At 69.7% G+C, this 451,647-nt stretch carries 444 protein-coding genes, 6 tRNA genes, 3 rRNA genes and 7 pseudogenes (2 of these 460 only partly in view); 295 read left to right on the top strand and 165 right to left on the bottom strand.

The genetic code is table 11. The features are described 5' to 3' along the window. A protein-coding gene (locus IE160_RS08585) for an alpha-amylase family protein (protein ID WP_224744614.1) crosses the window boundary here: on the bottom strand, positions 1–827 show its 5' portion. It extends 1,084 nt beyond the left edge of the window; the window shows 827 of its 1,911 coding nt (coding positions 1–827); it begins with the start codon at positions 825–827; its stop codon lies beyond the left edge, outside the window. 122 nt (positions 828–949) lie between these two features. Here IE160_RS08585 and IE160_RS08580 point away from each other — a divergent pair, with 122 nt between their 5' ends. Together IE160_RS08580 and IE160_RS08575 are read left to right on the top strand one after the other, a co-directional pair. Further along, on the top strand, positions 950–2,371 hold the full coding sequence (locus IE160_RS08580) for an NAD(P)/FAD-dependent oxidoreductase (RefSeq protein ID WP_191150811.1): 1,422 nt from the start codon (positions 950–952) through the stop codon (positions 2,369–2,371). Then, positions 2,368–2,715: a cupin domain-containing protein gene (locus IE160_RS08575; RefSeq protein ID WP_191150810.1), complete on the top strand. Its 348-nt coding sequence runs from the start codon at positions 2,368–2,370 to the stop codon at positions 2,713–2,715. Before IE160_RS08580 ends, IE160_RS08575 begins: the two co-directional genes overlap by 4 nt. A gap of 16 nt (positions 2,716–2,731) precedes the next feature. On the opposite strand, the gene IE160_RS08570 is transcribed toward IE160_RS08575, so the two are convergent. Next, positions 2,732–3,508 carry an SDR family oxidoreductase gene (locus tag IE160_RS08570; protein ID WP_191150809.1) on the bottom strand — a complete coding sequence of 259 codons (777 nt, stop codon included), beginning with the start codon at positions 3,506–3,508 and terminating at the stop codon, positions 2,732–2,734. A gap of 90 nt (positions 3,509–3,598) precedes the next feature. Between IE160_RS08570 and IE160_RS08565 the strand changes: the two genes are divergently transcribed. From IE160_RS08565 to IE160_RS08555, 3 genes are all read left to right on the top strand, one after another. Then, on the top strand, positions 3,599–4,084 hold the full coding sequence (locus IE160_RS08565; RefSeq protein WP_191150808.1) for a ribose-5-phosphate isomerase: 486 nt from the start codon (positions 3,599–3,601) through the stop codon (positions 4,082–4,084). Positions 4,085–4,091: 7 nt separating this feature from the next. After that, the gene (locus IE160_RS08560; RefSeq protein ID WP_191150807.1) at positions 4,092–5,093 is read left to right on the top strand and encodes an Fpg/Nei family DNA glycosylase; all 1,002 of its coding nucleotides are present in this window, start codon (positions 4,092–4,094) and stop codon (positions 5,091–5,093) included. A gap of 108 nt (positions 5,094–5,201) precedes the next feature. Beyond that, complete coding sequence (locus IE160_RS08555) at positions 5,202–6,698, top strand: amidohydrolase (RefSeq protein WP_191150806.1); 1,497 nt, start codon at positions 5,202–5,204, stop codon at positions 6,696–6,698. A gap of 42 nt (positions 6,699–6,740) precedes the next feature. On the opposite strand, the gene IE160_RS08550 is transcribed toward IE160_RS08555, so the two are convergent. Then, complete coding sequence (locus IE160_RS08550) at positions 6,741–7,226, bottom strand: Dps family protein (protein WP_179872212.1); 486 nt, start codon at positions 7,224–7,226, stop codon at positions 6,741–6,743. A 120-nt stretch (positions 7,227–7,346) separates the two neighbouring features. Beyond that, a complete protein-coding gene (locus IE160_RS08545; RefSeq protein ID WP_191150805.1) occupies positions 7,347–10,922 on the bottom strand; it encodes an SCO7613 C-terminal domain-containing membrane protein in 3,576 nt (1,191 codons plus the stop codon). A gap of 161 nt (positions 10,923–11,083) precedes the next feature. Between IE160_RS08545 and IE160_RS08540 the strand changes: the two genes are divergently transcribed. The 3 genes from IE160_RS08540 to IE160_RS08530 all read left to right on the top strand — a co-directional run bounded on the left by IE160_RS08540 (position 11,084) and on the right by IE160_RS08530 (position 13,967). After that, complete coding sequence (locus IE160_RS08540; protein ID WP_191150804.1) at positions 11,084–11,584, top strand: RNA polymerase sigma factor; 501 nt, start codon at positions 11,084–11,086, stop codon at positions 11,582–11,584. Positions 11,585–11,648: 64 nt separating this feature from the next. Beyond that, positions 11,649–13,157: a hypothetical protein gene (locus tag IE160_RS08535; RefSeq protein ID WP_191150803.1), complete on the top strand. Its 1,509-nt coding sequence runs from the start codon at positions 11,649–11,651 to the stop codon at positions 13,155–13,157. A 117-nt stretch (positions 13,158–13,274) separates the two neighbouring features. After that, positions 13,275–13,967, top strand: a complete 693-nt coding sequence (locus tag IE160_RS08530; protein ID WP_179872208.1) for a hypothetical protein — start codon at positions 13,275–13,277, stop codon at positions 13,965–13,967. Positions 13,968–13,989: 22 nt separating this feature from the next. Here the strand turns inward: IE160_RS08530 and IE160_RS08525 are convergent. From IE160_RS08525 to IE160_RS08510, 4 genes are all read right to left on the bottom strand, one after another. Beyond that, a tRNA-Gly gene (locus IE160_RS08525) sits at positions 13,990–14,060 on the bottom strand. A gap of 674 nt (positions 14,061–14,734) precedes the next feature. Continuing rightward, the gene (locus IE160_RS08520; protein WP_191150802.1) at positions 14,735–15,565 is read right to left on the bottom strand and encodes a DUF3037 domain-containing protein; all 831 of its coding nucleotides are present in this window, start codon (positions 15,563–15,565) and stop codon (positions 14,735–14,737) included. A gap of 8 nt (positions 15,566–15,573) precedes the next feature. Next, on the bottom strand, positions 15,574–16,275 hold the full coding sequence (locus IE160_RS08515) for a hypothetical protein (protein ID WP_191150801.1): 702 nt from the start codon (positions 16,273–16,275) through the stop codon (positions 15,574–15,576). Between the two features lie 22 nt (positions 16,276–16,297). Beyond that, positions 16,298–17,709, bottom strand: a protein-coding gene (locus IE160_RS08510) for an IS3 family transposase (RefSeq protein ID WP_191151980.1) whose coding sequence is annotated in 2 segments (ribosomal slippage) — positions 16,298–17,373 and positions 17,373–17,709 — 1,413 coding nt in all. Because the reading frame shifts where the segments join, the coding sequence is not laid out codon by codon here. Positions 17,710–20,135: 2,426 nt separating this feature from the next. Between IE160_RS08510 and IE160_RS08505 the strand changes: the two genes are divergently transcribed. Further along, positions 20,136–21,547, top strand: a protein-coding gene (locus tag IE160_RS08505; protein ID WP_191151980.1) for an IS3 family transposase whose coding sequence is annotated in 2 segments (ribosomal slippage) — positions 20,136–20,472 and positions 20,472–21,547 — 1,413 coding nt in all. Because the reading frame shifts where the segments join, the coding sequence is not laid out codon by codon here. 380 nt (positions 21,548–21,927) lie between these two features. Next, positions 21,928–22,176, top strand: a complete 249-nt coding sequence (locus IE160_RS08500; RefSeq protein ID WP_191150800.1) for a hypothetical protein — start codon at positions 21,928–21,930, stop codon at positions 22,174–22,176. A 688-nt stretch (positions 22,177–22,864) separates the two neighbouring features. Here the strand turns inward: IE160_RS08500 and IE160_RS08495 are convergent. The 4 genes from IE160_RS08495 to IE160_RS08480 all read right to left on the bottom strand — a co-directional run bounded on the left by IE160_RS08495 (position 22,865) and on the right by IE160_RS08480 (position 27,092). Further along, a protein-coding gene (locus IE160_RS08495; protein WP_191150673.1) for an IS3 family transposase occupies positions 22,865–24,066 on the bottom strand; the annotation gives its coding sequence in 2 pieces (ribosomal slippage) (positions 22,865–23,770 and positions 23,773–24,066; 1,200 coding nt in all). Positions 24,067–24,116: 50 nt separating this feature from the next. Continuing rightward, positions 24,117–24,773 (bottom strand): AP2/ERF family transcription factor, encoded by a 657-nt coding sequence (locus IE160_RS08490; protein WP_191150799.1) that lies wholly within the window; start codon positions 24,771–24,773, stop codon positions 24,117–24,119. Between the two features lie 128 nt (positions 24,774–24,901). Beyond that, a tRNA-Gly gene (locus tag IE160_RS08485) sits at positions 24,902–24,975 on the bottom strand. A 65-nt stretch (positions 24,976–25,040) separates the two neighbouring features. Further along, entirely contained in the window at positions 25,041–27,092 is a 2,052-nt protein-coding gene (locus IE160_RS08480; protein ID WP_179872207.1) for an acyltransferase family protein, read from the bottom strand. 248 nt (positions 27,093–27,340) lie between these two features. On the opposite strand from IE160_RS08480, the gene IE160_RS08475 reads away from it, so the two are divergent. The 5 genes from IE160_RS08475 to IE160_RS08460 all read left to right on the top strand — a co-directional run bounded on the left by IE160_RS08475 (position 27,341) and on the right by IE160_RS08460 (position 30,235). After that, positions 27,341–27,417: transfer RNA gene (locus tag IE160_RS08475), tRNA-Pro, on the top strand. Positions 27,418–27,463: 46 nt separating this feature from the next. Then, positions 27,464–28,792 (top strand): trigger factor, encoded by a 1,329-nt coding sequence (tig, locus tag IE160_RS08470; RefSeq protein WP_191150798.1) that lies wholly within the window; start codon positions 27,464–27,466, stop codon positions 28,790–28,792. 5 nt (positions 28,793–28,797) lie between these two features. Further along, entirely contained in the window at positions 28,798–28,932 is a 135-nt protein-coding gene (locus tag IE160_RS12655) for a hypothetical protein (protein ID WP_255508221.1), read from the top strand. A gap of 33 nt (positions 28,933–28,965) precedes the next feature. Then, positions 28,966–29,556: an ATP-dependent Clp protease proteolytic subunit gene (locus IE160_RS08465; RefSeq protein WP_179872205.1), complete on the top strand. Its 591-nt coding sequence runs from the start codon at positions 28,966–28,968 to the stop codon at positions 29,554–29,556. Positions 29,557–29,575: 19 nt separating this feature from the next. Further along, positions 29,576–30,235 carry an ATP-dependent Clp protease proteolytic subunit gene (locus IE160_RS08460; protein ID WP_179872204.1) on the top strand — a complete coding sequence of 220 codons (660 nt, stop codon included), beginning with the start codon at positions 29,576–29,578 and terminating at the stop codon, positions 30,233–30,235. Positions 30,236–30,309: 74 nt separating this feature from the next. Here the strand turns inward: IE160_RS08460 and IE160_RS08455 are convergent, their stop codons facing one another. The 3 genes from IE160_RS08455 to IE160_RS08445 all read right to left on the bottom strand — a co-directional run bounded on the left by IE160_RS08455 (position 30,310) and on the right by IE160_RS08445 (position 32,363). Beyond that, complete coding sequence (locus tag IE160_RS08455) at positions 30,310–30,903, bottom strand: copper resistance CopC family protein (protein WP_191150797.1); 594 nt, start codon at positions 30,901–30,903, stop codon at positions 30,310–30,312. 3 nt (positions 30,904–30,906) lie between these two features. Next, complete coding sequence (locus IE160_RS08450; RefSeq protein ID WP_179872202.1) at positions 30,907–31,617, bottom strand: YcnI family copper-binding membrane protein; 711 nt, start codon at positions 31,615–31,617, stop codon at positions 30,907–30,909. 119 nt (positions 31,618–31,736) lie between these two features. After that, positions 31,737–32,363: a hypothetical protein gene (locus IE160_RS08445; RefSeq protein WP_191150796.1), complete on the bottom strand. Its 627-nt coding sequence runs from the start codon at positions 32,361–32,363 to the stop codon at positions 31,737–31,739. A 195-nt stretch (positions 32,364–32,558) separates the two neighbouring features. Here IE160_RS08445 and clpX point away from each other — a divergent pair, with 195 nt between their 5' ends. The 3 genes from clpX (at position 32,559) to IE160_RS08430 (ending at position 35,885) form a co-directional block, all read left to right on the top strand. After that, positions 32,559–33,839 (top strand): ATP-dependent Clp protease ATP-binding subunit ClpX, encoded by a 1,281-nt coding sequence (clpX, locus tag IE160_RS08440; protein WP_191150795.1) that lies wholly within the window; start codon positions 32,559–32,561, stop codon positions 33,837–33,839. Positions 33,840–33,868: 29 nt separating this feature from the next. Further along, positions 33,869–34,390, top strand: a complete 522-nt coding sequence (locus IE160_RS08435; RefSeq protein ID WP_191150794.1) for a pyridoxamine 5'-phosphate oxidase family protein — start codon at positions 33,869–33,871, stop codon at positions 34,388–34,390. A 193-nt stretch (positions 34,391–34,583) separates the two neighbouring features. Next, positions 34,584–35,885, top strand: coding sequence for an HNH endonuclease signature motif containing protein (locus IE160_RS08430; protein ID WP_179872198.1), 1,302 nt, complete (start codon positions 34,584–34,586; stop codon positions 35,883–35,885). 20 nt (positions 35,886–35,905) lie between these two features. On the opposite strand, the gene IE160_RS08425 is transcribed toward IE160_RS08430, so the two are convergent. Continuing rightward, positions 35,906–36,391: a hypothetical protein gene (locus IE160_RS08425; RefSeq protein ID WP_191150793.1), complete on the bottom strand. Its 486-nt coding sequence runs from the start codon at positions 36,389–36,391 to the stop codon at positions 35,906–35,908. 116 nt (positions 36,392–36,507) lie between these two features. On the opposite strand from IE160_RS08425, the gene IE160_RS08420 reads away from it, so the two are divergent. The 9 genes from IE160_RS08420 to IE160_RS08380 all read left to right on the top strand — a co-directional run bounded on the left by IE160_RS08420 (position 36,508) and on the right by IE160_RS08380 (position 47,796). Further along, positions 36,508–37,728 (top strand): ROK family transcriptional regulator, encoded by a 1,221-nt coding sequence (locus IE160_RS08420; protein ID WP_179872196.1) that lies wholly within the window; start codon positions 36,508–36,510, stop codon positions 37,726–37,728. After that, positions 37,725–38,693 (top strand): carbohydrate ABC transporter permease, encoded by a 969-nt coding sequence (locus IE160_RS08415; protein WP_224744419.1) that lies wholly within the window; start codon positions 37,725–37,727, stop codon positions 38,691–38,693. Before IE160_RS08420 ends, IE160_RS08415 begins: the two co-directional genes overlap by 4 nt. Then, on the top strand, positions 38,686–39,573 hold the full coding sequence (locus IE160_RS08410; RefSeq protein WP_179872195.1) for a carbohydrate ABC transporter permease: 888 nt from the start codon (positions 38,686–38,688) through the stop codon (positions 39,571–39,573). Before IE160_RS08415 ends, IE160_RS08410 begins: the two co-directional genes overlap by 8 nt. A 63-nt stretch (positions 39,574–39,636) precedes the next feature. After that, positions 39,637–40,881, top strand: coding sequence for an ABC transporter substrate-binding protein (locus tag IE160_RS08405; protein WP_179872194.1), 1,245 nt, complete (start codon positions 39,637–39,639; stop codon positions 40,879–40,881). Between the two features lie 93 nt (positions 40,882–40,974). Next, a complete protein-coding gene (locus tag IE160_RS08400) occupies positions 40,975–42,144 on the top strand; it encodes a glycoside hydrolase family 15 protein (protein WP_191150792.1) in 1,170 nt (389 codons plus the stop codon). Further along, positions 42,141–44,375: a glycoside hydrolase family 31 protein gene (locus IE160_RS08395; protein WP_191150791.1), complete on the top strand. Its 2,235-nt coding sequence runs from the start codon at positions 42,141–42,143 to the stop codon at positions 44,373–44,375. Before IE160_RS08400 ends, IE160_RS08395 begins: the two co-directional genes overlap by 4 nt. A gap of 26 nt (positions 44,376–44,401) precedes the next feature. Continuing rightward, entirely contained in the window at positions 44,402–45,619 is a 1,218-nt protein-coding gene (locus IE160_RS08390; RefSeq protein WP_191150790.1) for a benzoate/H(+) symporter BenE family transporter, read from the top strand. 51 nt (positions 45,620–45,670) lie between these two features. Then, positions 45,671–46,468 carry a hypothetical protein gene (locus IE160_RS08385; protein ID WP_191150789.1) on the top strand — a complete coding sequence of 266 codons (798 nt, stop codon included), beginning with the start codon at positions 45,671–45,673 and terminating at the stop codon, positions 46,466–46,468. Further along, the gene (locus IE160_RS08380) at positions 46,465–47,796 is read left to right on the top strand and encodes a GNAT family N-acetyltransferase (RefSeq protein ID WP_191150788.1); all 1,332 of its coding nucleotides are present in this window, start codon (positions 46,465–46,467) and stop codon (positions 47,794–47,796) included. The genes IE160_RS08385 and IE160_RS08380 overlap by 4 nt, the downstream gene beginning before the upstream one ends. 28 nt (positions 47,797–47,824) lie before the next feature. Here IE160_RS08380 and IE160_RS08375 read toward each other — a convergent pair whose 3' ends face one another. Further along, positions 47,825–49,855, bottom strand: a complete 2,031-nt coding sequence (locus tag IE160_RS08375; protein ID WP_191150787.1) for a M3 family metallopeptidase — start codon at positions 49,853–49,855, stop codon at positions 47,825–47,827. A 138-nt stretch (positions 49,856–49,993) separates the two neighbouring features. Here IE160_RS08375 and IE160_RS08370 point away from each other — a divergent pair, with 138 nt between their 5' ends. Both IE160_RS08370 and IE160_RS08365 read left to right on the top strand, forming a co-directional pair. After that, positions 49,994–50,626: an ArsR/SmtB family transcription factor gene (locus IE160_RS08370; RefSeq protein ID WP_191150786.1), complete on the top strand. Its 633-nt coding sequence runs from the start codon at positions 49,994–49,996 to the stop codon at positions 50,624–50,626. After that, complete coding sequence (locus tag IE160_RS08365; protein ID WP_179872186.1) at positions 50,623–50,841, top strand: hypothetical protein; 219 nt, start codon at positions 50,623–50,625, stop codon at positions 50,839–50,841. Before IE160_RS08370 ends, IE160_RS08365 begins: the two co-directional genes overlap by 4 nt. A 37-nt stretch (positions 50,842–50,878) precedes the next feature. On the opposite strand, the gene IE160_RS08360 is transcribed toward IE160_RS08365, so the two are convergent. The 4 genes from IE160_RS08360 to valS all read right to left on the bottom strand — a co-directional run bounded on the left by IE160_RS08360 (position 50,879) and on the right by valS (position 55,638). Further along, complete coding sequence (locus IE160_RS08360) at positions 50,879–51,115, bottom strand: hypothetical protein (RefSeq protein WP_191150785.1); 237 nt, start codon at positions 51,113–51,115, stop codon at positions 50,879–50,881. 86 nt (positions 51,116–51,201) lie between these two features. After that, positions 51,202–51,660: a GNAT family N-acetyltransferase gene (locus IE160_RS08355; RefSeq protein WP_191150784.1), complete on the bottom strand. Its 459-nt coding sequence runs from the start codon at positions 51,658–51,660 to the stop codon at positions 51,202–51,204. Positions 51,661–51,669: 9 nt separating this feature from the next. Next, positions 51,670–52,986, bottom strand: a complete 1,317-nt coding sequence (locus IE160_RS08350) for an APC family permease (RefSeq protein WP_191150783.1) — start codon at positions 52,984–52,986, stop codon at positions 51,670–51,672. 36 nt (positions 52,987–53,022) lie between these two features. After that, entirely contained in the window at positions 53,023–55,638 is a 2,616-nt protein-coding gene (gene valS, locus IE160_RS08345) for a valine--tRNA ligase (RefSeq protein WP_191150782.1), read from the bottom strand. A gap of 108 nt (positions 55,639–55,746) precedes the next feature. Between valS and IE160_RS08340 the strand changes: the two genes are divergently transcribed. Continuing rightward, on the top strand, positions 55,747–56,505 hold the full coding sequence (locus IE160_RS08340; protein ID WP_191150781.1) for a flavodoxin family protein: 759 nt from the start codon (positions 55,747–55,749) through the stop codon (positions 56,503–56,505). A gap of 8 nt (positions 56,506–56,513) precedes the next feature. On the opposite strand, the gene IE160_RS08335 is transcribed toward IE160_RS08340, so the two are convergent. Next, a complete protein-coding gene (locus tag IE160_RS08335; RefSeq protein WP_191150780.1) occupies positions 56,514–57,305 on the bottom strand; it encodes a Crp/Fnr family transcriptional regulator in 792 nt (263 codons plus the stop codon). Beyond that, entirely contained in the window at positions 57,295–57,756 is a 462-nt protein-coding gene (locus IE160_RS08330; RefSeq protein ID WP_224744418.1) for a hypothetical protein, read from the bottom strand. The genes IE160_RS08335 and IE160_RS08330 overlap by 11 nt, the downstream gene beginning before the upstream one ends. A 136-nt stretch (positions 57,757–57,892) precedes the next feature. Here IE160_RS08330 and IE160_RS08325 point away from each other — a divergent pair, with 136 nt between their 5' ends. Continuing rightward, positions 57,893–58,219: a thioredoxin family protein gene (locus IE160_RS08325; RefSeq protein WP_191150779.1), complete on the top strand. Its 327-nt coding sequence runs from the start codon at positions 57,893–57,895 to the stop codon at positions 58,217–58,219. Next, on the top strand, positions 58,206–58,574 hold the full coding sequence (locus tag IE160_RS08320; RefSeq protein ID WP_224744417.1) for an alpha/beta hydrolase: 369 nt from the start codon (positions 58,206–58,208) through the stop codon (positions 58,572–58,574). The genes IE160_RS08325 and IE160_RS08320 overlap by 14 nt, the downstream gene beginning before the upstream one ends. On the opposite strand, the gene IE160_RS08315 is transcribed toward IE160_RS08320, so the two are convergent. Beyond that, positions 58,552–59,796, bottom strand: a complete 1,245-nt coding sequence (locus IE160_RS08315; protein ID WP_191150778.1) for an integrase catalytic domain-containing protein — start codon at positions 59,794–59,796, stop codon at positions 58,552–58,554. The two genes, IE160_RS08320 and IE160_RS08315, sit on opposite strands and share 23 nt — an antisense overlap. An 89-nt stretch (positions 59,797–59,885) precedes the next feature. On the opposite strand from IE160_RS08315, the gene IE160_RS08310 reads away from it, so the two are divergent. The 3 genes from IE160_RS08310 (at position 59,886) to IE160_RS08300 (ending at position 63,061) form a co-directional block, all read left to right on the top strand. Next, a complete protein-coding gene (locus IE160_RS08310; protein ID WP_191150777.1) occupies positions 59,886–60,848 on the top strand; it encodes a bifunctional alpha/beta hydrolase/OsmC family protein in 963 nt (320 codons plus the stop codon). A gap of 96 nt (positions 60,849–60,944) precedes the next feature. After that, a complete protein-coding gene (locus IE160_RS08305) occupies positions 60,945–61,388 on the top strand; it encodes a thioredoxin family protein (RefSeq protein ID WP_191150776.1) in 444 nt (147 codons plus the stop codon). 8 nt (positions 61,389–61,396) lie between these two features. Beyond that, entirely contained in the window at positions 61,397–63,061 is a 1,665-nt protein-coding gene (locus IE160_RS08300; RefSeq protein ID WP_191150775.1) for a DUF3179 domain-containing (seleno)protein, read from the top strand. 18 nt (positions 63,062–63,079) lie between these two features. Here the strand turns inward: IE160_RS08300 and IE160_RS08295 are convergent, their stop codons facing one another. The 3 genes from IE160_RS08295 to IE160_RS08285 form a co-directional block, all read right to left on the bottom strand. Further along, positions 63,080–64,429, bottom strand: a complete 1,350-nt coding sequence (locus IE160_RS08295) for an MFS transporter (RefSeq protein ID WP_191150774.1) — start codon at positions 64,427–64,429, stop codon at positions 63,080–63,082. Positions 64,430–64,494: 65 nt separating this feature from the next. Further along, a complete protein-coding gene (locus tag IE160_RS08290; protein ID WP_191150773.1) occupies positions 64,495–65,280 on the bottom strand; it encodes an AfsR/SARP family transcriptional regulator in 786 nt (261 codons plus the stop codon). A gap of 30 nt (positions 65,281–65,310) precedes the next feature. Next, the gene (locus tag IE160_RS08285) at positions 65,311–66,162 is read right to left on the bottom strand and encodes a hypothetical protein (protein WP_191150772.1); all 852 of its coding nucleotides are present in this window, start codon (positions 66,160–66,162) and stop codon (positions 65,311–65,313) included. Positions 66,163–66,578: 416 nt separating this feature from the next. Here IE160_RS08285 and ileS point away from each other — a divergent pair, with 416 nt between their 5' ends. The 4 genes from ileS (at position 66,579) to ndk (ending at position 72,025) form a co-directional block, all read left to right on the top strand. Further along, on the top strand, positions 66,579–69,797 hold the full coding sequence (gene ileS / locus IE160_RS08280) for an isoleucine--tRNA ligase (protein WP_191150771.1): 3,219 nt from the start codon (positions 66,579–66,581) through the stop codon (positions 69,795–69,797). Beyond that, the gene (locus tag IE160_RS08275) at positions 69,794–71,152 is read left to right on the top strand and encodes a bifunctional folylpolyglutamate synthase/dihydrofolate synthase (RefSeq protein ID WP_191150770.1); all 1,359 of its coding nucleotides are present in this window, start codon (positions 69,794–69,796) and stop codon (positions 71,150–71,152) included. Before ileS ends, IE160_RS08275 begins: the two co-directional genes overlap by 4 nt. Beyond that, on the top strand, positions 71,149–71,526 hold the full coding sequence (locus IE160_RS08270; RefSeq protein WP_191150769.1) for a DUF4233 domain-containing protein: 378 nt from the start codon (positions 71,149–71,151) through the stop codon (positions 71,524–71,526). Before IE160_RS08275 ends, IE160_RS08270 begins: the two co-directional genes overlap by 4 nt. Before the next feature lie 76 nt (positions 71,527–71,602). After that, positions 71,603–72,025 (top strand): nucleoside-diphosphate kinase, encoded by a 423-nt coding sequence (gene ndk, locus IE160_RS08265; protein WP_152582666.1) that lies wholly within the window; start codon positions 71,603–71,605, stop codon positions 72,023–72,025. Between the two features lie 36 nt (positions 72,026–72,061). Here the strand turns inward: ndk and IE160_RS08260 are convergent, their stop codons facing one another. Continuing rightward, positions 72,062–72,688, bottom strand: coding sequence for a vitamin K epoxide reductase family protein (locus tag IE160_RS08260; RefSeq protein ID WP_224744416.1), 627 nt, complete (start codon positions 72,686–72,688; stop codon positions 72,062–72,064). 357 nt (positions 72,689–73,045) lie between these two features. Between IE160_RS08260 and IE160_RS08255 the strand changes: the two genes are divergently transcribed. The 6 genes from IE160_RS08255 (at position 73,046) to IE160_RS08230 (ending at position 82,732) form a co-directional block, all read left to right on the top strand. After that, positions 73,046–75,649 (top strand): Rne/Rng family ribonuclease, encoded by a 2,604-nt coding sequence (locus tag IE160_RS08255; protein ID WP_191150768.1) that lies wholly within the window; start codon positions 73,046–73,048, stop codon positions 75,647–75,649. 105 nt (positions 75,650–75,754) lie between these two features. Next, positions 75,755–77,311 carry an IS1182 family transposase gene (locus tag IE160_RS08250; RefSeq protein ID WP_179871905.1) on the top strand — a complete coding sequence of 519 codons (1,557 nt, stop codon included), beginning with the start codon at positions 75,755–75,757 and terminating at the stop codon, positions 77,309–77,311. Between the two features lie 259 nt (positions 77,312–77,570). Further along, the gene (locus IE160_RS08245; protein WP_179871905.1) at positions 77,571–79,127 is read left to right on the top strand and encodes an IS1182 family transposase; all 1,557 of its coding nucleotides are present in this window, start codon (positions 77,571–77,573) and stop codon (positions 79,125–79,127) included. 195 nt (positions 79,128–79,322) lie between these two features. Continuing rightward, positions 79,323–80,426, top strand: coding sequence for a permease (locus IE160_RS08240; protein ID WP_224744415.1), 1,104 nt, complete (start codon positions 79,323–79,325; stop codon positions 80,424–80,426). 1 nt (position 80,427) lies between these two features. Next, a complete protein-coding gene (locus IE160_RS08235) occupies positions 80,428–81,168 on the top strand; it encodes a TIGR03943 family putative permease subunit (protein ID WP_224744414.1) in 741 nt (246 codons plus the stop codon). Beyond that, the gene (locus IE160_RS08230; RefSeq protein ID WP_191150766.1) at positions 81,149–82,732 is read left to right on the top strand and encodes a WD40 repeat domain-containing protein; all 1,584 of its coding nucleotides are present in this window, start codon (positions 81,149–81,151) and stop codon (positions 82,730–82,732) included. Before IE160_RS08235 ends, IE160_RS08230 begins: the two co-directional genes overlap by 20 nt. A 10-nt stretch (positions 82,733–82,742) precedes the next feature. Here the strand turns inward: IE160_RS08230 and IE160_RS08225 are convergent, their stop codons facing one another. Continuing rightward, on the bottom strand, positions 82,743–83,015 hold the full coding sequence (locus tag IE160_RS08225) for a DUF4031 domain-containing protein (RefSeq protein ID WP_191150765.1): 273 nt from the start codon (positions 83,013–83,015) through the stop codon (positions 82,743–82,745). A 13-nt stretch (positions 83,016–83,028) separates the two neighbouring features. Next, complete coding sequence (locus IE160_RS08220; protein ID WP_191150764.1) at positions 83,029–84,597, bottom strand: HNH endonuclease signature motif containing protein; 1,569 nt, start codon at positions 84,595–84,597, stop codon at positions 83,029–83,031. A gap of 338 nt (positions 84,598–84,935) precedes the next feature. On the opposite strand from IE160_RS08220, the gene rplU reads away from it, so the two are divergent. From rplU to rsfS, 9 genes are all read left to right on the top strand, one after another. Next, positions 84,936–85,244, top strand: coding sequence for a 50S ribosomal protein L21 (rplU, locus tag IE160_RS08215; RefSeq protein WP_179872167.1), 309 nt, complete (start codon positions 84,936–84,938; stop codon positions 85,242–85,244). 18 nt (positions 85,245–85,262) lie between these two features. Beyond that, complete coding sequence (rpmA, locus tag IE160_RS08210; protein WP_152582660.1) at positions 85,263–85,517, top strand: 50S ribosomal protein L27; 255 nt, start codon at positions 85,263–85,265, stop codon at positions 85,515–85,517. Between the two features lie 167 nt (positions 85,518–85,684). Next, a complete protein-coding gene (gene obgE / locus IE160_RS08205) occupies positions 85,685–87,256 on the top strand; it encodes a GTPase ObgE (protein WP_191150763.1) in 1,572 nt (523 codons plus the stop codon). After that, positions 87,253–88,041, top strand: a complete 789-nt coding sequence (proB, locus tag IE160_RS08200) for a glutamate 5-kinase (RefSeq protein WP_179872165.1) — start codon at positions 87,253–87,255, stop codon at positions 88,039–88,041. The genes obgE and proB overlap by 4 nt, the downstream gene beginning before the upstream one ends. Positions 88,042–88,072: 31 nt before the next feature. Then, the gene (locus IE160_RS08195; protein ID WP_191150762.1) at positions 88,073–89,359 is read left to right on the top strand and encodes a glutamate-5-semialdehyde dehydrogenase; all 1,287 of its coding nucleotides are present in this window, start codon (positions 88,073–88,075) and stop codon (positions 89,357–89,359) included. A gap of 67 nt (positions 89,360–89,426) precedes the next feature. Beyond that, entirely contained in the window at positions 89,427–89,615 is a 189-nt protein-coding gene (locus tag IE160_RS08190; RefSeq protein ID WP_224744413.1) for a hypothetical protein, read from the top strand. Between the two features lie 99 nt (positions 89,616–89,714). Next, positions 89,715–90,275, top strand: coding sequence for a nicotinate-nucleotide adenylyltransferase (gene nadD / locus IE160_RS08185; protein ID WP_502708749.1), 561 nt, complete (start codon positions 89,715–89,717; stop codon positions 90,273–90,275). A 3-nt stretch (positions 90,276–90,278) separates the two neighbouring features. Beyond that, complete coding sequence (locus IE160_RS08180) at positions 90,279–91,430, top strand: hypothetical protein (RefSeq protein ID WP_191150761.1); 1,152 nt, start codon at positions 90,279–90,281, stop codon at positions 91,428–91,430. Between the two features lie 35 nt (positions 91,431–91,465). Next, entirely contained in the window at positions 91,466–91,846 is a 381-nt protein-coding gene (rsfS, locus tag IE160_RS08175; protein WP_191150760.1) for a ribosome silencing factor, read from the top strand. Positions 91,847–91,867: 21 nt separating this feature from the next. Here rsfS and IE160_RS08170 read toward each other — a convergent pair whose 3' ends face one another. After that, the gene (locus IE160_RS08170) at positions 91,868–92,428 is read right to left on the bottom strand and encodes an antibiotic biosynthesis monooxygenase (RefSeq protein ID WP_191150759.1); all 561 of its coding nucleotides are present in this window, start codon (positions 92,426–92,428) and stop codon (positions 91,868–91,870) included. 115 nt (positions 92,429–92,543) lie between these two features. Between IE160_RS08170 and IE160_RS08165 the strand changes: the two genes are divergently transcribed. The 4 genes from IE160_RS08165 to IE160_RS08150 all read left to right on the top strand — a co-directional run bounded on the left by IE160_RS08165 (position 92,544) and on the right by IE160_RS08150 (position 97,219). Then, positions 92,544–92,619: transfer RNA gene (locus IE160_RS08165), tRNA-Ala, on the top strand. Positions 92,620–92,692: 73 nt separating this feature from the next. Continuing rightward, complete coding sequence (locus tag IE160_RS08160; protein ID WP_191150758.1) at positions 92,693–95,350, top strand: cation-translocating P-type ATPase; 2,658 nt, start codon at positions 92,693–92,695, stop codon at positions 95,348–95,350. 4 nt (positions 95,351–95,354) lie between these two features. Beyond that, positions 95,355–96,044: a pyridoxamine 5'-phosphate oxidase gene (gene pdxH, locus IE160_RS08155; RefSeq protein WP_191150757.1), complete on the top strand. Its 690-nt coding sequence runs from the start codon at positions 95,355–95,357 to the stop codon at positions 96,042–96,044. 113 nt (positions 96,045–96,157) lie between these two features. After that, the gene (locus IE160_RS08150; RefSeq protein ID WP_191150756.1) at positions 96,158–97,219 is read left to right on the top strand and encodes an LLM class flavin-dependent oxidoreductase; all 1,062 of its coding nucleotides are present in this window, start codon (positions 96,158–96,160) and stop codon (positions 97,217–97,219) included. A gap of 33 nt (positions 97,220–97,252) precedes the next feature. Here the strand turns inward: IE160_RS08150 and IE160_RS08145 are convergent, their stop codons facing one another. After that, complete coding sequence (locus IE160_RS08145) at positions 97,253–97,618, bottom strand: rhodanese-like domain-containing protein (protein ID WP_191150755.1); 366 nt, start codon at positions 97,616–97,618, stop codon at positions 97,253–97,255. A 111-nt stretch (positions 97,619–97,729) separates the two neighbouring features. Here IE160_RS08145 and IE160_RS08140 point away from each other — a divergent pair, with 111 nt between their 5' ends. After that, positions 97,730–99,106: an MFS transporter gene (locus IE160_RS08140; protein ID WP_191150754.1), complete on the top strand. Its 1,377-nt coding sequence runs from the start codon at positions 97,730–97,732 to the stop codon at positions 99,104–99,106. Here the strand turns inward: IE160_RS08140 and IE160_RS08135 are convergent. Beyond that, positions 99,089–99,919, bottom strand: coding sequence for a UbiA family prenyltransferase (locus IE160_RS08135; protein WP_191150753.1), 831 nt, complete (start codon positions 99,917–99,919; stop codon positions 99,089–99,091). The two genes, IE160_RS08140 and IE160_RS08135, sit on opposite strands and share 18 nt — an antisense overlap. Before the next feature lie 41 nt (positions 99,920–99,960). Between IE160_RS08135 and IE160_RS08130 the strand changes: the two genes are divergently transcribed. Next, positions 99,961–101,193 (top strand): glycoside hydrolase family 3 N-terminal domain-containing protein, encoded by a 1,233-nt coding sequence (locus tag IE160_RS08130; RefSeq protein ID WP_191150752.1) that lies wholly within the window; start codon positions 99,961–99,963, stop codon positions 101,191–101,193. Positions 101,194–101,256: 63 nt separating this feature from the next. Here the strand turns inward: IE160_RS08130 and IE160_RS08125 are convergent, their stop codons facing one another. Continuing rightward, complete coding sequence (locus IE160_RS08125; protein WP_191150751.1) at positions 101,257–101,484, bottom strand: hypothetical protein; 228 nt, start codon at positions 101,482–101,484, stop codon at positions 101,257–101,259. 251 nt (positions 101,485–101,735) lie between these two features. On the opposite strand from IE160_RS08125, the gene IE160_RS08120 reads away from it, so the two are divergent. Together IE160_RS08120 and IE160_RS08115 are read left to right on the top strand one after the other, a co-directional pair. Next, positions 101,736–102,968, top strand: a complete 1,233-nt coding sequence (locus IE160_RS08120; protein ID WP_191150750.1) for a phosphotransferase family protein — start codon at positions 101,736–101,738, stop codon at positions 102,966–102,968. 78 nt (positions 102,969–103,046) lie between these two features. Beyond that, positions 103,047–103,436 (top strand): hypothetical protein, encoded by a 390-nt coding sequence (locus IE160_RS08115; RefSeq protein ID WP_179872141.1) that lies wholly within the window; start codon positions 103,047–103,049, stop codon positions 103,434–103,436. Between the two features lie 14 nt (positions 103,437–103,450). Here the strand turns inward: IE160_RS08115 and IE160_RS08110 are convergent, their stop codons facing one another. The 4 genes from IE160_RS08110 to IE160_RS08095 form a co-directional block, all read right to left on the bottom strand. Beyond that, a complete protein-coding gene (locus IE160_RS08110) occupies positions 103,451–104,122 on the bottom strand; it encodes a response regulator transcription factor (RefSeq protein ID WP_179872140.1) in 672 nt (223 codons plus the stop codon). Beyond that, positions 104,119–105,624, bottom strand: coding sequence for a sensor histidine kinase (locus IE160_RS08105; protein ID WP_179872139.1), 1,506 nt, complete (start codon positions 105,622–105,624; stop codon positions 104,119–104,121). Before IE160_RS08105 ends, IE160_RS08110 begins: the two co-directional genes overlap by 4 nt. Positions 105,625–105,682: 58 nt before the next feature. Beyond that, positions 105,683–106,138, bottom strand: coding sequence for a hypothetical protein (locus IE160_RS08100; RefSeq protein ID WP_191150749.1), 456 nt, complete (start codon positions 106,136–106,138; stop codon positions 105,683–105,685). Between the two features lie 79 nt (positions 106,139–106,217). Next, positions 106,218–107,261 (bottom strand): App1 family protein phosphatidate phosphatase, encoded by a 1,044-nt coding sequence (locus IE160_RS08095; RefSeq protein ID WP_179872137.1) that lies wholly within the window; start codon positions 107,259–107,261, stop codon positions 106,218–106,220. A gap of 113 nt (positions 107,262–107,374) precedes the next feature. Between IE160_RS08095 and IE160_RS08090 the strand changes: the two genes are divergently transcribed. The 5 genes from IE160_RS08090 to IE160_RS08070 all read left to right on the top strand — a co-directional run bounded on the left by IE160_RS08090 (position 107,375) and on the right by IE160_RS08070 (position 111,349). Beyond that, positions 107,375–108,016: a TetR/AcrR family transcriptional regulator gene (locus tag IE160_RS08090; protein WP_191150748.1), complete on the top strand. Its 642-nt coding sequence runs from the start codon at positions 107,375–107,377 to the stop codon at positions 108,014–108,016. 170 nt (positions 108,017–108,186) lie between these two features. Further along, complete coding sequence (locus IE160_RS08085; protein WP_179872135.1) at positions 108,187–109,011, top strand: ABC transporter ATP-binding protein; 825 nt, start codon at positions 108,187–108,189, stop codon at positions 109,009–109,011. Beyond that, positions 109,008–109,679, top strand: a complete 672-nt coding sequence (locus IE160_RS08080) for an ABC transporter permease (protein ID WP_179872134.1) — start codon at positions 109,008–109,010, stop codon at positions 109,677–109,679. Before IE160_RS08085 ends, IE160_RS08080 begins: the two co-directional genes overlap by 4 nt. After that, complete coding sequence (locus IE160_RS08075; RefSeq protein WP_349815713.1) at positions 109,625–110,413, top strand: ABC transporter permease; 789 nt, start codon at positions 109,625–109,627, stop codon at positions 110,411–110,413. The genes IE160_RS08080 and IE160_RS08075 overlap by 55 nt, the downstream gene beginning before the upstream one ends. A 15-nt stretch (positions 110,414–110,428) precedes the next feature. After that, positions 110,429–111,349 (top strand): ABC transporter substrate-binding protein, encoded by a 921-nt coding sequence (locus tag IE160_RS08070; protein ID WP_179872132.1) that lies wholly within the window; start codon positions 110,429–110,431, stop codon positions 111,347–111,349. Positions 111,350–111,576: 227 nt separating this feature from the next. Here IE160_RS08070 and IE160_RS08065 read toward each other — a convergent pair whose 3' ends face one another. Further along, positions 111,577–112,248, bottom strand: a complete 672-nt coding sequence (locus tag IE160_RS08065) for a DedA family protein (protein WP_179872131.1) — start codon at positions 112,246–112,248, stop codon at positions 111,577–111,579. A gap of 139 nt (positions 112,249–112,387) precedes the next feature. On the opposite strand from IE160_RS08065, the gene IE160_RS08060 reads away from it, so the two are divergent. The 4 genes from IE160_RS08060 to cydC are packed head-to-tail and all read left to right on the top strand — an operon-like array spanning position 112,388 to position 118,193. Further along, on the top strand, positions 112,388–113,803 hold the full coding sequence (locus tag IE160_RS08060) for a cytochrome ubiquinol oxidase subunit I (RefSeq protein WP_191150747.1): 1,416 nt from the start codon (positions 112,388–112,390) through the stop codon (positions 113,801–113,803). A 33-nt stretch (positions 113,804–113,836) separates the two neighbouring features. Further along, complete coding sequence (gene cydB, locus IE160_RS08055; RefSeq protein WP_191150746.1) at positions 113,837–114,853, top strand: cytochrome d ubiquinol oxidase subunit II; 1,017 nt, start codon at positions 113,837–113,839, stop codon at positions 114,851–114,853. Further along, positions 114,790–116,508, top strand: a complete 1,719-nt coding sequence (cydD, locus tag IE160_RS08050; protein WP_191150745.1) for a thiol reductant ABC exporter subunit CydD — start codon at positions 114,790–114,792, stop codon at positions 116,506–116,508. Before cydB ends, cydD begins: the two co-directional genes overlap by 64 nt. Further along, on the top strand, positions 116,505–118,193 hold the full coding sequence (gene cydC, locus IE160_RS08045) for a thiol reductant ABC exporter subunit CydC (RefSeq protein WP_191150744.1): 1,689 nt from the start codon (positions 116,505–116,507) through the stop codon (positions 118,191–118,193). Before cydD ends, cydC begins: the two co-directional genes overlap by 4 nt. Positions 118,194–118,229: 36 nt before the next feature. On the opposite strand, the gene IE160_RS08040 is transcribed toward cydC, so the two are convergent. After that, positions 118,230–118,697 carry a nucleoside deaminase gene (locus IE160_RS08040; protein WP_179872126.1) on the bottom strand — a complete coding sequence of 156 codons (468 nt, stop codon included), beginning with the start codon at positions 118,695–118,697 and terminating at the stop codon, positions 118,230–118,232. Between the two features lie 200 nt (positions 118,698–118,897). On the opposite strand from IE160_RS08040, the gene IE160_RS08035 reads away from it, so the two are divergent. Continuing rightward, a complete protein-coding gene (locus tag IE160_RS08035; protein ID WP_179873938.1) occupies positions 118,898–120,328 on the top strand; it encodes an aspartate ammonia-lyase in 1,431 nt (476 codons plus the stop codon). Between the two features lie 15 nt (positions 120,329–120,343). Here IE160_RS08035 and IE160_RS08030 read toward each other — a convergent pair whose 3' ends face one another. Together IE160_RS08030 and IE160_RS08025 are read right to left on the bottom strand one after the other, a co-directional pair. Further along, positions 120,344–120,508, bottom strand: coding sequence for a hypothetical protein (locus tag IE160_RS08030; protein ID WP_179872125.1), 165 nt, complete (start codon positions 120,506–120,508; stop codon positions 120,344–120,346). A gap of 92 nt (positions 120,509–120,600) precedes the next feature. Then, positions 120,601–122,073 carry an AlkA N-terminal domain-containing protein gene (locus tag IE160_RS08025; protein WP_191150743.1) on the bottom strand — a complete coding sequence of 491 codons (1,473 nt, stop codon included), beginning with the start codon at positions 122,071–122,073 and terminating at the stop codon, positions 120,601–120,603. Positions 122,074–122,169: 96 nt separating this feature from the next. On the opposite strand from IE160_RS08025, the gene IE160_RS08020 reads away from it, so the two are divergent. Further along, the gene (locus IE160_RS08020) at positions 122,170–123,420 is read left to right on the top strand and encodes a PrsW family intramembrane metalloprotease (protein ID WP_179872123.1); all 1,251 of its coding nucleotides are present in this window, start codon (positions 122,170–122,172) and stop codon (positions 123,418–123,420) included. Here the strand turns inward: IE160_RS08020 and IE160_RS08015 are convergent, their stop codons facing one another. After that, positions 123,421–124,479 carry a hypothetical protein gene (locus IE160_RS08015; protein ID WP_191150742.1) on the bottom strand — a complete coding sequence of 353 codons (1,059 nt, stop codon included), beginning with the start codon at positions 124,477–124,479 and terminating at the stop codon, positions 123,421–123,423. It lies immediately after the preceding gene. A 219-nt stretch (positions 124,480–124,698) separates the two neighbouring features. On the opposite strand from IE160_RS08015, the gene IE160_RS08010 reads away from it, so the two are divergent. From IE160_RS08010 to IE160_RS07990, 5 genes are all read left to right on the top strand, one after another. Continuing rightward, positions 124,699–125,385 carry a zinc ribbon domain-containing protein gene (locus IE160_RS08010; protein ID WP_191150741.1) on the top strand — a complete coding sequence of 229 codons (687 nt, stop codon included), beginning with the start codon at positions 124,699–124,701 and terminating at the stop codon, positions 125,383–125,385. A gap of 153 nt (positions 125,386–125,538) precedes the next feature. Further along, complete coding sequence (locus IE160_RS08005) at positions 125,539–126,393, top strand: DUF4397 domain-containing protein (protein ID WP_191150740.1); 855 nt, start codon at positions 125,539–125,541, stop codon at positions 126,391–126,393. 15 nt (positions 126,394–126,408) lie between these two features. Continuing rightward, positions 126,409–127,044 (top strand): class F sortase, encoded by a 636-nt coding sequence (locus IE160_RS08000; protein WP_191150739.1) that lies wholly within the window; start codon positions 126,409–126,411, stop codon positions 127,042–127,044. After that, entirely contained in the window at positions 127,041–127,679 is a 639-nt protein-coding gene (locus tag IE160_RS07995) for an RNA polymerase sigma factor (protein ID WP_224744412.1), read from the top strand. Before IE160_RS08000 ends, IE160_RS07995 begins: the two co-directional genes overlap by 4 nt. After that, entirely contained in the window at positions 127,666–128,397 is a 732-nt protein-coding gene (locus IE160_RS07990) for an anti-sigma factor (protein ID WP_191150738.1), read from the top strand. Before IE160_RS07995 ends, IE160_RS07990 begins: the two co-directional genes overlap by 14 nt. Before the next feature lie 6 nt (positions 128,398–128,403). Here the strand turns inward: IE160_RS07990 and IE160_RS07985 are convergent, their stop codons facing one another. Continuing rightward, a complete protein-coding gene (locus tag IE160_RS07985; RefSeq protein WP_179873936.1) occupies positions 128,404–128,820 on the bottom strand; it encodes a pyridoxamine 5'-phosphate oxidase family protein in 417 nt (138 codons plus the stop codon). A 120-nt stretch (positions 128,821–128,940) separates the two neighbouring features. On the opposite strand from IE160_RS07985, the gene IE160_RS12790 reads away from it, so the two are divergent. Then, the gene (locus IE160_RS12790) at positions 128,941–129,717 is read left to right on the top strand and encodes a quinone oxidoreductase family protein (protein ID WP_191150737.1); all 777 of its coding nucleotides are present in this window, start codon (positions 128,941–128,943) and stop codon (positions 129,715–129,717) included. Here the strand turns inward: IE160_RS12790 and IE160_RS07975 are convergent. From IE160_RS07975 to IE160_RS07965, 3 genes are read right to left on the bottom strand one after another with little or no spacing between them, the layout of a single operon-like run. Further along, positions 129,656–130,840: a MarP family serine protease gene (locus IE160_RS07975; protein ID WP_191150736.1), complete on the bottom strand. Its 1,185-nt coding sequence runs from the start codon at positions 130,838–130,840 to the stop codon at positions 129,656–129,658. The two genes, IE160_RS12790 and IE160_RS07975, sit on opposite strands and share 62 nt — an antisense overlap. A 47-nt stretch (positions 130,841–130,887) precedes the next feature. Then, positions 130,888–131,313 (bottom strand): OsmC family protein, encoded by a 426-nt coding sequence (locus IE160_RS07970; RefSeq protein WP_191150735.1) that lies wholly within the window; start codon positions 131,311–131,313, stop codon positions 130,888–130,890. 11 nt (positions 131,314–131,324) lie between these two features. Next, the gene (locus IE160_RS07965) at positions 131,325–131,717 is read right to left on the bottom strand and encodes an HsmA family protein (protein ID WP_191150734.1); all 393 of its coding nucleotides are present in this window, start codon (positions 131,715–131,717) and stop codon (positions 131,325–131,327) included. A gap of 168 nt (positions 131,718–131,885) precedes the next feature. On the opposite strand from IE160_RS07965, the gene rpsO reads away from it, so the two are divergent. From rpsO to IE160_RS07930, 7 genes are all read left to right on the top strand, one after another. Beyond that, positions 131,886–132,155 carry a 30S ribosomal protein S15 gene (rpsO, locus tag IE160_RS07960; RefSeq protein WP_191150733.1) on the top strand — a complete coding sequence of 90 codons (270 nt, stop codon included), beginning with the start codon at positions 131,886–131,888 and terminating at the stop codon, positions 132,153–132,155. Positions 132,156–132,264: 109 nt separating this feature from the next. Next, positions 132,265–132,471, top strand: a complete 207-nt coding sequence (locus tag IE160_RS07955) for a hypothetical protein (protein ID WP_179872112.1) — start codon at positions 132,265–132,267, stop codon at positions 132,469–132,471. A gap of 143 nt (positions 132,472–132,614) precedes the next feature. Then, the gene (locus IE160_RS07950; RefSeq protein ID WP_191150732.1) at positions 132,615–133,253 is read left to right on the top strand and encodes a hypothetical protein; all 639 of its coding nucleotides are present in this window, start codon (positions 132,615–132,617) and stop codon (positions 133,251–133,253) included. After that, the gene (locus IE160_RS07945) at positions 133,250–133,909 is read left to right on the top strand and encodes a hypothetical protein (protein ID WP_179872110.1); all 660 of its coding nucleotides are present in this window, start codon (positions 133,250–133,252) and stop codon (positions 133,907–133,909) included. The genes IE160_RS07950 and IE160_RS07945 overlap by 4 nt, the downstream gene beginning before the upstream one ends. Continuing rightward, entirely contained in the window at positions 133,906–134,388 is a 483-nt protein-coding gene (locus IE160_RS07940) for a hypothetical protein (protein ID WP_179872109.1), read from the top strand. Before IE160_RS07945 ends, IE160_RS07940 begins: the two co-directional genes overlap by 4 nt. A 69-nt stretch (positions 134,389–134,457) precedes the next feature. Next, entirely contained in the window at positions 134,458–135,264 is an 807-nt protein-coding gene (locus IE160_RS07935) for a tyrosine-protein phosphatase (RefSeq protein ID WP_179872108.1), read from the top strand. Between the two features lie 281 nt (positions 135,265–135,545). Further along, the gene (locus IE160_RS07930) at positions 135,546–137,813 is read left to right on the top strand and encodes a polyribonucleotide nucleotidyltransferase (RefSeq protein ID WP_191150731.1); all 2,268 of its coding nucleotides are present in this window, start codon (positions 135,546–135,548) and stop codon (positions 137,811–137,813) included. Positions 137,814–137,900: 87 nt separating this feature from the next. On the opposite strand, the gene IE160_RS07925 is transcribed toward IE160_RS07930, so the two are convergent. Genes IE160_RS07925 through IE160_RS07915 form a run of 3 tightly spaced genes read right to left on the bottom strand, consistent with a single transcriptional unit; the run spans position 137,901 to position 140,313 of the window. Continuing rightward, the gene (locus IE160_RS07925; protein WP_179872106.1) at positions 137,901–138,695 is read right to left on the bottom strand and encodes a DUF2705 family protein; all 795 of its coding nucleotides are present in this window, start codon (positions 138,693–138,695) and stop codon (positions 137,901–137,903) included. After that, positions 138,692–139,642, bottom strand: a complete 951-nt coding sequence (locus IE160_RS07920) for an ABC transporter ATP-binding protein (protein WP_179872105.1) — start codon at positions 139,640–139,642, stop codon at positions 138,692–138,694. The genes IE160_RS07925 and IE160_RS07920 overlap by 4 nt, the downstream gene beginning before the upstream one ends. Beyond that, on the bottom strand, positions 139,639–140,313 hold the full coding sequence (locus IE160_RS07915) for a TetR/AcrR family transcriptional regulator (RefSeq protein ID WP_179872104.1): 675 nt from the start codon (positions 140,311–140,313) through the stop codon (positions 139,639–139,641). The genes IE160_RS07920 and IE160_RS07915 overlap by 4 nt, the downstream gene beginning before the upstream one ends. 270 nt (positions 140,314–140,583) lie before the next feature. Here IE160_RS07915 and IE160_RS07910 point away from each other — a divergent pair, with 270 nt between their 5' ends. Together IE160_RS07910 and IE160_RS07905 are read left to right on the top strand one after the other, a co-directional pair. Further along, on the top strand, positions 140,584–141,330 hold the full coding sequence (locus IE160_RS07910; protein WP_191150730.1) for a bacteriorhodopsin: 747 nt from the start codon (positions 140,584–140,586) through the stop codon (positions 141,328–141,330). A gap of 209 nt (positions 141,331–141,539) precedes the next feature. Further along, a complete protein-coding gene (locus tag IE160_RS07905; protein ID WP_179872102.1) occupies positions 141,540–142,520 on the top strand; it encodes an aldo/keto reductase in 981 nt (326 codons plus the stop codon). 33 nt (positions 142,521–142,553) lie between these two features. On the opposite strand, the gene IE160_RS07900 is transcribed toward IE160_RS07905, so the two are convergent. Further along, entirely contained in the window at positions 142,554–143,156 is a 603-nt protein-coding gene (locus tag IE160_RS07900) for a TetR/AcrR family transcriptional regulator (protein ID WP_179872101.1), read from the bottom strand. A 173-nt stretch (positions 143,157–143,329) separates the two neighbouring features. Here IE160_RS07900 and IE160_RS07895 point away from each other — a divergent pair, with 173 nt between their 5' ends. Continuing rightward, positions 143,330–143,932, top strand: a complete 603-nt coding sequence (locus IE160_RS07895) for a histidine phosphatase family protein (RefSeq protein WP_179872100.1) — start codon at positions 143,330–143,332, stop codon at positions 143,930–143,932. Here the strand turns inward: IE160_RS07895 and IE160_RS07890 are convergent. Next, complete coding sequence (locus IE160_RS07890; protein ID WP_191150729.1) at positions 143,929–144,822, bottom strand: oxygenase MpaB family protein; 894 nt, start codon at positions 144,820–144,822, stop codon at positions 143,929–143,931. The two genes, IE160_RS07895 and IE160_RS07890, sit on opposite strands and share 4 nt — an antisense overlap. 102 nt (positions 144,823–144,924) lie before the next feature. Between IE160_RS07890 and IE160_RS07885 the strand changes: the two genes are divergently transcribed. The 3 genes from IE160_RS07885 to IE160_RS07875 are packed head-to-tail and all read left to right on the top strand — an operon-like array spanning position 144,925 to position 147,207. Further along, a complete protein-coding gene (locus IE160_RS07885; RefSeq protein WP_179872099.1) occupies positions 144,925–146,574 on the top strand; it encodes an FAD-dependent oxidoreductase in 1,650 nt (549 codons plus the stop codon). Positions 146,575–146,623: 49 nt separating this feature from the next. Then, the gene (locus IE160_RS07880; RefSeq protein WP_179872098.1) at positions 146,624–146,941 is read left to right on the top strand and encodes a rhodanese-like domain-containing protein; all 318 of its coding nucleotides are present in this window, start codon (positions 146,624–146,626) and stop codon (positions 146,939–146,941) included. Beyond that, the gene (locus IE160_RS07875; RefSeq protein WP_179872097.1) at positions 146,938–147,207 is read left to right on the top strand and encodes a metal-sensitive transcriptional regulator; all 270 of its coding nucleotides are present in this window, start codon (positions 146,938–146,940) and stop codon (positions 147,205–147,207) included. Before IE160_RS07880 ends, IE160_RS07875 begins: the two co-directional genes overlap by 4 nt. 30 nt (positions 147,208–147,237) lie before the next feature. On the opposite strand, the gene IE160_RS07870 is transcribed toward IE160_RS07875, so the two are convergent. Continuing rightward, entirely contained in the window at positions 147,238–147,732 is a 495-nt protein-coding gene (locus tag IE160_RS07870; RefSeq protein WP_179872096.1) for a GNAT family N-acetyltransferase, read from the bottom strand. A gap of 23 nt (positions 147,733–147,755) precedes the next feature. On the opposite strand from IE160_RS07870, the gene dapB reads away from it, so the two are divergent. Beyond that, entirely contained in the window at positions 147,756–148,547 is a 792-nt protein-coding gene (dapB, locus tag IE160_RS07865; protein WP_191150728.1) for a 4-hydroxy-tetrahydrodipicolinate reductase, read from the top strand. Beyond that, positions 148,544–149,038, top strand: a complete 495-nt coding sequence (locus IE160_RS07860; RefSeq protein WP_179872094.1) for a hypothetical protein — start codon at positions 148,544–148,546, stop codon at positions 149,036–149,038. The genes dapB and IE160_RS07860 overlap by 4 nt, the downstream gene beginning before the upstream one ends. Here the strand turns inward: IE160_RS07860 and IE160_RS07855 are convergent. The 4 genes from IE160_RS07855 to IE160_RS07840 are packed head-to-tail and all read right to left on the bottom strand — an operon-like array spanning position 148,998 to position 151,326. Beyond that, positions 148,998–149,912 carry a TIGR01777 family oxidoreductase gene (locus tag IE160_RS07855; protein WP_179872093.1) on the bottom strand — a complete coding sequence of 305 codons (915 nt, stop codon included), beginning with the start codon at positions 149,910–149,912 and terminating at the stop codon, positions 148,998–149,000. The two genes, IE160_RS07860 and IE160_RS07855, sit on opposite strands and share 41 nt — an antisense overlap. 17 nt (positions 149,913–149,929) lie before the next feature. Next, positions 149,930–150,355, bottom strand: a complete 426-nt coding sequence (locus tag IE160_RS07850) for an OsmC family peroxiredoxin (RefSeq protein WP_179872092.1) — start codon at positions 150,353–150,355, stop codon at positions 149,930–149,932. Between the two features lie 39 nt (positions 150,356–150,394). Then, a complete protein-coding gene (locus IE160_RS07845) occupies positions 150,395–150,907 on the bottom strand; it encodes a DUF4395 domain-containing protein (RefSeq protein WP_191150727.1) in 513 nt (170 codons plus the stop codon). Next, on the bottom strand, positions 150,904–151,326 hold the full coding sequence (locus tag IE160_RS07840) for a thioredoxin family protein (RefSeq protein WP_191150726.1): 423 nt from the start codon (positions 151,324–151,326) through the stop codon (positions 150,904–150,906). Before IE160_RS07840 ends, IE160_RS07845 begins: the two co-directional genes overlap by 4 nt. An 84-nt stretch (positions 151,327–151,410) precedes the next feature. Between IE160_RS07840 and thyX the strand changes: the two genes are divergently transcribed. The 16 genes from thyX (at position 151,411) to IE160_RS07760 (ending at position 166,804) form a co-directional block, all read left to right on the top strand. Continuing rightward, on the top strand, positions 151,411–152,148 hold the full coding sequence (gene thyX, locus IE160_RS07835) for an FAD-dependent thymidylate synthase (RefSeq protein WP_191150725.1): 738 nt from the start codon (positions 151,411–151,413) through the stop codon (positions 152,146–152,148). Positions 152,149–152,322: 174 nt separating this feature from the next. Then, positions 152,323–152,592 (top strand): hypothetical protein, encoded by a 270-nt coding sequence (locus IE160_RS07830; RefSeq protein WP_191150724.1) that lies wholly within the window; start codon positions 152,323–152,325, stop codon positions 152,590–152,592. 259 nt (positions 152,593–152,851) lie between these two features. Next, positions 152,852–153,721: a DUF559 domain-containing protein gene (locus IE160_RS07825; protein ID WP_191150723.1), complete on the top strand. Its 870-nt coding sequence runs from the start codon at positions 152,852–152,854 to the stop codon at positions 153,719–153,721. A 170-nt stretch (positions 153,722–153,891) separates the two neighbouring features. Then, positions 153,892–154,869 (top strand): 4-hydroxy-tetrahydrodipicolinate synthase, encoded by a 978-nt coding sequence (dapA, locus tag IE160_RS07820; RefSeq protein WP_191150722.1) that lies wholly within the window; start codon positions 153,892–153,894, stop codon positions 154,867–154,869. 97 nt (positions 154,870–154,966) lie between these two features. Next, positions 154,967–156,643 (top strand): ribonuclease J, encoded by a 1,677-nt coding sequence (locus IE160_RS07815; protein ID WP_191150721.1) that lies wholly within the window; start codon positions 154,967–154,969, stop codon positions 156,641–156,643. Positions 156,644–156,920: 277 nt separating this feature from the next. Further along, positions 156,921–157,685, top strand: a complete 765-nt coding sequence (locus tag IE160_RS07810) for a hypothetical protein (protein WP_191150720.1) — start codon at positions 156,921–156,923, stop codon at positions 157,683–157,685. A gap of 124 nt (positions 157,686–157,809) precedes the next feature. Beyond that, positions 157,810–158,535, top strand: a complete 726-nt coding sequence (locus tag IE160_RS07805; protein WP_191150719.1) for a hypothetical protein — start codon at positions 157,810–157,812, stop codon at positions 158,533–158,535. A gap of 74 nt (positions 158,536–158,609) precedes the next feature. Further along, positions 158,610–161,393 carry an FtsK/SpoIIIE family DNA translocase gene (locus IE160_RS07800; RefSeq protein WP_191150718.1) on the top strand — a complete coding sequence of 928 codons (2,784 nt, stop codon included), beginning with the start codon at positions 158,610–158,612 and terminating at the stop codon, positions 161,391–161,393. A gap of 78 nt (positions 161,394–161,471) precedes the next feature. Next, complete coding sequence (gene pgsA / locus IE160_RS07795; RefSeq protein WP_224744612.1) at positions 161,472–162,071, top strand: CDP-diacylglycerol--glycerol-3-phosphate 3-phosphatidyltransferase; 600 nt, start codon at positions 161,472–161,474, stop codon at positions 162,069–162,071. A 10-nt stretch (positions 162,072–162,081) separates the two neighbouring features. Further along, positions 162,082–162,582, top strand: a complete 501-nt coding sequence (locus IE160_RS07790) for a CinA family protein (RefSeq protein WP_191150716.1) — start codon at positions 162,082–162,084, stop codon at positions 162,580–162,582. Positions 162,583–162,716: 134 nt separating this feature from the next. After that, the gene (locus tag IE160_RS07785) at positions 162,717–163,025 is read left to right on the top strand and encodes a helix-turn-helix domain-containing protein (protein WP_191150715.1); all 309 of its coding nucleotides are present in this window, start codon (positions 162,717–162,719) and stop codon (positions 163,023–163,025) included. Positions 163,026–163,131: 106 nt separating this feature from the next. Next, positions 163,132–163,293 (top strand): DUF3046 domain-containing protein, encoded by a 162-nt coding sequence (locus tag IE160_RS07780; RefSeq protein ID WP_502708734.1) that lies wholly within the window; start codon positions 163,132–163,134, stop codon positions 163,291–163,293. Positions 163,294–163,575: 282 nt separating this feature from the next. Further along, entirely contained in the window at positions 163,576–164,700 is a 1,125-nt protein-coding gene (recA, locus tag IE160_RS07775) for a recombinase RecA (RefSeq protein ID WP_191150714.1), read from the top strand. After that, on the top strand, positions 164,700–165,347 hold the full coding sequence (locus tag IE160_RS07770) for a regulatory protein RecX (protein WP_191150713.1): 648 nt from the start codon (positions 164,700–164,702) through the stop codon (positions 165,345–165,347). The genes recA and IE160_RS07770 overlap by 1 nt, the downstream gene beginning before the upstream one ends. A 165-nt stretch (positions 165,348–165,512) precedes the next feature. Further along, positions 165,513–166,265, top strand: coding sequence for a hypothetical protein (locus IE160_RS07765; RefSeq protein WP_191150712.1), 753 nt, complete (start codon positions 165,513–165,515; stop codon positions 166,263–166,265). A gap of 2 nt (positions 166,266–166,267) precedes the next feature. After that, on the top strand, positions 166,268–166,804 hold the full coding sequence (locus IE160_RS07760) for a hypothetical protein (RefSeq protein ID WP_191150711.1): 537 nt from the start codon (positions 166,268–166,270) through the stop codon (positions 166,802–166,804). Here IE160_RS07760 and IE160_RS07755 read toward each other — a convergent pair. Further along, positions 166,775–167,768, bottom strand: a pseudogene (locus tag IE160_RS07755) (IS481 family transposase). The gene IE160_RS07760 and the pseudogene IE160_RS07755 overlap by 30 nt on opposite strands. Positions 167,769–167,923: 155 nt before the next feature. On the opposite strand from IE160_RS07755, the gene IE160_RS07750 reads away from it, so the two are divergent. The 4 genes from IE160_RS07750 to dapF all read left to right on the top strand — a co-directional run bounded on the left by IE160_RS07750 (position 167,924) and on the right by dapF (position 171,609). Continuing rightward, on the top strand, positions 167,924–168,199 hold the full coding sequence (locus IE160_RS07750) for a hypothetical protein (protein ID WP_191150710.1): 276 nt from the start codon (positions 167,924–167,926) through the stop codon (positions 168,197–168,199). A 64-nt stretch (positions 168,200–168,263) separates the two neighbouring features. Next, positions 168,264–169,760, top strand: coding sequence for a tRNA (N6-isopentenyl adenosine(37)-C2)-methylthiotransferase MiaB (gene miaB, locus IE160_RS07745; RefSeq protein WP_191150709.1), 1,497 nt, complete (start codon positions 168,264–168,266; stop codon positions 169,758–169,760). Further along, positions 169,757–170,734, top strand: a complete 978-nt coding sequence (miaA, locus tag IE160_RS07740; protein WP_224744411.1) for a tRNA (adenosine(37)-N6)-dimethylallyltransferase MiaA — start codon at positions 169,757–169,759, stop codon at positions 170,732–170,734. The genes miaB and miaA overlap by 4 nt, the downstream gene beginning before the upstream one ends. Next, positions 170,731–171,609 carry a diaminopimelate epimerase gene (gene dapF, locus IE160_RS07735; RefSeq protein ID WP_179872074.1) on the top strand — a complete coding sequence of 293 codons (879 nt, stop codon included), beginning with the start codon at positions 170,731–170,733 and terminating at the stop codon, positions 171,607–171,609. The genes miaA and dapF overlap by 4 nt, the downstream gene beginning before the upstream one ends. 28 nt (positions 171,610–171,637) lie before the next feature. Here dapF and IE160_RS07730 read toward each other — a convergent pair whose 3' ends face one another. Further along, positions 171,638–172,261, bottom strand: a complete 624-nt coding sequence (locus IE160_RS07730) for a class I SAM-dependent methyltransferase (RefSeq protein WP_179872073.1) — start codon at positions 172,259–172,261, stop codon at positions 171,638–171,640. Positions 172,262–172,304: 43 nt separating this feature from the next. Between IE160_RS07730 and hflX the strand changes: the two genes are divergently transcribed. Beyond that, a complete protein-coding gene (gene hflX / locus IE160_RS07725) occupies positions 172,305–173,885 on the top strand; it encodes a GTPase HflX (RefSeq protein ID WP_191150708.1) in 1,581 nt (526 codons plus the stop codon). Here the strand turns inward: hflX and lexA are convergent. Further along, positions 173,882–174,592, bottom strand: a complete 711-nt coding sequence (lexA, locus tag IE160_RS07720) for a transcriptional repressor LexA (protein ID WP_152582754.1) — start codon at positions 174,590–174,592, stop codon at positions 173,882–173,884. The two genes, hflX and lexA, sit on opposite strands and share 4 nt — an antisense overlap. Positions 174,593–174,929: 337 nt before the next feature. Here lexA and IE160_RS07715 point away from each other — a divergent pair, with 337 nt between their 5' ends. The 6 genes from IE160_RS07715 to IE160_RS07690 all read left to right on the top strand — a co-directional run bounded on the left by IE160_RS07715 (position 174,930) and on the right by IE160_RS07690 (position 179,335). Continuing rightward, a complete protein-coding gene (locus IE160_RS07715) occupies positions 174,930–175,295 on the top strand; it encodes a LysM peptidoglycan-binding domain-containing protein (protein ID WP_179872071.1) in 366 nt (121 codons plus the stop codon). A 49-nt stretch (positions 175,296–175,344) separates the two neighbouring features. Beyond that, complete coding sequence (locus IE160_RS07710) at positions 175,345–176,421, top strand: histidinol-phosphate transaminase (protein ID WP_191150707.1); 1,077 nt, start codon at positions 175,345–175,347, stop codon at positions 176,419–176,421. Then, positions 176,418–177,035 carry an imidazoleglycerol-phosphate dehydratase HisB gene (hisB, locus tag IE160_RS07705; protein ID WP_179872069.1) on the top strand — a complete coding sequence of 206 codons (618 nt, stop codon included), beginning with the start codon at positions 176,418–176,420 and terminating at the stop codon, positions 177,033–177,035. Before IE160_RS07710 ends, hisB begins: the two co-directional genes overlap by 4 nt. 2 nt (positions 177,036–177,037) lie before the next feature. Continuing rightward, positions 177,038–177,673 (top strand): imidazole glycerol phosphate synthase subunit HisH, encoded by a 636-nt coding sequence (gene hisH, locus IE160_RS07700; protein ID WP_191150706.1) that lies wholly within the window; start codon positions 177,038–177,040, stop codon positions 177,671–177,673. A gap of 131 nt (positions 177,674–177,804) precedes the next feature. Then, positions 177,805–178,554: a bifunctional 1-(5-phosphoribosyl)-5-((5-phosphoribosylamino)methylideneamino)imidazole-4-carboxamide isomerase/phosphoribosylanthranilate isomerase PriA gene (gene priA, locus IE160_RS07695; protein ID WP_152582749.1), complete on the top strand. Its 750-nt coding sequence runs from the start codon at positions 177,805–177,807 to the stop codon at positions 178,552–178,554. Positions 178,555–178,567: 13 nt separating this feature from the next. Next, a complete protein-coding gene (locus IE160_RS07690) occupies positions 178,568–179,335 on the top strand; it encodes an SseB family protein (RefSeq protein WP_179872067.1) in 768 nt (255 codons plus the stop codon). Here IE160_RS07690 and IE160_RS07685 read toward each other — a convergent pair. Further along, positions 179,328–179,690 carry a DUF1844 domain-containing protein gene (locus IE160_RS07685; RefSeq protein WP_179872066.1) on the bottom strand — a complete coding sequence of 121 codons (363 nt, stop codon included), beginning with the start codon at positions 179,688–179,690 and terminating at the stop codon, positions 179,328–179,330. The two genes, IE160_RS07690 and IE160_RS07685, sit on opposite strands and share 8 nt — an antisense overlap. Before the next feature lie 293 nt (positions 179,691–179,983). Between IE160_RS07685 and infC the strand changes: the two genes are divergently transcribed. The 17 genes and pseudogenes from infC (at position 179,984) to IE160_RS07600 (ending at position 196,664) form a co-directional block, all read left to right on the top strand. Next, complete coding sequence (infC, locus tag IE160_RS07680; protein ID WP_179873933.1) at positions 179,984–180,628, top strand: translation initiation factor IF-3; 645 nt, start codon at positions 179,984–179,986, stop codon at positions 180,626–180,628. Positions 180,629–180,671: 43 nt separating this feature from the next. After that, positions 180,672–180,872, top strand: coding sequence for a 50S ribosomal protein L35 (rpmI, locus tag IE160_RS07675; protein WP_100822555.1), 201 nt, complete (start codon positions 180,672–180,674; stop codon positions 180,870–180,872). Between the two features lie 30 nt (positions 180,873–180,902). Further along, positions 180,903–181,292: a 50S ribosomal protein L20 gene (rplT, locus tag IE160_RS07670; RefSeq protein WP_152582746.1), complete on the top strand. Its 390-nt coding sequence runs from the start codon at positions 180,903–180,905 to the stop codon at positions 181,290–181,292. 144 nt (positions 181,293–181,436) lie between these two features. Further along, positions 181,437–182,237, top strand: a complete 801-nt coding sequence (locus IE160_RS07665; RefSeq protein WP_179872065.1) for a TrmH family RNA methyltransferase — start codon at positions 181,437–181,439, stop codon at positions 182,235–182,237. Positions 182,238–182,321: 84 nt separating this feature from the next. Continuing rightward, positions 182,322–183,059: an amino acid ABC transporter ATP-binding protein gene (locus tag IE160_RS07660; protein WP_281363092.1), complete on the top strand. Its 738-nt coding sequence runs from the start codon at positions 182,322–182,324 to the stop codon at positions 183,057–183,059. 63 nt (positions 183,060–183,122) lie between these two features. Continuing rightward, complete coding sequence (locus IE160_RS07655; protein WP_179872064.1) at positions 183,123–183,995, top strand: glutamate ABC transporter substrate-binding protein; 873 nt, start codon at positions 183,123–183,125, stop codon at positions 183,993–183,995. A 107-nt stretch (positions 183,996–184,102) separates the two neighbouring features. Then, positions 184,103–184,750: an amino acid ABC transporter permease gene (locus tag IE160_RS07650; protein ID WP_191150705.1), complete on the top strand. Its 648-nt coding sequence runs from the start codon at positions 184,103–184,105 to the stop codon at positions 184,748–184,750. Beyond that, positions 184,747–185,652 carry an amino acid ABC transporter permease gene (locus tag IE160_RS07645; protein ID WP_191150704.1) on the top strand — a complete coding sequence of 302 codons (906 nt, stop codon included), beginning with the start codon at positions 184,747–184,749 and terminating at the stop codon, positions 185,650–185,652. Before IE160_RS07650 ends, IE160_RS07645 begins: the two co-directional genes overlap by 4 nt. Before the next feature lie 25 nt (positions 185,653–185,677). After that, positions 185,678–186,718 carry a phenylalanine--tRNA ligase subunit alpha gene (gene pheS, locus IE160_RS07640; protein ID WP_179872061.1) on the top strand — a complete coding sequence of 347 codons (1,041 nt, stop codon included), beginning with the start codon at positions 185,678–185,680 and terminating at the stop codon, positions 186,716–186,718. Beyond that, positions 186,718–189,228 carry a phenylalanine--tRNA ligase subunit beta gene (gene pheT / locus IE160_RS07635; protein ID WP_191150703.1) on the top strand — a complete coding sequence of 837 codons (2,511 nt, stop codon included), beginning with the start codon at positions 186,718–186,720 and terminating at the stop codon, positions 189,226–189,228. The genes pheS and pheT overlap by 1 nt, the downstream gene beginning before the upstream one ends. An 82-nt stretch (positions 189,229–189,310) precedes the next feature. Next, on the top strand, positions 189,311–190,357 hold the full coding sequence (gene argC, locus IE160_RS07630) for an N-acetyl-gamma-glutamyl-phosphate reductase (protein WP_191150702.1): 1,047 nt from the start codon (positions 189,311–189,313) through the stop codon (positions 190,355–190,357). After that, positions 190,354–191,505: a bifunctional glutamate N-acetyltransferase/amino-acid acetyltransferase ArgJ gene (gene argJ / locus IE160_RS07625; protein WP_191150701.1), complete on the top strand. Its 1,152-nt coding sequence runs from the start codon at positions 190,354–190,356 to the stop codon at positions 191,503–191,505. The genes argC and argJ overlap by 4 nt, the downstream gene beginning before the upstream one ends. Beyond that, positions 191,505–192,404 carry an acetylglutamate kinase gene (gene argB / locus IE160_RS07620; protein WP_179872057.1) on the top strand — a complete coding sequence of 300 codons (900 nt, stop codon included), beginning with the start codon at positions 191,505–191,507 and terminating at the stop codon, positions 192,402–192,404. Before argJ ends, argB begins: the two co-directional genes overlap by 1 nt. 68 nt (positions 192,405–192,472) lie before the next feature. Next, positions 192,473–193,651, top strand: a complete 1,179-nt coding sequence (locus IE160_RS07615; RefSeq protein ID WP_179873931.1) for an acetylornithine transaminase — start codon at positions 192,473–192,475, stop codon at positions 193,649–193,651. Further along, positions 193,648–194,604 carry an ornithine carbamoyltransferase gene (argF, locus tag IE160_RS07610; RefSeq protein WP_191150700.1) on the top strand — a complete coding sequence of 319 codons (957 nt, stop codon included), beginning with the start codon at positions 193,648–193,650 and terminating at the stop codon, positions 194,602–194,604. The genes IE160_RS07615 and argF overlap by 4 nt, the downstream gene beginning before the upstream one ends. A gap of 1 nt (position 194,605) precedes the next feature. Further along, on the top strand, positions 194,606–196,012 hold the full coding sequence (gene argH / locus IE160_RS07605) for an argininosuccinate lyase (RefSeq protein WP_191150699.1): 1,407 nt from the start codon (positions 194,606–194,608) through the stop codon (positions 196,010–196,012). Positions 196,013–196,101: 89 nt separating this feature from the next. Then, a pseudogene (locus IE160_RS07600) lies at positions 196,102–196,664 on the top strand (DNA-3-methyladenine glycosylase). Here the strand turns inward: IE160_RS07600 and IE160_RS07595 are convergent. After that, positions 196,636–197,220, bottom strand: coding sequence for a DNA-binding protein (locus tag IE160_RS07595; protein ID WP_179872054.1), 585 nt, complete (start codon positions 197,218–197,220; stop codon positions 196,636–196,638). The pseudogene IE160_RS07600 and the gene IE160_RS07595 sit on opposite strands and share 29 nt — an antisense overlap. A gap of 144 nt (positions 197,221–197,364) precedes the next feature. Between IE160_RS07595 and tyrS the strand changes: the two genes are divergently transcribed. The 10 genes from tyrS to recN all read left to right on the top strand — a co-directional run bounded on the left by tyrS (position 197,365) and on the right by recN (position 210,485). Beyond that, positions 197,365–198,675, top strand: a complete 1,311-nt coding sequence (gene tyrS, locus IE160_RS07590; RefSeq protein ID WP_179872053.1) for a tyrosine--tRNA ligase — start codon at positions 197,365–197,367, stop codon at positions 198,673–198,675. A 574-nt stretch (positions 198,676–199,249) separates the two neighbouring features. After that, positions 199,250–200,772: ribosomal RNA gene (locus IE160_RS07585) — 16S ribosomal RNA — on the top strand. A gap of 449 nt (positions 200,773–201,221) precedes the next feature. Next, positions 201,222–204,337: ribosomal RNA gene (locus tag IE160_RS07580) — 23S ribosomal RNA — on the top strand. A 148-nt stretch (positions 204,338–204,485) separates the two neighbouring features. Continuing rightward, positions 204,486–204,602 (top strand): 5S ribosomal RNA (gene rrf / locus IE160_RS07575). The 16S, 23S and 5S rRNA genes sit together here, the layout of an rRNA operon. A 110-nt stretch (positions 204,603–204,712) precedes the next feature. Next, on the top strand, positions 204,713–205,717 hold the full coding sequence (locus IE160_RS07570; protein ID WP_179872052.1) for a hypothetical protein: 1,005 nt from the start codon (positions 204,713–204,715) through the stop codon (positions 205,715–205,717). Continuing rightward, complete coding sequence (locus IE160_RS07565; protein WP_179872051.1) at positions 205,704–206,723, top strand: HAD-IIA family hydrolase; 1,020 nt, start codon at positions 205,704–205,706, stop codon at positions 206,721–206,723. The genes IE160_RS07570 and IE160_RS07565 overlap by 14 nt, the downstream gene beginning before the upstream one ends. A gap of 2 nt (positions 206,724–206,725) precedes the next feature. Next, entirely contained in the window at positions 206,726–206,974 is a 249-nt protein-coding gene (locus IE160_RS07560; RefSeq protein WP_191150698.1) for a hypothetical protein, read from the top strand. After that, positions 206,971–207,792, top strand: coding sequence for a TlyA family RNA methyltransferase (locus tag IE160_RS07555; protein WP_191150697.1), 822 nt, complete (start codon positions 206,971–206,973; stop codon positions 207,790–207,792). The genes IE160_RS07560 and IE160_RS07555 overlap by 4 nt, the downstream gene beginning before the upstream one ends. 72 nt (positions 207,793–207,864) lie before the next feature. Then, positions 207,865–208,788, top strand: a complete 924-nt coding sequence (locus tag IE160_RS07550; RefSeq protein ID WP_179872048.1) for an NAD kinase — start codon at positions 207,865–207,867, stop codon at positions 208,786–208,788. Beyond that, entirely contained in the window at positions 208,785–210,485 is a 1,701-nt protein-coding gene (recN, locus tag IE160_RS07545) for a DNA repair protein RecN (protein ID WP_179872047.1), read from the top strand. Before IE160_RS07550 ends, recN begins: the two co-directional genes overlap by 4 nt. A gap of 49 nt (positions 210,486–210,534) precedes the next feature. Here recN and IE160_RS07540 read toward each other — a convergent pair whose 3' ends face one another. After that, positions 210,535–211,419, bottom strand: a complete 885-nt coding sequence (locus IE160_RS07540) for a hypothetical protein (RefSeq protein ID WP_191150696.1) — start codon at positions 211,417–211,419, stop codon at positions 210,535–210,537. A gap of 31 nt (positions 211,420–211,450) precedes the next feature. Continuing rightward, the gene (locus tag IE160_RS07535) at positions 211,451–211,840 is read right to left on the bottom strand and encodes a type IV pilin protein (RefSeq protein ID WP_191150695.1); all 390 of its coding nucleotides are present in this window, start codon (positions 211,838–211,840) and stop codon (positions 211,451–211,453) included. A 252-nt stretch (positions 211,841–212,092) separates the two neighbouring features. Here IE160_RS07535 and pyrG point away from each other — a divergent pair, with 252 nt between their 5' ends. From pyrG to xerD, 3 genes are read left to right on the top strand one after another with little or no spacing between them, the layout of a single operon-like run. After that, positions 212,093–213,802 (top strand): CTP synthase, encoded by a 1,710-nt coding sequence (gene pyrG, locus IE160_RS07530; protein WP_179872045.1) that lies wholly within the window; start codon positions 212,093–212,095, stop codon positions 213,800–213,802. Further along, positions 213,799–214,422, top strand: a complete 624-nt coding sequence (locus IE160_RS07525) for an NUDIX domain-containing protein (protein WP_224744410.1) — start codon at positions 213,799–213,801, stop codon at positions 214,420–214,422. The genes pyrG and IE160_RS07525 overlap by 4 nt, the downstream gene beginning before the upstream one ends. Positions 214,423–214,424: 2 nt before the next feature. Then, positions 214,425–215,444: a site-specific tyrosine recombinase XerD gene (xerD, locus tag IE160_RS07520; RefSeq protein WP_179872044.1), complete on the top strand. Its 1,020-nt coding sequence runs from the start codon at positions 214,425–214,427 to the stop codon at positions 215,442–215,444. 70 nt (positions 215,445–215,514) lie between these two features. Here the strand turns inward: xerD and IE160_RS07515 are convergent, their stop codons facing one another. After that, positions 215,515–216,177, bottom strand: a complete 663-nt coding sequence (locus IE160_RS07515; protein WP_191150694.1) for a hypothetical protein — start codon at positions 216,175–216,177, stop codon at positions 215,515–215,517. An 821-nt stretch (positions 216,178–216,998) separates the two neighbouring features. On the opposite strand from IE160_RS07515, the gene IE160_RS07510 reads away from it, so the two are divergent. The 8 genes and pseudogenes from IE160_RS07510 (at position 216,999) to IE160_RS07475 (ending at position 224,406) form a co-directional block, all read left to right on the top strand. Beyond that, positions 216,999–217,886 (top strand): ParA family protein, encoded by an 888-nt coding sequence (locus IE160_RS07510; RefSeq protein WP_152583736.1) that lies wholly within the window; start codon positions 216,999–217,001, stop codon positions 217,884–217,886. Continuing rightward, complete coding sequence (locus IE160_RS07505) at positions 217,870–218,724, top strand: segregation and condensation protein A (RefSeq protein ID WP_179872042.1); 855 nt, start codon at positions 217,870–217,872, stop codon at positions 218,722–218,724. The genes IE160_RS07510 and IE160_RS07505 overlap by 17 nt, the downstream gene beginning before the upstream one ends. Then, the gene (scpB, locus tag IE160_RS07500) at positions 218,714–219,370 is read left to right on the top strand and encodes an SMC-Scp complex subunit ScpB (RefSeq protein WP_191150693.1); all 657 of its coding nucleotides are present in this window, start codon (positions 218,714–218,716) and stop codon (positions 219,368–219,370) included. The genes IE160_RS07505 and scpB overlap by 11 nt, the downstream gene beginning before the upstream one ends. Continuing rightward, a pseudogene (locus IE160_RS07495) lies at positions 219,360–220,151 on the top strand (pseudouridine synthase); the annotation flags it as partial. The gene scpB and the pseudogene IE160_RS07495, both read left to right, overlap by 11 nt. Positions 220,152–220,244: 93 nt before the next feature. Beyond that, the gene (locus tag IE160_RS07490) at positions 220,245–221,363 is read left to right on the top strand and encodes a prephenate dehydrogenase (protein ID WP_191152010.1); all 1,119 of its coding nucleotides are present in this window, start codon (positions 220,245–220,247) and stop codon (positions 221,361–221,363) included. Positions 221,364–221,397: 34 nt separating this feature from the next. Continuing rightward, on the top strand, positions 221,398–222,063 hold the full coding sequence (gene cmk / locus IE160_RS07485; protein WP_191150692.1) for a (d)CMP kinase: 666 nt from the start codon (positions 221,398–221,400) through the stop codon (positions 222,061–222,063). Beyond that, positions 222,060–223,622 carry a ribosome biogenesis GTPase Der gene (der, locus tag IE160_RS07480; RefSeq protein ID WP_179872037.1) on the top strand — a complete coding sequence of 521 codons (1,563 nt, stop codon included), beginning with the start codon at positions 222,060–222,062 and terminating at the stop codon, positions 223,620–223,622. Before cmk ends, der begins: the two co-directional genes overlap by 4 nt. A gap of 184 nt (positions 223,623–223,806) precedes the next feature. Beyond that, positions 223,807–224,406, top strand: a complete 600-nt coding sequence (locus IE160_RS07475) for an MOSC domain-containing protein (protein WP_179872036.1) — start codon at positions 223,807–223,809, stop codon at positions 224,404–224,406. A 4-nt stretch (positions 224,407–224,410) separates the two neighbouring features. Here IE160_RS07475 and IE160_RS07470 read toward each other — a convergent pair whose 3' ends face one another. Beyond that, entirely contained in the window at positions 224,411–225,160 is a 750-nt protein-coding gene (locus tag IE160_RS07470; protein ID WP_191150691.1) for a YqjF family protein, read from the bottom strand. A gap of 91 nt (positions 225,161–225,251) precedes the next feature. On the opposite strand from IE160_RS07470, the gene IE160_RS07465 reads away from it, so the two are divergent. Together IE160_RS07465 and IE160_RS07460 are read left to right on the top strand one after the other, a co-directional pair. Continuing rightward, entirely contained in the window at positions 225,252–225,740 is a 489-nt protein-coding gene (locus tag IE160_RS07465; RefSeq protein ID WP_191150690.1) for an NUDIX hydrolase, read from the top strand. A 96-nt stretch (positions 225,741–225,836) separates the two neighbouring features. After that, positions 225,837–226,853: a sodium:calcium antiporter gene (locus IE160_RS07460; RefSeq protein ID WP_191150689.1), complete on the top strand. Its 1,017-nt coding sequence runs from the start codon at positions 225,837–225,839 to the stop codon at positions 226,851–226,853. On the opposite strand, the gene IE160_RS07455 is transcribed toward IE160_RS07460, so the two are convergent. From IE160_RS07455 to IE160_RS07430, 6 genes are all read right to left on the bottom strand, one after another. Further along, on the bottom strand, positions 226,854–228,524 hold the full coding sequence (locus tag IE160_RS07455; protein WP_191150688.1) for a cation:proton antiporter: 1,671 nt from the start codon (positions 228,522–228,524) through the stop codon (positions 226,854–226,856). A 62-nt stretch (positions 228,525–228,586) separates the two neighbouring features. After that, the gene (locus IE160_RS07450; RefSeq protein ID WP_191150687.1) at positions 228,587–228,985 is read right to left on the bottom strand and encodes an NUDIX hydrolase; all 399 of its coding nucleotides are present in this window, start codon (positions 228,983–228,985) and stop codon (positions 228,587–228,589) included. Then, positions 228,982–229,722, bottom strand: a complete 741-nt coding sequence (locus tag IE160_RS07445; RefSeq protein ID WP_191150686.1) for a pyroglutamyl-peptidase I — start codon at positions 229,720–229,722, stop codon at positions 228,982–228,984. Before IE160_RS07445 ends, IE160_RS07450 begins: the two co-directional genes overlap by 4 nt. Beyond that, on the bottom strand, positions 229,722–230,012 hold the full coding sequence (locus IE160_RS07440; RefSeq protein ID WP_191150685.1) for an SdpI family protein: 291 nt from the start codon (positions 230,010–230,012) through the stop codon (positions 229,722–229,724). The genes IE160_RS07445 and IE160_RS07440 overlap by 1 nt, the downstream gene beginning before the upstream one ends. 40 nt (positions 230,013–230,052) lie before the next feature. Beyond that, complete coding sequence (locus IE160_RS07435) at positions 230,053–231,609, bottom strand: HNH endonuclease signature motif containing protein (RefSeq protein ID WP_191150684.1); 1,557 nt, start codon at positions 231,607–231,609, stop codon at positions 230,053–230,055. Next, positions 231,509–232,420, bottom strand: coding sequence for a TetR/AcrR family transcriptional regulator (locus IE160_RS07430; RefSeq protein ID WP_191150683.1), 912 nt, complete (start codon positions 232,418–232,420; stop codon positions 231,509–231,511). Before IE160_RS07430 ends, IE160_RS07435 begins: the two co-directional genes overlap by 101 nt. Before the next feature lie 82 nt (positions 232,421–232,502). Here IE160_RS07430 and IE160_RS07425 point away from each other — a divergent pair, with 82 nt between their 5' ends. From IE160_RS07425 to IE160_RS12725, 13 genes and pseudogenes are all read left to right on the top strand, one after another. Then, a complete protein-coding gene (locus IE160_RS07425; protein WP_191150682.1) occupies positions 232,503–234,071 on the top strand; it encodes an MFS transporter in 1,569 nt (522 codons plus the stop codon). A 69-nt stretch (positions 234,072–234,140) separates the two neighbouring features. Further along, positions 234,141–234,731 carry an ArsR family transcriptional regulator gene (locus IE160_RS07420; protein WP_191150681.1) on the top strand — a complete coding sequence of 197 codons (591 nt, stop codon included), beginning with the start codon at positions 234,141–234,143 and terminating at the stop codon, positions 234,729–234,731. Next, positions 234,728–235,189, top strand: a complete 462-nt coding sequence (locus IE160_RS07415; protein WP_179872024.1) for a HEPN domain-containing protein — start codon at positions 234,728–234,730, stop codon at positions 235,187–235,189. Before IE160_RS07420 ends, IE160_RS07415 begins: the two co-directional genes overlap by 4 nt. A gap of 35 nt (positions 235,190–235,224) precedes the next feature. Next, complete coding sequence (locus tag IE160_RS07410; protein WP_191150680.1) at positions 235,225–236,109, top strand: MBL fold metallo-hydrolase; 885 nt, start codon at positions 235,225–235,227, stop codon at positions 236,107–236,109. Between the two features lie 93 nt (positions 236,110–236,202). Next, positions 236,203–236,279, top strand: a tRNA-Pro gene (locus IE160_RS07405). Between the two features lie 426 nt (positions 236,280–236,705). Continuing rightward, positions 236,706–237,389 carry an AAA family ATPase gene (locus IE160_RS07400; protein ID WP_191150679.1) on the top strand — a complete coding sequence of 228 codons (684 nt, stop codon included), beginning with the start codon at positions 236,706–236,708 and terminating at the stop codon, positions 237,387–237,389. A 46-nt stretch (positions 237,390–237,435) separates the two neighbouring features. Continuing rightward, a protein-coding gene (locus IE160_RS07395; RefSeq protein ID WP_191150673.1) for an IS3 family transposase occupies positions 237,436–238,637 on the top strand; the annotation gives its coding sequence in 2 pieces (ribosomal slippage) (positions 237,436–237,729 and positions 237,732–238,637; 1,200 coding nt in all). A gap of 20 nt (positions 238,638–238,657) precedes the next feature. Beyond that, complete coding sequence (locus tag IE160_RS07390) at positions 238,658–239,863, top strand: ATP-dependent nuclease (RefSeq protein WP_191150678.1); 1,206 nt, start codon at positions 238,658–238,660, stop codon at positions 239,861–239,863. Beyond that, on the top strand, positions 239,860–240,474 hold the full coding sequence (locus tag IE160_RS12730) for a UvrD-helicase domain-containing protein (RefSeq protein ID WP_224744409.1): 615 nt from the start codon (positions 239,860–239,862) through the stop codon (positions 240,472–240,474). The genes IE160_RS07390 and IE160_RS12730 overlap by 4 nt, the downstream gene beginning before the upstream one ends. A 105-nt stretch (positions 240,475–240,579) precedes the next feature. Next, positions 240,580–241,592, top strand: a pseudogene (locus IE160_RS12555) (DDE-type integrase/transposase/recombinase); the annotation flags it as partial. 50 nt (positions 241,593–241,642) lie between these two features. Then, positions 241,643–242,895 (top strand): IS3 family transposase gene (locus IE160_RS07375; protein WP_179872076.1). Its coding sequence is split into 2 segments (ribosomal slippage): positions 241,643–241,925 and positions 241,925–242,895, totalling 1,254 coding nucleotides; the frame shifts between segments, so codons are not numbered across the junction. 36 nt (positions 242,896–242,931) lie between these two features. After that, positions 242,932–243,336, top strand: a pseudogene (locus IE160_RS07370) (integrase core domain-containing protein); the annotation flags it as partial. 76 nt (positions 243,337–243,412) lie between these two features. Beyond that, positions 243,413–243,817, top strand: a complete 405-nt coding sequence (locus IE160_RS12725; protein WP_349815724.1) for a UvrD-helicase domain-containing protein — start codon at positions 243,413–243,415, stop codon at positions 243,815–243,817. A 10-nt stretch (positions 243,818–243,827) separates the two neighbouring features. Here the strand turns inward: IE160_RS12725 and IE160_RS07360 are convergent. Beyond that, positions 243,828–245,029, bottom strand: a protein-coding gene (locus IE160_RS07360) for an IS3 family transposase (protein WP_191150673.1) whose coding sequence is annotated in 2 segments (ribosomal slippage) — positions 243,828–244,733 and positions 244,736–245,029 — 1,200 coding nt in all. Because the reading frame shifts where the segments join, the coding sequence is not laid out codon by codon here. A 56-nt stretch (positions 245,030–245,085) separates the two neighbouring features. Here IE160_RS07360 and IE160_RS07355 point away from each other — a divergent pair. Beyond that, positions 245,086–245,622 (top strand): hypothetical protein, encoded by a 537-nt coding sequence (locus IE160_RS07355; RefSeq protein WP_191150672.1) that lies wholly within the window; start codon positions 245,086–245,088, stop codon positions 245,620–245,622. 185 nt (positions 245,623–245,807) lie between these two features. Here IE160_RS07355 and IE160_RS07350 read toward each other — a convergent pair whose 3' ends face one another. From IE160_RS07350 to IE160_RS12785, 3 genes are read right to left on the bottom strand one after another with little or no spacing between them, the layout of a single operon-like run. Further along, on the bottom strand, positions 245,808–247,613 hold the full coding sequence (locus IE160_RS07350; RefSeq protein ID WP_179872017.1) for a DUF2075 domain-containing protein: 1,806 nt from the start codon (positions 247,611–247,613) through the stop codon (positions 245,808–245,810). Further along, on the bottom strand, positions 247,600–247,917 hold the full coding sequence (locus tag IE160_RS07345; RefSeq protein WP_179872016.1) for a nucleotide pyrophosphohydrolase: 318 nt from the start codon (positions 247,915–247,917) through the stop codon (positions 247,600–247,602). The genes IE160_RS07350 and IE160_RS07345 overlap by 14 nt, the downstream gene beginning before the upstream one ends. Before the next feature lie 34 nt (positions 247,918–247,951). Beyond that, a complete protein-coding gene (locus tag IE160_RS12785; protein ID WP_179872015.1) occupies positions 247,952–248,356 on the bottom strand; it encodes a DUF2510 domain-containing protein in 405 nt (134 codons plus the stop codon). Between the two features lie 98 nt (positions 248,357–248,454). Between IE160_RS12785 and IE160_RS07335 the strand changes: the two genes are divergently transcribed. Next, entirely contained in the window at positions 248,455–249,105 is a 651-nt protein-coding gene (locus IE160_RS07335; protein ID WP_191150671.1) for a nuclease-related domain-containing protein, read from the top strand. A gap of 17 nt (positions 249,106–249,122) precedes the next feature. On the opposite strand, the gene IE160_RS07330 is transcribed toward IE160_RS07335, so the two are convergent. Continuing rightward, a protein-coding gene (locus IE160_RS07330; protein ID WP_191151980.1) for an IS3 family transposase occupies positions 249,123–250,534 on the bottom strand; the annotation gives its coding sequence in 2 pieces (ribosomal slippage) (positions 249,123–250,198 and positions 250,198–250,534; 1,413 coding nt in all). A gap of 391 nt (positions 250,535–250,925) precedes the next feature. Between IE160_RS07330 and IE160_RS07325 the strand changes: the two genes are divergently transcribed. From IE160_RS07325 to IE160_RS07300, 6 genes are all read left to right on the top strand, one after another. After that, a complete protein-coding gene (locus IE160_RS07325) occupies positions 250,926–252,083 on the top strand; it encodes an ImmA/IrrE family metallo-endopeptidase (protein WP_179872013.1) in 1,158 nt (385 codons plus the stop codon). Continuing rightward, entirely contained in the window at positions 252,083–252,574 is a 492-nt protein-coding gene (locus IE160_RS07320; RefSeq protein WP_224744610.1) for a DUF4411 family protein, read from the top strand. Before IE160_RS07325 ends, IE160_RS07320 begins: the two co-directional genes overlap by 1 nt. A 128-nt stretch (positions 252,575–252,702) precedes the next feature. Then, complete coding sequence (locus IE160_RS07315; protein WP_224744408.1) at positions 252,703–254,151, top strand: threonine/serine exporter family protein; 1,449 nt, start codon at positions 252,703–252,705, stop codon at positions 254,149–254,151. Between the two features lie 113 nt (positions 254,152–254,264). Further along, positions 254,265–254,840, top strand: a complete 576-nt coding sequence (locus IE160_RS07310; protein WP_191150670.1) for a helix-turn-helix domain-containing protein — start codon at positions 254,265–254,267, stop codon at positions 254,838–254,840. After that, on the top strand, positions 254,840–255,046 hold the full coding sequence (locus tag IE160_RS07305) for a hypothetical protein (protein ID WP_191150669.1): 207 nt from the start codon (positions 254,840–254,842) through the stop codon (positions 255,044–255,046). Before IE160_RS07310 ends, IE160_RS07305 begins: the two co-directional genes overlap by 1 nt. An 86-nt stretch (positions 255,047–255,132) precedes the next feature. Continuing rightward, the gene (locus IE160_RS07300) at positions 255,133–255,441 is read left to right on the top strand and encodes a nucleotidyl transferase AbiEii/AbiGii toxin family protein (protein ID WP_191150668.1); all 309 of its coding nucleotides are present in this window, start codon (positions 255,133–255,135) and stop codon (positions 255,439–255,441) included. 59 nt (positions 255,442–255,500) lie between these two features. Here the strand turns inward: IE160_RS07300 and IE160_RS07295 are convergent, their stop codons facing one another. Continuing rightward, on the bottom strand, positions 255,501–256,055 hold the full coding sequence (locus IE160_RS07295; protein WP_191150667.1) for a LysR substrate-binding domain-containing protein: 555 nt from the start codon (positions 256,053–256,055) through the stop codon (positions 255,501–255,503). A 68-nt stretch (positions 256,056–256,123) separates the two neighbouring features. On the opposite strand from IE160_RS07295, the gene IE160_RS07290 reads away from it, so the two are divergent. Beyond that, on the top strand, positions 256,124–256,579 hold the full coding sequence (locus IE160_RS07290; protein WP_179872010.1) for a DUF5997 family protein: 456 nt from the start codon (positions 256,124–256,126) through the stop codon (positions 256,577–256,579). Between the two features lie 41 nt (positions 256,580–256,620). On the opposite strand, the gene IE160_RS07285 is transcribed toward IE160_RS07290, so the two are convergent. The 3 genes from IE160_RS07285 to IE160_RS07275 are packed head-to-tail and all read right to left on the bottom strand — an operon-like array spanning position 256,621 to position 258,581. Continuing rightward, positions 256,621–257,229 (bottom strand): pentapeptide repeat-containing protein, encoded by a 609-nt coding sequence (locus IE160_RS07285; protein ID WP_191150666.1) that lies wholly within the window; start codon positions 257,227–257,229, stop codon positions 256,621–256,623. A gap of 9 nt (positions 257,230–257,238) precedes the next feature. Next, on the bottom strand, positions 257,239–257,877 hold the full coding sequence (locus tag IE160_RS07280; RefSeq protein ID WP_191150665.1) for an LLM class flavin-dependent oxidoreductase: 639 nt from the start codon (positions 257,875–257,877) through the stop codon (positions 257,239–257,241). Next, positions 257,874–258,581: an NAD(P)-dependent oxidoreductase gene (locus IE160_RS07275; RefSeq protein WP_191150664.1), complete on the bottom strand. Its 708-nt coding sequence runs from the start codon at positions 258,579–258,581 to the stop codon at positions 257,874–257,876. Before IE160_RS07275 ends, IE160_RS07280 begins: the two co-directional genes overlap by 4 nt. Positions 258,582–258,670: 89 nt before the next feature. Between IE160_RS07275 and IE160_RS07270 the strand changes: the two genes are divergently transcribed. Together IE160_RS07270 and IE160_RS07265 are read left to right on the top strand one after the other, a co-directional pair. Then, the gene (locus IE160_RS07270; RefSeq protein ID WP_191150663.1) at positions 258,671–259,357 is read left to right on the top strand and encodes a TetR/AcrR family transcriptional regulator; all 687 of its coding nucleotides are present in this window, start codon (positions 258,671–258,673) and stop codon (positions 259,355–259,357) included. A gap of 39 nt (positions 259,358–259,396) precedes the next feature. Further along, positions 259,397–260,254, top strand: a complete 858-nt coding sequence (locus tag IE160_RS07265) for an NADH:ubiquinone oxidoreductase subunit 4 (chain M) (RefSeq protein ID WP_191150662.1) — start codon at positions 259,397–259,399, stop codon at positions 260,252–260,254. 14 nt (positions 260,255–260,268) lie between these two features. On the opposite strand, the gene msrB is transcribed toward IE160_RS07265, so the two are convergent. Beyond that, complete coding sequence (gene msrB, locus IE160_RS07260) at positions 260,269–260,712, bottom strand: peptide-methionine (R)-S-oxide reductase MsrB (protein ID WP_179872004.1); 444 nt, start codon at positions 260,710–260,712, stop codon at positions 260,269–260,271. Positions 260,713–260,858: 146 nt separating this feature from the next. Here msrB and IE160_RS07255 point away from each other — a divergent pair, with 146 nt between their 5' ends. Together IE160_RS07255 and IE160_RS07250 are read left to right on the top strand one after the other, a co-directional pair. After that, entirely contained in the window at positions 260,859–261,653 is a 795-nt protein-coding gene (locus IE160_RS07255; RefSeq protein ID WP_191150661.1) for a transglutaminase-like domain-containing protein, read from the top strand. Between the two features lie 30 nt (positions 261,654–261,683). Continuing rightward, the gene (locus IE160_RS07250) at positions 261,684–262,052 is read left to right on the top strand and encodes an HNH endonuclease (RefSeq protein WP_224744407.1); all 369 of its coding nucleotides are present in this window, start codon (positions 261,684–261,686) and stop codon (positions 262,050–262,052) included. Here IE160_RS07250 and IE160_RS07245 read toward each other — a convergent pair. Further along, a complete protein-coding gene (locus IE160_RS07245) occupies positions 262,049–264,967 on the bottom strand; it encodes a DUF2207 domain-containing protein (RefSeq protein ID WP_191150660.1) in 2,919 nt (972 codons plus the stop codon). The genes IE160_RS07250 and IE160_RS07245 overlap by 4 nt on opposite strands. Positions 264,968–265,018: 51 nt before the next feature. After that, positions 265,019–265,720, bottom strand: a complete 702-nt coding sequence (locus IE160_RS07240; RefSeq protein ID WP_191150659.1) for an NAD(P)H-hydrate epimerase — start codon at positions 265,718–265,720, stop codon at positions 265,019–265,021. Between the two features lie 98 nt (positions 265,721–265,818). Here IE160_RS07240 and IE160_RS07235 point away from each other — a divergent pair, with 98 nt between their 5' ends. The 8 genes from IE160_RS07235 to IE160_RS07200 all read left to right on the top strand — a co-directional run bounded on the left by IE160_RS07235 (position 265,819) and on the right by IE160_RS07200 (position 271,509). Further along, positions 265,819–266,166, top strand: a complete 348-nt coding sequence (locus tag IE160_RS07235) for a hypothetical protein (protein ID WP_191150658.1) — start codon at positions 265,819–265,821, stop codon at positions 266,164–266,166. A gap of 52 nt (positions 266,167–266,218) precedes the next feature. After that, positions 266,219–266,647 carry a VOC family protein gene (locus tag IE160_RS07230; protein WP_191150657.1) on the top strand — a complete coding sequence of 143 codons (429 nt, stop codon included), beginning with the start codon at positions 266,219–266,221 and terminating at the stop codon, positions 266,645–266,647. A 28-nt stretch (positions 266,648–266,675) separates the two neighbouring features. Then, positions 266,676–267,317 (top strand): hypothetical protein, encoded by a 642-nt coding sequence (locus IE160_RS07225; protein WP_191150656.1) that lies wholly within the window; start codon positions 266,676–266,678, stop codon positions 267,315–267,317. Between the two features lie 75 nt (positions 267,318–267,392). Further along, the gene (locus tag IE160_RS07220) at positions 267,393–267,725 is read left to right on the top strand and encodes an ArsR/SmtB family transcription factor (RefSeq protein WP_224744406.1); all 333 of its coding nucleotides are present in this window, start codon (positions 267,393–267,395) and stop codon (positions 267,723–267,725) included. A gap of 3 nt (positions 267,726–267,728) precedes the next feature. Then, the gene (locus IE160_RS07215) at positions 267,729–268,226 is read left to right on the top strand and encodes an SRPBCC family protein (protein WP_191150654.1); all 498 of its coding nucleotides are present in this window, start codon (positions 267,729–267,731) and stop codon (positions 268,224–268,226) included. Continuing rightward, positions 268,223–268,714, top strand: a complete 492-nt coding sequence (locus IE160_RS07210; RefSeq protein WP_191150653.1) for an SRPBCC family protein — start codon at positions 268,223–268,225, stop codon at positions 268,712–268,714. The genes IE160_RS07215 and IE160_RS07210 overlap by 4 nt, the downstream gene beginning before the upstream one ends. A 363-nt stretch (positions 268,715–269,077) precedes the next feature. Then, on the top strand, positions 269,078–270,508 hold the full coding sequence (locus IE160_RS07205) for a hemolysin family protein (protein WP_191150652.1): 1,431 nt from the start codon (positions 269,078–269,080) through the stop codon (positions 270,506–270,508). After that, the gene (locus IE160_RS07200) at positions 270,505–271,509 is read left to right on the top strand and encodes a CNNM domain-containing protein (protein WP_191150651.1); all 1,005 of its coding nucleotides are present in this window, start codon (positions 270,505–270,507) and stop codon (positions 271,507–271,509) included. The genes IE160_RS07205 and IE160_RS07200 overlap by 4 nt, the downstream gene beginning before the upstream one ends. A 15-nt stretch (positions 271,510–271,524) precedes the next feature. On the opposite strand, the gene IE160_RS07195 is transcribed toward IE160_RS07200, so the two are convergent. Then, complete coding sequence (locus IE160_RS07195; protein ID WP_179871995.1) at positions 271,525–271,794, bottom strand: DUF7218 family protein; 270 nt, start codon at positions 271,792–271,794, stop codon at positions 271,525–271,527. A gap of 89 nt (positions 271,795–271,883) precedes the next feature. Here IE160_RS07195 and IE160_RS07190 point away from each other — a divergent pair, with 89 nt between their 5' ends. Next, the gene (locus IE160_RS07190) at positions 271,884–272,462 is read left to right on the top strand and encodes an HhH-GPD-type base excision DNA repair protein (protein WP_179871994.1); all 579 of its coding nucleotides are present in this window, start codon (positions 271,884–271,886) and stop codon (positions 272,460–272,462) included. Here the strand turns inward: IE160_RS07190 and IE160_RS07185 are convergent. The 4 genes from IE160_RS07185 to IE160_RS07170 form a co-directional block, all read right to left on the bottom strand. Beyond that, positions 272,452–274,080, bottom strand: coding sequence for a hypothetical protein (locus IE160_RS07185; protein WP_191150650.1), 1,629 nt, complete (start codon positions 274,078–274,080; stop codon positions 272,452–272,454). The genes IE160_RS07190 and IE160_RS07185 overlap by 11 nt on opposite strands. Positions 274,081–274,234: 154 nt before the next feature. Further along, positions 274,235–275,140, bottom strand: a complete 906-nt coding sequence (locus IE160_RS07180; protein ID WP_179871992.1) for a glycine betaine ABC transporter substrate-binding protein — start codon at positions 275,138–275,140, stop codon at positions 274,235–274,237. A gap of 113 nt (positions 275,141–275,253) precedes the next feature. Then, entirely contained in the window at positions 275,254–276,219 is a 966-nt protein-coding gene (locus IE160_RS07175) for an ABC transporter permease (RefSeq protein WP_179871991.1), read from the bottom strand. Then, positions 276,216–277,511, bottom strand: coding sequence for a quaternary amine ABC transporter ATP-binding protein (locus IE160_RS07170; RefSeq protein WP_224744405.1), 1,296 nt, complete (start codon positions 277,509–277,511; stop codon positions 276,216–276,218). The genes IE160_RS07175 and IE160_RS07170 overlap by 4 nt, the downstream gene beginning before the upstream one ends. 435 nt (positions 277,512–277,946) lie before the next feature. On the opposite strand from IE160_RS07170, the gene IE160_RS07165 reads away from it, so the two are divergent. Further along, positions 277,947–278,873: a CPBP family intramembrane glutamic endopeptidase gene (locus IE160_RS07165; RefSeq protein ID WP_224744404.1), complete on the top strand. Its 927-nt coding sequence runs from the start codon at positions 277,947–277,949 to the stop codon at positions 278,871–278,873. Here the strand turns inward: IE160_RS07165 and IE160_RS07160 are convergent. Beyond that, the gene (locus IE160_RS07160) at positions 278,840–279,409 is read right to left on the bottom strand and encodes a helix-turn-helix domain-containing protein (protein ID WP_191150648.1); all 570 of its coding nucleotides are present in this window, start codon (positions 279,407–279,409) and stop codon (positions 278,840–278,842) included. The two genes, IE160_RS07165 and IE160_RS07160, sit on opposite strands and share 34 nt — an antisense overlap. Before the next feature lie 64 nt (positions 279,410–279,473). On the opposite strand from IE160_RS07160, the gene IE160_RS07155 reads away from it, so the two are divergent. Next, positions 279,474–281,015: a bifunctional NAD(P)/FAD-dependent oxidoreductase/class I SAM-dependent methyltransferase gene (locus tag IE160_RS07155; protein ID WP_191150647.1), complete on the top strand. Its 1,542-nt coding sequence runs from the start codon at positions 279,474–279,476 to the stop codon at positions 281,013–281,015. Between the two features lie 43 nt (positions 281,016–281,058). After that, the gene (gene argG, locus IE160_RS07150; protein ID WP_191150646.1) at positions 281,059–282,495 is read left to right on the top strand and encodes an argininosuccinate synthase; all 1,437 of its coding nucleotides are present in this window, start codon (positions 281,059–281,061) and stop codon (positions 282,493–282,495) included. A 29-nt stretch (positions 282,496–282,524) separates the two neighbouring features. Here the strand turns inward: argG and IE160_RS07145 are convergent, their stop codons facing one another. Further along, on the bottom strand, positions 282,525–283,052 hold the full coding sequence (locus tag IE160_RS07145; protein ID WP_191150645.1) for a helix-turn-helix domain-containing protein: 528 nt from the start codon (positions 283,050–283,052) through the stop codon (positions 282,525–282,527). A 93-nt stretch (positions 283,053–283,145) separates the two neighbouring features. Here IE160_RS07145 and IE160_RS07140 point away from each other — a divergent pair, with 93 nt between their 5' ends. Then, entirely contained in the window at positions 283,146–284,408 is a 1,263-nt protein-coding gene (locus IE160_RS07140; RefSeq protein WP_191150644.1) for an alpha/beta hydrolase, read from the top strand. Positions 284,409–284,453: 45 nt separating this feature from the next. On the opposite strand, the gene IE160_RS07135 is transcribed toward IE160_RS07140, so the two are convergent. Further along, complete coding sequence (locus IE160_RS07135) at positions 284,454–285,845, bottom strand: FtsX-like permease family protein (protein WP_191150643.1); 1,392 nt, start codon at positions 285,843–285,845, stop codon at positions 284,454–284,456. Next, a complete protein-coding gene (locus IE160_RS07130; RefSeq protein ID WP_191150642.1) occupies positions 285,842–286,615 on the bottom strand; it encodes an ABC transporter ATP-binding protein in 774 nt (257 codons plus the stop codon). The genes IE160_RS07135 and IE160_RS07130 overlap by 4 nt, the downstream gene beginning before the upstream one ends. Before the next feature lie 180 nt (positions 286,616–286,795). Between IE160_RS07130 and IE160_RS07125 the strand changes: the two genes are divergently transcribed. Then, positions 286,796–288,043 (top strand): sensor histidine kinase, encoded by a 1,248-nt coding sequence (locus tag IE160_RS07125; RefSeq protein WP_224744609.1) that lies wholly within the window; start codon positions 286,796–286,798, stop codon positions 288,041–288,043. Next, on the top strand, positions 288,040–288,729 hold the full coding sequence (locus tag IE160_RS07120; RefSeq protein WP_191150640.1) for a response regulator: 690 nt from the start codon (positions 288,040–288,042) through the stop codon (positions 288,727–288,729). Before IE160_RS07125 ends, IE160_RS07120 begins: the two co-directional genes overlap by 4 nt. A 49-nt stretch (positions 288,730–288,778) precedes the next feature. Here IE160_RS07120 and IE160_RS07115 read toward each other — a convergent pair whose 3' ends face one another. Then, complete coding sequence (locus IE160_RS07115; RefSeq protein ID WP_191150639.1) at positions 288,779–289,024, bottom strand: hypothetical protein; 246 nt, start codon at positions 289,022–289,024, stop codon at positions 288,779–288,781. Between the two features lie 268 nt (positions 289,025–289,292). On the opposite strand from IE160_RS07115, the gene IE160_RS07110 reads away from it, so the two are divergent. The 3 genes from IE160_RS07110 to IE160_RS07100 are packed head-to-tail and all read left to right on the top strand — an operon-like array spanning position 289,293 to position 290,565. Continuing rightward, positions 289,293–289,616, top strand: coding sequence for a hypothetical protein (locus tag IE160_RS07110; RefSeq protein ID WP_191150638.1), 324 nt, complete (start codon positions 289,293–289,295; stop codon positions 289,614–289,616). Continuing rightward, positions 289,616–290,131 (top strand): CinA family protein, encoded by a 516-nt coding sequence (locus IE160_RS07105; protein ID WP_191150637.1) that lies wholly within the window; start codon positions 289,616–289,618, stop codon positions 290,129–290,131. Before IE160_RS07110 ends, IE160_RS07105 begins: the two co-directional genes overlap by 1 nt. 29 nt (positions 290,132–290,160) lie before the next feature. Then, positions 290,161–290,565 (top strand): GAF domain-containing protein, encoded by a 405-nt coding sequence (locus IE160_RS07100; protein ID WP_191150636.1) that lies wholly within the window; start codon positions 290,161–290,163, stop codon positions 290,563–290,565. A 3-nt stretch (positions 290,566–290,568) separates the two neighbouring features. On the opposite strand, the gene IE160_RS07095 is transcribed toward IE160_RS07100, so the two are convergent. Beyond that, complete coding sequence (locus IE160_RS07095) at positions 290,569–292,314, bottom strand: DEAD/DEAH box helicase (RefSeq protein WP_191150635.1); 1,746 nt, start codon at positions 292,312–292,314, stop codon at positions 290,569–290,571. Between the two features lie 77 nt (positions 292,315–292,391). On the opposite strand from IE160_RS07095, the gene IE160_RS07090 reads away from it, so the two are divergent. The 6 genes from IE160_RS07090 to IE160_RS07065 all read left to right on the top strand — a co-directional run bounded on the left by IE160_RS07090 (position 292,392) and on the right by IE160_RS07065 (position 297,328). Then, on the top strand, positions 292,392–293,033 hold the full coding sequence (locus tag IE160_RS07090) for a SatD family protein (RefSeq protein ID WP_179871983.1): 642 nt from the start codon (positions 292,392–292,394) through the stop codon (positions 293,031–293,033). Then, on the top strand, positions 293,030–293,809 hold the full coding sequence (locus IE160_RS07085; protein WP_224744403.1) for a hypothetical protein: 780 nt from the start codon (positions 293,030–293,032) through the stop codon (positions 293,807–293,809). The genes IE160_RS07090 and IE160_RS07085 overlap by 4 nt, the downstream gene beginning before the upstream one ends. 66 nt (positions 293,810–293,875) lie before the next feature. Continuing rightward, positions 293,876–295,099: a dual-specificity RNA methyltransferase RlmN gene (gene rlmN / locus IE160_RS07080; RefSeq protein WP_191150634.1), complete on the top strand. Its 1,224-nt coding sequence runs from the start codon at positions 293,876–293,878 to the stop codon at positions 295,097–295,099. Between the two features lie 43 nt (positions 295,100–295,142). After that, positions 295,143–296,690 carry an SPFH domain-containing protein gene (locus tag IE160_RS07075; protein ID WP_191150633.1) on the top strand — a complete coding sequence of 516 codons (1,548 nt, stop codon included), beginning with the start codon at positions 295,143–295,145 and terminating at the stop codon, positions 296,688–296,690. Between the two features lie 48 nt (positions 296,691–296,738). After that, the gene (locus IE160_RS07070) at positions 296,739–296,963 is read left to right on the top strand and encodes a DUF433 domain-containing protein (RefSeq protein WP_179871980.1); all 225 of its coding nucleotides are present in this window, start codon (positions 296,739–296,741) and stop codon (positions 296,961–296,963) included. After that, a complete protein-coding gene (locus tag IE160_RS07065; protein WP_179871979.1) occupies positions 296,960–297,328 on the top strand; it encodes a DUF5615 family PIN-like protein in 369 nt (122 codons plus the stop codon). The genes IE160_RS07070 and IE160_RS07065 overlap by 4 nt, the downstream gene beginning before the upstream one ends. Here the strand turns inward: IE160_RS07065 and IE160_RS07060 are convergent. Next, positions 297,321–298,121, bottom strand: a complete 801-nt coding sequence (locus IE160_RS07060) for an EI24 domain-containing protein (RefSeq protein ID WP_191150632.1) — start codon at positions 298,119–298,121, stop codon at positions 297,321–297,323. The two genes, IE160_RS07065 and IE160_RS07060, sit on opposite strands and share 8 nt — an antisense overlap. Before the next feature lie 65 nt (positions 298,122–298,186). On the opposite strand from IE160_RS07060, the gene IE160_RS07055 reads away from it, so the two are divergent. Then, entirely contained in the window at positions 298,187–299,380 is a 1,194-nt protein-coding gene (locus tag IE160_RS07055) for a M20/M25/M40 family metallo-hydrolase (RefSeq protein ID WP_224744402.1), read from the top strand. A gap of 25 nt (positions 299,381–299,405) precedes the next feature. Here IE160_RS07055 and IE160_RS07050 read toward each other — a convergent pair whose 3' ends face one another. Both IE160_RS07050 and IE160_RS07045 read right to left on the bottom strand, forming a co-directional pair. Beyond that, positions 299,406–300,689 carry a glycosyltransferase family 4 protein gene (locus IE160_RS07050; protein ID WP_191150630.1) on the bottom strand — a complete coding sequence of 428 codons (1,284 nt, stop codon included), beginning with the start codon at positions 300,687–300,689 and terminating at the stop codon, positions 299,406–299,408. After that, positions 300,686–302,926: a glycoside hydrolase domain-containing protein gene (locus IE160_RS07045; protein WP_191150629.1), complete on the bottom strand. Its 2,241-nt coding sequence runs from the start codon at positions 302,924–302,926 to the stop codon at positions 300,686–300,688. The genes IE160_RS07050 and IE160_RS07045 overlap by 4 nt, the downstream gene beginning before the upstream one ends. Before the next feature lie 227 nt (positions 302,927–303,153). On the opposite strand from IE160_RS07045, the gene IE160_RS07040 reads away from it, so the two are divergent. Both IE160_RS07040 and IE160_RS07035 read left to right on the top strand, forming a co-directional pair. After that, positions 303,154–304,527 carry an NAD-dependent succinate-semialdehyde dehydrogenase gene (locus tag IE160_RS07040; RefSeq protein WP_179871974.1) on the top strand — a complete coding sequence of 458 codons (1,374 nt, stop codon included), beginning with the start codon at positions 303,154–303,156 and terminating at the stop codon, positions 304,525–304,527. Positions 304,528–304,567: 40 nt separating this feature from the next. Further along, entirely contained in the window at positions 304,568–305,281 is a 714-nt protein-coding gene (locus tag IE160_RS07035; protein WP_179871973.1) for a polyamine aminopropyltransferase, read from the top strand. A gap of 12 nt (positions 305,282–305,293) precedes the next feature. On the opposite strand, the gene IE160_RS07030 is transcribed toward IE160_RS07035, so the two are convergent. Then, the gene (locus IE160_RS07030) at positions 305,294–306,649 is read right to left on the bottom strand and encodes an FAD-binding oxidoreductase (protein ID WP_191150628.1); all 1,356 of its coding nucleotides are present in this window, start codon (positions 306,647–306,649) and stop codon (positions 305,294–305,296) included. 208 nt (positions 306,650–306,857) lie between these two features. Between IE160_RS07030 and IE160_RS07025 the strand changes: the two genes are divergently transcribed. Together IE160_RS07025 and IE160_RS07020 are read left to right on the top strand one after the other, a co-directional pair. After that, positions 306,858–307,151: a Fe-S cluster assembly protein HesB gene (locus tag IE160_RS07025; protein WP_179871971.1), complete on the top strand. Its 294-nt coding sequence runs from the start codon at positions 306,858–306,860 to the stop codon at positions 307,149–307,151. 74 nt (positions 307,152–307,225) lie between these two features. After that, positions 307,226–308,182, top strand: coding sequence for an L-lactate dehydrogenase (locus tag IE160_RS07020; RefSeq protein WP_191150627.1), 957 nt, complete (start codon positions 307,226–307,228; stop codon positions 308,180–308,182). A 24-nt stretch (positions 308,183–308,206) separates the two neighbouring features. On the opposite strand, the gene IE160_RS07015 is transcribed toward IE160_RS07020, so the two are convergent. Both IE160_RS07015 and IE160_RS07010 read right to left on the bottom strand, forming a co-directional pair. After that, positions 308,207–308,596: an RNA-binding S4 domain-containing protein gene (locus IE160_RS07015; RefSeq protein WP_179871969.1), complete on the bottom strand. Its 390-nt coding sequence runs from the start codon at positions 308,594–308,596 to the stop codon at positions 308,207–308,209. A 10-nt stretch (positions 308,597–308,606) separates the two neighbouring features. Continuing rightward, positions 308,607–310,397 (bottom strand): glycoside hydrolase family 15 protein, encoded by a 1,791-nt coding sequence (locus IE160_RS07010; RefSeq protein WP_191150626.1) that lies wholly within the window; start codon positions 310,395–310,397, stop codon positions 308,607–308,609. Positions 310,398–310,449: 52 nt separating this feature from the next. Between IE160_RS07010 and IE160_RS07005 the strand changes: the two genes are divergently transcribed. Then, positions 310,450–311,814, top strand: coding sequence for a glucose-6-phosphate dehydrogenase (locus IE160_RS07005; RefSeq protein ID WP_191150625.1), 1,365 nt, complete (start codon positions 310,450–310,452; stop codon positions 311,812–311,814). A gap of 9 nt (positions 311,815–311,823) precedes the next feature. Further along, complete coding sequence (locus tag IE160_RS07000; RefSeq protein WP_191150624.1) at positions 311,824–312,609, top strand: SDR family NAD(P)-dependent oxidoreductase; 786 nt, start codon at positions 311,824–311,826, stop codon at positions 312,607–312,609. On the opposite strand, the gene IE160_RS06995 is transcribed toward IE160_RS07000, so the two are convergent. Then, entirely contained in the window at positions 312,606–313,112 is a 507-nt protein-coding gene (locus IE160_RS06995; protein ID WP_179871965.1) for a hypothetical protein, read from the bottom strand. The two genes, IE160_RS07000 and IE160_RS06995, sit on opposite strands and share 4 nt — an antisense overlap. A gap of 14 nt (positions 313,113–313,126) precedes the next feature. Beyond that, a complete protein-coding gene (locus tag IE160_RS06990; RefSeq protein ID WP_179871964.1) occupies positions 313,127–313,960 on the bottom strand; it encodes a DUF1295 domain-containing protein in 834 nt (277 codons plus the stop codon). 77 nt (positions 313,961–314,037) lie between these two features. On the opposite strand from IE160_RS06990, the gene IE160_RS06985 reads away from it, so the two are divergent. The 4 genes from IE160_RS06985 (at position 314,038) to IE160_RS06970 (ending at position 316,533) form a co-directional block, all read left to right on the top strand. Continuing rightward, entirely contained in the window at positions 314,038–314,673 is a 636-nt protein-coding gene (locus IE160_RS06985; protein ID WP_224744401.1) for a CDP-alcohol phosphatidyltransferase family protein, read from the top strand. Between the two features lie 12 nt (positions 314,674–314,685). Beyond that, a complete protein-coding gene (locus IE160_RS06980) occupies positions 314,686–315,165 on the top strand; it encodes an FHA domain-containing protein (protein WP_179871963.1) in 480 nt (159 codons plus the stop codon). Then, positions 315,165–315,869 (top strand): transcriptional regulator FtsR, encoded by a 705-nt coding sequence (gene ftsR, locus IE160_RS06975; RefSeq protein ID WP_191150623.1) that lies wholly within the window; start codon positions 315,165–315,167, stop codon positions 315,867–315,869. Before IE160_RS06980 ends, ftsR begins: the two co-directional genes overlap by 1 nt. A 118-nt stretch (positions 315,870–315,987) precedes the next feature. Beyond that, positions 315,988–316,533 carry a MerR family transcriptional regulator gene (locus IE160_RS06970; RefSeq protein ID WP_179871961.1) on the top strand — a complete coding sequence of 182 codons (546 nt, stop codon included), beginning with the start codon at positions 315,988–315,990 and terminating at the stop codon, positions 316,531–316,533. Between the two features lie 56 nt (positions 316,534–316,589). On the opposite strand, the gene IE160_RS06965 is transcribed toward IE160_RS06970, so the two are convergent. Further along, a complete protein-coding gene (locus IE160_RS06965) occupies positions 316,590–317,393 on the bottom strand; it encodes a ParA family protein (protein ID WP_179871960.1) in 804 nt (267 codons plus the stop codon). 115 nt (positions 317,394–317,508) lie between these two features. On the opposite strand from IE160_RS06965, the gene IE160_RS06960 reads away from it, so the two are divergent. The 3 genes from IE160_RS06960 to IE160_RS06950 all read left to right on the top strand — a co-directional run bounded on the left by IE160_RS06960 (position 317,509) and on the right by IE160_RS06950 (position 322,836). Next, positions 317,509–320,913 carry a pyruvate carboxylase gene (locus IE160_RS06960; protein WP_191150622.1) on the top strand — a complete coding sequence of 1,135 codons (3,405 nt, stop codon included), beginning with the start codon at positions 317,509–317,511 and terminating at the stop codon, positions 320,911–320,913. A 104-nt stretch (positions 320,914–321,017) separates the two neighbouring features. Continuing rightward, positions 321,018–322,331 carry a MinD/ParA family ATP-binding protein gene (locus IE160_RS06955; RefSeq protein WP_224744400.1) on the top strand — a complete coding sequence of 438 codons (1,314 nt, stop codon included), beginning with the start codon at positions 321,018–321,020 and terminating at the stop codon, positions 322,329–322,331. A gap of 7 nt (positions 322,332–322,338) precedes the next feature. Next, positions 322,339–322,836: a peptide deformylase gene (locus IE160_RS06950; RefSeq protein WP_179871958.1), complete on the top strand. Its 498-nt coding sequence runs from the start codon at positions 322,339–322,341 to the stop codon at positions 322,834–322,836. Positions 322,837–322,890: 54 nt separating this feature from the next. On the opposite strand, the gene IE160_RS06945 is transcribed toward IE160_RS06950, so the two are convergent. After that, the gene (locus IE160_RS06945) at positions 322,891–324,717 is read right to left on the bottom strand and encodes an AMP-dependent synthetase/ligase (RefSeq protein ID WP_179871957.1); all 1,827 of its coding nucleotides are present in this window, start codon (positions 324,715–324,717) and stop codon (positions 322,891–322,893) included. A 102-nt stretch (positions 324,718–324,819) separates the two neighbouring features. Here IE160_RS06945 and IE160_RS06940 point away from each other — a divergent pair, with 102 nt between their 5' ends. The 3 genes from IE160_RS06940 to IE160_RS06930 all read left to right on the top strand — a co-directional run bounded on the left by IE160_RS06940 (position 324,820) and on the right by IE160_RS06930 (position 327,941). Further along, positions 324,820–325,767 carry an ROK family protein gene (locus tag IE160_RS06940; protein WP_191150621.1) on the top strand — a complete coding sequence of 316 codons (948 nt, stop codon included), beginning with the start codon at positions 324,820–324,822 and terminating at the stop codon, positions 325,765–325,767. Between the two features lie 48 nt (positions 325,768–325,815). Continuing rightward, the gene (locus IE160_RS06935; protein WP_191150620.1) at positions 325,816–326,505 is read left to right on the top strand and encodes a lysophospholipid acyltransferase family protein; all 690 of its coding nucleotides are present in this window, start codon (positions 325,816–325,818) and stop codon (positions 326,503–326,505) included. Positions 326,506–326,567: 62 nt separating this feature from the next. Continuing rightward, positions 326,568–327,941: a class II 3-deoxy-7-phosphoheptulonate synthase gene (locus IE160_RS06930; RefSeq protein ID WP_431356460.1), complete on the top strand. Its 1,374-nt coding sequence runs from the start codon at positions 326,568–326,570 to the stop codon at positions 327,939–327,941. Positions 327,942–327,970: 29 nt separating this feature from the next. On the opposite strand, the gene pknB is transcribed toward IE160_RS06930, so the two are convergent. Together pknB and IE160_RS06920 are read right to left on the bottom strand one after the other, a co-directional pair. Further along, a complete protein-coding gene (pknB, locus tag IE160_RS06925; RefSeq protein WP_191150619.1) occupies positions 327,971–329,917 on the bottom strand; it encodes a Stk1 family PASTA domain-containing Ser/Thr kinase in 1,947 nt (648 codons plus the stop codon). 65 nt (positions 329,918–329,982) lie between these two features. Next, positions 329,983–331,035 (bottom strand): LysM peptidoglycan-binding domain-containing protein, encoded by a 1,053-nt coding sequence (locus IE160_RS06920; RefSeq protein ID WP_502708748.1) that lies wholly within the window; start codon positions 331,033–331,035, stop codon positions 329,983–329,985. A 477-nt stretch (positions 331,036–331,512) separates the two neighbouring features. On the opposite strand from IE160_RS06920, the gene IE160_RS06915 reads away from it, so the two are divergent. After that, positions 331,513–331,851 (top strand): Rv2175c family DNA-binding protein, encoded by a 339-nt coding sequence (locus IE160_RS06915; RefSeq protein WP_224744398.1) that lies wholly within the window; start codon positions 331,513–331,515, stop codon positions 331,849–331,851. Between the two features lie 29 nt (positions 331,852–331,880). Here IE160_RS06915 and IE160_RS06910 read toward each other — a convergent pair whose 3' ends face one another. Continuing rightward, complete coding sequence (locus tag IE160_RS06910; protein ID WP_191150618.1) at positions 331,881–333,002, bottom strand: polyprenyl synthetase family protein; 1,122 nt, start codon at positions 333,000–333,002, stop codon at positions 331,881–331,883. Between the two features lie 84 nt (positions 333,003–333,086). Between IE160_RS06910 and IE160_RS06905 the strand changes: the two genes are divergently transcribed. From IE160_RS06905 to dnaE, 20 genes are all read left to right on the top strand, one after another. Beyond that, on the top strand, positions 333,087–333,473 hold the full coding sequence (locus IE160_RS06905) for an SCO2097 family morphological protein (RefSeq protein ID WP_191150617.1): 387 nt from the start codon (positions 333,087–333,089) through the stop codon (positions 333,471–333,473). Positions 333,474–333,812: 339 nt separating this feature from the next. Continuing rightward, positions 333,813–334,244 carry a division/cell wall cluster transcriptional repressor MraZ gene (mraZ, locus tag IE160_RS06900; RefSeq protein WP_191150616.1) on the top strand — a complete coding sequence of 144 codons (432 nt, stop codon included), beginning with the start codon at positions 333,813–333,815 and terminating at the stop codon, positions 334,242–334,244. A gap of 102 nt (positions 334,245–334,346) precedes the next feature. After that, positions 334,347–335,300, top strand: a complete 954-nt coding sequence (rsmH, locus tag IE160_RS06895; RefSeq protein WP_191150615.1) for a 16S rRNA (cytosine(1402)-N(4))-methyltransferase RsmH — start codon at positions 334,347–334,349, stop codon at positions 335,298–335,300. Next, positions 335,297–335,902 carry a cell division protein FtsL gene (gene ftsL, locus IE160_RS06890; protein WP_191150614.1) on the top strand — a complete coding sequence of 202 codons (606 nt, stop codon included), beginning with the start codon at positions 335,297–335,299 and terminating at the stop codon, positions 335,900–335,902. Before rsmH ends, ftsL begins: the two co-directional genes overlap by 4 nt. 31 nt (positions 335,903–335,933) lie before the next feature. After that, the gene (locus IE160_RS06885; RefSeq protein ID WP_224744397.1) at positions 335,934–337,706 is read left to right on the top strand and encodes a peptidoglycan D,D-transpeptidase FtsI family protein; all 1,773 of its coding nucleotides are present in this window, start codon (positions 335,934–335,936) and stop codon (positions 337,704–337,706) included. Positions 337,707–337,731: 25 nt separating this feature from the next. Next, entirely contained in the window at positions 337,732–339,270 is a 1,539-nt protein-coding gene (locus IE160_RS06880; RefSeq protein ID WP_191150613.1) for a Mur ligase family protein, read from the top strand. Positions 339,271–339,273: 3 nt separating this feature from the next. Next, entirely contained in the window at positions 339,274–339,924 is a 651-nt protein-coding gene (locus IE160_RS06875) for a glutamate ligase domain-containing protein (RefSeq protein WP_191150612.1), read from the top strand. Beyond that, complete coding sequence (mraY, locus tag IE160_RS06870; RefSeq protein WP_191150611.1) at positions 339,921–341,015, top strand: phospho-N-acetylmuramoyl-pentapeptide-transferase; 1,095 nt, start codon at positions 339,921–339,923, stop codon at positions 341,013–341,015. The genes IE160_RS06875 and mraY overlap by 4 nt, the downstream gene beginning before the upstream one ends. Continuing rightward, positions 341,000–342,490 carry a UDP-N-acetylmuramoyl-L-alanine--D-glutamate ligase gene (murD, locus tag IE160_RS06865; RefSeq protein WP_224744396.1) on the top strand — a complete coding sequence of 497 codons (1,491 nt, stop codon included), beginning with the start codon at positions 341,000–341,002 and terminating at the stop codon, positions 342,488–342,490. Before mraY ends, murD begins: the two co-directional genes overlap by 16 nt. Positions 342,491–342,527: 37 nt before the next feature. Next, positions 342,528–343,742 carry a putative lipid II flippase FtsW gene (gene ftsW, locus IE160_RS06860; protein WP_224744395.1) on the top strand — a complete coding sequence of 405 codons (1,215 nt, stop codon included), beginning with the start codon at positions 342,528–342,530 and terminating at the stop codon, positions 343,740–343,742. Beyond that, positions 343,739–344,821, top strand: coding sequence for a UDP-N-acetylglucosamine--N-acetylmuramyl-(pentapeptide) pyrophosphoryl-undecaprenol N-acetylglucosamine transferase (locus IE160_RS06855; protein ID WP_191150610.1), 1,083 nt, complete (start codon positions 343,739–343,741; stop codon positions 344,819–344,821). Before ftsW ends, IE160_RS06855 begins: the two co-directional genes overlap by 4 nt. 11 nt (positions 344,822–344,832) lie before the next feature. Then, on the top strand, positions 344,833–346,278 hold the full coding sequence (gene murC, locus IE160_RS06850; RefSeq protein ID WP_191150609.1) for a UDP-N-acetylmuramate--L-alanine ligase: 1,446 nt from the start codon (positions 344,833–344,835) through the stop codon (positions 346,276–346,278). Then, on the top strand, positions 346,275–347,282 hold the full coding sequence (locus tag IE160_RS06845) for a cell division protein FtsQ/DivIB (protein ID WP_191150608.1): 1,008 nt from the start codon (positions 346,275–346,277) through the stop codon (positions 347,280–347,282). Before murC ends, IE160_RS06845 begins: the two co-directional genes overlap by 4 nt. A 154-nt stretch (positions 347,283–347,436) precedes the next feature. Continuing rightward, the gene (gene ftsZ, locus IE160_RS06840) at positions 347,437–348,588 is read left to right on the top strand and encodes a cell division protein FtsZ (protein ID WP_191152004.1); all 1,152 of its coding nucleotides are present in this window, start codon (positions 347,437–347,439) and stop codon (positions 348,586–348,588) included. 3 nt (positions 348,589–348,591) lie between these two features. Then, positions 348,592–349,272, top strand: a complete 681-nt coding sequence (locus tag IE160_RS06835) for a YggS family pyridoxal phosphate-dependent enzyme (protein WP_191150607.1) — start codon at positions 348,592–348,594, stop codon at positions 349,270–349,272. A gap of 31 nt (positions 349,273–349,303) precedes the next feature. Then, entirely contained in the window at positions 349,304–349,780 is a 477-nt protein-coding gene (locus IE160_RS06830) for a cell division protein SepF (protein ID WP_191150606.1), read from the top strand. A gap of 61 nt (positions 349,781–349,841) precedes the next feature. Continuing rightward, the gene (locus tag IE160_RS06825) at positions 349,842–350,138 is read left to right on the top strand and encodes a YggT family protein (RefSeq protein WP_224744394.1); all 297 of its coding nucleotides are present in this window, start codon (positions 349,842–349,844) and stop codon (positions 350,136–350,138) included. 125 nt (positions 350,139–350,263) lie between these two features. Continuing rightward, a complete protein-coding gene (locus IE160_RS06820; protein WP_191150605.1) occupies positions 350,264–351,064 on the top strand; it encodes a DivIVA domain-containing protein in 801 nt (266 codons plus the stop codon). A gap of 49 nt (positions 351,065–351,113) precedes the next feature. Then, entirely contained in the window at positions 351,114–352,037 is a 924-nt protein-coding gene (locus IE160_RS06815; RefSeq protein WP_224744393.1) for an RluA family pseudouridine synthase, read from the top strand. A gap of 135 nt (positions 352,038–352,172) precedes the next feature. Continuing rightward, complete coding sequence (gene dnaE, locus IE160_RS06810; protein ID WP_191152003.1) at positions 352,173–355,634, top strand: DNA polymerase III subunit alpha; 3,462 nt, start codon at positions 352,173–352,175, stop codon at positions 355,632–355,634. An 11-nt stretch (positions 355,635–355,645) separates the two neighbouring features. Here dnaE and IE160_RS06805 read toward each other — a convergent pair whose 3' ends face one another. Continuing rightward, entirely contained in the window at positions 355,646–356,155 is a 510-nt protein-coding gene (locus IE160_RS06805; protein ID WP_191150603.1) for a flavin reductase family protein, read from the bottom strand. A gap of 67 nt (positions 356,156–356,222) precedes the next feature. On the opposite strand from IE160_RS06805, the gene hisD reads away from it, so the two are divergent. From hisD to IE160_RS06790, 3 genes are read left to right on the top strand one after another with little or no spacing between them, the layout of a single operon-like run. After that, the gene (hisD, locus tag IE160_RS06800) at positions 356,223–357,536 is read left to right on the top strand and encodes a histidinol dehydrogenase (protein ID WP_224744391.1); all 1,314 of its coding nucleotides are present in this window, start codon (positions 356,223–356,225) and stop codon (positions 357,534–357,536) included. 60 nt (positions 357,537–357,596) lie between these two features. Further along, complete coding sequence (nrdR, locus tag IE160_RS06795) at positions 357,597–358,064, top strand: transcriptional regulator NrdR (protein ID WP_152583502.1); 468 nt, start codon at positions 357,597–357,599, stop codon at positions 358,062–358,064. A 4-nt stretch (positions 358,065–358,068) separates the two neighbouring features. Beyond that, positions 358,069–359,133, top strand: a complete 1,065-nt coding sequence (locus IE160_RS06790; protein ID WP_224744390.1) for a quinone-dependent dihydroorotate dehydrogenase — start codon at positions 358,069–358,071, stop codon at positions 359,131–359,133. Here IE160_RS06790 and IE160_RS06785 read toward each other — a convergent pair. Next, positions 359,130–359,732: a DUF3043 domain-containing protein gene (locus tag IE160_RS06785; protein ID WP_224744389.1), complete on the bottom strand. Its 603-nt coding sequence runs from the start codon at positions 359,730–359,732 to the stop codon at positions 359,130–359,132. The genes IE160_RS06790 and IE160_RS06785 overlap by 4 nt on opposite strands. Positions 359,733–359,778: 46 nt before the next feature. Between IE160_RS06785 and IE160_RS06780 the strand changes: the two genes are divergently transcribed. From IE160_RS06780 to IE160_RS06750, 7 genes are all read left to right on the top strand, one after another. Continuing rightward, on the top strand, positions 359,779–361,206 hold the full coding sequence (locus IE160_RS06780; protein ID WP_179871934.1) for a dipeptidase: 1,428 nt from the start codon (positions 359,779–359,781) through the stop codon (positions 361,204–361,206). A 56-nt stretch (positions 361,207–361,262) separates the two neighbouring features. After that, entirely contained in the window at positions 361,263–361,610 is a 348-nt protein-coding gene (locus IE160_RS06775; RefSeq protein WP_152583498.1) for a HesB/IscA family protein, read from the top strand. A gap of 167 nt (positions 361,611–361,777) precedes the next feature. Continuing rightward, positions 361,778–362,641 (top strand): aa3-type cytochrome oxidase subunit II, encoded by an 864-nt coding sequence (ctaC, locus tag IE160_RS06770; protein ID WP_152583497.1) that lies wholly within the window; start codon positions 361,778–361,780, stop codon positions 362,639–362,641. A 6-nt stretch (positions 362,642–362,647) separates the two neighbouring features. Next, positions 362,648–364,384 (top strand): aa3-type cytochrome oxidase subunit I, encoded by a 1,737-nt coding sequence (gene ctaD, locus IE160_RS06765; protein WP_191150600.1) that lies wholly within the window; start codon positions 362,648–362,650, stop codon positions 364,382–364,384. Between the two features lie 10 nt (positions 364,385–364,394). Beyond that, positions 364,395–364,811: an aa3-type cytochrome oxidase subunit IV gene (gene ctaF / locus IE160_RS06760; RefSeq protein ID WP_191150599.1), complete on the top strand. Its 417-nt coding sequence runs from the start codon at positions 364,395–364,397 to the stop codon at positions 364,809–364,811. A gap of 1 nt (position 364,812) precedes the next feature. Next, positions 364,813–365,241 carry a GNAT family N-acetyltransferase gene (locus IE160_RS06755; protein ID WP_191150598.1) on the top strand — a complete coding sequence of 143 codons (429 nt, stop codon included), beginning with the start codon at positions 364,813–364,815 and terminating at the stop codon, positions 365,239–365,241. A 91-nt stretch (positions 365,242–365,332) separates the two neighbouring features. Further along, complete coding sequence (locus IE160_RS06750) at positions 365,333–366,082, top strand: SurA N-terminal domain-containing protein (protein ID WP_191150597.1); 750 nt, start codon at positions 365,333–365,335, stop codon at positions 366,080–366,082. A gap of 57 nt (positions 366,083–366,139) precedes the next feature. Here IE160_RS06750 and qcrB read toward each other — a convergent pair whose 3' ends face one another. From qcrB to ctaE, 4 genes are all read right to left on the bottom strand, one after another. After that, positions 366,140–367,762, bottom strand: a complete 1,623-nt coding sequence (qcrB, locus tag IE160_RS06745) for a cytochrome bc1 complex cytochrome b subunit (protein WP_502708733.1) — start codon at positions 367,760–367,762, stop codon at positions 366,140–366,142. Beyond that, the gene (gene qcrA / locus IE160_RS06740) at positions 367,759–368,823 is read right to left on the bottom strand and encodes a cytochrome bc1 complex Rieske iron-sulfur subunit (RefSeq protein WP_191150596.1); all 1,065 of its coding nucleotides are present in this window, start codon (positions 368,821–368,823) and stop codon (positions 367,759–367,761) included. The genes qcrB and qcrA overlap by 4 nt, the downstream gene beginning before the upstream one ends. Before the next feature lie 33 nt (positions 368,824–368,856). Continuing rightward, entirely contained in the window at positions 368,857–369,657 is an 801-nt protein-coding gene (gene qcrC, locus IE160_RS06735) for a cytochrome bc1 complex diheme cytochrome c subunit (protein ID WP_191150595.1), read from the bottom strand. A gap of 63 nt (positions 369,658–369,720) precedes the next feature. Then, positions 369,721–370,350, bottom strand: coding sequence for an aa3-type cytochrome oxidase subunit III (ctaE, locus tag IE160_RS06730; protein WP_191150594.1), 630 nt, complete (start codon positions 370,348–370,350; stop codon positions 369,721–369,723). Between the two features lie 78 nt (positions 370,351–370,428). Here ctaE and trpD point away from each other — a divergent pair, with 78 nt between their 5' ends. Both trpD and IE160_RS06720 read left to right on the top strand, forming a co-directional pair. Further along, positions 370,429–371,493 (top strand): anthranilate phosphoribosyltransferase, encoded by a 1,065-nt coding sequence (trpD, locus tag IE160_RS06725; RefSeq protein WP_191150593.1) that lies wholly within the window; start codon positions 370,429–370,431, stop codon positions 371,491–371,493. A gap of 1 nt (position 371,494) precedes the next feature. Next, positions 371,495–371,914: a VOC family protein gene (locus IE160_RS06720; protein WP_191150592.1), complete on the top strand. Its 420-nt coding sequence runs from the start codon at positions 371,495–371,497 to the stop codon at positions 371,912–371,914. Between the two features lie 20 nt (positions 371,915–371,934). Here the strand turns inward: IE160_RS06720 and IE160_RS06715 are convergent, their stop codons facing one another. Further along, complete coding sequence (locus IE160_RS06715; protein ID WP_191150591.1) at positions 371,935–372,312, bottom strand: YchJ family protein; 378 nt, start codon at positions 372,310–372,312, stop codon at positions 371,935–371,937. 3 nt (positions 372,313–372,315) lie between these two features. Next, positions 372,316–372,678, bottom strand: coding sequence for a DUF2200 domain-containing protein (locus IE160_RS06710; RefSeq protein ID WP_179871927.1), 363 nt, complete (start codon positions 372,676–372,678; stop codon positions 372,316–372,318). A 67-nt stretch (positions 372,679–372,745) separates the two neighbouring features. Here IE160_RS06710 and IE160_RS06705 point away from each other — a divergent pair, with 67 nt between their 5' ends. Continuing rightward, complete coding sequence (locus tag IE160_RS06705) at positions 372,746–373,375, top strand: cation efflux transmembrane domain-containing protein (RefSeq protein WP_191150590.1); 630 nt, start codon at positions 372,746–372,748, stop codon at positions 373,373–373,375. 142 nt (positions 373,376–373,517) lie between these two features. Here the strand turns inward: IE160_RS06705 and IE160_RS12540 are convergent. Next, positions 373,518–373,655 (bottom strand): annotated as a pseudogene (locus IE160_RS12540) (helix-turn-helix transcriptional regulator); the annotation flags it as partial. Here IE160_RS12540 and IE160_RS06700 point away from each other — a divergent pair. After that, on the top strand, positions 373,656–374,144 hold the full coding sequence (locus tag IE160_RS06700; RefSeq protein ID WP_191150589.1) for a dihydrofolate reductase family protein: 489 nt from the start codon (positions 373,656–373,658) through the stop codon (positions 374,142–374,144). It abuts the pseudogene before it with no gap. Positions 374,145–374,186: 42 nt separating this feature from the next. Here the strand turns inward: IE160_RS06700 and IE160_RS06695 are convergent, their stop codons facing one another. The 7 genes and pseudogenes from IE160_RS06695 to IE160_RS06665 form a co-directional block, all read right to left on the bottom strand. After that, positions 374,187–374,366, bottom strand: coding sequence for a hypothetical protein (locus IE160_RS06695; protein ID WP_179871925.1), 180 nt, complete (start codon positions 374,364–374,366; stop codon positions 374,187–374,189). A 115-nt stretch (positions 374,367–374,481) separates the two neighbouring features. Then, on the bottom strand, positions 374,482–374,865 hold the full coding sequence (locus tag IE160_RS06690) for a type II toxin-antitoxin system VapC family toxin (RefSeq protein WP_191150588.1): 384 nt from the start codon (positions 374,863–374,865) through the stop codon (positions 374,482–374,484). Beyond that, positions 374,862–375,116 carry a hypothetical protein gene (locus IE160_RS06685; protein ID WP_179871923.1) on the bottom strand — a complete coding sequence of 85 codons (255 nt, stop codon included), beginning with the start codon at positions 375,114–375,116 and terminating at the stop codon, positions 374,862–374,864. Before IE160_RS06685 ends, IE160_RS06690 begins: the two co-directional genes overlap by 4 nt. 41 nt (positions 375,117–375,157) lie before the next feature. Next, a complete protein-coding gene (locus IE160_RS06680; protein WP_179871922.1) occupies positions 375,158–377,515 on the bottom strand; it encodes an ATP-binding cassette domain-containing protein in 2,358 nt (785 codons plus the stop codon). 25 nt (positions 377,516–377,540) lie between these two features. After that, positions 377,541–378,517 (bottom strand): annotated as a pseudogene (locus IE160_RS06675) (squalene cyclase). A 165-nt stretch (positions 378,518–378,682) separates the two neighbouring features. Beyond that, entirely contained in the window at positions 378,683–379,141 is a 459-nt protein-coding gene (locus IE160_RS06670; RefSeq protein WP_191150587.1) for an NUDIX hydrolase, read from the bottom strand. Beyond that, on the bottom strand, positions 379,141–379,911 hold the full coding sequence (locus tag IE160_RS06665; RefSeq protein WP_179871916.1) for an SDR family oxidoreductase: 771 nt from the start codon (positions 379,909–379,911) through the stop codon (positions 379,141–379,143). The genes IE160_RS06670 and IE160_RS06665 overlap by 1 nt, the downstream gene beginning before the upstream one ends. An 86-nt stretch (positions 379,912–379,997) precedes the next feature. Here IE160_RS06665 and IE160_RS06660 point away from each other — a divergent pair, with 86 nt between their 5' ends. The 4 genes from IE160_RS06660 to IE160_RS06645 all read left to right on the top strand — a co-directional run bounded on the left by IE160_RS06660 (position 379,998) and on the right by IE160_RS06645 (position 382,626). Further along, complete coding sequence (locus tag IE160_RS06660; RefSeq protein WP_224744388.1) at positions 379,998–380,477, top strand: NfeD family protein; 480 nt, start codon at positions 379,998–380,000, stop codon at positions 380,475–380,477. Continuing rightward, a complete protein-coding gene (locus IE160_RS06655) occupies positions 380,474–381,391 on the top strand; it encodes an SPFH domain-containing protein (protein ID WP_152582782.1) in 918 nt (305 codons plus the stop codon). The genes IE160_RS06660 and IE160_RS06655 overlap by 4 nt, the downstream gene beginning before the upstream one ends. A gap of 3 nt (positions 381,392–381,394) precedes the next feature. Beyond that, positions 381,395–382,156, top strand: coding sequence for a glycerophosphodiester phosphodiesterase family protein (locus IE160_RS06650; protein WP_191150586.1), 762 nt, complete (start codon positions 381,395–381,397; stop codon positions 382,154–382,156). Between the two features lie 101 nt (positions 382,157–382,257). Further along, positions 382,258–382,626, top strand: a complete 369-nt coding sequence (locus IE160_RS06645) for an RNA polymerase-binding protein RbpA (RefSeq protein ID WP_179871914.1) — start codon at positions 382,258–382,260, stop codon at positions 382,624–382,626. Here the strand turns inward: IE160_RS06645 and IE160_RS06640 are convergent. From IE160_RS06640 to IE160_RS06595, 10 genes are read right to left on the bottom strand one after another with little or no spacing between them, the layout of a single operon-like run. Next, positions 382,623–383,360 (bottom strand): polyprenol monophosphomannose synthase, encoded by a 738-nt coding sequence (locus tag IE160_RS06640; protein WP_179871913.1) that lies wholly within the window; start codon positions 383,358–383,360, stop codon positions 382,623–382,625. The genes IE160_RS06645 and IE160_RS06640 overlap by 4 nt on opposite strands. After that, positions 383,357–384,919: an apolipoprotein N-acyltransferase gene (lnt, locus tag IE160_RS06635; RefSeq protein ID WP_191150585.1), complete on the bottom strand. Its 1,563-nt coding sequence runs from the start codon at positions 384,917–384,919 to the stop codon at positions 383,357–383,359. The genes IE160_RS06640 and lnt overlap by 4 nt, the downstream gene beginning before the upstream one ends. Beyond that, on the bottom strand, positions 384,919–387,387 hold the full coding sequence (locus IE160_RS06630; RefSeq protein ID WP_191150584.1) for a DEAD/DEAH box helicase: 2,469 nt from the start codon (positions 387,385–387,387) through the stop codon (positions 384,919–384,921). The genes lnt and IE160_RS06630 overlap by 1 nt, the downstream gene beginning before the upstream one ends. Further along, complete coding sequence (tatC, locus tag IE160_RS06625; protein WP_349815712.1) at positions 387,377–388,186, bottom strand: twin-arginine translocase subunit TatC; 810 nt, start codon at positions 388,184–388,186, stop codon at positions 387,377–387,379. The genes IE160_RS06630 and tatC overlap by 11 nt, the downstream gene beginning before the upstream one ends. Positions 388,187–388,189: 3 nt before the next feature. After that, positions 388,190–388,429, bottom strand: a complete 240-nt coding sequence (locus tag IE160_RS06620) for a twin-arginine translocase TatA/TatE family subunit (RefSeq protein WP_179871910.1) — start codon at positions 388,427–388,429, stop codon at positions 388,190–388,192. 42 nt (positions 388,430–388,471) lie between these two features. Then, the gene (locus tag IE160_RS06615; RefSeq protein WP_179871909.1) at positions 388,472–389,449 is read right to left on the bottom strand and encodes a helix-turn-helix transcriptional regulator; all 978 of its coding nucleotides are present in this window, start codon (positions 389,447–389,449) and stop codon (positions 388,472–388,474) included. Further along, positions 389,442–390,419 carry a helix-turn-helix transcriptional regulator gene (locus IE160_RS06610; RefSeq protein ID WP_224744386.1) on the bottom strand — a complete coding sequence of 326 codons (978 nt, stop codon included), beginning with the start codon at positions 390,417–390,419 and terminating at the stop codon, positions 389,442–389,444. The genes IE160_RS06615 and IE160_RS06610 overlap by 8 nt, the downstream gene beginning before the upstream one ends. Before the next feature lie 23 nt (positions 390,420–390,442). Beyond that, the gene (locus tag IE160_RS06605; protein WP_179871908.1) at positions 390,443–391,420 is read right to left on the bottom strand and encodes an FKBP-type peptidyl-prolyl cis-trans isomerase; all 978 of its coding nucleotides are present in this window, start codon (positions 391,418–391,420) and stop codon (positions 390,443–390,445) included. A 35-nt stretch (positions 391,421–391,455) separates the two neighbouring features. Then, a complete protein-coding gene (locus IE160_RS06600) occupies positions 391,456–392,445 on the bottom strand; it encodes a tRNA (adenine-N1)-methyltransferase (protein WP_179871907.1) in 990 nt (329 codons plus the stop codon). Next, positions 392,442–393,131, bottom strand: a complete 690-nt coding sequence (locus IE160_RS06595) for an HAD family hydrolase (protein ID WP_224744385.1) — start codon at positions 393,129–393,131, stop codon at positions 392,442–392,444. Before IE160_RS06595 ends, IE160_RS06600 begins: the two co-directional genes overlap by 4 nt. A gap of 78 nt (positions 393,132–393,209) precedes the next feature. Between IE160_RS06595 and IE160_RS06590 the strand changes: the two genes are divergently transcribed. Then, the gene (locus tag IE160_RS06590; protein ID WP_191150583.1) at positions 393,210–394,139 is read left to right on the top strand and encodes a proteasome assembly chaperone family protein; all 930 of its coding nucleotides are present in this window, start codon (positions 393,210–393,212) and stop codon (positions 394,137–394,139) included. Positions 394,140–394,342: 203 nt separating this feature from the next. Here IE160_RS06590 and IE160_RS06585 read toward each other — a convergent pair whose 3' ends face one another. Next, the gene (locus IE160_RS06585; protein WP_191150582.1) at positions 394,343–395,179 is read right to left on the bottom strand and encodes an undecaprenyl-diphosphate phosphatase; all 837 of its coding nucleotides are present in this window, start codon (positions 395,177–395,179) and stop codon (positions 394,343–394,345) included. A 45-nt stretch (positions 395,180–395,224) separates the two neighbouring features. Next, positions 395,225–396,550 (bottom strand): M20/M25/M40 family metallo-hydrolase, encoded by a 1,326-nt coding sequence (locus IE160_RS06580; RefSeq protein ID WP_191150581.1) that lies wholly within the window; start codon positions 396,548–396,550, stop codon positions 395,225–395,227. A 92-nt stretch (positions 396,551–396,642) separates the two neighbouring features. Between IE160_RS06580 and IE160_RS06575 the strand changes: the two genes are divergently transcribed. Then, positions 396,643–396,727 (top strand) — tRNA-Leu (locus IE160_RS06575). 131 nt (positions 396,728–396,858) lie between these two features. Continuing rightward, positions 396,859–398,253: a flavin monoamine oxidase family protein gene (locus IE160_RS06570; RefSeq protein WP_179871902.1), complete on the top strand. Its 1,395-nt coding sequence runs from the start codon at positions 396,859–396,861 to the stop codon at positions 398,251–398,253. Here IE160_RS06570 and IE160_RS06565 read toward each other — a convergent pair. Together IE160_RS06565 and IE160_RS06560 are read right to left on the bottom strand one after the other, a co-directional pair. Continuing rightward, entirely contained in the window at positions 398,189–398,902 is a 714-nt protein-coding gene (locus IE160_RS06565; protein WP_179871901.1) for a Pr6Pr family membrane protein, read from the bottom strand. The genes IE160_RS06570 and IE160_RS06565 overlap by 65 nt on opposite strands. 21 nt (positions 398,903–398,923) lie before the next feature. Next, a complete protein-coding gene (locus IE160_RS06560) occupies positions 398,924–399,271 on the bottom strand; it encodes a DUF2834 domain-containing protein (RefSeq protein WP_179871900.1) in 348 nt (115 codons plus the stop codon). Between IE160_RS06560 and IE160_RS06555 the strand changes: the two genes are divergently transcribed. Together IE160_RS06555 and IE160_RS06550 are read left to right on the top strand one after the other, a co-directional pair. Further along, on the top strand, positions 399,260–400,138 hold the full coding sequence (locus IE160_RS06555; RefSeq protein ID WP_224744384.1) for a hypothetical protein: 879 nt from the start codon (positions 399,260–399,262) through the stop codon (positions 400,136–400,138). The two genes, IE160_RS06560 and IE160_RS06555, sit on opposite strands and share 12 nt — an antisense overlap. Further along, positions 400,135–400,644, top strand: a complete 510-nt coding sequence (locus IE160_RS06550; RefSeq protein ID WP_191150580.1) for a hypothetical protein — start codon at positions 400,135–400,137, stop codon at positions 400,642–400,644. The genes IE160_RS06555 and IE160_RS06550 overlap by 4 nt, the downstream gene beginning before the upstream one ends. On the opposite strand, the gene IE160_RS06545 is transcribed toward IE160_RS06550, so the two are convergent. Further along, positions 400,595–400,852 (bottom strand): hypothetical protein, encoded by a 258-nt coding sequence (locus tag IE160_RS06545; protein WP_191150579.1) that lies wholly within the window; start codon positions 400,850–400,852, stop codon positions 400,595–400,597. The genes IE160_RS06550 and IE160_RS06545 overlap by 50 nt on opposite strands. Before the next feature lie 163 nt (positions 400,853–401,015). Between IE160_RS06545 and imuA' the strand changes: the two genes are divergently transcribed. From imuA' to IE160_RS06525, 4 genes are all read left to right on the top strand, one after another. Beyond that, positions 401,016–401,819, top strand: a complete 804-nt coding sequence (gene imuA' / locus IE160_RS06540) for a DnaE2-dependent mutagenesis accessory factor ImuA' (protein ID WP_191150578.1) — start codon at positions 401,016–401,018, stop codon at positions 401,817–401,819. After that, positions 401,819–403,402: a DNA polymerase Y family protein gene (locus IE160_RS06535; protein WP_179871896.1), complete on the top strand. Its 1,584-nt coding sequence runs from the start codon at positions 401,819–401,821 to the stop codon at positions 403,400–403,402. The genes imuA' and IE160_RS06535 overlap by 1 nt, the downstream gene beginning before the upstream one ends. Before the next feature lie 48 nt (positions 403,403–403,450). Then, positions 403,451–407,065 carry an error-prone DNA polymerase gene (locus IE160_RS06530; RefSeq protein ID WP_191150577.1) on the top strand — a complete coding sequence of 1,205 codons (3,615 nt, stop codon included), beginning with the start codon at positions 403,451–403,453 and terminating at the stop codon, positions 407,063–407,065. A 93-nt stretch (positions 407,066–407,158) separates the two neighbouring features. Beyond that, positions 407,159–407,989: a DUF1206 domain-containing protein gene (locus IE160_RS06525; protein ID WP_191150576.1), complete on the top strand. Its 831-nt coding sequence runs from the start codon at positions 407,159–407,161 to the stop codon at positions 407,987–407,989. On the opposite strand, the gene IE160_RS06520 is transcribed toward IE160_RS06525, so the two are convergent. From IE160_RS06520 to IE160_RS06505, 4 genes are all read right to left on the bottom strand, one after another. Beyond that, on the bottom strand, positions 407,986–409,059 hold the full coding sequence (locus tag IE160_RS06520) for an alanine racemase (RefSeq protein ID WP_191150575.1): 1,074 nt from the start codon (positions 409,057–409,059) through the stop codon (positions 407,986–407,988). The genes IE160_RS06525 and IE160_RS06520 overlap by 4 nt on opposite strands. Positions 409,060–409,304: 245 nt before the next feature. Beyond that, positions 409,305–411,080 (bottom strand): DEAD/DEAH box helicase, encoded by a 1,776-nt coding sequence (locus IE160_RS06515; RefSeq protein ID WP_179871892.1) that lies wholly within the window; start codon positions 411,078–411,080, stop codon positions 409,305–409,307. A 68-nt stretch (positions 411,081–411,148) separates the two neighbouring features. After that, positions 411,149–412,432: a DNA polymerase IV gene (locus IE160_RS06510; RefSeq protein WP_191150574.1), complete on the bottom strand. Its 1,284-nt coding sequence runs from the start codon at positions 412,430–412,432 to the stop codon at positions 411,149–411,151. A gap of 104 nt (positions 412,433–412,536) precedes the next feature. After that, a complete protein-coding gene (locus tag IE160_RS06505; protein WP_179871890.1) occupies positions 412,537–412,800 on the bottom strand; it encodes a GlsB/YeaQ/YmgE family stress response membrane protein in 264 nt (87 codons plus the stop codon). 170 nt (positions 412,801–412,970) lie between these two features. Here IE160_RS06505 and IE160_RS06500 point away from each other — a divergent pair, with 170 nt between their 5' ends. After that, complete coding sequence (locus IE160_RS06500; RefSeq protein WP_179871889.1) at positions 412,971–413,747, top strand: SGNH/GDSL hydrolase family protein; 777 nt, start codon at positions 412,971–412,973, stop codon at positions 413,745–413,747. 12 nt (positions 413,748–413,759) lie between these two features. On the opposite strand, the gene IE160_RS06495 is transcribed toward IE160_RS06500, so the two are convergent. Both IE160_RS06495 and IE160_RS06490 read right to left on the bottom strand, forming a co-directional pair. After that, positions 413,760–414,986: a D-alanyl-D-alanine carboxypeptidase family protein gene (locus IE160_RS06495; RefSeq protein ID WP_179871888.1), complete on the bottom strand. Its 1,227-nt coding sequence runs from the start codon at positions 414,984–414,986 to the stop codon at positions 413,760–413,762. A 10-nt stretch (positions 414,987–414,996) separates the two neighbouring features. Beyond that, entirely contained in the window at positions 414,997–415,827 is an 831-nt protein-coding gene (locus IE160_RS06490) for a TrmH family RNA methyltransferase (RefSeq protein WP_179871887.1), read from the bottom strand. Positions 415,828–415,939: 112 nt separating this feature from the next. On the opposite strand from IE160_RS06490, the gene IE160_RS06485 reads away from it, so the two are divergent. The 3 genes from IE160_RS06485 to IE160_RS06475 are packed head-to-tail and all read left to right on the top strand — an operon-like array spanning position 415,940 to position 417,937. Continuing rightward, complete coding sequence (locus tag IE160_RS06485; protein ID WP_179873907.1) at positions 415,940–416,788, top strand: Sir2 family NAD-dependent protein deacetylase; 849 nt, start codon at positions 415,940–415,942, stop codon at positions 416,786–416,788. Positions 416,789–416,828: 40 nt separating this feature from the next. Then, the gene (locus tag IE160_RS06480) at positions 416,829–417,473 is read left to right on the top strand and encodes a histidine phosphatase family protein (RefSeq protein WP_179871886.1); all 645 of its coding nucleotides are present in this window, start codon (positions 416,829–416,831) and stop codon (positions 417,471–417,473) included. Beyond that, positions 417,473–417,937, top strand: a complete 465-nt coding sequence (locus IE160_RS06475; protein ID WP_179871885.1) for a YbaK/EbsC family protein — start codon at positions 417,473–417,475, stop codon at positions 417,935–417,937. The genes IE160_RS06480 and IE160_RS06475 overlap by 1 nt, the downstream gene beginning before the upstream one ends. Before the next feature lie 4 nt (positions 417,938–417,941). Here the strand turns inward: IE160_RS06475 and IE160_RS06470 are convergent, their stop codons facing one another. Together IE160_RS06470 and IE160_RS06465 are read right to left on the bottom strand one after the other, a co-directional pair. Beyond that, positions 417,942–419,033, bottom strand: a complete 1,092-nt coding sequence (locus tag IE160_RS06470) for a glycosyltransferase family 4 protein (RefSeq protein ID WP_191150573.1) — start codon at positions 419,031–419,033, stop codon at positions 417,942–417,944. Beyond that, on the bottom strand, positions 419,030–419,914 hold the full coding sequence (locus IE160_RS06465) for an alpha/beta fold hydrolase (RefSeq protein ID WP_191150572.1): 885 nt from the start codon (positions 419,912–419,914) through the stop codon (positions 419,030–419,032). Before IE160_RS06465 ends, IE160_RS06470 begins: the two co-directional genes overlap by 4 nt. Positions 419,915–420,007: 93 nt before the next feature. On the opposite strand from IE160_RS06465, the gene treS reads away from it, so the two are divergent. Both treS and IE160_RS06455 read left to right on the top strand, forming a co-directional pair. Continuing rightward, a complete protein-coding gene (treS, locus tag IE160_RS06460) occupies positions 420,008–421,729 on the top strand; it encodes a maltose alpha-D-glucosyltransferase (RefSeq protein ID WP_179871882.1) in 1,722 nt (573 codons plus the stop codon). A 9-nt stretch (positions 421,730–421,738) separates the two neighbouring features. Then, entirely contained in the window at positions 421,739–422,431 is a 693-nt protein-coding gene (locus IE160_RS06455) for a 3'-5' exonuclease (protein ID WP_179871881.1), read from the top strand. A 90-nt stretch (positions 422,432–422,521) separates the two neighbouring features. On the opposite strand, the gene IE160_RS06450 is transcribed toward IE160_RS06455, so the two are convergent. The 3 genes from IE160_RS06450 to glgA form a co-directional block, all read right to left on the bottom strand. Then, positions 422,522–422,770: a type B 50S ribosomal protein L31 gene (locus IE160_RS06450; RefSeq protein WP_152582814.1), complete on the bottom strand. Its 249-nt coding sequence runs from the start codon at positions 422,768–422,770 to the stop codon at positions 422,522–422,524. 128 nt (positions 422,771–422,898) lie between these two features. Next, on the bottom strand, positions 422,899–423,681 hold the full coding sequence (locus tag IE160_RS06445) for an ABC transporter ATP-binding protein (RefSeq protein WP_179871880.1): 783 nt from the start codon (positions 423,679–423,681) through the stop codon (positions 422,899–422,901). Positions 423,682–423,707: 26 nt separating this feature from the next. Then, positions 423,708–424,892, bottom strand: a complete 1,185-nt coding sequence (gene glgA, locus IE160_RS06440) for a glycogen synthase (protein ID WP_179871879.1) — start codon at positions 424,890–424,892, stop codon at positions 423,708–423,710. Between the two features lie 62 nt (positions 424,893–424,954). Between glgA and glgC the strand changes: the two genes are divergently transcribed. Both glgC and serB read left to right on the top strand, forming a co-directional pair. Beyond that, entirely contained in the window at positions 424,955–426,193 is a 1,239-nt protein-coding gene (gene glgC / locus IE160_RS06435) for a glucose-1-phosphate adenylyltransferase (RefSeq protein WP_179871878.1), read from the top strand. A 44-nt stretch (positions 426,194–426,237) separates the two neighbouring features. Next, entirely contained in the window at positions 426,238–426,876 is a 639-nt protein-coding gene (gene serB, locus IE160_RS06430; RefSeq protein WP_191150571.1) for a phosphoserine phosphatase SerB, read from the top strand. A gap of 14 nt (positions 426,877–426,890) precedes the next feature. Here serB and fabG read toward each other — a convergent pair whose 3' ends face one another. Then, positions 426,891–427,601, bottom strand: coding sequence for a 3-oxoacyl-ACP reductase FabG (fabG, locus tag IE160_RS06425; RefSeq protein WP_191150570.1), 711 nt, complete (start codon positions 427,599–427,601; stop codon positions 426,891–426,893). A gap of 46 nt (positions 427,602–427,647) precedes the next feature. On the opposite strand from fabG, the gene IE160_RS06420 reads away from it, so the two are divergent. Genes IE160_RS06420 through IE160_RS06410 form a run of 3 tightly spaced genes read left to right on the top strand, consistent with a single transcriptional unit; the run spans position 427,648 to position 429,003 of the window. Beyond that, the gene (locus IE160_RS06420) at positions 427,648–427,929 is read left to right on the top strand and encodes a DUF3099 domain-containing protein (protein ID WP_179871875.1); all 282 of its coding nucleotides are present in this window, start codon (positions 427,648–427,650) and stop codon (positions 427,927–427,929) included. Further along, positions 427,926–428,186 (top strand): hypothetical protein, encoded by a 261-nt coding sequence (locus IE160_RS06415; protein ID WP_349815711.1) that lies wholly within the window; start codon positions 427,926–427,928, stop codon positions 428,184–428,186. The genes IE160_RS06420 and IE160_RS06415 overlap by 4 nt, the downstream gene beginning before the upstream one ends. Positions 428,187–428,190: 4 nt before the next feature. Further along, the gene (locus tag IE160_RS06410; protein ID WP_179871874.1) at positions 428,191–429,003 is read left to right on the top strand and encodes an SURF1 family cytochrome oxidase biogenesis protein; all 813 of its coding nucleotides are present in this window, start codon (positions 428,191–428,193) and stop codon (positions 429,001–429,003) included. 42 nt (positions 429,004–429,045) lie between these two features. Here IE160_RS06410 and IE160_RS06405 read toward each other — a convergent pair whose 3' ends face one another. Beyond that, positions 429,046–430,644 carry an ABC-F family ATP-binding cassette domain-containing protein gene (locus IE160_RS06405; protein ID WP_179871873.1) on the bottom strand — a complete coding sequence of 533 codons (1,599 nt, stop codon included), beginning with the start codon at positions 430,642–430,644 and terminating at the stop codon, positions 429,046–429,048. Between the two features lie 106 nt (positions 430,645–430,750). Between IE160_RS06405 and IE160_RS06400 the strand changes: the two genes are divergently transcribed. Then, complete coding sequence (locus tag IE160_RS06400) at positions 430,751–431,365, top strand: biotin transporter BioY (protein ID WP_179871872.1); 615 nt, start codon at positions 430,751–430,753, stop codon at positions 431,363–431,365. A 136-nt stretch (positions 431,366–431,501) separates the two neighbouring features. On the opposite strand, the gene IE160_RS06395 is transcribed toward IE160_RS06400, so the two are convergent. Genes IE160_RS06395 through sufB form a run of 5 tightly spaced genes read right to left on the bottom strand, consistent with a single transcriptional unit; the run spans position 431,502 to position 435,542 of the window. Beyond that, positions 431,502–431,831: a metal-sulfur cluster assembly factor gene (locus IE160_RS06395; protein ID WP_100822755.1), complete on the bottom strand. Its 330-nt coding sequence runs from the start codon at positions 431,829–431,831 to the stop codon at positions 431,502–431,504. Between the two features lie 5 nt (positions 431,832–431,836). Beyond that, the gene (sufC, locus tag IE160_RS06390) at positions 431,837–432,601 is read right to left on the bottom strand and encodes a Fe-S cluster assembly ATPase SufC (RefSeq protein WP_152582825.1); all 765 of its coding nucleotides are present in this window, start codon (positions 432,599–432,601) and stop codon (positions 431,837–431,839) included. Between the two features lie 14 nt (positions 432,602–432,615). Then, a complete protein-coding gene (locus IE160_RS06385; RefSeq protein WP_179871871.1) occupies positions 432,616–432,936 on the bottom strand; it encodes a non-heme iron oxygenase ferredoxin subunit in 321 nt (106 codons plus the stop codon). Positions 432,937–432,938: 2 nt separating this feature from the next. After that, on the bottom strand, positions 432,939–434,123 hold the full coding sequence (gene sufD / locus IE160_RS06380; RefSeq protein WP_179871870.1) for a Fe-S cluster assembly protein SufD: 1,185 nt from the start codon (positions 434,121–434,123) through the stop codon (positions 432,939–432,941). Further along, on the bottom strand, positions 434,124–435,542 hold the full coding sequence (sufB, locus tag IE160_RS06375; protein WP_179871869.1) for a Fe-S cluster assembly protein SufB: 1,419 nt from the start codon (positions 435,540–435,542) through the stop codon (positions 434,124–434,126). A gap of 234 nt (positions 435,543–435,776) precedes the next feature. Here sufB and IE160_RS06370 point away from each other — a divergent pair, with 234 nt between their 5' ends. Next, positions 435,777–436,751 carry a COX15/CtaA family protein gene (locus tag IE160_RS06370; protein WP_224744383.1) on the top strand — a complete coding sequence of 325 codons (975 nt, stop codon included), beginning with the start codon at positions 435,777–435,779 and terminating at the stop codon, positions 436,749–436,751. Here the strand turns inward: IE160_RS06370 and IE160_RS06365 are convergent. Next, positions 436,697–437,617, bottom strand: a complete 921-nt coding sequence (locus IE160_RS06365) for a heme o synthase (protein ID WP_179871867.1) — start codon at positions 437,615–437,617, stop codon at positions 436,697–436,699. The two genes, IE160_RS06370 and IE160_RS06365, sit on opposite strands and share 55 nt — an antisense overlap. A 262-nt stretch (positions 437,618–437,879) precedes the next feature. Between IE160_RS06365 and tkt the strand changes: the two genes are divergently transcribed. From tkt to pgl, 6 genes are read left to right on the top strand one after another with little or no spacing between them, the layout of a single operon-like run. After that, positions 437,880–439,973 carry a transketolase gene (tkt, locus tag IE160_RS06360; RefSeq protein ID WP_179871866.1) on the top strand — a complete coding sequence of 698 codons (2,094 nt, stop codon included), beginning with the start codon at positions 437,880–437,882 and terminating at the stop codon, positions 439,971–439,973. Positions 439,974–440,018: 45 nt separating this feature from the next. Then, positions 440,019–441,128 carry a transaldolase gene (tal, locus tag IE160_RS06355; protein ID WP_179871865.1) on the top strand — a complete coding sequence of 370 codons (1,110 nt, stop codon included), beginning with the start codon at positions 440,019–440,021 and terminating at the stop codon, positions 441,126–441,128. Beyond that, a complete protein-coding gene (locus IE160_RS06350; protein ID WP_191150569.1) occupies positions 441,125–442,720 on the top strand; it encodes a phosphoglucose isomerase-related protein in 1,596 nt (531 codons plus the stop codon). Before tal ends, IE160_RS06350 begins: the two co-directional genes overlap by 4 nt. 23 nt (positions 442,721–442,743) lie before the next feature. Next, a complete protein-coding gene (gene zwf / locus IE160_RS06345; protein WP_179871863.1) occupies positions 442,744–444,285 on the top strand; it encodes a glucose-6-phosphate dehydrogenase in 1,542 nt (513 codons plus the stop codon). Next, positions 444,282–445,211 carry a glucose-6-phosphate dehydrogenase assembly protein OpcA gene (locus IE160_RS06340; protein WP_179871862.1) on the top strand — a complete coding sequence of 310 codons (930 nt, stop codon included), beginning with the start codon at positions 444,282–444,284 and terminating at the stop codon, positions 445,209–445,211. Before zwf ends, IE160_RS06340 begins: the two co-directional genes overlap by 4 nt. A 43-nt stretch (positions 445,212–445,254) precedes the next feature. Continuing rightward, a complete protein-coding gene (pgl, locus tag IE160_RS06335) occupies positions 445,255–446,088 on the top strand; it encodes a 6-phosphogluconolactonase (protein ID WP_191150568.1) in 834 nt (277 codons plus the stop codon). A gap of 28 nt (positions 446,089–446,116) precedes the next feature. On the opposite strand, the gene IE160_RS06330 is transcribed toward pgl, so the two are convergent. The 7 genes from IE160_RS06330 to whiA form a co-directional block, all read right to left on the bottom strand. Then, positions 446,117–446,473 (bottom strand): RNA polymerase-binding protein RbpA, encoded by a 357-nt coding sequence (locus IE160_RS06330; protein WP_152582837.1) that lies wholly within the window; start codon positions 446,471–446,473, stop codon positions 446,117–446,119. Positions 446,474–446,484: 11 nt separating this feature from the next. Next, positions 446,485–446,733: a preprotein translocase subunit SecG gene (secG, locus tag IE160_RS06325; protein ID WP_152582838.1), complete on the bottom strand. Its 249-nt coding sequence runs from the start codon at positions 446,731–446,733 to the stop codon at positions 446,485–446,487. Between the two features lie 64 nt (positions 446,734–446,797). Further along, positions 446,798–447,583: a triose-phosphate isomerase gene (gene tpiA / locus IE160_RS06320; protein WP_179871860.1), complete on the bottom strand. Its 786-nt coding sequence runs from the start codon at positions 447,581–447,583 to the stop codon at positions 446,798–446,800. Continuing rightward, entirely contained in the window at positions 447,580–448,794 is a 1,215-nt protein-coding gene (locus IE160_RS06315) for a phosphoglycerate kinase (protein ID WP_179871859.1), read from the bottom strand. Before IE160_RS06315 ends, tpiA begins: the two co-directional genes overlap by 4 nt. A 22-nt stretch (positions 448,795–448,816) precedes the next feature. After that, positions 448,817–449,827 (bottom strand): type I glyceraldehyde-3-phosphate dehydrogenase, encoded by a 1,011-nt coding sequence (gene gap, locus IE160_RS06310; protein ID WP_191150567.1) that lies wholly within the window; start codon positions 449,825–449,827, stop codon positions 448,817–448,819. 109 nt (positions 449,828–449,936) lie between these two features. Further along, entirely contained in the window at positions 449,937–450,563 is a 627-nt protein-coding gene (locus IE160_RS06305) for a superoxide dismutase (protein ID WP_179871857.1), read from the bottom strand. A gap of 127 nt (positions 450,564–450,690) precedes the next feature. After that, positions 450,691–451,647, bottom strand: partial view of a DNA-binding protein WhiA gene (whiA, locus tag IE160_RS06300; protein ID WP_152582843.1) — the 3' portion only. 18 nt of this gene lie beyond the right edge of the window; 957 of the gene's 975 nt are visible here — the last part of the coding sequence; its start codon lies beyond the right edge, outside the window; the stop codon is at positions 450,691–450,693.

Here is a 451,647-nt window from a genome sequence, read left to right as displayed (position 1 = left end):
CAGATGAACGCGACCGCGTCCATGCGCAGAATCTCGACGCCCTGGTTCGCGAGGAAGAGCATCTCACCGGCCATGGCGCGGAACACCGCGGGGTTGGAGTAGTTGAGATCCCACTGGAACGAGTGGAAGGTCGCCCACACCCAGCGGCCGCTGTCGTCGCCGATCGGCACGAAGGAGCCGGGGTGGTCGTCGGGGAAGATCTCGCGCACCGTCTGCTCATACCTGTCGGGCATCGTGCGGTCGGGGAAGACCCAGTAGTAGTCCTCGAACTCCTTCTCGCCGGCGAGAGCGCGCTGCGCCCACTCGTGCTCGTTCGAGGTGTGGTTGAAGATGAAGTCGACGACGAGGGCGATGCCGCTCGCGCGCAGGTCGGCGGCGAGCGACGTGAGCTGGGCCATGTCGCCGAGCGCGGGGCTCACCTCGCGGTAGCTCGACACCGCGTAGCCTCCGTCGCTGTTCTCCTCGGGTGCGAGGAAGAGCGGCATGAGGTGCAGGTAGGTGAGGCCCAGTTCCTGGAAGTACGGGATGCGCGCGCGCACGCCCTCGAGGTCTGTCGCGTACCGGTCCACGTAGCAGACGCCCCCGAGCATGCGATTGCTGAGGAACCAGTCGGGGTCGTCCTCGCGGGCGGCGTCGAGGGCGCGCAGGTCGTCAGGGCGCTCTTGCCATGACTCGGCGAGCTGCACGAGCAAGGCCGTCAGGTGCTGGCTCGTGCGGTCGGAGTCGCCGTAGACGCGCGTGAAGAGGCGCGTCAGGCGGGGCAGCTCACGCTCGACGCGGGCGGTGAAGCCGGCCCACTCCTGCTCGGTCGTCTCGGGGCGGCGCACCTCGTCGAGCGCGCGCGGCCAGCTCGTCAGGGGCGGCACGGGTGCCAGTCTAGGTCGGCTCCGGTGAGCATCCCGCGCAGCACAGTGTTGTCCAGGTGGATAACGCGTGCGACGATGGAGTCATGGCCACGACCGTGTTCGAGCGCGCCCGCCCCGATGCCCGCCTCATCGCCGATGCCCTCGAGGGCTCGCGACTCTCCCCCTTCTGGCTCGACGACCTGCCCGAGCGACCGGCGCTGCCCGCCCTCACCGGGCGGCTGCACGCCGACCTCGCTGTCGTGGGCGGCGGCTACACGGGGCTCTGGACGGCGCTGCTCGCGAAGGAGCGCGACCCGAGCGCGCGCGTCGTGCTCGTCGAGGGCAAGCGCGTCGGGTGGGCCGCGAGCGGCCGCAACGGCGGTTTCGTCGAAGCGAGCCTCACCCACGGCGAGAAGAACGGCGAAGCGCGATTCCCCACCGAGCTCGACACGCTCGATCGCCTCGGCATGGAGAACCTCGATGCGATCGAGCGCACCGTGCACGATCGCGCGTGGGCCTGCGACTTCGAGCGAGTCGGCTCCTTCGCCGTCGCGACCGAGCCATACCAGGTGGCCGAGCTCGCCGCCGCCCACGACGGCGAGACCGAGCGGTTCTACGACGCGGCCGCGATGCGCGAGCAGGTGCACTCGCCCACGTACGAGGGCGGGCTGTGGTCGACGCGTGACACCGCGCTCGTGCACCCCGGCAAGCTCGCCGACTCCCTGCTGCGAGCGTGCCTCGATGCCGGCGTCGAGGTGTTCGAGCACTCGGCCGTCGGTGGCCTGCGTGCGGAGGCGGACGGGGTCGAGCTGAGCATCCTCGCCGGAGGTGCACTGCGCGCCGATCGTGTCGCCCTCGCGACCAACGCCTTCCCCTCCCTGCTCAAGCGTTACCGCCTGCACACCGTGCCGGTGTACGACTACGTGCTCATGACGGAGCCGCTCACCGACGCGCAGCTCGCCTCGATCGGCTGGGAGGGGCGGCAGGGCATCGCCGACAGCGCCAACCAGTTCCACTACTACCGGCTGAGCGCTGACAACCGCATCCTGTGGGGCGGCTACGACGCCATCTACCACTTCGGCGGGCGCATCAAGCCGGAGTACGACGATCGCCGCGAGAGCTTCGAGACCCTCGCGAGCCACTTCTTCACGACGTTCCCGCAGCTCGAGGGCGTGCGGTTCAGCCACCGCTGGGCGGGCGTCATCGACACCTGCAGCCGGTTCTGCGCCTTCCACGCGACCGCCCACCAGGGGCGCGTCGCCTACTCGGCGGGTTTCACGGGGCTCGGGGTGGCGGCGACCCGGTTCGCGGCGAACGTCATGCTCGACCAGCTCGCCGGCGAGCAGACCGAGCGCACCTCGCTGCGCATGGTGAACGAGCTGCCGCTGCCGTTCCCGCCCGAGCCCGCGACCTACCCGGCGGTGCAGTCGGTGCGCTGGGCGCTCGACCGCGCCGACCACCGTGAGGGCCGCCGCAATCTTTTCCTTCGCACGCTCGACGCAGTAGGGCTAGGGTTCGACTCGTGACCCGACTACCGCTCGACGCCGCGACCGTGCTGCAGGCGCTGTCGATCGAGCTCGAGCACGAGCCGGTCGACGACGATCAGGTCGTCTCGGGCAGCCCGACGACAGGCATCGCGGCGCTCGCCGAGCTCGACGACATCGAGATCGGGGTGTGGGAGATCACTCCGGGCATCGTCACCGATGTCGAGGTCGACGAGGTCTTCGTCGTGCTGAGCGGCCACGCGACCCTGCGCCGTGAGGACGGCAGCGAGTCTGAGCTCGTCGCTGGCACGGTCGGCCGGCTCGAGGATGGCGAGGAGACCGAGTGGGAGGTGCACGAGACGCTGCGCAAGATCTACATCGCGTAGCGCCCCGTGCTCTCCCCTAGAACGTCGAATCCCCCCGGATGACGACGTCGCTGCCACCGTCGACGAAGATGACCTGGCCGCAGAGGTGGGTGTTCTCGACACTCACGAGGTAGGCGAGCAGGTTCGCGACGGCCGCCGGATCGGCGATGCCGTTGAGCGGCATGGGCACCATCTCGAGCAGGCCCTTCGTCGCCTCCTCGGTCGCCGTGAGGTCGGCCGTCATGGGCGTGCGGATGACGCCCGGCGCGACGGCGTTGAGCGGAATGCCCGCCCCCGCCCAGTCGCCGGTCGCCGCGTTCTGGCGAATCCAGCGCACGAGCGCGCGCTTGGTCGAGCCGTAGATGAGCCCACCCTGCTCGGCATCGATGAGCTCTTGCGTGCGGTGCAGCGCGGCCTTCTCGTCGTGCGCGAGGCACGCGTCGACGAGCTCATCGTCGACGGGGAAGAGCGAGGCCATGGATGCCGTGGCCACCGCTCGCGGAGCATCCGAGCCCGTCAGCAGCGGGCGCAGCCCCTCGAGTGTCGCGATCGCGCCGAAGTAGTTCACGGCGACGGTCGCGACGGATTCCGTCGCGAGCCCCGCATTGGCGACGACGGCGTCGATCGTGCCGCCGCTGAGCCGCGTGACCTCGGCCACGAGGGCGTCGCGGCCCTCGTGCGTGGTGAGGTCGGCGGTGACGTCGGCGTCGTGCAGGTCGACCCCGATGATGGTGTGGCCCTGGCCGCGCAGAAGCTCGGCGAGAGCGGCGCCGATGCCGCTGGCAGCGCCGGTGATGACGTAGGTGCGAGTCATGAGGTGACTCCTTTCGTCTCGATGTGCCCCACGGTGCCACCGCTGGCGCCACGAGTCCAGGGCCTTTCGTCCCGGCCTAGAATCGAGGCCATGCGCATCCACGTCGCCACCGATCACGCCGGCCTCGAGCTCAGCGCCACGGTGCGCGCCCACCTGGCGGCGCAGGGCCATGAGGTCGTCGACCACGGCCCGGTCGAGTACGACGCCCTCGACGACTACCCGAGCTTCTGCATCAACGCCGCTCGCGCCGTCGCTCGCGATCAGGCGGCCGGGGTGGAGGCGCTCGGCGTCGTCTTCGGCGGGTCGGGCAATGGTGAGCAGATCGCGGCGAACAAGGTGCAGGGAATCCGGGCCGCGCTCGTGTGGAGCGAGGCGACGGCGAGCCTCGCGCGCGAGCACAACGATGCGAACGTCATCGCGGTGGGTGCGCGTCAGCACGCGGTCGACGAGGTGCTGCGTCTCATCGACGTCTTCGTCGCGACGCCGTTCCCCGGTGAGGAGCGTCACGCGCGCCGCATCGCGCAGCTCGCCGAGTACGAGTCGACGGGCGCCATCGCGGGCCACGAGATCCACTGACGCCGCCGTGCCCGAGGGTCACTCCGTTCATCGCATCGCGCTGCAGTTCGCGCGGCACTTCGTGGGCGAGCGCGTGAGCGCGAGCTCGCCGCAGGGCCGCTTCGTCGAGGGCGCGGCGCTCCTCGACGGCCGCACGATGACGGCCTCGCGCGCGGTCGGCAAGCAGCTGTTCCTCGAGTTCGACGAGGCGTTCTACCTGCGCGTGCACCTCGGCATCTACGGCGCATGGGACTTCGCTGGCGCCCTCGAACAGGACCCGGTGATGCGGGCGGCGCGCGGGCGCATGGGCCAAACCGGTCAGCACGGCGTCGTCGATGACGACGAGGATGCTCCGGGCACGGTCGTCGGCGAGCACGAGGATTCCCTCGCCTCCATCGGGGCGCCGCGCCGCGCGCGCCTGCGCATGGGCGAGGAGTCGAGCACGACAGAGGCCCACGAGTCCTTCCCGGCCGAGCCCGTGGGCCAGGTGCGCGTGCGCCTGCTCACCGATCGTGCTGTGGCCGACCTGCGCGGCCCAACAGCGTGCGAGGTGCTCGATGCCGCCGCCGTGCAGGAGGTCGTCGATCGCTTGGGGCCGGACCCTCTCGTGGACGACCCCGACGAGGGGGAGGAGCGCATGCTCGCGCGCGTGCGCCGTCGGCGCGTGCCGATCGGCCTGCTGCTCATGGATCAGTCGGTCGTGAGCGGCATCGGCAACGTGTACCGCGCCGAGCTTCTGTTCCGGGCCAGGCTCGACCCGCACACGCCGGGGGCGAGCCTGCCGGAGGAGGTCATCCGCGACCTGTGGCGCGACTGGCGGTACCTGCTCGGCGTCGGTGTCGAGACGGGGCAGATGCTCACGATGGACGGTCTCGACGAGGAAGGCCAACGTCGCGCTCGGCGCAACCGTGCCGACCGGCACTGGGTCTACAAGCGGGAGGGCCTGCCGTGCCGCATCTGCGGCACGCACGTCGTGCTCGAGCTCGCCGCGGCCCGCAAGCTCTACTACTGCCCGTCGTGCCAGCAGTGACTCTGGAGCGGGCACTCAGCGATGGCGCGGGCGACCCCACGCGTGCGGGTAGTGTCGTCGCGGAACGCCACGTGACGATCTTCCGAGGCCGGCCAGAGAGGACAGTGCATGATCCGCGCGATTCTTAACGCGCGACCGCTGGGCGGTCACGACCCGATCGACGTGACGATCGTCGACGGCCTCATCGCGAGCATCGCACCCGCGGGCACGGTCGACCCTCGAGGCTTCGCCGAGGGCGAGGCGGTCGACGTCGAGGGGCGCTGGCTGCTGCCGGGGCTGTGGGACGAGCACGTGCACTTCACGCAGTGGGCGCAGCACCTCACGCGGCTCGACCTCTCCGGCGCCGAGACGGCGGCCGAGGCGGTCGCGATCGTGCGCTCGGCGATCGTGCACGGCGAGTTCGAGGACGAGTCGGTCATCATCGGCGGAGGCTTCCGCGACGGGCTCTGGCCGGACGAGCCCACGGCAGAGCTGCTCGACACTGTCGTGCCCGACCGGCCGGTCGTTCTCATCAGCGGCGACGTGCACTGCGCGTGGCTCAACACGCTCGCGCTCGAGCGCTACGGCTTCGAGTCTCCCGACGGCATCCTCCGTGAGGAGGAGGCCTTCGCGGTGACGGCGATGATCGACGCCTCGACGAACGAGGAGCTCGACCGCTGGGTCGCGCAGGCCGCTGCCGACGCGGCGGCGCGCGGCGTCGTCGGCATCGTCGATCTGGAGATGCGCTGGAACCACGCGGACTGGCAGCGGCGCGTCGCCGAGGGGTTCGACACTCTGCGCGTCGAGTTCGGCATCTACCCGGACGACCTGGATCGGGCGATCGAGGCCGGGCTGCGCACGGGCGACAGCGTGGGGGGCACGGTGTCGGTCGGCCCGCTCAAGGTCATCACCGACGGCTCGCTCAACACGCGCACGGCCTACTGCTGCGATCCGTACCCCGAGGAGGCTCCGAACCCGTACGGGCGGCTGCTCGTGCCGCCGTGCGACCTGCAGCCGATGCTCGTGAGGGCTCGCGACGCGGGCCTCGCGGCGACCGTGCACGCGATCGGCGATGCGGCCAATCGACTGGCCCTCGACGCCTTCGCCGCGCTCGGCGGCGGCGGGCGCATCGAGCACGCGCAGCTCGTGCACGAGGCCGACGTGCCGCGGTTCGCGGCGCTCGGGGTCACGGCGAGCGTGCAGCCCGAGCACCTTCTCGACGACCGGGATGTCGCGGCGCACTACTGGCGCGGTCGCACGCAGCGAGCGTTCGCGGTGCGCTCCCTCATCGACGCGGGAGCCCACGTCGTGCTCGGGTCGGATGCTCCCGTGGCGCACCTCGACCCGTGGCGCGCGATCGCGGCCGCGACGACGCGCACGCGCGACCATCGCGAGCCCTTCCACCCCGAGCAGTGCATCAGCGTCGCGGAAGCGATCGGATGCTCGACGCGCACGCGCGTCGAGGTCGGCGAGCCCGCCGACCTCATCGCCGTCGAGTTCGACCCGCTCGAGGCGGACGAAGCTCTGCTGCGCACGATGCCGGTCGCGCTCACGCTGCTCGGCGGGCGCGTGACGTTCAGCATCATCGACACGGTGCGCACACCGGTCGAGCTCGTCGAGCTCTGAACCGCCGAGCCCGGCCGCCGCGCTCGCCCGGAGCGCGGGCGGCTACTCGGCGATGTGCGAGTAGAGGAACCAGCGGTCCTGCTCGAGACCGTTGGTGATCTCGATTGCGATGTCCTGGCTGACCGGGTCGATCTCCTCGAGGCCGTCGATCGCGGCGCGCAGGCTCACGAGCGTCGCGTCGATGCCCGCGATGATGTCGGCGATGAGCACGTCGGTCTTCTGAAAACCGGTGGTGACGCCGGGCACGGTGGTCTTCTGCGCGATCGTCGCGGCGCGCGCGTCGAGCGGCAGGCCGAGGGCGGCGACACGCTCCGCGGCGAGGTCGGTCCACTCGCGCGTGTGCTCGACGAGCGTGTCGAGCAGCTCGTGCACGGGCTGGAAGTTGCTGCCCCGCACGTGCCAGTGGGCCTGCTTGCCCTCGAGGGAGAGCGCGCTGAGGTCGATGACGATGGGGGTGAAGTACTGGGCGACTCCGGAGGTGAGGGCGGGGTCCTTGGCGCCCTTGGGGGCGTCGGCGACGGTGGTCATGGAACTCCTCCTTGTGTAGGTGTCGTGCGTTCTCTCACCGTAGAACAGCTCCATGAGTGCATCCATTCCGCGGTCAGTCGGTGTTCAGGTTCGCGCGAGCGGGACGCAGCGCCGCACGGGTCAGCGCAGGTCGGCGATGCGCCGCGCCACCGTGCGCACGTTCTGCACGCGGCGTTCGTAGCGCGCGGCGAGCAGCACGACGACGATGCCCGCGAGCCCCAGCCAGATCCACCACTCGACCGCGCGGCCGACCTGCTCCAGCAGCGGCCACGACTGCACGAGCAGGTGCGTGAGCAGCACGGCGCCGCCGAGCACGAACGGTGCCTGCAGCCGCCGCTGCAGGGCGAGCACGAACACGAGCGCGGCGACGACGCCGAGGGCGATGGCGCGCCACAGCGGTTCTCCGGCGCCGTCGATCGCGAGCAGGGAGGGCACGAGCAGAACGAGGATGCCCGGCCCGAGCCACGGCCAGCTGCGCGCCCGCTCCTCCCGGCCGAGCTGCAGTGTGCCGATGCCGAGCAGCCCGAGAGCGAGCGGTGCGCTCACGAGCTCGACGGGGTGCACGGCGTCGAGCACGCCCGCGAATCCGGCGACGGCGGCCGCGAGTCCGGCAGCGGTCGCGGCCACCGCGTGCCGCGCGGGCGTCGCCGCGGCGAACCAGGCGAGAAGGGCGAGCGCTGCGAGCACCGTGACCAGCAGGACGATGCGCACCTGCTCGAGCGCGGGCAGCGCGGCACCGCCGGCCGAGCCCACGAGCTCGCCCAGGCGCACCACCTGGGCGGCAGTGAGAAGCGCGACGCTGCCGAGCCCGACGACGACCATGCCGCGGGGGAGCCCGCGGAAGGTCGCGTCGAGTCGGGGGCCGATCGCGAGCGGCAGCACCGCGAGCACGGCGCCGAGGACGCCGACGACGATGAGCCGCCACGGTGCGTCGATGCCGCTCACGGCGGCGAGCGGAAGGAGCGCAAGACCGAGGGCGGCGCTCACGACGATCGCGACGCCCGCCGTGGTGCCGCGACCGGCGCGGGCAATGAGCGCGGCGATGAGCAGCAGGGTGCCGGCGACGGGCAGCACGAAGGCCTCGAGCTGGGTGATCTCGGAGTCGAGCAGCAGCGTCCACAGCGCCGCGGTCGCGAGGGCGACCGCGAGCCAGCCGAGGTGGCGCCGCGGGCTCGATGAGCCCACGAGCCCGTCGGCGCTCGTCGCCGTGAGCACGGTCACGACGGCCGCGACGAGCAGGGCGAGAGCCGCCGAGGCGGGGGCCGTCTCGGTGAGATCGAGCAGCGCGAGCGCGAGCACCGTCGCACCCACGGCGCCGGTGGCGACGTCGGTCGCGAGCCGCAGCCGGGCATCCTCGCTCTGCCGTCCGCTCACCGCGAGGGCGATCGCCGCGACGATGACGAGGGTCGAGAGGGCGAGCGGGAGCGTGAGGTCGGCCAGGCCGCGGTCGTCGGCGAGGGCGATGCCGCCCCGCACGACGACGAGGGGGAGGACGATGCGCGCCGCCCACTGCTCGATGCGGTGGCCGCGCGCGCCGAGCACGGTCAGCGCGCCGAGCAGCGCGGCGGTGGCTGCGATGTACGGCACACCGGCATCGGGCTCGACCACGAGCGCGAGCAGAGCGCCCGCGAGGGCGACTCCCCCCGCGGCGAGGCGCTCGACCGGTTCGAGGCGCCCGAGTGCGATGGCCAGCAGCAGCACCGTCGCGAGCAGCAGGGCGACGGTCGGCACGCCCCAGTCGAGACCGACGCGCGTCAGCTCCGACTCGACCGCGTCGGCGACGCCCACGACGAGGGCGGCCGCAATACCGAGGCCGAGCCCGCGCGCCCACCGGTGCGGGCTCGTGGTGCGCGCGAGCAGTATCGCCAGGAGCGCGATCGTGAGCCCGAGCATCCAGCCGCGCTGCACCGCCCAGCCGATGGCGAAGGCGCCGAACGCGGAACCGATGATGAGGGGGGCGAGCGCGGCGACGAGGGCACCGCGGTCGTCTCCCCGCGCCACGGGCAGGCCCACCCTCAGGGCGATGACGCCGCCCACCGACAGCACTGCGAGCAGCAGCATGACGAGCCACCAGGGGCCCGCGAGCGGCACGGCGAGCACGATGATGACGGCGAGAGCGGGGCCGAGCGCTCGAGCGCGCGACCGCAGGCGGCCCACGCTCGTCCAGCTCGCCGCGAGGAGCGCCGCACTGAGGGCGAGCGCACCGAGAGCGGCGAGCACGGCGGGCTCGGGCGTCGCAACGGCTCCCCTGACCGAGCCCGGCAGCACGCGGATGCCCGCAGTCGCCGCCTCCGCGAACGCCGACGCCGCCACGAGGCCCGCGAGGGCCGCCGCGACGACGGCCGCGGCTGTCGCCGCGATCGTGCCGCTCGCGAATCCCGTGCGCCAGACGCCGGGAGCACTCGACCGGCGCCACAGCTGCTCGCCGACGAGGGCGATCACGACGGCGGCGAGCAGGGGCATGCTCACGGTCGCGCGATCCTGGTCGACGCGCAGCGTCGTCACGAGCACGCCGATGAGCGCCGCGAGGGCGCTGCCGCTGCCGAGAGCGACGGCCGTGAGGGTGTCGAGCGCGCTGCGGCGGTCGCCGGCCTCGCGTGCGAGCGAGGCCAGGTGCGCGACGGCGAGGCCGCCGAGTGCGAGGCCGCCGAGCAGGGGCGCGAAGCGTTCCGTGGAGAGCAGGTCGAGGAGGCCGACGAGGGCGACGGTGGCGGCGAGCGCGCCGACGGAGCGGGCGACGATGTGCGCCGCCCGACGCGTCGCGGGGCGGTTGCGAGAGGCGACACCGCCCGAGAGCCCCGAGGTGCCGACGGCGGCGAGAGCGCCCAGGAAGACGGCGAGCGACCCCCCGGCGCTGCTGGAGAGCGGAGCGCTCAGCTGAGCCACGAGCTCGGCGGTCGCGAGACCCGCGCCGACGGGCAGCAGCGCCGCGGCCGCGACGGCGGGGCTCGCCAAGCGCCCCCAGCGCGACCAGCCGGCGGCGACGACCCCCACGATGAGCAGGGCGACACCCCAGTAGCCGCGTTCCGGCAGGGAGCCGAGCCCCGCCGGGTCGTTGAGTCGCAGTGCCCACGCGTCGAGCACGAGCACGATCGTGCCGAGAGCGGCGATGCCCTCCGCGGTCGCGGTGAGTCCCCGCCGCGAGAGCACGGCGGCGGCGGCGAGCGTCGCGAGGGTGCCGGCGCCGATGATGAGCAGGCGCACGGACTCGCCGTACGTCACGAAGGCGTAGACGAGGCCGAAGACGGCGAACACCGCGAGCAGCGAGATGCCCACGACGACGAGGGCGATCTGGATGCTCGAGCGGCGCTTCCCGGTGGGCTCGGGCGTCGTGGCCGCGGGCGGGGGGATGCTCGGTGCCGGTGCCGGTGCCGGTGCCGGTGCCGGTGCTGTCGCAGTGGCGGGAGCCGCGATGGGCCGCGCTGATGCGCGCTCGGCCGTCTCGCGCCGGATGCGCCCGACGAGGTCGGCGCGAGCATCCAGATCATCGGCGATGCGCGTCGAGAGCGCAGCGAGCTCGGCCGTCGCCGGGAGGGTGAGGTCGAGGCCGCACGTGCCGCACGTTGTGCTGCGCAGCAGCGCGAAGCACGCGGGGCACGTCGTCGTCGATCGCAGGTCGGCGGGCGTGCGGGGAAACCGCATCGTGCCGGCCCAGAACCTGTCGGGGCGCGCGCCGCCGACACCGGAGTCGCTCATACGCTCACCGTACTGGCCGCACGTCCCGCATCAGCAGACCCCCTCCACAGAGTGCCGCACGCGTCGAGGCGTCAGCCCATGCCTCCGGGTGTGCCGCAGACGATCGACACGCGAGAAACGTTGGGTCGCGCGCGGCGGCGCGGGGTCGTCAGAATGGCGGCATGACGGTCAGCCGTGCGCAGTTTGCCGCGCTCTACGAGCAGCACTTGCCCGCCGTGAGCGGATACCTGCGGCGTCGTGTCGCGCGTGACGACGTCGACGATCTCGCTGCCGACGTCTTCGCGGTGGCGTGGCGCAAGCGCGATGCGGTCGCACCGGGGGAGGAGCTGCCGTGGCTGTACCGCATCGCCGGCTACCTGGTCGCGAACCACCGCCGCAGGCTCGCCGCACGAGCCTCGGTGCTCGGCTGGTTCGCCGTGCCCGACTCCGCGCCAGCCGCCGATGCCGCCCTCGACGGGGATCCGGCGCTCGCCGCGGCGTGGGCCTCGCTGAGCGCGACGGAGCGCGAGGTCCTCGCCCTCGTCGTGCTCGACGACCTCGCGGTCGCGGAGGCGGCGGTCGCGCTCGGCGTGTCGCCGAACGCCGTGAGCGTGCGGCTGCACCGCGCGAAGAAGTCGCTCGCGGCGGCGCTGGGCGCATCCCGCGATTCTGACGTCGCCTGACTCGGCCTCTGCCCGAATCGGCCGAGTCGCGAAAGATCGGCGGGCCTCGCGACATAAACCGGGTATGAACGATTCTTCTGACAACCTGTCGCAACGGCTGCGTCGCTCCTTCGCGAGCGAGAACAGCACCGACGTGTCGCCTGACCTGTCTCCCGAGGTGGTGCACGGCGCGGCCGACCGCCGCGCCCCCCGCCTCGTCAACCACGGCCGCGTCACGCGCGCCGCAAGCCTCTCCGTCTCTGCCGTCGCCGCCGTCGCGGTCGGCGCCCTCGTCGTCGCGAATCCGTTCGCGCCGCAGCCGCTCTTCACGGCTGCAGGCACGGGCACCGCGAGTGCGCTCTCGGCCGCGTCGGAGTCGGCCGACGCCGATCTGCGCATCGCGCAGTGGATCGACTACGAGTACCTGCCGGGCGACGGGCTCTCCACGAGCGGTGGGCGCGGTTCGGTGTACGCCCTGCAGCGCACGGGCAGCCCCGAGAGCGTGCTCGGCGAGGTTTCGGCGCGCTACGGCGTCGAGGGAACCGCGGAGCGCACCGAGTACTTCGACGAGCAGTACCCGAGCTACGTGGTCGGGCCGGAGGACGGCTCGGCGCCATCGGTGACGATCTCGTGGGTGGGCACCGCCAACTGGTGGTTCAGCAACCCGGACGGCTACCCGCAGGTGATTCGTGACGACGAGACCGAGTTCGTCGAGCCGCGTCTCGAAGACTCGCTCGCACCAGGCGAGCAGGAGGCGCGCTCTCTCGCGCAGGAGGCCTTCGCGGCGACGGGTCTCGAGGTCGCACCCGGCGACATCACCGTCACGGTCGACCCCTACCAGACGATGGCGAGCGCCTACCTGACGGTCGACGGCGTCGCGACCGCCCTCGACTGGGGTGTCGCGTGGTCGGCGCAGACCGGTGAGCTCGTGTGGGCGTACGGTCACGCGATCGAGGTCGTCGAGCGCGGCACGTTCGACACGGTGTCTGCGGTCGCGGCGGTCGACCGCTTGAGCGACTGGCGCTGGTTCGGCGCAGCCGGCCCCGACTACCAGGGCGGGTACAGCATCCTGGCCGCCGAATCGGGCGTGGCGCGCGACGCGATTATCGGCGATCCGGATGCTCCCGTCTCGTCGCCCGAGGGCTCCGAGCCGGGCGAACCAGGAGTGGTCGAGCCGGTGCCGGCCGAGCCGACCGAGCCGGGCGAGGGCGAGCCGATCCCGGTGGAGCCGGACGGCGGTGCGGGCGGCGGCGCAGGTGCTCCCGACGAGGAGCCCGCGCCCGAGCCGAGCGACCCCGGCGAGGGCGAGCCGACCCCGACGGATCCGATCCCGACAGAGCCGGAGCCCCTGCCGGAGCCGCTGCCTGAGCCTGAGACGGTCACCGTGACGGTCGAGAACGCGGAGGCGACACTGCTGCTGCTGTGGGATGCCGAGGGCAACGCCTGGCTCGTACCGGGCTACGCGATGCAGCAGCCGGAGGGCTGGTGGAACGCGGTCGTATCCCTCGTGGAGGGCGTCATCGCCCTGCCCGAGCCGATCGACCCGGGCACGATCGAGCCCGGCGTCGTCGAGCCCGCGCCCGCCGAGGATTAGTCGCCTTCGCCGCGGTGACTCGTGGCGCTCCGTCGCAGCAGGGCCGTGCATCCCGTGTGCGGCCTTGCTAGCGTGTCGGGTTCAGGTGCGCGATGACGATGACTGAGGTGACGTTCGATGACGACGCGACGCATTCGGCGAGGCCGCGCGACCACGGCAGCAGCTCTCCTGAGCGGGGTGCTGATCGCCTCCCTCGCCGGGTGCTTCCCCGTCGGCCCGGGGGTCGGCGGCGACGGCACCGACGGCGAGCCGCTCGTGCCGCCCGGCGATGCAAACGGCGATACCGATGACTCGGAGTCTGGCCCCGACTGGCTCGACGAGTCTGACCCCCAGGCGCGCGCCGAAGGCTGCCTCGTGGGCACGTGGACGCTCGACAACGACGCGTGGGGCGCCGAGGTCATGTCGCTGCCGGAGTTCGCAGGCGGCACGGCGACGTTCTCGGGCGAGATGGTGCTCGACTGGTCCGCCGGCGGCGCCTACGAGATGCGCGCTGACGAGCACACCATGGATGCCCGCGTGGTCGGCAATGGTGCAGACGCCGACGTGCAGGTCGTGTTCGACGGCGTCGAGGGCGGCACGTGGACCGCGTCGGGCGGCACGCTCTTCGCGATGGATCCCTCCCGCGAGGACTTCACGACGACCGTCAGCGCGGAGATCGACGGCCAGGCGGTGCAGGTCGAGGCGCGCGAGATCGCGACGGATGCCTGGAGCGGCAGCCTCGAGGTCGACTGCCAGGTCGACACCCTCGCGACGACGACGACCGAGGAGTCCGACAGCCAGGTGCTGACGGCGGTGTGGACCCGCGGTTGAGACGAGTCTCCAGGGCTGGTAATGGAGGGGATGACGAGAATCGAACTCGCACCATCAGTTTGGAAGACTGAATCCTCACCAAACCGACGCCCCGCAAATGGCCCGAATAAGCCCGCTATTTCTTGAAATCGCTGTGCTGCCGATGCTGAAACCATATCCTGCCTGGGTCACGCCAGGTCACGTTCGTTTGCGAACTGAGTGCCACTCGGTACTAGGTGTTACGAACGTCGGTTACGAGAAGTTCCCGGCGGAAAATCTCGTCAGGTGCAGAGCGTGATGCAGTGTCACGGCGGGTAACAGCCCCTGCCACACTCAAGGAATGGTCTAGCCGCTCGGTGATGTTCACGCGGGGTTTGTCTAGCGCTTAAGTGGCAACCCCTCGCAAACGGCAAACCGATCGTGCTCAACGCTCTCGACGGGATGTCGTTTAATTCCAACTCCTGAGTGGGGCACTTGAGTTCCTTGGCTTTCGTTCACGTAGCGCGATGCGAATTGCTTGATCTGCGTGATCCTGGGATCGGCTCAGAGAGCGGGCTGCTGGTTGGCTCTTGAATCCTCCGCCATTGCGTACCTTGTGCAGGAATGCGATCCGCATCGAGAGGACAGCACGTCGGGAGATTTGCAAACCCGCGGCACCCGTTCCGCGATTGCGGGCGACTGGGGACTATCGGGTTTGATTGATTCCGTGGCAATCATCCGTTCAGTAGGGCCCACTTCGCCGACTGTGCGGACGCGCTAAGTAGAGACAGGATTCCCCTTCGGAACCTTCATCCGAGTCCCGTACCGCCGTAGGCGAATCGCTCCTCGAACTGAGAGACCGTGAGCACGTCAACCCGCTCGCGCTCCCAGGCTTCGAGAGTGGCTTCGAAGATCTCCGTCCTACGACGTGAGTCGTGCAGAGGTGGGTCGATGATCGCAGTTACGACCGAGTTCGAAGGTAGTTCTAGCGCGCGATCCTTTGTTCGGAGGACTGCGCCATCGTCTCGGAGTCGTGTGATTCCGTAGTTCCAGGCCTGAATCCCGCGCTCGAGATCATCGAGTCCGGCGACGTCAAAAGCCCATACATTGCGGATCACAGGCAAGGCCTCGTTGACCTGCACGAAATCGAAGTCGCCGTGCATTTGGCCGAGACGCACCTCGGGTCGTTCGAAGTAGTGCTCGCCTTCCATCAGCGTGTAACTGAGCAACGACCGTACTTCGGACCGGAGTTGACGACGAGTTGTCCTGTGTGTGCGACGCGCGAACTTGTGCTGCACAATCTGCCGGTAGAGAGTCGCGGCCGCGTCGCGCGCGTTATCGCTAACCACAGGTAGAGGCGGGCCCACCTGAACACTGTTCGCCTGGCGTTGACGAATTCCTTCTACCCATCCCCGAGTGAACTCGTGATCAGGCATGAGTGCTTCGCCTTGGCGAACCTGGTCGTTGAACCACTCTGCCCACTCAAGGACGTCGCGAGGGGTCTTCTTGTGAAGGTATTGCCAGTCGAAAGCGGCGGCCCAATCTCCATTGCTCGAGCCACACACCACGCCAACGTTGTGAAACTCACCGCGCGCGACGTCGGGCACGTAGCGGATCACCCAGTAGGTGATTGCATGCATGCTTGACATCACGGGAATCTGCTCCGTTCCGCTACATCGCGGAGACGTTCCGCGACCCCGGGCGCTCGTTCGAGCAGGATACTCGCCACCGCTGTCAACTCGTCTTCACTGGCGCCCCAGGCAGGCGGTACGTCTAACGCAATCGCCTCTAATTGGGAGAACGTGAGCGCCTCAACGGCGGAGGCAGCAGTCCGAAGTGCCTCGCTCGAAGCCATTTCGATGCTTGGTGCGACCCAGGGCCTTAAGCCAACTCGACGCATCGATTCCAGATTCCAGTCGACCTCGCCAGCAAACCAGAAGCCGTGGTCGTAGGACCAAACGGCCGCGTCGGCCTCAAATTCAGCAAGCCACTGTGGATCGTTGCCCAAGCAGAGATCCCACAGTGCGGCAAGAAAAGCAATTCGCTGACGGTTGCCGTCGCGACCAGAAATACCGGCCCAATCGTCAACGACCTTGCTTTGCCCGACATCCAGCGAGCCGTGTGCGTACCCGGGCCGGAGGCGAAATCCCGGGGCGTAGACATGATCAAGGCCGGCTGGTATCTCGATGATTGCGATGGGTCGCACCGGAGCGCCCATTGCGAGACCGATGCGTGTGACGATTCGTTCCGGAACGAGCGACCGGGCTCCCTGCGGGTTGTTCTGAGCCTTTACCCAGTAGCGCTCGCCGTCTGACGCCAAACCAAGGAATGCGGCTGCGGAATTTGTCAAGGTGAATGAGGCCAGCGGGTCTTTAGGCGGCTAGTTTCGGTGCGGGTTCCTCTCCGGCTTCTTGTTCGGTTGGCTTGTTGATCCAGGTCGTGCCGGGCAGGGCGAGGATTTTCGGGTCAAGGTTGCTGCTGAAGCGTTCTGGGTTCTGCGCGCGAGCGAGGGCGAGGGTCGCTGACCGTTCGGCGGCTTTGGCTGCGGCGAGGCCGTAGTGGACGTCGGCGGGGGTGTTCAGCCCGATGCCGATGTGCCGGTGAGTGTGGTTGTAGCCCTCGACGAACTCGGCCATGAAGGCCCGGGCTTGACCGACGGATTCGAAGCGTTCGGGGAACACGGGCGCGAATTTGAGGGTCTTGAACCAGCTCTCGCTGTAAGGGTTGTCGTTACTCACCCGGGGTCTCGAGTGCGACTTCGTGACCTCCAGATCCGACAACAACGCCGCGACGGTCTTCGAGGTCATAGAGGTTCCCCGGTCGGCGTGGACGACCTGTGGGGTGCCGTGGATCTTGAACGTCTCTGTCATCATCTCGACCGCGAGGATCGCCGATTCGGAGGTGTGGACGTAGGCGCCGACGACATAGCGGGAGAAAATGTCGATCATGACGTAGCAGTCGTAATACTTGCCCTTGATCGGGCCCGGCAGTTTCGTGATGTCCCACGAATACACCTGACCGGGCGCGGTCGCGACCAGCTCGGGGACCGCCCGGGCCGGGTGCCTAGCCAACCGGCGGCGCTCCTTCACCTGCGCGTTCTCGGTCAGAACCCGGTAAATCGTGGAGATCGAGCCGAGATAGATGCCCTCATCGAGAAGCTGAGCGAAAATCTGGATCGGTGGCAGGTCCACGAACCTGGGCGAGTTCACCACCGACAGGATTCGGGCACGCTCGAGAACGGAGAGCTTATTCGCCGGCGTGACGCGCACCCGAGGCAGAGCCACAGGCGGTGATTTGCGGGTCGCAGTCGCCCGCGACACCCCGGTCAGCCGTGCTGCGGTCCGGGTCGAGGTGCCCGACCCGGTCAACTCGACGTAGGCGGTCATCAGGAGCTCGTGTGCGGGGGTTCGTCCCGCGAGCTCTTGGACAAATTCTCCAAGAGCTCGTGCGCTTTTCCCATGATGGTCAGAGCAACTTCCGTCGTCGCGAGACGCTGTTCAGCTTGGTCGAGTTGGCGCCGTAACCGGGCGATCTCGGCCTGCTCCGCGGTCAGCCGGCCGATCTTCTCACCGGGCTTCTTCCCGGCCAGGACTCCGGCGTCGCGGAGCTTGCGCCACTCGGTGACCTGCGACGAGTAGATACCCTGCTCACGCAGATACGCCCCTCCCTGGTTGCGGAGGATCGCGTCCTCGTAGGCCGCGAGGTGGTCAAGTTTTTGCGCCGGGGTGAACGAACGCCGCGACGCCGGACCCCCAGCTCGGGGCCCGGGACTTTCGTTGGTCATGAGGCTATCGTCGCGCACGGCGATCAAAGACGGACTGGACATGATGGTTGAATTCCTGGTTCTCCGCCCTACGTCAAACAGCGGACTTGCTCCGAGCGACTGGCCTCACCCAACCCTGACACGTAGGGCTGCTCCGGAGTTTGTGCCGCCGAGGACAGCGATCAACGTCACTGTCTCGCTGACCTCTGTCATGCCCTCACGATACTGGGGACAGGCGCTCAACCGTCAGCAACATGCGACACTTCTTCAACACGGCAGTGCCCTCGAACGCAGGCGCCAGGAGGATCCATGGCCCGAGACCTTGAATTCGAAACTCGGCGGCGCTGCGCAAAAGCGGGACGGAAAAATTGGATTTGACTCCACGCTCGACTTAGGACTCCCGGATACAGCCGATCGCTGCTGTGATCGAAAAGTTGCGGTCTTCACGAGCCGGTGAGAAGCACTCTTCACCCCAGGACCTCAGCAAATGTAGTGTGGGGGCACTTCGTTTTGCAGATCGCGAGGCGAGCCTGAACCGGCACCTGCTAGATGCCAGCCGGAAGGCCCCGCGAACCTATCGGAACCAGATCTGCCGAAAGTGCCCACGCGGCCCCTCCACGACAAAACGAGGGCTGTGTGCGAGGTGCGGTCATGACTCGCGAAATCAATGGATCCGGCCCGGACGGCTCACCAGTCAACTCCGGAGCCGTTCATCATAAAGACGCCACAAGAGTGCCTGATACACCCACGCTTCAGCACCAGCACTGGTCAGTGGGAGCCTATCTTCGGGATCACTCCCTAGTTCGGCGAATCAGAGAATGTGGACGACCATTCAAATGCCGGCAACGACTTTGCTCCCACTGTTCAGGCGTTGAGGCTCAGCCCGATCGCGACGACTGGTTCAATGTGGCGACGCAGCACGAGTCGGTGCTCGTTCTGACTTTCAGCATTGAGCATTTCGATCGAATCGAAGACGCGTGGGAAGGCCTGGAGCGCGTCCGGCGCCGGTGGTTACGGATCATGAAACTATCCACGCGATGCGTGGCCTGGCATCGCGAAACGGAACTCACGATCGGCGACCGCTACCACCTTCATGACCACCTCTTGGTCTTTGGCTATGACGGCCTGTTGGCCCGGGACGCTCTGAACGCCTGGATCAGCGCGGCTGCCAGGGAAGGCCTTCGAGCATCTCAACGGGGTCAACACGCAAAGGTGTGGCAGTCCCCGCGGGCGGCAGTCGACTATGTCGTCAAGCCGAAACTTGGCAAGGGCTTCAGCAGTATCAACGCACGGACCCGGAACCTACGGACGTTAGTTTTGGGAGCAGCCCGAGGGGTCGTGGACGACGCAGACCGATTTTCGGAGATTGAAAACTTCTTCGTAGTGAACAAGTACCGACGATGGAGAGCCTCCTACCGCGCCAAAGCGACGCCGACGGTACCGCGGAAGAGGCCCCCAGATCCAGTAATTTTGGATCTGCTCGACTTAGTCGCCTGGGGTTGGTCGAAGTCAGAGCAGGCAAAGTTTTTGAATTGTTCGACGGCGACGATCGCCCGCAGACGTCGTGAGTTGCCTGCCTGGCGAGACCAACGACCAGGCAAGAGAATCGAGTATTCGCGCGAGAACGTCAGGGTCGGCGCACCAGAACGAGAGCCGCAAATTCCTGGCGGTTGGTCGCACGCCGGGTCACTCAGTGATTGGCCTCGAGTAGGGATCTCGTGATCGAGATTGCCAATGGTAGAGACATGCGACGCCGTCACTTCCAACGTTCTCGGGCCCTGCCTCCGAACGAGCGCGAGAAAAGCGACAACAGCCGCTCGGACGCGCGCGCGCTCTTCGCTGTAGTTGCCACTCCACGACTTGCCGCCAAGAAAAAAGCGATCTGATGTCGGCCGCTAAGCCACAGCGCATCAGCGCTACTCTCGCGCTGATGGCCTTGGGTGAGCAGGTCGAGGAGACTCGCGCGGCGAAGGCTCGGTATGAGCACGCCATGACCGCTCGAAACCAGATGATTCGCGAGGCAAGACGAGCACGAGTTCCCTCCCGCTCGCTGGAGAGAGTCACGGGCCTGAGCCGAGATCGGATAGCGCGCATCGCTGCCCAACCTTCTTGACGAGCCGATAGGAGTGCCCGTGACTGGCGGCGCGGAGGTTCGTCGAGTCTGTTTTTCACCTTCCTCGCGTATGGCTTCGTTACAGGTGGCCCGGCTGCGCCGGTGATCCGGCTCTTGAGCAGATGTCGCATGTCGGCGGTAACCTCAAAGAGGAGGCCACGATGGCAGTTCGCTACTTCACTCGCCACGGCAAGTTGTTTCGCATGCCCTACGTGTCAGGGTTGGGTGAGGCCAGTCGCTCGGAGCAAGTCCGCTGTTTGACGTAGGGCGGAGAACCAGGAATTCAACCATCATGTCCAGTCCGTCTTTGATCGCCGTGCGCGACGATAGCCTCATGACCAACGAAAGTCCCGGGCCCCGAGCTGGGGGTCCGGCGTCGCGGCGTTCGTTCACCCCGGCGCAAAAACTTGACCACCTCGCGGCCTACGAGGACGCGATCCTCCGCAACCAGGGAGGGGCGTATCTGCGTGAGCAGGGTATCTACTCGTCGCAGGTCACCGAGTGGCGCAAGCTCCGCGACGCCGGAGTCCTGGCCGGGAAGAAGCCCGGTGAGAAGATCGGCCGGCTGACCGCGGAGCAGGCCGAGATCGCCCGGTTACGGCGCCAACTCGACCAAGCTGAACAGCGTCTCGCGACGACGGAAGTTGCTCTGACCATCATGGGAAAAGCGCACGAGCTCTTGGAGAATTTGTCCAAGAGCTCGCGGGACGAACCCCCGCACACGAGCTCCTGATGACCGCCTACGTCGAGTTGACCGGGTCGGGCACCTCGACCCGGACCGCAGCACGGCTGACCGGGGTGTCGCGGGCGACTGCGACCCGCAAATCACCGCCTGTGGCTCTGCCTCGGGTGCGCGTCACGCCGGCGAATAAGCTCTCCGTTCTCGAGCGTGCCCGAATCCTGTCGGTGGTGAACTCGCCCAGGTTCGTGGACCTGCCACCGATCCAGATTTTCGCTCAGCTTCTCGATGAGGGCATCTATCTCGGCTCGATCTCCACGATTTACCGGGTTCTGACCGAGAACGCGCAGGTGAAGGAGCGCCGCCGGTTGGCTAGGCACCCGGCCCGGGCGGTCCCCGAGCTGGTCGCGACCGCGCCCGGTCAGGTGTATTCGTGGGACATCACGAAACTGCCGGGCCCGATCAAGGGCAAGTATTACGACTGCTACGTCATGATCGACATTTTCTCCCGCTATGTCGTCGGCGCCTACGTCCACACCTCCGAATCGGCGATCCTCGCGGTCGAGATGATGACAGAGACGTTCAAGATCCACGGCACCCCACAGGTCGTCCACGCCGACCGGGGAACCTCTATGACCTCGAAGACCGTCGCGGCGTTGTTGTCGGATCTGGAGGTCACGAAGTCGCACTCGAGACCCCGGGTGAGTAACGACAACCCTTACAGCGAGAGCTGGTTCAAGACCCTCAAATTCGCGCCCGTGTTCCCCGAACGCTTCGAATCCGTCGGTCAAGCCCGGGCCTTCATGGCCGAGTTCGTCGAGGGCTACAACCACACTCACCGGCACATCGGCATCGGGCTGAACACCCCCGCCGACGTCCACTACGGCCTCGCCGCAGCCAAAGCCGCCGAACGGTCAGCGACCCTCGCCCTCGCTCGCGCGCAGAACCCAGAACGCTTCAGCAGCAACCTTGACCCGAAAATCCTCGCCCTGCCCGGCACGACCTGGATCAACAAGCCAACCGAACAAGAAGCCGGAGAGGAACCCGCACCGAAACTAGCCGCCTAAAGACCCGCTGGCCTCATTCACCTTGACAAATTCCGATGGACGGCAACGCCGAGGAGCGCTTCGAGAGCGACTCCCGCACGTGGGTCAACGTTCGTCCCGCGATCAGGGACTGGTTGTTTCATCTCGACACTGAGACCGACGAGGTCGATGAGTCTGTTGCCAGATCAGTGGTCCCTGCGGCCTTCACTCCGGCTGGCACCGGGCATCAAGGGGACTAGGCCCGAAGCGGCTCGAGATTGATCTCCAGGGCTACACCGAGACGAGGTCGACCCCGTCCGGTCGCTGCGATCTCGTACTGAATTCATGAATCCCAACTAGGCGTCGGCGGCAATCAGCCATATCGGCGCACGACCTCGAACCTCTGATCGGAGAGTGACCTGATGATCCCACCGCCGGACCCGGGCAAGCCGTTCATCATTGGCAAGACTGAACTCGACTACTTCCTCGGCATGGCTGCGGAGGAGGGAATGATCCAAACGGACCTCGCAATCAACGACGCCATATACGCGGTTCTCGACCGTGTCGCCGAGAGGCGCAGGCTGACGCCTGACGACCTTGCAGAGGCACATCGGGAGAGGAAGGCGATGCTGGCCAGCGAACGCGCCAGAATCGCGCAGGAGGGCTACTAGGCCCGCTTCTGGGCTTTGAGTCGCCGGCGGCGAGCGCCTCGGCAGCATGCGGGCTCGAACGGAGACGAAGCAAAACACCCCATTTACCCATGCCGTTTGGGGCCGGAAGGGGCGATGCTTGCCCACTAAAGGGGGTTAAACCACCTATATGGGCGCGCGCCGTCGCAAACACATGCTCGTTCAGTACTCGGCCGGTCAAAAAAACGATCTGAGGCTCCGAGTAGGGCGCTCGATTCGGTTGACTAAGCGCTGCGAAAACAAGATTCGATGCTGTAGACGAGATCCGCATCCGCCTTCGTTCCCTGCCCGTGTTGCGACACGTTGTGTTCCGTGCATCTGATTCGTCGACGGCTGCTGACTGTAGGCGATTCTGCACAATTCACGAGGTTCGATACCGACCTAAAATTGCGTCGGGACTAGCGCGCTCTGCACCCGTAGGCCGCGCATACACCGATATAAGGCGTAGAATTGGGGTGTTAGAGCGGAGCGACCAATGCTTGAACTGAGCGAGTGGGGGTGGCTGACGGTCCGCGCGATTCATCGGACAGGGTCCGACGAAGAAGACTTCGAACGGGCGCTCGCCGCGCGGCGCGTCCCCGACTCGCGGCGTGCTGAGTTTCAGGAAGCATGGAGTGAACTCCTCAAGTTCCAAGAGGGGTCTGCTGCACGGATAGGTGACACGGTTTAGTCACGCAGCCAGTGCGGCTGGCGTGTTCATGATGGCCTCGAACTCGACCGGGGTCAATCGGCCCAGAGCGGCTTGCCGGCGTCGCCGGTTGTAGGTGCGTTCGATCCAGGTGACGATCGCGATGCGCAGCTGGTCGCGGGTGCCCCAGGAGCGGCGGTTGAGGACGTTCTTCTGCAACAGCGAGAAGAACGATTCCATCGCGGCGTTGTCTCCCGCAGCGCCGACTCTGCCCATCGATCCGACCATGCGGTGACGGCTGATCGCTCGGAGGAATTTCCGGCTTCGAAATTGGCTGCCTCGGTCGCTGTGGATCACGCAGCCGGCGACGTCGCCGCGCATCTGAGCGGCGTTCTCCAGCGCTCGAACGGCCAGGCTTGACTTCATCCGCGAGTCGATCGAGTAGCCGATGATCTTGTTCCCGAACACGTCTTTGACGGCGCAGAGGTAGAGCTTGCCTTCCCCGGTTCGATGTTCGGTGATGTCGGTCAGCCAGAGCCGGTTCGGGCCATCGGCGGTGAACTCATGCCGGATGCGTCCGGTCTCGTCCACGACCGCGCAGAGGTCGTCGTGGACTGGCGGGCCTGCCTTCTTGCCGTTCCTGCCGCGCTTCTTTCCGAACGCGCTCCACCAGCCGTTGTCGCGGCAGATCCGCCACGCCGTCCGATCAGCCATCGATTCTCCGGCGTCGCGAGCTTCGTCGGCCAGCAGCCGATGCCCGAATTCCGCGTCATCCTGGTGAGCATCGAACAGCGCGTTCGCGCGATACGCCTCCACCCGATCAGCGTTCGTGATCGGCTTTTTCAGCCATCGGTAGTAGGGCTGGCGGGAGAGCTTGAGAACCCGGCACGTCACCGTCACGGGTATCCCGTCAGCGGCGAGCTCTGTCACGAGCGGGTAGAACCTTTTCCCGGCAGATGGGCCTGCCCCAAATACGCCGCCGCGCGGCGGAGCACCTCGACCTCCTGCTCGAGCAGCCGATTACGCTGACGCAGCTCCCGCAACTCGGCATCACGATCGCCCGGGGACAGCGACCCCGACTCGGCAGCCTGCCGGGTAGCGCGGGAGCGGGCGAGCCACTTCGTGAGCGTCATCGGGTGAACCCCGAAATCGTTCGCGATCTGCTCGACCGTCACTCCCGGTTCGCGATTCTCCGCGACGCGCACGACGTCATCGCGGAACTCTTTCGGATAAGGCTTAGGCACGATGGCATCCTTCCAGGCCCACCCCTCGGGCAAGCCATGTCAGATGTCACCTATCCGTGCAGCAGACCCCGGTTGTAGTCCTCCTCGTTGAGCCCAAGAAGTTCTCCCAGTCGCGTGTGGGCGCTGTAGGCGACCAGCAGCGGCACTCGGTAGATGGGTTCGACATGCTCAATAACGGTGAGGAATTGGTCTTCTGTGAAGCCTGGCCGTGGCTTGTGCGCGGCGCCGCCACGAAGGCTCTTCGACAAGGACGGGTCCCTTTCGATGAAGCCGTCTTCTATTGCCATCGCCACGACCTTCCGGAAGAGCCAGAGTGCGTTTCGACGGTTGGTCGGATGGTCGCCTTGATCGGACCACCACATGCGCATGTCAGATGGCGTGATGGTTTGGATCGGTCGGTCGCGAAAATCGGCCAGGGCTGTCCGAAGCAGTGAGTGGTAGTTGGCCTTGGTGCGAGGTCGCAGTTCCGCCTCGTCGATGCAGTGAGTTGCGTACGGGGCGAAGAGCGGTCCGTCGCCGTCTGTGACGGATCGTGCCGCTTCGATCAAGCGGCGCGCTTCCGCCAGTTCGAGTGCCTGTTGCGCGTCCTCCTTCGTTTTGAAAGTTCCTCCGAGGCTGATGCGGCTGCCGTCGGTTTGACGGATTCGCACGCGCCAGTTTCCGGAGGGTATTTGGTCGATCGTCGCGCGCTTCATGAGGGTCTCCATGCCTGTTGTACGCACAGCAGGAGCGACGGCACCGGGTGTCAGAGAGAGTGGTTCTGGGTCACGCCTAGGTCACGCGTCCTGCACGGAGCCGGGGGCGACTTCAGAAGTGGGCCTGATCAGGCATTTTGTGGAGGGGATGACGGGAATCGAACCCGCACCATCAGTTTGGAAGACTGAGGCTCTACCATTGAGCTACATCCCCGCGTTGCGGCAGGAATCCGCCAGAAGCCTAGCGCAGAACCATCACAAGCGTACCCACGGCGGAGGTCACCGGAGACCGGTGTCGACGACTGTGAGTTCGGCGGCGAGATACGGCCCGAGTGTCGTCGCGAATGTTCGGGTGATGTGACCGCCATTGCGGAAAATGATGGCATTGCCCACGACGGGGAGGCACGGGTCGCCAGGGCAGATGACCCGACTCAGGTCGACGAGAGAAACGTTCTCGGCAGATTGCGCAGCGACGGAGATCCCGTCGATCCCCTTGAAGGCATCGGCTCTGGTGATGGAGCACGAGGCATTCATGTCATCGCGGTTGTCCTTCAGGCACTCCACGTGATCGGGGCGGCTCTTGGGAGGTGTCGCGATGACGACGATGTGAGCACCCGTGGCCGACGTTGCTGAGGCCCACGCCTCCCGATAGCCGGTGACCAGCGCGTCGGAGGGTTCGCGCCCAGCGGCGGTCGTCAGAATCAGGTCGTACTGGGGGCCAGTGTCGAGATAGTTGGTCACCAGCTGGTTCCAGGCAAGGCAGTCCTCACTGCGTGCCGCCGTGGTGCCGGCATTGCTCCAGGCGCAACTGCGTCGAGACGCGACGTCGATGCGCCAATTGTTCTCCTCCGCAGCCAGTTCGTATGCGGAGATCAGCGCAGCGTTGAAGGAGTCTCCCAGCGCGATAGCGCGGCGTTCATATCCTTCCATCGGGCCTAGTGAGCAGACGTTGAGCGATGCGGGCGAGTCGCCGCTCCAGCATTCCGCGCGATTCGCATCGTCGCTTCGAATGGTGGAGAGCGGGGGCAAAATGGGGTAGTCGAGTTCGGCACTGCAGTCATAGCCCGGGTCAGCGGCTTGAGCGCCGAAACACGGAAAGTCATTGGACTCCACAGACGCCAAGTAGTCGAGAAGCTCGGCTTGCTCTCGTTGCACGGAGAGCACGCCAGCGAAGGCGGCTCCGGCGACGAGTGACATGGAGAGCAGGGCGGCAGAAGCGACCTTGATCGACGGGCGAAGTGCGGGCTGAAGTCTGCGCGAGAAGCGAACGGGGTCTTCCACCCAAATCTTCGTTGCCGACGCGAGAGCGAGAGCGAGAACGACGATGACGATCTTCGGCGCAAGCCCGATCTGGTCCAACTGGCCAGGCGTGAAGTGGATGAGTGGCCAGTGCCACAGGTACACGCCGTAGGAGATACCCCCCACCCACAGCACAGGCCGCAGTGAGGACAATCGGGCGAACCATGTTGACGAACCTGAGGCGATGATCAACAGTGTCCCGACGACGGGAAGAGCTGCAATCCAGCCGGGAAAGCTGGATTCTCCGGTGATGCCGAAGGCGGAGAAGACGACGAGCGCGGTCCCCGATATGGCGAGCAGACCCCGGAGCGCAGGACCGATCGAGATGACAGCCATCGACAGGAGACCACCGGCGAGAAACTCCCACAGGCGAATGGGAGTGGCGAAGTACGCGACCGACCCAGCAGAGGAGGAGATCATGACGCTCGCGATGAAGCTCACAACGAACAGAACCACGAGCACAACCCGGATCGGACCATATCCGATCCGTCCTCGCCGCCTCATCACGAGCGCGGTCAGGGCAATGACGATCGGCAGAAAGATGTAGAACTGCTCTTCGACGGCGAGTGACCAGAAGTGCTGTACCGGCGAGGGTTCATAATCCGCACGGAGGTAGTCCACTGCATTGGACGCCAGTAGCCAGTTCTCCACAAAGAAGACCGACGCAATGATCTCTTCGAGGTACTGCACCTTGTCTTCGCCCTCGCTGAGGAACCACGTTGCCGCCGCCACGACGCTGAGGACGACGAGCGCGAGGGGAAGTATGCGGCGGGCGCGGCGTTCCCAGAAGCGCGCGAGTCGAATTCGCCCAGTGTCACGAATCTCTCTGACGAGGTGCCCGATGATCAGATACCCCGAAATGACGAAAAACATATCAACGCCGATGAATCCACCGGGCAGGCGCTCCGGCCACAGGTGGTAGGCGAAGACCAGTGCCACCGCGACGGCCCGCAAACCCTGGATCTCTGGTCTGAGGCGCTCCGTTGTCGGGCGGGCATTCGCAGGCGCCCGATCCAGGGAGGTCGACGTCACAGGTGCTTCCTTCAATACTCTTGGGGTGAACCACGTGGAGAGAACTGCCGAACACCGCAGACATCCTCGACTCTCGACTCTAGCCGCCTCGTCGCCAGACTCCGCGCGCCGTTCCGCGTCGGAACACTGCGCAGAACACTGCCCTTCCGGGTGCTCTCGGCGCCGCCCAGCCGTGACTCGGCTAGACTTGCCGAGGCCATTTTTCGTAGCGACCTGCGTCGTGACGCGCTTGGTCACGGTCACGGTCGCGGGGCGTAGCTCAGCTTGGTAGAGCGCCCGCTTTGGGAGCGGGAGGCCGCAGGTTCAAATCCTGTCGCCCCGACCACGCCCGCACGACGCCCACATGACGTCCACACATTCAGGAGATCCTTTTGGTTCAGTCCACGGCCACGAAGCTCAGCCCGACGCGCGTCAAGCTCGCCATTACGGTGACGCCGGAAGAGCTCAAGCCCAGCATCGAGCACGCCTACAAGCACATCGCCGAGTCGGTGACGATTCCGGGCTTCCGCAAGGGCAAGGTTCCGCCGCCCATCATCGACCAGCGCGTCGGCCGCGGTGAGGTGCTCAACCACGCTGTGAGCGAGGGTCTCGACAAGTTCTACCGCGACGCGATCGCCGAGCAGGGCCTGCGCGCCCTCGGCCGCCCGAGCGCCGACGTCAAGGAGTGGCCGAGCGAGAAGGACTTCTCTGGCGACCTGCAGGTCGAGGTCGAGGTCGACGTGCGGCCCGAGTTCGACATCCCTGCCTATGACGGCATGACGATCGAGGTCGAGGCGACCGAGGTCAGCGACGAGGAGGTCGAGGAGGAGCTGCAGAACCTGCGCAGCCGCTTCGGCACCCTCATCACTGTCGACCGTCCCGCTGCGACGGGTGACTTCGTGCAGCTCGACCTCGTCGCGAGCGTCGAGGGCAACACGGTCGACAACGCCAGCTCGATCTCGTACGAGGTGGGCTCAGGCGAGCTCATCGAGGGCATCGACGAGGCCGTCGAGTCGCTCACGGCTGGTGAGACGACGACGTTCGAGTCGAAGCTGCTCGGCGGCGACCACGAGGGCAAGATGGCGCAAATCGAGGTCACCATCCAGTCGGTGAAGGAGCGCGAGCTTCCCGAGGCCGACGACGACTTCGCGCAGATCGCGAGCCAGTTCGACACGATCGGCGAGATGAAGGATGACCTGCGCACGCAGCTCGCCCAGCAGAAGTCGTTCGGCCAGGGTGCTGAGGCTCGCGACAAGCTGCTGGCCGCGATGCTCGAGCAGGTCGAGATTCCCGTGCCGGACTCGCTCATCGAGGGCGAAGTGCACCGCCACCTCGAGAACGAGGACCGCCTCGAGGACGACGCGCACCGCGCCGAGGTCACGGAGTCGACGACGACGACGTTCCGCAACCAGATCTTCCTCGACGCTCTCGCCGAGAAGGAGGAGGTCAAGGTCAGCCAGGACGAGCTCACCCAGTACCTCATCCAGGGTGCTCAGCAGTACAACATGGAGCCCGGCGAGTTCATCAAGATCCTCGACCAGAACGGGCAGATCCCCGGCATGGTCGGCGAGGTCGCCCGCTCGAAGGCGCTCTCCGTCGCCCTCAGCAAGGTCAAGGTCGTCGACTCGAAGGGCCAGCCCGTCGACCTCACCGCGTTCACGGCGGCCGCGACCGCGCCCGTCGCCGAGAGCGACGACGACCACGAGGGTCACGACCACTAGGAACCATGTCCGCGCGCAGCGCGGTCACGAGGGGCTCGGCGCCGCAGGTGCCGGGCCCCTCGTGCATCCCGGACCCGGCGCGGGCGCGCCGCTCTCTGCCCACGGCGAACATGACGGATGCGGCGGGTCGCCTCGCGTAGATTCGAAGCACGAGACGAACAGGAGCTCCCCACATGGCCGAACCGACACTGCCCAACAGTGTTTTTGACCGACTGCTCAAGGACCGCATCATCTGGCTCGGATCAGAGGTGCGCGACGAGAACGCCAACGAGATCGCCGCGAAGCTTCTCTTGCTCGCCGCGGAGGACCCTGACAAGGACATCTACCTCTACATCAACTCGCCCGGCGGCTCCGTCACCGCAGGCATGGCGATCTACGACACGATGCAGTTCGTGCCCAACGACATCGTCACCGTCGGCATCGGCATGGCCGCGTCGATGGGACAGCTGCTGCTGACCTCCGGCACGAAGGGCAAGCGCTACATCACGCCCAACGCGCGCGTGCTGCTGCACCAGCCGCACGGCGGCTTCGGCGGCACCGCGAGCGACATCCAGACGCAGGCGCAGCTCATCAACGACATGAAGAAGCGTCTCGCCGAGATCACCGCCGAGCAGACCGGCAAGACGGTCGAGCAGATCAACAAGGACGGCGACCGTGACCGCTGGTTCAGCGCCGAAGAGGCCCTCGAGTACGGCTTCGTCGACCACATTCGCGCCTCCGCGAGCGACGTCGTCGGCGGCGGCGGCACCGAGCACGGCAAGTAAAGGACGGAAGACGATACCGATGGAAACGCCCCACTTCTCCGCCGGCGCTCCGGCCATGCCGAGCAGCCGCTACATCCTCCCCAGCTTCGAGGAGCGCACCGCCTACGGCTACAAGCGGCAGGACCCGTACGCGAAGCTGTTCGAAGACCGCATCATCTTCCTCGGCGTGCAGGTCGATGACGCGTCGGCCGACGACGTCATGGCGCAGCTGCTCGTGCTCGAGTCTCAGGACCCTGACCGCGACATCGTCATGTACATCAACAGCCCCGGCGGCTCGTTCACGGCCATGACGGCGATCTACGACACGATGCAGTACATCCGCCCGGAGATCCAGACCGTCGTGCTCGGGCAGGCCGCCTCCGCCGCGGCCGTGCTGCTCGCCGCAGGCTCACCCGGCAAGCGTCTCGCGCTGCCCAACGCGCGCGTGCTCATCCACCAGCCCGCGACGGGCGACGCGGGCCGCGGGCAGGCGAGCGACATCGAGATTCAGGCGCGCGAGATCGCCCGACTGCGCGAGTGGCTGGAGGAGACCCTCTCGAAGCACTCCAACAAGTCGGTCGAGGAAGTCAACAGAGACATCGACCGCGACAAGATCCTCATCGCGCAGGAAGCGCTCGAGTACGGTCTCATCGACCAGGTGCTCACGAGCCGCAAGAACCTGCCGGCCCTCGCCTCGTAACGAGGCATCACCAGCGCGAGCCCCGCATCCCTGGATATTTCGGGATGCGGGGCTCGCCTCGTTCTGCGGTTCAGTCAGCTGCGCCGGCGACGCGACAGCCACACGGCGACGCCTGCGCCGACCGCGAGCAGCACGATCACGCCGCCGATGACGGCGACCGTGCCGAGCACGGCGGCCGACTCGTCGGCGGGTGCTGCGGAAGGCTCCTCGCCGCCGGACGCCGTCGCGGGCGTCGAGCCGCACTCGGGCGGCGCGGCCGAGCCGGTGCTCGCCTCCGCGCCTGCCGCCGGCTCGTAGCGGAACGCGAGCGTGTCGGAGAGCGTGTGGCCGTCGGCTGAGACGTACTGGAAGGCCATCGTGTAGTCCCCGGCCTCGCCGAGCGCCGCCGGCGTCGACATCGACGGGCCGCCCACGTCGACGCAGCCGTCGCCGTAGTAGAGCCCGCTCTCGTCGGTCACCTGGATGGCGAAGCCCGCGCCCTCGCCCCCCACGTCGAGCATCGCCTCGTTCGTCGTGACGACGAAGAACTCCGGAACCTCGGTGAGGGTCTCGCCCTCCTCGGGCGTCGACGATACGACGGCGTTGTGGGCCGAGGCGGGCAGGGCGGGCACCACCACGAGGGCGAGGCCCAGCCCGAGAGCGGCCAGGGGAGCGGAAGCGCGGCGCATCGTCTACTGCCCCGCGGTGGTGCGCGCGGTGCGGCGGGTGAGGATCGCCGCGGTGATGCCGCCGGCGCCGACGAGGATGCCGAGGGCGCCGAGCACGCGGGCGAGAACGTCAGGCTGCGCGGCGCTCGCGACGGCCTCCGTCTCCGTACCCGCGGTCTCGGCGGTCATCTCCTCCGCGTCGCTGTGGCTGCCGCCGTGGGCGTCGCCCGTGGAGGCGGCGAGGGTCACGAGCGGAGCATCCTCGCCCTCCCACACGGCCGTGCCCTCGTCGCACGTCTGCGTGACCGGGAACTCGACCGTGTCGCCGGCCTCCCCGTCGGGCAGCCGCAGGGAGAGCTCGAACGCGTCGCGGAAGCCGTCCTCCAGGCCGCCCGTCGTCGAGGTGTAGACGATCTGGCCGATGCGCTCCGTGACCGGCTCGGCGCCCTCGGCCGCCTCGAGCGGCTCGTCGAGCGGCACCATGACCTTCTCGACGCTCCACAGCGGGTTGACGGTCGGTGTGACGATCGGAATCGACTCGGGAATGTCGATCGTCACGACCTGCGTGGGCGATCCCTCGCAGCCGTGCGGCACCGAGAAGGTGACGACGGTGTACGAGCCGGCGGCGTCGCTCGTGGCAGTCGCCGAGACGTGCGCCTGGGCGGCGACCGGTGCGGCGAGGGCGAGCAGGCCGCCCGCGAGGGCGGCGGCGGTGATGCGGGTGCGGTTCTTCATGATGGGTCCTTGTCTGAGAGAAAGTGTCTGAGAGTGAGTGGGCGCGCGCTCGGATGTGCTCGACGGCACAGCAGTGAGCGGGTCAGGCGCCGGAAGGAGTGTCTGCGGAGGGCGCCGTGCTAGACGGCGGCGAGGGCGGGCGGTCCGCGCCGCAGCTCGAGGCGCTGAAGGATGCCGCCGAGGCGGGGCAGCACGAGTGCCGCGGGGGCGAGGCGCGGCGTGCGGGGCAGCGGCACGGCGGCGGGAGCATCCCGCAGCAGGGTGGCGACCCGCAGGGCCAGCGAGCGCACGACGCGGGCGATCGCGTCGAGGCCGAAGCGTACGAGCAGGAAGGCGACCGCGCCGGCCGCGACGTGGGTGAGCGCCATCGGCAGGCTTGCCCCACCGTGCGTGGCGACCGCGGGGCTCGCGAGGGAGAGGGGCGCGGAGTGCGCGGCGTGCGCGCCGGCTGTACCGACAGCGGCTGTGCCGGCGGCAGCGCCGGCGAAGAACGAAAACAGGCTGTGGAAGATCGCCTGATCGATCGCGACCCCGATGAGGATGCGCGGGCTCGACGGTCGCGCACCGATCACGAACATGCCCACCAGGCCGGACACCACGAGTGCCGTGGCGAGAGCGGCGGTCGACGGCGTGCCGCCCCCGCCGAGAGCGTGCGCGGCGCCGGCGATGACCGTCGCGACGACGCCGACGAGCCACGACGCGGCCACGCGACTGCGTCGCGCGGCGAGACGATCGTGGGTGCTCATGACGGCTCCAGACTAGGTGACGAGGCTTGTGGCTCTGCTCAGCATTCGGAGACCGGGGGCGCGGCGACGGGTCGGGCTCGGGGTCGACTTCCGGGTCGGTCTGGCGGGGCGCGACACCCGGGCGGGGAGAGGTGCGCGCACATCGTCGGTGCCGAGGGTTAGGCTCGATGCACGTACGCACGGAAGGGGGGCCCCGTGGCCCGCATCGGAGAAAGCGCCGACCTGCTGAAGTGCTCCTTCTGCGGAAAGAGCCAGAAGCAGGTGCAGCAGCTCATCGCCGGCCCCGGCGTGTACATCTGCGACGAGTGCGTCGAGCTGTGCAACGAGATCATCGAGGAGCGTCTCGCCGAGTCGAACGAGAGCGAGGCGGCCGAGTTCGAGCTGCCGAAGCCCCGTGAGATCTACGACTTCCTCGGCGAGTACGTGATCGGGCAGGAGGCGGCCAAGCGCTCGCTCTCCGTCGCCGTGTACAACCACTACAAGCGCATCCGCGCCGGTCAGTCGCTCACCTCGGCGGACCAGCTCGCCGACGAGGTGGAGATCGCGAAGAGCAACATTCTGCTCATCGGCCCCACCGGGTGCGGCAAGACCTATCTCGCGCAGACGCTCGCGAAGCGCCTCAACGTGCCGTTCGCCGTCGCCGACGCGACGGCGCTCACCGAAGCGGGCTATGTCGGTGAAGACGTCGAGAACATCCTCCTCAAGCTCCTGCAGGCCGCCGACTTCGACGTCAAGCGCGCCGAGACGGGCATCATCTACATCGACGAGGTCGACAAGATCGCCCGCAAGGCCGAGAACCCGTCGATCACGCGCGACGTCTCCGGTGAGGGCGTGCAGCAGGCGCTGCTCAAGATCTTGGAGGGCACGGTCGCGAGCGTTCCCCCGCAGGGCGGGCGCAAGCATCCGCACCAGGAGTTCATTCAGATCGACACGACGAACGTGCTGTTCATCGTCGCCGGTGCTTTCGCGGGGCTGGAAGACATCATCAGTCAGCGCGCGGGCAAGCGCGGCATCGGCTTCGGCGCCCCGCTGCACGACAAGGCGGAGGAGAAGAACCTCTTCAGCGAGGTTCTGCCGGAAGACCTGCACAAGTTCGGCCTCATCCCCGAGTTCATCGGCCGTCTGCCCGTCGTCACGACGGTCACGCCGCTCGACCGCACGGCGCTCATCGAGATTCTCACCGCACCGAAGAACGCTCTCGTGCGGCAGTACCAGCGCATGTTCGAGATCGACGGCGTCGAGCTCGAGTTCGCCCCAGACGCGCTCGACGCGATCGCCGACCTCGCCGTGCTGCGGCAGACCGGCGCGCGCGGGCTTCGGGCGATCCTCGAAGAGGTGCTGGGGCCGATCATGTTCGAGGTGCCCTCGAGCGACGAGGTCGGTCGTGTCGTCGTGACGCGCGAGGCGGTCATGGAGAACGCGGCGCCGACGATCGTGCCGCGCCGGGCGGCGCAGCGCCGCGAGAAGTCGGCGTAGTTCGCAGGTGGCGCGGCTACTCTGACGCCATGAGCGACTCGTTGCGCGACCGGTTGCGGGCCCTGCCCGACTTTCCCGACGACCTGCCGGTCTTCGACCCGACGCGGGCGCCGGCCTCGGCCGAGGACCTGTTCCTCGAGTGGCTCGACGAGGCCCTGCACTTCGGCGTGCACCAGCCGCACGCGTGCACACTCTCCACGGCCGGGCCCACGGGCCACGTCACGGCTCGCACCCTCATCCTCAAAGACCTCAGCGAAGGCCAGTGGGTGTTCGCGGGCGCACGGTCCACACGCAAGGGCATCGACCTGGCCGCCAACCCCTACGCCGCGTTGACCTTCTACTGGCCGCAGCGGGGGCGACAGGTGCGCGTGACCGGCGAGGTCGAAGAGCTGCCCAGCGAGGTCGCTGCCGCCGACTGGGCCGCCCGACCCGCCGTGACCGAGCCCCACAACCACGACTGGGCCGCATGGGCGCTGCAGCCGACCGAGGTCGAGTTCTGGCAGGCCCGCGCCGACCGCCAGCACGTGCGGCACTGGTACCCCGCGCGCTGACCGCGCCCCTGGTCGCGCCGAGCCGCCGTGCCGCGTGCCGCCGTGCCGCGTGCCGCCGTGCCGCGTGCCGCCGTGCTGCGTGCCGCCGTGCCGCGTGCCGCCGTGCCGCGTGCACTGAGCCCGCCCACGGTCGCGCGCGCATGATCCCGGTCTCGAGGGTGGGAATGTCGGTGGTCGATGCTGGACTATCGGCATGACGATGACGGTGGACGAGCGGAACGCGAGCGACTCGCGTCTCGACGCGCTGCTTGACGAACTCATCGAGCTGGAGGTGCGGGAGGCGCGCATCGCGGAGCGCCGAGCCGCCCTTGTTGCAGACGTGAGCGCGGTCATCTCCCATGTCGAGGGCGCTGGTGCCTCATCGACCGGTGCTGCGGGCTGGAGTCCTGAGGTCGTTGCCAGGCGCACCACCGCTGCTGAACTCGCTGCAGCCCTGCGTGTCTCCGAGCGGACCGCGACGACGCTGCTCGAGCAGGCACGCACTCTGCGCGCCGACCTACCTGCGACTCGCCAGGCACTCGCCGACGGTCGCATCACGTATCGTCACGCCTCGATACTCATCGACCAGGCGTGGTCGCTTCCCGCCGAGGTTCGCGCGGAGTTCGAGGCCGTGGCGCTGACCGCGGCCGAGAGTCGCACGCCTGAGCGGTTTCGGCAGCGCGCCCGTGTGATCCGCGAACGGGTTCATCCCGACTCCATCGCGGTGCGCCGCACCGCGGCCGTGGAGTCACGGCATGTAGCGGTGGAGCCCGCGCGCGACGGCATGGCCTGGTTGACCGCCTACCTGCCCGCTGAGCAGGCTCAGAGCATCTACGCACGGCTCACGCACATCGCACGGTCCCTCGAGACGGGCGAGGGCCTCGCCGCCCATGACGCCGAGCCCGCGGCTTCCCGCGGTGTGAGCGACGGTCGCACCCTCGCGCAGCGGCGCGCCGACGCGTTCGCCGACCTTCTCATCGACGGCGTCGTGGCTGAGACAGCGCTGGGTCAGGGTATTCGCGCGCAGATTCTCGTGACTGTGCCGGTACTCACTCTTCTCGACCGCTCAGGCAGCACGCCGTCCGATGCTCCCGCCGAACTCGAGGGCTATGGCCCGATCGACGACGAGACTGCCCGTCGACTCGCCGCGCACGCTCCCTCGTTCACGCGACTGCTGACCCATCCCGAGACGGGGGCGGTGCTCTCCGTCGGTCGCGATCGCTACACGGTGCCGGCAGACCTCAAGCTGTGGCTGAGGGTGCGCGACGGTACCTGCAGGTTCCCCGGCTGCGGTCGAGGCGCATCGACCTCCGACCTCGACCATACGATCGACTGGCAGCACGGTGGCCGGTCCGATCACGACAACCTCGCACACCTGTGCCCCTCGCATCATCGGCTCAAGCACCACACACGGTGGGCAGTCAGGCACTCGAGCGACGGCGTGCTGCAGTGGCGCGCTCCGAGCGGGCGCGAGTATGCGACGCGACCTGAGCGAGACCTGCGCGTGCCCGCGTAGTGCGACTGCCCGCGCGCCGACTAGCCCCAGCCGTGCCGGGCGCGCAGCACGGCGAGGGCGGCGTGGGGACACTCGGGTCGGTCGCCTGCGAGCGACCCGACGAGGTCGAGCAGGCGGCGCGCGAGTGCGACCTCGTCGAGTCTGAGCGCGTCAGTGAGCGACGTTGCCAGGTCGGGGCGGGTCAGCTCGATGCGGCGTCGAGGGTCGAGGTAGTCGGCGCGGTTGTCGACATGGGAGAGCGCGGCGACCGCCGTGAGCAGGTGCGTGACGGCGTCACCCCGGAGGAGCGCCGACGCGGCAAGCGTTTCACCGCGGCGGGCTTTGCCCGCACCGAGGTGCACCTTCGCGACGACGAGCGCGAGGTCGTGGTCGCTCCACTCGTCGACCCGGTGCCTCTCGGCGGTGGAGCCCATGCCGACGAGCCCGAGGATGCGGTCGTCGCGAGCCAGACGGTCGCGCACTGTCCACAGGTACTGCTCGAAGCGCTCGCGGGTGCCGGCGGTCATAGGGACTCCTTCGTCGGGGGTGGTGCTACCAGGCGCGCCGCCGCCAGGGAGGCGCGTCTTGACATGCTTCGGTACTTCATTCTATGGTTTGTTTAGTCCTGAAGTAAGGGGAATCAATGGCGCTCCGCCCGATGGCTCGCACCGACGTCAATCGCTCCGCGATCCTGGCGCACCTCGGTGCTCACGGCCCCGCGTCGCGCGCCGAGCTCGCGCGGGCGCTCAACCTCTCTCCCGCGCTCATGACGCAGCTCACCAAGGACCTCCTGGCCGACGGCCTTCTGCGCGAGCTCGCCCACCAGCCTTCGCAGGGCGGCCGCCCCGCTCGCATGCTCGGGCTCGTCGCGAGCGCCGGTCGCGCCGTCGGAGTCAAGGTCGCGGCCGACCACGTCGCCTTCGTCGAGGTGGGCATCGACGGCTCCGTGCTGCGCACGGCGAGCGAGCCCTTCGACGCCTCGGCGACCACCATGCTCGCGAAGCTCGTCGAGCTGCTGCGCCGCTTCATCGAGGGTGGTGCAGACACCCCGCTCCTCGGCGTGGGCGTCGGCGTGCCGGGGGATGTCGACCGCCAGGGCGAGGGGGTCGTCGACTCGACCCAGCTCGGCTGGACCCACGCGCCCATCGGCGAGAGCCTGCGCCGTGAACTCGGCCTGCCCGTGCTCGTCGAGAACAACGTCAACGCCCTCGCCATGGCCGAGCGCCTCTACGGTCTCGGTCGTCGCCACGACAGCTTCCTCGTCGTCACGATCGGTACCGGTGTCGGCGCGGCGATCGTCGTCGACGGCGTGATCCTGCGCGGGTCGCGCGGGGGAGCGGGCGAGGTCGGCCACACTCCCGTGCGCGACGACGGGCCCCTGTGCTCGTGCGGCAACCACGGCTGCCTCGAGACGTTCCTCAGCGAGGACGCACTCGTGCGCATCGCCCGCGAACGCGGCATCATCGGCGCATCGGCGGGAATCGAGGCGCTGCGGGATGCCGCGGACTCGGGTGACGACCGCGCGACGGCTGTCTTCAGCGAGGCAGGCCACCTGCTCGGCCGCACCGTTGCCGGGCTCGTGCACGTGCTCGACCCCGAGGTCGTGATCCTGCTCGGCGAGGGCACCGCCGACTGGACCCACTGGTCCTACGGCTTCGAGCCCGCCTTTCGCGCCGCCCTCATCCCCTCCCGGCGCGGGGTGCCGATCGCCGTCGAGCGCTGGCAGGACGACAGCTGGGCTCAGGGCGCCGCGACGCTCGTGCTGGCGACCCCGTTCGACGCCGACGGCTCCATGGGCGAGCAGGGCGACCTCGTGCGCCGTCGCCTCGTGCAGCAGGCAGCTCCACCCGAGGCCGATTCGTGAGCACGTCGACCCTGCAGACGAGCCTGCTCGACCGCAGCCCCGAGCCCACGCGCACACCCGTGGCGGGCATCCGGCGACCGGTTCGCTCGCGCCGCACCCGCGTCACCTACGCGCTCACCGTGCTCGCCTTCCTGCTGCCGAGCGCCATTCCCCTGACCCTCTTCGTGCTCGGACCCATGGTCGCCGCGGCGTGGATCAGCCTGCACGAGTGGAACCTCATCACGCCCATGCAGTGGGTGGGGCTCGACAACTTCGCCCGCCTCGTCAGCGAGGGCCAGACGGGTGAAGTCTTCGCCCACACGCTCTACTACATCGTCGGCTACCTGCCGCTCGTCTACGTCGGCGGCCTCCTGCTCGCTCTCGCCCTCAACCGTGCCCTCAAGGGTCGCGCGTTCTGGCGCGGCATCTACTTCCTCCCCGTCGTCACGAGCTGGATCGTCGTCGCGATCGTGTGGCGCTGGCTGCTCAACCCCGCCAACGGCGTCGTCAACGCCGTGCTCGCCTGGTTCGGCATCGACGGCCCCGGGTGGTGGACCGACCCGGCGTGGGCGATGCCCTCGATCATCCTCGCGAGTGCGTGGAAGGACCTCGGCTTCGTCATGGTCATCTTGCTCGCGGGTCTGCAGGCGATCAACCCCGACCTCTACGACGCGGCGAAGGTCGACGGTGCTGGCCCCTGGCGGCGCCTCGTGAGCGTGACCCTGCCGATGCTGAGCCCCAGCACGTTCTTCGTCGTCGTCATCTCGCTCATCAACGGGTTCCAGGTCTTCGACCAGGTGTACGCGATGACGGGCGGCGGCCCCGCCGGCTCGACCCAGGTCGTCGTGCAGCAGATCTACGACCTGACCTTCCGCTACGGGCAGGCGGGCGAGGCCTCCGCGCTCTCGTGGATACTCTTCGCCGTCATCCTCGCCGTGACGCTCGTGCAGGTCATCGGCCAGAAGAGGTGGGTGCACTATGGCTGAGTCGCGCACGCTGCCACGCCCCGACCGCGGGGCGAGCACCGATCGTACGAGCGCGGATGCCCGGCGCCGGGCATCCCTCGGATCGGTTCTTCTGCACGCCGTCGTGATCCTCGGCGCGGCGCTCATGTTCTTCCCGTTCCTGTGGACGGTCGTCACCTCGGTCTCCGACGGCATCGGCCTCTCGACCGAGCCGAGCCTGTGGCCCGAGAACCCCTCGCTGAACGGGTACGAGACGCTCTTCACCGAGCGGCCGTTCGCGCGCGTCGTCGTCAACAGCTTCGTGCTCGCCACGCTCACGACGATCGCGCAGCTGTTCACGAGCGCGACCGCCGCCTATGCGTTCAGCCGGCTGCCGTTCCGCGGCCGCGGCATCGTCTTCGCGATCTACCTCGCGACCATGATGATTCCACTGCAGGTGCTCGTCGTGCCGCTCTTCGCGCAGATCAAGGCTTTCGGGCTCATCAACACCTACCTCGGCGCGCTGCTGCCGACGTTCGCCGCCGCGTTCGGCATCTTCCTGCTGCGCCAGGCGATCAACCAGGTGCCGCGCGAACTCGACGAGGCCGCGACTCTCGACGGTGCCGGGCACTTCCGCATCTTCTGGCAGATCATCATTCCGAACATTCGCCCGGCGCTCGCGACGCTCACGATCTTCGCCTTCATGGGCAGCTGGAACAGCTTCCTCTGGCCGCTCATCGTGCTGCGCGACGCCGAGCTGCAGACCCTGCCCATCGCGCTCGCCGCGCTCCAGGGGCAGTACACCACGGCCTGGGACGTCGTCATGGCCGGCTCCGTCGTGAGCATCATCCCAATGCTCGCGCTCTACATCTTCGCCCAGAAGTACGTCATTCAGGGCGTCGCCAGCTCGGGGATCAAGTGAGCCCCGAGGCATTCCGTATCCACCCGCACCACTGCAACCCCTATCGAAGGAGATAGCACTCACATGAAGCGCACACTCACCGCTGTCGGGCTCACCGCCGCGGCAGCACTCATCCTCGCGGGATGCTCCACCGAGCCCTCCGCGGAAGGCGACGGAGACGTCGTCGTCACGTACAGCAACTTCATCTCGGCGGGAGGCAACGAGGAGAACCTCGAGCTCATCGTCGAGGCGTTCGAGGCCGAGAACCCCGGCATCACGATCGACGTGACGACGCTGCCGTACGCCGACTACTTCACGACCCTGCAGACCGATCTCGCGGCCGGCACGATCGCCGATGTCGTCGACACGAACTACGACTTCTTCCCGCAGCTTGCGGCGAGCGGAGCGCTGGCGCCGCTCGAGGTGTCGAACGCCGGGGCCTACCGCGAGTCGCTCATCGACGCGTACTCGGTCGACGGCGTGAGCTACGGACTGCCGAGCTCGTTCTCGGCCGTCGTGCTCTACTACAACGCCGACCTCTTCGACCAGGCGGGCCTCGACTACCCGACGGCCGACTGGACGTGGGCTGACGAGCAGGCCGCCGCTGAGGCGATCACCGCGCTCGGCGACGACATCTGGGGCAGCCACCAGCCGGTCTCGTTCTACGAGTACTACAAAGTGCTCGAGCAGAACGGCGAGTCGTTCCTCAACGAGGACGGCACCGCTGTGGCGTTCAACACTCCGGGCGGCATCGAGGCGGCCGAGTGGCTCACCTCGAAGAGCGGCACCGTCATGCCGACCATCGAGCAGGGCCAGGGTTCGCCCGACTTCGACACGAACCTGTTCGTCGAGGGCAAGCTGGGCATGATGCACACGGGCATCTGGGTGTTCGGCGCCGTCGCCGACGTGCCCTTCGCGTGGGACATCGCGGTCGAGCCGGGCAACGGCACGCAGGCGAGCGCCGTCTTCTCCAACGCCGTGGGTGTCTCGGCGAACGCCGAGAACGTCGAGGCGGCCACGCTGTGGGCCGAGTTCCTCACCTCCTCGCAGACGATGGTCGACGTGCGACTCGACTCCGGCTGGGAGCTGCCGCCCATCAGCGATGAGGCGCAGCTCGCGGTCTACCTCGAGAAGGGCGACCCGGCCAACCGCCAGGCCGTGTTCGACTCGCTCGACGGCATCGCCCTCACCCCGCTCGTCGAGACCGGGCAGCAGGAGATGCAGGACATCATCACGGAGGAGCTCATCGAGGCGCAGGCCGGCCGCACGTCGGTCGCTGACGCCCTCGCGAGCGCGGAGGAGCGCATCAACGCCGTCATCGGCGGCTAGCCGCTCTCGTCAGTTCGTACCACCCTCACAGGCGGGGCTCCGAGTTCTCTCGGGCTCGGAGCCCCGCCCCTGCACGCCCCGGAAGGCTCCCGCATGACGCACGTCACCACCGACCCCAGTACGCCCCGCGGCGTCGACCTCGCCGATCTGGTGCAGCGCAGCGTCGCTCTCATCGAGCGGCTGCAGCACGACGGCGGCGCCTACCCGGCGAGCCCCACCTTCTCGGCGTACCGCGGCTACAGCTGGTTCCGCGACGGGGCGTTCATCGCCGACGCCATGTCGGCGGCGGGCTCCGTCGAGTCCGCGTCGCGCTTCTTCGACTGGTGCGACAGGATGCTCGCCGAGCACTCCGGCGAGGTGGCCGAGATCGTCGCCGCCGAGGCCGCCGGCACGCCGTTGCCCGACGATCGCATGCTCCCCACCCGCTTCACCCTCGACGGATCCGAGGGTGACGACGACTGGTGGGACTTCCAGACCGACGGCTACGGCACCTGGGTGTGGGCCGCCGTCTCCCACGCGCGCCGCCACGGTCTGAGCCTCGAGCGCTGGGCGTCGGGCATCCGCCTCAGCGTCGACTACCTGCTCGCGACGGCCCACCGCCCCTGCTACGACTGGTGGGAGGAGCACCGCGACGAGGTGCATGTCTCGACCCTCGGCTGCATCGTCGCGGGTCTCGAGGCCGCCGCCGACGCAGACGTGCTGCCCGCGGCGACCGCAGCGCGCGCTCGCACGACCGCAGAGGAGTGCCGCGCACTCATGATCGAGCGCGGCACCCACGATGGCCACCTCGCGAAGTGGCTCGGTGCGAGCGCGGTGGACGCGTCGCTCGCCGCCGTCATCGCGCCGCTCGGCGTCATCGACGCGACGAGCACGCTCGGGCTCGTGAGCATTCGCGCGATCGACGACGCGCTCAGCGTCGACGGCGGCGTGCACCGCTACCTGGACGACACGTTCTTCGGCGGCGGCCAGTGGCCGCTGCTCAGCTGCATGCTCGGGCTCGCCTACGCGGCCGCGGGCGACCTCGACCGCGCTCGCGCGCAGCTCGAGTGGGCGGCGTGCACTGAGACCGCCGAGGGGTTTCTGCCCGAGCAGGTCGGCGACCACCTTCTCGCCCCCGACCGCGAGCAGGAGTGGATCGAACGCTGGGGGCCCGTCGCGACACCGCTGCTGTGGAGTCACGCGATGGTCGTGCGCCTCGCGGTCGAGCTCGGTGTCGCGGGCACCGTCGACGGCCCCGCCGACGCACGAGAGGGGGCCTCGTGATCCGGCACTCCCCGTTCGGCTCCGGCCACCCGTACTCGGTCGACACCGACCAGCGCGACCCCGTCGACCCCGTGGCCGGCGAGCCGTTGACGCTCGGCGTGCGCACGAGCGCCGAGGTCGACGCTGTCGTGCTGGAGTGGGACGACGGCGTCACGGTGCACGAGCACCCTCTGACCCGCACCGAGCGGACGTCTCGCGGCCAGTCCGTCGACGGCGGGCACCTCGCGAGCGCGCAGGCGCGGCTCGCGCGCGCCGCCCGCGGATTCTCCGCGACCCTCACCGACCTCGAGCCGCACCGCGCCTACCGCTACCGCTTCGTCGGCGGGCCGGGTGACTCATCGACCAGTCAGCACACCCGCTGGTTCGACGTGCGCGTCGCCGCGTGGCGCAGCGCACCCGACGACCTCGTCGCCGTCGACGTCGCCGCGGGCCTCGTGCCCGGCAGCGTCGAGGTGCTCGACGACGGCGAGCGGCTGCTGCGGGCGCGCTTCGCGCTCGCCCTCGTGCCGGGGGAGCGCGTCGCGGGCTTCGGGGAGCGCTTCGACGCCCTCGACCACCGCGGCGCCGAGCTCGACTCGGTCGTCTTCGAGCAGTACAAGTCGCAGGGCGCGGAGCGCAAGACCTACCTGCCCATGCCCTTCGCGCACGTCGTCGGCGGGCGCGGCTGGGGCTTCCACGTGCGCACCTCTCGCCGCGTCTGGTTCGACGTCGGAGCCACCGCCGGTGACCGCCTGCAGATCGAGGCGGAGGTCGACGAGGCGAGCGCAGTATCCCGTGCCCTGGAGCTTGCGGCCTACACGGGCACGCCGCACGCCGTGCTCGACGCGTTCCTCGGCGAGGTCGGCCGCCCCGAGCAGCTGCCCGACTGGGTGCTGCGGCTGTGGGCGAGCGGCAACGAGTGGAATACGCAGGCCGAGGTCATGCGCCAGGCCGACGCACACCGCGAGCACGACATTCCGGTCGGCAGCATCGTCATCGAGGCGTGGAGCGATGAGAGCACGTTCCACATCTGGCGCGACGCGCAGTACACGCCGCGCGAGGATGCTGCACCGATGCGCCTTGCCGACTTCACTTTCCCGGCCGAGGGCGCGTGGCCCGACCCGAAGGGCATGGTCGACGAACTCCACGAGCGCGACGTCAGGCTCGTGCTGTGGCAGATTCCGCTGCTCAAGATGCGGCCCCACCCGCGCGGTCAGCTGCGGCACGACGCCGACGTCGCGAAGGCCGAGGGTGTGCTCATCCGCGAGCCAGGGCCCGACGGACGACTGCGGCCGTACCGCAACCGCGGCTGGTGGTTCCCGCTCGGGCTCATGCCCGACCTCACCGACGAGCGCGCGGCCGAGTGGTGGACGGAGAAGCGCCGGTACCTCGTCGACGAGCTCGGCGTCGACGGGTTCAAGACCGACGGCGGCGAGCATGCGTGGGGCCGTGAGCTGCAGTACCTCGACGGGCGCCGCGGCGACGAGGGCAACAACACCTTCCCCGTCGCCTATGCGAAGGCCTACGGCGATCTGCTGCGGCGCTGCGGCAAGGCGCCCGTGACGTTCTCGCGTGCGGGCTTCACCGGCTCGCAGGCGCACGGCGCGTTCTGGGCGGGCGACGAGAACTCCACGTGGGAGGCGTTCCGCTGGTCGCTCTTCGCGGGGCTGAGCGCGACGGCGAGCGGCGTCCTCTACTGGGGGTGGGATGTCGCGGGGTTCAGCGGCGAGATCCCGACCGCCGAGCTGTACCTGCGCTCGATGGCCGCGGCGGCCTTCGTGCCGATCATGCAGTACCACTCGGAGTTCAACCACCACCGCAGCCCGAGCCGCGACCGCACGCCGTGGAACATCGCCGAGCGCACGCGCGACGATCGTGTGCTGCCGGGCGTTCGCCGGCTCGTGCAGCTGCGCGAGCGCCTCGTGCCGTACCTCTCGGTCGAGGCGGCGTGGGCCATCGGCTCGGGCACGTCGCTCATGCGGCCGTTGTTCTTCGACTGGCCCGACGACGATCGGCTGTGGAGTGCACCGCTGCAGTGGATGCTCGGCCGCGACATCCTCGTCTCGCCGGTCACCGAGGAGGGTGCGACGGCGCACACCGCGACGCTGCCCGCGGGGGAGTGGGTGCACGCGTTCAGCGGCGAGCAGGTCACCGGCGGCGCGACCCACACGACCGAGGTGCCGTGGGACGAGGTGCCCGTCTACGTGCGGGCCGACTCCTGGCCGCGCCTGCGCGCCGTGTTCACGGAGTGAGGGTGCCACGCCCCTAGGCTGAACGCGTGCTGCAGCCGATCATCGCCGGGGTCATCGGCGCGCTCACGGGGTTCGCGAGCTCGTTCGCGCTCGTCGTCGCAGGGTTGCTCGCGGTCGGGGCGAGCCCCGAGGAGGCGGCGAGCGGCCTGCTCGCCCTGTGTATCGCGCAGGCGCTCCTCGCGGGTCTGCTGTCGTGGCGCTCGCGCCTGCCGCTGAGCTTCGCCTGGTCGACGCCCGGCGCCGCACTGCTCGTCGCGGCGGAGGGCTCGACGGGCTCGTACGGCGCCGCGATCGGCGCGTTCATCGTGTGCGGACTGCTCATCCTCGTCAGCGGCCTGTGGGGCTGGCTGGGTCGCGCGATGACGCGCATCCCGATGCCGCTCGCGGGCGCGATGCTCGCGGGCATCCTGTTCCCCATCTGCATCGCGCCCGTGACCGCGGTGCTGCAGGAGCCCCTCCTCGCAGCGCCCGTCATCGTCGTGTGGCTTCTGCTCGTGCGGTGGGCGACGCGGTGGGCGGTGCCGGCGGCGATGCTCGTCGCGATCGTCGGCGTCGTCGTCTCGGCGGGCAGCGACTGGATGCTCGGCGCCACCCTCTCGCCGGGCGTCACCCTCACGATGCCGACGATCGACCCGCTCGTGATCGTCTCGCTCGGAGTGCCCTTGTACATCGTCACGATGGCGGGGCAGAACGTGCCGGGCTTCGCGGTGCTGTCGACGCTCGGCTACCGCGAGGTGCCCGCGCGGCGGGTGCTGGCGTCGAGCGGCCTCGCGACCGCGGTGAGCGCGCCGTTCGGCGGCTTCGCGCTCAACCTGGCGGCTCTGACGGCCGCGCTCATGGCGGGCCCCGACTCGCACCCCGACCCCGCCCGACGCTGGGTGGCGCCGGTGGCGGGCGGCGTGACCTACGTGCTGCTGGGGCTCGGCGCGGGCGTCGCGACGGCGCTCGTCGCGGCCGCGCCGCCGATCCTCATCATCGCCGTCGCGGGGCTCGCCCTCCTCGGTGCGTTCACGACGGGGCTCGTGAGCGCGTTCGAGGCGCCCGAGACGCGGCTGACCGCGGCCGTGACGCTCATCGTCGTGGCCTCGGGCGTCGTCGTGCTCGGCATCGGCAGCGCCTTCTGGGGGCTCGTCGTCGGGGCGATCGTGCTGCTCGTCACGCGGCCGCGACAAGTGCGCGACGGGACTGTGGATGACAAGGCAGTGGATGACGGGACAGTGCACGACGCTGGGCCGCAGGAGTAGGGTCGGGGTCGCCCGCGAGCCGGGCATCCGCTACTGCACGAAGGAGCCACCGTGTCGACCGAGACCGCCAAGCACGCCCGCGACCCGCTCGTGAGCGGTGCCCGCAGGGGAGCCATCTTTGGCATCATCGTCTCGTTCTCGGGTGCGGCAGTTGTCGGCATCATCGCGCTCCTGGGTGGCGACTTCGGCGAGACCCAGGGCAAGATCCTGCTCACGACGGTGCTCTTCGGCGCGTTCTCGATCACGGCGCTGTGCCACCTCGCGATCGCCGACCGGGCGATGCGCATCGTCGGCGTGAGCGGACTGCTCGCGAGCGGTGTCGCCCTCGTGTCGGGCCTCGTGCTCATCTGGCGCGACTGGGCCGACTCCGATCTGGAGGTCTGGTTCAAGGTCTTCGCCGCTGCCGGCATCCTCGCCGTCAGCTTCGCGCACGCGAACCTGTTCCTGCTGCTCGCGGGGCGCCGCCGGGCCGCCATCCGCTGGGGGCTCGCGGCCACGCTCGTGGCGATCGCCGTCGTCGCGGTCATGCTCATCCTGCCGATCCTGACCGACGGCGGTATTCCCGGCGAGGACGCCGCCGACGTGTACTGGCGCGTGTTCGGCGTCATCGCGATCCTCGACGTGCTCGGCACGGTCGTCGTGCCCGTGCTCGCGCTCTTCCTGCGGGACGGCGCGGGGCCGGCGACGCCCGCTGCTCAGGAGACGGAGGGCGTCGCGGCGCCCCTGCGTCGCCACGTGCCGGCCGACCTTGCGGAGGCGGTGCGCTCGCGCGCGGCCCAGCAGGGGAGCGACCCCGAGGCGGTCGCGCTCGATGCCCTGCGTCGGGGCCTCGCAGGCGACGACTCGTGACGGCGCGGCACAGCGCGCTGCCCCTCGACGAGCGGTCGCGCGAGGCGCTCGCCGCTGAGGGTCTGCGCTACGCGCTCGTCGACGGGGAGGACGCGGCGCAGGTCGACGCCTGGCTGCAGGCCGATCAGCGGGGCTTCCACGCCGAGACGCTCACGGAGGAGCAGCTCGCCGAGCATCGGGCGGGCCTCGCCTTCGCGCGCAGCATCGGCGTGTGGGACCCCTCGAGCGCCGACCCGGCGACACCCGTGGCCACGGTGGGCTCCTGGCGGTCGACCGTGAGCCTGGGCGCCGTGAGCGAGGGTGCGAGCATCGAGGGCTGGGCGATCAGCGCCGTGACGGTCGCGCCCACGCATCGCCGCCGTGGCATCGCGCGCGCTCTGCTCGAGGGCGAGCTGCGGGCCGCCGCGAGCGCCGGTCTTCCGCTCGCGATGCTCACCGTCTCCGAGGCGACCATCTACGGCCGCTGGGGCTTCGGGCCGGCCACCTGGGCGGCCGACTACAGCGTCGACACGCGCGCCCTGCAGTGGACGGGCCCGCGCCCGAGCGGCCGCGTCCACCAGGTGGCCCCCGCGAGCCTGCGCGCGCTCGCCCCGCAGCTCGCGCAGCGCGCGCACCGCCGCCATACCGGCGAGGTGCCCGGATGGGAGCACTACTGGCAGCGCATGCTCGGCCTCACGGCGGGCAGCACGCGCGCCAGCAAGCTCCGCGCGGTGCGGTACGACGACGAGCAGGGCACCCCGCAGGGTTTCGCGCTCTACTCCCTCGCGGCCGACCCCGACGACTTCACGGCGCACACTCTCACCCTCGACTACCTGTGTGCCGCGAGCGACGACGCGCACGCGGCCCTGTGGCGCTTCGTGCTCGAGCTCGACCTCGTGGCGACGGTGCGGGCGTCGCTGCGGCCGGTGGACGAGCCCGTGCCGTGGATGGTCTCCAACCCCCGCGCTGTGCGCACGTCGGCGCGCAGCGAGCACCTCTGGCTGCGCATCCTCGACGTGCCGGCGAGCCTGACCGCCCGCCGCTACGCGCACGCCGAAACGGTGCTGCTGCGTGTCGACGACCGACAAGGCTTCGCGCACGGCGACTGGATGCTCACCACGAGCCCCGACGGAACCGCCACGGTGACTCCTGCCGACGCCGACCCTGCACCCGAGGCGGCGGTGGTGCGCCTCGGCGTCGACGTGCTCGGCACCCTCCTGCTGGGCGGCGCGCCCGTCGAGTCGCTACGCGCAGCCGCGCGGCTCGTCGAGGAGCGCCCCGGCTCGGCGGCCCGCCTCGACGCGCTCTTCCGCACGACGCGCTCCCCGCACCTCAGCATCTGGTTCTGAGGGCGCGGCATGTGCTGCGGCGGCGCCCCTACTCGGTGAGCCCGCGCCGCGTCAGCAACGGCTCGATGACCGCGTCGCGCCCGCGGAACTCGCGGTACGCCTCGAGCGGGTCGCGCATGCCGCCGATGCCGAGGATGTGCTGCCGGAACCGATCACCGTTCGCCCGCGTGAGCCCGCCGTTCTCGCGGAACCACTCGACCGTGTCGGCGTCGAGCACCTCGCTCCAGATGTAGCTGTAGTAGCCGGCGTCGTAGCCGCCCGAGAAGGTGTGGGCGAAGTAGGTCGACGAGTATCGCGTGGGCACGGCGGGGTTGTCGAGGCCGACCCGCGCGAGAGCATCCGCTTCGAAGGCGGCGACGTCGGTGACGGACTCCGCCTCCTCGGGGCTCAGCCGGTGCCAGGCCTGGTCGAGCAGGGTCGCCGCCAGGTACTCGGAGGTCGCGAAGCCCTCGCCCCACGTCTCGCTCGCCCTGATGCGGTCCAGGGTCTCGGCGGGGATCGGCTCGCCCGTGATGTGGTGCACGGCGTAATCGTTCACGATCTCAGGCCAGAGCATCCACATCTCGTTGACCTGGCTGGGGAACTCCACGAAGTCGCGGTAGACGCTCGTGCCCGTGAAGTGCGGGTAGGTGACGTGCGCGAAGAGGCCGTGCAGGGCGTGCCCGAACTCGTGGAAGAACGTGCTGACCTCGTCGAAGGTCAGCAGGGTGGGCTCGCCTGCGGCGGGCTGGGGCACGTTGAGGTTGTTGACGACGATCGTCGGGTGGTCGAGCAGCTCGTTCTGCCCGATGAGCTCGTTCATCCACGCGCCGCCGCGCTTCGAGTCGCGCGTGTAGAGGTCGAGCAGGTAGAGGCCGAGCTCGGTGCCGTCCTCGTTGCGCACCTCGAAGATCCGTACGTCGGGGTGGTAGCCGACGAGGTCGTCCCGCTCGGTGAACGTGATGCCGTACACGGCGGTCGCGGCCGCGAAGACCCCGCGCTGCAGCACCCGCTCGGCCTCGAAGTACGGGCGCAGCGCCGCGGTGTCGACGTCGAACTCGGCGGCGCGCACCTTCTCGCTCCAGTAGGGCCAGTCGTGCGCCTCGATTGGGCGGCCCGCGAGGGCCTCGAGCTTGGCCTGCTCGGCGCGCGCGTTGCGGGCCGCGGCGGGAGCCAGCGTGGAGAGCATGGCGGCGATGTTCTCGGGGGTCTTGGCGGTCTGGTCGGCGGCGACGAAGGCGGCGTGGCTGTCGAAGCCGAGCAGGCGCGCCCGCTGCGCGCGGAGTCGCACGATCTCGAGCAGCACCGCGCGGTTGTCGTGGGCGCCGCCACGGGTGCCGCGAGCCCGCGAGGCCTGCATGATCCGGTCGCGCACGTCGCGATTCGTGAGGGACGACAGGTACGGATGCCCGGTCGGCAGCACGAGCGTGATGAGGTAACCAGACTCGAGCCCGCGGTCGCGCGCCGCAGCCGCCGCCGCCGAGATCTCTCCCTCGCTGAGGCCGTCGAGCTCCTCGCGCGTGGCGACGTGCACCGCGAGCGCGTTGGTGTCGGCGAGCAGGTTCTTCTCGAACTGTGTGGTCAGGGTCGAGAGTCGCGCGTTGAGCGTGCCGAGGCGCGCCTTCTGCTCATCGTCGAGGCCGGCCCCGGCGAGCGTCATGCGCGTGTGGTGGCGCTCGATGAGATAGCGCTGCTCGTCGCTCAGCCCCAGGTCGTTCCGCTGCTCGTGCAGCGTCGCGATGCGCGCGTAGAGCGCGGTGTCGAGGGTCAGGGCGTCCTCATGCGCGGAGAGGCGGGGCGCGAACTCCTCCTCGAGCGCGTTGGTCGCGTCGCTCGAGTCGGCGCTCGACTGGTTGTAGAAGACGCGCAGCACGCGCATGAGCAGCTGCCCGCTCGACTCGAGCGGCATCATCGTGTTGTCGAACGTCGGCGCCTCCGGCTGCGCGGTGATCGCCGCGACCTCGCGCAGCTGCTCGGCCATGCCGGCCTCGATCGCCTCGGCGTAGTGCGTCTCCTCGATCTCGGCGAAGGGCGGCAACTGGTAGGGGAGCGTGCTGGGGGCGAAGAACGGGTTGGTCATGCGGCCAGCCTAGAGCCGGGCATCCGGGGCCGCAGGCGCACGATGCGCGACGCAGGGCGACTGCAAAGAAACGCTTGCAAAGAGAGCATTGCAAAGAAGTGCTTGCAAAGAAGTCTTTGCATTGGTACAGTCGTTCTCATGACCCCCAGCGCACCGCACCCCGAGGATCGCATCGCCGACCTCGACGGGCTCAAGGCGCTCGCGCACCCTCTGCGGGTGCAGATCATCGAAGCCCTCTCGACGTACGGCGCGCACACCGCGAGCGGGCTCGCCGAGCGCCTCGGCGAGTCGAGCGGGTCGACGAGCTACCACTTGCGCCAGCTCGAGAAGCACCACTACGTGCGCGAGGTCGCCGACCGCGGCACCGCGCGCGAGCGCTGGTGGGAGCGCGTGCCCGGCGCCATCCAGATGGGCAGCCCCGAGCTCGACGAGAGCGAGGCCGGTCGTCAGGCCAGCCGCGTCATCATGCGCGAGTGGCTGCATCACCGCGAGGCCGGCGTGCGCGACATCGTCGAGCGCGGCATGACCGAGCTGCCCCCGCGCTGGCGCGACGCCACCAACCTCCAGTCGGCCAGCGTTCACGTGACCGCCGAGCAGCTCGGCGAGCTCAATGAGCAGATCGTCGCGCTCATCACCGAGTTCGCCCGCGAGCACCGCGGCCAACGGGTCGTCGGTTCTCGACCCGTCCAACTGCAGTACTTCGCGTTTCCCGTGCTCGATGGGCACGAGATCACCGAATCTGACGACACCGAGGAAGAGACAGCACGATGACCACCATGACCCTCACCGCCGCGGACTGCTGCGCGCCCCGTGCTCGCCGTCTGCCCATGCTGCGCCGGCTCGTGCTCTCCACCGGGCTCGCGCTCGTCGCGTGGAGCCGCAGGCCCGTGCGGCGTCGCAGCCACGAGGAGCAGGCGCGCAGCATCCGCACCGAATCGATGCGCCAGCAGGCGGCGGCACCGTTCCGCTACGGCGCAGCGCAGTAGCGGAACAGACGGAAGCGCGACAGTCGCGGCGGATGCCTCAGCGGGGCGTGACGCCGTCCGTGATCTCGACGACGCCGTCGTGGGACTGGCGGATGACCGTTCCATCGTCGAGCTCGACGACGGGTCGCCCCTCCAACCACGTGAGGGTCCAGCGCCACAGGCTCGTGTCTCGACCGAAGAGTTCGCCCTCCACGGCGCGCACGGCGGCGCGAACGTCAGGGTTCAGGCGTGCGGACGGTTCGGCACCGACCGACCAGCGGGTTCCGAGCTGCATGGCTCAGGCCTCCTAGCAGGTGCTGCCGAGCAGGAGCTCGCCAGCAGGGGTTCGCGTGCGGGTGGGTCGCGGTGGCGCCCCCGATGCTACCCGCTCGTCTCCCGCTCGTAGGTGACCCACGTCGTGCGCGTCGCGAGACGGTCGTAGACCCGCTGCGCGCGCTCGTTGTCGGCGGCGGTAATCCAGCGCAGCGTTCCGCCCCCGTTCGCTGCGGCGTGGTCGGCGACCGCCTCGAGCAGCGCGGTGCCCACGCCCGATCCGCGATGGGCAGGGTCGGCGAAGAGGTCGTCGAGGAACCAGCCGGGCCCGGCGAGGAACGTGTCGGGCTGCATGCGCACGTGCGCGAAGCCGACGATCGCCCCGTCGACCTCGGCGACGAACGCTGTGACCGGATGCTCGGGGTCGAGTATCCACGTCCACACGCCGTCGAGCACGGCGCCGTCGAAGTCGGTCTCGTAGAACACTCCGTACGCCGCGAACAGCTCGCGCCAGCGCTCCGCGTCGCCGGGGCTGGCCTGTCGAATGGTGATGCTGCTCTCGCTCATCCTCGCAGGCTACTCGGCGCGAGCGTGTCGCACGACGAGCCACTGACTGAGGAAGAGCGCGGCGCCGATGACGCTCGCGACGAGCAGGGTGAGAGGGTCGCGCCCGATCGTCACGATCGTGAAGGCGCCGAGGATGAGGCCGTCGAGCACGATCGTCGCCACGAGGGGCCAGGCGTGCGCCCCCGTGTCGCCCCGCAGACGCCGCAGAACCCCCCACTGCACGGCGATGTCCATCGTCAGGTACAGGAACACGCCGAGGGAGGCGATCTGCCCGAGGTCGAAGAGCACCGTCACGACGATCGCGAGGCTCGCGGTGATGAGCAGCGGCTGCTGCTCCTTCCACCGGCTGCCGCGGGGCACCTGGCCCATGTCCTGCAGCATGGCGAAGAGCCGTGAGACCGAGAAGAGGTTGGCGAGCAGCGCCGAGGCGGTCGCGATCACGGCGATGCCGACGGTGAGCGCGACGCCGGCCTGCCCGAACAGCGGGTCGGCCGCGCGCGCGAGCGCGAAGTCGCGCGCCTCGACGATCTCGGGCACGGTGAGGTTCGCGGCGACGGCGACGGTGATGAGCGCGTAGAGGCCCGCGCAGATCGCGATGGCGAGCACGATCGAGCGGGGCAGGTTCTTCTTCGCGTCACGCAGCTCGGCGCCGTGGTTGGTGATGGTCGTGAAGCCCTTGTAGGCGAGCACGCACAGTGCCACGCCCGCGACGATGCCGAGCAGGCCGGGGTCGCCCGACGACCCGCCGTCTCCCTCGCCGCCGCTCGGCTCACCGCCGCTCGCCGCGCCACCGCCCGACGCCACGACGGTGCCGATGATCCCGGCGATCGCGAGGGTCGCGATGCCGACGATCTTGATGACGGCGGTCGCGGTGGCGGAGCGCTCGACGAACCGGTTGCCGACGATGTTGGCGATCGCGGTCGCCGCGATGAGCACCACGCCGAGCAGGGGCACGAGAATCGCCGAGTCCTGCAGGCCGAACGGCTGCAGCAGGTACGTGCCGAAGGTGCGGGCGATGAGGCTCTCCGCCACGACCATCGACACGTACATGAAGAGCGAGAACGCCCCCGCGATGACGCCGTTGCCGTAGGCGGCGCGCAGCAGCATCGCGATGCCGCCGGAGGTCGGGTTCACGGCGGAGTATCGCGCGTAGGCGTGCGAGCTGAGTCCCACGACGACGGCCGCGGCCAGGAACACCCACGGGAAGACCTCGCCCGAGACCTCGGCCACCTGCCCGACCAGGGCGAAGATGCCCGCTCCGATCATGACGCCCGTGCCGAGCGATACCGAGCCGATGAGGGAGATCTTCTGGTCGTCGCGAGTCATGGGGCGCGAGCCTAGCGGAGGCTCGCCGGGGCGCACTCAGGCGCGCTCGGGTGCCTCGCCGAGCTCGATCGCGGTGATCTCGATCGAGTCGCCCTCCATGATGTCCAGCACGTCGATGCGGCCGACGGCCTTGAGGTCGCCCGCCGCCTCGGCAAGCAGCATGGGCGCCGAGAGGGTCGCGTGGCTCACCGGGGTCTTCTGCGACACCTTCGCGTCGGTCTTGGCCCGACGGATGCCGATGAGCGCCTCGGAGACGAGCGGCAGCAGCCCGGTCGGGCTCTCGCTGCTCACCTCGTCGGCAGTCGGCCAGGCGGCGACGTGCACGCTGCCGTCGTGCGTCCAGCTCCAGACCTCCTCCGTCGCGAACGGCAGCACGGGCGCGAAGAGCCGCACGAAGACGTCCATGGCCAGGTGCAGCGCGGCGACGGCGCTCGCCTGGCCCTCGGCACCCTGCGCACCGTAGGCGCGCTCCTTGACGAGCTCGAGGTAGTCATCGGTGAAGGTCCAGAAGAACTGCTCGGCCACGTCGAGCGCTCGAGCGTGGTCGTACTCGTCGAGCGCCTTCGTCGCGACGCGCACGACCTCGGCGAGCGAGGCGAGCAGGTCGCGGTCGAGCGGCTCGGTGATCGCGCTCGCGCCGAGAGCGTCGATGCTGTCCACGCCAGCGGGCGCTTCGAAGGAGTGCACGAACTTGGCGGCGTTCAGCACCTTGATGGCCAGGCGGCGGCCGATCTTCATCTGCTTGGGGTTCTGCGGGTCGAAGGCCGCGTCGGTACCCAGGCGCGAGGAGGCCGCCCAGTAGCGCACGGCGTCGCTGCCGTGGTCGTCGAGCATCGCGGCCGGGGTCACGACGTTGCCCTTCGACTTCGACATCTTCTTGCGGTCGGGGTCGACGATGAAGCCCGAGATGCCCGCGTGCTTCCACGGCACGGTGCCGTGCTCGAGCTCGGCACGCAGCACGGTCGAGAACAGCCAGGTGCGAATGATGTCCTGCCCCTGGCTGCGCAGGTCGTAGGGGAAGACCAGGTCGAACAGCTCGGGGTCGTCCTCCCACTTGCCGGCGATCTGCGGCGTGAGGCTCGAGGTCGCCCAGGTGTCCATGATGTCGACCTCGCCGATGAAGCCGTTCGGCTGGCCGCGCTGCGCCTCGTCGAAGCCGGGTGCGGGCATCGAGGAGGGGTCGACGGGCAGCTGGTCTTCGCTCGGCACGATGGGGTCGCCGGTCTGCTCGCCGTCGGCGTCGAGGCGGTACCAGACGGGAATCGGCACGCCGAAGAAGCGCTGGCGCGAGATGAGCCAGTCGCCCGAGAGCCCGCCGACCCAGTTCTCGTAGCGCACGCGCATGTGGTCGGGGTGGAACGCGACCTCGCGCCCCCGCTCGAGCAGGCGCTCGGCGAGCTGCTCGTCGCGGGCGCCGTTGGCGATGTACCACTGGCGGGTGGTGACGATCTCGAGCGGCTTGTCGCCCTTCTCGAAGAACTTCACCGGGTGAGTGATCGGGCGCGGCTCACCGTGCAGGTCACCGCTCTCGGTGAGCAGCTCGACGATGCGCGCCTTGGCGCTGAAGACGGTCTTGCCCGCGAGCTCGGCGTAGGTCTCGGCCGCCGCCCCCTCGATGCCCTGCGGGGGCTCGGCCAGAATGCGGCCGTCCTTTCCGAGGATGGGCCGCAGCGGCAGGTCGAGCTCGCGCCACCACACGACGTCGGTGACGTCGCCGAACGTGCACACCATGGCGATGCCCGAGCCCTTGTCCTGCTGCGCGAGGCGGTGCGCGACGACGGGCACCTCCACGCCGAAGAGGGGCGTCGTCACGGTCGTACCGAAGTACGGCTGGTAGCGCTCATCATCGGGATGCGCGACCAGGGCCACGCAGGCGGGAATCAGCTCGGGGCGCGTGGTCTCGATCTCGATGGTGCCGCCGTCGCCTGTCTCAGAGTTCGCCGTGTGGAACGACACCCGGTGGTACGCCCCGGGCATGTCCTTGTCCTCCAGCTCGGCCTGCGCGACGGCGGTGCGGAACGTCACATCCCAGAGGGTCGGCGCGTCAGCGCGATACGCCTCGCCGCGCGCCAGGTTCCGCAGGAAGGCGCGCTGGGCCGCGCGCTGCGCGTCATCGCCGATCGTGCGGTACGTCTGGTCCCAGTCGACGCTGAGGCCGAGGGTGCGCCACAGGTCTTCGAACTGCTTCTCGTCCTCGACGGTGAGGCGCTCGCACAGCTCGATGAAGTTGCGGCGGCTGATGGGCACCTGGTCGGCGGCCTTGGAGGCCTTGTTGTCTCCGCCCTCGAACGGCGGCGTGAAGTTGGCGTCGTAGGGGAGCGTGGGGTCGCAGCGCACGCCGTAGTAGTTCTGCACGCGGCGCTCGGTCGGCAGGCCGTTGTCGTCCCAGCCCATCGGGTAGAACAGGTGCTGGCCGCGCATGCGCTGGTAGCGGGCGGCGAGATCCATGTGGGTGTAGCTGAAGACGTGGCCGATGTGCAGCGAGCCCGAGGCGGTCGGCGGCGGGGTGTCGATCGCGTAGACCTGGGCCTTGCCGGCCGCGAGCGCGGCATCCCGATCGAAACGGTAGATGCCCTGCTGCTCCCAGACTTCACCCCACTTCGCTTCGAGACCTTCGAGGGCGGGCTTGTCGGGGAGGGATGCAGGGCTCATCGAAAAGGTCTCGTCTCGCTATAGGCGGCACCGTGTCAGAGGTAAGGGTGCCTGAGTGTGGGTTGTGACTCCATGGTAACGGGATGCGCTGGGGGCTACCGTCGAGGCATGCCCGACTCCCCGCAGCCCTCGGCCGTCCCGTCCCCGCCCGCTGACTACGGCGACCTCCGCGCCGTCTACGTCAACTGCACCCTCAAGCGCAGTCCCGAGCTCAGCCACACGCAGGGCCTCATGGATCGCAGCATCGCGCTCATGCGCAGCCAGGGCGTGAGCGTCGACAGCCTGCGGCTCGTGGATCACACCGTGCCGCCGGGCGTGTACCCCGACATGCGCGAGCACGGCTGGGAGGCGGACGAGTGGGTCGAGCTGTGGCCGCGCGTGCGCGAGGCCGACATCCTCGTCGTGGGCACACCGATCTGGCTCGGCGAGGTGTCGTCGCAGCTGCGCGTGCTCATCGAGCGCCTGTATGCGATGAGCGGCATGACGAACGAGAGCGGCCAGTACGTCTACTACGGCAAGACGGCGGGGATGCTCGTCACGGGCAACGAGGACGGCGTCAAGCACTCCGCCATGTCCACGCTGTACGCCCTGCAGCACATCGGTTGCACGATCCCGCCCGCCGCCGACGCCGGGTGGATCGGCGAGGTCGGGCCCGGCCCGAGCTACCTCGACGAGGGCTCGGGTGGGCCCGCGAACGACTTCACGAACCGCAACATGACGTTCATGACGTGGAACCTGCTCCACACGGCTCGTCGGCTGAAGGACGCCGGCGGCATCCCCGCCTACGGCAACGTGCGCGAGCAGTGGGCAGAGGGCGAGCGCTGGGGCTTCGACGCGAACCCCGAGTACCGCCAGCCGGGCGACTGAGTCCTTGCCTACCCGATTCGGCGGGAGAGCGCGGCCAGGGCGTCGCGGTCGACGACCAGGACGCGGCCGCGAGCCTGGCGGATGATGCGCTGGGCGGCGAGCTCAGCCATGACCTTGCTCGTGGACTCGCGGGTTGCCCCGACGAGACCCGCCAGCTGCTCGTGGGTGATGCGGATGCCGCGCTGACCGGGGAACGACCGTGACGAGCTGCCGTCGGCCAGTGTCGCGATGGTGCGCGCGATGCGCGCGGGCAACGGGCGATGGGCGAGGTCGGTTAGTCGTTCCTCAAGGCGGGCCACCTGTTCGCCGAGGAGCCGGGCGATGCGCACCGCGATCCGGGGGTCACTGAGCAGGAACCGCTCGACATCGCGCACCTCGAGTCGGCAGATCTGCGAATCCTCGATGGCTTCCGCGTAGTTGTCGTGCATGCGCTGCCCGACGAGCACCATTTCGCCGAAGACCGCGCCGGGCTCCAGAATGCCCATCGTCATCGCCTTGCCGTCCTCCGTCACGCGGAACACGCGAATGCGGCCCGACTTGAGGATGAACAGCGATGACGAAGGCTGACTCTGGCTGAAGACGAGCTCGCCGCGCAGGACGCGCTGGGCCGGCGCCATGCGGTCGAGCTCCGCGGCCTCCTGCGTGCTTAGGTCGGCGAACAGGTCCACGTCGCTCAGACAGCTGAAGGTGTGCGTGAGCGCGTCACTGTCGAGGGAGCCCGCGGTATCCGGTCTTCCTCGCGCGCTCGCCCGCTCGCGCGCGACGATCGCGTCGAAGCCTGACTTCCAGCTATCGGGCATTGCCCCTCCTGATGATCGCGGCGGCCACGACGCCGAGGATAGCGCCGTACACGACGTGACCCATGAGACTGAAGACCGCTGCCTGATCGATGGTGAAGATAGGCATGCCGAGCATAAGCGGCATAACCACGAGCGGCCCCATGATCCACCAGAGCAGGCCGTAGGCCAGGCCGGTGACGAGCCCGCGCGGCACGCTCGTGAGGAGGACGGTGCCGAACGGAACTGTGAGCACGAGCCCGATGACGACGGACATCATGAGGTGAACGCCGAGGCCGACGAGAATCGAGTCGGAGCCGAGCATCGCGGCGATCATCGTGAACATGCCCATGATGCCCATGAGCACTCCGAAGACGACGCCGCCAACCATGCCGCCGACGAGGCCGGCAACGGCGCGTCGCGCGACTCCCGCCGTGACCGGAGCGATGTAGGACGTGCGAGTGGTGGTGACCATCGTGGTCTCCCTTCGAGTGTCGCGGCTGTCGCGACCTGCTCACCGTAGGGAGCCTCAGATCGCGCGGTCTGCACGCTGGAGCACACTGGATGCTGGGGCACACAACCGCCTCGCCTGCGACTGGCAGACTGCGCTCATGGAAACACTGATCCTGCACATCGACGAGTGTCCGAACTGGCGCGAGGCCGGTGAGCGGGTGACGGAGGCGCTGACGCTGGTGGGGGCCAGTGGCGGCGAGGTCGACTACCGGCTCGTGACGGAGACCAGCGTGCGTGACCTACCGCAGTTCGCGGGGTCGCCGACGATCCTCGTCGACGGCCACGACCTGTTCCCCTCGGAGGGAGCCACGGCCGACGTCGCGTGCCGTGTCTATGTGAGCGAGGGCCGCCTCGCGGGGCTGCCCAGCGTGGGTGAGATCGCCGCGGCTCTGCGGCAGAGGGAGGTGCACGTTGCCCAGGATTGAGTTCCCCGGATCGACGGGGGAGGCCCTCGCCGCGCGACTCGAGATGCCGCAGGGCGAGCCGCGCGGGTACGCCGTGTTCGCGCACTGCTTCACGTGCTCGAAGGACTCGACGGCGGCATCCCGCATCTCGCGCGCCCTCACCGGTGGCGGCATCGCGGTGCTGCGCTTCGATTTCACGGGTCTCGGCGACTCCGATGGCGACTTCTCGAACACGAACTTCTCCTCCAACGTCGACGACCTCGTGGCGGCGGCCGAGTACCGAGGTGCCTCATGTAGGAATGCCCGCGAAATGGTTCCCGTGCCCCAGTTAAGTATGCCCGCGAAGCCGGGGGTCAGCTCGCGGGGCGTAGTTTGATGCCGCGGGTGGTGTCGGGCAGAGGCGTGGCGGCTTCGGCTTGGAGTGCGAGGGTGCGGTCGCGGGCAAGGCCGGTGAGTCGGTCTTGGAGGGATTGGATGCGGCGGGCGAGTTCGGCGGGGTTGATCCGGTCGCGCCGGTCGCGCAGTTGGGCTGCTTGGTCTGGGGAGAGGACTCCGGCGGCCAGGAGACGGTCGAACGGGGTCTTCGGGGCGTCGTAGAGACGCTTGCGGCGTCCGGCGGCGTCGGTCGACCAGTCGGTGGGTTTCTTGGTCGGGGTGAAGAAGTTCAGCCGGTCGTTCACGAGCGGCCAGAGCTGGTTCAGGAGGGTCAGTTCTTCCGGGGTGTCGTAGCGCCAGTAGAACGCGTAACGGCGCACGAGGTGGTTGTTCTTGGACTCGATGGTGGCCTGGTCGTTCTTGTTGTACGGGCGGGAGCGGGTGAAGAAGATCTTCCGCTCGGCGGCCCAGCCGATGACGTCGTGGTTGATGAACTCGCCGCCGTTGTCGAAGTCGAGCCCGGTGACTTCGAACGGAACCTGTGAGGTGGCGTGCTGGAGGGCGGCCAGCACGTTCAGGTGCGCGTTGTTGCGGGTGGAACGGGTCGTCACCCACCCGGTGCGCATGTCGGTGAGGTTCACCGTCCGGCAGAACTCGCCCTTCAGCGTCGGACCGCAGTGCGCGACGGTGTCGCCCTCGAAGAACCCCGGGGACTGTTCGACCTCGTCGCCGGCTTTGCGGACCTGGATCGAGGAGCGCAGCAGCGGCGACGGCTTCGTCGTCGAGATGCCCCGGAGTGGGTCTTTCGCTCTCGCGGGGGCGAGGTAGCGGTCGATCGTCGCCGGGCTCATCGCCTCCAGCTCGGCCCGCACCTCGGGCGAGTAGCGGGCCTGGCCGGCTCTGAGCTCGCCGTGGCGTTCCAACGCGTCCAGCAGGACCGGCATCGCCGCGGCCAGGTACTTCCCGCACTCGAATCCCGCGAACGCCCACACCCTTTGCAGCGTCTTCGTCGCGTCATAGGAGTACTTCCGAGCCCGAGGCTTCCGCGCCTTGCTCACCGTGCGAGGGCGGGGTCGAGCGGCTTTCGCGAGCCTGCGACGGGCGTTATCCCGCGACCAGCCGGTGACCGCGACCACCTCGTCCAGCAGCCGGCCCTTGTCCTTCTTCGACGCCTTCGCATACGCCCGGGCGTACTTCACCGTGATCTCTGCTCGCGCAGCCATCGACAACCTGCTTCCCATACCTCGGATAATGCCCGCCATTCGCGGGCATTCTTATCTGAGGCACGGGAACCCACTCGCGGGCATTCTTCGTGAGGCACGTCGAGTACTTGCAGCGCGAGCATCGCGCGCCTACCCTGCTCATCGGCCACTCCCTCGGGGGCGCGGCCGTGATCGCTGCCGCCGAGCGCGTGCCGAGCGTGCGCGCGGTCGCGACGATCGGCGCCCCGAGCGACCCCTCCCACGTGACGGCCCTCTTCGATGCGGCGCGGGAGAGGATCACGACCGAGGGCGAGGCCGATGTGCAGCTCGCTGGTCGCACCTTCCGCATCCGCCGTCAGCTGCTCGACGACCTCGCGGCCCAGCCGCAGCACGACCGCATCGCCGGCCTCCACCGCGCCTTGCTCGTGCTGCACTCGCCGATCGACGAGATCGTCGGCGTCGACAACGCCCGCGAGATCTTCGAGGCGGCGCGCCACCCGAAGTCGTTCATGGCGATCGACGGCGCCGACCACCTGCTGACCGCGGCGCGCGATTCGACGTTCGCGGCGTCGATCATCGCGGCCTGGGCCGCGCGATACGCCCTGGATGCTCGACCCCAGTCCGACGACGCGACCGCTGTCGCCCCGCCCGGCTCGGTGAGCGTATCGAGCACCGCGGAGGGCCCGTTCACGCAGACTGTCGTGGCGGGATCGCACCGGTGGACCGCCGACGAGCCCGCACCGATCGGCAATGACCTCGGGCCCTCGCCCTACGACCTCCTCCTCGCCGGTCTCGGCGCGTGCACGTCGATGACGATGCGCATGTACGCCGACCGCAAGGGCATTCCCCTCGAGGGAGTGACGGTGACCCTGCGCCATGAGCGCCTGCACGCGCAGGACTGCTCCGAGTGCGAGACGCGCACGGGCATGCTCGATCACGTGGTGCGCGAGATCACGATGACGGGCGACCTCAGCGCCGAGCAGATCGAGTCGCTGCGCGTCATCGCCGACAAGTGCCCCGTGCATCGCACGCTCACCGGCGCCGTGCACGTGACCACCACCGTCGAGACCTGAGGGATCGCGCACGTTCTGTGTGCCAGCGCGCAGTCCCTCGGGAGCTTTCCTGCCTACCCTGACCAGACATCGGGTGCGAGCGCGGAGGTTCATGACGTGACACGGTTCATCATCGGCATCGTCGCGGTGATCGTAGCGGCGGCGCTGGCCGTCGTCATCCTCCTTCCCGGCGACGAGCCTCGCGTGGCGGCGACCGACTCCGCCGCGGCCTCCGACGGGTTCTCCGAGCGCTACCAGCCCTACAGCGAGGAGGCGCTCGCCGCGGCCGGGCCCGACGACACCGTCGTGCTGTTCTTCAGCGCCGTGTGGTGCTCCACCTGCAAGGTGCTGCGCGACGACATCGCGGCGCAGCCGGAGAGCATCCCCGACGACGTCCTCATCCTCCTCGTCGACTACGACGACTCGACCGACCTCAAGCAGCAGTACGGCGTCACCTATCAGCACACCCTGGTGCAGGTGGATCGCACGGGCGCCGGCATCGCGCGCTGGGAGCTGTCGCGGTCGCTCGAGGAGCTGCTCAGCACGATCGTCGAGGTCTGAGCGCCGCCATGGAACTGCTGCCGCTGTCGCTCCTCGCCGGAGTTCTGACCGTGCTGTCGCCGTGCGTGCTGCCGCTCCTGCCCGTGATCCTCGCGGGGTCGGCGGCCGAATCGGGCCGCCGCAGCGTGTACCTCATCATCGGGAGCCTCGCCGTCTCCGTCGTGGCCTTCACCCTGCTGATCCGGGGGGCGAGCGCACTGCTGGGGGTGCCGAACGATGTCTGGCTCATCGTCTCGGGCGCACTCGTGCTGTTCATCGGCGTGACCCTCGCCTTCCCCGCGGTGTGGGAGCGCATCTCCGTGCGCACCGGACTGCAGCGTGCCAGTGGCGAGCTCGTCGACTCGTCGGCCCAGCGCACGGGGGTGACGCGCCCGCTGCTTCTGGGGTTGTCGCTCGGCCCCATCTTCACGAGCTGCAGCCCCACCTACGGCCTCATCCTCGCCGCCGTGCTGCCCACGAGCTTCGGGGTCGGCGTGGCCAACCTCGTCGCGTACACCGTCGGCCTGAGCGCGGTGATGCTGCTCATCGCGCTCGGCGGGCAGTCGGTGACGCGCAGGATGCGGTGGGCGGTCAACCCGCACGGCGTCTTCCGGAGGGCTCTCGGCGGCCTGCTCATCGTCATCGGAGCTCTCATCGCCACGGGGGTGATCAAGGACGTTGAGGCCTGGCTCGTCGAGCGGGGCATTCTGGGCGCGGTCGTGCTCGAGCAGGGCATCCTCGACCAGGTCGATACCGGGGTGGATGCGCCCCCGCCCATCCGCCTCGACGACAGCGCGCCGGCCGGGCCGCCCACCTTCCTGGCGAGCCAGTTCCCCGGCATCGACTGGCAGTCGGCCGACCCCGTGATCGCGGAGGCCGTAGCGGGAGGGCCGCCCCGCGACGGCATTCCCGCGATCGACGACCCGGCGATGGTGCCGCTCGACGAGGTGTCGTGGGGCGACGGCGTGCAGGCCATCGTGCTCGACGATGGGGCGAACCCGGCGCGCGTGTACCCCTACAACATCCTCGTGTGGCACGAGATCGTCAACGACACGGTCGACGGGGTTCCCGTCGCGGTCACCTTCTGCCCGCTGTGCGGCAGCGCGATCGTGTTCGACCGCACGCTCCCCGACGGTCGTGTCTCGACCTTCGGGGTCAGCGGCGGCCTCATCGACAGCAACATGATCATGTTCGACCGCGAGACGGAGGGTCTGTGGCAGCAGAGCACCGGCCGTTCGCTCGCGGGCGAGTTCGTGGGCGCGGAGCTCGCCCTGCATCCTTTCCAGCTGCTCACCCTGGGGGAGGCGCGCGAGGCGCACCCCGACGCGCTCGTGATGAGTGCGAGCACCGGGTTCGTGCGCGACTACGAGCGCAACCCGTACGGCGACTACGACGAGAGCGAGCGCTTCCTCTTCGCCCCCTCGACCGTCGACGAGCGGTACCCCGCGAAGCTCATCATGGCCGCGTTCGTCATCGGTGAGACTCGCGTCGCGGTGCCCTGGCTCGCTCTGCGGGAGGTCGGTGCCCTCGAAGCCGAGGTGGCGGGCGAGGTCGTGACACTGCGCGTCAGGGACGGGTCCCTCGAGGTGCGCGACGCCGAGGGCCGCCTCGTGCCGTTCTACTTCGAGATGTGGTTCAGCTGGGCCGTGCAGAACGGCGAGGCCGGGGTCGTGCTCGACCCCGACTCGCCGTAGACGGATGCCCCGCCAGCGCTAGTCGCGCACCGCGGCCGCCGGGCTCGCCTCGGCTGCGTTCGCTGCGAGAGGCGTCGCAGGCTCGTCCTCGTCCTTGTCGACGCGGATGCGCACCGCGATGAGCGCGCTCACGAGCGTGATGAGCGACATCGCCGCAAGCACGATGCCCGGGTGCCACCAGGCGTTGCCGGTGACCTCGCCGATCGTGAGCGTGAGGGCGGGCACGAAGCCCGAGATCACGGCCGCGATCGAGTAGGCGAAGCCGAGCGCCGAGTAGCGGTACCGCTCGTCGAACATCTCCGTGTAGATGCCGCCGAGCGCCGCCCAGCTCATGGTCGGCAGGATGCCGCCGATGATCATCATCGCCACGAGCACGCCGAAGTCGGCGAACTGCAGGAAGTAGTACAGCGGGAAGGCGACGAGGAGGGTGCCGAGGGCGCCCCAGGCGACGACCGTGCCGGAGCCGATGCGCGTCGCCCACGCCCCGAACAGCGGAATCGTCACGAGCTGCAGCAGCCCGCCGATCGTCGTGGCGATGAGCAGCTCGTAGTACTCGAAGCCGAGCTGCGCCACTCCGTAGTTGATCGTGTACGTGTTCATGAGCGAGTACGAGCCGATGCCGAGCAACGCGACGCCCACGGCGACGATGATCGAGACCGGCTGCGCGCGCAGGAGGGCTGCAATCGGCACGCGCGGTCGGCGCTCGGTCGCCGCGACCGCCCGGAACACGGGCGTCTCGGTGACGGTGATGCGCAGGTACAGCGAGACGAGCAGCAGCGGGATCGCCGTGAGGAACGGCAGGCGCCAGGCCCACTCGCTTATCTGCTCGTTGGTGAGGGCGAGGGTCAGCCAGATGAAGGCGGTGGCGGAGAGGATCGAGCCGATCGGCGAGCCCAGCTGCGGCATGGCGGCCGCGAAGGCGCGCTTCGTGCGCGACTCGTGCTCGGTCGCGATGAGCACCGCGCCGCCCCACTCGCCGCCGAGCGAGATGCCCTGCAGGAGGCGCAGCAGCACGAGGAGAACTGCGCCGAACCAGCCAGCCTGCTCGAAGGTCGGCAGGACGCCGATGAGGCCCGTGGCCACGCCCATGAGGGTGACGGTGACGATGAGCGTCGTGCGGCGCCCGAGCCGGTCGCCGAGGTGGCCGAAGAGGATCGCGCCGACCGGGCGGATGACGAAGGCCAGCGCGATGGAGAGGAACGCCGCGAGCGTGCCGCCGAACCCGCCGAGCGGGTCGAAGAACAGCGGCCCGACGAAGAACGCGGCGAAGTACGCGTAGATGTAGAAGTCGTACGACTCGAGGGAGGTTCCGACGAGAGAAGCCCAGCGCGCACGACGCGCGACGCGGGGGTCGGAGGGTGCTGCCACGGCTGCCGAGGTGGAGGCCGTGACCGAGGGGGACGTGGTTGGCGCTTTGCCACGAGAGTTGTCAGTCACAAGTAGTCGAGCGTATCGGGTGGCGCGTTCATTCCCGAGTCGGCGGTCACCGCGGCGCGAGCGGTCGCTCCGGGGAGCGCGTCGATGAGTTCGCGGAAGGCGTCGCTCGGGCTCACATCGACGGCATCGGCGAGAGTCGCACTGAACCGTGTGAAGGCACGGAGCGCCTCACCGTGGTTGCCAGCGGCGATGTGGAGGCGCACGAGAGCGACGTGCGCGGTCTCGCGCAGCGGCTCGATGCGGATCGCCGACTGGGCGGCGTGCATGGCCAGGTACGGCCGCGCGTCTCGCGAGAGCGAGGCGACGAGCGACTCGAGGGTCTCGGCCCGCATGAGGCGCCACTCCTCCGCCTCCTCGAGCGCCCAGTCGTCGTAGAAGTCGGGCAGCAGCTGCAGGCAGAGAACGGCGATCGTCGATCGCGTCTCGCCGGCGGTCGCGGTCGTCGGCTCGGCTGCAGTGTCGAGAACGTGGTCGGCGAGCACGCGAGCAGCGCGATAGTCCACGGTGCACCGCGGGTCCAGGCCGACACCGCCCGCGCTCACGAGCAGCACCGTGCGGGTGACGGGGTCGATCCGGGCGAGGGCGGCGCGCAGCCGCACGGCGCCGAGCGAACTCGACGCATCCGGCCAGAGAGCACCCGCGATCGCGGCGCGCGAGATGATGCGCGACCGCAGCGCGAGCAGGGCGACGAGGCGCTGTGTGCCTGCAGTGCTCGCAACCGACGCGCCGTCCGCCGTCCTCACGTCGAACGACCCCAGCAGCTGCAGTGCGATTCCGGTCATGAACGACCTTCCCTGCACCGAACGCTAGCGCTACTCCCTGCGTGCCTGCACAGGCCGGCGCGCACGGAGGAGGCCGACGCCGGCGAGCACGAGTGCGAGAGCGAGGCCGCCGAGGGCTGCGTGCACGGCGGTTGGGCCGGTCTCGGCGAGGACGTCAGCGTCGTCGGCAACGGTGTCGTCGCCGGTGCCCTCGTCGGCGACCTCATCGTCGGTGTCCGCGGGCAGCACGAGAGTCGTGATCTGCGTCGAGCACACCAGGAGGGCGCCGCCGCCGTTCACGCTGTTGTTGCACTGGTTGACCGTCACAGGGAGGGCCGAGCTCGTCGTCGACGTTCCGACCGTGCAGTTCATGCTGACCTGCGTGCCGCCGTTCATGCTGTCGTTGCACTGCGTGATGGTGGCATCGGTCGTCGCTTGCGCGGGATCGCAAGCGGAACCTGCCGGTAGCGGCAGTGAATCGAACGAGTTGTTGCACTGATTCACCGTGGGTGCACTCGTCGTGCCCTCGCCCGTGATGGTGTTGATCATCTCGACGCTGCAGTGCAGCGTGCCGCCGCCGCCCTCGCCGCTGTAGTTGCACTGCTCCACCCGTTCCGTGAGTGTGTCGAAGCTCTGCACGGTCGGCTCGCCGGCGCACGTGGTCACCGTGTTGGCGGCGCCGCTGCAGACGAGCGTCGTGACGGTTGAGCTCTCGGCACCGGTGTCGAGGTTGAGGAAGTTCTCCACCGTCACCTGGCAGTTCGCCCCTTCGCCGCCGACGTTGAAGGCGCTCTCGCACTGATCGAACGGTGCGGCGAGCGCCGGCGAACTGACTCCGCCCACGCTGAACAGGGCGCCCGCCAGCACCGCGATGCCCATCATGCTCATCGCTCTCGCGAACATCGATGGTGTGTGGCGCTGAGTGCTGGTCATTGTTCCCCCGAACGGCAAAGAATGCGCAGTCCCCCCGCGCATCCTTCAGAGTGCGCCCCCGTGCGTGACGGGAGCGTGACGGCAGCGTGACGATGCTCGCCACCCGAGCGAGGGCGTTCGGTTTCCGCACGTCGCCGGTGCCCTACCATGGAGGCATCGACTGCGATCCGGCCATCACCGGGGAGTCCTCGGAAGAATCCTCACCGCAGGTGGGGTACTAGACCCGAGCGGGGCAGGCCCGTCACAGCCGCAGATGAGGGGCCCGAGCATCCGGTACCGCACGTGCGAGACCGAGGTGACGAGGGCAAGCGGGGTGGTACCGCGGCAGACCCATCGGGCTCTGTCGTCCTCGCGGTGAGTGTGCACGCGACACGACCGGAGACACCATGGGCTACCCCCTGCACCGCGACGAGAACAGCGTCGTCGCCTCCCCGAGCTTTCCCGCGCTCGAGCACGAGGTGCTCGAGTACTGGGCCACGCACGACACGTTCCGCCGCTCGATCGCCCAGCGCGACGGCTGCGACGAATGGGTCTTCTACGACGGCCCGCCGTTCGCCAACGGCCTGCCGCACTACGGCCACCTGCTGACGGGGTACGCGAAAGACGTCTTCCCGCGGTTCCAGACGATGCGCGGCAAGCAGGTGCACCGCCGCTTCGGGTGGGACACCCACGGTCTGCCCGCCGAGCTCGAGGCGATGAAGCAGCTCGGCATCACCGAGAAGTCGCAGATCGAAGAGATGGGCATCGAGGCCTTCAACGGCAAGGCCCGCGAGAGCGTGCTGCGCTACACCGACGAGTGGCAGAACTACGTCACGCGGCAGGCGCGCTGGGTCGACTTCGACAACGACTACAAAACGCTCGACATCACGTTCATGGAGAGCGTGCTGTGGGCCTTCAAGACCCTGCACGGCAAGGGGCTCGCCTACGAGGGCTACCGCGTGCTGCCCTACTGCTGGCGCGACGAGACGCCGCTGTCGAACCACGAGCTGCGCATGGACGACGACGTCTACCAGATGCGCCAGGACCAGTCGGTGACGGTGACCTTCCCCCTCGTCGGGGAGAAGGCCGAGGCGCTGGGCCTCACGGGCGTCGAGGCGCTCGCCTGGACGACGACCCCGTGGACCCTGCCGACGAATCTCGCGCTCGCCGTCGGCCCCGAGATCGCATACGCGGTCATCCCGCGCGGCGGCGATGAGCCGGATGCCCGCACCTTCCTCCTCGCCGCCGACACGATCCCCGCCTACGTCAAGGAGCTCGGCTACGCCGACGCGGCGGAGGCGCAGGCCGCCGTCACTCGCACCGTCTCGGGTGCCGAGCTCGGCGGCGTGCAGTACGACCGCCTGTGGGACTACTACGCCGACGCCGAGCAGTGGGGCACGCAGCACGCCTGGCAGATCCTCGTCGCCGACTACGTGGCCACGGGGGAGGGCACGGGCATCGTGCACCAGGCGCCCGCCTACGGCGAGGACGACCAGGCGACGTGCGCGGCAGCGGGCATCCCCATCATCATCTCCGTCGACGACGGCGGCCGGTTCCTGACGAGCGTGCCGGATGTCGCGGGACTGCAGGTCTTCGACGCGAACAAGCCGCTCACGGCACTGCTGCGGGAGGCGGGGCGCCTGTTCCAGCAGCGCAGCTACGAGCACAGCTACCCGCACTGCTGGCGGTGCCGCAACCCGCTCATCTACAAGGCCGTCTCGAGCTGGTTCGTCAAGGTCACCGAGATCCGCGACCGCGCGATCGAGCTCAACGAGCAGATCACGTGGGTGCCCGAGAACGTCAAGCACGGGCAGTTCGGCAAGTGGCTCGAGGGAGCACGCGACTGGTCGATCAGCCGCAACCGCTACTGGGGCAGCCCCATCCCGGTGTGGAAGAGCGACGACCCGAACCACCCGCGCGTCGACGTGTACGGCTCGCTCGCCGAGCTCGAGGCCGACTTCGGCGAGCTGCCGCGCAACGCGGAAGGCCAGGTCGATCTGCACCGCCCCTACATCGACTCGCTGACGCGCCCCAACCCCGACGACCCGAGCGGCGCCTCCACCATGCGGCGCATCGAGGACGTCTTCGACGTGTGGTTCGACTCGGGCTCGATGCCGTTCGCGCAAGTGCACTACCCGTTCACCAACGCGGAGTGGTTCGACAGTCACAACCCTGCCGACTTCATCGTCGAGTACATCGGGCAGACCCGTGGCTGGTTCTACACGATGCACGTGCTCGCGACGGCGCTGTTCGACCGCCCCGCATTCAGCAGCGTCATCAGCCACGGCATCGTGCTCGGCAACGACGGCCAGAAGATGTCGAAGAGCCTGCAGAACTACCCCGACGTGGGTGAGGTCTTCGAGCGCGACGGGGCCGACGCGATGCGCTGGTTCCTCATGTCGAGCTCGGTGATCCGCGGCGGCAACCTCGTCGTCACCGAGGAGGGCATCCGCGAGGGCGTGCGGCAGTTCCTGCTGCCGCTGTGGAGCACCTACTACTTCTTCGGCCTCTACGCGAACGCCGGGGAGATCGAGGATGCCCGCTGGCGCACCGACTCGGCCCACGTGCTCGACCGCTACCTGCTCGCCAAGACGCGCGACCTCGTCACGACCGTCACGCGTGAGCTCGACGCGCTCGACAGCCCGCTCGCCGCAGCCGCCGTGCGCGACTTCGCCGACGTGCTCACCAACTGGTACGTGCGCCGCAGTCGCGAGCGGTTCTGGGCCGGGGACGACCGCGACGCGATCGACACCCTGTACACGGTGCTCGAGACGCTCGCGCGCGTCGCCGCGCCGCTCGCGCCGCTCGTGACCGAAGAAGTGTGGCGCGGCCTCACCGGCGGGGAGAGCGTGCACCTGACCGACTGGCCCGACGCCGACGACTTCCCGGCCGACGAGTCGCTCGTCGCGGCGATGGACCGAGTGCGGGCGATCGCGAGCAGCGGACTCGCGCTGCGCAAGGCCCAGGGCCTGCGCGTGCGCCTGCCCCTGGAGCGCCTCACGGTCGTCACCCCGGCAGCGGCGGCGCTCGCCGACTTCAGCGATATCGTCCGAGACGAGCTCAACGTCAAGAGCGTCGAGCTCGTCGAGTTCGACGACTCGCTCGCCGAGAGCTACGGCATCAGCCGGCGACTCGCGGTCAACGCGCGCGCGGCCGGGCCGCGCATCGGCAAGCAGGTGCAGCAGGTCATCGGCGCCGCGAAGGCCGGCGACTGGGCGGTCGAGGGCGACGGCGTCGTCGTCGGCGGCATCGCGCTCCAGCCGGGCGAGTTCACGCTCGAGCTCGAGCTGGCCGACCCCACCGCGGCCGTCGCGTTCCTGCCGGGCAGCGGCTTCGTGCTGCTCGATACGGCCGTGACGCCCGAGCTCGCCGCCGAGGGGCTCGCGCGCGATGTCGTGCGCGCCGTGCAGCAGGCGCGCAAGGACGCGGGGCTCGACGTGAGCGACCGCATCGCGCTGAGCCTCGGGTCGGAGTCGGCCGAGACGCGCGCTGCGATCGAGACCCACCGCGCGCTCATCAGCGGCGAGGTGCTTGCGACCTCCCTCGAGGTCGGGGAGGCTGTCGAGGGCACCGCGATCGCGGTGGGCGAGGGGGCATCCGTGACGATCTCGGTGGTGCGCGCATGAGCGCCGAGCAGCAGGCGATCGACCGCGCGGACGCCGAGAAGGTCTACGAAGAGCTGCTCTCGCGCATCGGCGAGGCTGCGCCCCGGCCCCGCCTGGAGCCCACCCGGCGCGCGGCCGAGCTGCTCGGCGACCCGCAGCGCAGCTACGCGATCATCCACGTCACGGGCACGAACGGCAAGACCACGACGAGCCGCATCGCGGAGAGCATCCTGCGCGCGTACGGCCTGCGAACCGGCCTGCTGACGAGCCCGCACCTCGTGCGCGTCAACGAGCGCATCATGATCGACGGGCAGCCGATCAGCGACCGGGCTCTCGCCGACAACTGGGCCGACATCGCGCCATACGTGCTCATGGTCGACGCCGAGCTCACCGCCAACGGCGAGGAGCCGCTCACCTACTTCGAGGCGCTCACCCTCCTCGCCTTCGCCTCCTTCGCCGACGCTCCCGTCGACGTCGTCGTGCTCGAGGTCGGCATGGGCGGCGAGTGGGATTCGACGAACGTCGCCGACGGCGACGTGGCCGTCTTCACGCCCATCGCGCTCGACCACCAGGCGCGGCTCGGGCGCACGATCGGCGAGATCGCGCGCACGAAGGCGGGCATCATCAAGCCCGCCGCGGTCGTCGTGACGGCGCTCCAGCAGACGGAGGCGATGGACGAGCTCGTGCGTGCGGCCGAGCACGACGAGGCGGCCGTGCAGTGCGAGGGTGTCGATTTCGCCCTCCTGGATGCCCGGCTCGCGGTCGGCGGGCAGGTCATCGACGTGCGGGGCCGAGCGGGGGAGTACCGCGATCTCGCGCTGCCCCTCTTCGGCGAGCATCAGGCGCAGAACGCCGTCGTGGCGATCGCCGCCGTCGAGTCGTTCCTGGGCGACGGCACGCAGCCCCTCGCCGACGACGTGCTCGCCCAGGGTCTCGCCGCCGTGACGAGCCCCGGCCGACTGCAGGTGCTCGCGACCGAGCCGAGCGTCATCGTCGACGCGGCCCACAACCCGCACGGAGCGCGCGCGCTCGCCACGACCCTCCTCGGGTCGTTCGCCTTCGACTCGATCACGGCGATCGTCGGGGTGCTCGACGACAAGGACGCCCGCGGCATCATCGAGGCGCTCGACCCCGTCGTCACACGGTTCGTCGTGACGCGCTCCGACTCCGAGCGGGCGCTCGACGTCGAGGTGCTCGCCGAGATCGCCACGGCCGTGGCGGGCCCCGACCGGGTGCGCATCGAGCCCGAGCTCGCCGTGGCGCTCGCCGAGGCGCGCGACGAGGCGGGTCCAGGCGACGCCGTGCTCGTGACCGGCTCGATCTCACTCGTCGGTCAGGCGATGCTCATGAGCGCCCAGGAGGATGGGGAATCGTGACGGAGACCACCACGCCAGCGCCTCGCCCGCGACGCGAGCGCAGCGCGACCGAGTCGCTGCTCGTCATCACGCTCGGCATGGAGATCATCGTCGTCGTCTTCGGCATGCTCGCCATCAACGGGCTGGGCGTCCTCCCAGCCGCGAGCGTCTTCGGCGGCGGCGCCGCGCTCCTCGTGCTGCTCATCGTCGGCGTGCGCGTCGCCCGCTACCGCTGGGGCCTCTGGTTCACGGGCGTGCTGCAGGCGCTCCTGCTCGCCACCGGGTTCATCGAGGTGCTCGCGGCCGTGACGGCGGCGATCTTCGTGGGATTCTGGATCTACGCCGTCGTGCGCGGTGGCCAGCTCGACGCCGCCAAGCGGGCGGCGCAGGCCTGACGCACCGTCCGAGGTCGCCGAGCCTCCGACACCCCGACCAACGATCATCCGACACCGAATTCCTCTGGAGACTGACATGACCACGACCGTGGAAGAGACCCTCGTCCTCATCAAGCCCGACGGCGTCGCGCGCAACCTGACGGGCGAGATCCTCGCCCGCATCGAGGCGAAGGGCTACCAGCTCGTCGACCTCAAGCTCGTGCAGCCCGACCGCGAGCTGCTCTCGCAGCACTACGCCGAGCACGAGGGCAAGCCGTTCTACGCGCCGCTGCTGGAGTTCATGGAGTCCGGCCCGGTCGTCGCTATCCGACTCGCCGGCAACCGCGTGATCGAGGGCTTCCGCTCGCTCGCGGGCACGACCGACCCGACCACGGCCGCTCCCGGCACGATCCGGGGAGACCTCGGCCGTGACTGGGGTCTCGCCGTGCAGCAGAACCTCGTGCACGGCTCCGACTCGGTCGAGACCGCGCAGCGCGAACTGGCCCTCTGGTTCGACTGAGTGGCGGCCTGTCGCCGCTAGCGGGAGCGCCGCGCCTCAGCCCAGCAGGCTGGGGATGAGCGTCGGGAACTGCACGAGGATCGCGAGCGCGATGCCCGCGAGGTTGACGAACACGATCGTCCAGGTGAAGGGCCACACGGCCGCCGCCACGCGCTGCACCGCGCCGCCCTCGCGCGCGAGCACGCCCGTGGAGAGGGTCCAGGTCAGCAACCACCAGAACATCGGGATGACCATGAGCCATACGAGCATGCACCACGGGCACAGCGCGCCGATGTCGTAGACGGCTTCGCCGAAGAGCCACATCACGAACACCCAGGCGAGCGTCACGCCGCCCAGGAACAGCGCCCAGAACCAGCGGGCGAAGCGGGCTCTCGCGAGCAGGGCGACACCGACCGCGATGGGCGCGACGAGCCCGGCCACCCCGAGGAGCGGGTTGGGGAACCCGAAGAGCGAGGCCTCGGGCGACGCCATGACGGTGCCGCACGACACGAGCGGGTTGACGTCGCAGTTGAGCACGTGGCTGGGGTCGATGAGCAGCGCGACGCGCTCCGTGATGAGCTGCATGGCCGCGTACCAGGCGACCGCGCCGGTCACGATGAGGAAGATGCCGAAGCCGATGGGGCGCCGGTCGTGGTCGGTGGTCGTCGCAGTCGGGATGCTCACCGGACGATTATCGCCGACGTCACGAGGCCCGCAACCGGGTCGGAAGTCCCGACAGCGGCCCGCGCATGCGATAATCGGTCACAGTCGCCGCCAGCCGCGCTCGCGGTGACCCACAACAGAGCTTTCCGGGCATGACCGGACCAGTGCCGCGGTACCGATACCGCGGTCGGAAGCGAATAGCCAGTTTCGCGTGAGAGTGCAGTGACAGTGCACGGAGCCAGCGCTCGACCCGACGAGAACGGGGAGCGCCCGCTCACCACAATTTTAGAGAGTTCCGCGCAGGCCCTGACCGGCCGAGTGCGGCGGAGAGAGTACCCGGGCGGGGCGCGGCCCCCTCGGGCGAGGAGTGCACCAGCGATGGTGAGTGACGAGACACCGAAGAAGACCCCCAAGAAGCGCACCGGACTGTTCGGCGGCCGAGCCCCGAAGAAGGCGGCGGAGCACGCGGGCAGCGCGAGCCGCCCCGACGTGCTGCCGACGCCCGAGCCGGAGGCCGTCGCCGAGGCGCCGGCCGAGAAGCCTGCCGAGGCGCCCGCTGAGTCGCCGGTCGCTGAGGCGCCGGCGAAGGCGAAGCCGGCCCGCAAGGCTCCCGCGAAGAAGGCTCCTGCACAGAAGGCCGATGCCACGAAGGACGACGCTGCGAAGGCTGACGCCGCGCAGGATGACGTGCAGGCGGATGCCGCGAAGGCCGAGGGTGCGGGCGGCGCATTCCCCGAGCTCAAGCCCGAGTCGACGACGTCGCTGCTGTTCTTCGCGCCGCCGCCCGAGGCCGTCGCGCCGTTGCGCGGCGGGCGCGGGCGCGACGAGGAGCCCGAGAGCGACGAGCCCTCCGGCTCGAGCCGCCGGCGCTCGCGCTCGCGCCGTGGTCGAGGCGGAGCATCCGGAGACGCCGACGGCCAGCGCGACGACTCGCGCGACGACGCCCGCGAGGACAGCGGCCGTGACGGCGGCCGTGACGGAGGGTCCTCGCGCAGCCGCCAGCGCCGGCAGCCCGAGCCGATCACCGAGCCGCAGCGCATCAAGGGCTCGACGCGCCTCGAGGCCAAGAAGCAGCGCCGCCGCGACGGTCGCGACGCCGGCCGCCGCCGTGCGGTCGTCACCGAGGCCGAGTTTCTCGCGCGCCGCGAGAGCGTCGACCGCGTCATGGTCGTGCGCTCCAAGGACAACCGCATTCAGATCGGCGTGCTCGAGGACGAGGTGCTCGTCGAGCACTACGTCGCCCGCTCGAGCGAGTCGAGCATCATCGGCAACGTCTACCTCGGCAAGGTGCAGAACGTGCTGCCGAGCATGGAGGCCGCCTTCGTCGACATCGGTCGCGGTCGCAACGCGGTGCTGTACTCCGGCGAGGTCGACTGGGATGCCGCTGCCGAGGCCGGCGAGAAGAACCAGCCGCGCCGCATCGAGCTCGCCCTCAAGCCGGGCGACAAGGTGCTCGTGCAGGTCACGAAAGACCCGATCGGCCACAAGGGTGCCCGGCTCACGAGCCAGGTGAGCCTGCCAGGCCGCTACCTCGTCTACGTGCCCAACGGCTCCATGAGCGGCATCAGCCGCAAGCTGCCCGACACCGAGCGCGCACGCCTCAAGAAGATCCTCAAGGAGGTTCTGCCCGAGAACGTCGGCGTCATCGTGCGCACGGCGGCCGAAGGCGCGACCGAGGAGCAGCTCACGCTCGACGTCGAGCGCCTCACGAAGCAGTGGAGCGAGATCAGCAAGCAGGTCGAGAAGGCGCAAGCGCCCGCGATGCTGCACAGCGAGCCCGACCTCCTCGTCAAGATCGTGCGCGACGTCTTCAACGAGGACTTCCGCGCCATGATCATCCACGGTGAGGATGCCCACTCCACGATCACCGGCTACCTCAGCTCCGTCGCCCCCGACCTCCTCGACCGCGTGCAGAAGCACGACGGCGACGTCGACCCGTTCGACGAGCACCGCATCAACGAGCAGATCGAGAAGGCTCTCGAGCGCAAGGTGTGGCTGCCCTCCGGCGGCTCGCTCGTCATCGACCGCACGGAGGCGATGACGGTCGTCGACGTCAACACGGGCAAGTTCGTCGGCTCCGGCGGCAACCTCGAGGAGACCGTCACGAAGAACAACCTCGAGGCGGCCGAGGAGATCGTGCGCCAGCTGCGGCTGCGCGACATCGGCGGCATCATCGTCGTCGACTTCATCGACATGGTGCTGGAGTCGAACCGCGACCTCGTGCTGCGGCGCCTCGTGGAGTGCTTGAGCCGCGACCGCACCAAGCACCAGGTGGCGGAGGTCACGAGCCTCGGCCTCGTGCAGATGACGCGCAAGCGACTCGGCCTCGGCCTGCTGGAGACCTTCAGCGAGAACTGCGACGTGTGCGCCGGCCGTGGCCTCATCCTGCATCACGACCCCGTGGTCAAGCACCGCGGCAACGACGGCGGCGGTGGCGGCGACAGTCGTCGGCGCGGGGGCAGCGGTGGCGGTCGTGGTGGCTCCGGGTCCTCCGGCGGTCGCGGCGGGTCCTCCGGCTCGCAGCAGAAGTCGGGCAACGGCAACGGCACGCACGCGATCACCGACGACGTCAGCAAGGCGCTCGCGGCGATCGCGGCGAAGACGGTGCACCACGACGCGCCCGCAACGGGTGCGGCCGAGAAGACCGGTGTCGTCAAGCCGATCTCGTCCGGCGCCGGTGGGTCGGCTGCGTCCGAGTCCGGCGTCACCGAGTCCGGCGTCGTCGAGCCGAGCCCGGCGGCGGTCGAGGAGGCCGCGGCGATCCTCGACATCCCGCTCACGAAGAAGCCCGAGCGTGCGCGCCCCGCGATCGACCCGGACGCCGCCCAGCAGCTGCTCGGCTCGGTGCTCGAGTCGCTTCCCGAGCCGCCCGCACCCGGCACCCGCAAGCGCGGCTCGCGTCGCGCCACGACGGGCACCATCACGGCGGGCACGAGCGAGGCGGAGCGCTCCGGCGGCGACGGCGCAGCATCCGGCTCGTAGTGGTCGAGGATGCACTGATCGAGCGCGCCTAGGAGACCGCTGAACAATTCGGGGGTTTAAGGCGCGCCTGCGGACTGGTCCGGGCTGCGGGTTAAGACTTGGTTCATGCAGGGTAGTGACGATGGTCAGCGTCAACTGTTGGATGTTCAGTCCTGGGCGGGTCATTTGCTCCCGCGGGGGTCGGTGTTCGCGTTCCTGGCCGCTCACCGGAGGCAACTGTTCCCGGATGACGCGTTCGCGGATCTGTTCCCGTCCGGGCGGGGTCGTCCCTCGATCCCGGCGGATGTGATCGCGTCGGTGTTGGTGTTGCAGACGATTCATAACCTCTCCGATCGGGAGACTGCGGAGGCGGTCACGTTTGATCTGCGCTGGAAAGCGGCCTGTGGGTTCGCGGTGGCCCAGACAGCGTTCCACCCGTCGGTGTTGACGTATTGGCGGCGCCGTCTGGCTGGCAGTGAGCGGCCGCATCGCATCTTCGATGCCGTGGCCGAGGTCATCGCTCAGTCGGGGGCGTTGACCGGTCGACGGCGACGGGCGATCGATTCCACGATCCTCGACGATGCGGTTGCCCGGCAGGACACGGTGACCCAGCTGATCGCGCAGATCCGCCGAGTCGGGCGGGAGGTCCCCGCAACGGCGGAGCTCATCGCGGGCCTGCCCGGGCATGACTACTCCACGCCTGGGAAGCCGGACATTGCCTGGGATGACCCGGCCGCCCGCGATCTGCTCGTCTCAGCGTTGGTGAACGACGCGTTGACGCTGCTGGCGGAGCTCGACGGTGTCGAACTGAGCGAGAAGCAGCAGGAAACGGTGGCGTTGCTGGCACTGGTCGCAGGGCAGGACGTTGAGCCGGCGGAGGATTCCGATGGCACCGATGGGCGGTGGCGGATCGCCCGGAAGGTCGCCCCGGAGCGGATGATCTCAACCGTTGATCCGGACACCCGGCATGCGCACAAGTCGCGGGAGAAGAAGCAGGACGGCTTCAAAGCCCACGTTGTGATCGAGCCGGACACCGGTCTGGTCACCGCTGCCGCCCTCACGAAGGCGTCCGGGGCGGCGAACAGCGACGCGGCCCGCGGGGCGGAGCTGCTCACCGCCGATACCAGCATCGGCGAGGAACCGGTCGACGTGCTGGCCGATTCGGCCTACGGCAGCGGTGAGCTGCTCGACCAGATCGGAACCGCCGGTCACACCGCGATTATCAAGCCGATGCCGCTGGCCCGGGCGGTTCCTGACGGGTTCACCATCGATGACTTCACCGTCGATGACACCGCGGGAACGATGACCTGCCCGGCCGGAGTCACCCGACCGATCGCCGCCAAGGGAACAGTGACCTTCGGCAGCGTCTGCTCCTCCTGTCCGTTGAAGCTTCGATGCACCACGGCGGCGCGAGGACGGAAGATGACCGTGACTGCGCATGACCGGATCAAACGCGAACACCGGGCCCGAGCCGCGGATCCTGGCTTCCAAGCCGATTACCGGCAACACCGGCCAATGGTCGAACGCTCAATCGCGTGGCTCACCCGCGACGCCAGACGCGTGCCGTTCCGTGGCGTCGCGAAGAACAACGCCTGGTGGGTCACCCGCGCCGCCGGAATCAACCTCAAACGACTTCTCAACCTCGGCCTCACCTTCCACAACGGGAACTGGGCGCTCGGATAGAGCCAGCCAGTGCGCCCAATCACGGTCGCAGCTCGGCGGAACCCCCGCCAACAGTGCCGCAACGCCGCCTTCCGGGCAGACAACTATTGGCACGGCAGACCAAGAACCGAGCCACCGACGCCCGCCCAGAGAACCGACACGGCCCAGCCGACCACGGTCAAGACCCCTTGTTCAGCAGTCTCCTAGGAGACCGCTGAACAATTCGGGGGTTTAAGGCGCGCCTGCGGACTGGTCCGGGCTGCGGGTTAAGACTTGGTTCATGCAGGGTAGTGACGATGGTCAGCGTCAACTGTTGGATGTTCAGTCCTGGGCGGGTCATTTGCTCCCGCGGGGGTCGGTGTTCGCGTTCCTGGCCGCTCACCGGAGGCAACTGTTCCCGGATGACGCGTTCGCGGATCTGTTCCCGTCCGGGCGGGGTCGTCCCTCGATCCCGGCGGATGTGATCGCGTCGGTGTTGGTGTTGCAGACGATTCATAACCTCTCCGATCGGGAGACTGCGGAGGCGGTCACGTTTGATCTGCGCTGGAAAGCGGCCTGTGGGTTCGCGGTGGCCCAGACAGCGTTCCACCCGTCGGTGTTGACGTATTGGCGGCGCCGTCTGGCTGGCAGTGAGCGGCCGCATCGCATCTTCGATGCCGTGGCCGAGGTCATCGCTCAGTCGGGGGCGTTGACCGGTCGACGGCGACGGGCGATCGATTCCACGATCCTCGACGATGCGGTTGCCCGGCAGGACACGGTGACCCAGCTGATCGCGCAGATCCGCCGAGTCGGGCGGGAGGTCCCCGCAACGGCGGAGCTCATCGCGGGCCTGCCCGGGCATGACTACTCCACGCCTGGGAAGCCGGACATTGCCTGGGATGACCCGGCCGCCCGCGATCTGCTCGTCTCAGCGTTGGTGAACGACGCGTTGACGCTGCTGGCGGAGCTCGACGGTGTCGAACTGAGCGAGAAGCAGCAGGAAACGGTGGCGTTGCTGGCACTGGTCGCAGGGCAGGACGTTGAGCCGGCGGAGGATTCCGATGGCACCGATGGGCGGTGGCGGATCGCCCGGAAGGTCGCCCCGGAGCGGATGATCTCAACCGTTGATCCGGACACCCGGCATGCGCACAAGTCGCGGGAGAAGAAGCAGGACGGCTTCAAAGCCCACGTTGTGATCGAGCCGGACACCGGTCTGGTCACCGCTGCCGCCCTCACGAAGGCGTCCGGGGCGGCGAACAGCGACGCGGCCCGCGGGGCGGAGCTGCTCACCGCCGATACCAGCATCGGCGAGGAACCGGTCGACGTGCTGGCCGATTCGGCCTACGGCAGCGGTGAGCTGCTCGACCAGATCGGAACCGCCGGTCACACCGCGATTATCAAGCCGATGCCGCTGGCCCGGGCGGTTCCTGACGGGTTCACCATCGATGACTTCACCGTCGATGACACCGCGGGAACGATGACCTGCCCGGCCGGAGTCACCCGACCGATCGCCGCCAAGGGAACAGTGACCTTCGGCAGCGTCTGCTCCTCCTGTCCGTTGAAGCTTCGATGCACCACGGCGGCGCGAGGACGGAAGATGACCGTGACTGCGCATGACCGGATCAAACGCGAACACCGGGCCCGAGCCGCGGATCCTGGCTTCCAAGCCGATTACCGGCAACACCGGCCAATGGTCGAACGCTCAATCGCGTGGCTCACCCGCGACGCCAGACGCGTGCCGTTCCGTGGCGTCGCGAAGAACAACGCCTGGTGGGTCACCCGCGCCGCCGGAATCAACCTCAAACGACTTCTCAACCTCGGCCTCACCTTCCACAACGGGAACTGGGCGCTCGGATAGAGCCAGCCAGTGCGCCCAATCACGGTCGCAGCTCGGCGGAACCCCCGCCAACAGTGCCGCAACGCCGCCTTCCGGGCAGACAACTATTGGCACGGCAGACCAAGAACCGAGCCACCGACGCCCGCCCAGAGAACCGACACGGCCCAGCCGACCACGGTCAAGACCCCTTGTTCAGCAGTCTCCTAGGATGACCGCGTGAGCTCACCCTCCCTCGACTCTGCGCGCGCGCCGGGCCCGCACGACGGCGGCGGGTCCGACCGCGCGGGCCGTGACCACGCGGGCCACGACCACGCCATGGCGGGGCCGCGACGTCGGCCCGCGCACTACCTGTGGCTCGTCGGCGGGGTCGGCGTGCTCGTCACCATGGTCGCGCTGCGCTCCCTCACCGCCGAGGCAGGCCCGTGGGGCCTGCCGAACCCGGTGCAGGATCTGCTGACGCTCTCCACGAGCGTCGTCGTGGAGTCGCTGCCGTTCATCGTGCTCGGCATCGCCCTGTCGATCCTCGTGCAGGTGTGGATTCCGGAAGCCTGGCTGCTGCGCATCCTGCCCCGCAACCCGTGGGGGCGCCGGGCCGTCATCTCGCTCTTCGGCATGTTCCTGCCCGTGTGCGAGTGCGGCAACGTGCCGCTCGCGCGCGGACTCGTGCGGCGCGGTTTCACGATCCCCGAGTCGATGACGTTCCTCGTCGCCGCCCCCATCCTCAACCCGGTGACGATCATCACCACGCACCAGGCGTTCGGCTTCGACGACGGCATCCTCGTCGCGCGCCTCCTCGGCGGCTTCCTCATCGCGAACGTGCTCGGCTGGCTGTTCAGCAAGCACCCCGACCCGCACTCCCTGCTGAGCGGCCGCTTCGCTGAGCAATGCCGGCTCGACGACGGCCACGGCCACACCCATAGTCGGCGTGATCAGACTCTCGACCTGTTCGTGCGCGAGTCGAGCATCCTCATGCCGGCCCTCGTGATCGGCTCCCTCGTCGCTGGCGGCATCCAGGTGCTCGTGCCCCGCGAGGTGCTCGTCTCCCTCGGCAGCGACCCGCTGCTGAGCGTGCTCGCGATGATGGTGCTCGCCTTCGTCATCTCCATCTGCGCCAACGTCGACTCGTTCTTCATCCTGCCGTTCGCCTCCACGTTCCTGCCCGGCTCGATCGTCGCGTTCCTCGTCTTCGGGCCCATCGTCGACATCAAGATGCTCGCCCTCATGCGCACCACGTACTCCACGCGCACGCTCGTGCAGCTGACGACGATCGTGGCGCTCATGAGTGCGGGGCTCGGTCTGGTGGTGAACTATGTGGCGTAGCGTGCAGCGCTGGCGCGGGGTTGCGATCATCGGCACGATGGCCGCGATCACCCTGTGGCTCGCGGTCACCGGCCAGCTGGCTCTCTACATCCACCCGCGGTACAACGTCTTCACGGTGACGATGTCGATCATCGCGGTCGTCCTCGCCGTCGCCTCCGTCGTCGGGCGGCGCGATCACGATGACGAGGATGCTCCGCCACCGCGCCGCTCGCAGCGCGCGCTCGGGCTCACCGCGGCCGCCGTCGCGGGGCTCTTCACGCTCGGCATGGTGCTCGTGCCGCCGGCGTCGCTCAGCACGGCGACGGCCGACCAGCGGGAGATGAACGCGACCGCGGGGGGCGACGAGGAGAGCCTCGCGGCGGCCGCGACCGCCGATGAGGCGTCGATCGCACGATTCACGGTGCGGGAGTGGGCCGCCATTCTGCGGCAGACGAGCGACCTGTCGTTCTTCGCCGACAAGCCCGTCACCGACCTCGTCGGTTTCGTCATCGCCGACGAGGACGACCCCGAGAACGTGTTCTACGTCTCGCGCTTCGTCGTGACCTGCTGTGCGGTGGACGCCCAGCCGCTCGGGGTGCCCGTGCACCTGCCCGACTGGGCTGCGACGTTCGAGCCAGACAGCTGGGTGAGCGTCTCGGGGGAGTTCGCGAGCAATCCGAGCTCGAGCAGCCTGCAGCCGGTGGCCGTGATCCCCGACACCGTCGACCCTGTGGAGCAGCCGCGTGAGCCCTACCTCTTCTGAGCAGGGCGAGCCGCGCCACCCCGACGGGCAAGGCGAACCGCGCCACCCCGGCGCGCAGGGCGAATCGACGCGGCACGGCGGCGTGCACCCGGAGGGCGAGGGTACGCGCCGCGCGGCCGAGGCGGGCCGTCGGCTGCGTGAGCAGCGCGAGCTGCAGCGCTTCCAGCGCACGTTCTGGATCGTCTCCGGTGTGCTCGGAGCGGTTGCCGCGGTGTTTCTCCTGCTGGGTGCGCTGCAGGGCCCGAAGCTCACGACCGCGCAGGTCGACCCGCAGCGGGCGACGGAGCAGTCCGGTCAGCAGCTGCGCATGTTCGCCAATCAGCCGCTGCGCGACGTCGATGCCTCGCAGGTGGCGGTCTCGCCGCAGACCGACGTGACGGTCACGGTGCAGGACGACCTGCTGGTCGTGCAGTTCGACGAGCGCCTGCGCTACGACACCGAGTACACGGTCACGGTGAGCGACGTCGCGGCGCGCAGCCGCGATGCTGTGTCGACGTTCTCGCACGCTTTCGAGACCGCGGGCGCGAGCGTGCTGTACCTGGACCGCGGAGAGACGCAGGACGAGATTCTGCGCGCCGAGGTGAGCGGCACGGGTCGCGGCGAGGTCGTGCACGCTGCGCCGGGCATCCAGGCTTTCGCGCCGGTCGAGGGCGTGCTCGTCGTCGCGCGCGATGCCGGGGCGGGCGGGACCGGTTCGTCCGACGCGGCCTCGGACGCCTCCGCCCCGGGTACAGGCGCGAGCGTTCTCGAGTCGGTGCTGACCGAGTCGGGTGATGCGGAGACCGTGCGCCTGCCCGAGGGGGCCCGAGTCGATCGCATCATCGCCCCGCAGGCGGGCACGCTGGTCGGGCTCGTGCTCACCGAGGTCGTCGAGGAGGGCACGCCGCAGTTCTCGAGTGCGCTCGCCTACGTCGATCTGGCGGGGGATCGGGAGGTGAGGCTGCTGGAGGGTCTCGACGGCGAGCCGGTGCGAGCGCTCGACGCGGCATTCCTGCCCGGCGGATCGAGCCTGCTCGTGCACGCCCTCGATCAGTCGCTCCTGCGCATCGACCTGCTCGCGCCCGAGCTGGTGCTGCCCGTGGACCAGCTGCCGACGGTGTGGAACCTCTCCACGGACGGCACGCGCGTGAGCGGCTCGGACTCGTTCGGCGGCCTCTTCCTCGACCTCGAGTCAGGTGAGGAGACACGCCTGAATCCGTCCCTGTTCGAGGGCGAGGTCGTGTTCGGCGGTGAGACGGTGCTGCTGAGCGATGAGCGCTGGGTGCAGAAGGTGGCCGTGCCCGACGCGTCCGGTGGGTCGTTCGCGATCGTTGTCGTCGTCGACGACGGTTCGGGGGAGTCGCGGCAGCTGGCACGCACGATTGACGACCGTGGCAGCATCGGCGCACTGTCGGTGTCGCCCAACGACCAGTACGTGGCGATCGAGGTGACGCCGTCGGTCGAGGACGCCGAGCCCGACGGTCGCCGGGTCAATCCGCGCTCGACGTCGATCACCCTGCAGATCATCGACATCGAGACGGGTGCGCTCGTGCGCAGCCTCGAGGGCTTCGCGCCCGTCTGGTAGGCGTGAGGCCTCAGAGCCCGCGTTTCTGGCGCTGGCTCACCCGCAGTCCGGAGGCGGTGAGGCGGGCGACGAGCTCTTTGCCGGTGACGGGCACAGCACCTTGGGCGATGAGGGCGTCGCGGCGTTCGTCGGGGTAGTCGTAGTGGTCGTGGTCGAACCCGCGCTTGGGTATGCCGGCGTCGCGCGCGAACGCGTGCAGCTCGTCGAGGGATGTGTCGCTCACGAGGTGCCCCCAGAGCCGCCCGTGGGCGGGCCAGATGGGGTCGTCGATGAGCACAGCCATAGTGCGACCGAGTTTATGCGCGCGCCGGTGCTGAAGCGCTGAGGGCGTCCTGCAGTGCGGGGCTGCGGCTGGGCATGTCGATCGGCTCAGCGGGCCGGTCTCCGCGATGGGTGCCGAGCCGGGCATTCGCCTGGGCACCGTGCCGTGATGGGGGTGGGCCCGGCGGTGGGATCAGGCGATAGCTGGGGCCGGCGCGTTGGATTTCCCACCCGTTGTTGTGGGCGAGGAGGTGGTGGTGGCGGCACAAGAGGATTCCGTCGGCGATGTCGGTGTTGCCGTGGTCGCGGTGCCAGTGGTGGATGTGGTGGGCTTCGCACCAGGAGGGTGGGCGTTCGCAGCCGGGCCAGCGGCAGCCGCCGTCGCGGGCGGCGAGGGCGAGGCGTTGTGCGCGGGTGAACAGGCGGCGTTCGCGGCCGAGGTTGAGGGGTTGGCCGGCGTTGTCGGGGTGTCCGTCGACGGTGAGGGTGATGGTGCCGGCGGTGCAGGCGTGGCGCTCGATGGTGGCGACGGAGATGGCGTCGGGGTGGCCTTCGATCCAGCCTTGGCCGCGGCGCTTCTCGAGGGTGCGGGCGGTGACGATCATGCGCACCCCGACCGGTTCGTCGCCGAGGAGTTGGCTGGTGTCGGCGGCGGCGCCCTGGCGCAGGAGTTCGGCGATGGTGTCGCTGGCGCGCTGCTGGGGGGTGCGGTCGTCGTCGACGGCTGGGTGGTCGCAGTCGTCGAGGACTGCCTCGTGTGCCTCGGCTGCCCGTTCCTCGTCGCTGGTGAAGCGGGGTTCGCGGCGCCGGGGTGAGGTGATGCGGTCGTAGACGTCGCTGACGAGGGCGAAGGTTTCGGGGTCGAGGATCCAGTGGGCGTAGCCCATGCCGTCGGGTCGGCGGCCGAGTCGGAAGGAGCGCTGCTGTCGGCGTGCTTCTTCGCGGTCGGCGATGCCGTCGAGGTCGAGTGCGTCGCGCACGGTGCGTGCCTCGCGTGCGGCGCGGTCGGCGTCGAGCCCGTCCAGTCGGGGGAGGAGTCGTTCGGCGGCCGCGTCGAGATCGGTCTCGCTCATCGTGCTGGTCGGCCGGCCGAGGCCGGTGCGTACGGCGTCGGCGACGGCGACACTGACGCGACCTGACAAGACGGCGTCGCCCAGCGGTGTGGGCGTTTCGGCGCCGACCGTCGTGCCGACGCGGACGGCGGTGCGGGCATCGGCGACGCGGGTGCCGGTCGTGACGCGCACCATCTCCTCGGGCGTGCGGTGCCCAGTGCGCTGCGCGAGACCTGCGTGGCCGAGCTCGGGTGCGGAGCGTCGGGCGATCTCTCCGGCGAGGAGCGAGACGTGCAGTTGCGCCAGGCGCACCTCGTCGGCCGCGAGGCGGGTGAGGTCGAGAAGCTCGGCGTCGTCCAGAGCGCGAAAGACCTGCACCGCGCGGGGGACGGCGGCAAGGGCATCCCGAGCGGCAGTGAGTGCGCCCGCCACCTCGACGACGCCGCTCACCTCACTGACGGTGTCGTCCGTCGCGCCCGGGCTGGGGTGGCGCGGCAACGCGGCGGCGGGCACCGCGGGCATCGGCGGCGCGAGCATCGTCGTGATGGTCATGGTCGCCTCCCTCCGCGGTACTGTGTGCTGGTTCGTGATTCGAACATACATTCGACCACCGACGTTCTCGGCGCGAGTGCGGGAAGAGTGGAGAGTCCTCGCTCGAGTCCCGGTGGGGAGGAGACTGATGCAGGCGGGCACGCAACGACCACGCGCGCGCTCCCCGCAGCGCCACCACACCCGCGTTGCCCGCAGCGTGACCGCCCCGCGCACGCCCGCCAGTTTGACCGCCCATCCTCGCGTCGGCTATTCTTGACCGCTGGTGTGCGCTGGGCTGAGCCCGCGTGGGTCACCGCATTCTTCAGCTTCATCTCTTCGACGAGAATTAAGGGTAAACAGTGGTCTACGCAGTTGTGCGCGCCGGTGGGCGGCAGGAAAAGGTTGAGGTGGGCACGGTCGTCGTGCTCGACCGCGTCAAGGCGGGCGAGGACGGCACGATCCAGCTGACCCCGGTCCTGCACGTCGACGGTGACACGGTCACGACCGACGCGAAGAAGCTCGCGAAGATCACGGTCACGGCCGAGGTCATCAGCGACCTGCGCGGCCCGAAGATCGTCATCCAGAAGTTCAAGAACAAGACCGGGTACAAGAAGCGCCAGGGTTTCCGCGCTGACCTGACCCGCGTCAAGATCACCGGCATCAAGTAAGAAGGGTCGCGAGAAGACATGGCACACAAAAAGGGCGCATCGTCCACCCGTAACGGCCGCGACTCGAACCCCCAGTACCTGGGTGTGAAGCGTTTCGGCGGCCAGGTCGTGAAGGCCGGCGAGATCATCGTCCGCCAGCGCGGCACGCACTTCCACCCCGGCGCCGGCGTCGGTCGTGGCGGTGACGACACCCTGTTCGCCCTCGAGGCAGGCGCCGTCGAGTTCGGCGCCAAGGGCCGCCGCAAGGTCGTCAACATCGTGGCGAGCGCCTGATCTGATTCAGGTTCGACACGCAGCACACAGCTTCGGTGAGGATGGGCGGGCTTCGGCCCGCCCATTCTTCCGTTAGGGGCCGTACCGGCCCCGCAGCACCACTCCGCTCGGCACCCCCGATCACTTGAGACGGGGATCGAGCACCCAACCTCAGGAGGTTCGCGCTCATGGCGACGTTCGTCGACCGCGTCACCCTCCACCTCACCGCCGGTCACGGCGGACACGGCTGCGTGTCGGTGCGCCGCGAGAAGTTCAAGCCGCTTGCCGGCCCCGACGGCGGCAACGGCGGTGACGGCGGCGACATCGTCCTGGTCGCGTCGAGCCAGGAGACCACGCTGCTGCCGTACCACCGGCGCCCGCACCGCTCGAGCGACAACGGCGGCCCCGGCATGGGCGACAACCGCTCGGGCTTCTCGGGTGAGGACCTCGTTCTGCCGGTGCCCGTCGGCACGGTCGTGCGCGACGCTGATGGCACCGAGCTGGTCGACTTGACGGCGGAGGGCATGCGCATCGTCGTCGGCCCCGGCGGCCAGGGCGGCCTCGGCAATGCGGCGCTCGCGACGACGAAGCGGAAGGCCCCAGGCTTCGCCCTGCTCGGCACCCCCGGGTGGACGGGCGACGTGCTGCTCGAGCTCAAGACGGTCGCCGATGTGGCGCTCGTCGGGTATCCCAGCGCGGGCAAGTCGAGCCTCATCGCGTCGATCTCGGCGGCGAAGCCGAAGATTGCCGACTACCCGTTCACGACCCTGCACCCGAACCTCGGCGTCGTCGAGTCGGGGGAGACCCGCTTCACGGTCGCCGACGTGCCCGGTCTCATCGAGGGCGCGAGCGAGGGCAAGGGCCTGGGGCTCGAGTTCCTGCGCCATGTCGAGCGGTGCAGCGCCCTGCTGCACGTGCTGGACTGCGCGACGCTCGAGCCGGGCCGCGACCCGCTGAGCGACCTCGACGTGATCCTCGCCGAGCTCGCCGCCTACCCGGTGCCGGAGGGGCAGACGCCGCTTCTCGAGCGCCCCCAGCTGGTCGCCCTCAACAAGATCGACGTGCCGGAGGCCCGCGAGCTGGCCGACTTCGTGCGCCCCGAGCTGGAGGAGCGCGGCTACCGCGTCTTCGAGATCAGCGCGGTGAGCCGGGAGGGCCTGCGCCCGCTGACGTTCGCGCTCGCCGAGCTCGTCGAGACCGACCGTGCCGCGCGCGCTGCCGACACGACGGTGCGCGAGCGCATCGTGCTGCGCCCGCGCGCGGTCGACGAGGTCGAGGTGACGGTGACCGTCGAGGGCAGTGCTGAGGACCCGGTCTACCGGGTGCGCGGCGCGAAGCCGGAGCGCTGGGTGCACCAGACCGACTTCCGCAACGACGAGGCGGTCGGCTACCTCGCCGACCGGCTGGCGAAGCTCGGCGTGGAGGACAAGCTCTTCCAGGCCGGCGCGATCGCGGGGGCGACGGTCGTCATCGGCGGCGAGAACGGCGTCGTGTTCGACTGGGAGCCGACGCTCACGAGCGCCGCCGAGCTCATGACGGCGCCGCGCGGCAGCGACCCGCGACTGGACGGCAACGCGCGTCTGACGCGCGAGGAGCGCCGCGCGAACTACTTCGAGCGCATGGACGCGAAGGCCGAGGCCCGCGCCGAGCTGGAGCGCGAGCGCGAGGCGGGCCTGTGGCACCAGGACGACGAGCAGCGGTCAGACACGCAGAACGACCAGCAGAACGACGGCCAGCACCAGGAGGACGACGAGCGATGAGCCCAGCCGCGCGCCGCATCGTGACGGAGGCCCGCCGGGTCGTGGTCAAGGTCGGCTCGTCCTCGATCAGCGGTGCGAACACGGCGCAGATCGGCCCGCTCGTCGACGCGCTCGCGGCGGCGCACTCCCGCGGGGTGGAGGTCGTGCTCGTGTCGTCGGGGGCGATTGCGACGGGCATCCCGTATTTGAATCTGGATGCTCGGCCCACCGATCTGGCCACGCAGCAGGCCGCGGCGGCCGTCGGTCAGAACCTGCTCATCTTTCGATACCAGGAGAGCCTCGACCGCTACGGCATCGTCGCCGGGCAGGTGCTGCTCACCGCGGGCGACCTCGAGCACGCGACGCCGCGCAGCAACGCCCAGCGCGCCATGGAGCGCCTGCTGAGCCTGCGGATTCTGCCGATCGTCAACGAGAACGACACGGTGGCGACGCAGGAGATCCGCTTCGGTGACAACGACCGGCTGGCGGCGCTCGTGTGCGAGCTCGTGCACGCCGACCTTCTCGTGCTGCTGAGCGACGTCGACGCGATCTACACGAAGCCGCCGCACGAGCCGGGGGCGCAGCGCATCGCGCACGTGCCGGCGGGCGACGACCTCGCGCACGTGGAGCTCGGCGACATCGGGGCCGCCGGCGTCGGCACGGGGGGAGCGGGCACGAAGATCGGGGCGGCGCGCTTCGCTGCGGCGCAGGGCGTGCCCGCGATCGTGACGTCGACCTCCGCGGTGGATGCTGCCCTGCGCGGCGACGACGTGGGCACGTGGTTCGAGGCGACGTCCGCCGACTGAGCGTGCGGCGCCGCGCCGTAGAATTGCCCGCATGACGTTGACCGACCTCGCGCCCGACACTCGCACCGTCGACCCGGCTCTCGAGGCGCTGCTCGCCGCCTCCGTCGCCGCATCCCGGGCCCTGTCGACGCTCACGACCGAGCGCAAGGATGCAGCGCTCACAGCGATCGCCGACGCTCTCGACGGCGCCGCCGCCCGCGTGCTGCCGGCCAACGAGCGCGACCTTGAGCGCGGCCGCGGGCAGGGCATCTCGACGGGCCTCATGGACCGCCTGCGGCTCGACGCCGACAGGCTGGCGGGTCTCGCTGCGGCGGTGCGCGACGTGCGCGCACTGCCCGACCCGGTCGGCGTCGTCGTGCGCGGCTCCCGCCTGCCGAACGGCCTGCAGTTGAGCCAGGTGCGCGTGCCGTTCGGCGTGGTCGGGGCCATCTACGAGGCGCGCCCGAACGTGACGGTCGACATCGCCGCGCTCGCGCTCAAGAGCGGCAACGCGGTCGTGCTGCGCGGCGGCAGCGCCGCCGAGCACACGAACCGCGAGCTCGTCGCCCTGCTGCAGAGCGCGCTGGAGAGCGTCGGCCTGCCGGCGGAGGCCGTGCAGACGATCGACGAGTTCGGTCGCGCGGGCGCTCAGCAGCTCATGCGCGCGCGCGGCTTCGTCGACGTGCTCATCCCGCGCGGCAGCGCCGACCTGATTCAGACGGTCGTGCGCGAGTCGACGGTGCCGGTCATCGAGACGGGCGCGGGGGTCGTGCACGTCTTCCTCGACGCGAGCGCCGACGCGCAGACCGCGGTGGACATCGTCCACAACGCGAAAGTGCAGCGGCCGAGCGTGTGCAACGCGGTCGAGACGGTGATCGTCCACCGCGATGCCGCGGAGCGCCTGCTGCCGCCGATCATCGAGTCGTTGCGAGCATCCGGGGTCGTTCTCCGCGGCGATGACCGCGCTCGCGCGATCGAGGCGAGCCTCGAGCCGGCCACGGAGGAGGATTTCGCGACCGAGCACATGGCGCTCGAGCTGTCGATCGCGGTCGTCGACGACCTGGATGGCGCGCTCGAGCACATCCGTCGCTTCTCGACGCAGCACACGGAGTCGATCGTCACGGCCGACATGGCGAACGCCGAACGGTTCCTCGCCGAAGTCGATTCGGCGGTCGTCATGGTGAACGCGTCGACGCGGTTCAGCGACGGCGGCGAGTTCGGCTTCGGCGCGGAGGTGGGCATCTCGACGCAGAAGCTGCACGCGCGCGGGCCGATGGGCCTGCCCGAGCTGACGAGCACGAAGTGGATCGTGCGCGGCGCCGGGCAGGTTCGCGGCTAGGACACGGTAGATTGGTGCCTCGAACCTCAACGATTCAGGAGCCGTCATGTTGTCGACACTGGCCAGTGTGATCACCGCCGCAGAAGAGCTCGAGCACGAGCTCGCGCCGCTCATCGCGCCGGCGCCCGTTCTGGGCGGCATCGCTGCTCTCGTGTTCCTCATGCTCGGTCTCGTCACCTTCGCCTACCGCGACGTCGCGAACCGGCACAGCAACAAGACCGGGTCGTCCACGAGCGGGCACGACGCCGGGCACTGAGCCGGCCGACTTCCGAGCCTCTCGACACGCGACGCGACCGCCATCGCCGCCCCCGCCACCGTGACCCCGACCACGAAGCGCCGCGCGCGCATCGGCGTCATGGGCGGCACGTTCGACCCGATCCACCACGGCCACCTCGTCGCCGCGAGCGAGGTCGCCCATCACTTCGAGCTCGACGAGGTCGTGTTCGTGCCGACCGGTCAGCCGTATCAGAAGCCGGATGCGACCTCGAGCGAGCACCGCTACCTCATGACGGTCATCGCGACGGCCGCGAACCCGAGCTTCCGCGTGAGCCGGGTCGACATCGACCGCACGGGCCCGACGTTCACGATCGACACCCTGCGCGACCTGCACGATCAGCACCCCGACGCCGAGCTGTTCTTCATCTCGGGCGCCGACGCGATCGCGCAGATCTTGGATTGGAAGGATGCGCGCGAGCTCTGGGAGCTCGCCCACTTCATCGCCGTGAGTCGGCCGGGTCATCCGCTGAGCGTTCGCGCATTGCCGGAGGGCGACGTAAGCTTGCTCGAAGTGCCGGCCCTCTCGATCTCGTCGACGGATTGCCGTCGTCGCGTCGAGGAGGGATCACCCGTCTGGTATCTGGTCCCTGATGGAGTCGTGCAGTACATCTCCAAGCACCAGTTGTACCGGAGTACTTAGGTCATGAGCAGTCACCACGAGCAGCCGATGAGCCGCCGCGAAGCCCGCGAAGCGGCCGAGCGCGCCGAGCGCGCCGCGCGCGAGTCTGCCGAGCGCGAAGCTGCCGGCCGAGAGCGTGTATCGAGCGCGGTGCCCACGCCGACGCCCGCGTCGCCGGGTTTCGTGTCCTCCGCCCCTGTGGCTCCTCCTGCCGAGCCGGCGCAGCGCATGCGCCGGCGCGATTTCCGCCCGCCGTCGGAGCAGGAGGCCCCGCGCGCCTCCTTCGCCCCGGCCGTTGATGAGGATGCTCCGCTCGAGTACCGCACGGAGCGCCCGGTCGACGCACCCTCCTCGCACCACGTCGCCGAGCCGAGGCCCGGGGCGCGCCAGCCGTCGGCTCCGCACGTCATCAGCGAGCACACGCTCTCTCGTCGCCAGCTCCGCTCGCTGCGCGACGTGAGCGACCCGGTCGTGCCCCCGGTCGTGGAGGCACCCGCACCGTCTCCGCACGAGACAACGGCTCCGCCGACGCACCACACTGCACCGCCCAGCCACACCGCCCCGCCGGTCGACTCTGCGCCTCCGCCGAGCCACACGCTCCCGTCGCCCGCCCCGCTGCCGCCGTCGGCTCCCGTGCCTCCGCCGCTCATCGAGCCGGAGGCGACCCCCGACGAGCTCGTGGAGCCGTCGTCGTCCTCGGCGCCGACGACCGGCAGCCACTGGTCGGTGGGCGTGCACGACGACGAGGATCCGTTCACGAACACGTTCAGCCGCGAAGTCGGGTCGGCGTCGCACTCGACGAACGCGCTCGTGCTGCCGCAGATGCCCGTCTCGAACCTGAGCGGCCCGGTGACGGGTACGGGCGAGATCATCGTGACGGGCATGATCGAGGTTCCGCGCATCGTCACGAGCACGGGCACGGTGCCCTCGGTGCACGACAGCGCTGACGTGGACGACTACGTGGAGCCGGGCGATGTGGAGCTCACGTCGACGGGCGCGGCACCGGTGAGCGCCCTGCGCGCGGTGAGCGGCCACACGGGCACGGGCAACATCGTGCACGGCAAGCCGCAGCGCAACGGCAACACCCTCACCACGGTCCTGGTGGCGGCGACGGTCGTCATGGCGGTCGTGGCGATCGGCCTGTTCGTGCTCGCGGCGGTCAACGGACTATTCTGAGTGCTTCCCTCCGCCCTCGACCTTTCAAGGACCCCGTGACCGCTACTTCCCGCGCCCTCGACCTCGCACAGCTCGCCGCTCGTGCCGCCGACTCCAAGCAGGGTGAGGACATCGTCGCGCTGGACGTCTCGGAGCCTCTGCCGCTCACCGACGTCTTCGTGCTGGTCACGGGTCGCAACGAGCGCAACGTGCAGGCGATCGCCGCGGAGGTGGAGGAGAAGCTCATCGAGGCGGGCGTGAAGCCGCTGCGCCGCGAGGGCCGTGCGGAGGGCCGCTGGATCCTCATCGACTTCGGCGACGTGATCGTGCACATCTTCCACGAGGAGGAGCGGCTGTTCTACTCCCTGGAGCGGCTGTGGAAGGACTGCCCTGCCGTGCCGCTCGAGCTCGAGCATCCCGCCACCGATTCTGCCTAGCGGCGCCGTCGGGACCGAACGCTACACGCGCCCCTTCATGAGCCACGGCCGCAGCGCGCGCGTGACGAACGGCAGCGCCAGGTAGGTCATGATCGGCGAGACGATGAGCACGAGCAGCAGCACTCTCAGCACGAGCGGCCAGCCGTCGGTGAACGGGTCGATGACGGCGTTGGTGCCGAGGCTCAGCGGGTAGAAGACGAGGATGATGGCGATCATCTGCTTCCACCGCGGCGGTGCGGGCGGCGGGGGAGCGATGACGTCGACGCGGCTGGGCTCGTCGAACCAGCCCTCGATGCCGGTGCGCTCTTCGACGCGCTGATTGGCGGCGAACTCCTTGATGGTGCCGACCCACCAGCCGCGCTCGCTCGAGTTCTCCCACGCGCGCAGGCTGGGCTCGTCGGCGAAGCGCAGCAGCATGTGCCATTCGGGTGACTCGGGGTCGGGGCGCACCCAGCCGGAGCCCAGATAGCCGGGGAACTGGCTCATGAGGTTCTCGCCGGCGCGCGCCCAGGCGGCGAACTCGCGGGCGCGTTCCGGCGGCACGGAGCGGGTGATCGACACGGTCACGGGGGTCGCGGTCATGTCCCTATCCAACACCGTGGCAGCGTGCCGGATGCTCGGCCGCCGTGAATTGGTGGGCACCGGGTCGGTGTACTACTCTTGTCGAGTTGTCCCCGGCGAGAGTCGGGTTAGCCACGGGCCTGTGGCGCAGCTGGTAGCGCACCTGCATGGCATGCAGGGGGTCAGGGGTTCGAGTCCCCTCAGGTCCACCATCGAATTCACTGCTCCTCTCACGGGGACCTTCGCCTCTGGAAGGTCGAGAGCAGCGCCCGTAGCCTGACGGCGATGGCCCACACCGGCACTCCCGCTCCGTGGCACGCGCGCGACGCGGCCGCGGTGCTCGACGAGCTCGCGTCGAGCCCGCGCGGGCTGAAGGCGGCTGACGCAGCCGAGCGGCAGCAGCGGTTCGGGCCCAACGCGCTCACCGCACGGCCTCCCGACCCGGCCTGGAAGATCGTGCTGCGGCAGTTCCGCTCGCCGCTCATCGCGATCCTCATCGTCGCTGCCGCGGTGACGCTGCTGCTGCAGGACTACGTCGACGCGATCGCGATCGTCATCGTTCTCGTGCTCAACGCGACGATCGGGTTCTGGCAGGAGCTGCGGGCCGACCGCGAGATGCGTGCGCTCGCCTCGCTCACGGTGCCCGCCGCGCGCGTCGTGCGCGACGGCCACGTGCGCAGCGTGAGCGCCACCGAGCTCGTGCCGGGCGACGTCGTCGCCCTCGAGAGCGGCGAACGCGTGCCGGCCGACCTGCGGCTGCTCGACGCGCACGCCCTGCTCGTCGACGAGTCCATGCTCACCGGCGAGTCGGAGTCGGTGCACAAGACCGCCGACCCGGTCGCCGAGCACACCGAGGTCGCCGACCGCACGAGCATGCTCTTCAGCGGCACCTTCGCCACCTCCGGCCGCGCGCACGGCGTCGTGGTCGCGATCGGCGCCGACACCGAGCTCGGTGTCATCAACGAGCTCGTGCAGGGCGCCCCCGATCCCACGCCCCTGCAGCTCATCATCCGCCGCCTCGAGCGGCGCATCGGCCTGTTCGTCGGCCTCGTGGCCGCCATCGTCTTCGTCGCCGGCGCTCTCCTCGGCGAGGAGCTCGAGGAGATCTTCCTCTCCGCCGTCTCCATGGCCGTCGCGACGATTCCCGAAGCCCTGCCCGTGGTGCTCACGATCGCGCTCGCGATCGGCGTGCGGCGCATGGCCGCCCGCAACGCGATCGTGCGCACCCTGCCGGCGGTCGAGACCCTCGGGTCGACGACGGTGATCGCGAGCGACAAGACGGGCACACTCACTCAGAACCGCCTGACCGCCGAGCGCCTGTGGACGGCGCGCGGCTTCGCCGACATCGTGGATGCGCCGCCCGAGCTCGACGAGACCGCTCGAGCCGCGCTGCGCACGGGAGCGCTCGTCAACGAGTGCCACGCGAACGCGGAGAGCGAGGCGGGCTTCCTCGGTGACACGGTCGACGTGGCCCTCGCGGTCGCCGCGCGCGGCACGGCTGTCGTCGGCCCCGACGACGAGCTGCCCGAGCAGCTCGCCCATCTGCCGTACGAGCCGCAGAACGGCTACGCGCAGTCCCTGCGCGACGAGTCAGACGGCCTCGTGCTGCACGTCAAGGGAGCCCCCGAGCTCGTCCTCGCCATGTGCTCGAGCGTCGCGGGCGCCGAGGAGCCGTTCGCGGCGGCGCGCGAGCGCGTGCTCGAGGCCAACGCCGAGCTCGCCCGCGAGGGGTACCGCGTGCTCGCCCTCGCCCGGCGCCGCTACCCGAGCGGGGAGTCGCCCGAGAGCGCCCCGCACGGCCCCGAGCTGCCGCACCCGAGCGAGCTCGAGCTGCTCGGCCTCATCGCCATGACCGACCCGCCCCGGCCCGAGGCGCGTGCATCGATCGAGCAGTGCCGCGCCGCCGGCCTGCGCGTCATCATGATCACCGGCGACCACCCGCTCACGGCCACGACCATCGCCGACCGGCTCGGCATCGCCGTCGACGGCGGCGTCATCACGGGGGTCGAGGTCGGCGACCTCGACGACGACGCCCTGCGCGAGCGCCTGCGCACCGCCACGGTCGCGGCGCGCGTCTCGCCGACCGACAAGCTGCGCATCGTGCGCGCGCTGCAGCAGCTCGGCCACACGGTCGCCGTCACGGGCGACGGCGTCAACGACGCTCCCGCCCTCAAGGCGGCCGCGATCGGCGTCGCGATGGGCCGCGCGGGCACCGATGTCGCCCGCGAGGCCTCTGATGTCGTGCTCACCGACGACCGCTTCGCGACGATCGTCGAAGCCGTGCGGCAGGGCCGCGTGACGTTCGCGGCGATCCGCAAGGCCACCTTCTTCCTCCTCTCCACGGGCTTCGGCATCATGCTCGCCGTCGCCGTGAGCGTCTTCCTCGACCAGCCGCTGCTGTTCCTCCCCATCCAGGTGCTGTGGCTCAACGTCGTCACGAGCGGCCTGCAGGACGTCGCGCTGGCCTTCGAGCCCGAGGAGGGGGACGAGCTGCGGCGGCCTCCGCGGCCGTCGAGCGAGGGCATCCTCTCGAGGGCGCTGTGGGGGCGCACGGTCGTCACCGCCATCTGGATGGCCGCCGTGCTGCTGCTCGCCTTCGCCTGGGCGCTGAGCAGCGGCTACGCGCTCGATCACGCGCGCACGCTCGTGCTCACCCTCTTCGTCATCATGAGCTTCTTCCAGTCGGGCAGCGCGCGCACCGAGCACCGCTCCCTGTTCACGGTGAGCCCGGTCAGCAATCCGTTCCTCATCGCCACGGCGCTCGGCGCGATCGGCCTGCAGGCGCTCGTCATGACGTGGGGCCCCGCGGCGGCCGTGCTCGGGCTCGTGCCGCTCACCCTCGCCGAGTGGGCGGGCTGCGCGATCGCCGCCTCGAGCGTGCTCGTCATCGTCGAACTCGACAAGTTCGCTCGGCGACTTCTCGGCCGGCGCCGCCTACGCTGACCGCATGAGCGAGAGTCCCGCAGAACCCACCGGCCCCGCGAACGATGACCTCGCCGCAGCGCTGCGCACCCACACCGATTACGGGGCCGAGAAGCTCGAGGAGGCCGATGCGGCCGCCGACCCGGTGACGCAGTTCCGCGCCTGGCTCGCCGAGGCCGCCGAGCGCAAGGTGTACGAGCCGAACGCGATGGTCGTCGGCACGATCGACCCGGATGGCGCACCCTCGGTGCGCACCGTCCTGCTGCGCGGCGTCGACGAGCGCGGGTTCGAGTTCTACACCGACTACACCTCGCGCAAGGGCCGGGCGCTGCTCGCCAACCCGGGCATCTCGGCGGTGTTCCCCTGGTACTCGCTGCACCGGCAGGTCATGCTCTACGGCGAGGCGCGGCCGGTCGAGCAGCAGGCGAGCGACGACTACTTCGCGAACCGGCCCCGCGGCGCGCAGGTCGCGGCGTGGGCGAGCGACCAGTCGCAGCCCATCGACGGGCGCGAGGGTCTCGAGCGCAAGGTGCGCGAGGCCGAGGAGCGCTTCGAGGGGGTCGAGACCGTGCCGCGGCCCGAGCGCTGGGGCGGGTTCCGCATCGTGCCGCACCGCGTCGAGTTCTGGCAGGGCCGCACCTCGCGCCTGCACGACCGCCTCGTCTACACGCGGGACGCGAGCGGGGATTGGACGCTGGGGCGCCTGCAGCCGTGACGGGCGTGCGGGAATAGCAGCGCGCATCCTCGCGTTCGTGATGTCAATGCGTGTGAATAGACTGTGCGCACAAGGACGAGAGCGGTCGACCGCTCGGGATGGATGACACGAGCATGAGCAACGACATCATGGACCTCGAATTCGGGCTCGAGACCTTCGGCGACCGCAGCAAGGACGCCGCCGGCGAGTATGTCAGCTACCCGCAGGTGATCCGCGACGTCGTCGAGGAGGGCGTTCTCGCCGACACGGTCGGCGTCGACTTCTTCGGCATCGGCGAGCATCATCGCGACGACTTCGCCGTCTCCGCACCCGACGTCGTGCTCACGGCGATCGCCGCGCAGACCGAGCGCATCAAGCTCGGCACCGCCGTGACCGTGCTGAGCTCCGACGACCCCATCCGCGTGCACCAGCGCTTCGCGACCCTCGACGCGGTCTCGAACGGGCGCGCCGAGATCATCATGGGCCGCGGCTCGTTCACCGAGTCCTTCCCGCTGTTCGGCCTCGAGCTGAAGGACTACGAGGTGCTCTTCGAGGAGAAGCTCAACCTCTTCGCCGAGGTCGTCAAGGAGCAGCCCGTCACGTGGGAGGGCACCATCCGCCCGCCGCTGAACGGCGTGCAGGTGTACCCGACGACGGAGAGCGGCAGCATCCGCACCTGGGTCGGCGTGGGCGGCAGCCCCGAGTCGGTCGTGCGCGCGGCCCGCTACGGCTTCCCCCTCATGCTCGCGATCATCGGCGGTGAACCCGCGCGCTTCGCGCCGTACGTGGACCTCTACCACCGCGCGCTCACGCAGCTCGAGCAGCCGATGCAGCCCATCGGCGTGCACTCGCCCGGCTACGTCGCCGACACCGACGAGCAGGCGGCCGAGGAGCTGTGGCCGCACTACGAGGTCATGTACTCGCGCATCGGGCGCGAGCGCGGCTGGGGCCCGACGACGCGCGCGCAGTTCGATGCCGAGATCGCCCACGGCTCGCTCTACGTCGGCTCGCCCGAGACCGTCGCGCGCAAGATCGCCGCGACCGTCACGGGCCTCGGCGTGCAGCGCTTCGACATGAAGTACAGCACAGGGCCGATGAGCCACGACAAGCTCATGCACGCGATCGAGCTCTACGGCACGCAGGTCATGCCGCGCGTGCGCGAGCTCGTGGCCGAGGCATCCGCGCCCGTCGCCTGATCGTCCACCGCGGACGGCCGCGCGGCGCCCCGCTCAGTCGGTGATGATCGGGATGCCCGTGGCGGCAGCCGCGCTCTCGACGCTGCCGCCGTTGGTGAGGTCGCTGAAGCCGAGCGCCTCCATGCGCGCGATGGCCTGACCCGAGCGGTTGCCGGTGCGGCAGTAGACGACGTACGCGGCGTCGGGGTCGAGCTCGGCGACGCGCGCGTCGAAGTCGGCGGTCTGCACGTCGATGTTGAGGGCGCCCTCGAGGTGGCCGGAGGCGAACTCGCCGGGGGTGCGCACGTCGAGCAGCACGGTGCCCTCCTCGAGGTCGAGCGGCTCGGCGCTCGGAGCGCAGGCCGCGAGGCCGAGAGCGAGAGTGAGGCTGAGGGCGAGGGTGCTGAGGGTGCGGCGCATGGCACGGGCTCCGTTTCGGTGGGGGGTCGCCATCAGCGTACACGACATACCCCCAGGGGTATAGCGGGTCGGCACTTCTACTTGCACTTCGCCTGTGATTGACTCATCCGTGTGAACCCCCTCAACCGCCGCGCGCTCGCCGTCGCGATTCTCGCCGCCTTCGTCGCGTTCCTCGACGGGACCGTCATCAACGTGGCCCTGCCCGCCATCACCGACGAGCTCGGCGGAGGCCTGCCCGTGCAGCAGTGGGTCGTCGACGCGTACCTCATCACCCTCGGGGCGCTCATCCTGCTCGCCGGCTCGCTCAGCGACCTCCTCGGCCGCGTCGCGATCCTGCGCATCGGGCTCATCGGCTTCGGCGTCACCTCGCTCGCCTGCGGCCTCGCGCCGACCGCCGAGCTACTCATCGTTGCGCGTGCCGCGCAAGGCGTCGCCGGAGCGCTTCTCGTGCCCAGCTCGCTCGCGCTCATCATGAGCACGCACCGCGGCGCGACGCAGGCGAAGGCGATCGGCATCTGGACGGCGTGGACCTCCGCCGCCTTCCTCGCCGGCCCCCTCATCGGCGGGGTGCTTACCGACCTCGCGAGCTGGCGATGGGTCTTCGTCATCAACGTCATCCCCATTGCGGCGACGCTCATCCTCATGCTGCCCATGCGCAACGAGCCCGCCGAGACGCGCGTGCCCATCGACTACCTCGGCGCACTGCTCGGCGCGGTCGGGCTCGGCGGGCTCGTCTTCGGCCTCATCGAGCAGGCCAACTACGGCTGGGCCGACCCCATCGTGCTCGTCCCGCTCATCGTCGGCGTGCTGTGCCTCGCGGGCTTTCTCGTCCGCGAGCGCCGTGCCGCGCATCCCATGCTGCCCCTCGGGCTCTTCCGCTCCCGCAACTTCGCCGTCGGCAACCTCGCGACCGTCACCATCTACGCCGCCCTCGCCGTCGGGTCGCTCGTCATCGTGATCTACCTGCAGCAGGGCATCGGCCTCTCAGCCACCCTCGCGGGGCTCGTGCTGCTGCCCGTCACCATCTTCAACATCGCCCTCTCCTCCTGGTTCGGCACGCTCGCCGGGCGGTACGGCTCCCGATGGTTCATGGCCGGCGGGCCCGCACTCGCCTCCGTCGGCTTTCTGCTGATGCTCGCGATCGACGAGCCCTTCGACTTCGTCACGCAGGCACTGCCCGGCGTGCTGCTCTTCGGCTTCGGGCTCACCATGACGATCGCGCCGCTCACCTCGGCGATCCTCGGCGCGATCGACCCGCGGCAGTCGGGCATCGCCTCCGCGACCAACAACGCCGTCTCGCGCGTCGCCGGGCTCATCGCGATCGCCGTGCTCGGGCTCGTCATCGGCACCGAGGTGGACGGCGCGTGGTTCGACCGCGCACTGATCCTGTGCGCGGCACTGCTCGCCGCCGGTGCCATCACCTCGGCGATCGGCATCCGCAACGACCCCGCGCCGGCCGAGGAGACGGCCTCAGCCGAGAATCGCTGACCCGGCGCCCGCGAGCGTCACGACCGCGGTGAGCGCCGAGGCCATGATGACGCGGAACAGCGCGCGCGAGCCGGGCAGGCGGGCCACGACGACGAGCCCCGCCACGAGAAGCGCCGCCGAAGCGGCCAGGCCCGCGATGCCGAGAGGGGTGAGGGTCGGCGGCCCGAGCGCGCCGAGCGCCGCCGCCGCCGCGAGAGCCAGCAGGGCCACGACGCCCGACCCGCGGGCGCCGAGCGCGTGCGGCAGCGAGCGGATGCCGTGCCGGGCGTCATCCGCGAGATCGGGCAGCACGTTCGCCACGTGGGCGGCGAGGCCGAGCATCCCGCCGATGCCGACCGCCCACCACGCCGCCGGTTGCGGCGTCTCGCGCGCGAGCGTCACGATGAGCGGCAGGCTCGCGAAGCCCACCACGTAGCAGGCGGTCGCCCAGAAGGTGCGCTTGAGCCCCGCGTTGTAGGCCCAGCCGGAGGCGAGGAAGACCAGGTGCGCGGCGGCCGCCGCCAGGCCCAGCAGGAGGGAGAGGGCGATCGCGAGGGTCGCGCTCGCCACGGCGCACACCAGCAGGGTGCGGGGTGAGACGTCCCCGCGCACCGTCGGCTTGTCGGCGCGGGCGGCATCACGGTCGCGATCCGCATCGAGGGCGTCGTTCGACCAGCCGATCGACAGCTGGTTGGCCAGGATGACAGCACCGAGCAGCGCCACCCGTTCGATCGGCAGGCCCGAGACGACGCCGAGCGCCACCGAGACCACCGTGACGACGACGCTCGGCCCGAGGTGCGCGGCACCCAGCAGGGCACGGGCGCGAGTCAGCATGCGGCCATCGTATGTCGACCCCCCCGGGCTACCATCGTCAGATGCGACGACGCTCGAGCCGACCGCGCGCGCTCCTCGCCGCAGCGGCCGCCCTCGCCGTGCTCGCCGTCGCAGGCTGCGTCTCCTACGAGGCGGCACCGCGCGCGCCCGAGGCTCGCGCTGCCGGGGCGCCGCCGCTGCTCGACCCCACCGTTCTCTATGTCGACCAACGGCTCGCCGACATGACCCTGCGACAGAAGCTCGCCGCCCAGGTCATGATCCACGTGCCGGGCACGGATGCCTCACGCATCCGCTCGGTCGTGGAGCGGCACGGCTTCGGTGGCGTCATCCTCATGGGCGACAACGTCGGCGGCTCGGCAACGACCGTCTCGAGACTCACTGCCGCGCTGCACGCCGAGCCGGGCCTGCCGATCCTCACCGCCATCGACCAGGAGGGCGGCATCGTGCGGCGGCTCCTCGCCGACGACGCGCCGGCCGGGCGCGCCCTGTGGACGGCGCCACCGTCCGCGACGGAGGCCGCCTTTCGTGAGAGGGCGGGTCTCGTCGACCAGGCGGGGGTGCTCATCAACTTCGGCGTGGTCGCGGACGTCTCGCCAGACGGCTCGAGCTTCATCGGCCCGCGCACCCTCGGCGAATCGCCCACCGCGAGCGCCGAGCGGGTCGCGGCCGCCGTACGCGGTGAGAGCGGCGCCGCGCTCTCCACGCTCAAGCACTTTCCCGGGCACGGGGCGAGCCCTGACGATTCGCACGTGAGCGTGCCCCGCTCGAGCATCAGCCTCGAGGAGTGGCGGCGCACGCACGCCGTGCCCTTCATCGCGGGCATCGAGGCGGGCGCCCCGCTCGTCATGACGGGCCACCTGCAGTTCGACAGCATCAGCGCCGTGCCCGCGACGCTCTCGAGCGAGTGGATCACGATTCTGCGCGACGAGCTCGGGTTCGACGGCATCGTCGTCACCGACGACATGCTCATGCTGCAGCGCTCGGGCCTCGCCGAGTACGCCGACCCCGAACGCAACGCCGTGCGCGCGCTCGCCGCCGGCAACGACCTGCTGCTCTACGTGCTGCCCGGCGATCCCCGATCGGTCGGCATCGACCCCGAATCCCTCCTGGATGCTCTGGTCGCCTCGGTCGAGGATGGCACCGTCTCGCAGGCCTCGGTCGACGACTCCGTGCGGCGCCTCATCAGCACCCGGCGTGCGGCGTCCGGCGAGTCGGGACCGTACCGGGACTGCGGGCCGAAGTGCTGGGGCCAGTCGCCCCGCGGGCAGGAGTAGGCGCGGACAGCCGCGACGCGGCTGCTCCTGTGCGGCTGATCCTGCGTGCCGGCGCGCAGCGCTCTAGAGGGTGGGCAGCTCCAGCGCGTCGACGCGCTCGAGCGAGTTCTCGCCCACACCGCGCGGGGCGATGTCGCTCGCGAAGGCGGGCGCCGTCGTTGAGAACGTGACGAGAATGGCGCCGCCGACGATCGCGAGCGTCGACAGGCCGGTGAGGATCGCGGTGACGGGCGTGAGGCGGCGGTGCCGCTCGAGGGAGACGACGATGGCGGTGACGAGGAGTGCGGGCATGCTGACGGTCCTTCCTTTCGGGTGAAGGAACCCTCTCGGGTGGTGCGGGGGTGTGGTGCGCTCGCGGTGTCCGCCAAAGGGGGGACACGACGGGTACACCCTACGCCGGTGCCGGTCTGCTCTCCAGCAATCGTGGCCCCCCCACATCGGGGGAGGGAGTGAGTCGGTGTCGCTACTGGACCCGATGCCGCCGCGTCAACCCGGTGCGGCGGATTGACGTGCTGACCGAGACATCCGACAGAATGTGAACGATGTCGACGACCGCGCGCCCCCTTCCGCACCACGATGTGCTCACCGCCGTGGCGTCGTCCCTCGGCTCGACGCTCGGCGAGGTGACAGCGCTGCAGGTGGAGCCGACCGGGCAGGGCTTCACCCATGGCTACCGCGTCTCACTCACGGATGCCGCGGGGAAGAGCGCCGACCACACCGTGTTCGTCGAGACCTCGCCTCCCGATGCGACGCGACCCGGCGTGCTCACGCTGACGCAGCCGGGATCGGGCGACCGCGTCGATGTCTGGGTGTACCCCGCCGACCCCGCCCTGCCGGCACTGCGCACGGCGGTCTACGCCGAGGCGGCCGGGGTCGTGCTGGGCCGACTCGGCCTGCCCGTCGACGACCTCAAGGTCTCCCTCGCCGCCTACCGGCCGGGCAAGCGCGCGGTCGTGCGCGTCGACACCTCGGGCACCGCGTACTTCCTGAAGGTCGTGCGCCCCTCGACGGCCGAGCCTCTGCAGCGCAAGCACACCCAGTGGCGCCAGCACGGGGTTCCCGTTCCCTCCGTGCTCGGGTGGAGCGAGGAGGGGCTCGTGGCCCTCGAAGCCCTCGCGGGAGCCGAGCTCATCAGCGTCCTCGACCGGGCGACCGATCCGCGCGCGCTGCTCGATGAGCTCGCGCGCCTTGTCGTGCAGATCGCGTCGGTGCCCTCCGAGGCGCCCGCGCGCTCCTCGCTCGTGCGCCGCCTCGACTGGTACGAGGAGCGGCTGCTCGACCAGCTGCCCGACCACGACTCGCGCATCGAGCGCACGTCGCGGGCGATCGCCGCCCGGTATCGCGCGGGAGGCGAACCGCCCCCCTCGCGCACAGTGCACGGCGATCTGCACCTCGCGCAGTTGCTCGTAGACCCGAGCGAACCGAGCCGCATCACGGGCGTGCTCGATATCGACACCTCCGGGTGGGGCGACCCGGCCGATGATGCCGCAGCGCTCTACGCCCACCTCATCGCGACCGTCATCCACGACGGGGGCAGCGCGGCCACGGTGCGCGCACGCCGCAGCTCGGTGCTCGCGGACGGGTGGCGACGGCGCTGGTTCGGCTCCCGCGAGCCTGGTTTCGCCGACCGTGCGCACGCGATCGCCGGCACGCAGCTTCTCGGTCACGCTCTCGCACGCTCGGCGGCGGGGTCGGAGGATGCTCAGCTGCTGCTCGAGCGGGCGGAGCGCATCGTCACCGCCGATGAGCGGCCGCTCACGACCTCCACCTGGTAGCGGTGCGTGCCGCAAGGCGGGCGCTTCCGTGAGAGAACTCTCACCCACAGGCCCGGCTGCGCCGTCGATACTGGAAGCATGACCTCGTCGCCGACCGGAACTCCCCGAGCGCACGGCGCCGCACGCGGATGGCTCGCTGTCGGAGCCGCCTCGGCGCTCGGGCTGGGTCTCGTCGCCGCGAGTGCCGCGTCGATCGCGGGGGCCATGCCGCTCGTGGACTCGACGACCGAGTCGTCGGTTCCCCCCATCTCGAGCATCGCTCTCGAGGAGGTCAAGGGAGTCAGTGGTGCTGGAGCGAGCGTCGGTGCGACGCCGACGGCCTCCCCGACGGCAACCCCCACCCCGAGTGCCAGCTCGGCACCGGAGGTCGTGCAGGCCCCGGCCCCCGCGCCGCAGCCGGTCGCCCCCGCATCGGCCGCGAGCCCGGCCTCCGTCGACAGCCCTGACTCGGTCGACTCCGCCGACTGAGCGCGGCGGCTCCGTCAGCCGGCAGGCGCGAGGCGGTAGCCCATGCCCCGCACGGTCTCGATGCGATCGGCACCGATCTTGGCGCGCAGGTAGCGCACGTAGACGTCGACGACGTTCGAACCAGGGTCGAAGTCGAACCCCCAGACGCGGCTGAGCAGCTGCTCGCGCGACAGCACCTGATCGGGGTGGCGCAGAAACTGCTCGGCGAGCCCGAACTCGCGCGCCGAGAGATCGAGTGTGGTGCCGTCGACCGTGATGCGCCGTGCCCGCAGGTCGAGAGTGAGCGCGCCGTGCCGCAGCACGGTCTCCGCAGCGCCCTGCTGGCCGGCTTCGCGCAAGCGCACGCGGATGCGCGCGAGCAGCTCGTCGAACTTGAAGGGCTTCGGCAAGTAGTCGTTGGCGCCGCCGTCGAGGCCCGTCACGGTGTCGTCGACACTCGTGCGTGCCGTGAGCATGATCACCGGAGTGGTCGCGCCGCCCGCCCGGAAGCGGCGCAGCACCTCGAAGCCGTCGAGCCCCGGCAGACCGACATCGAGCAGCACGAGATCGAACGACCCCGTCGCGAGGTAGTCGAGCGCGCTGCGCCCGTCGGTCACGACCGTCGTCGTGTAGCCCGCGGCGGTGAGACCCTTCTCCACGAAGGTCGAGATGCGGGCCTCGTCCTCGACGACCAGAATGCTGCTCACGCTTCGCTCCTCGGGATGTCGGTGCCGTCGAAGCCGGCCGCGGGCGGGGGAGGGGCATCCTGCTCTGCCTCCGTGGGCACGACGATGCCGAAGCGGGCGCCGGCCTCCGAGCTGTCGAGCGTCACGTAACCGCCGTGAGCGCGTGCGATCGCGGCGACGATCGGCAGGCCGAGCCCCGAGCCGGCGATGCCGCGCCCGGTATCGGCGCGGCCGAAGCGCTCGAAGATGCGCTCCTCCGCTCCCTCCGGAATCCCGGGGCCCTCGTCGGCGACCCAGAACTCGACCGCTGTGGCATAGGCCGTGCTGCCGAGGCGGATCGTCGAACCCGCCGGTGAGTACTTGGCCGCGTTGTCGGCGAGCTGCAACCAGGCCTGGGTGAGCCGCGAGGGGGAGAGGAGGGCGATCGCCTCCGCTGTCTCCGCGAGCTGCCAGTCATGACCGCTCATCGCTGTGGCCTTGCTGAAGACGAGAGCCGTGAAGTCGGCCACATCGGTCGGCTCGGTCAGCAGCTGCGCCTTCTCGGCGCGGGCGAGCGCGTCGATGTCCTCGACGAGCTCGCTCATGCGGTCGAGCTCGTCGATCGCGATCTGGCGCGCGGAGTCGACATCGGCGGGGCTGCTCGCGTCCATGAGCTCGAGGTGCCCGCGCACGATCGTCAGCGGAGTCTTGAGCTCGTGCCGCACGTCGTCGAGCAGCTGGCGCTGCGCGGTGAGCGAGTCGTCGAGCCGCTCGAGCATCGCGTTGACGGTCTCCGTGAGTGCGGAGACGTCGTCGTTGCCGTGGACGGGAATACGCTCGCTCAGGTCTTCCGCCGTGATGCGCGAGGCCGTCTCGGTGAGATGCCGCAGCGGGGCGAGAAGCCGGCCGGCGACGAACCAGCCGGCGACGCCGATGGCCGCGAGGGAGAGCACGGCCAGGCCCGCGTAGGTCAGGAAGGCGCCGCCGACCTCGTCGACGGCAGCCTGAGCATCCACCGCGGTCACGTACACGCCCACCTGCTCGTCGTCGGTCACCGAGACGGGCGCGGCGATGTAGCGCAGCGTGCCGACCTGCGTCACCGCGGTGCCGAGCGTCACGACCCCGCCGCTCGCCTCCTGCCACGCCCGGTCGATGAAGGCCGGGTCGTCCTCCAGGTGGAAGGCGATGCGCGTGCCCGGTATGAGGCGAGCCTCGCCATCGATGAGCGCGACGCTGCTCTCGTTGCGCCCCGGCACGAGCCTCGACATGATCGCCGCGAGCGCATCCTCGACCGTCGCGAACGCGGCAGGGGCGGTCTCGGGAGTCGCCGTCGCCGCTCCCTCGTTCGCCGTCGACTCGCCCGTGACGATCGATCGGGCCGCCTCGACCGAGGAGATGAGCTCGGTGTCGATGCTCGCCAGCACGCGGTCGCGCTGCACGAGGTAGGCGCTCAGGCCGGCCACCGTCATGCCGAGCGCCGTGACGACGAGGATGACGGCGAGAATGCGCGAGCGCACCGAGACGCGGAGCAGGGGCGAGCGCATCCCCTCATTATCGGCGGTGCGCAGGCGAGCAGACCTCGCATGAGAGGACTCTCATGCGTCAGCGCCGGGCGCCGGCCGCGCGCACGAGGGCCTCGCGCTCGGCCCCGAGGCGGCGCAGATCGTGCGCCGCGCTCACCCGGAGCACCGTCGTGCCGTCGGCGCGCGAGGTCGTGGCACTCACGAGAAGCACGCGTGCGCGCAGGCTCTCCCGCAGAGCGGCGCTCGCCGCCGATGCGAGCACGAGCGGCACGCGCGCGGTGCCGTCGTCGAGAATCGCTGCGGCGTCGTCGACGGTCGCCTCGCGCCGCCCCGCGACGACGACCTCCCGCCCGGAGGGAGCCTCGGCAGCAGCGGCGAGCGCGATCGCCTCGACCTCGTCCAGCAGCGCACGATAGGGGTCGAGCTCGTCTGCCGCATCCGGGTCGGGCAGAACCGGCGCAGGCGGAATGTCGGCCTCGCTCGCGAACAGCACAGGATGCTCGGGGCTCGCCCTGCGCGTCAGGCGCTGCACCATGGCCGCCCTCCTCGCCTCGTCACCCTGCCGCCGTCGAACGTGTGTTCGATAGTAGCGCGTGCCTCACGGTGGGAGGTGCTCAGCGGTAGCGGCGCAGAATCCCGACCTCGGCGAGCTTCTTCGCGAGCCCGGCGCCGTCGGGCGCCCACACCCACGGCGCCGCGCCGTCGGGCGCATCGATGTGTCGGCGCCCGCCGGCGAGCACGGCCTCGGGCGTGGAGAGCTGCCGGATAGCGACGGCGGCGACGTTCTCGGGATGCGATTCGGCGAAGGCTCGGTAGAGCTCCTCGTCGTGCTGCCCGTCATCGCCGATGAGGACCCAGCTCACGGCGGGGAACTCCCGCGCGAGCCGCTCGAGGCTCTCGCGCTTGTGGTCCCGTCCGCTGCGGAAGAGCCGGTCGTGGGTCGGCCCCCAGTCCGTCAGCAGCAGGGTGCCGCGCGGGTAGAGGTGCCGGCCCATGAACCGGTCGAGCGTGGGGGCGACGTTCCACGCTCCCGTGGAGAGGTACACGACGGGGCAGCCCGCGTGCTCCTGCGTGATGCGCTCGAGCAGCACGGCCATGCCCGGCACGGGTCGACGCGCGTGCTCGTCGAGCACGAACGTGTTCCACGCCGCGAGGAAGGGCCGGGGGAGTGCCGTGACCATGACGGTGTCGTCGATGTCGGAGAGCACCCCGAGCCGAGCATCCGGATTCACGACGTAGATGTTCGCGGATACCGGTTCGGATCCCTCGGTCTCGAGCGTGATGCTGCGCAGCCCCGGGGCGAGGCTCACGGGGATCTCCGCGTCGACGACGCCGCCGCGATCGGCGTGCACCGTGATCTCCTGGCCGTCGGCGCGCACGGTCACGGCCGCGTCCGCGACCGGGATGCTCACGAAGCTGCGCCAGCCGCGGATTGACTTCTTCGCCGCCTTCGAGGAGGTCTGCGGCTTCGTGAGGAGCACGCGGCACAGCACGCGGATCCATCCGTCGTTGCCGTAGCCGCTGTACGGGATGACCGTGGGCACGAGCCCGCGCTTGCGGGCGCGCCGCTCGCGGAAGCGGTGGAATCGGTCTTCGAGGCCCGAGGCCCAGGTCGCCCACCGGGAGGGCGCGGAGGGGTCCGGCGTCTCATCCGTCACCGGTCCAGTCTGTCAGAGCCCGTGAGGCCAAACGCGACGCACCCTGGGAGTTATGTGCGTTCTGCTCAGGTGGAGCGCTACTGTGGGCATCGGTCGAGCGAAAGGACCCCATCGTGTCGAACTCAGATACCTACACTCTGCACCCCGGCGCTTCGGCGCTGATCCGCAACGAGCCCGTGCAGGCTCGCAGCACCGCGCGACTCGCCACCCTGCTCGACTCCGCGGCCGCGGTGATCGGCGAGATCGGCTACGAGAAGCTCACGACGGCCATGGTCGCCGAGCGCGCGGGTGCCTCCATCGGCACCGTCTACCGCTACTTCCCCGACCGCATCGCCGTGCTGCAGTCGCTCGCCTCGCGCAACCTCGAGCGGCTCATGGTGCGCGTCTCGGAGGAGCTCTCCCGTGCCGAGCACGCCTCTGCTCAGGATGCCCTGCTCGCCGTCGTCGACATCATGGTCGAGCTGTTCCGCACCGAGCCGGGGTTCCGCTCGCTGCGCGCGGGTGACGTGCTCGATCTGATCCCGCCGACCACGGAGGAGCCTGCCTCGGTCGTCGTGACCACCGCGGTGGGCGACGCCCTCGTCGAGCGGTTCGGCGTGGCGGACACCCTCGAGGTGCGCCTCGCTGTCGGTTCGGCCGTCGAGGTCGCCGATGCTCTCGTCGCTCGCGCCTTCGCGCGGTCGTCGACGGGCGACGAGGCTCTGCTCGCGGAGGCGCGGCGCTCAGTCGCAGCGGTCGTCGCCGGTCGGCTCTGAGTCCAGGGGGCGCTCGCCGCGCCGCAGGGGAACTGCGCGTTGGCTGAACGTTGGCTGGGCGGTACTGCGTAACAGCCGAGAATGGGCGGCCCGGGTTGTGTCGTCGTCGGAGCAACCTGCTTGACTGAACGGGCGCTGAATGGCGTGCGCGCTGCCGTGAGGAGACCCGCATGATCGAGTTCCGCTCCATCTCGAAGACGTTCCCCGACGGCACGACCGCGGTGGAGGACTTCAGCCTCGTGCTCCCCTCCCACCAGACGACCGTGTTCGTCGGCTCGAGCGGCTGCGGCAAGACGACTCTCTTGCGCATGATCAACCGCATGGTCGACGCCTCGAGCGGCGAGCTCGAGATCGACGGCGAGAACATCTCCACGATCGAACCGGTCAAGCTGCGCCGCCGCATCGGCTACGTCATGCAGAACTCGGGGCTGCTGCCGCACCGTCGCGTGATCGACAACATCGCGACCGTGCCGCGCCTCAATGGCGTGCCCAAGAAGGAGGCGCACGCGCGCGCCCTCGAGCTCATGGACACCGTGGGGCTCGACCGCAGCATGGCCGAGCGCTACCCCGCGCAGCTCTCGGGCGGCCAGCAGCAGCGCGTCGGCGTCGCGCGCGGCCTCGCCGTCGACCCCAACATCCTCCTCATGGACGAGCCCTTCGGCGCGGTGGACCCGATCGTGCGCGCCGACCTGCAGCAGGAGCTGCTGCGCCTGCAGCGCGAGCTCGACAAGACTGTCGTCTTCGTCACCCACGACATCGACGAGGCGTTCCTGCTCGGCGACCAGGTCGTCATCCTCGAGAAGGGCGCCCGCATCGCGCAGAAGGGCTCGCCCGAGGAGATTCTCGCCAACCCCGCGAGCGACTTCGTCGCGAGCTTCATCGGCGCCGACCGCGGCAAGCGCTCGTTGAGCATCCGCGAGGTGGACGGTTCGAGCATCCTCGTCGATGGCGACGGCAACGTCGCTGGCGCGCTCACGGAGGAGGGCCCGGCGTGACCTGGGTGTGGGAGAACCTCGACCTCATCGGCCGCCTCTCGCTCGAGCACCTGCGCTTGAGCGCCATCCCGATCCTGCTCGGTTTCGTGCTCGCCCTGCCGCTGGGCTGGGTCGCCTACCGCTATCGCCTGACGCGCGGCATCGTGCTCACCGTCGTGGGGCTTCTGTACACGATCCCCTCGCTCGCGCTCTTCGTCGCACTGCCGCCGCTGCTCGGCATCCGCTACACGAGCGAGCTCAACGTCATCATCGCGCTCACCATCTACGCGGTCGCCATCATGGCGCGATCGATCGCGGATGCCCTGGGCAGCGTCGATCGCGACATCAAGCAGGCCGCGACCGCCGTCGGCTACTCGCCCTGGCGGCGGTTCTGGGCGGTCGAGTTCCCCCTCGCCGGCCCCGTCGTGCTCGCGGGAGTGCGCGTCGTCGCCGTGAGCACGGTGAGCCTGCTCACGATCGGCGTCGTCATCGGCATCGACACGCTCGGCTACCTCTTCACGAACGGCTACCAGAGGGGCATCCTCGCCTCGGTGCTCGCGGGCGTCGTCGTGACCGTGCTCATCGCGCTCCTCATCGACCGCATCCTCGTCGCCCTCGGGCGGGTGCTCATGCCGTGGACGCGCTCGACCGTTCGGGCGCCCTCGGGGCAGCAGGGAGCGGCCTCGTGAACCTCTTCCTCGACGCCTTCGCCTGGATCCTCGACCCCGCCAACTGGGAGGGCCGCGGCTCGATACCGCAGCGCATCGGCGAGCAGCTCTACTTCACGTTCGCGGCGATGGCCGTCGCCTCGGCGATCGCCGTGCCCCTCGGCTGGCTCATCGGCCACACCGGGCGCGGGCGCGACATCGCCGTCGCCATCACCGGCGCCGCGCGCGCACTGCCGTCGTTCGGCCTGCTGTTCCTGTTCGTCATGATCGCGGGCGTGCTCAACCGAGAGCCCTCGACGATCTTCGTTCTCGTGCTCCTCGCGATTCCGCCAATTCTCGCGGGGGCGTACTCCGGTCTCGAGGTCATCGACCGTCGCGTGATCGATGCCGCGCGGGCGATGGGCATGACGGAGTGGCAGATCCTGTGGAAGGTCGAGGTGCCGCTCGGCCTCCCGCTCCTCATCGGCGGGTTGCGCAGTGCGACTCTTCAGGTCGTCGCGACCGTCGTGCTCGTCGCCTTCGTGGGGCTCGGCGGTCTCGGGTACGAGATCGTGCAGGGCATCGCTCTGCGCAGCTACGACCAGATGCTCGGCAGCGCGATCCTCATCATCGTGCTCGCCCTCCTGCTCGATGCGATCTTCGCGATCCTCGAGCGCTTCGCGGTGCCGCGCGGTGTGCGCGCCGGCCGCATCCCAGACGTTCGCACGGCGTCATCCGGACGCCGCGCGACGGCGGAGGCTTCCGCCACCACCTAGGAAAGAGAGTGTGTGATGTTCACAGCAAGGAACAAGGGCCGGTTCGCGCTCGGCGCGACCGTGGTCGGGGTGTCATTGGCCCTGGCAGGGTGTGCAACGGGCGACCCGCTGGAGGAGCCGGACACGGGCTCTGACGGTGACATGTCGAGCGAGACGATCACCGTCGGTTCGCAGGCGTACTACTCGAACGAGATCATCGCCGAGATCTACGCGCAGGCACTGGAGGAGGCCGGCTTCGATGTCGACCGCAACTTCCAGATCGGTCAGCGCGACGCGTACATTCCCGCGATCGAGGCCGGCGAGGTCGACCTCTTCCCCGAGTACACGGGCAACCTGCTGCAGTTCTACAGCCCCGACACGACGGCGACGCAGTCGGATGACGTCTACGCCGAGCTGCAGGATGCCCTTCCCGAGGGCCTGCAGGTGCTCGACCAGTCCTCGGCGAGCGACCAGGACTCCTACAACGTGACCGCCGACTTCGCCGAGGCCAACGGTCTCAGCTCCATCGGCGACCTCGCGGGCGTCGACGGGCTCGTGCTCGGCGGCTTCCCCGAGCTCGAGGAGCGCCCCTACGGCCCGACCGGCCTGCAGGAGGTCTACGGCGTGACCGTCGAGTTCGAGGCGACGGGTGACACGACCGTGCCCGCGCTGCTCGACGGCCTCGTGAACGTGGCCAACGTCTTCAGCGCCGACCCGCGCATCGGCGAGAACGATCTCGTGACGCTCGACGACCCCGAGGGCCTCTTCCTGGCCTCGAACGTCGTGCCGCTCGCCTCGGCCGACCTCCCTGCGGAGGCCGTCGAGGTCATCAACGAGATCAGCGCCGCGCTCACTGCGGAGGGCCTCGTGGCTCTCAACGTGCAGAGCACCGTCGACGAGGACTCCTCGGCCGTCATCGCGACGCAGTGGCTCACCGAGAACGGGTTCCTCGGCTAGACGAGACCCAGCATCCCGCATCGACAGGGGCGGGCGCCTACGGGCGTCCGCCCCTTTCGCGTGTGCGCCGCGGCGTCCGCGCCTGTCGTGTGCGCCGTTGCGCCCGCGGGCCTACCGGCCCCGCCCGCCCACCCCACTCACGCCGTTTGTGACAAGTGGGACGAAACGTTCGGCGTGACGTGTCACGAACGGCGTGACTCGCGTCGCGGCCAGCCCTCGCGCGGCGATCAGTCCTCGCGGGTGGTCGCGTCGCCGTCGCCCGCCCGGTCGGCGAAGCGCGCGACGTAGCGGTCGAGCAGCCGCTTGACCGCGTAGACGAGCAGCCAGAAGCCGAGGATCGCGGCGACGAAGAAGTAGGCGGCCGAGCTCAGCTGGCCCGAGAGGGAGCGGTAACCCTCCGCGGCGGCCGACCCCACCGACACGTAGGCGAACGACCAGATGACGCAGGCGGGTGCGAGCCACAGCATGAAGGTGCGGTAGCGCAGCGCGCTCATGCCGACGACGAGGGGCGTGAGCGAGTGCAGCACGGGCAGGAACCGCGAGATGAAGACGGCGATGCCGCCGCGATGGTCGAGGAAGTTCTCGGCACGGCGCCAGTTCTTCTCGCCGATGCGTGCGCCGAGCCGTGAGGCGCGCAGCCGGGGGCCGAAGAAGCGGCCGATCGCGAACCCGACCGAGGCGCCCCCGAGCGCTCCGACGATCGCGATCGTGACGAGCGAGAAGTAGCCGAGCGGGGAGTCGACGGCGGTGCTCGCGACGAGCACGACCGTGTCACCCGGCACGACGAGGCCGACGAGCACGCTCGTCTCCAGGAAGATGAACAGGCCAGCGAGGAGCGTGCGCAGAACGGGGTCGACGGCCTGGACGTAGCCGAGCAGGTCGTCGAGCAATTCGTTCACGATCGCGAGCCTATCGAGGCGCCCCGGTGGTGCGCTGAGCACGGGCCGCGCAGTCGGGACCTTCGGCCCTTACCTGCCCGCGAGGGTGGCTCGTACTGTCGAATCGTCCCCCTCACTCGCTCTTGGAAGGTCGCCCCTCGTGCTCGAATGGCTCGACCCGCTGCTGCTGGCGCGCTGGCAGTTCGGTCTCACGACCCTGTACCACTTCCTCTTCGTTCCGCTCACGATCGGCATGGTCGTGCTCGTCGCCATCATGCAGACGGCGTGGGTGCGGACGGGCAATCTCAAGTACCTGCACCTGACCCGCCTGTTCGGCAAGATCTTCCTCATCAACTTCGCGATGGGGGTCGTGACGGGCATCGTGCAGGAGTTCCAGTTCGGCATGAACTGGAGCGACTACTCGCGCTTCGTCGGCGACGTCTTCGGGGCACCGCTCGCGATGGAGGGGCTGCTCGCCTTCTTCCTCGAGGCCACGATGATCGGTCTGTGGATCTTCGGCTGGGACAAGCTGCCCGCCAGGCTCCACCTGGCGACGATCTGGATGCTCGCCATCTCCACGACTCTGTCGGCGTACTTCATCCTGGCGGCCAACGCCTTCATGCAGAACCCGGTCGGGTTCGCGATCAACGAAGAGCGCGGTCGCGCTGAGCTCACCGACATCGTCGCGGTGCTCACCAACCCCGTCGCGCTCGCGCAGTTCCCGCACACGATCTTCGCCGCGACGATGTTCGCCGCGGTCGTCATGGTCGCCGTCGCGGCCTTCCACCTCTCGCGAGGTCAGTACATCGACGAGATGCGCACGGCACTGAGGTTCGGCCTCATCACCAACATCGTGTGCTTCGCCGGCGTCGCTCTCACGGGCGATCAGCTGAGCCTCATCATGGTCGAGACGCAGCCCATGAAGATGGCCGCGGCCGAGGCGCTCTACACGACGACGGCGGGGGCATCCTTCTCGATCTTCACGTGGGGGACGCCGGACGGCTCGAGCGAGCTCTTCTCGATCCGCATCCCGTACGTGCTCTCGTTCCTCTCGACGCACGACTTCATGGGAACGGTCGAGGGCATCAACGACCTGCAAGCGCAGTACCAGTCGGAGTTCGGCCCCGGCGACTACACGCCCATCATCTGGGTCACCTACTGGAGCTTCCGCTGGATGATCGGCCTCGGGGCCCTCGCAGCGCTCATCTCGGTCGTCGGCCTCTGGCTGACCCGTGGCGGCCGCACCCCGGCGGGCTGGGCCTGGAAGGTCGCCATCTGGTCGGCGCCTCTGCCGCTCGTGGCGAGCCTCGTCGGGTGGATCTTCACCGAGATGGGCCGGCAGCCGTGGATCGTGTTCGGTCTCATGAAGACCGAGGACGGCGTCTCGCCGGGTGTGACGGGCTTCGAGGTGCTGCTCTCCCTCGTGGCGTTCACCCTCATCTACGGAGCGCTCGCGGTGGTCGAGTTCAAGCTCATCGTCAAGGCCGCCGTCGAGGGCCCGAAGGACTGGTCGACGTACGACGCCGAAGAGGATGGCGGCACGGTCGACCCCCGCTCCCTCGCGACCGTCTACTAGCCCGTCGTCTCGTATACCTAGTCAGGACACATCATGGATCTCGCACTCCTCTGGTTCGGCATCGTCGGATTCCTGTTCATCGGGTACTTCGTACTCGACGGCTTCGACTTCGGCGTCGGCATGTCGATGCCCTTCCTCGCGAAGGACGACACCGACAAGCGCCTGCTCATCAACACGATCGGCCCCGTCTGGGATCTCAACGAGACGTGGCTCATCGTGGCAGGCGCCTCGCTCTTCGCCGCCTTCCCGTACTGGTACGCGACGCTCTTCGACGGCTTCTACCTCGCACTGCTGCTCATCCTGCTCGCGCTCATCGCTCGCGGGGTGTCGTTCGAGTACCGCCGTCTGGGCAAGTCGCCCCGGTGGAAGGCCTGGTTCGACGGGATGATCGTGGTCGGCTCCGCGGTTCCCGCGCTGCTGTGGGGCGTCGCGTTCGCCAACATCGTGCAGGGCGTGGCGATCGACGAGTCGGGCACCTACACGGGGTCGCTGTTCGATCTGCTCAACGTCTATGCGATCCTCGGCGGCCTCACGACGCTGCTGCTGTTCTTCACGCACGGCGTGCAGTTCGTGGCACTCAAGACGGAGGGCGAGATGCGCGAGCGGGCTCGCGCCCTCGCGAAGCGCTCGGGGCTGGTCACGATCGTCGTGGCCGCGGCCTTCCTCGTGTGGACCGCCGCGCAGCACCTGGACGTCGCGCACCTGCCCCTCATCCTCGCCCTCGCCGGTGGGGCCGCCGTCGCCCTCATCGGGTCCTGGCTCGCCAACGCGGGTGGACGTGAGCGCTGGGCCTTCGGTCTCATGGCGACGACGATCGCCCTCGCCGTGGGCACGATCCTCGCGGCGATGTACCCGAACGTCATGCCGTCGACGACTGACCCCGCCTTCAGCCTCACGATCGAGAACGCGTCGAGCTCGACGTATACCCTGCAGATCATGACCTGGCTGGCGCTGTTCTCGATGCCGCTCGTGCTCGCGTACCAGGGTTGGACGTACTGGGTGTTCCGCAAGCGGCTCACCCGCGACCTGATTCCGGCGGACGCGCACTGAAGCCGCTCGACCCGCGACTGCTGCGCACGGCGACGGCGGCCCGATCGCTCCTCGTGATCGGGTCGGCCGTCGCGGTCGTGCACACGGCGAGCATCATCGCGTTCAGCTGGTTCCTCGCCCACAGCATCGCCGGCCTCATCGCGGGGGAGTCCCTCGAGCAGCTCGCCGTGCCCGTCCTCGCGACGGCGGTCAGCATCCTCGCCCGCGCGGGCACGCAGGCTCTCCTCGACGGGCTCGCCGTGCGTGGGGCAGCGGTCGTCAAGAGCCAGCTGCGCCGTCGCGTTCTGGCGGGGCTCGACCGCGGAGGCTCGGTGCTGCTCGGCACGACCTCGAGTGCGCGCATCGCGACCCTCATCGGCCAGGGCCTCGACGCGCTCGACGGCTACGTCGGTCGCTACCTGCCGCAGCTCATCCTCACCGCCGTCGCCACGCCCCTCGTCGTGCTCGCCCTGCTCACCGCCGATCTCGCCACGGGCATCGCGGTCATCCTGACGCTGCCGCTCATCCCGCTCTTCATGATCCTCATCGGTCTCGCCACGCAGGCGATGCAGCGGCGGCAGTGGGAGGCGCTCGGCACGCTTTCGCAGGGCTTCCTCGAGGTGGTGCGCGGGCTCTCGACGCTCATGATCTTCGGGCGCCAGCACCGCCAGACGCCGCGCATCGAGGCCGTCACCGAGCAGTACCGCCAGCGCACGATGCGCGTGCTGAGGCTCTCGTTCCTCTCCGGCTTCGCTCTGGAGCTCGCCGCGAGCCTCTCGGTCGCCGTCGTCGCCGTGTCCATCGGCGTGCGCCTCATCGACGGAGACATCGCCTTCGCTCTCGGTCTCTTCGTGCTCGTCCTCGTGCCCGAGGCGTACCTGCCGTTGCGCCAGGTGGGCGCGCAGTACCACGCGGCCGCGGAGGGCATCGCCGCCGCGGATGATGTGCTCGCGCTTCTCGAGCAGGCCGACGAGGCGCCTGCGGAGGGCGTCCAGGCGCCCCTCGCGGCTCCGCTCGCGCGCGCCGAGGATGCACCAGCGCTCGAGCTGCGCGACCTCACCGTGCGCCGCGGCGATCGTGTCGTCGTCGACCGGCTCTCGGCGAGCTGGCGGGCCGGGCAGGTCGTCGCGATCACGGGGCCCAGCGGCAGCGGCAAGACGTCGCTCCTCCTCGCGATCCTGGGACTGCACGAGGCCGAGGGCGCGGTGGTCGTGACCGGCGAGCGACTCGAGCCCGCGCAGCGTGCAGCCCGCATCGCGTGGGCGCCGCAGTCGGCCGACCTCACCGAGGGCACGCTCGACGAGGTCGTCTGCCTCGGCTCGGCGATCGCCGACCCTGCCGCGGTCGACGCAGCGCTGCAGTGGGCGCGGGTGCAGGACCTGCCGCGCGACACCGTGCTGGGCCCCGCGGGAGACGGACTCTCGGGAGGGCAGGCGCAGCGACTTGGTCTGGCGCGCGCCGTCTACCGCGCGCGCGAACGCGACTGCCGGATCGTCATCCTCGATGAGCCGACGTCGGCGCTCGACAGCGCGACGGAGGGCGCCGTGCTCGAGAGTGTGCGCGAGCTCGCCGACGAGGGCCGACTCGTGCTCGTCGTCTCGCATCGGCACTCGGTCGTTACGGCGGCCGATGTGCACCTCGACCTGCAGCCCGTGGCGGCGGAGGCGAGGGCATGAGCGTGACAGCTCGCGAGGGTGCGCGCGCGACCCGCGACCGCCGCCGGCCCGTGCTGCGCGCCGCGATGCCCGCGCGGGCGAGCCTGCTCGCCGCCCTCGCTCTCGGCGTGCTCGCCGCGGGCTCCGCCGTGGCGCTGCTCGCGACCTCCTCGTGGCTCATCGCGCGCGCCGCCGAGCAGCCGCCCATCCTCTTCCTCGGCTTCGCGATCGTGGGCGTACGCGCCTTCGCGCTCGGCCGCGCGGTGTTCCGCTACCTCGAGCGCACCGTGGCGCACGACGGCGCCTTCCGGTCGCTCGCGTCGTTGCGGGTGGCGATCTTCCAGCGGCTGCTGCCGCTCGCGCCCGACGGGGTGCGCGGAGTGCGGCGCGGTGACCTGCTCACGACGCTCGTGCGCGACGTCGACACCCTGCAGGATCTGCCGCTGCGCGTCGCGCAGCCGCTCGTGAGCGGCGGCATCGTGGCCGGGCTCGCCGTCGTGGGCGTCGCGTGGCTCTCGCCGGCGGCGGCGGCCGTGCTCGCGCTCGGCCTCGTGGTGACGATCGCTGCCGCGCTCGGCATACTGCACCTGCTGAGCCGTGCCGCTGACGCCCGCATCGCACCGTTGCGCGCGCGCCTCGCGGACGCCGTGCTCGAGTACGTCACGCGCTGGGAGGTGCTGAACGCCTTCGGTGCTGCCGAGGAGCGACGGGCGAGCATCCTGTTCCTCGATGGCGCGCTGCGGCGCGCACAGACGCGTCAGTCGGCCGCCGCGGGGAGCGTCGCCGCGCTCTTCACGCTCGGCGCGGGGGCCACGGCGCTCGCCACCCTCGTCTCGGTGGAGCCCGTGCTGAGCGGCGGAGCCCTCAGCGGGCCGCAGTTCGCGCTGCTCGTGCTCGTGCCGCTCGCCGTGCTCGAGGTGGCGGCGGCACTTCCCCTCGCCATGACCGCGTGGTGGCGCGTGCGAGCGAGCGCCGACCGCATCGTCGCCGCCGTGCCCGAGATCGTGCCGAGCGAGATTCCGCGCGCGCCCGCCGAGCCCGCCGCGCCGCCGCTGACGGCCACGCCGCTCACCCTGCGCGCCGTGACGGCGCGCTGGCCGGGGCAGTCCGCCCCTGCGATGGCACCACTCGACCTCGAGCTCGGGCCCGGCGACCGCGTCGTCGTCGAAGGGCCGAGCGGAGCCGGCAAGTCGACGCTCGCGCACGTGCTCGTGCGGTTCCTCGACCACGAGGGCGAGTACCTCCTGGGCGGCGTCGACGTGCGCAGACTCGACCCGGACGAGGTGCGCCGCCACGTCGTGCTGTGCGAGCAGGCGCCGCACCTGTTCGACACGAGCATCCGCCAGAACCTGCTCTTCGCCCGCGACACGGCGAGCGATGACGAACTGCTCGACGTGCTCGACCGGGTCGGCCTCGGCGACTGGTGCCGCGAGCGCGGCGGGCTCGACGCCGCGGTCGGCGAGCGCGGCAGGCTCGTCTCCGGCGGTGAGGCCCAGCGCATCGCTCTCGCTCGCGCGCTGCTCTCGTCGGCTCCGGTGCTCGTCGTCGACGAGCCGACCGCGAACGTCGACCCCGCGCTGGCTGAGTCGCTGCTGCTCGAGCTCGTGAGCGCGATCGGCGACGACCGCGCGGTCGTCATCATCTCGCACACCCCCGTGCCCGATCGGCTCGTGACCAGGCGCGTGCGCGTCACCGCCACGCGCTAGTCATCCGCTCCGCGCGCTGCGCTCGGTACGGCGCGCTCAGTACTCGGTGCGCTCCGCGAACCGCGCCCAGGCCTCGAACGGCGCGAGCCGCTCGGGGGAGGCCTCGTGCCGCAGCACGGTCGGCCACTCGCCGCCGGGCTGCTCGAAGAGAGCGTAGAACGCGGAGTCGTCGAAGCCCGCGGCGGCGGCATCGTGCCGGTCGGCGGCGAAGACGACCGTGTCGAGTCGGGCCCACAGGGCGGCGGCGCCGCACATGGGGCACGGTTCGCACGAGCTGTAGAGCGTGCATCCGCTCAGATCGAAGGTGCCCAGGCGTGCCGAGGCCGCCCGGATCGCGACCACCTCGGCGTGCGCGGTCGGGTCGTTGTCGAGCGTCACGCGGTTGACGCCGTCGACCATGCTACCGTCGGGCAGCACGATGACGGCCCCGAAGGGGCCCCCACCGGCGGCGACGTTGCGCGCGGCGAGGTCGAGGGCGCGGGCGAGGGGATCAGTTGTCGGCACGTCGCAGACTGTAGCAAGCCCGCGGGGTGTCGCCAGGGTCTAGAGTGAGGCTCGCCACCGCACTGTTCCCCAATCTGCAAGGAAGAGGCAGTCATTCCATGGTGCGCACAACCGGCCCCGGCCCCAGCTTCATGACGAGCGACAACGGAGAGCCCGTCTACCGACCCGGGCTGGACGAGGACGAGGATGCTCCGCGCGAGATGCGCGTCGAGCACGACTCTCTCGGCGAGATGCCGATTCCCGCTGACGCGTACTGGGGCATCCACACTGCCCGGGCTCTCACGAACTTCCCCATCACGCGCCGAGCGCTCTCCAACCACCCCAACCTCGTCATCGCCCTCGCGATGGTCAAGCAGGCGGCGGCGCGCGCGAACAAGGAGCTCGGTGTTCTGAGGCCCGAGCGCGCCGACCTCATCGACCAGGTGTGCCAGGAGATCATCGAGGGCGACCTCCACGACCAGTTCGTGCTCGGCGTGCTGCAGGGCGGGGCGGGCACGAGCACCAACATGTGCGCGAACGAGATCATCGCCAACCGGTGCCTCGAGCTCATGGGGCTGCCGAAGGGCGACTACGACAGCTTCCACCCGATCGACCACGTCAACCGCAGCCAGTCGACGAACGACGTCTACCCGACGGCGATCAAGCTCGCCATGGTGTTCAGCCTGCGCAGCCTGCTCGACGAGCACCGGCTGCTCATCGAGTCCTTCACGGCCAAGGGGCAGGAGTTCGCCTCGATCCTCAAGGTCGGCCGCACGCAGCTCCAGGACGCCGTGCCCATGACCCTGGGGCAGGAGTTCCGGGGCTTCGCGACGACCCTCGGCGAAGATCAGGAGCGGCTCGGCGAGATCATCCCCTGGCTCAACGAGATCAACATGGGTGCCACGGCCATCGGCACGGGCATCACGGCCGACCCGCGCTACGCCGAGTCGGTTCGGCGTCACCTGAGCGAGATCAGCGGCTACACGATGGTCACGGCGCCGGACCTCATCGAGGCCACGAGCGACACGGGCGTCTTCATGACCGTGTCGGGCACGCTCAAGCGCGCCGCGGTGAAGCTCTCGAAGATCTGCAACGACCTGCGCCTGCTCTCGAGCGGGCCCCAGGCGGGCTTCGGTGAGATCTCGCTGCCGCACCGCCAGGCGGGCTCGTCGATCATGCCGGGCAAGGTCAACCCGGTCATCCCCGAGGTCGTCAACCAGGTCGCGTTCTCGATCATCGGCGCCGACGCGACCGTGACCGCGGCGGCGGAGGGCGGGCAGCTGCAGCTCAACGCCTTCGAGCCGGTCATCGCCTCGAGCATCCTGCAGTCGCTCGCCTGGATGACGAACGCGTGCCGCACGCTGCGTCTCAACTGCGTGGACGGCATCACGGCGAACAAGGAGAGGCTCTCGAGCATGGTCGAGTCGAGCGTCGGGGTCGTCACCGCTCTCACGCCGTACATCGGCTACCAGCGCTCGGCGGCACTCGCGTACGAGGCGCTCAGCTCCGACGTGCCGGTGCGGCAGCTCGTCATCGAGCGCGGGCTCATGACCGAGGCCGAGATCGCGAAGGTCCTGTCGCCCGAACGGCTCAGCGGCGTCGTGCCGGCGACGGGCGCGATCGCGCTGCCCATGGTGCCTCCCGAAGACTGAGGCGCGGCGGTCCGCTCAGGCCGGCCGGTCGTCCTCGTCGACCGGCCGCTCGTCTGGCTCGACCTCCGGGCGCTCGACGCGCTCGTCCGGATCGATCGTCGGCGGCGGCAGAGTCTCCTCGCTCGCGTCGAGATCGACCTCGCGCTCGTCGTCGCTGTTCGGCTCGTACTCGCGGTCCATGCTGTCCTCCCGCTCGGGTGGGGTGCTCCTCGAGACGCCGGGGCCGGCGTGCGCACCATTGTGCTCGGCCCTCGCGCCGCGCGCCACCCGACCTACCGGGCGCGCCACAGGTGCAGCGTCGCGTAGCTGCGCCAGGGGGCCCAGCGCTCGCCGAGCGCCGCGGCCTCGCTCGGCGTGGCCGCGAGCCCGCGTCGGCGCAGCGCGGCGAGCAGCACGAGATCGCTCGCGAGCAGGATGTCCGGCGCGCCCAGCACGCGCATGGTCACGTAGTCGGCCGTCCACGGCCCGATGCCGGGCTGCGCGAGCAGCCGTGCGCGCAGCTCGCTCGCGGTGAGCCCGACGTCGAGCACGAGATCGCCCGTCGTGAGCGCCTGGCTCACGGCGATGACCGACCGCACGCGCGGTGCTGGGCCGCGCAGCACGTGGGCGCCGTGCTCGGCGAGCTGCGCGGCCGTCGGGAAGGGCAGCAGTGCGCCATCGGCGGCGGGATGGCCGTCGAGCGCGGCGACCTCGGCGGCGATCCGCCCGAGCACCGTGCGCGCGGCGGCGAGGGAGATCTGCTGGCCGACCATCGTGCGCAGCAGGGTCTCGGCAGGGTCGAGCCCTCCCGGGAGACGGATGCCCGGCACGGCGGCGACGAGGGGCGCGAGCAGGGCATCCCGAGCCAGAGACTCGTCGATCGCGGTCGCGTCGGCGTCCAGATCGAACCAGCGGCGCACGCGCGCGGTGAGCGGCCCGACATCCTGGAGCGAAGCGAGCGTCGCCGTGCAGCGCACGCCGGGGCGCTCGACGTCGAGACGCACGTGCACGTGGGCGAGACCGCCGGGCAGGCGCACCCAGCGCTCGATGCCGTCGTCGGTGACCCGCTCGACCCCCGGCACCGCGTGGTCGGCGAGGTAGCTCAGAGCACCAGTGCCGTCGAAGGGTGCGCGAGCGGCGAGGCGCAGCGTGACGGTCGTGCCGGTGCCGTCACCCGCCTCTGTCGCGGGGCGGGACTCCCGGCGTGCGAGGGAGCGCAGCGCGCTCGGGGTCAGGTCGTAGACCTCCCGCACGGTGTCGTTGAACTGCCGGATGCTGCGGAACCCGCTCGCGAACGCCACCTGGGCGGCGGGCAGATCGGTGCCGGCGAGCAGCGTGCGGGCCGTCTCGGCGCGGTGCGCGCGGGCGAGAGCGAGCGGGCCGGCGCCGAGCTCCGCCGTCATGACGCGCGTGAGATGGCGCGGGCTGTAGCCGAGGTGCGCGGCGAGGCCTGGGACGCCATCACGCTCGATCACGCCGTCGAGGATGAGCCGCATCGCGCGCCCCACGAGATCGTCGCGCAGGTTCCACTGCGGGTTGCCGGGGGTCGCGTCGGGCTGGCAGCGCTTGCAGGCCCGCAGACCGGCCTCGTGCGCAGCGGCCGCCGTCGGGTAGAAGCGCACGTTGTGCTCACGAGGCGTCATCGCGGGGCAGCTGGGCCGGCAGTAGATTCCCGTCGAGTGCACACCGGCGATGAACTGCCCGTCGAATCGTGCGTCGCGCGCGGCGAGAACTCGATAGCAGCGGTCGTGGTCGAGGGAGGGCACGGTGCCAGCGTGGCAGGTGCGCTGGCCGCGCACCAGCGGGAATCGGACACGACTGTCGACCGGTCGAGAGTCATGTGCACGGCTACAGTGGCGCACATGACCGAGTCTCGTCGACTGCCCGACTACACCGCGACCGGGCAGGGGCGAGCGCCCGCCCCCGAGGTCTCGCGCGCACCCGAGTCGGTGCGAACGGAGGCGGCGAGCGTCGCGCAGCCCGGCTTCGCCGTCGCCCCGCGGCGTACGAATCCGTTCCTGGTCGTGCTCGCTGTTCTCGGGTTCATCGCACTCGCTCTCGTGCTGCTGGTCGTGCTCGCCTACCTGATCATCGCGCTCGGCACAGCGGGCGCGGTCGTCGGCGGTCTGCTCGCGCTCGTGCCGCTCGCCATCGTCCTGCTCGGCATCCGGTGGATCGACCGTTGGGAGCCGGAGCCGCGCACTGCGCTCGCCTTCGCCTTCCTGTGGGGCGCGGGAGCCAGCGTGCTCATCGCTCTCGCCGTCGACGCAGAGATTCAGAACGCGGTCGCGGCGGTCGGCGGCCCCGGGCCCGGCTTCGACTTCTTCGGCGCCGCCGTGCAGGCACCCATCGTCGAGGAGGTCGGCAAGGGCCTCGGCGTGCTCATCCTCTTCTGGGCGGTGCGGCGGCACTTCGACGGGCCTGTCGACGGCATCGTGTACGCGGCGTGCGTGGGCGGCGGGTTCGCCTTCACCGAGAACATCCTCTACTTCGGGCAGTCGCTCCTCGACGGCTCGACCGCGATGACCGTGGAGACCTTCGTCGTGCGCGGGCTCATGTCACCGTTCGCGCACGTCATGTTCTCAGCGTGCCTCGGTGCCGCCCTCGGCGTCGCCGCACGGCGCACGGGCGCGTTCGGGGTGCTCGGGTACTTCGTGCTCGGCCTCATCCCGGCCGTGCTCCTGCACGCCTTCTGGAACGGCGCCCTGTTCTTCGTCGGCGACTTCTACGGCTACTACCTCCTCGTGCAGGTGCCGCTCTTCCTCATCGGGGTCGGCATCGTCGTCATGCTGCGCGGGCAGGAGAAGCGGCTCACCGAGGAGCGGCTCGCCGAGTACGCCGCGGTCGGTTGGCTGCACCCGCAGGAGGTGGCGATGATCGCGAGCTCCGCGGGGCGTCGGCAGGCGAAGGCGTGGGCGCAGCGGCATGGGGTGGCGGCGCTCATGGCGGCGTTCATCCGCGACGCGACGCGCTTGGCCTACGCGCGGCAGCGCATCCTCGGCGACCGCGATGCGATCGGGGCTCGAGCCGATGAAGCGGCGCTCCTCGCAGCTCTCGCGCGCTCGCGCCACGCGCTGCGCGAGGGCGGCACGGCGCCGACTCGCGGGGCCTGATCATCCGCCGAGCAGACCGCCGAAGAACGAGAAGCCCCAGAGCGCGGCGACGATCACGCCGATGATGACCGTCGCGAGGGGAACACCCGCGCGCAGGCGGCGCCCCGGTCGGGCCACAACATTGAGCGCGAAGTCGCCCACGCGCTCGTCGCGGTAGCGGTCCGTCTGCGAGAGCGTCTTGCGGCCGACCGTGTCGACGATGCGCAGCAGGCGCTGGTAGGTGTGCGCGTCGGCGAGGGGGAAAGGTCGCGCCGCGTAGACGAACAGCCAGCGATCGACGATCTCCACGTCGTAGGGCGCCGCCTCGTCGATGAGGAACGCCATGAGGTCGGGCGTGAAGACGTAGAGCGCATCGCGCTCGTACTCGCGCGGGCAGTACAGCGTGAAGGAGCGATCGAAGTCCCCCTCGAGCGACAGCACCTGGTCGCGGCGGAAGCTCGTGGGCAGGTTGCTCGCGCCGAACATCCCGTTGTTGGCCCGGGAGTCCAGAAGCATGTGGGGCAGCGCCCGGTCGAGATGCAGGGCCAGGAATCCCCAGTGGTGCGTCGTGCTGTTCTTGCCGCTGCCCGTCACGTAGCGGTAGTTGCCGAAGTCGAGGAAGCGGCCGTCGGCCGTGCGGAAGTGGTCGCTCTCGCGACGGGAGCGCCCCTGATCGAAGATCGCGCCCGGATAGTTCGGCGCCGGGCTCGCCATCTCGTAGACGAGCCCGTTCGCCTCGGCGAAGCGGTGCATGCGCAGGCGCTGCTCCCATTGTGGCGCTGCGCCCCGCAGGAGGCTCCAGGCGACGGCGGCGACGGCACCGAGGATGATGAGGGGCACGGCCAGCCCGGCAATGCCCACGAGGTCTCCCGACAGCACGCTGCCGATCGACAGTGCGAGCAGCGGGCCGGTGATGCTCGCGGTCACGATCACCACGAGGCCGATCACGAGAACCCGCATGACGGTCTGGATGACCGCGGCGCTCTGATCGCGCTCGGCGCGGACCCGTCGACGGTAGTCGTGCACCTCCTGCCGCTCGATCGGGCTGAAGAGCGGCAGGTAGTCGATCGTGCGATCCATGCGCCCATGCTGACACGGCGCGGCGGCCGTTAACAGACTCGCCGCCCAGTGGCGGGGCGATGCCTCCGGCGCGCCTGGGCGGCGAGTTGATCTACGCATCATCGTCCCCCTCTTGGGGACGGTCGTCAAGAGGCAGTGCGTTGCTAGCCTGACCGACAGGGAGCATCGCATGCTCGGGAGCATCGACACCGGGTCGACACGGGGGAGCAGGGGGCAGGCATGGAGAGCTGCATCGCCTGCGCGAGCCCGCTGCGCGACGGCGCCCGATTCTGCACGCGCTGCGGTACGGCTGTCGCCCCGCGCCCCGAGATCGAGTTCGTCGAGGATGCGCCCCCTCCTCCCGTGCTCGAGGTTGCGGCGGCGCCGAGCATGCCGGCGAGCCCTGCCGCCCCGGCGAGTGCTGCGCCGCCCGCGAGCCCCGTCACTGCCGCGAGCCCTGTCACTGCCGCGAGCCCTGCCGCGCCGGCGCCCGCCGTCTCCTCGCTCGCGGCACGCGAGACGGCGATTCCCGCGCGCATACCGGCTCCCGTGCCCGCTGCCGCCCCCCTCAGCCGGGCAGCCGTCGGCTCGCTCCTCGCGGGCGTGGCGCCGCTCCTCGTCTCCGTCGGGGGCAATGCGCTCGCCTCCCGGTTCGGCGTCCAGGCGGTGGAGGCGATCAACGCGGGGCGGCCCGAGGGCGCGTGGGCGCCGTTCCTCACCACGCTGACCCTGCTTTTCCTCGCCAACGCCGTGCTGCTCGCGCTGTGCGGTGTGCTCGGGCGTCGTGGTCTGCGTCAGACCCGGAGCGGTGCAATGACGGGTCGCCCCTTCGCGGTCGCGGGTCTCGCGACGGGAGCCGTGAACCTCGTGCTGTGGATCGTGGGTCTGGGCGTCACCCTCGTGCGGTACTCCGCGATCCTCACCTGAGCGCGCGATCCTCACCTGAGCGCACGTTCTCAGCGGGTTGCCAGGTTGAAGCGCATCCGTTCGGGGTCCTCCTGGGGAAGTGATGAGTGAAGGCACTTCCGCCGACAGCCTCGCCGGGTCGTTCCGGCGCGAGGCACAGATCAAGGAGGAACCATGCGCAATCGAATTCTCGCTGGCCTGGGTGCAGCCACCCTCGCCACCGTCGGCCTTGCGGCCCCGGCGAACGCCGTGACCGATGACACGGCCGACGTGTACATCGTCCACGCCTTCCCGGGCGCGACGGTCGACATCACCATCGCCTCGGGCGCCATCACGCTCGACGACGTCGGCCCCGGCGTCGCGGCAGGCCCCGGTCTCGCGAGCCCCAACGTGGGCGTCGACGCCCTCGGCGGCCTCGCACCGGGCGACTACAACGTCGTGATCACGAACACCGCCGACGACTCGGAGCTGTTCAACGACGACCTCACCCTCGCCGCCGGCACGTCGTACACCGTTGTGGCGCACCCGACCGAGCCTGCCGGTGACTTCACCGTGTCGGTCTTCGAGAACCAGCTGACGACGAGCGAGGCCGGCAACGGTCTCATCACCGTCCGCCACACGGCAAACGTCGGCGCGGTGAACATCTTCTCCGACGGCACCGAGCTCGCCGGCCCGCTCGCGAACCCCGACGAGGCTGTCCTCGACGTCGCCGCAGCCACCTACCCGGCTGTCACCGCTGGCCCCGAGGGTGCGACCGACGCTATCGATCTCGGTGACGTCGTCCTCCCTGCCGGCACGAACATCCTCGTGCACGCCTTCGGACCCGACAGCGACGCCTTCTCGGCCGTCGTGTTCACCATCGGTGGTCTCACGACCCCCGACGGCGTTCCCGCCGGTAGCGCGGGTCTCGTCGACGAGGGCGCCGGTGCCGGCTTCGGCTGGGCCGCTGGTGGAGCCGCGCTCCTCCTGATGGTCCTCGTCGCCGCGGGCATCCTCGTGCGTCGCCAGACCGTGTCGGCCCAGCGCTAAGGAGCTGTGCCGACCATGAGCCGAAGCAGGGGGCTGGCCCAGACGATCGGGTTCACCATGGCCAGCCTTCTGCTTCTCTCCGGATGCTCCGCTCTCGGATCCTCAGAAGTCCGGGAGCGGGGCGTCTCCGCGCGCGAGACCACGATCGTGCTCACCGACGTCGAGACCGTGTCCACCCTGGAGCTCCTGCAGCAGAAGACGACTCCGCCGGCGCGAGTGCGGATGCCCGACCTCGGCATCGACATGCGCGTCGAGGCCCACGGCATCGAGAGCGATGGCACCATGTCGCTCCCCTACAGTCCGTTCGTCGCCGGGTGGTACGCCTACGGGTCCGCACCCGACAGCCGCATGGGCGCGACCGTGATTGCGGCGCACGTCGACTCCCTGCCCGAGGGAGTCGGGCCGTTCGCAGGTCTCCGCGAGTCCCGAGAGGGAATGGCAATCTCGGTGACGGACGATGCCGGCACGGTCCACGATTACCGCGTCGTCTCGGTCGAGCGCATCGACAAGGACGAGGTTCCCCTCGACCGCGTGTTCACCGCGACGGGCGATCCGCACCTGGTGCTCGTCACCTGCGGCGGCGAGTACGACTGGCGGGGGGCGGGGCAGTACCTCGACAACTACATCGTGACGGCGGAGCGGGTCTCATGACAGCCGCGCAGGCTACGATGGCCCGCACGAGCGAGCCGGCCCCGACCCGGCAGGACGACCAGAGGCGGTACACCGCGGTGACGACGACGGACGAGGCCGCAGTCGAACTCGCCCGACGCTTCGCGGCCGGCGATGAGAAGGCGCTCGCCGAGATGTACTCGCGCTGGGCATCCCTCGTGTACTCGCTCGGGGTGCGGTCGCTCGGCGACGCGACGGATGCCGAGGACGTCACGCAGAAGGTCTTCGTGGCCGCGTGGCAGGGGCGGCATCGCTACGACCCCGATCGTTCGGCCCTCGGGGCCTGGCTCGTCGGCATCACGCGGCACACGATCGCCGACATGCACGCGTCACGAGGCCGGGAGCGCACCATCACGGCCGAGGTCACCGCCATCACGCGCGAGGAGGTCGCACCGGCGTCGGACGACGACCTCGCCGACCGTCTCCTCATCGCGGACGAGATGGCGAAGCTCGAACCGACGGCGCGAGCCGTCGTGCATCTGGCGTTCTTCGACGATCTGACCCACACGCAGATCGCCGAACGGCTGCAGATGCCGATCGGAACGGTGAAATCGCACATCAGACGCAGTCTGGTGAGACTGAGAGGACGACTGGAGGTGAGCCATGAGGCATCTTGACCCGGAGACCGCGGCCCTGCTCGCGCTCGGCGAGCAGTCCACGAGCGCGTCCGAGCGCGCCCACCTAGAGGCGTGCGCCGCGTGCCGCCACGAGGTCGCCGAGCTCCAGGAGACCGTCACGGTGGCTCGCTCGTCCCTCGGTGAGGCAGAGCTGCAGGAGCCGCCCGCGCGTGTGTGGCAGGGCATCCAGCGCGAACTGGGCCTGTCTGCCGAGGTCGCTCCCTCTGCGTCGCCGCCCGTGCTGTCGCTCGCCGATGCGCGCGAGCGCCGCTCGTCGCGCGCACGCCGCGTCGTCGCCCCACTCATCGGCGTCGCCGCGGCCGCCGCGCTCATCGTCGGTGCCGTGCTCACCTGGAACGCCGCGTCACCGCGCCTCGGCGAGCAGCTGCTCGCGAGCGCTGAGCTCGAGGCTCTGCCCCAGTGGACCGATTCGACGGGGTCGGCCGAGCTCGCGCAGACCGCGTCGGGGGAGCGCGTTCTGCGCGTCTCGCTCGAGACGGGCGCGACGGGCGACGGCGTGCGCGAGGTCTGGTTGCTCACGGAAGCGGTCGACGGGCTCATCAGCCTCGGGCTCCTCGAAGGCAGTGAGGGCGAGTTCGTCGTACCCGACTCGGTCGATCTCGAGCGCTTCTCGATCGTCGACGTCAGCCTGGAGCCGCTCGACGGCGACCCGACGCACTCGGGCGATTCGATCGTGCGCGGCCCTCTCGGCGCCTGACGGTCGTCAGAACCGCTCGGGCTCCGGCCCGCGCGCGAAACGTCGGCCCGTCACCTCGGTGGGCTCGATGCGCACCCAGCGGTACTTGAGGGTCGGAATCCACGGCGTGAGCCCGAGCTCCTCGGCGGCATCCATGTCGCTCTGCCGCTCGACGCGCTCGGCACGGCCCTTGACGACGACGCTCCACGCTGTGGCCTCGTCGTGCCCGTCGACCTCGAAGGCCACCCGGTCGTTGATCGCGAGCTCGAGCAGCTTCGTGCCGGGAGCGGTGCGGAACACGATGGCGTGACCGTCGACCGCGAAGTTGACGGGGAAGATGTCGATCGAGTCGCCCGCGCTCGCGGCGATGCGCCCGAGCTCGGTCGCGCTGAGAATCTGCCAGCAGTCCTCGGTATCGAGCTCGCTGATCTCCCCGAATCCCATGACCATGATCGCCCTCCCGTCGTTGCGTGTACCGATTCCCCTATCTCAGACCGGCGGGCGCCGCAGGGGTAGGGGCGAAGGTCCCGATGTCGCGCACGAGGTGTGCCTACAGTGGAGAGCATGAGTTCTCGCACTGACGCACCGACCGCCGACTCGTCGACCTCCGAGCCTGTGCCCGCCCGGGCCGCTCGCTACCACTCGGTCGGCGGCCCCGAGGTGATCAACGTCGAGACGATCACGGTCGCGGCTCCCGGGGAGGGCGAGGTGCGCATCCGGCTCGCGGCCGCGGGCCTCAACCCGGTCGACTACAAGATCCGGCGGGGTACCTCGCGGTTCCCGGTGACGGTGCCCACGACCCTCGGTCGTGAGTTCTCCGGCGTCGTCGAGTCCGTCGGTGCCGGCGTGACGGATGTCGCGGCAGGGGACCACGTGTTCGGCTCGATTCCGAGCGGGGCCGCGTGCGACCTCGTGGTGGCCCCTGTCGACGCCCTCGCCCCGGTGCCCGATGATGTTCCCCTGGAGGTGGCCGGCGGGCTCGCTCTCGCCGGGCAGACGGCGTGGGACGCCCTCGAGTCGCAGCACCTCGCCGAGGGAGACACGGTCGTCGTCTCCGCCGCGGCCGGGGGAGTGGGCGGCATCCTCTGCCAGCTCGCGATCGCCCGCGCCCACCCTCCGGGCGCTCGTCGCGCTCGTCGGCTCGGCGGCGGTCGAAGTGCCGGTCGCGGCGCGGTATCCGCTCGCCGAGGTGCGCGAGGCCTTCGTCCACCTCGAGTCGGGGCACCTGCGCGGCAAGATCGTCCTCGTTCCCTGAGCGCCGTGCGCCGACGCGGCCTGCCTACCGGGTCGTGCAGCGCCCGGAGCCGACCGCGTCGGTCAGCTGCGGCGCCGCCGCGATGACCTCGTCGAGCTCCGCCATGGTGTGCGCGTAGCCGATGTCGTCGCGCGTGGCAGAGCGCGCGTAGACCATGCCGATGACGCGGCCGTCGAGGTCGAGCACGGGTCCGCCCGAGTTGCCCGGGTTGACGTCGGCGGCGAGCGTGTACGACTCGCGTGCCGCGCGAGAGCCGCCGTCGATGCTGGACGCCTCGATCGTGCTCACGTCGACGATCTCGGCCCCCGTCGAGGCGAAGGGGCCGCCGAAGGGGTAGCCCTGCACGGCTACGGTGCCGTCGGGCAGCGTCTCCCCGAGTGCGAGGGGCGCGGTGCTGAGCCCGTCGATCGCGATCACGGCCACGTCCTGCTGGGCGTCGAAGTACACGATGCGCCCCGCGACGCCACCGACGCCGGGCAGCTCGACGGTCGGCTCGGTGACGCCCGCGATGACGTGGGCGTTGGTGAGCAGTCGGTCGTCGGCGATCACGAAGGCGCTGCCCGACTGCGTCTGCCCGCACGCGTAGGCGGCGCCGGTCACCCGGCCGACCGATTGCGCGGCCTCGGTGAGGGCTGGGCTGCCGCCGTCGATGGTCGGCGGTGGGCCGGAGTCGAGCGTGCCGAGGGCGTCGGCGATGCGGGGGATGCCCTCGCTCACGACGAGCCCGCGCACCTGCCCGAGCGCTCGCGCGAGCGGGTCGGGCGTGTACCGCTCGATCGTGCTGAGCACAGTCGAGCTCGCGACGGCGGGCGAGACGAGGGGAATACCGAGTGCGGTGACCGTCGAGCCGAGCAGGCTCACGACGAGCACGCCGACCGCGCCGCCCGCGACCGCGCCGACGACGCGGTCGACCGCTCGCAGCCGCTTCCGGACGCGGCGCCGCCAGTGGTGGCCGATCGCCTCGCCGAGGCTCAGACCCCCGATCACGAGGAGCGCGATGGCGGCGAAGACGGCGGCGATGCGCCACTGCGGGTCGGGCACCCAGGCTGCGAGCACGGGCACGAGCACGACGGCCGCTACGGCGCCCACGATCGCGCCGATCGTCGAGCCCAGCGTGAAGACGAAGCCGGCGCGCGCACCCCGCACGACGGCGGCCACGAGAGCGAGGAGGAGCAACACGTCGACGACGAGCGGCAGCGCGGTCGTCACGGCTCACTCGGTGGGGGCGCAGTCACGCGGCCCAGGCTACCGGCGCACTAGGCGGGCGGGCTGCGTGTCACGGTTCCGGTGACCTCGCACACGGCGGCGAGAGTGTTGTACACCGTTCCGAACTTCTGCAGGTTGCGGTGCAGCAGCTCGACGCGGTGCGCGGGCTCGCTCGTGACCAGGTGCAGGGCGTACTCGAGGGCGGTGAACCGGGGCGGAGCATCCTGCCGATGCAGCACGACCGTGACCTCCACGCTCTCGTACGCGAAGGGCAGCAGGGCGCTCGAGCGGGCGACGTTCTTGAGCAGGCACGCCGCGAAGGCGCTCGCGAGCAGCTCGGCGGGCCCGGGGTGACCGCTCGGCTCGGCGGGTTGCCATCGAGTCTCGAGGGGCAGTTCGTCGTCCGCGGCGTGCACGATGGCCGATGCGGCGTCGGCGCGGGCGCTCACGCGGTAGGTGAGGGGTGCGGTCGTCATGGAATGCCTCCTCAGCCGAGGCTCGAGCCAATCGCGCCCGTCAGGTAGGGCACGAGCCAGATGGCCCACACGACGACGGAGAACCGGTGGAAGCGGTGCTTCTCGGCCTCGCGGTCGCGCACCAGAACGATGACGGCCCACAGCAGGTGGACGGCCATGAGCACGAGGGCGATCACGCCCGTCACCGCCATGATCTGGGTCAGGATGCTCTGCTCGACCCCGGCCGCCCGCGACGCGTTCGCGATGAGGCTCATGAGGTACGTGCCGCTCGCGTCGGCGGCGAGGCCGAGCCCGAAGAACACGGCGTGCCAGGCCTTGAGCACCTTCTGCGCGCGTTCGGCCCACACCCCGATCGTGTAGAAGACGAGGGCGAGGGTAATGAGGATGATCGCGGGCAGCAGCATGGGTTCAGTCTGCTGGCCGCGCGCCGCGCGCGCGAGGGTTTCGGGCGAGATGAGGACGAAGGTCCCGGCTGGTAGTATCTGAAGGTTGCCGTCCAACGGCCGCGGATAAAGAGAGCTCGGGCATCCCGCCCAGGGCGCCGCGCAACGAGCAGGAAGGGGATCCCATCTATGGCACTCGAAGCAGACGTCAAGAAGGCGATCATCGACGAGTACGCAACCCACCCCGGTGACACTGGGTCCCCCGAGGTCCAGGTGGCGATGCTCACGCGTCGCATCAAGGACCTCACGGAGCACTTCAAGGAGCACAAGCACGACCACCACTCGCGTCGTGGCCTGCTGCTGCTCGTTGGCCAGCGCCGCCGCCTGCTGGGCTACCTGCAGGATGTCGACATCGAGCGCTACCGCTCGCTGATCGAACGACTGGGTCTGCGCCGCTAGTCGAGAGACACCGCGAACTTCTTGCGCGAAGGCCGCCCCCGCACCGTCGGGAGGCGGCCTTCGTCGTCTCGGGACGTAGGCCGATCGTGGGGTCTGCCACGATGGGGAGGTGGCCCGCGACCGAGCACGATCCCCGCTGCGGCGCCTGAGCGCTGTGCGCATCGTGATCGTGACGATCCTCCTCGTGACCGTTGCGCTGGCGTTCGCCAACTGGCTGGGGCCGTTCCGCGGCTTCTTCCGCGTCCTGCTGGTGATCGGTGCCGTGGCGATCGTTCTCAGCTACGCGATCGAGTGGGTGCAGAAGCGCCGTCGCTGAGCGCGCACGGTTCGGGCGGCGTGCCGACCGTGGGGCGCGACCGTTGTCAGCAGATTCGGCGCCTGTCGTGCGAGCCTGGCGTCATGCTTCGCGGTGCGGCGTCCGAGCGTGGCGGTGGTACACGCCGTCGTGCCGCCGCTGCCGTGGCGTCCCTGCTCCTGCTCGCCCTCGTCGCCGGCTGCGCGTCGCCCGCGGGTGAGGCGGAGGACTCGCTCGCGGAGACGGTGCGCGACCGCGATCGCGCCGCCGCGGAGTCGTTCGAGGTCGACCTCCAGCGGGCCGCACGGTACTTGCGCGATCGCTGGGGCCCCGTCGCGCTGCCGGAGACCTCGGTCGAGCGCTGGGTGGGTGCGAGCGAGTGGGCGCAGATCATGTCGGACTGCCTCGAGGATGAGGGCGTCGTCGGCGCTCGCCCCGCCGACGACGGCGAGCGGGTCGACTTCAGTGCGGTCAACGCAGAGGGTCCGCGCGAGCTCTACCTCGCCGACGTCGCCGTTCTCGTCTGCCAGTCCCGATACCCCTCCCGAGTCTGGTACTCCGCCGAGGTCGCCGACATCGAGGCGCCGTGGGCGTGGCAGTACGCCGGCGAGGTGCTCGTACCGTGCCTGCTCGCCTCCGGCTACCGGCCACCGTCGCTGCCCTCCGAGTCGGAGTTCGTCGAGCAGTGGGGCGCCGTCGACGCGTGGGATCCGTTTGCGGCGCTCGCCGGCGACCCGGTGCGCGAGCAGCGCGCCCGCGCGCAGTGCCCGCCTCCCGAGGCGCTTCTCGAGGGTGCGCCGTGACGGGGCGCACCGGTGCGGTCGGGATGCTCGTGGTCACCCTCGGCGTGCTCCTCGCGGGCTGCGCCCCGCCGCCCACCGCACAGCTCGACCTCGACGACGTGGCGACGGAGCGCCATGGGCGTCTGGAGAGTCGCGTCGAGGTGCTGCTCGAGAGCCATGCGGAGTACCTGCTCAGCCGCTGGCCGTCGGTGCAGCTGTCCGAGCACGAGGTCGAGGCGTGGCTCGAGCCGGGTCAGTGGCAGCTCGTGTTCGCCCGGTGCATCTACGAGGCGACGGGCCTGACCGACGGGGCGACGGAGCAGACCGACGCTGCTCGCGCACTCGACCTCGCGACGTACAGCTGCGAGTCGCGGTTTCCGCCGCCGAGCCTCGCGGTGAACGGTCCGGGGCCGATCGAGGTGGCGTGGGTCACGCAGTATGTGCGCGTCGGCCTGCCCTCGTGCCTCCGCCGCAGCGGCGTGCACGCACCGCCCGTCCCCGAGGGCCCCTTCGCGATCGTTTCCGGAGGGGTCACCCCGGGGTGGGATCCGTACGCGGCTGCGCGCGGCAACGCCGCCGAGCGCGCCCGGTTGAGCGCGCTGTGCCCGCACCCCTCGAGTCTTCTCGAGAGCGTCCCGCGACTGCCGACGGGCGAGTCGGGCGCGGCGGGGCCGTGACAGGGCGACCGCACGCCGTGCTGCGGGCCCCGTTGGGACAGTGGGGCGCCGCCCTCATCCTTGCTGTCAGCGCGGTCGTTGTCGGCGCGGTCGCGCTCGCCCTCGATGGCGTGGTGCCGCCACCCGGTCGACTCGTGGTCGCGGCCGCAGCGCTGCTCTCCCTCGGCTGGCTCGTGGTCGCAGTGTGGGCCGTCACGCTTCGGTGGCGCACGAGCGTGCGCTCCGATGGCGAAGCTCTCGTCGTGCGGGGGCCGCTCGGCGCGAGCGTCATTCCCTTCCACGAGGGACTCTCGATCGGCCGCTGGCTCGATCGGCGTCAGCGGCCGAGACTGTGGGTGCTCGACGGGCACAGGCCGCTTGCACCGCTCAGTGGCAGACTGGGTTCCGCGCGCATCGAAGCCTTCGCGGGTGTCATCAGTCTGAGAGTGATCGACCACGAAGGCCCCCCGCCCGGGCCCGATGACACAGAACCCGAGTGACCCAGCCTCTGTCGACACCGATGGCGATGACGACGCGCTCGACGACCCGCACCGACCGGAAAGCTTCTCGTGACCTTCACCGATTCCGCACGATCCTCCCAGAATCACCCGGCCGACGCCGATTCAGGGCTGCCGACCTCCCCGCTGGCGAACTGGCGCGATCTCGGGGGGCTCACGGTCTCCGAGGGAACGGTGCGCGAGCGGGTCCTGTGGCGCAGCGATGACGTCTCGACGATCCCCGAGGGCGAGGCGCGGCGGCTGCACGAGACGGGCCTGAGCGATGTGCTCGACCTGCGATCGCCCCACGAGGCGCAGGTCGCGGGTCGCGGGCCGCTGCGGCGCTACCCGGTCGGCTACCACCACTTGCCCTTGAGCGCGACCGCCGCGGCACCCGGCATGAGCCCCGCCGCGGTGTCCTCTCTCACGCCCGAGGGGGTCGGCACGTGGTACGTGCAGATCGCCGAGCAGACCGCGCCGCAGCTCATCACCGGCCTGCGCGTCGCGGCCTCAGCCTCGGGCGCCGCGCTCTTCCACTGCGCGGCCGGCAAGGATCGCACGGGCGTCTTCACGGCCGCCGTGCTCGGAGTGCTCGGCGCCGACGATGAGGTCATCATCGAGGACTACGCGCGCACCGACGCCGTCATGCCCGCGATCATGCACCGCATCTCGCCCATGATGCAGGCGGTCGTGCGCGACCACGACGCGCCTCGCCTGGATCCCGCTGCGGGGGGAGCCCTCTTCGCCGCACCGGCGGAGACGATGGCGACGATGCTGCGGGTCATGCGGCACGAGCACGGCAGCATCGTCGACCTCCTGCGCGATCGCGGGCTGGACACCGCCACGATCACGGCGCTCCGCGAGCGCGTCGTTCACTAGGAACGCACGAGTCGTGCTGGTAGCCTGTGCGACGGCGCAGTCCTGCGCCATCAACTGAAAACCGCACGGAGCAGGCCGGCTCGAAGCTGGTCACCGGTGGTGATCTCCCGACTCTCTCGATTCGGTGGATGTCTACTGTTGGCCAGAAACAGACGTCCGGCGACACACGTCAACACCGTCCCTCGCCGACACCGTCCCTTCCTGCCCGCTCCTGCTCTGCGCGTTCTCGCACGCCCTCCCATACGGGGAGGGTGCGCACAGACGCAAAGGAGAGAGACCTCGTGGAAGGTCCTGAAATCAAGTTCGCCGAAGCCGTGCTCGACAACGGCAAGTACGGCACCCGCACCGTCCGATTCGAAACCGGTCGTCTCGCGCAGCAGGCGCAGGGCGCCGTGGCCGCGTACCTCGACGAGGAGACGATGCTGCTGAGCGCGACGAGCGCCGGCAAGCACCCTCGCGAGGGCTTCGACTTCTTCCCCCTCACGGTGGATGTCGAGGAGCGCTCGTACGCCGCCGGCAAGATCCCCGGCTCGTTCTTCCGCCGGGAGGGTCGCCCCTCGACCGAGGCGATCCTCGTGTGCCGCCTCATCGACCGCCCGCTGCGCCCGACGTTCGTCACGGGACTGCGCAACGAGGTGCAGATCGTCATCACGGTCATGAGCATCGCTCCCGGCGAGTTCTATGACGCCCTCGCGATCAACGCCGCGAGCGCCTCCACCCAGATCTCGGGCCTGCCCTTCAGCGGCCCGATCGCCTCGGTGCGCCTCGCGCTCATGCCCGACAACAACGGGGGTGGCCAGTGGGTCGCGTTCCCCAAGCACCACGAGCTCGAGGAGGCCGTCTTCGACATCATCGTCGCCGGCCGCGTCGTGACGGCTGCCGATGGCAGCGAGGATGTCGCGATCACGATGGTCGAGGCCGAGGCCACCGAGAACAGCTGGGGCCTCATCCAGGGCGGCGCCGTGAAGCCGAGCGAGGACGTCGTGGCCGAGGGCCTCGAGGCCTCGAAGCCCTTCATCATGAAGCTCGCCAAGGCGCAGCAGGAGCTCGCCGCGCAGTCGGCGAAGGAGATCCAGGACTACCCGGTCTTCCTCAGCTACATCGACGAGCTGTATTCCGCGGTCGACGCGCTCGCGCACGACGAGCTCGCGAAGGTCTACCAGATCGCCGACAAGGTCGAGCGTCAGACGGCCGACGACGAGCTCAAGGCGCGCACCAAGGTCGCGATCGAGGGCAAGGTCGCCGCGGGCGAACTCGACGAGGAGGCACTGAAGGACTTCAGCGCCGCCTACAAGTCGGTCTCGAAGCAGATCATGCGCCAGCGCGTGCTCACCGAGGGCGTGCGCATCGACGGTCGCGGGCTCGCGGATATCCGCGCGCTCGACGCCGAGGTGCAGGTCATCCCGCGCGTGCACGGCTCGGCCGTGTTCCAGCGCGGCGAGACGCAGATCCTGGGCGTCACGACGCTCAACATGCTCAAGCTCGAGCAGCAGATCGACTCGCTCGGTCCGGTCACGAGCAAGCGGTACATGCACCACTACAACTTCCCGCCGTACTCGACCGGCGAGACCGGCCGTGTGGGCAGCCCCAAGCGTCGCGAGATCGGGCACGGCTTCCTCGCCGAGCGCGCTCTCGTACCGGTGCTGCCGAGCCGCGAGGAGTTCCCTTACGCGATCCGTCAGGTCTCCGAGGCGCTGAGCTCGAACGGCTCGACCTCCATGGGCTCCGTCTGCGCGTCGACCCTCTCGCTGCTCAACGCGGGTGTGCCCCTCAAGGCGCCTGTCGCGGGCATCGCGATGGGCCTCATCAGCGACGTCGTGGATGGTGAGACCCGCTACGCGGCCCTCACCGACATCCTCGGCGCCGAGGATGCCCTCGGCGACATGGATTTCAAGGTCGCCGGTACGCGCGAGTTCGTGACGGCGATCCAGCTCGACACGAAGCTCGACGGCATCCCGTCGTCGGTGCTGCAGGGTGCGCTCACGCAGGCTCGCGAGGCCCGCCACGCGATCCTCGACGTCATGCACCAGGCGATCGACGCTCCCGACGAGATGGCGCCCACGGCGCCCCGCGTCATCAGCGTGCAGATCCCCGTCGACAAGATCGGCGAGCTCATCGGGCCCAAGGGCAAGACGATCAACTCGATCCAGGATGAGACGGGTGCGCAGATCTCCATCGAGGAGAACGGCACCGTCTACATCGGTGCGGTCGACGGCCCCTCGGCCGAGGCTGCCCGCCTGCAGGTCAACGCGATCGCGAACCCCGTCAACCCGGAGGTCGGCGAGCAGTACCTGGGCACGGTCGTCAAGATCGCCGCCTTCGGTGCGTTCGTCTCGCTCCTCCCGGGCAAGGACGGCCTCCTGCACATCAGCGAGGTGCGCAAGCTCGCCGGTGGCAAGCGTGTGGAGAACGTCGAGGATGTGCTGGGCGTGGGTCAGAAGATCCTCGTCGAGATCACGAAGACCGACGACCGCGGCAAGCTCTCGCTCGCCCCGGTGCTCGCCGAGGGCGAGGGTGGCGACGTGCCCGCCGAGGGCGAGGACGGCTAACCGCCGCTCGCTCCCGCAGAACGACAGGATGCCCGCCCCGAGTGATCGGGGCGGGCATCCGTCGTTCGCGGCCGCGGTCGGGGAGCGCTACACGCCCACGTCGCGCCGCCGGAAGGCGAGCACGGCCACCGCGCTGGCGAGCGCTGCGACGGCGTAGAGCAGCCCCACGCTCGCGTCGAACCCGCTCTCGAGCGGGTTCGTGCCGTACGCCCACTGGTAGGGCGAGAGGGCGTGCAGCCACTCCAGGTCGCTGTTCTGGTTGCCGAGCGCGTTGAGCGCGTACCCGAGCACCGCGATTCCTGCCCCCGCGCCGATCGCGATCATGCGCCGCCCGGTGAGAGCGCCGGCCATGAGCCCGATCGTCGCCGTCACGAGACCGGTGCCGAGCAGGGCCACCCCGCCGGCCAGTATGCCCTCGGTGCTGATGTCGAGCTCGCTCGGCCCGTTGAGAGCGGCCACGAGGAGCGTGACCCACGCCGTGAGGGCGACGAGCTTGACGACGATCGCCGCGAGGCGCTCGAGCACGAGCTGGTGCCGGCTCACCCCGTGCGCGAGGGTGAGCTCGAGCGTGCCGCGCTCCTCGTCGCCGGCGATGGCGCTCGCGCCCCAGCCGACGGCGGCGATGGTCAGCAGCACGAAGCCGATGAGGCCGTGCACGGTGCCGAGCGTGTAGCCCGAACCGGTGGTGATCTGGTCGTAGCTCAGGGCGGTCACGAGCTCCGGCGGCAGGCTCTCGATGATCGCGATGAACTCCGGGTTGCCGCCGATCGACGGGTAGAGGGGCAGGTACATGCCCACGACGGCCGCGAGGCCGAGCATCCAGCCGAGGAGGCCGCGCCACGAGTCGGCGAGGGCACGGCGGAACAGGGGGAGGGCGCTCATGCCGACACCTCCTCGGCCTGGCTGCCGGCGGAACCGCCGGTGTCGCCGCCGTAGAACTGCAGCACCGCTCGCTCGAGGTCGGGCTCCTGCACGACGAGGTCGAGCACCTCCGTTCCGGAGAGCGCGGCCAGGAAGGCCGGAATGCCGTCGCGCAGGCGCGCGCTCACGAGGTCTCCTTCCGCCGACGCCGCGACGGTGACGTCGTGCGCCGAGTCGAGGCGCGTGAGCTCCGCCGCGAAGGTCTCGCCCGCCGCGGACGGCACCGTCACACGGATGTCGCGCAGGGCGGCGGCGCGCAGCCGCTCCACCGTGCTCACGTCGATGATGCGGCCGTCGCGCAGGACGGCGACCTCGTCGGCGACCTGCTCGATCTCGCTGATGACGTGCGAGCTCAAGAACACCGTCTGGCCGGCGGCCCTGGCCTCGCGCACCATCGAGAGGAACTCCTGCTGCACGAGCGGGTCGAGCCCGCTCGTGGGCTCGTCGAGCACCAGGAGGTCGGGGGAGTGGGCGAAGGCCTGCACGAGCCCGACCTTCTGCTTGTTGCCCTTGCTGAGCGAGCGCACGGGTCGCCCGAGGTCGAGCCCGAGGCGCTCGGCGAGCGCGGAGATGCGCGCGCGATCGCTCGACCCGTTGAGGTGCGCGTAGTGGGTCAGGAGGCCTCGGCCGCTCACACGCGTGTCCATCGCGAGCTCACCCGGCAGGTATCCGATGCGACGACGCAGTGCGGGCCCGGCCTCCCGGGGGTCCTCGCCGAGCACGCGCACCGTGCCGGAGGTCGGGCGGATGATGTCGAGCAGAATCCGCATGGTCGTGGTCTTGCCGGCCCCGTTCGGGCCGATGACGCCGAACACGCGCCCGGGCTCGATCGCGAGATCGACGCCGTGGAGGGCGGTGGTGCGTCCGTAGCGCTTCGTGAGCGCCGAGATGTCGATGGCTGGGGTCATTCCCCTGGTGTCCTTTCCTGCAGTGCCGCTCGTGCGGCGGAGAGTGCGGAATCGTCCGCGTAGAGCCCGTGGGTGTAGAGCTCGAGGGTCGGGAGGGTGAGGCGCCGCACGACGTCGAGGCTGAGGCCGGAGCCGCTGAGACCTGTGCCGCCGAGACCTGTGCCGCCGAGAGCGCGCCCGATATGTCGCTCGAGCAGGAGGGGCATGATGCCGTGGGATGCGACGATCACGGCCGTGGTGCGCAGGTCGCTCGGCGCGGTCATGATGCCCTCCGCCACGCCCTGGCTGATCATCGCCTCGGTGCGGTCGACGAGCTGGTCGAAGAGGCCCTGCCCCGCCTCCCCGCCGTCGATGATCATGCGCGCGAGGTAGTCGAGGCTCGGGCGGAAGGTGTCGATGTCGGCGAGCCAGCGGCGCATCGTGCTCGAGAGGTCGCCCTCGCTCAGCATGCTCTCCTTGCGCCCCATGATCTCGTCGACGATGGCGGCGTCGCACGCTGCGCGCAGCGCTTCCTTGCTGCCGAAGTGGTGCATGACGAGGGCGGCGCTCACGCCGGCGCTCGCGGCGATCGCCCGCACGCTCGTGCCGTCGAAGCCGTGTGCGCCGAACAGCGCGAGCGCGGCATGCCGAATGCGGGCGCGCGTCGTGAGGTCGGGGTTGGGTGAACGCATGTTCAGCATCCTAAACGCTTGTTCAAACGCGCGCAAGGGCGAGGCAGCGTCCGCCGCCGGTGCGGACCGGCCGGGGCTGTCAGCCAACGCGCCACCGACTCCCGGCGAACTCCCTGCTCGCAGTGCCGGTTAGCGACGTAGAGCCAGCAGTGCTCCGAAACGCACTGGTCCCGATCCCAGTGTGTGTCGAAGAATGAAAATTCATCGTATTCACCCTGCACGCTGTCGGTCCGCGCTCCGCGGACGGTCGGCGCCATTCGAAGGAGAATTGTGGACATCCAAGTCGTCCAGGCCTTTTTCATGCTCGGTTTCGTCGCCTTGGCGGCCGGCACCCTGTCGTTCTACCTCGAGCGCAATGACCTCAAGCCCGAACTGAGGTCGGTGGCCACCTACGCGGCGGTCATCACGTTCATCGCCGCGATCATGTACTACGTCATGAAGGACGTCGTGCTGTTCCCGGGCGGCAACGCCACGTCCGACGACATCGAAGCCACCCTGCCGCTGCGCTACATCGACTGGTTGCTCACGACGCCGCTCCTGCTCGTGGAGTTCGCTCTCATCGTCGCGATCGCCGGAGCGCTCAAGAAGGGTCTCCTGACGAAGCTCATCATCGCCGACATCGCGATGATCGTGTTCGGATACCTGGGTGAGGTGGGCGAGCCCGGATCGGCCGGCAACTACATCTTCTTCATCCTCTCCGTGCTCGCGTGGCTCTACATCGTGTACATCGTCTTCACGGTGAACGTGTCGACGGGCCCCGCGCACGTCAAGCGCGCGGTGACGATCATGAAGTGGTTCGTCATCGTGGGCTGGTCGATCTACCCGATCGGAACCGCGACGCAGGAGTTCATCGAGGTCAGCGGCGGCGACGCGGCCCTTGCGATCGGCGTCGCCGCGATCATCTACGTGATCGCGGACGTGCTCAACAAGGTCGGCTTCGGCATCGTCGCCGTGCGCGCGGCCAAGCAGACCAGCGTCGAGGAGACTGCGGGCGTCAAGAAGGTGCAGGGCGTCTAGGCGCTCCGCATCACCCTGGCTCAACTGATGCTGCGGGCGGGATCGCACCCCCGGTGCGCTCTCGCCCGCAGCGCTCTTCGGCGTCGGCAGTGCGCAACACGGCACGGTAACGATCGTGAGCCTCTGGCGGGGTCGACCTCCGCCGCGCGCTACCCTCGCATCATCGACCACGGAGCCCCCTCTTCGGGCACCGAGAAAGACGCAGCAGCGTGAACGACCGCACGAGCGCCCCCGAGCCGGGTGCCGTCGCGCTGGAAACCGGGCCGACGCCTCTCCCGCGCCGCATCGGGCCGAGCGAGCTCAGCGTCTTCCCCCTCGCGCTCAGCGGCACCGTCTTCGGATGGACGGCCGATGGGCCGACGACCACGGGCATCCTCGACCGCTTCGCCGAGCTCGGCGGCACCTACATCGACACTGCTGACTCCTACGCCGGCGGGCGCAGCGAGATCATGATCGGCAACTGGATGCACGGCCGCAGCGACCGCGACGCCTTCACCATCGCGACCAAGGTCGGCAAGAACCCCGACAACCCGGGTCTCTCCGCCCGGTCGATCGAGCGCGCCGTCGAGCAGTCGCTGCAGAGGTTGCGCGTCGACGCGATCGACCTGCTGTACCTGCACATCGACGACCCGTCGGTTCCCTTCGACGAGACGCTGCTCGCCGTGGATGAGCTCATCCGCTCGGGTAAGGTGCGCTACTTCGGCGGCAGCGACCACACCGGCAACCGGCTGATCGAAGCGCGCATCGCGGCGGCGCAGTCCGGCGTCGCCCACATGGTCGCCCTGCAGCAGCACTACAACCTCGTGCACCGTGAGGAGTACGAGGCGCAGCTCGCTCGCGTGGCCGCCCAGCTGGACCTGGGCGTGATGCCGCGATTCGCGCTCGCCTCGGGGTTCCTCTCGGGCAAGTACCGCACGCGCGCCGATCTGGAGCGGCATCGTCGCGGCCGGGAGGTCGCCGCGATGCTCACGCGCCGCAACCTGCGCATTCTGCACGCAATCGACCGCATCGCGGCCGACACGCAGAGCGCGGTGGCAACGGTGTCGCTCGCCTGGCTGCTGAGTCGCCCGCACATCGTCGCGCCCGTCGTGTCGGTGAGCGCGCCCGCTCAGCTCGACGTCGCGATGGCCGCGCCTCACCTGCTGCTCAGTCGCCAGCAGCTCACCGAGCTGGACCGGGTGAGCGAGTAGCTCGGCCGACGCTCGCGTGTGCGGACGACCGCCTCACAGGGGCGTGGTCGTGGCTTCGGCGATGAGGCGGTCGACGGCGCTGCGGAAGGCCGCGGAGGCCGCGATGACGTCGCCCGTGTAGCTCCACGCCTCGAGGCCGAGGGTCGCGAGGAGGAGGCGATCGGCAGCGGCTCCCGGCATGGGGTGGCCGAGTCGCTCGAGCACGCTCGCGAACCGCTCCGTCATGGTCTCGAAGTGCTCGGTGATGCGCTCGCGCACGGGATGCGCGGGGTCGGCGAACTCGGCCGCGGCGTTGAGGAAGGGGTCGCCCCGGAAGGTGTCGCCGTGCACGTAGTCGACGAGGTGGTCGGTCCATGCCCGCAGCAGCTGCTCGGGCGTGGAGGCCTCGCTCGCGCGCTCATCGAAGTCGTCCAGGGCCCGATGAGCGAGGGCGTCGACGTAGTCCCTGATCAGGCGGTCTTTCGAGCCGTAGTGCTTGTAGAAGGTCGCCTTCGTGACCGAGGACTCCTCGATCAGCCGGTCGACGCCGACGCTGCGGATGCCGTCCTGGTAGAAGCGCGTGATCGCGGTCTCCAGGATGCGCGCCTTCGCGGGGGCGACACGCCGCGTCGGCGCGAGGGGGGTAGTGACCGACACGGCGTGCCTCCTTGTTCGTGCGGCGACAGTGCCGTCTGGACGCCGTTCGGGGGGAGGGCGTCTGGACAACTGTAGCAGAGGGGACAGACAAGGTTGTCTGTCCGCAGAACTGTCCGGGGGGACGGTGCGCGCATGGCCTAGGCTCGACGGGGTCGTCAAAGGAGTTGAGCGTTGTGTCGCGGTACGTGTACCTGATTCGTCATGGGGAGCAGCAGGATGCCGAGCATGGGCTTCCCGACGGGCCCCTGAGCGGTCGCGGTCAGCGCCAGGCGCGGGCGATCGCCGAGCGCCTGAGCGGGGTTCCCTTCGCGAGCGTGCACACCTCGCCCCTCCAGCGGGCTGTCGAGACGGCCTCATACATGACCGAGCTCATGCCGGCGATGGAGCCCGAGATCTCGGCTCTGCTCATGGACTGCATCCCGACCGGCCCCACCGCCGACATGCCGCACGCCTTCGAGTCGTTCTTCGGCGGCGTGACGGAGGAGGAGATCGTCGCGGGCGAGGCGCAGATGGCCGACGCGGTCGCCGAGTGGCTGTCGCCCTCGCGGGATGACCGGCACGAGCTGCTCATCACGCACAACTTCGTCATCGCCTGGTTCGTGCGGGAGGTCTTCGGAGCCCCCGCCTGGCGCTGGATGGGTGTCAACCAGGCCAACTGCGGGCTGACGATCATCAGGGTCCGCTCGGCGAAGCCGCCTGTTCTCGTGACGCACAACGACCTCGGGCACCTTCCTGCCGAGCTGCGCACGGGCCTGCCGGTCGATCAGCCCTTCTAGGCGAGGCCGAGCCGATCGAGCCGGCGGCGCGTGTACGCGCGGCTGGACGATTCGCGGCCCAGGAGCGCGCGCATCCCGATCAAGAGGACGCGGGTCGCGGTCAGCGCCGGCCACCACGGTCGGCGCAAGCCGAGGAGGCGACGATAGCGATCGGGCAGCGACGCGACCGCGCCCGCGAAGAGGACGCGGTAGGCCGGCCCGATGCCGCGCCCGAGCGGGGGATTCCGCAGCCACCGCACGGCGTCGTCGACGCGGTCGTCGCGGCGCAGCACGGGCAGGTAGGCGGCGATCGCGGCATCGAGCTCGGCGCGTGAGCGCGGCGGGTTCTCGACCCCCATGAGCTCGCCAGCGCGCGCCCACTCGGCGACGTAGCGGTCGGAGCCGCCGGGTATCGGCCCGCCCCACGTCTCGTGGCAGCCGAGGAAGGCGTCGGCGAAGACGCAGTGCACCCAGGTGAGGAGTTCGGCGTCACCGGCCGCGTACGAGCGCTCCTCGCCGGTCGACACGGTATAGGTGCCGGAGACTCCGTCGTGCAGGCGCGAGACCCACGCGCAGCCGGCGCGCGCCTGCTCGGTGTCGGCGAAGGTCGTCGTGAGCACCCAGCGGACGGTGCCGGAGAGGCGACCGAGAGGGTCGTCGCGATACCGGGAATGATCGTGCACGCCCGCCATCGCGCCGGGATGCAGCGTCTGCATGAGGAGCGCGCGCACGCCTGCGACGACCGTGGGGATGCCGCTGTGCACCTCCCAGACGGCGGAGTCGGGGCCGAAGTACCCGGCATCGTCTCCCGTCTCGAGGGCCTGAACCCAGGCCGGCGCTCCCGCGGGGTCGCCCGAGAAGAGAGTGAGGATGCGCCCGCGGGCGCGGGTGAGGAAGGCGGGCCGCTGCACGAAGCCGACTGTCGCACATCGTTCTGAGCGACCGTCGCGCGTAGCCTGGGAGCAGCGCCGACCATGCTGGACAAAATACCCCTGGGGGTATATCGTGGTCGCATGACCTCACCTCGCTCCTACGTCATCATCGGCGGCGTCGCCGGCGGCATGTCGGCCGCCACCCGACTGCGCCGCCTCGACGAGTCGGCTCGCATCACCGTCATCGAACGCGGCGAGCACGTCTCCTTCGCCAACTGCGGTCTGCCGTACCACGTCGGGGGCGTCATCGACGATCGCGACGCCCTCATCCTGCAGACCCCCGAGTCGCTCGCGGCACGCTTCGCCCTCGACGTGCGCGTGCGCACCGAGGCGCTCACCGTCGACCGGGACGCCCGCACGGTGGCGGTGCGCGACGTGCGCACGGGGGAGGAGACCTCCCTGCCCTATGACGCTCTCATCCTCAGCCCGGGCGCGAGCCCCGTGCGCATCCCCATCCCCGGCGTCGAGCGCGGCCTCGTGCTGCGCGACCTCGCCGACATGGACGCCATCATCGCTGCGGCGAGGGATGCCCGGCGCGCCGTCGTCGCCGGCGGCGGCTTCATCGGCCTCGAGCTCGCCGAGAACCTCGTCCACGCGGGTCTCGACGTGACGGTCGTCGAGATGCTGCCCCAGCTGCTGCGCCCTCTCGACCCCGAGATGGCCCAGATCGTCACCGAGCACCTGCGCGCCCACGGCGTGACCGTGCGTCTCGGTGCGGCGCTGAGCGCCATCACCGACTCGGGCGTCGAGCTCGACAGCGGCGCCGAGCAGCTGCCCGCCGACCTCGTCGTGCTCTCCGTCGGCGTGCGCCCCGAGAGCGCCCTCGCCGCCGAGGCAGGTCTCGACCTCGACCCTCGCGGCTACATCGTCGTGGACGAGCACCAGCGCACGAGCGACTCGCACATCTACGCCGTGGGCGACGCCGTCGTCAAGCAGCGCGCCGACGGCCCCGCCTCACCCGTGTGGCTCGCCGGCCTCGCCAACCGTCACGGCCGACTCGCCGCCGACGCCATCGCGGGCCGCCCGCACGCCGCCGTACCCGCGCTCGGCACCGCCGTCATCGGGCTCTTCGGGCTCACCGCCGCGGCCGTCGGCCGCACGGAGCAGGAGCTGCGCGAGGAGGGGCGCGAGCTGCGCGTCATCCACACCCACCCGAGCGATCACGCCGGCTACTACCCGGGCGCGAGCGCTCTCGCCCTCAAACTGATCGTCGACGCTCGCACCGACGGGATCCTCGGCGCGCAGGCCATCGGGGGAGGAGCGGACAAGCGCATCGACATCATCGCGACCGCGATGGCCGGTGGTATCCCCGCACGCGGGCTCGCCGACCTCGAGCTCGCCTACGCGCCGCAGTACGCCTCGGCAAAGGACCCGGTCAACATGCTCGGCTACGTCGACGACAACCTGCTCGACGGCGAGGACAGCGTGCAGTGGCACGAGCTCGACGCTCGGCTCGCCGAGGGCTGGCGACTGGTCGACGTGCGCACCGAGCAGGAGAACGCGGACGGCGCGATTCCCGGTACCGAGCTCATGCCGCTCGATGGCCTGCGCGAGCACGCCGAGTCGCTGCGCGGCGAGCGCGTCATCGTGCACTGCAAGGTCGGCCAGCGCGGCCACACCGCAGCTGCCCTCCTGCGGCAGTACGGTGTGACCGTGGCCAACCTCGACGGCGGGTACACCACGTGGCGCTCCGGCACCGCGTCCCGCTCGCTCGCGCCCCAGCCCGCCTGAGCGGCCACCACCAGCACCCCCCCGACCTCCAGCGAAACGGAAGACCATCATGGCGAGAGAGATCGACGTCGACGAGCTCGTGCTGCTGCGCGAGCAGGGGCACCCCATCATCGATGTGCGCGAGCCCGACGAGTACGCGGCGGCTCACGTGCCCGGCGTGCGCCTCATCCCCCTGGCGACCATCCCCGACGAGGCCGACAGCCTTCCCCGCGACGAGACCGTGTACGTCATCTGCCACTCAGGGGCCCGCAGCCTCCGGGCGGCCGACTACCTGCTGAGCGTCGGGGTCGACGCGGTCTCCGTCGCCGGCGGGACCTCCGCCTGGGTGCAGCGCGGCCTCGACGTCGAGCGCGGGAGCGCGGCATGAGCGGCGTGCCCGCGAGCGAGGCGAAGAAGATCGCCAATCGCCTCCGGCGCGCTCAGGGCCAGCTCGGGGCCGTGCTCAGCATGGTCGAGGAGGAGCGCGACTGCCGCGACATCGTCACGCAGCTTGCCGCCGTCTCGAGCGCACTGGACCGCGCGGGGTTCGCGATCATCGCTGCGGCCATGAAGGACTGCATGCGCGACGAGACCGGAGAGAAGGCGGACGTCGAGATGGCCGACCTGGAGAAGCTGTTCCTGAGCCTCGCCTGAGGCGCGAGCATCCTCAGGAGGACGGCACGCTCAGGAGGACTGGAGGCGCTTGCCCAGCCAGACCGTCGCATTCGGGTTGTCGTTGAACGGCTCGATCGGGGCGAGGCCCAGCGAGCGGTAGAGCGCCGCGGCCTCGGCGAGGCTGTCGTTCGTGTCGAGGACGAGCTCCGCTGCCCCGAGCTCGACCGCGCGCCGCTCGAGCTCGGCGACGAGGGCGCGGCCCAGGCCGATGCGGCGCGCGTGCGGCTGCACCCACAGGTGCTTGAGCTCGAAGCGCGCCCCGTGCGGGCCGTCGTCGATGCGGCGCACGCCCCCGCAGCCGACATCGGCGGGCTCGCCCGAGAGGTTCTCGCCCTCCACGAGGAGGAAGACGCCGCGCGGGGGAGTGAACTGCTCGGGGTCGGGGTGCACCCGTCGGTAGCGGCCCTGGTCGGGCGGAAAGCCGTGCTCGCGGGCCGAGAAGTACTGATCGAGCAGCACGAGTGCCGCATCGTCGGTCGTGCGGGCCTCGCGCCAGGTCACCATGCGGCCCAGCCTAGACTGGGGCCATGGTCACGCGTGTCGCCGTCGTCGGAGCAACCGGTCGTCTCGGGGGCGCCGCCTGCCGCCTCATCGAGCAGCAGTCCGACCTCGCGCTCGTCGCGCAGCTCGACTCGAGCAGCGACCTCGGCGAGATGCTCGGCGCCGACGTCGTGCTCGACGTCACGACACCCGGCGTCTCGCCCACCGTCGTCGACCACGCCGTGCGCAACGGGCTGAGCGTCGTCGTCGGCACCAGCGGGTGGAGCGAGGAGCGCCAGCGGGCCCTGCGCCCCCTCCTCGAGGCCTCGCCCGAGGCGGGCGTCATCGTCGTGCCCAACTTCTCCCTCGGCTCTGTGCTCGCCACCCACTTCGCGACCATCGCCGCGCGGTACTACGAGTCCATCGAGATCGTCGAGGCGCACCACGCCGCGAAGGTCGACTCGCCGTCGGGCACAGCCGTCCGCACCGCCGAGCTCATCGGCCACGCCCGCGCCGACATCGGGCCCGTCCTCGCCCCGCACATCGATCAGAGCGCCCGAGGGCAGCAGGTCGCGAGCGTGCCCATCCACTCCCTGCGCCTGCAGGGAGTCGCCGCCCGACAGTCGGTTCACTTCGGCGGCGACGGCGAAGTGCTCACCCTCAGCCACGAGACGCTCGGCACGAGCGCCTACGAGGCCGGCATGCTGCTCGCCCTGCGCGCGGCCGCCACGAGCACAGGGCTCATCGTCGGGCTCGACCGGCTCATCGACCTCGCGTCGACCGTGTCCGGCGGCGACGTCGACGACGACGCCGGCGGCGACCCGGGCGACGCAGGATGACCCGCGCGCGCTGGGCGGCGCTCGGCATGGCCGTGCTCCTCGCCCTCTACCTCGTGCTCATCACCTTCTACGCTGTCACGCTCGTCACCGACCCGCTGCCCATCGTGCGCGGCATCGGCTGGGCTCTCATCGTGCTGCCGTTGCTCGGCGCCTGGGCGCTCGCCGCCGAACTGCTCTTCGGCGTCCGCGCCGAGCGGCTCGCGCGCCTGCTCGAAGCCGAGGGCGGCATCCCGCGGGAGGGGCAGACCGGGCACGGCGAGCACCCAGGCGCCGAGGGCGACGACCGGGAGGCCGTATTCGCGCGGTACGCGGACGAGGTGCGCGAGCATCCCGAATCGTGGCAGCACTGGTTCCGTCTCGCTCTCGCGTACGACGCCTCACGCGACCGTCGCCGCGCCCGCTGGGCCGTGCGCACGGCGATCAGGCTCGAGCGCCAGGAGCGGCAGAACCCTAGGGGCGAGACTCCGAGTCGCGAGACCCCTTCGTCGTGAGCGCGGCGATCGCCTCCTCGACCGTGCGATCGCGGAACACGAAGCCGTCGTCGAGAAGCTTCGCCGGCACGACCTTCTGACTCGCGAGCAGCAGCTCGCGGCCGGCATCGCCCATCGCGAGCCCGATGAGCCGCTCGGGCAGGGCGAAGAGGTGCCAGCGGCGCATGGCCGACGCGAGCGCGCGCGTCATGCGATCGCTCGTGCTGGGGGTGGGCCCCGCGAGGTTGACCGCTCCGCTCACGCGCGAGGTGAGCAGGTGGCGGATCGCCGCCGCCTCGTCGTGCAGGCTGATCCACGGCCAGTGCTGACCGCCCGTGCCGATGCGCGCAGCCGCACCGAGGGCCGTGAGCAGGCGCAGCGGCGTCATCGCGCCTCCGGGCCCGACGACGAGCCCCGTGCGCAGGAACACCGTTCGCGTCGCCTCAGGGGCGAGGCTCGCCGCCTCCTCCCACGCTTGCACCACCTCGGCGAGGAAGCCCTCGCCGGCGGGAGAGTCCTCCGTGAGGCGCTCACCAGGTCGGTCGCCGTAGACCCCGACGGCTGATCCGCTCAGGAACACGGCGGGCGGCGTGCGCGCCATCGACATCGCCTCGGCGAGCGCGCGCGTGGCCTGCACGCGCGACTCGAGAATCTCGCGGCGATAGCGCCGGGTCCACGGGATGCGCGCGATCGAGGCTCCAGACAGGTTGACGACGGCGTCGACCGTGTCGAGAATCCGGAAGTCCAGAACGCGCGAGTCCGGGGCCCACGCGAACTCGTTCTCGTGGGCGGGCTTGCGCCGCACGAGCGTGAGCACCTCGTGGCCGTCGGCGCGCAGCTGACGCTGCAGCTCGGAGCCGATCATCCCCGAGGCGCCCCCGATGAGGACGCGCATCGGTTGCGGCGCGCCCACTAGGCGAGCGACGCTTCGAGCGTGATCGACGTGCCCGTGAGAGCGGCGGAGACGGGGCACCCCGTCTTGGCGTCCTCGGCGAAGGTCTGGAACTCTTCGGCGCTCAACCCCGGCACTTTGGCGCTCACGAGGAGGTGGCTGCCCGTGATGCCCTCACCGGGCACGAACGTCACGGCAGCGGTCACCTGCAGGCTCTCGGGCGCGTGCCCGGCGCCCGAGAGGGCGTGCGAGAGCGCCATCGAGTAGCACGCGGAGTGCGCGGCGCCCAGCAGCTCTTCGGGGTTCGTCTTGCCGCTCTCGCCCTCCGAGCGCGCCGCCCACGTCACGGGGAACTCGGCGGCGTCCGACGAGTCCAGGGATGTCGTGCCGTGACCCTCCGTGAGCGATCCGAACCACAGGGTCGTTGCTTCGCTGGTCACAGCCATGAGCGTGCTCCTCGTTGTCGCGGGCGGGATTCCCTCAGCCTAAGCGGCGGGGCGGCGGCGAACCAGCCCCGCGCGCACGAGCAGCACGTACAACTGGCAGCCGAGGCAGTAGGCGAAGGCCGCGTTGAGGAAGGCGGCGACGAAGGCCGCCGCGGCCGCGACCACCAGGGCACCGGGAACACCCGCGAGGTGCAGGGCGAGGCCCGTCGCGGTCACGAGCAGCCCGATGAGCTGTGCGAACGTCGGGGGAGCGGGGTCCTCGCGCTCACCAGGCGGGCCGAGCCGAGGCGCGACGACCGCTCGGAAGACGATGCCGTAGGGGTGCCGGTGCACGCCCGCGAGCGCTCCCCAGGCGAAGAGAGCCACGAGGGCGGCGAGCAGCAGGGCGCCCGGCTCGGTCAGCCGCTCGAGCACGGAGCTCGAGATCGGGCGCGTGAGACCCAGCAGGATGACGACGAGCAGAAGAGCCGACGTCACGGCGGCGCCGAAGCGGGGGCCGCGCGCGTCGATGAGCCGGGCATCCGCGCCAGAAGGCGCCTCGGGGGCGCTCATGCCGTCACCAGCGCACCGCGCGCGGCATCGACGGCGCGACGTACGTCGTCGGGCCGCACGGCGCCGATGAGGCGCGACCGCACGCGGCCCTGCGCGTCGAGAACGAGGGTCGTCGGCGTCGAGTAGACCGAGTGGCGCTGGGCGACGTCGGCGTGATCGGTCACGTCGAGCTCACGGTGCGCGACCGTCGCGTCGTCGGCCGCGAGCTCGCCGAGCACGCGCCGCATCGCCACGCACGCCGAGCACACGGGGCTCGAGAGCTGCACGAGGGTGACGTCGGCGCCGTCGACCGAGAGGTCGTGCTCGTCGCCGCCGCAGCCGCTCGCGACCCGCGCGCTGCGCGCGCGCACGACGACACCGAGGGCGGTGGCCCCCACGAGCAGAAGAGCGATGACCACGAGGGCCGAGATGATGTCCATGTCAGTCGAAACTAGGCAAGGGGGTGTTCCTATTCCCGAGTGTGACGCCGTGTGACGCTCCCGCGCCCCGATAGGGTGACGAGCGTGACCGAGGCTGCCGACGACATCCAGTTCCGCTCCGATGTGACGGTCGAGCTCGTGCGCTCGGCCGCCCACGACTCCGACGTCCTCTTCGCGGCGCGCGTGTCCACGCAGGGGGAGCAGACCCTCGAGTCGGCCGCGAGCGGCGCCGAGGCGACCGATCGCGACCGCGGGCTTATCAACTACCTCATGCGCGACCGCCACGGCTCGCCCTTCGAGCACAACTCGTTCACCTTCTACGTGCAGGCGCCGATCTTCGTCTTCCGCGAGTTCATGCGGCACCGCATCGCCTCGTACAACGAGGAGTCGGGCCGCTACCGCGAGCTGCGCCCCGTCTTCTACGTGCCCGGCCCCGAGCGCAACCTCGTGCAGGTCGGCAAGCCTGGCGCCTACGAGTTCCTGCCGGGCACGCCCGAGCAGACGGCGCTCGTCGAACAGGAGGTGCGCGGCGTGTGCGGGGCCGCCTACGCCTCCTATCAGCGGATGCTCGCCGCGGGCATCGCGCGCGAAGTGGCCCGCGCGGTCCTCCCCGTGACGATCTACAGCTCGATGTACGTGACGATGAACGCCCGCGCGCTCATGAACTTCCTGTCGCTGCGCACCAAGCGCGAGGGCACGCACTTCCCCTCCTTCCCGCAGCGCGAGATCGAGATGGCGGCCGAGCAGATGGAGCAGCACTTCGCGCAGCTCATGCCGCTCACGTACGACACCTTCAACGCCAACGGCCGCGTCGCCCCCTAGCCGATGGGTCGGCGATCTGCTCCGCCTGGGTCGTCGGACGGCCTGCACTGGCGTGAACGACGCCGCCTTCAGCAGGAGCGGCGACGTGCCGTTCACGCGGAGTTGAGGCAGTTGCTCTTCGAGCGGTTGGGGCCGCAGCCCCTGCCAAGACCCATTTACCGGCGGGGCAACGACTTGCGTGACGAGTTCTTCTCGCTGAGCCCGCCGGCCGAGATTATCGGCGGTTCCCTGGCCCTTCCGCTCAGCTTGTTTCTCGCGGTCGCCGAGCTCACCGGTCGTCGGGAACCTGTTCTCGTTGTGGTGGCGATACTGATGCTTGTGGTCTCGATCGTCTACCTCGTGCGCGGGCTCATCCGCTTCCACTGGTGGTGGCAGGCGCGTCGCATCGCACTGCGGTGGTGCGCGGAGAACAACCACGTGATGCCGCACGACCTGCGCTGGTAACGCGCTTCACTCCGAAGACAGGTGTCGCACCGCAGCCTTGACGCGGCGTCGGTCTGTCGCATCCACCCGGTGAGGAAGGCGTCCACCGGCGAGCCGCCCGGACGCGTCGGCGTGTTCCCCGCGTGACCGGGGCTATGCGACACAGGACGCGAACGCGAGCGCTCAACGCCTCCTCCCCGCCGCAGTAGGCAACAATGTCGTCCACACGAAGTCCACGTCGGTTCGAGTGGCCGTCGGTATGCGCGGGATGCTCCGCCTCATGAGTGACTACCTGCAGGCGATACGGCTTCTCGGCGGCGTCGCCCGCACCGCAGAGTTGGCGTTGAATCCGGCGCAACGACGTGCGCTTGAGCGTGCAACGGCCCGGGGCCACCTCGCCCGGCTTCGGCGAGGTGTCTACGGTGCACCCGACCTGGATCCCGACATCGCGGACGCGGCGCGTGTCGGTGGCCGAGTCGCAGGGGTGTCGGCACTCCGGCACCACGGTCTCTGGGTACCACCGGGGGCCGATTCGGTACTCCACGTGGAGGTCGGTGACGAGGTCGAGGGCAAGCCCGAGGCCAGCCGATTACGACTGGTGAAAGCTCACTGGCTCCGCTCGGGTTCTGACCCGCGGTTCGGAGTCGCTCCGCTCTCAACCGTGCTGGCACGTGTCGCCGACGAGTTGCCTTTGCCGTTTGCCGTCGCGGTGCTCGACTCGGCACTCAGGTCGACGGCGTTGACGCCCGATGACCTTGAGCGGGTTTCTCGACGTTGGCGGCCTGCGGCACGTCGAGCCGCTGCGCTGGCGGACGAGCGTTCCGACTCCGGAACGGAGAGCGTGGTGCGAGTGCTGCTGCATGAGGCGGGCATCCTCGCGATACCCCAGCCGCCGTTGCCGCTGGGGGGTGCGCAGCGCGCCGATCTACTCGTCGGTGATCGGTTGCTCATCGAGTGTGACAGCGAGGAGCACCACGCCGATCCGGTGCACCGCCGACGAGACTTACGTCGTGACGCGAGCCTCATGGCGCTGGGGTTCATCGTCTTGCGGCTCGACTATCGCCAAGTGTTCGACGATCCCGAGGATGTGGTCGCGACGGTGGCCGCGATGGTCGCTCGCGGTGAACATGTGTCGCGTCGCCCCGGTTGAACCCCGGCCGCGCGCTCCGCTTTCGGCAATGTGCCGGTGTGTCTCTCGAGTGCCCGGGCCGACGCGACAGGCGGCCACAGAACCCGAGAGCGACAACACGACGGCGGGTGCGGGATGCCCGGGGCCGGGCCGCGCGCACCCGCGACCCGCGCCGCGATAGCCTGGAGGGCGTGACTGAGACCCGCAACCCCTTCGGCCAAGTGCTCGTGGCGCTCGTCACGCCCATGACGGCCGAGGGCGAGGTCGACTGGCCCGCCGTCGAGAAGCACATCGACCACGTGATCTCCGAGGGCGCGGACGGCATCGTCGTGACCGGCACGACCGGGGAGACGAGCACGCTCACCGACGCGGAGAAGGTTCGGCTCGTGGAGGTCGGCAAGTCCGTGAGCGGTGGCCGGGCATCCATCATCACGGGCGGCGGCTCGAACGAGACGGCCCACGCGATCGAGCTCTACAAGGCGAGCGCGAAGGCCGGCGCCGACGGCGCGATGGTCGTCACTCCCTATTACAACAAGCCCACGCAGGCGGGCGTGCTGACGCATTTCCGGATGATCGCTGACGCGACCGACCTGCCCGTGATCCTCTACGACATTCCGGGCCGAGCCGGCATCCCCATCACCTACGAGACGATCCTCCGTGCTGCGAAGCACCCCAACATCCTCGCCGTGAAGGATGCCAAGGGTGATCTGAGCGAGGTCAGCCGGGTGCTCAACCAGACCGACCTCATGTATTTCGCGGGCGACGACGCCAACGCGCTGCCGACGCTCGCGATCGGCGGCACGGGCCTCATCGGCGTCACGGCGAACATCGCCCCGGCTCCGTACCGCGCCATCGTCGACGCCGTGAACGCCAACGACCTGTCCACGGCCACGCAGCATCACCGCACGCTCGAGCCGCTCGTGCGCGCGATCATGACGCACGTGCCGGGCACTGTCGCGGCGAAGTACGTGCTGCACGGCCTCGGCCGCATCGGCTCACCGCGCGTGCGGCTGCCGCTCGTCGGGCCCGAGGACCACGAGGCCGCGATCATCGAGGACGAGATGGCTCTCGTGCGCGACGTCGCCGGCGTCGACCTCGCGACGTTCCGCCCGGATCGCAACGCCGCGGCAGGCGGTGCCCTGCCGAAGGTGGCGGGCACGACCCGCTGACGCCCCGCGCCAGCGCACCACCTCACCACATCGACTTACACCGGGGGCTGACGGCCCCAGACCGTGCCGATCGGCACTACGACGAAAGACGAGACACATGCCCCTGAATCTCTTGGACCCGCCCGCACTCGAGCCCGGCACTATGAGGATCATCCCGCTCGGCGGAGTCGGCGAGATCGGTCGCAACATGACCGTCTACGAGCTGAACGGCAAGCTGCTCGTCGTTGATGCCGGCGTGCTCTTCCCCGAGGAGACTCAGCCGGGCGTCGACCTGATCCTGCCCGACTTCGGGCCCATCCGCGATCGTGTCGACGACATCCTGGGTGTCGTTCTCACGCACGGCCACGAGGACCACATCGGGGCCGTGCCGTACCTGCTGCGCATGCGGCAAGACATCCCCATCCTGGGTTCACGCCTCACACTCGCCTTCATCGAGGCGAAGCTCAAGGAGCACCGCATCCAGCCCTACACGCACAATGTGCAAGAGGGGCAGGTCGAGAACCTCGGCCCGTTCAGCCTCGAGTTCATCGCGGTCAACCACTCGATTCCCGACGCGCTCGCGATCGTCATCAGCACCGACGCCGGCACGGTCCTGCACACGGGCGACTTCAAGCTCGACCAGCTTCCGCTGGACGACCGCATCACCGACCTGCGTGCCATCGCGCGCTGGGGCGAGTCGGGAATCGACCTCGCGCTCACCGACTCGACGAACGCCGACGTTCCCGGCTTCACGGCGCTCGAGCGCGACATCGGGCCCGTCCTTGAGACTGTCATCGCGAAGGCCCCGCGCCGCGTGATCGTCGCGAGCTTCTCGAGTCACGTGCACCGCGTGCAGCAGGTGCTCGATGCCGCGCACGCGAACGGTCGCAAGGTGGCGCTCATGGGCCGCAGCATGATTCGCAACATGACGATCGCGGCCGATCTGGGGTTCCTCACCGTCCCCGAGGACACGCTCATCGACGCCAAGAAGGCGGCGAACCTGCCCGACGACAAGATCGTCTACATGTCGACGGGCAGCCAGGGGGAGCCGATGGCGGTGCTGGCCCGCATGGCGAACCTCGAGCATCAGATCGAGGTCGGCGAGGGCGACACCGTCATCCTCGCCTCGAGCCTCATCCCCGGCAATGAGAACGCGGTCTACCGCGTCATCAACGGCCTCATGAAGCTCGGCGCGAAGGTCGTGCACAAGGGCACCGCCCGCGTGCACGTCTCGGGCCACGCCTCGGCGGGTGAGCTCATGTACTTCTACAACATCCTGCAGCCGACCCATGTCATGCCGGTGCACGGCGAGCAGCGCCACCTGGTGGCGAACGCTCAGATCGCGATCGACACGGGCGTGCCCGAGAAGAACGTGCTGCTCACCGAGGACGGCACGGTCGTCGAACTCAAGGACGGCAAGGTGTCGATCGTCGGCCAGCTCGATATCGGGTTCGTGTACGTCGACGGCTCGACGGTCGGCGAGATCACCGACGCCGATCTGAAGGACCGCCGCATCCTCGCCGAGGAGGGCTTCATCTCCATCTTCGTGGCCGTGGATGCTCAGACCGGCAAGGTCGTCGTCGGCCCCGAGATCCACGCTCGCGGGTTCGCCCCCGACGAGGCGATCTTCGAGGACGTCAAGCCGCAGATCATCAAGGCGCTCACGGATGCCGCGGAGAACGGCACGCGCGACAGCCACGCCTTCAGCCAGGCGATCCGCCGAGTGGTCGGTCGCTGGGTCAACACGCAGCACCGCCGCCGCCCGATGATCGTGCCGGTCGTGATCGAGGCGTAGCCTCGATCACACAGACGGTGCTGGTTTGCCGCGCCGCGGTGCGGCGCGGGCGAGGCGTAGCCTCGATCACACAGACGGTGCTGGTTTGCCGCGCCGCGGTGCGGCGCGGGCGAGGCGTAGCCTCGATCACACAGACGGTGCTGGTTTGCCGCGCCGCGGTGCGGCGCGGGCGAGGCGTAGCCTCGATGACGCAGACGGCGCTGGATGCCGCGCCGCTGCGGGATCGAGCTGACCCATTACTCGCGCGTCGGAGTGCTGGGAGACTAGGTTGTCCACCATGAGCATCTCGATGCACACGCGAATCGGTCTCATCGCCCTGGGCACGGCGTCGCTCGTCGCGCTGACGGGGTGCACGCTGCCTCTTGCCCCGCTACCCTCCGCGTCTCCGACGGAGACCCCGTCCGCATCGGAGACTGCCGAGGCGGAGCCCACGCCCACACCCCTGTCGCGTCCAGCTCTGGCCGATCTGGAGCTCAGTCCGGACGGGCTCGGCCCGCTGCTCCTCGGCGAGCCTCCCGTCTCGGATCCGGCGCTGAGGATGGTCGCGTTCGAGCCGGAGGGATGCACCGACGCGGAGACGGGCGAGTCCTTCGGCATCGTGGCGGGCGACCCTGAGGCGGGCGGCTGGTTCATCGATCCGTCCTATCGTCTACCCGCGACGCCGAGTTTCGGGGGCAACCCGTTCGGCGTTGGCGTCGATGAGTCGGCGGGCAACATCGTGACGCGCATCGACCTGTATTCCGCTGACATCCCGACCGATGAGGGCATCCGTATCGGGGACTCCCGTACCGAGGTCGAGGCGGCCTACCCGGGGGCGTCGGTCGCCGAAAGCTATCTGACCGACATTTTCGTCATCTCGGGCCCGTCGGGCCTGCTGCAGATTGAAGTCGTGTCGCAGTCGACGCCCGACAAAGCGGACTACTGGATGTCGACGGGCATCCCCGACGGTCAGGTGGTCTACATCCACGCGGTCTCTCCCGCACTCGGCGTCTTCTCGGTGGCGGCGAGCGGCAACAGTGTGGGCGGCTGCAACTTCAGTTGACGTCGCGGGCGGCAGACGCAGGCGGCGACGCTCTCGGCTGAGAAGCCGGATGATCGTGCCGGTCGTTATGCAAGCGTGAGGCAGGAGTCTCGACGCGGGTGCGGGGGCTCGCTAGCGTCTGGGTATGAGCACGCGTCGAGTGTCGGCTCTTTCCGCGGTCACGGTCGCCGGACTGCTCCTGGTCGGGTGCGCGCCAGCGCCGGTCGAGCCTTCAGCATCCCCGACTCTCACGCCCACAGCCGAGGCCGCGTCGACGCCCACGTCGACTCCGGAGCCGACCGAACCGCCCGCGCGCGCCGATCTGGTGCTGCGCCCCGACGGCTTGGGGACGCTCGTAATCGGTGAGCCCGCTCCCGCACCGGACGACCCGACGGCGATGATCGTGTTCGACGATGACGTCTGCGTCTCCGACGCGACGGGCATCGCCCCGGGTGACCCGAACGCGGGCGCGTGGGTGCCGATTCCGCTCTACGACGCGGGCCCTGAGGGCGGCGGCATCTTCGGGGTGGGCATGAGCGACGCGGGCATCGTGGAGGGCGTGCAGGTCTTCGGTCTCGACGAGATCCCGACCGAGGAGGGCATCAGGGTCGGTTCGACCGTCGCCGAGCTGCTTGCCGCGTACCCGGGCATCGCAGGCCCGAGCGGCGGCGCGGGCCTCTCGCAGTTCTACCTTGTCGACGGTACGGGTGGCCGTCTCATCATCGAGGTCGCGGTGGAGGATCCTGGGATGCCCGGCTACTGGGAGCCCGAACTGGTCGATACCGTGCTCGGCATGACCGCGGTGCCCTCGGGCACGCCCGGGTACACGATCGCGGCGACCGACGGCGGCCTCGGCGGTTGCCCGCTGTAGGTTCCCGCTCGCGAACGCGGTCGGCGGCGCGTGTCGGCGGCCTTTCCGTCGCACCCCGCGGGTAGCGTGGGCGCATGGCTTCGACGCGCTCTTCGTCGCGCACGCGCGCCGCGTCCGCACGCGGGTCTGGGTCGCGCGCGAAAGGCGCTGGTTCGCGCGGGGGGTCCTCCCGCACGCAGGCCACGAAGCGCCTGCCACCGCCGAGCGCAGAGCCGGGCATCCTGACCGTCATCTGGATGGGCATGGCCCACGCGACCGGCGGCCTGTTCCGGATGCTCGGCCGCGAGACCCTCGCGAAGGACGAGCGCCGCGACGGCATGCCGTTCCTCATCGTCCTGCTCGCGACCGTCGGCGCGATCGTCGAGTGGTTCTTCGCGACCGACCCGGTCGCGATCGCGCTCGACGCGTGGACGTTCGGCGGGCTGCTGGGCCGCGTCGCCTTCGCCCTGCCGGTCATCATGATCCTGTTCGCGGCGTGGCTGTTCCGCCACCCGGCGAGCGTGCACGACAACACGCGCATCGGCATCGGCCTGGGGCTCATGATCCTGAGCGTGAGTGCCCTGTGCCACATCGCGCTCGGAGCGCCGCAGCCGAGCGAGGGTGCGGTCGTGCTCGCGCGCGCGGGCGGTGTGCTCGGCTGGATCGTCGCGAGCCCCGTGCTGCTCGCGAGCGTGTGGGTCGCGGTGCCGCTGTTCGCGGTGCTGCTGCTGCTGGGCGTGCTCATCATGACGAAGACGCCGCCGAACCGCATCGGCGATCGCCTGCGCGAGCTCTACGCCTACCTGTTCGGCGCGGAGCTGACGCCGCGCGAGCCGAAGCAGAAGGCCGAGAAGGAGGCGCCGACGGAGGAGTTCGGCTCGCTCACGGATCTGGGCCTCGACATGAACGACAGCTCGTCGATGCCGTGGTGGCGCAAGGGCAAGCCCGGTCGGGATGCCCCCGCACCGTTCGACAGCGCCGTCGAGCGCGACAACGCGACCGAGGTCATTGATCAGGATACCCGAGCCAAGGTCACGGGCGACCTCGCCGCCGTGCTCGACGAGGCGGAGCAGGCCGTCCAGCGTTTCACGGGCGAGCAGCCGGGCCGCGCGCGCGAGGGCGCGGGCGAGGTGCAGCCCGCGGTGCTGCCGGGCTTCACCTCTCGCGCGAGCGAGAAGGGCGCGGCGGGCGAGTTCGACGAGGCTGCGCCCGCAGAGGGGACGCCGAGGTCGGGCACGAAGACGGGCGAGAAGACCACAGCGCCCTACCGTCTGCCGGCGGCGTCGATCCTCGAGCCGGGCACGCCGCCGAAGTCGAAGTCGGCCGCGAACGAGGCGGTCGTCGCGTCGATCACCGACGTGCTCACGCAGTTCGAGGTCGACGCGAAGGTGACGGGCTTCAGCCGCGGCCCGTCGGTCACGCGCTACGAGATCGAACTCGGCCCGGGCGTGAAGGTCGAGGCCTTCACGCGCCTGACGAAGAACATCTCGTACGCGGTCGCGAGCAACGAGGTCACGATCCTCTCGCCGATTCCGGGCAAGAGCGCGATCGGCGTGGAGATTCCGAACGTCGACCGCGAGATCGTGTCGCTCGGCGACGTGCTGCGCTCGAGTTCGGCGGGCAAGGCCCTGCACCCCATGACGATCGGCGTTGGCAAAGACGTCGAGGGTGGCTACGTCGTCGCGAACCTCGCGAAGATGCCCCACCTCCTGGTGGCCGGCTCGACCGGGTCGGGCAAGTCGAGCTTCATCAACTCGATGATCACGAGCGTGCTCATGCGGGCGAAGCCGGCCGAGGTGCGCATGGTGCTCGTCGACCCCAAGCGCGTCGAGCTCGCCGCCTATCAGGGCGTGCCGCACCTCATCACGCCCATCATCACGAACCCGAAGAAGGCTGCAGAGGCGCTGCAGTGGGTCGTGAAGGAGATGGACATGCGGTACGACGACCTCGCGTCGTTCGGGTTCCGCCACATCGACGACTTCAACCGCGCGGTGCTCGCGAACGAGATCCAGCTGCCGGAGGGCAGCCAGCGCCGCCTGCAGCCCTACCCGTACCTGCTCGTCGTGGTCGACGAGCTCGCCGATCTCATGATGGTCGCCCCGCGAGACGTCGAGGATTCGATCGTGCGCATCACGCAGCTCGCCCGCGCGAGCGGCATCCACCTCGTGCTCGCCACCCAGCGCCCGAGCGTCGACGTCGTGACGGGCCTCATCAAGGCCAACGTGCCCAGCCGCCTCGCCTTCGCGGTCTCGAGCATGACCGACAGCCGCGTGATCCTCGACCAGCAGGGCGCCGAGCGCCTCATCGGGCAGGGCGACGCGCTCTTCCTGCCCATGGGAGCCTCGAAGTCGATGCGCGTCCAGGGTGCGTGGGTCACAGAGGACGAGATCGCGAAGGTCGTCGAGCACGTCAAGAAGCAGGCGATCCCCGAGTACCGAGACGACGTCGCGGCGGAGACGCAGAAGCGCGAGATCGACGCCGACATCGGTGACGACCTCGAGGTGCTCCTCGCGGCGGCAGAGCTCGTCATCAGCACGCAGTTCGGCTCGACGTCGATGCTGCAGCGCAAGCTCCGCGTGGGCTTCGCGAAGGCGGGGCGCCTCATGGATCTCCTCGAGTCCCGCGAGATCGTCGGCCCCTCGGAGGGCTCGAAGGCGCGCGACGTGCTCGTGAGCGTCGAGCAGCTTCCCGAGGTGCTCGCCCGCCTCCGCGGTGAGGATGCGCCCAGCTCTGCACCCTCCGCCGCGCCCGCCGCAGCCCCCGCGGCGAGCTCCTCCGCGCACCCCGGCTCCGACCCCGTTGAGGACATGACGCGGGGGTATCCTGAGGTGGAAGGCCCCTCCGACGAGGACGCCTGGAATCTCACCGACCGCGAGTAGCCACGCCGGCTCCGCGCCGGTCCGACGAGTCGAGAGGGGTCTGCGCCCGTGACCGAGCCCGACCCCCGCACCTACTCGTTGCGCGGCCGCGTCGTGCGGCACGGCGAGACCCCGGCGTCGAGCGGCAACCTCGCGAACATCATCACGGTCGTGCGCATTTTGCTCGCGCCGGTGTTCGTGCTGCTCCTCGTGCTCGACGGCGGGCAGGACGGCTGGCTGCGGCTCGCGGCGGCTGCCCTCTTCATCCTCGCGATCGCGACGGACGGCGTGGACGGCATGCTCGCCCGGCGCCGCAATCTCGTGACCGACCTGGGCATCCTGCTCGATCCGATCGCCGACAAGCTCCTCACGGGTGCCGCGCTCGTGATGCTCGCGGTGCTCGCCGAGCTGCCCGTCTGGGTCGTCGTGGTGATCCTCGTGCGCGAGTGGGGCATCACGCTCTTCCGCTTCGCGATGCTGCGCGACCGGGTGATCCCGGCCTCGCGCGGCGGCAAGCTGAAGACTGTCGTGCAGGCGGTCGCGATCTCGTTCGCTCTCGTGCCGCTGTGGCAGCTGTTCGGCGAGTGGATTCATATCGTCAACACGACGCTCATGACGGCCGCGGTCGTGCTCACGGTCGTGACGGGCCTCGACTACCTCGTGCAGGCGTGGCGGCAGAACCGCGCACGCTCGCAGTGACGCGGTCGCGATGACGCGCGAGCACCGAGGAGCCGCCGAGGTGCTCGCGGCGCTCGAGCGGCAAGGCGAGACTCTCGCGTTCGCCGAGTCCCTGACGGGCGGGATGCTCTGCGACGCGTTCGTGAGCGTGCCGGGCGCCTCGGCCGTCGTGCGCGGGGCCGTCGTGGCCTACGCGACACCCCTCAAGGCGAGCCTGCTCGGCGTGCCGCAGGCGCTCCTCGTGCGGCACGGTGCCGTGCATCCGGAGGTCGCCTCGCGCATGGCGGAAGGGGCGCGCACCGCAGCCTCCGTCGGCGACGAGCCGGCCGATGTCGGCGTCGCGACGACGGGCGAGGCCGGCCCCGATGCATCCGGGGCGGCGCCCGTGGGCCTCGTGTACGTGGCGGTCGCGGATGCTCGGCGCACGCTCGTGCGCGAGCACCGCTTCTCGGGCGATCGTGCGGCGATCCGCGCGCAGGCGGTCGACGCCGCGATCGAGCTGCTCGCCGAGCGTGTCGGCTCACGGGAATAGCATCGATGACGGTCGTGTTACAGACAGCAAGCTGACATGCTCCCCACAGGTGCTGACGGCTAGAGTTTGACCCAACCGCGAGGGGTAGAGTGTCCCTCCCGGCATCACGAGACGACGAGAGAAGGGGGCGCCTCATGGTTCTGGTTCGACAGGAAATCGGCGAGGTCCTCCGCGACGTGCGCCTGCAGAAAGGCCGCACGCTGCGCCAGGTGGCGAGCCGTGCGAGCGTGGCTCTCGGGTACCTGAGCGAGGTGGAGCGCGGCCAGAAGGAGGCCAGCAGCGAGATTCTCGCGTCGGTCGCCGAGGCGCTCGATACGCCCATCTCCGTGATCATGCGCGAAGTGGGTGACCGGCTCGCCGTCATCGAGGGCGTCACGATCGTCCCCGACACGCTGCCCGACGAGCTCGTGGCCGAGTTCGACGCCGACTTCGCGATGCACTAGGCGCTCCCGCGCACCCGAGTCGAGACACCGAGGCGAGACACTGACCCGCAGCGAGTTCTCCCGCGCCATCGCCGACGAGTTCGGCGAGGCGTACGGGCGAACGATCGTGCGCGACGTCGTGCTGACGGCGCTCGGGGAGCGCACCGCAGACGAGGCGCTCTCCGCGGGCGCGCCTCCTCGCGAGGTGTGGCTGGCGCTGTGCGCCGCGATGGATGTTCCGCGCGAGCGCTGGTACGGGGCGGGTCGCCCTGAGCCGAAGCGCGCCTGACCCTCTGCCGGCACCGGGCGTGACGCGCGGCCTCGACACGCCGCGCCTGCTGTCGTTCGAACATTCGTTCCCCTTCTGCGTAGACTCCTCCCCAGCGGCACTCGAACACGAGTCGCCCACGGAGTGCGCGTCGCACCGGCCGATGTCGGTGCACGCGCGTACCGTCGGTCTCGTCGGCGAACGCCGTCACGCCTTGTCGTGAGACGTCCAGCCCGGCTCCATCGGCCGGACGAGGAGCGACAGAAGACAGGCACACCGCTATCGAGAATGAAGGAGACCGCAATGCCCTCAGTTGCAGACCGCGAGAAGTCCCTCGAGACCGCCCTCGCTCAGATCGACCGTCAGTTCGGCAAGGGCAGCGTCATGCGCCTGGGTTCGGACGAACGGGCCCCCGTCGCGGTCATCCCGACCGGCTCGATCGCACTGGATGTCGCGCTCGGCATCGGCGGCCTCCCGCGCGGCCGCGTCATCGAGATCTACGGCCCGGAGTCCTCCGGTAAGACCACGCTGACCCTCCACGCCATCGCGAACGTGCAGAAGGCGGGCGGCATCGCGGCCTTCATCGATGCGGAGCACGCTCTCGACCCCGACTACGCGCAGAAGCTCGGCGTCGACATCGACCAGCTCCTCGTCTCGCAGCCCGATACGGGGGAGCAGGCGCTCGAGATCGCCGACATGCTCATCCGCTCCGGCTCGATCGACCTCGTCGTCATCGACTCCGTCGCGGCTCTCGTGCCGCGCGCCGAGATCGAGGGCGAGATGGGCGACAGCCACGTCGGCCTCCAGGCGCGTCTCATGTCGCAGGCGCTGCGCAAGCTCACGGGTGGCCTCAACTCGACCGGTACCTCGATGATCTTCATCAACCAGCTGCGCGAGAAGATCGGCGTGTTCTTCGGCAGCCCCGAGACGACCGCGGGCGGCAAGGCGCTCAAGTTCTACGCCTCGGTGCGCCTCGACATCCGCCGCATCGAGACGCTCAAGGACGGCACCGACGCGGTCGGCAACCGCACGCGCGTCAAGGTCGTCAAGAACAAGATGGCGCCGCCGTTCAAGCAGGCCGAGTTCGACATCCTCTACGGCACCGGCATCTCCCGCGAGGGCAGCCTCATCGACTTCGGTGTCGAGCACGAGATCGTGCGCAAGTCGGGTGCGTGGTACACCTACGACGGCGACCAGCTCGGCCAGGGCAAGGAGAACGCGCGCAACTTCCTCATCGAGAACCCGACGATGGCGGCCGAGATCGAGACGAAGATTCTCGCCAAGCTCGGCATCGGCGAGAAGATCGCCGAGTTCGAGCCGGTCGCCGTGGCTGGTCCCGCCGCAGCAGCCGCGAAGGGCAAGGCGCCGGCGAGTGCCGCACCCGTGGTCGCCGAAGAGCCCGCCCTGCCGAAGGCGGCGGGCGCCTGATGAGCCTCAGCGGTTCGGGCGGGGAGGACGCGCTCGCGCCCGTCACCTACCTGCCCGGCGCGCGCGAGGCGGAGATCCTCGCGCGCGCCGAGGCTGAGGCGAGAAACCTCGCCGAGGGTGATGCAGACTCCGAGTATGCGGCGCAGGAGCGTCGTGCCGAGAACATCACGATGCACGCGCTCACCCGTCGCGGGCAGTCGCGCGCCGAGATCGGCGACCTCCTGCTGCGGCGCGAGATCGACGTGTGCGTGGCCGAGTCCGAGCTCGACCGGCTCGAGCGCGTCGGCCTCATCGACGACCGCGCACTCGCGGCCGACCTCGTGGAGCGGCTCCGCACCCGCAAGAAGCTGGGGCCGTCGGCGCTGCGCCAAGAGCTCATGCGCCGCAAGATCGACCGCGACGCGATCGAGGAGGCGCTGAACGAGGCCGAGGAGGAGGACGGCGACGACCTCGTCCTCGAGCTCGCGCGCGACCGCGTTCGGCGCCTGGGCGGGCTCGACCGCACGACCGCCGAGCGTCGCCTCGTCGACTTCCTCGCCCGCAAGGGTCACGGCGGCAGCGGCGCGCGCGAGGCCGCGCGTCAGGCGCTCGACGAGCGCGACAGCGGCTACGGCGGCGACACCGTGCACCGCGTACAGTTCCGCTAGGGGTTTCGCGGGTCGATCTACCGCCACGGCAATCAGCGATCAGCGCGGCGGTGGATTGACACCACGACCCAGTTGGCCTCGGGCTGAGCATGCATCACGTCGCGCGGTTCGTCGGGTGCTCGTCGCGCGCACAGCGCGATCAGGGTTTCCCGAGATGAGGTTGCTGTGAGGTCTCTGCCGTCGATGCTGTTTCGTACTGGCGCCGTGCTCGCTGCTGCGTCGATCTGCCTGACAGGGTGCATCGCCCTGCCTGCTGCGGAGCCGGTATTCGACGAGCGGGCGCTCGAACTGCCCGAGGTCACTCCCAGGCTGAGTGCCGAGTTTGTCAGCGAGGCCACCGCGGGCGCGGGGCCCGTTCCGGCTGGCCAGGCCCTCGACGAGGAGCTTGAACTTCTGGGATCGGATGTCGATCCCGAGGAGTGCGAGAACCTGCTCCTGCTTCGGCCGATTCTCCTGACCGACGGTTCCAGTGACGATCCTGTGGCCTCGATCGACGTGTGGCGAAGCGACGTGGGGTCCACGCTCGAGGGCTATGGTCGGCTCTTCGACTCGCCTGCGCAGGCGGCAGACCTGTTGCGTGCTCGGGACGGTCTGGTCGAGGCCTGCGCAGCCGGCTACGCGGGTGAGGGCTTTCAAGCCACCAGCATTGAACGCATCGCGAGCGAGCGTGTTCAAGCCCCCGAATTTGCCGCTGAAGGTGCGGACGTGCGGATCGTGGCCTGGCGAGAGGTGGGGTTCTCCGGCACCGACGGCGACACGGAGGATTACACCTTCCTGGGCGTCGATCTCCGACGAGAGAACCTGGTCGTTCGAGGCAACTGTCTGCTGCTCTCCATCGACACTGAGTTCGAGGAGAGCTGCCTCGAATACTTCGGCTCGCTCGTACGACGGCTGGAGCTGCTCGAGCCAGGAGCCTAGGGGTGCCCTACACGCGCGATGGGACCAACCGCATCGTGGCCTGCGCGACGGCGGGCATCACGGGTGCGGTGGCGAACGCGGGCCTGAACGGCAACCGCACTTCCTATACCGACAAGCACACCGTGTATGTGGAGGGTGTGCCGACGGTGACGGAGACGGAGACGTCGTACTGCTACGACCAGGCTGACCGTCTGCTGGCCTCCACGGTCACCGGTGATGCGATCCCGGAGGCGAACCCGGTCGCCGACGGTCTCGCGCCGGCCGAGTTGGCGTATGACGCGCACGGCAACACGACGACTCTGGCCGATCAGTCGCTGGAGTTCGATCTGGCGAACCGTCACCTGTCGACCACGGTCACTGATGCCGGTGTGGCCACGACGGTGTCCTATACCCGCGATGTGACCAACCGTATCGTGGCCCGCACGGTCACTGTCGATGGCATTGAGCAGTCGGCGACGCGGTACGCGCATGCGGCGGCGGCTGACGTGTCGGGTCTGGTTCTGGATGCTCTAGATGTAGTGCCCAGGCAGGTTGTTTAGCCGGCTGATGGGTGGGACCTTGCCGATGGCCGTGTGCAGCCGATGGTGATTGTAGTGATGGAGCCATGCCGGGAGGGCTGCTCGGCGGGCTGACTCGGAGTTGTAGTGCTTCGTGAATGCCCATCCGTCGGCCATGGTGCGGTGGAACCGTTCGATCTTTCCGTTGGTCTGCGGCCGGTAGGGGCGGGTTCGCTTCGGCGTGATCCCCAACTCACGGCAGGCGGCCCTCCATGCATGGGATCGGTTAGGCGGAGCCATTGTCAGAGAGCACGCGCTCGACGGTGACGCCACGATCGGCGAACCAGGACGTTGCTCGCCGGAGCACCCCGATTGCGGTGGCTGCGGTCTCGTCGTCGTGGATCTCGGCGTAGGCCACGCGAGAGTTGTCATCGATGACGGTGTGAACGAAGGCGTGCCGCATCAGCTCGTTGTGATGTCTGCTGCGTGCAAGACCGGGTGTTGACTGACGATTTCGTCTGCCCTGTTCGCGGCCCACGAACCGCCACCCTCCGCCGTTGGGAATGTTGCCCAGCTTCTTCACGTCGACGTGGATCATCGCCTCCGGCCTGTCATGCTCGTAGCGGCGAGCCGGCTCTCCGGTCTTCACGTCCACGTGGGAGAGGCGGTTGAGTTTGCAGCGCACCAGCACCGCGTGCACGGTCGAGGAGGGCACGCCCAGCAGGCCAGCGATCTGAACCGGCCCGAGACGTTTCTTGATCCGCAAATGCACGATCTTCTTCACCACCGCCTGCGGCGTCTTGTTGGGATGCGTGTGGGGTCGGCTGGAGCGATCGGCCATGCCTTCAGGGCCGAGCTCGAGATACCGTTTGGCCCATTTCGCTGCCGTCGGATAGGACACGCGAAAGTAGTCAGCCGCGGCCGAGATCGACCAGCCATCATCGACAACCTGCCGGGCAAGGCGAAGACGTTGGCGAGGCGTCAGGGCGGCATTACCGTGGGACACGAGAACCTCCTTGGTTCAGAGCGGATGCAGTAAGCAGCTCCACTCTGCCTCGGAGGTTCTCGCCATGTCAGGACGTCCAGATCAAACAACGTCCCTGGGCACTACATCTAGACCAGGTCTCCGAATACACGGTCTCCCTTCCCGGGGGCGCGGCAGTGCGCTTCGTGCTGGGGTCCAACGCGCGTGAGCAGTGGTCGTATCCGAATCTGCAGGGCTCGATCGTTCTGGAGGCCGACGGTGACGGAGTGCGTGCAGCTGGGGTGGTGCGGTTTGATCCGTTCGGGCAGCCGATCGACCCGGTCACGGGCCGTATCGGCACCACGGGTGCGGATGATGCAGTGATCGACAACGCCGAAGGCGATGCGGACTACGCGTTCGTCGGTGCTCACCGGAAGTTGTATGAGCATCAGGGGGGTCTGCTGCACGAGTAGGTGACACATGAAGGGCGGCGGCACGGCCGCGGTGCGAGGCGCAGAGCGCGCGTAAACTGGCAGCATGTCCGCGCCCATCCTCGAGCAGCCGCGCACCTACCAGGTGCGCACGTTCGGCTGCCAGATGAACGTGCACGACTCCGAGCGGCTGAGCGGCTCGCTCGAAGCCGCAGGCTACGTGCGTGCCGAGGACGGCGATGCCGACGTCGTCGTCATCAACACGTGCGCCGTGCGCGAGAATGCCGACAACAAGCTCTACGGAAACCTCGGGATGCTGGCGAGCGTCAAGCGCGAGCGCGGCGGCGACATGCAGATCGCCGTCGGCGGATGCCTCGCCCAGAAAGACAAGAGCGTCATCCTCGAGAAGGCGCCCTACGTCGACGTCGTCTTCGGCACCCACAACATGGGGTCCCTTCCCGCCCTGCTCGAGCGCGCGCGGCACAACGGCGAGGCCCAGCTCGAGATCCTCGAATCCCTCGAGACCTTCCCCTCCACCCTGCCCACGCGACGCGAGTCGACCCACAGCGGGTGGGTGAGCATCTCCGTCGGCTGCAACAACACGTGCACCTTCTGCATCGTGCCCGCCCTGCGCGGCAAGGAGAAGGACCGCCGCCCCGGCGACATCCTCGCCGAACTGCAGGCACTCGTCGACGACGGCGCGATCGAGGTCACCCTGCTCGGCCAGAACGTCAACTCCTACGGCGTCGAGTTCGGCGACCGCCTCGCCTTCGGCAAGCTCCTGCGCGCCGCAGGCCAGATCGACGGTCTCGAGCGGGTGCGCTTCACGAGCCCCCACCCCGCCGCCTTCACCGACGACGTCATCGACGCGATGGCCGAGACCCCCGCGGTGATGCCGCAGCTGCACATGCCCCTGCAGTCGGGCTCCGACCGCATCCTCAAAGCCATGCGGCGCTCCTACCGCAGCGAGAAGTTCTTGGGGATCCTCGAGAGGGTGCGCACGCGCATCCCGCACGCCGCGATCACGACCGACATCATCGTCGGCTTCCCCGGCGAGACCGAAGAGGACTTCGCCGAGACCCTCCGCGTCGTCGAGCAGTCCCGCTTCGCGAGCGCCTTCACCTTCCAGTACTCGATCCGACCCGGCACACCCGCCGCCACGATGGACGACCAGGTGCCCAAAGAGGTCGTGCAGGAGCGCTACGAGCGCCTCGTCGCCCTGCAGGAGCGCATCAGCCTCGAGGAGAACCAGAACCAGGTGGGCCGCGAGGTGCACGTTCTCGTCTCGAGCGCCGAGGGGCGCAAGGACGCCGAGAGCGAGCGCCTGACCGGCCGCGCCGAAGACGGCCGACTCGTGCACGTCGCCCTTCCGCACGAGGGTGAGCGCCCCCGGCCCGGCGACATCGTGACCGCGGTCATCACGCGCGCTGCGCCCTTCCACCTGCTCGCCGACGAGCCCGGCCCGCTGCGCATCCGCCGAACCCGCTCGGGCGATGCGTGGGACCGCGCGCAGGCCGAGTCCTGCGCAGTGCCCGCGCCGGGCGCACGGGCGGCGGGCGCGCGGGTCTCCCTCGGTCTGCCGGGGCTGCGCGCGCGGTCGTGATCCTCGCCGTCGTCGGCGCCACGGGCACCGGCAAGAGCGACCTCGCCCTCGCCCTCGCGCGGCGTTGGAGCGACGCCGGCCGCCCGGTAGAGATCGTCAACGCCGACGCCATGCAGCTCTACCGGGGCATGGACATCGGCACGGCCAAGCTGCCGCCGAGCGATCGCGAGGGCATCTCGCACCACCTCCTCGACGTCCTCGACGTCACCGAGGAGGCGTCCGTCGCGCGCTATCAAGAGGATGCCCGGCGCACGATCGATGCGATCACCGAGCGCGGCGCCACGCCCCTGCTCGTCGGCGGCTCGGGTCTCTACGTCGCCGCCGTGCTCACCGACTTCCGGTTTCCGGGCACCGACCCCGAGCGCCGCGCGCACTGGGAGGGCGTGCTCGCCGAGCGCGGGCTCGCCGCCCTGCACGAGGAGCTGCGGCAGCGCGACCCCGTCGCCGCCGAGGCGATCGGGCCGCACAACGGCCGTCGCATCGTGCGCGCGCTCGAGGTCGGCGACCTCACCGGTGAGCCCTTCAGCGCCGGGCTCGCCGCGCGGGAGCGCCCGTGGCGCCCCTACCGGCAGGTGGGTCTGCACCTCGAGCGCTCGGCGCTCGTGCCGCGCCTCGACGCGCGCGTCGAAGGTATGTGGCGGTCGGGGCTGCTCGACGAGGTGCGCGGCCTGCTGTCGCGGTGCCTCGCGCGCGGGGTGACCGCGAGCCGGGCCATCGGCTACGCGCAGGCGATCGGCCAGCTTGAGGGCCGGCTCAGCGAGCGCGCGGCCATCGAGGAGACGCAGGCCCTCACGCGGCGCTACGCGCGGCGCCAGGTGAGCTGGTTCCGCCGCGACGAAAGCGTGCGCTGGATCGATGCGGCGGCCGACGACCGGCTCGACCAGGCGATGCGCACTCTGGGCGGCGACAGCGGCAGCGACGGCCCAGGCGACGGCAATGGTGCAGCCGACGGCGTCGATACGATGGAGAGATGACCTCGCTCCTGCGCTTCACGAAGGGCCACGGCACCGGCAACGACTTCGTCCTGTACTCCGACCCGGCGGGCGACCGGCCGCTGACGGCGCCGCAGCGCGCGGCCCTCGCCGACCGGCATTTCGGCGTCGGCGGCGACGGCGTCATCCGCGCCGTGCGGTCGGCGAACCTTCCCGAGGGTGCCGCCGCGCTCGCGGAGGACCCGGACGCGGAGTGGTTCATGGACTACACGAACGCCGACGGCAGCCCCTCCGAGATGTGCGGTAACGGCATCCGCGTCTTCGTGCGGTACCTCCTCGAGAACGGGCTCGCGACCCTCGAGGAGGGGCAGTCGCTGCCGATCGGGACGCGGTCGGGAGTGCGCGACGTGCACCGCCTCGCCGACGGCTTCGCCGCCGACCTCGGCCGCTGGTCGCTCCACGGCGGCGAGCCGACCGTGACCGCGCGTGCGCTGCCCGTGCCGCGCCCCGGCCTCGGCATCTCCGTCGGCAACCCGCACGTCGTCGTCGCGCTCGCGAGCGAGGCCGAGCTCGAGTCGGTCGACCTGAGCGAGGCGCCTGTGCTCGACCCCGCGCCCGAGGCCGGCGCGAACGTCGAGTTCGTCGTGCCCGCCGACCCCCTCGTCGTCGACGGCGTGGGGCGCATCCGCATGCGCGTGCACGAGCGCGGCAGCGGTGAGACGCTCTCCTGCGGCACGGGCGCCGTGGCGGCCGCTCTCGCCGTGCGGCACTGGGCGGGCCCCTCGGCCCCGACGGAGTGGCGCGTCGAGGTTCCCGGCGGCGTGCTGGGCGTGCGCGTCTTCGCGGCGGAGGACGGCGAGCACGCGGCCCTCAGTGGGCCCGCCGAGCTCGTGTTCGACGGCACGCTCCTGGTCTAGAAACTCGCTCGTCGAGGGACGCGCACCGCTACTCGGCGGCAGAGTTCGTGCGACGCACCCGCAGCACGCGGTAGCCCTTCTGGGTCGCCGCACGGCTGACGGTCGACCACGCGCCGAACGACTCCTCGAGCCAGCGCTGCAGCGAGTCCGACCCGAGGTTGCGGGCGACGACGAGCCAGGCGGAGGCATCGTCGTCGAGGCGGGGAACCCAGTGCTCGAGCATCCCGTGCAATTCGTTCTTGCCGACGCGGATGGGCGGGTTCGACCAGATGCACGAGAAGCGCACGTCATCGGGCACCTGCTCGGGCCGCACTGGCGTGATGTTCGTGAGGCCGAGCCGGGCGGCGTTGCGGCGTGTGAGGTCGAGGGAGCGCTCGTTGACGTCGACCGCCCACACCGTCGCCTCGGGGGAGCGCAGGGCGAGGCTCAGGGCGATCGGCCCCCAGCCGCACCCGAGGTCGAGCACGTGGCCGGTCGTGGGCGGGGGAGGCACGGAGGTGAGCAGCACGCGGGTGCCCGCATCGAGAGCGCGCGGGCTGAAGACGCCGCCGGCCGTGACCACCTCGACCTCGCGGTCGGCGAGCGTGACGCTGAGCGGAGAGAGCACGAGTTCGCCGCGCGGCTGATCGCTGAAGTAGTGGTCGGCCGCCATGACACCAGAATCTACCGAAGTAACGCGAGTACAGTGAGCGACGATGACCGAGACAGACCCGCAGAACCCGGCTTCCGAGGCCGGCGATACTTCCGCGCCGCGCGATGCGGGGGTGGATGCTGTGGCGCGCGTCCTGGCGAACGCCGACTCGCACGCCCGCTCGGTGACGCTGCACGGCGGCCGTGCCGCCGCCCTGCAGGTCGACAACGACTACGCGCACGACCGCGACGGCGACCAGTTCGACCGCGAGGACCGCGCGGCCCTGCGCCGCGTCGGCGGCCTCTCCACCGAGCTCGAAGACGTCACCGAGGTCGAGTACCGGCAGCTGCGGCTCGAGAACGTCATCCTCATCGGCATCTACGCGCAGGGCGCCCTCGACGAGGCCGAGAACTCGTTGCGCGAGCTCGCCGCCCTCGCCGAGACCGCGGGCGCCGTCGTGCTCGACGGCCTGCTGCAGCGCCGACCGAACCCCGACCCGAGCACCTACCTCGGCAAGGGCAAGGCCGCCGAGCTCGGCCTCATCGTCAAGGAGCTCGGCGCCGACACCGTCATCGCCGACACCGAGCTCGCCCCCAGTCAGCGGCGCGCCCTCGAAGACGTCGTGAAGGTCAAGGTCATCGACCGCACCGCCGTCATCCTCGACATCTTCAGCCAGCACGCCAAGAGCCGCGAGGGCAAGGCGCAGGTCGAGCTCGCGCAGCTCGAGTACCTGCTGCCGCGCCTGCGCGGCTGGGGCGAGTCGATGTCGCGCCAGGCCGGTGGCCAGGTCGGCGGCGCCGGGGCCGGCATGGGTAGCCGTGGCCCGGGTGAGACGAAGATCGAGCTCGACCGCCGCCGCATCCACACACGCATGTCGAAGCTGCGCCGCCAGATCAAGGGCTTCGCGCCCGCTCGTGCCGCCAAGCGCGCCAACCGCGACCGCTTCGCGGTGCCGAGCGTCGCGATCGCCGGGTACACGAACGCCGGCAAGTCGAGCCTGCTCAACCGCCTCACGCGCGCGGGCGTGCTCGTCGAGAACGCGCTCTTCGCCACCCTCGACCCGACCGTGCGCAAGACGACGACGCCCGAGGGCCGCCCCTACACGCTCGCCGACACGGTCGGCTTCGTGCGCAACCTGCCGCACCAGCTCGTCGAGGCCTTCCGCTCGACGCTCGAGGAGGTCGCCGACAGCGACGTCATCGTGCACGTCATCGACGGCGCCCACCCAGACCCCGCTGCGCAGCTCGCGACTGTACGGGACGTCATCGGTGAGGTGGATGCGCGCCATCTTCCCGAGATCGTCGCCATCAACAAGAGCGACCTCCTGGACGACGACGCGCGCCTCCTGCTGCGTGGCCTCGTGCCCGGCGCGGTCTTCGTCTCCGCCAAGACGGGGGAGGGGGTCGACGAGCTGCGCGCGCGCATCGCCGAGACCCTGCCCGACCCCGAGGTCGAGGTGACCGCGGTCGTGCCGTACGACCGGGGCGACCTCGTCTCGCTCGTGCACGAGCGCGGCCGTGTGCTCGAGACTTCCTACGAGGAGGAGGGCACGCGCGTGCACGCCCTCGTGAACTCGGGTCTGGCGGCGCAGCTCGAGCCGTTCACGACGACCGCGGCACCGACCGCGACGGCGGGAGCCCGCTAGACCTTCCGCATCACGCTGACGACCTTGCCGAGGATCGTCGCGTGGTCGCCGAGGATCGGCTCGAAGGCCGAGTTGCGGGGTAGCAACCAGGTGTGGCCGTCGCGCTGCTTGAAGACCTTCACGGTCGCCTCGTTGTCGAGCATGGCGGCGACGATCTCGCCGTTCTCGGCGGTGTTCTGCTGGCGCACGACGACCCAGTCGCCGTCGCAGATGGCGGCGTCGATCATCGAGTCGCCGACGACGGTGAGCATGAAGAGCTCGCCCTTGCCGACGAGCTGGCGGGGGAGCGGCACGACCTCCTCCACCATCTGATCGGCGGTGATCGGGATGCCCGCGGCGATGCGCCCGACGAGGGGCACCATGGCGGCGTCGCCGACGGAGGGGCTCGTCGAGACCGGGGTGTCGATCGTGATGGTCGTGTCGGGCTCGAGGTCGATGAGCACTTCGAGGGCGCGCGGCCGGTTCGGGTCGCGGCGCAGGTAGCCGCTGAGCTCGAGCTGACCGAGCTGGTGGGCGACGCTCGAGAGCGAGGAGAGCCCGACGGCCTCGCCGATCTCGCGCATGCTCGGCGGGTAGCCCCGGCTCGCGACCGAGGACTGGATGAACCCGAGGATGGCGCGCTGCTTGTCGCTCAGCGTCGTGCGGCGGCGCGTGCCGGGCGCGGCGGCGCTCGGTGCCGTGCTGATGTCGACGGTCTCGTCGGCCATGGGGTTCTCCCTCGTCTCGTGTCGAGTGCCCGCCGTCACTGCCGGTGTGACCAATGTCGGTGGTCTGCCGTTGACTGCACTCGAACCCTCGAAACTCTATCCACGAGTGGGGTGCAACTCAAACATCTGTTCGAGTGTGTCGCCCGATTCGTGGAGAAAAAGGGCCGGGGGCTTGAAAGTGTGTTCGATCGAAGGTATGTTCGGAACACAGGTTCGTGCCCGCGTCTCCCGGCCGAGATCGGGTACCTGCCCCGGCAGCTCCCCCGCTGCCGGGGCACCTGCACCCCCCACCAGGCCCAGTTGTCAGCCAGGCCCACTTGTCAGAAGGAGAACGGCGATGAGCTCCATCACTTACGGCACCGGCACCTACGACGGTGGCTTCGCGCTCCCGGTTGCGCGCACCCGCCTGCGTCTCACGCGCCGCGGCCGCGCGGTCATCGCCGTGCTCGTCTCGCTGCCTCTCGTCATCGCGCTCGTCATGCTCGCCCTCAACGGTGGGGGAGCGACGGCGACCTCAGGGCTCGAGCAGTCGACGACGGTGACCGTCCAGGCGGGCCAGTCGCTGTGGTCTCTCGCCGGCACTCTCGCCCCCGAGGCGAACCCTGCCGACGTCGTCGCCGACATCCTCGCGATCAACGGCCTCGACTCCGCGAGCGTCCAGCCCGGCCAGGTGCTCATCGTTCCCGAGCGCTACGCGGGCTGAGGCTCCGACCGCGGGCCGAGCCCCGCTCACGCCCGTCTACGATGGGCGAGTGACGAGCCTCGACGACCTTCCGATCCGCGACGACCTGCGCGGGCAGTCCCCCTACGGAGCCCCGCAGAAGCCCGTGCGCATCGCTCTCAACGTCAATGAGAACACGCACCCGATTCCCGAGGTCGTCGTCGCGCACGTGACCGCCGCGGTCGAGCACGCGCTGCGCACCGTCAACCGGTACCCCGACCGCGAGTTCACGACGCTGCGCGAGCACCTGGCCGCCTACCTGGGCGAGGGCGTTGAACGAGAGCAGGTCTGGGCCGCGAACGGCTCCAACGAGGTCATCCAGCAGCTCCTGCAGGCCTTCGGCGGCCCGGGACGCCGCGTGCTCGGCTTCCCGCCCACCTACTCGATGCACTCGATCATCGCGTCGAGCACGGGCACCGAGTGGGTCACGGCGGAGCGCGACGACGAGTTCCGCCTGAGCCCCGCCACCGCCGTCGCGGCCGTCGAACGGCTCGACCCCGACATCGTCTTCCTCTGCACCCCCAACAACCCGACGGGCACGCCCATCGGCCTCGACACGATCGAGGCGGTCTGCGCCGTCGCGCGCGGCATCGTGATCGTCGACGAGGCCTACGCCGAGTTCCTGCCCGAAGGCGAGCCGAGCGCGCTGAGCCTGCTGCCGGGCCGCCCGCGCCTCGTCGTCTCCCGCACCATGAGCAAGGCGTTCGCCTTCGCGGGCGCCCGCCTGGGCTACCTCGCCGCCGATCCCGCCGTCGTGGATGCTCTGCGCCTCGTCCGCCTGCCCTACCACCTCTCCGCGCTCACGCAGGCGGCCGCAGTGGCGGCGCTGCAGCACGCACCGCTCATGCTCGAGACGGTGGACGCGATCCGAGCCCAGCGCGATCGGCTCGTCGTCGAGCTCGCCGCGCTCGGCTACGCGCCCTACGCGAGCGGCGCGAACTTCGTGCTGTTCGGGGGAGTCGACGACCCGCAGGCGACGTTCCAGTACCTGCTCGAGCACGACATCCTCATCCGCGACGTCGGTCTGCCCGGCCACCTCCGGGTCACGGCGGGCACGCCCGAGGAGACGACCGAGTTCCTCGAGGTGCTCGGTAGGATGAAGCAGTGAGCACTCCCGCCAGTACGCCCCGAGTCGCCGAGCTGCGGCGCGAGACGAGCGAGTCGAGCATCGAGCTGCGCGTCGACCTCGACGGCACCGGCCGTTCGTCGATCGCGACGACCGTGCCCTTCTTCGACCACATGCTCACGGCTCTCGCCAAGCACTCCCTCCTCGATCTCGACGTGACCGCCCACGGCGACACCGACATCGACGTGCACCACACGGTGGAAGACACGGGCATCGTGCTCGGCACGGCGATCGGCCAGGCGCTCGGCGACAAGGCCGGCATCGCGCGCTTCGGCGACGCCCTCGTGCCGCTCGACGAAGCGCTCGCGCAGGCCGTCGTCGACGTGAGCGGTCGCCCCTACCTCGTGCACTCGGGCGAGCCCGCGGGCTTCGAGCACCACCTCATCGGCGGCCACTTCACGGGCTCCATGGTGCGCCACGTCTTCGAGGCGATCACGATGCACGCGGGCCTCACCGTGCACCTCACCGTGCTCGCCGGTCGCGACCCGCACCACATCGCCGAGGCCGAGTTCAAGGCGTTCGCACGCGCTCTGCGCCAGGCGGTGCAGCGCGACGACCGCGTGCGCGGCGTGCCCTCCACCAAGGGAGCGCTCTAGCCGTGACCTCCCCCCTCGTGGTCGTGCTCGACTACGGCTCGGGCAATGTGCACTCGGCGGTCAAGGCCGTCGAGGCCGCCGGCGCGCGCGTCGAGCTCTCCGCTGACCGTGCACGCGTCATGGCCGCCGACGGCCTCCTGGTTCCCGGCGTGGGAGCCTTCCGGGCGGTCATGGACGCTCTGCGCGCGGTCCGCGGCGACGAGCTCGTCGACCGGCGCCTCGCGGGGGGCCGCGCGGTCATGGGCATCTGCGTCGGCCAGCAGATCATGTTCGAGCGCGGTGAGGAGCACGGCGACGTGTGCGAGGGCCTCGGCGAGTGGCCGGGAGCGGTGACGGCGCTGCGCGCCCCGACCGTCCCCCACATGGGCTGGAACACCGTGCAGGCGCCCGAGGACTCGGCCCTCTTCGAGGGGCTCCACGACGAGCGCTTCTACTTCGTGCACTCCTACGCGGCCCACGACTGGACCCTCGAGGTGACGAATCCGAAGATTCGCGCGCCGCGCGTCACGTGGAGCGAGCACGGCGAGCGCTTCGTGGCGGCGGTCGAGAACGGGCCGCTCACCTCGACGCAGTTCCACCCCGAGAAGTCGGGCAGTGCGGGCCTCGCGCTCCTGGGCAACTGGCTGCGCACGCTGTAGACCGCACGGGGCTGTCCTGCGGGGCTCGTCGTGCGGAGTACGATGTGGTGTTTGTGTCTGCGCCCGGATCTCGGGTGCCGGCATCCGTGCGCCCAGACCCTGCGACCGTCGATTCGAACCGAGAGTGATCCATGAGCGAGTTCTCCACCGTCCCTGCCCTGACGCTGCTGCCCGCGGTGGACGTCTCCGGAGGCAAGGCTGTGCGACTCACCCAGGGTGAGGCGGGCACCGAGACGAACTACGGCGACCCGATCGACGCCGCGCACGAGTGGGCCGACCAGGGTGCGGAGTGGATCCACCTCGTCGACCTCGACGCGGCTTTCGGTCGCGGCAACAATCGCGCGATCATCAAGAAGGTCGTCAAGACCACGCCCAAGCGCGTCAACATCGAGCTCTCCGGTGGCATCCGCGACGACGCGAGCCTCGAGGCGGCGCTCGCGACGGGCGCGAAGCGCATCAACCTCGGCACCGCGGCTCTCGAGAACCCCGAGTGGGCGGCGCACGTCATCGCCGAGTACGGCGAGGCGATCGCAGTCGGCCTCGACGTGCGCGGCACGACGCTCGCGGCGCGCGGCTGGACGGAGGAGGGCGGCGACCTGTGGGCCGTGCTCGAGCGCCTCGAGCTAGCCGGCTGCGCCCGCTACGTCGTCACCGACGTGACGAAGGACGGCACGCTCAAGGGCCCGAACCTCGACCTGCTGCGCTCCGTCATGGAGCACACGCACCGACCCGTCATCGCCTCGGGCGGCGTCTCGAGCCTCGACGACATCGCCGCGCTGCGCGAGCTCGTGCCGCTCGGCCTCGAGGGCACGATCGTGGGCAAGGCGCTGTACGCGGGCGCGTTCACCCTGCCCGAAGCACTCGACGTCGCGGGTCGCTAGAGCCGAGCATCCCGTGTCGCCCTCGCAGCACGATTCGGCCGGCCAGCCCTGGGAGGGGCGGCACTTCGAGCCGAACCCGAACGCGCAGGACGACGGCAGCGCACCGCCCGAGTTCCTCGAGATCGTCGCCGACCTGCGCGAGGGCCGCGCGAGTCTGCGCGAGGTCGTCGACGTCGTGCGCGAGTGCCGATTCCTCATCCCGCTCGTCGCCGTGGCGGGAGAGACGGGGCGCAGCGAGACCGGCCGAACGATCGACAAGTCTCAAGAGCTCTCGATCATCACCGTGAGCGGGCCGGACGGCCGCGCGATCCTGCCCGTGTTCTCCTCGGTCGCAGCCATGACCCACTGGCGGCCGGATGCCCGGCCGGTGCCGGCCGACGCGGTGCGCGTCGCCCTCGCCGCCGCCTCCGAGAACACCGACCGCATCGTCATCGATGCCCGCGGCGAGACCGAGCTCGTGCTGCCGCGCCCCGCCGTGTGGGCGATCGCGCAGCAGGCGCCGTGGGTGCCCGCCGTCGAGGACGACGCCGTGCTCGAGGCGATCGCCCGCCCGGCCGAAGCACACCCCGAGGTGTGGGCCGCGAGCCTCATCGCCGGTGACCCGCTCGGCCGCGGCACCGAGCCGGAGGTCATCGTGCGCCTCGCGATCGAGCCGGGGCTTGCCCCCGAGCGCCTGCGCGACATCGTGGGCGCGCTCAGTGCGGCCTGGGCGGCGGATGCGACCGTCGCCGAGCGCATCGACTCGCTCTCGGTGCAGCCGATCGCCGCTCGCGCTAGCTGACGGCGCCCGTGTACTTCTCGCCCGGCCCCTGCCCGGGGGCGTCGGGGAACGGGGAGGCCTCGCGGAAGGCGAGCTGCACCGAGCGCAGGCCGTCGCGCAGCACGCGTGCGTGGTGGTCGCCGAGCTCGGGAGCCGCGGCCGTGATGAGGCCGGCCAGGGCGGTGATCAGTTTGCGAGCCTCGGCGAGGTCGCGCTCGGCCTCGCCGTTCTCGGAGAGCCCGCACTTGACGGCGGCGGCGCTCAGGAGGTGCACGCTGACCGTGTTGATGATCTCGACGGCGGGAACGTCGGCGATGTCGCGCGACGGATCGGCCATCACGGTCGGGTCAACAGGCAGGGGGGATGAGTCGCTCATGGAACCTCTCGAAACGACCCCGCGCACCCGGACGGTGACGAACGGGGCGGGGTGCTGGTAGTCTGATGCGGGCTCCGGGGCCTGAACCCCGGTACGAAAGTGGAGAATCTCCCACCCGCGCTTGACCGCTTCATTAGGTTACCGGGTTGCATCACCCCGCTCGACGGACTCCTCGGAGGCCGCGCGAGGACCGCGGGTGGTAGTGGCTGTGCGCCACGGAAGCTCTCCTCTCTCGGAACGGCCGGGCTCGACGCCCGCCGGTCGCCACCCATTGTCACGAAGAGGAGAATCGCATCAGCGAACCGAGAACGAATGACCGCATCCGCGTCCCCGAGGTCCGACTCGTCGGGCCGGGAGGCGAGCAGGTCGGCGTCGTCAAGATGGAGGTGGCCTTGCGCTTGGCGCAGGAGGCCGACCTCGACCTCGTCGAGGTCGCGCCCAACTCGAAGCCGCCCGTCGTCAAGATCATGGACTACGGCAAGTTCAAGTACGAGGCCGCTCAGAAGGCGAAGGAAGCGCGTCGCAACCAGGCGAACACGATCCTCAAGGAGGTTCGCTTCCGCCTGAAGATCGACTCGCACGACTACGAGACGAAGCGCAAGCGCGCCGAGGGCTTCCTCAAGGCCGGCGACAAGGTCAAGGCCATGATCCTGTTCCGCGGCCGCGAGCAGTCCCGCCCCGAGCAGGGTGTGCGCCTGCTCCAGCGATTCGCCGAGGACGTCGCCGAGTACGGCGTCGTGGAGAACACCCCCACGATCGACGGTCGCAACATGGTCATGATCATCGGACCGCTCAAGAACAAGTCAGACGCGAAGGCCGAGGCCAACGCGACCCGCGCCGCGCGCAAGGCGGAGGCGACAGCCGCCAAGGCTCCGGCCAAGGCGGCGGCCCAGGAGAAGTCCGCCGCCGCCGACCCCACGACAACCACGGAAGACTGAGCGCAGCAGAGCGCTGCGCGACACGGAAGAAGAGGAAACACCCATGCCCAAGCAGAAGACGCACTCCGGTGCCAAGAAGCGCTTCAAGCTGACCGGCTCCGGCAAGGTCATGAAGCAGGGCGCCGGTATGCGCCACAACCTGGAGAAGAAGTCGAGCGAGGTGACGCGTCGCCTCAACCGCGAGGTCGTCCTCGCGCCGGCCGACGCCAAGGTCATCAAGAAGCTCATCGGCAAGAAGAAGTAAGACCCGAGACGAAACCGAAGGACTGAAGAAATGGCAAGAGTCAAGCGGGCTGTCAACGCCCACAAGAAGCGTCGGGTCATCCTTGAGCGCGCCGAGGGCTACCGCGGTCAGCGGTCGCGCCTGTACCGCAAGGCGAAGGAGCAGGTCACCCACTCCCTCGTCTACGCGTACCGTGACCGTCGCGCCAAGAAGGGCGAGTTCCGTCGCCTCTGGATCCAGCGCATCAACGCCGCTGCCCGCCAGAACGGCATGACCTACAACCGGCTCATCCAGGGTCTCGGCCTCGCCGGGGTCGAGGTCGACCGTCGCATGCTCGCCGAGCTCGCGGTCAACGAGCCCACCGCGTTCGCCTCGCTCGTCGAGACTGCGCGTCAGGCGCTCCCGGCCGACACCTCGGCACCGAAGAGCCCCGCGGCCTGAGCGTCAGGCACGTGTGCCCCGCGGCCTGAGTCAGGCCCGCACGCACCGCACCGACGGCGCGTCCCCAGCACTGGGGGCGCGCCGTCGTCGTGTTCGCGGCCTGCTTCACCGGTCGTTCACTCGCGCGTGGCTAGCATGGCGCTCATGATCGACAACCCGCGCTCTCCGCGCGTGCGCGCCGCGGCCAAGCTGGCCAAGAAGAACCAGCGCGCCGAGACCGGGCTGTTCCTGCTCGAGGGCCCGCAGGCAGTCGCGGAGGCCCTGCGCTTCCACCCCGAGCTCATCCGCGATCTCTTCATGACGACCGCGGCGATCGACCGCCACTCCACCCTCGCGCGCACCGCCGCCGCCGCGGGTGTCGAGGTCGAGGCCGTGAGCGAGGCCGTCCTCGATGCGATCGCCGACACCGTCACCCCGCAGGGCGTCGTCGCGGTATGCCGGCAGTTCCCTCTCGCGCTCGACGAGCTGCTCGAGCGCGACCTGCGCCTCGTCGCCGTGCTCGACGAGGTGCGCGACCCGGGCAACGCGGGAACGATCATCCGGGTCGCGGATGCCACGGGCGCCGACGCCGTCATTCTCACCGGAACCAGCGTCGACGTCTTCAACCCGAAGGCTGTGCGCGCGACGACCGGTTCCCTCTTCCACCTTCCCGTCGTCGTCGGCGTGCCGCTCGAGTCGACGCTCAGCCGATTGCGGGAGCGGGGGATGCGCGTGCTCGCCGCGGACGTCTCCGGTGACGACCTGCTCGCCGTGCGCTCCGACGGTCACCTCGACGGGCCGACCGCGTGGCTGTTCGGCAACGAGGCACGCGGGCTGACCTCCGAGCAGCTCGAGCTCGCCGACCGTGCGGTCATCGTGCCCATCTACGGGCACGCCGAGTCGCTCAACCTTGCCACGGCCGCCGCCGTATGCCTCTACGAGAGCGCCTTCGCCCTGCGCGCGTGAGCCGAGTGTGTCGCGCAGGTCACGGTTGCGCGTCATATAGACGGACCAGTTGACCCTCGTATAGGGGGTGTGCTTGGGTGAGGCATGGCAGACCTGGTCGAACTGCAGAATGTGAACAAGCACTTCGGCGAACTGCATGTTCTCAAGGACATCTCGACGACGGTCGCGCGCGGCGAGGTCGTTGTCGTCATCGGCCCGAGCGGCTCGGGCAAGTCGACCCTGTGCCGCGCGATCAACCGGCTCGAGACCATCGACAGCGGCACCATCAGCATCGACGGCGTCGAGTTGCCCGCCGAAGGCGCGGGGCTCGCGAAGCTGCGCGCCGATGTCGGCATGGTCTTCCAGTCGTTCAACCTCTTCGCCCACAAGACCGTTCTCGAGAACGTGACGCTGGGGCCCCGTCGAGTGCGCGGTCTTTCCCGACGTGAGGCGGACGAGCGCGGCTGGGCGCTCCTCGAGCGCGTCGGTGTCGACAATCAGGCGAACAAGATGCCGGCACAGCTTTCCGGAGGCCAGCAGCAGCGCGTGGCGATCGCGCGAGCGCTCGCGATGGAGCCCAAGCTCATCCTGCTCGACGAACCGACGTCGGCCCTCGACCCCGAGATGATCAACGAGGTGCTCGACGTCATGGTCGGGCTGGCCAAAGACGGCATGACCATGGTCGTCGTCACTCACGAGATGGGGTTCGCGAGGAAGGCGGCCGACCGCGTTCTCTTCATGGCGGAGGGCGAGATCGTCGAGGAGGCGACGCCCGAGACCTTCTTCACGGCACCGACGACGGCACGCGCGAAGGAATTCCTGTCGAAGATCCTCACCCACTAGCGCTGGGTGGGCACCACCCGGTGGTCGACCGATCACCGAGCACAGCAACAACGAGGGGGAAACATGAGAGTCACCAAGGGACTGCTGATGTCGGCCATGGCCGTGACGGGTGCGCTCGCGCTCGCCGGCTGCGTCGACTCGAGCACACCGGTCGACGAGCCGGACGTCGCCGAGGAGGTCGAGTTCGAGGCGGGCACGACGATGGCCGCACTCAACGAGGCCGGAGCGATCACGATCGGCACGAAGTTCGACCAGCCGCTCTTCGGCCTCGCGGGGCCCGACGGCGACCCCGTCGGCTTCGACGTCGAGATCGGCAAGATCATCGCCGCCGAGCTGGGCATCGAGCCGAGCGGCATCACGTGGATCGAGACGGTCTCGGCCAACCGCGAGCCGTTCATCCAGAACGGGGAGGTCGACATCGTCGTGGCGACTTACACGATCAATGACACGCGCAAGGAGGTAATCTCCTTCGCGGGCCCGTACTACGAGGCCGGACAGGATCTGCTGGTGCCCGCCGGCAACCCCGAGGGGATCATGGGGCCTGAGGACCTCGCCGACAAGGTGGTGTGCACCGTGACAGGGTCCACCTCCGAGGTCAATATCAGCGAGTACGAGACCGCCGACGTGCTCACGACCGACCAGTACTCCTCGTGCCTCGAGCCCCTGCGCACCGGCGCAGCTCAGGCGCTCACGACCGACAACGTGATCCTCGCCGGGCTCGCTGATCAGTCGGAAGGCGAGTTCGAGGTCGTCGGCAACCCCTTCACCTCTGAGCCCTACGGCATCGGGCTGGCTCTCGACGATGACGTGTTCCGCGACTGGATCAACGACGTGCTCGAGGCCGCGTACGAGGACGGCCGCTGGGCCGCCGCGTGGGAGGGGACCGCGGGCAGCGTGCTGGAGACGCCGGAGCCGCCGGCCGTCGACCGCTACTAGGTCCCATCGACACGGCTGTGCGGGGGTCGGTGCTCGGAGCACCCGAGCACCGGCACCCTGCACAGCACCCGCGCTGAGCGCGGTCGACCCTCCGGAGACGGGAGCACATGAGCGCCATCATCGAGAACTTCCCCCAGCTGGTGGAAGCCTTCCTCGGCACCCTGAGCCTGCTCGTGCTCTCCGGGCTCGGTGCGCTCGCGATCGGCATCGTGATCGCGGGCATGCGCATCTCGCCCGCGCCTCCGTTGCGCGCGTTCGCAACCGTCTACACCGAGCTGCTGCGCAACACCCCGCTCACTCTCGTCCTGTTCTTCTGCGCGACGCTGCTGCCGTATCTGCAGTTCTTCCCCGGCTACTACCCGCTCGCAGTTCTCGGGCTCACCCTCTACACCTCGCCGTTCGTCGCGGAGGCGCTACGCTCCGGCATCAACGGCGTCGCCGTCGGCCAGGCCGAGGCGGCGCGCAGCATCGGGCTCACCTTCGGGCAGACGCTCCGCATCGTGATCCTGCCGCAGGCGTTGCGGATGGTCGTTCCGCCGCTCATCAACGTTCTCATCGCGCTCACGAAGAACACCTCGGTCGCCGGGGCCTTCTTCGTCTTCGAGCTCTTCGCCGCGGCGCGCACGCTCGCGAACGCGCGCGGTGACGCCGTCATCACCATTCTCCTGGGAGTCGCCGCCTTCTACCTGCTCATCACCGTGCCCCTCGGCCTCATCGCGGGCCGGGTCGAGAAGAAGGTGGCGGTGCTGCGATGACGGTCTCCGTGCTCTACGACGTTCCCGGCCCGAAGGCGCGGCGTCGCTCCGTCATGACGTCGATCGTCGGCACTATCGCCATCGTCGCCGGGCTCGCGTGGCTCATCGCGACGCTCGCCGGTGAGCGCACGACAGTCGCGGGCGCCACCCTGCCCGGCCTCTTCGACCCGAGCCGGTGGGATATCTTCAACGACATCGTCGTGTGGCGCAGCCTCGGCGAAGGCGCGCTCAACACGCTCGCCATGGCCGGCGCCGCCGCCGCGCTCGCCCTCGTCGTCGGGGTGCTGTTCTCCTTCGGCCGCACCGCCGCGAGCCCCGGGATACGCGTGCCCGTCGCGGTCCTGCTCGAATTCTTCCGCGGCATGCCCGTGCTGCTCATGATGCTGTTCGCCCTCCTCGTGTTCTCCACGGGCACCTACTGGGCGGGGGTCACCGCTCTCGCGCTCTACAACGGCGCGATCATCGGCGAAGCGCTCCGGGCGGGTATCAGTGCTCTGCCCTCCGGTCAGCGCGAGGCTGGGCTCTCCCTCGGGCTGACTCCCGTCGCCACACGATTCCTTATCGAGTTCCCTCAGGCATTCCGCACCATGCTGCCGATCATCGTGGCCCAGCTCGTGGTGCTGCTCAAAGACACCTCGCTCGCCTACATCGTGGGGTACAGCGAACTGCTGCGCACCGGCCAGAACCTCACCCAGTTCTTCGGCAATCGCTACGCGTTCTCGTTCTTCTTCATCGTGCTCGCGATGTACCTGGCCATGAACCTCCTGCTCTCCTGGGTCGCGCGCATCATCTCCCACCGCACGTCGTCCCGGGGCGGCGCTCTCGTAGCCGCCGATGCGAGCGCCGAGCAACTCCCGGAGGGCGTCGGCGGCGTCGACGCGGGCGAGGCGTCGGGGCGGTAGCCCACGGCCACTAAACTCGGTGCTTGTGTCAGAACCGAGCCCCATCTCCGAGTCCGCTGTCGAGGCGGCTGTCGAGGCGGCGCTCGCCGCGGTCGCCGGCGCCGACGACACTGCCGCGCTCAAGGCGGCCAAGTCGGCCCACGCGGGGGAGGCCTCGCCGCTCGCCCAGCTCAACGCCCGACTGCGCGAGGTGCCCGCCGAGCAGAAGGCCGAGCTCGGCAAGCTCGTCGGCCAGGCTCGCGGCCGCGTCGCCCAGGCGATCAGCGCGCGCGAGGGCGAGCTCGCCGTCGCGGAGGAGCAGGCGAGGCTCGCGGCCGAGACCCTCGACGTCACGGCGGTTCCCGCCTTGCGGGCACAGGGTGCCCGCCATCCGCTCACCGCGCTCATGGAGCAGATGAGCGACATCTTCATCGGCATGGGCTGGGAGGTCGCGGAGGGGCCCGAGCTCGAGAACGAGTGGTTCAACTTCGACGCCCTCAACTTCGACCCCGACCACCCCGCGCGGGCGATGCAGGACACCTTCTTCATCGACCCGGTCGAGCGCCACCTCGTGCTGCGCACGCACACGAGCCCCGTGCAGGTGCGCTCGCTGCTGGACCGCGGCGTGCCGCTCTACGTCGTCGCCCCCGGTCGGGTGTTCCGCACCGACGAGCTCGACGCGACGCACACGCCCGTCTTCCACCAGATGGAGGGCATCGCGATCGACAGGGGGCTCACGATGGCGCACTTGCGCGGCACGCTCGAGCACCTCGCCCGCGCCCTCTTCGGCGAGGGCGCGCGCATCCGCCTGCGCCCCAGCTACTTCCCCTTCACCGAGCCGAGCGCCGAGCTCGACGTCTGGCACCCCACCTTCAAGGACGGCGCGCGCTGGATCGAGTGGGGCGGCTGCGGCATGGTCAACCCCAACGTGCTGCGCGCGGCGGGCATCGACCCCGACGAGTACCAGGGCTTCGCCTTCGGCATGGGCATCGAGCGCACGCTCATGTTCCGCAACGACGTGAAAGACATGCGCGACATGGTCGAGGGCGATATTCGCTTCTCGCAGCAGTTCGGGATGGTGGTCTGATGCGCGTACCGCTCAGCTGGCTGCGCGAGTTCGTCGAGGTTCCCGCCTCCGGCGACCCGCTCGAGGATGCCGCGCACGTGCACGCCGCCCTCGTGCGCGTCGGGCTCGAGGAAGAGGACGTCCACGGCGTTCCCCTCACGGGGCCGATCGTCGTGGGCGAGGTGCTCGAGTTCGTCGAGGAGCCGCAGTCGAACGGCAAGACGATCCGCTGGTGCCAGGTGCGCACGGGCACGCTGCCCGACGGCGAGCCCGAGGTGCACGGCATCGTGTGCGGGGCCCCCAACTTCCACGTCGGCGACAAGGTCGTCGTCTCGCTGCCCGGTTCGGTGCTGCCCGGCCCCTTCCCGATCTCGGCCCGCAAGACCTACGGCCACGTCTCCGACGGCATGATCGCCTCGGCCCGCGAGCTCGGCCTGGGGGAGGAGCACGACGGCATCCTGCGCCTGGCCGAGCTCGACCTCGACCCCGAGGTGGGCACCGACGCGATCGCGCTCCTCGGGCTCGATGACGTCGCCGTCGAGGTCAACGTCACCCCCGACCGCGGCTACACGCTCTCGCTGCGCGGCATCGCGCGCGAGTACGCCAACTCCACGGGGGCGGCCTTCCGCGATCCCGCGTCGAGTCTCGAGATCGGCGTCGGCGAGGGCTTCTCCGTCACGATCGACGACCAGGCGCCCGTGCGCGGCCGACGCGGCTGCGACGTGTTCGTCACGCGTGCCGTGCGCGGCATCGACCCGACGCGGCCGAGCCCGCCGTGGATGGTCGCGCGCCTGACGCTCGCGGGCATCCGGTCGATCTCCCTCGCGGTCGACATCACGAACTACGTCATGCTCGAGCTCGGCCAGCCGATTCACGCCTACGATCTCGCGCGCCTGCAGGGCGGCATCATCGTGCGTCGCGCGACGCCCGGCGAGACCCTCGTGACGCTCGACGACCAGTCGCGCACGCTCGACGCCGAAGACCTGCTCATCACCGACGGCTCCGGCCCCATCGGCATCGCCGGCGTCATGGGCGGCGCGAGCACCGAGGTGGGCGACGATACGACCGACGTCCTCATCGAGGCGGCGAACTTCGAGCCGGTCACGATCGCGCGCTCCGCGCGGCGCCACAAGCTGCCGAGCGAAGCATCCAAGCGCTTCGCCCGCGGCGTCGACCCGCTCGTGGCCGAGGCGGCCGCGCAGCGCGTCGTCGACCTGCTCGTCGAACTCGCGGGCGGCACGGCTGTCGACCTCGGCTCCGCCTGGGTCGAGTCCACGCGCCCCGCGACGATCGACCTCGCCGAGGGCTACGTCGACGATCTCGTCGGCGTCGACTTCTCGCTCGACGAGATCACCGACTCCCTCGTCGCTGTCGGATGCTCGGTCTCACCGGGCGACGACGGCTGGCGCGTCACCCCGCCGAGCTGGCGCCCCGACCTCATCGACGCTCCCTCGCTCGCCGAAGAGGTCGCCCGCATCGTCGGCTACGACCGCATCCCCGCGCAGCTGCCCGTCGCGCCGCCCGGTCGCGGCCTCTCGCGGGGCCAGCGAGCGCGCCGCGCCATCGCCGACGCTCTCGCGGCGGCCGGACTCACCGAGGTGCTCGCCTACCCCTTCGTGAGCGCCGCAGACAACGCGCTCATGGTCGGCGACGAGCACGCGCAGGTGCGCCTCGCGAACGCGCTCGACGCCGAGGCGGCGCGCTTGCGCGTGAGCCTGCTGCCGGGCCTCGCCGACATCGCGCACCGCAACGTCTCGCGCGGTCTCACCGACCTCGCTCTCTTCGAGATCGGCACGGTGTTCCTGCCAGAGTCGGGCCGCGAGTACGGGGTCGCCGAGGTGCCGATCGGCACGCAGCGGCCCGCACCGGGCCCGCTCGCCGAGCTCGAGCAGAGCATCCCGCACCAGCCCTGGCATGTGAGCGCGCTCGTGCTCGGCGATCGGCGCCCGCGCGGTGTCGGCCAGACCGCGGAGCCCGCAGGGCTCGCGGATGTGCTCGACGCGGCGCACCGCATCGCCGCCGTGGTCGGAGTGAGCCTCGCGGTCGAGACCGGCAGCCACCCCGCGCTGCACCCCGGCCGCACGGCGGCGCTGCTCGTCGACGGCGAGCAGGTCGGTCTCGCCGGCGAGCTGCTGCCCGCCGTCGCGATCGAGCGCGACCTGCCGAGACGGGTCGGCGTGCTCGAGCTCGACCTGAACCGCCTGCTCGTCCTCAGCACGGGCCAGGTGGCGGCAGGCGTCATCGCCGGCTACCCGGCCGCGACGCAGGACCTCTCGGTCGTCGTTCCCCTCGAGACGCCCGCGGGTGCCGTGCGCTCCGCGATCGTCGAGGGTGCCGGAGCGCTACTCGAAGAGGCAGTTCTCGTCGACGACTACCGCGGTGAGGGTCTCGAGCCGGGCACGAAGTCGATCACGTTCTCGCTGCGGTTCCGCGCGACCGACCGCACGCTCACGGCGGCGGAGGCGACCGAGGCGAAGACCGCCGGGCTCGCCGTCGCGACCGAGCGATTCGGCGCGCAGCTGCGCGCCTGACCGCCGTCGCGGCCCGTCGCCGAGGACCGGCACGGCGCCCGCCCGCACCCCGGCGGGCGCAAAACCTGGAAAGCTGGAGGACATGACTGTCTCGATCGCCGTCGCAGGAGCCAGCGGATACGCCGGCGGGGAGGTGCTGCGCCTGCTCGCCGACCACCCCGGTGTCGAGGTGACGACCGTCACGGCGCACAGCAACGCGGGCCAGCGCCTCATCGACGTGCAGCCGCACCTGCGCTCCCTCGACCACCTGACCTTCGCCGAGACGACGCCCGAGGTACTCGCGGGGCACGACGCCGTCGTGCTCGCCCTGCCGCACGGCGCCTCGGGCGCCGTCGCCGCGTCGCTGCCCGAGAGCACGCTCGTGCTCGACTGCGGCGCCGACCACCGCCTCACGAGCGAGGCCGACTGGGAGCGCTTCTACGGCGGCGAGTACCACGGAGCGTGGACCTACGGGCTGCCCGAGCTGCTGCACGCCGACGGCACCCGCCACCGCGAGCACCTCAGCGGCGCTCGGCGCATCGCCGTACCGGGGTGCAACGTGACCGCCGTGACGCTCGGCCTGGCCCCGGGCATCCGCAGCGAGGTCATCGAGCCCGCCGACCTCACCGCCGCGCTCGCCGTGGGCCCCTCGGGCGCCGGCCGCGCCCTCAAGACCATGCTTCTCGGCAGCGAGCTCATGGGCTCGGCCTCGCCCTACGCGGTCGGCGGCACGCACCGGCACATCCCGGAGATCCTGCAGAACCTCCGCGTCGCCGGCGCCGCGCACCCGAGCATCTCCTTCACGCCCGTGCTCGTGCCGATGAGCCGCGGCATCCTCGCCACGATCACGGCGCGCCTCGAACCGGGCGCCGACGCCTCGAGCGTGCGCTCGGCGTGGGAGTCGGCGTACTCCTCCGAGCCGTTCGTGCACGTTCTGCCCGAGGGCCACTTCCCCAAGACCGCCGACGTCGTGGGCGCGAACACCGCCCTCATCGGTCTCGCCGTCGATGAGGACGCCGGTCGCGTCGTCGTCGTCGTCGCGCTCGACAACCTCGTCAAGGGCACTGCCGGCGCTGCCGTGCAGTCCCTCAACCTCGCACTGGGCCTGCCCGAAGACCTCGGCCTGCCCCGGAACGGAGTCGCACCATGACCGTCACCGCCGCAGCCGGATTCGAGGCGGCGAGCGTCGCAGCCGGCCTCAAGTCGACGGGGGCCCTCGACCTCGCCCTGCTCGTCAACCGCGGGCCGAGCTCGGCTGGCGCCGCCGTGTTCACGAGCAACCGCGCGAAGGCGAACCCCATCATCTGGTCGCAGCAGGTGATCGCCGACGGTGACGTGCGCGCGATCGTGCTCAACTCCGGTGGCGCCAACTGCTTCACCGGGGCCCAGGGCTTCCAGACCACCCACGCGACGGCCGAGGCGGTCGCCGAGCACCTCGGCGTCGACGCGGGCGACGTGCTCGTGTGCTCGACGGGCCTCATCGGCGAGCAGCTCGACCGCGAGAAGCTGCTCACCGGCGTCGCGACGGCGGCCGGCGCGCTGACCACCGACGGCGGTGAGGACGCCGCTCGCGCGATCATGACGACCGACTCGGTGCCCAAGACGGTCACCGTCGAAGGCCCCGGCTACACAATCGGCGGCATGGCGAAAGGGGCAGGGATGCTCGCCCCCGGGCTCGCGACGATGCTCTCGGTCATCACGACCGACGCCGACCTGCCGGCCGCCGAGCTCGACCGCGCGCTGCGTGAGGCCACCCGCCTGACCTTCGACCGCCTCGACTCGGACGGCTGCATGTCGACCAACGATCAGGTGACGCTCATGGCGAGCGGAGCATCCGGCGTCACGCCCAGCACCGAGGAGTTCACGCTCCTCCTCGTCGACGCGTGCTCCTCGCTCGTGCTGCAGCTGCAGGCCGATGCGGAGGGCGCGAGCCACGACATCCAGATCCACGTGCACGGCGCCGCGAGCGAGGACGACGCCGTCGAGGTGGGCCGCTCCGTCGCGCGCAACAACCTCTTCAAGGCGGCCATCTTCGGCAACGACCCCAACTGGGGGCGCGTGCTCGCGGCGATCGGCACGACGAGCGCCGAGTTCGACCCCTACGCGGTCGACGTGACCATGAACGGCGTGCGCGTCTGCCACGCGGGCGGGCCGGATAGGCCGCGCGAGGAGGTCGACTTGAGCGACCGGGTCGTGAGCGTGCTCATCGAGCTCGGTGTCGGCGACGCGGCCGCGATGATCCTCACCAACGACCTCACCCACGACTACGTCCACGAGAACAGCGCATACTCCAGCTGATGACCACGACACACGACTCCGACGACTTCGCCCTCGCCGCCGAGAAGGCGGCCACCCTCATCGACGCGCTCCCGTGGCTGCAGACCTACCGCGACCGCATCGTGGTCATCAAGTTCGGCGGCAACGCCATGGTGACCCCCGAGCTGCAGCGCACCTTCGCCGAAGACATCGTCTTCATGCGCACGGCGGGCGTGCGCCCCGTCATCGTGCACGGTGGCGGCCCCCAGATCTCCTCCATGCTCGACCGCTTCAAGATCGAGAGCGACTTCCGAGGCGGTTACCGCTACACGAGCCCCGAGGCGATGGATGTTGTGCGCATGGTGCTCACGGGGCAGGTCAGCCCGGCCATCGTCAACCACATCAACGAGCACGGGCCTCTCGCGGCCGCGATCTCGGGGGAGGACGCCGGGCTCTTCCGCGGGCGCAAGCGCGGCGCGATGGTCGACGGCGAGGAGGTCGACCTGGGTCTCGTCGGTGACGTCGTGGGCGTCAACCCCGAGCCGGTCATCGCGCAGCTCGACGCCGACCGCATCCCGGTCGTCTCCTCGATCGCTCCTGATATCGACACTCCCGGGCAGTCGCTCAACGTCAACGCCGACTCGGCCGCCTCGGCGCTCGCCGTGGCCCTGAAGGCCGAGAAGCTCGTGATCCTCACCGACGTCGCGGGCCTCTACCGCGACTGGCCTGATCGCGACTCGCTCGTCTCGACGATCGCCGTGCCCGAGCTGCGTGAGCTGCTGCCGAGCCTCCAAGCCGGCATGATCCCCAAGATGGCCGCGTGCCTCGAAGCGGTCGAGGGCGGGGTCGCGAAGTCCGCGATCATCGACGGCCGCATCCCGCACTCGATCCTTCTCGAGATGTTCACCCAGAAGGGGATCGGCACGGAGGTGGTTCCATGAGTGCCGCTGACGGCGCGACCGACACGCACAGCGCGCCTCTTCCCATCACGGGCACACAGACCGAGGCGATGCGCGCACGCTTCGCACAGGTCGCCATGGCCTCCTCTCCGACGCCCTCCGCCGTGCTCGACCACGGCCGCGGCGCCCTCGTGTGGGATGTCGACGGGGCCGAGTACCTCGACTTCCTCGCCGGCATCGCCGTGAACGCCCTCGGCCACGCGCACCCCGCGGTCGTCGAGGCCGTGAGCACGCAGGCCGCCCGCGCGGTCCACGTGAGCAACTACTTCACGACCCCGCAGGCGATCGCCTTCGCCGAGCGCCTCGTGCGAGTGACGGGCATGGGCGAATCGGGCCGTGTCTACGTCGCCAACTCGGGTGCGGAGGCCAACGAGGCCGCGATCAAGCTCGCACGCCGCACCGGTCGGTCGCGCATCCTCGCCTTCGAGTCGGGCTTCCACGGCCGCACGATGGGCTCGCTCGCGCTCACCGGCAAGGCCGCGCTGCGCGAGCCGTTCGAGCCGCTCGTGCCCGGAGTCGAGCATCTGCCGACCGAGCTCGACGCTCTCGAGGCGGCCATGGGGCCGGATGTCGCCGCCGTCATCCTCGAGCCCATCAAGGGCGAGGCCGGCGTCGTGCCGCTTCCGCCCGGCTTCCTCGCGGCCGCCCGGGAGCTCACCACGGCGCACGGCGCACTGCTGATCCTCGACGAGATCCAGACCGGCGCGGGGCGCACAGGCGACTGGTTCGCCTTCCAGCACGCCGGCGAGCTGCCGGAGGGCGTGCTGCCCGACGCCATCGCGCTCGCCAAGGGCATCGGCGGGGGAGTGCCCATCGGCGCTCTCGTGACGACGGGCGCGGCGAGCGAGCTCTTCACGCTCGGCCAGCACGGCTCCACGTTCGGCGGCAACCCGCTCGCGACGGGCGTGGCCGATGCCGTGCTCGCGGAGATCGAGCGCGCCGACCTCGTGGCGAATGCCGCCAGGCGCGGCGAGCAGCTGCGGTCGGGCATCCTCGCTCTCGGCAGCGACCTCATCGTGGAGGTGCGCGGACGCGGCCTGCTGCTCGGCATCGAGCTCGCGGAGCCGATCGCGCCCGCGGTCGTCGGCCACGCGCTGCAGCGCGGGCTCATCGTCAACGCGACGGGCCCGACGACGGTGCGCCTCGCACCGCCGCTCATCATCGGCGATGCTGAGATCGACCGGTTCCTTACCGTCTTCGCCGCGAGCCTGGAGGCCGCCCGCCCATGACCGCACCCGCACCGCTCACGCGCCACTTCCTGCGCGACGACGACCTGTCGCCCGCCGAGCAGGCCGAGATTCTCGACCTCGCGGTCGAGCTCAAGCGCGACCGCTGGGCAACCCGCCCGCTCGAGGGCCCGCAGACGGTCGCCGTCATCTTCGACAAGTCGTCGACCCGCACGCGCGTCTCCTTCGCCGTCGGCATCGCCGACCTCGGCGGTCAGCCGCTCATCATCTCGACCGCGAACAGCCAGCTCGGCGGCAAGGAGACCCCGAGCGACACCGCGCGCGTGCTCGAGCGCATGGTCGCGGCGATCGCGTGGCGCACCTACGGGCAGGCGGGGCTCGAGGAGATGGCGAAGGGCACGACCGTGCCGGTCATCAATGCGCTGAGCGACGACTTCCACCCGTGCCAGCTGCTCGCCGACCTCCTCACGATCCGCGAGCACAAGGGCCACCTCGCCGGGCTCACGGTCGCCTTCCTGGGCGACGGCGCCGACAACATGGTGCACTCCTACCTGCTCGCGGGGGCGACGGCCGGCATGCACGTCCGGGTCGGCTGCCCCGCCGACTACCTGCCGAACGCGCAGGTCGTCGCCGATGCGACCGAGATCGCGCGCGCCACGGGCGGATCGATCGCGATCCTCACCGACCAGGTCGAGGCCGTCACAGGCGCCGACGTCGTCGTCACCGACACCTGGGTGTCCATGGGCAAGGAGGAGGAGAAGGTCGCGCGCGTCGCCGCCCTGAGCCCCTACAAGGTCGACACCGAGCTCATGGCGCTCGCGCAGCCCGACGCGATCTTCCTGCACTGCCTTCCCGCCGACCGGGGATACGAGGTCACCGCCGACGTCATCGACGGGCCGCAGAGCGTCATCTGGGACGAGAGCGAGAACCGCCTCCACGCGCAGAAGGCGCTCCTCGTGTGGCTGCTCGAGCGCGCCCAGGGCCGGGAGGCCTGACGTGGTGCGCGCGACGAACGAAGGATCGCTGTGGGGCGGCCGCTTCAGCGACGGCCCCTCGCCGGAGCTCGTGCGCCTGAGCCGCTCGACCCACTTCGACTGGCAGCTCGCCCCCTACGACCTCGCGGGGTCACGAGCACATGCCCGGGCTCTCGCGGCCGCGGGGTATCTGACCGAGGACGCGCTCACCCGCATGCTCGCGGGTCTCGACCGCCTCGAGGAGCGCTGGGCAGACGGCACCCTGCAGCCCCGCCCCGAGGATGAGGACGTGCACGGTGCGCTCGAGACCGCGCTCGTCGAGGAGGTCGGGCCCGAGCTCGGCGGCTCCCTGCGCGCCGGGCGCAGCCGCAACGACCAGATCGCGACGCTCATCCGCATGTTCCTGCGCGATCACGGCCGCGTGATCGCCCGCGACGTGCGCGCGCTCATCGAGGCGCTCGCCGGGCAGGCGGACGCGCATCCGGATGCGGTCATGCCGGGCCGCACTCACCTGCAGCACGCGCAGCCGATCCTGCTCGCGCACCACCTGCTCGCCCATGCGTGGCCTCTCGTGCGCGACCTCGAGCGGCTGCGCGACTGGTGGGAGCGCGCGAACCGCTCGCCCTATGGCGCCGGGGCCCTCGCGGGCTCCTCGCTCGGGCTCGACCCGGGGCTCGTCGCCGCGGACCTCGGCTTCGCCGGCCCGGCCGAGAACTCGACCGACGCCACGGCGGCGCGCGACCTCGTGGCCGAATTCCTGTACATCGCAGCGCAGCTCGGGGTGGACCTCTCGCGGCTGTCCGAGGAGATCATCTTCTGGAACACCCACGAGGTCGGATTCGTGACGCTGCACGACGGCTACTCGACGGGGTCGTCGATCATGCCGCAGAAGAAGAACCCCGACATCGCCGAGCTCGCGCGCGGCAAGTCGGGGCGCCTCATCGGTGACCTCACGGGCCTGCTCACGACCCTCAAGGGCCTCCCGCTCGCCTACAACCGCGACCTGCAGGAGGACAAAGAGCCTGTCTTCGACGCCGTCGAGACTCTCGAGGTGCTGCTGCCGGCCTTCACGGGCATGGTCGCGACCCTGCGCTTCGATACCGAGCGGATGGCCGAGCTCGCCCCGGCGGGGTTCTCCCTGGCCACCGATGTCGCCGACTGGCTCGTGCGGCAGGGTGTGCCGTTCCGCGAGGCGCACGAGGTCTCCGGCGCGCTCGTCGCGCACTGCGAGCGGCACGGCCTCGAGTTGCACGAGCCGAGCGACGACGAGTACGCGTCGATCGATGCGCGGCTGACGCCCGAGGTGCGGGCGGTGCTCACCGTGGAGGGCTCGATCGCCTCGCGCTCGGGCGCGGGCGGCACGGCCCCGAGCGCGGTCGCGGCGCAGCGAGCTCACCTCGACGAGCGCCTCGCCGCCCTGCCCGACTGACCCGCGTGCGCCCCGAGCTCGAGCTCCTGCGGGGCGACCCGCTCGACGTCGCGCCGCGCGTGCTCGGAGCGCTCGTGCACTGCCGCGGGGTGACGGTGCGGCTCACGGAGGTCGAGGCGTACCGCGGCGAGGACGACCCCGGCTCGCACGCATTCCGCGGAGAGACGCCGCGCACGCGCCCCATGTTCGCGGGAGCGGGGCACGTCTACGCGTACTTCACGTACGGCATGCACACGTGCGTCAACCTCGTGTGCGGCCCCCCCCCGGCCGGGCGGGGGCGCTCCTGCTGCGCGCTGGTGAGGTCGTCGCGGGTGCCGAGGCGGCCCTCGAGCGCCGGCGAAGCGGGAGGCCCGAGCGCAGCATCCCGCATCGCGATCTCGCGCGGGGGCCGGCGCGGCTCGCGCAGGCGCTCGGCGTCACGCTCGCCGATTCGGGAACACTGCTCGCTCCCGTCGACGACGTCGCGGCCGACGGCCCGCGCCTCGAGCTGCAGCCGGCCCCGGCGCCCGCGTTCGTCGCTCGCGGACCGCGGGTGGGGGTGGCCGGCCCGGGTGGCGGTGCCGAGTATCAGTGGCGGTTCTGGCTCGACGGCGAGTCGACCGTGTCGGTGTACCGTGCGGCGGTCAGGCGGAAGGGCGCAGGGCCGCGCTGAGCAGGTCGGCGAGGGCGATGCGCGCTTCCGCGTCGACGCGCAGCCCGGCGGCTCGAGCGCGCTTGCTCACGGCCTGCGGTGTGATGCCGAGCGTGTGCGCGGCGTCGGCCTGCGTGCCGCCGGCCTCGAGGAGGTCGTGCAGCTGCCAGCCCTGCCCGCTCCAGCGCTCGCGATGGGCCAGGATGAGATCGAGCAGCGCGTCGAGCGGCTCGACGGGCGCGGTCCCGTCCCCGCGGATCGCGCAGCGGCTGGCCCGCCGAGCCGCCGCATCCAGGGCGTCGCGCGCGGCCATGACACCGGGCCCCGCGGCGTCGCGCATGCTGGCGGGCAGGGGAGTGCGCACGGCGCCGGCACCGAGGCCCACCTGCCACTGCCGCGCGCGGGCGAGGTGCAGCACGGTCTCGAGTGCCGCACGCGGGCTCGGGGTGAGGGCTCGCAGCTCGCCGTTGTCGGTCGCGTCGGGTGCGAGCGGGTAGTCGCCGTCGAAGCGGGCGCGCAGGTCGAGCAGAGCGCGGGTGGCTCCAGCGGGGTCGGCCCGCCCGAGTGGAGCGGCCATCATAACGAGCATCGATCCTCCTCGCGATCAACCTTAGAGGGTGGATTCGTGCCGGGCGCCGGCTGCGCCGCGCAGAGCGCGATCGGGCGTCGATGCCCGCCCGCCCGCGGGTGGCGGTCGACTCGCCGCTGATACTCTGACGCGGTGACCGCCGCACCCGTGACCCTCGCGCCCCCGCAGAACGATTCGAGTTTCGAGACGGTGTGGGAGGAGATCGTGTGGCGCGGTCTCGTGCACGTCTCCACCGATGCGGATGCCCTGCGCGAGCTGCTCGCCGGCCCGCCGATCACCTACTACTGCGGGTTCGACCCGACGGCGCCGAGCCTGCACCTGGGCAATCTCGTGCAGCTGCTGCTCATGCGCCGCCTGCAGCTGGCGGGCCACCGTCCGCTGGCTCTCGTGGGCGGGTCGACGGGCCTCATCGGCGACCCGCGCCCGACGGCCGAGCGTCAGCTCAACACGCGGGAGACGGTCGCCGAGTGGGTGGGCTACCTGCAGACTCAGGTCGGCCGGTTCTTGCCGAGCGAGGGTGAGACCGGCGTCCGTCTGGTCAACAATCTCGACTGGACGGCGGGCCTGAGCGCCATCGACTTCCTGCGCGACGTCGGCAAGTACTACCGCGTCGGCACGATGCTCAAGAAGGACGCGGTCGCGGCACGGCTGAATTCCGACGCCGGCATCAGCTACACCGAGTTCAGCTACCAGATCCTGCAGGGCTACGACTACCTCGAGCTGCACCGCCAGTACGGCTGCGTGCTGCAGACGGGGGGCAGCGACCAGTGGGGCAACCTGACGAGCGGCACCGACCTCATCCATCGCGCGGAGGGGCGCAGCGTGCACGCGATCGGCACGCCGCTCATCACGAACAGCGATGGCACGAAGTTCGGCAAGAGCGAGGGCAACGCGATCTGGCTCGACCCGGTCATGTGCAGCCCCTACGCGATGTACCAGTTCTGGCTCAACACCGACGACGCGGACGTCATCGACCGGCTCAAGGTCTTCACGTTCCTGACGCGCGCGGAGATCGAGGAGTACGCGGCGAAGGTCGCGGACGAGCCGTTCCGGCGAGAATCGCAGCGCCGGCTCGCTCTCGAGGTGACGGCGCTCGTACACGGTGAGGATGCCGCGGCCGCGGCCATTGCCGCCTCAGCGGCCTTGTTCGGCCAGGGTGACCTCGCCGAGCTCGACGTCGCAACCCTCGCCGCGGCGGTCGCGGAGCTGCCCTCGGCGCGTGTCGCTGAGTCGGACACCGTGGTGCACGCGCTCGTGGCGACGGGCCTGTGCTCGAGCGCGGGGGAGGCCCGGCGGGCGATCGCGCAGGGCGGCGTCTCCCTCAACAACGTGAAGGTGTCGGGGGAGGACCAGACTCTCGCCGGGGCCGCCCTCGCGGGCGGGGCGGCGGTGCTGCGACGGGGCAAGAAGACCCTCGCAGGCCTGACTTTCGGCGACTCCTGAGGGGTCGCGGGGGCCGCGAACGCCCGGTCGCACGAGCGCGACACGCCCGGGATGCGCCGAGATTTGTCCCGTACGTCATGCGCCCGTAATGTTTCCTCTTGTCACCCCAAAGGTGCGGCCAGCGGAACAGCAGGTCGGCCTCAAGCGGGACACATCCTCCAAGACAGAGCAGCCACTTGCTGGTGCGCTCATCGCCAAGTAGGATGGGAAGTCCGCCTCCACAGATCGATTCGATCGATCGGGCTCAGTCCGCCAGAACACCTGGTCACCGAGATCACCGATTTGCATCGGATCTCTCGGGCGGATATGCTAGGGAAGTTGCCCAGTTGCGACGGCTGAGAAGCCGAAGGTCTGGAGCGTCCGATCCTTGAGAACTCAACAGCGTGCACTAAGTCAATGCCAAATAACCTCGTCGGCTGACCTCGGTCAGTCGAATGAGATTCCTTTGGATTGAAACAAGAATGTCAGTAGATATTCGAACTTCAGTCAGACAAACTCGCGCCGGTTCACCACTTCGGTGGCGATCGGAGCACTAGATGTGCCAGCGGCTTTCGAGCTGCTCGGCAATCAAACATTTACGGAGAGTTTGATCCTGGCTCAGGACGAACGCTGGCGGCGTGCTTAACACATGCAAGTCGAACGATGAAGCCGGAGCTTGCTCTGGTGGATTAGTGGCGAACGGGTGAGTAACACGTGAGTAACCTGCCCCAGACTCTGGGATAAGCGTTGGAAACGACGTCTAATACCGGATACGAGCTGCGATCGCATGATCAGTAGCTGGAAAGAACTTCGGTCTGGGATGGACTCGCGGCCTATCAGCTAGTTGGTGAGGTAACGGCCCACCAAGGCGACGACGGGTAGCCGGCCTGAGAGGGTGACCGGCCACACTGGGACTGAGACACGGCCCAGACTCCTACGGGAGGCAGCAGTGGGGAATATTGCACAATGGGCGCAAGCCTGATGCAGCAACGCCGCGTGAGGGACGACGGCCTTCGGGTTGTAAACCTCTTTTAGCAGGGAAGAAGCGAAAGTGACGGTACCTGCAGAAAAAGCACCGGCTAACTACGTGCCAGCAGCCGCGGTAATACGTAGGGTGCAAGCGTTGTCCGGAATTATTGGGCGTAAAGAGCTCGTAGGCGGTTTGTCGCGTCTGCTGTGAAAACGCGAGGCTCAACCTCGCGCCTGCAGTGGGTACGGGCAAACTAGAGTGCGGTAGGGGAGATTGGAATTCCTGGTGTAGCGGTGGAATGCGCAGATATCAGGAGGAACACCGATGGCGAAGGCAGATCTCTGGGCCGTAACTGACGCTGAGGAGCGAAAGCATGGGGAGCGAACAGGATTAGATACCCTGGTAGTCCATGCCGTAAACGTTGGGAACTAGATGTAGGGACCATTCCACGGTTTCTGTGTCGCAGCTAACGCATTAAGTTCCCCGCCTGGGGAGTACGGTCGCAAGACTAAAACTCAAAGGAATTGACGGGGGCCCGCACAAGCGGCGGAGCATGCGGATTAATTCGATGCAACGCGAAGAACCTTACCAAGGCTTGACATATACGAGAACGGGCTAGAAATAGTCAACTCTTTGGACACTCGTAAACAGGTGGTGCATGGTTGTCGTCAGCTCGTGTCGTGAGATGTTGGGTTAAGTCCCGCAACGAGCGCAACCCTCGTCCTATGTTGCCAGCACGTAATGGTGGGAACTCATGGGAGACTGCCGGGGTCAACTCGGAGGAAGGTGGGGATGACGTCAAATCATCATGCCCCTTATGTCTTGGGCTTCACGCATGCTACAATGGCCGGTACAAAGGGCTGCAATACCGCAAGGTGGAGCGAATCCCAAAAAGCCGGTCTCAGTTCGGATTGAGGTCTGCAACTCGACCTCATGAAGTTGGAGTCGCTAGTAATCGTGGATCAGCAACGCCACGGTGAATACGTTCCCGGGCCTTGTACACACCGCCCGTCAAGTCATGAAAGTCGGTAACACCCGAAGCCAGTGGCCCAACCGCAAGGAGGGAGCTGTCGAAGGTGGGATCGGTGATTAGGACTAAGTCGTAACAAGGTAGCCGTACCGGAAGGTGCGGCTGGATCACCTCCTTTCTAAGGAGCATCTGCTGTCTCGCTTCGGCGAGTGCAGCCAGAAGCCGGATCTGGGGCATACGTTCCCAGCCGGTAGCTCATGGGTGGAACTTTGACTTTGGTGGTCGGCGAGAGCCGGCAGCTCAGTACGCATCCTTCGGGGTGCTGGAACGGCAGCTGGCAGGAGCTGGCCACATGCACGCTGTTGGGTCCTGAGGGACCGGGCCTCGAGGGTGACCTCGAGACACGATTCCTCGGACCGCGATCTGATCGACTAGACAGTACTCTTCGGAGTCGTCGACAGGAGCGGTACCGACCGTATGTTGAGAACTACACAGTGGACGCGAGCATCTTAGAACTGAGGTCGCAAGACCTCGGATCTACGATCAAACATCTCGAAAGAGATATAGATCATTGGTCTGCGTCGAACGCCTTCGGGCGCGAGATGCACGATCGATTCAAACTCATGTAGTCAAGTTTCTAAGAGCAAACGGTGGATGCCTTGGCATCTGGAGCCGAAGAAGGACGTAGCAATCTGCGATAAGCCTCGGGGAGCTGATAAGCGAGCTTTGAGCCGAGGATTTCCGAATGGGGAAACCCCGCTGGGCGTACTTGTGCGACCCAGTGACTCCCGCCTGAATATATAGGGCGGGTAGAGGGAACGTGGGGAAGTGAAACATCTCAGTACCCACAGGAAGAGAAAACAACAGTGATTCCGTCAGTAGTGGCGAGCGAACGCGGATCAGGCTAAACCGATCATGTGTGATAGCCGGCAGGCGTTGCATGGTCGGGGTTGTGGGACTTTCCCGCTGCTCTGCCGAGCAGTAAGGGTTACAGCGCGATATAGACGAATGGTCTTGAAAGGCCAGCCACAGAGGGTGCCAGCCCCGTAGTCGAAATGTCGTAATGGCCCGGAGAGTATCCCAAGTAGCACGGGGCCCGAGAAATCCCGTGTGAATCTGTCAGGACCACCTGATAAGCCTAAATACTCCCAGATGACCGATAGCGGACAAGTACCGTGAGGGAAAGGTGAAAAGTACCCCGGGAGGGGAGTGAAATAGTACCTGAAACCGTTTGCTTACAAACCGTCGGAGCAGCCCTAGTAGCTGTGACGGCGTGCCTTTTGAAGAATGAGCCTGCGAGTTAGCGATATGTGGCGAGGTTAACCCGAGAGGGGTAGCCGTAGCGAAAGCGAGTCTGAATAGGGCGATTCAGTCGCATGTCCTAGACCCGAAGCGAAGTGATCTATCCATGGCCAGGTTGAAGCGACGGTAAGACGTCGTGGAGGACCGAACCCACTTAGGTTGAAAACTGAGGGGATGAGCTGTGGATAGGGGTGAAAGGCCAATCAAACTTCGTGATAGCTGGTTCTCTCCGAAATGCATTTAGGTGCAGCGTTGCGTGTTTCTTGCCGGAGGTAGAGCTACTGGATGGCCGATGGGCCCCAAAAGGTTACTGACGTCAGCCAAACTCCGAATGCCGGTAAGTGAGAGCGCAGCAGTGAGACAGTGGGGGATAAGCTTCATTGTCGAGAGGGAAACAACCCAGACTACCGACTAAGGTCCCTAAGCGTGTGCTAAGTGGGAAAGGATGTGGAGTTGCATAGACAACCAGGAGGTTGGCTTAGAAGCAGCCACCCTTGAAAGAGTGCGTAATAGCTCACTGGTCAAGTGATTCCGCGCCGACAATGTAACGGGGCTCAAGCACACCACCGAAGTCGTAGGATTCGCATAATAGGTAGGCCTTCGTGGTCCAGCCGTGCGGATCGGTAGGAGAGCGTCGTGTGGCCAGAGAAGCGGCGGTGTGAACCAGCCGTGGAGGCCACACGAGTGAGAATGCAGGCATGAGTAGCGAAAGACGGGTGAGAAACCCGTCCTCCGAAAGACCAAGGGTTCCAGGGCCAGGTTAATCCGCCCTGGGTAAGTCGGGACCTAAGGCGAGGCCGACAGGCGTAGTCGATGGACAACGGGTTGATATTCCCGTACTGACGAAGAACCGCCCAAGCTAATCCAGTAATGCTAAGAGTCCGAATACCGGTGACCGATCCCTTCGGGGAGGAGCGCCGGGGCTAGCACTCGACCCTACGCTGGTGCGGCTAGCGTATTAACAGGTGTGACGCAGGAAGGTAGCTGAGCCGGGCGATGGTTGTCCCGGTGTAAGGATGTAGGGCGAACGATAGGCAAATCCGTCGTTCACATAGCCTGAGATCCGATGCGTACCCCTCACGGGGGAAATCAGTGATCCTATGCTGCCGAGAAAAGCATCGACGCGAGGTTCTAGTCACCCGTACCCCAAACCGACTCAGGTGGTCAGGTAGAGAATACCAAGGAGATCGAGAGAATCGTGGTTAAGGAACTCGGCAAAATGCCCCCGTAACTTCGGGAGAAGGGGGGCCGGATTCGTGAAGGGATTTACTCCCGGAGCGTTGAAGGCCGCAGAGACCAGTGGGAAGCGACTGTTTACTAAAAACACAGGTCCGTGCTAAGTCGCAAGACGATGTATACGGACTGACGCCTGCCCGGTGCTGGAAGGTTAAGAGGAAGGGTTAGCGCAAGCGAAGCTCTGAATTTAAGCCCCAGTAAACGGCGGTGGTAACTATAACCATCCTAAGGTAGCGAAATTCCTTGTCGGGTAAGTTCCGACCTGCACGAATGGCGTAACGACTTCCCAGCTGTCTCAACCGCGAACTCGGCGAAATTGCACTACGAGTAAAGATGCTCGTTACGCGCAGCAGGACGGAAAGACCCCGTGACCTTTACTACAGCTTGGTATTGGTGTTCGGTGTGGCTTGTGTAGGATAGGTGGGAGACTGTGAAGCGGGCACGCTAGTGTTCGTGGAGTCATTGTTGAAATACCACTCTGGTCACTCTGGATATCTAACTTCGAACCGTAATCCGGTTCAGGGACAGTGCCTGGTGGGTAGTTTAACTGGGGCGGTTGCCTCCCAAAAAGTAACGGAGGCGCCCAAAGGTTCCCTCAACCTGGTTGGCAATCAGGTGTCGAGTGTAAGTGCACAAGGGAGCTTGACTGTGAGACTGACAGGTCGAGCAGGGACGAAAGTCGGGACTAGTGATCCGGCAGTGGCTTGTGGAAGCGCTGTCGCTCAACGGATAAAAGGTACCTCGGGGATAACAGGCTGATCTTGCCCAAGAGTCCATATCGACGGCATGGTTTGGCACCTCGATGTCGGCTCGTCGCATCCTGGGGCTGGAGTAGGTCCCAAGGGTTGGGCTGTTCGCCCATTAAAGCGGTACGCGAGCTGGGTTTAGAACGTCGTGAGACAGTTCGGTCCCTATCCGCTGCGCGCGCAGGAAGTTTGAGAGGATCTGACCCTAGTACGAGAGGACCGGGTTGGACGAACCTCTGGTGTGTCAGTTGTTCCGCCAGGAGCACCGCTGATTAGCTACGTTCGGGATGGATAACCGCTGAAAGCATCTAAGCGGGAAGCCGGCCTCAAGATGAGACTTCCATACCATTTATGGTGAGAGGCTCCCAGCCAGACGACTGGGTTGATAGGCGGGATGTGGAAGAGGGGACTAAAGACCCTCGCAGCTGACCCGTACTAATAAGCCGATAACTTGACAACAACCTCCCTCCTTGTGAGGGGAATGAGTTTGCTGCTCGCGTCCACTTTGTGGTTCTCGATTTACGGTCGAGAACTACGCTCAGACAGGATCGCTGTGAGAACAGTGCTCTGCATGTCTGTCCGTAAACGATTGATAAATCAATAGTGTTTCGGCGGCCATAGCGAAGGGGAAACGCCCGGTTACATTCCGAACCCGGAAGCTAAGACCTTCTGCGCCGATGGTACTGCGAGGGGGACCTCGTGGGAGAGTAGGACACCGCCGGACTTCTTTGTGAGATGGCCACCCAGTGATGGGTGGCCATTTTGCGTTAACGCACCAGCACGCTCGTCGACCTCACCGCGTGGTTGACGAGTCTCGAACCCAGGGAGTCACCCATGGCTGAACGCCCCGATCGTCCACGGCGCGACGACCGGCCGAAGCGCGACGGCGCACCCCGTCGCGACGATGCTCCGAAGCGCGATGGCGCTGCCCCGCGCCGAGACGGTGCTGCCCCTCGCCGAGACGGCGCGCCCGCCCGTGAGGGTGCGGCGCGACGTGGCGGGGCACCTCAGCGCGACGGTGCGCCGCGGCGCGATGGCGCGGGCTACCGCGGCCCGCGGCCGGCGGGCGCATCCCGACCGGATCGCCCGGGCCGCCCGGAAGGCGACAACGACCGCCCGCGGCACGACGACCCGCCGGTTCCCGAGCACGTCACCGGCAAGGAGCTCGACCGCCACGCGCGCAACGAGCTGCGCACGCTCGCGAAGGAGAATGCCGACCGCGTGGCGCAGCACCTCGTCATGGCGGCCGAGCTGATCGACGACGACCCCGCGCTCGCCCATCGGCACGCGGCGGCCGCTGCGCGTCGCGCAGGCCGCATCGCGGTGGCACGCGAGACGTACGCCATCACGGCCTACGCGAACGGCGACTTCGCGCTCGCGCTGCGCGAGCTGCGCACGTACCGTCGCATCTCCGGCTCGAACGAGCAGCTGCCGCTCATGGTCGACTGCGAGCGAGGTCTCGGGCGCCCGGAGAAGGCGCTCGAGCTCGCGCGCTCGGTCGACCGCGCAACACTGACGGAAGCCGCGCGGGTCGAGCTCGCGATCGCGATGTCGGGCGCGCGCCTCGACCTCGGGCAGACCGAACAGGCACTGCTCGAGCTCGAGATTCCGCAGCTCGACCCGACGACCGCCTACCGCTACAGTCCCGCCCTCTTCGACTCCTACGCTGTCGTCCTCGCCGAGCTCGGGCGCGAGGAGGAGGCGGACGAGTGGGCACGTCGGGCCGACGTCGCCGCCGCGGCCATTGCTGCGGCCGGCGGCGCGACGCCCGACGAGGACACCATCGAGATCGTCGAGGAAGAAGCTGGTGCTGCGGAGGGCGACGATGCCGCTCGGTAAGCGTCGGCCCGCGCCGCTCACCGAGCGGGATGCTCTGCTCCTCGACCTCGACGGCGTCGTCTACACGGGGCCGGGGGCGATCCCGCACGCGGTCGAGAGCATCACGCGCGCTGCGGAGAGCGTGCGGGTCGGCTACATCACCAACAACGCCTCTCGCACCGACGAGGCCGTCGCCGAGCACTTGAGAGAGCTCGGTCTCTCCGTCGCCGCGAGCGATGTGGTGACGAGCCCGCAGGCCGCGGTGCGCGTGCTCGCAGATCTCGTGGAGCCCGGCTCGCGCATCCTCGTCGTCGGGGGCGACGGCCTCGTGAGCGAGGTCGAGAACGCGGGGTTCACGGTGACGCGCTCCGCGGAGGACGACCCCGCGGCCGTCATTCAAGGGTTCGCGCCGCACGTCGGTTGGGAGCACCTGGCCGAGGCGTCGTTCGCCCTGCACACCGGCATTCCGTGGGTGGCGACCAACACCGACTGGACCATCCCCGTCGCGCGGGGCATCGCGCCCGGAAACGGCACTCTCGTCTCGGCCGTGCACCTCGCCGTGGGTCGCCTGCCCGTCTTCGCCGGCAAGCCGGAGAAGCCCATCTTCGACGTCGCAGCCGAGCGGTTCGGGGCTCGCAACGCCCTCGTCGTGGGCGACCGCCTCGACACGGACATCCTCGGCGGCAACCGCGCCGGCATGGCGACCGCGCTCGTGCTCACGGGCATCGACCGCGCCAAGCAGGTGCTCGCGGCGCCCGCCGGCCAGCATCCCGACTACATCCTCACCGACCTGCGGCAGCTCTTCGAGCCGTATCCGGAGGCGCGGGAGAGCGTCGAGGACGGCGTGCGCACGGTCGAGGTCGGCAAGGCCGTCGTGCGCATGAAGCAGCACGTGGTGCGCGTCGCCCGGGCGGGCGATCCGCTCGATCTGCTCCGCGCCGGCGCGGCCGTCATCCACGCCTCAGGCCTGCAGATCTTCGGGCTCGACGTCGACGAGCAGTTGCGCGAGCTCGCGATACGCTCGTGACCATGGACGGCGACGGCGACGGCGAGGCGATGATGTCGGCGCAGGTCGAGGCGCCGACCTCTGGCGGCTCGAGAGCCGATGAGTCGAGCCAGGTCGCCGAGCCGGACGACGGCCTGCTCTCGCGACTCGCCCTCATCGAGGAGCGACCCCTCGCGGATCGGGCTGCGGCGTTCCGCCAGCTGCACGACGAGCTGAGGGCGGAGCTCGACGCGACCGACGCTCCGGGCGTCGAGCCGACGCGCACGGCGTGAGCACGCGACTCGACGTCGCACTCGTGTCGCACGGGCTCGCGCGATCCCGCACCGCCGCCCGCGCAGCGATCGAGGCGGGTCGCGTGCGGGTCGACGGGCGCGCGGTGGTCAAGCCCGCGCATCCCGTCTCGGCGGATGCTGCGCTCACGATCGACGCCGACGACGGGTACGTCAGCCGCGCCGCGCACAAGCTCGTCGCCGCCCTCGACGCGACCGCGCGCGGAGGCGCCCCGCTCGAGATCGAGGGAGCCCTCGTACTCGACCTCGGCGCCTCGACCGGGGGCTTCACGCAGGTGCTGCTCGAGCGCGGCGCGCGGCAGGTCATCGCGCTCGACGTGGGGCACGGTCAGCTCGACCCGCTGCTGCGTGCCGACGCGCGTGTCGTCGTCGTCGAGGGGGAGAACGCTCGCGCCCTCACCGCCGAGCGCCTGGCGACGGTGAGCGGGGTCGCCGAGCGGCCCGACCTCGTCGTGGGCGACCTGAGCTTCATCTCCCTCACGCTCGTGCTGCCGGCGATCGTCGCCACCGTCGGCACCGCGGTGCCGCTCGTTCTGCTGATCAAGCCGCAGTTCGAGGTGGGTCGGCAGGGCATCCGCGAAGGGGTCGTGCGTGATGCCGACGAGCGCGCGGAGGCGATCATGAGCGTGCTGTGGGCGGCGCACGACGTCGGACTCGCCGCCGACACGATCGCCCCCTCCCCACTGGCGGGTGTGCACGGCAATCTGGAGTTTCTCGCGGTCTTCCGGCCGACTGTCGGTCGGAGTCCGACACAATGGAGGGAGCACGTGGATGCTCTCGCGCACGCCCGCGGGGTCTGAGAGCAGCACCACCCCCGACAGCAGCACCACCCCTGACCGCAGCACCGCAGACCGCAGCACCCAGGAGTCCTCGTGACCGCCGACCGCCACCTTCTCGTCGTCGCCCACACCGGCCGCGCCGAGTCGCTCGCGGCCGCCGTGCGCGCCGTGCACCACATTCGCGATGCCGGCTTCGTCGCCGTCGTCGCCGAAGACTCGGCGGAGGAGCTGCGGGTCGCCGCCGAGGTCGACGACGTGCGCGTCCTCGGGCGCGACGTCGCCGTCGGCGAGCTCGAGCTCGTCATCGTGCTCGGCGGCGACGGCACGATCCTGCGCGCCGCGGAGCTCGCCCGCGGAGGCTCGGCGCCCCTCCTCGGCGTCAATCTCGGGCACGTCGGCTTCCTCGCCGAGAGCGAGCGCGACGACCTCACGGCCGCCCTCGACCGCGCGCTCGACCGCGACTACCTCGTCGAGGAGCGCATGACGCTCGCCGTGCGCGTCAAGCTCGGTGGCGAGGTCATCTACGAGACGTGGGCGCTCAACGAGGCGACGGTCGAGAAGGCGAGCCGCGAGCGGATGCTCGAGGTGGTCATCGAGGTCGATGGTCGTCCGCTCTCGAGCTTCGGCTGCGACGGCGTCGTCATGTCGACGCCGACCGGCTCGACCGCATACGCGTTCTCCGCCGGCGGCCCCATCGTGTGGCCGAGCCTGGACGCGATGCTGCTCGTGCCGCTCAGCGCGCACGCGCTGTTCGCGCGGCCCATCGTCGTGGGGCCCGACTCCTCTCTCGCGGTCGAGGTGCTCGATCGCACGCAGGGCACGGGAGTGCTGTGGTGCGACGGCCGCCGCGCCTTTGAGCTGCCCACGGGGGCGCGCGTGATCTCGCGCCGCTCACCCACGCCGGTGCGCCTCGCGCGCCTGCACACGGGCCCGTTCACCGACCGGCTCGTCAACAAGTTCGCCCTGCCGACCACCGGCTGGCGGGGCCCCATCGATGAGGAGGCCCGCGACTCGTGATCGAAGAGATCTCCATCCGCCACCTCGGCGTCATCGGCGAGGCACGGCTTCCCCTCGGGCCCGGCTTCACGGCGCTCACGGGCGAGACGGGCGCCGGCAAGACCATGGTCGTCACCGCCCTCGGCCTCCTGCTCGGCGACCGCGCCGACACGGGCGCGATCCGCTCGGGCAGCGGTCAGGCCCTCGTCGAAGGGCACTGGAGCATCGACGAGCGCGGCGCTGTCGCCGACCGCGTGCGGGATGCCGGGGGAGACCTCGACGAGGGTGCGCTCATCCTCAGCCGCTCGATCTCGCAGGAGGGCCGCTCGCGCGCCGTGGTCGGCGGGCGCTCGACCCCCGTGGGCGTGCTCAACGAGATCGGGCAGCAGCTCGTCGTCGTGCACGGGCAGAGCGACCAGGTGCGGCTCAAGTCGTCGACGGCGCAGCGCGAGGCTCTCGACCGCTTCGCCGGGCCCGAGCTCGCGCACGTGCTCGGCGACTACCAGGAGGTCTTCCGCCGTTGGATGGACGCGCAGTCCGAGCTCGACGTGCTCGTCGCCGACCGCGACCGCCGCGCTCGTGAGGCGGAGGATCTGCGCGCCGCGATGACGGAGATCGAGGAGGCTGCGCCGCGCCGCGGCGAGGACGACGAGCTCACCGCTCGCGCCGAGCGCCTCACCAACGTGGAGGACCTGCGACTCGCCGCTGCGCAGGCGCACGAGCTCATCTCCTCGGAGAGCCTCGACGAGGCACGAGACGCCGTCGCCCTGCTCGAGACGGCTCGCCGCACGATCGACCGCGTCTCGGGGCATGACCCGGCACTCGAGCCCATCGCCGAGTCGATCGCCAACGCGGGCTTCGTCGTCGGCGAGCTCGCGACGCAGCTCGCGAGCTACCTCGCCTCGCTCGACACCGACGGCGGGCGCGAGCTCGAGACGGTGCAGGAGCGCCGCGCCGAGCTCGCCGCCCTCATGCGCAAGTACGGGCCGAGCCTCGACGAGGTCATCGACTACCTCGACTCGGGCAGCAGCCGCCTGCTCGAACTCGACCAGGACAGCGATCGCATCGACGCCCTGCGGCGCGAGGTCGACGCCGACCGCGCGCGCGTGAGCGAGCTCGCCGATCGACTCAGCGACCTGCGCCGCACGGCCGGCATCCGGCTCTCCGAGCGCGTGACGGGCGAGCTCGCGGCCCTCGCGATGAGCGGAGCCCGCATCACGGTCGACGTCACCACGCGCGAGGAGCACACGCTGAGCGGGCGCGACCAGGTCGCGATCCTGCTGCAGCCGCATCCCGGAGCCGAACCGCGACCCCTCGGGCGCGGTGCCTCCGGGGGAGAGCTGTCGCGCGTCATGCTCGCGCTCGAGGTCGTCATCGCCGCGACCGACCCCGTGCCGACGTTCATCTTCGACGAGGTCGACGCGGGCGTCGGCGGCGCGAGCGCGATCGAGATCGGGCGGCGCCTCGCACGCCTCGCGCAGAGCTCGCAGGTCATCGTCGTCACCCACCTTGCGCAAGTGGCGGCCTTCGCCACCAACCACCTGCGCGTCGTCAAAGACAGCGCGGGCACCGTCACGGCGTCGAGCGTGCAGCAGCTCGGCGGCGAGGAGCGCGTCGCCGAGATGGCGCGACTGCTGAGCGGCCTGCCCGACAGCGAGACGGGTCTCACGCACGCGCGCGAGCTGCTCGAGACGGCGCGCGAGCTCGTCGGCAGCTAGCCGCGGCCCGGCACCGCTGCCGCTCTACTGCCGCCCCGCCCGCGCGCGCTCAGCCGCGCACCGGTACGCGGAACTCGGCCACCGTTCCGTCGCGCTCCTCGATCGTGACTGCGAGGGCGAGGTCGTCAGTGTCGATGCCGTCCGTGGTGATTCCCTCGGGCGTGGCGAGCACGTGCGTCGTGGGCGCGAAGTCGGCCGTGCAGAACTCGGCGGGGTTCGGCGCGAAGTCGAGCACGAGGATGCCCGGCTCCGCAGGCTGGAGGCTGCGGGCGATCGGCGGGCAGCCCGAACTGCCCCACGTCACGACGTGGATCGTCTCGCGGGCCTCGCCCCAGAACGCGAGCGGCTCACCGCGCTCGAGGTCGGCCTCGTCGAGCTCGATGCCGGCGGGAGTGCCGCGGATGACCTCGAGGGCGATCGAGTCGACGGGCTCCTCGGCCGGGTCCTCAGGAGCCGCGCTCCCCAGCGGCAGGACCGGCACACTCACCACCGTGGGCTCGGCCGGCCCGAATGCGGTATCGGCGAGCGAGATCTCCACCTCGAGGCCTGCCGAGGCGGCGTCGACACCCTCCGGTACGGCGAACACGTGCGTGCGGGGCGCCAGATCGTCGGTGCAGGCCTCGGCGCGCGCCTTCTCGAAGTCGATCGCGAGCTGCCTCGCGGTGAGCATCTCGATGCGCACGGCGATGTAGGGGCAGGACGAGCTGCCGAAGGTGACGACCGTGAGGGTGTCGCCGCCGTCGGAGACCCACGCGAGCGGTTCGCCGCGCCAGTCGGAGTCGTTCCACGGCTCGCTCACCGGGGCGTCGGACGGTATGCCCTGCTCGTCGGAGAGAGCGACGGAGGTGGGCGTGCCGCCCGAGCCCGCGCATCCCGCCATCAGCAGCACCCCCAGCAGTGTCGCGGAGGCGGTGAGCGAGTGCCTGCGCATCATGCGCCCAGCGTACGCCCGCTCTCACTCTGCATCACGACGTGAAGTCGGGGTCTCCGCTCGTCGCGCACGTGCCCGACTGGACGGTGGCGTCGTCGGTGACGAAGAACGTCGCCGACGAGTCAGACGTCGCGTCGATGCAGAAGCGACCGGCGGCGATCGTGATGACGGGCGCGGCGGTCGTCGAGGTGGCGAAGCCGTAGTCGGCGAGATCGTTGGCGTCGCTCGTGTAGCTGCCCTCGTGCTCCACCGAGTAGGCGACGAGGGCCGTGCGAATGTTCACCAGGTCGCTCGTCGCGACCGCATTGTGCGCCTGATTCTGCTGGCCGATGAAGATCGGCACGGCGACGGCGGCGAGGATGCCGACGATGATCACGACGACGAGGAGCTCGATGAGCGTGAAGCCACCATCGGGGGTCGGCACGGATGGCCGCGACCGCTGGGCGGTGCGCGGAGCGGTGGCGTGGGCGAGTATCACGTGGCTCCCTCCTGGTGGTGCGTCGAGTGACGAGGGCAGGCAGGTCTCCGAGACCGCAGCACCAGACTCACCCTCGATGATGCCTCACCGATCTCGAGCGCAGAATCCCCTCTCCGGGGGAGGGCCCGGGAGGGTGCCGACGGGAGCGGTGCGCGCGTCGGGAGCCGTCGGCCCGCAAGTCGGATACGATGAAACCCCGTGGCGGACACTTCTGAGACAGGTTCTGACGGGCGAGACTTCGAGCACGTCACCAAGCACATCTTCGTGACCGGGGGTGTCGTCTCCTCCCTGGGCAAGGGCCTCACCGCCGCGAGTCTCGGCAACCTGCTCACCGCGCGCGGCCTGCGCGTCGTCATGCAGAAGCTCGACCCGTACCTCAACGTCGACCCCGGCACGATGAACCCCTTCCAGCACGGCGAGGTCTTCGTGACCGACGACGGGGCGGAGACCGACCTCGACATCGGCCACTACGAGCGGTTCCTCGACCTCAACCTCAGCCAGGCGGCGAACGTCACGACCGGGCAGATCTACTCGGAGGTCATCGCGAAGGAGCGGCGTGGCGAGTACCTCGGCGACACCGTGCAGGTCATTCCGCACATCACCGACGAGATCAAGCGCCGCATGCGCCTGCAGGCGCAGGACGACCCGAAGCCCGACGTCATCATCACCGAGATCGGCGGCACGGTCGGCGACATCGAGTCGCAGCCGTTCATCGAGTCCGCGCGCCAGGTGCGCCACGAGCTCGGCCGCAAGAACGTCTTCTTCGTGCACGTCTCGCTCGTGCCGTTCATGAACGCGAGCGGCGAGCAGAAGACGAAGCCCACGCAGCACTCCGTCGCGATGCTGCGCTCGATCGGCATCCAGCCTGACGCGCTCGTGCTGCGCAGCGACCGGCCCGTGTCGAGCGGCAACCGCCGCAAGATCGCCCTCATGTGCGACGTGGAGGAGGCCGCGGTCGTCAACGCCGTCGACGTGCCCTCCATCTACGACATCCCGTCGATGCTGCACAGCCAGGGGCTCGACGCCTACATCATGGACCAGCTCGACCTCGTCGCCGGCGACGTCGTGTGGGACGGGTGGAAGGATCTGCTCACGGCGGTGCACGAGCCCAAGCGCGAGGTCACGATCGGCCTCGTCGGCAAGTACATCGACCTGCCCGACGCCTACCTCTCCGTCACCGAGGCGCTGCGGGCCGGCGGCTTCGCGCACCAGGCGAAGGTCGCGATCCGCTGGATCCCCTCCGACGAGTGCGAGTCGCCCGAGGGCGCCGCCCGCCACCTGTCGGAGCTCGACGGCATGTGCGTTCCCGGCGGCTTCGGCGTGCGCGGCATCGAGGGCAAGCTCGGCGCCCTGCGGTTCGCGCGCGAGAACGAGATTCCCGTGCTCGGTCTGTGCCTGGGCCTGCAGTGCATGGTCGTCGAGTACGCGCGCAACGTCGCGGGCCTGCCGGGCGCATCCAGCAGCGAGTTCGACCCCGACACCGAGTACCCGGTGATCGCGACGATGGCCGAGCAGGTCGACATCATCGCGGCAGGCGACATGGGAGGCACGATGCGCCTCGGCCTGTACGAGGCGGCGCTCGCCCCCGGCTCGATCGTCGCCGAGCTGTACGGCTCGCACGTCTCGCACGAACGCCACCGCCACCGCTACGAGGTCAACAACGCCTACCGCGAGCAGATCGCGGCGGCGGGTCTGACCTTCTCGGGCACGAGCCCCGACGGCTCCCTCGTCGAGTACGTGGAGCTGCCGCGCGAGGTGCATCCGTTCTACGTGGCCACGCAGGCGCACCCCGAGCTGCGGTCGCGGCCGACAGCGGCGCACCCGCTGTTCCGTGGCCTCATCGACGCGGCGATCGCGCGCCAGAAGGCCTCGCGCCTGTTCGACGACGAGGCGGGTTCGGCCGCGTGAGCGCCGACGCTGCGGGTGACGATGCGGCGGTCGTGGATGCTCGGGGTGAGGATGCCCGGGAGCTCCGAGACGAGGCGCGCAGCGTCGAGGTGCTGCGCAGCGATGTCGCCTTCGACGGCGTCGTGTGGGACATCCGTCGCGAGGACTTCGCGTACGGAGACGTGACCCTCACGCGGGAGTTCATGGAGCATCCCGGAGCGGTCGCCGTGCTCGTGATCGACGAGTCGGACCGCGTTCTCACCATCCAGCAGTACCGGCACCCCATCCAGATGCGCAATTGGGAGCTGCCGGCGGGGCTGCTCGACGTCGAAGGGGAGCCGCCGCTCGAGGCGGCGCAGCGCGAGCTCGCCGAGGAGGCCGATCTCGTGGCCGCCTCGTGGGAGCCGCTCATCACTCTGCACACCTCGCCGGGCGGGTCGGACGAGGTGATCCACGTGTTCCGCGCGACCGATCTGACCGCGACGGACGAGGTGTTCGCGCGCGAGGCGGAGGAGGCCGACATCGTGCCGCGCTGGGTGCCGCTCGCCGCCGCAGTCGACGCGGTGCTCGCCGGGCGCGTGCACAACGGCATCTTCCTCGCGGCGGTCCTCGCCGAGCACGCACGCCGCACGCGGGAGTGACGGTGGTCGCTCGTGCGGGCGGGGAGCGCGACACGCCGCGCGCGAGCAGCGAAACGCCGGGTTCCACGGCCGCGAGCCCGAATGAGCGAGCACCCTCGGCGGTCGAGCGGGCGATCGAGCGGTACGTGCGGCACGTCGCGCTCGAGCGCGGGCGCTCGCCGCACACCGTGTCGGCGTACCGGCGTGACCTGGCGCGTTACGCCGAGCACCTGCGCTGGCGCGGCATCGAGCAGCCGGGCGACATCGGCGAGGCCGACGTGTCGGCGTTCGTCGCCGCGGTGCGGGCGCCCGCCGACGGGTCGCCGGGGGTAGCACCGTCGACGGCGGCGCGCATGCTGTCGAGCGCGCGCGGCTGGCATCGCTTCCTCGTCGAGGAGGGTCTCGCCGACCGTGACGTGTCGGCCGAGCAGCGCCCGCCGAAGCAGCCGCGCCGCCTGCCGAAGGCGATCAGCATCGACGAGGTCGAGCGTCTGCTGGAGGCGTGCGCGGGCGACGACCCGTTGCGGCTGCGCGACCGCGCCCTGCTCGAGCTGCTGTACGCGACGGGGGCGCGCGTGAGCGAGGCCGTCGACCTCGCGGTGGATGACGTGCTCGGTGACGACGGTGCGGTGGGGGAGGCCGTGCGGCTGTTCGGCAAGGGGCGCAAGCAGCGCATCGTGCCGCTGGGTCGCTACGCGCGCGAGGCGCTCGAGGCGTACCTCGTGCGGGCGCGGCCGCTGCTCGCACGGCAGGGCTCGTCGACGCCCGCCCTGTTCCTGGGCGCGCGCGGGGCGGCGCTGTCGCGCCAGAGCGTGTGGTTGGTGATCCGGGATGCTGCGGCACGGGCATCCCTCACCGCGGAGTTATCTCCGCACACGTTGCGGCACTCCTTCGCGACCCACCTGCTGGAGGGCGGCGCCGACGTGCGCGTCGTGCAGGAGCTGCTCGGGCACGCCTCCGTCGCGACGACGCAGCTGTACACGCTCGTGACGGCGGATGCCGTGCGCGAGGCGTGGGCGACGGCGCACCCGCGGGCGCTGTAGCGCGCCCGGCCTGCTCCGCGAACCCGGCCTGCTCTGAGAACCCGGCTCGCTCTGAGAACCCGGCTCGCTCCTAGAAACCGTCGAAGCGGATGGAGCCGTCGGGGCCGACCTCGACGAGCCAGTTCTCGCGCGGGCTGCTGGACTGCACGCTCACGCCCTCCCGCTCCACGATCGGCAGCGCCGCGCACTCGGTCGACGTCTCGTCGTCCGCGGTCACGAGCAGGCAGTACTCCGGCGCGAGGCCCTGGGTGCCCTCGACGGCGCTGTCGATGAGGTAGGCGCTGACGCTGAGAGTGCGGCCGTCGCGCGTGCTCGACGACGCGATCTGGGCCGGACCCATGACGAGGCGCTCGACACCGTCGATGTCGGGTGTCGCGGCGCCGGCCCTTGACTGGAGTCCGCCGTAGGCGAGGGCGTCTGTCACGCTGCCGCCCCATTCCAGCGTCTCGATCGCGAGGTCCCGCTCGCGGCGCGGACCGCCCTCAGGGCCCCAGACCACGGCGTCGACGGTGGAGCGGTTCTCCTCGCCGACGGTTCCGCCTGCGGCGATGACTCCCTGTGCCTCGAAACGCTCCGGCGTCACGCAGTTGCCGGCGATCATCCGTCTACTCTCCTCCTCGGATTCGGGGTCGCGCGTGGTGAGGAGGCAGTAGGCGTCCCAGTCGGTGCTGCGGCCGTCGGGCACGGTCGAGGCGCGGAAGGCGATCGCGACGATGTCGCCGTCGAGCCGCACGAGCTGCGGCCCCGAGGTGATCGCCGCGATCGCGTCCGGCCCGATGAGCTCGGTCAGCAGCGCGATATCGGCCGGGTCCTGCTGCCCGTCGAAGATCGCGAGAGGGTCGGGGTTCGGCAGAGTGAGCGCCCACGCGATGGTGGGGAGGGCGAGGGCTGCGAGGAGAACCCCGTAAGGCCGACAGCGCGCATCCGCCGGCTGTGGGCCCGCTCCGGCGGCAGGTCGGGGTGCTCTGCCGAGCCGACCTGCACCGCGCCATCCTGCACCGCACCGTCCTTCGCCCCACCATCCTGCGTTGCAGGGCCCTCGTCTGTTCCCGTCTCCCCGGTCACGCCGGGCGGTGCGGGTTCGAGGGTCGTGGCTCTCGCGGCGCGTCGAGCGAGTTCCTCGCCCGCGGCGGATGCTCGTGCCTGCTGCTCAGGGGTGGACGTGCGCGCGTAGGCGAGCCGCTGGAGCTCGCGGTCGCTCAGCTGCCCCAGGCTCCCCGTCCATATCCATCAGTCAACCACGCAGGGGAGCCGCGGTCCGAGGCGTCGCGTCACCGGCCACCCGACCGCGGCACGCTTCCACAATCTTGGAGTGGGTGCGAACGACACTCACCTCACTCCGAAGTTGTGGAAGGCGCGCGTGAGGACTTCTCGTACGCGGGCGGCAGGCCGCGGCGCTCGCCGCGCGGGTGGGTGCGTTCGACCTCGAGCTGAGCATCCCCGGTTGCCTGCCCGGCGCGCTGTGCGAGCTCCTCGGCCGATGTCGAGCAGTCAACCACGCGCGTGCGGAGCGCCGCCCGGCGGCACAGCCCGCGGTCACTAGACTGGGGCGCTATGAGTGGGGAGAGGTCAGACGAGTCGGCACTGCCGGGCTTCGACGACATGGTGCAGGGCCCGACCGGCCGCGCGCTGCGCGAATGGCCCGAGCCGCCGCCGCTCAGCGGCCACGGCCCCGCGCGCATCATCGCCCTGTGCAACCAGAAGGGCGGCGTCGGCAAGACGACGACGACCATCAGCCTCGGCGCGGCGCTCGCCGACTACGGCCGCCGCACCCTCGTCATCGACTTCGACCCGCAGGGCGCCCTCTCGGCGGGCCTCGGCATGCCGAGCCACGACGTCGTCACCATCTACGACCTGCTGCTCGGCAAGGAGAAGGACGCGCGCAAGGCCGTCCAGGCGACCAAGACCAAGGGTCTGGATCTCATCCCGGCCAACATCGACCTGAGCGCCGCCGAAGTGCACCTCGTCAACGAGGTGGCGCGCGAGCAGATCCTCGCCCGCGTGCTCGCCCCCGTCGTCGACGACTACGACGTCATCCTCATCGACTGCCAGCCGAGCCTCGGCCTCCTCACGGTCAACGCGCTCACGGCGGCGCACGGCGTGCTCATCCCGCTCGAGTGCGAGTACTTCGCCCTGCGCGGCGTCGCCCTGCTCGTGGAGACGATCGACAAGGTGCGCGACCGCCTCAACCCCGCCGTGCAGCTCGACGGCATCCTCGCCACCATGTACGACGCGCGCACGCTCCACAGCCGCGAGGTGCTCGAGCGCGTCGTCGAAGTGTTCGGCGAGAAGGTGCTCGAGACGGTCATCGGCCGCACCGTGAAGTTCCCCGACGCGACCGTCGCCGGCGCCCCCATCACGAGCTTCGCCCCCGACCACCCGGCCGCCGCCGCCTACCGCCAGCTGGCTCGAGAGCTGATCGCCCGTGGCCAGGTCGCCTGAGCCGACCGTCGCGGAGGGCGCTGTCGCGGCGGCAGAGGCTTCTGTCGAGGATGCTCCGCGCGGGTTCCGCGTCACCCTCGACGACTTCGACGGTCCGTTCGACCTGCTGCTGAGCCTCATCACCAAGCGCGAGCGCGACATCACCGAGCTGAGCCTCAGCGCCGTGACGGACGAGTTCCTCGCCTACCTGCGCGCCCTCGAAGCGGAGGACCACCTCGACGAGGCGAGCGAGTTCCTCGTCATCGCCGTGACGCTGCTCGACCTCAAGATCGCGAGCCTCCTGCCCCAGGGCGAGCTCGTCGACGCGGAGGACGTCGCCCTGCTCGAAGCGCGCGACCTGCTCTTCGCGCGACTGCTGCAGTACCGCGCCTTCAAGGAGGCGAGCGCGTGGTTCGCCGAGCGGTTCGAGGCGGAGAGCCGCCGCCACGTGCGCTCCGTGCGGCTCGAGGACCAGTACCGGCAGCGCACGCCCGAGCTGCAGTGGACGCTCAGCCTCGACGACTTCGCGGCGCTCGCGCTGCTCGCCCTCACGCCGCGCGAGATCCCCCTCGTCGGCCTCGACCACCTGCACGCCCCGCTCATCTCCGTGCGCGAGCAGGCGGCGCACGTCGTCGCCCTTCTGCGGCGCGGCGACCCCGTGTCGTTCCGCCAGCTCATCGCGGGCGCCGAGGGCAAGGGCGTCATCGTCGCGCGCTTCCTCGCCCTGCTCGAGCTGTACCGGCACGCCGCCGTCGGCTTCGAGCAGCTCGAGCCGCTCGGCGAGCTCACCGTGCGGTGGACGGCCGAGAACTGGAGCGACGAGAACCTCGTGAACCTGGGGGCCGACTATGGCCAGTGAGACTGACACGACGAGCGGGACGGCCGACGCGAGCGCGCCGAACGGCGCCGAGGAGACCCCGGCCCCGGGCATCCCGGACCACATCGAGGTGGAGCGCGCCCTCGAGGCGATCCTCATGATCGTCGACGAGCCGCAGAGCCTCGTGAGCCTCGCGAGCGCCCTCGGCCGGCCCGTCGGCGTCGTGCGGGCCGCGATCGCGGCGCTCGTCGCCGACTACGACGGCGAGGCGAGCGAGGTGGGCACGCCGGGGACGCGGCGCGGCTTCGAGCTGCGCGAGGTCGGCGGAGGCTGGCGCATCTACGTGCGCGGCGAGTACGACGACGTCGTGCGCGACTACGTGCAGACGCAGAACCCGTCGAAGCTCTCGCAGGCCGCCCTCGAGACGCTCGCCGTCATCGCCTACAAGCAGCCCATCAGCCGCGGAGCGATCGCGTCGATCCGCGCCGTCAACGTCGACTCGGTCGTGCGCACGCTCCTCGGGCGCGGGCTCATCACGGAAGCCTTCACCGACAGCGAGACGGGTGCCATCCACTTCGCGACGACCGACCTGCTGCTCACGCAGCTCGGCATCAACTCGCTCGACGAGCTGCCCCAGATCTCACCGCTGCTCGACGACGGGAGTGCGGGGTTCGACGATGTCCGCTGAGTCGACCGGCGCTGAGTCGACGGGCGCAGACGCGACGACTCCGGATGCGCCTGCGGGGGAGCGCCTCCAGAAGGTCATGGCGGCCGCCGGTGTCGCCTCCCGCCGCGTGTGCGAGGACTACATCGCCCAGGGCCGGGTGACCGTCAACGGCGAGCCCGTCGTCGAGCCGGGGCGTCGCGTCGACCCCGCCACCGACGAGGTCGCGCTCGACGGCGTCGCGATCCAGCTCGACACGACCAAGCGCTACGTCATGCTCAACAAGCCGACGGGCGTCGTGAGCACCATGAAGGACGAGAGCGGGCGCCCCGACCTGCGCCGGTACACCGACCGCTTCGAGGAGCGCCTCTACAACGTGGGCCGTCTCGACGCCGAGACGAGCGGGCTCCTGCTGCTCACGAACGACGGCGAGCTCGCCAACGTGCTCGCCCACCCGCGGTTCGGGGTTGAGAAGACGTACATCGCCAAGGTGCGCGGCAGCGTGACGGCGCCCGTGCTGCGCAAGCTCAAGGAGGGCATCGAGCTCGACGACGGTCCCATCGCGGCCGACGCGGCGAGGATGCTCGGCAACCCCGTGGGCGGGTACAGCATGGTCGAGCTCACGCTGCACTCCGGCCGCAACCGCATCGTGCGCCGCATGCTCGCCGCTGTCGACCACCCCGTCGTCGAGCTCGTGCGCCGCTCCTTCGGCCCCCTGCACCTCGGCACGCTCGCCGCGGGGGAGGTGCGCGACCTCACTAAGGTGGAGCGCGGCGCGCTGCTGACCCTGAGCCGCGCGGCGCGGGGCGGGTCGGATGCGACGGACGCCGCCGCCGCCGAAGCTCGCGCGACCGTCGACCACCCCGACACTCTCGACACGAACCCCGGAGCACCCCCGATGACCGAGCCGCGCTCGCGCCAGCCTGGTGGCCACGATCGCCGCTTGCAGGGCGACGTGCGCATCGTCGGGGCTGGCCTGCTCGGCACGAGCATCGGGCTCGCGCTCACCGCCAAGGGCGTCGACGTCGCCCTCGCCGATCTCTCGCCGACGGCCGTGCGCCTCGCCGTCGACTACGGCGCCGGGCGCCCCGCGGCGGCCGGCGACCGCCCCGCGCTCGTCGTCGTCGCCGTGCCGCCCGACGTCACCGCGTCGACGGTGGCCGCCGAGCTGGAAGCGCATCCCGAGGCTCTCGTCACGGACGTCGCGAGCGTCAAGGCCAGCGTGCTCGCCGAGCTGCGCGCCCTCGGCGCCGACGTGAGCCGCTACCTCGGCACGCACCCCATGGCGGGGCGTGAGCGAGGCGGGCCCATCTCGGCGCGCGCCGACCTCTTCGTGGGGCGGCCCTGGGTTCTCGCCGGCCACGAGGGCATCAGCTACCGCGCGGCGGGAGCGATCGAAGACCTCATCCTCGACGTCGGCGCCGTGCCGATCGAGCTCAGCGTCGAGGACCACGACCGCGCCGTCGCCCTCATCAGCCACGTGCCGCAGCTCGTCGCGAGCGCCATGGCGGCGCGGCTGCGCGGGGCGAGCAACGCCGCCGTCGACCTCGCCGGGCAGGGCGTGCGCGACGTGACGCGCATCGCCTCGAGCGACCCCGGACTGTGGGTGCAGATTCTCGGGGCCAATGCAGCGCCCGTGGCGGGCATCCTGAGCGAGCTGCGCGACGACCTCGATGCCGCGATCGCCGCCCTGCAGCAGCCGGAGGCACCGGGAGCGCGCCGCGCGCTCGCCGACCTGCTCGGCGCCGGCAACGCGGGAGTCGCCCGCATCCCCGGCAAGCACGGCGAGGACCGCCGGTACGCGCAGCTCGTCGTCATGGTCGACGACACCCCCGGTCAGCTGGCGCGCCTGCTCACCGAGATCGGCGAGCTCGGCGTCAACATGGAGGACCTGCGGCTCGAGCACTCGCCGGGGGCGCCGATCGGCTTCGCCGAGATCTCCATCGTGCCCGAGGCCGAGGAGCGCCTCATCGCCGAGCTCGAGTCTCGAGGCTGGCGCATCGCCGGCGCGAGCTGAGCCCGACCGACCCGAACCTCTGCAAGGAGACCCCATGAGCGACATCATCGTGGCCGTCGACGGCCCCGCCGGCAGCGGCAAGTCCAGCGTCAGCAGGGAGGCCGCGCTGCGGCTCGGCTGGGCCTACCTCGACACGGGGGCCGCCTACCGTGCGCTCGCCTGGCACTGCCTCGACGAGGGCGTCGACACCAAGGATGCTGATGCCGTGGTCGCCCGCCTCGCCGACTTCGACTACTCCATCGGTATGGACCCGCAGCACTACTTCGTGCGCGTCGGCGGCGAGGAGATCACGCGCGACATCCGCGAGCCGCGCGTGAGCGCCGTCGTGAGCCACGTCGCGCGCGTGCCCGAGGTGCGGGTGGGGCTCAACAATCTGTTCCGTCGGCTCATGGCGGAGAACCCGAAGGACGGCGTGATCGTCGAGGGGCGCGACATCACGACGGTCGTCGCGCCCGACGCCGCCGTGCGCGTACTGCTGACTGCCAGTGCAGAGGCTAGAATGGCGAGAAGGTCGGCGGAGCTGAGCGCCGTGTCGGCCGAGGCGACCGCGCAGCAGCTGGCCTCGCGGGATGCCCAGGATTCCCGCGTGGTGGATTTCATGAATGCCGCTGAGGGCGTCACCACTCTCGACTCCACCGACCTCGACTTCGAGCAGACGGTGCTGGCGCTCCTCGACATCGTGCATGCAAGGACCCCATGACTGACACCACCCCCGTCACCCCCGGTGACGACGACGCCCGCGACTCCGCGGGTGACGACTACCCCGAGCTCGCCCCCGAGGCGGCCGGCGAGGTCGCCGCGCGCCTGGCCGACCTCGATGAGGATCTCGCGGCGAAGCGCGCTGAGGCTCTGCGCGCAGGCCTCGCCGACTACGACCTCGACGACGACGACCTCGACCTGCTCGAGGGCGCGACCGTCGGGGAGGACGGCATCATCACGATGCCGGCCCTGCCGGTGCTCGCGATCGTGGGCCGCCCCAACGTGGGCAAGAGCGCGCTCGTCAACCGCATTCTCGGCCGTCGCGAGGCTGTCGTGGAGGACACTCCGGGTGTCACGCGCGACCGCGTGACGTACAAGGCGGAGTGGAACACGCGCCGCTTCACCCTCGTCGACACGGGCGGTTGGGAGCCCGACGCGTCGGGCATCAACGCGTCGGTCGCGGCGCAGGCCGAGGTCGCGGTCGATCTGGCGGATGCTGTGCTCTTCGTCGTCGACGCCATCACGGGTGCCACCGCGACCGACGAGTTCGTCGTGAAGATGCTGCGCCGCTCCAACAAGCCCGTCATCCTCGCCGCGAACAAGGTGGACGATGCGCGCCAGGAGCCGGAGGCCGCCGCGCTGTGGAATCTCGGTCTCGGCGAGCCGTGGCCCGTGTCGGCCCTGCACGGCCGCGGTGTCGCCGACCTGCTCGACCACATCCTCACGGTGCTGCCGAGCGTGTCGGCGGTCGCGAAGGAGGAGTACGGCGGGCCCCGCCGCGTCGCGCTGCTGGGCCGCCCCAACGTGGGCAAGTCGAGCCTGCTCAACAAGGCGGCGCGCGAGGAGCGCGTCGTCGTCAACGAGCTCGCGGGCACGACCCGAGACCCGATCGACGAGCAGGTGGAGCTCGGCGGGCGCATCTGGCGCTTCGTCGACACGGCCGGCATCCGCCGCCGCGTGCACCTGCAGCAGGGTGCCGACTTCTACGCGTCACTGCGCACGGCGGCCGCGCTCGAGAAGGCGGAGGTCGCGGTCGTGCTGCTCGACGTGACGGAGCCGCTGAGCGAGCAGGACGTGCGCATCATCGACCTCGTCCTCGAGTCGGGTCGCGCCCTCGTGCTCGCGTTCAACAAGTGGGATCTGCTCGACGACGAGCGCCGCCGCTACCTGGAGCGCGAGATCGAGCAGGATCTCGCGCACGTGGCGTGGGCGCCGCGCATCAACATGTCGGCGCGCACCGGTCGGCACCTGGAGAAGCTCGTACCCGGCCTGGAGCTTGCGCTCGAGTCGTGGGATACCCGTATTCCGACCGGAAAGCTCAACGCGTTCATCAGCGAGCTCACGGCGGAGCATCCTCACCCGGTGCGCGGGGGCAAGCAGCCGCGCATCCTCTTCGCGACGCAGGCGTCGACGCGACCGCCGACGTTCGTGCTCTTCACGACCGGGTTCCTCGACCCGCAATACCGCCGCTTCATCACCCGGCGCCTGCGCGAGGTGTGGGGTTTCGAGGGCACCCCGATTCAAGTGAACATGCGTGTCCGAGAAAAGAGGAAGCGCTAGGGAGAGTTGGTGAGCGCTTCGGCGGCGGGGCCTTGGATTGCCGCTGGGCGAGTGTGCCTCTCACGGCACATGCCCCGCAAGGCACACAGCTCGAGCGGCCAACCGGGTTCGGTCGCGCGCGGTATCGTGTTCGTTCCCCGGCGCCCGCCTACGGGTGCGCCCGCCCCACCCGTAGGCTGGCGACATGCCCCCTGCTACACCTGCTGTTGCTGATCCCCCCTCGCACCCCGTCGTCTCCGCCGTGTGCGTCGTCCACCAGCTCATCCCCGACTACGGCGGCCCCGACGGTGTGACGGCGATCGACAAGCGCGCGACCGCCGAGCCGGTCAAGGTCGGCGAGTTCGGCCTGCGCGGCGACGTGCAGGTCGACCGCAAGCACCACGGCGGCCACGACAAGGCCGTCTACCTCTACAGCCAGTCCGATGCCGACTTCTGGCAGGCCGAGCTCGGCCGCGAGCTGCACCCCGGCTGGTTCGGCGAGAACCTGCGCGTCGAGGGCGTCGACGTGAACGCCGCCCGCGTGGGGGAGCGGTGGCGCATCGGCGAGGGGTCCGACGCGGTGGAGCTCGAGCTGACGATGCCGCGCACGCCGTGCCAGACGTTCGCCCGCTGGGTCGGTGGCGAGGATGCTCGGGGCTGGGTCAAGCGCTTCGCCGACTCGCGGCGGCTCGGGGCCTACGCGCGCGTCGTGCGCAAAGGCGTCGTGCGTGCAGGCGACCCGATCACGGTCGTGAGCGTGCCCGACGTGGCGCCGACCATCGCGGGCGCGTTCCGCCCCGAGTAGGTGGTCACGCGACGCGCGTGGGCGCGGCGAACTCGGTCGTGACGCCGGGGTGCCGCAGCGGGGTCGCGAGCACCGAGTCGGGCGGGCGCTCCGCGAGGTCGGGGAACCCGGCGGCGGCGAGCAGCTCGTCGTCGAGGTGCAGCAGCTGCGCGTCGACGAGCGGCCACGGCTCGTGCGTGTTGCGCGCGAAGATCGTGCGCCCCAGGTGGCGCTCGTGGAACCCCCAGCGTGCGGTGAGGAAGCGGCTGAGCGGCGTGTCGACAGGAGTGCTGCCGGGTCGCGCGTGAATGCGGGTGCGCGGTCGAGCGCCGGTGCGTCGTCGCGCGCGGTACTCGAGAGTGTCGGCGGTGAGGCGCATCCCGGCCTGAGTCCAGCGGTACGGCAGGCCGAACAGTGCCTGCGCGGCGAGGACGGAGGGCAGCCGCTCAGCGTCGAGGGAGCGGAACACCACCCCGCGTTGCCCGTGCTCGTCGACCGAGTAGGTGCGCACGTTGATCTCGATGAACGTGCCAGCACCGGGCACCGGAGGCAGCGGCAGGAACGCGTGGTCGCTCAGCACGAACGGGATGAGCCCCACCCACGCGCTGCCGTCGTGCACGTCGGGCCGCGTGCCGGGCGGCAGCATGGGAGCGACGAGCAGCGGGTCGACGCGCCAGTGGAGGAACACGAAGTCGCTCCAGCGCTGGCGGATGATCGCGCGACCCGGCAGCGGGGGAGACGTGGGGTCGGGTGCGGGTGCGGGTGCGTCGAGCATGCCCCCATCATGGCCCCCGCACCGGTGGATGCCGGTCGAGCCGGGCCCTGCGCGGCGGTCTTGCAGGGGCGCGGCGTACCCTGAGGGCACTATGACCGATCGACCTCCGCTGCCGCCGCCGCACCTGCGCGATCCCGGCGACGCGTGGGTCGAAGGCCCCGACGGCACGAAGTACTGGGGTCGCTTCGGCGCGGCCGGTCTGCTGGCGTGGCACGTCGAGGCGGGCATCCTGCTGCAGCATCGCGCGGCGTGGTCGCATCACGGCGACACGTGGGGCCTGCCCGGTGGGGCGCGCAAGCAGGGCGAGTCCGCCCAGGACGCCGCCGTGCGCGAAGCCGTCGAGGAGGCCGGCGTGCCGCCCGACGAGGTCAGCCTCCTGTTCGAGAGCGTCTACGACATCGGCTTCTGGTCGTACACGACCGTCGCCGTGCGCGTCGACCGGCTCTTCGCACCCCTCGTCGCCGACGCGGAGAGCGTCGCCGTGCGCTGGGTGCCCCTCGATGACGTGGATGCTCTGCCCCTGCACCCCGGATTCGCCGCCAGCTGGCCGGCCCTCCGCGAACGGCTGAGCCTGCACTGAGTTCATGAACCGCGCCGAGCTCGTCGCCAGCGACGAGCCCGTGAACCGCCCGTGTGCGCCTCGACGGCCCGCGCCGTCCGCTGGCAGAGTGGAGCGATGACGCACGTCTGGCCGCTACTGCCGAGCATCATCGGGCTCGCCGCCTCCGTCGTGCTGCTCGGCTTCGCCGGCACGCGCCTGGCGAAGACGGCCGACGAGCTGGCCGATCGCACGGGACTCGGAGAGGCCGTGGCCGGGGCGCTGTTCCTCGGTGCGGTCACCTCGCTGCCGGGCATCCTCACCACCATCACGGGAGCCCTGGGCGGCGACGCCGAATTCGCTCTCGCCAACCCGATCGGCGGGGTCGCCATTCAGACGGTGTGGCTCGCCATCGCCGACCTCGTCTACCGGCGGGCGAATCTCGAGCACGCGGCGGCGTCGCTCGACAACCTGCTGCAGGCGCTCATCCTCGTGGGCCTGCTCGCCCTGCCGATCGTCGCCTACGCGACGCCTGAGCTCGCGATCGGGTGGTTCCACCCGGCGACGCTCGCCATTCCGCTGTTCTACGCCTACGGTCTGCGGCTGCTGCGACAGATGCGCGAAGCGCCCATGTGGTCGCCGCGCATGACGCGAGACACTCGCACCGACGACGGTGAAGACCGCAGCACGACGTCGACGCGTCGACTGTGGACGACGCTCGCGGTGCTCGCCGTCATCGTCGGCGTGACCGGCTGGGTGATCGGGCAGTCCGGCCTGGGGCTCATCGCGGCGACCGGCTGGCCGAGCGCCGTCACGGGCTTCACGGTGACGACGGCGATCTCGTCGCTGCCCGAGCTCATCACGCTGCTCGCGGCGGTGCGCATCGGCGCGCTCACCCTCGGCGTGGGCGGCATCATCGGCGGCAACGTCTTCGACACGCTCATGATCGCCGTCGCCGACGCGTTCTACCTGGAGGGCACGATCTACGCCAACGTGGGGCCGGCGAGCCTCGTGCTGCTGGGCGGCACGATCCTCATCACCGCGGTGCTCGCCGCGGGCCTGGTCGTGCGCGACCGCAAGGGCATCGGCTTCGAGGGAATCGCCCTGCCCACTCTCTACCTGGCGACGGTGGGCGGGGCGCTCTGGGTCGGCTGACTAGCTCTCGTCGTCCGACCTGGCGCTCTCCAGCCGGCGCAGAGTGTCGAGAGCGTCGTCGGCCGCGTCTCGGAAGGGGTGCAGCACGACGGAGATCGTGTCGTCGATGAGGGCCGGGCGGTAGGCGCTGGCCTGCTTGTCGGTGTGCACGGTGACGGCGATCGGGCACGTCGCGCCGTGGTGGCGCAGGGCGCCGGCCAGCACGAGGTTGGTGTCGACGTCGGGCACGGTGGAGATGATGTACCGCACGTCGTGCAGGGGGAGTGTCTCGGGGAAGTCGGGACTGCGGGCATCCCCGAAGACGACGTCGACCCGGTCGGCGATCTTCTCGTCCTCGAGGCGCACCTCCGCGAACGGGTCCCACTCGACGAGCAGCACGCGACAGCCCTCGTCGACGAGCTCGCGGATGAGCTGCGTGCCGAAGCGGCCATGCCCGAACACGATCGCGTCGTATCCGGAGCCGGTGGCGGGCTCGGGTACGCGCGGGTTGCGGCGCTGCAGGCGAGAGAGGAACGGTTCGATGCGGGTGGCGATGCGTTCGGAGTAGGGGATGAGGTAGCTCGAGCCGCCGATCGTGATGAGCGCGATGAGGGTGATGAGCCCCACGATGTCGTCCCCGACGAGGCCGACGTCCCGCGTGAGGGCGATGAGGATGAGGCTGAATTCGCTGATCTGCGCGATCGCGAGCCCGGCGAGGAAGCCGACGCGCGCCGGGTAGCCCATGAGGCTCATGATGGCGATCATGATGAACGGGGTGCCGACGAGGACGAAGATCGAGAGCGCGATCGCGAGCGGCACCTGCGCGCCGATCGCCGCGAAGTCGAGTTCGGCGCCGAGCACGATGAAGAAGAACAGCAGCAGGAAGTCGCGCAGGCCGCTGAGGGAGGCGTGCACCTGCTCGCGATAGCGGGTGGAGGCGAGGGCGAAGCCGGCGAGGAATGCACCGACCTCGATGGAGAAGCCGAGCACGTCGGTGAGGGCGGCGATGCCGATCGCCCACGCGACGCTCCACACGATGAGCAGCTCTTGGCTGGTGGCGACGCGGTCGAGCAGCCATGGCAGCACCCAGCGCATGGCGATGGCGATGCCGAGCAGCAGACCGCCGCCACTGAGCAGGATGCGCAGTGCTTCGGCGCCGACGTCGGTCGTGCCTTCGCCGAGGCTGGTCAGCACGATCATGACGATGATGACGACGACGTCTTGCACGATGAGCAGACCGAGGGCGACGCGCCCGTGCAGCTCGTCGAGTTCGCGCTGGTCGGCGAGCAGCTTGACGACGATGATCGTGGAGGAGAACGTGATGGCGACACCGACGACGGCCGCGGCGAGCAGGTCGAGGCCGAAGAGCGTCGCGATGCCGAAGCCGACGATGGCGGTGACGACGATCTGGCCGAGCCCGGTGGCGAGGGCGACGGGCCCGACAGAGCGCACGAGGTTCACGTCGAGCTTCAGGCCGACGAGGAACAGCAGGATGGCGATGCCGATTTCGGCGAACAGCTCCAGGGCTTCGGCTTCGTGCACCCAGTCGAAGACGCTCGGCCCGGCGATGATCCCGACGACGATGAAGGCGATGATGAGCGGCTGCCGGGCGCGGTGGGCGAGGAAAGCGATCGCGGCGGCGAGCACGAGGATGAGGGCAGTCGTGCCGAAGGTGTCGAGCTCGAGCTCCATGATCACACGCTAGCAAGGCCACGTTGCGGGCGGGTTTCGGCAGGTGCTGCAGGCGGGGCCGCCTAGGGCAGGAGTGCGAGCATGTGCTCGGTGATGAGCGGGGCGAGTCGGTGCTGGGGGAACTCGCGGGGGTGCATCCAGGTGACGGCGTCGATTTCGGCGGCGGCGGTGAGCGGGCCGTGAAGGTCGGCGCGGAAGACGTCGGCGATGAGGGTCGTGCCGGCTTCGTTGGCGGCGGCGGTCGTGTACGTGCCGAGCGGTTCGAGGGCGGCGGGCTCGACGTGCGCGCCGAGCTCTTCGAGCAGTTCGCGCGCGAGCGTCTCGGCGGCGGTCTCGCCGGGTTCGGGCTTGCCGCCGGGCTGCATCCACACGGTGGTGCCGCGCTTGCGCACGAGCAGCAGACGGCCGGCGTCGTCGACGGCGAGCACGGCCGAGACCCGAATGGTGGGCGCCTCGGTCACGCGGGCTCGTCGAGGAGGGCGGTGACGGCGATGCGGATGCCCCGCTCGAGCTCGTCGAGCGTGAACCGTGGGTCGCCGCCGAGCTGCGGGGTCGCGGGAACGTGGATGAACCCGGCCCGCAGGCGAGGGTGCCGAGCGTGCTCACTGCGCTCACTGCGCTCACTGCGCTCACCGCGGTCACCGTCGTGCTCCGTGGTGGTGCCGGCGGTGGTGTCGTTCTGGGCGGTGCTCGCGTCGGCGCTGTGCTTTCCGTGCGTGCCGCGCTGCTCGGCGATGCCGAGCGCGGTGTACAGGACGGCATTGCACACGTAGCTGCCGGCCGAGAGGGAGACCTGGGAGGGGATGCCGGCGGCGTCGATGGCGGCGGCGATGTGCTTGACCGGGTGGTGGGTGAAGCGGGCGGGGGGTCCGTGGGGTTCGAGCGGAGCATCCGTGGGCTGGTCGCCGTCGTTGTCGGGGATGGCGGCGTCGGCGAGGTTGAGGGCGACGCGTTCGGGGGTGAGGGCGTGGCGGTTCTCGGCGAGGCCGAGCATGAGGAGGATGTCGGGCCGGTGCGCGTCGAGGGCGGCGGCGAGCAGCTGTGGGGCGCGGGCGAAGGAGACGGGCAGCACTTCGGCGATGAGGTGGCAGTCGGGGTGTCCGAGGTCGCCGAGTCGGCGGGCGATCTCGCCGCTGGGGTTGACGTCGGCGCCCTCGAAGGGCTCGAAGCCGGTGACGAGCACGGTGGGGAGGTGCATCAGGTGGTCCGTTCGGGGTTGTCGGCCGCGGGGCCTTCTGCGTCGCGCTGGTCTGCGTTGCGCTGGGCTGAAACGTGCTGTTCTGCGCCCTGCCGTTCAGGTATGTGCGGTTCTGCGCCGTGCCGTCGCGCTCCCGAGAGGGAGACGAGGACGACGCCGGCAATGAGCAGCGTGAGCCCGAGAGCGATGGTGTCGGGGGTGATGATCGTGATGGCGACGCCGACCAGGAACACGAGGATGCCGGCGATGAACATGATGCGCCTGCCAGTGCTCCCGCTGCGCGCGCTCATGCTCCCAGAGTAGTTGGGGTGCTGTCGGGCGCGCTCCCGTTCACGCACGGAGGGCGTCTCGCAGTGCGGGGCTGCGGCTGGGCATGTCGATCGGCTCAGCGGGCGGGTTGCCGCGCTCGGCAGGCGGGTCTCCGCGATGGGCGCCGAGCCGGGCATTCGCCTGGGTGCCGTGCGGTGATGGGGGTGGGCCTGGTGGTGGGATGAGTCGGTAGGTGGGGCCGGCGCGTTCGATTTCCCATCCGTTGTTGTGGGCGAGGAGGTGGTGGTGGCGGCAGAGGAGGATTCCGTCGGCGATGTCGGTGGTGCCGTGGTCGCGGTGCCAGTGGTGGATGTGGTGGGCTTCGCACCAGGAGGGTGGGCGTTGGCAGCCGGGCCAGCGGCAGCCGCCGTCGCGGGCGGCGAGGGCGAGGCGTTGTGCGCGGGTGAACAGGCGGCGTTCGCGGCCGAGGTTGAGGGGTTGGCCGGCGTTGTCGGGGTGTCCGTCGACGGTGAGGGTGATGGTGCCGGCGGTGCAGGCGCGGCGCTCGATGGTGGCGACGGAGATGGCGTCGGGGTGGCCTTCGATCCAGCCTTGGCCGCGGCGCTCCTCGAGGGTGCGGGCGGCGATGATCATGCGCACCCCGACCGGTTCGTCGCCGAGGAGTTGGCTGGTGTCGGCGGCGGCGCCCTGGCGCAGGAGTTCGGCGATGGTGTCGCTGGCGCGCTGCTGGGGGGTGCGGTCGTCGTCGAAGGCTGGATGCGCGGCCTCCTGGGCATCATGTTCTCGCTCGGTGTCGCTCTGGAATCGCGGCTCGTGGCGTCGGGGTGAGGTGATGCGGTCGTAGACGTCGCTGACGAGGGCGAAGGTTTCGGGGTCGAGGATCCAGTGGGCGTAGCCCATGCCGTCGGGTCGGCGGCCGAGTCGGAAGGAACGCTGCTGTCGGCGTGCTTCTTCGCGGTCGGCGATGCCGTCGAGGTCGAGTGCGTCGCGCACGGTGCGTGCCTCGCGTGCGGCGCGGTCGGCGTCGAGCCCGTCCAGTCGGGGCAGAAGACGTTCGGCGGCCGCGTCGAGATCGGTCTCGCTCATCGTGCTGGTCGGCCGGCCGAGGCCGGTGCGTACGGCGTCGGCGACGGCGACACTGACGCGACCTGACAAGACGGCGTCGCCCAGCGGTGTGGGCGTTTCGGCGCCGACCGTCGTGCCGACGCGGACGGCGGTGCGGGCATCGGCGACGCGGGTGCCGGTCGTGACGCGCACCATCTCCTCGGGCGTGCGGTGCCCGGTGCGCTGCGCGAGACCTGCGTGGCCGAGCTCGGGTGCGGAGCGTCGGGCGATCTCTCCGGCGAGAAGCGAGACGTGCAGTTGCGCCAGGCGCACCTCGTCGGCCGCGAGACGCGTGAGGTCGAGCAGCTCGGCGTCGTCCAGAGCGCGAAAGACCTGCACCTCGCGGGGGACGGCGGCAAGGGCATCCCGAGCGGCAGTGAGTGCGCCCGCCACCTCGACGACGCCGCTCACCTCACTGATGGTGTCGTCCGTCGCGCCCCGGCTGGGGTGGCGCGGTAACGCGGCGGCGGGCACCGCGGGCATCGGCGGCGCGAGCATCGTCGTGATGGTCATGGTCGCCTCCCTCCGCGGTGCCGTGTGCTGGTTCGTGATTCGAACATACATTCGACCACCGACAGTGGAGTGCGTCGATCTCGGGCTGGGGATACGTCACGCGAGGGGAAGGTGGGGAGGATCGGTGCAGGTCTACTGTGCCCCCGACGTCCCAGACGCCCCCAAGCCCCGGCGCCCCAGCCCCGTACACCCCAGCCCCACCGACCCCGAGCGCCGCATCGATCGTGGCGGCGAGCAGCTCCGCGAGCTCGGTATCGGAGGCCGCGACGAGCGCGGGCAGCTTGACGACGTGGCGCGCCATCATGAGGCCCACAACCTGAGATCCGATGAGGGATGCTCGCAGCTGCGGCCGATCCACCCCCAGTTGCCGGGCGAGGGGTTCGAAGAGCCGCTGCGTGAGGATCGACCGGATGCGCTCGGCCGCGTGCCGCTCGTTCGCGGCCGCGCGGACGATGCTCATCATCGTCATGCGCGCGATCGGGTTCGCCTGCAGGTCGAGGATGATGCGGGCGAGGCGCGTGCCGGGGGAGTCGTCGCTCGGCGTGCCGAGCTCGGCCACGATGTCGGCGGGGGCGAGCGGCAGCTGCACGATCGCGGCGAAGAGCGCCTCCTTGCCTCCGTAGTAGTGGTGCACGAGCTTCGGGTCGACGTCGGCCGCACGGGCGATGCCGCGCACGCTCACCTTCTCGTACCCGAGCTCGGCGAACTGCTCGCGCGCGACCCGCTCGATGGTCTCGCGGCTCTCGGCGGCGCTCGACGCGCCCGGCCGCCGCCCCGCCCGACGCCCGGCCCCCGCACCTCTATCAGCCACAACCGCGCGCCCTTCTTGCGGCCCGCGCCGCGCATCCCTAGTGATTTCATCACATGAGGAATTAATTCTCCAGGAGGAATTCATGAGGCCCACCACGGCACCGACAGCCACCCCGGGACCAGCACTCACCCCGCGCCGCCGCCGCCTCATCCTCCTCACCGTCGCCCTCTCGCTCATGACGGTCGTCTCCGCGGTGAGCGGCCTCAACGTGGCCCTGCCGAGCCTGGCCCGCGACCTGGGCGCGACGCAGACCGAGCTCACGTGGATCGTCGACGCCTACACGGTCGTCTTCGCGGGCCTGCTGCTCGCGGCCGGCGCGATCGGCGACCGGCTGGGCCGCAAGGGAATCCTCATGGTGGGCCTCGCCCTGTTCGGAGCGGCGGCGGTGGGCGCGGCGTTCGCAGCCGACCCGGGCACCCTCATCGTCTTGCGCGCCGTCATGGGCATCGGCGCGGCGGCGATCATGCCGACGACGCTCTCGGTCATCACGACGAGCTTCCCGCCCGCCGAGCGCGGCAAGGCCGTCGGCGTCTGGGTCGGCGTGGCGGGCAGCGGAGCGGTGCTGGGCCTGTTCGGCTCGGGCCTGCTGCTGGAGTTCTTCGACTGGCACTCCTTCTCCTGGCTGAACGTGACGCTCGCGGTGACGGGGCTCATCCTGTCGGCGGCGGTGATTCCCCCGAGTCGGGATGCTCACCCTCCGCGCTTCGACACCCCGGCCGCCCTGCTCTCGTTGGTGGCGGTCGGCGGCATCGTGTTCGGCATCATCGAGATCGCGGCGACGGACGCCGAGGAGCCGGGCCCGAAGGTCGCGCTCGCGGTGGGTCTCGCGGCGGCGGTCGCGTTCGTGCTGTGGGAGCTGCGGCGGCGGGATGCTCTGCTCGACCCGCGTCTGTTCCTGGTGCGCGGGCTCGGGGCGGGCAGTCTCGTGCTGACGGTGCAGTTCTTCGCCGCGTTCGGGTTCTTCTTCACCGCGTTGCAGTACCTGCAGTTCGTGGTGGAGCTGAGCCCGCTCATGGCGGCGGTGTGCCTGCTGCCGCTGCCGTTCGTGATGATCCCACTGGCCCGCAACGCCCCGCGCATCGCTCACCGGTTCGGCTACCGCCGCGTCGTGCCGCTCGGGCTCGTGCTCATGGCGGGCGGCTTCGCGATCATGTCCCTCCTCGAGGTGGACTTCCTCTACTGGGTGTTCGCGCTCGGCCTCGTGGTGTTTGCCTCGGGCATGGCGCTCGCGGGCACGCCGTCGACGACGGTCATCACGCAAGCGCTGCCCCACGAGAAGCAGGGCGTCGCCTCTGCGGTGAACGACCTGTCTCGGGAGTTCGGCAGCGCGCTCGGCATCGCCGTGCTCGGCAGCGTGCTCGCGGCCGTCTACCGCACCGGTGTCGCCGACGTCGCGGCGGGCCTGCCCGGGCCGGCCGCGGAGGCCGTGGAGGGCTCGATCGCGTTCACGCAGTCGCCGATGGTCGCGCAACTGGGTGCCGCTGCCGAGCCGGTGGTCGCGGCGGCGCGCCAGGCGTTCCTCGACGGCACGACGACGGCATTGCTCGTCGCGGCCGCCGTGCTCGTCGTCACCGCGGTGGTCGCGGCGATCGTGGGCCCGCGTCACGTGCGGGCCGAGGTCGAGGCGGTGGCGGTGACAGTGCCAGACTGACGGGCTTGGGCAACGGGCTCGCCACAGATCCATATAAACTTTCAATAAACAAATGCTAGCATCTTGTTTATGAAAGTAGAGGCACCGGCGATCTTCCCTCTTCTCCGATCCGACGCGCAGGGGCAGATCCTGGCCACCCTCGAGCTCAGCCATCGAGGGGAGACGGCGGCAGACCTGGCGCGGCAGGTCGAGGCGAGCCTGCCCACCGTGACGCGCGAGCTTGCCCGCCTGCACGACGCGGGCATCATCGAGGCGACTCCGGTGGGGCGTCGAGCGGTCTACCGACTCAACGTGCGCCACCCTCTTGCCGAGGCGGTGCGGGAGATCGCGATGTTCGCGCACGGGCCGCAGCCCGTCGTCGCCCGCGAATTGTCGTCGGTGCCGGGCATCGTGCAGGCGGTGCTCTTCGGCTCGTGGGCCGCGCGACGCCGTGGAGAGCCCGGCCCGCCGCCCGGTGACATCGATCTGCTCGTAGTCGGGCGACCTGATCGCGACGAGCTGTACGACGCTCTGCGGCGAGCAGAGGGTCGGCTGCGTCGGGAGGTCAACGCCACGACGATCACCCCGGAGCGATGGGCGACTGTGGATGATCCTTTCGTCGCGACGGTGCGTGCGCGACCATGGGTCGACCTTGACGTCGACACCGGAGTAAGCGCATGACATGGGAGCAGGGCCGGGCGACGATCGAGCAGCTTCTGCACCGCGGTGAACTCGAGAGGGTCGCCGCGCAACCTGAATTCGCTGAGCGCTCCCTGGAGCTGTGCGACACCCACGTCACGGCAGCCAGGTCGATCGTGGAGGAAGACCCCGTCGGCGCGCTGGCACTTGCCTACGACGCGGCACGCAAGGCGCTCACCTCGCTCCTGCTCGCGCAGGGCATCCGGCCCACCCGCTCGGGTGGCCACATCGCCGTCACGGAGGCGGTCTCTGCCCAGCTCGACCCGCCGAATCGGATCGGCCGTCAGGTGGACCGCATCCGTCGTGCTCGCAACGACAACGAGTACCCGTCTGTTGACACCCCGTCCGCGACGGCGGATGACGCGACGGATGCGATCACCGTCGCTCAGGAGGCGGTGCGAGCTGTCCGCCTCGTCCTGCCTCACCTCACGCCCTTCTGAGCCGAGCCGGGTGACCTCGGTGCAATACTGACTCCATGTCAGCTCCTGCCCGCGCGGTCGCCCCCGCACCCTCCTCCGGCCCGGTCGGCGCCGTGCACGCCCTCACCGTGGGGCGCGTGCAGGTGCGGCCGAAGAACATCGCCGGCACGGGAACTCCCATGCTGTGGTGGACGCTCACCGCCCGCACGTGGAGCGACTGGATGCCCGTGCACGTGTTCGTCGTCGAGCACGAGCGCGGCACGGTGCTGTTCGACACGGGCCAGCCGCTCGCCTCGGTGACCGACCCGCACTTCTACCCGCGCGGCCCGCTCGGCTGGGTGTACCGTCGGCAGGCGCGCTTCGAGGTGAGCCCCGGGCACGATCTCGCGACGCAGCTGGCTGAGATCGGGCATCCGGTCTCGTCGCTCGCCTACGCCGCTCTGTCGCACCTGCACCAGGATCATGCCGGCGGCGTGCCGCAGCTGGGTTCCACGCCGGTTCTGGTGGCTGCGGACGAGCTGGCCCTGCTCGACGAGAAGCGCCCGCAGCTGCACGGCATCCTGCCCGACCACGTGGCCCCGCCCACCGCCGCGTTCACCCCGGTGTCGTTCACCCCCACGGATGATCCGCTGCTCGCCCCCTTCGCCACCGCCCACGACATCCACGACGACGGCACGCTGCTCCTCCTGCCCACCCCCGGCCATACCCCGGGTTCGATGAGCCTCCTGATCCGCCGAGGGGATGCTCCGCCTCTCCTCCTCGCAGGAGACGCCACCTACGACCCCAGCCTGCTCCCGCGCGCCATAGTGCCCGACGTGGGAGACCGCGCTACTCAGCTAGACACTGCACGTCGTCTCGTGGCCCTCCAGTCCCTGAACCCAACCCTGCGCCTCCTCCCCGCCCACGACCCGAACACCCTGCCCACCCTGGTTGCCCCCTGACGGCGAAGCTCGTCAGTGTCTCGCGGTGCCCGCACGCACCACCCCTCCACCTCCGCTAAGCTTGCTCCCGGCCCACGCACGTCGGGCCAGCCACGGGCTGTGGCGCAGCTTGGTAGCGCACTTGACTGGGGGTCAAGGGGTCGCAGGTTCAAATCCTGTCAGCCCGACCAAATGAAATGAGGGGCCGTCAACGACGGCCCCTCATTTCATTTGGTCGGGCTAATCAACATTGCACCTGCGAGCAGGTGGGCCCACGCCGCGCGAGGGGCCCCACGCGTTGCGCAGCAACGTGTGGGGGAGCCGGTGGGGACAAATCCACAACCTGCCATCTCTCTTCAACTCGCGAAGACCAACCTGCTCGCGTTTGTGTTGTCGTACCGGGTCGGCGTGTTCGTTTCACTCGCAGTCGAGCAAGATCTGTGCTGATGACACGCGGTCGAACTTCTGTCTCGCAAGCGTCCACTGATCTATTGTCAATTCCGTCGGCCAGATTGGCCGACGTTGCCCCACAGACCATTGCGTGCGTCGGTCCATTAAGGAGCCCAGGTCGCTCAATTTCACGACCAATGTGGCAATCATCGGATTGAGGAGTCCAGGTGCATCTTCGTCGTGTAGAGGTTAACGGGTTTCGTGCATCGGCTGTCGACCCAATCTCGTGTGAATTGCCCGGACGCTTTTCTCTAATCGTCGGTGCGAACGGGACTGGCAAGACCACTATCAACGAAGCCATCGTGTTGGCGCATCGTCATCGTTTTCCGCAACTTCCGGCGATCGACGGAGCAGCCCTAGGAGACACGCCTCGCGCGGTTGATGTCCAGTACTCGTTGGAAGGCGACCTCGAAGCTGAGGGCGCGCTCGGGCGATCGCTCTACGAAATGGGCCATGAAGCCCCGAGATGGGGGCGCCCGCTCGAGCGTTCACTCGGCAAGGTTCGCGCTGGGCATGTCGTGTCGCCCACGGAGGGGCACGAGAACGTGCGATTGGTGTATCTCCCAGCCCAGAGGAACCCCATCGATGACCTTTCGCGACGCGACGCACGCGTGTTGCTTGAGCTTCTTCGTGCTGAGGAGCGACGGCGCCCCGAGACCGGTGGCCTTGCGTCGCTTCGCTCCGTTGCCGACGCGATGCTCACCTCGATGACTGAGCACGACCTCCTCGTGGGCCTTGAAGAGCGAATCGGGAATCACCTATCGATGGCGAGCGCCGGGGTCCGAGAGCACTTCGCATTCTTTGGACACCAGAGAGTTGATGATGGATGGGTCTGCTGCACGGATAGGTGACATCTGACATGGCTTGCCCGAGGGGTGGGCCTGGAAGGATGCCATCGTGCCTAAGCCTTATCCGAAAGAGTTCCGCGATGACGTCGTGCGCGTCGCGGAGAATCGCGAACCGGGAGTGACGGTCGAGCAGATCGCGAACGATTTCGGGGTTCACCCGATGACGCTCACGAAGTGGCTCGCCCGCTCCCGCGCTACCCGGCAGGCTGCCGAGTCGGGGTCGCTGTCCCCGGGCGATCGTGATGCCGAGTTGCGGGAGCTGCGTCAGCGTAATCGGCTGCTCGAGCAGGAGGTCGAGGTGCTCCGCCGCGCGGCGGCGTATTTGGGGCAGGCCCATCTGCCGGGAAAAGGTTCTACCCGCTCGTGACAGAGCTCGCCGCTGACGGGATACCCGTGACGGTGACGTGCCGGGTTCTCAAGCTCTCCCGCCAGCCCTACTACCGATGGCTGAAAAAGCCGATCACGAACGCTGATCGGGTGGAGGCGTATCGCGCGAACGCGCTGTTCGATGCTCACCAGGATGACGCGGAATTCGGGCATCGGCTGCTGGCCGACGAAGCTCGCGACGCCGGAGAATCGATGGCTGATCGGACGGCGTGGCGGATCTGCCGCGACAACGGCTGGTGGAGCGCGTTCGGAAAGAAGCGCGGCAGGAACGGCAAGAAGGCAGGCCCGCCAGTCCACGACGACCTCTGCGCGGTCGTGGACGAGACCGGACGCATCCGGCATGAGTTCACCGCCGATGGCCCGAACCGGCTCTGGCTGACCGACATCACCGAACATCGAACCGGGGAAGGCAAGCTCTACCTCTGCGCCGTCAAAGACGTGTTCGGGAACAAGATCATCGGCTACTCGATCGACTCGCGGATGAAGTCAAGCCTGGCCGTTCGAGCGCTGGAGAACGCCGCTCAGATGCGCGGCGACGTCGCCGGCTGCGTGATCCACAGCGACCGAGGCAGCCAATTTCGAAGCCGGAAATTCCTCCGAGCGATCAGCCGTCACCGCATGGTCGGATCGATGGGCAGAGTCGGCGCTGCGGGAGACAACGCCGCGATGGAATCGTTCTTCTCGCTGTTGCAGAAGAACGTCCTCAACCGCCGCTCCTGGGGCACCCGCGACCAGCTGCGCATCGCGATCGTCACCTGGATCGAACGCACCTACAACCGGCGACGCCGGCAAGCCGCTCTGGGCCGATTGACCCCGGTCGAGTTCGAGGCCATCATGAACACGCCAGCCGCACTGGCTGCGTGACTAAACCGTGTCACCTATCCGTGCAGCAGACCCGATATCTCGCGCGAGTGCTTGAACTCTTGCTTGCTCTCGTACCAGACCGACTGGCGGGCAAACGCCTTGAAGTATCAAGCCTTGGATTCGTCAACCTCCTGCACATTGCAGTCACGCTGGCTGGGATTCCTGACTTGTCCCGACCAGAGGAGATTGAGGCATCCAGCCCGAGCGTTGCACCGACGGAGGATCAGGTCAGCAGGTCCGAAAGTTCTGAGGACTTCGACGCATCTGCGGCTAGGGCGCGACTAGCCGAGACGGCAGAATCCGCCGAAGCAGACGCGGACTCTTTCTACCCGGACCTATTTCACGTGACAGTTCTGCTTGAGGAACCGGAAGCGCACCTCCATCCTCAGCTTCAATACGGTCTGATTCGCTATCTGCGTGAAGTCGTACGCGCTCGACCAGAGATCCAGGTGATCGTCACCACGCACTCTTCAGAACTCATTGCGGCTTGCGATCCTGCGGAGATCGTTGTCTTGCGTCGTGAGCAGACGGGGCGCCCCGTGGCCCGTGCACTTGGATCTGTCCCCATCGCTCCTGGGGAGCGGGAGTCTCTCTTGCGGCAAACACGACTCCACCTCGATGCGAACCGCTCCGCCGCCCTGTTCGCTGAAAACCTCCTCGTCGTTGAAGGTGTAACCGAAGCGATGCTCATGCGGGTCATCGGTCGGGCGTGGGCCGCCGGCGATCGCAGCAAGTTCGCCTTTGTCGATGCGCTTGCCATATTCCCGGTCGGTCACAAGATAGGAAAATGGCCAATTCGGCTTCTTGCCACTCCTGGGCATGAAATTGTTGCCCGCGTAGCAGCGCTCGCAGATACAGATCACCGCGACGTTGGGAAATCATTTAAGCCACCTGCTTGGCACACCGAATTGGACGCCGATACCGCAAAGTTCTTCTGGTCAATGCCGACCTTGGAGCCATCTCTCGCGGCTGGAAATGAGTCTCTCTTCGAAGCAGTGTTTGACACAGCTGGTCTGACAAGACCGTTCGCTTTCACGGCTGACGGTATCGATCAGCATTTCAGAGCTCGAGGCGTCGACAAGGGGGCATTCTCAGTAGCACTTGCCGACGCCATCGACTCGGATCGGGCCGCATTCCATGTTCCGGCCGAACTGGAGGCTATGTTCGATTGGCTCTATGACGGTGGAGCTGTCAAGCGCACGGATTCCTCCGCTCAGGATCAATGATCCATCTCACAGATGAGCAAGTGCTCGCAGCCGCGTCCGAGGATCGGCTGGTGGACATCGTCTCGGCTCCGGGCAGTGGAAAGACCACGGTCGCTGCGGAGCGTTTTGGCTTCCATCGATACCAACGTGGGGATGACAGAGGCGTCTTGGGGCTCACGTTTAACCGAGCAGCAGCTCGAGAGCTAGCTCAACGAGTCACTAGCCGCTGGGGCGAATCTTGCCTCGTGTACCCACATCGAATTGCCACCTTTGATCACGTCTATGTTGACCTAATTCATCGACTCATAAGAGAAAAGATCATCAGCTGGCCTGGGAGTCATGAGCGTCTCGACGTTCGGGACGACTACCGAGGGCTTGACGGATTCACGTACCTCGTCCCAGATCGCAATTGGCGGCGCTACGCGAGCCTAAACTCGAAACGACAAGTGGTGTCACTTAGTCGGATGGTCACCAAGCCAGCACGGGGTGTAGGAGCCAAGGCCAAACACCAGTCCATACTTGGGCAGGGCATTGTGGATCACGAAGATGTCAGACATGTACTTCGCGCAGTGCTTGAAGATGTTGACCTACGCGCGCTCATCTCCGATTCCCTACGTGTCAGGGTTGGGTGAGGCCAGTCGCTCGGAGCAAGTCCGCTGTTTGACGTAGGGCGGAGAACCAGGAATTCAACCATCATGTCCAGTCCGTCTTTGATCGCCGTGCGCGACGATAGCCTCATGACCAACGAAAGTCCCGGGCCCCGAGCTGGGGGTCCGGCGTCGCGGCGTTCGTTCACCCCGGCGCAAAAACTTGACCACCTCGCGGCCTACGAGGACGCGATCCTCCGCAACCAGGGAGGGGCGTATCTGCGTGAGCAGGGTATCTACTCGTCGCAGGTCACCGAGTGGCGCAAGCTCCGCGACGCCGGAGTCCTGGCCGGGAAGAAGCCCGGTGAGAAGATCGGCCGGCTGACCGCGGAGCAGGCCGAGATCGCCCGGTTACGGCGCCAACTCGACCAAGCTGAACAGCGTCTCGCGACGACGGAAGTTGCTCTGACCATCATGGGAAAAGCGCACGAGCTCTTGGAGAATTTGTCCAAGAGCTCGCGGGACGAACCCCCGCACACGAGCTCCTGATGACCGCCTACGTCGAGTTGACCGGGTCGGGCACCTCGACCCGGACCGCAGCACGGCTGACCGGGGTGTCGCGGGCGACTGCGACCCGCAAATCACCGCCTGTGGCTCTGCCTCGGGTGCGCGTCACGCCGGCGAATAAGCTCTCCGTTCTCGAGCGTGCCCGAATCCTGTCGGTGGTGAACTCGCCCAGGTTCGTGGACCTGCCACCGATCCAGATTTTCGCTCAGCTTCTCGATGAGGGCATCTATCTCGGCTCGATCTCCACGATTTACCGGGTTCTGACCGAGAACGCGCAGGTGAAGGAGCGCCGCCGGTTGGCTAGGCACCCGGCCCGGGCGGTCCCCGAGCTGGTCGCGACCGCGCCCGGTCAGGTGTATTCGTGGGACATCACGAAACTGCCGGGCCCGATCAAGGGCAAGTATTACGACTGCTACGTCATGATCGACATTTTCTCCCGCTATGTCGTCGGCGCCTACGTCCACACCTCCGAATCGGCGATCCTCGCGGTCGAGATGATGACAGAGACGTTCAAGATCCACGGCACCCCACAGGTCGTCCACGCCGACCGGGGAACCTCTATGACCTCGAAGACCGTCGCGGCGTTGTTGTCGGATGAATCCCCCCGGCGTGTTCGGAGACTCGATTCCTTGGAAGGATCAGTCTCATGGCACGACCCAACAAGTATCCGCGCGAGCTTCGTGAGCGCGCAGTCCGCATGGTCGCCGAGGTGCGGCCTGACTATCCCAGCGAGCACGCCGCGATCACCGCGGTCGCCGGCATGCTCGGCATCGGCTCGCCCGAAACGGTCCGAACCTGGATTCGGCGGCAGCAGGTCGATGTCGGCCAACGGCCGGGGGTGACCACCGAGGCGCAGGCGGAGATCAAGAAGCTCAAACGAGAGAACGCCGAGTTGCGGCGGGCGAACGAGATATTGAAGGCGGCTTCGGCTTTCTTCGCGGCCGAACTCGACCGGCCAGCGAAGCGATAGTCGCGTTCATCACCGACCACAAGGACCGCAATGATGGTGGCCTGCGATGGGGTGTCGAGTCGATCTGCGCCGTGCTCACCCAGCATGAGGTGAAGATCGCCCCATCGACCTACTATGACGCCCGCAAGCGTCGACCCTCAGCGCGGCAGGTGTCCGATGAGCGGTGGAAGCCGATCGTGCTGGGCTGCTGGCAGCGGCAACGGCGCGTGCTGGGCGCTCGGAAGCTCTGGTTGCGTCTGCGCCGCGAGGGCCACGACATTGCCCGTTGCACGGTGGAGCGCCTCATGCGCGAGCTCGGCATCGCTGGCGTGCGACGTGGGAAACGCACCAATCCGGTCGATGCTGACCCGCGCGAGACCAGACCTGCCGACCTTGTCGATCGGCATTTCGCCAGGTTCCGCACGAACCAACTCTGGGTCGCTGACTTCACCTACGTGTGGTCGTGGTCCGGATGGGTTTACGTCGCGTTCGTGTTCGATGTTCACTCCCGCCGCATCCTGGGCTGGCGGGCGGCGACGAGAATGACGACGCCGCTGGTGCTCGACTGCCTGGAGATGGCGTTCTGGACCAGGCGCCGCGAGGGCGTCGCCGACTTCGCCGGACTGACGCATCACACCGATGCCGGCAGCGTCTATACGTCCATTGCCTTCACCGACCGCCTGATCGAGGAAGGCATCGACCCCTCGGTTGGATCCGTCGGCGACGCCTACGACAACTCCCTCGCGGAGTCCCAGATCGGACTCTATAAGACCGAGTTGATCCATCACGAAGGGCCCTGGCGAAACGTCGATCAGGTCGAGGCCGCGACCGCGGACTGGGTGCAGTGGTTTAACACCGAACGCATCCACAGTTCGATCGATGACCTCACCCCGATCGAACTGGAGCAGCTCGAATATGCTCTGACCGAGCCCCTCGAACAAGCGGGCTGACACCAGCAATACGCTCTCCGAACACGCCGGGGGGATTCAGATCTGGAGGTCACGAAGTCGCACTCGAGACCCCGGGTGAGTAACGACAACCCTTACAGCGAGAGCTGGTTCAAGACCCTCAAATTCGCGCCCGTGTTCCCCGAACGCTTCGAATCCGTCGGTCAAGCCCGGGCCTTCATGGCCGAGTTCGTCGAGGGCTACAACCACACTCACCGGCACATCGGCATCGGGCTGAACACCCCCGCCGACGTCCACTACGGCCTCGCCGCAGCCAAAGCCGCCGAACGGTCAGCGACCCTCGCCCTCGCTCGCGCGCAGAACCCAGAACGCTTCAGCAGCAACCTTGACCCGAAAATCCTCGCCCTGCCCGGCACGACCTGGATCAACAAGCCAACCGAACAAGAAGCCGGAGAGGAACCCGCACCGAAACTAGCCGCCTAAAGACCCGCTGGCCTCATTCACCTTGACAAATTCCGATTGGCTTTCCAGTAGCTACAGAGCAATCATCATCGACGAGGTGTACGACGCTGACGAGCTTGACATAGAGGTCGCTCGACTTGCGGCCGATTCGGGTTCGTCTGTGACTACGATCGGAGACCCCTGGCAGGCACTCTACAAATGGAGGGGCGCGCAGCCTCATCTCGTTGCGAAGTTGTTGGAGGCGACCACTGACCGGTTCAACTGTCGAATCCTTAGTCAGTCTTTCCGATTTCATGGCACACAAATGCCAGAGCTTGCTGCCGCTCTCCGACGTGGCGAGAAGGCGAGCTTGCCACCTATCTCAAGTGAAGACATTGATGTTGCACTGGCGCGACGCTGGCGAGATCTATGGAGAGTCGGGGACAACGTCCTACCATTGGCCTTTCGGAACGTCGAAAACAAGTCAGATGCTGCGATTCGGGTCTGCTGCACGGATAGGTGACACGGTTTAGTCACGCAGCCAGTGCGGCTGGCGTGTTCATGATGGCCTCGAACTCGACCGGGGTCAATCGGCCCAGAGCGGCTTGCCGGCGTCGCCGGTTGTAGGTGCGTTCGATCCAGGTGACGATCGCGATGCGCAGCTGGTCGCGGGTGCCCCAGGAGCGGCGGTTGAGGACGTTCTTCTGCAACAGCGAGAAGAACGATTCCATCGCGGCGTTGTCTCCCGCAGCGCCGACTCTGCCCATCGATCCGACCATGCGGTGACGGCTGATCGCTCGGAGGAATTTCCGGCTTCGAAATTGGCTGCCTCGGTCGCTGTGGATCACGCAGCCGGCGACGTCGCCGCGCATCTGAGCGGCGTTCTCCAGCGCTCGAACGGCCAGGCTTGACTTCATCCGCGAGTCGATCGAGTAGCCGATGATCTTGTTCCCGAACACGTCTTTGACGGCGCAGAGGTAGAGCTTGCCTTCCCCGGTTCGATGTTCGGTGATGTCGGTCAGCCAGAGCCGGTTCGGGCCATCGGCGGTGAACTCATGCCGGATGCGTCCGGTCTCGTCCACGACCGCGCAGAGGTCGTCGTGGACTGGCGGGCCTGCCTTCTTGCCGTTCCTGCCGCGCTTCTTTCCGAACGCGCTCCACCAGCCGTTGTCGCGGCAGATCCGCCACGCCGTCCGATCAGCCATCGATTCTCCGGCGTCGCGAGCTTCGTCGGCCAGCAGCCGATGCCCGAATTCCGCGTCATCCTGGTGAGCATCGAACAGCGCGTTCGCGCGATACGCCTCCACCCGATCAGCGTTCGTGATCGGCTTTTTCAGCCATCGGTAGTAGGGCTGGCGGGAGAGCTTGAGAACCCGGCACGTCACCGTCACGGGTATCCCGTCAGCGGCGAGCTCTGTCACGAGCGGGTAGAACCTTTTCCCGGCAGATGGGCCTGCCCCAAATACGCCGCCGCGCGGCGGAGCACCTCGACCTCCTGCTCGAGCAGCCGATTACGCTGACGCAGCTCCCGCAACTCGGCATCACGATCGCCCGGGGACAGCGACCCCGACTCGGCAGCCTGCCGGGTAGCGCGGGAGCGGGCGAGCCACTTCGTGAGCGTCATCGGGTGAACCCCGAAATCGTTCGCGATCTGCTCGACCGTCACTCCCGGTTCGCGATTCTCCGCGACGCGCACGACGTCATCGCGGAACTCTTTCGGATAAGGCTTAGGCACGATGGCATCCTTCCAGGCCCACCCCTCGGGCAAGCCATGTCAGATGTCACCTATCCGTGCAGCAGACCCTTCTGCTTCTACTTGATGTCGTCACGAAGTCTCGACTCGGCGAAAACGCGCATGGCCGAGAAAGCGCGATAGCTAAGCTCAAAATAGATCGTGACTCTTTCCTGCAGAAGCAGCGAGAGATCATGGAGCCGTTGGTCGCCCGCCTAATGGCTGGCGAAGATGCTGTCACAGTCCTGGATGCACTGCGCGACACCGTTAAGTCTTTGGGTGTGCGCAGGCCCAGCAGACTAGGCGACCCAAGTAAGGAGGCTGCGCTAGTCGAGCAGATCGCCCAGATCGCTGCGCGCCTCCCGAGAACCGATCTCATTCCCGGTCTGACCGTTTTTCAAGCGAAGGGCCAGGAGTGGTCACGCGTGGGAGTTGTCTTGTCGTCGGCTCAAGTTGCGATGCTAGAGGGGGGTCTTCAGCAGGATTTCGAGGACCATTGCATCATCTATGTTGCCGTTACCCGGGCAAAGTGGTTGTGCGGGCGCCTTGGAGACGACAGGCCGCTCGACTTGGCAGGCCTCGAGGATGAGCTTTGAGAGTGGCCTCGACTTCTGCGCGCACTACGTTCCGCAATTGCGCTACTCGCTCTTCGGAAGCATACGACCGCGATCGCTGAGGTACGGTGCTACTCGCAATGATGGATGCTGGGTGAGAGTGACCGTCAAGCAATTGGCCGACCGAGCGTACTCGGCGATTCGTCAGACTCTTCGTCGCGATGTGGTCACTGCGAGTGGCGATCGAACTTGTGAACGAAGAGGGCCTTCAGGCGATCAGATAGGTGCTGACCGCAAACGTAAACGTATGTCCCCCGGATCCCCCTCGTCATCAATACCGCATACACATTGGACACGTACCGCAGCAGATCCTCATCGCTATACGTCTTGCCGAGCGTCGGGTTGTTCTCCTTGCCCTTCTTGTCGAAATAGCTGTCACGGTCGACGACCAGGCGCTGAGCATCCTCGTCCCACTGCAGGTCGTTGCCGATGATGACGCCGGCGTAGTTGAGGTCGTAGCCCTGCACGGTGTGGATCGAGCCGACTTCGTCGAGAGAAGTCTTCGAGGCGATCCAGTCGGTGGCGGTGGTGTTCCAGCGCAGCTGGCGGCCGTCGAGCTCGATGTCGTAGGCGGTCGGGTCGCTGCGACTCTTCCACTCCCACGCGTAGCCGGCGACGAGGCGCGCAAGCCCGTGTTCGGTGTCGCGCTCGCGGATGGCGTCGTGCATTTCGCCGAGGTCGTCGAAGAACCGCAGGTCGTAGCCCTCGAAGGTGCGGGGTGCGGGAGGCGGAGCATCCGGTAGCGGGAGCCCGGGGCGCAGGATGCTGCGCACCCAGCCGATGTAGTCCTCGCCGGCGCGGACCCGCAGCTGTGAGGTGAGCGGGTAGTGCCGGTGGTCGGCTTTGGCGTCGTCGACGAGGGCGCGCATGAGTTCGGGCGGCAGGTCGGCGGGGCGCACGCTCTGCTCGGGGTCGACCATGATCAGCTGGTGGCGGCTGCGGGCGCGGATCCAGTCGAGCTGCGTTTTGGCGGGGTCGTCGGCGCCGAACAGGCGCACATTGTTGTCGGCGAACTTCTTGTTGAGCACGCCGGAGGCCTGGTTGGCGCGCTGGTTGAGGCGGTGAGCTTCGTCGACGATGAGGAGATCCCAGTGGGTGTCGCTGCCGCCGACATCGAACGGGGTGAGCACTTGGCGCGGGTGGAGGCCGGGAGTGCGACGGAACACGGCCTGGATGCTCTTACGCAGCGACTGCTGGGGTACGACGAGCCCGACGGTGAAGTCCTTGAGCAGCACGCGGTTCTCGTCGGTGAAGAATTCGGCGAAGACGGAGTCGGCGTCGGGCTCGTCGTCGGGCTTGGATGCGGCGATGTCGGCGAGCAGCTTCATGAGGTAGATGGCGACGACGGTCTTGCCGGTGCCGGGTTCGCCTTGCACGACGAGCAGGTCGCCGATGTTCTTGTCGACGTCGTCGAGGAGGCCTTCGACGATGTCTTCGACGGCGGCCGCCTGGTCGTCGGTGAGCGCCTTGTAGGGGGAGAGCTTGAACAGGTCGCTGTTCTCGATCTCGGGGATGCTGCGGCTGAAGATGCCTTCGGCGCGCAGCTGCTCGAACACGTCCCGGAACGACTCGCGGTAGAGCTCGCGCTCGTAGTAGTCGGAGTCGGTGATGCCTTCGTTGCGGTTGAGCACGCGGTAGGTGCCGTCGCCAGCGAGGAGGCGGATGAGGTGCGACTCGAGGTCGAGGCAGGCGGACTTGTTGAAGCGGTCGTCAAGGACTACGCGGACGCTGGTGAGGTGCTGCTTGGTGGGGGAGTCGAGGTGCTGCAGCATGCGGGCGGCGGCGTTGACGGTTTCGCCGACGTAGACGTCGTCGAGGGTCTTAGCGGTGGGCTTGCCGGTCCCGGTGCCGCTCGTGCCGCCTCCGTCGATGACGTAAACGGTCGGCCAGTTGCGGTGGCGCGTGTCGAGCGCGCTCCACACGCGGACGGCGTCGCGGTCGAAGGGGAGCCGCTCGATGCTAGAGCCGGTCATACTTCTCGCTGCGCCCGCGCGCCTTGTCGGCCGGATACTTGGCGCGGCTGCGCTCGAGCTTCTCGAGCACGATCTGTTCGGGGTCGAGGCCGAGCTTGTCGGCAAGCATGAGGCAGTAGCTGAGCACGTCGGCGAGCTCGTCGCGCACGGCTTCGGGGTCCGCGTCGGCGTTCCACTGGTAGCACTCGAGCAGTTCGCCGGCCTCGATGGAGATGCTCTTGGCGAGGTTCTCGGGGGAGTGGAACTGTGCCCAGTCGCGTTCGGCCACGAACGCGCGGAGGGCGTCGCGGGCGGCGTCGGTCATGCTGAGAACCTATCGCGCATCGTGGCCGACGGTCTCAGAAGCTGAGGTTGCTGAGGGAGACGCTCACGTTGATCAGGAACAAGAACGCGCCAACGAGGCTCAGAGTGAGACCGACAACTGCGGTCGGAAACTGAACTCTCTGCCCTGTTGCTTCGCCAAGACTGTTCGCACGTGCAATTCCTAGCGCACTGAACACAATGCCCAGGGTGGAAGGAATCAATACCGGGTTGTACAGCAGAGAGACGAACCCCATCACGATTCCAACGATGGCCCACGGGTTGCTTGATGCCGGCGCACTTGACCCGCGATGATCGGGAACTGTCGGAGGTGGCAGAGGCTTCTCGCGCCGGAGGTCAGTCCACTTAGAACCATTCCACCAGCGCTCCCGTGTGCCATCTTCGGGGTCTTCGTACCAGCCCGATACGGGCAGAGTGGACATACTTGCCTCTCGACTGAAGAACCTAGAATCTTCATCAGCTTAGACGCGCCCAGGACGGGGGCTGCCGAGCCCCCCTCGACTTCTCCTACCGTCGAACCATGACTGACGAGAACGGCACCGCCGGAGGATCCGCTCGACGCGAGTACGAGAGGCGCCGCGCCAAGGATGAGGCGGCGACCCGGGCATCCTGGGGCAAGCTCGGCACCATCGCCGTGGCGCTGACGCCGGAGCGTCAGAGCACGCGAGCGTGGAGTTCGGGTGCTATCTGCGAGGAGCGGGTCGCGGCTGTGGTGGACGCGGTCGCGGGGCAGAGCATCCGGGTGCTGCATGATCGCAAGATTCCGCGCTCGAAAGCCAACATCGACCACCTTGTCGTCACGCCGGGCGGGGTGTGGGTGATCGACTCGAAGCGGTACCAGGACAGGCGGCCGGAGCTGCGGGTCGAGGGTGGCATTCTGCGGCCGCGGGTGGAGAAGCTGCTCGTGCGGGGGAGCGACAAGACGGCGCTCGTCGAGGGTGTACTCAAGCAGGTGGCGCATGTGCAGGAGGCGGTGGGAGACGTGCCAGTGCGCGGGGTGCTGTGCTTCGTCGACGCCGACTGGCCGCTCGTCGGCGGGTCGTTCACAGTGCGCGGGGTCGACGTGATGTGGCCGAAGAAGCTGGTGAAGGTATTGAGTGCGCCGCAGGAAGCGGTGTGTGACGTGACGGCGACGGTGGAGGTACTGGCGCGGCGGAATTTGTCAAGGTGAATGAGGCCAGCGGGTCTTTAGGCGGCTAGTTTCGGTGCGGGTTCCTCTCCGGCTTCTTGTTCGGTTGGCTTGTTGATCCAGGTCGTGCCGGGCAGGGCGAGGATTTTCGGGTCAAGGTTGCTGCTGAAGCGTTCTGGGTTCTGCGCGCGAGCGAGGGCGAGGGTCGCTGACCGTTCGGCGGCTTTGGCTGCGGCGAGGCCGTAGTGGACGTCGGCGGGGGTGTTCAGCCCGATGCCGATGTGCCGGTGAGTGTGGTTGTAGCCCTCGACGAACTCGGCCATGAAGGCCCGGGCTTGACCGACGGATTCGAAGCGTTCGGGGAACACGGGCGCGAATTTGAGGGTCTTGAACCAGCTCTCGCTGTAAGGGTTGTCGTTACTCACCCGGGGTCTCGAGTGCGACTTCGTGACCTCCAGATCCGACAACAACGCCGCGACGGTCTTCGAGGTCATAGAGGTTCCCCGGTCGGCGTGGACGACCTGTGGGGTGCCGTGGATCTTGAACGTCTCTGTCATCATCTCGACCGCGAGGATCGCCGATTCGGAGGTGTGGACGTAGGCGCCGACGACATAGCGGGAGAAAATGTCGATCATGACGTAGCAGTCGTAATACTTGCCCTTGATCGGGCCCGGCAGTTTCGTGATGTCCCACGAATACACCTGACCGGGCGCGGTCGCGACCAGCTCGGGGACCGCCCGGGCCGGGTGCCTAGCCAACCGGCGGCGCTCCTTCACCTGCGCGTTCTCGGTCAGAACCCGGTAAATCGTGGAGATCGAGCCGAGATAGATGCCCTCATCGAGAAGCTGAGCGAAAATCTGGATCGGTGGCAGGTCCACGAACCTGGGCGAGTTCACCACCGACAGGATTCGGGCACGCTCGAGAACGGAGAGCTTATTCGCCGGCGTGACGCGCACCCGAGGCAGAGCCACAGGCGGTGATTTGCGGGTCGCAGTCGCCCGCGACACCCCGGTCAGCCGTGCTGCGGTCCGGGTCGAGGTGCCCGACCCGGTCAACTCGACGTAGGCGGTCATCAGGAGCTCGTGTGCGGGGGTTCGTCCCGCGAGCTCTTGGACAAATTCTCCAAGAGCTCGTGCGCTTTTCCCATGATGGTCAGAGCAACTTCCGTCGTCGCGAGACGCTGTTCAGCTTGGTCGAGTTGGCGCCGTAACCGGGCGATCTCGGCCTGCTCCGCGGTCAGCCGGCCGATCTTCTCACCGGGCTTCTTCCCGGCCAGGACTCCGGCGTCGCGGAGCTTGCGCCACTCGGTGACCTGCGACGAGTAGATACCCTGCTCACGCAGATACGCCCCTCCCTGGTTGCGGAGGATCGCGTCCTCGTAGGCCGCGAGGTGGTCAAGTTTTTGCGCCGGGGTGAACGAACGCCGCGACGCCGGACCCCCAGCTCGGGGCCCGGGACTTTCGTTGGTCATGAGGCTATCGTCGCGCACGGCGATCAAAGACGGACTGGACATGATGGTTGAATTCCTGGTTCTCCGCCCTACGTCAAACAGCGGACTTGCTCCGAGCGACTGGCCTCACCCAACCCTGACACGTAGGGCGGCGGTTTCGGGCGGCGTGAAGGTGCCTCTTCGGTCTGCAAGGGAAAGCAGCGAGTGCCGTTGCTTGCACTTAGGCCGCTAAACGCAAATAAGGACGGCGCTCGGGGTGCAGCGCTGTCAGGGGTTGGTGGCAACATCATGACTCGCAGGAGAGATGGGGATGTCAATTTCACATCGCTCGACTCTCTGGCGATCGGATCGTTCGACCCTAGGCTGTAGATCAGCCTCATGGGGGAGTCGCGAGTAGGTAGGAGGGCAGCGAATGAGCGCACGAGTCGCAGTAGCGCCTTCCTTGCTTCTCTGGGCACAAGAGCGCTCCAAGCGTGACGCTGAGGCACTGGAGAAGAAGTTTCCGGCCTGGCATGAGTGGCTCGCAGAGTCCCGGGAACCCACGGTTCGCCAAGTCGAGGAGCTGGCGAGGTACACCCACCTCCCCTTTGGCGTCTTCTTCCTGAGCGAACCGCCAGATGTGGAGCTTCCGATACCGGACTACCGTCTTGGCCGTTCTGGCGATCGAGTCACCCCGAGCCAAGAACTCCTCGACGTCATCGACCTCAGCGTGAGGCGTCAGGCATGGTTCACGGACTACGCGCTGAAGCTCGGGCTCGGCGATGCGGCGATCCCTCGAGCGCACGAAAGCGATGAGCCGGGGTCTGTTGCGACCGCTGCCGCCAAACACTTGTCTTTCGAGGTTGCTGATCGAGCTCGCTTGAAGACTCGCGAGAACGCGCGCAATCACTTGCGTCGAAAGTTTGAAGAACTCGGGGGCCTTGTCGTTATCACGAGCATGGTGGGAAACGACAACCATCGAATGCTCGACCGTGATGAGTTCCGCGGGTTTACCTTGGCCGACGACCGCGTGCCGCTGATCTTCGTCAATGCCAGCGGGGACTCCCTGAGTGGGCAGATCTTCACGTTTCTGCATGAGTACGGTCACGTGATGCTGGGCAAGACGGGAGTGAGCGACGAGGACCCGAATACGAACGGGTTTGGGGTCGAGAGCTGGTGCAACGCTTTCGCTGCTGAGATGCTCGCACCCGCCACAGATCTGAGGTCTCAGTTTCGTCGGGAGCCTCCTTTCGAGGACGAGCTCGATCGCCTCGCGGGGCGATACATGTGCAGCACCCTGGTCATTCTGATCAGGTTGCGCGACCTTCACCTCATTGAGACGAGCGGATTCGATGCCATATATGCGCGTGAGGAAAGAAGAGCGGCCGAAGCGTTCAGCTATCAGCGCCAGAAGAACGCCGGCGGCGGCGACTTCTATCTGAATCAGCCCTTCAGGGTGGGGGAGCGACTGTCTCGCGCTGTTCTGTCTGACGTTCGCGAAGGCGGAACTTCCTACACCGATGCGTTTCGGGTACTCGGCCTTCGCAGTGCGGAGCAGCTTCGCAAGTACTCCGAACAGTTGGGCTTGTGATGCACCTGCTTGACGCGAACATCTTCATCACCGCCAAGAACACCTACTACGGCACTGACTTCGTCCCAGGCTTCTGGGAATGGATCGCGGAGGAGTACGCCACTTGCGATCTGCGTTCCGTCGTTGCCGTGCGAGAAGAGTTGCTTGCCCAAGAGGATGAGCTCAGCGACTGGGCGCGACAGCTGCCGAGCGAGTTCTGGATGGAGGAGACCGCCGCCGACATCGTCGCGCTTCGCAAGCTCGCAGGATGGGCGATGACCGGGGAAACCCGATTCCGACAGGAAGCGAGAACCGACTTCCTCGCCTCAGCGGACTATCGTCTTCTCGCCCAAGCATTCGCAGGCGCGCATACCGTCGTCACCCACGAAGTTGCTCAGCCGGAAGGCAAGAAGACGATCAAGATCCCAGACGTGTGTAGCGCCTTCGGAGTCGAACTGCGCGAGCCGTTCGAGTTGTTCCGCGAACTCGGGCTTCACCTAGTTCGGGCGTGAATCGCGAGGCAGAGCATCCCGATTATGAACAATCGCGGGGTTGCGCTGTCATGAGCCGCGTGCGACGTGCGCATGTGAGCTCGTCGGCTCGCGGCGCGCGCTGAACTGCGGGCCCGTACCCTGGTGCAGTGGGTGAAAGCAGCGACAACGGACGCAGGGTGCCCTGGCGACGGAAGAATCGGTCGATTCTGCAGATCGCTGACGGGGTACTGCGGGGGTCGACCGCTCCCACCCAGGTGATCTCGGTGGCCGGCGGCGACGGGCAGCCGTCTCAGCGCCACGTGCGCCTCGTGATCGACCTGTGCCTGCGGGTGGGCGAGGCGATGCTCGCGACGGGCGCGTCGGCGGCCGACGTGGTGGCGATGGTGCTGCGCATCAGCGACGCGTACGGGGTGAGCGGCATGCACGTGGACATCACGTTCACGTCGATCACCGTCTCGGTGCATCGCGGCATGAACGAGGACCCGGTGTCGGTCATGCGGATCGTGAAGGTGCGCACCACGGACTACACGAGGCTGCAGAACGTGTACCTGCTGATCGAGGAGATCACCGGCGACGGCATGCGGCCCACCGTTGAGGTTGCCCGCGAGCGGCTCACCACGATTCTGTCGAGCCCGCACCCGTACCGGCGCTGGGTGGTGACCGCGGGCAAAGCGATTCTGGCTGCCGGGGTTGTGGTGCTGTTCGATGTGGGACTGGTGCTCGTGTTCGTCGCCGCAGTGTCTGCGGTGATCTCTGACCTCATCACGCGTCAGTTGGGCAAGTGGTCGGTGCCCGGCTTCTTCGCTCAGATGGCGGCCGCTGTGGCGACGACGAGCATCGCGGTGCTGCTGTTCTGGTTGCGCTCGGTGGGCATCGAGCTGCCGGGGTCGGATGCGCCGACGGTCATCGTCATCGCGGGAATCGTCATGCTGCTGTCTGGTTTGGGGCTCACGGCGGCCGCGCGCGACGCGATCGACGGGTACTACGTGACGGCGACGGCGCGAGGCATGGAAGTGTTCATGCTCACTCTCGGCCTCGCCGTGGGCATTTCGGCCGTCTTGGGCATCGCCTTGCGGATGGGCATTCCGGTGGCGGTGTCGACGTCTCTCGGCGACGGTATCGGCCTGGTTTCCGGGGTGGTGGGTGCGGCGCTCATCGGATGCGGGTTCGCGCTCACGTCGTATGTGCGGCTGCGCCTGGTGCCGCTCATGGCGGCCGCGACGGCTCTCGTGTTCACCGTGTTCCTGCTGGTGTCGCCGTACGTGGATCAGCCGGGCTTGGCGCCGGGCATCGCCGCGGTGGCGGCGGGCGTCATCGGCTACCTCACCTACCGCTGGATCAAGGTTCCCGAAGGTGCGACGACGACGGCGGCCATCATCGGTCTGATCCCCGGTCTTGCCGTGTACAGCGCGCTGTACGTGCTTGTGGATTCGACGACCGGGGTGATGGAGGCGCTGCCCGCGGCGGTGGACGCCATCGCGACGGGTATCGGACTCGCTGCGGGAACCGCGATCGGAGGGTTCGCGGCCCGCCGGACGTTCGGGTTGGACCGTCAGGCGATGATCGCCGGCCGACGAGCGCGCGGGGCGCGGTAGCCCCCCTGCTCAGCGGTTCCCAGCAGTGTGAGCTGACCCTCATCCACAACCAGGATGAATCGTGGTGCCCACCAAGTATATCGATTACGATATAGATCCTGAGAGGAGGCGCCATGGACCTCATTGACGTGTTGCGCAGTGCTCGCACGAGTAGGGGCTGGGATCAAGGCGAACTCGCGCGCCGCCTCGGCACAAGTCAGTCGGCGATCTCCTTCATCGAAGGGCGGCGCAGGGCCCCGCGACTCGACACTGTGCAGAACTGGCTCGTAGCCACCAGTCATCGGGTTGTCATCTACCCGAGCGTTTTCGCTGACGCTACCGAGACTGCGCTTGCCATCGACGATGCACTGGAGGCGGGAGATCGTGATCGCGCTTGGCGTGCGCTGCTCGACTACTCGGACGGCCTCGCCGTCTGCATGCCCGTGGAATGCGTGCTGCTCGCAGCGTCTGCGCCACCACCGAATGTGGAGCCGACATGGACGGCGGCTGTCGCGGCCGTGACCGACTGGCGCCTGCGAGATCGCTCACTTCCGATACCCGAATGGGTCGACGAGCAGCAGCGCATTCTGCCCAGCGCCCAGCCGTTGATCATCAGTGACTACGACCTGACGCCGCAACCCGACGATGTGCCGGAGGCCTTCGAGCGCCGCAACCTTCTCGTCGAAGCGGGCGCACTGCGGAGTGCGTGATGGTCGTTCGGCTGGACCGTGATGATCTCATCGACGGGCTCCGTGAGATCGTCGCTCGTGTTCGCAGCGCAGGACTCACGGGAGCGACGATCGAGATCATCGGAGGTGCTGCGCTTCGCCTCGCCTACATCGAGCGTGCGACGACGGTCGACATTGACGCCCGGCTGACGCCCGGCTGTCGCCCGAACAGCAACTGGCGCCAATAATCCGTGACATCGCGGCAGAGCGTGCGTGGCCCGACAATTGGTTGAACAGCGACGCTGAGCAGTTCATCCCCCGGTGGGGTCGTGACGTGCATTGGCGCACACTGTGGACGCTCGACGGCGTGACGATCAGTGTGGCGAGCCCGGAAGCGCTGCTCGCGATGAAGCTGCACGCCCTGCAGCACCGAGGTAACCGCGACATCGGCGACGTGGCGAAGCTGCTCACGATCGTCGGCGTCGACTCGGTCGACGAGGCCGAGGAACTGTATGGAGAGTTCTATCCGGGGGATGAGTTCACGCCGCGCACGTACGAGCGAGTCGAGCGCGTGTTTATGGTCGGGCTACCCGCGGCTGAGTCGCCGCCACCGGCGCCGTTTGCCGATGAAGGTCTGCTCTAAGTCAGCTGTCGGCGGTCATGCTCCCGCGCCAACGGACCGGCCACGCAGCAGCGGGATGCTCAGCGCGAGCTGTTCGCCGTGCGCCCCCGCACGATGCCGATGAACTCGTCGCACAGCGGGTGCGCGTCGCGCGTCGGCCAGACGAGCGCAATACCGGTGTCGGGGGCACCACTGAGGGGGCGGGCGACGACGTCTTTGCGCGAGTGCGCGCGGGCGACCGACTGCGGCATGACGGCCACGCCGACGTTCGCCGCGACGAGCTCGACCGCGTCGGCGCCCGTGCCCCCGTGCAGGTCGACGGGCAGCACGGTCACGTCGTCGAGCTCGGCGAGGTCGGCGACGCTGAGGTCGCCGACGCCGGCGACGAGCGAGCCCTTCGGCGCGACGACGACGGGCGCCTCCCGGTAGAGGGGGATGGCATGCCGGTCGTCGTCGGCGACAATGTCGCGCGCGAGCGCCATGTGCACGCTGCCGTCATCGAGCGCCGCGAGCGCCTCCGCCTGCGTGTGCGGCCGCAGCTCGAGGCGCCCGCGCGGCCGGCGCTCCCGCCACGTGCGCTCCCACTTGCCGGGTGTGACTCCGGGCACGAAGGCGACGATGAGCGGGTCGGGCATGGGCTCAGGCTACCGGCGGTGACGGGCGACTCAGCCTTGGGCATCCCATCATCAGTACGCTCGGGTGCATGACCGACGCACCGCGCGAAGACAACCGCCAGCAACCGAAGCCCAAGAAGGAGCAGATGCTGAGCCCGGCGACGGCCGCGAAGAAGCTCGGCGTGTTCCTGCCGGCGATGCCCGAAGACTTCCGCGCGCAGCCGGTGTCGCGCTCGACGCTGCGCGAGATGAACGAGAACCCGCCCGAGTGGCTCTCGACGCTGCGCCGCGAGGGGCCGCACCCGCGCGACGAGGTGGCTCGCCGCCTGGGCGTTTCGAACTCGGCGCTCGCCCGTGGGGGAGTGAGCGACTCGATGACGACGGAGGAGATTCGCGCGCTGCTCGACGAGCGGCCCGAGTGGCTCGTCGTGGAGCGCGAGAAGCACGCTCCCGGCAGTGGTCGGCCGCCGGGTACTGCGATCGGGGAGCGGCCAACCTCTGCCGCGCCGGTCGACCAGGACGAGGACGAGGACGAGGTCGACTGACGACTCCAGCTGAGGACGCCGACGGACGGAATGAGCCGACGTCAGTCGTCGGTGTCGGGCATGACGCGCAGCCCGTCGAGCGGGAGCCCGACCGGCGGCTCGCCCTCGACGTAGAACGCACCAGTGAGGTCGGCCTCGGTGAGGTCGGCGCCCGTGAAGTCGGCGCTGGTGAGCTCGGTGTTGCGCAGGAGCGCCTCGCTCAGGTCGGCGTCGACGAAGATGCTGCCGGTGACGTCGACGTTCGTCAGGTCGGCCTCGCTCAGGTTGGCGCCCGTGAGGTCGGTGCGCTTGAGTTCGGCGTCCAGCAGGTCGGCGTCGGAGAAGTCGGCGCCGGCGAGGGGCAGGCCGCTGAGCTGCGCGCCGCGCAGGTTGAGGCTCGAGAACGGCAACACGGAGCTGTCGGCCATGACCGCTTCGCGCACGAAGAGGGAGTTGCCGAGCGATTCGGCGTTCGATTCGCGCTCGGCGGTGGTCGCCTGGTCGAGCGCGAACACGGCGAGTGAGACGACGAGGGCGAGCACCACGCCGCCGATCACCTCGAGCCACAGGTCGTCTCGGTTGCGGGCGAAGAATCCGCGGATGCCCGGGCGCGAGCTCGCGGCCGTGGCAGGTTCGGTCGTGACGGGGTCGGGCGGGGCGGGCTCGGTCACGGGGCCTCCTCAGGCGGCGGGTAGCACTCCTGCCAGGCTATCGAGCGCGTCCACTGGGTCGTCCCCGACGGGGATGAGCACGTGGTCGGTCGTGCCGGCCGAGTCGAGCTCGTCGAGCCGGGCGCGCACCTGCTGCGCGTCGCCGGCGAGGGACCGCGGCCCCCGCACGCCGAGCACGATCGGCGGCACGGTCGGTGGGAGCGCGCTGGGGTCGAGCGCGACGGGGTCGGCGCCCTCCGCGAGCGTCACGGCGTCACCGCGCAGGAGCGCGGAGAGCGACTGCACGTACCCGTCGAGGAACGTGAGCGGCTTGCGTGGCCAGATGCCGCGCGAGGCCATCCAGTCGGGCACGCCATGGCCGATGCCGACGTCGAGTCGACCAGGGTGCAGGGCTTCGAGGGTGGCGATCTCCATGGCGGTGAAGGCCACATTGCGGGCTGCCGCCGGCAGGATGCCGACCCCGATGCGGATGCTCGTGGTGCAGCCGAGCGCCACCGCGGCCTGCGCGATGCCACCGCGGTACCCGAGGTCTTCGACCACCCAGACCTCGTGGAACCCGAGCTGCTCGGCCCGCTGAACGAAGTCGATCACGTGGCCTGCGAGCAGGTCGCGGGGAAGCATGACACCGATGCGGGCTGGAGTGCTCATGCCGTCGATGCTAGGTGCTCCTGCGCGCTCGGGGTGAGGCGGCCGACGATCGCGGGCGCTTCGCCGATGAGGGTGTCGTCGGCGAGGGCCTCGACCATGAAGAGCGCGAAGTCGGTGCGCCGGGTGAGGTTGCTCGCGAGAACGGGGTCGCCGATGTGGCGGCTCCACACGGGCAGGCCCTGGCTCTCTCCCTCCTCCAGGTCGCTGCCGCGCACGAGGGTCCAGCGCCGGTCGCTCGCGAAGACGCGCCGAGCGGCTTCCACCTGGTCGTCGATGTCGATGACGCGCAGGAGGCGGGCGAGGATCGTGGAGACGCGCACGAGGGCGAGGAAGCGGCGCGAGTAGCGGTCGCGCTCATCGCGGGCGACGTGCCAGCCGCAGGAGAACACGAGCCGGGCATCCGGTTCGGCGTAGTCGAGCACGGCCTGCGCGGTGCCCGACGAGTACTTCTTCATGCCCCACGGCACGAGGACGGTCAGTACGCCGTCGCAGCCGGCGACGGCACGGCGGATGACGCTGCGGTCGTTCGTGTCGCCGGGCACGATCGTGATGCGGTCGGCGAGGTCGGCGAGCTTGTCGACGCTGCGCTCGCGGCAGACGCCGACGACCTCGTAGCCGCGGTCGAGGGCGTGGCGGATCATGTACTGGCCGAGCTTGCCGGAGGCCCCGACGATGCAGATGCGGCGGAGGGTGGGCGTCGTCATGGTGTCTCCTCGTGTCGGACGGGCACTTACGGTGTAAGTCAGCATAGACTTACGATGTAAGCAAAGCAAGACGAGGATTCGAGGCACCTATGGCAGACACCGGGCGCCGCCGTGCCGCTCCGCGCCGGCCGCTCAGTCGGGAGCGCATCGTGGATGCCGCTCTCGCGCTCGCCGACAGCGCCGGGCTGCCCGGCACGACCATGCGGGCGCTCGCCGGCGCGCTCGGAGTCGAGGCGATGTCGCTCTACAACCACGTGAAGAATCGCGACGATCTGCTCGACGGAATGGTCGACGCGGTCTTCGCGCAGATCGAGCTGCCGACCGGCGCGGGCGACTGGGCGGGGGAGATGCGGACGCGATCCCACTCCGCGCACGCCGTGCTCACGCGGCACCCGTGGGCGGTCGGCCTCATGGACTCGCGTCGCGCACCGGGCCCGGCGACCCTGCGTCACCACGACGCCGTGCTCGGGTCGTTGAGAGCGGGAGGCTTCAGCGTGGCGGGAGCGCTGCACGCCTTCTCGCTGCTGGACAGCTACCTGTACGGCTACTGCCTGCAAGAGCAGTCGCTGCCGTTCGACGGGCACGAGGAGCTCGTCGATGTCGCCGAGGGGATCGCCGCGAGCATGGGCGACGACTACCCCTGGCTCAGCGAGGCGATGACGCAGCGGGCGTTGGCACCCGACTACGCCTACGCCGACGAGTTCGCCGTGGGCCTCGACCTCATCCTGGGCGCCCTCGCGCCCGACGCGCAGCCCACCGACGCGTCCGCCGGGTGATGCGCGCCGAGCGTCTGTGCGGCCGCTAGTCTCACCAGCATGAGCCGCATCGTCGCCCCTCTTCTCGCCGGGCTCGTCGGCCTCGCCGTCGTCATCGGGGTCGGGGTCGGGGTCGCGATCCCCGCGGCGGAACGCGCGGTCGTCGCCGCGCTCGAGTGGGCGCTCGACGAGCCCGCGCAGCACGCCGACACCTCCGGCATTCCGACCGAGCCGGATGAGGACTTCGGCGAGGTGCAGGTCTACGACGTCCTCGCCGACGCCAGCCTCGAACCAGCGGCGAGCGGTACGGCCGCCGAGGTGTGGCAGCTGTTCGTGCGCATGGTCGGCGCCGACGCGGCAGGCGAGTCGATCATCCAGTACCGCGCCGGTGACGCTCCCGACAGCGACACTCTCGCCTACGTCTACCAGGACGCCGACCCGCAGTACTGGACCCTCGCCGTCAACCTCGCCGTCGCCGACGACCCGCAGCTTCTCGTCGCGACGCTCATCCACGAGTACGCACACGTGCTCAGCTTCGACGATGGCGAGTTCGTCACCGACGCGGCGTGTCCGACGCTCGCCCTCGTCGAAGGATGCGCGGCCGACGACAGCTACCTCTGGACGTTCTACGACACCTTCTGGGCGGGATACCCCGACGCGGTCGACGTCGAGAACCTCGACCCCGACCTCGCGTGGCAGTTCTACGAGACCTACGAGGAAGACTTCGTGAGCGACTACGCGGCGACGAACCTGGGGGAGGATCTCGCCGAGTCGTTCATGACGTACGTCATCGAGGACTCCGCCGACGGGCCGACGGTCGCGGCGCAGAAGCTGCGCTTCTTCGACCGGTATCCCGAGCTCGAGGCACTGCGCGAGCACATCCGCACCGAGCTCGCGGTCGAACTCGGTCTGCGCTGAACCCGTTCCGCTCCCTACGCGAAGAGCTGCCGGTACTCGCCGTAGCCTTCGGCCTCGAGCTCGTCGACAGGGATGAAGCGCAGCGCGGCGGAGTTCATGCAGTAGCGCAGGCCGCCAGCGTCGCGCGGTCCGTCGTCGAAGACGTGCCCGAGGTGGCTGTCGGCACCGCTCGAGCGCACCTCGGTGCGCGTCATCCACAGCGTGCGGTCGCTGCGCGTCGTGATGGCACCGGGCTCGATCGGCTTCGTGAAGCTGGGCCATCCGGTGCCGCTGTCGAACTTGTCGAGCGAGGTGAACAGCGGCTGGCCCGAGACGATGTCGACGTAGAGGCCCGGCTGCTTGTTGTCGTGGTACTCGTTGCGGAACGCCGGCTCGGTGCCATCCTTCTGCGTGACCTTGTACTGGATCGGCGTGAGACGGCTGAGGGCGTCGGCGGTGGCGCGGTACTCCTGCGACATGGGGTCCTCCTGAGGATGCTCGTGCCGCGGGCCGCGGCGCTACTCGAGTCAACCGCGCCGGGCTTTGCGTGGTTCCCGCTCCGGCGAAACTCTCAGACTGCGCGTTCCCTCCGAGCCAATGGAGGCAGCCCTGACATGATCGCCGGATGCGTCGACACTCCACCGCCGAGATGGCCCTCACCGCGAGCGGCCCCGCGCGCCTCGTGCTCTCGATCGCCGCGCAGGCGCCCACCGCGATGCTCGACGAGCACCTCGAGGTGACGCAGGAGGGGCGCCCGCTCGAGGTGACCGAGATCGTGGACCCGCACGGTACGCGCCTGCACCTGCTCGACGTGAGCGAGGGGGAAGTGCGGGTGACCTACCGCGCGGCCGTCGACGGTCGGGCCGACCCGCTCGCCGTGACGCCCCTCGACGAAGTCGTGTACCTGCGGCCCAGCCGCTACTGCGAGTCCGACTCGCTCGCCCCGACCGCGATTCGCGAGTTCTACGGCCTCAGCCGCACCGACCTGCTGTTCGGCGTGAGCTCGTGGGTGGGGGAGCGGCTGCAGTACGTGCCCGGGTCGAGCCTGCCCACCGACGGGGCCGTGCAGACGCTCCTCGCCGGCGATGGGGTGTGCCGCGACTACGCGCACCTCGTCGTCGCCCTGCTGCGCGCGCTCAACGTGCCCGCGCGGCTCGTCTCCGTCTACGCTCCCGGGCTCTCGCCCATGGACTTCCACGCCGTCGCCGAAGCCGCCATCGACGGCCGCTGGTGCGTCGTCGATGCGACGACCCTCGCGCCGCGGTCGTCGCTCGTGCGCATCGCGACCGGGCGGGACGCCTCCGACACTGCATTCCTCAGCATCCACGGTGCGGCCACGACGCTCGACGACCTCACCGTCACCGCCGTCGTCGACGAGCTGCCCAGCGACGACGTGACCGAACTCGTGTCGCTCGGGTAGATCGAGCCGGGTGCTTCGTACCCTGGCGGTGTGCCGCACCCGAACTCACGCCAGGCGAAGGCTGCGCGACGCCGCAAGCGCCGCATGGCCGCGGTCGAGCACGACCTCAGCCCCGCGCAGTGGGCGAGCCTGCGCGAGCTGTGGGGCGGCTGCGCCTACTGCGGGGCGACCGACCGTCCGCTGCAGCGCGATTGCGTGCAGCCCATCGCGCGCGGTGGGCGCTACACGCTCGACAACATCGTGCCGGCGTGCGGCTCGTGCAACGCGAGCAAGAGCAACGACGAGGCGACGAGCTGGATGCGCCGCAAGCGCCTCGACGAGCGCGCCTTCCTCACGCGGCTCGTGGAGGTGCGTGGGCACCTCGTCGCGACGACGGGCCTCGAGCCCGACGCCTCCTAGGGTTCGTGCGCTGAGGAGCCCTTTCGCCACGCGAGCCACAGCGCGAGGCCCGCGCCCGCGAGCCCGGCGACGCAGGCCCAGCCCGTGGGGCCCACGACGGGGTGGTCGGCCGAGACGTCCATGCTGAGCCACACGAAGACGGCGAACGACGCGACGCCGAGAGCGGGCGCGAGCCAGCGCAGCGCGTCGCGCAGCACGCCCGGGGGTGCGGCGGGCAGCCCGCGCCGCACCAGGAGTGCGAGCCCGAGGAGAGCGAGGGCGAGCCCGATCCCGCCGAGGGCGAGGGAGGCGACGACCGGCCAGATCGTGCCGGCTTGTGTCGCCCGCAGGGCATCCGCGTCGGGGCCCGCGAACGTGCCGGCAGGGAAGTCGAGCATGGCGCCGACGTCGCGCACGGTGAGCTCCCAGGGGTACCCCTCGCGCTCGTCCTGGCCGAGGACGATCGTGCGCGAGAGCATCCCGTCCTCCCGCTCGAGCGTCTCGAGAACCGCCTCGCCGTCGCCCAGCTCGCTGGTCTCGCCGAAGGGGACGACCGCGTGCACCCAGTCGGCGGCGCGCTCGGCGGAGTCCGTGTCGATCGTCGTCCAGCCCGCTTGCGTCGCCGCGTCGAGCAGCTCGAGCGGCACGCGCAGTTCGACACGCAGGGGGTCGAGCAGGCCGTCCTCGCCGCCGTACTCGTACTCCCAGCCGTCGAGCAGCGCCGCCCAGCGCACGCGGTCGACAATCTCGCCACCCGGGTGCGCGTGCGTCGCGTAGGCGGCGGACGCCATCGTGTACTCGATGCGCACCTCGTGCAGTCCCGCGAGCGGCGTGGCGAGGGCCGTGCGCATCGCGAGGGTGTCGCCGTCCGTCTCGGTCGCGAACTCGACGGGGTCGCCGTCGAGAGAGACGCTCCGGATGCCCAGCTCGAGATCCTGGCCGTCCACGGTGCTGCGCCAATTGCGCACGAGCTGGGGCGGCAGTGAGCTGCCCTCCTCGAAGAGCACCTCGAGCGACTCGGTCGCGACGAGCACGGCGCGGCCGTCGTCGCCGCGGCTGAGCTCGGCGCTCACGGCGAACGACTCGACCTGGGTCCACGCGCTGCCGGGCACGTCGCCCGTGTAGGCGAGGTAGCGGTCGGGGCCGACGAAGGGGTTCGGTAGGACGGCGGCGACCGCGATGGCGCCCACGGCGACGAGGAGCGCGAGGCCGCGGACGGCGAGGCGGGGGCCGGTCAGGTAGTCGCCCGTGTGCCAGCTGCGGCGGGGCAAGGGCCCGCCCAGCTCGGTCTCGACACGCCGCGTGATCGCCCCGCCCGCCTCGCGTGGCGGCGCGAGCAGCACGGCGTAGGGCAGCACGGCCTCGCGCAGGGTGCCGCGCTCGAGCAGCGACGTCCGCTCCGCGTACACCCCGATGCCGCGCAGATGCTGCTTGAGCAGGGCGCCCTCGGTCGTGAGCGGCCGCGCCGTGAGGGCGAGCGCGAGCACGATCGCCGCGATGAGGGTCGACGCGGCGACGAAGGCGACGGGCCACCACACGACCGCGAGCGGAGCCTGGTAGGAGAGCTGCCGCACGAGACCCCACTGCACGAGCGTGAGGGCGAGCGGGGCGGCGATGAACGTGTCGCGCACGAACCCCCTCGGGATGCGCCGCAGCCCTCGTTGCAGCTGCAGGGCACGCTCGGGGCCGTCCGCGTAGAGCCGCAGCGCGCGCGGCACGTTGCCGAGGCGCCCTGTGCGGCGGGCTGCGCGGCCGACGGCGAGGAGGCGCGCGTGCTGAGCATCCGCGTTGCCCTTTCGGGGCGCGTGGCGCATCTCGTCGAGGCTCTCGGCGAGCTCGAGGGCGTGAGGCGCGCGCAGGATGTGCGCCGCGAGACCCGGGGTGATGCCCTTCGGCGGCTCGAACCGGGCGACGAACCACGGTCGGCCCCTCGCGTCGCTCCACGCGACCGCGCGCGCCGCGATCGCGAGGAGGAGGGTGACCAGCAGGAACGCGAGAGGTGCGAGCGGGCCGAAGGTCTGCACCCAGAACAGCGGCGACTGCGGGGGCATGACGATGCTGCCCGGCTCGAACACGACCGTGAACCACGCGTTGGCGTTCGGGGGAATGTTCTGGTCGTTGCTGAACGCGTAGTCGGTGCGCCCGTCAGGGCTCGTCTCCTCTGGCGTGAGCCACGCACCCGCGCCCACGATCGTCCACGCGAGGCTGCCGCGCGGCTGACGCACGAGGTTCGCGTCGAGCTCGTCGGGAAGGCTCACGGTCACGTCGAGCCCCGCGAGGCCCTGCGGCCAGGAGGCGCCGAAGACGTCCCACTCGAGCAACTGCACGGGTTCGCCGGTCGCGCGGTCGGTCGTCTCGTAGGCCAGGTGGTGCAGCGAGTAGTTCAGCACGAACTCGTGGTCGCCCTGCAGTCGCTCGCCCGCGTCGAGGTCGAGCGTCAGGCGTGTCGCGGTCGCCGTCTCGCCCACGTCGAGGGGCTCGCCGTCGAGCGTCGCCGAGACGCCGCTCGGCGCGAGGGCGTGCCCCTCGTACTCGGTCGCGAGCACGCGCTCGATGCCGCGCTCGTCGACCTCGTCGCCGAAGAAGGCCGTGATGCGTTCCTCGACAGTGACAACGAGCGTGCCGTCGTCGGCAAGATCGACCGTGTAATCGGCGGCGAAGTCGCGGGCGATCCACGTCTCGGTCGCCGTCGAGGCTGACGAGGTGATGTCGTCGAGCGTGAGGGGCGGGTTGAGGACGGGGCCGACGAGCAGGAACAGGCCGACCGCGGCGACCGCGCCCCAGAAGAAGCGGATACCGATGCGCAGCGCCTCGCCGCCGTGCGACCGCAACCATGCTTCGAGCGACAGCAGCCACCCGGAGAGCAGAGCCCACAGGAACGTGTGCCGCGGGGGGTCGTCGGCGATGCGCTCGTCGTCATGAAGGTCGTCGCTCACTCCGATGAGTCTAGGAGTGCTCGAGGCCCTGCTCGCGCGCCGATCGAGTGCTCAGGGGCGTTCGAGCCCGAGATCGACGAGCCGCACGTCGCCCGCGTAGTGCGACCCCGGCGCGCGCAGCAGCCCCGCCTTGACGGCGCCGAAGGTCACGGTCACGTCGGCGGGCAGCACCGTCGGGTCCGGTACAGAGCCGTCGTCGGCGTGCACGCCGCTCGGCAGGTCGACCGCGATGATCGCCGGGCGGTGGGCGCGGGCATCCCTGTCGGGGTCGTCGAGGCTCAGCAGCTCGCGAATGCGCGCGACTGTCGTGCGAGCGGTGCTGCGCAGCGCGGGGGAGTCGCTTCCGATGCCGAGGATTCCATCGAGAATCACTGCGCTGTCGCCCACTGCCGAGTCGAACTCGTCGCCCGCCTCGACCCACTCGGCTCCGGCCGCGAGGGCGGCCTCGGCGCCCTCCTCGTGCACGTGGCTGCCGGTCACGCGCACTCGCACGCGCGCCCCACCCTCGGCGAGCTCTGCCGCGGCGAACAGGGCATCGCCACCGTTGTCGCCGGAACCGCCGAGAACGAGGATGCCCGGCCCGCGCTCGACCGGAGTGCCACGATCCCGCAGCTCGTCGCGCACGTGCCCGGCGAGGGCCGCGGCCGCGCGTCGCATGAGCGGCTCACCGGCCTCGAGCAGGGGCGCCTCGGCCGCGCGCACCTCCTCGGCCGTCCAGCCGGTGAGGTGCTCGGGGAAGCCGTGCTCGCTCATGACCGAGAGGCTACCGGCGGGGCGTGCGGTGCGCGAGGACTCTCGGAACTCCCTGGGCGACTCTTGACCGCCGCGGTCTGCGCGGCCACGGTGGAGGCATGACTCCGACACCGAGCACTGCGCCCTCCACCGTGGACCACCTCGCCGACTCCGTCTCCAAGCTCGGCATCGGCACCGCCTACGGCGACCCCGTCGACATCGGCGGCACGAAGGTCACCCCCGTCGCCGTCACCTGGTTCGGCTTCGGTGCCGGTCCCGAGAACGATGGCGACGCGGCGACGGCCGGCGGCGGGGGAGGGGCGAGCATCCCGATCGGCGTCTACCAGCCGGGTGTGGACGGCCCCGCCTTCAAGCCCAACCTCATCGCGCTGCTCGCCGTGTCGATCCCGGTGCTGTGGGTCGGCGGTCGAGCACTCACGAGCATCATCAAGGCGCTCAAGAAGTAGCGGCGCCCCGGGCCTGTCGACCGCGTCGGGGGCGGGCGCTAGCGTTCGACTCATGGATGCTCGCGTCAACGTCATCACGCTCGCGGTCGATGACGTCGACCGCGCCCGCCAATTCTACGTCGACGGGCTCGGCTGGACGCCGAGCGTCGAGGTGTCAGGGGAGGTCGTCTTCGTGCCGATCACTCCCACCCTCATGCTGTCGCTATGGCGCCGGGAGGCCTTCGAGCAGGAGGTCGGCTCGGCAGCGGCAGCCGGCAGCTCGCCCATCGTGCTCGCCCACAACGTGCCGACGCCCGAAGCGGTGGACGACGCGCTCGAGGCTGCTGTGCGCGCCGGCGGCTCCGTTCTTCGCCCCGCCGAGCACCGCGAGTGGGGCGGCTACTCGGGCTACCTCGCCGACGTCGACGGCTACCGGTGGGAGGTGGCCTACAACCCTGGACCCCTTGGCGTCGCCCTCATGCAGGGCGAGGGGCTCGCCTGACGTCGCCATGCTCTAGCCTCGAAGCATCATGAGTGATCGTCCGCACTCCAGCGCCGTCGCGACCGCTCACGCCCGCAACACACAGCGGGCCTGGACCCTCGGCGGCTCGCTCGCGCTCGTCGCCGTGGTGCTCGATGCGAGCCTGGTCGGGCCATGGTTCGATCAGGGGTTCGCGCGAACCCTGCTGCTCGCGGCGGCCCTGATCGTCTTCGCGTTCGGCATCAGGGGCTCTGGCAGTGTCACGGGTCGCAGGCCCGTGGGCACCATCGCTCTTTGCCTGCTCGCCCTCACGCTCGTGATCGACTGGCTTCTCGGGCTCTCCCTGAACTGGTCGATCGTTCCGCTCACGGTCTCGGTCGCGGCAATGCAGGTGCTGCTCATCATGCAGTATGCCCTGGCCCTCGTCGCGGCCGAGCGCATCGGGAGGCTCGCGATCGTGCCGCGGCCCTGGAACTGGGCGCCCGCCATCGCCGTCGGCGTCCTCGCCCTCGTCGCGGCCCTGACGGCCGTGGTGTCGGTCGTCTCGCGGGACGCGCTCATGGTCCTCGCCCTGTTCCTCGGCAATGTGGGCGGCGTCATCGGCACTGCCGCCCTGGTCGGTCTCGGTGTTCTCGCGATCGTGCTGGGCGACCGCGCGGGTCGCGGACACCCGGCCTCCCCGTCGAGCTGACGCGCGCCGTTCGATGTCCCACACCCTTGCGCGGGGGAGCGCTGGGCGCTAACGTACAACCATATGGTTACACGAATGCACGAGCTCAGCGACTCGGAGGTCGATGCGATCTTCCACGCCCTCGCCGACCGCACTCGCCGCGACATCGTCGCGCGAGTGATCGAGCGCGAGCAGTCGGTGAGTGCGCTCGCCGAGCGCTACGTCATGAGCTTCGCCGCCGTGCAGAAGCACGTGGCGGTGCTGCAGAAGGCCGCGCTCGTGCGCAAGGAGCGCGACGGTCGGCAGCAGATCGTGCATGCCGAGGTCGAACGACTGCGGCGCGCGCAGCAGCTGCTCGACCGGTACGAGCAGCTGTGGCGTCACCGGGTGGACCGCATCGCGAGCATCCTCGACGAAGAAGGGCCCTGAATCATGACCATCGTGCGTACCGACAAGGACGCCTCTGCGCGCACCATGACGTTCGTCGCCGAGTTCGACGCCCCCGTCGATCGGCTGTGGCAGCTGTGGGAGGACCCGCAGAAGCTCGAGCGCTGGTGGGGCCCACCTGGCTACCCGGCGACGTTCAGCGAGTTCGAGTTCGCCCCCGGCGGTCGCGTGCTCTACCGCATGGTCGGCGATGAGGACGGCGAGCGGCTCGACGGGCACCTCGTCTTCCACAGCATCGAGGAACCGCGCGAGATCGTGTACACCGACGTGTTCGTGCCGAGCGAGGGCGGGGAGGGCGAGCCCGACAACCGCACCATCGTGACGTTCGAGTCGACCGAGCACGGCAGCCGCATGACCCTCGTGTGCACGTTCGACAGCGACGAAGCGTTCGAGGGGGCGCGCGAGTTCGGCGCCTTCGAGGGCTTCATCGCCTGCATCTCCCAGATCGACGACCTGCTCTCACCCTCGAAAGGCATCTCATGACCGTCATCGATGTGCAGAAAGACACCACGGCACTCACTCTCACCTTCGTCGCGGAGTTCGACGCCCCCGTCGACCGCGTGTGGCAGCTGTGGGCCGACCCGCGCAAGCTCGAGCGCTGGTGGGGGCCGCCCGAGTGGCCGGCCACCTTCACGCGGCACGAGCTGCACGAGGGCGGCACTGTGAACTACCACATGACCGGCCCGGACGGCACGATCGCGGGCGGCTGGTGGACCGTGACAGCGGTGGATGCTCCGCGCATGCTCGCCTTCGACGACGGTTTCGCCGACGACGACGGGCAGCCGCACCCCGACATGCCCGTGACGAGCGCGGTCGTGACGCTCGAGCCCGTAGTGGAGGGCCGCACGCGTCAGACGCTCGTGTCGACCTTCCCGAGCCTCGAGGTGCTCGAGCAACTCGTCGGCATGGGCATGGAGGAGGGCATGCGTCAGGCGATGAGCCAGGCCGACGCGATCCTCGCCGAGGGCTGACCGCCGCGCGCCTCAGCCGCCGCCCCCGCCCGCGTCTCCACAATTCAGGAGCTCGCGCACGATGAGGCGCGCGACACGCCCGTCGGCGGGTTGTAGCGCCCCGTTAAGCGACTCCACTCCTGAATTCTGGAGATGCCCGGGGGTGGGCAGCGGCGGGCGCGGGGGAGTTCTCAGCAGGGCCACAGGCGACTCGGTAATCTGAGAGCACTGACTCACCGATGCCTGGAGGCACCGAACACCCGTGGATCGCACCGCGAAGACAACAGGGTCGTCGTCTGACGACCCGAGCCATAGTCGATCTGACCATCGTTCTCGTCACGCAGGCCTTTTCGACCTCGTGCGCATCTCCCTCGTGAGCCGATCGTGATCGAGGCCATCGTCTCGCTGCTCGTCGGCGTCGTCGTGATCATCGTGATCATCGCCGCGAACGGCTACTTCGTCGCGCAGGAGTTCGCCTACATGTCGGTCGACCGAGTGCGCCTCGCGGCGCGCGCGGCCGACGGTGACAAGGCCGCCGAGCGCGCGCTCGCCGTCACGAAGCGCAACTCGTTCATGCTCTCGGGCGCCCAGCTCGGCATCACCATCACGGGCCTGCTCGTCGGATACGTCGCCGAGCCGCTCGTCGGCGAGTCCCTCGGGCAGCTGCTGGGCGGCGTCGGCGTGCCGGCGGCCGTGAGCATCACCGTCGGCACGGTGCTCGCCCTCGTCGTCGCGACCGTCGTGCAGATGATCTTCGGCGAGCTCTTCCCCAAGAACCTCGCGATCGCGAACGCCGAGCCGCTCGCGCGCTGGCTCGCCCGCTCGACCACCATCTACCTCGCTGTGTTCGGCTGGCTCATCACCGTGTTCGACGCCTCGGCGAACCTGCTGCTCAAGGCACTGCGCATCGAGCCCGTGCACGACGTCGACTCGAGCGCGACCGCGGTCGACCTGGAGCGCATCATCGGCGACTCGCGCGACAGCGGCGACCTGCCCGAAGAGCTGTCGCTCATGCTCGATCGCATCCTCGACTTCCCGCAGCAGGACGTCGAGCACGCGATGATCCCGCGCTCGCAGGTCGACATCGCACGGCCCGGCACGACGCTCGCCGAGATTCGCGAGCTCATGGCGACGGCCCACACGCGCTACCCGGTGATCGGTGAAGACGAGCAGCCGCTCGGCGTGATCCACCTCATCGACGTGCTCGAGACGACCCTCGGGGGAGACACACCCGTCGCCGAGCTCATGCGCCCGACGATCGTGCTGCCCACCCTCATGCGGCTGCCCGACGCGCTCACCCAGCTCACGTCGACGCGCAACGAGCTGGCGTGCGTCATCGACGAGTACGGCGGCTTCGCGGGCGTCCTCACGCTCGAAGACCTCGCGGAGGAGGTCATCGGCGAGATCACCGACGAGCACGATCAGGATGTGAGCGAGCTCGTCGTGCCCGACGGCGACGACATCTGGCTCATGGACGGCGACGTGCACGTCGACGAGGTGGAGCGCGCCGTCGGCCATGATCTCCCGCGCGGCGACTACGAGACGATCGCCGGTCTGCTCATCGCCGCGCGAGGCGAGCTTCCCGCGGCAGGCGACACCGTGACGGTGGAGCTGCCCATCGACGGCGCCGATCTCGTGGAGGACCACCCGCCCACTCGCCATCTCGAGGTCGACGTGCTCGAGGTGGATCGCCACGTGCCGAGCGAGGTGCGCGTTCGCCTCATCGAGACGCCCGGCCGCTCCGACGACGCGGATGCTCCACCGACGCCCGACGACGCGGACGACCCGCGCGAGACCGAGGAGGCGGGCCGATGAACGGCTGGGTCGTCTTTGCCGCGACGGTCGCGCTCATCGCCCTGAGCGCGTTCTTCGTCGTCATCGAGTTCTCGCTGCTCGGTGCCCGCCGCCATCGTCTGGAGGAGCAGGCCACCACGAGCAGGTCGGCGCGAGCCGCCCTCAAGGGCGTCAACGAGCTCACGATGATGCTCGCGGTCGCGCAGCTCGGCATCACGGCGTGCACCTTCGCGCTCGGCGCGGTCACGAAACCGGCCGTCGACGCGTGGCTGGGCCCGCTGTTCACCTCGTGGGGACTCGTGGAATGGGCATCCGATGCGACCGCCTTCGCGCTCTCCCTGCTGCTCGTGACGTTCCTGCATCTCGTCGTCGGAGAGATGGCGCCGAAGTCGTGGGCGATCGCGCACCCAGAGGTGTCGGCGCGCATCATCGGCATTCCCTCGCGATTCTTCGTCAACGTCTTCCGGCCGCTGCTGCGCTGGGTCAATGCGATCGCCAACCGGCTGGTGGCCGCGACGGGCGTCGAACCTGTCGACCGCGCGGCCGTCGGCGGTCAGGATGCCGACACGATTCGCCAGCTCGTGGAGCACTCGGCGCAGGCGGGTGTGCTCGAGCCGGAGTTCCGCCGGCAGATCAGCGGCATCATCGACCTGCAGTCGCTCACGGTCGAGTCGCTCGTCTCGGCCGACAGCCCGCCTACGTCCGTGCCCGCCAGCGCGACCGTCGCCGACGTGCACGAAGTCGCGATGGCCTCGGGCCACCTGCGCATCCTTCTGGATACGGAGAGCGGCGCTCCGGATGTCGTGCACGTGCGCGACACGCTGCTCGCCGCGCCGCAGTCGCCGGCCGCCGCGACCGCGCGCCCGGCCTACGTGATCGCTTCGGGAACCCCCGTGTACGAGGTCATGTCGCGCATGCGCGAGGCGAGCGTGCAGCTCGCGGTCGTCATGGACGGCGAGAGGATGCTCGGGGTCGTGACTCTCGCGGACGTCCTGAGGCGCGTTCTGCCGCAGACGGTGTAGTCGCGCGTCCTGCGGCTAGTGCGAGCGCAGCAGCTCGATGAGCTCCTCCTTGCGCAGGTCGCTGTAGCCGCTGAGGTCGAGCTCCCGCGCGCGGTCTCGTAGCTCCTCCACCGTCCACTCCTCGTAGGGCGGCGCGTCGCCTCCGCGCGACCCGACAGTGCTCTCGCCGTCGCGCGCCGCAGCGTTGGAGATGCGAGCCGCCTTCTCCTTCGACGCGCCGTCATCGCGCAGCTTCTCGTACATCTCGGGGTTCTTCAGGCTCGGATTGTCGTTGTTCTCGGGCATGGTCGTCCCTCCTTCGGTCGGTCGGTCGGTCGGTCGCGTGCACCCTAGCGAGACTGCCGGGTCGTGCACTCAGGTGCGACCATGGAGGCATGACGAAGGAACTGCACATCACGGGTGATGCCGACGCCGACCGCCTGCTCTCGACCGAGCCGCTCGCCCTGCTCATCGGCATGCTCCTCGACCAGCAGGTCGCCATGGAGGTCGCGTTCGCGGGGCCGGCGAAGATTCGCGACCGGCTCGGGTCGTTCGATGCCCGCGCCATCGCCGCGCACGACCCCGAGAAGTTCGCCGCGCTGTGCGCGCAGTCGCCCGCTGTGCACCGCTTCCCCGGCTCGATGGCCGCGCGCATCCAGACCCTGTGCGCGCAGCTCGTGAGCGACTGGGAGGGTGACGCCGCGGCAGTGTGGACGCGGGGCGAGCCCGACGGCGCGGAGGTTCTGAGGCGGCTGAAGGCACTGCCCGGCTTCGGCGAGCAGAAGGCGCGCATCTTCCTCGCCCTCCTCGGCAAGCAGTACGGTGTGGACGCGCCCGGGTGGCGCGAGGCGGCCGGGGACTACGCGGTGGAAGGCTCACGCCGCTCGGTCGCCGACATCACGAGCCCCGAGACGCTCGCCGAGGTGCGGGAGTTCAAGCGCGCTGCCAAGGCGGCGAAGAAGGCTACGTCGTAGCGCTGCTACCTGCCCCGCGCACGGAGACCGCCCACGCGATGACGGCGACGACGCAGTAGACGGCGTAGCCGATGCCCCACGCGAGGTAGTCCAGCTCGACCCACTGCCAAGAGTCCGGCAGGGGGATCAGCACGAAGAGGAAGGCGCCCACCGCGATCGCGTAGAGGCCGACCCACACGAGGCGGCTCCACTGCCACACGGCCCGGCCGAGGAGGCCACGCAGGGGCAGCAGAGCGATGGGCAGGGCCGAGAAGCCAGCGATGGTGATTGCCGCGAGGCATTCGAGTGCGAGGAGCTGCAGAAGGTCGGGGTTGTCGAAGACGGGTACGAGCAGACTGTAACCCGCCCATGCCGCAGCGCCGGTGACGACCATGAAACCCGCGAGCATCAGGGCCGAGCCGGCACGAGCGCGCTCGCTGATCGAGCCCGCGAACCCCACTCCCGCGACGAGACCAAAGACCACGCCGGGCTGGAAGCCGCTCACGATACTGAACGCGACAGCGGTGATGACGAACAGCAACGTGAGGGGCCGGAATTCGATGCGCGGTCGCCACTGGGGCCGGATCGAGCGCATGACGGCGGTGACGACCGCCCATCCGAGGGCGATGACGACGAGGAATCCGGCGGCGATGCCCGCTGCCGTGCGCCAGCCTGCCGCATCGAAAGCGAATTCGGGGTCGACGTAGGTCGAGGCGGTGGCGGCCACCAGCAACCCGGCGAGGGCGGCGGGCCAGCCGAGTACCGTGAGCGGCGGGCGCGCGGAGGGGTCAGCCGGCGCGAGCCCCCGCGCACGCCGCCGCTGCTCGGCGCGGTCCGTCACTCGCTCGCTCGTCGCGTCGAGCAGAACGGTGGGCAACGCGATGAGGATGCTCAAGACGATGGCGCCTGTGACGCTCCACAGTGCGGCAGAGGGGGTTCCGATACTGCGAAAGGGGCGCAGTGTGGAAAGGACGCCGGGGTCGTCCCAGTCCCGCGCCTCTGTTGCGACGGCCGGCTCGATGGTGGCCGTGGTCGGCATCGGGCTCGCGGTCTCGGTCGGCGTGAGGGTCGGTGTCGGCGTGGGCGTCGGGCACGTGCCGTCGCTGAGGCAGGAGGCCCCGGAGACGTAGGAGAGCGTGCCGCTCACCGTGGCGGCGGACGCGGTCGCGGTCGAGCCGTCCGGGCAGCTCGTCGAGACAGGTGCCGACTGCCTCGTGACGATGGCCGCATCGGGTGTCGCGTCGACGGTCACGGCGCCGGCGCCGATGAAACGCAACTGGCAGATGTCTCCGTAGTAGGGGAGGTCGGCGCTGGCGCGACCCGCCGCGAAGGGCAGTGCCTGGTCGTTCGTCGGTGAAGCGACGAAGTCGCCCCCGGTGATGACGACGAGAGCGGTGCAGCTGGCGTCGTTGGCGCACTCGACCGTGAGTCGAGCGGTGACGTCGACGGTGAAACCGTCGGACGAGGAGAGTTGCATGCCGCCTTCGTACACGATGGTTCCCCCTGACTCTGCCGTCTCGGCAGATGCAGATGCAGGTGCCGGGAGCAGGGAGAGAGCGATGCTCATGAGGAGTGCGGGTGCCGCCATGCACACCGCCACGACGAAGCGCCGACGACGGGGGAAACGGGGACCGGTCACGGGCTCCTCCTCGAGGCCAGCGCCGTCTCGGAGCAGCGACGCCACCGTCAACCGTAAAGCGAGCTCGTGTCACAGAGGTTTCGCGCGTGCAACGAGCACGAGACGGCGAACGCCGGCCGCCCGAAGGCGACCGGCGTTCGTGAGGAGGGACGACTTACTCGGTGAGCGAGTCGACGTACTCCTGGTTGTCGGCGATCCACTGGTCCACGAGGGGGCCGTAGTCGTCGGTGTCGTTGTCCACGAAGAGGAGGTTCTCCAGGTCGTAGAGCTGGTCGAGCGACATCTCGAAGTTGCCGAGCCAGTCGGCCACCTGCGGGAAGTCGCTGTCGAAGCCGGTGCGGCTGAAGATGTGCAGGCCCTCAGCCTCGCCCAGAGCACCCTCAGGGTCCTCGAGGTTCTTGATGGGGAACGCACCGTAGGCCCAGTGCGGCTCCCACAGCGTCACGACGACGTTCTCGCCGGCGCTCGTCGCAGCCTCGAGCTCGGTGAGCATCGCGGCGGTCGACGAGGTCGTGAACTCCATGCCGTCGAGGCCGTAGTTCGGGATGACGGCGTCTTCCATCGCGGCGGTGAGGCCGGCGCCGGGCTCGATGCCGACGATCTGGTTGCCGAAGGCGTCGGCGTTCGCGGCGAGCTCCTCGAGGGAGTCGATCGGGGCATCCTCGTTCACGGCCACCGTCAGTGCGGCTTCGGTGTTCCACGGGCCGAGGTCGATCATGTCGTCGCCGAACTCCTCGACGTACTCGGCGTGGGTGCCGGGCAGCCAGACGTCGGTCGTGAAGTCGTAGTCGCCGGTCGAGAGACCCGCGAAGAGCGGGGCGACGTCGGCGTACTCGAGGGTCACGTCGTAACCCTCGTCCTCGAGAATGGCCTTCCACAGCTCGGAGGTCGCGATGCCCTCGTCCCAGCCGTTGAAGACGGCGAGGGTGATCGAGCCCTGCGACTCGGGCGAACCCTCGTCGCCGTTGCTGCCGTTCTCACCGGTCTCGCCGGCGCAACCGGCGAGCACGAGAGCGGCGGCCGCCGAGGCGGCCAGGAGCGCGTTGCGGCGCTTCGTCATAGTGTCTCCTTTCGTGACCTACGGGGATCTCCCGCGGTCGTTCACGTGGTCGCCCCCGGGTCACCGAGGGCGGCACGCACGCTCGCGCTGGTGCGCGAACGCGGGTCTGGGGGTCAGTTGCCGCCGGGGGAGCGGCGAGGGCCGGCGGCCATGGCCACCGAGGCCTCGTCGTCTGACTCTGCGGGCGTCTCGTTGCGGGCACCCGTGCGCTGCCGAGCGGCGTTCGCGGCCCGGAGGCGCGCATACAGCCCTTGCTTGCGCCCGAAGGCGCCGGTGAGCCTGTCGAGCAGGATGGCGAGCACGACGACGGCAAGGCCCGCTTCGGCGCCGAGGGCCGTGTCGAGACGCCCGAGGCTCGCGACGATCTCGCCACCGAGTCCACCCGCGCCGACGAGGCCGGCGATGACGACCATCGACAGCGACAGCATGATGATCTGATTGACCCCGGCCATGATCGTCGGCAGTGCGAGCGGCAACTGGATCTGGCGCAGGATGCGACCGGGCGAGGAGCCGAACGCGCGCCCGGCCTCCACGACCTCCTTGTCGACGCCGCGAATACCGAGCTCGGTCAGTCGCACTCCGGGGGCGAGCGCGAAGATGATCGTCGCGACGATGCCGGGGGCGACGCCGACCCGGAAGAGCAGGAGCGCCGGGATCAGGTAGACGAAGGCGGGCATCGTCTGCAGGAAGTCCAGCACGGGGCGCATGATCGTCGAGAACGTCGTCGTGCGGGCCGCCGCGATGCCGAGCGGCACGCTGATCACCGTCGCGATGAAGGCCGCGACGAGGACGAGTGCGAGCGTATCCATCGCGTTGACCCACTGGTCGACCGACACGATGAAGAGCAGACCGAGCGTCGACCCGAGAGCGAAGAGCCAGCCGCGCGCGAAGAGCGCGACCACGGCGACGGCGATGATGATGACCCAGAACGGCGGTGTGACGAGCACCCAGCCGATGGCGTCGTACATGCCGAGGAAGATGCTGCGCAGGACGCCGAAGAATGCGGCGAAGTTGTCGACGACGAAGTCGACGCCGCCCTCGATCCAGTCACCGAAGGGAATGCGGAAGAGATCGGTCATGAGCGCACCTCCTTCGCGGTGGTCTGCCCATCGGACGAGTCCTGCAGCGCCTTGTCGACCATCGCGACGGGAAGCGGCGGCTCGAGCACCGCGATCTCCTCCGTAGGAGCCTGGGCGCCGCCCAGGGCGATGAGGAGCGTGATGCGCGGCACGACGCCGAGAAGGCGCCCCTTCTCATCCGTGACGGCGAGCGGCAGGGGCGACTCCACCGAGGGGACGACGAGCTCGAGGAGCGCCGTCGAGGCTTCCACGGCCGAGTAGTCGTCGCTCACGGCGCTCGCCAGATCGGTGGCCCCCGAGCGGACGAGCTGCAGGGCATCCCGATCGGAGATCACACCGAGGAGGCGGCGGTCGCGACCGACGACGAACGCGGCAGAGATCTGCTCGTCCCGCATGGTGCGCAGCGCCGCGCGCGGCCCGGCGCTCGCGAGCGCAACGCCCTTCGCGGGCTCCATGACGCTCGACGCGGTGAGCACGCGGGCTCGGTCGACATCCTGGACGAACTGCTCGACGTAGTCGTTGGCGGGGTCGGTGAGGATGTCCTCCGGCGTGCCGACCTGCACGATGCGGCCGTCCCGCATGACGGCGATGCGGTCGCCGAGGAACATCGCCTCGTTGAGGTCGTGCGTGATGAAGACGATGGTCTTGCCGAGCGTCTCCTGGAGCTCGAGCAGCTGCTCCTGCATCTCGCGGCGGATGAGCGGGTCGAGCGCGCTGAACGCCTCGTCCATGAGCAGCACGTCGGTGTCGGCGACGAGAGCGCGGGCGATGCCGACGCGCTGGCGCATGCCGCCGGAGAGCTCGTCGGGCATCGACTCGGCCCAGTCGCCGAGGCCGACGAGCTCGATCGTCTTGCGTGCAGCCTCGAGGCGCGAGGCGCGCGAGTCGCCGCGGATCTCGAGCGGGTATGCGACGTTCTCGAGCACGGTGCGGTGGGGCAGCAGGGCGAAGTGCTGGAAGACCATCGAGACGCGCTTCTGACGCAGGGTGCGCAGGCGGCGCGCGGGGATGCCCGTCAGGGGCTCCCCGCCGATCTCCACGGTGCCCGCAGTCGGGGTGAGCAGCCCGTTGAGCATGCGGATGAGAGTCGACTTGCCCGAGCCGGAAAGGCCCATGACGACGAAGATCTCGCCGCGCGTGACCTCGAAGCCGGCGTCGATGACGGCGGCGGTGGTCTCGGAGTCGAGGTCGGCGCTCGCGCCGCCGTCACGCAGGTGTCGGAGTGCTTCGGTGCTGCGGCGCCCGAAGATCTTGTACAGACCCTCGGCCTTCAATGCGATCTCGTCAGTCACGGTCTCCTGTGCCTCGCCGCGATGCGGGTGAGGTCTTGGATCAGTGGTCCGAGCGCCGAGAGGCACAGAGCGACACAGGGTGCACGCGCCGTGCAGGAAAGCCATCGGTGGCTTCCGCTCTCGAGCGCCTGACGTGCGGCATCGATCTCGGTGCCGCGCGCGGACGTGGGGGCGGATGATCCCGAACCGGCCGTGTCGGACGCGACACCGGGGGACAGCGGGCGACGATAACAGGGTGCGCGTGCCGCGTGCCAACCGGCCTCCCGGGCCTCGAGATGCACCAGATCAGCACCAACGTGCGGATCGAGCGGCCGTTCGAGCCTCCGCGGACCGGCGCTCTCGTTATCCAATCGTGATTCTTCAGCGCGTTCGAGCCCGCCATCTCCGTCTCGCGGCGGATGCGACGAGCGCGCGGTCTTCGGCATGCTCGTCACCATGCGTTCCGTAGCCGTGTTCCTCGCTCTCGCCTTCGGGCTCAGCTGGCTCGTCGCCCTCCCGCTGTGGCTCGGCGACGGCCTCACGAGCCCGTTCTTCGGTCTCATCGCGCTCCTGATGATGGCGACGCCCGCTGTCGCCGCGCTCGTGGTGGTGTTCTTCGTCGAGAAGCCCGCTCGGCGAGCCCACGCCCTCGGCCTGTGGCCGCTCGGGCGCCCCGGCCGGTTCCTCGGCTATCTCGCGCTCGCGATCGTCGTGCCGGTCGCGCTCATCCTGGCGGCGCTGCCGATCGGCGCGCTTCTGGGCCTGTATCCGGCCGATTTCTTGGGCTTCAGCGGCTTCCAGGCGGTCACGGATGCCCAGCTCGAGGCCGCCGGAGCACCCGCGCTGCCCTTCCCGATCGGCGTGCTCGTCGCTCTGCAGTTCGTCAACGTGCTCATCGGCGCCTTCCTCAACCTGATCCCCGCGCTGGGGGAGGAGCTCGGCTGGCGCGGCTGGCTGCTGCCGAAGCTCCTGCCGCTCGGCGTGCTGCCGGCGATCCTGCTCTCCGGCGTCATCTGGGGCCTGTGGCACGCGCCCCTCGTGCTTCTGGGCTACAACTACCCGCTCGCGCCGGGGTGGCTCGGAGTCGTGATGATGTGCGGCATGTGCATCCTGATCGGAGCAGTATTCAGCTGGTTGCGTCTTCGCTCGGGAAGCGTGTGGGCGCCCGCTCTCGCGCACGGCGCGTTCAACGCCGCGGCCGGCTTCTCGATCGTGTTCGTCGCTGCTGGCGAGGTGCTCGACACGACCCAGGCGACCGTTCTGGGTTGGAGCGGGTGGATCGTGCCGCTCGTGCTCGTCGTCGTGCTGGCGCTCACCGGCCAGTTCGCGCCGCGCGAGGTGGCCCCGGCTCAGGAGTCGGACGCGGTGGAACCGAGGGCGTGAGTGTGCATACGCACGCCTGACTCGTTGAAGATGCTGATCACTTCGGCGCGACGGCCGCCCAGGGCGCTCAGACTGTGCGGGGTTCGGGTGTCGAACTCGGCGGCCTCGCCCTTGGTCAGCACCGTGTCGGTCTCGCCGAGCCGCAGCAGCAGTCGACCGCTGAGGACGAAGAGCCACTCGTAGCCGTCGTGCACGCGCGGCGCGGGCACCTCGGTCACGGGCGGGTAGGTGACTTTGTAGGTCTGCAGCGGAGCGCTCTCCGCGGTGAGCGGCGCGAAGACGTGGCCCTCCTTGTGGATGCTCGGCCGACGCACGCGCGGGTCGCCGTCGGGCGATCCGAGCAGGTCGTCGATGCGCGCACCGAGGTGTCGGGTAAGGGGAAGGAGCAGCTCGAGGCTCGCCTGCCGCTTGCCCGACTCGAGGCGCGAGATCGTGCTCGCGGAGACGCTGCTCGCCTCGGCGAGTTGATCGAGGGTGAGGCCCCGTGCGTGCCGCAGAGCGCGCAGTCGCGGCCCGAGGGCTTCTAGCTCCTTCATCGCACTCCTTGCCGAATCTGCAAGGAAGTTTGCCAGTGCGCGCTCTCATCGGCAAGCTCGAGCTATGACTGCACACACTCTGGACGCCATCGTGATCGGAGGGGGCGCGGCAGGCCTGAGCGCCGCCCTCATGCTGGGGCGCGCCCGCCGCAGCGTGCTCGTCGTCGATGCCGGTGAGCCGCGCAACCGGTTCGCGGCGCACGTGCACGGCGTGCTGGGCCACGATGGCCGCCCTCCGGCCGAGCTGCTGCGGCTCGGTCGCGAGGAGGTGGCGGGGTACGGCGTCGAGAGCGTGAGCGCGCGAGCTGTCGGCGCGCGTGCTCTCGACGACCGCGTCGAGGTCGACCTCGCGGACGGCAGCACGGTCGCCGGCCGCGTGGCGATCCTCACGACGGGCATCGTCGACGAGCTGCCCTCCATCGAGGGCCTCGCGGAGCGCTGGGGCGAGACGGTGCTGCACTGTCCGTACTGCCACGGCTGGGAGGTGCGCGGTGCCCGTCTCGGCGTCATCGCCACGGGCCCGCAGTCGGTGCACCAGGCCGAGCTCGTGCGGCAGTGGAGCGAGACGGTCACGTTCTTCAGCGCGGCGGCGGGGGACGCGCTCGACCACGCTGCCCGCGCGCGGCTGCTCGCGCGCGGTGTGCGCATCGTCGAGTCACCCGTCATCGCGCTCGAGGGCGCCGGGGGAGGGCTCGAGGCCGTGCGCACCGCCGATGGGGAGGTGCATCCCCTGGATGCCGTCTTCACCGCGGGCCTGCCCCGGCTCGACGAAGCCCTCGTCGACGGGCTCGGGCTGGCACGCGATGAGGCCCTCGGGTCAGTGGCCGTCGATGCGACGGGTGCCACGAGTGCTCCGCGGGTGTGGGCGGCCGGCAACGTCGTAGCGCCGTACGGAACGATTCCCGCTGCGATGGCGACGGGCTCGATGGCGGGAGGCGCGGCGAACGGTGCGCTCGTCGTCGAGGACGCCGAGCGGGCGCTGGCTGACCCGGCCGCCTTCTGGGAGGCGCGGTACTCGGGAGTCGATCGCGCGTGGTCGGGCGAGCCCAATGCGGCGGTGGTCGACGTGCTGGCCGATCTCGACCCCGGAACGGCGCTGGAACTGGGATGCGGCGAGGGTGCTGACGCCATCTGGCTGGCCCGTCGCGGGTGGCGCGTCACCGGCCTCGACCTCTCGCCGACCGCCGTCGCACGCGCCTCTGACGCTGCCCGTGCGGTCGGTGTGGCCGAGTCGGCGCGCTTCCTCGTCGCCGATCTCGCGTCGGAGTGGCCGGTCGAGAAGCCCGTCGATCTCGTCGTCGCGAGCTTCCTGCACTCTCCGGTCGCCCTCGATCGTGCTGCCGCGATCGCCCGGGCCCTCGAGGTTGTCGCGCCGGGCGGGCACCTGTTTCTGCTCTCGCACGTCGCACCACCGACCTGGGCTTCGCCGGAGGACCGCGCGGCGTTCGACCTGCCCGATCTGGAGACCGAGCTCGCGGCGCTGGACATCCCGGCAGGCGACTGGGTGCGCATCCTCGCCGAGGAGCGACCGCGGCCTGCGCAGGGCCCGGGCGGGGAGCGGGGGCGCGCGGTCGACGGCGTCGTGCTGCTCCGCCGGGTGGGGTGAGACCCGGCGCTTCAGTGCTCCGACCGCCGTTAGGGTGGAGGGCGTGTCTAAAGTTCTGACTTCCCTGCCCGTCGGCGAGCGCGTCGGCATCGCCTTCTCCGGAGGGCTCGATACCTCCGTCGCCGTCGCCTGGATGCGCGACAAGGGCGCAGTGCCCTGCACCTACACGGGCGACCTGGGGCAGTACGACGAGGACGACATCGAGTCGGTGCCGGGCCGCGCGACCGAGTATGGCGCCGAGATCAGCCGCCTCGTGGATTGCAAGGAGGCTCTGGTCGAAGAGGGCTTCGTCGCGATGGCCTGCGGCGCCTTCCACATCCGCTCCGGAGGCCGCGCCTACTTCAACACGACGCCGCTCGGCCGTGCCGTGACCGGCACGATGCTCGTGCAGGCCATGAAGGAGGACGGCGTCGACATCTGGGGCGACGGCAGCACCTACAAGGGCAACGACATCGAGCGCTTCTACCGCTACGGCCTGCTCGCCAACCCGCGCCTGCGCATCTACAAGCCCTGGCTCGACGCCGAGTTCGTCACCGAGCTGGGCGGTCGCACCGAGATGAGCGAGTGGCTCGTCGCGCACGGCTTGCCGTACCGCGACTCGGCCGAGAAGGCGTACTCGACTGACGCGAACATCTGGGGCGCGACGCACGAGGCGAAGACCCTCGAGCACTTGAACGTCTCACTCGAGACGGTCGAGCCGATCATGGGCGTCAAGTTCTGGGACGAGTCGGTCGAGATCCCCACCGAGGACGTCACGATCGAGTTCGCGGAGGGCCGCCCGGTCGCGATCAACGGCGTCGAGTACGGAGACCCCGTGCACCTCGTGATGGAGGCCAACACGATCGGTGGTCGGCACGGCCTGGGCATGAGCGACCAGATCGAGAACCGCATCATCGAGGCGAAGAGCCGCGGCATCTACGAGGCGCCCGCGATGGCGCTGCTGCACCTCGCCTACGAGCGCCTGCTCAACGCGATCCACAACGAGGACACCATCGCGAACTACCACGCCGAGGGTCGCCGTCTGGGCCGCCTCATGTACGAGGGCCGCTGGCTCGACCCGCAGTCCCTCATGCTGCGCGAGTCCATCCAGAAGTGGGTCGGCTCGGCTGTCACGGGCACGGTCACGGTGCGCCTGCGTCGCGGTGAGGACTACACGATCCTCGACACCGACGGCCCCGCTCTCTCCTACGCCGGCGAGAAGCTCTCGATGGAGCGCGTCGGCGACGCGGCCTTCGGCCCGACCGATCGCATCGGCCAGCTCACGATGCGCAACCTCGACATCGCCGACTCGCGCGCCCGTCTCGAGCAGTATGCCGCTCAGCGCATGATCGGCGGCGCGACGGCCAAGCTCGTCGGCCGCATCACGGCCGGGCACGCCGACGAGGTCTTCGACCCCGCTGATCCGGATGCCCGCGACGCGTTGAGCGAGGCTTTCGACGCCGCCGGCGAGGGTGCGGCGTTCGACACCGGCACCGACTGAGGCCGTCGGCGACCTTTCGCCGCTCGCCGCTAGGGCACCGGCATGCTCACGGTGCCCAGCACGCGTCGACGCGCGCCCGCGGGCGCGGTCTCGCGCTCGGCGAGCGGGGCGAGCGCGGCACGGAACGCGCTGAGCGCCTCGCGCCACTCGTCATCCGTCGCGTGCACGGCCACCTGCCGGAAACCCACGAGGTCGTCCTCGAGCGAGCCGCGCGGGCCTGCAAGGTACTGGTCCATGAGCGAGGCGAGGCTGCCGAGGTAGGCGAGAAAGCCCGCGCGCAGTGCTTCCGGGTCAGCGAGTGCTTCGTCGTGATCGGACACTGACGCGCGTTCCGTCGAGAGTCGGAGCGAGCGCTCCACCGCTCCCCGAACCTTTCGTTCCGCCACGACCTCGAGCACACCGGCGTCGAGGAGGGTGCCCACGTGGCGGTAGAGCGTCGCTGGCGGCACCTCAGTGATGCGGTCGGCGAGCTCGCGAGTGGTGAGCGACGGGTGCCCCAGCATGGCCTGGATGACGCGCAGTCGCACAGGGTGGAGCAGCAGGTTGGCACTGGACATGGAGGTGTCCTTTCACGTCAGTCACGTTATCGTCTGTGGTAATAATATCATCAACGAGAACGGTCACCGGGACCGTCGAGAAAGGAACACAGCATGGCCACCATCGACGTCGACGCCCGTGAGGTGACCGTCGCCCTGACCGCGATGGAGCGGGTCTTCGCTCTGCGGCGCACTGTGCGAATCCCCGTGGCGCATCTCGAGACGGTCGAGGTCCTGGACGACGCCTATGCGGCGATGACGGGCCTGCGCGCTCCCGGGTTGGGGCTGCCGGGCTACGCGAAGGTCGGAACCTGGCGGCGGCGGTCCAGCGCGACGGTGGGAGTCGTCTGGGGTCGCGGCTCCGGGCTCCGGCTTCGGGCGTCCTCGGGTCGTGTGCGAGACGTCATCCTCTCGCTCGACGATCCGCAGTCGGCGCATGATCGCATCGAGTCGGTGCGGGCGGGTCTGGCCGCGGTCTCCGCTGTGCGGATCGAGGCTGAGGTTGATCTCGTCGGCGAGCTGGTGATGCCCGACCAGGCGCGAGGCATGCTGGTGCTGCTGCCCGGTAGCGGGCCGCTCGACCGTGACGGGGACGCGAAGGGGCTCCCGCTCGGCATCCAGCGGCAGCTGGCGGAGTGCCTAGCCGACCAGGGCCTCGCGAGCATCCGCTGGGACAAGCGTGGAGTCGGCGAGTCGGCGGGTGATTTCCTCGCCGCCGGGCTGCACGATCTCGTCGCCGACGCGGTCGCCGTCGTTCGGCGAGCGGAAGACTACGGACTGCCGGTCATCGTCATCGGTCACAGCGAGGGAGCAGCCGTGGCCGCGCGACTCGCCGTCGAGTGCCCGACGATTCGCGGGGCTGTCCTCCTGTCGGGCTACGCGCGCTCCGGTCTCGAGGTGCTGCGCTGGCAGGCCCGTGCGCTCGAGGCGGACATCCCGGGCTTCGTCCGATTCGTGCTGCGGATGCTCCGCACCGACCTCGAGAAGTCGTCCGAGAAGAACCGGCAGAAGCTGCTGCGCACGACGACCGACGTGGCCCGCCTGGGCGGCGTCAGGGTGAACGCCCGGTGGCATCGGGAGTTCATGGCCTACGACCCCGCGGGTGATCTGGCGGCGGCATCCCAGCCGATGCTCGCACTGGGCGGCGAGCACGACCTGCAGTCCCCTCCGGATGACACGCTGCGCATCGCCGACCTGCGGTCCGCTCCGACCACGGCGCACGTGGTCGACGGCCTCAGCCACATCCTCCGGTCGCAGGAGGCTCCGACGGTTCGGACGTACCGGGCCGACGCCCGTTCCCCCATCGACGAGCGCGTGGTCTCCATGATCGGCACATGGGTCGACGGGCTGCTGGGCGCACCGGCCTCGGACAGGTGACACGGTCGGGCAGAGCGCGTCGCGCGCCCTGCCCGACCGTGCGTGTCACGCCCGCGCGAAGGCGCGGATGGGGGAGTCCGCGAGGACGAACCGACTCGGCGCGATGCTCGACGCCACTGTGAGCACGAGCGCGGCGAGCACGACGAGCGCGAGGTAGGCGAGCGGCAGCACGGGCGGGATGACGTAGCCGACGACGTTGGAGCCCAGGATGCTCTGCGCCCCCACCCAGCCGAGGAAGGCGCCGAGCATGAGCCCGGCCAGCGACCCGCCGACGCTCAGGATCGCGCTCTCGATCATGACGGATCGAGCGGCATCCGCGCGCCCCTGGCCGAGGATGCGTGTGACCGCGATCTCGCGGGCACGCAGCCGCGTGTTGAGCGAGACGGTCGTGGCGAGGCCTACGGCGGCGATGAGCACGATGAAGCCGATGAGGGCTCCGACCACGGCGAGCACGACGAGCAGCACTTCTGCCGACTGGTCTTCGAGCGAGCTGTCGGCGTAGGTCGCCGTGATCGCCGCCGCCGCGCTCATCGTGGCGACGACGAACATCGTCACGACGGCCACGCTGATGAGCACACCGAGTGCGGCACGCGTCGTGCGACTCGGGTGGTCGCGCACCGTGCGGCGGGCGATCGCTGCGGGGCCGGTGCGGGGGAGTGCGGCCGACAGCAGGCCGAAGACGGCGGGCAGGAGCGTGTGCGCTCCGGCAAGTACCCCGACCACCAGCACGGTGCCGCCGACGATGCCGATGAGCGCCGCGAACGGCGTGATCGCACCCGCCGCGAAGGCGCCGGCAAGAGTCACGAGCCCCACGATGAGCAGGGTCGTCGCCGTCGCGCCGAGTCGATGCCGCTCATCGGCTCCGCCGGCCTCCTGCGTCGCGGCGAGGCCGAGCGCTTGCACGGGCTCTGCCCCGAGCACCGCCGCCGACCCGCGCCAGGCGGCGACGGTGGTGCAGGCGATGAGTGCCGCGAGCGGCAGCACCACCCAGGGGGTGACCAGCGCGGTCGCGGGGACCCGCTCGAGCATGCCGCCGTGGCCGGAGCCGACCGCGTAGACGATCGCCGCAGCGCCCGCCGCGAGAGCCGCACCGGCAAGGGTGGCGAGCAGGGACAGTCGCGTACCGAAGGCGGCGATGCGCCGCCGCTCGCTGCGGGCGGAGGCTCCGAGGAGGCGTCGCAGGGCGATCTCGCGCACGCGGGTCGCTGTGACGAGCGTGAAGGCGTTCGTCACGACCACTGTCGAGACGATGAGAGCGACGATGAGGAAGCTCGAGCCGAGAATGCCCAGTACGAGCTCCGCACCGTCGCCCTGCCCGAACGGCGTCGTCACGAGTCCCGCGGTGAGCAGCGACATGACCGAGGTGAGGAGCGTGATGTAGAGAGCGCTGAGCGTGACGACCGTGAAGGCCGCGAGGGAGCCGCCGCGCGCGATCATCGTGAGACCTCGGCGTCGAGCGCGTCAGCGAGCATGAGCGCCGAGACCTCGCTCGCCGTCGCCCGGCCGAGCTCGGCGACGAGTCGACCGTCGCGGATCGACAGCACCCGATCGGCGAAGCTCGCCGCGCGAGGGTCGTGGGTGACCATGATGATGCCGCAGCCGCTATCGCGCACGAGCTCGGTCAGGAGCGTGAGCACGTCGGTGCCGGTCTGCAGGTCGAGATTGCCGGTGGGCTCGTCGGCGAACACGACGGCGGGTCGGTGGGCGAGGGCGCGCGCGATGGCGACGCGCTGCTGCTGCCCGCCGGAGAGCTCGTGGGGTCGCCGCTCGAGCAGCTGCTCCAGCCCCAGGCGGGCGATGAGGGACCTCTCCCACGCGCTGTCGCGCTCGCGCGGTCGGCGACCGAGCGTCTCGGGCAGGCGGATGTTCTCGAGAGCGGTGAGGCCGGGCATGAGGTTGAACGACTGGAAGATGAAGCCCATGCGCTCGTGCCGCAGGGCGGCGAGCTCGCCCTCATCGAAGTCGACGAGCGTGTGCCCGTCGAGCTCGACGGCGCCGCGCGACGGTCTGTCGAGTCCGGCCAGCAGGTACATGAGAGTGGACTTGCCGGAGCCGCTCGGGCCGACGATCGCCGTGAGCTCACCGCGGCGGAAGGTCGCGGTGACGCTGTCGACGGCGGCGACCTGCGTTCCGCTGGCGCCGAAGGTGCGGGTGAGATCGCGGCAGCGGGCCACGATCGTGGAGGGGGAGAGATCAGAGAGAGTCATGAGGGCAACGCTAGGAAGGCCCGGGCGGTACCGGCATCGGCCGCCGGGAGGGTCGTTCCGCTCGCGAGTCGTCCTTGTCGTGGGTCTGCGGTGCCATCGATGACGGTACTCGAGTGCCGGTGGGCGGTGCTTCCGGGGGATCCGCCGCCGCGCGGGGGGCGGGAGAATGGAGCCGTGAGCATGCATCCCTCCCTGTACCGGTCGCCGACGAGCGTCATCCTCGTGGACGCCATGGCGGGGGCCGTGATCGGGATGCTCGCGCTCGTGCTCTATCCGATAACGGCGTTCGACGGCGGTGACCTTCTGTCGTTCCTCGCATCCGGCCTGCTCATGCTGGCAGCGGTCGCGCTGCGGCGGTTCCGACCCGCGATCGCCCTGGCGCTGGTCTGGCTCGCGACCATCGCCCACATGACGTTCGGTCTGGACGCGGGCCTCCTGCAGCTCGGCATCCTGGCGGTGCTCGTGGGGGCCGCGCACTACGGGTCGCGCACGGTTCTCGTGCTCAGCGGTGTCTCGGTTCCCGTCGGCTCCGCGATCGCAGTGCTGTACCTCATCTCGGTGGAGTCGTGGGTATGGGATGTCTTCGGCGCGGGAGGGCCGATGCTCGGTGCGGTTCCCCTCATCTTCATCGGGGGACTCATCTTCTCGGCCCTCGCCGTGCCGTGGCTCATCGGGCTTCTCGCGCGGGCGTTCCGCATCTCTCGGGAGAGCCGGGAACGCCGGGCAGCGGCCGAGCGTGAGGCGCAGCGCTCGGCCGAGCTCGCTCATCACGAACGGGCCCGCACCGAGCTCGCGCGCGACGTGCACGACATCGTGGGGCACTCGCTCGCCGTCATCGTCGCGCAGGCCGAGTCGGTGCGCTTCATCGACTCGTCGGACTCGACCGCGGTGCGTGCTGCGGTGCAGACGATTGCCGACACGGCACGGCGCTCGCTCGAAGATGTTCGCGCCGTGCTCGAGACGACCGGGGCCGTGAGCAGCGACGTCTCGGGTGCGGCGCCCGTGACCACTGAGGCGCTCGATCGCCTGATCGACGATGTGGCCGCCGCGCGACCGGAGGTTCGCGTCGTGCGGCGCGGAGACGGCGTGGTCGCCCTTCACGGACTGGCCGCCACCGCGATCTATCGCGCCACTCAGGAGCTGCTCACCAACGCGCTGCGTCATGGTGCGTCGCGCGCCCCTCTCGAGGTGGAGCGCACCATCGACGCTGACGCTGTGGTGGTGCGCGTGACGAACTCGACGGTGCCCGGCGGTGACGACGATGGTGCGGCTGACGTCGACGAGCGAACGGGAACGGGTCTTGCCGGAGCGCGGGCGCGTCTGGACGCGGTCGGCGGGCGACTGGACCTGGAAGAGCTTCCCGGTGGCAGGTTCCGCGCGTGCGCCCGGGTCCCCCTCGAGTCGGCACGAATCGGCGTGTCGTCGTGAGCGCGCGCATTCGCGTCGTCCTCGTCGACGACCAGCCGCTCTTCCGCCACGGTGTCGCCACGGTCGTCGCCGCGCAACCCGACATGGAGGTCGTCGGCGAGGCGGGCACGGGAGCGGAGGCCGTCGAACTGCTCGCGGGCATCGATGCCGACGTCGTTCTCATGGATATCCGCATGCCCGACATGGATGGCGCCGAGGCGACGCGCCTGCTCCTGAGCCCGCAGCGGGCAGCGACCCGCGCGACGCCTCTGCGCATCATCGTGCTCACCACCTTCGGGCTCGACGAGCGGGCGCGCGCTGCGATCACCGTCGGCGCGTCGGGCTTTCTGCTCAAGGATGCGAGCCCTGAGTTCTTGTGCTCCGCGATTCGCGCGGTGGGCTCGGGAACAGCGGTGGCCGCGGCGGGCGACTTGGCGACGCTCCTCGGGCCAGGCTCGACTCCGGTGCCCCCGGTCCCCGCCGCATTCGCGACGCTCTCCGGAAAGGAGCGCGAGGTCTTCGGCGCCGTGGCGGAGGGCCTCAGCAATGCGGAGATCGCCGCCCGGCTCTTCCTGAGCGAGTCGACCGTGAAGTCGCACGTGAGCAACGTCCTCGCGAAGCTGGCGCTACGCGATCGGGTGCAGCTGGTCGTCTTCGCGCACCGGTACGGGCTGCACTCCGCGGGCGAGTCGTCGAGTCAGGGGTAGGAGGGGTGGCCGCGTCGTGAGCCCCCTCGCGACGCGGCCGCCGGAAGCGTCAGCTGCGCAGGCCCTCTTCGAAGAAGGCCTGGGCTTCGCTGATGGTCTCGAACGACCCCAGCTCGGCTCCGCGGCAACTGACGAGTCGATAGCGCTGACCGTTGTCGCGCTCGATGATGGCGGATGGCACGTCGCCGCAGTACCCGATGAGGACGAGTGCCGGCGAGTGCGGCACGACCTTCCACTGGACGAGCGGCGTGCGCGCGGTCGTCGTCGACTCGCGCTTGTCGGTGATGATCGTCATGGTTTCCCCCTGCGTCAGCGCGACACCCACCTGCCGCGCGGTTGGAACGGTGTGCCCACACTGTAGTACCCCCCGAACGGGGGTAGAAGGGACTTGACGCCGCGTGTGCGAACAGAGTACGGCGCATCCGCCTCGCGGTGCGGCTTCGAGTGCTCAGCTTTCACTCAGGCGCGGTGTTGCCCGCACGCCGGAGAGGCTAGCCTCGAGCGCACATCATCGGGTCGCGGTCGCGAGCCGAGCAGAGCGACGACCAGTGGGGAGGCGAGCCATGGCGACGAACCGGTTCGACGGGACGCGCATGCGCCACCAGCCCGCGCTCACCTCGTCGCAGGGGACGACCTGGCTCGTGATCGCCACGATCACGGCCGTGCTGCTGACGGTCATGTTCCTGCTGCTTGCCAGCACGGGCGGATGGGCTCTGCCCGCTGTGGGCATGATCGCGACCGCGACCCCGCTTCTCGGGATGCTCGCCACGCGGATGGTGGTGTCGCGAGGGAGGGTGCGCCTGCTGACGCTCGCGGGACTGTACGCCACGATGCTCACCATCGCTCTCGGAGTGACGATCAGCATCGTCGTCGTCGGGTCGGGGTGATGCGCTCCGAGCTGGGCGCAGATACGCGCGGTGTCGATGACATCGCCTCGGAGATCGCCGACCGCGTTCTCGCTCTCGGCGTGCGCGTCTGCACGGCTGAGTCGCTCACGACGGGGCGCATCGCGGCCGCGCTCGGCAAGGCGCGGGAGGCATCGACGTGGTTCGCGGGAGGCGTCGTCGCCTACACGGACGAGGCGAAGTTCTCCGCCTTGGGGGTGCCCCGAGGGCCTGTCGTGAGCGAGCACTGCGCCGAGCAGATGGCGCGCGGCGCAGCGGAGCTGCTGCAGGCCGAGGTGTCGGTCGCGGTGACGGGTGCGGCCGGGCCCGAGGGGGCTGAGGGTCACCCTGCGGGAACGGTCATGCTCGCCGTTCACGGTCCGGATGGCGCCGAGGTGTGCACCGTGCAGTTCGCCGGCGAGCCGGCGGACGTGGTCGAGCAGACCATCCGTGTCGCGCTCGTGAGCGTGCTGGCCTGCCTGGAGAGGCTGGCCGCGCGGACCGGTGCGGCGCAGTGACGCTCGCTTCCCCCGTGTTCCGGGCGCCGATGCGATCGCGCGATACCACGGTCGCCGACGACGGTGCCGCGGTCGAGCGCGCCCTGCGTCTCGGCCTCGTCGGCATGGGCGCGCGCCCGGCCGACGAGCGCCTCGCGCGGCGGCTGCAGCGCTTCGTCGAGGCGCCCGATGGCGCCGTCGTCGTGACCCGGGATGCTCGGGGCCGGGTGCACTGCGGACGCCTCAGCGGCGACTACCGGCGTGACGACACCGCCGAAGCGCGCGACGTGGATCTCGTGCATGTGCGCCCGTGCACGTGGGCCGCTGAACCGCTCGACGATGCGGAGATTCCCCCGGCCGTGCGCCAGACCTTCGCGCGGGGCGGCAAGAACTGGCAGCGCGTGCACGACCGCGGCGCTGAGACGCTCTTGGCCGCGTGGTGGGCGTCGCGCTGATCGTCAGTCGGCGCGCGCGGGGCGCTTGGTGCGCGGCTTGCGGGGCCCGCGGTCGGGCTTGAGCTCGATGAGGCGGCCGCTGATGCGCGTCGCCTCGAGCTTCTTGAGGGTCGCGGGCGGCATCGACGCGGGCAGTTCGACGACGGAGAAGTCGAGCTTGATGTCGATCGCGCCGAAGTCTTCGCGGCTGAGGCCGCCCTCGTTGGCGAGCGCTCCGACGATCTGGCGGGGCTCGACCCGGTGGCGTCGGCCGACCTCGATGCGGTAGGGCGCGAGCGCGGGGCCGTTGCCGCGGCGCGGCGGTCGCTCGCCGCGCTCCGGGCGATCCGTGCGGGTGGCGCCCCGGGCATCCCGATCGTCGCGCTCCATGCGGGGCGGGCGCATGTCGTCTTCGGTGAGCAGCAGGGAGGTGCCGCCCTGCGCGACGACCGCGAGCGCGGCGGCCACGTCGGCCTCCGGCACGTCGTGGTGCTCGACGTAGTGGCCGATGATGTCGCGGAAGACGCCCATGAGCTCGCCGTTCGTGAGCGCCTCGCTGATGGCCTCGTCGAAGCGGGCGAGGCGCGTGGCGTTGACGTCGTCGACGGTCGGCAGCTGCATCTGCGTGAGCGGCTGGCGCGTCGCGCGCTCGATCGCGTCGAGCAGCCGGCGCTCGCGCGGCGTGACGAAGCTGATCGCGGCGCCGCTGCGGCCCGCGCGGCCCGTGCGGCCGATGCGGTGCACGTACGACTCGGTGTCGGTGGGAATGTCGAAGTTGACGACGTGGCTGATGCGCTCGACGTCGAGGCCGCGCGCGGCGACGTCGGTGGCCACGAGGATGTCGAGGGTGCCCGACTTGAGCTGCTCGACCGTGCGCTCGCGCTGCACCTGCTGCACGTCGCCGTTGATCGCCTGCGCCGAGTAGCCGCGGGCGCGCAGCTTCTCGGCGAGCGTCTCCGTCTCGTTCTTCGTGCGGACGAAGATGATCATGCCCTCGAAGTTCTCGACCTCGAGGATGCGCGTGAGGGCGTCGACCTTCTGCTGGTAGGAGACCACGAGGTAGCGCTGGCTCGTGTTGGCCGAGGTCGTCGTCTTCGTCTTGACGGTGATCTCTTGCGGGTTGGTCAGGTGCTGCTGCGAGATGCGGCGGATCGCGGCGGGCATCGTCGCCGAGAAGAGGGCGACCTGCTTGTCGTCTGGAGTGTCGGCGAGGATCGTCTCGACGTCTTCCGCGAAGCCCATCTTGAGCATCTCGTCGGCCTCGTCGAGCACGAGGTACTTGAGTGCCGTGAGGTCGAGGGTGCCCTTGTCGAGGTGGTCCATGATGCGGCCGGGCGTGCCGACGACGATGTGCACGCCGCGGCGCAGGGCGGAGAGCTGCACGCCGTACCCCTGCCCGCCGTAGACGGGCAGCACGTGCACACCGGGCAGGTGGGCTGCGTACTTCTCGAACGCCTCGCACACCTGCAGGGCGAGCTCGCGGGTGGGGGCGAGCACGAGGGCCTGCGGCGTCTTCTGCGCCATGTCGAGGCGCGAGAGGATCGGCAGGGCGAAGGCGGCGGTCTTGCCGGTTCCGGTCTGGGCGAGGCCGACGACGTCGCGACCGGCGAGCAGCGGCGGAATGGTCGCCGCCTGAATGGCACTGGGATGCTCGTACCCCACGTCGCGCAGCGCGGCGAGCACGGCGTCGCTGAGGCCGAGCTCGGTGAAGGGGACGGTTGTCGGGGCGGAATCGGCCTCGGTCGTGGCGGAGTTCTCTGGAGGCGTCATACCCCTAACGGTACGCGGTGCCCGCGCCCGCGCGGAACTACTTATATTTGGGCCAATATCACTGCTAGACTTATGACATGGCCGAGACTCGCGTGGCGCTGCTCGTCGACATCGTCGACTCGCGCGCGCTCGCGGACCGCGCGCTCGCGCAGTCCGCCATCCTCGACGCCTTTCAGGCCGCTGCCCGCGACATTCCCGTCGCGGTGCCGCTGTGGGCCACGGTCGGCGACGAGTTCCAGGCCGTCTTCGCGGCGGCGGCCGACGCCGCGCGCGCCACCGCGCTCGTGCGGCTCGCGCTACCGCCCGAGGTCGACTGCCGCTTCGGCCTGGGGGAGGGCGACATGCGCGAGGTCGGCGAGGGCGATCGCGGGCCCATCTACGACGGCTCGGCCTGGTGGCGCGCACGGGAGGCCCTCGAGAAGGTGGAGCGCGACCAGGAGCGCGCGGCACCGTACGCTCGCAGCTGGCTCGTGGGGGATCCGGCCGACGCGGCGCGGGTCAACGCGCTCAACGCGCATCTGCTGCTGCGGGACCACCTCATCGACACGATGTCTTCCCGCGCGCGGCGCCTGGCCGCAGGCACCTTGAGCGGCGCGACGCAGAGCGAGCTCGCCGCGGCCGAGCGCATCAGCCAGTCGGCCGTGTCGCAGAACCTCCGGCGCTCGGGCGCAGCCGCGCTCGTCGCTGCCGATCGCGCCCTCGCGGAGGTCCTCTCGTGATCGCCGCGTTGCTGCTCCTCGGTGTCGGGGTCGGCGATATCGCGCGCCGCCGCGTTCCGGGCAGCGCGCACGCCGGGGTCGGTGCGCTCGTCGCCGTCGCCCTCATCGTCGCTCCCGGGCTCGCGCTCGGTCTGCCGGTCGCCCTCGTCGTCGCCGCGGCGCTCGTCGCGATCGTCTGGATGCTCGCCATCCGCATCGACGACGACGCCCGTGCCCCGTGGTGGCCGGTCGCGGTGCTGCTCGCCGCCGCTGCTCTCGGTGCCTGGGCCGGCCCGTGGCCGAGCCTGCCGAGCGGGCCGCTCGACGGCTGGGCGGCCTTCGGCCTCGACTCCACCGTCGCTGTCGTGATTCTCGCCGTCGCCGTCTCGCTCGTGACGACGGCGAACCTCGTGACGCGCGCCATCCTCGCCGCCGCGCGCGGCGGAGGCGCAGGTGTGCCGGCCGCTGCCTCCGGCTGGCGGCTGCGCCTCGGCAGCCGCACGATCGGCAGCATCGAGCCGCGCACGGCGGCACCCGCCGAGTCGGCGCCGAGCCCCCTGCTTGGCGGCCGCATCATCGGCCCGCTCGAGCGGCTGCTCATCGTCTTCCTCGCGCTTGCGGGCGCGCCCACCCTCATCGCGGCCCTGCTCGCCGCGAAGGGCATCGTGCGGTTCCCCGAGATCTCGGCCGACCGCGGCACGGGCTCCAAAGCCGAGGAGTTCCTCATCGGCAGTCTCACGAGCTGGGGGCTCGCGGGGCTCGGCTTCCTGCTCATCGTCGCCGCGCAGAACGCCTGATAACCCGCCCCTCATCAGTGTTGGGCTTATGCACGCCATGCAGCCTCAGCCCCGTACCCTGAAGGCATGGCTTCTGCACGCGGTATCGGCAACAACGGCGCAGCGGTCGAGCGACCGCAGATTCGCCCGAAGGCCGAGGGCTGGCAGCAGAAGCTCGGCCCCGACGGCCGCCCGGCCCTGCAGTTCGCGGAGCCGAAGCGCGGCAAGCCGCCCGTGCACCTCGCCGACCTGAGCGTCGCCGAGCGCGAGAAAGCCGTCGTCGACCTCGGTCTGCCCAAGTTCCGCGCCAAGCAGCTGTCGACCCACTACTTCACGCACCACACCTCCGACCCCGCGCAGATGACCGATCTGCCGGCCGCAGGCCGTGGGGAGCTCGTGGCGGGCATCCTGCCCCCGCTGCTCACGGAGGTGCGCCGCCTGCGCACCGACAACGGCGACACCATCAAGTTCCTGTGGAAGCTGCACGACGGTGCCCTCGTCGAGAGCGTGCTCATGCGCTACCCGGGCCGAATCACGCTGTGCGTCTCGAGCCAGGCCGGCTGCGGCATGAACTGCCCGTTCTGCGCGACCGGGCAGGCCGGCCTCACGCGCAACATGTCGGCGGCCGAGATCGTCGACCAGGTCGTGCGTGCCAACGCGGCGATCGCGGCGGGGGAGCTCGGTGGCAAGAAGCGCGGCGAGACGACGCCCGAGCGCGTCAGCAACATCGTGTTCATGGGCATGGGCGAGCCGCTCGCCAACTACAACCGCCTCATGAGCGCGGTGCGCACGATGGTCGCCCCGCAGCCGACAGGGCTCGGGATGTCCGCCCGCAACGTGACCATCAGCACCGTCGGCCTCGTGCCCGCCATTCGCAAGCTCGCCGACGAAGGCCTGCCCGTGACTTTCGCGCTCTCCCTCCACGCGCCGGACGACGCGTTGCGCGACGAGCTCATCCCCGTCAATTCACGCTGGAAGGTCGACGAAGCGCTCGACGCGGCCCGCGAGTACTTCGAGAAGACCGGCCGGCGCGTCTCGATCGAGTACGCACTCATCAAAGACATGAACGACCACGCCTGGCGTGCCGACCTGCTCGCCGAGAAGCTCAACGAGCGCGGGCGGGGCTGGGTGCACGTCAACCCGATCCCGCTCAACCCGACGCCCGGCTCCATCTGGACGAGCTCGGAGCCCGCCGTCATGCGCGAGTTCGTGCGCCGCATCGACGACGCCGGCATCCCCACGACCCTGCGCGACACCCGCGGCAAGGAGATCGACGGGGCGTGCGGGCAGCTCGCCGCGACCGACGCCTGAACTGTTCACCTCGAGGGCCACTGGTTCCGACATACTGTCGACTATGACCCTCGACTCCTTCAGCGGCGACCTCACTCTCTGGGTGATCATCGGCGTGCTCGCTCTGCTCGTCCTCATCGTGATCGTCGTGATCCTCCGCTCCATCAAGGTGGCGAAGCCCGACGAGGCGATCATCGTCACCTCGCGCCAGCGCACCCCGAAGGAGCGCGAGCAGAACCACGAGAAGGAGAACGTCGGCCAGAAGGTCGTCTTCGGCTCGCGCGTCTTCGTCAAGCCGATCGTCGAGGCCTACTTCAAGCTCAGCCTGCGCTCGCGCCAGCTCAACGTGCAGGCGACCGCGCAGACGCGCGACGCCATCACGATCCGTGTCAACGCCGTCGCCGTGGTCAAGGTCGGCGGCTCCGAGCCCATGGTGCGCGCCGCCGCGCAGCGCTTCCTCAACCAGCAGGACCAGATCGAATCCTCCACCGAAGAGGTGCTGAGCGGCTCGGTGCGCTCGATCGTCGGCCAGCTCACCGTGACTGAGATCATCACCAACCGCTCGGCCCTGCAGGAGCAGGTGCTGGAGGCGGTGCGCGAGGCCCTCGACATCCAGGGGCTGCAGATCGACACGCTGCAGATCAAGGAGATCGACGACGACAACAACTACATCCGCGACCTCGGCCGCGCCGAGGCGGCGCGCGTCAAGCAGGTCGCGGAGATCGCCGAGGCGCAGGCCCAGCAGGCCTCTGAGGAGGCGCGCATCTCGGCCGCGCAGAAGATCGCCGAGAGCCAGCGGGCCCTCGACCTGCGCAACGCCGAGATTCAGAAGGAGACCGACAAGGCGCGCGCCGAAGCCGCCGCCGCCGCGCCGCTCGCCGAGGCGATCGCGCAGCAGGAGGTCGTGAGCCAGCAGGAGGTCACCGCCCAGAAGCGCGTCGGCCTGCGCAAGCAGGAGCTCGACGCCGAGGTGCGCGCCGTCGCCGACGCCGAGGCCTACGCGGTCGAGAAGCGCGCCGACGCGGCCGCCCTCGCCTCCGTCGCCAACGCGAACGCTGAGAGGGATGCCCGCAAGGCCTCCGCCGAAGCCATCGAGGCCGAAGGTCTCGCCGAGCGCAACCGCCGCCGCAGCGCCGCCGAAGCCGTCGAGGCGGAGGGCATCGCCGAGCGGGCTCGCCGCATCGCCGCCGCCGAAGCCCTCGCCGCCGAGGGTGAGGCCGAAGCATCGGCGATCCGCGTCAAGGGAACCGCCGAGGCCGACTCGACCCGGGCGCAGGCCGAGGCCCTCGCCGAGCGCGCAGAGGCCCTGCTCAAGCAGCGCGTCATCGACCAGCTGCCCGAGATCGTGCGCGCCGCCGCCGAGCCGCTGAGCGCCATCTCGCAGATGACGGTCATCTCCTCCGACGGCACGGGCACCAACCAGCTCGGCGAGAACGTCGCCGGCCAGCTCGCGACCTCGACGAAGATCATCAAAGATCTCGTCGGCATCGACATCGGCGAGCTCATCAACGGCAAGGTCGTCGGCGAGGCGACGGGTGCTGCAGTGGCGAAGGGCGCGGCCTCCACCTCGAGCGGGCGCCGCTCGGCGGGCAAAGGCTCCGGTTCGAGCTAGCGCGCAACTACCGTCGATCTCTCGCGTCGTGCCGGTAGAATAGCGGGCATGGGCTACGACCGCATCTCAGTGAATCCTGGCCGCATGGCTGGGGCTCCGACCGTGCGCGACACTCGTGTGACCGTTGCCTCGGTCTTGGGCCAGTTGGCTGCTGGTCGCACGATCGATCAGGTGCTGGACGACTTTCCGTACCTTGAGCGCGATGACATCTTTGCGGTTCTTGCCTTTGCCGCCGACAACGTTCAACGAGAGCTACCGTTCGTCGCAGCATGAAGTTGCTCGTTGATGCGAACCTCTCACCAGCGGTGTCGGTTGCGCTGACCGCCGCGGGGTTCGAGGCAACTCATGTTCGCGATGTCGGTTTGGTCAAGGCGAGTGACATTGAGATAGCCGAGTTCGCTGCGGAGACTGGGGCGGTCGTCGTCTCTGCCGACAGCGACTTCGCGACGCTCCTGGCCCTATCTCGAGGCAGTGCTCCGTCACTCGTGCTGCTGCGTTCGTCGGATCACCTGGCCCCCGCTGTCCAGGCGGAGATCTTGATCTCGAACCTTTCCGCGGTCGAGTCAGACCTGAGTGAGGGCGCGGTTGTCTCCATCGTTCGAGAACACGTGCGAGTGCGCCGGTTGCCCCTCAGGTGACGTCGCCGTCGTCGAACTCCGCACGGGCGAGCGCGTCGCGTGCGAGCAGGGTCGCGCCGACGACCGCGGCGGGCATGACGACGATCGCGCCGCCCGGCACGAGGTAGAGCAGCTGCGTCGCCACGCCGAAGCCGAGCGCGCGCGCCCGCGAGCCCCGGATGAGTCGAGCGCGCGCCGCACCGTCGATGCCGCGCGCCTCGAGCGGCCGCGTCGTGAGCTCGCGCTGGATGAGGTGGCCGCCGAGCAGCACGCCCGTCACCGGCCCCGTGACCGCGCCCACGACCGGCAGGAGGCCCGCCAGGAACGTCAGCAGGCCGTAGCTGATCGCGCGCAGCACGAGCAGGATGCCCCCGCCGAACGACCGCCAGAACGTCAGCGGCGTCGGCGCGAAGCCGCCGAGATCCTGCTCGGTACGGCGCCACACGCGCTCGTAGAAGGGGTCGCCGATGAGCAGCGTGAGCGCGGTGAATGTGTAGACGGCAGCGATGATGACGCCCGCCACGAGCAGGATCGCCACGACCGCGCGCAAGGCGTCGCGCCACCCGGCGTCCCAGTCCTCGGCGAAGCCCGTGAGCACTGCCGACAGATCCTGCGCATTCAGTCCCATCACGACGAGCACGGTGGCGATGATCGCGGCCGCAATGACGGCCGGCAGCATGCCGAACAGCATGAGACCGGGGCGCCGCCGCCACGTCGCGAAGCCCCGGAAGACGAGGGAGGCGCCCGCCAGGAACTCGCGCACGATGCTTCCGGCACGGGATGCTCCGCGCCCGCCGCCCGCCCGTCTCGCCATGCCCTCCAGAGTATGGGTGCCGCGCTGCCCCCGCTCGGCCGGCCCGCCGTCTACGCTTGGCTCGCGTGAGCCACACGCCCGCCGACACCGCCTCGCTCGACGCCCTCGAGGTGCTCTCGCAGCTCATGGCGATCGACTCCGTCAACAGCGACCTCGTGCCCGGGGGAGCGGGCGAGTCGGCGATCGCCGCGTGGTGCGCCGCGTGGCTCACCGACCACGGTCTCGAGGTGACGCGCCTCGAAGCCCGAGCCGGGCATCCCTCTCTCGTCGCGATCGCGCGCGGCACGGGAGGCGGTGCGACGCTCCTGCTCAACGGCCACCTCGACACCGTCGGTGTCGGGGGCTACGACGGCGACCCGTTCTCGGGTGCGCGCGAGACGGTCGACGGTGCGGAGAGGGTCGTGGGTCGCGGCGCCTTCGACACGAAGAGTGGCGTCGCCGCCGTCATGGTCGCCGCCGCGCGCGCCCTCGCCGACGGTGCCCTGCGCGGGGATGCTGTGCTCACGCTCGTCGCCGACGAGGAGTTCGGCAGCACGGGCACCGTCGAGACCCTCGCCCACCTCGCCGCGACCGGCGTACGACCGGATGCCGCCGTCGTGGTCGAGCCCTCCGCCCTCGAGCTGACCGTCGCGCACCGCGGCTTCGCGTGGTTCACGGTGGAGTTCGCCGGGGTCGCCGCCCACGGCTCGATGCCCGAGCAGGGTGTCGACGCGATCGCGGCGGCCGGCGCGTTCCTGCGCGGGCTCGACGACATGCGTGCCGAGCTTGCGAGCACCCCGCCGCATCCGCTGCTGGGGCACGGCACCGTGCGGGTCTCCACGATCTCCGGTGGCACCGATGAAGCCACGGTCGCCGACCGCTGCGTGCTCACCGTAGAGCGCCGCACCCTCCCCGGCGACGACCTCGACGCTGTCGAGCAGCAGCTGCACGACCTCGCCGCGAGCGCCGTCGCGCGCGTGCCCGGCGCGCTCGGCGCCGTGCGCCGTCAGGTGGCGCGAGCGGCTTTTGCCGTCGAGCCCGACTCGGCGATTGTCGCCACAGTGGCGGAGCAGGTCGAGCGCGCTCTTGGCCGCCCGGCGCGGCTGCGGGGGGAGCCGTTCTGGACGGATGCGCGCCTCGTGCAGGAGGCGGGCATTCCGTGCGTCGTCATCGGTGCCGACGGCGGGGGAGCGCACGCTGACCTCGAGTGGGCCGACGCCGCCTCCGTGGTCGCCCTCACCGACGTCATCGAGGGCACGATCCGACAAGTCTGCCGCTGACGACTGCTGTCGCTCAGCTCGGCGCTCAGCCCGGCACGCGATCGACGACGAGCCCGTCGAAGAGCTTGTCGAACACCGCGAGCCGGTCGAACTGCAGCGCGTAGTCGCGGGCGCGGCGCGACCACTCCCGGCGCTCCTCCGCGGTGAGCTCGAGCACGGCGCGGTCGATCGCGGCCGCGATCGCATCCGGATCATCGACCGGCACGATCATGGCGGTGTCGCCGACCGCCTCGATGATGCCGCCCGTGTCGGCCGTGATGACGGGGCCCGACCCGGCGAGCATCGCCTCGGCGAGCGCGATGCCGAAGGTCTCGACGAACTCGGGGCGCGGCTTGCTCGGCAGCACGTAGGCGGCGCAGCCGGCCATGAGGTAGGGCTTCTCGGCGTCGGAGACATCGTTCGCGAAGACAATGCGGTCGGCGAGCCCCGAGCGTGCCGCGACCTCGCGCAGCGCCTCTTCCTCGGGCCCGCGGCCCGCGATGACGAGCGTGAGCCCCGCGTGGGCGCGACTGCGCGCGAAGCCCGCGATGAGGTCGTCGACGCCCTTCGCCTTCGTCAGGCGCGAGAGGAACAGCACGTAGCCGTCCCGCGCGAGACCGCGTGCGGCCAGCCGGCGCTCGAGCTCGCCCTCGTCGAGCTCGAGGTAGGCGCTCGTGTCGATCGCGGGGTACGAGATCGTGATGCGCTCGCGGCACTGCTCGGCGAAGCTCGTGCCGTGGCGCTCGTCGATGAGAGCCGCCGAGTCGACGATGAGGTCGCGCGTGTACTCGGAGACGGCGACGCACCGGTCGCTGCTGAGGTAGCTCGCGAGCACGTGCGCCGCCGCGCCGTACTGGCCAGACTCGACGCAGCTGCGCACGACGTTCGTCACATCGCTGCCGACGGCTTCGGCGATCGTCGTCACGTCGACGGGCAGGCCCGTGCTCCAGGCGACGCGCACGGCGTCGGAGACCGCGAGCGTGTGCGGGCTCAGGTACAGCGACATGCACACGGTCGGCACGCCGTCGGTGAACAGCTCGACGAGGCGCCCCGTGATGCCGGCCAGGTAGCGCCCGTCGATGACCTTGTAGTCGCCGACGCCGTCCGGTCGCTCGACGATGATGCCGGGGCTGTACGGCGTGATGCTCTCGGCAGGCTTGAGCGGCAGGCCGCTGCGCTCGAGCTGCTCGAGCGGCCACGTGACGATGCGCACCTCCGTGAAGCCGCGCAGCAGGGCGGCCTCGGCCAGGTTGCGCGCTTCGACCGAGTGGCCGCAGATGACCGGGTCGGCTCGCACGACAATGACGAGGCGGCGCAGCGAATCGGTCATGGAGTGCTCCTTCGATCGTGGTCGGCGGGCGTCGGCACGTGGGCGGGGTGAGGCAGAGAGGGGGGCCGGATGCTCGTGCCCCAGCCGCTCGGAGCATCACCGAGCTCCACCACGAGCTGGCCGCCGCGGTGCAGTTCGTGACCCGTGAGCCAGGGCCGCTCGAGGCTCGCGCCGTCGAGTTGCACGCCCTGCACGTACTGCGGTGGGGCATCCCGATGCGGCTCACGAAATCCGCGCGTGACGATCTCGAAGCGTGCGTCACCCAGATCGAGCGTCGCCTCCTCGAACGAGGGGGTGCTGAGCAGCAGCAGGTTCTGGCCGGCGACGGGGAAGAGGCCGAGCGAGGCCCATACGTACCACGAGCTCAGGCCGCCGGAGTCGTCGTTGCCGGGCAGACCGCCGGGCCCGATACCGAACTGCTGGTGCACCGCAGCGTGCACGATCTCAGCCGTGCGGTCGGGGCGGCCGGCGTAGTGGTACGCCCACGGCGCCTCCATGTCTGGCTCGTTGTTGAGGCCCTCGAAGCGCCCGAGGGCGTACCCCGCCGCGAGCTCCTCGAGGCTCGGCGCGAGGCCCGGCTGAGCCGCTGGCGGTGCACCGATGCCGAAGAACCGGTCGAGGAGCGCGACGAAGGCGTCGTCGCCGCCGACGTCGGCGATGCGGGAGGCCATGTCGTGCAGGAGGCGGAACGAGTAGTTCCACGTCGTGCCTTCGTAGAAGGTCGAGTCGCGCAGTAGCCCTGTCGCGGGGTCGAACGCGGTGCGCCAGCGCTCGGCGAGCGGGGCGAATTCCTCGACGAGCGCGGTGTCGCCGAGGCTCTGCGCGACGCGGGCCGTGCACCAGTAGCCGAACGCGAGGTCGAGGGTGTGGCTCACGGGGTCGACGATGCCGCGCTGCAGGAAGTCCTCCCCGTAGGTGCGCCGCAGGTCGTTGTGCATGTGCACGAGGGCCCAGTCCCAGTCGATGCCGGGCAGGCCCAGCTGGTTCAGGTCGGCGAGGAAGGTGTGCGCGAGCGCGCTCGCCTGCCGCGAGAACCGGTCGCTGCCCTTCGCCATGCGGTACCCGATCGGGAAGTTTCCCTCCTCGGCGCAGATCGTGAGCATGGCGTTCGCGAGCTCGACGCTGCGCTCGGGGAAGAGCGTCGTGATGAGCGGCAGTTGCGTGCGGTAGATGTCCCACATGGTGCTGATGTCGAAGGCGAAGGGGCCGTCGACCGGCCAGAACGGGCTCTCGTTCAGGGCGAGGCTCGGCTTGATGAGCGAGTGGTAGAGCGCCGTCGAGAAGACCGTGCGGCGCTCGGCGCTCGGCGTGGCGACCTCGATGCGACCGAGGTGCTCGCGCCAGGTCTGCTCGGTCGCCTCGTGCCGGTCGGCGAAGCGGGCGGGCCCGTCGCCGCAGTCGGCGCGCAGGTTGCGCTCGGCCTGCTCGACGCCGCGCATCGAGAAGCCGAAACGCAGCTCGATCGTCTCACCCTCGCTCACGGGTCCCGCCCACATGAGCCCGAAGGAGCGCAGGGTCGTGGGGCGTATCGAGTCGAAGTCGAGGCGCGTGCCGCCGTGCATGAGCCGTCGGTCGTACCAGAGCAGCTGCCGCCAGTGCCGCGCATCGCACTCGATGTGCACGGCGAGCGGCGTGCCCTCCACGACGATCTCGCCCTGCGCGACGCCGGGGGCGATGGAGTGCAGCTGGGCGCGCAGCGGAATCGTCTCGCCGTGCGGGATGGCGAGGCCGCCGAGCGAGAAGTCGATCACGAGGCGCGCGTCGCGGTGCCGGGGGAAGGTATAGCGGTGCACGGCGCTCTTGGGCCCCACCGTGAGCTCGGCGCGCACGCCGGAGCCGAGCGTGGCGGCGTAGCGGCCGGGGGAGGCCTCCTCGTCGCTCACCGACCACGAGCGGCCGAGCGCGTCGAGCGGCTCGAGCATGGGCGTGACGCGGAAGTAGTTGTAGTACTTGCGAATCGCCCCCGTGCCGCTCTGCTGGAAGTGCGTGAAGCCGCTCGCGAGGGGCTCGTCGTAGAGGCGGGGCGGCAGGCCCTCGGTGCTGAGGTCGTACTGCCCGTATCCCGTGGGGTAGGCGCCAGAGTACGCGCAGGCCGAGACCATGCCGAAGGGGTGCGTCGCCCCGGGGTGGGTGTTGCCGATCTGCGGCTTGGGCGACCACCAGGAGGCCGCGAGGCCCGTGCGCTCGGGAAGCCGCGTCTCGCTCGTGCCGATGAACGGGTCGACCCACTCGATCACGATGCCCGCCCCGGTCTCGCCATGGCCTCACGCTACGAGCGCACTGTGTCACCCGGATTACGGGCTCGTGACGAATCGTGCGACGGGCACGTTCAGGGGATGCTGAGCCAGTCGGCTTCCGATGCGCGGCACCCGCGCCATAGGCTGTTGTCCAGGCGTGCACCGCCGCCACCGTCGCGCCCATCGGCGCGGCCCGAGGTGCACCGAGCGAACCCACGAGGAGCCTCATGAGCAAGTACGCAGTCGTCAACCCCGCGACCGGGGAGACGCTCTCCACGTATCCGACCGCGAGCGACGCCGACATCGCCGCGGCCGTCGACGGCGCTGCTGCCGCCTACCGCGACTGGTCGCGCACGACGACGCCGGATGACCGTTCCGCCCTCATCACGAAGGTGGCCGAGCTGCACCGCGAACGCCGTCAGCACCTCGCCGAGATCATCGTGCGCGAGATGGGCAAGCCGATCGGCGACGCCCTCGGCGAGGTCGACTTCTCGGCAGACATCTACCAGTACTACGCCGACCACGGCCCCGAGCTGCTCGAGGACGAGCCGATCGACCTGGCGGAGGGCAGCGAGGGCTCCGCGGTCATCCGCAAGAGCCCCATGGGCGTGCTCATCGGCATCATGCCGTGGAACTTCCCGTACTACCAGGTCGCGCGCTTCGCGGGCCCGAACCTCATGCTCGGCAACACCATCCTGCTCAAGCACGCCGCGCAGTGCCCCGAGTCGGCGGCCGCGATCCACCAGATCTTCGCCGACGCCGGCTTCCCGGTCGGCGCGTACACGAACATCTACGCGACGAACGAGCAGGTGGCCGACATCATCGCCGACCCGCGCGTGCAGGGCGTCTCGCTCACGGGCTCGGAGCGCGCCGGCGCCGCGGTCGCCGAGCAGGCGGGGCGGCACCTCAAGAAGGTGGTGCTCGAGCTCGGCGGCAGCGACCCCTTCATCGTGCTGAGCACCGACGACCTCGACGCGACCGTGCAGATGGCGGTCGACGCGCGCCTCGACAACAGCGGGCAGTCCTGCAACGGCGCCAAGCGCTTCATCGTCATCGACGACCTGTACGACGCGTTCGTGGAGAAGTTCACGGCCGCGATGGCGGAGGTCTCGCCGAGCGACCCCATGGGTGAGGGCAGCGGCCCGCTCGGCCCGCTCTCGTCGTCGACGGCCGCGGAGAACCTCGAGGACCAGGTCACGCGCGCGGTCGCCGGCGGTGCGACGGTCGCGACGGGAGGCACCCGCGAGGGCACGTTCTTCGCGCCCACCGTGCTCACGGGCGTCGCGCCCGGCAACGACGCGTACTACGAGGAGTTCTTCGGGCCGGTCGCCCAGGTGTTCCGCGTGGCGGACGAGGACGCCGCGGTCGAGCTCGCGAACGACACGCCCTTCGGACTCGGCTCGTACCTGTTCACGACCGACGAGCAGCAGGCGGCCCGCGTCGCCGACCGCATCGAGGCTGGCATGGTCTACGTCAACTGCGTGCTCGCCGACAGCGCCGAGCTTCCCTTCGGCGGCATCAAGCGCTCCGGCTCGGGCCGCGAGCTGGGCACTCTCGGCATCGACGAGTTCGTCAACAAGAAGATGATCCGCATCGCCTGATCGTCCACCGCATGCCGCCCGGCTCCGTAGGCTGGGCGGCATGCTGCGTTTCGAGGAGCTCGCCTACGAGTCGACCCCCATGGGCGAGCTCACGCTGCGTCGCCGCCACATCGCAGCCGCTGGCACGGACGTGTACGAGGTCAAGCTCGGCGAGGAGTACCTCATGTCGAGCCTCTTCACGGTCGCCGAGGAGGAGCTCGCTCGGCTGGGACTCGCCGCGGTCGAGGCTGCCGGCCCGCTCGACGTCGTCGTGGGGGGCCTCGGCCTCGGCTACACGGCGGTCACGGCACTGGCCGACGGGCGCGTGGGCACCCTGGCCGTCGTGGATGCTCTGCCCGAGGTCATCCGCTGGCACGAGCAGCGCCTGCTGCCGGTGAGCGAGTCGCTCGTCGGCGACACGCGCACGCGGCTCGTCCACGCCGACTTCTTCGCCGTCATGCGCGGGGAGCCCGGCGCCGAGCCGACCGTGCCGGCCGCGCTCGACGCCATCCTGCTCGATGTCGACCACACGCCGACCTTCACGCTCGACGCGAGCCACGCCGACCTCTACACGGTCGACGGGATGCGCCGGCTCGCGCGCCACCTGCGCCCAGGCGGCGTCTTCGCCCTGTGGTCGGACGACCCGCCCGAGGCGTCGTTCCTCGCCGTGCTGCACGAGGTGTTCGAGGCGGTCGAGGGTCACACGGTCGAGTTCGCGAACCCGCTCACCGAAGGCACCTCGCGCAACGGCGTGTACGTCGCCCGACGCGCCTGAGCCGCCCGACGGTCAGAAGACCTTCCCGGGGTTCATGATGCCGAGCGGGTCGAAGACCTCCTTGATGCGGCGCTGCAGGTCGAGCTGCGGCGTGCCGAGCTCCTCTTCGAGCCAGCGCCGCTTGAGCGTGCCGACGCCGTGCTCGCCGGTGAGGGTGCCGCCGAGGGCGAGCGCGGCACGGAACATCTCGTCCGCCGCCTGCCAGATCTCGGCCGGCACGGTGTCGCCCGTGTAGATGAGGTTGGGGTGCAGATTGCCGTCGCCCGCGTGCGCGACGGTGGGAATCTCGAGCCCGAAGCGCTCCTCGATGGCGCGGATCTCGGCGACCATCGCCGGGAGCGCCGAGCGCGGCACGGCGATGTCCTCGATGAGCACCGAGCCGCGGGCCGCCATGGCGGGGTGGAACGCGCGGCGCACGGCGAGCATCCTCTCGCCCTCCTCCGCGTCGATCGTCATGGCGACCTCCGCACCGAGCTCGCGCAGGATCGCGAGCGCGACCCCCGCATCGGCCGCGGCCGAGGCGCCGTCGAACTGCACGAGCAGCTGCACCGACTCCGGCGCGGGCCTCGGCAGGTCGAGGTGCTCATGGATGCCGTGCAGCGCACGCGCGTCGATGAGCTCCATCGCCGCCGGCCGCAGGCGAGCGGCGGTGATCCCGGAGGAGGCGGCCGCCGCCGCGACGACGTCGACGAAGGTCGCGCTGAGTGTGGCGGGGTTGCCCGTCGGCAGCGGCAGCAGGCGCACCGTGGCGTCGACGACGATGCCGAGCGTGCCCTCGCTGCCGATCATGAGTGCCGTGAGGTCGAGCCCCGTGACTCCCTTGACGGTGCGGTGCCCGAGCGCGAGTAGCGACCCGTCGGCGAGCACGACCGTCAGGCCGAGAACAGACTCGCGCGTGACGCCGTACTTGGCGCACAGCAACCCGCCTGCGTTCGTGGCGATGTTGCCGCCGATCGTCGAGATCTCCTTGCTCGCCGGGTCGGGGGCGAAGAGGAGTCCGTGTGGCTCGACCGCGCGCCTCAGATCGGCGTTGAGCACGCCCGCCTGCACGACCGCGAGCTGGTCGGCCGTGTTGATCTCGAGGATGCTCGTGAGCCGGCTCGTGCTGACCACGAGCTGCCCCGCCGAGGCCGTCGCGCCGCCCGTGAGCCCGGTACCCGCACCGCGCGGCACGACGGGCAGCCGATGCGCGTGGGCGAAGCGCAACGCCGTCTGCACGTTGGCGATCGTGCGCGCCTCGACGATAGCGAGCGGCGCGGAGTCGCTGCGCTGCCCCGAGTAGTCCCCGCGCGCCGCCTCGAGGGCCGCCGGGTCCGTGACGACGGCGTCGCCGAGCTCGGCGCGCAGGAGCGCAGGCAGATCGGCCATGTGCCGATGGTACGCGAGCGCGCGACGTCGTCGGCGCAGGCAGGGAGGGAGTGCCTGCTATGACCGGCGACACGCGCGGGCTGACCGCACAATCGCCCCACCGTTTCGTGGGAGAGGCCTGGGAGAACCGGCCCCGCGGTTGACCCCGGCGGCAAGTCTCGGAAGCGTGGCTCGCTGTCCGTCGACCGCACCGCCGAAAGGATCCTTCATGCTTACTCTCACCCCGACCGCCAGCACCGTCATCGAGAACCTCGTCTCGCGCGAGGCCGACCCGCAGACCGCCGGCCTGCGCATCGACAGCGGCGGCCCCCAGTCGACCGAGTTCGCCGTGGCCGTCGCCCCCGAGCCGCAGCCCGGCGACCAGGTCGTCGAGGCCGGAGCCGCGCGCGTCTTCCTCGAGTCGAACGCCTCCGTCGCGCTCGACGAGAAGGTGCTCGACGCGCAGGTCAGCGAAGAGGGCGCCGTGCGCTTCGCGATCGGCGACCAGGCTCCCACCCAGTAGCACGCGCCGCACGTTCACGAGCAGCGCTCGCACCCGCACGGCCCCGCGCGCCGAGTGGCTAAGGTGGTCGCATCATGACTGCGACCGAGAACTCCCGCCTGGCCATCATCGGTGCCGGGGCCGTCGGCTCATCACTCGTATACGCCTCGCTCATCCGGGGCTCCGCCCGCGAGGTCGTGCTCTACGACATCGACGCCTCCCGCGCTGAGGCCGAAGTGCTGGACCTCGCACACGGCACGCCCTTCGTGGGCTCCTCCACGATCGAGGGCGGCGGCGACCTTGACGCTGTCGCCGGTGCCAACGTCGTCGTCATCACGGCCGGCGCGAAGCAGCACCCCGGGCAAAGTCGGCTCGACCTCGCTGCGACCAACATCGGGATTCTGCGCGACCTCATGCCGCGCCTCCTCGAGCGCGCACCTGATGCCATCTACATGCTCGTCACGAACCCGTGCGATGTGCTCGCCGTGGCCGCGCAGCGCGTCAGCGGCCTCGATCCGGCCAAAGTCTTCTCCTCCGGTACCGTGCTCGATTCGTCCCGCCTGCGCTGGCGTCTCGCGGAGCGACTCGGTGTCGCAGCCTCGAGCGTGCACGCGATGATCGTCGGCGAGCACGGTGACAGCGAGTTCGCGCTCTGGTCGCAGGCCCGCATCGGCCCCGTGCCCATCCGCGAGTGGGCGGACGACTCGGGCGCGCGCTTGACCGTCGAAGAGCTCGACATCCTCGCCGAGGAGGTCAAGAACGCCGCCTACGCGGTCATCGCGGGCAAGGGCGCCACCAACTATGCGATCGGTCTCTCGGGAGCCCGCATCGTCGAGGCGATCCTGGGCGACGAGGGTGCGATCCTGCCCGTGAGCTCGGTGCTCACCGACTACCACGGTGTGAGCGGCGTCGCGCTCTCGGTGCCGAGCGTCGTGAACGCCCAGGGCGTCTCGCGGGTCATCGACGTGCCGTTCTCGGCCGAGGAGGAGCGGGCCTTCCACCACTCGGCCGAGACGATCCAGCGTTCGCTCGAGGCTCTCGACCTCGAGTAGCGGGCTGCCCTGAGGTCGGCGTTCTCAGTAGTCCGTCTCGGGGGTGCGGTCGCGCCCGCGCAGGCGCTCCGTGAGTCGGCGATCGCGCTTCGTCGGGCGCCCCGCTCCGCGCTCTCGCACGATCGCGGCGGGCCGCTCCGCCTTCGGTGGCGGGGGAGGCGTGCGGTCGACGTAGTTCTTCACGGCGAGCGGCGCGCTCGTGCGCTTCGTGATGATGCCCGCGACCTCGACGATGCGCTCGCCACCCGGGGTGAGAGCGCGCACGGTGTCACCGGGCCGCACGACCTGCGCCGGTTTGGCAGAGGCACCGTTGACCTTGACGTGCCCGGCCTTGCACGCCGCGGTCGCTGCCGATCGCGTGGAGTACAGGCGGATCGCCCACACCCAGGCATCCACGCGGGCGCTCTCGCTCATGCGGGGCTGCTCACGCGGAGACCGCTTCCTGCCTCGCGAACGCGATCGAGTCGGCTGCGCGCACGAGGGAGAGGTGCGAGAGCGCCTGAGGCGTGTTGCCCATGTGGCACTCGTTCACGGTGTCGTACTCCTCCGAGAGCAGGCCGACGTCGTTCGCGAGCCCCACGAGCCGGTCCATGAGCACGACGGCGTCGTCGAGGCGACCGGAGCGCGCGTACTGCTCGACGAGCCAGAACGCGCAGGTGAGGAACGGATGCTCGTCCCCCTCCAGGCCGTCGACCCCGCTCTCCGTGCGGTACCGCAGCGGCAGCCCGTCCCGCAGGAGGGTGCGCTCGATCTCGGCGACAGTCCCGAGCATGCGCGGGTCGTCGTAGGCGACGTAGCCGATCTGCGCGAGCTGCAGCAGCGAGGCGTCGACCTCCGTCGTGGCGTAGTGCTGCACGTAGTGCCCGCGCTCCGCATTGAACCCGAGGCGTTCGATCTCGTCGCCAAGCTGTGCCCGCACGAGCTCCCAGCGCTCGACCGGGCCTCGCAGCCCGTGCGTGCGCACGGCGGCGATGCCCCGGTCGAAGGCCGCCCAGATCATCGCGCGGGAGTGCGTGAAGCGCTGATGCGGGCCGCGGATCTCCCAGATGCCGTTGTCCTCCCGATCGAGGTTCTGCGCGATGTGCTCGAGCAGTGCCACCTGCAGGGACCACGAGAAGTCATCCTCCGCGACGCCGAGGTCGCGCGCATCCTCGAGCGCGATCATGACCTCGCCGAAGATGTCGCCTTGGAACTGCGTGTAGGCGCCGTTGCCCTTGCGCACGGGGGAGGAGCCGCGGTAGCCGGGAAGGCTCGGCAGTTCCCGCTCGTCGAGCCGGCGCTCGCCCGAGAGGCCGTACATGATCTGCACGTCCTCCGGGTCGCCGGCGATCGCGCGCAGCAGCCAGTCGCGCCACTCATGGGCTTCCCGCTCGTAGCCGTGCAGCATGAGCGCCTCGAGCGTGAGAGCGGCATCCCGCAACCACACGTAGCGGTAGTCCCAGTTGCGACTGCCGCCCATGTCCTCCGGCAGGCTCGTCGTGGGGGCGGCGACGATGCCGCCGGTCGTCTCGTGGGTGAGTGCTCGCAGCACGAGGAGCGAGCGGCGCACCTCGGTGTCGTAGGCTCCAGGCTCGCGGCACGCCCGTGCCCAGCGCTGCCACCACGCGCGCGTGTCGGCGAGCTGCTGGTCGAGGTCGAGGGGCGGGTACGGCGTCTTGTGGCTCGGGAACCACGTGAGCACCGTGTCGACAGTCTCGCCCTCGCGCACCGTGAACTCGGCGCGGTGGGCGTGGTCGATCGACTGGAAGTGGGGTCCACGCACGATCACGGCGTCCGGCCCGGCGATCGCCACGAGCTCCGGCTCCTCCTCGGTGCCGGCCTGCCGCACCCACGGCATCGCGTCCGCGTAGTCGAAGCGAATGCGCAGCACCTCTTCCATGACCACCTCGCCGCTGATGCCCACCACGCGGCGTGCGACATCGGCGGCCCCGTCGCCGTGCGGCATCGAATCGATGACCTCGACCTCGCCCGACTCGGTCACCCAGCGCGTGACGAGGATGAACGTGTCCTCCTCGTACTGCCGGCTCGTGCACTCGACGGCCCCGACGGGGTTGAGGGACCAGTGCCCGTGCGTCTCATCGCCCAGGATGCGGGCGAAGAGGGAGGCGGAGTCGAATCGGGGCATGCACAACCAGTCGATCGACCCGGTGCGGCCGACGAGCGCTGCCGAACGGCAGTCTCCGATGAGGGCGTAGTTCTCGAGGGGCTCAGGCATGCGCTCCATCCAATCAGACGCGCCGTGCAGGTCGCCTCGCTAGCGTAGAGGGATGACCGGACGCACCCTCATCATCCTCGGCGCCGGCGGCGACCTCACGCGACGGCTCCTGCTGCCGGGGCTGGACGGCGTTCTCGCGCAGTCGGAGGCGGACGATCACCCCGAGCCTGTCGAGCTCGTCGGCGTCGGCCACCACGCCATGCCTCAGGACGACTGGCGCAAGCAGGTGCGCACCGCCCTCGGCAGCGGCCCGCTGCGGGACGCGGTCGTGCAGGGGACGCGGTTCGAGGAGGCCGACGCGACCGATCCGGATGCCCTGCGCCGCCTCCTCGAGGCCGCCGAGCATCCTCCCATCCTGTACTTCGCTCTTCCGCCCGCCGTCACCGAGCACGCCATCGAGGCGCTGCGCGGCGTCGACCTGCCGCCCGGCACGAGACTCGCGCTCGAGAAGCCCTTCGGGGTCGACGGCGCCTCCGCGGCCCGGCTCAACGCCGCCCTCGCGCAGCTGCTGCCCGAGTCCCGCACCTTCCGCATCGACCATTTCCTCGGGCTCGCCACGGTCATCAACCTGCTCGGCCTGCGGTTCGCCAACCGCGCGCTCGAGGCGCTGTGGAGCGCCGAGCATGTCGAGCGGGTCGACATCGTCTTCGACGAGACTCTCGCGCTCGAGGGGCGCGCGGGGTACTACGACGGCGCGGGAGCGCTCGTCGACATGATCCAGAGCCACCTTCTGCTCGTGCACGCGCTCGTCGCCATGGACGCGCCCGCGAGCATCGAGGCAGACGACCTGCACGACGCGATGGTCGAGGCGCTCGCGCGCACGCGCGTCTCGAGCGACCCCGCGACGTCGAGCCGCCGCGCCCGGTACACCGCGGGAGACGTGGAGGGTCGCAGCGTTCCCGACTACGCGAGCGAGGAGGGCGTCGAGCCGGATCGCGGCACGGAGACCCTTGCCGAGCTCGACCTCGAGGTCGACGCACCGCGGTGGCGCGGAGTGCCCTTCACGGTGCGCAGCGGCAAGGCGCTCGGGTCGCCGCTCACCGAGCTGCGACTCACGCTGCGGCCGGTGCACGATCGCCCCCGCGGGCTGCGGGGAGACCAGCCGCCCGCGGTCGTGCGCATCGCCCTCATGCCCGAGCGGCTCTCGCTCGACCTCGACATCAATGGCGCGGGCGACCCGTTCGACCTCGACCGGGTCCGGCTCGAGGCGGAGTTCGGTGCCGGCCAGTTGAGTGCCTATGGGGAGGTGCTCTCGGGCATCCTCACCGGCGACGACACGCTCTCGGTGCGCGGCGACCTCGCCGAGGAGTGCTGGCGCATCGTCGAGCCCGTGCTCGAAGCGTGGCGCAGCGACGATGTGGTCCTCGAGGAGTACGCGGCCGGCAGTGCAGGGCCCGAAGGCTGGAGCACTCGCTAGCGTGGGCTCATGACGACCGCACTCATCACGGGGGCCACCGCCGGCATCGGCGCCGAGTTCGCGCGGCGGCTCGCCGCGCAGGGTCACGATCTCGTTCTCGTCGCTCGTGATGCCTCGCGCCTCGCCGACAGCGCAGCGGCCCTGCAGCACGAATTTGGGGTGCGCGTCGAGGCGCTGCCCGCCGACCTGCTCGACCCGGAGGGGCTCGACTCCGTCGCGGCGCGCCTCCTCGAGCGCCGCCGCCCCGTCGACCTGCTCGTCAACAACGCCGGGTACGGAATACGAGGGGAGCTGCACGAGAACACGGTCGAGCAGGAGAAGCGCCACCTCGACATCCACGTGAGCGTGCCGCTGCGGCTCACCCAGGCGGCGCTCGGCGGCATGCTCGACCGAGGCTCGGGGCGCATCGTGCTCATCTCCTCCGTGGCCGCCTTCACCCCGCGCGGCACCTACGCCGCAGCCAAAGCCTGGGGCGTCTCCTTCGCTCGCGGGGCGAACCTCGCGTACCGCGCACGCGGCGTGAGCGTCACCGCCGTCTGTCCGGGGTTCGTGCGCACGGAGTTCCACGAGCGCATGGAGGTCTCGACCGCGGGCATTCCGGCGTTCCTGTGGCTCGACGCCGCGCGGGTCGTGAGGCTTGCCCTTCGCGGCATCGAGCGCGGCCGTTCCGTCGTCATTCCCACGGTGCGCTACCGCGTGATCGCTGGTCTCGCGCGAGTGCTTCCCGATCGAGTCGCGGGGTCCGGCGGGTTCCGCTCGCGCGGCGACCGCGACGTCGACGAGGGTCGGAGCTAGGCCGACGCGAGCTCGCGGGCGCGCTCGGTGTCGTCAGCCGATTCCTCCTCCGCGAGGCGCGCCTTCCAGTCGACGAGGCCGCGCACGACGGCGCTCGGGTCTTCCGCGAGCTCGGTCATGGCATCGGCCGGCACGAAGTAGTTGAGGGCGACGAACCCGCGCACCCGTTCGTCCGGATCATGCGCGAGGCGGCGCAGGATGTCGCAGGGAACCTGCTCGTTCTTCGCGATGCATGCCCTCACCTCGGCGTCCTCGTCACGCGAGAGCGCCTCGTAGACCTCTTCGGGCGCGTGGTACGACGCTGCCGCGCTCGCGCGGATCTTCGGGTCGCGGTCGGCCGCGAGGCGCCGGATGCGCGCGACCTTCGAGGCGGTCACCGCGGGGGAGAGGAAGCGCGCGACCGGCTCGTCGGCGGGGTCGTCCGCGCGTGGCGACTGCATCGCGGGGGCGTTCGCAGCGAGCTGCCGGCGCTGCGCGGGCGTGTTGAAGCGAATGCACGACATGGGGGCGAGGGTAGTCAGGAGGCCGTCGCGTCGGCGGGAGCGCCACGACGGTCACGGGGAATCCACGGGATGAGCATCGAGGTCGCCCGCTGGTACTCGGCGTACTCGGAATACCGGCTCCGCGTGATCGACTCCGTGAACACGGTGGACCCGATGAAGAGCGCCGTGAGCAGCACGGGGCCCACAAGAGACCAGTGCAGCGCCGCACCGAGCGCGACTGCGCCCATCGCGTAGAGCACCCACCACTGCGCCTGCTCGAAGAAGAAGTTCGGGTGCCGGCTCACGCGCCACAGGCCCGAGGTCACGAAGCGCTCCCGAGGCTCCCGGCCCGCCGCGATCGTCGCGGCCTTGGCCTGCTGGAACGACCACTGCTGCTGATCGGCGACGAACTCGCCCACGAGCAGGGCGAGGAAGAGCGCGGCGAGGCCGAGATCGAGCGCACCGACGGGCGTGCCGCGGTTCTCGAAGGCGACGTGCGCGGGGAGAGCGATGAGCAGCAGGAGCGCGTTCTGGAAGAGCACGATGAACACGATGTTGAACACATGGAACTGACCGGACGTCATGCGCTCGCGCAGGATCGGCCAGCGGTAGTCCTCCACGCCGCGGTAGCCGCCCTTGCGGGCGAAGTTGAACGTCAGCCGCGCTCCCCACAGAGCGACGAGCACCGTCATGATCGTGAGCCGAGCATCCGTGAAGCCGCTCGCGGCCCAGAAGACCGCGACGTAGACGACCGGCACGATCGACCAGATGCGGTCGACCCACGAGTGGTCTCCCGTGAGGAGAGAAGCGATCCAGGTGACGAGGCTGACTCCGGCGGCGATGCCGATGGTCACGAGTAGGGGGTCCATGCCCGCATGGTAGCGACTCGCGCGCGGTACCGGATAGTGCACTCTGTGCGGGAGACGAGCATCACTAGACTGACGGCGTGGCCAAGCAGGAGGCGGAGTCGAGCGGGGCGAGCGCGGTCGTGAGCGATCGCATCGTCACGATCCCCAACGCCCTGAGCACCGTTCGACTGCTGCTGGTGCCGGTCTTCCTCGCCCTCGTTCTCACCGGGAACGACCTCGCGGCACTCGTCGTCATCGTCATCTCCAGCGCGACCGACTATCTCGACGGCATCATCGCGCGTCGGTTCGGCCAGATCACGAAGCTCGGGCAGCTGCTCGATCCTGCAGCTGACCGCCTCTTCATCTTCGCCGCGGTCATCGCTCTCGCCGTGCGCGAGGTCGTTCCCTGGTGGATCGTCATCGTCATCGTCGGCCGGGACGTGCTGCTCGCCGCGCTCGGCGTCGTCCTCGCCCAGCACGACTACGGCCCCCTGCCGGTGCACCATCTCGGCAAGCTCGCGACCTTCGCGCTGTTCTACGCCCTCCCGATCCTCGTGCTCGGCCAGGCCTTCCCGCAGGTCGCTGCGGTGAGCGATCCCATCGGCTGGGCGTTCATCCTCTGGGGCGGCTTCCTCTACTGGTGGGCGGGCGCCCTCTACCTCCGTCAGACGCTCGCGCTGCTGGCCGAATCGGCGCAACCGGCACCCGGAGCATCGGATACGCTGGGTTCGTGAGGAGGTGAGTTGATGGCTGAGGCCCCGCAGAACGGTCGTACCGGTGACGAGTCGACCGAGTACCGCCCGCACGAGACGACGGTGCACTACGGGCCCGAATTCGCAGCGCAGCTCGCGGCGATGGAGGCGGGCATCTCGCCGGAGGAGCTCGAGGTCATCGCGGCCCTGCCGGCATCCTCGGGTCTTCTCATCGTGCGCCGCGGGCCGAACACCGGCGCGAGGTTCCTGCTCGACTCCGATGTCACGGTCGCCGGCCGCCACCCCGACGCCGACATCTTCCTCGACGACGTGACCGTCTCCCGCAAGCACGCGTCGTTCCTGCGCCACGGCTCGCAGTTCTCCATGCGCGACCTCGGCTCCCTCAACGGCACCTTCATGGCCGGGGAGCGCATCGAGGAGACGGTGCCTCTCGTCGACGGCTCCGAAGTGCAGGTCGGCAAGTTCCACCTCACGTTCTACGCGTCCCGGCACGACCTGCCCTCGAGCGCCTGATGCCCTCACGGCCCGCCGCCGCCCCGGCTCGCGAGCCCGGCAAGGGTGCCCTGCTCAGCATCGGTCAGGTGCTCGCGAAGCTCAGTCCGGAGTTTCCTGATCTGACGCCGTCGAAGCTGCGCTTCCTCGAGGAGCAGCAGCTCGTCGCCCCCGACCGGACTGAGTCCGGATATCGCAAGTTCTCGCCGCGCGACGTCGATCGCCTGCGCTTCGTCCTCACTCTCCAGCGCGATCACTACCTGCCGCTCAAGGTCATCCGCAGCCATCTCGCGGAGCTCGAGGCGGGTCGCATGCCCGCGCTGCCGCTCGGCTCGGTGCCGTTGCCGTCGATGCTCGCGACCGAGCGCCGCTTGAGCCGCGAGGAGCTTCTGCACGCGAGCGGTGCGAGCGCGGGGCTGCTGAACGATGCTGTGAGCGCATCGCTCGTGCCCGCGGCCGAGACGTTCGGCGAGGATGCTCTCGCCGTCGTGCGCGCGCTCGTCGAGCTGCAGCGCTCGGGTATCGAGCCTCGGCACCTGAGGGGCTTCCGGGCGGCCGCGGAGCGCGAGCTCGGGCTCATCGAGTCTGCCCTCGTCCCGGTGTCGCGGCGCAACGATCCGTCGAGCCGCGCGAAGGCGGCCGAGCTCGCTCGCGAGATCGCGGGGCAGCTCGAAATCGTGCGGTCGAGTCTCATCCGATCGGCTCTCGGCAGGCTACAGTCGTAGCAAGGGCCCCGACACGCCGACGTGTCCGAGCGAATGTCTCCGATCGACGCGGGACGGGTCGCTACTGTGAACGACGGGACAGCAACTGTCACGTTCAACATGAAGGTTAGGTGGGGCAATGGGCGACGTCAGCGGCCGTGCAGAGCGGTACGACCTCGGGCTGCTGTTCACCGACGGTCTGCCCGAGCTCGATGACCAGGCCGGCTACCGCGGAGCGGTCGCCGCTCGTGCCGCCGGAATCTCCTACCGGCAGCTCGACTACTGGGCGCGCACCGAGCTCGTCGAGCCCACCGTGCGTGGTGCCTCCGGGTCGGGCACGCAGCGCCTCTACGGCTTCCGCGACATCCTCGTGCTCAAGCTCGTCAAGCGGCTCCTCGACACCGGCATCTCGCTGCAGCAGATCCGCACGGCCGTCAACCAGTTGCGCGAGGCCGGCGTCAACGATCTCGCGCAGACGACGCTCATGAGCGATGGTGCGAGCGTCTACCTGTGCACGAGCGATGACGAGGTCATCGACCTCGTGAGCCGCGGCCAGGGCGTGTTCGGCATCGCCGTGGGCAAGGTGCTGCGCGAAGTCGAGTCGAGCCTCGTCGACCTCGACTCGACGCCCGCGGCCGACCCGCAGGACGAGCTCGCCGCGCGGCGGTCCACCCGCGCGAGCTGAGCCGCGACCATCCCCCTCGAGTCTCGAGCCTCGAGCCTCGAGCCCGACGGCGCGCGCTAGCCTGCCGCGTACTCGCCCAGCCGGCCCGTGCGCATGACGCGGTCGAGCAGCTGGTCGAAGTTGCGCGCCATCTCGAGCGCGCTGTCTCCCGGCCACATGTGCAGGGGCTTCGCCGCGCCCTGAGCCTGCTGCAGAGACGTGCGCTCGGGAAGCTGGGGGGCGAGCACGAGCGGGCCGAACATGTCGCGCAGCTCCTTGATGCGGAACTGGTGCTCGAGTGATTGCACGCGAGCGCGATTGACGATGATGCCGAGAGGCTGCAGGCGGGGGGAGAGCCCGCGGCGGATCTCCTCGATCGCCCGCAGAGCACGATCGGCGGCCGCAACCGAGAACAGGCCGGGCTCGGTGACGACGACCACCCGGTCGCTCGCCGCCCACGCCGTGCGCGTGAGCGCGTTGAGAGAGGGAGCGCAGTCGACGAGCACGAGGTCGTAGTCGGCCTCCACGTGGGCGAGCGCCTCCTCGAGCTTCCAGATCTCCCGGATGCTCGGGTGCGGGCCGTCGAAGTTGATGGCACTCGGGCTCCCGATGAGCACGTCGACCGTGCCGGGGCGCCCCCGCGTCCAGCCGCTCGGGGCGATCGCCTGCCGCACCGTGCGCTCCTTGGGTGCCCCCAGCACGTCGGCGATCGTGAGGTGGCCCGCAACCTGGATGTCCATGCCCGTCGAGGCGTCGGACTGCGGGTCGAGGTCGACGATGAGGGTGCGCAAGCCCCGAGCGAACGCCGCTGACGCGAGGCCGAGGGTGACGGTGGTCTTGCCCACGCCTCCCTTCAGGGAGCTGATGCTGAGTACGTGCACGAACACCGACCCTACCTTTACTAGTCTGGAGTCGCGTGCATCCGCGCCGACGCTATCCGCCCCCACCGTCAGGCGGCTTCCAGGGTTCGCCCTGCGCCGCCCGCGAAAGGACAAGATGTTTCGCAAGATCCTGGTAGCCAACCGCGGCGAGATCGCGATCCGCGCCTTCCGCGCCGCGTACGAGCTGGGCGCGAAGACGGTCGCCGTCTTCCCTTTCGAGGATCGCAACTCGATGCATCGACTCAAGGCCGACGAGGCGTACCAGATCGGCGAGGAGGGCCACCCCGTGCGGGCGTACCTCGACGTGAGCGAGATCATCCGTGTGGCGAAGGAATCGGGTGCCGACGCCATCTACCCCGGCTACGGCTTCCTCAGCGAGAACCCCGACCTCGCGCAGGCGGCCGCCGACGCGGGCATCGCCTTCATAGGGCCGCCCCGCTCGGTGCTCGAGATGGCGGGCAACAAGGTCACGGCGAAGGAGAAGGCGATCGCCGCGGGTGTGCCCGTGCTGAAGTCGTCCCCGGCGACCACCGACATGCAGGTGCTCCTCGACGCCGCCGACGACATCGGCTTCCCCATCTTCGCGAAGGCTGTCGCGGGCGGCGGCGGTCGAGGGATGCGCCGTGTCGAGAAGCGGGAGGACCTCAAGGAAGCGCTCGAGGCCGCTATGCGCGAGGCCGACAGCGCGTTCGGCGACGCGACGATGTTCGTCGAGCAGGCCGTCGTGCGCCCCCGTCACATCGAGGTGCAGATTCTCGCCGACTCGAGCGGCGAGACCGTGCACCTCTTCGAGCGCGACTGCTCCGTGCAGCGACGGCACCAGAAGGTCGTCGAGATCGCCCCGGCGCCGAACCTCGACGAGGACGTGCGTCAGGCCATGTACCGCGACGCGATCGCGTTCGCGAAGTCGATCGGCTACGTCAACGCCGGCACGGTCGAGTTCCTCCTCGACACGGCGGGGGAGCGCAAGGGCGAGCACGTCTTCATCGAGATGAACCCGCGCATCCAGGTCGAGCACACCGTGACCGAGGAGGTCACCGACGTCGACCTCGTGCAGTCGCAGATGCGCATCGCCTACGGCCAGTCCCTTGCCGAGCTCGGGCTGCAGCAGGAGCAGATCCATCTGCGCGGCGCCGCCCTGCAGTGCCGCATCACGACCGAGGATCCGGCGAGCGGCTTCCGCCCCGACACGGGCAAGATCACGACCTACCGCTCGCCCGGCGGTGCGGGAGTGCGGCTCGACGGCGGCACGATCGCCTCCGGCGCCCAGATCTCTCCGCACTTCGACTCGATGCTCGCCAAGATGACGTGCCGCGGCCGGGACTTCGCCGCTGCCGTCTCGCGCGCTCGGCGAGGACTCGCCGAGTTCCGCATCCGCGGCGTGACCACGAACATCCCGTTCCTCCAGGCCGTGCTCGACGACCCTGAGTTCATCGCGGGCGACCTGAGCACCTCGTTCATCGACGAGCGCCCCGAGCTCGTGACCGCCAACCCCTCGAAGGACCGCGGCACGAAGGTGCTCACCTGGCTCGCGGATGTCACGGTGAACCAGCCGAACGGCCCCGGCGAGGGCATCCTCGACCCGGCCGTGAAGCTCCCGACCGTCGACCTGGAGGCCGAGGCCCCGAGCGGCTCGCGTCAGCGCCTGCTCGAACTCGGTCCCGCCGGGTTCGCGGCGGACCTCCGCGCGCAGACCGCTCTCGCCGTGACCGACACGACATTCCGGGATGCTCACCAATCGCTGCTCGCGACGCGCGTGCGCACGACCGACCTCACGACCGTGATGCCGCACGTCGCCCGCATGACCCCCCAGCTGCTGAGCGTCGAGGCCTGGGGTGGAGCGACCTACGACGTCGCCCTGCGCTTCCTCGGCGAGGACCCGTGGCAGCGTCTGGCGGCCATGCGCGCAGCGCTGCCCAACGTGGCGATCCAGATGCTGCTGCGCGGACGCAACACGGTCGGCTACACGCCGTACCCGACCGAGGTCACCGACGCGTTCGTGGCCGAGGCGGCCGAGACCGGCATCGACATCTTCCGCATCTTCGACGCACTCAACGATGTCGACCAGATGCGCCCCGCGATCGACGCCGTGCTCGGCACGGGCTCCACGGTCGCGGAGGTCGCGATGTGCTACTCGGGCGACTTGCTCGACCCGGCCGAAGACCTCTACACGCTCGACTACTACTTGCGGCTCGCCGAGCAGATCGTCGACTCCGGCGCGCACATCCTCGCCATCAAGGACATGGCGGGCTTGCTGCGCGCGAGCGCGGCCGAGACGCTCGTCGGCGCTCTCCGCGAGCGCTTCGACGTGCCCGTGCACGTGCACACGCACGACACCGCCGGCGGCCAGCTGGCCACCCTGCTCGCCGCCTCGCGCGCGGGCGCCGACGCGGTGGATGCCGCGAGCGCGCCCATGGCGGGCACCACCTCCCAGCCGCCGCTCTCCGCCCTCGTCGCGGCGCTCGCGCACACCGAGCGCGACACGGGCATCCCGTTGCAGGCGGTGAGCGATCTCGAACCGTACTGGGAGGCCGTCCGCAGGGCCTACAAGCCCTTCGAGTCGGGTCTCGCCGGCCCGACCGGGCGCGTCTACAAGCACGAGATCCCCGGCGGTCAGCTCTCGAACCTGCGCCAGCAGGCGACCGCGCTCGGCCTCGCCGACCGCTTCGAGCTCATCGAGGACTGGTACGCCGAGGCCAACCGCATCCTGGGGCGCCCCACGAAGGTCACGCCGTCGAGCAAGGTCGTGGGCGATCTCGCCCTGCAGATGGCCGCGGCGGGAGCCGACCCGGCCGACTTCGAGGAGAACCCCGGCAAGTACGACATCCCCGACTCGGTCATCGGGTTCATGGCGGGAGAGCTCGGAGACCTGCCCGGCGGCTGGCCCGAGCCCTTCCGCAGCAAGGTGCTCGAGGGCCGCACGCCGAAGGTCGGTGTGACGGAGCTCACCGATGAGCAGCGAACCAAGCTCGCGGGGGAGACCGACGACCGGCGCCTCATGCTCAACCAGCTGCTCTTCGCCCAGCCCACCCAGCAGTTCCTGCAGGTGCGGGAGCAGTACGGCGACCTCTCGGTGCTGCGCACCCCCGACTACCTCTACGGGCTCCAGCCCGGCGTCGAGCACACGATCGAGATCGAGACCGGCGTGAGCCTCTTCGTCGTCCTCGAAGCGATCAGCGAGCCGGACGAGAAGGGCATGCGCACCGTCATGGCGACCCTCAACGGCCAGCTGCGCCCGGTGCTCGTGCGCGATCGATCGATCGAGGTCGAGAGCACCAAGACCGAGAAGGCGGACCCCGCGCAGCCCGGCCATGTCGCCGCACCGTTCAGCGGTGTCGTCACCCTGCAGGTCGGGGAGGGCGACACGGTCGAGGCGGGGCAGAGCGTCGCCACGATCGAGGCCATGAAGATGGAAGCGGCGATCACGTCGCCCGTCGCCGGCACGGTCTCGCGGCTCGCAGTGCCGGCCACGCAGCAGGTGGAGGCGGGTGACCTGCTCGTCGTCGTCGGCGACGCCTGAGCGGTACCCGAGAGGCCCTCCGCTTCGCGAGTGCGGAGGGCGGTAGACTGTGGTGTTCTGTCACGGTCGCCGACCGAGCACGTTCACTGACCGAGGGGGAGTTCGTGGTTGCAGCCAAGCGCTCGACATCGTCGCGCGGCTCCCGCGTCGGCGTCGACGAGGAGTACACCGTCGACGACGGGCGCGAGCCGACCGCTGACGGCGATCTCGCCGCGGCACTGCCGCCGAGCATGTCGATCGATGTCGAACTGCCGGCCCCCGTGCATGAGGCGCCGGAGGACGAGCAGGCTGTCGCCCTCGCGGAGCACGAGATCGACCCCGCGGTCGTGCAGGTTCTCTCCTCCGGCGTGACGACCATCTCGCTCTCCGACGAGGCCCTCGCCGCCGTGACGCCCGCGGAGCCCATCACGGGTGCTCTCGATCTGCCCTCGGCGACGACGCGTCGCGAACGCCTCGACGGCACGGGCGAGGGGCCCGAGACGGCCGCCATGCTCACCGCCGATCGCCTGCTCGACCACCCGCGCGGCCGCCGCCCGGCGCCGGAGGGGTTCTGGCCGCGGCTCGCCTATACGCTCAGCTTCCACCTCGTCCATGTCGGCGACTCTGCTCGAGTGCGGGCGCGCAAAGAGCTCGACGCGCGCATCGCCACTCCGTTCGTCGGCGGCGCCCGCTTCGTGCCCGTGCTGACCCGCAAGGGCGGCGTGGGCAAGACGACCGTGACGACCCTCCTCGGCATGGCTCTCGCCGACGTGCGCGACGACCGCGTCGTCGCGATCGACGCCAACCCCGACCGCGGCACGCTCTCCGAGCGCGTCGCCCGTCAGACGCGCGCGACCGTGCGCGACCTCGTGAACCGCGGGCCGAGCATCGCGGGCTTCACCGACTTCTCGACCTTCGTCTCCCGCGACGAGACGCGCCTCGACATCCTCGCCTCCGACACCGACCCGATGCTCTCCGAGGCTTTCGACGAGAACGACTACAACGTCGTCGCCGACCTCACAGCGCGCTACTACTCGATCGTGCTCACCGACTGCGGAACGGGCATCGTGCACTCCGTCATGCGCGCGACCCTCCGCCGCGCCGACTCCATCGTCATCGTTTCCGGCGGCAGCGTCGACGAGGCGCGGCTCGCCTCCGAGACCCTCACCTGGCTCGAGGCCAACGGATACGGCGAGCTCGTCCGATCCGCGATCGTCGCGATCAACACGGGTACGCAGGGCACGAACCTCGTCAAGCTCGAGGAGATCGAGGCGCACTTTGCCTCTCGCGTCCGCGCGATCGTGCGCATGCCCTATGACGAGCACCTCGCCTCGGGGTCGGTCATCAACTGGGCCTCCCTGCGTCCCCTCACGCGTTCGGCCGCGCGGGAGCTGGCCGCGCTCGTCGCCGAGGGCATGCCCGAGCGTCGCGGCGTCTGAGCCGCACGTGACCGTCCGCCCCATCCGCCTCTTCGGCGACCCCGTCCTCCGCAGCCCCGCAGACACGATCACGATGATCGATGACCGCGTGAGAATGCTCGTGGCCGACCTTCTCGACACCGTCCAGGTGCCCGGCCGAGCGGGCGTCGCGGCGCCGCAGATCGGCGTCGGGCTGCGCGCGTTCAGCTACAACGTCGACGGAGTCGTCGGGTACGTGCTCAACCCCGAGCTCGCCGAGGTGCGCGGCGACGCCGAGCCGGTCGACGAAGGCTGCCTCTCCGTTCCCGGGCTCGGCTTCCCCCGCCTGCGACACCCCTGGGCGCGCGTCACGGGCATCGATCTGGAGGGGGAGCCCGTCGAGCTGAGCGGAGAGGGCCTGCTCGCGCAAGCACTGCAACACGAAACCGACCATCTGCGCGGACGCCTCTACATCGAAGGCCTCGAGCCCGACGTCAAACGTGAGGCCATGCGCGCCGTGCGGGACGCGGAGTGGTTCGGGCGCTGACCCGAATCATTCGCGTAGCCTGCGACTCTCAGTGCTGCATGGGAACGTCCTGCGTCAGTGCTGGATGGAGACGCCCTGCGTCTGCGGAGACCCGGAGTACATACCCTCGATGACGTCGGCGAAGTCGGCCGCGATGACGTGGCGCTTGATGCTCAGCTTGGGTGTGAGGTGGCCGCTCGCCTCCGTGAAGTCGGTCGCGAGAATGGTGAACTTGCGCACCGATTCGGCGCGAGACACTCGGCTGTTCGCCGCGTCGACGGCGCGCTGCACCTCGGCGATGACCTTGGGATTCGAGGCGGCATCGGCGAGAGAAATAGAGGGGTTCTCGTCATTATTGCTCAGCCACGTCGGCAACATTTCGCTGTCGAGGGTGACGAGCGCCGAGATGAAGGGCTTCTGGTCGCCGACCACGACCACTTGACTGATGATGGGGTTCGAGCGAATAGGATCCTCGAGGCTGGCCGGTGCGACATTCTTGCCGCCCGCAGTCACGAGAATCTCCTTCTTGCGGCCTGTGATCGTCAGGTACCCATCGTCATCGAGCGCACCGATATCCCCGGTGCGGAACCAGCCGTCCTGCATGACCTCGGCCGTCGCAGCGTCGTTCTTCCAGTAACCGGCGAAGACATTGATGCCTGACACGAGGATCTCGCCGTCCTCGTCGATCCTGATGCCCACGCCCGGGAGCGCCGGCCCCGTGGTGCCGATCTTGAAGCGGTCCACGAGATTCACGGTCGCCGGCGCCGTGGTTTCGGTGAGCCCGTAGCCTTCGAGGATCCTGATTCCGACGCTGCGGAAGAAGTGCGCGAGGCGCAAACCGAGGGGCGCCGACCCGCTGATGGCGTATACGACGTTACCGCCCATGGCGCTGCGAAGCTTGCTGTAGACGAGCCTGTCGAAGAGCGCGAACTGCAGACGCAGCCCGAGCGGTACGGATCCGGTGTCGAGCGCTTGCGAGTGGGCGACTGCCACGTCGGCCGCCTTGCGGAAGATCTTGCCCCTGCCGCCCGCCTCCGCCTTCTGCTCCGCGGAGTTGTACACCTTCTCGAACACACGCGGCACGACGAGCAAAAAGGTAGGTTTGAAGGATCCGAGCGCTGGCATGAGCTGCGTGGTGTCGGCCTGATGGCCGACGCGGACTCCGCCGTGCACGTACAAGATCGAGAGGAGGCGCGCGAAAATGTGCGCCGTCGTAATGAAGAGGACCGTCGAAGCACCCGGAGCGAGTACCTCCTTCATCGCGATCGCGGAGTTGCGGCAAAGCTCGACGAAGTTCGAGTGCGTCAGCACGACCCCCTTGGGGGTTCCGGTTGATCCCGAGGTGTAGATGAGGGTCGCGAGGTCGGCACCCTTCGCCGTCGTGCGCCGCGTCTCGAGGTCCTCGTCGCTCACGCCGTGGCCCGAGCCCGCGAGCTTCTCGAGATCGCCGAGGTGCATCTGCCAGACGTGGCCCACGCCGGTCACATCGCCCGCGATCTCGTCGAAGCGCGAGAAGTGCTCCGCAGTCTCGACGATGATGTGGTTCGCCTCGGAGTTCTCGAGGATGTACTGGATCTGGCTCGGTGAGCTCGTCTCGTAGATGGGAACGAGGGCGGCGCCCGCGAACCAGGTGGCGAAGTCGACGAGAGTCCACTCGTACCGCGTCTTGCACATGAAGCCGATCTTGTCGCCGGACTTCACTCCGGCCGCCATGAAGCCCTTGGCGAGGGCGACGACCTGGTCGTGGAACTCGCGCGCCGTTACGTCGCTCCACCCGCCGTCGGCGGTGGGGAGCGAGAAGAGTGCACCTTCTGGGGCGAGGGCGACGCGATCGACGAGCAGATCTGACGCGTTGGCGTCGGGGTCTGCGGTCACCACTGCTGGGACGACGAATTCTTTCACGGCAACTCCTTTGGCACCGGTGGGCGGGCAACTGATGCCCACACTCTACCCGGGCGAGCGGGCGGGCGAGGCAACGGCCTGTGCTCAGTAGACTCTTCGCTCATGCACTCCATCGGAATCGATATCGGCGGGACGAAGATCGCCGGGGCTCTCGTGAGCGACGACGGTCGCATCGTCGAGGAGCTGCGTCAGCCGACCCCCGCGGGCGATCCGGCGGCGATCATGGATCTCGTCGTGGCGATGATCGAGCGACTCCGCGTCGGCCACGAGGTCATCGCGGCGGGAGTCGCGGCCGCGGGATTCATCGATGCGGCCCAGTCGACCGTCTACTACGCGCCCAACATCAATTGGCGGCACGAGCCGTTCCGGGATCGCCTTCGCGAGCGCATCGACCTCGACGTCACGATCGACAACGACGCGAACGCGGCGGGCTGGGCGGAGTTCCGGTTCGGGGTCGCGCGCGACGCGCACCATATGACCATGCTGACTATCGGCACCGGCGTCGGCGGCGCCGTGGTCGCGGGCGATCGTCTGCTGCGCGGCGGTTTCGGCACAGCGGGGGAGCTCGGTCATCTTCGCGTGGTCCCGGATGGGCTGCCGTGCGGCTGCGGTGCTCGCGGCTGCATCGAGCAGTACGGCTCCGGCCGTGCCCTGCTGCGCATGGCGAACGAGATCGCCGATGCCGGAGGCATCGGTCTCGGCCTCGAGGAGGCGCGGGCGCGAGCGGGCGCGCTCACGGGCGGCGTGCTCGCCGAGCTCATCACCGCGCACGACCCCGGCGCGCTGCACGCGCTGCGCCAGCTCGGCGGCTGGCTCGGCCAGGCGTGCGCGAGCCTCAGCGCCGTGCTCGACCCCGAGCTGTTCGTCTTCGGCGGCGGTGTCGCTGTCGCCGGCGACCTGCTACTCGATCCGGTGCGCGAGTCCTACTTCTCGCATCTCCCCGCCCGCGGCTACCACCCCGAGCCGCGGTTCGCCGTCGCCCAGCTCGTCAACGACGCCGGTGTCGTCGGCGCGGCGGATCTGGCGCGCATCCACGCGGCCACAGCCTGACCCGACTGCCGGGTAGGCTTCCTACGGCGACGACGGGAGGGCGCGACGATGTTCTACTGGCTCATGAAGAACCTCGTGGTGGGGCCCATCATCCTCACCGCGTTCCGCCCGTGGGTGCGCGGGCTTGAGAACGTGCCGAAGGACGGCGCCGTCATCCTGGCGAGCAACCACCTCTCCTTCGTCGACTCCGTCTTCCTGCCCCTCGTGCTCGATCGTCGCGTGGTGTTCCTCGCCAAGAGCGACTACTTCACGGGCAAGGGCCTGCGCGGCTGGCTCACCAAGCTCTTCTTCGTCGGCACGGGGCAGCTGCCGATCGACCGCTCGGGCGGCAAGGCCTCCGAGGCCTCGCTCAACACGGGCCTGCGCGTGCTCGCCGACGGTCTCGCCCTCGGCATCTACCCGGAAGGCACGAGAAGCCCGGACGGCATCATGTACCGGGGCCGCACGGGTGTCGCGCGCATGATCCTCGAGTCGGGTGCGCCCGTCGTGCCCGTGGCCATGATCGACACCGAGAAGGTCATGCCCATCGGCACGAAGCTGCCCAAGGTCATGCGCCCAGGAGTCGTCTTCGGCGAACCACTCGACTTCACGCGCTTCACCGGCCTCGAGTCCGACCGCTTCGTACTGCGCTCGGTCACCGACGAGATCATGTACGAGCTCGGCCGCCTGAGCGGCCAGGAGTACCGCGACGTGTACGCGACGAGCGTGAAGGACAAGCGCCCGGCGAAGGCCCGCTAGGCTGGATAGTCGCGGCCTCTTGCGCCGTGCATCCCGCCCCCGCATCGAAAAGGACTCTCCCGGTGGTCGACCCAGACGAAACCGTCGTGCACGCTGACCCTGACGTGATTCGCGGTCTCGACCACTGGCGCACGCTGCCGATCAAGCAGCAGCCGCAGTGGCCGGACGCCACCGCGGCGGCGGCCGCCTCCGCAGAGCTCGCAACGCTCCCGCCGCTCGTCTTCGCCGGCGAGGTCGACATGCTGCGTGACCGCCTTGCGCGGGCCGCGCGCGGTGACGCGTTCCTGCTGCAGGGCGGCGACTGCGCCGAGACCTTCGCGGGCGCGACCGCCGACCAGATCCGCAACCGCGTCAAGACGATCCTGCAGATGGCGATCGTGCTCACCTACGGCGCCTCGATGCCCGTCATCAAGATGGGCCGCATGGCCGGGCAGTTCGCCAAGCCGCGGTCGAGCGACTCCGAGACGCGCGGTGACGTCACGCTGCCGGCCTACCGCGGCGACATCGTCAACGGCTACGACTTCACACCCGAGTCGCGGGAGGCCGACCCTCGCCGCATCGTGCAGGGCTACCACACGGCTGCGTCGACCCTCAATCTGATCCGCGCCTTCACGCAGGGTGGCTTCGCCGACCTGCGCATGGTGCACAGCTGGAACAAGGGCTTCGCCGCCAACCCCGCGAACGCGCGCTACGAGGGCCTGGCCCGTGAGATCGATCGTGCCGTGCGCTTCATGGAGGCGGCGGGAGCAGACTTCGACGAGCTCAAGCGCGTGGAGTTCTACTCGAGCCACGAGGGTCTGCTCATGGACTACGAGCGGCCGATGACGCGCATCGACTCCCGTACGGGCACCCCGTACAACACGAGCGCGCACTTCCTCTGGATCGGCGAGCGCACTCGCGAGCTCGAGGGAGCGCACGTCGACTTCTTCCGCCGCATTCGCAACCCGATCGGCGTCAAGCTCGGCCCGTCGACGAGCGCCGATGACATGGAGCGACTCATCGACGTGCTCGATCCCGATCGGGAGCCGGGCCGACTCACCTTCATCACGCGCATGGGTGCCGGCAAGATTCGGGATGCCCTGCCACCGCTCCTCGAAGCGATCTCGGGCATGGACGCCCAACCGCTGTGGGTCACCGACCCCATGCACGGCAACGGCCTCACGACGCCGACCGGCTACAAGACGCGACGGTTCGACGACGTCGTCGACGAGGTCAAGGGCTTCTTCGAGGCGCACCGCGCCGTCGGCACGCACCCCGGCGGTATCCACGTGGAGCTCACGGGCGACGATGTCACCGAGTGCCTGGGCGGCTCGGAGCACATCGACGAGGCGACCCTCGCGACCCGCTACGAGTCGCTGTGCGACCCGCGCCTCAACCACATGCAGTCGCTCGAGCTCGCCTTCCTCGTGGCGGAGGAGCTCGGCGCCGACTCCTAGCGCGTGACTGGCCGGTCCTGAGACGAGACTCAGTACTGGGCGGTCACGGTGACCGGAGGGCGCGGGCTGCGGAAGACCTGCGAGCCACCCTCGGGGTCCGTCGACTGCACGGGAGCGAGCGCGGAGCCCCGCAGACCGGGTGGCACGTTGGTGTCGAGGTTGACCTCGAAGCCCTCCGCCCGCAGCCGATCGACAGCGTCGTTGATGCTGAGTCCCACGACCTCGGGCACGGTCACGAGGTCGGGGCCGCGCGAGATGATGAGCGTGACGGTGTCGCCGGGGCGCACAGGTCCCTCGCCGATCGCCTCCACGCGCAGCACGTCGCCCTCCGCGACCTCGTTGTCGAACTCGGGGTCGCCGCCCACGATCCCCTCGAGCCCGCGTGCCGAGAGCGCCTCTTGCGCTCCGTCGACCGAGAGTCCGCGCACATCGGGAATCGCGCCCACCGACAGGACGAGCTGCACGGCCGTGCCGACGAACGATTCGGCCCCGGCTGCGAGTGGCTCGCCGGCGTCGTCGAGCAGGGCGACGACCGAGCCGTCGGCGACGTCGCTGTCGAACTGCTCGATGCTCTCGCCGGGCTCGAAGCCGGCCTCCGCGAGCGCGAGCCGGGCATCCGCCTCGGGCTGCCCCAGGATGTCGGGGACCGTTGTCGGCTCGCGGCCCTTCGAGATCACGAGGGTGACGGCAGCGTCGCGATCGACGACCGTACCTGCCTCGGGGTCGGTCCCCGCGACGAGTCCGGCCTCGACCTCGGGGTCGAAGGCCTCCTCGAGGGTGTCGGCGACCACGAGGCCCTGCTCGACGAGTACCTCGCGCGCGGCCTCCTCGCCGAGCCCCCGCACGCTCTCGATCGTGACCGTCGAGCCTGGGCCGGCGCCGAACCACCAGCCGACACCGCCCGCGAGGCCGGCCAGAGCCAGGACGACGGCGAAGAGCAGCCACCCGCGACGCCGCCCCTTGGACCCGCGTTCGGCGAGAACGGCGGCGCTCGTGGTGGGGCGCGTCGCCGGAGAGGGAACTCCGCCGATCACCTGAGTCTCGCTGTCGTCCCCGGTCAGCGCGGCGGGCGTGGTGGGAATCGGGGAGGTCAGCAGCATGGTCTTCTGCGCGCCCGTGGCCGAGAGAGCGGTCTGCAGCTCCCGCCCCGTCTCGGTGACCTGCTCGAGGAGGGCGCGGGCGTCGGTGGGGCGATCGTCGGGATTGCGCGCGGTGGCCCACAGCACGAGCTCGTCCCACTCGGCGGGCACTTCGGGGTTGAGGGTGCTCGGCGCCGGCACGGAGTCGTTGGCGTGCTGGTAGGCGATCTGCATGGGCTGCTCGCCCTTGAAGGGCTGCTCGCCGGTGAGCATCTCGAACATCATGATGCCGACCGCGTAGATGTCGCTGCGCGTGTCGGCGATACCGCGCATGACGAGCTCGGGGGAGAGGTAGGCGATCGTGCCGAGCAGCGCCTGGCCCGTCGCCGTGTTCGCGGTGGCGGCACGAGCGAGACCGAAGTCACCGATCTTGATGCGGCCGTCGTCGGCGAGCAGCACATTCTCGGGCTTGAGATCCCGATGCACGATGCCTGCCTTGTGCGCGGCGGCGAGGCCGCCGAGCACCGACTCGGTGATGTCCATCGTCTGGGCCGGTGTCAGCGCGCCGTACTCCTTCAGGAGATCGCGCAGCGTGATGCCGGGAAGGTACTCCATGACCAGGTAGGCCGACTCGGTGTCCTGCCCCTGATCGAAGACGTTGACGACGTTGGGGTGCGCGAGCCGAGCGGCCGACCGCGCCTCCTGGATGAAGCGCTCTTTGAACTGACTGTCGTCGGCGAGGTGGCCGTGCATGATCTTGACCGCGACGAGGCGCTCGAGCCGTTCATCCGTCGCGAGGTAGACGGTCGCCATGCCCCCGCGAGCGATGCGCGAGCGCACGCGGTACCGACCGTCGATCAGACGCCCGATGAGGGGGTCGGTCGGGGAGGCAGTCACCGCGCCAGTGTAGGTCGGTCAGGCGGTCGAGCAGGGGAGGCGCACGGCGCTTCGGCGGCGCGGGTTCACGTGAGTTCGTAGAGCCACGCCCACGCACTCGCCTCCCACTTGGCGTAGTGGTTCGGGTAGGCGGAGATCTGCACGGCCTGCGCGGCCTGCGTGAGCGACATGCCCTGCCAGCCGGGGATGTCGAGCAAGCCGCGCGTGTACCCGCTGCGCCCCACGTAGAAGAGTCGGGCGGCGTGGCTCGGAACCTGCAGGTCGGCGGCGGTACCCCACCCCGAGCTCGGCCGCTGCTGGAAGAGGCCGACCGAGTCGCGGTCGCCCCACGAGAGGTTGCGCAGCGTGGACTCCTGCATCGCTGTGGCGAGCGCGATGACGATGCCGTAGTCGGGCACACCGAGCTGGCGCCCGACCTGGATGATCGTCAGCGCGTGGCCCCGCATCTTGCCCGTGAGCGGGGTCACGCTTCCGCCACCGCTCGGCGGGCCGCTCGGCGCGGTGCTTCCCGGGGCGGGCGCTGCGGGGCGCGGCGGAGCTGCCGGCAGCACGGGACGCTCGGCGATCGCGAGCGCCGAGACGTCGGGAGCGGCGGCGAGAGCGGCCGTGCTCTCGGAGGCGGTGCTCGAGTCAGCCGACGCGAGGGTGAGCTCCGGAACGCCCTCGCCCTCATCCTGGGCGAGGGCGAGCTGGGGCTCGGCGTCTCGCGGGCTGTGGCCGGGGATGACGATCTTCTGGCCGGGGTAGATGATGCTCGCGGGGTTCAGCCCGTTGCGCTCGAGGATCGATCGCACGGAGATGCCGAAGCGCTGCGCGACGCTCGACAGCGTGTCACCGCGTGCGATGACGTACAGCCCGCCGTCGGCGAGCACCGCCGGGCGGCCGGCACGCTTGACCCCGTCGGCGCCGAGCGAGAGCACCTGGCCCGGGAAGATCGTGGACTTCCAGCTCAGCCCGTTGCGGGCGAGCACCACCGCGGTGGGCAGCCCGAAGCGCGCGGCGACGTCGCTCACGGTGTCTCCCGGCTGCACGAGGTAGCTGGCGGGAGCCGCCGAGCTGGCCACCGCATCGAGACTCTGGGCGCCGGGAGTGATGGCGGCGCCCCACTGGGAGAGCATCGCCCGCAAGCCTCCTGGCGCGGGGGCCTGGCCAGGCTGCGGCGGTGAGGGCTTGCGGGTCGGGGCCGCCTCGACGGGGCCCGCGACGCCGAGCCCCAGGGCGATGGCTCCGGTGAGGACGAGGGGCACGGTGCTCGAGAGGGCGGTGCGCGTGCGCATGCCGACGGGGCGCGGTGCGCTCGTCACCGCGATGGGGTGGCGGGGGGCGAGGCCGGCGAAGACGATGTGCGCGCGATCAGCGGGAGCATCGCAGCCGCGCGAGTCGTGCCGCCCGCCCGCAGCGAGGTGCGTGTCGGTCATGTGGCGCTGGCCTCTCTCACCCGTGTTGCCCCCGAGGGGCGCGGAGGATCCCCCGATCCGTCCGCAGCCCAGGCTACTACCCGTCGTGGCCAATGTGAAGGATGTGGCGAATGTGATCAGGGAATCCGATTCGTGCCGGGGGCGCGATCCACACGAGCGCGTGGCACTCTAGTAACCGTGCATGCAGACTCTCCGACCTGGCTGACGATCCCCGATCTCGTCGAGATTCTCGGGCTGAGCCCCGGCAAGGTGCACCGCCTCATCGAGGATCGACAGCTGCTCGCGGTGCGCCGCGACGGCGTCCTCGTCGTCCCGGCATCGTTCCTCTTCGACGACGAGCCCGTGCGCGAGCTGCGCGGCACGCTCGTGCTGCTGGCCGACAGCGGCTTCAGCGACGATGAGGCGATGCGCTGGATGCTCGAGCCGGAGGACGCCCTGGGCGCGACGCCGATCGACGCCCTGCGCGCCGGCCGCAAGGCCGAGGTTCGGCGGGTGGCGCAGGCGCTCGCCTTCTGAGCGCCGTGCACCGCTGACGCGCGGCGCTCCTAGTGCGAGCGGCGCGTCACGAGATCGGAGAGACCGATGAGCTCGGCGTGGGCGGAGCGGCTGATGGTCGCCGACTCGAGCGCCGCGAGAGCCTCGGTGACCGACCGCGCGATGATCGACTCGACCGTCTCGACGGCACCGCTATCCCGAATCGTCGCCTGCAGCGTGCGGATCTGGTGCTCGGTGAGCTCGGGGTCGCCGAGCAGCTCGTCGATGAGCCGTACCGCGCTGCCGGGTAGAGCGTCGCGCGCCAGGGCGATGAGAACAGTGCGCTTGCCCTCGCGCAGGTCATCGCCCGCGGGCTTGCCGGTGACCTCGGGGTCGCCGAACACTCCGAGCAGGTCGTCGCGCAGCTGGAAGGCGACGCCGAGCGGCAGCCCGAACGCGCGCAGAGCCGTCACCTGCTCGAGCGTCCCGCCCGCCATGAGCGCCCCGAGCGCGAGGGGAGCCTCGATCGAGTACTTGGCCGACTTGTAGACGAGCACGCGATGCGCGCGCGGCAGCATGTCGGCATTCTCGGCGTCCCGCCACGCGACCTCCTCGAGGATGTCGAGGTACTGGCCGACCGTGACTTCCGTGCGCATCGTCTGGAACTCGGCCCGCGCCGCCCGGGCCGCGTCCTGGTCGTCGAGGCGCGCGAGCCCGGCATCGAGCAGTTCGTCGCTCCACCCCAGCAGGAGGTCGCCGAGGAGGAGTGCCGACGACGTGCCGTACCCGCTCGCGCTGCCCACCCAGTGGCGGCGCGCGTGCTCTGCCTCGAACCGACGGTGCGCCGAGGGCATGCCGCGGCGCGTGTCAGAGCTGTCCATGATGTCGTCGTGCACGAGCGCGGCGGCGTGGAAGAGCTCGAGCCCCGCGGCGGCGTCGACGACGCTCGACAGATCCGGGTGCTCGTCGAGCTCGGCGAGCAGATCGTCCGGCCTCACGGTGCCGGCGACGGCATGCCAGCCCCAGTAGCAGAACAGGGCGCGGAAGCGCTTGCCGCCGCTCAGAAGATCACGGCTTGCATCGGTGAAGCGCTCGAGGTCTTCTGCGATGGTGCCGAGGTGCGTCGCGCGTTCGTCGAGGAACTGCTCGAGCCGGTCGTGCACGACGTCGACTAACCGCAATCTCTCAGGCACCTGCCTAGCCTATCCAGGAGCGCGACCGTAGAATGTGCGCGGACGGGGATCTCCGTACCGACGAGTCGCCACTAAGGGGTCATTATGCCGCTGTCAGAACAGGAACAGCGCCTTCTCGATGAGATGGAGCGCAACCTCTATCAGAACGACGCTGATTTCGTCGCGACCGTGGCGGGTCGACGCGGCAAGCCCAACTACACGCTCGTCGTCGTCGGAGCGCTCCTGGCCATCGCGGGTGTCGCGGCGCTCGTCGCCGGCGTCATCACGCAGCTGGCCGTGATCGGTGTCGTCGGGTTCGGCCTCATGCTCGCGGGCGTTCTCATCGTGCTCTCGCCGGGGCGTCGTGACGCCGCCGAGTCGCCGAGCAGTCCTGCTGCGGGCGGGGCGGCCCGCCCGAGCGCTGCTCGGTCCTCGTGGACCGAGCGCATGAACGAGCGCTGGGATCGTCGACAGGAAGGCCGCGAGGGCTAGTCCCTCCCGAACTCCCCACTCTCCACCCCACCATCCACCACCTCTGACACCGGGCCTCATCCGCCCGCTCTAGACCGGCCTCCGGGCCGGTCTTTTTTTGTGCTGCGACCGGCCTCCGGGCCGGTCTTTGTGTGTGCCGTCCGAGGCTGTTGCGCCCCCGATGGCGCCTCTGAGTCCCACGGCCCTCCACTGCCCTCCACCGGAATGTGCCTAGGAAATTACTGGTGACACTGGGCGATGAGTCGTCTATTCTGGGCCCGATCCTTTACTTGGTGGGGAAAAGTGGAGTAAAGTGGAGCAAACCTGATCTCGGGCCGGAGATGAGAGGGGGACCAGGCGATGTTTCTCGGCACGCACACCCCCAAACTCGACGACAAGGGGCGGGTCATCCTTCCGGCGAAGTTCCGTGAGGAGCTCGCCGACGGCGTGGTGCTCACCCGCGGTCAGGAGCGCTGCCTCTACGTCTTCAGCCGTGCCACCTTCGGCGACGTCCTGGAGAAGCTGCGCACGGCATCGCTCACCAGCAAGACGGCGCGCGAATACCAGCGCTTCTTCCTCTCCGGTGTCAGCGAGGAGGAGCCGGACAAGCAGGGCCGGCTCACCGTGCCCGCGGTGCTGCGCCAGTACGCAGGGCTGGACCGCGAGCTCACGGTCATCGGTTCCGGCGACCGTGCCGAGATCTGGTCGACCCCCGCCTGGAACAGCTACTACGCCGAGAAGGAAGATGCCTTCGCCAACACCGACGAGGAGGTGATCCCCGGACTCTTCTGATCGCGTGGCTCGGACTCCCAGCCGTGAGACGCCCTGGCGCACCTTCCCCGGTGCCAGGTCGCACGGATGGGGATCCGGGCCCCGCGCCAGACCGGCAGCGCCATGACCGCATCCTCGTCGCACACTCCCGTTCTGCTCGAGCGCAGCCTCGCCCTCCTCGAGCCGGCACTCGCCGCTGATGGCGCGGTTCTCGTCGACGCCACCCTCGGCCTCGGCGGGCACGCCGAGGCCGCGCTGGAGCGGCATCCCGCACTCACCCTCGTCGGGCTGGACCGCGACACGGCCGCGCTCGACGCATCCTCCCAGCGGCTCGAGCGCTTCGGTGACCGGGTGCACCTCGTGCACACCGTCTACTCGGGGCTTCGCTCGGCGCTCGACACCCTCGGGATCGAGCGCGTGACCGGCGTGCTCTTCGACCTGGGGGTCAGCTCCATGCAGCTCGACGAGGCCGACCGCGGCTTCGCGTACTCGCAGGACGCCCCGCTCGACATGCGCATGGATCGCACGACCGGCATCACCGCGGAAGCAGTCCTCGCCGACTACACCGAGGCGGAGCTCCGGCGCATCTTCTATGCATACGGCGAGGAGAAGCTCGCACCGCGGTATGCCCGTCGCATCGTCGAGTCCCGGGACGAGCGGCCGCTCACGCGCTCCTCGGAGCTCGTCCGGCTCATCATCGACGCGACTCCGCGTGCCGTGCAGCGCTCCGGTCATCCCGCGAAGCGCGTGTTCCAGGCACTGCGCATCGAGGTCAACGGCGAGCTCGCCGCGCTCGAGGCCGCGCTGCCTGCGGCGCTCGACTCCCTCGCGGTCGGCGGACGCATCGTTGTCCTGGCGTACCAGTCGCTCGAAGACCGCATCGTCAAGCGCGAGCTGGCGGCGCGCGCGCGCTCGACGGCGCCGGAGGGACTGCCCGTCGAGCTGCCCGAGCACCGACCCGAGTTCCGACTGCTCGTTCGCGGCGCCGAGCTCGCTGACGAGGCCGAGCGCGAGAGCAATTCCCGCTCCATCCCCGTGCGCCTGCGCGCGGCGGAGCGCGTGAGGAACGCGGCATGAGCGCGGCACCGGCCTTCGCCCCGTCCACCGGCGGGCGGGTCGCCCGGAGCGCTCCCGGCCGCACGTCTCCCACCCTCGCACCCGTCATCGCGCCGAGCGAGCGGCGGCGCCGTCGACCTCGCGTCGTCTACGCCGCGGTGGCGGTCATCGGGGTGTTCGCGATCCTCGTGACCCAGCTGCTCCTGAGCATCACCCTCTCCGAGGGTGCCTACCGCATCTCGGCGCTCAAGACGCAGGCCGCGGAACTCGATCGGGACGCTCAGGTGCTCGTCGAGTCGCTCGACGCGCTGCGGTCGCCCCAGTACCTGGCGGCCAATGCGGAATCCCTCGGCATGGTCTCCAATGCGAGCCCCGCCTACCTGCGGCTCGCTGACGCGACAGTTCTGGGAGCGCCCGTCGCCGCTGGCGCGGGCGCGGGGGTGCTCGATGGACGTGACACCCTGATCGGCAACGTGCTGCTGGCCGACATGGAGCTCGCGACCCCGGGAGCGGACGGGGGTGCGTCGGGCGTGGCGTCGACGCCGCCGCTGCCGGGGTCGTTAGCCTCCGAATCAGCGCAACCGGGTTTCGCAGGGTCGCTGCCCTCACCGGTCACGCGCTGATGCGGACCGCGCGACGGGGGAGGGGGCGCACGTGAGCGAGCAGCGCAGAACGCGGCGACGACTGGCTGCGACGATTCTGGTCGTCGTCGCGATCGTCGCAGCCTTCGGCGTCCGCCTCGTCGACATCCAGGTCGTCCGTGCCGAGCAGCTCGCCCAGGAGTCTGAAGCCCGTCGCTCGATTCCGGTGGCCCTCCACGGGGCTCGAGGCGACATCGTCGATCGTCGGGGCGCCGTGCTCGCCGATTCGGTGTTCCGCTACGACATCACGGTCTCTCCGCGCTTCGTGAAGGACTACGACACGCTCGACGAGGAGACCGGGGAGCGCACGACGCGCACGGTGTGGGAGGCCCTCACGGGCATTGCCGCGATCACGGGCGAGGACCCCGCCGCCATGCTCGCTCTCATCGAGGGTGAGCTCGCCGAGGATCCCGAGGACGATCACGCGTACCTCGTGCGCGGTGTCGAGACGGATGTCTTCCAGGCGGTGCGTGATCTCGGCGTGCCCTGGGTCTACTCCGAGAGGGTTCCGAGCCGCACCTACCCGAACGGCCAGGTCGCGGGCAATCTGGTCGGTTTCATGGGCACGGACGGCCCGCTCGCGGGCCTCGAGCTCGGCCTCGAAGAGTGCCTCGCGTCGAGCCCGGGCTCCTCGACCTACGAGCGCGGTGCCGACGGGGTACGGCTTCCCGGCACGACGATCGTGCAGCAGGAGCCCGTCGACGGCGGCACGCTGCACCTCACGATCGACGCTGACGTGCAGTGGTTCGCGCAGCAGGCGATCGCCGAGGAAGGTGCGAGGATCGGCGCCGACTGGGCGACCGCGATGGTCGTGAGCGTCGACGACGGCCACATCATCGCGGCCGCCGAGTGGCCCTCGGTCGACCCCAACGACGTCGACGGCAGTGAGTCCGACGACCGCGGGTCGCGCATCTTCGCAGCCCCCTACGAACCGGGGTCCACGATCAAGTCGTTGAGCTTCGCCGCGATGTTCGACGCGGGGGTGACCACGCCCTCCGACCAGGTCATCGCCCCGCGCTCCTACCCGACGATCGGCTCCTATCGCATCGGCGATGCCTGGGATCACGGCGATCTGCGGCTCACCTCCGCTGGCGTGCTCATGAACTCGTCGAACACGGGCACAGCGGTGCTGAGCGAGCGACTCTCCCTGCAGCAGCGCTACGACTACCTGACGCGGTTCGGCCTGGGTGAGAGCACCGGGGTGAGCTTCCTCGGGGAGGCCAGCGGAAGCGTGCGGGATCCGGACAGCATCGACGGTCACAGTGCCGTGACCCAGATGTTCGGTCAGGGCATGACGGCCACGAGTGCCCAGGTCGCGAGTGCCTACCAGGCCATCGCGAACGGCGGCGTGCGCACGCCGCTCACGCTCGTGACGGGCTGCGACCACGCCGACGGCTCGACGACGCATGTCGCCGCCACCGAGCCCACGAGGGTGGTCTCCGAGAATGCGGCGCGCGCGACGGTCGGCATCCTCGAGGAGGTCGTCACGGAGGGTTGGTTGCGCCCGATTCTGGAGATTCCCGGATACCGAGTCGCGGCCAAGACGGGCACGGCAGAGGTGGCGGACGCCAGTGGCTACGGAGATGAGCGCATCGTCTCGGTCGCCGGCATGGCGCCCGCCGATGACCCGCAGTTCGTCGTCGTCGTCACCTACGTGCGCCCCGATACGATGAAGACGTCCGCAGCGGCGGCACCGACGTTCCGCACGATCATGACGCAGGTGCTCAAGACCTATCGGGTGCCGCCGTCGACGCAGCAGGCGACCGCCTATCCTCTGACCTGGTAGCCGCCACTCACGAAACGAGGTTCCGTTGTCCGGTCGTACGCCACCCGTTCTGCGGCCGGAGCACCCTCCCGTGCGCGAGCTGGCCGAGCTCGCCGCGCACTTCGGCCTCGAGAGCCGGGGGGATCTCTCGGGGGTCACACTCACGGGAATCACGCTGAGCACGACCGATCTGCTCCCCGGCGACGTCTACGTCGGTGTGCGCGGCGCTCACGCCCACGGGGCGTCCTACGCGGCGGATGCGCGCGCCGCTGGGGCCGTCGCGCTCGTCACGGACGTGCCGGGAGGAGAGATCGCGGCTGACTCCGGGCTCCCGATCCTCATCGTCGACAACCCCCGAGGCGTCCTCGGCGCTCTCGCCTCGTGGGTGTACCGCACCTCCGAGTTCGAGGGTCAGCTGTTCGGTGTGACCGGCACGAACGGCAAGACCTCGTCGGTCTATCTGCTCGAGGCCGTTCTGCGGCAGCTCGACGTCGTCACGGGCCTGAGCTCGACCGCCGAGCGGCACATCGCCGGCCTCACCGTCGTCAGTCGACTGACGACGCCCGAGGCGACCGAGTTCCACGCACTCCTCGCGCGCATGCGGGAGGCGGGTGTGGGCGCCGTGGCCGTCGAGGTCAGCGCGCAGGCTCTCAGCCGCCACCGAGTGGACGGCGTGCTCTTCGACGTCGTGGGCTTCACCAACCTCAGCCACGATCACCTCGATGACTATGCGGACATGGAGGAGTACTTCGCCGCGAAACTCCCGCTCTTCACGGCGGAGCGGGGTCGTCGCGGGGTCGTCTCTCTCGACTCCGACTACGGCACCCGCGTGGTCGAGGCCGCCGGCATCCCCGTCACGACGATCACCTCCCGTTCCGGCATCGATGCCGACTGGCACGTCGATGTGACCGAGGAGAATGCCGCGTACACCGGCTTCCGCCTCCGCCACGCTGACGGCCGTGCGCTCGAGACGCGCATCCCCCTCATCGGCGGTCACATGGCTGCCAACGCCGGCCTCGTTCTCGTGATGCTCGTCGAAGCCGGTTACGGGTTCGACGACATCGCCCGCGCCGTCGCAGACCGGGGGATAGACGCCTACCTGCCGGGGCGCACCGAGCGCGTCTCCGGTGATCGCGGCCCGAGCGTGTACGTCGACTTCGGGCACAGCGCCGACGCCTTCGAGAACACCCTCGCCGCGGTGCGTCGGTTCACCACGGGGCGCACGATCATGGTGTTCGGCGCGGACGGCGACCGCGACGCGACGAAGCGCCACGAGATGGCGCGTGTGGCAGCCGAGGGGTGCGACGTTCTCGTCATCACCGACCACCACCCCCGGTTCGAGGACCCGGTGTCGATCCGCCGCACGCTCCTCGAGGGCGCGAGAGCAGCGAGCAACCGCCCCGAGATCCACGAGGTCAGCCCGCCCGAGCAGGCCATTCGTCACGCTGTGGGCCTCGCGAAGGAGGGCGACTCCATCCTGTGGGCCGGTCCAGGGCACCAGGACTACCGGGAGATTCGCGGGGTCCGAACCGAGTACTCGGCACGCGACGAGGCGCGAGCCGCGCTGCGCGAGGCGGGCTGGTAGACGGTGGACACGGTCATCATCGTCGACGACGTGCTGCACCGTCGCGAGGGCGCGGTCATCCACGTGAGGAGCGCGCACGAGCGAGCAGAGCTCGCGATCGACGCCATCGGGGACGCCGCCGTCGAGGCGGCTCTCGCGCGCCTTCGCGGCGAGCTGGAGGCGGGGGAGCCCTGGTCGACAGCCCTTGCTCGTGCCGCGCGGCAGAGCGAGGTGCCCGGCCGGTGCGAGCGACGCATCACGTCGAGCGGCGCCCTGCTCCTCGACGACACGGGCGCGTCGACCCCGCTCGACGTGCGTCGCTCCCTCTCCGTCCTCGCCGAGCTCACCCGAGACTCCGGGCGCTCGATCGCCGTCATGGGAGAGCTGGAGTCGACTGAGCGAGAGTGGTTCGACGACCATGACGCGCTCGGCCGCATCATCGTGCGCCTCGACATCAGCCAGCTCATCGTCGTCGGCCACGGCGCTCGTCACGTGCACAATGCGGCGGGGCTGGAAGGTTCGTGGAACGGAGAGTCGATGCTCGTCGACTCCGCCGACGAGGCATACGATGTGCTGCGTACTCGGGTCAGACAAGAGGATGTGATGCTCGTGACGGGAGCCTCCCGCACTCCGCTCGCATCCCTCGTGGACCGTGTCATGGGCGGCACCGCATGATCGCCCTGCTCCTCGCTGGAGCGTTCTCGCTCGCGTTCACGCTCTTCATGACGCCGCTGTTCATCCGCTTGTTCAACAAGCTGGAGTGGGGCCAGTTCATCCGCGACGACGGCCCGCAGTCCCATCACACGAAGCGCGGCACCCCGACCATGGGCGGCATCGTCGTGATCCTCGGCGCGGTGCTGGGCTACTTCGTGGGGCACCTGCTCAGTGGCGAGAGAGTGACGCTCAGCGCGCTTCTCGTCCTGTTCCTCATGGTCGGGCTCGGGCTCGTCGGCTTCCTCGACGACTTCACCAAGACGCGCAAGCAGCGCAGTCTCGGTCTCGGGGGGTGGGCGAAGATCGCCGGGCAGGTCGTCGTCGCGAGCATCTTCGCGGTACTCGCCCTCTCCTTCCCCAATGCCGACGGTCAGACACCCGCGTCGACGATGATCTCGGCGGTGCGCGACATCGAGTGGCTCGACTTCGCCGTCTTCGGGTCCATCGCTGCGGTCATCCTGTTCGCGATCTGGGTCAACCTCATCGTCGTGAGCACTTCCAACGCGGTCAACGTCGCGGACGGCCTCGACGGGCTCGCGACCGGAGCCTCGATCCTCTCGATCGCGGCGTACATCTTCATCGCCTTCTGGCAGTTCAACCAGTCGTGCTTCAACGGCCCCGACCCCTCCGTCGCCGCACGCTGCTACGAGGTGCGCGACTCGCTCGACCTCGCGATCGTGGCCGCCTCCATCGCCGCGAGTCTCATCGGGTTCCTGTGGTGGAACACCTCGCCAGCCCACATCTTCATGGGCGACACGGGCTCGCTCGCCCTCGGCGGGGCCATCGCGGCCCTCGCGATCCTCACGCGCACCGAGCTGCTGCTCATCCTCATCGGCGGCCTCTTCCTCATCGTCACCGGCTCCGTCATCGTGCAGCGCGTCTACTTCAAGCTCACGGGCGGCAAACGCATCTTCCTCATGAGCCCCCTCCACCATCACTTCGAGCTGAAGGGCTGGGCCGAGGTGACCGTCGTCGTGCGCTTCTGGCTCATCGGCGGGCTGTTCGTCGCCGTCGGAGTGGGGCTCTTCTACCTCGAGTGGGTCAGTCAGTAGTGGGCGCCAGGGTCTCCGCGCTCAGCAGCTGGCACGACGACTGGAGCGGAGTGCGCGTCGTCGTGCTCGGTCTCGGGGTGTCCGGCTTCGCCGCCGCCGACACGCTCGCCGAACTCGGCTGCGCGGTGACCGTCCTCTCCCGCGACGCTGACGAGGAGCGAGCGCGCATTCTGCCCGTCATCGGGGTCGAGCTCGTCGTCGAGGCCGATGAGCGCGCCGCACGTCAGGCGCTGCTCGCTCGAGAGCCCGAGCTCGTGATCGTCTCGCCCGGCTTCGCCCCCGAGCATCCCCTCGTCCTCGCCGCCCGGGAGAGCGGAGCGGAGCTGTGGGGCGATGTCGAGCTCGCCTGGCGCGTGCGCGACAAGGTGCGCGCAGCCGAGTGGATCACCATCACCGGCACCAACGGCAAGACCACCACTACGCAGCTCGCCGCGACGATGCTGCTCGCCGCCGGCACGCGCGTCGCACCGTGCGGCAACATCGGCACTCCCGTTCTGGACGCCGTGCGCGACCCTGCGGGTTTCGACGTCCTCGTCGTCGAACTGTCGAGCTTCCAGCTGCACGCGTTGCCGACGACCGGCCCCGGCGCCCTGCAGCCGCTCGCGAGCGCGTGCCTCAATCTCGCCGACGACCACCTGGACTGGCACGGCGGCTCTGCCGCCTACGCCGCCGCGAAGGCCAAGGTCTATGCGAATACGCGCGTCGCGTGCGTCTACAACCTCGCCGACCCCGCCACGCGGAGGATGGTGGAGGAGGCCGACGTCGTCGAAGGGTGCCGGGCGATCGGCTTCGGTGCCGACACGCCGGGGCCGAGCGACGTGGGCGTCGTCGACGACGTGCTCGTGGATCGGGCGTTCCTCCAGGAGCGGGCGACGACCGCGCTCGAGCTCGCGACGCTCGCCGACCTGCGTGACGCTGGCCTCGCGACGCCGCACGGTCTCGCGAACGCCCTCGCGGCCGCGGCACTGGCGCGCGCAGCGGGTGCGCCCCCCGCCGCCGTGCGCGACGGTCTGCGCGCCTTCCGCGTCGACGCGCACCGCACCGAGCGCGTGGCCGAGTCCGACGAGGTGCTGTGGATCGACGACTCGAAGGCGACCAACGCCCACGCGGCCTCCGCCTCGCTCAGCGCCTATCGCTCCGTGGTCTGGATCGTGGGCGGGCTGCTCAAGGGCGTGGACCTCGCCCCACTCGTGCTGCAGCACCGCGAACGACTGCGGGCGGTCATCCTCATCGGACTCGATCGGGATGCGCTGCGCGAGGCGTTTGCGCGACACGCGCCCGCACTGCCGCTGTTCGAGGTCGAGGAGCACGACACTGAGCGGGTGATGCCCGCAGCGGTCAGGCTCGCGGCGTCGGCGGCTCAGGCCGGCGACACCGTGCTCCTCGCGCCCGCCGCGGCGTCCATGGACCAGTTCGACGACTACGCCGATCGCGGCCGGCGCTTCGCCATGGCTGTGGCGGCCCTCGGCTCCTGAGCGAGCCGTTCGCAGGACCGCAGGAGGGGGTGGGCGCGTGACGACAGTGCGACCACCGCGCTCGGGGCGCGACGCAGAGCCCGAGGCCCAGCGGAGCCCGGCGCGCGCGATCGTCTCGGTGCGCACGCTCTTCGGATCCGACAGCTCCGACTACATGATCGTGCTCGGCACGACGGTCTTCCTCGTGCTGTTCGGGCTCGTCATGGTCCTCTCCTCCTCCTCGATCGTGTCCTCGCAGAGCAACGACGGCGACTTCTTCGCGATCTTCCTGCGCCAGGGGCTCTACGCCCTCGTCGCGATCCCGATCATGCTCTCGATCGCTCGACTGCCCGCGCGATTCTGGCGTCGCTGGGCGCGCGTCGCGGTCATGCTCGGCCTCGGCCTGCAGCTGCTCGTCTTCACGGGGCTCGGGTACGACTACGGCGGCAACCAGAACTGGATCTCCATCGGCGGATTCACGGCGCAGCCCTCGGAGTTCCTCAAACTCGCCCTCATCGTCTGGCTCGGTACCGTGCTTGCCGACCGCGCGGATGCCTTCACCGATTGGACGAGCCTCGTCGTGCCAGCGGTGCCCGTCTCCCTCGTGGCGATCGGCATGGTGCTGCTCGGCCAGGACCTCGGTACGGCATCCATCATGATCGCGATCGTGCTGGGTGCACTGTTCTACGCGGGTGCTCCCCTCCGGCGGCTCGCGGCGATGGCCGGGGTCGTCGCTGTCGGCGGCGTGCTCTTCGCGCTCTCCAGCTCGTCGCGGTCCAGCCGCATCGACGTGTGGCTCAACGGCTGCCGCCCCGAGGACTACGAGGGGTCGTGCTGGCAGGTCGTGCACGGCACGTGGGCGCTCGGCTCTGGCGGAGTGTTCGGCGTGGGTCTCGGCAATTCGGCCGCGAAGTGGTCGTGGCTGCCGCACGCGGAGAGCGACTTCATCTTCGCGGTCATCGGCGAGGAGCTCGGCTTGATCGGCGCCTCGGTCGTACTGCTGCTCTTCGTCGTGCTCGCGATCGGCCTCGTGCGTCTCATCCGCTCCCACCGCGACCCGTTCTCCCGCATCGTCACGGGCGGGGTGCTCATCTGGATCGTCGGTCAGGCGTTCGTCAACGTCGCCGTCGTCCTGGGTCTCCTCCCCGTGCTCGGCGTGCCCCTGCCGCTCATCTCGGTGGGCGGTTCCGCGCTCATCGCCTCGCTGCTGGCGATCGGCGTCGTTCTGTCGCTCGCGCGCTCGGCGGAGGCTCGCGAGGCGAGGGCGGCATGACGACGGCCCTTCTCGCCGGCGGCGGCACCGCCGGCCATGTGAACCCCCTGCTCGCTCTCGCCGACCACTGGCGGCAGGAGGAGCCCGATGCCGAACTGCTCGTGCTCGGCACTGCCGAGGGCCTCGAGGCGCGCCTCGTGCCAGCGCGGGGATACGAGCTCATCACGATTCCACGGGTGCCGCTGCCGCGCCGCCTCGGCCGGTCGGCTCTGCGGTTTCCCGCGCGGTTCCGCGAGGCCGTGCGCATCACGCGAGCGGCACTGCGCGAGCGGCACGTCGACGTCGTCGTGGGCTTCGGAGGGTACGCCTCGGCGCCCGCCTACTGGGCGGCGCGTCGTGAGCGGCTGCCGTTCGTGGTGCACGAGGCCAACAGCCGCCCGGGGTTCGCGAATCGCCTCGGCCGACTGCTCGGCGGTGCGGTCGGAGTGACCTTCGCCGGCACGCCGCTGGGCGGCTCGCGGGTCGTGGGCATGCCCCTGCGGCGGGAGGTCGTCGAGCTCGATCGTCGCGCTCGTCGGGCGGAGGCGGCTGATCACTTCGGGCTTCGCCCTGATCGCCCCACGCTGCTCGTGACGGGGGGTTCGACCGGAGCGCGTCGACTCAACGAGACGATGGCCGCCGCGACGCCGCGCGTCCTCGGCGCGGGCTGGCAGGTGCTGCACATTACCGGGGAAGGCCGGGGCGACGGCGCCGGAGCGCTTCCGGGGCTCGTCGTGCAGACCTACTGCGACCGGATGGATCTCGCGTTCGCGATCGCAGACCTCGTCGTGTGCCGTGCCGGTGCCGCGACCGTCTCGGAGCTCGCGGCGGTCGGGCTGCCGTCTGTGCTCGTGCCGTATCCGGTCGGCAACGGCGAGCAGGAGCTCAACGCACGCGAACTCGTGAGCGCGTCGGGCGCCCGCATCGTGAAGGACGCCGAGTTCACGCCCGAGTGGGTCGCCCGAGAACTCGTACCACTCCTGGAGCGGCGGGATGTCATCGCCGGCATGGCCGCGGCCGCGAGCGGCGTCGGCCGCCGCGAGGGAGCCGACGAGCTGCTGCGGCTCGTGCGCGAGACGCTGTCGGCGCACCCGGCGTAGGGTGATGACCGATGATCAAGCCTGACCTCTCCCAGCCGTTGCCCGAGACTCTCGGCCGTCTTCACTTCGTCGGCATCGGGGGGTCCGGCATGAGCGGTATCGCGCGCATGTTCCACGACCGTGGACACGCCGTCACGGGCTCGGATCGCGCGGGATCCGCAGCGGTCGATTCCTTACGGGAGCGCGGCATCCCGGTCGCGATCGGCCACGACGCACGGCACGTCGGCGATGCGGAGGCCCTCGTGGTGACGGGAGCCCTGTGGCTCGACAACCCCGAGTACCAGGAGGCCCTGCGACGGGGCATCCCGGTGCTGCATCGCGCTCAGGCGCTCGCCTGGCTCGCACGTGGCCAGCGGCTCATCTCGGTCGCGGGAGCGCATGGCAAGTCCACGTCGACCGCCATGCTCGTCACCGCACTGCGTCGGCTCGGCGCTGACCCCAGCTTCGTCAACGGCGCCGTCATCCACGATGCGGGCACGAGCGCGGCGTGGGGCCAGGGAGAGCTCTTCGTGGTGGAGGTCGACGAGTCCGACGGCTCCTTCCTGCTGTTCGAGACGGCCATCGGTCTCATCACCAACATCGATACCGACCACCTCGACCACTACGGCAGTGAGGCCGCGATCGAGGATGCGTTCGTGAACTTCGCCCGGGCGTGCTCGGAGAGCGTCGTGCTCTCGGCCGACGACGACGGCACCCGACGTGTCGCCGCATCGCTTCCGGCGGCCGAGATCACGACGTTCGGCGAGAGCGATGCCGCGCGCGTGCGACTCGTGTCGATCAGCGAGGAGGGGCCGGTGAGCTTCGCCCTCAGCGTCGACGGAGTCGAGCTCGAGGGTTCGCTCGCGGTCCCGGGGCGCCACAACGCGCTCAATGCCGCGGGCGTCGTCGCGGTGCTCATCAGTCTCGGTCATGATGCCCGGGCTGCGGTGGCCTCGCTCGAAGGATTCGCCGGAACGCAGCGACGGTTCGAGTCCCACGGCGACGCCGGCGGCGTGCGCCTGTACGACGACTACGCCCACCATCCGACCGAGGTTGTCGCCGCTCTGCAGACCGCGCGCTCGGTCGTCGGAGAGGGGCGCGTGATCGCCGTGCACCAGCCTCACCTCTACAGCCGCACGCAGGCGATGGCGGGCGAGTTCGCCGCCGCGTACGAGTCGGGTGCCGACCACACGGTCGTGCTCGACGTCTTCGGCGCGCGGGAGGACCCGATCCCCGGTGTCACGGGCGCTCTCGTGGCGGACGCCTTCGACGATGCCGCGCGCGTCGACTTCCGGCCAGACTGGGACGACGCGGCCAGGCGGGTCGCGCAGATCGCTCGTCCGGGCGACATCGTCATGACTCTCAGCTGCGGCGACGTCTACCGCATCATTCCCCGGTTGCGCGCGGCGATCGAGCGCGTGGGGGAGGGCCCCGCGATCACGGGTGGTGCTGGCTCCTCGGGCGGTGCGGCGGGATGAAGCGCCCGGAGGGCTTTCGGGGCACTCCGCCGGACCCACCGTCGACGCCGCCGAAGGGGCGTCGTACCCGGGATGCTCGGCGCGGGTCGCCCGGCGCGGCACCGACCCCGACCGCCGGTGCGTCTCGTGCGCGCCCCGCGCGCGAGCCCCGCGCCCCGCGCGAGCGCTCCTCGCGCGACCGTGCCGCATCGGCGGCGCTGCGCACGGCGGACGCTGGCAGCTCCACGGCGTCGGCGCGGCGCCTCGAGCGGCGGGCAGCGCGCGAGCGTCGGCGTGCCGAGCGCGCGGAGGTCCGCCGTTTCACGCGGCAGTCTCGTCGTCGTCGGCTCACGGTGACGATCGCTCTCGGCACGCTTCTGACGCTCGTCGGGGGAGCCGCCGCGATCTCGGTGTCACCGCTGCTCTCGCTCACGACGATCCGCATCGTCGGCACGGAGCGCCTCGACGCGGGTGAGGTCGCGGCGGCACTGGAGAGTCGTCGAGGGGCGCCGCTCGCGTTCGTGAGCGACGAGCAGATCCGCGCCGACCTCGAGAGCTTCGCACTCATCCGCTCCTTCTCCACGGAGATCGTGCCACCGGACACCCTCATCGTGCGCGTCGTGGAGCGGGCTCCGATCGGTGCCCTGCGGACTGCGGGCGGGTTCGAGGTCGTCGACGCCGCGGGCGTCGTGGTGGAGACGGCCGAGACGGTGCCGCCGGGCATCCCCGTCCTGAACGTGGAGAGTGCGCGCGCGGACGACCCCGCCTTCCGGGGCCTTGCGGATGTCCTCCTCGCCCTCCCGCGCGAACTGCGCAGCTCCGTGGTCACGATCAGCGCGACGACGCGCGATGATGTGCGCTTCACGCTCGGGGGAGCGGAGCACTCCGTGGTGTGGGGGGGCGCCGAGAGGTCGGCGTTCAAGGCCCGCGTGCTCGCGGCAGCACTCGCGTCGACCGACCAGTCGGTGAGCTGGGAGTACGACGTCTCGGCCCCCGACAGCCTGGTCGTGCGCCGCGCGAGCTGACCGGCGCCCGAGTGTGCCCCGGGGGATTCGCGACACGCGGACGGCCTCAGGCCGCGGAGCCCCGGACAGGCCTACCGTTCGAGTCAGCAGTACATACTGAGCATAACTTTAGCCTTCAAGTAGAAGGTGAAGGTTGACCGCGGAAGGCCACGACGTGACCACGAACCAGAACTACCTCGCCGTCATCAAGGTCGTCGGCATCGGCGGAGGCGGCGTCAACGCCGTCAACCGCATGATCGAGCTGGGGCTGAGGGGCGTCGAGTTCATCGCCATCAACACCGACGCGCAAGCACTCCTCATGAGCGATGCCGACGTCAAGCTCGACGTCGGGCGGGAGCTCACGCGCGGTCTCGGAGCGGGAGCCGACCCCGAGGTGGGTCGTCGCGCGACGGAGGATCACGCGGAGGAGATCGAGGAGGCACTCGCGGGCGCCGACATGGTGTTCGTCACGGCCGGCGAGGGCGGCGGCACCGGTACGGGAGGGGCTCCCGTGGTCGCGCGCATCGCCAAGTCGATCGGCGCGCTCACCATCGGTGTGGTGACCAAGCCCTTCGCCTTCGAGGGGAAGCGCCGGCAGGCACAGGCGGAGGATGGCGTCCTCTCGCTCAAGAACGAGGTCGACACGCTCATCGTCGTGCCCAACGACCGGCTGCTCGAGATCTCCGATCGCGGCATCTCCATGCTCGAGGCGTTCGCGACCGCCGACCAGGTGCTGCTCGCCGGTGTGCAGGGCATCACCGACCTCATCACCACGCCCGGCCTCATCAACCTCGACTTCGCCGACGTCAAGAGCGTCATGCAGGGCGCCGGCTCTGCGCTCATGGGCATCGGTTCGAGCCGCGGCGCCGACCGCGCCATCAAGGCCGCAGAGCTCGCCGTCGCGTCGCCGCTGCTGGAGGCGAGCATCGACGGTGCGCACGGCGTGCTCCTGTCGATCCAGGGTGGCTCGAACCTGGGCATCTTCGAGATCAACGACGCCGCCAAGCTCGTTCAGGAGGCGGTGCACCCCGAGGCGAACATCATCTTCGGTGCCGTCATCGACGACACTCTCGGCGACGAGGTGCGCGTGACGGTCATCGCGGCGGGATTCGACGGGGGAGAGCCCAGCGCTCTCACGCGCGATCGCCGCAGCAGCTTCGTCGCGGCGAGCGAGGGCGAGGCGCTGCCCGTGGCCGTCGAGTCGGGCGAGCCGGCGCACGAGGGCCGCGCCTGGGCCGACGACTCCGAGCTGGGAGCGACAGCGCCGATCGGCCCGATCGAGAGCGACGACGACGGCGATCTCGACGTCCCCGACTTCCTGCGCTGAGCCGTGGAGGTCGATGCGGAGCTGCGCGAGCGCTACGAGGGCGTCACGGCGTCGATCGCCGCCGCCGCTCGGAGCGCCGGACGCTCGAGCGAGGAGCTCACGCTCATCGTCGTCACCAAGTTCCACCCCGCGGCTCTCGTGCGGCAGCTGCACGCCCTGGGCGTGCAGCACATCGGCGAGAACCGTCACCAGGATGCCGAGCCCAAGGCTCGGGAGCTCACCGACCTGCCTCTCACGTGGCATTTCGTCGGGCAGCTGCAGTCGAACAAGGCTCGCGCCGTGACGCAGTACTGCCGCGTCATCCACTCGCTGGATCGCTCGTCGCTCCTGCGTGCGCTCGACCGCGCCGAAGCCCCGGTGGAGGTCTTCCTCGAGGTCAATCTCACGGACGACCCGGGGCGAGGCGGCGCGGAGCCTGCGCAGCTTCCTGACCTCGCCGAGCGCGTGCTGGCCTCCGACCACCTCACGCTTCGCGGGGTCATGGCCGTCGCGCCGCGGGAGGAGGAGCCGCGGCGTGCGTTCGCGCGCCTGCGCGAGCACTCGGAGGCCGTGCGCCGCGTCGCCCCCGAGGCCGTGCAGATCTCGGCAGGCATGTCAGGCGACTTCGCCGACGCCATCGCCGAGGGCGCGACACACCTGCGGATCGGAACCGCAATCACCGGAAACCGACCCTCCGACCGTTAATCTCGGAGGCGTCACGACGTAAGGACGACTGATGAGCAACCCGCTGCGCAAGACCATGGTCTACTTGGGCCTCGCCGACGAAGAGGTCGAGTACGAGCAGAGTGCCGCCGCGCACGCATCGGCGGCGCCCGCCGCCCCCTCGAGCTCGAGCTCAGGGCAGCGCGCACCGGTCACGCCGCTCCGGCGGCCGTCGTCGACGCGCGGCTCGGCGCCGTCCCACGACATGAACGAGATCCTCACGGTGCACCCGCGCCGTTTCAACGACGCGGAGGCGATCGCCGAGAGCTTTCGCGAGGGCATCCCGGTCATCATGAACCTGACGCAGATGAGCGAGCCGGATGCCCGGCGCCTCATCGACTTTGCGAGCGGTCTGTCGATCGGCCTGTACGGTCGCATCGAGCGCGTGACGAGCAAGGTGTTCCTCCTCTCGCCCGCCCACGTCGCAGTGAGTGGTGACGCGGCCGACGTCGAGCCCGATGTGGACGCGTCGTTCCTCGCTCACGACTGATCGCGGCCTCTCGCGGTCGGCGAGGCCGCAACGCTCAGCGTGACCTGAGAGACTGAACGACGTGCCGATCGTCTTCTCCGTGATCCTGAACATCATCTACGTCGCGCTCCTCATCGTGTTCATCGCGATGTGGGGGAGGTTCGTGCTCGACTGGATCCAGGCGCTCAACCGGGGCTGGCGCCCGCAGGGCGCGGTGGTGATCCTCGCGGAGGTCGTCTACACGATCACAGACCCGCCCATCCGGCTCGTGCGCCGCGTCATCCCCCCGCTCCAGATCGGCAGCATCCGGCTCGACCTCGCCTGGACGATCGTGCTCATCGTCCTGCTGATCCTGATGTCTCTTGTGAGTGCTCGCTGAGTACGCACTGACAGACCTCCCGCGCGGCTGTACTCTGGTGGCGCGGGTGTGACGCATGTGACGAGATGTTGCTAGCGTTACCCCATCGTTATCCACTCGCTCCAGAAAGTACCGAGGTGACGCACATGGCACTCACGCCCGAGGACGTCGTCAACAAGCGCTTCCAGTCCACCAAGTTCCGCGAGGGCTATGACCAGGACGAGGTCGACGACTTTCTCGACGAGATCGTGGTCGAGCTTCGCCGTCTGACGCAGGAGAACGACGAGTTGCGCCAGCGGCTCGTCGCCGCCGACGCCCGCATCGCCGAGCTGCAGCGCGGCGGAGGCTCGCAGGCCGCGATGGAGGCGCCCGCTTCGGCCCCCGTGCCGGCGCCCGCCCCGGCACCTGCCCCGGCTCCCCTCGCGAGTGCGCCCGCGGCCGACGAGTCGGAGAACACGAACAACCTGCTGCAGCTCGCGCGGCGCCTCCACGAGGAGCACGTGCGCGATGGCATGAAGAAGCGCGACGAGCTCATCGCCGAGGGTCAGGCCGAGGCGTCCCGCATCGTGAACGAGGCGCAGAGCGCCCAAGCGGGTCAGCTGCAGGCGCTCGAGCAGGAGCGCGTCGCACTCGAGCAGCGCGTCGAGGAGCTCCGTGTCTTCGAGCGCGAGTACCGCGCCCAGTTGCGCTCGTACATCCAGTCCCAGCTGCAGGAGCTCGAAGGCTCGAGCCAGCAGCAGGCTGCCGCATCGCAGCCGTCCGCTCCCCAGGCCTCCGCGCCCCAGCCCGCCTCGCCCGCCATGGCGTCGTCGGCCGCCGTCGGCTCGGCCCCCGGTTTCGGCGACTCCGGCCCGCAGCCCTCGTATGGGCAGTACCCGGGCTCGGCGCCGTCCCAGCCCGCACCGCAGTCGCCCCCTCCGGGCCAGTTCCCGGGCTACGGCTCCTGAGCAGCAGGAGTCGTTCGACCACTACCAGCACGAGAAGAGGAGCGCGACGGTGACCGAGTCGCGCTCCTTTCCCGTTCCTGAGGGTCGGGCGGGGGAGCGCGTCGACGTGGCCCTCGCCACTCTGCTCGGTTTCTCACGCTCCCAGGCGGCCGAGATCATCGAGGCAGGCGGTGCACTCGTCGACGGCCGCATCGCGGCCAAGTCCGACCGGCTCGCGGCTGGCGCGTGGCTCGAGGTCACGTGGGAGCCCCGCCGCGCGCCCGTGGTGGAGCCTCGCGAGGTCGCCGATCTGCGCATCGTCCACGACGACGACGATCTCGTCGTCATCGACAAGCCCGTCGGCGTCGCCGCGCACCCGTCGGTCGGCTGGACGGGCCCGACGGTCCTCGGTGCCCTCGCCGCGGGCGGCTACACGCTCGCGTCCTCCGGTCCCGCGGAGAGGGCGGGGATCGTGCACCGACTCGACGCCGGCACGAGCGGCCTCATGGTCGTTGCCAAGTCGGAGCGCGCCTACCGAGAGCTCAAGAGGGCTTTCCACGATCGGGAGGTCGACAAAGTCTATCACGCAGTCGTGCAGGGTCATCCCGACCCCTTGTCCGGCACGATCGATGCGCCGATCGGCCGGCACCCGAGCTCGGCGTGGAAGTTCGCCGTCGTCGCCGGCGGCAAGCCCTCGATCACCCACTACGACACGCTCGAGGCGTTTCGCGCGGCGTCCCTCCTCGAGGTGCATCTCGAGACCGGGCGCACCCATCAGATCCGCGTGCACATGGCCGCGCAGCGCCACCCCTGCGTCGGCGACGCCATGTACGGAGCAGATCCGGTGCTGAGCGAACGCCTCGGCCTGAGCCGCCAGTGGCTGCACGCGATGCAGCTGGGGTTCGAGCATCCCGGCAGCGGCGAGGCCGTCTCGTACCGCTCGCAGTACCCGCTCGACCTGCAGCGGGCCCTCGATGCTCTGCGGGAGTCGTGACGCGCCCCGGGATGCGCCCGCCGGTCGGCGGCGTCGATCTAGACTGAGGATCCGCCGACCCGCCTCGACCCGAAAGACGCCGTGACCCCTCGAGCCGACTCGTTCGTCCACCTTCACGTGCACAGCGAGTACTCGATGCTGGACGGCGCAGCGCGTGTCGCCCCCCTCGTGGCCGAGGCGGCGCAGCAGGGCATGCCCGCTCTCGCGGTCACCGACCACGGCAACATGTTCGGCGCGTTCGACTTCTGGCGCACCGCGACCGAGGCGGGCGTGAAGCCGATCATCGGCACGGAGGCGTATCTCACGCCGGGCACGCACCGCACCGACAAGACGCGCGTGCGCTGGGGCAACGGTGGCGAGGACGACGTCTCGGGAGCGGGTGCCTATACGCACATCACGCTCCTCGCCGAGACCACGGAGGGCATGCACAACCTCTTCCGCATGTCGTCCCTCGCCTCGATCGAGGGCTACTACTTCAAGCCGCGGATGGATCGCGACCTCCTCACCCGCTACAGTAAGGGCGTCATCGCGACGACGGGCTGCCCCAGCAGCGAGGTGCAAACCCGCCTCCGCCTCGGTCAGTACGAGAAGGCCGTCGAGGCCGCGGCTGAGTTTCGTGACATCTTCGGACGCGACAACTACTTCGTCGAGATCATGGATCACGGGCTCGGCATCGAGCGTCGCGTCATGGGCGACCTGATCCGCCTCGCGAAGGACCTCGGGCTGCCGCTCGTGGCCACCAATGATCTGCATTACACGCACGCGGGCGACGCGAGCTCGCACGCCGCGCTGCTGTGCGTGCAGTCGGGAAGCACCCTCGACGACCCCAATCGCTTCAAGTTCGACGCAGACGAGTTCTACCTCAAGACGCCGGCGCAGATGCGCGAGCTCTTCCGCGACCACCCCGAGGCCTGCGACAGCACCCTCCTCATCGCCGAGCGCGTCGACACGCGCTTCGACACGGGCGCGAACTACATGCCGAGGTTCCCCGTTCCGGAGGGCGAGTCTGAGGACTCCTGGTTCGTGAAGGAGGTCGACGCGGGGCTCGCGCAGCGCTATCCCGGGGGCATCCCCGACGAGGTCAGGGCGCGCGCCGACTACGAGATCGGCATCATCGCGCAGATGGGATTCGCCGGCTACTTCCTCGTCGTCGCCGACTTCATCACGTGGTCGAAGGAGAACGGCATCCGCGTCGGCCCGGGTCGCGGTTCCGGCGCAGGGTCGATGGCGGCCTACGCGCTGCGCATCACCGATCTCGACCCCATCCAGCACGGGCTCCTGTTCGAGCGCTTCCTCAACCCCGACCGCGTCTCGATGCCGGACTTCGACGTCGACTTCGACGACCGCCGACGCGGCGAGGTCATCCGCTACGTGACGCAGAAGTACGGAGACGAGCGCGTCGCCCAGATCGTCACATACGGCACGATCAAGGCGAAGCAGGCGCTCAAGGACTCCTCGCGCGTGCTCGGGTTCCCCTTCGGCATGGGCGAGAAGCTCACGAAGGCCATGCCGCCGAGCGTCATGGGCAAAGACATGCCGCTCTCGGGAATCTTCGACAAGAACGACGATCGCTACAAGGAGGCGAACGACTTCCGTGCCGTGATCGAGACCGACGCCGAGGCGCGACGAGTGTTCGACACGGCGCTCGGGCTCGAGAACCTCAAGAGGCAGTGGGGCGTCCATGCCGCCGGCGTGATCATGTCGAGCGAGCCGCTCATCGACATCATCCCCATCATGAAGCGCGAGCAGGACGGCCAGATCGTCACGCAGTTCGACTACCCGGCGTGCGAGTCTCTCGGGCTCATCAAGATGGACTTCCTGGGGCTGCGCAACCTCACGATCATCGACGACGCGCTCGACAACATCGAGAGCAACCGCGGCGAGCGCCTCGTGCTGGAGGACCTCGCCCTCGACGACCCAGGTGCGTACGAGCTGCTGGCGCGGGGAGACACCCTCGGAGTCTTCCAGCTCGACGGCGGGCCGATGCGCTCGCTCCTGCGGCAGATGAAGCCTGACAACTTCGAAGACATCTCCGCTGTCCTGGCGCTCTACCGGCCAGGGCCGATGGGGGCCGACTCCCACACGAACTACGCGCTGCGCAAGAACGGCCGACAGCCGATCACGCCGATCCACCCGGAGCTCGCCGAGCCCCTCGAGGAGGTGCTCGGCACGACCTACGGCCTCATCGTCTACCAGGAGCAGGTCATGGCGATCGCGCAGAAGCTTGCGGGCTACACGCTCGCGCAAGCCGATCTGCTGCGTCGCGCCATGGGCAAGAAGAAGAAGTCGGAGCTCGACAAGCAGTACGAGGGCTTCGAGGCGGGCATGGCCGCCAACGGGTACTCGGCGGAGGCGACGAAGACCCTGTGGGAGATCCTCGTCCCGTTCTCCGACTACGCCTTCAACAAGGCCCACTCCGCCGCCTACGGTGTCGTGTCCTACTGGACGGCGTACCTCAAGGCGCACTACCCGGCGGAGTACATGGCGGCCCTGCTGACGAGTGTCGGAGACTCGCGCGACAAGCTCGCGATCTACCTCAACGAGTGCCGCCGCATGGGCATCACGGTGCTGCCGCCCGACGTCAACGAATCGATCGGCTTCTTCGCGGCCGTCGACGACGACATCCGCTTCGGACTCGGCGCCGTGCGCAACGTCGGCAACAACGTTGTGGACGGCATCCGCCGGGCGCGCGAGGAGAAGGGGCGCTTCACCGGCTTCTACGACTTCCTCAAGAAGGTTCCGGGCCCGGTCGCCAACAAGCGCGCGATCGAGTCGCTCATCAAGGCGGGCGCGTTCGACTCCCTCGGGTCGACCCGTCGCGCTCTCGTGGAGATCCATGAGAGTGCTGTCGAGGCCGCCGTGAAGGAGAAGCGCGCGGAGGAGGCCGGTGACATCGGCTTCGACTTCGACTCGCTCTTCGAGGAGGCGGACCAGTCCTCCGAGCACGTACCCGACCGACCGGAGTGGGCCAAGAAGGACAAGCTGGCGTTCGAGCGCGAGATGCTGGGCCTCTACGTCTCGGATCATCCCCTCGCGGGGCTCGAGCAGCAGCTCGCGCGCCTCGCCGGAACGAGCATCGCCGAGCTCAACGAGAACCCGCCGGCGGACGGCGAGCAGGTGACGATCGCGGGCCTCATCACGAACGTGCAGCACAAGGTGGCGCGGCAGTCGGGCAACCCGTACGCGACCGTCGTCGTGGAGGACTTCGGCGGGGACGTCTCGGTGATGTTCCTCGGCAAGACGCACCAGGAGTTCGGTGCTCGGCTCGCCTCAGACACGATCGTCGTGATCCGCGGCCGCGTGAACCATCGGGACGACGGCGTCTCCTTGCACGCGAACTCGCTGCAGCTGCCTGATCTGGGTCTGCCGACCGACACGGGCCCGCTCGTGCTCACCCTGCGTGAGGCGCGGGCGACGGTGGACGTGCTGAGCGAGCTGGACTCGGTGCTCGGCCGCCACCGCGGCGGCACGGAGGTGCGGCTGCGCCTGCTGCGGGACGACACGGCGCGAGTGTTCGAGCTGCCGCACCGCGTCGATCCGAGCGCGGGCTTCTTCGGCGAGGTCAAGAGCCTTCTCGGCCCTCGCGCCCTCGCCTGAGCAGCGCGGGACTACGCGGGGTCGCCCGGCGTGCGGTATTCGCGCTCGTGGTAGAGCAGGGCCTCGTCGGGCTCGCCGAGCGCTCCCTCCAGGATCTGCACGGCGATCATGGCGTTCGCCTCGACGGGCACGCGGGCGACGATGCGCCCGAGCATCCACGCCGTCACGTCCTGCAGGAGGGGGAGGCCCAGGGGGCCGGGCGCCCAATGATCGCCGATGAAGCGCTCGTCGTGGTCGGCGGCGAGCTTCTGGGCGAGACCCTTGTTGCGGGCACCCAGCATGTGGATGATGACGTGGTCGGTCTGCTCGACTGCCGGCCAGGAGCTCGCGATGCGCGCCATATTGAAGGTGGCGAGCGGCGGAGCGGCGGCGAGGGAGGCGAGCGAGGTCGCGGTGAACCCGACCGGGCGTCCGCTCGCGTCGAGCGCGGTGATCGCCGCGACGCCGGCCGCGTGGCGCCGGAATGCCTGCGCAAAGGCGTCGAAGCCCGTGCTGTCGGCGGTGTCCTTGGTCTCAGTCATCACACCCCACTCAACCACGCCGGCTCCGAGGTATTCCCGGTTCGGGGCCGGATAGCATGATGGCGCCATGATGACGACTCTTGATCTGCGCGGCCGTGAGCTCTCGACCGCCGAGCTGCTGGCCCTCGTTCCGCGGTCGACGAGCGATGTCGGCTCCGCCGTCGACGCCGTCGCGGCGATCATCGCGGAGGTGCGCGAGAGCGGTGAGGATGCTCTTCTCGCGCAGGCGGAGCGCTTCGACCGCGTGCGTCCGGCGTCGGTGCGCGTGCCGGCCACCGCTCTCGCGAGCGCTCTCGACTCTCTCGAGCCAGGTGTGCGGACGGCACTCGAGGTCGCGATCGAGAGGGTGCGCGCAGCCTCAGCAGCGCAGGTGCCCGAGCAGCGCGTCACCGAGGTCGCTCCCGGTGCGCGCATCGTGCAGCGCTGGCAGCCCGTCGATCGCGTGGGCCTCTACGTGCCCGGCGGCAAGGCCGTCTACCCCTCGAGCGTCGTGATGAATGTCGTGGCCGCCCAGGTCGCGGGGGTCCCCTCGATCGCGCTCGCCTCGCCGCCGCAGTCCGCCTTCGGCGGTTCCGTGCACCCGACGATCCTCGCTGCTGCCGCGCTGCTCGGTGTGGACGAGGTCTATGCGATGGGCGGCGCTGGCGCGATCGCGGCGCTCGCCTACGGTGTCGCTGAGATCGGCCTCGAGCCCGTGCAGGTCATCACCGGCCCCGGAAACCTGTACGTCGCGACGGCCAAGCGTGCCGTGCAGGGCGCCGTCGGCATCGACTCCGAGGCCGGGCCGACCGAGATCCTCATCATCGCGGATGGGAGCGCGTCGCCCGCGCTCGTCGTCGCCGACCTCATCAGCCAGGCCGAGCACGACGAGCTTGCCGGCAGCGTGCTCGTGACCGCCGACGAGTCGCTCGCGAACGCCGTCCGGCACGCGCTCCCGGAGGCTGTCGCCTCCACCCATCACCACGACCGGGTCGCGACGGCGCTCGACGGCCCGCAGTCGGCGATCGTGCTCGTCGACGACCTGGCGCAGGCGGCGGCGTTCAGCAACGCCTATGCACCCGAGCACCTCGAGGTGCACGTGCGCGATTCCGCGACCATCCTGCAGCTGCTCACGAACGCTGGAGCCATCTTCGTCGGCGACCACACTCCGGTGAGTCTCGGCGACTACGTCGCGGGCTCGAACCACGTCCTGCCGACGGGCGGGCACGCGCGCTTCTCAGCGGGCCTGAGTGCCTCGACCTTCCTGCGGCCTCAGCAGATCGTCGAGTACTCCCGCGATGCTCTCGCCGAGGTCGCTGACCACGTGCTGCAGCTGAGCGCCGCCGAGCAGCTACCTGCTCACGGCGATGCCGTGCGGGCGCGCTTCCCCGAGCACGACTGATTCGCCGAGCAGTCCTGGTACTCCGAGCAGCGCTGCGGGCTCCACTAGGCTGGTCCCACCATGCACTGCCCCTTCTGCCGGCACTCCGACACTCGCGTCATCGACTCGCGCACGAGCGACGACGGCTTGGCGATCCGCCGGCGACGGCAGTGCCCGGAGTGCGGCAAGCGCTTCAGCACGACCGAGACGGCGAGCCTCACGGTCACGAAGCGCAGCGGCATCGCCGAGCCCTTCTCGCGCGAGAAGATCGTGACCGGCGTTCGCAAGGCCTGCCAGGGTCGGCCCGTCACCGACGCCGACCTCGCCCTGCTCGCTCAGCGCGTGGAGGAGACGCTGCGAGCGACGGGTGCCTCCCAGCTCGACGCCAACGACATCGGTCTTGCGATCCTTCCCTCCTTGCGCGAGCTCGACGAGGTCGCCTACCTGCGGTTCGCGAGCGTCTACCAGGCTTTCGAGAACCTCGATGATTTCGAGGAGGCCATCGCGCGGCTGCGACGCGAGGATGCGGCTCGCGCGGCGGAGGCTTGAGCGCGTGACGCTCTACGACCTTGTCTTCCGCGGCGTGCTCGCACGACTCGACCCGGAGCGCGCCCACGGCCTCGCCGTCGCCGCGATCCGCGCCATACCTCGGCTCGGTCTCACGCGCCTCGTGCGCAGGGCGACGCGTCCCGACCCGTCTCTCGCGGTCGACGCGCTCGGGCTGCGCTTCGACTCCCCGTTCGGCATGGCTGCGGGCTTCGACAAGGATGCGCGGAGCATCCGGGGCCTGTACGCGCTCGGGTTCGACCACATCGAGATCGGCACCGTCACCGCGATACCGCAGGAGGGCAACCCGCGCCCGCGGCTGTTCCGCCTGATCGCTGACCGCGCGGTCGTCAACCGCATGGGCTTCAACAACCGTGGTGCAGCGCAGGCCGCGGAGCGACTGCGACGGGAGAGGTCACGCACTCGACGGCCCGTGATCGGCGCCAACCTCGGCAAGAGCCGCGTGGTCGACGTCGAGGACGCGCTCGAGGACTACCGCACCTCCGCCCGCCTCCTGGCACCCGTCGCCGACTACCTCGCCGTCAACGTGAGCTCGCCCAACACGCCGGGTCTGCGCGGCCTCCAGGATCGCGACCGACTCGAGCCTCTCCTGCGGTGCGTGCTCGCGGAGGCCGGGTCGACGCCTGTCCTCGTAAAGATCGCCCCCGACCTCGACGACGCGGCGATCGACGAGCTCGCGCATCTCGCCGTGCAGGTGGGCCTCGCCGGCGTCATCGCGACCAATACGACCATCGAGCGCACCGGGCTGCGGTCGAACCCGGAGCTGGTCGCGGCGGCGGAGGAGGGCGGGCTGAGCGGTGCACCGCTCGCCGCGCGCTCACTCGCCGTGCTGCGACGCGTGCGGGCCGCCGTGCCCGCGGAGTTCTGCGTCGTCTCGGTCGGCGGCGTCGACACGGCGGAGGACGTCGCGGAGCGCCTCGACGCCGGTGCCACGCTCGTGCAGGGCTACACGGCCTTCCTCTACCGCGGGCCGCTGTGGGCCCGGAGCATCACGCGCGGCCTGGCGCGGCTGCGCAGGCCCGTTCCGGCCGACCAGGCCTCGTCGACCTAGACGACCGGGAACTCGCCGCGCTTGACCTGGGGCTTGGGCAGGCGCAGCACGCGCAGCTGCAGAGCGCGCATGCCGGCATAGAACCCGACACCCTTCTCGGCGGAGCCGAACTTCTTCGTCAGCTTGCGCTTGACGAGCCACGAGAGCGCGACCGAGTCGATGATGGCGACGAGGAAGAACCCCCACAGCACGAGGATCGAGATGGTCTGCGCCTCGAGAGAGGGGATGAAGGTCGCGATGATCACGAGGAACATGACGGGAATGAGGAACTCGCCGAGGCTCGTGCGGGCGTCCACGTAGTCGCGCACGAATTTGCGCTGCGGCCCCTTGTCGCGCTGCGGCAGGTAGCGCTCCTCACCGGCCGCCATGCCGATGCGGGCGCGCTCGCGCGCGGCGTTCATCTTCGCGCGAGCCTCCTTGCGGGCCTGGCGGCGGTCGTCGGGCACGAGGGGGCGCTTGCGGGCTGCTTCGCGCTCCTTGCGCGTCGGGGTGGGGCGACCCTTGCTCGTGGATGCTGGGCCAGGGTTCTGCTCGACGGCGTCGGCGCTCGCCTGCTCGGAGCCGGTGGGTTCGGCGTTCGTCTTGTCTCGGGCGGCCACGGGGGCACATCCTTCCGTTGTGGGGCAGGGTCTTAAGATTACCGGCATGACCTCCGACGCTCGTCCTGCCCGCCCGTCGACCCCGACCGAGATCCGCGAGCGGCTCACGGATGCCGTGCGCGACGGACTCCCCGCGGCGATCGCCGACCTCTCGAGGCTCGTGCGCATCCCCTCGGTGTCGTGGGACGGCTTCGATCCCCGCCACGTCCAGGAGTCGGCGGAGACGGTCGCCGCGCTCCTGACCGATCTCGGCGTGTTCGACACGGTCACGATCGAGCGCGCTCCGCTGCCAGGCTCGGGTGAGTTGGGTCAGCCCGCGGTTCTCGCCCGCCGGGAGCCCCGAGGGGGTCGCCCGACCGTCATGCTCTACGCGCACCACGACGTGCAGCCCCCGGGGGAGGAGGGGGACTGGCAGTCGCCCCCCTTCGAGCCTACCCTGCGCGGTGACCGGCTCTACGCGCGCGGGGCCGCCGATGACAAGGCGGGCGTGCTCGCACACGTTGCCGCGATCCGCGCGCTCCTGGAGGTGCAGGGCTCTGACCCCGACCTCGGTCTCGTCGTCTTCATCGAGGGCGAGGAGGAGTTCGGGTCACGATCGTTCGAGGCGATGCTCGCCGCGCATCGAGAGCTCCTCGCGGCGGACGTCATCGTGGTCGCCGACTCCGACAACTGGACGACGACGACGCCTTCGCTCACCATCGGCCTGCGCGGCAACACGGCCTTCCAGCTTACCGTCTCCACCCTCGGCCATGCATCCCACTCGGGCATGCTCGGTGGCGCCGCGCCCGATGCGATGCTCGCCCTGGTGCGCGTGCTCGCGAGCCTTCACGACGATGATGGCGCCGTAGCGGTCGAGGGCCTCACCTCGCACACCCAGGAGGTGCCGCCCTTCACGGAGGTGCGTCTCCGTGAGGATGCGGCTCTTCTCGAGGGAGTCTCGTCGATCGGCCGCGGCGAGATCCTGCACCGGCTCTGGGCGCAACCCGCCATCACGGTGACGGGTATCGATGCGCCGAGTGTGCAGAACGCGTCCAACACCCTGCTGCCCTCGGTGACCGTCAAGATCAGCTGCCGCGTCGCGCCGGGCCAATCCGCGCGGGAAGCCTTCATGGCGATCGAGCGCCACATCCGAGCACGCACGCCGTTCGGGGCGCACGTGACGTTCTCGGCGGTCGATCTCGGCAACCCCTTCCTCGTCGACACCTCGGGCTGGGCCGTCGACGACGTGCTCACGGCCATGGAGGAGGCGTGGGGCGAGACGCCGCAGCTCACGGGCGTCGGCGGCTCGATCCCCTTCATCGCGCAGCTCGCGCAGACCTTCCCCGAGGCTCAGGTGCTCGTGACGGGCGTGGAGGATCCGGAGACGCGGGCGCACAGTCCCAACGAGTCGCTCCACCTCGGTGTGTTCCACCGGGCGATCCTCACTGAGGCTCTCCTGCTGGCGCGCCTGGACGGAGCCGTGAGTCTGCCGTAGCGCGCGGGGGAGAGGCGTACACTGAGGGTCAGCTTTCCCGATACCTAGGAGGTCTCATGACCGACACGATGACCAGCACGCACGGCGTCTCGCTCACCGACGCGGCCGCCGCGAAGGTCCGCTCGCTGCTCGAGCAGGAGGGTCGCGACGACCTCCGTCTGCGCCTCGCCGTGCAGCCCGGCGGCTGCTCGGGGCTCATCTACCAGCTGTACTTCGACGAGCGCATGCTCGACGGCGACAGCCGTCGTGACTTCGATGGTGTCGAGGTCGTCGTCGACAAGATGAGCGTCCCTTACCTCGAAGGCGCCTCGATCGACTTTGAAGACACGATCCAGAAGCAGGGCTTCACGATCGACAACCCGAACGCGGGCGGCAGCTGCGCGTGCGGAGACAGCTTCCACTGAGGCTCTCCCGCCAGACCCGAGAGCAGGGCATCCTCATCTGATGAGGGTGCCCTTCTGTCGTTCGTGCACCGGTTTGGCAGTCATCTCGGAGCGTCGCAGGGCGGTTCCGCAGGGCGCGGTGACATAGACTGAAACGGTTCCCCGCTCCCCAGCTCGAGAGGTCACCGGTGCGCTCCAACCGACGTCTTCGATTGACGGCCATACCGCTCGCGATCGTCACTACGGTCGCCCTCGCGGGCTGCACGACGCAGCAGACCCTCGGCTGGCTGCCGACCGAACCCGGCACGACCAACCAGGTCGACCGTGTCATCGGTCTCTGGGTCACGTCCTGGATCGTCCTCCTGGCCGTGGGCGCCATCACCTGGGGCCTCATCATCTGGGCGGCGATCGTCTATCGCCGCCGCAAGGGCCAGACCGGCCTGCCGGTGCAGCTGCGCTACAACATGCCGATCGAGATCTTCTACACGGTCGTGCCCCTCATCCTCGTCCTCGGCTTCTTCGCCTTCACCGCGCGCGACCAGGCCGAGATCGAAGCACCGCTCGCCGACCCCGACGTGACGATCGAGGTCTACGGCAAGCGCTGGGCATGGGACTTCAACTACATCACCGACGACGTCTTCTACCAGGGCATCCAGGCTCAGGAGACGGGCCCGAACAACGAGATCGACGTCGACGCGCTACCGACCCTGTACCTTCCCGTGGACAAGAAGGTCGAAATCAAGATCGAGTCGCGCGACGTCATCCACTCGTTCTGGATCATCGATTTCCTGTACAAGAAGGACATGATTCCCGCCAAGACCAATTACTGGTACTTCATCCCTCAGAAGGAGGGCACGTACGCGGGCAAATGCGCTGAGCTGTGCGGCGAGTACCACTCGCTCATGCTGTTCAACGTCGAGGTCGTCTCCCAGGAGGAGTACGACGCCCAGATGGACGTCCTGCGGGCTCAGGGCAACGTCGGCAGCGTCGGCGAAGAGTTCAACACCAACGCGAACCTGCCGGGCACGACCGGCATCACGGAAGAGGAGTAGGCGGGCATGACTACGACCGCACCCAGGCCGACCGTCTCGACGAGCGAGCCCGGTCACGTATCTCCCACCGTCGGGCGCAAGGGCAACGTCTTCGTCGGGTGGATCACCTCCACCGATCACAAGACCATCGGATATATGTACCTGATCACGTCGTTCGTGTACTTCCTCATCGGCGGCGTGCTGGCGCTTGTCATTCGCGTTCAGCTCTTCGCGCCGGGCCTCGAGGTCGTCGCCACCAAGGAGCAGTACAACCAACTGTTCACGATGCACGGCACGATCATGCTCCTCATGTTCGCGACGCCGCTCTTCGCGGGCTTCGCGAACGTGCTCATGCCCCTCCAGATCGGCGCTCCTGATGTCGCCTTCCCGCGCCTGAACGCTTTCGCGTACTGGCTGTACTCCTTCGGCTCGCTCATCGCCGTTGCGGGATTCCTGACGCCGCAGGGTGCGGCCTCGTTCGGATGGTTCGCGTACGCACCGTTGTCTTCCCAGACCTTCACCCCGGGACTCGGCGGCAACATGTGGGTTTTTGGGCTCATCCTCAGCGGGTTCGGCACCATCCTCGGCGCTGTGAACTTCATCACGACCATCATTACGATGCGCGCTCCGGGCATGACGATGTGGCGCATGCCGATCTTCACGTGGAACACCCTCGTGACCTCGTTGCTCGTCCTCATGGCGTTTCCGGTGCTCGCCGCGGCTCTCTTCGCCCTCGGCTCCGACCGGATGTTCGGCTCGCACGTATTCGATGCGGCGACGGGAGGAGCGATCCTCTGGCAGCACCTATTCTGGTTCTTCGGGCACCCAGAGGTATACATCATCGCTCTACCCTTCTTCGGCATCGTCTCCGAGATCTTCCCCGTATTCAGCCGCAAGCCGATCTTCGGGTACAAGACGCTCGTCTACGCGACGATCGCGATCGCGGCGCTCTCGATCACGGTGTGGGCCCACCACATGTACGTGACCGGCTCGGTGCTGCTGCCGTTCTTCTCGCTCATGACGATGCTCATCGCCGTGCCGACGGGTGTGAAGATCTTCAACTGGATCGGCACGATGTGGCGCGGCTCGGTGACCTTCGAGACACCGATCGTGTGGGCGCTCGGGTTTCTCGTAACCTTCGTATTCGGCGGGCTCACGGGCGTCATCCTCGCCTCGCCACCGCTCGACTTCGCTGTCTCCGACTCCTACTTCGTGGTCGCCCACTTCCACTACGTGGTGTTCGGCACCGTCGTGTTCGCGATGTTCGCCGGCTTCTACTTCTGGTGGCCCAAGTGGACGGGCAAGATGCTCAACGAGCGTCTCGGCCACATCCACTTCTGGACCCTGTTCATCGGCTTCCACGCGACGTTCCTGGTGCAGCACTGGCTCGGAGTCGTGGGCATGCCCCGCCGCTACGCGACCTATCTCGTCGAAGACGGGTTCACCTGGATGAACCAGCTGTCGACTTTCGGCTCATTCCTGCTCGCGGCGTCGATGATCCCGTTCCTCCTCAACGTGTACATCACCGCGCGTCGCGCCCCGAAGGTGACGGTCAACGACCCGTGGGGCTACGGCCGCTCGCTCGAGTGGGCGACGAGCTGCCCGCCGCCGCGGCACAACTTCTCCTCGATCCCGCGCATCCGCTCGGAGTCGCCGGCGTTCGATCTCAACCACCCGGAGGCGGGAATGCCCATGGGGATCGGTCCGGCGAAGGACGCCCCGGATGCAGACACGTACGACATCAGCGACGACAAGGTGAAGTGAGCGGCCCGACATGAAGACGAACATCAACCTGTTCTGGATCCTGCTGGTCTTCTTCGTCGCCCTGACCGCGATCTACGTGGGATGGTCGATTCTCGACACCGGCCAGGTCGAGTGGGTCGGCGCTGTGGCTCTGGGCCTGTGCGCCGTGCTCTCGGTGTTCATCGCCTTCTACTTGAGACTCGTCTACCGCAATCAGGGTGGCGAGCTGCCGGAGGACCGTGGTGACGCCGACATTGATGACGGCGACGCCGAGCAGGGCTTCTTCCCGCCGTGGAGCTGGTGGCCCGTCCTGCTCGCCGGCGGTGCGGCACTGGTCTTCCTGGGCCTCGCGATCGACTTCTGGATCGTGGGCTACGCGGTCGTGATCGCTCTCATCGCCCTCGTGGGCTGGGTGTACGAGTACTACCGCGGCAACTTCGGGCGCTGACATGACCGTACGTTCCGCGGCCTCCGCTGATGCGGACGCGGTGTTCGCGCTCGTGCGTCAGCTCGGGGCGGCCTTCGTGCCGGTTCGCGCGGCCTTTGACGAGAGCTTCGCGGCGCTCGTCGAAGGAGCCGACGACTCGGGCGCCTTTCTCTACGTGGTCGAGGACGACGAAGGGGCGGTGAGCGGCTACGCACTCACGACGGTCGCCCGCCTTCTGTCGACCAACGGACTCTCGGCCCAGTTGCAGGAGATCGCCGTGGACGAGGCGGTGCGCGGCCAGGATCTGGGTACGCAGCTCGTGCATGCCGTCGAGGCGGAGTGCATGCGCCGTGGCGTACGTCAGCTCACTGTCGCCGCTCGGCGAGCCGGTGGCTTCTACGATCGACTCGGCTACACGCAGAATGCCGAGTACATGCGACGCGTCTTCTAGGCGACTCCTGCGGTTCTCGCGCCTCCTCAGTCTTCACCAAGGCGCATCCTCGTAGAGTCGTCCCTTTGCACGCGGGCGAAGGGACGATGGCATGACCAGACGAACGACCACCGTGTGGGCGGCGGGAGCCGCTCTTGCCCTGATCGGCATCTCCGGATGCACGACGGCGACCACGGACGAGGACAGCGCTTCGAAGGACGAGTCGTCCAGTCGGCAGCAGGAGAGTGGGGCGCCCGACCTGGCGAGCATTCCTGAGGTCGTGGCCGAGATCGACGGCGAGCCGATCTCGAGGGAGGACTTCCTGCAGGCGTACTCGTCTCAGCATGCGCAAGCATCGCTGCAGGCTCAACAGACCGGTGTGCCCGTCGATGAGTCGGCTCTGCAGCGCGAGGTGGCGGAGAACATCGTCACCGTCGAGCTGCTCGAGCGGGAAGCGGAACGAGAGGGGATCATGGCGTCGGAGGCCGATGTCGAACGCCTCGCGGAGACGCTGGCGGCGCAGAACCAGCTGGGCTCCGTGGAGGGGCTGTTCGACCTGTTCGCCGAGCAGGGCCTGAATGAGGAGCAGGCGCGTGAGGAACTCGCCGCTCAGGCCACGATCGACGCGGTCATCGCCGCCGAGGTCGGTGAGCTCACGTACACGGAGGGCGAACTGCGCGAGCTCTACGAAGCCGTCCTCGCCCAGCAGGAGGCGTCGGGCGCGGCCGCGGAGGAGATCCCACCCTTCGAGGATGTGCGCGATCAGCTGCAGCAGCAGGCAGCGGCCGAAGAGCGGTCGCTCATCGTGGAACGGCTCGTCGCCTCGCTGCGTGACGAGGTCGAGCTGGAGTTCTTCGTCTAGACAGGAAGAAGGGGGTTCCCGCGCGGTGCGCGGGAACCCCCTTCTTGCGATGCGTGACTAGTGCTTCTGCTCCTCGAGCTCGCGCGCCGTGACGGGCGCGATGCGGTCTTCGAAGAACCAGCGAGAGAGCCCGGCGCGCACGCGCTGGCGGACCGTGATGCGGCCCTTGTCATCCGGCCGCACCATGAGCGGCTGGTACTCCTCGTAGCTCACGAGCTTCCAGCGCTCGTAGTCGTCGAGCTGCTCGTGGACTTCGATGTACTCGCCTCCGGGCAGGCGCACGATGCGTCCTGACTCGAACCCGTGCAGGGCGATCTCGCGATCCTTGCGCTGCAGGGCGAGGCACACGCGCTTGGTGACGAGATACGCGATGATCGGGCCCGCGATCGCGAGGATCTGCAGGGCGAGGATGACTCCCTCGATCGACAGTCGGAAGTGCGTCGCGATGAGGTCTGAGCTCGCACCAGCCCACAGCACGGCGTAGAACACGACGCCGGCAGCGCCGATCGCGGTGCGTGCGGGAGCGTTGCGGGGGCGCTCGGCGATGTGGTGCTCGCGCTTGTCTCCGCTCACCCACGCCTCAAGGAACGGGTAGAGCGCGACGACCGCGAGGAACAGCACGAGGCCGACGAGGGGGATGAGCACGCCCCACGACCAGGTGTAGCCGAAGATGACCGACTCCAGGTTCGACGGGATCAGACGCAGGGCGCCGTCCGCGAAGCCGATGTACCAGTCCGGCTGGGTGCCGGCCGAGACAGGGGAGGGGTCGTACGGACCGTAGTTCCAGATCGGGTTGATCGTGAAGAACGATGCGATGAGCACGATGACGCCGAAGACGATGAAGAAGAACCCTCCAGCCTTGGCGGCGAACACCGGCATGACGGGGGCGCCCACGACGTTGTCGTTCGTGCGGCCCGGCGCGGCAAACTGCGTGTGCTTGTTGACCACGAGCAGGACCATGTGGATGCCGATGAGAGCGATGGTGATCGCCGGCAGCAGCATGATGTGGAGCACGTAGAGGCGCGGGATGATGTCGGTTCCGGGGAACTCGTCGCCGAACAGCAGGTAGGAGATCCAGCCGCCGGCGACCGGGACTGCCTTGATCATGCCGTCGATGATGCGCAGGCCGTTGCCCGAGAGGAGGTCGTCCGGGAGCGAGTAGCCCGTGAAGCCGAGAGCCATCGCCATGACGAAGAGCAGGAAGCCGACGATCCAGTTGAGCTCGCGCGGCTTGCGGAAGGCCCCCGTGAAGAACACGCGCAGCATGTGCAGGCCGATGGAGGCGACGAACAGCAGCGCGGCCCAGTGGTGCACCTGGCGCATGAGGAGTCCGCCGCGGATCTCGAATGAGATGTCGAGCGAGGTCGCGTAGGCGACGGACATCGGAATGCCGTTGAGCGGCAGGTAGGAGCCCTCGTACTCGACCTCGGTCATCGAGGGGTCGAAGAAGAAGGTCAGGAAGGTGCCGCTCAGGAGGATGACGATGAAGCTGTAGAGAGCGACCTCGCCGAGCATGAACGACCAGTGGTCGGGGAAGATCTTGCGCCCCAGGGCCTTGACGGCCGTGGACGCACTCGTCCGCTCATCGACGTAGTTCGCCGCCCAGCCGGTGAACCGCATGCCGCGCGACGGCGCGGCCTCGGTCGACCCGGCGGCGGGTGCAGTGGCAGTGGTGCTCACAGTTCACGCTCCCAGAAACTCGGTCCCACAGGTTCTTCGAAGTCGCGTCGCGCGACCAGGTAACCCTCGTCGTCCACAGTGATCGGGAGCTGGGGAAGAGGGCGTGCCGCCGGTCCGAAGATGACCTCGCAGTGGTTCGCGACGTCGAACTGGGACTGGTGGCAGGGGCACAGCAGGTGGTGCGTCTGCTGCTCGTACAGCGCAACGGGGCAACCCACGTGCGTGCAGATCTTGGAGTAGGCGACGATGCCGTCGTACGACCACGTCTCGCGGCCCTCGCGGATGTTGAGCTCGTCGGGAGGGAGGCGCATGAGGAGCACGGCGGCCTTCGCCTTCTCCTCCAACCGGTGCGACTCGAGCTCGGCGAGGCCTTCCGGAATGACGTGGAACACGGAGCCGATCGTCACGTCCGACGCGCGAATCGGCACTCCCGACGGGTCGAGGGCGAGGCGCGTGCCTTCCTCCCACATCGTGTGCTTGAGAAGCGCGATCGGGTCCTCCGCGGGTGCGAGGTCGCGGAACAGGGCGACCGCGGGGATCGGGGTGGCGACGAGGGCGCCGATGAGGGTGTTGCGCACGAGGCTGCGACGCGTGAAGCCCGACTCCTTGTTGGACTCGCGGAAGATCTCGACGGCGCGCGTGCGCGATTCGTCGCTGCCGCGCGTGGGGTGGCGCTGCTCGACGAGCTCGTGGCCGTGCATGAGCGCCTTCGACCAGTGCACGGCACCGATGCCGATGCCGAGGAGGCCGAGGGTGATGCCCACGCCGAGGAAGAGGTTGTTGAGGCGGACCGAGCCCGGGTTGCCCTCCTCGATGGGGAAGACGATGTACGCGACGACGGCGATGATGCTGCCGACGATGGAGAGCAGGAAGAGGCCGCTGACCGTGCGCTCGGCCTGCTTCTCCTTCTTCGGGTCGAGATCGGTGACCCTCAGGCGCTCCGGCGGGAAGCCGGGGTTGGGGATGCGATCAGCACGCACGACCGCAGTCGCCGGCGTGGGCGCTGCGCTCTCGTGCTTCTCGACCTCCGAGCCCGCGGCTCCGTCGTGAACCTCCGCCATTGCCAAATCCTTTCGTCAGGTGCGTGTCGCGGCTCAGTTGGACTTGGCGGTGAGCCAGATCGTCACCGCGACGAGTCCTCCGAGGCCGAAGATCCAGATGAAGAGACCCTCGGAGACCGGGCCGAGGCTGCCGAGGTCGAAACCGCCGACCGACGGGTTCTCATCGATGTACCGCAGGTACGTGATGATGTCGTTCTTGTCCTCGGGTGAGAGGTTGAGGTCGCTGAAGACCGGCATGTTCTGGGGGCCGGTGACCATGGCCGCGTAGACGTGCACGGGATCGATGTTCGAGAGCCCTGGCGCCCACTTGCCTTCGGTCAGCGCGCCGCCCGCGCCGGCGACGTTGTGGCACATGGCGCAGTTGATGCGGAAGAGCTCGGCACCGTTGGCCGCGTCGCCATCGCCGGCGATGTAGCGGTCCGCGGGGATCGCGGGGCCGGCGGCGAGCTCGGCGACCCACGCGGCCATGGCGTCGGTCTGCTCCTGGGTGAACTGCACGGGCTTGACCTCGGCCTGGGGGCCGGAGGCGGCCATGGGCATGCGCCCGGTACCGACCTGGAAGTCGACGGCGAGGGCCCCGACGCCGATGAGGCTCGGACCCGCAGCGGTTCCTTCGGCCGCGAGGCCGTGGCAGCTGGCGCAGTTGGCGGCGAAGAGCTTGCCGCCTTCATCGACGAGCTCGGCACTCGCCGCGCGCGTCTCCGCCGTAGCGGACGTGGTGACGAGTGCGTAGACGCCTCCCGTGGCGAGCAGCCCCACCACGAGCAGAGCGGTGGTGGCCAGGGGGCTGCGGCGACCGGCCCGACGGGGGGATGCTGCGGAGGTGAATGCCATGGTGTGCTGCGTCTCGTTTCGTCTGTAGGGGGCGTCTCGTCGAAGAGGTGAGGGGCGCTGCGGTTATTGCAGGATGTAGATGACGAGGAACAGGCCGATCCAGACCACGTCGACAAAGTGCCAGTAATAAGAGACCACGATCGCGCTGGTCGCATCCCGATGTGTGAAGGTCTTCACGGCATATGCGCGGCCGATCACCAGGAGGAAGGCGATGAGGCCGCCGGTGACGTGCAGGCCGTGGAAGCCGGTCGTGAGGTAGAAGGCCGAGCCGAAGGCGTCAGAGTTGAGCGTGACGAACTCGCTCACGAGCACCGAGTACTCGTACACCTGGCCGGCGACGAACACAGCCCCCATGGCGTAGGTGAGGAAGAACCACTCGATCATGCCCCACTGCGTGGGCTTCCAGCCGGTGCGGCGCGGCTGCAGGCGCTCGGCGGCGAACACGCCGAACTGGGCGGTGACCGATGAGAGCACCAGGATCGTCGTGATCGTCGCGGCGAAGGGGATGTTGAACTTCTCCGTCCCCGCCGTCCACAGGTCGGGGGAGGTCGACCTGAGAGTGAAGTACATGGCGAACAGGCCGGCGAAGAACATGACTTCGCTGCCCAGCCAGACGATCGTGCCCACGGCGACGACGTTCGGTCGGTTGATCGTGGGCGCGCTGAGCGAGCTGGAGAGAGAGGTGCTGGTCACCCACCCATTATGACCGATGATTCTGATGGTTCGGGTCCGCCGACATGCCCAATGACACCTATTCAGTAGCCTGGGCGCATGCCCGCGACGCTCACCTGGCCGACTTTGCTCACGAGACTCCTCGAGCGCGAGGATCTCTCGATCGCCGACGCCTCCTGGGCGATGCGCCAGGTCATGTCGGGGGAGGTCACCGAGGCGCAGCTCGCCGGCTTCCTCGTCGCGTTGCGCGCGAAGGGCGAGACGGTCGACGAGATCGTGGGGTTCCGGGATGCTGCGCTCGCGCATGCACGCGAGGTGAGCATCCCGCCCATGGTCCTCGACATCGTGGGAACCGGGGGCGACCCGTACGGCGCCGTCGTGAACGTCTCCTCGATCGCGTCGATCGTCGTGGCGGCGACGGGCGTGCCCGTCGCCAAGCACGGCAACAAGGGTGCGAGCTCGGCCTCGGGCGCCTCGGATGTGCTCGGTGTGCTCGGCATCGACCTCGAGCTCGACCCGGAGGGGGTTGCGCGCGTGTTCGACGAGGTGGGGCTCACCTACCTGCACGCGCCGACCTTCCACCCCGGGTTCCGCCACGCTGGCCCGGCGCGCCGCGAGCTCGGCGTCTCCACCGTCTTCAACATTCTCGGCCCGCTGTGCAATCCGGCCCGCCCGGAGGCGTCGGCCGTCGGAGTCGCTCATCTCGACCGCGTTCCGCTCATGGTCGGCGTGTTCCGCACGCGCGGCGCGACGGCACTGCTGTACCGCGGTGATGACGGCATCGACAAGCTCACGACGACGGGGCACTCGCACGTGTGGGAGGTCTCGCGCGGCTCGGTGACGGAGCACGACCTCGACCCCAGCGACCTGGGCATCGCGACCGCGCAGATCGACGACCTGCTGGGGTCGACGCCGGAGCACAACGCGGGGCTAGCTCGCGCGGTGCTCGCAGGGGAGTCGGGCCCGGTGCGTGACATCGTGCTGCTCAACGCGGCAGCGGGGCTCGTCTCGTTCGCCCTCGCGCAGGATCCCGATCAGGTGCGCAGGCCGCTCGTCGAGCGTCTGGGGGAGCAGCTCGCGGTCGCGGCCGACGCGGTGGACTCGGGGCGCGCCGCGGCGAAGCTCGACGCGTGGGCCCACGCGACGCAGTCGGGGCGTGCCTGAGATGAGTGCGCGTCAGCTTCGGTTGGTCATCCAGGTGGACGACTACGACGCCGCGGTCGCCTTCTGGCGCGACGCGCTCGGTCTCGAGGAGACGGCCGCTTTCGAGGGCAAGGGGGATGCCCGCGTCATGATTCTCGAGGTGGGGCGCGCGACGCTCGAGCTCGCCAACGCCGCGCAGGTCGACCTCATCGACCGCATCGAGACCGACGGGCATCACAGCCCGCCGTTGCGCGTCGCCGTCGAGGTCGACGACTCTGTCGGTGTCAGCACCGAGCTACAGGAGGCTGGCGCCACCGTCGTCGCGTCGGCACGCGAGACGCCGTGGAAATCGCTCAACGCCCGACTGATCGCGCCGGACGGGGTCGAGCTCACCCTCTTCCAGGAGCTCGGCGGAGGCCCTTCGGTGCGTACGGACCGCTGAGCGCTCCTCTCGTACCAGCCTCAGTCCAATGCAGACACGTAGTACCAACGTCCGTCCTCGCGGAGGAAGCTGCTGTTCTCGCGCTGAGACCCGGCGCCGGCGGGGGAGCGGTAGAACGCTTCGAACTCGACCCTGCCCTCGCGATCGAGCGGCCCACCGGCACTCAAACCGAGGATGTCGAGTCGGTACCAGCGCAGTTCGGGATCGAGTTCGAGAGCTGGCGGGCGCGTCGAGCGATGCAACGTGGCGAGCAGGTACTCGGCGTCACCGACCGCGAAGGCGCTGAAGCGCGAGCGCATGAGCTGCTCGGCGGTCGCAGCGTGCGAGTCTTCGCGGTGCAGTCGGCCACAGCACTCGTCGTAGGGCAGCCCGCTGAGGCAGGGACAGCGCGTCGGCATGTGTCAGTTCCGCAGCACCTTCTCCATTGCCTTTCCCTTGGCGAGCTCGTCGACGAGCTTGTCGAGGTAGCGCACCCGCTGCATGAGGGGTTCTTCGATCTCTTCGACTCGCACGCCGCAGATCACGCCGGTGATGAGCGATGCGTTCGGGTTGAACCGTGACTGCTCGAAGAACTCGGCGAACGTCGCCTCCTCGCTCACATACCGTGCGATCGTCGCGTTGTCGAACCCGGTCAGCCACGTGATGACCTCGTCGAGCTCGGCCTTAGTGCGGCCCTTGCGCTCAAGCTTCGCGACGTAGAGCGGGTACACGGTCGCGACGGTCATGCGGGCGACCCGCTCGAGGGTTGCGGGTGCGGTGGCCATGCCAGACATGCTAGCGGGCAGGGCTCACAGCTGTGATGCAGCGGCGAGAGCGCAGTACTGTCGACGCATGCTGACCCGCAGTGAACGCTTGCGCCGACGGGTGAGGTTGGTCGTCGGCTTCACGATCGTCTACAACGTGGTCGAGGCCATCATCGCGATCTCTGCGGGTACGGTCGCCGGGTCGGCCGCGCTCATCGGCTTCGGGCTCGACTCGGTCATCGAGACGCTCTCGGCGATCGCGGTCGCGTGGCAGTTCACCCGCAAGGATCCGGAGCGCTGGGAGAGATCCGCTGTACGAGCGATCGCTGTCGCGTTCTTCCTCCTGGCGGGCTACCTCGTGATCGACGCCGTCCTGAGCCTCGTGACGGGGGAGCGGCCCGAAGAGAGCCCGTGGGGCATCGGCATCGCGCTGCTGAGCCTCCTCGTCATGCCTTTGCTCGCGTGGGTCGAGACGCGCACGGGTCGTGAGCTCGGCTCGGCCAGCGTGCAGGCAGACGCGAAGCAGCTGCTGCTGTGCACGTACCTTTCGGGCGCCGCGCTCGTGGGGCTCCTCGCCAACAGCCTGTTCGGGCTGTGGTGGGCGGACGCCGTCGCGGCCCTCGTGATCGCCGCCCTCGCCGTGCGCGAAGGGCTCGAAGCCTGGCGGGGCGGCGAACTCGAGTCATCCGTCGCCGTGCTCGGCGACCTCGACGACTGACGTCATCGCCAGCGCACTCGTCAGGCGCTCTCGAGCGGCAGCCATAGCTCGCACGTCGACGACGCGAAGTCGGGGCGACGTCGGCGCTCACCGGGAGAAGTCCTCGCGGATCGGCCGAGCTCAGTGCCGTGAGGCGCTCGTGCTCGGCCGCGGCCACGGTCATCCGGCGCCGCCGGATGTACTCGGAGAGCGGCATGCCGGCGAGCGACGAGAACATCCGCCGCAGGCGATACCCCTCCGGTACTCCATCAACGTCTCGCTCGACGGCTGCATCGACCACATGGCGGGCCGCCCCGACGAGGAGTCCCACCAGCACGCCGCGCAGACGATCGCCCGTGCCGACGCGATCATCCTCGGCCGCACGACCTACGAGCTCATGGAGTTCTGGTGCACCGCGGAGGAACTGCCCGCGTGGATGCGACCGTTCCGGGAGTCGATCACCGCGGCCAAGAAGTACCTCGTATCGAGCACGCGCGAGCCGGATGGTTGGAGCACGGAGCTGCGCACCGGCGATCCAGTGGACGCAATCAGGATGCTGAAGCAGCAACCAGGGGAGGGGCTCTACGTGGGCGGCGTCGCGCTGCCGCTTGCTCTCGCCGACGCAGGCCTCATCGACGAGTACGAGTTCGTCGTCTACCCGACGCTCGTGGGTCACGGGCCACGGCTGTTCGAGGGTCTCGCCGCGCCGCTCGACCTGCGACTCATCGGCACGACGCGCTTCGCCTCGGGTGCGCGCGCAGAGCGCTGCGTGCCCGCGACCACGCTGTAGTCGTCGCCGACCCGGCAGTGCCCCTGTGCGCCGTGTCGACGACTATCGGAGTTCAGGACGTTGTGAGTAGAACTCACGCATCCCTCGGCGCACGGCGCGCCAGATCACCGTGTAGGTGATCCACACCGACAGCACGATGATGCCGGCGGTGAAGACGAGCCACAGCAGGAAGCCCAGGATTCCCAGTGCGGCGAACGGTCCGAAGTCAGGGGAGGTGTTCATGAGCGTCACTCTAGACCCGGCTGGCGCACCCTTCGAGTGCCAACTTGGAGCGAGCTGACATAATGTGCATTATCGGATACTAGGTATGCGAGGAAGCATGGGCCGCTAGTCGGCTCTAGCGTGCGACGACGACGCCGGCACGCTCAGCCGCGGCCGCAAGCGCGTCGTCGAATGTTGCGAGTGCCGACTTTGTGGTCACGGCTGCGTGCAGAGCCACGGCATCCGGCATGCGTATTCGGTGCTCGCTCCGTACCCGCGCCAGCGCCTCGGCGGAGTTGGCCGTGATCGGAAGCACGTCCACTCCGATCGCTCTCAGAGACTCCATGGCCGAGGCCTCGCGACCTGCGCGGGTGGGATGTACGAGAGCCTCGGCCACCGTCAGCACGCTCGCACCGAACCCGTCAACGAGTCGCCGCTCGAGCAGATCCAGCGTCGCCTCGTGGTGCGCGTCGCTGCCGTCGAGGAAGGCGATGAGGACGTTCGCGTCGAGGATGATCACTCTGGCCACTCTGTCCGCAGGGTGGCCAGTGCGTCGCGTGGATAGGATCCCGTTGCAGCGCCCGCTGCGGTTCGGATGACCTCCCGCGCTCCCCCGCGCACCTCGAGGGTCGCGTGCCCTGCCTGCACAAGCCTGCGCAGGAGAGCTGGGCGATCGCCGCGCAGCTCGGGCCAGGCCGCCGCTGCATCGTCGAGAGCACGCGCGAGATCATCGGTCTCCGTCAGCATGTGGCGCGCTCGTGCGGTGGGCATGTCGAAAGTGTAGCACTGATAGCAAAGTGCAACACTGTCGCTTACGCGCCCACATACTCCGCGAGGTGCTGACCGGTCAGCGTCGCGCGGTCCGCGACGAGGTCGGCGGGTGTTCCCTCGAAGACGATGCGGCCGCCGTCGTGGCCCGCGCCGGGCCCGAGGTCGATGATCCAGTCGGCGTGCGCCATGACGGCCTGGTGATGCTCGATGACGATGACTGAGGTGCCGCTGTCGACGAGCCTGTCGAGCAGCCCGAGCAGCTGCTCGACGTCGGCGAGGTGCAGGCCGGTCGTGGGCTCGTCGAGTATGAGCACTCGGCCGGTGTCGGCCATCGCCATGGCCAGTTTGAGCCGCTGACGCTCGCCGCCCGAGAGGGTCGAGAGCGGTTGCCCGATCGTCAGGTAGCCGAGCCCGACGTCGTTGAGACGCTCGAGGATCGCATGGGCGGCGGGCACGCGTGACTCCCCCGTCGCGAAGAACCCCACGGCCTCGCTCACCGGCATCTCGAGCACGTCGGTGATGGTGGCTGAGCCCAGCCGGTACTCGAGCACGGACGCCTGGAAGCGCCGGCCGCCGCAGTCTTCGCACGGCGACGACACCGAGGCGAGCATCCCGAGATCGGTGTCGATGACGCCGGCACCCTTGCAGGTTGGGCACGCGCCCTCCGAGTTCGCGCTGAAGAGCGCCGGCTTGACGCCGTTGGCCTTCGCGAAGGCCTTGCGGATCGGCTCGAGCATGCCCGTGTAGGTCGCGGGATTGCTGCGCCGCGAACCGCGAATCGCCCCCTGGTCGACCGCGACGACGCCGTCGCGCCCGGCAATCGAGCCGTGAATGAGCGAGCTCTTGCCCGAGCCCGCGACACCGGTGACGACGACGAGGACGCCGAGGGGCACGTCGACATCGACGGCCTCCAGATTGTGGCTGGATGCTCCGCGCACCTCGATCGCACCCGAGGGCGTTCGCACCGAGGTCTTGAGGGTGACCCGATCGTCGAGGTGGCGGCCGGTGAGGGTGCCGCTCCCCCGCAACTGCGCGACGGTTCCCTCGAAGACGATCTCGCCGCCCGCCGTACCTGCGCGCGGCCCGAGGTCGACGACATGATCGGCGATCGCGATCGCCTCGGGCTTGTGCTCGACGACGAGCACCGTGTTGCCCTTGTCGCGCAGGCGCTTCAGCAGCTCGTTCATGCGCTGGATGTCGTGCGGGTGCAGGCCCACCGTCGGCTCGTCGAAGACATAGGTGACGTCGGTGAGCGAGGAGCCGAGGTGCCGGATCATCTTCGTGCGCTGCGCCTCTCCCCCGGAGAGCGTGCCGACTGGCCGATTAAGGCTCAGGTAGCCGAGCCCGATCTCGACGAACGAGTCGAGCGCGCCCTGCAGGGTCGTCAGCAGCGGGCCGACACCCGGTGCGTCGATCGTTCGCACCCAGATCGCGAGGTCGCTGATCTGCATCGCGCACGCCTCGGCGATGCTCACGCCATCGATGCGCGACGACCGGGCTGCCTCGCTCAGGCGGGTGCCCTCGCACTCCGGGCAGGCCGTGAAGGTGACGGCGCGCTCCACGAAGGCGCGGATGTGCGGCTGCATCGCGTCGACGTCCTTGCTGAGCATCGATTTCTGGATGCGCGGCACGAGCCCTTCGTAGGTCATGTTGATTCCCGACACCTTGACCTTGGTGGGTTCCTTGTAGAGGAAGGCCTGCAGCATCTCGGGGCTGAAGTCGCGGATCGGCACGGTGCCGTCAACGAGGCCCGACTCGGTGAAGATGCGCACCATCCAGCCGTCGGCCGTGTAGCCGGGCACCGTGATCGCGCCATCGTTGATCGCCCTGCCGTCGTCGTAGAGCTCGGAGAGATCGATGTCGTTCACCGCCCCCATGCCCTCGCATCGCGGGCACATACCGCCGAGGTAGATCTCGTTCTCGATCGTGACGGTCTCCCCGGTCGAGCTCGTCCTCTCGCCGCTCACGCGCGTCGTCGGCACGTTGAAGGAGAAAGCGTTGGGAGGCCCGATCTGCGGGTCGCCGAGGCGGCTGAACAGCACGCGAAGCAAGGCATTCGCATCCGTCGCCGTGCCGACGGTGGAGCGAGAGTTGGCTCCCATGCGCTCCTGGTCGACGATGATCGCGGTCGTGAGCCCCTCGAGCACGTCGACGTCCGGTCGCGCGAGACTCGGCATGAAGCCCTGCACGAACGCGCTGTACGTCTCGTTGATCATGCGCTGCGACTCGGCGGCGATCGTCGCGAAGACGAGCGAGCTCTTGCCCGAGCCCGACACGCCCGTGAAGACCGTCAGGCGGCGTTTCGGGATGTCGAGGCTCACGTCACGCAGATTGTTCTCGCGCGCGCCCTGCACGCGGATCATGTCGTGCATGTCGGCCGGATGCTGCGCTGAGGTCATGTCGACATTCTGGTGCCATGCACCGTCAGCGCGCGTCATTCTCGTCCCACCAACGCAGCACGCGCAGCGCGAAGAACGTGAGCCACGGCGAGCGCTCGCCGACGGGCACGTCGAGCTCGAACCAGACGCGACCCGGGTAGCGGCGCTCCTGCAGCCACGTGCCGTCGGGCTGCTGGGCGGCGCGGACGACCTCGATCGCGTCGGTGGCGCGCTCGTCGGGCGCGACGTCGTCGTGCAGGGATGCTCGGCGCACGTAGTCGAGGGCGTTGAGCGCTGTGTACACGTGGCGGAAGGGGTAGCCGAACGACGTCGCCCAGGGGCCGACGAGCTCGCCCGTCGACTCGCGGTAGAGCATCCGTCGCCGCAGCAAATATTCCTGGGCCGCCTGACGCGCCTCGCGGAGGCGCGCGTCGCCCGTCCTGATCTCCCAGTCGAGGATGCCCTTCAGCGAGTTGAGCGTCGAGGGGAAGCTCGCGCGCGTCGAGCCCTCGACCCACTCGCAGTTCCAGCCGCCTTCGGCCATCGCGTGCTCGGCGAACCAGGTGGCGATGCCCTCCACGTCGACACCGAGCCAGGCGCCGTTGGCGAGGGTGAAGCCGTTGATGCACGCGTCGACCTCGCCGCCCCAGTACGGCAGGTCGTCGTACTCCCACGTGCTGTTCGCCGCGAGCTTCTCGGCCGTGCCGGCGAGCGCCGACGCCTCCAGACCCCACTCGCGCAGGGTGTTGAGGGTCCACGTCGTCGCCGTCCACGGCTGGCCGGCACCGTCGGCCGCCTCGGGGCCGTGCCAGTCGAAGTCGCCGGGGAAGTAGGCGCCGCCCGCCACTGCCCGTCGGGGTCCTGGTGCGAGAGCAGTTCGGCCCCCATCCCCTCCGTCGCGATGCGGGCGCGCGTCGCCTGCCATACAGCCTCGGGCTCCTCGAGCAGATCGCGCTCGACCTGCCAGCGGAGGGTCGGATCGGTGTCGAGCATCCACTGCGTCACAGCCGGATCGATCCACATGCCGCGAGCGTAGACCCGCCAGCCGCTCGACAAGACCATGTCGCGCGCCAGCACGCGGCATTGCACGAGCTCTCTTACCGAAACCGACAGCTCGCACGTGATCAGGCGTATGAGATGTCCGAAACCGTGCGAGTGACGGAGCTGACGGTCGTTCTCGGGCCCCCGTCAAGCAGGGTTTGAGAAGCGGCGCAGGAGTGCGGGCAGCTCGGCGGGCTCGAACGGCTCCCCCGAGGCCTCGAGCTCGTCAGCCGTGAACCAGCGGTGCGCCGTCACGTCGACGTGCTCCTCCGCCGTCCAGTTCGTCGACGCAGGCGTGAAGCGCTCGCACCGCACCACGTAATACTCGGCATGGCCGCGGTCGTGATCGGCCTCGTCCCACGCGACGTCGAAGTCGAGGCTCCAGACCGGCTCGCCGACCGCATCGACCACGAGGCCCGTCTCCTCGAACAGCTCGCGCACGGCGGCCTGGGCGTGGTCCTCCCCCGGGTCCACTCCCCCGCCGGGCGTGATCCAGCGCGAGAAGCGGCTCGAGTCCGGCGCGGCCGTGAAGAACATCAGGGCAGCGCCGTCGGCGTCGAGGAGCAGAATGCGGGATGTCCGGCGCAGGCCCGCCGCCGCCGCCACTACTGCTCCGCTGCGGTGAAGAAGCTGACGTCGCCGACGAGCTTCGTGTTGTCCTCCGGCACGGGCTCGACGGCAGCCAGCGCGACCTCAGCGGCGAACTCGCTCACGTTGTAGAGGCGGCCAGCGGCCTCCTTGCGCGCGTCGATCGCGCCGGGGGCCGCCCGCTCGAGCAGGGTCGCCGTGATGGTGCCCTCGATCATGTCGCCCGAGACGACCGTGAACCCGATGCCGCGGTCGGCGAGCGTGCCGATGTGCTCCCGCAGAGCATCCTCTCCCGCACGCTTGGAGAGGGCGACGGCCTCGTACTCCGGCATCGTCGGCGTCGTGCGGATGAAGTGAGCCTGGTGGCTCGTCACGAAGACGACGCGCGAGCCCTCCCCCAGGAGCGGGAGCGCTGCGGTGAGCACGTTCACTTGCGCATCGCGGTTGAGGCGCAGCGCGTAGTCCTCGCCCATGCCCGACTCCATGCCGCCGGAGGCGTTGAGCACGAGGATCTCGAGGGTGCCGAAGCGGGAGCGGATCGTCTCCATCATCGACTCGACCGACGCGGGGTCGGTGAGGTCGGCACCGATCGCGATCGCCTCGGTGCCCGCTGCTTCGAGCTCGGCGACGAGCTTGTCGGCGCGCGGCGCCTTCGAGCGGTAGTTGATGACGACATTCGCGCCGGCGGCCGCGAAGTAGCGTGCCGTGTCGGCGCCGATGCCGCGCGAGGAGCCGGTGACAAGGGTGGTCGTGCCGGCGAGCTGGCCGGGCTGCAGAGGGCTGTTCACGGTTCTCGACCCTACCGGCTCGTGGCACCCGATCAACGGTCACCTCCCGGTGATAGCGTGAGCCGCACGCCGGGGAGGAGGGCATCGTGATCGATCTGACGCAGTATCTCTGGATCATCTGGCTCGTCTTCGTGATCATCTGCGTCATCATCGAGGTCGTCACACTCGAGTTCACCTTCCTCATGATCGCGGCGGGTTCGCTCCTGGGGGGCCTCGGCCTCAACCTCATCGGTGCCGAGTGGTGGGTGCAGGTGGGGGCAGCCGCGATCCTCTCCGCGCTGCTCCTCTTCACCATCAGACCCCTGCTGCTGCAAACGCTGCGCAAGGGCGCGGATCCGGCCAAGAGCAATGTCGATGCGCTCTACGGGATGCGTGCTCGCGTGCTGCTCCCCGTGACCGACACCGGCGGCCAGGTCAAGCTCGCCAACGGCGAGACCTGGACGGCGCGCCTCGCCGCCGACCTGACCGACCACCTCAGTCTCGGGGAAGGCGACCGCGTCGTCGTCACCCGTGTCGATGGAGCGACCGTGGAGGTCGCTCCGGAAGAAAGGAATGACCCCTCGTGATCGCTCCCTCGGAGTTCCTCGGGCAGATCTTCGTGATCGCCCTCCTCGTCGTCCTCGGCATCTTCGTCGTGGTCGTCCTCATTCGCGCCATCCGCATCGTGCCGCAGGCCTACGCGGGCGTCGTGGAGCGCCTCGGCCGCTACCACAAGACGCTCCAGCCGGGCCTCAACCTCCTCGTGCCGTTCATCGACCGCATGCGGCCTCTCGTCGACATGCGCGAGCAGGTCGTCTCCTTCCCCCCGCAGCCGGTCATCACCGAGGACAACCTCGTGGTCTCGATCGACACCGTCATCTACTTCCAGGTGACGGATGCTCGTGCCGCGACCTACGAGATCGCGAACTACCTCGCCGGAGTCGAGCAGTTGACCGTCACGACACTGCGCAACGTCGTGGGTGGCCTCAACCTCGAGGAGGCGCTCACGAGCCGCGACAACATCAACGGCCAGCTGCGCGTCGTGCTCGACGAAGCGACGGGCAAATGGGGCCTGCGCGTCAACCGCGTCGAGCTCAAGGCCATCGATCCGCCCGTGAGCATCCAGGACTCGATGGAGAAGCAGATGCGCGCCGAGCGCGACCGCCGCGCAGTCATCCTCACCGCGGAGGGCACCAAGCAGTCGCAGATCCTCGAGGCGGAGGGCGCGCGGCAGTCGGCGATCCTCAATGCGGAAGGTGACGCCAAGGCGCAGGTTCTGCGTGCGGAGGCGGAGGCGGAGGCGATCAAGATCGTCTTCGGCGCCATCCACGCCGGCAACCCGGACAGCAAGCTGCTCGCCTACGAATACCTGCAGACGCTGCCGAAGCTCGCCGAGGGCGACTCGAACAAGATGTGGATCATCCCGAGCGAGCTCACCGAGGCGCTCAAGGGCATCGGTCAGGGCTTCTTCGGCCCCGGCGGCACTCCGCCCAAGGCCTGAGCGGTGTCGCCGGACGACCACTACTTCTCCCCCGACGGCCCCCGCGTGCTCGCGCACCGGGGGCTCGCGGTGGAGGCGCCGGAGAACACCCTGCTCGCCTTCGCGCACGCGCTGGCCCTCGGCGTCGAGTACCTCGAGACCGACGTGCACGCGAGCGCGGAGGGGGTTGCGATGGTCGCGCACGACCCCGACCTGTCGCGCGTGATCGGTCGGTCCGAGAAGGTCAGCGATCTGACCGTCGCAGAGCTGGCAGCGCTCGACCTCGGCGAGGGGCAGCACATGCCCACCCTCGCCGAAGCCCTCGATGCCTTTCCCGACGCGCGCGTCAACATCGACCTCAAGGACGCCGCGGCGGTGCCCTCGGCTGTGGAGTCGATCACCTCGCTGCGGGCAGAGAAGCGCGTGCTGCTCACCTCGTTCAGCGAGCGGCGTCGGCGCGCGGCGATCGCCCGGCTCCCCGGTGTCGCCACGAGCGCGTCGGGGCCCCTCTTCGCGGGCGCGCTGCTCGCCGCCTCCGTACGCGGCGGACCCGCGGTGCGGCGCCTCCTGCGCGGCATCCAGGCGGTGCAGATTCCCGAGCGCGCGCTCGGCATGAACACGGTCACCCCTGGTCGGCTGCGCCAGTACCACGCAGCCGGCGTCGAGGTGCACGTGTGGACGATCAACGACGTCGACTCCATGCACCGCCTCCTCGACCTCGGGGTCGACGGCATCGTGACCGATCGTGCGGACCTCGCGATGGATGTGGTTCGCTCACGTCCGTAAGCGCTGGCAAGTCTCTGGGAAAGCCCCTGTTCACTGGGCGTGCACCCCCTCAGGGGTCTATACCTATACATGGATTTCCCGATGACTGATGGAGGTGCGCGATGGCAGATCGAACCCTGCGAGGCATGCGACTCGGCTCCCAGAGCATGCAGACGGAGGAAGGCGTGGAATTCGCGTCTCGTCAGCGCGTGCAGTTCCGTACCGCCGACGGCGAGACCTTCGACGTGATCTTCGCCTCCGATGCCGAGCTGCCCGACCGCTGGCAGTCCCCGAAGTCGGGCAAGGAAGGCGTGCAGCTCTCCCCCGACGGCACCCCGGTCGACCTCGTCGAGAGCGAGATCAAGGCCGCCCGCACGCACTGGGACATGCTGCTCGAGCGTCGCACGCGCGACGAGCTCGAAGAGCTTCTCGAAGATCGACTCGCTCTGCTGCGCGAGCGTCGCGGAGGCGCGGCGCGCAAGGGCGCTTAGGCGTCGGCGAGGGGTGACCGGCCGAGACGCGTCGCGACACCCCAGACGGTGACCCGCCAGAGGGCCTCGGCGACGATTCCCGGACCCATTTTGGATCGACCGCTCACGCGCTCCACGAACTGGATCGGCAGCTCGCGCACGCGCCCGCCGGCTCGCTCGACGCGCCACGCGAGCTCTACCTGGAAGCAGTAGCCCTGGGAGGAGACCACGGCGCGGTCCAGGCCGTCGAGAGCGCTCAGCCGGTAGACCCGAAAGCCCGCGGTGATGTCGCGGATGCCCGAACCGAGCATGGCGCGCGCGTACCGGTTGCCCGTGCGGGAGATGAACCGTCGCGACCACGGCCAGTTGACGACCGAGCCGCCCGGCACCCACCGGGAGCCGATCACGAGGTCGAGCTGCTCCGCTTCGGCCAGCGCGAGCATCCCCGGCAGCTCGAGCGGATCGTGCGAGCCGTCGGCGTCGATCTCGACGACGTACCGGTAGCCGCCCTCGCGCGCCCGTGCGAACCCGGCCAGGTACGCCGAGCCGAGCCCGCTCTTGGCCGAGCGATGCAGCACCACGATGCGGCTGTCGACGGCGGCCAGCTCGTCCGCGATCGCCCCCGTGCCGTCAGGTGAGGCGTCGTCGACGACGAGCACATCGGCGTCGGGCACGGCGTCGCGCACGCGGCCGACGAGGCTGCGGATGCTCGCGGCCTCGTTGTACGTCGGCACGACGACGAGGGTGCCCCTCATGCGGGCTCCCGTCGTGCGCTGACGCCGGCGATCGCGATGCTCGCGAGCGTGAGCAGGATCGCGAACCACTCGATCGTGCGTCCGAGCGCGTGCGCCGGCGTGATGGTGTCGCTCAGCGGCACCTCGGCGACCATCGTGCCCTTCTCGAACAGCGGCAGGGCGTCGATGGTCGAGCCGTCGGGAGCCACGATCGCGCTCGCTCCGACGGTCGATGCGTTGACGAGGCTGCGGCCCTGCTCGATGGCGCGCAAGCGCGCGATGCCGAGCTGCTGCACGCTCTGGTCGGTGCGCCCGAAGTCGGCGTTGTTGGTCGGCGCGAGCAGCACCTGGGCGCCCTCGTCGACCATGCGCTGCACGAGATCGTCGTCCACGATGTCGAAGCAGATCGCGATGCCCGCCATCACTCCGTCGATGTCGAACACGGTGTCCCGCTGGCCGAAGGCATAGTCGCGCGGCACGAGGTCGAACAGGTCGGGCGCGAGCGGGTAGAAGAACTCGCGCGCCGGCAGATACTCGGCGAAGGGCACGGGCCGCACCTTGTCGTACTGATCGAGAGCGCCCTCGCCGTCGCGCCACAGCAGCGCGCTGTTGAACGTCTCGTCACCGTCGACCGTGATCGTGCCGAGGACGACGGGAGCGTCGAGGCGATCGCTCACCTGGTCGAGCACCGCGGCAGAGAGCTCGCTGCGCAGGGGGTCGAGGTCGGAGGCGTTCTCGGGCCAGACGACCATGTCGAGATCGAGCCCGGTATCGAAGAGCGGCACGGTCGCGTCGTAGTGGTCCTGCAGGATGTCGCCGGGCTCGCGCCCGGCGAACAGCCCCGCATCGGAGTTGCCCTGCACCGCGGCGACGGTCGTCGTGCCCGTGACGGCCACGGGGAACGCGGGCCACACGAGGGCGGTCGCCGTGACACCGACGACGAGGATGCTGCGCCGCAGCACCCCCTCGCGCGACTCGATCGCCACGACGACGAGCAGCGCCGCGAGCGTGGCGAGCAGCCAGGTGAGGCCGGAGAAGCCGATCCACGCGGCCCAGTGCCCGAGCGGACCCTCGGCCTGACTGTGCGCGAGACGGCCCCACGCGAAGCCGCCGAACGGGAACGTGCTCGAGACGGCCTCCCGGAGCGTCCAGGCCCCCGCCACGATGACCGGGGTCAGCAGGAGGCGCCCGGCCGTGCCCGGCCAGGCTCGCGGAACCCAGCGCCAGGCCAGGGTGATGATGACAGCGCCGAGCGAGGTGAAGAACACCTGCGCGAGGGTGAGGGCGAGCCACGGCACGACGCCGAGGTAGATCGTGAGCCACTCGATGAGGGTGCCGTAGAAGGCGAAGCCGCTCACCGCGCCGACGAGGAGCGCCCCGCCGACGCTGCGACCGCGCAGGCTCGCGAGCACGAGCGCGACCCCGACGATCGTGAGCGGCCAGGCCGCGCCGTCGGGGAACCCGAGGTCGGTCATCCAGCCACCCAGCGCGCCCATCGCGAGGGCGAGCGGCAGCCGGGGCGCGGCGGGGAGCGACCACGACGAAGCGCGCGGAGCGGGAGCGTTCGTGCCGTGAGTCATCAGGCGACCGAGCTGTAGGCGACGATGCCGCGGCGGATCGCGTCGAGGGCCGACCGCGCGGTGCGCCCGACGGCGCCGTCGGCGACGATCGAGATCTGGTCGAGCAGGTCGATGGTCTGCTTGGTCCAGCGCACGAAGTCGCCCGCGGCCATGTCGGCGTCGCGCAGCACGACGTCGAGGCTCGCGCCCTGCGCCCAGCGCTGCATCGGGAGGGCGAGGGTCGTGGCGAGCGGGATCGACCCGGGCAGCCGGTGGTCGCGCTCGAGGTCGTCGAGTCGCGCCCACAGCTCCTGGGTGCGCTCGAGAGCGGGGCGGAAGGCGCCCCGCGGCAGGTTGTACTCGGGTGCCTGGCCGTCATCCCGACGGGCCTCGAAGATGATTGCACTCGCCATCGCGGCGAGGGAGGCGGGGTCGAGATCCTTCCAGTGCCCGCGACGCAGGCACTCGGCGACGAGCAGGTCGCGCTCCCCGTAGATGCGGCGCAGCGAGCGGCCATGGACGGTGAGGGCAGTGCGCCCGTGCTCGTCCTTCGTGAGGTAGCCGAGCTTCTCGAGCACGACCGTGACGCGGTCGAAGACCGCGGCGACGGCACCCGTGCGGCCCGAGATCTGGCGGCCGAGCTTGTCGTTCTCGCGCTTGAGCCGCCACCAGCGCTCCGCCCACCGGGAGTGCGCCTCGCGATCGGCGCAGCCATGGCAGGGGTGCGTGCGCATGCGCTTGCGCACGCCCTCCATCTGCTTCTGACGGCGTACGCGGTCTGCTTGCGAGGCGCCCTTCCCCGGGCCCGTCGAGCCCTTCTCGAGGTCGCTGAGCTCGCGTCGCAGGGCGGAGTACTCCGCGAAATCGCCGAGGTGGCACTCCATGGCCGTCGCGTAGCCCTGCAGAGACTCCTGCTGCTTGCGCACCGTGCGCGCGAGGTCGACGACGGCGCGGTCGGCCTGGAATTGCGCGAAGCTGCTCTCGAGAATGGTGCGGGCGCGGTCGCGGCCGAACTGCTCGATGAGGTTGACCGCCATGTTGTAGGTCGGCCGGAAGCTCGAGTTGAGCGGATACGTGCGTCGCGAGGCGAGCGAGGCGACCGCCTGCGGGTCGAGGCCGCCCGTCCATTGGATGACCGCGTGACCCTCCGTGTCGATGCCGCGCCTGCCTGCCCGGCCGGTGAGCTGGGTGTACTCCCCCGGCGTGATGGGAACGCGCGCCTCGCCGTTGAACTTCTCGAGCTTCTCGAGCACGACAGTACGTGCGGGCATGTTGATGCCCAGGGCGAGCGTCTCCGTCGCGAAGACCACGCGCAGCAGCTTCTTCTGGAAGAGCTCCTCGACGACCTCCTTGAAGGCCGGCAGAAGACCGGCATGGTGGGCGGCGACGCCGCGTTGCAGCCCGTCGAGCCACTCCCAGTAGCCGAGCACCGCGAGGTCATCGTCGCGCAGCGTGCGGCAGCGCTCTTCGACGATCGAGCGGATCTCGTCGCGCTCCGCCTGGTCGGTGAGGCGAAGACCCGAGCGCACGAGCTGGCGGACGGCGGCGTCGCACCCCGCCCGACTGAAGATGAAGAAGATCGCGGGCAGCAGGTTCCTGGCTCCGAGCATCCCGGCGATCGCGGCACGATCCATGCGGCCTTCATCGCCGCCGAAGCCGCCGGAGCGCCCCGAGCGCTTCTCCCACCGCTTCGGGTGGTGGCCGCGACCGCGGTGCACCTTCGCCCCGCCGGCGCGCGCGAGCTGCACGAGTTCCGGGTTGACGCGGTTCGTGGCCGCCTGCCCCGACGAGTCGAAGAGGTCGAGCAGCTTCGATCGCACGAGCACGTGCTGCGTGAGCGGTACGGGGCGGGTCTCGCTCACGATGACGTCGGTGTCGCCGCGCACGGCCTGCAGCCAGTCACCGAACTCCTCGGCGTTGGAGACTGTCGCGCTCAGGGAGATGAGCCGCACTGCGAGCGGCAGGTGGATGATCACTTCCTCCCACACGGCCCCGCGGAACCGGTCGGCGAGGTAGTGCACCTCGTCCATGACGACGTAGGCCAGATCGGTCAGGAGCGGCGAATCGGCGTAGAGCATGTTGCGCAGCACCTCGGTCGTCATGACGACGACGCGCGCGCTCGCGTTGATGTTCGTGTCGCCCGTGAGCAGCCCTACCTCGCTCGCTCCGTACTCGGCGACGAGCTCCGTGTACTTCTGGTTGCTGAGCGCCTTCATGGGCGCCGTGTAGAAGATCTTCGCCTTCGGCTCGAACATCGCGAGGAACACGCCGAACTCGGCGACGATCGTCTTGCCCGCACCCGTGGGGGCGGCGACGAGCACGCTGCGACCTTCCTCGAGCGCCTGGCACGCGGCAAGCTGGAACGGGTCGAGGTCGATCGCCAGACCGTCGCGGAAGGCGCGCAGTCGGGGAAGCCCGCGCAGGGTGCGCGCTGCCGCGAATCGTTCGGCCGGCGTGGGTTCTGCCGCCGGCACGCCGCTACTCGGCATCGGTGGGGATGCCGTAGCTCGCGTTCATGGCCGCCTCTCGCTTGGCGAGTCGACGGTCGTGGAAGGTCGCGATCGCCGCGGCGAGGAAGTACAGGCCCACCATGGGGATCGCGAGGAGGAACATCGACAGCACGTCAGCGGCAGGAGTGGCGAGAGCCGTGAACAGCGCGATCGCGACGATCGCCCAGCGCCAGCTCTTGAGGATCGACGCGGCGGTGAGCACCCGCGCGAAGTTGAGCATGACGAGCATGACGGGCAGCACGAAGCCGATACCGATCGCGATGATGAGCTTGAGCGAGAAGTCGAGGTAGACCCGCGCCGTGAGCAGCGTCGTCGTGTCATCGGGAGCGAAGCCGGTCAGAAGGCTCACGATGTTGGGCAGGATGAGCCAGCCCGTAGCGCAGCCCGCGAGGAAGAGCGGCACGGCCGCGCCGAGGAATCCGATCGCGTAGCGCTTCTCGCGCTGATGCAGAGCGGGCACGATGAAGGCCCACAGCTGATACAGCCAGATGGGCGAGGCGATCACGACGCCGAGCGTGAGAGTGATGAGCAGTCGGGTGTCGAACGCCTCGGTCACCGTGGTGTAGCTGATCGCGGCCTCGCGGTCGGCGCGCTCGGCGAACTCGAGCACGGGTCGGCTGAGCTCGGCCCAGACGATGTCGACGAGGAACCAGCCGCCGACCGCGGCGACCAGGATCGCCGCACCGGCGCGCGTGAGTCGCTTGCGCAACTCGACGAGGTGCTGGCCGAGGGACATGCGGCCCTCGGGATTCCGGGACCGCGGCGGGCGGTCTGCCACGGCCTACTTCGAGCTGGAGGAGTCGGAACCCTCGCTGGAGCCCGTCGACTCCTGCTTCGTGGAGCTCGCCTCGCCGCTCGCGTCGGCGGGAGCATCCCCGTCCTTGTTCTTGATCTCCTTCTTGAAGATCGTCATCGACTGGCCGAGGCTGCGGGCGAGCTGGGGAAGCTTGGGCGCGGCGAAGAGGAGGATGACCACGAGAAGGAGGATGAGGCCTGTCCAGCCTCCGAGATTTGCCGGCATGTGCTCTGATCCTTTGAGCTCGAGAAGCAGTGTGCGTCGAGTCTAGACGCTTTCCTCGGCGAGAGCCGTGCGCGCCCACGCCGCGACCGCTGCGCGCGCTTCGGGCGGGGCGACGATCTCGATCGCGCCGGGAGCGCAGCTCACGAGTCGCCCGAGCACGCCGTCGTGGCTGACCATGAGGGTGAGAGTCGCGGTGCCGCTCTCGGAGTCGACGCTCAGCTCATCATCGGGGCCGCGGTAGTCGGTGACGAGCGGTAGCGCCGAGACCGGCAGGCGCAGGGTGACGCGCTGATCGTCGGGCGCCGGACGGAACAGCTGCTCGGGGTCGACGCTCACGGCCTCGTGCTCGGCGGCGGGGCCCAGCAGCTCGGCCCCCGCGATGCGGTCGAGCCGGAAGGTGCGCTCGGAGTCGCGCAGGAGGCACCACCCCCGCAGGTACCAGACGTCGTCGAGCCCGTCGAGGCGGATCGGATCGACCTCGCGCGACTGCCGCTCCCCGCGCGTGGACACGTAGTCGAGCCGCACGCGGAGCTGATCGTGGAGGGCTCGCGTGAGCAGCGCGCGCAGGTCATCGGGCGCGGACGGGGCGACGGCGACGGGCGCGACGGACTCGGAGGCGCCCCTGCCCAGCAGCTCCATGAGCTCGACGGCGTCGGTGCGTGCCGCGAAGCTCGGGCTCGCCGCCAGCACCTGCAGGCCGGCGAGGAGCGCAGCAGCCTCCCGAGACGAGAGGCGCGGAATCTCGTCGACGGGTGCGCGGATGATCGTGATGAGGTCGCGCTCTTCGTAGGCCGTCCAGTCGATGTCGAAGAGGTCGGCGTGCGAGTATGCGCCGTCGTCGCCCGGCAGGCCGCTCGTCGTGATGAGCGCGACCGCGTCGCGCACGCGCTGCGGCGACACGCCGAAGTGCGTGGCGGCCTCATCGACGCTCACGCGCACCTGGTCGATGAGGTACGGCACGAGAGCGAGGAGGAAGGTGAGCTTGTCGCCCGCCTTCGGGGCGGGAGCGCGCTTAGCCATGACGCTCCAGGATCGCGTGCCAGCGCGCGTCTACCGCATCGTGCAACGACGCCGGATCGACGACCACGACGTCGGCGCCGAAAGCGGTGAGCTCGTCGGCGAGGATGTCGAGGTCGGTCGTATGAATCTCGAGCCCGCCGTCTACCGTGCGCGTCTCCGCGCGGTTGCGCAGCACGACGTCGGCCTCGCTGCCGGGGCGGGGCCGCACGACCGCGACCGTGCTCTGCCAGATCTCGCGCAGCTCGGCGAGGGCTCGAGCCGGTTCGTCGGGCGCAGGGCGGTGTGTGGCGCTGCCCGCGACCGCGACCTGGCCGACGATGCGGCGCAGCAGGAACGTGCGCGGAGCATCCGCGGCATCATCGTGGGCCTGCAGGTGCCAGCGGCCCTCGTGATGCACGAGGGCGAGCGGCGAGACGCGGCGCAGCTCCGGTGACGTGCGACCCGGCTTGAGGTACCGGAAGGTGACCTGCTGGCCGCGGTCGATCGCGAGAGTGAGCGGCTCGTGCGCGGAGTCCCGGGTGCGGATCGTCGGCGCCATGCCGATGATGGCGTCGTCGAGCGCGAGCCCGAGCGAGCGCAGCTTCGTCAGCGCTCGACGCGAGTCCTGCGAGAGGGAGCCCTCGCGCCAGACCTGCGCGGCGAGACCGAGGAGCGCGTACTGGTCCGGCGTGAAGCGCACCTCCTCGGGCAGCTGGTAGCGGTCGGCAGGGATGCGGTACCGCTGGAACTTCGTGTCGTTCTCCGCGCCCTGCGCATCGAAGGTCTCCAGCGGCACGCCGAGGTCGCGCAGCTCCTCCTTGTCGCGCTCGAACTGCCGCTCGAGACTGCCGCGATCGCGGTCGGTCGCGTAGCGGGCCGCGTATCCCGTGACGGTGGAGAGGATCTCGTGCTTCGTGAGGCCGTGCTCGGTCGCGAGAAGCGCCAGCACGAGGCTGAAGAGGCGCTCCTCGACGGGAATCGTGCGGGCCACGAGAACTCCGGCGCTTCCGGCGGTCAGCCTTCGAGGCCGAGGATGTCGACGACGAACACCATCGTCGAGCCCTCGGGCACGCTCGCGGGCGCCTGCCCGGCGGGATAGCCCAGCTCGGGCGGAATGACGACGATGACCTGCGACCCGACCGTCTGGCCGATGAGGCCGTCGGCGAGGCCCGGCACGACGCCCGTGGGGTCGTCCTCGAAGCTCGCCGCCGTGAAGGTCGACGGCACTTCGCGCTCCCAGCTGGAGTCGAACACGCGCTCCGTGTTCCACAGAACACCCGTGTAGTGGAGCACGACCGCATCGCCCTCCGCGACCTCGGCGCCCTGGCCGAGCAGGAGAGTGTGCACGACGAGGTCGGTCGGGGCGTCCTCGTTGGGGATGGTGATGCCCGGCACGCCCTCGGGCGTCGTCACGACCGCGGGAACACCCTGGCTGCCCAGCTGCGGAATACCGGTGGCCTTGCCGAGGTAGGCGGCCTCGACGTCGATGACCATGACGACGGCATCGTCGTCGGCGAGACCCAGTCCCGCGTCGAGCTGGCCCTCGCCGAAAACGTCGGCGATCGTGCCGGTCGCGGCGATGCGCGAGCCGACCGCCGCGCACTGCACGACGCTCGCGAGGATGTCGGTGTCGGCACCCGCGGTGCGCCGCACGGGCGCGGCGTCCGGGTCGTAGGAGGTCTGCGTGATGAGCTCGCCATCGGCGCCGTTGAAGAGGCTCACCTGGAAGTCGACGACCTGGCCGGGGCCCGCGATCGCGCCCCCCTCGTCGCCGCTCTCGATGACCGCCTGCTGCGCGCTCTCGGCCCGCAGCGGAGTGGGGAAGGTCACCTCGGGAGGCGTGCCGATGGCGCCCGAGGCCTGCACGTAGGAAGCGGGCTCGCCGGAGGGGACGAGCGGCGTGCAGGACTCCGCATCGACCGGCGTGGAGCACGCGGCGAGCGAGCCGACCAGTGCGGTGGTCAGGATGAGCGCGGGTGCCAGGGAGCGCACGGAACCTCTTTCGATCGGGCGAGCAGCGTCGCAGGTCACTCTATCGGCTGGCGTCGCGCCGACCGCTCGGCGAGGGACTGCGCCTCACGGGCGGCCTTCCGCAGCTTCTTGTCGCTCGCGGTACGGTCGCCGACCGCTCCCGGGGTCCACAGTTCGACGTCCTCGTCGGTGAACTCCGTCTTCGAACCGCGCTTGGCCTTGATGAAGCGCTCGGTGCCGTCGGCCAGCCGGCGCGCCGTGATGAGGAATCCCGTGTGAGCGACCATGCGGTGGTCGGGACGCACCGAGAGCCCGTCCACATGCCAGCCGCGCACCATCGTCTCGCTCGATACCGGCTCGGTGAACGATGCCGTGTTGCGGATCGCCTCGGCGACGCGCGAGAGCTGGGTCGCGGTCGCGATGTAGCACAGCACCACTCCCCCGGGCGTGAGCGCATGCGCGACCGCCTCGAGGCACTCCCACGGCGCGAGCATGTCGAGCACGACGCGGTCGACGCTGCCTGCCTCGACGCGCTCCGGCAGAGCATCCGTGAGATCACCGAGCGTGATCGACCAGTTCTCGGGCTCCGCGCCGAAGTAGGCGCTCACATTGCCGCGGGCGATCTGCGCGAACTCCTCGCGACGCTCGAACGACAGCAGCTCGCCATGGTCGCCGATCGCGCGCAGCAGCCACATCGAGAGAGCGCCGGAGCCGACCCCCGCCTCGACGATGCGGGCGCCGGGGAAGATGTCGGCGTGCCCGAGGATCTGCGCGGCATCCTTCGGATAGATAATCGCGGCGCCGCGCGGCATCGACATCACGAAGTCGGTGAGCAGCGGGCGCAGCGCGAGGTAGGAGATGCCGCTCGAGTTCTCGATGACGCTGCCATCGGGCAGGCCGATGAGGTCGTCGTGCGCGACCGTGCCGCGGTGGCTGTGGAACACCTGGCCGGGGATGAGCGTGATCGTGTTGAGGCGGCCCTTTGGGTCGGTGAGCTGCACCTGGTCACCCTCGACGAAGGGGCCGCTCTGGCGACGCAGCGTCACGACTCGACTCCCGTCGCCCGGTGCTGATGCCGCGCGAGCGCGGCGGAGAGGTCGTCGACGCTGCGGCCGGCGAGGCTCGGCCACAGCTCGTGCGTGGGGCCCTCGTGGAGCGTCAAGTGCAATGGGATGCCGATCGTCGCGGCCCCGGAGGAGACGGCCGAGACGAGGCCGAACTGCGAATCCTCGAGCGCGACGCAGTCGGCGATGTCGACGCCGAGCAGCTCGGCGGCGCGCAGGTACGGCTCGGGGTGCGGCTTGGGGTTCGCCACGTCGTCGCCCGCGACGACGATGTCGAACACGTCGTCGCCGATCGCCGCAGCCACCTGGAGCGCCATCCGCCTGATCGACATGGTCACGAGCGCGATCGGGATGCCCGCGTCGCGCAGGTGCTCGATGAGCTCGCGGGCCCCGGGGCGCCAGGGCACCTCCTTCTCGATCTGCGCCATGACGCGGTCGGTGAGCGCGTCGATGATCGACTCGACGGGAAGATCGACGCCGGCCTGCTGCAGGATGCGCGCGGACTGCACGAGCCCGGAGCCGACGAGCTGCATGCCGTCCGCCTCGGTCCAGACGCCGCCGTGGGAGGTCACGAGGTCGACCTCGGCGCGCATCCAATACGGCTCGGTGTCGACGATCGTGCCGTCCATGTCCCAGAGCACGGCGGAGGGGCGGATCGGAGTGGTCACGACGGGCAAGTCTAGTTGCGTTCTATCCTGGGGCGACGCCCCGGTGAGGTTCGGGGATCCGGCGACGAGAGTGAGCGAGTGACGACGAGCGATCTGTTCCGCGGCGGCCGACTGCTGGTCGTCGCCTTCGAGGGCTGGAACGATGCGGGCGAGGCGGCGAGCGGGGCCGTGCGCTCGCTCAAGGACGTGCTCGATGTCGTGCCCATCGCCGACATCGACCCCGAGGACTACTACGACTTCCAGCTCAACCGCCCCATGATCGAGCTCGACGAGGAGGGCAATCGGCGCCTGCAGTGGCCGAGCGTGACGCTCTTCGGGCCCGTGGGCGATGACGGGATGCCGCGCGAGCGTCCCAGCACCGACTCGCCTCTCGACGTGAGCGGCGACAACCACGAGAACATCTACCTGCTGCTGGGCACCGAGCCCTCCCGCGGGTGGAAGACCTTCGCGACGGAGACGATCGACCAAGCGCTCGCCGTCGACATCACGGGCATCATCCTGCTCGGCGCGCTGCTCGCCGACGTGCCGCACACTCGACCGATCGCTGTGCACGCCTCGAGCGAGAACCCCGACGTGTGCGACGAGCTCGGCCTCGAGCGCTCGACCTACGAGGGGCCGGTCGGCATCCTGAGCGTCATCGCGTCGGCGGCCGAGGAGGCGGGCATCCCCACCGTGTCGCTGTGGGCCTCGGTGCCGCACTACGTGCACAACGCGCCCTCCCCCAAGGCGACCCTCGCTCTTCTCGACCGGCTCGAGGAGCTCGTCGACGTCGTCATCCCGCGCGGCGACCTGCTCGACGAGTCCCGCGCGTGGGAGGAGGGCATCGACACTCTCGCGGGCGAGGACGACGAGATGACCGCCTACATCTCGCAGCTCGAGACGGCACGAGACGCCGTCGAGGCTCCCGAGGCGAGCGGCGAGGCGATCGCGCAGGAGTTCGAGCGCTACCTGCGGCGCCGCCGCGACGACCCGCCGGCCGGCGGAGTCGCGGGCGAGAACCCCGTCTAGGCGACCTCACCGCCCGCGCGGCTGCCGAGCCGCGTCTCCACAACTCAGGAGTCGCGCGCTCGCCGCCTGCGCGACACGCCGGTCGAGCATCCTGAGGCCGCGTATGAAGCTGGCTTCTCCTGAATTGTGGAGACGGGCACGGGATGCTCGGGGGCGCGCTCGCGGAGTCGACAGCCGTGCCGCCGGGGTTCGCGAGCTCTCCGTCAGAGGGGGTCGATGACTCCCGTGGCGAGCAGCACGAGCAGCGTGCCGCCGAGCAGGAGCCGGTAGATCACGAAGGGCAGGAACGAGCGCTTCGAGATGTAGGCCATCAGGCCGGCGATGACCGCGAGCCCCACGCCGAAGGCGACGACCGTGGCCGCCGCGATCTCGACGTAGCTGAACGGGCTCGAGCCCGGCTCGCGGATCGCCGTGAGCAGCTCGTAGAAGCCGCTGCCGAAGACCGCGGGCACCGCGAGCAGGAACGCGTAGCGTGCGGCGGCCGGTCGCGTGTAGCCGAGGGCGAGGCCCATCGACGTTGTGGCACCCGAGCGCGAGACGCCCGGGATGAGCGCGAGCGTCTGCGCCGCACCGTAGGCGAGACCGTGCGGGTAGGTCAGCTGCGTGAGCTCGCGGTCGCGACGCCCGAGCCAGTCGGCGATGCCGAGCAGGATGCCGAAGACGATGAGCACGATTGCGACGAGCCACAGCGAGCGGAACGCGGAGCGGATGTACTCCTGGGCGAGGAAGCCGATGATGACGATCGGGAGCGTGCCGATGATGATGAGCCATCCCATGCGCACGTCCGGGTCGCTCGCGGGCAGCCCCCGGCGCGTGACGTGCCGGAACCACGCGCCGATGATGCGCGTGATGTCTTTCCAGAAGTAGACGAGCACGGCGGCCTCGGTGCCGATCTGAGTGATGGCGGTGAACGTGGCGCCGGGGTCGGTCGCGCTCGGCAGCACCTCCCCCGCAATGCGCAGGTGGGCGCTCGAGGAGATGGGGAGGAACTCGGTGAGTCCCTGGATGAGCCCGAGGATGAGGGCTTCGAGGAGTGACACGCGGTGGCGTCCGTTCTGGGAGGAGGGTGGTGAGCGCGGGGTGGCTCAGTAGGTCGTGAGCAGATCGGTCAGCGCGCGGTGCCCGAAGCTCAGCGCCTCGAGCGGCACGCGCTCGTCGACGCCGTGGAACATCGCCGGGAAGTCGAGGTCGGGTGTCAGGCGCAGCGGCGCGAAGCCGTAGCCGGCGATGCCGAGGAGACTCAGCGCCTTGTTGTCGGTGCCGCCGCTCATGAGGTACGGCAGAACCTCCGCCTCGGGGTCGTGGCGGTGCAGGGTGCTCACCATGGCGTCGACGAGCGGGCCGGAGAACGGGTTCTCGAGCCCGAGATCTCGGTGCATGACCTGGATCTCGATCTCGTCCCCGACGAGCCGCTGCACCTCGGCGAGGATCGCGTCCTCCTCCCCGGGCATCATGCGCAGGTCGATGAGCGCCTCGGCCTGGTCGGGAATCACATTGTGCTTGTAGCCCCCGCTCAGCAGAGTGGGGTTACTCGTCGTGCGCACCGTCGCGGTGAGGAAGCCCGCCGCCGTGCCCGTGCGGAGCATGACCTCGTCGGGGCCGAGCTTCTCGACGTCGACATCGAGGATGCGACCGAGCTCGCTCAACAGGAGCTCGGTGGTCGCCGTGAGGTGCAGCGGCCACTCGCGGCGACCGAGGGTCACGACCGCTTCCGCGAGCTTCGTCACGGCGTTGTCGTGAATGACGCGCGAGCCGTGCGCGGCCGTGCCGCGACTGATGAGCTTGATCCACACGAGAGCCTTCTCGCCGGTCTGCAGCAGGTAGGCGCGCTTGCCCCCGATCTCGACGGAGTACCCGCCGACCTCGCTGATGGCCTCCGTCGCCCCCGCGAAGAGCTCGGGCCGGTTCTGCACGATGTGGTGGGAGCCGTACGCGCCGCCGTTCTCCTCGTCGGCGAAGAAGGCGATCGTCAGATCACGGTTCGGCTGGCCGCCCCCGCTCAGGATCTCGTCGAGCGCGGTGAGGATCATGGCATCCATGTCCTTCATGTCGACCGCCCCGCGCCCCCACAGCATGCCGTCGCGGACCTCGCCGGCGAAGGGGTCCACCGACCAGTTCGCGGGGTCGGCGGGCACGACATCGAGATGACCGTGGACGACGAGACCCGGGCGCTCGCCGCGTCGCGTATCGACGTCGTTCTCGTACCGCCCCTCGACGTGGGTGATGACGCTCGTGCGCCCCGTCGCGGAGTCGATGTACTCCGTCTGCAGCCCGAGGGCCTCGAGGATCGCGCCCACGTACTCGGCCGCCTCGGTCTCGCCCTTGCTGCGCCCCTCGCCGTAGTTCGTCGTGTCGAAGCGAATCAGATCACGGGCGATGCGCGCCGTGTCGTCGAGGTGCTCTGAAGCCATGGCGACCACGCTACCGGGCGTGCTGGCGAGAGCCCATTCCGTGCTAATGTCATACCTCGGTCAGGCCGCCTCGTGCGGTGCGACCACAACCAGCGCGGGTGGCGGAAATGGCAGACGCGCTAGCTTGAGGTGCTAGTGCCCGGATAGGGCGTGGGGGTTCAAGTCCCCCCTCGCGCACGGTTCACCCCGTGTGTGAATAACGAACTGGTTGAGACAGTACGACGAAGCCCCGGCGGGTCACCCGCCGGGGCTTCGTCGCATCCCGAACCGATCGCGCGTGCGGGCCACGCCGATACAGTGGCCCTGTCATGAGCATCACGCGACGCACACTGATGACCGGGGTCACCGGGCTCTCCGTTCTGGCCGTCGCGGCGTGCACTCAGGAGCCCGGGCCGAGCCCCGAACCCAGCGCACCGTCCACGGCGGGCCCACCGCGCCCGACCGGCATGGCGCGCAGTGCGTGGGCCACCGAGTCGTTCTCGCGCGGTGCGACGAGTTTTCTGCCGGTCGGTGCCGAACCGGCCGACCGGGCGCGCCTCGCCGCGCCCGTCGCCGACCGACTGTTCTTTGCCGGTGAGGCGACGTCGGTGGACGCGCCCAACAGTGTCGAGGGCGCCCGGGCGAGCGGCCTGCGGGCGGCTGGCGAGGTTCTGCGCACCGCCCTCCTCGGGGAGCGCATCGCCGTCATCGGTGCCGGTATGGCGGGTGCCGCGTGCGCTCACCGACTGAGCGAGGCGGGTCACGATGTCGTCGTGGTGGAAGCGCGCGAGCGACTCGGCGGTCGTGTGCACACCCTGACGGCACGCGACTGGCCGGTTCCGGTCGAGCTCGGCGCCCTGCGGATCGGGCGGGAGCAGCCGAGCGCCCTGCGCGACGCGCTGGACGAGCTCGAGCTGTCGGTTCTGGATGTCACGACGATCATGCGGCGGGCGGCATCGGGTGACGAGATCGACGCGGATGGGATGCGGGAGGCGGTTCTCGCGCGCGCTCGAGAGGTCGCCAGCGAGGTGGAGTTCGACATCCCGCTCTCGACCGCGCTCGCCCGACTGGCACCCCTCGGGACCGACTCTGCGGAGAACGCGCTCAGCGAGACGGAGGCAGCTGCAGCCGCGACGGCGGAGCTGGTCGGGGCGCGCTTCGGGGCGCTCGCGCGCCAGATCTCGGTCGACCCCGGCCTCGACGAGGTGCCCGGTGGCTGGGAGGCCCTCGTCTCGGGCGGGCTCGAGAGCTTCATCAAGAGCCTCCTCGAGGGGGTGGACGTGCTGCGGGCGAGCGCCGTGGCAGCCGTGCTCTACGACGAGGACGGGGCCGCCCTGCGCCTCGGCTCCGGTGAGTCGCTGGCCGTCGACCGTGTCGTCGTGACGGTGCCGCTCGGCGTGCTGCAGGACGACGGCATCACCTTCGAGCCCGCACTGCCGCTCGCGCACCGCGAGGCGATCGCCTCGCTCGGGGTGGGGTCGCTCGACACGCTGATCCTCCGATTCGACGAGGCGACGTGGGCTGAGACGGCGCACGTGTGGCTCACCGACCCGACGCAGGAGGCACTCGTGACCGAGTGGATCAACCTCGACGCGCTCGTCAGCGCGCCCGTGCTCGTCGGGATCGTCGGTCCGCAGAGCGTCGCTCGACTCGCGGCGCTCAGTGACGACGAGGTTGTGGACCGAGCGATGACCGAGCTCGCGCCGTTCTTCGGCGCTCCCTGAGAATCTGCATCACGCGCGCGTCGACGACGCGATCCTCCACCGCGGGAGCGAGCAGGAGCATCGTGGCGACACCCGCGAAGAGCGCGAGCGCGGCGGCGCCGTAGCCGACGATCTCCCCCGGCCCCGACACCTGTGCGGGATCCATGAAGAAGTACGGGTACCAGCCCACGATGCTCCCGCGCACGAGCGTGACCGTTCCCCAGCCGAGCGGATACCCGACGACGATCGCGAGCGTGCGCCACGGCGCACGCCGGCTACCAGGCCCGACGAGCCAGTCGACGAGCAGGAAGGCCGGCAGCCAGTAGTGCAGGATCCGGTCGCTCCACGGCACCTCGATGAGGTAGCCGCGACTCGCCGACTGCGTCACGAGGATCGTGAACACGATGCCCGCGACGATGAGGAACGTCGCGATCGAGACGCGCATCCCCGGCAGCCAGGACGGCTCACCGCGAGCGCGCAGGGCGACGACACCGCCGATCACGTTCGCGACGACGGCGACCATGTTGCTCTGCACCGTCAGATAGCCGAAGAAGTTGAGCGAGGCGAAGCTGCTGAACCCCAGGCCGTAGACGAAGCGGCTCGAGAGCGCGACGATACCGGCGACGGCCGCTGCGAGGCGCAGCACGCCGAAGATTCGCCATCGTGTCACTCGGTCGCGCCCCTTCCCCCGCTAGGAGGGTGCCACGGCGTCGCGTCGAGCGGCGAGATGCCGCTCGCGGTTCGCCAGGAAGAGCGGAAAGGTGAAGGCGATCGCCGTGAGCCCCGAGAACACGATGTACGCCCACAGGTGACGCATGCCGAGGCGCCGCCCCTCGATGACGATGAACGCGCACGCGGCCACTGCCATGATGAGGAGGTCCATGGTGAGGGAGCCCACGGCTGGGCCGTTCGCGAACCAGTCGCCGAGGAAGTCTGTGCGTTGCACGATGGCCTGGATGTTGTACGTCCAGGTGCCGATGAGCCCCACGACGGCGAGGATGAGGAACACGATGGCAGGAGCATTCCAGTGACGAGTCATGACACCATGATCGCCCCCTTCGGGCTGCTACTCGACGTCGACGGCCCCATCGCGAGCCCCGAGTCGCGTCGCATCGCCCTCGACTCGATCGTGGACGACCTGCTGACCCTTGCGTCAGCGGGCATCCCGATCGCGTTCATCACGGGCCGCAGCGACGCGTTCATGCGCGAGCAGGTGGTCGCACGACTCGTCGACGGTGGGCTGGATGCTCGATCTCACGTCTTCGGCGTGTTCGAGAAGGGCGGCTGCTGGGCGAGCATTGGCGCGACGGGGCTGGGTGAGCTCGAGATCGACCGAGACCTCGCCGTGCCCGAGTCGGTGCGCGAGGCGGTCGAAGGCCTCGCGCGCCAGCAGTACGCCGACACGATGTTCGTCGACGAGGGCAAGCACGTCATGATCTCCCTCGAAGCGCGCACCGACGTCTCCCCCGCCGCCTACCAAGCCGCCCAGGCGCGCTACGAGGCGGAGGTCTACGAGCGTCTCGTCGGCTCGGGCCTCGGGCTGCGCTATCGAGACCGCGAGGCGCACGACGGTCTTGGCCGCGTGCCGTGGCGCATCGACTCGACGATCATCTCGACCGACGTCGAGTCGGTGCTGCTCGACAAGAATCGCGGGGCGGATCGCGCGCTCGACTGGTTCGCCGCGCGCGGGGTGACCGCGCAGCGCTGGTGGTCGGTCGGCGACTCGCGCTCCGACTACCGCATGGCGGACGCGGTGCACGCGCGCGGCATCCCCGTGGCGCACCTCGACGTGCGGCCGGCCGACGGCGTGCTCGGCAAGCAGTACGACGTCGTCGTCGAGGGCGACCTCGTGCACGACCACGCGGGGGCGGCGTTCTTGCGTCGCCGCGTCGCCGAGCTGCCGTGACCGCCTCGCGCACTCCCCCGCTCGAGACGGTGCGCGCGTTGCAGGCGGCGCTCGCGGAGGCGGGGGTGCCCTCCGTCGTCGGGGGCTCCGGGCTTCTCGCCGCCCTCGAGCTGGTGGACGAGGCGAGGGACTGGGATCTCGTGCTGCCGGCGGGCAGCGTCGAGGCCGTCGAGCGGGTGCTCGCGGCGCTCGGGCTCGAGGCGACGCGGGCTGCGGACGAGCATCCGCTCTATGCCACCGAGGCGATGTTCACGGTCGACGCGGGCGATCACACGATCGACGTGCTCGTGGGCTTCGCCCTGCGCACTCCTGACGGGGTCGTCGCGATTCCGGCCAGGGCGGGCGGTACGTGGCGGGGTCTCGTGATGGCGCGCGCCGACGACTGGGTGGTCGCCTACCGCGCCATGGGTCGGGATGCTCGCGCAGAGTTGCTCGAGGGCGCAAGCCCGGGTGGGCTCAGCGCTGGCGCGCATCCTCCACGAGGTAGCGCGCCACCTTCGTCGTGAGGCGCGGGTAGGCCTGCCGCACGGCCACAACAGCGTCCTCGGGATCCGTCTTGGGGTCGATGCGCCGCTCGCGCAGCACCTTCGCGGCCCACTCCCGCGCGGAGGGCGGAGCGCCCATCGTCGTCGAGCGGTCGTCGAAGAGCTTCTGCAGCCGCACGCTCGGGTCTTCGCGATCGCCGAAGATCTTCGCGGCCAGTTCGCTCTGCATCGGGTGGCTTCCTCTCCCTCGCCGGTGCGGTCGTCACCTTCCATCCTGGCCTCGAGCGTGCTTCCCCGCGGTGACCTGCCAGCAACCTCGGAGGCTCGCGCGACACGCCGCTCGAGTGTCGGTGGCAGTTGCCATATTCGAATGTATGTTCGATCATGGAGAGATGCCCGCTCTTGCGCTCTCTGTTGTTGAGGAGCCCCCCGTCGACGACCCCGTCGACGGTACGGGTGCGGCGCGGGTTGAGACGGTCGACACCGTGCAGGCGTTGCAGGCCCGCATCGACTCCCTGCAGCGCACGCGCCTCGACACTCGTCTGCTGCCCACGCACGAGGCCCTCGCCGACCTGCTGCCCGCGGGAGGGCTGCAGGAGGGCGCCGTCTACACGCTGAGCCCCTCGAGCGCCCTCACGATGGCGCTGCTCGCGGGCCCGTCGGCGGCAGGGGCCTGGTGCGGTGTCGTGGGTATGCCCGAGTTCGGCATCGAGGCGGCCGAGGCCATGGGCATCGACCTCGATCGACTCGTGCTCGTGCCGCACCCCGGCGACCAGTGGCTCACCGTGACCGCGGCGATCGCCGACGCCCTCAGTGTCATCGTCGTGCGGCCCGGGCGTGCGGCGAGCGACGGCGCGATCGCGAAGCTCGCGGGGCGCGTGCGCGAGCGCGGCTCCACGCTGCTCGTGGCCGGTGCCTGGCCCCAAGCCGAAGCCATGATCAGCATCACCGAGAGCCGCTGGTCGGGTCTCGGCGACGGCCACGGCTACCTGAGCGAGCGCGAGGTCACGATCACCGTGAGCTCGCGGCGCAGCCCGCGCCCTCGCAGCGGGCGACTGCTGCTGCCCGATGGTGAGCTGGGCATCCGGCGTCTGGACCGATCTGACGCAGCCCAGCGCGGGGGCGCCGACGAGCACGGTGATGCGACGCAGCGGGCGCACGAGCGCTGGAGCACGCCCGCCCGCAGGGCCGGCTGATGACCCGCACGATCGTAGCGTGGGTACCAGACTGGCCGATCCTCGCCGCCGTGCGAGAGGGGCTCGTGACGGCGGAGCAGGCCGTCGCAGTCGTGCAGCAGAACCGCATCCGCGCGTGCTCGTCGACGGCGCGCGCGCAGGGCGTGCGGGCGGGGCAGCGCCGCCGCGAAGCCCAGTCGTTGTGCACCGAGCTGCGCATCCTGCCCGCCGATGACGACCGCGACCACCGCCTGTTCTCCCCCCTCGTCGACGTCATCGAATCCCTCGTCGCGGGCGTGCAGGTCGTACGGCCAGGCCTGCTCGCCCTCGCCTCCCGAGGGCCCGCCCGCTACTACGGCAGCGAGAAGGCCGCCGCCCTCGCCCTGCGCGGCGCCCTCCTCGCCGAGGGGGTGCCGGATGCCCGGCTCGGCCTCGCCGACGGACCCTTCGCCGCCGAACTCGCCGCCCGCAGCACCGCGCCTGAATCCACGACGCCAGGGCAGAGCGTGCGCATCGTGCCCCGCGACGCCGCGGCCGCCTTCCTCGCGCCCTTCCCCGTCACGACGCTCGGCGACCCCGACCTCGCCACCCTCCTCGGGCGGCTCGGGGTGCGCACGCTCGGCGACTTCGCCGCGTTGCCCGCCGAGGCCGTGCGCGACCGCTTCGGCGCGGCGGGATCCCACCGGCACGCGCTCGCGGGCGCCGCCGATGCCACTCCGCTGAGGCCCCGTACTCCCCCGCCCGACCTCGAGCGCACGCTCGAGCTCGAGCCGCCCCTCGACCGCGTCGACCAGCTCGCCTTCGCCGTGCGGCAGATCGCCGACGATCTCGTCGAATCCCTCGTCGCACGCCTGCTCGTCGCCACGGCCATTCGCATCGGGTTCCGCGACGAGCACGGCGTCGAGAGCGAGCGCGCGTGGCTGCACCCCCGCTCCTTCCGGGCGAGCGAGATCGTCGACCGCGTGCGCTGGCAGCTCAGCGGTGAGACGCGCACCCTCGGCGCGCGTGCCAACAGTGATCGCGGGCCGGGGCTGCGCTCGGCCATCACGCGCGTCACGATCGTGCCCGAGAGCGTCGACGCGCTCGCCCACCACGAACCCGGGCTGTGGGGGGCCGCGCCCGATGAGCGCGTGCACCACGCCCTCTCGCGTGTGCAGAGCCTGCTCGGGCACGAGGCCGTGCTCACCGCCCAGCGCACGGGCGGCCGCACGCTCGCCGAACGAGGCGCCCTCGTGCCCTGGGGCGACCGGCTCGTGAGCCCCCGCCCCGTGGATCGACCCTGGCCCGGCGCCCTGCCCCAGCCGACCCCCGGCACCGTATTCCCCTCGCGGCATGCTGTGATGGTGCTCGATGCGTCCGGCGCCCCGGTGCACGTCGACGAGAGGATGCGGCTCAGCGCTGCCCCCGCGGGCTTCGCCCCGAGTGCGGGCGGCGCGGCGCGGCCCGTGACCTCGTGGGCGGGGCCGTGGCCGCTCGAGGAGCGCTGGTGGGACATCCCGCGGCGGCGCCTGCTGCACCGCCTGCAGGTCGTGGACTCCGCGGGGGTCGCGTGGCTGCTCGTGCTCGAGGGCGGCTCGTGGTGGGCGGAGGCGCGCTATGACTGAGGCAGCACAGTCTCAGTGGACTGCGCGCACGCCTCCGAGGGTGCCCTGATGGCGGGCTGGCACAACCCGCCGATCCCGTGGAGCGAGTTCGAGCGCAGCCTGCGCAACGGCAATCGGCCCGGCACCACACCGCCCCCCGGCGCCGACGGGGGCGACTCCCCCGCGTGGTCGCCCAAGCGGGCGCCCTACCGTCGATCCGGCATCGAACAGCCCGATCCCGCCACGGTCGTGCCCTACGCCGAACTGCACGCGCACTCCTCCTTCAGCTTCCTCGACGGCGCCTCGAGCCCCGAAGAACTGCTGGAGGAGGCCGCACGGCTCGGGCTCAGCGGGCTCGCGCTGACCGACCACGACGGCTTCTACGGTGTTGTGCGCCTGGCCGAGGCCGCTGAACCGTACGGCCTCACGACGGTGTTCGGCGCCGAGCTGTCGCTCGGGCTCACGGGCCCGCAGCAGGGCGTGCCCGACCCCGAGGGCACCCACCTGCTCGTCCTCGCACGCGGCCAGGCCGGCTACCACCGCCTCGCCGCCGCCATCACCGAGGCGCAGCTCGCGGGCGGCGAGAAGGGCCGACCGGTCTACGACCTCGACGCGCTCGCCGAGCACGCGGGCCGCGGCGGCGACACCACGAGCGGCGACCACTGGATGATCCTCACCGGGTGCCGCAAGGGTGCCGTGCGGTCGGCGCTGGAGGGCCGCGATCCTGCGCGCGATGCCTCCGGGCCGGATGCCGTCGCCCGCACGCGGCCGACGCGGGCGCACATCGCCGCGGCGGGCGCCGAGCTCGACGCGCTCGTCGACCGCTTCGGAGCATCCAGCGTCACCGTCGAGCTCTTCGACCACGGCCGACCGCTCGACACCGTGCACAACGACGTGCTCGCCGCCCTCGCCGCCGAGCGCGGGCTGCCGATCGTCGCGACCGGTGCCGTGCATTACGCGACCCCCGCGCGGCACCCGCTCGCGACCGCGTTCGCCGGGCTGCGCGCGCGCCGCAGCCTCGACGAGATGGAGGGCTGGCTGCCCGCCGCCGGCACCGCCCACCTGCGCAGCGGCGACGAGATGCAGCGGCTGTTCGCGCGCCACCCGGGGGCCGTGGCGCGCAGCGTCGAGCTCGCGACCGAGCTGGGGTTCCCGCTGCGCCAGGCGAAGCCGAACCTGCCGAAGCAACCCGTTCCCCCCGGCCACACACCCATGAGCTGGCTGCGCGAGCTCGTCTGGGCGGCCGTGCCGCGCAAGTATCCCGACGCGAGCGACGACGACCGCGCCCGCATCGCGCGCGAGCTCGACGTGATCGAGATGAAAGACTTCCCCGGCTACTTCCTCATCGTCCACGAGATCGTGCAGTTCGCGCGGGCGCGCGGCATCCTCTGCCAGGGCCGCGGCTCGGCCGCGAACTCGGCCGTCTGCTACCTGCTCGACATCACGGCCGTCGACTCGATCGGCTACCAGCTGCCCTTCGAGCGCTTCCTCTCCGCCCTGCGCGACGAGGAGCCCGATATCGACGTCGACTTCGACTCCGACCGCAGGGAGGAGGTCATCCAGTACGTCTACGCGCGGTACGGCCGGCGCAACGCCGCGCAGGTCGCGAACGTCATCAGCTATCGGCCCAAGAACGCCGTGCGTGACATGGCACGTGCGCTCGGGTACTCGACCGGGCAGCAGGATGCCTGGAGTCGCCAGGTGGAGAGATGGGGCGCGCTGGAGCACAGAGCGACGACCATTTCTGGTCGTCGCCGCGACGCCAGCGCCGACGACCGTCCCGGTCGTCGGGCACCAGAACAACCCACCCACGACATCCCCGACGAGGTTGTGGACCTGGCAAATCAGGTGCTTACCTACCCGCGCCACCTCGGCATCCACTCGGGCGGCATGGTGCTCACCGACCGGCCCGTCGGCGAGATCGTGCCCATCGAGCACGCCCGCATGGAGAACCGCACGGTGCTGCAGTGGGACAAAGACGACTGCGCGTGGATGGGCCTCGTCAAGTTCGACCTGCTCGGCCTCGGCATGCTCGCGGCCCTGCAACACTCCTTCGACCTCATGGATGCCCACCTCGGCGAGCGGTGGGAGCTGTCGACCCTGCCCAAGGAGGAGCAGGCGACCTACGACATGCTGTGCCGCGCCGACTCGATCGGCGTCTTCCAGGTCGAGAGCCGCGCGCAGATGGGCCTCCTGCCGCGCCTGCAGCCGCGCAAGTTCTACGACCTCGTCGTGCAGATCGCGCTCGTGCGCCCCGGGCCCATCCAGGGCGGCGCCGTGCACCCCTTCGTGCGCCGCAAGCTCGGTCAGGAGCCCATCACCTACGACCACCCCAAGCTCATCGGCCCGCTCCAGCGCACGCTGGGGGTACCCGTCTTCCAGGAGCAGCTCATGCAGGTCGCCATGGCGGTCGGCGGCTGCACGGGCGACGACGCCGACCTGCTGCGCCGCGCGATGGGCAGCAAGCGCGGCCTCGAGCGCATCGAGTCGCTGCGCGAGACCCTCTACGCCGGCATGGCGGGCAACGGCATCACGGGCGACCTCGCCGACGAGATCTACGGCCGCATTCAGGCCTTCGCCAACTTCGGCTTCGCCGAGAGTCACTCCCTGAGCTTCGCGCTGCTCGTCTACGCAAGCTCGTGGATCAAGCTGCACTACCCCGGCGTCTTCCTCGCCTCCCTGCTGCGCGCCCAGCCGATGGGCTTCTACTCCCCCGCCTCGCTCACGGCCGACGCCGAACGCCACGGCGTCGAGGTGCGCACGCCGTGCATCCTCCGCTCCGAGGTCGACGCGGGGCTCGAGCGCCTCGATCTGGTCGTCGCCTCGGCGCACGACCTCGTGGCCCCGGATGCCCGGCGCGCGGCTCCGACCGGGCTCCAGCAGTGCATCCACCGCCGTCAGCCGCCCGTGCCCGAGTTCGAGCCCGCCTCGACGAACGGCGACCTCGACGACTGCGCGCTGCACCGCCGCGACGGTGACCTCGCCGTGCGGCTCGGGCTCGCCGGGGTGACCGGCATCGGCCGCCCGACCGCCGAGCGCATCGTCGCCGAGCGCGAGCGCGGAGGCCCGTACAGAGACCTCACCGAGCTCGTCTACCGCACCGGGCTCACGGCGGCGCAGGTCGAAGCCCTCGCGACCGCCGGCGCCTTCGATGTGCTCGGGCTCTCCCGGCGCGAGGCGCTGTGGGCGGCGGGCGCGGCCGCCCAGGCGCGGCCCGAGTACCTGCCGGGCATCGTCACGGCCGTGCAGCCGCCGCTGTTCACCGAGCTCGACGGCTACGAGACCATGGTCGCCAACCTCGTCTCGACGGGCATCGCCCCCGGTGACCACCCCGTGCGCTTCGTGCGCGAGCTGCTGCGCGAGCGCGGGGTGCTGAGCGCGCGCGAGCTGCGCGGTGCCGAGCCGAACCGACGCGTCGAGGTCGCGGGGGTCGTCACCCACCGTCAACGGCCCGCGACGGCGAGCGGCATCACCTTCTTGAACCTCGAGGATGAGACGGGGCTCGTCAACGTGATCTGCTCGGTCGGGCTGTGGAGCCGTTACCGCCGCACCGTGCGCGAATCCCGCGCGCTCATCGTGCGCGGCACCCTCGAGCGCTCGGCCGAGGGCGTCGTCAACATCGTCGCCGACCGCGTCGAGCAGCTGCCCCTGCGTGTCACGATGCCGAGCCGCGACTTCCGCTGACCTCGTGCTCGCAGAGCGAGCGACACTCGCGAACGGTCGACTCCTGAGAATGTGCCGGAGGGCACCGAGCCTCACCGCGCTACCGTGACGGCCATGCCGTCCACCAGCAACTCGTCGTCCTCGCACTCCACACGCAGCAGTGCTCGCTCCGCGAAGAACAGCCACGCCGTGCGCGTCATCGCTCGCAGCGGCTACGCGGTGAACGGCCTCCTCCACATCCTCATCGGAGTCATCGCGCTCCAGCTCCTCCTGACCGGCGGGGAGAGCACCGATGCCGATCAGAGCGGCGCGCTACAGAGCCTCGCGTCCACACCGTTCGGCGGCATCCTGCTATGGATCGTGACGATCGGTTTCGCCATGCTGGGCCTGTGGCTCATCGTCGACGGCATCCTGCAGGGGCCCGCTCAGGACTCTAAGAAGAAGCTCGTGGTCGGCATCGTGAAGGGCCTCGTCTACCTGGCACTCGCGAGCACCGCGCTGTCCTTCGCCCTGGGCGGCTCGTCCGACTCCTCCGGCGATACCCAGAGCATGACGGCGCAGCTCATGGCGGCTCCCGCGGGGATCATCCTCGTGTTCCTCGTAGGTCTCGTCGTCCTCGCCGTCGGCGGCTACTTCATCCACAAGGGCGTCACCCAGGGCTTCCGCGACGATCTCAGCATTCCCGCGGGCACTGCGGGCACCGTGATCACCGGTCTGGGCATCGCCGGCTATGCGGCCAAGGGCGTCGCGCTTCTCGCCGTCGGCGGGCTGTTCATCGCGGCGGCCGTCACCTCCGACGCCTCAGAGTCGACGGGGCTCGACGGGGCGCTGCGATCTCTGCTCGGGCTGCCCTTCGGCGTCTGGATTCTCGGCCTCGTCGGCGGCGGGCTCATCGCCTACGGCGTGTACTGCTTCGCGCGCGCCCGCTACGCGAACCTCGGCTAGGTGTTGCGACCGCGCGCGGTGACCGACCACGCACCGACCTCGATGCCGTCGCGCTCGACGATGAGCTCGTCGACGAGGTTCACCGCATTGCAGACGTGGTTCGGCACGACGCGCAGCTCTGCGCCCAGTGCCGGGATCGTCGTGCCGGTCGGAAATGCGACCGTCGCGTGGTGCTCCGACAGCGCGCTGATGCGGGCCTCGGGGTGGTCGAGGAGCCGACCGTATCCGGTGGCGTAGGGGGCGCGGTCGGCGCCGAGGATCTTGCTGCCAGCGTCGAGCACGGCGACTCCGTCGCGACGGCTCACCACGGTCGCGCGGGCGGTGAGGGAGATCGACTCGGAGGTCGTGGCGCTGAGCTCCCACTGCTGAGCATCGCCGAACACGTAGACACCGGGCCGGAGCTCCGTGAGCACACTGCCATCGGCCGAGCGCACGCTCGGCGTCGATCCGCCGCTCACCACAGGGCACGGGATGCCCGCGGCCGTCAGCGCATCGCGCGCCGCTTCCAGCGCGGCGGCCTCGTCCCTCGCCGCAGGCCCCGCGGCCTCGAGACCGTAGGAGTGCCCAGGGAACGTGAAGACACCGTCCACCGCGAGGCCAGCATCGAGCGCTGCGACCGCGACCTCCGCGGCATCCTCCGGCGGCATGCCGCTACGGTGGTGACCGCTGTCGACCTCGACCGCGATGGCGAGGGGGGCCGCGCTGTCGCGACCGGCGTGAACAGCCCGTGCGAGCATCCTCACGCCGTCGACGGAGTCGGCACCGACGCGAAGCCGCACACGCCCTGCGAGCGCACGCAACCTGTCGGCTCGAGGCCCCACCGCCCACAGCGGATACGCGATGAACAGGTCATCGAGACCAGCGTCGGCGAGCACCTCGGCCTCGCCGACGGTCGCGACCGTGAGCCCGACGGCCCCGTGCTCGAGCTGCCGGTGCGCGAGCTCCACGGTCTTGTGCGTCTTGGCGTGCGGCCGCAGCGCGACGCCGAGGGCGCGGGCGTGCGCCGCCATCGTCGCAAGGTTGCCCTCGGCGACGAGCTCGTCAACCACAAGGTAGGGAGTCTCGCGCATCCCCCCATCCTCCCCCGTTCGGGCCAGATCTGGCGCGAACGGGCGCTTGCACGACGGCCGAGTCACCTTTTGCGACCAATCTGGAGGCGCTCCGATGTGCGTGGGTGTGCGCGAGGGTTCGACGTGGGGGTGTGCGACGAGGAGGTGTGCGGCACGCCGCACGGGGCCCAGAATTGCCGAGTATGGGCGCTATCGCTCGTCGCGAGCGCCCGTTCGCGCCAGATCTGGCACAACTCGCGGGCGCGCTAGCCGCCGGTGGCGAGCTGGCGGCGCACGTGCTCGATGCGCGACTGCAGCTGCGCGACCGTCGCCTGGCCCACGGCGGGGCCGCCGCACACGCGACGCAGCTCGGCGTGGATGATGCCGTGCGGCTGCCCGGTGAGCTTCGCCCGCAGGCCGACGAGGCTGTGCAGGAGCGTGCGCTGCTCCTTGAGCGACCGGTACATGGGCTGAGGCGCCGGCTGGGTCGCGGGCCGCTCGGCGGCGCGACGCACCTGGCGCTGGTGGCGGCTGCGCAGCAGCTCGTGCACCTGGTCGGGTTCGAGAATGCCGGGCAGGCCGAGAAAGTCGAGCTCTTCGAGGCTGCCGACTTCGGCGACCTGCCCGAACTCGGTGCCGTCGTAGAGCACCTTGTCGAAGGTCGCCGACGACTCGAGCGCCTGGTAGGTGTACTCCGCGAGCTCCGATTCGCTCGCCTTCTCCTCCCGCTCCGCGGCCTCGAGCAGGGAGTCGTCGAGCAGCTCGTCGCCCTCCCGGTCGAGCGCGTGGTCGCGCTCCCGCTCGAGCTCGCTCGCCAGCGACTGGATCGTCGGCACGCTCGGGATGAAGATCGAGGCGACCTCGCCACGTCGGCGGGCTCGCACGAAGCGCCCGATCGCCTGCGCGAAGTACAGCGGCGTCGAGGCGCTCGTCGCGTAGACGCCGACGGCGAGGCGCGGCACGTCGACGCCCTCCGACACCATGCGCACCGCGACGAGCCAGCGGTCCTCCGACTCGGCGAAGTGCGCGATCCGCTCGGACGCCCCCGCCTCGTCGCTCAGCACCACGGTGGGCTGCTCGCCCGTGATGCCCGCGAGCACGCCCGCGTAGGCACGTGCAGTCGCCTGGTCGCTCGCGATGACGAGCCCGCCCGCGTCGGGGATCGCGTGCCGCACCTCGGTCAGCCGGGTGTCGGCGGCGCGCAGCACCCCGGGCATCCACTGCCCTTCGGGGTCGAGCGCGGTGCGCCAGGCCTGGGCGGTGACGTCGGCGGTGTCTCCTTGGCCGAGCACGGCTTCCATCTCGTCGCCGGTGGTCGTGCGCCAGCGCACACGCCCCGCATACGACAGGAAGAGGACGGGCCGAACCACACCGTCACGCAGGGCGCGCCCGTAGCCGTAGCTGTAGTCGGTGCGGGAGACGCGGATGCCGTCACCCTCGTCCACGTAGGAGACGAAGGGAATCGGCGCGGTGTCGGAGCGGAACGGCGTGCCTGTGAGGGAGAGCCGCCGGGTCGCGGAGCCGTACGCCTCGCGCATGGCCTCCCCCCAGCTGAGCGCGTCTCCGCCGTGGTGCACCTCGTCGAGGATGACGAGGGTCGGCACCTGGTCGACGAGCACGCGGTGCACGAAGGGTTGCGCGGCGACTTGGGCGTACGTGACGGCCGCCCCGTGGAAGGCGCGCGTGATCACGCGGGAGGCGTTGCGGAAGGCCGGATCGAGACGGATGCCGACGCGGTGCGCCGCGTCGGCCCACTGCCGCTTGAGGTGCTCGGTGGGGGCCACGACGATGACGCGCTCGACGGTGCGCCGCGCGAGCAGCTCGGCAGCGAGGCGGAGGGCGAAGGTCGTCTTGCCTGCTCCCGGCGTCGCGGCGGCGAGGAAGTCCCGCGGCTCGTGGGCGAAGTACGCGTCGAGCGCCTCGGCCTGCCAGGCGCGCAGCCGGTCGGCCGTGCCGCGTGCCGCGCGCTCCGGGTAGGACGGCGAGAGATGCTCCGCGGCGAAGGTGCCCACGTGGGGTGCGCGGCGGAAGGTCGGAGACATGCGACCTCGATGCTAGTCGAGGCGACCGACGTCGCCGACGCGGACTGCGGGCGATGAGCCCAGAAGGGTCACGCGCGGGCGGGCGGCTCCGGGGACGCGGGCGGAGCATCCTGACCCGACAGCGCCGAGCGCCGGCGTTCCGGGGTCGACAACAGGGACGCCCGCTGCACGGCACCGCGCCCGAAGCGCGCGGCGAGGGCATCCATCGTGCCTTCCGCCTCGCGCCACGACTCGTCGTCGTCCCACAGGCCGCGCGCCACGGCACCCGTCGGCAGCAGGTTCTCGGCGCGCACGCCGATGAGGCGGATGCCCCTCCCCTGGGTCGGCGCGGCGGCGAAGAGCGCTCGGGCCTCGGTCGCGAGCCGCTGCGCCACCTCGGTGGGCTCGGCGATCGTCTGCGATCGTGTGAGGGTCGTGAAGTCGCCGAAGCGTACTTTGATCGCGACGGTGCGCGCGACCCACCCGCCGCGCCGCAGCCGGCGCGCGACGAGGTCGGAGAGACGCAGCAGCTCTCGGTCGAGCGCCGCGCGGTCGTGCAGGTCGCTCTCGAAGGTCATCTCGTGGCCGATCGACTTCTCGAGCCGTGTGGGGGTCACGGCCCGCGGGTCGATGCCGTTCGCGAGCGCATGCAGCTTGCCTGCGGCTGCGGCGCCGACGGCCGCATCGAGCGCGGGCAGCGGGAGGTCGGCGACGGCGCCGACGGTGCGCGCGCCGATGCGCTCGAGCCGCTCGGCGACGGCGGCTCCCACACCCCAGAGCGCACTGATCGGCTGCGGCCGCAGGAAGGCCGCGGTCTCGGCCTCGGGCACGACGAGGACTCCGTCGGGCTTGGCGCGGCTCGAGGCGAGCTTGGCGACGAACTTGGTCGCGGCGGCGCCGACCGAGGCGACGAGGCCCGTCTCGTGCGTGATGCGGGCGCGCAGGCTCTGGGCGATCGTGTACGGCGGCCCGAAGAGGGCGCGGGCGCCGCTCACGTCGAGGAACGCCTCGTCGATGCTGAGCGGCTCGACGAGCGGTGTCACATCTCCGAGGATCGCCATGACGGCGCGCGACGCCTCCTGGTAGCGCTCGTAGTGGGGCTCGAGCACGATCGCGTTCGGGCAGCGGCGCAGCGCGATGCTCATGGGCATGGCCGAGTTGACGCCGTAGCGCCGAGCTTCGTAGGTCGCGGCGGTCACGACAGAGCGCGCTCCGCGGTGCCCGACTATCACGGGCTTCCCTCGCAGCTCGGGGCGTGTCAGCAATTCCACGGAGGCGAAGAACGCGTCCATGTCGAGGTGCAGGATGCTCGCGCTCGTGTCGTCCGTGGGCGTCGCGGTGACCTGCCGGCCGCTGCCGTCCTGCTTGCTCACGCTCGCCGCCTCACGGGTGCATCCTCACCGATGCATCTTCACACAGCGCGACGGGCGGGGCGCCGTGGCGCCCCGCCCGTCGCGGGCGTCGTGCGAGTCCTGCGTCAGGCGCGTCGACGGCCCGCGATGGCGCCGTAGATGACGAGCACGAGAAGCGACCCGCCGATGGCGAGCAGCCAGGTCTCGATCGAGAAGAACCCGCCGAGGTCGACGCCGAAGATGACGCTGCCGAGCCAGCCGCCCAGGAGGGCGCCGATGACTCCGATGACGAGGGCGGCGAGCCAGCCTCCCGGGCCCTTGCCCGGCAGGATCGCCTTAGCGATGGCTCCGGCGATGAGTCCGATGAGCAGGAATGCGAGGAAACCCATGGGGCGCTCCTTTCGTTATGGCGGCACGCGGTTCGAGTGTCAGCCGCTGTTCGAGCGCTCCGGTGGAAACGCTCAGCAGGTAGTCAACCAGGTCGACCCCGTTCGGGGGTACTCCACGTTCAGAAACTTCCCAGGCCGCGCAGTCGGTGCGGCTCTGGCATTCTAGAGCCATGGCACAGCTTCACCCCTGGTCCCGCTACGTGGCGATCGGAGACTCGTTCACCGAGGGCATCGGCGATCCGGAGCCGCAGAGCCGCGGCGGCCATCGCGGATGGGCGGACCGCGTGGCCGAGCAGCTGGCACTGCGCACCGATGATTTCGCCTACGCGAATCTCGCCGTGCGCGGTCGACTGCTGAAGCAGATCGCCGAGCAGCAGGTGGAGCCCGCGCTCGCCCTGCGCCCCGACCTCATCTCCGTCTCGGCGGGTGGCAACGACATCATCCGCCCCGGCACAGACCCCGACCAGGTCGCCGAGCGGTTCGAGGAGCTCGTCGTGCAGCTGCGCAGCAACGGCGCGACGGTGCTCATGTTCAACGGCCCCGATATCGGCATGACGCCCGTGCTGCGGCGCGTGCGCGGCAAGGTGGCGATCTACAACGAGAATCTGCGGGCGATCGCCTCCAAGCACGACGCGATCGTCGCCGACATGTGGAAGCTGCGTGAGCTTCGCGACCCCCAGATGTGGGACCGCGACCGCCTGCACTTCTCGCCGATGGGCCACCACACGATCGCGATCATGGCGCTCGAGGCGCTCGGCGTCGAGCACGACCTCGAGCCGCGCGAGCCGGAACCGCTGCCCCGCCGCAGCTGGCGCCAGGCGCGCGTCGAGGATCTCGGGTGGGCGCGCGAGTACCTCGTCCCGTGGGTCGTGAGGCGCATCCGCCACCAGTCCTCCGGCGACTACATCACGCCCAAGCGACCGGACGCCTCGCACCCGCACCGCTGACGCGGCACTCCCCTACTCGCCCCAGACAGCCTCGAGCGGCTGCGCGAGGCGCCACGCGAGGTCGGGCCCCTCGAGCGCTCCGCGCCATTCGAGCGGGATGCTCACCCGACGGTCCCCGTAGCGCACCGTCACGCTACCGGGGTCGGGCAGCGGCACGCCCGGCTGCAGCTGCGGGGCGCGCACGACGCCGATCGCACGCACCTCTCCCCACACGAGGTCGGCGACGGTCTCGGCGACGTGCAGGCTCGCGCTCGCGCCCCACTCGGTCTCGTAGCGGGCGACGAGCTGCCCCTCCGTGGCGATCGTGATCTCGTGGAAGTCGTCTCGAGCGCTCGCGAGCAGGGTGCGCACGTCGTCGGCCACGGTGGGATGGTCGGGCCCGGCTAGCACCACCCCGACGACATCGACCTCCTCGCCGTCGACGACCTCTCGCGCCGAGAAGAGCAGGCACGCTCCCGCCTCGATGAGGGTGCCCGTCTTGAGCCCCGTGACACCGTCGACCCCCACGATCAGGTTGCGGTTCTCGTAGGTGCCGATGCCGGGCACGGTGACCGCGGGCAGCGCGGCCGCCGCGGCCACGACCGGATCGGCGAGAGCGAGCCGGCCGAGGTCCAGGAGCGCGCGGGGGCTCGCGCGGTTGAGGAGCGAGAACCCCGTCGTATCGCCCACGGAGATGGATGCCAGGTCGTGCGCGTCGAGCCAGGCGCGCGCGGCCGACAGGTAGTCGGCGACGGAGCCGAACGCCCACGTCGCGAGCGTCTCGGCGTAGTTGTTGGCGGAGGCGACCATCATGAGCTCGATGATCTCGCGCTGCGTGATCGTCGCACCGACCGGAGCGGGAGCCGTCGTGCCGTTGAGTGCTCGATAGCGGGCGACGAGGTCGCTGTCGGCCTGGGTGAGCGTGATCGTCGCGCCGGACGAGCCCTCCTCGACGGGGTGCGCGTCGAGCACGACAAGAGCGGTGATGACCTTGGTGATCGATGCGATGGGGCGCACCTCGTCGAGACCGCGGCTCGCGAACACCTGCCGCCGGTCCGCGGCGCCGATCGCGGCGGCGCCGTAGCCGGGGATGCTCACCTCGGGCGCGGGTGTGACGAGTTCCGGCAGGGCCTGCACGTGAGGCTCCACGGCCGGCACGGGGGCGAGCACGGCGAAGGCGCTGTAGCCGAGGGTGCTCGCGCCGAGGGCGACGAGAGCGGCGATGGCGACCGAGCGCAGGAGGGGGCGGCGGCGGGTCACGCGCTCCAGTCTAGGAAGCAGGCGGAGTGCGGGGCGCTGCCGCACTGCCGAGCGCGTAGAGCGCGACAGCACTGGCCGCCGCGACGTTGAGCGAGTCGACGCCGTGCCCCATGGGGATCGTGACGACGACGTCGGCAGCACCGAGTGCGCCGCGGCTGAGCCCATCGCCCTCGGAGCCCAGAAGCAGTGCCACGCGGTCGAGCCGCTCGGCGGCGAACTCGCGCAGCCCCACTGCGTCGGGGGCGAGCGCGAGCGCCGCGATCGTGAAGCCGTGCTCGTGCAGCAGACGCGCGCCCTCGGGCCAGTCGGGCAGCCGAGCCCACGGCACCTGCAGCACGGTGCCCATGCTGACGCGCACGCTGCGGCGGTAGAGCGGGTCGGCGCAGCGCGGTGTGATGAGCACGGCGTCCGCGCCGAGCCCCGCGACGGAGCGGAAGATCGCGCCCACGTTGGTGTGGTCGACGACGTCTTCGACCACGACGACGAGCCGAGCATCCCGCAGCAGGTCTGCAGGGTCGAGAGGCTCGGGGCGGTGCATGCTCGCGAGCGCGCCGCGGTGCAGGTGGAAGCCTGTGAGCTCCTCGAGCAGTCCTGGCGCGCCGACGTACACGGGCACGTCGTGGCCGACCAGCAGCGGTTCGAGGTCGTCGAGCCAGCGCTCGCTCGTGAGCACGGACCGCGGGCGGTGCCCGGCCCGGAGGGCGCGCCCGATGACGGTGATCGATTCGGCGAGATAGAGGCCTCCCGCGGGCTCCTGCACGCGCCGCAGGGCGACGTCGGTGAGGCGGGCGTAGTCGCTCAGGTCGGCGCCGTCGAGCGTCGTGAGTCGCTCGAGGCGCATGTGCGAGTCCTTTCGGTAGGCGTGTCCCAGCCCGTGGAAACATATCGGAAACCGCGGGCGTTTAGTCTCGTAGACAGGTCACTGAGGCGTTGGGGAGGCGACCGTGAGCATGATGGCGGCGGATGCTCGGCCCCTCGATGCCCTCGCGCAGGCCTCGCTCGCCCAGGCCGCGGAGATTCTCGCCGGGCGCCGTATCGCCGTGCTCACGGGAGCGGGCGTGAGCACCGATTCGGGCATTCCCGACTACCGTGGCGCCGGCGCGCCCGTGCGCACCCCCATGACCTACAGCCAGTTCCTCGCCGATGAGCCGTATCGCAAGCGCTACTGGGCCGGCAGCCACCTCGGGTGGGAGCGCTTCGCCCAGGCACGGCCGAACTCCGGCCACGAGACTCTCGCGCAGCTCGAGGCCGACGGCACCGTGACGGGCGTGATCACCCAGAACGTCGACGGCCTGCACGTGCGCGCGGGCTCGCGCCGCGTCGTCGACCTGCACGGCAGCATGGACCGCGTGCGCTGCCTGCACTGCGGCCAGACCTTCTCGCGGGCCGCGGTCGCGAACCGCATCGCGACGCTCAACCCGTGGCTCGTGGCGGGCGACAACCACCGCATCAACCCGGACGGCGATGCCGAGGTCGACGACATCAGCCTCTTCGAGGTGCCGGAGTGCTCGGTGTGCGGCGGCACGCTCAAGCCCGACATCGTGTTCTTCGGCGAGTTCGTGCCTTCCGTGAAGTTCGAGGAGGCCCGCGGGCTTGTCGCGCGCGCCGACGCCCTGCTCATCCTGGGCTCCTCCCTCGTCGTGAACTCGGGCGTCCGGCTCGTCGTGCAGGCGGGTCGCAAGCGCATCCCGACGATCATCGTGAACCGCGGCGAGACCAAGGCGGACGCTCGGGCAGCGGTTAAGATCGAAGCGGGCACGACCGAGACGCTCGCCGCTCTGCGCGAGGCTCTGCGGGCCTGACCGGTGCGCGCGACCTTCGCCGACCGGCGGAGGGAGTTGTGTGACTGCGTTCGCGCTCGTGCGCCACGGCGAGACCGACTGGAACCGCGCTCGGCGCATTCAGGGATCCACCGACATCCCCCTCAATGACACGGGGCGCGAGCAGGCACGGGCCGCGGGCCGTGTGGTCGCGGGCCGAGCCTGGAGCCGCATCGTCGCCTCGCCGCTCGTGCGGGCCGCCGAGACGGCACGGCTCATCGCCGAGGAGGCGGGGCTCGCCGATCCCGAGCTCGATGGCGCCTTCGTCGAGCGCAACTACGGCGAGGCCGAGGGACTCACGGGTGCCGAGCTCGACGAGCGCTTTCCCGAGGGTGTCCAGGTGCCGGGGCGCGAGTCGCGCGAGGCGGTGGGCGAGCGCATCGTCGCCGCGCTGCACCGGCTCGCGGCCGAGCATCCGGGCGAGTCGATCATCGTCGTCGCGCATGGCGGTGTGATCCGCAGCGTGCTGGAAGCGGTCGCGCCTGGCCGTCATCGCGAGCCGATCACCAACGGTTCGGTGCACTCGTTCCTGCACGCCGACGCCGGTCTCGAGCTCGTGCGCTTCGACGATCCGCTCGACGAGCAGTCGATCTTCCCCTTCGCGGAGGACTTCCTCGACCAGAACCCGCTCGCCCATCGGGAGGACGACGCTCGGAGCGCCTCCTGATGGCCGCGTCGGGTGCGGAGCGCTTCGCCGCGGCGACCGCCCACCTGGGCCTGGCACCGCAGCGGATGCCCGACTCGACCCACACGGCCGCCGACGCTGCGGCTGCCGTGGGCTGCGAGGTCGGCGCGATCGTGAAGTCGCTCGTCTTCCTCGCCGACGACGAACCCGTGCTCGCTCTCGTGTCTGGGGACAATCGGGCAGACCTCGCGGCACTCGGAGTGGTACTGGGAGCGCGCATCGAGAAGGCGGATGCGGCGACCGTCAAGCGCGCCACGGGCTACTCCATCGGAGGAGTGCCCCCGATCGGGCACCCGGCGCCCGTGCGCACGGTCGTCGACCGCGACCTTCTGCGCTACTCGACCGTGTGGTCGGCCGCGGGCAGTGCGAACGACGTGTTCCCGGCCGCGCCTCAGCAGCTCGTCGACTGGTCCGGCGGCCTCCTCGCCGCGATCGGCACGCGCTGAGCGCTCAGGACTCGCGACCACGAGCGGCCTGCGCGCGCAGCAGTTCGATCAGCACGGCCGCCGATCGGCCCCAGTCGAAGCGTGCAGCCTCGGCGGGTGCGGCGGCGGAGCGGCGCTCCCACTCCCCCGGCTCGAGCAGCTCGGTGATGCGGGCGGCGACGGCCTGAGCATCCCCGACCGCCGCATACAGCGCGGTCTCGCCGCCGATCTCGCGGAAGATCGGGATGTCGCTCACGACGACGGGCGTGCCGCGCCCCATCGCCTCGACGAGCGGGATGCCGAAACCCTCGTCGCGGGAGGCGCTCACGAGTGCCGCGGCCCGGTCGAGCAGGTCCGCGTACTCCTCGTCGCTGACGCCGTCGTGGACGACGAGCGCTCCCGCAGGGGCGGCCGCCTCGAGGCGCGCGCGGTCGCGGGGGCGGATGCGGCTCAGCAGGTGCAGCCGCGCTCCCGGGAGGAGGTGCAGCGCCGCCACGAGCGTCTCGACACCCTTGTACGGCATGAACGAGCCCATGTAGACGAGCTCGATGCCCTCGGGGCGGATGCGCGGCTTGACGCCCGCGGGGCGCTCGGCCGCGTTCGGCACGACGGTGATCGCGCGCCGCGTGAGGCGGTGCTCGAGCATGAGCGCACGCGTCGTCTCGCTCACGGTCACGACGGCGTCCGCGCGGTTCAGCAGCAGTCGCTGCGGCCACCACGCCAGGTGGTACAGGCGCCAGCCCAGCCGCACGGGCCACGGCAGATCACGCGGCGGTGTGGGGTGCGCGTAGTAGATGAGGTCGTGCAGGGTCAGCACGAGCGGGTAGCGGCGGCCGAGCGCGCCCATCGTCTGCATGGGCGAGAACACCACGTCGGGCTCGAGGCGGTTCACCTGACGGGCGACGAGAGGCTCCCGGGCACTCGTCGGCCCGCTCACGCGATGCCAGGGAAGACCCTCGGGCAGCATCGCGAGTTGACGCTCATCGCTGATGAGCAGGTCGAGTGACTCCGAGTCGCGCAGGAGCGGGCGCAGAGCATCCACGATGCCGGCTGTGAACCGGCTGATGCCGTCGTGGCGCGGGAAGCGCACGTATCGGCAGTCGACGACGATCTTCACGCGAGGAACTCGCGGATCGCCGAGGCGGCGGCCTCGGGCGTCTCGTAGTGGATGAGGTGGCCGACATCGGGAATCTCCACGAGGCGGGCGTCGGGAAACAGCGCGACGAGCTCGCGCTGGCGCGCGATCGGAGTGATGTCATCGTCGACGGCGGCGATGAGGAGGGTGGGCGATGCGATGTCGGCCGCGAACTCGGAGACGTCGTGCGAGACCGAGGCGCGGAAGGCCTCGAGCAGCATGTCACGCGTGGCGAAGCCCGAGAAATAGCGGTCGTGCTCAGAGTGGATCCAGCGGCGCAGAGCGCGATCGCGCGTCTTCGCCATCGTCACGCTCATGATGCGCGTCACGGCTCTGCTGCGGAGGACGGCGAAGCCGAGGCGGCTGGGCAGGGCGGCGCCCGCGCGGTAGAAGGCCACGGCGAGCCTCGTGAGCACTCCCCGAGGGCCGGAGAGGGCTGGTGCGCCGATCGGGTTCACGAGAACGAGGTGGGGCGTGGGAGTGCCGCTCGCGACCGCGGCGCTCGCGACGATCGACCCGAACGAATGGCCGAGGACGACCGCTTCACCGCGGATTCCCAGTTCCTCCAGGAGCGCGTCGAGCCAGGCGGCGTAGGAGGCGATGTCGTGCGCTCGGCCCTCGAGCGGCGCCGAAAGGCCGAAGCCGGGCAGATCGGGCGAGAGGATGCGGAACTCGGGCAGATGCGCGATGACCGGCTCCAAGCCGTGGTGGTCGCCGCGGAAACCGTGGACGAGCACGAGCGTGCGCTGCGCCTCGGCGGGGCCGTACTCGACGAGGTGCGTGCGCGAACCGAGCACGTCGAGCGCGCGATCGCGGCGGGGAATGCGCGCGAGCGAGGCGGCGTAGGGAGACGGGGCGGACATCCCGATCAGTCTAGGTCGGCCTGGCATGTGGAACCGGTTGTCGACGCGGTCTACAGTGGTGATCACTGTCCGCCCCCGGCGCCGAGGAGCGTTGTGAACTTCACTGCACCGATCACCCTTCCCGGCCTGACCCTCGACCCGAACTGGCATCGCCGGAGCGTGTTCTACGAGGTCATGGTGCGCTCCTTCGTCGACGGCAACGGCGACGGCACGGGCGACCTCGCCGGCCTCATCTCCAAGCTCGACTATCTGCAGTGGCTCGGCGTCGACGCGCTGTGGCTGCCGCCGTTCTTCCAGTCGCCGTTGCGCGACGGCGGCTATGACGTGAGCGACTACACCGCGGTGCTGCCCGAGTTCGGCACGATCGACGAGTTCCGCGAGCTCGTCACCAAGGCCCACGAGCGCAACATGCGCATCGTCATCGACCTCGTCATCAACCACACCTCCGACCAGCATCCGTGGTTCATCGCCTCTCGAGAGGACCCCGAGGGGCCGTACGGCGACTACTACGTGTGGAGCGACACCGACGAGAAGTACGAGGACATCCGCATCATCTTCGTCGACACGGAAGAGTCGAACTGGGCATTCGACGCCGAGCGCCGACAGTTCTACTTCCACCGCTTCTTCTCGCACCAGCCCGACCTCAACTTCGAGAACCCGAAGGTGCACGAGGAGATCTTCGACGTGCTCCGTTTCTGGGCGGATCTGGGGGTCGACGGTTTCCGCCTCGACGCCATCCCCTACCTCTACGAGACTGACGGGGGCAACGGCGAGGGCGAGCCGGCCACGCACGACTTCGTCAAGAAGCTGCGCACGATGGTCGACACCGAGTACCCGGGCCGCGTCCTCATCGCCGAGGCGAACCAGTGGCCCACGGAGGTGGCCGAGTTCTTCGGCACCGCAGAGGAGCCGGAGTGCCACATGGCCTTCGACTTCCCGGTCATGCCCCGTATCTTCTACGCGCTGCGCTCGCAGCAGGCGACCGAGCTGCAGCGTCAGCTCGGCGAGGAGACCGCAGCGCCTCCCGGCAGCGCCTGGGGCGTCTTCCTGCGCAATCACGACGAGCTCACCCTCGAGATGGTGAGCGAGGAGTATCGGCAGGCCATGTACGGCTGGTACGCATACGACCCCCGGATGCGCGCCAACATCGGTATTCGCCGTCGCCTGGCTCCCCTGCTCGACAACTCGCGGGCCGAGCTGGAGCTCGCGCACGCGCTCCTCTTCGCCCTTCCCGGCAGCCCGTTCCTGTACTACGGAGACGAGATCGGCATGGGCGACAACATCTGGCTCCCCGACCGCGACAGCTCGCGCACGCCCATGCAGTGGACGCCCGACCGCAATGCGGGCTTCTCGCACGCCGATCCAGGCAAGCTCTACCTCCCCGTCGTGCAGTCGCTCGTCTACCACTACAACCAGATCAACGTCGAGAGCATGCTCGCCCAGCCGCGATCGCTCCTGCACTGGATCCGCAACGTCATCCACGTTCGCAAGGCCCACCCGACCTTCGGTCTGGGCACGATGCGCGTGCTCGAGACCGATCACGAGTCCGTGCTCGCGTTCGTGCGAGAGTACGAAGGCTCCGGCAGCCAGCTCGGCGATCCCGCCGAGCGCATCCTGTGCGTCTTCTCGTTCGCCCACAATCCCGTCTCCGTGACGGTCGATCTGCCCGGGTTCGAGGGTCGTGCGCTCTCCGACCTCTTCGGCGGCTCCGCCTTCCCCACGATCGGGGAGGACGGGCGGCTCACGCTCACCCTCGGCAGTCAGAACTTCTACTGGCTGCATGTCGGCGAACGGAGTGTCGCAGCCCCCGCCTAGGCTTGCCGCGTGACCGATCTGCTGCGCGACCTCGCCGTGTTCGACCTCGAGACGACGGGCGTCGACGTGCGCACGTCGCGCATCGTGACGGCGTACGTCGGGGTGCTCGACACCGCGGGAGCCGTCGTCTCCTCGCGGTCATGGATGGCTGACCCCGGCATCGAGATACCGGAGGGGGCCGCCGCCGTCCACGGCATCACGACCGAACGGGCACGCGCCGAGGGGCGCCCTGCCTCGGAGGTCGTCGCCGAGGTGCTGGTCGAGCTGCGCTCGGTGCTCGACCGTGGGCTCCCCCTCGTCGTCTACAACGCGCCGTACGACTTGACGCTCCTCGCTCACGAGGCTGTGCGGCACGGCCTCGAGCCGCTCGTCGCCCCCGCCCCCGTCATCGATCCCCTCGTGATCGACAAGGCGGTGGACCGCTACCGACGCGGCAAGCGCACTCTCGAGGCCGCGTGCGCCCACTACGGCGTGCTTCTCGACGGTGCGCACGACGCGAGTATCGACGCGATCGCGGCAGGCCACGTGGCCCGCGCGATCGTCGCGCAGCACTCCGCTGCCATGCCCGACACGCTCGAGGGGCTGCACGCCACCCAGATCGCGTGGCACGACACCCAGGCCGACAGCTTCGAGGACTACATGCGCACGCAGCGCGACCAGCACTTCACGGCCGACCGCGGGTGGCCCGTCCGTCTGTCGTAAGCCGGGGGTGCGATCGCGCACCCAGTGCCCCTGCAACGACGAAGGGTCCCGTCTGTCGACGGGACCCTTCGTGCAACTGGTGAGCCGAGGCTAGTTGCCGAAGCCCTTGAAGCGCTGGTTGAACTTCTCGACGCGGCCGGCGCTGTCGAGGATGCGCTGCTTGCCCGTGTAGAACGGGTGCGACGCGGAGGAGATCTCGACGTCGATGACGGGGTAGGTCTCGCCGTCGAGCTCGATCGTCTTCTCGCTGCTGACCGTGGAGCGGGTCAGGAAGGTCTCGCCCGACGCCAGGTCGCGGAAGACCACCGGCGCGTACTCGGGGTGGATGTCAGTCTTCATGCTCGTTGTCCTTGTGTTCATTCGAGGTCGAGGTGCTGCAGGTCTGGGGTGAGACAGGGGTCTCGGTGGCGCCGCGCCAGCGGCAGAGCCAAGGGTCAACGATAGCAGAGCAGGAGCGAGCGAGGGCGCTACGCGGCGCGCGCGGTGAAGCGATCGCCGTCGCGCTGCACGACGAGGTCGAGGCCGAATGCGCTCGTGAGCGCCGAGCTCGTGATGACCTCCGCGAGCGGGCCGCTCGCCGTGATCCTGCCGTCGGTGAGGAGGAGCGCGTGGGTGAACCCCGCGGGGATCTCCTCCACGTGGTGGGTGACCATGACCATCGCGGGCGACTCCGTCGAGGAGGCATAGGCGCCGAGGAGCTGCAGCAGCTCTTCGCGAGCACCGAGGTCGAGGCTCGCGGCCGGCTCGTCGAGCAGCAGCAGCTCGGGGTCGGTCATGATCGCGCGCGCGATCTGCACGCGCTTCTGCTCACCATCGCTGAGGCTGCCGAAGCGACGGTCCTCGAACGAGTCGAGGCGCCATTCGCGCAGCACGCGCTGAGCGCGCCGAACGTCGACGTCGTCGTAGCTCTCGTTCCATCGCCCCGTGACGGCATGCGCGCTCGTCATGACGACATCGAGCACGCGCTCGTCCTGCGGGATGCGCCGCGCGAGCGCGGTGGAGGCGAAGCCGATGCGCGGCCGCAGCTCGAACACGTCGCTCGACCCGAGTCGTTCGTCGAGCACGGTCGCGCTGCCGCTCGAGGGGTGCAGGAGTGAGGAGGCGAGCTGCAGGAGGGTCGTCTTGCCGGCACCGTTGGGCCCGAGCACGACCCAGCGCTGCTCGGAGCCGACCTGCCACGTGATGTCGGAGAGGATCGCCGAGCCGTCGCGCGTGAGAGAGACATCGTCGAAGTGCAGAACGCCAGCCATGATGTCTCCAGCGTAGAGCACGGGGACTAGTGCGCGAGGCTGCGGTAGAGCGCGCTCGTGCGCTCGGCGATGCTCGACCAGGAGAACTCCTTCTCGGCGCGATCCCGGCCGGCAGCGCCCATCGCGGCAGCGGCGGAGGGATCGCTCACGACCTCGGTGAGGACGGCGGCGAGATCGGCGATGAAGCGCTCGGGGTCCAGGGGCGTGCCCGAGCCATCGTTCACCTGGTCGATCGGCACGAGCCTGCCGGTCACGCCGTCATCGACCACCTCGGGAATGCCTCCCGTGGCGGTGCCCACGACGGGCGCGCCGCAGGCCATGGCCTCGAGATTCACGATGCCGAGGGGCTCGTAGACGCTCGGGCAGACGAAGGTCGTGGCGCTTGAGAGCACGGCGGAGAGGTCGTGGATGCCCAGCATCTGGTCGATCCACACGACACCCGAGCGCTCCTCCTGCAGGGACGCGACCCCTGCCCGGACCTCCTCCAGGATCTGCGGGGTGTCCGGAGCGCCAGCGCACAGGATGAGCTGCACCTCGGGTGGGAGCCGGCGTGCCGCGGCGAGCAGGTAGGGAAGCCCCTTCTGCCGGGTGATGCGGCCCACGAAGACGACGGAGGGTCGGTCGGGATCGATGCCGAGGGCGCGCACGGCCTCCGGATCGTCGACGCGGCGCCACCGGTCGAGATCGATACCGTTGTGGATGACCGAGACCCGCGACTCGTCGAGTCCCGGGTAGCAGCGTAGGATGTCGCGGCGCATCCCGTCGCTCACGGCGACGACGGCGTCGGCCGTCTCGAAGGCCCCTTGCTCGATCCATCGCGAGATGGTGTAGCCTCCGCCGAGCTGCTCGGCCTTCCAGGGACGCAGCGGCTCGAGGCTGTGCGCCGTGACGACGTGCGGGATGCCATGGAGCATCTGCGCCAGCTCCCCCGCTGCGTTCGCATACCAGGTGTGCGAGTGCACGAGGTCGGCGCCCGCGACGTCCTCCGCGATCGCCAGATCGACGCCGAGCGTCGCGAGCGCAGGATTCGCGGAGGTCAGGGAGCCCGGCACGAGGTACGACTGGGTGCCCTCCTCGTCGCGCGGGGCGCCGAAACACCGCACGCGCACGTCGAGCTGACGGCGCAGGGCGTGGACGAGCTCGGTCACGTGCACACCCGCCCCGCCGTAGACCTCCGGTGGGTACTCCCTGGTCACGATGTCGACGCGCATGACTCGACGGTAGTACAGCGGTGCCTCTGGCCCCGCACCCCACGCTCGCCTACTGTGGGTCTATGCCGTCACCGAAAGTCTTTGGAATCGTGCTCGCCGGTGGCGAGGGGAAGCGCCTCATGCCCCTCACGGAGGATCGAGCGAAGCCCGCGGTGCCCTTCGCGGGCGGCTATCGGCTCATCGACTTCGCGCTCTCCAACCTCATCAACTCCGGCCTGCGCCAGGTCGTCGTGCTCACGCAGTACAAGAGCCACTCCCTCGACCGTCACATCTCCCAGACCTGGCGGCTCACGGGCATGCTCAACGCCTACGTCGCGTCCGTGCCCGCCCAGCAGCGCCTGGGCAAGCGGTGGTTCTCTGGCTCAGCCGATGCCATCTACCAGAGCCTCAACCTCATCCGCGACGAGAAGCCCGACATCGTCGTGGTCGTCGGAGCCGACCACGTCTACCGCATGGACTTCCGCCCCATGATCGAGGCCCACATCGAGAACTCGGCCGGTGTGTCCGTCGCCGGAATCCGTCAGCCGATCGCGCTCGCCGACCAGTTCGGCGTCATCGAGACCGACCCTGCCAACCCGCAGCGCATCGCCGCCTTCCACGAGAAGCCCCAGAATCCCGTGGGGCTCGCGGATGCACCGCACGAGGTGCTCGCCTCGATGGGCAACTACGTCTTCGACGCCGATGTGCTCATGGACGCCGTCGTGCGCGACAGCGACAACGCGGAGTCGAACCACGACATGGGCGGTGACATCGTGCCCGACTTCGTGCGCAAGGGCGAGGCCTTCGTCTACGACATGAAGCGCAACGTCGTGCCGGGCTCAACGGATCGCGACCGTGACTACTGGCGTGACGTGGGAACGATCGAGTCGTTCTTCGAGGCCCATCAGGACCTCATCTCCGCCCTGCCGATCTTCAACCTCTACAACGCCGACTGGCCGATCTACTCCCAGCAGCTCAACTCCCCTCCCGCGAAGTTCGTGCGCGACGCGGAAGGTCGCAACGGAGACGTCATCGACTCGATCGTGTCGCTCGGCTCGGTCATCTCGGGCAGCCACATCGAGCGCTCCGTGCTCGGCCCGTGGGTGGTCGTGGAGTCCGCGAGCATCACGGATGCCGTCGTGTTCGAGCGCACGACGATCGGCGCAGGAGCGACCGTGCGGCGCGCTATTCTCGACAAGGACGTCGTCGTGGCACCCGGCGCGCAGGTCGGTGTCGACCACGACGCCGACCGCGCTCGCGGCTTCACCGTCACCGAGACGGGCATCACCGTGGTCGGCAAGGGCACGGTCGTCGAGGCCTGAACCGGCCGCTCTCCGCTGGAGTCGAGAAGGAGCCCTCCCACCCCATGGCGCGATTCCTCGTCGTCCTCGATGTCGACTCGACCCTCATCGAGGAGGAGGCGATCGAGCTGCTCGCACGAGAAGCGGGCTCCGGCGATCTCGTGGCCGCGGTCACGGCGCGCGCGATGGCCGGCGAGCTCGACTTCGCCGAGTCGCTCCGCGAGCGCGTCGCGACGCTCGCGGGTCTCAGCAGTGCGGTGTTCGCCGAGCTGGCCCCGAGCATCCATCTCACGTCCGGCGCTCGCGATCTCGTCGACGGCGTGCACGCCGGCGGCGGGGTGATCGGCGTCGTCTCCGGCGGGTTCCACGAGCTGCTGGATCCTCTCGCCGCCTCGCTCGGGCTCGACCACCATCGCGCCAACAGGCTCGGCGTCGCCGCGGGCGTGCTGACCGGCACGACCGATGGGCCGGTCGTGGATGCCGCGGCGAAGGCCGATGCCGTGCGCGAGTGGGCGACGGCTCACGGGCTGCCGCTCGAGCGCACGATCGTCGTCGGTGATGGTGCCAACGACCTCGAGATGATGCGCGTCGCGGGGCTCTCGATCGCGTTCGATGCGAAGCCCGTCGTGTGCGCGACCGCGAGCGTGTGCGTGCCTGAGCGCGATCTCTCCGCGGTGCTTGCGGTGCTGGGCCTGCGCAGCTAGTCGGCCTGCGCGGGTCAGTGCCCCATGCCGAGGCCGCCGTCGACGGGGATCACGGCGCCGCTGATGTAGGCGGCGTCGTCGCCGGCGAGCCACGTGACGACGCGCGCGACCTCCTGCCGGGTCGCGAAGCGCCCAGCGGGGATGCTCGCGCGGTAGGTGGCCTGCTGGTCCTCGGGAAGGGCAGCAGTCATGTCGGTCTCGATGAAGCCCGGGGCGACGACGTTCGCCGTGATGCCACGACCCCCGAGCTCGCGCGTGAGCGAGCGCGCGAAGCCGACGAGAGCCGACTTCGACGCGCTGTAGTTGACCTGACCCGCGGAGCCGAGCAGTCCGACGACGCTCGAGATGAGGATGACGCGGCCGAAACGCGCCTTGAGCATCCCCTTCGATGCGCGCTTGACCGTGCGGAACGCGCCCGTGAGGTTCGTGTCGATCACGTCCGTGAAGTCGTCCTCCGACATGCGCATCAGGAGCGTGTCGCGCGTGATGCCGGCGTTCGCGACGACCACCTCGACGGGCCCGAGCTCGGTCTCGACCGCCGTGAACGCGGCGTCGAGCGAGGCGGAAGCCGTCACATCGGCCGTGACCGTGAGGGCCCCTTCCGGTCCGGAGCCTGAGCGTGCTGTCACGGCCACGCGGTGGCCCTGGGCGAGGAATTCCTCGGCGATCGCGAAGCCGATGCCGCGATTGCCGCCGGTCACGAGAACGGTGCGCTGGGTGGTCATGGGCATCAAGCATATGCGCAGGCCCGCGGGGTACGATCGCCTCACCATGAAGCCCGCATCCGCCGCGATCACGAGCCTGCCGGAGTCCCCCGACGACGAGCGGCGCGACCGCATGATCAAGTACTCGATCGCCATGGGCGTGCGCATGCTGTGCATCGCAGCGTGCTTCGTCGTGCCCGGCTGGTGGATGCTCCTGCCCGCTGCGGGCGCCGTGATCCTGCCGTACATCGCCGTCGTCGCGGCCAACACGGTCGCGTCGCCGCGAGGGCGCGACGTCGAGCGCCCCGGTTCCATCGTGCGCGTGATCCCGCAGGGTGACGCGGCGTGATCGATCTGCCCGGTGCGATCTCCGGCATGCGGTGCTCCCGCAGCGGGTGCCGTGCGGCGGCGGAGTGGGCGGTGAACTGGCGCAACCCGCGCATTCACGGCCTCGACCGCGTGAAGGTGTGGCTCGCGTGCGATGAGCACCGCGACTACCTGTACGACTACGTCGACGCACGCGGCTTCCCGGTGACGCTCACACCGGCCGGCACTGTCGTGGAGAGCCTTCCCGACCGGGACGGTCCGCGCGATCAGGAAGAATAGGCCCGTGAGCATCCTAAGCCTCGCGGCGAGCCGACGCTGGCTGGGGTGGCTCGCCTTCACAGCGCTCTTCGCCGTCGTGTGCGTCGCGCTCGCTCAGTGGCAGTGGGCTCGCCGTCTCGACGCCGTCGCCGATATTCGGGTCGTCGCCGAGAACTGGGATGCGGCTCCCGTGCCGCTGACCGAGGTGCTCCCGGGCGGCGCGCCGCTCGACCCCGAGCGGGAGTGGACGCCCGTCGTCGTCGAGGGCGAGTACCTGCTCGACGATCAGCTGCTCGTGCGCAATCGTCCCTTCGCCGGCAGGCCGGGCTTCGAGGTTCTCACCCCGTTCGCGCTCGAGGACGGCAGGGTTCTCATCGTCGATCGCGGGTGGCTGCCGACGGGCTCGCAGCAGGACTCCCCCGACGCGGTGCCGGCTCCACCTCGGGGCCGCGTCGAGGTGATCGCCCGTCTCAAGCCCGGCGAGCCGACCCTGCCCGGCCGCGGTGCGCCCGAGGGGCAGGTGGCGACGATCCACCTGCCCACGATCGCGCAGGAGGTCGACCAGGGCGAGGTCATCACGGGCGCGTACGGGCTGCTCGCGGAGGAGGACCCGGCGACGGTCGAGCGGCCGGTCGCGGCGACACGGCCCGTGGCGGACGAGGGCCCGCACCTGAGCTACACCTTCCAGTGGTACCTCTTCGCACTCCTCGGCTTCGTGGGCTACGGCTGGGCCCTGCGTCAGGAGTGGCGCGGGCTGCGCGGCATCGAGGCGGCACCGTCGCGGCGTGGCCCGAGCGACGCCGATGAAGAGGATGCTCTGCTCGACGAACGGCGCTGACGCGGCCGCACCCGTCGCGGCGGCCAGGGCAGCAGCGGCGGGTCAGGCGAGCGCGATGAGCTCGGCGTAGTCCTTCGTCCAGAGGTCCTCGACACCGTCGGGCATGATGAGCACGCGCTCGGGGTTGAGCGCCTCGACAGCGCCCTCGTCGTGGCTCACGAGCACGACCGAGCCCGAGTAGGCGGCCAGGGCACCCAGGATCTCCTCGCGGCTCGCGGGGTCGAGGTTGTTGGTCGGCTCGTCGAGCAGCAGGAGGTTCGCCTTCGATACGACGAGCGTCGCGAGCGATAGCCTCGTCTTCTCGCCGCCCGAGAGCACTCCGGCCGGCTTCTGCACGTCGTCGCCGACGAAGAGGAAGGAGCCGAGCACGCTGCGGGCCTCGCGCTCGGTGATGGCGTCGGAGGAGCTCATCATGTTCTCGAGCACGCTGCGGCGGGTGTCGAGGGTCTCGTGCTCCTGCGCGTAGTAGCCGATGCGCAGTCCGTGACCGGGCTCGAGCACGCCCGTGTCGGGCTCGTCGACGCCCGCGAGGATGCGCAGGAGGGTGGTCTTGCCCGCGCCGTTGAGGCCGAGGATGACCACTTTCGATCCGCGGTCGATCGCGAGGTCGACGGAGGTGAAGATCTCGAGCGAGCCGTAGCTCTTCGAGAGGTTGTGCGCCTGCAGGGGCGTCTTGCCGACCGGTGCGGGGTCGGGGAACCGGAGCTTGGCGACGCGGTCGACAGCGCGCACCTCATCGAGGCCGGACAGCATGCGCTCGGCACGCGCGACCATCTGGTGCGCGGAGGCCGCCTTGGACGCCTTCGCCCCGAAGCGCGCCGCCTGCAGCTGCAGCGCCGTCGCCTTCTTCTCGACGTTGGCGCGCTCCTTCTTGCGACGCTCAGCGTCCGCTTCGCGCTGACGCAGGTAGTGCTTCCAGCCCATGTTGTAGATGTCGATGACCTGGCGGTTGCCGTCGAGGTAGAAGACGCGGTTGACGGTCTCCTCCACGAGCGCCACATCGTGGCTGATGACGATGAAGCCGCCCTGGTAGGCCTTGAGGAACTCCCGCAGCCACACGACCGAGTCGGCATCGAGGTGGTTGGTCGGCTCGTCGAGGATCATCGTCTCGGCGTCGCTGAAGAGGATGCGGGCCAGCTCGATGCGGCGCCGCTGACCGCCCGACAGCGTGCTCAACGGCTGGCCGAGAATGCGGTCGGGCAGGTTGAGGTTGCTCGCGATCGCCGCAGCCTCCGCCTCGGCCGAGTAGCCACCGAGCGACTGGAAGCGGTCGGTCAGACGGCTGTAGCGGGCCATGGCCTTCTCGGCGACGGCGGGGTCGTCGCTGCCCATCTCGACCCCGGCCTGCTGCAGCTCGAGGACGATCGAGCCGAGTCCCCGGGCATCCAGGATGCGGGTTCTGGCCAGCTGCTCGGGGTCGCCCGCGCGAGGGTCCTGCGGTAGGTAGCCGATCTCGCCCGTGCGCGTGATCGTGCCACCAGTGGGCTGGCCCTCCCCCGCGAGGGCGCGCGTCATCGTCGTCTTGCCGGCGCCGTTGCGCCCCACGAGGCCGACCTTGTCGCCCTTGTCGACCCGGAAGGAGACATCCGCCATGAGCAGGCGCGCACCGACCCGGATCTCGAGGTCTTGCACAGCGAGCACAGCAAACGTCCTGTTCTTTGGTGGGATTCGGTGGACCCGGCGCACGGGGGCCAGCCCGATAGTCTAGCCGTGTCCCGACCCTTGACCCTGTGTGAGGAAGACCACTGTGACGATCGCCTCCCCCGCCCTGCCTCGCCCCACCCTCGTCGACCGCGTCGTGAGCCGCAGCCTCGCGACGGACGCCGCCCTCGTCGTCGCCGGTACCGCGCTCGTCGCGATCCTCGCGCAGGTCGCGATTCCGCTGTGGCCGGTACCCGTCACGGGCCAGACCCTCGCCGTCCTGCTCGTCGGGGCATCCCTCGGTGCCGCGCGCGGAGCCGCCTCGTTGTCGCTCTACGCCCTCCTCGGCGGACTCGGCCTGCCCATCTACAGCGACGCGGCATCCGGCTGGACGGTGCTCCTGGGCCCCACCGGCGGGTACATCCTCGGCTTCATCGCTTCCGCCGCGATCGTCGGCTGGGCTGCTGAGCGCCAGTGGGACCGCGGGTGGTTCAAGCCCTTCGTGACCTTCATCGGCGGGTCGATCGTCGTCTTCGCGATCGGGCTTCCGTGGCTCGCCCTCTCCCTCGGCCAGCTCGGCCTGCCGAACGACGTTGGCGCGGTTCTCGCCTCGGGCTTCCTGCCCTTCATCATCGGCGGAGTGATCAAGGCGGCTATCGCCGCAGCGCTCATGCCGCTGCTCTGGCGTGCGGCCGAGAAGCGCGAGCGAACGGCCGAGTAGTTCGCGCGGGGCTCAGATGCTGAAGCCCCACCGCCTGTCGGCGGAGCGCTCGGAATTGACGGTCCACTGGACCGTCAAATGCTGAATCCGAGCCGCCTGTCGGCGGAGCGTTGGGCACTGAGAGCCCACTGGGCTCTCAGATGCTGAAGCCCAACGCTCTCATCATGTCGCGGCCGTCGTCGGTTATCCGCTCCGGGCCCCACGGGGGCATCCAGACCCAGTTGATGCGGAACTGCTCGACGATGCCGTCGAGCGAGTTCGCGATCGACTCCTCGATGACGTCCGTGAGCGGGCATCCCGCGCTCGTGAGAGTCATCGAGATGATGAGGGCGTCAGACTCCTCATCCCAGGCGAGGTCGTAGACGAGGCCCAGGTCGACGATGTTGACCCCCAGCTCGGGGTCGACGACATCCTTGAGCCCCTCCTCGACCTCGTCGAAGAGCTTCGGTTCGAGTGCAGTGGGCATGGCGATCAGTGTACGGGGGCGCCCGCGGTGTAGCGATCGTAGCCCTCGTTCTCCAAGCGCTCTGCCAGTTCGGCGCCACCCTGCTCGGCGATGCGGCCCTCGACGAAGACGTGCACGAAGTCGGGCGTGATGTAGCGCAGGATGCGCGTGTAGTGCGTGATGAGGAGCACCCCGAGATCGGTGTTGTCCTTGACGCGGTTGACGCCCTCGGAGACGATCTTGAGCGCGTCGACGTCGAGCCCGCTGTCGGTCTCGTCGAGCACCGCGATCTTGGGCTTCAGCAGCTCGAGCTGCACGATCTCGTGGCGCTTCTTCTCGCCGCCCGAGAAGCCCTCGTTGACGTTGCGCTCCGTGAAGCCCGCGTCCATGCGCAGAGCTTCCATCGACGTCTTGAGGTCCTTGACCCACGACCGCAGCGGCGGGGCCTGGCCGTCAAGAGCGGTCTTCGCGGTGCGGAGGAAGTTTGAGACGGTGACGCCGGGAATCTCAACCGGGTACTGCATGGCGAGGAAGAGCCCGGCCTTGGCGCGCTCGTCGACGCTCATCGCGAGCACATCCTCGCCGTCGAGGGTGATCGACCCCGAGTCGACGGTGTAGCGCGGGTGGCCAGCGATCGTGTAGGCGAGAGTCGACTTGCCGGAGCCGTTGGGGCCCATGATGGCGTGGATCTCGCCCGAGTTGATCGTGAGGTCGACGCCGCGGAGGATCGGCGTCGTGCCCTGGTCGGTCTCGATGCTCACGTGGAGGTCGCGGATGATGAGAGAAGTCATGGTCTGACAGTCCTTTACGGCTTGGGTGTCGGGTCGACGAAGATGTCGCCGTCGGTGATCGTGACGGCGTAGACGGGCACCGGCTCGTAGGCCGGGAAGTTGCGGGGAGCGCCGCTCGCGAGATCGAACTTCGACCCGTGGGCCCAGCACTCGATGGCCTCGTCCTCGACGAAGCCCTCGGAGAGCGAGATCTCGCCGTGCGTGCAGGTGTCGCCCAGCGCGTGGACGGCGCCCGAGGAGTCCTTGACCACCGCGATGGGAGTGCCCTCGATCACGACGCGCATCGCTGTCGCGGGCGCGAGCTCGGCATCGGAGCAGACACGAGTAGCGGCCACGACTAGATCACCTCGATCTGGGCGAGCTCTGCCTCGATGGCCGCGAGCAGGCGCTCCTGGAGGGCGGCGTTGCCGATCTTCTGCACGACCTCGACGAGGAAGCCGTGCACGACGAGACGGCGCGCCTCGGGTTCCGGCACACCGCGGGAGCGCAGATAGAAGAGCTGCTCGTCGTCGAATCGGCCGGTGGCGCTCGCGTGGCCAGCTCCGGCGATATCGCCGGTCTCGATCTCGAGGTTCGGGATCGAGTCGGCGCGCGTGCCATCGCTCAGGACGAGGTTGCGGTTCTGCTCGTAGGAGTCGGTGCCGGTCGCATCGCGACCGATCAGCACGTCACCGACCCAGACGGTGCGCGCCTTGGCGCCGTTGAGAGCGCCCTTGTAGTTGACGCGGCTCACGGTGTGCGGCGCGACGTGGTGCACGAAGACGCGCTGCTCGAGGTGCTGCCCTGCGTCGGCGAAGTAGAGCCCGAGCAGCTCGCCGTGAGCGCCCTCCCCCGCGAGTCGTGCCGACGGGTTCACCCGCACGAGCGCACCGCCGAGGGAGACGACGACGTGCTTGAGGCTCGCGTCGCGGTCGACACGCGCGAACTGGCTGGAGAGGTGCACGGCCTCGTCGTCCCACTCCTGCAGGCTCACGACCGTGAGCTGCGCGCCCTGCTCCACGACGATCTCGACGTTCTCCGACAGCCGGGCGGGGCCCGAGTTGTCGATGATGACGAGCCCGCGCGCGTTGGGGCGCGCCGTGATCACAGTGTGGGCCGCTCGAGGTGCGGCGTCCGGGCTCGCGCGCCGAATGGTCACCTCGACAGGGGTCTCTGAGGTGAGCGTGACCGCGTGCGCCTTCTCGAAGGAGCCCCACGCGTTGGCGGCGGCACGCTCTTCCGCGAGCCCCGCGGACCCGACACGCGGGTCATCGCGCGCGATCCACTCGCTCGTGACGCCCGGGGCGTCCGTGACCTCGACGGGAAGCGGGCTGCCGTCGAGGGCATCGTCGATGAGGTCGCGAGCAGAGTCGACGGGCGTCAATCGCCACTCGAGCTCGCGCCCCGTGACCTCGGGGAAGTCGTCGTGCAGCGCCGACGCGAAGCGCTCAGAGCGTGTCTGGACGGGAACGGGTGAACCGGGGCCGTGCGCGTGCTCAGTGGCACCGGGCACGACGCGATCGGTGTCGATGGCGGAACTCATCTAGCCTACGGATCCTTCCATGCTCATCTCGATGAGCTTGTTGAGTTCGAGTGCGTACTCCATGGGCAGCTCGCGGGCGATGGGCTCGATGAACCCGCGCACGATCATGGCCATGGCCTCATCCTCCTCGAGTCCGCGCGACATGAGGTAGAACAGCTGCTCCTCGCTCACGCGCGAGACGGTGGCCTCGTGGCCGAGCTGCACGTCGTCGACGCGGATGTCGATCGCCGGGTAGGTGTCGGATCGCGAGATCGTGTCGACGAGCAGGGCGTCGCAGCGCACGGTGTTGGCCGAGTGGTGAGCCGTGGCATCGACGCGCACCTCGCCGCGGTAGCCCGCGCGACCGCCACCACGGGCGATCGACTTCGAGACGATCGACGACGTCGTGTGCGGCGCCATGTGGATCATCTTCGCGCCCGCATCCTGGTGCTGGCCGGGGCCGGCGAAGGCGACGGAGAGCGTCTCGCCCTTCGCGTGCTCTCCCATGAGGAAGATCGAGGGGTACTTCATCGTCACCTTGGAGCCGATGTTGCCGTCGATCCACTCCATCGTCGCACCCTCGTGGGCGACAGCCCGCTTCGTGACGAGGTTGTACACGTTGTTCGACCAGTTCTGGATGGTCGTGTAGCGCACGCGGGCGTTCTTCTTGACGATGATCTCGACGACCGCGGAGTGCAGCGAGTCGCTCTTGTAGATCGGCGCCGTGCAGCCCTCGATGTAGTGCACGTACGAGCCCTCGTCGGCGATGATGAGCGTGCGCTCGAACTGACCCATGTTCTCCGTGTTGATGCGGAAGTAGGCCTGCAGCGGGATGTCGACGTGCACGCCAGGCGGCACGTAGACGAACGATCCGCCCGACCAGACGGCCGTGTTGAGAGCGGCGAACTTGTTGTCACCCTCGGGGATGACCGTGCCGAAGTGCTCCTCGAAGAACTCGGGGTGCTCCCGCAGCGCCGTGTCGGTGTCCATGAAGATGACACCCTGCTGCTCGAGGTCCTCGCGGATCTGGTGGTAGACGACCTCCGACTCGTACTGAGCGGCGACACCCGCGACGAGGCGCTGACGCTCCGCCTCCGGGATGCCGAGCTTCTCGTACGTCTCCTTGATGTCGTCCGGCAGGTCTTCCCAGCTCGTCGCCTGCTTCTCGGTCGAGCGCACGAAGTACTTGATGTTGTCGAAGTCGATGCCGGAGAGGTCGGCGCCCCACAGCGGCATCGGCTTCCTGCCGAACATCTCGTAGCCGCGCAGGCGCTTCTTGAGCATCCACTCCGGCTCGTTCTTGAGACGCGAGATGTCGGTGACGACGTCGGCGTTGATGCCGCGGCGCGCGGTCGCTCCCGCGGTATCGGAGTCGGCCCAGCCGAATTCGTACTGGCCGAGCCCCTCCAGTTCGGGTCGGTCGATGAGCACGTCTGACATGCGATTCCTCTCCTTTGCCGAACCCAACCCGAGATCGCCCTCGGGCATTCCTGCGCCTGATCGTGCGGTGTGCGCTCTCCGTCGCAGGCGTCGGGTTGTTGCTCAATGAACGCGCATACACTGACCTCGTACTCGAGGCTGGGCGCTGCAGTTCTCGCGAATCTCGCGATCGTCACTGATTGATGAGCTCCCGCGATCCTACAGGCCCGCACTGGAATGAGGAGGAAGCAGACCGTGAATCGGCTGTGGCAATGGTTCCCGACCACGATCGACCGCCGAGTGCGCGTGGTCGCCTGGGCGTCGCTCGTCTCGCAGATCCTCATCGTCGGCACGGGGGGCGCGGTGCGCCTCACCGGGTCGGGCCTCGGCTGCCCCACGTGGCCCCGGTGCACGGCCGACTCGTTCGTGGCGACGCCCGAGATGGGCATCCACGGCATCGTCGAGTTCGGCAACCGACTGCTGACCTTCGTCCTCATCGTCATCGCCCTGCTGGCGTTCCTCTTCGTCGTGCGGATGCGACGCGAGCGCCCCGAGCTGCTGCGGCTCACGCTTGCCCTGGGTCTCGGCATCATCGCGCAGGCGATCATCGGCGGCATCACGGTGCTCACGGGCTTGAACTCCTGGATCGTCGGCCTGCACTTCGTCGTGTCGAGCGTGCTCGTGGCCCTCGCCGCCGTGCTGGTGCACCGCGTCTATCGCGGTCGCGTCACTTCTCGCTTCGCCGTCCCGGCTCCCGTGCGCCTCCTGGCACACGCGACCGCCGTCGGCGTCTGGGTGACTGTTCTCGTCGGCATCGTCGTCACGGGCTCGGGTCCGCACGCCGGCGACGCCGACACGCCGCGCAACGGCCTCGATCCCGCGGTGTGGCAGCACGTGCACTCCTGGCCCGCCTACATCACCGCGGCGCTCAGCGTTCTGCTGCTCGTCGCCGCGGTGCGCGTCGGTCACGCTCCCCTGCGCCGCGCTGTCCTCGGACTCCTCGCTGTCGAGGCGGTGCAGATGGCCGTCGGGCTCGCGCAAGCGCGTCTCGGGCTGCCCGAACTCCTCGTGGGCGCGCACATGGTGCTCGCGTGCGTGCTCGTCGCGGCACTCACGCACGTGCTCCTCACCTTGCGGGTGAGCGAGGGGTCAGCGTCGCAGGCGGGCGCGCCGGATCAGAAGGGCAGCAGCGGGTCGATCGCGACGCCGACGAAGAGCAGCGTCAGATAGGTGTTGCTCACGTGGAACACCCGCATCGGCGCGGCTTCCCGCCCGGTTGACGCCCGCGAGTACAGGCGGTGGCTCTCGACCACGAACCAGCCGCCGGCCACGACCGCCATCGCGCTGTAGAGGGCGCCCATGCCCGCGACCGGGATGAGCATGAGAGACATGACGACGGTGGCCCAGGCGTAGAGGACGACCTGGATGCTCACCACGGCCTGCTCGCGCACCACCGACAGCATCGGCACGCCCACGGAGGCGTAGTCGGCGCGGTACTTCATCGAGAGCGGCCAGTAGTGCGGGGGCGTCCACAGGAAGATGACGAGGAAGAGGATGAGCGGCGCCCAGTCGAGTGAGCCCGTCACGGCGCTCCAGCCGATGAGGACCGGGAAGCATCCCGCGATCCCGCCCCACACGATGTTCTGCTCGGTGCGTCGCTTGAGTACGAGGGTGTACACGAACACGTAGAAGAGGATCGCGGCGAGCGCGAGCCCTGCCGCGAGCGCGTTGGTCGTCAGGAGCAGCCACGCGATCGAGACGACGCCGATGATCCACGCGAAGCCGAGCGCTTCGCGATCACTGAGCTCGCCCGTCACGAGAGGCCGCTTGCGCGTGCGGTTCATGATGCGGTCGATGTCGCGGTCGAGGTACATGTTGAACGCGTTCGCCGAGCCTGCGGCGAGAGATCCGCCGACGAGAGTCGCCACCACGAGCCCCAGATCGGGCACGCCGCCCTCGGCCAGGAACATGACCGGCACGGTCGTGATCAGCAGGAGCTCGATCACGCGCGGCTTCGTCAGAGCGACGTAGGCGGTGAGGAGACGGCGGAATCCGCGGCGACGGGAGGTCAGAGGCTGATCGAGCGCGGTATCCATGTCTCCTCTTCGGCCGTGTCGAGCACGCACAGTCTACGGGAGCCGCCCTGAGCGGCCGCCGGGGCGCATGCTGCCCGGTGCGAGCGGCCTCCCTATACTGGGCTGTGCTTGTCAACCGCACGTATTCCGTCTCTCGAACGGAGCGCATCGCGCTCGGGTGGAGTGCGGACAGGATCGAGGCCGATCCGGGCAAGGGGCTACCTCGCGGGGCGCCACCCAAGAAGGTCCCGCGGTCGATTCGAGAAAGGGCACCACCGCTGCCATGACCGACCTCATCTGGAACGAACTGGATTCCGCCGCCGTGGACACGGCCCGACTGCTCGCGGCCGATGCCGTCGAGAAGGTGGGCAACGGGCATCCCGGTACCGCCATGAGCCTCGCGCCGGTTGCCTACCTCCTGCACCAGAAGGTCATGCAGCACGACCCGAGCGACCCGCACTGGCTCGGCCGCGATCGGTTCATCCTCTCCGCCGGGCACAGCTCGCTCACCCAGTACGTGCAGCTCTACCTCGGCGGCTACGGCCTCGAGCTCGACGACCTCAAGTCGCTGCGCACGTGGGGCTCCAAGACTCCCGGCCACCCCGAGTTCGGCCACACCGACGGCGTCGAGATCACGACCGGCCCTCTCGGCCAGGGCCTCGCCTCCTCCGTGGGATTCGCCTACGCAGCTCGCTTCGAGCGCGGACTCCTCGACCCGGACGCCGCGCCGGGAGAGAGCGTCTTCGACCACCACATCTTCGTGATCGCGAGCGATGGCGACGTCCAGGAGGGTGTGACGAGCGAGGCAGGTTCGCTCGCCGGTCACCAGCAGCTCGGCAACCTCATCGCGATCTACGATGCCAACCAGATCTCGATCGAGGATGACACCGATATCGCCTTCACGGAGGACGTCGCTGCTCGCTACGAGGCCTACGGCTGGCACGTGCAGACCGTCGACTGGAAGAAGACGGGCGAGTACGTCGAGGACGTCCACGCCCTGCACGCGGCCATCGAGGCCGCCAAGGCCGAGTCGAGCAAGCCCTCGCTCATCGTCGTGAAGACCATCATCGGCTGGCCCGCGCCCACCAAGCAGAACACGGGCAAGATTCACGGCTCGGCCCTCGGCGGCGACGAGCTCGCCGCGACGAAGGTCGCGATGGGTGCCGACCCCGAGAAGCACTTCGACGTGAGCGACGACGTTCTCGCCCACACGCGCGCTGCCGTCGAGCGCGGTGCCGAGCGTCGTGCCGCCTGGCAGAAGCGCTTCGACGCCTGGGCGGCGGCGAACCCCGAGGGCACGGCGCTCCTGGACCGCATGCAGGCAGGCGAGCTCCCGAGCGGCCTCGAGGATGCCCTGCCCACCTTCGAGGCGGGCTCGAGCGTCTCGACCCGCGCCGCCTCCGGCAAGGTCATCAACGCCATCGCGGGCGTCGTGCCCGAGTTCTGGGGCGGATCCGCCGACCTCGCCGAGTCGAACCTGACGACCATCGCCCAGGGTGGCTCCTTCGTGCCCACGGAGCACTCGACCGAGCAGTGGAGCGGCCACCCCTACGGTCGCGTCCTGCACTTCGGCATCCGTGAGCACGCGATGGGGTCGATCCTCAATGGCATCGCCCTGCACGGCCGCACGCGCGTCTTCGGCGGCACGTTCCTCATCTTCAGCGACTACATGCGCCCCGCAGTGCGCCTCGCGGCGCTCATGCGCATCCCCGTGACCTACGTGTGGACCCACGACTCGGTCGCTCTGGGCGAGGACGGCCCCACGCACCAGCCGATCGAGCAGCTCGCCGCGCTGCGGGCGATCCCGGGCCTCGACATCGCCCGACCTGCGGACGCGACGGAGACCGCCTGGGTCTGGAAGTCGGTGCTCGAGCGCCACGACCGACCGGTCGGCCTCGCGCTCACCCGCCAGAACATCCCCGTCTTCGAGCGCGGAGAGGACGCGGCGGAGGGCGACACGCTCGCCTCGGCGCGGTTCGCCGCGCACGGCGCCTACATCCTTGCGGAAGCCCCGGGAGGAACCCCCGATGTCATCCTGCTGGCGACCGGCTCCGAGGTGCAGCTCGCCGTCGAGGCGCGCACGCGTCTCGCCGAGGAGGGCGTGAACGCCCGCGTGGTCTCCGCTCCCTGCCTCGAGTGGTTCGACGAGCAGAGCGACGAGTACCGCGAGTCGGTGCTCCCCAGCGCCGTCACCGCCCGCGTCTCGGTCGAGGCTGGACTCGCGCTCAGCTGGCACCGCTATCTCGGATCCCGCGGCCGCGCCGTCTCGATCGAGCACTTCGGTGCCTCGGCGGACTACCAGACGCTCTTCCGCGAGTTCGGCATCACGACGGACGCCGTCGTCGATGCGGCGCGCGCCTCCCTCGCCGCTGGCTGACACTCCCCGACCTCATCGCCCGCCACCCACAGAAGTGAGAACACCATGACCTCCACCCCCACCGCACAGCTGAGCGAGCTCGGTGTCAGCATCTGGCTCGACGACCTCTCTCGCGACCGCATCTCGTCCGGCGCACTCGCGGCGCTCATCGAGAGCCGCAACGTCGTCGGCGTGACGACCAACCCGACGATCTTCGCTGCCGCTCTCGCGACAGGGACGACCTACGACGAGCAGGTGGGTGAGCTCGCACGCGCCGAGGCGAGCGTGACCGATGCCGTCTTCGCGATCACCACGAGCGACGTGGCCGCAGCGAGCGACATCTTCGCCGGTGTCTACGCATCGACGAACGGGCGCGATGGCCGCGTCTCGATCGAGGTGGAGCCCGGCCTCGCCCACGACGCTGCCGGCACGATCGCGGAAGCGCGCGCTCTCTGGTCGACCGTCGACCGCCCCAACGCCATGATCAAGATCCCCGCGACGCGCGAAGGCCTCGAAGCGATCACGGAGACCATCGGGGCGGGCATCAGTGTCAACGTCACGCTCATCTTCAGCCTCGAGCGCTACCGCGAGGTCATCGAGGCCTACCTCGCGGGCCTCGAGAAGGCGCACGCCGCGGGCATCGATCTGTCGACCATCCACTCGGTGGCGTCGTTCTTCGTCTCGCGCGTCGACACCGAGATCGACAAGCGCCTCGTCGATCTGGGCACGCCCGAGGCCCTCGCGCTCAAGAGCAAGGCCGGTGTCGCCAACGCACGTCTCGCCTACGAGCTGTTCGAGAGCTCGTTCGCGAGCGACCGTGCCGCGACGCTGCTCTCGGCGGGCGCGAACGCTCAGCGACCGCTCTGGGCCTCGACGGGAGTCAAGGACCCGAGCCTGCCCGACACCCTGTACGTCACCGAGCTCGCGGTCGCGAACACCGTGAACACGATGCCCGAGAAGACGCTCGAGGCCACCTTCGACCACGGCGCCATCGCGGGCGACCAGGTCACCGGCCACTACGACGATGCGCGGGCCGTGCTCAGCAGCCTCGCCGATCTCGGCATCTCCTACGACGAGGTGACGGCCCTCCTCGAGAAGGAAGGCGTGGAGAAGTTCGTCGTCAGCTGGAACGAGCTGCTCGACACCGTCACCGCCGCGCTGGAGGCTGCACGATGACGGTCGTCGTCGCGGCACGCGGGTCGGCGCAGGAGGCCATCGACCGACTCGTGCCGGCGCTCGTCGACGAGCTCGTCGCAAGCCGGATCACGGCGGGCGACGCGACACTGTGGGGCGCGGAGGCCGAGGACGAGGCCGGCAAGCGACTCGGGTGGACGCAGGCAGTGACCGTGTCGCGCCCCCTCGTGGGCGAGATCGCCGCGCTGCGCGACCACTTCGCGGAGGTCGGCGTGACTCGCATCGTGCTGTGCGGGATGGGAGGCTCCTCGCTCGCCCCCGAGGTGATCACGCGCACCGCGGGAGTGCCCCTCGTCGTCCTCGACGCGACCGACCCCGGTCAGGTTCGCTCCGCCGTGGAGGAGAGCATCGAGTCCACCGCGGTCGTCGTCTCCTCCAAGTCGGGCTCGACGGTCGAGACCGACAGCCAGAAGCGCGCCTTCGAGACAGCGTTCCGCGCGGCGGGTATCGATCCTGCCGAGCGCATCGTCGTCGTGACCGACCCGGGCTCCCCCATGGAGGAGGCCTCGCGCGCAGCCGGCTATCGCGTCTTCCTCGCAGACCCCACCGTGGGTGGCCGCTATTCGGCACTCACTGCGTTCGGGCTCGTGCCCTCCGGGCTCGCTGGCGTCGACCTCGACCAGCTGCTGGATGAGGCCGAGGCGGCATCGCTGCCCCTCGCGGTCGACTCCCCCTCGAACCCCGGCCTGCAGCTCGCCGCCGCGATCGCCGGAGCGACGCCGCGCCGCGACAAGCTCGTGATCATCGCCGACGGCACCCACGTCGTCGGCCTCGGCGACTGGATCGAGCAGCTGGTGGCAGAGTCCACGGGCAAGGAAGGCACGGGCATCCTGCCGGTCGTCGTCGGACCGGACGCACCCGAGCTCAGCTCGGGCGCCCCCGACGTTCAGGTGCTGCGCCTCGTCGGGGACTCGCGCGCCACACGCGAGGTCGCGGACGACGAGATCGAGATCTCCGGGTCCCTGGGTGCGCTGCTCATGACGTGGGAGTACGCCACGGCGGTCGCCGGTCGCCTGCTCGGCATCAACCCCTTCGACCAGCCGGACGTGGAATCGGCGAAGATCGCCGCGCGCGGGCTGCTGGACCACCGACCCGAGCCGACGGAGCCCCTCTTCGCGGAGGGTGGAGTCGAGGCGCGGGGGCCGCAGGAGCTGCTCGCCGGAGCATCCACCGTCGCCGAGGCGATCGATCGTCTCCGGGAGGCGACGCCCGCCGACGGCTACATCTCCGTGCACGCCTACCTGGATCGGCAGGCTCACCCCGAGCTCGAAGCAGTGCGCCACCACCTTGCTGCCCGCTCTGGTCGACCCGTCACCTTCGGGTGGGGCCCGCGCTTCCTCCACTCGACGGGGCAGTACCACAAGGGCGGTCCCGCCCACGGGGTCTTCCTGCAGATCGTCGGTCGATCGACCACGGACCTCGAGATCGCCGAGCGCCCGTTCACCTTCGGCGAGCTCATCGCGGCGCAGGCTGCGGGCGACTCCGCCGTGCTCGCCGAGCACGGGCGCCCCGTCGTGACCCTGACCGTGAGTGACGCAGCCGCGATCGCGGCCGTCATCGCCGCCGCTTCCTGATCGACCTGACCGCTAGGAGCTTCATGTCACCGGTCGAGATCTCCTCCGACCACAATCCGCTGCGATCGCTCGACGATCGACGCCTCAACCGCATCGCGGGCCCCAGCGGACTCATCATCTTCGGCGTCACGGGCGATCTCTCGCGCAAGAAGCTCATGCCTGCGGTGTACGACCTCGCCAACCGCGGTCTGCTCCCGCCGGGCTTCGGGCTCGTGGGTTTCGCCCGGCGCGACTGGGACTCGCAGGACTTCGAGAAGGTCGTCCACGACGCGGTGAAGCAGTATGCGCGGACTCCGTTCGACGAGAATGTCTGGCGCCAGCTCACGCATGGCATCCGCTTCGTGTCCGGGGAATTCGACGACGACGATGCGTTCGCCCGGCTCGCCGAGACCGTCGCCGACCTGGACCGCGATCGCGGCACGATGGGCAACCACGCTTTCTATCTGTCGATCCCTCCCAAGTCGTTCCCGCTGGTGACGGAGCAGCTGCGACGCAGTGGACTCGCGGAGGCCGACGACGGTCAGTGGCGGCGCGTCGTCATCGAGAAGCCCTTCGGCAGCGACCTGCGCACGGCGCGCGAGCTCAACGATGTCGTCGAGTCCGTCTTCCCGCCAGACTCGGTGTTCCGCATCGACCACTATCTCGGCAAGGAGACGGTCCAGAACATCCTGGCCATGCGCTTCGCCAACATGCTCTACGAGCCGCTGTGGAATGCGAACTACGTCGACCACGTGCAGATCACGATGGCGGAGGACATCGGCGTCGGCGGTCGTGCCGGGTACTACGACGGCATCGGGGCTGCCCGCGACGTCATCCAGAACCATCTCCTGCAGCTGCTCGCCCTCACCGCCATGGAAGAGCCCGTCTCGTTCGCCGCGGCGGATCTGCGTGCGGAGAAGGAGAAGGTGCTCTCCGCGGTGCGCCTGCCGAAGGATCTCGCCACCGGCACCGCGCGCGGTCAGTACGCCAGTGGCTGGCAGGGTGGCGAGTGGGTTCCCGGCTTCCTCGAGGAGGAGGGCATGAACCCCGAGTCGGTGACCGAGACCTATGCCGCCATGAGACTCGACATCAATACGCGCCGGTGGGCGGGTGTTCCCTTCTACCTGCGCGCGGGCAAGAGGCTCGGGCGCCGCGTGACCGAGATCGCCGTCGTGTTCAAGAGAGCTCCCCAATACCTCTTCGCGGAGAGCCAGACCTCGGCGCTCGGCCAGAACGCTCTCGTCATCCGTGTGCAGCCCGATGAAGGGGTGACGATCCGCTTCGGGTCGAAGGTTCCCGGCGCCGGCATGCAGGTGCGCGACGTCACGATGGACTTCGGCTACGGCCACGCCTTCACCGAGGCGAGCCCCGAGGCATACGAGCGTCTCATCCTCGATGTCCTGCTGGGCGAGCCACCGCTCTTCCCCCGTCACGAGGAGGTGGAGCTCAGTTGGAAGATCCTCGACCCCATCGAGGAGTTCTGGGCGACGCAGGGCGCACCCGAGTCCTACGCCCCCGGAACCTGGGGGCCCGCCTCCGCCGACGATCTGCTCGCACGCGATGGACGAGTCTGGAGGCGCCCATGATCATCGACCTGCCCAGCACGACCGCGAGCGCGGTCTCGAAGACTCTCGTGCGCATTCGCGACGAAGCGGGCGCCGTCGCGCTCGGCCGCGTGCTCACGCTCATCATCGTCTCGACGATCGGCGACGAGGAGGAGGTCATCGCTGCCGCCAACGAGGCGTCGCGCGAGCACCCCATGCGCATCATCGTCGTCTCGACCGATGACACGGCGCAGTCCCCGCGACTCGACGCCGAGATCCGCGTCGGTGGGGACGCCGGGGCGAGCGAGGTCATCGTGCTGCGTGCCTACGGTGAGACGGCGAGCGACCAGCGAGGCCTCGTCACGGGGCTTCTCTTGCCGGACGCCCCGGTGGTCTCTTGGTGGCCCAAGGAATGCCCCGAGGGCGTTTGCGACACGCCGCTCGGCCGACTAGCGCAGCGCCGGATCACCGACTCGGCGGCGAGCGGCGACCCCGTTGCCGCGCTCGATCGCGTCGCCGCAGGTTATCGACCCGGAAACACGGACTTCGGCTGGACGCGACTGACCCTGTGGCGCGCCCAGCTCGCGGCGGCGCTGGATCAGCCGCCGTACGAGAGCATCACGGCGGTGGAGGTCTCCGGGGCGCCTGAGGCACCCTCGACGACGCTGCTCGCAGCGTGGCTGAAGTGGCGGCTCGAGGTTCCCGTCGAGGTGCACACCGAGGGTTATGCGCCTGCGTCCGGCATCCACAGCGTGGTCCTGCACCGTGCCAGCGGTCCGATCCGCCTCGCGCGCACGGAGCCCGACGTGGGAACCCTCACCCAGCCCGGACAGCCCGATCATGAGATCTCGTTGCCGAGGCGCGGTCTGCGGGAGTGCCTGGCTGAGGAATTGCGTAGGCTCGACCCCGACGACGTGTTCGGTGCCGTGCTCGCCGCGTCTCGAGAGAGCGCCCCCGCCACGCACTGAGACGTCGCCGCACCCCGCCCCACCTGAAAGGCTCGTGATACTCGTGACCACCGATCGACGCGTGCTCGTTCATCCTGACCGTTCGACTCTCGCGGGAGCGGTGGCGGCCCGGTTCCTCACCAAGCTCGTCGACCTCATCGAGGACGAGGGCAGGGCGCACGTCGTGCTCACGGGGGGCAGCGTGGGCATCGAGGTTCTCGAGGCGATCGCGCACTCCCCCGGACGCGACAGCGTCGCTTGGCATGCTGTGCACCTGTGGTGGGGGGACGAGCGGTGGCTGCCGCGCGGTGACGCGGATCGCAATGAGACCCAGGCCCGCCAGGCGCTCATCGATCACATCGCGATTCCGCCGAACAATGTGCACCCGTTCCCGGCATCGGACGAGGGCATCGAGCTCGAGGAGGCGGCCGAGCGCTATGAAGCGACTCTGCGCGCGCACTCCGATGGAGCGGAATTCCCCACGTTCGCCATCACGTTCTTGGGCGTCGGCCCCGATGGCCACATCGCGTCGCTCTTCCCGGACCGGGAAGGCCCGACCATCGAGCGGGCCGGTGTCATCGCCGTGCACGACTCCCCGAAGCCACCGCCCGGTCGCCTGAGCCTCTCCCTGCCCCTCTTGCGCCGCTCCGAGCGCATCTGGCTCGTGCTCGCCGGAGCGGACAAGGCTCCGGCACTGGGCCTGGCCCTCGCCGGTGCCTCCTTCGCCGACGTACCGGCAGCCGGGGCGAAGGGCACCAAGCGCACGGTGTTCTTCGTCGACGAAGACGCCTCGGCAGAGGTGCCGGAGGCGCTCATCGCACCGACGTCGTACTGGACGGGTGCGATGGATCAGTCCGACTGGCGGCCCGAGACGTGGCGCCCGACCGAGTCACGATGAGTGCCGAGTCGGGACAGACGCTGAGCGGCTAAGCGGTACCGCGGCGCTGTCGCAGGCGCTGCAGAGCCTCATCGAGGATCTGCTTGGCCTCCTCGTCGCTGCGGCGCTCCTTCACGTAGGCGAGGTGCGTCTTGTACGGCTCGTTCTTCGCCATCGCGGGCGGATTGTTCTTGTCGCGCCCCGCAGGCAGCCCCGAGGCCGGTGAATCGATCGTCTCGGGAATCTCCTCCTCGGGCAAATTCGCCGCGAAATGGCGCACGGTCTCATTGCCGAGCGCATCCCAGTACGAGATCGTGAGGCGCTCGGCCTGGATCCCGCGGTCCTGCTCCCCCATGGGGCCTGAACCAACGCGGGAACCGCGAATAGCGCTTCCTCCTGACACCATGTCGTTTCCCCCTATGCCGCGTCGAAGCGCGTGATGAGACCGAGCACGATGATCGCGGACACCCAGACGAGGGCGAGGATGATCGTGATGCGGTTGAGGTTCCGCTCCGCCACCCCGGAAGCACCGAGGTTGGACGTGACGCCGCCGCCGAACATGTCGGAGAGCCCGCCGCCGCGACCGCGGTGCAGCAGGATCATGAGCGTCAGCAGGAGGCTCGTGATTCCCAGGATGACCTGGAGCACGACCTGAAGAATTTCCACGGATAGAACCTCTCGAGCGTTTCGGACAGTCTCCTACCCTACCGGACAGGGAACGGCTGGGGCGTCAGACAGTGCCGACGTGCTTCGGGAAGCGGGCGATGGCGGAGAACTCGTCCACGTCGAGACTCGCTCCCCCGACAAGGGCGCCGTCGACGTCCTTCTGCTTCATGAATCCGGCGATGTTCGCGGCCTTGACACTGCCGCCGTAGAGGATGCGCGTGCGCTGAGCAGCGTCCGCCCCGAGGGCGGTCTCGATCTCCGCGCGCAGCGCGGCGCACACCTGCTGCGCCTGCTCGGGCGTCGCTGCCTGGCCGGATCCGATCGCCCACACCGGCTCGTATGCGACCACGATCTCCTGCTCGGGATCGAGCTCGGCGAGAACAGCCGCCAGCTGACCCACAGGCACCGCCGAGGGGCCGTGCGCCTCGAGGTCCTCCGCGGTCTCGCCCACGCACACGACGGGCGTCAGGCCATGCCGCAGAGCGGCGACGGTCTTCGCGGCGACGATGGCGTCGTCCTCGTGGTGGTACTGCCGACGCTCCGAGTGGCCGATGATGACGTAGCGGCACTCGAGAGCCGCGAGGAAGGCTCCCGAGATCTCGCCCGTGTAGGCGCCGCTGTCGTGCGCGGAGAGATCCTGTCCGCCGTGGGCGAGGTCGAGCTTGTCTGCGGAGATGAGCGTCTGCACGCTGCGAAGATCGGTGAAGGGCGGGAAGACCGCTACCTCCACCTCGGCCGAGGAGTGCTTCGCATCCCGCAGCGACCACGCCAGCTTCTGCACGAAGGCGATCGACTGCAGGTGGTCGAGGTTCATCTTCCAGTTTCCCGCGATGAGCGGGGTGCGTGTCATGACCATCCGAGGACCTCCAGTCCGGGTAGCTTCTTGCCCTCGAGGAACTCAAGGCTGGCGCCGCCCCCCGTGGAGACGTGGCCGAAATCGCTGTCGCGGTATCCGAGCGCGCGCACGGCGGCGGCGGAGTCGCCACCGCCGACGACGCCGAGACCGGGCATCCGAGACAGCGCTTCGGCGACCGCCTTCGTGCCCGCCGCGAATGCCGGGAACTCGAAGACGCCCATGGGCCCGTTCCAGAACACGGTCGAGGACGACGACACCAGCTCGGCGAAGCGCGCCGCCGTGTCCGGGCCGATGTCGAGACCGATACCGGCGGCGCCCGCGGGCCCGCCCTCCAGGTCGTCTGCTCGCTGGACGGTGTAGGCGGCGTCGGCGGAGAACGACTCCGCGACGGCGACGTCGGTCGGCAGGACGATCTCGACACCCCGCTCACGCGCCTCGTCGAGGTAAGCGCGCACCGTGTCGAGCTGATCCTCCTCGAGCAGGCTCGCGCCGACCGCGTGCCCCTGTGCCTTGAGGAAGGTGAAGAGCATGCCTCCACCGATGAGGAGCCGATCGACCCGGGGCAGCAGGTGGGCGATGACGCCGAGCTTGTCGGAGACCTTCGACCCGCCGAGCACGACCGTGTAGGGGCGCTCAGGCGTCTCGGTCAGGCGGTCCAGGACCTCGAGCTCCGTGGCGATCAGCGAACCCGCTGCGCTCGGCAGCAGTTGGGCGAGCTCGAAGACGCTCGCCTGCTTGCGGTGCACGACCCCGAAGCCGTCCGAGACCATCGCGTCGCCGAAGCGCGCGAGACGCTCGGCGAACGCGCGCCTCTCCGCGTCGTCCTTGCTCGTCTCCCCCGCGTTGAACCGCAGGTTCTCGAGCAGCGCGATACGGCCGTCCTCGAGAGCCTCGACGGTCTTCTCGGCAGCCGACCCGACGGTGTCCTCGGCGAAGGCGACAGGCGAGCCGAGCAGCTCGCACAGTCGCTGGGCGACGGGCTTCAGGCTGTAGCGCGCATCCGGCGCGCCATCCGGTCGGCCCAGGTGGGAGACGACGACGACGCGCGCTCCGCGGTGCAGGAGCGCGTTGAGCGTCGGCAGCGAGGCGCGGATGCGACCGTCGTCTGTCACGACGCCGTCGGCGAGCGGCACGTTGAGGTCGCACCGGACGATCACGCGCCGGCCGGAGAGGTCTCCGAGGGATTCGATCGTGCGCAGGGCCACGACGGTTCTCCTGGATGCTCAGCTAGAGCCGTGCGCCGACGTACTCGGTCAGGTCGACGAGTCGGTTGGAGTAGCCCCACTCGTTGTCGTACCACGCCGAGACCTTGACGAGGTTGCCGCTCACGTTCGTGAGCTCCGAGTCGAAGATCGACGAGTGCGGGTTGAGCTGGATGTCGCTCGAGACGATCGGGTCCTCCGTGTACTGGAGGATGCCGTGGAGGCGCCCCTCCGCCGCGGCGGCCTTGTACGCCGCGTTGATCGTCTTGGCAGTCAGACCCTCGGCGGAGGTGATGACGGTGAGGTCGACGATCGAGCCGGTGGGCACGGGCACGCGGTACGAGGAGCCGCTGAGCTTGCCGTTGAGCTCGGGCAGCACGAGGCCGATGGCCTTGGCGGCGCCGGTCGAGGCGGGAACGATGTTGATGGCCGCACCGCGCGCACGACGCAGGTCGCTGTGCGGGCCGTCCTGCAGGTTCTGGTCGGCGGTGTAGGCGTGCGCGGTCATCATGAAGCCGCGCTCGATGCCGAAGGCGTCGTTGAAGACCTGCGCGAGGGGCGCGAGGCAGTTCGTCGTGCACGACGCGTTCGAGATGATGACGTCGGAAGCGGGGTCGTAGCTCTCCTCGTTGACTCCCATGACGATCGTCGCGTCGTTGCCGGAGGCCGGGGCCGAGATGAGGACCTTCTTCGCTCCGCCGGCGATGTGCTTCTTCGCGTCCTCGGCCTTGGTGAAGCGACCGGTCGACTCGATGACGATGTCGACGCCGAGGTCGCCCCAGGGAAGGTCGGAGGGGTCGCGCTCGGCGAAGACGCGGATGCGCTGATCGCCCACCGTGATCGAGTCGCCGTCGTGCGAGACATCGTGGGCGAGCGGGCCGCCGACGGAGTCGTACTTGAGCAGGTGAGCGAGGGCCGCGTTGTCCGTGAGGTCGTTGACCGCGACGATCTCGAGGTCGCTGCCCTGGGCGAGGGCCGCGCGCAGGTAGTTGCGGCCGATGCGTCCGAATCCGTTGATGCCGATCTTCACGCTCACGTGAGCTCCTTGTCGTGGGGGCGCTCCACGGCGCCGTGGGGTGGTCCGGGTGGTGGTGATGATGGTGACATGAGTGTGGCCGGGGACATCGCCCCGGCCACGATGCCGATTACGACAGTAGCAGGAGGGCGTCGCTGCCTGAGCGCGCCGCCGCGAAGCGGTCGGCGACGTTCTGCCAGTTGACGATGTTCCAGAAAGCCTTGACGTAGTCGGCCTTGACGTTCACGTAGTCGAGGTAGAAGGCGTGCTCCCACATGTCGAGCTGCAGCAGCGGCACCGTCGCCTGAGCGGTGTTGCCCTGCTGGTCGAAGAGCTGCTGGATGACGAGGCGACGGCCGATCGGGTCCCAGGAGAGTACTCCCCAGCCGGAGCCCTGGATGCCCATCGAGGCCGCGGTGAAGTGGGCGACGAACTGGTCGAACGAGCCGAAGAACTCGTCGATCGCGGTCGCGAGCTCGCCGGTCGGCTTGTCCCCGCCCTCGGGCGACAGATTGGTCCAGAAGATGGAGTGGTTGATGTGGCCGCCAAGGTGGAAGGCGAGGTCCTTCTCCAGACGATTGATGTTGGCGAAGTCACCTGACTCGCGCGCGGCCGCCATGCCCTCGAGAGCGGCGTTGGCGCCGGCGACGTAGGCGGCGTGGTGCTTCGAGTGGTGGAGCTCCATGATGCGGCCGCTGATGTGCGGCTCGAGCGAACCGTAGTCGTAGGACAGTTCGGGAAGGGTGTAGACGGACATGTGCGTATCTCTCCTCGCGAATTCTCGTCAGGCCGCAACGCTGAGCGCGCGACCCTCCTGACGGGTGATCAGTCTAGTGAGGGCAACGCCGCGGCCTCCCAGGCTGTTCCCGATACCCACCTCACGCTCAGTCGACCTCGGCGGGGAGCCCGGCCTCGGTACCGGGAATGCCGAGCTGCTCGGCCTTCTTGTCCGCCATCGCGAGCAGGCGCCGGATGCGCCCGGCGACCGCATCCTTGGTCATCGGAGGGTCGGCGTGGTGGCCCAGCTCGTCCAGGCTCGCATCGCGATGGTTGAGCCGCAGCTCACCGGCGTAGCGCAGATGGTCGGGCAGGTCGTCCTCGAGGATCTGCAGGGCGCGCTCGACGCGGGCGCACGCCGCCACGGCGGCCTGCGCGGAGCGTCGGAGGTTGGCGTCGTCGAAGTTGACGAGGCGGTTCGCGGTCGCCCGCACCTCGCGGCGCTGCCGCATCGCCTCCCAGTCCTCGACCGTGCGCTCGGCTCCCATCGTGCGGAGCATGAGCCCGATCTTGTCGCCGTCGCGAATCACGACGCGGTGCACTCCGCGCACCTCGCGGGCCTTGACGGGGATGCCGAGTCGTCCGGCAGCTCCCACGAGCGCCATCGCGGACTCGTTGCCGGGGCAGCTGATCTCGAGTGCCGCTGATCGGCCCGGGTCGGTGAGGGAGCCGTGCGCGAGGAAGGCGCCGCGCCAGACGGCCGCGAGCTCCTCCTTCGTGCCTGTCGTCAGACGGTTCGGAAGGCCGCGCACGGGGCGTCGTCGCGCATCCAGCAGGCCGGTCTGCCGTGCGAGAGTCTCTCCGCCCTCGAGAACTCGCACGAGATAGGTGGGAGTCTTGCGAATGCCGCTCGGCGACATGACAGCCGCGTCGCTGCGCATGCCGTAGAGCTCGGCGAGATCCTTCCGCACGCGGCGCGCGATCGCGGGCGCGTCGACCTCGATTTCGACGGCCACACGACCGGAGATCAGATGGAGTCCTCCCGCGAAGCGCAGCACGGTCGCAAGCTCGGCCGCACGCACGGTGGTCTTGGTGACCGCCAACTGTGCCAGTTCTTCTTTCAC

Source organism: Chryseoglobus sp. 28M-23 (genome assembly GCF_014789785.1).
Lineage (GTDB): Bacteria > Actinomycetota > Actinomycetes > Actinomycetales > Microbacteriaceae > Microcella > Microcella indica.
Note: the sequence above shows the minus strand (reverse complement) of the source record. Positions and strands in the feature narration are given on the sequence as shown.

Coding starts and splice junctions, on each gene's coding strand:
- IE160_RS08580 (WP_191150811.1), top strand. CDS start 950: ATGGCCACGACCGTGTTCGAGCGCGCCCGCCCCGATGCCCGCCTCATC.
- IE160_RS08570 (WP_191150809.1), bottom strand. CDS start 3,508: ATGACTCGCACCTACGTCATCACCGGCGCTGCCAGCGGCATCGGCGCC.
- IE160_RS08565 (WP_191150808.1), top strand. CDS start 3,599: ATGCGCATCCACGTCGCCACCGATCACGCCGGCCTCGAGCTCAGCGCC.
- IE160_RS08555 (WP_191150806.1), top strand. CDS start 5,202: ATGATCCGCGCGATTCTTAACGCGCGACCGCTGGGCGGTCACGACCCG.
- IE160_RS08550 (WP_179872212.1), bottom strand. CDS start 7,226: ATGACCACCGTCGCCGACGCCCCCAAGGGCGCCAAGGACCCCGCCCTC.
- IE160_RS08545 (WP_191150805.1), bottom strand. CDS start 10,922: ATGAGCGACTCCGGTGTCGGCGGCGCGCGCCCCGACAGGTTCTGGGCC.
- IE160_RS08540 (WP_191150804.1), top strand. CDS start 11,084: ATGACGGTCAGCCGTGCGCAGTTTGCCGCGCTCTACGAGCAGCACTTG.
- IE160_RS08535 (WP_191150803.1), top strand. CDS start 11,649: ATGAACGATTCTTCTGACAACCTGTCGCAACGGCTGCGTCGCTCCTTC.
- IE160_RS08530 (WP_179872208.1), top strand. CDS start 13,275: ATGACGACGCGACGCATTCGGCGAGGCCGCGCGACCACGGCAGCAGCT.
- IE160_RS08520 (WP_191150802.1), bottom strand. CDS start 15,565: ATGCATGCAATCACCTACTGGGTGATCCGCTACGTGCCCGACGTCGCG.
- IE160_RS08500 (WP_191150800.1), top strand. CDS start 21,928: ATGATCCCACCGCCGGACCCGGGCAAGCCGTTCATCATTGGCAAGACT.
- IE160_RS08490 (WP_191150799.1), bottom strand. CDS start 24,773: ATGGAGACCCTCATGAAGCGCGCGACGATCGACCAAATACCCTCCGGA.
- IE160_RS12655 (WP_255508221.1), top strand. CDS start 28,798: ATGTCCGCGCGCAGCGCGGTCACGAGGGGCTCGGCGCCGCAGGTGCCG.
- IE160_RS08465 (WP_179872205.1), top strand. CDS start 28,966: ATGGCCGAACCGACACTGCCCAACAGTGTTTTTGACCGACTGCTCAAG.
- IE160_RS08460 (WP_179872204.1), top strand. CDS start 29,576: ATGGAAACGCCCCACTTCTCCGCCGGCGCTCCGGCCATGCCGAGCAGC.
- IE160_RS08455 (WP_191150797.1), bottom strand. CDS start 30,903: ATGCGCCGCGCTTCCGCTCCCCTGGCCGCTCTCGGGCTGGGCCTCGCC.
- IE160_RS08450 (WP_179872202.1), bottom strand. CDS start 31,617: ATGAAGAACCGCACCCGCATCACCGCCGCCGCCCTCGCGGGCGGCCTG.
- IE160_RS08445 (WP_191150796.1), bottom strand. CDS start 32,363: ATGAGCACCCACGATCGTCTCGCCGCGCGACGCAGTCGCGTGGCCGCG.
- IE160_RS08435 (WP_191150794.1), top strand. CDS start 33,869: ATGAGCGACTCGTTGCGCGACCGGTTGCGGGCCCTGCCCGACTTTCCC.
- IE160_RS08430 (WP_179872198.1), top strand. CDS start 34,584: ATGACGATGACGGTGGACGAGCGGAACGCGAGCGACTCGCGTCTCGAC.
- IE160_RS08425 (WP_191150793.1), bottom strand. CDS start 36,391: ATGACCGCCGGCACCCGCGAGCGCTTCGAGCAGTACCTGTGGACAGTG.
- IE160_RS08420 (WP_179872196.1), top strand. CDS start 36,508: ATGGCGCTCCGCCCGATGGCTCGCACCGACGTCAATCGCTCCGCGATC.
- IE160_RS08410 (WP_179872195.1), top strand. CDS start 38,686: ATGGCTGAGTCGCGCACGCTGCCACGCCCCGACCGCGGGGCGAGCACC.
- IE160_RS08405 (WP_179872194.1), top strand. CDS start 39,637: ATGAAGCGCACACTCACCGCTGTCGGGCTCACCGCCGCGGCAGCACTC.
- IE160_RS08400 (WP_191150792.1), top strand. CDS start 40,975: ATGACGCACGTCACCACCGACCCCAGTACGCCCCGCGGCGTCGACCTC.
- IE160_RS08375 (WP_191150787.1), bottom strand. CDS start 49,855: ATGACCAACCCGTTCTTCGCCCCCAGCACGCTCCCCTACCAGTTGCCG.
- IE160_RS08370 (WP_191150786.1), top strand. CDS start 49,994: ATGACCCCCAGCGCACCGCACCCCGAGGATCGCATCGCCGACCTCGAC.
- IE160_RS08365 (WP_179872186.1), top strand. CDS start 50,623: ATGACCACCATGACCCTCACCGCCGCGGACTGCTGCGCGCCCCGTGCT.
- IE160_RS08360 (WP_191150785.1), bottom strand. CDS start 51,115: ATGCAGCTCGGAACCCGCTGGTCGGTCGGTGCCGAACCGTCCGCACGC.
- IE160_RS08355 (WP_191150784.1), bottom strand. CDS start 51,660: ATGAGCGAGAGCAGCATCACCATTCGACAGGCCAGCCCCGGCGACGCG.
- IE160_RS08350 (WP_191150783.1), bottom strand. CDS start 52,986: ATGACTCGCGACGACCAGAAGATCTCCCTCATCGGCTCGGTATCGCTC.
- valS (WP_191150782.1), bottom strand. CDS start 55,638: ATGAGCCCTGCATCCCTCCCCGACAAGCCCGCCCTCGAAGGTCTCGAA.
- IE160_RS08340 (WP_191150781.1), top strand. CDS start 55,747: ATGCCCGACTCCCCGCAGCCCTCGGCCGTCCCGTCCCCGCCCGCTGAC.
- IE160_RS08335 (WP_191150780.1), bottom strand. CDS start 57,305: ATGCCCGATAGCTGGAAGTCAGGCTTCGACGCGATCGTCGCGCGCGAG.
- IE160_RS08330 (WP_224744418.1), bottom strand. CDS start 57,756: ATGGTCACCACCACTCGCACGTCCTACATCGCTCCGGTCACGGCGGGA.
- IE160_RS08325 (WP_191150779.1), top strand. CDS start 57,893: ATGGAAACACTGATCCTGCACATCGACGAGTGTCCGAACTGGCGCGAG.
- IE160_RS08315 (WP_191150778.1), bottom strand. CDS start 59,796: ATGGCTGCGCGAGCAGAGATCACGGTGAAGTACGCCCGGGCGTATGCG.
- IE160_RS08300 (WP_191150775.1), top strand. CDS start 61,397: ATGGAACTGCTGCCGCTGTCGCTCCTCGCCGGAGTTCTGACCGTGCTG.
- IE160_RS08290 (WP_191150773.1), bottom strand. CDS start 65,280: ATGACCGGAATCGCACTGCAGCTGCTGGGGTCGTTCGACGTGAGGACG.
- IE160_RS08285 (WP_191150772.1), bottom strand. CDS start 66,162: ATGTTCGCGAGAGCGATGAGCATGATGGGCATCGCGGTGCTGGCGGGC.
- ileS (WP_191150771.1), top strand. CDS start 66,579: ATGGGCTACCCCCTGCACCGCGACGAGAACAGCGTCGTCGCCTCCCCG.
- IE160_RS08275 (WP_191150770.1), top strand. CDS start 69,794: ATGAGCGCCGAGCAGCAGGCGATCGACCGCGCGGACGCCGAGAAGGTC.
- ndk (WP_152582666.1), top strand. CDS start 71,603: ATGACCACGACCGTGGAAGAGACCCTCGTCCTCATCAAGCCCGACGGC.
- IE160_RS08255 (WP_191150768.1), top strand. CDS start 73,046: ATGGTGAGTGACGAGACACCGAAGAAGACCCCCAAGAAGCGCACCGGA.
- IE160_RS08250 (WP_179871905.1), top strand. CDS start 75,755: ATGCAGGGTAGTGACGATGGTCAGCGTCAACTGTTGGATGTTCAGTCC.
- IE160_RS08245 (WP_179871905.1), top strand. CDS start 77,571: ATGCAGGGTAGTGACGATGGTCAGCGTCAACTGTTGGATGTTCAGTCC.
- IE160_RS08225 (WP_191150765.1), bottom strand. CDS start 83,015: ATGGCTGTGCTCATCGACGACCCCATCTGGCCCGCCCACGGGCGGCTC.
- IE160_RS08220 (WP_191150764.1), bottom strand. CDS start 84,597: ATGACCATCACGACGATGCTCGCGCCGCCGATGCCCGCGGTGCCCGCC.
- rpmA (WP_152582660.1), top strand. CDS start 85,263: ATGGCACACAAAAAGGGCGCATCGTCCACCCGTAACGGCCGCGACTCG.
- obgE (WP_191150763.1), top strand. CDS start 85,685: ATGGCGACGTTCGTCGACCGCGTCACCCTCCACCTCACCGCCGGTCAC.
- proB (WP_179872165.1), top strand. CDS start 87,253: ATGAGCCCAGCCGCGCGCCGCATCGTGACGGAGGCCCGCCGGGTCGTG.
- IE160_RS08195 (WP_191150762.1), top strand. CDS start 88,073: ATGACGTTGACCGACCTCGCGCCCGACACTCGCACCGTCGACCCGGCT.
- nadD (WP_502708749.1), top strand. CDS start 89,715: ATGGGCGGCACGTTCGACCCGATCCACCACGGCCACCTCGTCGCCGCG.
- IE160_RS08180 (WP_191150761.1), top strand. CDS start 90,279: ATGAGCAGTCACCACGAGCAGCCGATGAGCCGCCGCGAAGCCCGCGAA.
- IE160_RS08170 (WP_191150759.1), bottom strand. CDS start 92,428: ATGACCGCGACCCCCGTGACCGTGTCGATCACCCGCTCCGTGCCGCCG.
- IE160_RS08160 (WP_191150758.1), top strand. CDS start 92,693: ATGGCCCACACCGGCACTCCCGCTCCGTGGCACGCGCGCGACGCGGCC.
- pdxH (WP_191150757.1), top strand. CDS start 95,355: ATGAGCGAGAGTCCCGCAGAACCCACCGGCCCCGCGAACGATGACCTC.
- IE160_RS08150 (WP_191150756.1), top strand. CDS start 96,158: ATGAGCAACGACATCATGGACCTCGAATTCGGGCTCGAGACCTTCGGC.
- IE160_RS08145 (WP_191150755.1), bottom strand. CDS start 97,618: ATGCGCCGCACCCTCAGCACCCTCGCCCTCAGCCTCACTCTCGCTCTC.
- IE160_RS08135 (WP_191150753.1), bottom strand. CDS start 99,919: ATGCTGACTCGCGCCCGTGCCCTGCTGGGTGCCGCGCACCTCGGGCCG.
- IE160_RS08130 (WP_191150752.1), top strand. CDS start 99,961: ATGCGACGACGCTCGAGCCGACCGCGCGCGCTCCTCGCCGCAGCGGCC.
- IE160_RS08125 (WP_191150751.1), bottom strand. CDS start 101,484: ATGCCCGCACTCCTCGTCACCGCCATCGTCGTCTCCCTCGAGCGGCAC.
- IE160_RS08120 (WP_191150750.1), top strand. CDS start 101,736: ATGTCGACGACCGCGCGCCCCCTTCCGCACCACGATGTGCTCACCGCC.
- IE160_RS08115 (WP_179872141.1), top strand. CDS start 103,047: ATGACCTCGTCGCCGACCGGAACTCCCCGAGCGCACGGCGCCGCACGC.
- IE160_RS08105 (WP_179872139.1), bottom strand. CDS start 105,624: ATGCGCTCGCCCCTGCTCCGCGTCTCGGTGCGCTCGCGCATTCTCGCC.
- IE160_RS08100 (WP_191150749.1), bottom strand. CDS start 106,138: ATGGTGCAGCGCCTGACGCGCAGGGCGAGCCCCGAGCATCCTGTGCTG.
- IE160_RS08085 (WP_179872135.1), top strand. CDS start 108,187: ATGATCGAGTTCCGCTCCATCTCGAAGACGTTCCCCGACGGCACGACC.
- IE160_RS08070 (WP_179872132.1), top strand. CDS start 110,429: ATGTTCACAGCAAGGAACAAGGGCCGGTTCGCGCTCGGCGCGACCGTG.
- cydB (WP_191150746.1), top strand. CDS start 113,837: ATGGATCTCGCACTCCTCTGGTTCGGCATCGTCGGATTCCTGTTCATC.
- cydC (WP_191150744.1), top strand. CDS start 116,505: ATGAGCGTGACAGCTCGCGAGGGTGCGCGCGCGACCCGCGACCGCCGC.
- IE160_RS08035 (WP_179873938.1), top strand. CDS start 118,898: ATGCGCGTCGAGCACGACTCTCTCGGCGAGATGCCGATTCCCGCTGAC.
- IE160_RS08030 (WP_179872125.1), bottom strand. CDS start 120,508: ATGGACCGCGAGTACGAGCCGAACAGCGACGACGAGCGCGAGGTCGAT.
- IE160_RS08020 (WP_179872123.1), top strand. CDS start 122,170: ATGACCGAGTCTCGTCGACTGCCCGACTACACCGCGACCGGGCAGGGG.
- IE160_RS08015 (WP_191150742.1), bottom strand. CDS start 124,479: ATGGATCGCACGATCGACTACCTGCCGCTCTTCAGCCCGATCGAGCGG.
- IE160_RS08010 (WP_191150741.1), top strand. CDS start 124,699: ATGGAGAGCTGCATCGCCTGCGCGAGCCCGCTGCGCGACGGCGCCCGA.
- IE160_RS08005 (WP_191150740.1), top strand. CDS start 125,539: ATGCGCAATCGAATTCTCGCTGGCCTGGGTGCAGCCACCCTCGCCACC.
- IE160_RS08000 (WP_191150739.1), top strand. CDS start 126,409: ATGAGCCGAAGCAGGGGGCTGGCCCAGACGATCGGGTTCACCATGGCC.
- IE160_RS07995 (WP_224744412.1), top strand. CDS start 127,041: ATGACAGCCGCGCAGGCTACGATGGCCCGCACGAGCGAGCCGGCCCCG.
- IE160_RS07990 (WP_191150738.1), top strand. CDS start 127,666: ATGAGGCATCTTGACCCGGAGACCGCGGCCCTGCTCGCGCTCGGCGAG.
- IE160_RS07985 (WP_179873936.1), bottom strand. CDS start 128,820: ATGGGATTCGGGGAGATCAGCGAGCTCGATACCGAGGACTGCTGGCAG.
- IE160_RS12790 (WP_191150737.1), top strand. CDS start 128,941: ATGAGTTCTCGCACTGACGCACCGACCGCCGACTCGTCGACCTCCGAG.
- IE160_RS07970 (WP_191150735.1), bottom strand. CDS start 131,313: ATGACGACCGCACCCCTCACCTACCGCGTGAGCGCCCGCGCCGACGCC.
- IE160_RS07965 (WP_191150734.1), bottom strand. CDS start 131,717: ATGCTGCTGCCCGCGATCATCCTCATTACCCTCGCCCTCGTCTTCTAC.
- rpsO (WP_191150733.1), top strand. CDS start 131,886: ATGGCACTCGAAGCAGACGTCAAGAAGGCGATCATCGACGAGTACGCA.
- IE160_RS07925 (WP_179872106.1), bottom strand. CDS start 138,695: ATGAGCGCCCTCCCCCTGTTCCGCCGTGCCCTCGCCGACTCGTGGCGC.
- IE160_RS07920 (WP_179872105.1), bottom strand. CDS start 139,642: ATGACCCCAGCCATCGACATCTCGGCGCTCACGAAGCGCTACGGACGC.
- IE160_RS07915 (WP_179872104.1), bottom strand. CDS start 140,313: ATGCGTTCACCCAACCCCGACCTCACGACGCGCGCCCGCATTCGGCAT.
- IE160_RS07885 (WP_179872099.1), top strand. CDS start 144,925: ATGACCTCACCTCGCTCCTACGTCATCATCGGCGGCGTCGCCGGCGGC.
- IE160_RS07880 (WP_179872098.1), top strand. CDS start 146,624: ATGGCGAGAGAGATCGACGTCGACGAGCTCGTGCTGCTGCGCGAGCAG.
- IE160_RS07875 (WP_179872097.1), top strand. CDS start 146,938: ATGAGCGGCGTGCCCGCGAGCGAGGCGAAGAAGATCGCCAATCGCCTC.
- IE160_RS07870 (WP_179872096.1), bottom strand. CDS start 147,732: ATGGTGACCTGGCGCGAGGCCCGCACGACCGACGATGCGGCACTCGTG.
- dapB (WP_191150728.1), top strand. CDS start 147,756: ATGGTCACGCGTGTCGCCGTCGTCGGAGCAACCGGTCGTCTCGGGGGC.
- IE160_RS07860 (WP_179872094.1), top strand. CDS start 148,544: ATGACCCGCGCGCGCTGGGCGGCGCTCGGCATGGCCGTGCTCCTCGCC.
- IE160_RS07855 (WP_179872093.1), bottom strand. CDS start 149,912: ATGCGCGTCCTCATCGGGGGCGCCTCGGGGATGATCGGCTCCGAGCTG.
- IE160_RS07850 (WP_179872092.1), bottom strand. CDS start 150,355: ATGGCTGTGACCAGCGAAGCAACGACCCTGTGGTTCGGATCGCTCACG.
- IE160_RS07845 (WP_191150727.1), bottom strand. CDS start 150,907: ATGAGCGCCCCCGAGGCGCCTTCTGGCGCGGATGCCCGGCTCATCGAC.
- IE160_RS07840 (WP_191150726.1), bottom strand. CDS start 151,326: ATGGACATCATCTCGGCCCTCGTGGTCATCGCTCTTCTGCTCGTGGGG.
- IE160_RS07825 (WP_191150723.1), top strand. CDS start 152,852: ATGAGTGACTACCTGCAGGCGATACGGCTTCTCGGCGGCGTCGCCCGC.
- IE160_RS07815 (WP_191150721.1), top strand. CDS start 154,967: ATGCCCCTGAATCTCTTGGACCCGCCCGCACTCGAGCCCGGCACTATG.
- IE160_RS07810 (WP_191150720.1), top strand. CDS start 156,921: ATGAGCATCTCGATGCACACGCGAATCGGTCTCATCGCCCTGGGCACG.
- IE160_RS07805 (WP_191150719.1), top strand. CDS start 157,810: ATGAGCACGCGTCGAGTGTCGGCTCTTTCCGCGGTCACGGTCGCCGGA.
- IE160_RS07800 (WP_191150718.1), top strand. CDS start 158,610: ATGGCTTCGACGCGCTCTTCGTCGCGCACGCGCGCCGCGTCCGCACGC.
- IE160_RS07790 (WP_191150716.1), top strand. CDS start 162,082: ATGACGCGCGAGCACCGAGGAGCCGCCGAGGTGCTCGCGGCGCTCGAG.
- IE160_RS07785 (WP_191150715.1), top strand. CDS start 162,717: ATGGTTCTGGTTCGACAGGAAATCGGCGAGGTCCTCCGCGACGTGCGC.
- recA (WP_191150714.1), top strand. CDS start 163,576: ATGCCCTCAGTTGCAGACCGCGAGAAGTCCCTCGAGACCGCCCTCGCT.
- IE160_RS07770 (WP_191150713.1), top strand. CDS start 164,700: ATGAGCCTCAGCGGTTCGGGCGGGGAGGACGCGCTCGCGCCCGTCACC.
- miaB (WP_191150709.1), top strand. CDS start 168,264: ATGTCCGCGCCCATCCTCGAGCAGCCGCGCACCTACCAGGTGCGCACG.
- dapF (WP_179872074.1), top strand. CDS start 170,731: ATGACCTCGCTCCTGCGCTTCACGAAGGGCCACGGCACCGGCAACGAC.
- IE160_RS07730 (WP_179872073.1), bottom strand. CDS start 172,261: ATGGCGGCCGACCACTACTTCAGCGATCAGCCGCGCGGCGAACTCGTG.
- hflX (WP_191150708.1), top strand. CDS start 172,305: ATGACCGAGACAGACCCGCAGAACCCGGCTTCCGAGGCCGGCGATACT.
- lexA (WP_152582754.1), bottom strand. CDS start 174,592: ATGGCCGACGAGACCGTCGACATCAGCACGGCACCGAGCGCCGCCGCG.
- IE160_RS07715 (WP_179872071.1), top strand. CDS start 174,930: ATGAGCTCCATCACTTACGGCACCGGCACCTACGACGGTGGCTTCGCG.
- priA (WP_152582749.1), top strand. CDS start 177,805: ATGAGCGAGTTCTCCACCGTCCCTGCCCTGACGCTGCTGCCCGCGGTG.
- IE160_RS07685 (WP_179872066.1), bottom strand. CDS start 179,690: ATGAGCGACTCATCCCCCCTGCCTGTTGACCCGACCGTGATGGCCGAT.
- rpmI (WP_100822555.1), top strand. CDS start 180,672: ATGCCCAAGCAGAAGACGCACTCCGGTGCCAAGAAGCGCTTCAAGCTG.
- rplT (WP_152582746.1), top strand. CDS start 180,903: ATGGCAAGAGTCAAGCGGGCTGTCAACGCCCACAAGAAGCGTCGGGTC.
- IE160_RS07665 (WP_179872065.1), top strand. CDS start 181,437: ATGATCGACAACCCGCGCTCTCCGCGCGTGCGCGCCGCGGCCAAGCTG.
- IE160_RS07660 (WP_281363092.1), top strand. CDS start 182,322: ATGGCAGACCTGGTCGAACTGCAGAATGTGAACAAGCACTTCGGCGAA.
- IE160_RS07655 (WP_179872064.1), top strand. CDS start 183,123: ATGAGAGTCACCAAGGGACTGCTGATGTCGGCCATGGCCGTGACGGGT.
- IE160_RS07650 (WP_191150705.1), top strand. CDS start 184,103: ATGAGCGCCATCATCGAGAACTTCCCCCAGCTGGTGGAAGCCTTCCTC.
- IE160_RS07645 (WP_191150704.1), top strand. CDS start 184,747: ATGACGGTCTCCGTGCTCTACGACGTTCCCGGCCCGAAGGCGCGGCGT.
- pheT (WP_191150703.1), top strand. CDS start 186,718: ATGCGCGTACCGCTCAGCTGGCTGCGCGAGTTCGTCGAGGTTCCCGCC.
- argC (WP_191150702.1), top strand. CDS start 189,311: ATGACTGTCTCGATCGCCGTCGCAGGAGCCAGCGGATACGCCGGCGGG.
- argJ (WP_191150701.1), top strand. CDS start 190,354: ATGACCGTCACCGCCGCAGCCGGATTCGAGGCGGCGAGCGTCGCAGCC.
- argB (WP_179872057.1), top strand. CDS start 191,505: ATGACCACGACACACGACTCCGACGACTTCGCCCTCGCCGCCGAGAAG.
- IE160_RS07615 (WP_179873931.1), top strand. CDS start 192,473: ATGCGCGCACGCTTCGCACAGGTCGCCATGGCCTCCTCTCCGACGCCC.
- argF (WP_191150700.1), top strand. CDS start 193,648: ATGACCGCACCCGCACCGCTCACGCGCCACTTCCTGCGCGACGACGAC.
- IE160_RS07595 (WP_179872054.1), bottom strand. CDS start 197,220: ATGGCCGCTCCACTCGGGCGGGCCGACCCCGCTGGAGCCACCCGCGCT.
- IE160_RS07570 (WP_179872052.1), top strand. CDS start 204,713: ATGGCTGAACGCCCCGATCGTCCACGGCGCGACGACCGGCCGAAGCGC.
- IE160_RS07565 (WP_179872051.1), top strand. CDS start 205,704: ATGCCGCTCGGTAAGCGTCGGCCCGCGCCGCTCACCGAGCGGGATGCT.
- IE160_RS07560 (WP_191150698.1), top strand. CDS start 206,726: ATGGACGGCGACGGCGACGGCGAGGCGATGATGTCGGCGCAGGTCGAG.
- IE160_RS07540 (WP_191150696.1), bottom strand. CDS start 211,419: ATGATGCGCAGGCACTCGCTCACCGCCTCCGCGACACTGCTGGGGGTG.
- IE160_RS07510 (WP_152583736.1), top strand. CDS start 216,999: ATGAGTGGGGAGAGGTCAGACGAGTCGGCACTGCCGGGCTTCGACGAC.
- scpB (WP_191150693.1), top strand. CDS start 218,714: ATGGCCAGTGAGACTGACACGACGAGCGGGACGGCCGACGCGAGCGCG.
- IE160_RS07490 (WP_191152010.1), top strand. CDS start 220,245: ATGACCGAGCCGCGCTCGCGCCAGCCTGGTGGCCACGATCGCCGCTTG.
- cmk (WP_191150692.1), top strand. CDS start 221,398: ATGAGCGACATCATCGTGGCCGTCGACGGCCCCGCCGGCAGCGGCAAG.
- der (WP_179872037.1), top strand. CDS start 222,060: ATGACTGACACCACCCCCGTCACCCCCGGTGACGACGACGCCCGCGAC.
- IE160_RS07475 (WP_179872036.1), top strand. CDS start 223,807: ATGCCCCCTGCTACACCTGCTGTTGCTGATCCCCCCTCGCACCCCGTC.
- IE160_RS07470 (WP_191150691.1), bottom strand. CDS start 225,160: ATGCTCGACGCACCCGCACCCGCACCCGACCCCACGTCTCCCCCGCTG.
- IE160_RS07465 (WP_191150690.1), top strand. CDS start 225,252: ATGACCGATCGACCTCCGCTGCCGCCGCCGCACCTGCGCGATCCCGGC.
- IE160_RS07460 (WP_191150689.1), top strand. CDS start 225,837: ATGACGCACGTCTGGCCGCTACTGCCGAGCATCATCGGGCTCGCCGCC.
- IE160_RS07455 (WP_191150688.1), bottom strand. CDS start 228,524: ATGGAGCTCGAGCTCGACACCTTCGGCACGACTGCCCTCATCCTCGTG.
- IE160_RS07445 (WP_191150686.1), bottom strand. CDS start 229,722: ATGCACCTCCCCACCGTGCTCGTCACCGGCTTCGAGCCCTTCGAGGGC.
- IE160_RS07440 (WP_191150685.1), bottom strand. CDS start 230,012: ATGAGCGCGCGCAGCGGGAGCACTGGCAGGCGCATCATGTTCATCGCC.
- IE160_RS07435 (WP_191150684.1), bottom strand. CDS start 231,609: ATGACCATCACGACGATGCTCGCGCCGCCGATGCCCGCGGTGCCCGCC.
- IE160_RS07425 (WP_191150682.1), top strand. CDS start 232,503: ATGAGGCCCACCACGGCACCGACAGCCACCCCGGGACCAGCACTCACC.
- IE160_RS07420 (WP_191150681.1), top strand. CDS start 234,141: ATGAAAGTAGAGGCACCGGCGATCTTCCCTCTTCTCCGATCCGACGCG.
- IE160_RS07415 (WP_179872024.1), top strand. CDS start 234,728: ATGACATGGGAGCAGGGCCGGGCGACGATCGAGCAGCTTCTGCACCGC.
- IE160_RS07410 (WP_191150680.1), top strand. CDS start 235,225: ATGTCAGCTCCTGCCCGCGCGGTCGCCCCCGCACCCTCCTCCGGCCCG.
- IE160_RS12730 (WP_224744409.1), top strand. CDS start 239,860: ATGATCCATCTCACAGATGAGCAAGTGCTCGCAGCCGCGTCCGAGGAT.
- IE160_RS07350 (WP_179872017.1), bottom strand. CDS start 247,613: ATGACCGGCTCTAGCATCGAGCGGCTCCCCTTCGACCGCGACGCCGTC.
- IE160_RS07345 (WP_179872016.1), bottom strand. CDS start 247,917: ATGACCGACGCCGCCCGCGACGCCCTCCGCGCGTTCGTGGCCGAACGC.
- IE160_RS12785 (WP_179872015.1), bottom strand. CDS start 248,356: ATGTCCACTCTGCCCGTATCGGGCTGGTACGAAGACCCCGAAGATGGC.
- IE160_RS07335 (WP_191150671.1), top strand. CDS start 248,455: ATGACTGACGAGAACGGCACCGCCGGAGGATCCGCTCGACGCGAGTAC.
- IE160_RS07325 (WP_179872013.1), top strand. CDS start 250,926: ATGAGCGCACGAGTCGCAGTAGCGCCTTCCTTGCTTCTCTGGGCACAA.
- IE160_RS07320 (WP_224744610.1), top strand. CDS start 252,083: ATGCACCTGCTTGACGCGAACATCTTCATCACCGCCAAGAACACCTAC.
- IE160_RS07310 (WP_191150670.1), top strand. CDS start 254,265: ATGGACCTCATTGACGTGTTGCGCAGTGCTCGCACGAGTAGGGGCTGG.
- IE160_RS07305 (WP_191150669.1), top strand. CDS start 254,840: ATGGTCGTTCGGCTGGACCGTGATGATCTCATCGACGGGCTCCGTGAG.
- IE160_RS07295 (WP_191150667.1), bottom strand. CDS start 256,055: ATGCCCGACCCGCTCATCGTCGCCTTCGTGCCCGGAGTCACACCCGGC.
- IE160_RS07290 (WP_179872010.1), top strand. CDS start 256,124: ATGACCGACGCACCGCGCGAAGACAACCGCCAGCAACCGAAGCCCAAG.
- IE160_RS07280 (WP_191150665.1), bottom strand. CDS start 257,877: ATGAGCACTCCAGCCCGCATCGGTGTCATGCTTCCCCGCGACCTGCTC.
- IE160_RS07275 (WP_191150664.1), bottom strand. CDS start 258,581: ATGACGACGCCCACCCTCCGCCGCATCTGCATCGTCGGGGCCTCCGGC.
- IE160_RS07270 (WP_191150663.1), top strand. CDS start 258,671: ATGGCAGACACCGGGCGCCGCCGTGCCGCTCCGCGCCGGCCGCTCAGT.
- IE160_RS07265 (WP_191150662.1), top strand. CDS start 259,397: ATGAGCCGCATCGTCGCCCCTCTTCTCGCCGGGCTCGTCGGCCTCGCC.
- msrB (WP_179872004.1), bottom strand. CDS start 260,712: ATGTCGCAGGAGTACCGCGCCACCGCCGACGCCCTCAGCCGTCTCACG.
- IE160_RS07255 (WP_191150661.1), top strand. CDS start 260,859: ATGCGTCGACACTCCACCGCCGAGATGGCCCTCACCGCGAGCGGCCCC.
- IE160_RS07240 (WP_191150659.1), bottom strand. CDS start 265,720: ATGAGCGAGCACGGCTTCCCCGAGCACCTCACCGGCTGGACGGCCGAG.
- IE160_RS07235 (WP_191150658.1), top strand. CDS start 265,819: ATGACTCCGACACCGAGCACTGCGCCCTCCACCGTGGACCACCTCGCC.
- IE160_RS07230 (WP_191150657.1), top strand. CDS start 266,219: ATGGATGCTCGCGTCAACGTCATCACGCTCGCGGTCGATGACGTCGAC.
- IE160_RS07225 (WP_191150656.1), top strand. CDS start 266,676: ATGAGTGATCGTCCGCACTCCAGCGCCGTCGCGACCGCTCACGCCCGC.
- IE160_RS07220 (WP_224744406.1), top strand. CDS start 267,393: ATGCACGAGCTCAGCGACTCGGAGGTCGATGCGATCTTCCACGCCCTC.
- IE160_RS07215 (WP_191150654.1), top strand. CDS start 267,729: ATGACCATCGTGCGTACCGACAAGGACGCCTCTGCGCGCACCATGACG.
- IE160_RS07210 (WP_191150653.1), top strand. CDS start 268,223: ATGACCGTCATCGATGTGCAGAAAGACACCACGGCACTCACTCTCACC.
- IE160_RS07200 (WP_191150651.1), top strand. CDS start 270,505: ATGAACGGCTGGGTCGTCTTTGCCGCGACGGTCGCGCTCATCGCCCTG.
- IE160_RS07195 (WP_179871995.1), bottom strand. CDS start 271,794: ATGCCCGAGAACAACGACAATCCGAGCCTGAAGAACCCCGAGATGTAC.
- IE160_RS07190 (WP_179871994.1), top strand. CDS start 271,884: ATGACGAAGGAACTGCACATCACGGGTGATGCCGACGCCGACCGCCTG.
- IE160_RS07180 (WP_179871992.1), bottom strand. CDS start 275,140: ATGACGAAGCGCCGCAACGCGCTCCTGGCCGCCTCGGCGGCCGCCGCT.
- IE160_RS07175 (WP_179871991.1), bottom strand. CDS start 276,219: ATGACCGATCTCTTCCGCATTCCCTTCGGTGACTGGATCGAGGGCGGC.
- IE160_RS07165 (WP_224744404.1), top strand. CDS start 277,947: ATGCGTTCCGTAGCCGTGTTCCTCGCTCTCGCCTTCGGGCTCAGCTGG.
- IE160_RS07160 (WP_191150648.1), bottom strand. CDS start 279,409: ATGAAGGAGCTAGAAGCCCTCGGGCCGCGACTGCGCGCTCTGCGGCAC.
- IE160_RS07155 (WP_191150647.1), top strand. CDS start 279,474: ATGACTGCACACACTCTGGACGCCATCGTGATCGGAGGGGGCGCGGCA.
- IE160_RS07145 (WP_191150645.1), bottom strand. CDS start 283,052: ATGTCCAGTGCCAACCTGCTGCTCCACCCTGTGCGACTGCGCGTCATC.
- IE160_RS07140 (WP_191150644.1), top strand. CDS start 283,146: ATGGCCACCATCGACGTCGACGCCCGTGAGGTGACCGTCGCCCTGACC.
- IE160_RS07135 (WP_191150643.1), bottom strand. CDS start 285,845: ATGATCGCGCGCGGCGGCTCCCTCGCGGCCTTCACGGTCGTCACGCTC.
- IE160_RS07130 (WP_191150642.1), bottom strand. CDS start 286,615: ATGACTCTCTCTGATCTCTCCCCCTCCACGATCGTGGCCCGCTGCCGC.
- IE160_RS07125 (WP_224744609.1), top strand. CDS start 286,796: ATGCATCCCTCCCTGTACCGGTCGCCGACGAGCGTCATCCTCGTGGAC.
- IE160_RS07115 (WP_191150639.1), bottom strand. CDS start 289,024: ATGACGATCATCACCGACAAGCGCGAGTCGACGACGACCGCGCGCACG.
- IE160_RS07110 (WP_191150638.1), top strand. CDS start 289,293: ATGGCGACGAACCGGTTCGACGGGACGCGCATGCGCCACCAGCCCGCG.
- IE160_RS07105 (WP_191150637.1), top strand. CDS start 289,616: ATGCGCTCCGAGCTGGGCGCAGATACGCGCGGTGTCGATGACATCGCC.
- IE160_RS07100 (WP_191150636.1), top strand. CDS start 290,161: ATGCGATCGCGCGATACCACGGTCGCCGACGACGGTGCCGCGGTCGAG.
- IE160_RS07095 (WP_191150635.1), bottom strand. CDS start 292,314: ATGACGCCTCCAGAGAACTCCGCCACGACCGAGGCCGATTCCGCCCCG.
- IE160_RS07090 (WP_179871983.1), top strand. CDS start 292,392: ATGGCCGAGACTCGCGTGGCGCTGCTCGTCGACATCGTCGACTCGCGC.
- rlmN (WP_191150634.1), top strand. CDS start 293,876: ATGGCTTCTGCACGCGGTATCGGCAACAACGGCGCAGCGGTCGAGCGA.
- IE160_RS07075 (WP_191150633.1), top strand. CDS start 295,143: ATGACCCTCGACTCCTTCAGCGGCGACCTCACTCTCTGGGTGATCATC.
- IE160_RS07070 (WP_179871980.1), top strand. CDS start 296,739: ATGGGCTACGACCGCATCTCAGTGAATCCTGGCCGCATGGCTGGGGCT.
- IE160_RS07065 (WP_179871979.1), top strand. CDS start 296,960: ATGAAGTTGCTCGTTGATGCGAACCTCTCACCAGCGGTGTCGGTTGCG.
- IE160_RS07060 (WP_191150632.1), bottom strand. CDS start 298,121: ATGGCGAGACGGGCGGGCGGCGGGCGCGGAGCATCCCGTGCCGGAAGC.
- IE160_RS07050 (WP_191150630.1), bottom strand. CDS start 300,689: ATGACCGATTCGCTGCGCCGCCTCGTCATTGTCGTGCGAGCCGACCCG.
- IE160_RS07040 (WP_179871974.1), top strand. CDS start 303,154: ATGAGCAAGTACGCAGTCGTCAACCCCGCGACCGGGGAGACGCTCTCC.
- IE160_RS07035 (WP_179871973.1), top strand. CDS start 304,568: ATGCTGCGTTTCGAGGAGCTCGCCTACGAGTCGACCCCCATGGGCGAG.
- IE160_RS07030 (WP_191150628.1), bottom strand. CDS start 306,649: ATGGCCGATCTGCCTGCGCTCCTGCGCGCCGAGCTCGGCGACGCCGTC.
- IE160_RS07025 (WP_179871971.1), top strand. CDS start 306,858: ATGCTTACTCTCACCCCGACCGCCAGCACCGTCATCGAGAACCTCGTC.
- IE160_RS07020 (WP_191150627.1), top strand. CDS start 307,226: ATGACTGCGACCGAGAACTCCCGCCTGGCCATCATCGGTGCCGGGGCC.
- IE160_RS07015 (WP_179871969.1), bottom strand. CDS start 308,596: ATGAGCGAGAGCGCCCGCGTGGATGCCTGGGTGTGGGCGATCCGCCTG.
- IE160_RS07010 (WP_191150626.1), bottom strand. CDS start 310,397: ATGCCTGAGCCCCTCGAGAACTACGCCCTCATCGGAGACTGCCGTTCG.
- IE160_RS07005 (WP_191150625.1), top strand. CDS start 310,450: ATGACCGGACGCACCCTCATCATCCTCGGCGCCGGCGGCGACCTCACG.
- IE160_RS07000 (WP_191150624.1), top strand. CDS start 311,824: ATGACGACCGCACTCATCACGGGGGCCACCGCCGGCATCGGCGCCGAG.
- IE160_RS06995 (WP_179871965.1), bottom strand. CDS start 313,112: ATGTCGTGCATTCGCTTCAACACGCCCGCGCAGCGCCGGCAGCTCGCT.
- IE160_RS06990 (WP_179871964.1), bottom strand. CDS start 313,960: ATGGACCCCCTACTCGTGACCATCGGCATCGCCGCCGGAGTCAGCCTC.
- IE160_RS06980 (WP_179871963.1), top strand. CDS start 314,686: ATGGCTGAGGCCCCGCAGAACGGTCGTACCGGTGACGAGTCGACCGAG.
- ftsR (WP_191150623.1), top strand. CDS start 315,165: ATGCCCTCACGGCCCGCCGCCGCCCCGGCTCGCGAGCCCGGCAAGGGT.
- IE160_RS06970 (WP_179871961.1), top strand. CDS start 315,988: ATGGGCGACGTCAGCGGCCGTGCAGAGCGGTACGACCTCGGGCTGCTG.
- IE160_RS06960 (WP_191150622.1), top strand. CDS start 317,509: ATGTTTCGCAAGATCCTGGTAGCCAACCGCGGCGAGATCGCGATCCGC.
- IE160_RS06940 (WP_191150621.1), top strand. CDS start 324,820: ATGCACTCCATCGGAATCGATATCGGCGGGACGAAGATCGCCGGGGCT.
- IE160_RS06935 (WP_191150620.1), top strand. CDS start 325,816: ATGTTCTACTGGCTCATGAAGAACCTCGTGGTGGGGCCCATCATCCTC.
- IE160_RS06920 (WP_502708748.1), bottom strand. CDS start 331,035: ATGCTCTCCCAGTGGGGCGCCGCCATCACTCCCGGCGCCCAGAGTCTC.
- IE160_RS06905 (WP_191150617.1), top strand. CDS start 333,087: ATGCCGCTGTCAGAACAGGAACAGCGCCTTCTCGATGAGATGGAGCGC.
- mraZ (WP_191150616.1), top strand. CDS start 333,813: ATGTTTCTCGGCACGCACACCCCCAAACTCGACGACAAGGGGCGGGTC.
- rsmH (WP_191150615.1), top strand. CDS start 334,347: ATGACCGCATCCTCGTCGCACACTCCCGTTCTGCTCGAGCGCAGCCTC.
- ftsL (WP_191150614.1), top strand. CDS start 335,297: ATGAGCGCGGCACCGGCCTTCGCCCCGTCCACCGGCGGGCGGGTCGCC.
- mraY (WP_191150611.1), top strand. CDS start 339,921: ATGATCGCCCTGCTCCTCGCTGGAGCGTTCTCGCTCGCGTTCACGCTC.
- IE160_RS06855 (WP_191150610.1), top strand. CDS start 343,739: ATGACGACGGCCCTTCTCGCCGGCGGCGGCACCGCCGGCCATGTGAAC.
- murC (WP_191150609.1), top strand. CDS start 344,833: ATGATCAAGCCTGACCTCTCCCAGCCGTTGCCCGAGACTCTCGGCCGT.
- IE160_RS06845 (WP_191150608.1), top strand. CDS start 346,275: ATGAAGCGCCCGGAGGGCTTTCGGGGCACTCCGCCGGACCCACCGTCG.
- IE160_RS06830 (WP_191150606.1), top strand. CDS start 349,304: ATGAGCAACCCGCTGCGCAAGACCATGGTCTACTTGGGCCTCGCCGAC.
- IE160_RS06820 (WP_191150605.1), top strand. CDS start 350,264: ATGGCACTCACGCCCGAGGACGTCGTCAACAAGCGCTTCCAGTCCACC.
- dnaE (WP_191152003.1), top strand. CDS start 352,173: ATGCTGGACGGCGCAGCGCGTGTCGCCCCCCTCGTGGCCGAGGCGGCG.
- IE160_RS06805 (WP_191150603.1), bottom strand. CDS start 356,155: ATGACTGAGACCAAGGACACCGCCGACAGCACGGGCTTCGACGCCTTT.
- hisD (WP_224744391.1), top strand. CDS start 356,223: ATGATGACGACTCTTGATCTGCGCGGCCGTGAGCTCTCGACCGCCGAG.
- nrdR (WP_152583502.1), top strand. CDS start 357,597: ATGCACTGCCCCTTCTGCCGGCACTCCGACACTCGCGTCATCGACTCG.
- IE160_RS06780 (WP_179871934.1), top strand. CDS start 359,779: ATGACCTCCGACGCTCGTCCTGCCCGCCCGTCGACCCCGACCGAGATC.
- IE160_RS06775 (WP_152583498.1), top strand. CDS start 361,263: ATGACCGACACGATGACCAGCACGCACGGCGTCTCGCTCACCGACGCG.
- ctaD (WP_191150600.1), top strand. CDS start 362,648: ATGACTACGACCGCACCCAGGCCGACCGTCTCGACGAGCGAGCCCGGT.
- ctaF (WP_191150599.1), top strand. CDS start 364,395: ATGAAGACGAACATCAACCTGTTCTGGATCCTGCTGGTCTTCTTCGTC.
- IE160_RS06755 (WP_191150598.1), top strand. CDS start 364,813: ATGACCGTACGTTCCGCGGCCTCCGCTGATGCGGACGCGGTGTTCGCG.
- IE160_RS06750 (WP_191150597.1), top strand. CDS start 365,333: ATGACCAGACGAACGACCACCGTGTGGGCGGCGGGAGCCGCTCTTGCC.
- qcrA (WP_191150596.1), bottom strand. CDS start 368,823: ATGGCGGAGGTTCACGACGGAGCCGCGGGCTCGGAGGTCGAGAAGCAC.
- qcrC (WP_191150595.1), bottom strand. CDS start 369,657: ATGGCATTCACCTCCGCAGCATCCCCCCGTCGGGCCGGTCGCCGCAGC.
- trpD (WP_191150593.1), top strand. CDS start 370,429: ATGCCCGCGACGCTCACCTGGCCGACTTTGCTCACGAGACTCCTCGAG.
- IE160_RS06720 (WP_191150592.1), top strand. CDS start 371,495: ATGAGTGCGCGTCAGCTTCGGTTGGTCATCCAGGTGGACGACTACGAC.
- IE160_RS06715 (WP_191150591.1), bottom strand. CDS start 372,312: ATGCCGACGCGCTGTCCCTGCCTCAGCGGGCTGCCCTACGACGAGTGC.
- IE160_RS06710 (WP_179871927.1), bottom strand. CDS start 372,678: ATGGCCACCGCACCCGCAACCCTCGAGCGGGTCGCCCGCATGACCGTC.
- IE160_RS06705 (WP_191150590.1), top strand. CDS start 372,746: ATGCTGACCCGCAGTGAACGCTTGCGCCGACGGGTGAGGTTGGTCGTC.
- IE160_RS06700 (WP_191150589.1), top strand. CDS start 373,656: ATGGCGGGCCGCCCCGACGAGGAGTCCCACCAGCACGCCGCGCAGACG.
- IE160_RS06695 (WP_179871925.1), bottom strand. CDS start 374,366: ATGAACACCTCCCCTGACTTCGGACCGTTCGCCGCACTGGGAATCCTG.
- IE160_RS06685 (WP_179871923.1), bottom strand. CDS start 375,116: ATGCCCACCGCACGAGCGCGCCACATGCTGACGGAGACCGATGATCTC.
- IE160_RS06680 (WP_179871922.1), bottom strand. CDS start 377,515: ATGACCTCAGCGCAGCATCCGGCCGACATGCACGACATGATCCGCGTG.
- IE160_RS06645 (WP_179871914.1), top strand. CDS start 382,258: ATGGCAGATCGAACCCTGCGAGGCATGCGACTCGGCTCCCAGAGCATG.
- IE160_RS06640 (WP_179871913.1), bottom strand. CDS start 383,360: ATGAGGGGCACCCTCGTCGTCGTGCCGACGTACAACGAGGCCGCGAGC.
- lnt (WP_191150585.1), bottom strand. CDS start 384,919: ATGACTCACGGCACGAACGCTCCCGCTCCGCGCGCTTCGTCGTGGTCG.
- IE160_RS06630 (WP_191150584.1), bottom strand. CDS start 387,387: ATGCCGAGTAGCGGCGTGCCGGCGGCAGAACCCACGCCGGCCGAACGA.
- IE160_RS06620 (WP_179871910.1), bottom strand. CDS start 388,429: ATGCCGGCAAATCTCGGAGGCTGGACAGGCCTCATCCTCCTTCTCGTG.
- IE160_RS06615 (WP_179871909.1), bottom strand. CDS start 389,449: ATGGCTAAGCGCGCTCCCGCCCCGAAGGCGGGCGACAAGCTCACCTTC.
- IE160_RS06580 (WP_191150581.1), bottom strand. CDS start 396,550: ATGGCTTCAGAGCACCTCGACGACACGGCGCGCATCGCCCGTGATCTG.
- IE160_RS06570 (WP_179871902.1), top strand. CDS start 396,859: ATGAGCATCACGCGACGCACACTGATGACCGGGGTCACCGGGCTCTCC.
- IE160_RS06560 (WP_179871900.1), bottom strand. CDS start 399,271: ATGACTCGTCACTGGAATGCTCCTGCCATCGTGTTCCTCATCCTCGCC.
- IE160_RS06545 (WP_191150579.1), bottom strand. CDS start 400,852: ATGCAGAGCGAACTGGCCGCGAAGATCTTCGGCGATCGCGAAGACCCG.
- imuA' (WP_191150578.1), top strand. CDS start 401,016: ATGCCCGCTCTTGCGCTCTCTGTTGTTGAGGAGCCCCCCGTCGACGAC.
- IE160_RS06535 (WP_179871896.1), top strand. CDS start 401,819: ATGACCCGCACGATCGTAGCGTGGGTACCAGACTGGCCGATCCTCGCC.
- IE160_RS06530 (WP_191150577.1), top strand. CDS start 403,451: ATGGCGGGCTGGCACAACCCGCCGATCCCGTGGAGCGAGTTCGAGCGC.
- IE160_RS06525 (WP_191150576.1), top strand. CDS start 407,159: ATGCCGTCCACCAGCAACTCGTCGTCCTCGCACTCCACACGCAGCAGT.
- IE160_RS06520 (WP_191150575.1), bottom strand. CDS start 409,059: ATGCGCGAGACTCCCTACCTTGTGGTTGACGAGCTCGTCGCCGAGGGC.
- IE160_RS06515 (WP_179871892.1), bottom strand. CDS start 411,080: ATGTCTCCGACCTTCCGCCGCGCACCCCACGTGGGCACCTTCGCCGCG.
- IE160_RS06505 (WP_179871890.1), bottom strand. CDS start 412,800: ATGGGTTTCCTCGCATTCCTGCTCATCGGACTCATCGCCGGAGCCATC.
- IE160_RS06500 (WP_179871889.1), top strand. CDS start 412,971: ATGGCACAGCTTCACCCCTGGTCCCGCTACGTGGCGATCGGAGACTCG.
- IE160_RS06490 (WP_179871887.1), bottom strand. CDS start 415,827: ATGCGCCTCGAGCGACTCACGACGCTCGACGGCGCCGACCTGAGCGAC.
- IE160_RS06485 (WP_179873907.1), top strand. CDS start 415,940: ATGGCGGCGGATGCTCGGCCCCTCGATGCCCTCGCGCAGGCCTCGCTC.
- IE160_RS06475 (WP_179871885.1), top strand. CDS start 417,473: ATGGCCGCGTCGGGTGCGGAGCGCTTCGCCGCGGCGACCGCCCACCTG.
- IE160_RS06465 (WP_191150572.1), bottom strand. CDS start 419,914: ATGTCCGCCCCGTCTCCCTACGCCGCCTCGCTCGCGCGCATTCCCCGC.
- IE160_RS06450 (WP_152582814.1), bottom strand. CDS start 422,770: ATGAAGACTGACATCCACCCCGAGTACGCGCCGGTGGTCTTCCGCGAC.
- IE160_RS06445 (WP_179871880.1), bottom strand. CDS start 423,681: ATGGCTGGCGTTCTGCACTTCGACGATGTCTCTCTCACGCGCGACGGC.
- glgA (WP_179871879.1), bottom strand. CDS start 424,892: ATGCGCGTCGACATCGTGACCAGGGAGTACCCACCGGAGGTCTACGGC.
- glgC (WP_179871878.1), top strand. CDS start 424,955: ATGCCGTCACCGAAAGTCTTTGGAATCGTGCTCGCCGGTGGCGAGGGG.
- serB (WP_191150571.1), top strand. CDS start 426,238: ATGGCGCGATTCCTCGTCGTCCTCGATGTCGACTCGACCCTCATCGAG.
- fabG (WP_191150570.1), bottom strand. CDS start 427,601: ATGACCACCCAGCGCACCGTTCTCGTGACCGGCGGCAATCGCGGCATC.
- IE160_RS06420 (WP_179871875.1), top strand. CDS start 427,648: ATGAAGCCCGCATCCGCCGCGATCACGAGCCTGCCGGAGTCCCCCGAC.
- IE160_RS06395 (WP_100822755.1), bottom strand. CDS start 431,831: ATGCCCACTGCACTCGAACCGAAGCTCTTCGACGAGGTCGAGGAGGGG.
- sufC (WP_152582825.1), bottom strand. CDS start 432,601: ATGACTTCTCTCATCATCCGCGACCTCCACGTGAGCATCGAGACCGAC.
- sufD (WP_179871870.1), bottom strand. CDS start 434,123: ATGAGTTCCGCCATCGACACCGATCGCGTCGTGCCCGGTGCCACTGAG.
- sufB (WP_179871869.1), bottom strand. CDS start 435,542: ATGTCAGACGTGCTCATCGACCGACCCGAACTGGAGGGGCTCGGCCAG.
- IE160_RS06365 (WP_179871867.1), bottom strand. CDS start 437,617: ATGGATACCGCGCTCGATCAGCCTCTGACCTCCCGTCGCCGCGGATTC.
- tkt (WP_179871866.1), top strand. CDS start 437,880: ATGACCGACCTCATCTGGAACGAACTGGATTCCGCCGCCGTGGACACG.
- tal (WP_179871865.1), top strand. CDS start 440,019: ATGACCTCCACCCCCACCGCACAGCTGAGCGAGCTCGGTGTCAGCATC.
- IE160_RS06350 (WP_191150569.1), top strand. CDS start 441,125: ATGACGGTCGTCGTCGCGGCACGCGGGTCGGCGCAGGAGGCCATCGAC.
- zwf (WP_179871863.1), top strand. CDS start 442,744: ATGTCACCGGTCGAGATCTCCTCCGACCACAATCCGCTGCGATCGCTC.
- IE160_RS06340 (WP_179871862.1), top strand. CDS start 444,282: ATGATCATCGACCTGCCCAGCACGACCGCGAGCGCGGTCTCGAAGACT.
- IE160_RS06330 (WP_152582837.1), bottom strand. CDS start 446,473: ATGGTGTCAGGAGGAAGCGCTATTCGCGGTTCCCGCGTTGGTTCAGGC.
- tpiA (WP_179871860.1), bottom strand. CDS start 447,583: ATGACACGCACCCCGCTCATCGCGGGAAACTGGAAGATGAACCTCGAC.
- IE160_RS06305 (WP_179871857.1), bottom strand. CDS start 450,563: ATGTCCGTCTACACCCTTCCCGAACTGTCCTACGACTACGGTTCGCTC.